General features: G+C 35.1%; 382 protein-coding genes, 5 tRNA genes and 3 riboswitches (2 of these 390 running past the window's edge). Of the genes, 175 read left to right on the forward strand and 212 right to left on the reverse strand.

Annotation, left to right across the window (positions count from 1 at the left end; translation table 11 throughout):
* Nucleotides 1–781 carry the 5' portion of an integrase core domain-containing protein gene (locus OZP11_RS10995; protein ID WP_281231038.1) on the reverse strand. Its footprint begins 194 nt before the window's first position, so 781 of the gene's 975 nt are visible here — the first part of the coding sequence; its start codon is at nucleotides 779–781; its stop codon lies beyond the left edge, outside the window.
* Between the two features lie 485 nt (nucleotides 782–1,266).
* Here OZP11_RS10995 and OZP11_RS11000 point away from each other — a divergent pair, with 485 nt between their 5' ends.
* Nucleotides 1,267–1,983, forward strand: coding sequence for a pirin family protein (locus tag OZP11_RS11000; protein WP_281235246.1), 717 nt, complete (start codon nucleotides 1,267–1,269; stop codon nucleotides 1,981–1,983).
* A 305-nt stretch (nucleotides 1,984–2,288) separates the two neighbouring features.
* Nucleotides 2,289–2,822, forward strand: coding sequence for a YceI family protein (locus OZP11_RS11005; protein WP_281235247.1), 534 nt, complete (start codon nucleotides 2,289–2,291; stop codon nucleotides 2,820–2,822).
* 256 nt (nucleotides 2,823–3,078) lie between these two features.
* On the opposite strand, the gene OZP11_RS11010 is transcribed toward OZP11_RS11005, so the two are convergent.
* Nucleotides 3,079–3,942: a helix-turn-helix domain-containing protein gene (locus OZP11_RS11010; protein WP_281235248.1), complete on the reverse strand. Its 864-nt coding sequence runs from the start codon at nucleotides 3,940–3,942 to the stop codon at nucleotides 3,079–3,081.
* A gap of 92 nt (nucleotides 3,943–4,034) precedes the next feature.
* On the opposite strand from OZP11_RS11010, the gene OZP11_RS11015 reads away from it, so the two are divergent.
* Together OZP11_RS11015 and fabD are read left to right on the forward strand one after the other, a co-directional pair.
* Nucleotides 4,035–4,397 (forward strand): DUF983 domain-containing protein, encoded by a 363-nt coding sequence (locus OZP11_RS11015; RefSeq protein WP_281235249.1) that lies wholly within the window; start codon nucleotides 4,035–4,037, stop codon nucleotides 4,395–4,397.
* A gap of 72 nt (nucleotides 4,398–4,469) precedes the next feature.
* Nucleotides 4,470–5,342 (forward strand): ACP S-malonyltransferase, encoded by an 873-nt coding sequence (gene fabD, locus OZP11_RS11020; RefSeq protein WP_223709566.1) that lies wholly within the window; start codon nucleotides 4,470–4,472, stop codon nucleotides 5,340–5,342.
* Between the two features lie 164 nt (nucleotides 5,343–5,506).
* On the opposite strand, the gene OZP11_RS11025 is transcribed toward fabD, so the two are convergent.
* The 4 genes from OZP11_RS11025 to OZP11_RS11040 form a co-directional block, all read right to left on the reverse strand.
* Nucleotides 5,507–5,791: a hypothetical protein gene (locus OZP11_RS11025; RefSeq protein WP_281235250.1), complete on the reverse strand. Its 285-nt coding sequence runs from the start codon at nucleotides 5,789–5,791 to the stop codon at nucleotides 5,507–5,509.
* 59 nt (nucleotides 5,792–5,850) lie between these two features.
* On the reverse strand, nucleotides 5,851–6,756 hold the full coding sequence (locus tag OZP11_RS11030) for a DMT family transporter (RefSeq protein ID WP_281235251.1): 906 nt from the start codon (nucleotides 6,754–6,756) through the stop codon (nucleotides 5,851–5,853).
* An 84-nt stretch (nucleotides 6,757–6,840) separates the two neighbouring features.
* Nucleotides 6,841–7,857 carry a UDP-glucose 4-epimerase GalE gene (gene galE / locus OZP11_RS11035; protein WP_281235252.1) on the reverse strand — a complete coding sequence of 339 codons (1,017 nt, stop codon included), beginning with the start codon at nucleotides 7,855–7,857 and terminating at the stop codon, nucleotides 6,841–6,843.
* Nucleotides 7,858–7,894: 37 nt separating this feature from the next.
* The gene (locus OZP11_RS11040; protein WP_281235253.1) at nucleotides 7,895–9,025 is read right to left on the reverse strand and encodes a DegT/DnrJ/EryC1/StrS family aminotransferase; all 1,131 of its coding nucleotides are present in this window, start codon (nucleotides 9,023–9,025) and stop codon (nucleotides 7,895–7,897) included.
* Nucleotides 9,026–9,162: 137 nt separating this feature from the next.
* On the opposite strand from OZP11_RS11040, the gene OZP11_RS11045 reads away from it, so the two are divergent.
* Nucleotides 9,163–10,392 carry a 3-deoxy-D-manno-octulosonic acid transferase gene (locus OZP11_RS11045; protein WP_281235254.1) on the forward strand — a complete coding sequence of 410 codons (1,230 nt, stop codon included), beginning with the start codon at nucleotides 9,163–9,165 and terminating at the stop codon, nucleotides 10,390–10,392.
* A 345-nt stretch (nucleotides 10,393–10,737) separates the two neighbouring features.
* Complete coding sequence (locus OZP11_RS11050) at nucleotides 10,738–10,962, forward strand: PG1828 family lipoprotein (protein ID WP_281235255.1); 225 nt, start codon at nucleotides 10,738–10,740, stop codon at nucleotides 10,960–10,962.
* Nucleotides 10,963–11,084: 122 nt separating this feature from the next.
* Here OZP11_RS11050 and OZP11_RS11055 read toward each other — a convergent pair whose 3' ends face one another.
* The 4 genes from OZP11_RS11055 to mutS form a co-directional block, all read right to left on the reverse strand.
* Complete coding sequence (locus OZP11_RS11055) at nucleotides 11,085–11,465, reverse strand: DUF1508 domain-containing protein (protein ID WP_281235256.1); 381 nt, start codon at nucleotides 11,463–11,465, stop codon at nucleotides 11,085–11,087.
* Between the two features lie 141 nt (nucleotides 11,466–11,606).
* Nucleotides 11,607–11,692 (reverse strand) — tRNA-Leu (locus tag OZP11_RS11060).
* Between the two features lie 14 nt (nucleotides 11,693–11,706).
* Nucleotides 11,707–11,779: transfer RNA gene (locus OZP11_RS11065), tRNA-Gly, on the reverse strand.
* A 159-nt stretch (nucleotides 11,780–11,938) separates the two neighbouring features.
* The gene (mutS, locus tag OZP11_RS11070; RefSeq protein WP_281235257.1) at nucleotides 11,939–14,545 is read right to left on the reverse strand and encodes a DNA mismatch repair protein MutS; all 2,607 of its coding nucleotides are present in this window, start codon (nucleotides 14,543–14,545) and stop codon (nucleotides 11,939–11,941) included.
* Nucleotides 14,546–14,703: 158 nt separating this feature from the next.
* On the opposite strand from mutS, the gene OZP11_RS11075 reads away from it, so the two are divergent.
* From OZP11_RS11075 to OZP11_RS11085, 3 genes are all read left to right on the forward strand, one after another.
* A complete protein-coding gene (locus OZP11_RS11075; RefSeq protein WP_281235258.1) occupies nucleotides 14,704–15,135 on the forward strand; it encodes a DUF1573 domain-containing protein in 432 nt (143 codons plus the stop codon).
* Nucleotides 15,136–15,208: 73 nt separating this feature from the next.
* Nucleotides 15,209–15,748 carry an RNA methyltransferase gene (locus OZP11_RS11080; RefSeq protein ID WP_281235259.1) on the forward strand — a complete coding sequence of 180 codons (540 nt, stop codon included), beginning with the start codon at nucleotides 15,209–15,211 and terminating at the stop codon, nucleotides 15,746–15,748.
* Between the two features lie 141 nt (nucleotides 15,749–15,889).
* Nucleotides 15,890–18,073: an Ig-like domain-containing protein gene (locus OZP11_RS11085; protein WP_281235260.1), complete on the forward strand. Its 2,184-nt coding sequence runs from the start codon at nucleotides 15,890–15,892 to the stop codon at nucleotides 18,071–18,073.
* A gap of 117 nt (nucleotides 18,074–18,190) precedes the next feature.
* Here OZP11_RS11085 and folK read toward each other — a convergent pair whose 3' ends face one another.
* Nucleotides 18,191–19,324 carry a 2-amino-4-hydroxy-6-hydroxymethyldihydropteridine diphosphokinase gene (gene folK / locus OZP11_RS11090; protein ID WP_281235261.1) on the reverse strand — a complete coding sequence of 378 codons (1,134 nt, stop codon included), beginning with the start codon at nucleotides 19,322–19,324 and terminating at the stop codon, nucleotides 18,191–18,193.
* Nucleotides 19,325–19,461: 137 nt separating this feature from the next.
* Here folK and sppA point away from each other — a divergent pair, with 137 nt between their 5' ends.
* The 3 genes from sppA (at nucleotide 19,462) to OZP11_RS11105 (ending at nucleotide 24,976) form a co-directional block, all read left to right on the forward strand.
* Nucleotides 19,462–21,219, forward strand: a complete 1,758-nt coding sequence (gene sppA, locus OZP11_RS11095) for a signal peptide peptidase SppA (protein WP_281235262.1) — start codon at nucleotides 19,462–19,464, stop codon at nucleotides 21,217–21,219.
* Between the two features lie 11 nt (nucleotides 21,220–21,230).
* Complete coding sequence (locus OZP11_RS11100; RefSeq protein WP_281235263.1) at nucleotides 21,231–22,178, forward strand: alpha/beta hydrolase; 948 nt, start codon at nucleotides 21,231–21,233, stop codon at nucleotides 22,176–22,178.
* A gap of 167 nt (nucleotides 22,179–22,345) precedes the next feature.
* Nucleotides 22,346–24,976, forward strand: a complete 2,631-nt coding sequence (locus OZP11_RS11105) for an AsmA-like C-terminal region-containing protein (RefSeq protein ID WP_281235264.1) — start codon at nucleotides 22,346–22,348, stop codon at nucleotides 24,974–24,976.
* Nucleotides 24,977–25,016: 40 nt separating this feature from the next.
* Here OZP11_RS11105 and OZP11_RS11110 read toward each other — a convergent pair whose 3' ends face one another.
* Both OZP11_RS11110 and OZP11_RS11115 read right to left on the reverse strand, forming a co-directional pair.
* Nucleotides 25,017–26,096, reverse strand: a complete 1,080-nt coding sequence (locus OZP11_RS11110) for a glycosyltransferase family 9 protein (RefSeq protein WP_281235265.1) — start codon at nucleotides 26,094–26,096, stop codon at nucleotides 25,017–25,019.
* A gap of 256 nt (nucleotides 26,097–26,352) precedes the next feature.
* Complete coding sequence (locus OZP11_RS11115; protein ID WP_281235266.1) at nucleotides 26,353–27,147, reverse strand: DUF2797 domain-containing protein; 795 nt, start codon at nucleotides 27,145–27,147, stop codon at nucleotides 26,353–26,355.
* A gap of 246 nt (nucleotides 27,148–27,393) precedes the next feature.
* On the opposite strand from OZP11_RS11115, the gene OZP11_RS11120 reads away from it, so the two are divergent.
* Nucleotides 27,394–28,908: a GH3 auxin-responsive promoter family protein gene (locus tag OZP11_RS11120; RefSeq protein WP_281235267.1), complete on the forward strand. Its 1,515-nt coding sequence runs from the start codon at nucleotides 27,394–27,396 to the stop codon at nucleotides 28,906–28,908.
* A gap of 43 nt (nucleotides 28,909–28,951) precedes the next feature.
* Nucleotides 28,952–29,500 (forward strand): STM3941 family protein, encoded by a 549-nt coding sequence (locus OZP11_RS11125; RefSeq protein ID WP_281235268.1) that lies wholly within the window; start codon nucleotides 28,952–28,954, stop codon nucleotides 29,498–29,500.
* A 278-nt stretch (nucleotides 29,501–29,778) separates the two neighbouring features.
* Here the strand turns inward: OZP11_RS11125 and serB are convergent, their stop codons facing one another.
* The 7 genes from serB to OZP11_RS11160 all read right to left on the reverse strand — a co-directional run bounded on the left by serB (nucleotide 29,779) and on the right by OZP11_RS11160 (nucleotide 33,907).
* On the reverse strand, nucleotides 29,779–31,008 hold the full coding sequence (gene serB / locus OZP11_RS11130; RefSeq protein WP_281235269.1) for a phosphoserine phosphatase SerB: 1,230 nt from the start codon (nucleotides 31,006–31,008) through the stop codon (nucleotides 29,779–29,781).
* 156 nt (nucleotides 31,009–31,164) lie between these two features.
* A complete protein-coding gene (locus tag OZP11_RS11135) occupies nucleotides 31,165–31,599 on the reverse strand; it encodes a VOC family protein (RefSeq protein ID WP_281235270.1) in 435 nt (144 codons plus the stop codon).
* A 58-nt stretch (nucleotides 31,600–31,657) separates the two neighbouring features.
* On the reverse strand, nucleotides 31,658–32,101 hold the full coding sequence (locus OZP11_RS11140; protein WP_281235271.1) for an SRPBCC domain-containing protein: 444 nt from the start codon (nucleotides 32,099–32,101) through the stop codon (nucleotides 31,658–31,660).
* Between the two features lie 2 nt (nucleotides 32,102–32,103).
* Nucleotides 32,104–32,511: a VOC family protein gene (locus OZP11_RS11145; protein WP_281235272.1), complete on the reverse strand. Its 408-nt coding sequence runs from the start codon at nucleotides 32,509–32,511 to the stop codon at nucleotides 32,104–32,106.
* A 142-nt stretch (nucleotides 32,512–32,653) separates the two neighbouring features.
* Complete coding sequence (locus OZP11_RS11150) at nucleotides 32,654–33,058, reverse strand: SRPBCC family protein (protein WP_281235273.1); 405 nt, start codon at nucleotides 33,056–33,058, stop codon at nucleotides 32,654–32,656.
* Between the two features lie 23 nt (nucleotides 33,059–33,081).
* Nucleotides 33,082–33,486, reverse strand: a complete 405-nt coding sequence (locus OZP11_RS11155; protein WP_281235274.1) for an SRPBCC domain-containing protein — start codon at nucleotides 33,484–33,486, stop codon at nucleotides 33,082–33,084.
* Nucleotides 33,487–33,496: 10 nt separating this feature from the next.
* Complete coding sequence (locus OZP11_RS11160; RefSeq protein ID WP_281235275.1) at nucleotides 33,497–33,907, reverse strand: VOC family protein; 411 nt, start codon at nucleotides 33,905–33,907, stop codon at nucleotides 33,497–33,499.
* Nucleotides 33,908–34,048: 141 nt separating this feature from the next.
* Between OZP11_RS11160 and OZP11_RS11165 the strand changes: the two genes are divergently transcribed.
* Nucleotides 34,049–35,014: a GlxA family transcriptional regulator gene (locus OZP11_RS11165; protein ID WP_281235276.1), complete on the forward strand. Its 966-nt coding sequence runs from the start codon at nucleotides 34,049–34,051 to the stop codon at nucleotides 35,012–35,014.
* A 152-nt stretch (nucleotides 35,015–35,166) separates the two neighbouring features.
* Here OZP11_RS11165 and OZP11_RS11170 read toward each other — a convergent pair whose 3' ends face one another.
* The 7 genes from OZP11_RS11170 to OZP11_RS11200 form a co-directional block, all read right to left on the reverse strand.
* The gene (locus OZP11_RS11170) at nucleotides 35,167–35,820 is read right to left on the reverse strand and encodes a murein L,D-transpeptidase catalytic domain-containing protein (protein WP_281235277.1); all 654 of its coding nucleotides are present in this window, start codon (nucleotides 35,818–35,820) and stop codon (nucleotides 35,167–35,169) included.
* 215 nt (nucleotides 35,821–36,035) lie between these two features.
* On the reverse strand, nucleotides 36,036–37,268 hold the full coding sequence (gene clpX, locus OZP11_RS11175) for an ATP-dependent Clp protease ATP-binding subunit ClpX (RefSeq protein WP_281235278.1): 1,233 nt from the start codon (nucleotides 37,266–37,268) through the stop codon (nucleotides 36,036–36,038).
* A 186-nt stretch (nucleotides 37,269–37,454) separates the two neighbouring features.
* Entirely contained in the window at nucleotides 37,455–38,129 is a 675-nt protein-coding gene (clpP, locus tag OZP11_RS11180) for an ATP-dependent Clp endopeptidase proteolytic subunit ClpP (RefSeq protein WP_281235279.1), read from the reverse strand.
* Nucleotides 38,130–38,362: 233 nt separating this feature from the next.
* The gene (locus tag OZP11_RS11185) at nucleotides 38,363–39,685 is read right to left on the reverse strand and encodes a trigger factor (protein WP_281235280.1); all 1,323 of its coding nucleotides are present in this window, start codon (nucleotides 39,683–39,685) and stop codon (nucleotides 38,363–38,365) included.
* A 111-nt stretch (nucleotides 39,686–39,796) separates the two neighbouring features.
* A complete protein-coding gene (locus OZP11_RS11190; protein ID WP_281235281.1) occupies nucleotides 39,797–40,144 on the reverse strand; it encodes a phage holin family protein in 348 nt (115 codons plus the stop codon).
* A 64-nt stretch (nucleotides 40,145–40,208) separates the two neighbouring features.
* Nucleotides 40,209–40,751, reverse strand: coding sequence for a hypothetical protein (locus OZP11_RS11195; protein ID WP_281235282.1), 543 nt, complete (start codon nucleotides 40,749–40,751; stop codon nucleotides 40,209–40,211).
* A 15-nt stretch (nucleotides 40,752–40,766) separates the two neighbouring features.
* On the reverse strand, nucleotides 40,767–41,531 hold the full coding sequence (locus tag OZP11_RS11200; RefSeq protein WP_281235283.1) for an alpha/beta fold hydrolase: 765 nt from the start codon (nucleotides 41,529–41,531) through the stop codon (nucleotides 40,767–40,769).
* 224 nt (nucleotides 41,532–41,755) lie between these two features.
* Between OZP11_RS11200 and OZP11_RS11205 the strand changes: the two genes are divergently transcribed.
* Nucleotides 41,756–43,156, forward strand: a complete 1,401-nt coding sequence (locus OZP11_RS11205; protein ID WP_281235284.1) for a hypothetical protein — start codon at nucleotides 41,756–41,758, stop codon at nucleotides 43,154–43,156.
* Nucleotides 43,157–43,194: 38 nt separating this feature from the next.
* On the opposite strand, the gene OZP11_RS11210 is transcribed toward OZP11_RS11205, so the two are convergent.
* From OZP11_RS11210 to OZP11_RS11220, 3 genes are all read right to left on the reverse strand, one after another.
* Entirely contained in the window at nucleotides 43,195–44,061 is an 867-nt protein-coding gene (locus OZP11_RS11210; protein ID WP_281235285.1) for a DUF4249 domain-containing protein, read from the reverse strand.
* Between the two features lie 4 nt (nucleotides 44,062–44,065).
* The gene (locus OZP11_RS11215) at nucleotides 44,066–46,336 is read right to left on the reverse strand and encodes a TonB-dependent receptor (RefSeq protein WP_281235286.1); all 2,271 of its coding nucleotides are present in this window, start codon (nucleotides 46,334–46,336) and stop codon (nucleotides 44,066–44,068) included.
* A 235-nt stretch (nucleotides 46,337–46,571) separates the two neighbouring features.
* On the reverse strand, nucleotides 46,572–47,285 hold the full coding sequence (locus OZP11_RS11220) for a pyridoxine 5'-phosphate synthase (protein WP_281235287.1): 714 nt from the start codon (nucleotides 47,283–47,285) through the stop codon (nucleotides 46,572–46,574).
* A 115-nt stretch (nucleotides 47,286–47,400) separates the two neighbouring features.
* Between OZP11_RS11220 and OZP11_RS11225 the strand changes: the two genes are divergently transcribed.
* From OZP11_RS11225 to murI, 8 genes are all read left to right on the forward strand, one after another.
* Nucleotides 47,401–48,060, forward strand: a complete 660-nt coding sequence (locus tag OZP11_RS11225) for a CBS domain-containing protein (RefSeq protein ID WP_281235288.1) — start codon at nucleotides 47,401–47,403, stop codon at nucleotides 48,058–48,060.
* A gap of 104 nt (nucleotides 48,061–48,164) precedes the next feature.
* Nucleotides 48,165–49,049: an NAD kinase gene (locus tag OZP11_RS11230; protein WP_281235289.1), complete on the forward strand. Its 885-nt coding sequence runs from the start codon at nucleotides 48,165–48,167 to the stop codon at nucleotides 49,047–49,049.
* 173 nt (nucleotides 49,050–49,222) lie between these two features.
* On the forward strand, nucleotides 49,223–49,912 hold the full coding sequence (gene porG / locus OZP11_RS11235) for a type IX secretion system protein PorG (RefSeq protein WP_281235290.1): 690 nt from the start codon (nucleotides 49,223–49,225) through the stop codon (nucleotides 49,910–49,912).
* A gap of 4 nt (nucleotides 49,913–49,916) precedes the next feature.
* Nucleotides 49,917–50,657, forward strand: a complete 741-nt coding sequence (gene uppS / locus OZP11_RS11240) for an undecaprenyl pyrophosphate synthase (protein WP_281235291.1) — start codon at nucleotides 49,917–49,919, stop codon at nucleotides 50,655–50,657.
* Nucleotides 50,590–53,334, forward strand: a complete 2,745-nt coding sequence (locus tag OZP11_RS11245; RefSeq protein WP_281235292.1) for a BamA/OMP85 family outer membrane protein — start codon at nucleotides 50,590–50,592, stop codon at nucleotides 53,332–53,334. Before uppS ends, OZP11_RS11245 begins: the two co-directional genes overlap by 68 nt.
* 42 nt (nucleotides 53,335–53,376) lie before the next feature.
* Nucleotides 53,377–54,417, forward strand: a complete 1,041-nt coding sequence (locus OZP11_RS11250) for an OmpH/Skp family outer membrane protein (RefSeq protein WP_281235293.1) — start codon at nucleotides 53,377–53,379, stop codon at nucleotides 54,415–54,417.
* 15 nt (nucleotides 54,418–54,432) lie between these two features.
* Nucleotides 54,433–54,936 carry an OmpH/Skp family outer membrane protein gene (locus OZP11_RS11255; RefSeq protein ID WP_281235294.1) on the forward strand — a complete coding sequence of 168 codons (504 nt, stop codon included), beginning with the start codon at nucleotides 54,433–54,435 and terminating at the stop codon, nucleotides 54,934–54,936.
* A gap of 148 nt (nucleotides 54,937–55,084) precedes the next feature.
* Entirely contained in the window at nucleotides 55,085–55,861 is a 777-nt protein-coding gene (gene murI / locus OZP11_RS11260; RefSeq protein WP_281235295.1) for a glutamate racemase, read from the forward strand.
* A 3-nt stretch (nucleotides 55,862–55,864) separates the two neighbouring features.
* On the opposite strand, the gene bamG (OZP11_RS11265) is transcribed toward murI, so the two are convergent.
* A complete protein-coding gene (gene bamG / locus OZP11_RS11265) occupies nucleotides 55,865–57,100 on the reverse strand; it encodes a BamG family beta-barrel-assembly machinery protein (protein ID WP_281235296.1) in 1,236 nt (411 codons plus the stop codon).
* A complete protein-coding gene (locus tag OZP11_RS11270; protein WP_281235297.1) occupies nucleotides 57,101–58,423 on the reverse strand; it encodes a DUF4270 family protein in 1,323 nt (440 codons plus the stop codon).
* Between the two features lie 231 nt (nucleotides 58,424–58,654).
* Here OZP11_RS11270 and OZP11_RS11275 point away from each other — a divergent pair, with 231 nt between their 5' ends.
* The 6 genes from OZP11_RS11275 (at nucleotide 58,655) to OZP11_RS11300 (ending at nucleotide 63,490) form a co-directional block, all read left to right on the forward strand.
* Nucleotides 58,655–59,494: a DUF6268 family outer membrane beta-barrel protein gene (locus tag OZP11_RS11275; protein WP_281235298.1), complete on the forward strand. Its 840-nt coding sequence runs from the start codon at nucleotides 58,655–58,657 to the stop codon at nucleotides 59,492–59,494.
* Between the two features lie 16 nt (nucleotides 59,495–59,510).
* Nucleotides 59,511–60,518 carry a Kelch repeat-containing protein gene (locus OZP11_RS11280; protein WP_281235299.1) on the forward strand — a complete coding sequence of 336 codons (1,008 nt, stop codon included), beginning with the start codon at nucleotides 59,511–59,513 and terminating at the stop codon, nucleotides 60,516–60,518.
* Between the two features lie 91 nt (nucleotides 60,519–60,609).
* Nucleotides 60,610–60,837: a DUF4907 domain-containing protein gene (locus tag OZP11_RS11285; RefSeq protein WP_281235300.1), complete on the forward strand. Its 228-nt coding sequence runs from the start codon at nucleotides 60,610–60,612 to the stop codon at nucleotides 60,835–60,837.
* Nucleotides 60,837–61,946 (forward strand): sensor histidine kinase, encoded by a 1,110-nt coding sequence (locus tag OZP11_RS11290; RefSeq protein ID WP_281235301.1) that lies wholly within the window; start codon nucleotides 60,837–60,839, stop codon nucleotides 61,944–61,946. Before OZP11_RS11285 ends, OZP11_RS11290 begins: the two co-directional genes overlap by 1 nt.
* Nucleotides 61,947–61,958: 12 nt before the next feature.
* Nucleotides 61,959–62,672 (forward strand): dioxygenase family protein, encoded by a 714-nt coding sequence (locus tag OZP11_RS11295; RefSeq protein WP_281235302.1) that lies wholly within the window; start codon nucleotides 61,959–61,961, stop codon nucleotides 62,670–62,672.
* Nucleotides 62,673–62,776: 104 nt separating this feature from the next.
* On the forward strand, nucleotides 62,777–63,490 hold the full coding sequence (locus OZP11_RS11300) for a LytR/AlgR family response regulator transcription factor (RefSeq protein WP_281235303.1): 714 nt from the start codon (nucleotides 62,777–62,779) through the stop codon (nucleotides 63,488–63,490).
* 111 nt (nucleotides 63,491–63,601) lie between these two features.
* Here the strand turns inward: OZP11_RS11300 and OZP11_RS11305 are convergent, their stop codons facing one another.
* Together OZP11_RS11305 and OZP11_RS11310 are read right to left on the reverse strand one after the other, a co-directional pair.
* Entirely contained in the window at nucleotides 63,602–64,120 is a 519-nt protein-coding gene (locus OZP11_RS11305; RefSeq protein WP_281235304.1) for a gamma carbonic anhydrase family protein, read from the reverse strand.
* A 12-nt stretch (nucleotides 64,121–64,132) separates the two neighbouring features.
* Nucleotides 64,133–65,122, reverse strand: a complete 990-nt coding sequence (locus OZP11_RS11310; protein WP_281235305.1) for a PorP/SprF family type IX secretion system membrane protein — start codon at nucleotides 65,120–65,122, stop codon at nucleotides 64,133–64,135.
* A gap of 142 nt (nucleotides 65,123–65,264) precedes the next feature.
* On the opposite strand from OZP11_RS11310, the gene OZP11_RS11315 reads away from it, so the two are divergent.
* From OZP11_RS11315 to OZP11_RS11325, 3 genes are all read left to right on the forward strand, one after another.
* Complete coding sequence (locus OZP11_RS11315; RefSeq protein ID WP_281235306.1) at nucleotides 65,265–66,164, forward strand: NifU family protein; 900 nt, start codon at nucleotides 65,265–65,267, stop codon at nucleotides 66,162–66,164.
* A gap of 140 nt (nucleotides 66,165–66,304) precedes the next feature.
* Nucleotides 66,305–66,631: a YtxH domain-containing protein gene (locus tag OZP11_RS11320; RefSeq protein WP_281235307.1), complete on the forward strand. Its 327-nt coding sequence runs from the start codon at nucleotides 66,305–66,307 to the stop codon at nucleotides 66,629–66,631.
* A 93-nt stretch (nucleotides 66,632–66,724) separates the two neighbouring features.
* Nucleotides 66,725–67,537, forward strand: a complete 813-nt coding sequence (locus tag OZP11_RS11325; RefSeq protein WP_281235308.1) for a mechanosensitive ion channel family protein — start codon at nucleotides 66,725–66,727, stop codon at nucleotides 67,535–67,537.
* A 7-nt stretch (nucleotides 67,538–67,544) separates the two neighbouring features.
* Here the strand turns inward: OZP11_RS11325 and tsaB are convergent, their stop codons facing one another.
* The 7 genes from tsaB to OZP11_RS11360 form a co-directional block, all read right to left on the reverse strand.
* Complete coding sequence (tsaB, locus tag OZP11_RS11330; protein ID WP_281235309.1) at nucleotides 67,545–68,219, reverse strand: tRNA (adenosine(37)-N6)-threonylcarbamoyltransferase complex dimerization subunit type 1 TsaB; 675 nt, start codon at nucleotides 68,217–68,219, stop codon at nucleotides 67,545–67,547.
* A 22-nt stretch (nucleotides 68,220–68,241) separates the two neighbouring features.
* Nucleotides 68,242–69,528 carry an efflux RND transporter periplasmic adaptor subunit gene (locus OZP11_RS11335; protein ID WP_281235310.1) on the reverse strand — a complete coding sequence of 429 codons (1,287 nt, stop codon included), beginning with the start codon at nucleotides 69,526–69,528 and terminating at the stop codon, nucleotides 68,242–68,244.
* 6 nt (nucleotides 69,529–69,534) lie between these two features.
* Nucleotides 69,535–70,920 (reverse strand): TolC family protein, encoded by a 1,386-nt coding sequence (locus OZP11_RS11340; protein ID WP_281235311.1) that lies wholly within the window; start codon nucleotides 70,918–70,920, stop codon nucleotides 69,535–69,537.
* Between the two features lie 78 nt (nucleotides 70,921–70,998).
* A complete protein-coding gene (locus tag OZP11_RS11345) occupies nucleotides 70,999–72,114 on the reverse strand; it encodes an efflux RND transporter periplasmic adaptor subunit (protein WP_281235312.1) in 1,116 nt (371 codons plus the stop codon).
* A 32-nt stretch (nucleotides 72,115–72,146) separates the two neighbouring features.
* Nucleotides 72,147–73,412 (reverse strand): ABC transporter permease, encoded by a 1,266-nt coding sequence (locus tag OZP11_RS11350; protein ID WP_281235313.1) that lies wholly within the window; start codon nucleotides 73,410–73,412, stop codon nucleotides 72,147–72,149.
* A gap of 2 nt (nucleotides 73,413–73,414) precedes the next feature.
* Entirely contained in the window at nucleotides 73,415–74,659 is a 1,245-nt protein-coding gene (locus OZP11_RS11355) for an ABC transporter permease (RefSeq protein WP_281235314.1), read from the reverse strand.
* Nucleotides 74,652–75,353 carry an ABC transporter ATP-binding protein gene (locus OZP11_RS11360; protein ID WP_281235315.1) on the reverse strand — a complete coding sequence of 234 codons (702 nt, stop codon included), beginning with the start codon at nucleotides 75,351–75,353 and terminating at the stop codon, nucleotides 74,652–74,654. Before OZP11_RS11360 ends, OZP11_RS11355 begins: the two co-directional genes overlap by 8 nt.
* Before the next feature lie 177 nt (nucleotides 75,354–75,530).
* Here OZP11_RS11360 and OZP11_RS11365 point away from each other — a divergent pair, with 177 nt between their 5' ends.
* A complete protein-coding gene (locus OZP11_RS11365) occupies nucleotides 75,531–76,937 on the forward strand; it encodes a DUF4403 family protein (protein WP_281235316.1) in 1,407 nt (468 codons plus the stop codon).
* Nucleotides 76,938–77,023: 86 nt separating this feature from the next.
* Here OZP11_RS11365 and OZP11_RS11370 read toward each other — a convergent pair whose 3' ends face one another.
* The 7 genes from OZP11_RS11370 to OZP11_RS11400 are packed head-to-tail and all read right to left on the reverse strand — an operon-like array spanning nucleotide 77,024 to nucleotide 83,477.
* Nucleotides 77,024–77,452: a hypothetical protein gene (locus tag OZP11_RS11370; protein WP_281235317.1), complete on the reverse strand. Its 429-nt coding sequence runs from the start codon at nucleotides 77,450–77,452 to the stop codon at nucleotides 77,024–77,026.
* Between the two features lie 58 nt (nucleotides 77,453–77,510).
* Nucleotides 77,511–77,921: a hypothetical protein gene (locus OZP11_RS11375; protein WP_281235318.1), complete on the reverse strand. Its 411-nt coding sequence runs from the start codon at nucleotides 77,919–77,921 to the stop codon at nucleotides 77,511–77,513.
* Between the two features lie 9 nt (nucleotides 77,922–77,930).
* Nucleotides 77,931–78,356, reverse strand: coding sequence for a hypothetical protein (locus OZP11_RS11380; RefSeq protein WP_281235319.1), 426 nt, complete (start codon nucleotides 78,354–78,356; stop codon nucleotides 77,931–77,933).
* 2 nt (nucleotides 78,357–78,358) lie between these two features.
* Nucleotides 78,359–79,759 (reverse strand): hypothetical protein, encoded by a 1,401-nt coding sequence (locus OZP11_RS11385; RefSeq protein ID WP_281235320.1) that lies wholly within the window; start codon nucleotides 79,757–79,759, stop codon nucleotides 78,359–78,361.
* Nucleotides 79,760–79,762: 3 nt separating this feature from the next.
* The gene (locus tag OZP11_RS11390) at nucleotides 79,763–81,223 is read right to left on the reverse strand and encodes a T9SS type A sorting domain-containing protein (RefSeq protein ID WP_281235321.1); all 1,461 of its coding nucleotides are present in this window, start codon (nucleotides 81,221–81,223) and stop codon (nucleotides 79,763–79,765) included.
* A gap of 27 nt (nucleotides 81,224–81,250) precedes the next feature.
* On the reverse strand, nucleotides 81,251–81,913 hold the full coding sequence (locus OZP11_RS11395) for a hypothetical protein (RefSeq protein WP_281235322.1): 663 nt from the start codon (nucleotides 81,911–81,913) through the stop codon (nucleotides 81,251–81,253).
* Nucleotides 81,914–81,947: 34 nt separating this feature from the next.
* Nucleotides 81,948–83,477: a transglutaminase-like domain-containing protein gene (locus tag OZP11_RS11400; protein WP_281235323.1), complete on the reverse strand. Its 1,530-nt coding sequence runs from the start codon at nucleotides 83,475–83,477 to the stop codon at nucleotides 81,948–81,950.
* Nucleotides 83,478–83,582: 105 nt separating this feature from the next.
* On the opposite strand from OZP11_RS11400, the gene OZP11_RS11405 reads away from it, so the two are divergent.
* Entirely contained in the window at nucleotides 83,583–85,325 is a 1,743-nt protein-coding gene (locus tag OZP11_RS11405) for an O-antigen ligase family protein (protein ID WP_281235324.1), read from the forward strand.
* Here the strand turns inward: OZP11_RS11405 and OZP11_RS11410 are convergent, their stop codons facing one another.
* From OZP11_RS11410 to OZP11_RS11555, 30 genes are all read right to left on the reverse strand, one after another.
* Nucleotides 85,326–85,589: a hypothetical protein gene (locus tag OZP11_RS11410; protein WP_281235325.1), complete on the reverse strand. Its 264-nt coding sequence runs from the start codon at nucleotides 85,587–85,589 to the stop codon at nucleotides 85,326–85,328.
* The gene (locus OZP11_RS11415) at nucleotides 85,579–86,121 is read right to left on the reverse strand and encodes a DUF420 domain-containing protein (protein WP_281235326.1); all 543 of its coding nucleotides are present in this window, start codon (nucleotides 86,119–86,121) and stop codon (nucleotides 85,579–85,581) included. Before OZP11_RS11415 ends, OZP11_RS11410 begins: the two co-directional genes overlap by 11 nt.
* A 1-nt stretch (nucleotide 86,122) precedes the next feature.
* Nucleotides 86,123–86,812, reverse strand: coding sequence for an SCO family protein (locus OZP11_RS11420; RefSeq protein WP_281235327.1), 690 nt, complete (start codon nucleotides 86,810–86,812; stop codon nucleotides 86,123–86,125).
* Nucleotides 86,813–86,823: 11 nt separating this feature from the next.
* The gene (locus OZP11_RS11425; protein WP_281235328.1) at nucleotides 86,824–87,465 is read right to left on the reverse strand and encodes a hypothetical protein; all 642 of its coding nucleotides are present in this window, start codon (nucleotides 87,463–87,465) and stop codon (nucleotides 86,824–86,826) included.
* Nucleotides 87,466–87,543: 78 nt separating this feature from the next.
* Nucleotides 87,544–87,894, reverse strand: coding sequence for a cytochrome C oxidase subunit IV family protein (locus OZP11_RS11430; protein ID WP_281235329.1), 351 nt, complete (start codon nucleotides 87,892–87,894; stop codon nucleotides 87,544–87,546).
* Between the two features lie 18 nt (nucleotides 87,895–87,912).
* The gene (locus tag OZP11_RS11435) at nucleotides 87,913–88,899 is read right to left on the reverse strand and encodes a cytochrome c oxidase subunit 3 (protein ID WP_281235330.1); all 987 of its coding nucleotides are present in this window, start codon (nucleotides 88,897–88,899) and stop codon (nucleotides 87,913–87,915) included.
* Nucleotides 88,900–88,941: 42 nt separating this feature from the next.
* Nucleotides 88,942–89,529, reverse strand: a complete 588-nt coding sequence (locus tag OZP11_RS11440) for a cytochrome c oxidase subunit 3 (protein ID WP_281235331.1) — start codon at nucleotides 89,527–89,529, stop codon at nucleotides 88,942–88,944.
* A gap of 2 nt (nucleotides 89,530–89,531) precedes the next feature.
* Nucleotides 89,532–90,434: a heme o synthase gene (gene cyoE / locus OZP11_RS11445; RefSeq protein WP_281235332.1), complete on the reverse strand. Its 903-nt coding sequence runs from the start codon at nucleotides 90,432–90,434 to the stop codon at nucleotides 89,532–89,534.
* Between the two features lie 158 nt (nucleotides 90,435–90,592).
* Complete coding sequence (locus tag OZP11_RS11450) at nucleotides 90,593–92,701, reverse strand: energy transducer TonB (protein WP_281235333.1); 2,109 nt, start codon at nucleotides 92,699–92,701, stop codon at nucleotides 90,593–90,595.
* An 18-nt stretch (nucleotides 92,702–92,719) separates the two neighbouring features.
* Nucleotides 92,720–93,463: a deoxyribose-phosphate aldolase gene (gene deoC / locus OZP11_RS11455; RefSeq protein ID WP_281235334.1), complete on the reverse strand. Its 744-nt coding sequence runs from the start codon at nucleotides 93,461–93,463 to the stop codon at nucleotides 92,720–92,722.
* A 112-nt stretch (nucleotides 93,464–93,575) separates the two neighbouring features.
* A complete protein-coding gene (locus OZP11_RS11460) occupies nucleotides 93,576–93,959 on the reverse strand; it encodes a VanZ family protein (RefSeq protein WP_281235335.1) in 384 nt (127 codons plus the stop codon).
* Nucleotides 93,952–94,332, reverse strand: coding sequence for a glycine cleavage system protein GcvH (gene gcvH, locus OZP11_RS11465; protein ID WP_281235336.1), 381 nt, complete (start codon nucleotides 94,330–94,332; stop codon nucleotides 93,952–93,954). Before gcvH ends, OZP11_RS11460 begins: the two co-directional genes overlap by 8 nt.
* Nucleotides 94,333–94,418: 86 nt before the next feature.
* Nucleotides 94,419–101,627, reverse strand: coding sequence for a T9SS outer membrane translocon Sov/SprA (gene sov, locus OZP11_RS11470; RefSeq protein ID WP_281235337.1), 7,209 nt, complete (start codon nucleotides 101,625–101,627; stop codon nucleotides 94,419–94,421).
* 24 nt (nucleotides 101,628–101,651) lie between these two features.
* Complete coding sequence (gene ruvA, locus OZP11_RS11475) at nucleotides 101,652–102,233, reverse strand: Holliday junction branch migration protein RuvA (RefSeq protein WP_281235338.1); 582 nt, start codon at nucleotides 102,231–102,233, stop codon at nucleotides 101,652–101,654.
* A gap of 79 nt (nucleotides 102,234–102,312) precedes the next feature.
* The gene (locus OZP11_RS11480; protein ID WP_281235339.1) at nucleotides 102,313–104,604 is read right to left on the reverse strand and encodes an NADP-dependent malic enzyme; all 2,292 of its coding nucleotides are present in this window, start codon (nucleotides 104,602–104,604) and stop codon (nucleotides 102,313–102,315) included.
* Between the two features lie 155 nt (nucleotides 104,605–104,759).
* The gene (locus tag OZP11_RS11485) at nucleotides 104,760–105,185 is read right to left on the reverse strand and encodes a CBS domain-containing protein (protein WP_281235340.1); all 426 of its coding nucleotides are present in this window, start codon (nucleotides 105,183–105,185) and stop codon (nucleotides 104,760–104,762) included.
* 523 nt (nucleotides 105,186–105,708) lie between these two features.
* The gene (locus tag OZP11_RS11490; RefSeq protein ID WP_281235341.1) at nucleotides 105,709–107,712 is read right to left on the reverse strand and encodes an OmpA family protein; all 2,004 of its coding nucleotides are present in this window, start codon (nucleotides 107,710–107,712) and stop codon (nucleotides 105,709–105,711) included.
* Between the two features lie 11 nt (nucleotides 107,713–107,723).
* Entirely contained in the window at nucleotides 107,724–108,635 is a 912-nt protein-coding gene (locus OZP11_RS11495) for a PorP/SprF family type IX secretion system membrane protein (protein ID WP_281235342.1), read from the reverse strand.
* A gap of 50 nt (nucleotides 108,636–108,685) precedes the next feature.
* Complete coding sequence (locus OZP11_RS11500) at nucleotides 108,686–124,540, reverse strand: T9SS type B sorting domain-containing protein (protein WP_281235343.1); 15,855 nt, start codon at nucleotides 124,538–124,540, stop codon at nucleotides 108,686–108,688.
* A gap of 550 nt (nucleotides 124,541–125,090) precedes the next feature.
* Nucleotides 125,091–126,017 (reverse strand): tRNA epoxyqueuosine(34) reductase QueG, encoded by a 927-nt coding sequence (gene queG / locus OZP11_RS11505; RefSeq protein WP_281235344.1) that lies wholly within the window; start codon nucleotides 126,015–126,017, stop codon nucleotides 125,091–125,093.
* Complete coding sequence (locus tag OZP11_RS11510) at nucleotides 126,014–127,360, reverse strand: cytochrome P450 (protein WP_281235345.1); 1,347 nt, start codon at nucleotides 127,358–127,360, stop codon at nucleotides 126,014–126,016. The genes queG and OZP11_RS11510 overlap by 4 nt, the downstream gene beginning before the upstream one ends.
* 12 nt (nucleotides 127,361–127,372) lie before the next feature.
* Nucleotides 127,373–128,398, reverse strand: a complete 1,026-nt coding sequence (gene ruvB / locus OZP11_RS11515) for a Holliday junction branch migration DNA helicase RuvB (RefSeq protein ID WP_281235346.1) — start codon at nucleotides 128,396–128,398, stop codon at nucleotides 127,373–127,375.
* Nucleotides 128,399–128,506: 108 nt separating this feature from the next.
* Nucleotides 128,507–130,309 (reverse strand): cytochrome c oxidase subunit I, encoded by a 1,803-nt coding sequence (locus tag OZP11_RS11520; protein WP_281235347.1) that lies wholly within the window; start codon nucleotides 130,307–130,309, stop codon nucleotides 128,507–128,509.
* Nucleotides 130,310–130,339: 30 nt separating this feature from the next.
* Nucleotides 130,340–131,533 carry a cytochrome c oxidase subunit II gene (locus OZP11_RS11525; protein WP_281235348.1) on the reverse strand — a complete coding sequence of 398 codons (1,194 nt, stop codon included), beginning with the start codon at nucleotides 131,531–131,533 and terminating at the stop codon, nucleotides 130,340–130,342.
* Between the two features lie 19 nt (nucleotides 131,534–131,552).
* Entirely contained in the window at nucleotides 131,553–132,947 is a 1,395-nt protein-coding gene (locus OZP11_RS11530; protein ID WP_281235349.1) for a quinol:cytochrome C oxidoreductase, read from the reverse strand.
* Nucleotides 132,948–132,974: 27 nt separating this feature from the next.
* Nucleotides 132,975–133,520, reverse strand: coding sequence for a cytochrome c (locus OZP11_RS11535; protein ID WP_281235350.1), 546 nt, complete (start codon nucleotides 133,518–133,520; stop codon nucleotides 132,975–132,977).
* Nucleotides 133,521–133,528: 8 nt separating this feature from the next.
* The gene (locus OZP11_RS11540; protein ID WP_281235351.1) at nucleotides 133,529–134,053 is read right to left on the reverse strand and encodes a DUF3341 domain-containing protein; all 525 of its coding nucleotides are present in this window, start codon (nucleotides 134,051–134,053) and stop codon (nucleotides 133,529–133,531) included.
* Entirely contained in the window at nucleotides 134,046–135,446 is a 1,401-nt protein-coding gene (nrfD, locus tag OZP11_RS11545; protein ID WP_012023712.1) for an NrfD/PsrC family molybdoenzyme membrane anchor subunit, read from the reverse strand. Before nrfD ends, OZP11_RS11540 begins: the two co-directional genes overlap by 8 nt.
* Before the next feature lie 34 nt (nucleotides 135,447–135,480).
* The gene (locus OZP11_RS11550; RefSeq protein ID WP_281235352.1) at nucleotides 135,481–138,540 is read right to left on the reverse strand and encodes a TAT-variant-translocated molybdopterin oxidoreductase; all 3,060 of its coding nucleotides are present in this window, start codon (nucleotides 138,538–138,540) and stop codon (nucleotides 135,481–135,483) included.
* 32 nt (nucleotides 138,541–138,572) lie between these two features.
* Nucleotides 138,573–139,907: a c-type cytochrome gene (locus OZP11_RS11555; RefSeq protein ID WP_281235353.1), complete on the reverse strand. Its 1,335-nt coding sequence runs from the start codon at nucleotides 139,905–139,907 to the stop codon at nucleotides 138,573–138,575.
* Between the two features lie 219 nt (nucleotides 139,908–140,126).
* Between OZP11_RS11555 and OZP11_RS11560 the strand changes: the two genes are divergently transcribed.
* Nucleotides 140,127–140,516, forward strand: coding sequence for an SPOR domain-containing protein (locus OZP11_RS11560; RefSeq protein WP_281235354.1), 390 nt, complete (start codon nucleotides 140,127–140,129; stop codon nucleotides 140,514–140,516).
* A gap of 177 nt (nucleotides 140,517–140,693) precedes the next feature.
* Here OZP11_RS11560 and OZP11_RS11565 read toward each other — a convergent pair whose 3' ends face one another.
* The 4 genes from OZP11_RS11565 to rimP form a co-directional block, all read right to left on the reverse strand.
* A complete protein-coding gene (locus OZP11_RS11565; RefSeq protein ID WP_281235355.1) occupies nucleotides 140,694–141,224 on the reverse strand; it encodes a DUF4920 domain-containing protein in 531 nt (176 codons plus the stop codon).
* A 137-nt stretch (nucleotides 141,225–141,361) separates the two neighbouring features.
* A complete protein-coding gene (gene infB / locus OZP11_RS11570) occupies nucleotides 141,362–144,238 on the reverse strand; it encodes a translation initiation factor IF-2 (RefSeq protein WP_281235356.1) in 2,877 nt (958 codons plus the stop codon).
* Nucleotides 144,239–144,296: 58 nt separating this feature from the next.
* Nucleotides 144,297–145,550 carry a transcription termination factor NusA gene (gene nusA, locus OZP11_RS11575; protein WP_281235357.1) on the reverse strand — a complete coding sequence of 418 codons (1,254 nt, stop codon included), beginning with the start codon at nucleotides 145,548–145,550 and terminating at the stop codon, nucleotides 144,297–144,299.
* Between the two features lie 14 nt (nucleotides 145,551–145,564).
* The gene (rimP, locus tag OZP11_RS11580; RefSeq protein WP_281235358.1) at nucleotides 145,565–146,029 is read right to left on the reverse strand and encodes a ribosome assembly cofactor RimP; all 465 of its coding nucleotides are present in this window, start codon (nucleotides 146,027–146,029) and stop codon (nucleotides 145,565–145,567) included.
* Nucleotides 146,030–146,200: 171 nt separating this feature from the next.
* On the opposite strand from rimP, the gene OZP11_RS11585 reads away from it, so the two are divergent.
* Complete coding sequence (locus OZP11_RS11585; RefSeq protein WP_281235359.1) at nucleotides 146,201–147,025, forward strand: universal stress protein; 825 nt, start codon at nucleotides 146,201–146,203, stop codon at nucleotides 147,023–147,025.
* Nucleotides 147,026–147,149: 124 nt separating this feature from the next.
* Here the strand turns inward: OZP11_RS11585 and OZP11_RS11590 are convergent.
* Both OZP11_RS11590 and OZP11_RS11595 read right to left on the reverse strand, forming a co-directional pair.
* Nucleotides 147,150–147,220, reverse strand: a tRNA-Gln gene (locus OZP11_RS11590).
* Between the two features lie 110 nt (nucleotides 147,221–147,330).
* A tRNA-Gln gene (locus OZP11_RS11595) sits at nucleotides 147,331–147,401 on the reverse strand.
* Between the two features lie 246 nt (nucleotides 147,402–147,647).
* On the opposite strand from OZP11_RS11595, the gene OZP11_RS11600 reads away from it, so the two are divergent.
* Nucleotides 147,648–150,929: a glycosyltransferase family 117 protein gene (locus OZP11_RS11600; protein WP_281235360.1), complete on the forward strand. Its 3,282-nt coding sequence runs from the start codon at nucleotides 147,648–147,650 to the stop codon at nucleotides 150,927–150,929.
* Nucleotides 150,930–151,022: 93 nt separating this feature from the next.
* Nucleotides 151,023–151,661: a polysaccharide deacetylase family protein gene (locus OZP11_RS11605; RefSeq protein ID WP_281235361.1), complete on the forward strand. Its 639-nt coding sequence runs from the start codon at nucleotides 151,023–151,025 to the stop codon at nucleotides 151,659–151,661.
* 26 nt (nucleotides 151,662–151,687) lie between these two features.
* Here the strand turns inward: OZP11_RS11605 and OZP11_RS11610 are convergent, their stop codons facing one another.
* From OZP11_RS11610 to OZP11_RS11635, 6 genes are all read right to left on the reverse strand, one after another.
* Nucleotides 151,688–151,990, reverse strand: coding sequence for a thioredoxin family protein (locus OZP11_RS11610; RefSeq protein ID WP_281235362.1), 303 nt, complete (start codon nucleotides 151,988–151,990; stop codon nucleotides 151,688–151,690).
* A 73-nt stretch (nucleotides 151,991–152,063) separates the two neighbouring features.
* Nucleotides 152,064–153,299 carry a metallophosphoesterase gene (locus tag OZP11_RS11615; RefSeq protein ID WP_281235363.1) on the reverse strand — a complete coding sequence of 412 codons (1,236 nt, stop codon included), beginning with the start codon at nucleotides 153,297–153,299 and terminating at the stop codon, nucleotides 152,064–152,066.
* Nucleotides 153,300–153,451: 152 nt separating this feature from the next.
* Nucleotides 153,452–153,637, reverse strand: coding sequence for a hypothetical protein (locus OZP11_RS11620; RefSeq protein WP_281235364.1), 186 nt, complete (start codon nucleotides 153,635–153,637; stop codon nucleotides 153,452–153,454).
* Nucleotides 153,638–153,741: 104 nt separating this feature from the next.
* Nucleotides 153,742–155,079, reverse strand: coding sequence for a sensor histidine kinase (locus tag OZP11_RS11625; protein ID WP_281235365.1), 1,338 nt, complete (start codon nucleotides 155,077–155,079; stop codon nucleotides 153,742–153,744).
* Nucleotides 155,080–155,090: 11 nt separating this feature from the next.
* The gene (locus OZP11_RS11630; RefSeq protein WP_281235366.1) at nucleotides 155,091–155,765 is read right to left on the reverse strand and encodes a response regulator transcription factor; all 675 of its coding nucleotides are present in this window, start codon (nucleotides 155,763–155,765) and stop codon (nucleotides 155,091–155,093) included.
* A gap of 188 nt (nucleotides 155,766–155,953) precedes the next feature.
* Nucleotides 155,954–156,166 (reverse strand): hypothetical protein, encoded by a 213-nt coding sequence (locus tag OZP11_RS11635; RefSeq protein WP_281235367.1) that lies wholly within the window; start codon nucleotides 156,164–156,166, stop codon nucleotides 155,954–155,956.
* A gap of 247 nt (nucleotides 156,167–156,413) precedes the next feature.
* Between OZP11_RS11635 and polA the strand changes: the two genes are divergently transcribed.
* Together polA and OZP11_RS11645 are read left to right on the forward strand one after the other, a co-directional pair.
* A complete protein-coding gene (polA, locus tag OZP11_RS11640) occupies nucleotides 156,414–159,239 on the forward strand; it encodes a DNA polymerase I (RefSeq protein ID WP_281235368.1) in 2,826 nt (941 codons plus the stop codon).
* Between the two features lie 69 nt (nucleotides 159,240–159,308).
* Nucleotides 159,309–160,430 carry a hypothetical protein gene (locus OZP11_RS11645; RefSeq protein WP_281235369.1) on the forward strand — a complete coding sequence of 374 codons (1,122 nt, stop codon included), beginning with the start codon at nucleotides 159,309–159,311 and terminating at the stop codon, nucleotides 160,428–160,430.
* 51 nt (nucleotides 160,431–160,481) lie between these two features.
* Here the strand turns inward: OZP11_RS11645 and OZP11_RS11650 are convergent, their stop codons facing one another.
* A complete protein-coding gene (locus OZP11_RS11650) occupies nucleotides 160,482–161,507 on the reverse strand; it encodes a LacI family DNA-binding transcriptional regulator (RefSeq protein WP_281235370.1) in 1,026 nt (341 codons plus the stop codon).
* A 190-nt stretch (nucleotides 161,508–161,697) separates the two neighbouring features.
* On the opposite strand from OZP11_RS11650, the gene OZP11_RS11655 reads away from it, so the two are divergent.
* The 6 genes from OZP11_RS11655 to tsf all read left to right on the forward strand — a co-directional run bounded on the left by OZP11_RS11655 (nucleotide 161,698) and on the right by tsf (nucleotide 166,428).
* Complete coding sequence (locus tag OZP11_RS11655) at nucleotides 161,698–162,453, forward strand: ferritin-like domain-containing protein (RefSeq protein ID WP_281235371.1); 756 nt, start codon at nucleotides 161,698–161,700, stop codon at nucleotides 162,451–162,453.
* Nucleotides 162,454–162,478: 25 nt separating this feature from the next.
* Nucleotides 162,479–163,291, forward strand: a complete 813-nt coding sequence (locus OZP11_RS11660; RefSeq protein WP_281235372.1) for a ferritin-like domain-containing protein — start codon at nucleotides 162,479–162,481, stop codon at nucleotides 163,289–163,291.
* Between the two features lie 195 nt (nucleotides 163,292–163,486).
* Nucleotides 163,487–163,942: a 50S ribosomal protein L13 gene (gene rplM / locus OZP11_RS11665; protein WP_281235373.1), complete on the forward strand. Its 456-nt coding sequence runs from the start codon at nucleotides 163,487–163,489 to the stop codon at nucleotides 163,940–163,942.
* Nucleotides 163,942–164,328, forward strand: a complete 387-nt coding sequence (gene rpsI / locus OZP11_RS11670; RefSeq protein ID WP_012023687.1) for a 30S ribosomal protein S9 — start codon at nucleotides 163,942–163,944, stop codon at nucleotides 164,326–164,328. The genes rplM and rpsI overlap by 1 nt, the downstream gene beginning before the upstream one ends.
* Before the next feature lie 230 nt (nucleotides 164,329–164,558).
* Nucleotides 164,559–165,326: a 30S ribosomal protein S2 gene (gene rpsB / locus OZP11_RS11675; protein ID WP_111367996.1), complete on the forward strand. Its 768-nt coding sequence runs from the start codon at nucleotides 164,559–164,561 to the stop codon at nucleotides 165,324–165,326.
* A 139-nt stretch (nucleotides 165,327–165,465) separates the two neighbouring features.
* On the forward strand, nucleotides 165,466–166,428 hold the full coding sequence (gene tsf, locus OZP11_RS11680) for a translation elongation factor Ts (RefSeq protein WP_281235374.1): 963 nt from the start codon (nucleotides 165,466–165,468) through the stop codon (nucleotides 166,426–166,428).
* Between the two features lie 62 nt (nucleotides 166,429–166,490).
* Here tsf and OZP11_RS11685 read toward each other — a convergent pair whose 3' ends face one another.
* Nucleotides 166,491–168,554, reverse strand: a complete 2,064-nt coding sequence (locus OZP11_RS11685; protein ID WP_281235375.1) for a M3 family metallopeptidase — start codon at nucleotides 168,552–168,554, stop codon at nucleotides 166,491–166,493.
* A gap of 164 nt (nucleotides 168,555–168,718) precedes the next feature.
* On the opposite strand from OZP11_RS11685, the gene OZP11_RS11690 reads away from it, so the two are divergent.
* The 11 genes from OZP11_RS11690 (at nucleotide 168,719) to OZP11_RS11740 (ending at nucleotide 177,777) form a co-directional block, all read left to right on the forward strand.
* Nucleotides 168,719–169,399 (forward strand): queuosine precursor transporter, encoded by a 681-nt coding sequence (locus OZP11_RS11690; protein WP_281235522.1) that lies wholly within the window; start codon nucleotides 168,719–168,721, stop codon nucleotides 169,397–169,399.
* Nucleotides 169,396–170,019, forward strand: coding sequence for a hypothetical protein (locus OZP11_RS11695; protein ID WP_281235376.1), 624 nt, complete (start codon nucleotides 169,396–169,398; stop codon nucleotides 170,017–170,019). Before OZP11_RS11690 ends, OZP11_RS11695 begins: the two co-directional genes overlap by 4 nt.
* Nucleotides 170,019–170,582 (forward strand): DNA-3-methyladenine glycosylase I, encoded by a 564-nt coding sequence (locus OZP11_RS11700; protein WP_281235523.1) that lies wholly within the window; start codon nucleotides 170,019–170,021, stop codon nucleotides 170,580–170,582. Before OZP11_RS11695 ends, OZP11_RS11700 begins: the two co-directional genes overlap by 1 nt.
* A gap of 133 nt (nucleotides 170,583–170,715) precedes the next feature.
* Nucleotides 170,716–170,812: riboswitch (TPP riboswitch) on the forward strand.
* 67 nt (nucleotides 170,813–170,879) lie between these two features.
* A complete protein-coding gene (gene thiS / locus OZP11_RS11705) occupies nucleotides 170,880–171,086 on the forward strand; it encodes a sulfur carrier protein ThiS (protein ID WP_281235377.1) in 207 nt (68 codons plus the stop codon).
* Nucleotides 171,087–171,187: 101 nt separating this feature from the next.
* Nucleotides 171,188–173,011, forward strand: coding sequence for a phosphomethylpyrimidine synthase ThiC (gene thiC / locus OZP11_RS11710; RefSeq protein ID WP_281235378.1), 1,824 nt, complete (start codon nucleotides 171,188–171,190; stop codon nucleotides 173,009–173,011).
* Nucleotides 173,012–173,084: 73 nt separating this feature from the next.
* On the forward strand, nucleotides 173,085–173,696 hold the full coding sequence (locus tag OZP11_RS11715; RefSeq protein ID WP_281235379.1) for a thiamine phosphate synthase: 612 nt from the start codon (nucleotides 173,085–173,087) through the stop codon (nucleotides 173,694–173,696).
* Complete coding sequence (locus OZP11_RS11720; protein ID WP_281235380.1) at nucleotides 173,654–174,394, forward strand: hydroxymethylpyrimidine/phosphomethylpyrimidine kinase; 741 nt, start codon at nucleotides 173,654–173,656, stop codon at nucleotides 174,392–174,394. Before OZP11_RS11715 ends, OZP11_RS11720 begins: the two co-directional genes overlap by 43 nt.
* On the forward strand, nucleotides 174,387–175,025 hold the full coding sequence (locus OZP11_RS11725; protein ID WP_281235381.1) for a thiamine phosphate synthase: 639 nt from the start codon (nucleotides 174,387–174,389) through the stop codon (nucleotides 175,023–175,025). Before OZP11_RS11720 ends, OZP11_RS11725 begins: the two co-directional genes overlap by 8 nt.
* Nucleotides 175,006–175,782 carry a thiazole synthase gene (locus OZP11_RS11730; RefSeq protein WP_281235382.1) on the forward strand — a complete coding sequence of 259 codons (777 nt, stop codon included), beginning with the start codon at nucleotides 175,006–175,008 and terminating at the stop codon, nucleotides 175,780–175,782. The genes OZP11_RS11725 and OZP11_RS11730 overlap by 20 nt, the downstream gene beginning before the upstream one ends.
* A gap of 96 nt (nucleotides 175,783–175,878) precedes the next feature.
* On the forward strand, nucleotides 175,879–177,006 hold the full coding sequence (gene thiH / locus OZP11_RS11735; RefSeq protein WP_281235383.1) for a 2-iminoacetate synthase ThiH: 1,128 nt from the start codon (nucleotides 175,879–175,881) through the stop codon (nucleotides 177,004–177,006).
* 60 nt (nucleotides 177,007–177,066) lie between these two features.
* A complete protein-coding gene (locus OZP11_RS11740; protein ID WP_281235384.1) occupies nucleotides 177,067–177,777 on the forward strand; it encodes a HesA/MoeB/ThiF family protein in 711 nt (236 codons plus the stop codon).
* On the opposite strand, the gene OZP11_RS11745 is transcribed toward OZP11_RS11740, so the two are convergent.
* Complete coding sequence (locus OZP11_RS11745) at nucleotides 177,774–178,568, reverse strand: MOSC domain-containing protein (protein ID WP_281235385.1); 795 nt, start codon at nucleotides 178,566–178,568, stop codon at nucleotides 177,774–177,776. The genes OZP11_RS11740 and OZP11_RS11745 overlap by 4 nt on opposite strands.
* A gap of 202 nt (nucleotides 178,569–178,770) precedes the next feature.
* Here OZP11_RS11745 and OZP11_RS11750 point away from each other — a divergent pair, with 202 nt between their 5' ends.
* Nucleotides 178,771–179,736, forward strand: a complete 966-nt coding sequence (locus OZP11_RS11750; RefSeq protein ID WP_281235386.1) for a phosphatase PAP2 family protein — start codon at nucleotides 178,771–178,773, stop codon at nucleotides 179,734–179,736.
* Between the two features lie 26 nt (nucleotides 179,737–179,762).
* On the opposite strand, the gene aat is transcribed toward OZP11_RS11750, so the two are convergent.
* From aat to OZP11_RS11765, 3 genes are all read right to left on the reverse strand, one after another.
* Complete coding sequence (gene aat, locus OZP11_RS11755; protein ID WP_281235387.1) at nucleotides 179,763–180,404, reverse strand: leucyl/phenylalanyl-tRNA--protein transferase; 642 nt, start codon at nucleotides 180,402–180,404, stop codon at nucleotides 179,763–179,765.
* 157 nt (nucleotides 180,405–180,561) lie between these two features.
* Nucleotides 180,562–180,933 carry a DUF3127 domain-containing protein gene (locus tag OZP11_RS11760; protein ID WP_281235388.1) on the reverse strand — a complete coding sequence of 124 codons (372 nt, stop codon included), beginning with the start codon at nucleotides 180,931–180,933 and terminating at the stop codon, nucleotides 180,562–180,564.
* A 32-nt stretch (nucleotides 180,934–180,965) separates the two neighbouring features.
* Nucleotides 180,966–181,841 (reverse strand): flavin reductase family protein, encoded by an 876-nt coding sequence (locus OZP11_RS11765; protein WP_281235389.1) that lies wholly within the window; start codon nucleotides 181,839–181,841, stop codon nucleotides 180,966–180,968.
* 158 nt (nucleotides 181,842–181,999) lie between these two features.
* Between OZP11_RS11765 and OZP11_RS11770 the strand changes: the two genes are divergently transcribed.
* Nucleotides 182,000–183,166 (forward strand): sensor histidine kinase, encoded by a 1,167-nt coding sequence (locus OZP11_RS11770; RefSeq protein WP_281235390.1) that lies wholly within the window; start codon nucleotides 182,000–182,002, stop codon nucleotides 183,164–183,166.
* Between the two features lie 55 nt (nucleotides 183,167–183,221).
* On the opposite strand, the gene OZP11_RS11775 is transcribed toward OZP11_RS11770, so the two are convergent.
* Entirely contained in the window at nucleotides 183,222–183,611 is a 390-nt protein-coding gene (locus OZP11_RS11775; RefSeq protein WP_281235391.1) for an HIT family protein, read from the reverse strand.
* A gap of 63 nt (nucleotides 183,612–183,674) precedes the next feature.
* Nucleotides 183,675–184,151 carry a transcription elongation factor GreA gene (gene greA, locus OZP11_RS11780; protein ID WP_281235392.1) on the reverse strand — a complete coding sequence of 159 codons (477 nt, stop codon included), beginning with the start codon at nucleotides 184,149–184,151 and terminating at the stop codon, nucleotides 183,675–183,677.
* Between the two features lie 155 nt (nucleotides 184,152–184,306).
* Between greA and OZP11_RS11785 the strand changes: the two genes are divergently transcribed.
* Entirely contained in the window at nucleotides 184,307–184,720 is a 414-nt protein-coding gene (locus OZP11_RS11785) for a Rieske (2Fe-2S) protein (RefSeq protein WP_281235393.1), read from the forward strand.
* Nucleotides 184,721–184,764: 44 nt separating this feature from the next.
* On the opposite strand, the gene OZP11_RS11790 is transcribed toward OZP11_RS11785, so the two are convergent.
* The 5 genes from OZP11_RS11790 to OZP11_RS11810 form a co-directional block, all read right to left on the reverse strand.
* The gene (locus tag OZP11_RS11790) at nucleotides 184,765–186,867 is read right to left on the reverse strand and encodes a TonB-dependent receptor (RefSeq protein ID WP_281235394.1); all 2,103 of its coding nucleotides are present in this window, start codon (nucleotides 186,865–186,867) and stop codon (nucleotides 184,765–184,767) included.
* Nucleotides 186,868–187,146: 279 nt separating this feature from the next.
* Complete coding sequence (gene arfB / locus OZP11_RS11795) at nucleotides 187,147–187,551, reverse strand: alternative ribosome rescue aminoacyl-tRNA hydrolase ArfB (RefSeq protein WP_281235395.1); 405 nt, start codon at nucleotides 187,549–187,551, stop codon at nucleotides 187,147–187,149.
* A complete protein-coding gene (locus tag OZP11_RS11800) occupies nucleotides 187,551–189,665 on the reverse strand; it encodes a DUF4301 family protein (RefSeq protein ID WP_281235396.1) in 2,115 nt (704 codons plus the stop codon). The genes arfB and OZP11_RS11800 overlap by 1 nt, the downstream gene beginning before the upstream one ends.
* On the reverse strand, nucleotides 189,626–190,249 hold the full coding sequence (pnuC, locus tag OZP11_RS11805) for a nicotinamide riboside transporter PnuC (protein ID WP_281235397.1): 624 nt from the start codon (nucleotides 190,247–190,249) through the stop codon (nucleotides 189,626–189,628). Before pnuC ends, OZP11_RS11800 begins: the two co-directional genes overlap by 40 nt.
* 21 nt (nucleotides 190,250–190,270) lie before the next feature.
* Nucleotides 190,271–190,999 (reverse strand): phosphoglycerol geranylgeranyltransferase, encoded by a 729-nt coding sequence (locus tag OZP11_RS11810; RefSeq protein ID WP_281235398.1) that lies wholly within the window; start codon nucleotides 190,997–190,999, stop codon nucleotides 190,271–190,273.
* A 94-nt stretch (nucleotides 191,000–191,093) separates the two neighbouring features.
* Between OZP11_RS11810 and OZP11_RS11815 the strand changes: the two genes are divergently transcribed.
* From OZP11_RS11815 to OZP11_RS11825, 3 genes are all read left to right on the forward strand, one after another.
* The gene (locus OZP11_RS11815; RefSeq protein WP_281235524.1) at nucleotides 191,094–191,690 is read left to right on the forward strand and encodes a Crp/Fnr family transcriptional regulator; all 597 of its coding nucleotides are present in this window, start codon (nucleotides 191,094–191,096) and stop codon (nucleotides 191,688–191,690) included.
* A gap of 82 nt (nucleotides 191,691–191,772) precedes the next feature.
* Nucleotides 191,773–192,060, forward strand: a complete 288-nt coding sequence (locus tag OZP11_RS11820; RefSeq protein WP_281235399.1) for a hypothetical protein — start codon at nucleotides 191,773–191,775, stop codon at nucleotides 192,058–192,060.
* On the forward strand, nucleotides 192,057–192,455 hold the full coding sequence (locus OZP11_RS11825) for a group III truncated hemoglobin (protein ID WP_281235400.1): 399 nt from the start codon (nucleotides 192,057–192,059) through the stop codon (nucleotides 192,453–192,455). Before OZP11_RS11820 ends, OZP11_RS11825 begins: the two co-directional genes overlap by 4 nt.
* A gap of 42 nt (nucleotides 192,456–192,497) precedes the next feature.
* Here OZP11_RS11825 and OZP11_RS11830 read toward each other — a convergent pair whose 3' ends face one another.
* Nucleotides 192,498–193,151, reverse strand: a complete 654-nt coding sequence (locus tag OZP11_RS11830; protein WP_281235401.1) for a 4'-phosphopantetheinyl transferase family protein — start codon at nucleotides 193,149–193,151, stop codon at nucleotides 192,498–192,500.
* Between the two features lie 316 nt (nucleotides 193,152–193,467).
* Between OZP11_RS11830 and ahcY the strand changes: the two genes are divergently transcribed.
* From ahcY to OZP11_RS11885, 11 genes are all read left to right on the forward strand, one after another.
* Nucleotides 193,468–194,784, forward strand: a complete 1,317-nt coding sequence (gene ahcY, locus OZP11_RS11835) for an adenosylhomocysteinase (protein ID WP_281235402.1) — start codon at nucleotides 193,468–193,470, stop codon at nucleotides 194,782–194,784.
* Nucleotides 194,785–194,955: 171 nt separating this feature from the next.
* A complete protein-coding gene (locus tag OZP11_RS11840; RefSeq protein WP_281235403.1) occupies nucleotides 194,956–195,507 on the forward strand; it encodes a hypothetical protein in 552 nt (183 codons plus the stop codon).
* Nucleotides 195,508–195,525: 18 nt separating this feature from the next.
* Nucleotides 195,526–195,864, forward strand: a complete 339-nt coding sequence (locus OZP11_RS11845; RefSeq protein WP_281235404.1) for a hypothetical protein — start codon at nucleotides 195,526–195,528, stop codon at nucleotides 195,862–195,864.
* A 58-nt stretch (nucleotides 195,865–195,922) separates the two neighbouring features.
* Entirely contained in the window at nucleotides 195,923–197,002 is a 1,080-nt protein-coding gene (locus OZP11_RS11850; protein ID WP_281235405.1) for a WG repeat-containing protein, read from the forward strand.
* Nucleotides 197,003–197,042: 40 nt separating this feature from the next.
* Nucleotides 197,043–197,375 carry a DMT family transporter gene (locus OZP11_RS11855; RefSeq protein WP_281235406.1) on the forward strand — a complete coding sequence of 111 codons (333 nt, stop codon included), beginning with the start codon at nucleotides 197,043–197,045 and terminating at the stop codon, nucleotides 197,373–197,375.
* A gap of 75 nt (nucleotides 197,376–197,450) precedes the next feature.
* Entirely contained in the window at nucleotides 197,451–197,915 is a 465-nt protein-coding gene (locus tag OZP11_RS11860; RefSeq protein WP_281235407.1) for a GNAT family N-acetyltransferase, read from the forward strand.
* Between the two features lie 128 nt (nucleotides 197,916–198,043).
* Nucleotides 198,044–198,892, forward strand: a complete 849-nt coding sequence (locus tag OZP11_RS11865) for a bifunctional helix-turn-helix domain-containing protein/methylated-DNA--[protein]-cysteine S-methyltransferase (protein WP_281235408.1) — start codon at nucleotides 198,044–198,046, stop codon at nucleotides 198,890–198,892.
* 67 nt (nucleotides 198,893–198,959) lie between these two features.
* Nucleotides 198,960–199,715, forward strand: coding sequence for an SDR family oxidoreductase (locus tag OZP11_RS11870; RefSeq protein ID WP_281235409.1), 756 nt, complete (start codon nucleotides 198,960–198,962; stop codon nucleotides 199,713–199,715).
* The gene (locus tag OZP11_RS11875; protein ID WP_281235410.1) at nucleotides 199,712–200,416 is read left to right on the forward strand and encodes a 2OG-Fe(II) oxygenase; all 705 of its coding nucleotides are present in this window, start codon (nucleotides 199,712–199,714) and stop codon (nucleotides 200,414–200,416) included. Before OZP11_RS11870 ends, OZP11_RS11875 begins: the two co-directional genes overlap by 4 nt.
* 137 nt (nucleotides 200,417–200,553) lie before the next feature.
* Nucleotides 200,554–200,799 (forward strand): Ada metal-binding domain-containing protein, encoded by a 246-nt coding sequence (locus OZP11_RS11880; RefSeq protein WP_281235411.1) that lies wholly within the window; start codon nucleotides 200,554–200,556, stop codon nucleotides 200,797–200,799.
* Nucleotides 200,786–201,394 carry an alpha-ketoglutarate-dependent dioxygenase AlkB family protein gene (locus OZP11_RS11885; protein ID WP_281235412.1) on the forward strand — a complete coding sequence of 203 codons (609 nt, stop codon included), beginning with the start codon at nucleotides 200,786–200,788 and terminating at the stop codon, nucleotides 201,392–201,394. The genes OZP11_RS11880 and OZP11_RS11885 overlap by 14 nt, the downstream gene beginning before the upstream one ends.
* Nucleotides 201,395–201,430: 36 nt before the next feature.
* Here OZP11_RS11885 and OZP11_RS11890 read toward each other — a convergent pair whose 3' ends face one another.
* Nucleotides 201,431–202,183, reverse strand: coding sequence for an NUDIX hydrolase (locus OZP11_RS11890; protein ID WP_281235413.1), 753 nt, complete (start codon nucleotides 202,181–202,183; stop codon nucleotides 201,431–201,433).
* 248 nt (nucleotides 202,184–202,431) lie between these two features.
* On the opposite strand from OZP11_RS11890, the gene OZP11_RS11895 reads away from it, so the two are divergent.
* Nucleotides 202,432–202,683, forward strand: coding sequence for a hypothetical protein (locus OZP11_RS11895; protein ID WP_281235414.1), 252 nt, complete (start codon nucleotides 202,432–202,434; stop codon nucleotides 202,681–202,683).
* Nucleotides 202,684–202,854: 171 nt separating this feature from the next.
* On the forward strand, nucleotides 202,855–204,876 hold the full coding sequence (locus tag OZP11_RS11900) for a hypothetical protein (protein ID WP_281235415.1): 2,022 nt from the start codon (nucleotides 202,855–202,857) through the stop codon (nucleotides 204,874–204,876).
* Nucleotides 204,877–204,921: 45 nt separating this feature from the next.
* Here the strand turns inward: OZP11_RS11900 and OZP11_RS11905 are convergent, their stop codons facing one another.
* The 9 genes from OZP11_RS11905 to OZP11_RS11945 all read right to left on the reverse strand — a co-directional run bounded on the left by OZP11_RS11905 (nucleotide 204,922) and on the right by OZP11_RS11945 (nucleotide 220,360).
* Nucleotides 204,922–207,153: a glycoside hydrolase family 3 N-terminal domain-containing protein gene (locus tag OZP11_RS11905; RefSeq protein ID WP_281235416.1), complete on the reverse strand. Its 2,232-nt coding sequence runs from the start codon at nucleotides 207,151–207,153 to the stop codon at nucleotides 204,922–204,924.
* A 6-nt stretch (nucleotides 207,154–207,159) separates the two neighbouring features.
* The gene (locus tag OZP11_RS11910; protein WP_281235417.1) at nucleotides 207,160–207,999 is read right to left on the reverse strand and encodes an endonuclease/exonuclease/phosphatase family protein; all 840 of its coding nucleotides are present in this window, start codon (nucleotides 207,997–207,999) and stop codon (nucleotides 207,160–207,162) included.
* Nucleotides 208,000–208,254: 255 nt separating this feature from the next.
* Nucleotides 208,255–208,416: a hypothetical protein gene (locus OZP11_RS11915; protein ID WP_281235418.1), complete on the reverse strand. Its 162-nt coding sequence runs from the start codon at nucleotides 208,414–208,416 to the stop codon at nucleotides 208,255–208,257.
* A gap of 16 nt (nucleotides 208,417–208,432) precedes the next feature.
* A complete protein-coding gene (locus tag OZP11_RS11920) occupies nucleotides 208,433–210,190 on the reverse strand; it encodes a cellulase family glycosylhydrolase (RefSeq protein ID WP_281235419.1) in 1,758 nt (585 codons plus the stop codon).
* Between the two features lie 58 nt (nucleotides 210,191–210,248).
* Nucleotides 210,249–212,516 carry a glycoside hydrolase family 3 N-terminal domain-containing protein gene (locus tag OZP11_RS11925; protein WP_281235420.1) on the reverse strand — a complete coding sequence of 756 codons (2,268 nt, stop codon included), beginning with the start codon at nucleotides 212,514–212,516 and terminating at the stop codon, nucleotides 210,249–210,251.
* A gap of 33 nt (nucleotides 212,517–212,549) precedes the next feature.
* On the reverse strand, nucleotides 212,550–214,010 hold the full coding sequence (locus OZP11_RS11930; protein ID WP_281235421.1) for a glycoside hydrolase family 30 protein: 1,461 nt from the start codon (nucleotides 214,008–214,010) through the stop codon (nucleotides 212,550–212,552).
* A 14-nt stretch (nucleotides 214,011–214,024) separates the two neighbouring features.
* Entirely contained in the window at nucleotides 214,025–215,488 is a 1,464-nt protein-coding gene (locus OZP11_RS11935) for a glycoside hydrolase family 30 protein (RefSeq protein WP_281235422.1), read from the reverse strand.
* A 208-nt stretch (nucleotides 215,489–215,696) separates the two neighbouring features.
* Nucleotides 215,697–217,223, reverse strand: coding sequence for a RagB/SusD family nutrient uptake outer membrane protein (locus OZP11_RS11940; protein ID WP_281235423.1), 1,527 nt, complete (start codon nucleotides 217,221–217,223; stop codon nucleotides 215,697–215,699).
* Between the two features lie 17 nt (nucleotides 217,224–217,240).
* Nucleotides 217,241–220,360 carry a SusC/RagA family TonB-linked outer membrane protein gene (locus OZP11_RS11945; protein WP_281235424.1) on the reverse strand — a complete coding sequence of 1,040 codons (3,120 nt, stop codon included), beginning with the start codon at nucleotides 220,358–220,360 and terminating at the stop codon, nucleotides 217,241–217,243.
* A 344-nt stretch (nucleotides 220,361–220,704) separates the two neighbouring features.
* On the opposite strand from OZP11_RS11945, the gene OZP11_RS11950 reads away from it, so the two are divergent.
* A complete protein-coding gene (locus OZP11_RS11950; protein ID WP_281235425.1) occupies nucleotides 220,705–223,581 on the forward strand; it encodes a helix-turn-helix and ligand-binding sensor domain-containing protein in 2,877 nt (958 codons plus the stop codon).
* Nucleotides 223,582–223,622: 41 nt separating this feature from the next.
* Here the strand turns inward: OZP11_RS11950 and OZP11_RS11955 are convergent, their stop codons facing one another.
* Together OZP11_RS11955 and gldJ are read right to left on the reverse strand one after the other, a co-directional pair.
* Nucleotides 223,623–224,909 (reverse strand): UDP-N-acetylmuramoyl-tripeptide--D-alanyl-D-alanine ligase, encoded by a 1,287-nt coding sequence (locus tag OZP11_RS11955; RefSeq protein WP_281235426.1) that lies wholly within the window; start codon nucleotides 224,907–224,909, stop codon nucleotides 223,623–223,625.
* 117 nt (nucleotides 224,910–225,026) lie between these two features.
* The gene (gldJ, locus tag OZP11_RS11960; RefSeq protein ID WP_281235525.1) at nucleotides 225,027–226,712 is read right to left on the reverse strand and encodes a gliding motility lipoprotein GldJ; all 1,686 of its coding nucleotides are present in this window, start codon (nucleotides 226,710–226,712) and stop codon (nucleotides 225,027–225,029) included.
* Nucleotides 226,713–226,925: 213 nt separating this feature from the next.
* On the opposite strand from gldJ, the gene porU reads away from it, so the two are divergent.
* The 6 genes from porU (at nucleotide 226,926) to OZP11_RS11990 (ending at nucleotide 237,308) form a co-directional block, all read left to right on the forward strand.
* The gene (gene porU, locus OZP11_RS11965) at nucleotides 226,926–230,762 is read left to right on the forward strand and encodes a type IX secretion system sortase PorU (protein ID WP_281235427.1); all 3,837 of its coding nucleotides are present in this window, start codon (nucleotides 226,926–226,928) and stop codon (nucleotides 230,760–230,762) included.
* A gap of 42 nt (nucleotides 230,763–230,804) precedes the next feature.
* Entirely contained in the window at nucleotides 230,805–232,010 is a 1,206-nt protein-coding gene (gene porV / locus OZP11_RS11970) for a type IX secretion system outer membrane channel protein PorV (protein ID WP_281235428.1), read from the forward strand.
* Nucleotides 232,011–232,086: 76 nt separating this feature from the next.
* Nucleotides 232,087–232,569, forward strand: coding sequence for a cytidine deaminase (gene cdd / locus OZP11_RS11975; protein ID WP_281235429.1), 483 nt, complete (start codon nucleotides 232,087–232,089; stop codon nucleotides 232,567–232,569).
* 157 nt (nucleotides 232,570–232,726) lie between these two features.
* A complete protein-coding gene (gene pdhA, locus OZP11_RS11980; protein ID WP_281235430.1) occupies nucleotides 232,727–233,725 on the forward strand; it encodes a pyruvate dehydrogenase (acetyl-transferring) E1 component subunit alpha in 999 nt (332 codons plus the stop codon).
* A gap of 6 nt (nucleotides 233,726–233,731) precedes the next feature.
* Complete coding sequence (locus OZP11_RS11985; RefSeq protein WP_281235431.1) at nucleotides 233,732–235,372, forward strand: dihydrolipoamide acetyltransferase family protein; 1,641 nt, start codon at nucleotides 233,732–233,734, stop codon at nucleotides 235,370–235,372.
* A gap of 91 nt (nucleotides 235,373–235,463) precedes the next feature.
* The gene (locus tag OZP11_RS11990) at nucleotides 235,464–237,308 is read left to right on the forward strand and encodes a hydrolase/aminopeptidase (protein ID WP_281235432.1); all 1,845 of its coding nucleotides are present in this window, start codon (nucleotides 235,464–235,466) and stop codon (nucleotides 237,306–237,308) included.
* 56 nt (nucleotides 237,309–237,364) lie between these two features.
* On the opposite strand, the gene OZP11_RS11995 is transcribed toward OZP11_RS11990, so the two are convergent.
* Nucleotides 237,365–238,609 carry a glycosyltransferase gene (locus OZP11_RS11995; protein ID WP_281235433.1) on the reverse strand — a complete coding sequence of 415 codons (1,245 nt, stop codon included), beginning with the start codon at nucleotides 238,607–238,609 and terminating at the stop codon, nucleotides 237,365–237,367.
* A gap of 113 nt (nucleotides 238,610–238,722) precedes the next feature.
* Here OZP11_RS11995 and OZP11_RS12000 point away from each other — a divergent pair, with 113 nt between their 5' ends.
* The 3 genes from OZP11_RS12000 to OZP11_RS12010 all read left to right on the forward strand — a co-directional run bounded on the left by OZP11_RS12000 (nucleotide 238,723) and on the right by OZP11_RS12010 (nucleotide 242,666).
* Complete coding sequence (locus tag OZP11_RS12000; RefSeq protein ID WP_281235434.1) at nucleotides 238,723–239,304, forward strand: MiaE family protein; 582 nt, start codon at nucleotides 238,723–238,725, stop codon at nucleotides 239,302–239,304.
* Between the two features lie 62 nt (nucleotides 239,305–239,366).
* Nucleotides 239,367–242,087, forward strand: coding sequence for an AsmA family protein (locus OZP11_RS12005; protein WP_281235435.1), 2,721 nt, complete (start codon nucleotides 239,367–239,369; stop codon nucleotides 242,085–242,087).
* A 66-nt stretch (nucleotides 242,088–242,153) separates the two neighbouring features.
* On the forward strand, nucleotides 242,154–242,666 hold the full coding sequence (locus OZP11_RS12010; RefSeq protein WP_281235436.1) for a ClbS/DfsB family four-helix bundle protein: 513 nt from the start codon (nucleotides 242,154–242,156) through the stop codon (nucleotides 242,664–242,666).
* 94 nt (nucleotides 242,667–242,760) lie between these two features.
* Here OZP11_RS12010 and OZP11_RS12015 read toward each other — a convergent pair whose 3' ends face one another.
* From OZP11_RS12015 to rplU, 3 genes are all read right to left on the reverse strand, one after another.
* Nucleotides 242,761–244,047 carry a hypothetical protein gene (locus tag OZP11_RS12015; protein ID WP_281235437.1) on the reverse strand — a complete coding sequence of 429 codons (1,287 nt, stop codon included), beginning with the start codon at nucleotides 244,045–244,047 and terminating at the stop codon, nucleotides 242,761–242,763.
* 138 nt (nucleotides 244,048–244,185) lie between these two features.
* On the reverse strand, nucleotides 244,186–244,446 hold the full coding sequence (rpmA, locus tag OZP11_RS12020; RefSeq protein WP_008466657.1) for a 50S ribosomal protein L27: 261 nt from the start codon (nucleotides 244,444–244,446) through the stop codon (nucleotides 244,186–244,188).
* A 24-nt stretch (nucleotides 244,447–244,470) separates the two neighbouring features.
* A complete protein-coding gene (rplU, locus tag OZP11_RS12025; protein ID WP_281235438.1) occupies nucleotides 244,471–244,914 on the reverse strand; it encodes a 50S ribosomal protein L21 in 444 nt (147 codons plus the stop codon).
* Nucleotides 244,915–245,189: 275 nt separating this feature from the next.
* On the opposite strand from rplU, the gene OZP11_RS12030 reads away from it, so the two are divergent.
* Together OZP11_RS12030 and OZP11_RS12035 are read left to right on the forward strand one after the other, a co-directional pair.
* The gene (locus OZP11_RS12030) at nucleotides 245,190–246,512 is read left to right on the forward strand and encodes a M16 family metallopeptidase (RefSeq protein ID WP_281235439.1); all 1,323 of its coding nucleotides are present in this window, start codon (nucleotides 245,190–245,192) and stop codon (nucleotides 246,510–246,512) included.
* Nucleotides 246,513–246,523: 11 nt separating this feature from the next.
* Nucleotides 246,524–248,575, forward strand: coding sequence for an insulinase family protein (locus OZP11_RS12035; protein ID WP_281235440.1), 2,052 nt, complete (start codon nucleotides 246,524–246,526; stop codon nucleotides 248,573–248,575).
* Nucleotides 248,576–248,716: 141 nt separating this feature from the next.
* On the opposite strand, the gene OZP11_RS12040 is transcribed toward OZP11_RS12035, so the two are convergent.
* Complete coding sequence (locus OZP11_RS12040; RefSeq protein ID WP_281235441.1) at nucleotides 248,717–248,950, reverse strand: hypothetical protein; 234 nt, start codon at nucleotides 248,948–248,950, stop codon at nucleotides 248,717–248,719.
* A gap of 601 nt (nucleotides 248,951–249,551) precedes the next feature.
* Nucleotides 249,552–250,418: a DMT family transporter gene (locus OZP11_RS12045; protein ID WP_281235442.1), complete on the reverse strand. Its 867-nt coding sequence runs from the start codon at nucleotides 250,416–250,418 to the stop codon at nucleotides 249,552–249,554.
* A 101-nt stretch (nucleotides 250,419–250,519) separates the two neighbouring features.
* On the opposite strand from OZP11_RS12045, the gene OZP11_RS12050 reads away from it, so the two are divergent.
* The 3 genes from OZP11_RS12050 (at nucleotide 250,520) to OZP11_RS12060 (ending at nucleotide 252,124) form a co-directional block, all read left to right on the forward strand.
* A complete protein-coding gene (locus OZP11_RS12050; RefSeq protein ID WP_281235443.1) occupies nucleotides 250,520–250,897 on the forward strand; it encodes a heavy-metal-associated domain-containing protein in 378 nt (125 codons plus the stop codon).
* 241 nt (nucleotides 250,898–251,138) lie between these two features.
* Complete coding sequence (locus OZP11_RS12055) at nucleotides 251,139–251,723, forward strand: Crp/Fnr family transcriptional regulator (RefSeq protein ID WP_281235444.1); 585 nt, start codon at nucleotides 251,139–251,141, stop codon at nucleotides 251,721–251,723.
* Between the two features lie 83 nt (nucleotides 251,724–251,806).
* Complete coding sequence (locus tag OZP11_RS12060) at nucleotides 251,807–252,124, forward strand: DMT family transporter (protein ID WP_281235445.1); 318 nt, start codon at nucleotides 251,807–251,809, stop codon at nucleotides 252,122–252,124.
* Nucleotides 252,125–252,366: 242 nt separating this feature from the next.
* Here the strand turns inward: OZP11_RS12060 and gldD are convergent, their stop codons facing one another.
* From gldD to mutY, 4 genes are read right to left on the reverse strand one after another with little or no spacing between them, the layout of a single operon-like run.
* Nucleotides 252,367–252,927 carry a gliding motility lipoprotein GldD gene (gene gldD, locus OZP11_RS12065; protein ID WP_281235446.1) on the reverse strand — a complete coding sequence of 187 codons (561 nt, stop codon included), beginning with the start codon at nucleotides 252,925–252,927 and terminating at the stop codon, nucleotides 252,367–252,369.
* On the reverse strand, nucleotides 252,927–254,222 hold the full coding sequence (locus OZP11_RS12070) for a gliding motility-associated protein GldE (protein WP_281235447.1): 1,296 nt from the start codon (nucleotides 254,220–254,222) through the stop codon (nucleotides 252,927–252,929). Before OZP11_RS12070 ends, gldD begins: the two co-directional genes overlap by 1 nt.
* Before the next feature lie 23 nt (nucleotides 254,223–254,245).
* The gene (locus OZP11_RS12075; protein WP_281235526.1) at nucleotides 254,246–254,686 is read right to left on the reverse strand and encodes a single-stranded DNA-binding protein; all 441 of its coding nucleotides are present in this window, start codon (nucleotides 254,684–254,686) and stop codon (nucleotides 254,246–254,248) included.
* Nucleotides 254,687–254,722: 36 nt separating this feature from the next.
* Nucleotides 254,723–255,769: an A/G-specific adenine glycosylase gene (mutY, locus tag OZP11_RS12080; RefSeq protein ID WP_281235448.1), complete on the reverse strand. Its 1,047-nt coding sequence runs from the start codon at nucleotides 255,767–255,769 to the stop codon at nucleotides 254,723–254,725.
* A 140-nt stretch (nucleotides 255,770–255,909) separates the two neighbouring features.
* Between mutY and OZP11_RS12085 the strand changes: the two genes are divergently transcribed.
* The 3 genes from OZP11_RS12085 (at nucleotide 255,910) to OZP11_RS12095 (ending at nucleotide 259,050) form a co-directional block, all read left to right on the forward strand.
* On the forward strand, nucleotides 255,910–256,200 hold the full coding sequence (locus tag OZP11_RS12085; RefSeq protein ID WP_007805026.1) for an HU family DNA-binding protein: 291 nt from the start codon (nucleotides 255,910–255,912) through the stop codon (nucleotides 256,198–256,200).
* A 394-nt stretch (nucleotides 256,201–256,594) separates the two neighbouring features.
* The gene (locus OZP11_RS12090) at nucleotides 256,595–258,139 is read left to right on the forward strand and encodes an Rne/Rng family ribonuclease (RefSeq protein WP_281235449.1); all 1,545 of its coding nucleotides are present in this window, start codon (nucleotides 256,595–256,597) and stop codon (nucleotides 258,137–258,139) included.
* Between the two features lie 113 nt (nucleotides 258,140–258,252).
* Entirely contained in the window at nucleotides 258,253–259,050 is a 798-nt protein-coding gene (locus OZP11_RS12095; RefSeq protein ID WP_281235450.1) for a hypothetical protein, read from the forward strand.
* A gap of 9 nt (nucleotides 259,051–259,059) precedes the next feature.
* Here the strand turns inward: OZP11_RS12095 and pbpC are convergent, their stop codons facing one another.
* The 3 genes from pbpC to OZP11_RS12110 all read right to left on the reverse strand — a co-directional run bounded on the left by pbpC (nucleotide 259,060) and on the right by OZP11_RS12110 (nucleotide 267,979).
* Complete coding sequence (pbpC, locus tag OZP11_RS12100; RefSeq protein ID WP_281235451.1) at nucleotides 259,060–261,432, reverse strand: penicillin-binding protein 1C; 2,373 nt, start codon at nucleotides 261,430–261,432, stop codon at nucleotides 259,060–259,062.
* Between the two features lie 136 nt (nucleotides 261,433–261,568).
* Nucleotides 261,569–262,159 (reverse strand): transposase, encoded by a 591-nt coding sequence (locus tag OZP11_RS12105; RefSeq protein WP_281235452.1) that lies wholly within the window; start codon nucleotides 262,157–262,159, stop codon nucleotides 261,569–261,571.
* 132 nt (nucleotides 262,160–262,291) lie between these two features.
* Nucleotides 262,292–267,979, reverse strand: coding sequence for an alpha-2-macroglobulin family protein (locus tag OZP11_RS12110; protein WP_281235453.1), 5,688 nt, complete (start codon nucleotides 267,977–267,979; stop codon nucleotides 262,292–262,294).
* 219 nt (nucleotides 267,980–268,198) lie between these two features.
* Here OZP11_RS12110 and OZP11_RS12115 point away from each other — a divergent pair, with 219 nt between their 5' ends.
* Nucleotides 268,199–268,741 (forward strand): hypothetical protein, encoded by a 543-nt coding sequence (locus OZP11_RS12115; RefSeq protein WP_281235454.1) that lies wholly within the window; start codon nucleotides 268,199–268,201, stop codon nucleotides 268,739–268,741.
* Here OZP11_RS12115 and OZP11_RS12120 read toward each other — a convergent pair.
* Nucleotides 268,738–269,370, reverse strand: coding sequence for a hypothetical protein (locus tag OZP11_RS12120; protein WP_281235455.1), 633 nt, complete (start codon nucleotides 269,368–269,370; stop codon nucleotides 268,738–268,740). The genes OZP11_RS12115 and OZP11_RS12120 overlap by 4 nt on opposite strands.
* A 15-nt stretch (nucleotides 269,371–269,385) precedes the next feature.
* Complete coding sequence (locus OZP11_RS12125; RefSeq protein WP_281235456.1) at nucleotides 269,386–269,829, reverse strand: nucleoside deaminase; 444 nt, start codon at nucleotides 269,827–269,829, stop codon at nucleotides 269,386–269,388.
* Between the two features lie 145 nt (nucleotides 269,830–269,974).
* Between OZP11_RS12125 and OZP11_RS12130 the strand changes: the two genes are divergently transcribed.
* Genes OZP11_RS12130 through OZP11_RS12145 form a run of 4 tightly spaced genes read left to right on the forward strand, consistent with a single transcriptional unit; the run spans nucleotide 269,975 to nucleotide 274,329 of the window.
* Nucleotides 269,975–270,802, forward strand: coding sequence for an energy transducer TonB (locus tag OZP11_RS12130; RefSeq protein ID WP_281235457.1), 828 nt, complete (start codon nucleotides 269,975–269,977; stop codon nucleotides 270,800–270,802).
* The gene (locus tag OZP11_RS12135; protein ID WP_281235458.1) at nucleotides 270,802–271,458 is read left to right on the forward strand and encodes a hypothetical protein; all 657 of its coding nucleotides are present in this window, start codon (nucleotides 270,802–270,804) and stop codon (nucleotides 271,456–271,458) included. Before OZP11_RS12130 ends, OZP11_RS12135 begins: the two co-directional genes overlap by 1 nt.
* Nucleotides 271,459–271,500: 42 nt before the next feature.
* Nucleotides 271,501–273,288, forward strand: a complete 1,788-nt coding sequence (locus OZP11_RS12140; protein WP_281235459.1) for a 1-deoxy-D-xylulose-5-phosphate synthase — start codon at nucleotides 271,501–271,503, stop codon at nucleotides 273,286–273,288.
* Between the two features lie 39 nt (nucleotides 273,289–273,327).
* Nucleotides 273,328–274,329 carry a DUF3078 domain-containing protein gene (locus OZP11_RS12145; RefSeq protein WP_281235460.1) on the forward strand — a complete coding sequence of 334 codons (1,002 nt, stop codon included), beginning with the start codon at nucleotides 273,328–273,330 and terminating at the stop codon, nucleotides 274,327–274,329.
* An 18-nt stretch (nucleotides 274,330–274,347) separates the two neighbouring features.
* Here OZP11_RS12145 and OZP11_RS12150 read toward each other — a convergent pair whose 3' ends face one another.
* The 5 genes from OZP11_RS12150 to OZP11_RS12170 form a co-directional block, all read right to left on the reverse strand.
* A complete protein-coding gene (locus OZP11_RS12150; protein ID WP_281235461.1) occupies nucleotides 274,348–275,694 on the reverse strand; it encodes a deoxyguanosinetriphosphate triphosphohydrolase in 1,347 nt (448 codons plus the stop codon).
* A gap of 141 nt (nucleotides 275,695–275,835) precedes the next feature.
* Nucleotides 275,836–276,618, reverse strand: a complete 783-nt coding sequence (gene pflA, locus OZP11_RS12155) for a pyruvate formate-lyase-activating protein (protein ID WP_281235462.1) — start codon at nucleotides 276,616–276,618, stop codon at nucleotides 275,836–275,838.
* Between the two features lie 71 nt (nucleotides 276,619–276,689).
* Entirely contained in the window at nucleotides 276,690–278,924 is a 2,235-nt protein-coding gene (gene pflB, locus OZP11_RS12160) for a formate C-acetyltransferase (RefSeq protein WP_281235463.1), read from the reverse strand.
* A 109-nt stretch (nucleotides 278,925–279,033) separates the two neighbouring features.
* Nucleotides 279,034–280,212: an L-lactate MFS transporter gene (locus OZP11_RS12165; protein WP_281235464.1), complete on the reverse strand. Its 1,179-nt coding sequence runs from the start codon at nucleotides 280,210–280,212 to the stop codon at nucleotides 279,034–279,036.
* A 125-nt stretch (nucleotides 280,213–280,337) separates the two neighbouring features.
* Nucleotides 280,338–280,799, reverse strand: coding sequence for an Lrp/AsnC family transcriptional regulator (locus tag OZP11_RS12170; protein WP_281235465.1), 462 nt, complete (start codon nucleotides 280,797–280,799; stop codon nucleotides 280,338–280,340).
* A 157-nt stretch (nucleotides 280,800–280,956) separates the two neighbouring features.
* Between OZP11_RS12170 and metE the strand changes: the two genes are divergently transcribed.
* Entirely contained in the window at nucleotides 280,957–283,278 is a 2,322-nt protein-coding gene (metE, locus tag OZP11_RS12175) for a 5-methyltetrahydropteroyltriglutamate--homocysteine S-methyltransferase (RefSeq protein WP_281235466.1), read from the forward strand.
* Nucleotides 283,279–283,452: 174 nt separating this feature from the next.
* On the opposite strand, the gene OZP11_RS12180 is transcribed toward metE, so the two are convergent.
* Together OZP11_RS12180 and OZP11_RS12185 are read right to left on the reverse strand one after the other, a co-directional pair.
* Nucleotides 283,453–284,034: an outer membrane beta-barrel protein gene (locus OZP11_RS12180; RefSeq protein WP_281235467.1), complete on the reverse strand. Its 582-nt coding sequence runs from the start codon at nucleotides 284,032–284,034 to the stop codon at nucleotides 283,453–283,455.
* A 195-nt stretch (nucleotides 284,035–284,229) separates the two neighbouring features.
* Complete coding sequence (locus OZP11_RS12185; protein ID WP_281235468.1) at nucleotides 284,230–284,808, reverse strand: outer membrane beta-barrel protein; 579 nt, start codon at nucleotides 284,806–284,808, stop codon at nucleotides 284,230–284,232.
* Between the two features lie 138 nt (nucleotides 284,809–284,946).
* Between OZP11_RS12185 and gldA the strand changes: the two genes are divergently transcribed.
* Together gldA and OZP11_RS12195 are read left to right on the forward strand one after the other, a co-directional pair.
* Nucleotides 284,947–285,843, forward strand: coding sequence for a gliding motility-associated ABC transporter ATP-binding subunit GldA (gldA, locus tag OZP11_RS12190; RefSeq protein WP_281235469.1), 897 nt, complete (start codon nucleotides 284,947–284,949; stop codon nucleotides 285,841–285,843).
* Nucleotides 285,844–286,357: 514 nt separating this feature from the next.
* Nucleotides 286,358–288,481, forward strand: coding sequence for a TonB-dependent receptor domain-containing protein (locus tag OZP11_RS12195; RefSeq protein ID WP_281235470.1), 2,124 nt, complete (start codon nucleotides 286,358–286,360; stop codon nucleotides 288,479–288,481).
* A 194-nt stretch (nucleotides 288,482–288,675) separates the two neighbouring features.
* Here the strand turns inward: OZP11_RS12195 and OZP11_RS12200 are convergent, their stop codons facing one another.
* The 18 genes from OZP11_RS12200 to OZP11_RS12285 all read right to left on the reverse strand — a co-directional run bounded on the left by OZP11_RS12200 (nucleotide 288,676) and on the right by OZP11_RS12285 (nucleotide 311,875).
* Nucleotides 288,676–289,842, reverse strand: a complete 1,167-nt coding sequence (locus OZP11_RS12200; RefSeq protein ID WP_281235471.1) for a PepSY-associated TM helix domain-containing protein — start codon at nucleotides 289,840–289,842, stop codon at nucleotides 288,676–288,678.
* Nucleotides 289,843–289,938: 96 nt separating this feature from the next.
* On the reverse strand, nucleotides 289,939–291,225 hold the full coding sequence (locus OZP11_RS12205) for a DUF4374 domain-containing protein (protein WP_281235472.1): 1,287 nt from the start codon (nucleotides 291,223–291,225) through the stop codon (nucleotides 289,939–289,941).
* A 76-nt stretch (nucleotides 291,226–291,301) separates the two neighbouring features.
* The gene (locus OZP11_RS12210) at nucleotides 291,302–293,668 is read right to left on the reverse strand and encodes a TonB-dependent receptor (protein WP_281235473.1); all 2,367 of its coding nucleotides are present in this window, start codon (nucleotides 293,666–293,668) and stop codon (nucleotides 291,302–291,304) included.
* 297 nt (nucleotides 293,669–293,965) lie between these two features.
* Nucleotides 293,966–295,357: a pyridoxal phosphate-dependent decarboxylase family protein gene (locus OZP11_RS12215; RefSeq protein ID WP_281235474.1), complete on the reverse strand. Its 1,392-nt coding sequence runs from the start codon at nucleotides 295,355–295,357 to the stop codon at nucleotides 293,966–293,968.
* An 80-nt stretch (nucleotides 295,358–295,437) separates the two neighbouring features.
* The gene (locus tag OZP11_RS12220; RefSeq protein WP_281235475.1) at nucleotides 295,438–296,661 is read right to left on the reverse strand and encodes a dicarboxylate/amino acid:cation symporter; all 1,224 of its coding nucleotides are present in this window, start codon (nucleotides 296,659–296,661) and stop codon (nucleotides 295,438–295,440) included.
* 196 nt (nucleotides 296,662–296,857) lie between these two features.
* Nucleotides 296,858–297,511: a class I SAM-dependent methyltransferase gene (locus OZP11_RS12225; protein WP_281235476.1), complete on the reverse strand. Its 654-nt coding sequence runs from the start codon at nucleotides 297,509–297,511 to the stop codon at nucleotides 296,858–296,860.
* Nucleotides 297,512–297,693: 182 nt separating this feature from the next.
* Nucleotides 297,694–298,650 (reverse strand): methylenetetrahydrofolate reductase [NAD(P)H], encoded by a 957-nt coding sequence (metF, locus tag OZP11_RS12230; RefSeq protein WP_281235477.1) that lies wholly within the window; start codon nucleotides 298,648–298,650, stop codon nucleotides 297,694–297,696.
* 79 nt (nucleotides 298,651–298,729) lie between these two features.
* Nucleotides 298,730–301,405, reverse strand: a complete 2,676-nt coding sequence (metH, locus tag OZP11_RS12235; protein ID WP_432419657.1) for a methionine synthase — start codon at nucleotides 301,403–301,405, stop codon at nucleotides 298,730–298,732.
* Between the two features lie 140 nt (nucleotides 301,406–301,545).
* Nucleotides 301,546–302,544 carry a homocysteine S-methyltransferase family protein gene (locus OZP11_RS12240; RefSeq protein WP_281235478.1) on the reverse strand — a complete coding sequence of 333 codons (999 nt, stop codon included), beginning with the start codon at nucleotides 302,542–302,544 and terminating at the stop codon, nucleotides 301,546–301,548.
* A 364-nt stretch (nucleotides 302,545–302,908) separates the two neighbouring features.
* Nucleotides 302,909–303,025, reverse strand: a riboswitch (SAM riboswitch).
* Nucleotides 303,026–303,304: 279 nt separating this feature from the next.
* Entirely contained in the window at nucleotides 303,305–303,430 is a 126-nt protein-coding gene (locus tag OZP11_RS12245) for a hypothetical protein (RefSeq protein ID WP_281235479.1), read from the reverse strand.
* Nucleotides 303,421–303,648: a hypothetical protein gene (locus OZP11_RS12250; RefSeq protein WP_281235480.1), complete on the reverse strand. Its 228-nt coding sequence runs from the start codon at nucleotides 303,646–303,648 to the stop codon at nucleotides 303,421–303,423. The genes OZP11_RS12245 and OZP11_RS12250 overlap by 10 nt, the downstream gene beginning before the upstream one ends.
* 162 nt (nucleotides 303,649–303,810) lie before the next feature.
* Nucleotides 303,811–304,863, reverse strand: a complete 1,053-nt coding sequence (locus OZP11_RS12255; protein WP_281235481.1) for an NAD(P)/FAD-dependent oxidoreductase — start codon at nucleotides 304,861–304,863, stop codon at nucleotides 303,811–303,813.
* Nucleotides 304,864–304,960: 97 nt separating this feature from the next.
* Nucleotides 304,961–305,542, reverse strand: a complete 582-nt coding sequence (locus OZP11_RS12260) for a precorrin-2 dehydrogenase/sirohydrochlorin ferrochelatase family protein (protein ID WP_281235482.1) — start codon at nucleotides 305,540–305,542, stop codon at nucleotides 304,961–304,963.
* Nucleotides 305,543–305,734: 192 nt separating this feature from the next.
* The gene (gene cobA, locus OZP11_RS12265; protein WP_281235483.1) at nucleotides 305,735–306,541 is read right to left on the reverse strand and encodes a uroporphyrinogen-III C-methyltransferase; all 807 of its coding nucleotides are present in this window, start codon (nucleotides 306,539–306,541) and stop codon (nucleotides 305,735–305,737) included.
* Nucleotides 306,534–308,624 (reverse strand): nitrite reductase, encoded by a 2,091-nt coding sequence (locus OZP11_RS12270; RefSeq protein WP_281235484.1) that lies wholly within the window; start codon nucleotides 308,622–308,624, stop codon nucleotides 306,534–306,536. Before OZP11_RS12270 ends, cobA begins: the two co-directional genes overlap by 8 nt.
* 86 nt (nucleotides 308,625–308,710) lie before the next feature.
* Nucleotides 308,711–309,955 carry a sulfate adenylyltransferase subunit 1 gene (locus tag OZP11_RS12275; protein ID WP_281235485.1) on the reverse strand — a complete coding sequence of 415 codons (1,245 nt, stop codon included), beginning with the start codon at nucleotides 309,953–309,955 and terminating at the stop codon, nucleotides 308,711–308,713.
* A 137-nt stretch (nucleotides 309,956–310,092) separates the two neighbouring features.
* A complete protein-coding gene (cysD, locus tag OZP11_RS12280; protein WP_057117574.1) occupies nucleotides 310,093–310,992 on the reverse strand; it encodes a sulfate adenylyltransferase subunit CysD in 900 nt (299 codons plus the stop codon).
* Between the two features lie 172 nt (nucleotides 310,993–311,164).
* Nucleotides 311,165–311,875: a phosphoadenylyl-sulfate reductase gene (locus OZP11_RS12285; protein ID WP_281235486.1), complete on the reverse strand. Its 711-nt coding sequence runs from the start codon at nucleotides 311,873–311,875 to the stop codon at nucleotides 311,165–311,167.
* A gap of 455 nt (nucleotides 311,876–312,330) precedes the next feature.
* Here OZP11_RS12285 and OZP11_RS12290 point away from each other — a divergent pair, with 455 nt between their 5' ends.
* A complete protein-coding gene (locus tag OZP11_RS12290; RefSeq protein WP_281235487.1) occupies nucleotides 312,331–313,113 on the forward strand; it encodes a sulfite exporter TauE/SafE family protein in 783 nt (260 codons plus the stop codon).
* 94 nt (nucleotides 313,114–313,207) lie between these two features.
* On the opposite strand, the gene OZP11_RS12295 is transcribed toward OZP11_RS12290, so the two are convergent.
* The 11 genes from OZP11_RS12295 to OZP11_RS12345 form a co-directional block, all read right to left on the reverse strand.
* Nucleotides 313,208–313,618 (reverse strand): RrF2 family transcriptional regulator, encoded by a 411-nt coding sequence (locus OZP11_RS12295; RefSeq protein ID WP_193846572.1) that lies wholly within the window; start codon nucleotides 313,616–313,618, stop codon nucleotides 313,208–313,210.
* A gap of 146 nt (nucleotides 313,619–313,764) precedes the next feature.
* On the reverse strand, nucleotides 313,765–314,265 hold the full coding sequence (locus OZP11_RS12300) for an RDD family protein (protein WP_281235488.1): 501 nt from the start codon (nucleotides 314,263–314,265) through the stop codon (nucleotides 313,765–313,767).
* 157 nt (nucleotides 314,266–314,422) lie between these two features.
* A complete protein-coding gene (locus tag OZP11_RS12305) occupies nucleotides 314,423–315,595 on the reverse strand; it encodes a trans-sulfuration enzyme family protein (RefSeq protein WP_281235489.1) in 1,173 nt (390 codons plus the stop codon).
* Nucleotides 315,596–315,709: 114 nt separating this feature from the next.
* Nucleotides 315,710–316,135: an OsmC family protein gene (locus OZP11_RS12310; protein ID WP_207297964.1), complete on the reverse strand. Its 426-nt coding sequence runs from the start codon at nucleotides 316,133–316,135 to the stop codon at nucleotides 315,710–315,712.
* A gap of 98 nt (nucleotides 316,136–316,233) precedes the next feature.
* Nucleotides 316,234–318,648, reverse strand: coding sequence for a bifunctional aspartate kinase/homoserine dehydrogenase I (thrA, locus tag OZP11_RS12315; RefSeq protein ID WP_281235490.1), 2,415 nt, complete (start codon nucleotides 318,646–318,648; stop codon nucleotides 316,234–316,236).
* Between the two features lies 1 nt (nucleotide 318,649).
* Nucleotides 318,650–319,633 (reverse strand): alpha/beta fold hydrolase, encoded by a 984-nt coding sequence (locus OZP11_RS12320; protein WP_281235491.1) that lies wholly within the window; start codon nucleotides 319,631–319,633, stop codon nucleotides 318,650–318,652.
* A gap of 78 nt (nucleotides 319,634–319,711) precedes the next feature.
* Nucleotides 319,712–319,820: riboswitch (SAM riboswitch) on the reverse strand.
* A gap of 190 nt (nucleotides 319,821–320,010) precedes the next feature.
* Nucleotides 320,011–320,211 (reverse strand): hypothetical protein, encoded by a 201-nt coding sequence (locus OZP11_RS12325; protein ID WP_281235492.1) that lies wholly within the window; start codon nucleotides 320,209–320,211, stop codon nucleotides 320,011–320,013.
* 510 nt (nucleotides 320,212–320,721) lie between these two features.
* Nucleotides 320,722–321,810, reverse strand: a complete 1,089-nt coding sequence (locus OZP11_RS12330) for a homoserine dehydrogenase family protein (protein ID WP_281235493.1) — start codon at nucleotides 321,808–321,810, stop codon at nucleotides 320,722–320,724.
* A 223-nt stretch (nucleotides 321,811–322,033) separates the two neighbouring features.
* Complete coding sequence (locus OZP11_RS12335) at nucleotides 322,034–323,338, reverse strand: O-acetylhomoserine aminocarboxypropyltransferase/cysteine synthase family protein (protein WP_281230863.1); 1,305 nt, start codon at nucleotides 323,336–323,338, stop codon at nucleotides 322,034–322,036.
* 83 nt (nucleotides 323,339–323,421) lie between these two features.
* Complete coding sequence (locus OZP11_RS12340; protein ID WP_281230864.1) at nucleotides 323,422–323,610, reverse strand: hypothetical protein; 189 nt, start codon at nucleotides 323,608–323,610, stop codon at nucleotides 323,422–323,424.
* A gap of 435 nt (nucleotides 323,611–324,045) precedes the next feature.
* Complete coding sequence (locus tag OZP11_RS12345) at nucleotides 324,046–326,892, reverse strand: TonB-dependent receptor plug domain-containing protein (protein WP_281230865.1); 2,847 nt, start codon at nucleotides 326,890–326,892, stop codon at nucleotides 324,046–324,048.
* Between the two features lie 535 nt (nucleotides 326,893–327,427).
* On the opposite strand from OZP11_RS12345, the gene metK reads away from it, so the two are divergent.
* Together metK and OZP11_RS12355 are read left to right on the forward strand one after the other, a co-directional pair.
* The gene (gene metK, locus OZP11_RS12350; RefSeq protein WP_281230866.1) at nucleotides 327,428–328,678 is read left to right on the forward strand and encodes a methionine adenosyltransferase; all 1,251 of its coding nucleotides are present in this window, start codon (nucleotides 327,428–327,430) and stop codon (nucleotides 328,676–328,678) included.
* 150 nt (nucleotides 328,679–328,828) lie between these two features.
* The gene (locus tag OZP11_RS12355) at nucleotides 328,829–330,604 is read left to right on the forward strand and encodes a DUF4153 domain-containing protein (protein ID WP_281230867.1); all 1,776 of its coding nucleotides are present in this window, start codon (nucleotides 328,829–328,831) and stop codon (nucleotides 330,602–330,604) included.
* 59 nt (nucleotides 330,605–330,663) lie between these two features.
* Here the strand turns inward: OZP11_RS12355 and OZP11_RS12360 are convergent, their stop codons facing one another.
* From OZP11_RS12360 to OZP11_RS12375, 4 genes are all read right to left on the reverse strand, one after another.
* Nucleotides 330,664–332,892 carry a hypothetical protein gene (locus tag OZP11_RS12360; RefSeq protein ID WP_281230868.1) on the reverse strand — a complete coding sequence of 743 codons (2,229 nt, stop codon included), beginning with the start codon at nucleotides 332,890–332,892 and terminating at the stop codon, nucleotides 330,664–330,666.
* 152 nt (nucleotides 332,893–333,044) lie between these two features.
* A complete protein-coding gene (locus tag OZP11_RS12365) occupies nucleotides 333,045–335,285 on the reverse strand; it encodes a hypothetical protein (RefSeq protein ID WP_281230869.1) in 2,241 nt (746 codons plus the stop codon).
* 90 nt (nucleotides 335,286–335,375) lie between these two features.
* Nucleotides 335,376–338,060: a carboxypeptidase regulatory-like domain-containing protein gene (locus OZP11_RS12370; RefSeq protein WP_281230870.1), complete on the reverse strand. Its 2,685-nt coding sequence runs from the start codon at nucleotides 338,058–338,060 to the stop codon at nucleotides 335,376–335,378.
* Between the two features lie 40 nt (nucleotides 338,061–338,100).
* On the reverse strand, nucleotides 338,101–338,988 hold the full coding sequence (locus OZP11_RS12375) for a GLPGLI family protein (protein WP_281230871.1): 888 nt from the start codon (nucleotides 338,986–338,988) through the stop codon (nucleotides 338,101–338,103).
* Nucleotides 338,989–339,212: 224 nt separating this feature from the next.
* Between OZP11_RS12375 and OZP11_RS12380 the strand changes: the two genes are divergently transcribed.
* Complete coding sequence (locus OZP11_RS12380) at nucleotides 339,213–340,028, forward strand: hypothetical protein (protein WP_281230872.1); 816 nt, start codon at nucleotides 339,213–339,215, stop codon at nucleotides 340,026–340,028.
* On the forward strand, nucleotides 340,028–340,642 hold the full coding sequence (locus tag OZP11_RS12385) for a deoxynucleoside kinase (protein WP_281230873.1): 615 nt from the start codon (nucleotides 340,028–340,030) through the stop codon (nucleotides 340,640–340,642). The genes OZP11_RS12380 and OZP11_RS12385 overlap by 1 nt, the downstream gene beginning before the upstream one ends.
* A 140-nt stretch (nucleotides 340,643–340,782) precedes the next feature.
* Here the strand turns inward: OZP11_RS12385 and OZP11_RS12390 are convergent, their stop codons facing one another.
* The 5 genes from OZP11_RS12390 to OZP11_RS12410 all read right to left on the reverse strand — a co-directional run bounded on the left by OZP11_RS12390 (nucleotide 340,783) and on the right by OZP11_RS12410 (nucleotide 348,302).
* Complete coding sequence (locus OZP11_RS12390; RefSeq protein WP_281230874.1) at nucleotides 340,783–343,140, reverse strand: sodium-translocating pyrophosphatase; 2,358 nt, start codon at nucleotides 343,138–343,140, stop codon at nucleotides 340,783–340,785.
* A 115-nt stretch (nucleotides 343,141–343,255) separates the two neighbouring features.
* On the reverse strand, nucleotides 343,256–343,786 hold the full coding sequence (locus OZP11_RS12395) for an inorganic diphosphatase (RefSeq protein ID WP_281230875.1): 531 nt from the start codon (nucleotides 343,784–343,786) through the stop codon (nucleotides 343,256–343,258).
* 133 nt (nucleotides 343,787–343,919) lie between these two features.
* On the reverse strand, nucleotides 343,920–344,519 hold the full coding sequence (locus tag OZP11_RS12400) for a DNA-3-methyladenine glycosylase family protein (protein ID WP_281230876.1): 600 nt from the start codon (nucleotides 344,517–344,519) through the stop codon (nucleotides 343,920–343,922).
* 234 nt (nucleotides 344,520–344,753) lie between these two features.
* Nucleotides 344,754–347,255 (reverse strand): DUF5686 and carboxypeptidase-like regulatory domain-containing protein, encoded by a 2,502-nt coding sequence (locus OZP11_RS12405; protein WP_281230877.1) that lies wholly within the window; start codon nucleotides 347,253–347,255, stop codon nucleotides 344,754–344,756.
* Between the two features lie 69 nt (nucleotides 347,256–347,324).
* Nucleotides 347,325–348,302 (reverse strand): pyruvate dehydrogenase complex E1 component subunit beta, encoded by a 978-nt coding sequence (locus OZP11_RS12410; RefSeq protein ID WP_281230878.1) that lies wholly within the window; start codon nucleotides 348,300–348,302, stop codon nucleotides 347,325–347,327.
* A 503-nt stretch (nucleotides 348,303–348,805) separates the two neighbouring features.
* On the opposite strand from OZP11_RS12410, the gene OZP11_RS12415 reads away from it, so the two are divergent.
* The 4 genes from OZP11_RS12415 (at nucleotide 348,806) to OZP11_RS12430 (ending at nucleotide 352,420) form a co-directional block, all read left to right on the forward strand.
* A complete protein-coding gene (locus OZP11_RS12415) occupies nucleotides 348,806–349,552 on the forward strand; it encodes an electron transfer flavoprotein subunit beta/FixA family protein (RefSeq protein ID WP_281230879.1) in 747 nt (248 codons plus the stop codon).
* 142 nt (nucleotides 349,553–349,694) lie between these two features.
* A complete protein-coding gene (locus OZP11_RS12420; RefSeq protein WP_281230880.1) occupies nucleotides 349,695–350,663 on the forward strand; it encodes an electron transfer flavoprotein subunit alpha/FixB family protein in 969 nt (322 codons plus the stop codon).
* 166 nt (nucleotides 350,664–350,829) lie between these two features.
* Nucleotides 350,830–351,453 (forward strand): bifunctional nuclease family protein, encoded by a 624-nt coding sequence (locus tag OZP11_RS12425; protein ID WP_281230881.1) that lies wholly within the window; start codon nucleotides 350,830–350,832, stop codon nucleotides 351,451–351,453.
* 115 nt (nucleotides 351,454–351,568) lie between these two features.
* Nucleotides 351,569–352,420 (forward strand): thymidylate synthase, encoded by an 852-nt coding sequence (locus OZP11_RS12430; RefSeq protein WP_281230882.1) that lies wholly within the window; start codon nucleotides 351,569–351,571, stop codon nucleotides 352,418–352,420.
* A gap of 41 nt (nucleotides 352,421–352,461) precedes the next feature.
* Here the strand turns inward: OZP11_RS12430 and OZP11_RS12435 are convergent, their stop codons facing one another.
* Nucleotides 352,462–352,758: an isoamylase early set domain-containing protein gene (locus tag OZP11_RS12435; protein ID WP_281230883.1), complete on the reverse strand. Its 297-nt coding sequence runs from the start codon at nucleotides 352,756–352,758 to the stop codon at nucleotides 352,462–352,464.
* A gap of 241 nt (nucleotides 352,759–352,999) precedes the next feature.
* Here OZP11_RS12435 and OZP11_RS12440 point away from each other — a divergent pair, with 241 nt between their 5' ends.
* From OZP11_RS12440 to porT, 4 genes are all read left to right on the forward strand, one after another.
* Nucleotides 353,000–353,344 (forward strand): 2TM domain-containing protein, encoded by a 345-nt coding sequence (locus OZP11_RS12440; protein ID WP_281230884.1) that lies wholly within the window; start codon nucleotides 353,000–353,002, stop codon nucleotides 353,342–353,344.
* A 12-nt stretch (nucleotides 353,345–353,356) separates the two neighbouring features.
* Complete coding sequence (locus tag OZP11_RS12445; RefSeq protein WP_281230885.1) at nucleotides 353,357–353,839, forward strand: dihydrofolate reductase; 483 nt, start codon at nucleotides 353,357–353,359, stop codon at nucleotides 353,837–353,839.
* A 575-nt stretch (nucleotides 353,840–354,414) separates the two neighbouring features.
* Nucleotides 354,415–355,146, forward strand: coding sequence for a bifunctional demethylmenaquinone methyltransferase/2-methoxy-6-polyprenyl-1,4-benzoquinol methylase UbiE (gene ubiE, locus OZP11_RS12450; RefSeq protein ID WP_281230886.1), 732 nt, complete (start codon nucleotides 354,415–354,417; stop codon nucleotides 355,144–355,146).
* Between the two features lies 1 nt (nucleotide 355,147).
* The gene (gene porT / locus OZP11_RS12455; protein WP_281230887.1) at nucleotides 355,148–355,864 is read left to right on the forward strand and encodes a type IX secretion/gliding motility protein PorT/SprT; all 717 of its coding nucleotides are present in this window, start codon (nucleotides 355,148–355,150) and stop codon (nucleotides 355,862–355,864) included.
* Between the two features lie 9 nt (nucleotides 355,865–355,873).
* Here porT and OZP11_RS12460 read toward each other — a convergent pair whose 3' ends face one another.
* Entirely contained in the window at nucleotides 355,874–356,602 is a 729-nt protein-coding gene (locus tag OZP11_RS12460) for an RNA methyltransferase (protein ID WP_281230888.1), read from the reverse strand.
* 37 nt (nucleotides 356,603–356,639) lie between these two features.
* On the opposite strand from OZP11_RS12460, the gene tamL reads away from it, so the two are divergent.
* The 4 genes from tamL (at nucleotide 356,640) to OZP11_RS12480 (ending at nucleotide 361,894) form a co-directional block, all read left to right on the forward strand.
* Nucleotides 356,640–359,195 (forward strand): translocation and assembly module lipoprotein TamL, encoded by a 2,556-nt coding sequence (gene tamL, locus OZP11_RS12465; protein WP_281230889.1) that lies wholly within the window; start codon nucleotides 356,640–356,642, stop codon nucleotides 359,193–359,195.
* A 60-nt stretch (nucleotides 359,196–359,255) separates the two neighbouring features.
* Entirely contained in the window at nucleotides 359,256–360,323 is a 1,068-nt protein-coding gene (gene fbaA, locus OZP11_RS12470) for a class II fructose-bisphosphate aldolase (RefSeq protein ID WP_281230890.1), read from the forward strand.
* An 86-nt stretch (nucleotides 360,324–360,409) separates the two neighbouring features.
* Entirely contained in the window at nucleotides 360,410–361,264 is an 855-nt protein-coding gene (gene accD, locus OZP11_RS12475; protein ID WP_281230891.1) for an acetyl-CoA carboxylase, carboxyltransferase subunit beta, read from the forward strand.
* Between the two features lie 237 nt (nucleotides 361,265–361,501).
* Complete coding sequence (locus tag OZP11_RS12480) at nucleotides 361,502–361,894, forward strand: helix-turn-helix domain-containing protein (RefSeq protein WP_281230892.1); 393 nt, start codon at nucleotides 361,502–361,504, stop codon at nucleotides 361,892–361,894.
* A gap of 64 nt (nucleotides 361,895–361,958) precedes the next feature.
* On the opposite strand, the gene OZP11_RS12485 is transcribed toward OZP11_RS12480, so the two are convergent.
* Together OZP11_RS12485 and OZP11_RS12490 are read right to left on the reverse strand one after the other, a co-directional pair.
* Nucleotides 361,959–362,654, reverse strand: coding sequence for a hypothetical protein (locus tag OZP11_RS12485; RefSeq protein ID WP_281230893.1), 696 nt, complete (start codon nucleotides 362,652–362,654; stop codon nucleotides 361,959–361,961).
* A gap of 18 nt (nucleotides 362,655–362,672) precedes the next feature.
* Nucleotides 362,673–363,920: an ABC transporter permease gene (locus OZP11_RS12490; protein WP_281230894.1), complete on the reverse strand. Its 1,248-nt coding sequence runs from the start codon at nucleotides 363,918–363,920 to the stop codon at nucleotides 362,673–362,675.
* A 164-nt stretch (nucleotides 363,921–364,084) separates the two neighbouring features.
* On the opposite strand from OZP11_RS12490, the gene purH reads away from it, so the two are divergent.
* From purH to rodA, 6 genes are all read left to right on the forward strand, one after another.
* Complete coding sequence (gene purH, locus OZP11_RS12495; protein WP_281230895.1) at nucleotides 364,085–365,611, forward strand: bifunctional phosphoribosylaminoimidazolecarboxamide formyltransferase/IMP cyclohydrolase; 1,527 nt, start codon at nucleotides 364,085–364,087, stop codon at nucleotides 365,609–365,611.
* Nucleotides 365,612–365,668: 57 nt separating this feature from the next.
* Nucleotides 365,669–366,697 (forward strand): rod shape-determining protein, encoded by a 1,029-nt coding sequence (locus OZP11_RS12500; protein ID WP_008466528.1) that lies wholly within the window; start codon nucleotides 365,669–365,671, stop codon nucleotides 366,695–366,697.
* Nucleotides 366,698–366,805: 108 nt separating this feature from the next.
* Entirely contained in the window at nucleotides 366,806–367,636 is an 831-nt protein-coding gene (gene mreC / locus OZP11_RS12505; protein WP_281230896.1) for a rod shape-determining protein MreC, read from the forward strand.
* Nucleotides 367,629–368,135, forward strand: coding sequence for a rod shape-determining protein MreD (locus OZP11_RS12510; protein ID WP_281230897.1), 507 nt, complete (start codon nucleotides 367,629–367,631; stop codon nucleotides 368,133–368,135). The genes mreC and OZP11_RS12510 overlap by 8 nt, the downstream gene beginning before the upstream one ends.
* A complete protein-coding gene (gene mrdA / locus OZP11_RS12515; protein WP_281230898.1) occupies nucleotides 368,132–370,108 on the forward strand; it encodes a penicillin-binding protein 2 in 1,977 nt (658 codons plus the stop codon). The genes OZP11_RS12510 and mrdA overlap by 4 nt, the downstream gene beginning before the upstream one ends.
* Nucleotides 370,109–370,123: 15 nt before the next feature.
* Complete coding sequence (gene rodA, locus OZP11_RS12520; RefSeq protein WP_281230899.1) at nucleotides 370,124–371,359, forward strand: rod shape-determining protein RodA; 1,236 nt, start codon at nucleotides 370,124–370,126, stop codon at nucleotides 371,357–371,359.
* A 234-nt stretch (nucleotides 371,360–371,593) separates the two neighbouring features.
* On the opposite strand, the gene OZP11_RS12525 is transcribed toward rodA, so the two are convergent.
* The 6 genes from OZP11_RS12525 to xrtF all read right to left on the reverse strand — a co-directional run bounded on the left by OZP11_RS12525 (nucleotide 371,594) and on the right by xrtF (nucleotide 376,343).
* The gene (locus OZP11_RS12525; protein ID WP_281230900.1) at nucleotides 371,594–372,280 is read right to left on the reverse strand and encodes a DedA family protein; all 687 of its coding nucleotides are present in this window, start codon (nucleotides 372,278–372,280) and stop codon (nucleotides 371,594–371,596) included.
* Nucleotides 372,281–372,407: 127 nt separating this feature from the next.
* Nucleotides 372,408–372,752 carry a heavy-metal-associated domain-containing protein gene (locus OZP11_RS12530; RefSeq protein WP_281230901.1) on the reverse strand — a complete coding sequence of 115 codons (345 nt, stop codon included), beginning with the start codon at nucleotides 372,750–372,752 and terminating at the stop codon, nucleotides 372,408–372,410.
* Between the two features lie 46 nt (nucleotides 372,753–372,798).
* The gene (locus OZP11_RS12535; RefSeq protein WP_281230902.1) at nucleotides 372,799–374,808 is read right to left on the reverse strand and encodes a TonB-dependent receptor plug domain-containing protein; all 2,010 of its coding nucleotides are present in this window, start codon (nucleotides 374,806–374,808) and stop codon (nucleotides 372,799–372,801) included.
* A gap of 116 nt (nucleotides 374,809–374,924) precedes the next feature.
* Complete coding sequence (locus OZP11_RS12540) at nucleotides 374,925–375,323, reverse strand: HYC_CC_PP family protein (protein ID WP_281230903.1); 399 nt, start codon at nucleotides 375,321–375,323, stop codon at nucleotides 374,925–374,927.
* A gap of 47 nt (nucleotides 375,324–375,370) precedes the next feature.
* On the reverse strand, nucleotides 375,371–375,817 hold the full coding sequence (locus OZP11_RS12545) for an exosortase F system-associated membrane protein (RefSeq protein WP_281230904.1): 447 nt from the start codon (nucleotides 375,815–375,817) through the stop codon (nucleotides 375,371–375,373).
* Nucleotides 375,807–376,343: an exosortase family protein XrtF gene (gene xrtF / locus OZP11_RS12550; protein WP_281230905.1), complete on the reverse strand. Its 537-nt coding sequence runs from the start codon at nucleotides 376,341–376,343 to the stop codon at nucleotides 375,807–375,809. Before xrtF ends, OZP11_RS12545 begins: the two co-directional genes overlap by 11 nt.
* A 71-nt stretch (nucleotides 376,344–376,414) precedes the next feature.
* On the opposite strand from xrtF, the gene OZP11_RS12555 reads away from it, so the two are divergent.
* The 4 genes from OZP11_RS12555 (at nucleotide 376,415) to OZP11_RS12570 (ending at nucleotide 380,477) form a co-directional block, all read left to right on the forward strand.
* Nucleotides 376,415–376,870, forward strand: coding sequence for a GAF domain-containing protein (locus OZP11_RS12555; RefSeq protein ID WP_281230906.1), 456 nt, complete (start codon nucleotides 376,415–376,417; stop codon nucleotides 376,868–376,870).
* Between the two features lie 31 nt (nucleotides 376,871–376,901).
* Entirely contained in the window at nucleotides 376,902–377,597 is a 696-nt protein-coding gene (locus tag OZP11_RS12560; RefSeq protein ID WP_281230907.1) for a toxin-antitoxin system YwqK family antitoxin, read from the forward strand.
* A 304-nt stretch (nucleotides 377,598–377,901) separates the two neighbouring features.
* Nucleotides 377,902–378,168, forward strand: coding sequence for a 30S ribosomal protein S15 (gene rpsO / locus OZP11_RS12565; protein ID WP_281230908.1), 267 nt, complete (start codon nucleotides 377,902–377,904; stop codon nucleotides 378,166–378,168).
* 164 nt (nucleotides 378,169–378,332) lie between these two features.
* Nucleotides 378,333–380,477, forward strand: a complete 2,145-nt coding sequence (locus OZP11_RS12570) for a polyribonucleotide nucleotidyltransferase (RefSeq protein ID WP_281230909.1) — start codon at nucleotides 378,333–378,335, stop codon at nucleotides 380,475–380,477.
* 72 nt (nucleotides 380,478–380,549) lie between these two features.
* On the opposite strand, the gene OZP11_RS12575 is transcribed toward OZP11_RS12570, so the two are convergent.
* Both OZP11_RS12575 and OZP11_RS12580 read right to left on the reverse strand, forming a co-directional pair.
* Nucleotides 380,550–381,149 carry a CDP-alcohol phosphatidyltransferase family protein gene (locus OZP11_RS12575; protein ID WP_281230910.1) on the reverse strand — a complete coding sequence of 200 codons (600 nt, stop codon included), beginning with the start codon at nucleotides 381,147–381,149 and terminating at the stop codon, nucleotides 380,550–380,552.
* A 12-nt stretch (nucleotides 381,150–381,161) separates the two neighbouring features.
* Nucleotides 381,162–381,980 (reverse strand): LA_2272 family surface repeat-containing protein, encoded by an 819-nt coding sequence (locus OZP11_RS12580; RefSeq protein ID WP_281230911.1) that lies wholly within the window; start codon nucleotides 381,978–381,980, stop codon nucleotides 381,162–381,164.
* Between the two features lie 102 nt (nucleotides 381,981–382,082).
* On the opposite strand from OZP11_RS12580, the gene OZP11_RS12585 reads away from it, so the two are divergent.
* The 13 genes from OZP11_RS12585 to rpe all read left to right on the forward strand — a co-directional run bounded on the left by OZP11_RS12585 (nucleotide 382,083) and on the right by rpe (nucleotide 397,999).
* Nucleotides 382,083–383,045: a hypothetical protein gene (locus OZP11_RS12585; protein WP_281230912.1), complete on the forward strand. Its 963-nt coding sequence runs from the start codon at nucleotides 382,083–382,085 to the stop codon at nucleotides 383,043–383,045.
* Nucleotides 383,046–383,206: 161 nt separating this feature from the next.
* Nucleotides 383,207–383,980: a hypothetical protein gene (locus tag OZP11_RS12590; RefSeq protein WP_281230913.1), complete on the forward strand. Its 774-nt coding sequence runs from the start codon at nucleotides 383,207–383,209 to the stop codon at nucleotides 383,978–383,980.
* Nucleotides 383,981–383,982: 2 nt separating this feature from the next.
* The gene (locus tag OZP11_RS12595; protein WP_281230914.1) at nucleotides 383,983–386,745 is read left to right on the forward strand and encodes a TonB-dependent receptor; all 2,763 of its coding nucleotides are present in this window, start codon (nucleotides 383,983–383,985) and stop codon (nucleotides 386,743–386,745) included.
* A 10-nt stretch (nucleotides 386,746–386,755) separates the two neighbouring features.
* Nucleotides 386,756–387,973, forward strand: coding sequence for a DUF4249 domain-containing protein (locus OZP11_RS12600; protein WP_281230915.1), 1,218 nt, complete (start codon nucleotides 386,756–386,758; stop codon nucleotides 387,971–387,973).
* A gap of 20 nt (nucleotides 387,974–387,993) precedes the next feature.
* Nucleotides 387,994–389,691, forward strand: a complete 1,698-nt coding sequence (locus tag OZP11_RS12605) for a hypothetical protein (RefSeq protein ID WP_281230916.1) — start codon at nucleotides 387,994–387,996, stop codon at nucleotides 389,689–389,691.
* 335 nt (nucleotides 389,692–390,026) lie between these two features.
* Complete coding sequence (locus OZP11_RS12610) at nucleotides 390,027–390,425, forward strand: hypothetical protein (RefSeq protein WP_281230917.1); 399 nt, start codon at nucleotides 390,027–390,029, stop codon at nucleotides 390,423–390,425.
* An 89-nt stretch (nucleotides 390,426–390,514) separates the two neighbouring features.
* A complete protein-coding gene (locus tag OZP11_RS12615; RefSeq protein WP_281230918.1) occupies nucleotides 390,515–392,242 on the forward strand; it encodes a tetratricopeptide repeat-containing sensor histidine kinase in 1,728 nt (575 codons plus the stop codon).
* Nucleotides 392,243–392,244: 2 nt separating this feature from the next.
* Nucleotides 392,245–392,991 carry a LytR/AlgR family response regulator transcription factor gene (locus OZP11_RS12620; RefSeq protein WP_281230919.1) on the forward strand — a complete coding sequence of 249 codons (747 nt, stop codon included), beginning with the start codon at nucleotides 392,245–392,247 and terminating at the stop codon, nucleotides 392,989–392,991.
* Nucleotides 392,992–393,655: 664 nt separating this feature from the next.
* On the forward strand, nucleotides 393,656–394,069 hold the full coding sequence (locus OZP11_RS12625) for a hypothetical protein (RefSeq protein ID WP_281230920.1): 414 nt from the start codon (nucleotides 393,656–393,658) through the stop codon (nucleotides 394,067–394,069).
* A 9-nt stretch (nucleotides 394,070–394,078) separates the two neighbouring features.
* Nucleotides 394,079–394,630: an RNA polymerase sigma factor gene (locus OZP11_RS12630; protein ID WP_281230921.1), complete on the forward strand. Its 552-nt coding sequence runs from the start codon at nucleotides 394,079–394,081 to the stop codon at nucleotides 394,628–394,630.
* Nucleotides 394,620–396,104: an outer membrane beta-barrel protein gene (locus OZP11_RS12635; RefSeq protein WP_281230922.1), complete on the forward strand. Its 1,485-nt coding sequence runs from the start codon at nucleotides 394,620–394,622 to the stop codon at nucleotides 396,102–396,104. Before OZP11_RS12630 ends, OZP11_RS12635 begins: the two co-directional genes overlap by 11 nt.
* 85 nt (nucleotides 396,105–396,189) lie before the next feature.
* The gene (locus tag OZP11_RS12640) at nucleotides 396,190–397,053 is read left to right on the forward strand and encodes a sigma-70 family RNA polymerase sigma factor (protein ID WP_007804760.1); all 864 of its coding nucleotides are present in this window, start codon (nucleotides 396,190–396,192) and stop codon (nucleotides 397,051–397,053) included.
* 283 nt (nucleotides 397,054–397,336) lie between these two features.
* A complete protein-coding gene (gene rpe, locus OZP11_RS12645; RefSeq protein ID WP_281230923.1) occupies nucleotides 397,337–397,999 on the forward strand; it encodes a ribulose-phosphate 3-epimerase in 663 nt (220 codons plus the stop codon).
* Here rpe and OZP11_RS12650 read toward each other — a convergent pair.
* Entirely contained in the window at nucleotides 397,976–398,761 is a 786-nt protein-coding gene (locus tag OZP11_RS12650; RefSeq protein ID WP_281230924.1) for a DNA/RNA non-specific endonuclease, read from the reverse strand. The genes rpe and OZP11_RS12650 overlap by 24 nt on opposite strands.
* An 84-nt stretch (nucleotides 398,762–398,845) precedes the next feature.
* Nucleotides 398,846–401,035, reverse strand: a complete 2,190-nt coding sequence (locus OZP11_RS12655; protein ID WP_281230925.1) for a carboxy terminal-processing peptidase — start codon at nucleotides 401,033–401,035, stop codon at nucleotides 398,846–398,848.
* Nucleotides 401,036–401,246: 211 nt separating this feature from the next.
* Here OZP11_RS12655 and surE point away from each other — a divergent pair, with 211 nt between their 5' ends.
* Genes surE through OZP11_RS12680 form a run of 5 tightly spaced genes read left to right on the forward strand, consistent with a single transcriptional unit; the run spans nucleotide 401,247 to nucleotide 406,042 of the window.
* The gene (gene surE / locus OZP11_RS12660) at nucleotides 401,247–402,026 is read left to right on the forward strand and encodes a 5'/3'-nucleotidase SurE (protein ID WP_281230926.1); all 780 of its coding nucleotides are present in this window, start codon (nucleotides 401,247–401,249) and stop codon (nucleotides 402,024–402,026) included.
* The gene (locus OZP11_RS12665) at nucleotides 402,019–402,291 is read left to right on the forward strand and encodes a hypothetical protein (RefSeq protein ID WP_281230927.1); all 273 of its coding nucleotides are present in this window, start codon (nucleotides 402,019–402,021) and stop codon (nucleotides 402,289–402,291) included. Before surE ends, OZP11_RS12665 begins: the two co-directional genes overlap by 8 nt.
* Nucleotides 402,292–402,326: 35 nt before the next feature.
* Nucleotides 402,327–403,442, forward strand: coding sequence for a lipid-A-disaccharide synthase (gene lpxB, locus OZP11_RS12670; RefSeq protein ID WP_281230928.1), 1,116 nt, complete (start codon nucleotides 402,327–402,329; stop codon nucleotides 403,440–403,442).
* Nucleotides 403,443–403,453: 11 nt separating this feature from the next.
* Entirely contained in the window at nucleotides 403,454–403,960 is a 507-nt protein-coding gene (locus tag OZP11_RS12675; RefSeq protein WP_281230929.1) for a C40 family peptidase, read from the forward strand.
* Nucleotides 403,961–404,005: 45 nt separating this feature from the next.
* Nucleotides 404,006–406,042 (forward strand): ComEC/Rec2 family competence protein, encoded by a 2,037-nt coding sequence (locus OZP11_RS12680; RefSeq protein ID WP_281230930.1) that lies wholly within the window; start codon nucleotides 404,006–404,008, stop codon nucleotides 406,040–406,042.
* A 4-nt stretch (nucleotides 406,043–406,046) separates the two neighbouring features.
* Here OZP11_RS12680 and OZP11_RS12685 read toward each other — a convergent pair whose 3' ends face one another.
* The 6 genes from OZP11_RS12685 to OZP11_RS12710 form a co-directional block, all read right to left on the reverse strand.
* Nucleotides 406,047–406,496 carry a thioredoxin family protein gene (locus OZP11_RS12685; RefSeq protein WP_281230931.1) on the reverse strand — a complete coding sequence of 150 codons (450 nt, stop codon included), beginning with the start codon at nucleotides 406,494–406,496 and terminating at the stop codon, nucleotides 406,047–406,049.
* Between the two features lie 276 nt (nucleotides 406,497–406,772).
* On the reverse strand, nucleotides 406,773–407,225 hold the full coding sequence (locus OZP11_RS12690; protein WP_281230932.1) for a thioredoxin domain-containing protein: 453 nt from the start codon (nucleotides 407,223–407,225) through the stop codon (nucleotides 406,773–406,775).
* Between the two features lie 210 nt (nucleotides 407,226–407,435).
* Nucleotides 407,436–407,903: a thioredoxin family protein gene (locus tag OZP11_RS12695; RefSeq protein WP_281230933.1), complete on the reverse strand. Its 468-nt coding sequence runs from the start codon at nucleotides 407,901–407,903 to the stop codon at nucleotides 407,436–407,438.
* Between the two features lie 53 nt (nucleotides 407,904–407,956).
* A complete protein-coding gene (locus OZP11_RS12700) occupies nucleotides 407,957–409,450 on the reverse strand; it encodes a peptide MFS transporter (RefSeq protein ID WP_281230934.1) in 1,494 nt (497 codons plus the stop codon).
* Nucleotides 409,450–411,126: a peptide MFS transporter gene (locus tag OZP11_RS12705; protein WP_349293779.1), complete on the reverse strand. Its 1,677-nt coding sequence runs from the start codon at nucleotides 411,124–411,126 to the stop codon at nucleotides 409,450–409,452. The genes OZP11_RS12700 and OZP11_RS12705 overlap by 1 nt, the downstream gene beginning before the upstream one ends.
* A gap of 36 nt (nucleotides 411,127–411,162) precedes the next feature.
* Nucleotides 411,163–413,334, reverse strand: a complete 2,172-nt coding sequence (locus OZP11_RS12710; RefSeq protein WP_281230936.1) for a S9 family peptidase — start codon at nucleotides 413,332–413,334, stop codon at nucleotides 411,163–411,165.
* Nucleotides 413,335–413,514: 180 nt separating this feature from the next.
* Between OZP11_RS12710 and OZP11_RS12715 the strand changes: the two genes are divergently transcribed.
* Nucleotides 413,515–414,828, forward strand: coding sequence for a hydroxymethylglutaryl-CoA reductase, degradative (locus OZP11_RS12715; protein ID WP_281230937.1), 1,314 nt, complete (start codon nucleotides 413,515–413,517; stop codon nucleotides 414,826–414,828).
* A gap of 96 nt (nucleotides 414,829–414,924) precedes the next feature.
* Nucleotides 414,925–415,839, forward strand: coding sequence for a GYDIA family GHMP kinase (locus OZP11_RS12720; protein WP_281230938.1), 915 nt, complete (start codon nucleotides 414,925–414,927; stop codon nucleotides 415,837–415,839).
* Here OZP11_RS12720 and OZP11_RS12725 read toward each other — a convergent pair whose 3' ends face one another.
* From OZP11_RS12725 to OZP11_RS12755, 7 genes are all read right to left on the reverse strand, one after another.
* Nucleotides 415,840–416,190: a hypothetical protein gene (locus tag OZP11_RS12725; protein ID WP_281230939.1), complete on the reverse strand. Its 351-nt coding sequence runs from the start codon at nucleotides 416,188–416,190 to the stop codon at nucleotides 415,840–415,842.
* 374 nt (nucleotides 416,191–416,564) lie between these two features.
* Nucleotides 416,565–418,664 (reverse strand): peptidylprolyl isomerase, encoded by a 2,100-nt coding sequence (locus OZP11_RS12730; RefSeq protein ID WP_281230940.1) that lies wholly within the window; start codon nucleotides 418,662–418,664, stop codon nucleotides 416,565–416,567.
* A gap of 108 nt (nucleotides 418,665–418,772) precedes the next feature.
* Nucleotides 418,773–420,032 (reverse strand): hemolysin family protein, encoded by a 1,260-nt coding sequence (locus tag OZP11_RS12735; protein ID WP_281230941.1) that lies wholly within the window; start codon nucleotides 420,030–420,032, stop codon nucleotides 418,773–418,775.
* A 2-nt stretch (nucleotides 420,033–420,034) separates the two neighbouring features.
* Nucleotides 420,035–420,229 carry a hypothetical protein gene (locus OZP11_RS12740; RefSeq protein WP_281230942.1) on the reverse strand — a complete coding sequence of 65 codons (195 nt, stop codon included), beginning with the start codon at nucleotides 420,227–420,229 and terminating at the stop codon, nucleotides 420,035–420,037.
* A 3-nt stretch (nucleotides 420,230–420,232) separates the two neighbouring features.
* Complete coding sequence (gene lptC, locus OZP11_RS12745; RefSeq protein ID WP_281230943.1) at nucleotides 420,233–420,793, reverse strand: LPS export ABC transporter periplasmic protein LptC; 561 nt, start codon at nucleotides 420,791–420,793, stop codon at nucleotides 420,233–420,235.
* A gap of 51 nt (nucleotides 420,794–420,844) precedes the next feature.
* The gene (gene bamG, locus OZP11_RS12750) at nucleotides 420,845–422,074 is read right to left on the reverse strand and encodes a BamG family beta-barrel-assembly machinery protein (RefSeq protein WP_281230944.1); all 1,230 of its coding nucleotides are present in this window, start codon (nucleotides 422,072–422,074) and stop codon (nucleotides 420,845–420,847) included.
* Nucleotides 422,067–422,801: a type III pantothenate kinase gene (locus OZP11_RS12755; protein WP_281230945.1), complete on the reverse strand. Its 735-nt coding sequence runs from the start codon at nucleotides 422,799–422,801 to the stop codon at nucleotides 422,067–422,069. Before OZP11_RS12755 ends, bamG (OZP11_RS12750) begins: the two co-directional genes overlap by 8 nt.
* Before the next feature lie 99 nt (nucleotides 422,802–422,900).
* On the opposite strand from OZP11_RS12755, the gene OZP11_RS12760 reads away from it, so the two are divergent.
* The 3 genes from OZP11_RS12760 to OZP11_RS12770 all read left to right on the forward strand — a co-directional run bounded on the left by OZP11_RS12760 (nucleotide 422,901) and on the right by OZP11_RS12770 (nucleotide 424,994).
* A tRNA-Phe gene (locus OZP11_RS12760) sits at nucleotides 422,901–422,973 on the forward strand.
* A 285-nt stretch (nucleotides 422,974–423,258) separates the two neighbouring features.
* Entirely contained in the window at nucleotides 423,259–424,755 is a 1,497-nt protein-coding gene (locus OZP11_RS12765; protein WP_281230946.1) for an MFS transporter, read from the forward strand.
* An 11-nt stretch (nucleotides 424,756–424,766) separates the two neighbouring features.
* Entirely contained in the window at nucleotides 424,767–424,994 is a 228-nt protein-coding gene (locus OZP11_RS12770) for a DUF6814 family protein (protein WP_281230947.1), read from the forward strand.
* 114 nt (nucleotides 424,995–425,108) lie between these two features.
* On the opposite strand, the gene OZP11_RS12775 is transcribed toward OZP11_RS12770, so the two are convergent.
* The 4 genes from OZP11_RS12775 to OZP11_RS12790 form a co-directional block, all read right to left on the reverse strand.
* Nucleotides 425,109–427,982, reverse strand: coding sequence for an alpha-amylase family glycosyl hydrolase (locus tag OZP11_RS12775; RefSeq protein ID WP_281230948.1), 2,874 nt, complete (start codon nucleotides 427,980–427,982; stop codon nucleotides 425,109–425,111).
* A gap of 85 nt (nucleotides 427,983–428,067) precedes the next feature.
* Nucleotides 428,068–429,150: a SusE domain-containing protein gene (locus OZP11_RS12780; RefSeq protein ID WP_281230949.1), complete on the reverse strand. Its 1,083-nt coding sequence runs from the start codon at nucleotides 429,148–429,150 to the stop codon at nucleotides 428,068–428,070.
* 10 nt (nucleotides 429,151–429,160) lie between these two features.
* Nucleotides 429,161–430,726: a RagB/SusD family nutrient uptake outer membrane protein gene (locus OZP11_RS12785; protein WP_281230950.1), complete on the reverse strand. Its 1,566-nt coding sequence runs from the start codon at nucleotides 430,724–430,726 to the stop codon at nucleotides 429,161–429,163.
* 14 nt (nucleotides 430,727–430,740) lie between these two features.
* Nucleotides 430,741–433,809, reverse strand: a complete 3,069-nt coding sequence (locus tag OZP11_RS12790; protein ID WP_281230951.1) for a SusC/RagA family TonB-linked outer membrane protein — start codon at nucleotides 433,807–433,809, stop codon at nucleotides 430,741–430,743.
* A gap of 235 nt (nucleotides 433,810–434,044) precedes the next feature.
* Here OZP11_RS12790 and OZP11_RS12795 point away from each other — a divergent pair, with 235 nt between their 5' ends.
* From OZP11_RS12795 to OZP11_RS12860, 14 genes are all read left to right on the forward strand, one after another.
* The gene (locus OZP11_RS12795; protein ID WP_281230952.1) at nucleotides 434,045–435,076 is read left to right on the forward strand and encodes a LacI family DNA-binding transcriptional regulator; all 1,032 of its coding nucleotides are present in this window, start codon (nucleotides 434,045–434,047) and stop codon (nucleotides 435,074–435,076) included.
* Between the two features lie 175 nt (nucleotides 435,077–435,251).
* Nucleotides 435,252–436,604 (forward strand): MFS transporter, encoded by a 1,353-nt coding sequence (locus OZP11_RS12800; RefSeq protein ID WP_281230953.1) that lies wholly within the window; start codon nucleotides 435,252–435,254, stop codon nucleotides 436,602–436,604.
* Between the two features lie 21 nt (nucleotides 436,605–436,625).
* Nucleotides 436,626–437,282, forward strand: a complete 657-nt coding sequence (gene pgmB, locus OZP11_RS12805; RefSeq protein WP_281230954.1) for a beta-phosphoglucomutase — start codon at nucleotides 436,626–436,628, stop codon at nucleotides 437,280–437,282.
* A 56-nt stretch (nucleotides 437,283–437,338) separates the two neighbouring features.
* Nucleotides 437,339–439,642, forward strand: coding sequence for a glycoside hydrolase family 65 protein (locus OZP11_RS12810; protein ID WP_281230955.1), 2,304 nt, complete (start codon nucleotides 437,339–437,341; stop codon nucleotides 439,640–439,642).
* A gap of 27 nt (nucleotides 439,643–439,669) precedes the next feature.
* Entirely contained in the window at nucleotides 439,670–441,784 is a 2,115-nt protein-coding gene (locus OZP11_RS12815) for a glycoside hydrolase family 97 protein (protein WP_281230956.1), read from the forward strand.
* 123 nt (nucleotides 441,785–441,907) lie between these two features.
* Complete coding sequence (locus OZP11_RS12820) at nucleotides 441,908–442,651, forward strand: carboxylesterase family protein (RefSeq protein WP_281230957.1); 744 nt, start codon at nucleotides 441,908–441,910, stop codon at nucleotides 442,649–442,651.
* Between the two features lies 1 nt (nucleotide 442,652).
* On the forward strand, nucleotides 442,653–443,195 hold the full coding sequence (locus OZP11_RS12825; RefSeq protein WP_281230958.1) for a hypothetical protein: 543 nt from the start codon (nucleotides 442,653–442,655) through the stop codon (nucleotides 443,193–443,195).
* A 28-nt stretch (nucleotides 443,196–443,223) separates the two neighbouring features.
* On the forward strand, nucleotides 443,224–445,086 hold the full coding sequence (locus OZP11_RS12830; RefSeq protein ID WP_281230959.1) for a glycoside hydrolase family 13 protein: 1,863 nt from the start codon (nucleotides 443,224–443,226) through the stop codon (nucleotides 445,084–445,086).
* A 286-nt stretch (nucleotides 445,087–445,372) separates the two neighbouring features.
* Complete coding sequence (locus OZP11_RS12835; RefSeq protein ID WP_281230960.1) at nucleotides 445,373–447,040, forward strand: alpha-amylase family glycosyl hydrolase; 1,668 nt, start codon at nucleotides 445,373–445,375, stop codon at nucleotides 447,038–447,040.
* A 194-nt stretch (nucleotides 447,041–447,234) separates the two neighbouring features.
* A complete protein-coding gene (locus tag OZP11_RS12840; RefSeq protein WP_281230961.1) occupies nucleotides 447,235–447,912 on the forward strand; it encodes a glycerophosphodiester phosphodiesterase in 678 nt (225 codons plus the stop codon).
* Nucleotides 447,909–449,117 (forward strand): BaiN/RdsA family NAD(P)/FAD-dependent oxidoreductase, encoded by a 1,209-nt coding sequence (locus OZP11_RS12845; protein WP_281230962.1) that lies wholly within the window; start codon nucleotides 447,909–447,911, stop codon nucleotides 449,115–449,117. The genes OZP11_RS12840 and OZP11_RS12845 overlap by 4 nt, the downstream gene beginning before the upstream one ends.
* A gap of 6 nt (nucleotides 449,118–449,123) precedes the next feature.
* Complete coding sequence (locus tag OZP11_RS12850) at nucleotides 449,124–449,771, forward strand: HAD family hydrolase (RefSeq protein WP_281230963.1); 648 nt, start codon at nucleotides 449,124–449,126, stop codon at nucleotides 449,769–449,771.
* 2 nt (nucleotides 449,772–449,773) lie between these two features.
* A complete protein-coding gene (locus tag OZP11_RS12855) occupies nucleotides 449,774–450,346 on the forward strand; it encodes a Crp/Fnr family transcriptional regulator (protein ID WP_281230964.1) in 573 nt (190 codons plus the stop codon).
* A 60-nt stretch (nucleotides 450,347–450,406) separates the two neighbouring features.
* The gene (locus OZP11_RS12860; RefSeq protein ID WP_281230965.1) at nucleotides 450,407–451,072 is read left to right on the forward strand and encodes an MBL fold metallo-hydrolase; all 666 of its coding nucleotides are present in this window, start codon (nucleotides 450,407–450,409) and stop codon (nucleotides 451,070–451,072) included.
* Nucleotides 451,073–451,116: 44 nt separating this feature from the next.
* On the opposite strand, the gene OZP11_RS12865 is transcribed toward OZP11_RS12860, so the two are convergent.
* Nucleotides 451,117–451,593: a TspO/MBR family protein gene (locus tag OZP11_RS12865; protein WP_281230966.1), complete on the reverse strand. Its 477-nt coding sequence runs from the start codon at nucleotides 451,591–451,593 to the stop codon at nucleotides 451,117–451,119.
* A gap of 419 nt (nucleotides 451,594–452,012) precedes the next feature.
* Here OZP11_RS12865 and OZP11_RS12870 point away from each other — a divergent pair, with 419 nt between their 5' ends.
* From OZP11_RS12870 to OZP11_RS12895, 6 genes are all read left to right on the forward strand, one after another.
* On the forward strand, nucleotides 452,013–453,101 hold the full coding sequence (locus OZP11_RS12870; RefSeq protein WP_281230967.1) for a diphosphomevalonate decarboxylase: 1,089 nt from the start codon (nucleotides 452,013–452,015) through the stop codon (nucleotides 453,099–453,101).
* 29 nt (nucleotides 453,102–453,130) lie between these two features.
* Nucleotides 453,131–453,481: a four helix bundle protein gene (locus OZP11_RS12875; protein ID WP_281230968.1), complete on the forward strand. Its 351-nt coding sequence runs from the start codon at nucleotides 453,131–453,133 to the stop codon at nucleotides 453,479–453,481.
* Nucleotides 453,482–453,511: 30 nt separating this feature from the next.
* A complete protein-coding gene (locus OZP11_RS12880) occupies nucleotides 453,512–454,450 on the forward strand; it encodes a mevalonate kinase family protein (protein WP_281230969.1) in 939 nt (312 codons plus the stop codon).
* Between the two features lie 66 nt (nucleotides 454,451–454,516).
* Nucleotides 454,517–455,107 carry a DUF502 domain-containing protein gene (locus tag OZP11_RS12885; RefSeq protein ID WP_281230970.1) on the forward strand — a complete coding sequence of 197 codons (591 nt, stop codon included), beginning with the start codon at nucleotides 454,517–454,519 and terminating at the stop codon, nucleotides 455,105–455,107.
* A gap of 60 nt (nucleotides 455,108–455,167) precedes the next feature.
* Nucleotides 455,168–456,124: a geranylgeranylglycerol-phosphate geranylgeranyltransferase gene (locus OZP11_RS12890; protein ID WP_281230971.1), complete on the forward strand. Its 957-nt coding sequence runs from the start codon at nucleotides 455,168–455,170 to the stop codon at nucleotides 456,122–456,124.
* A gap of 331 nt (nucleotides 456,125–456,455) precedes the next feature.
* Nucleotides 456,456–457,364 carry a pseudouridine synthase gene (locus tag OZP11_RS12895; protein ID WP_281230972.1) on the forward strand — a complete coding sequence of 303 codons (909 nt, stop codon included), beginning with the start codon at nucleotides 456,456–456,458 and terminating at the stop codon, nucleotides 457,362–457,364.
* Nucleotides 457,365–457,426: 62 nt separating this feature from the next.
* Here OZP11_RS12895 and OZP11_RS12900 read toward each other — a convergent pair whose 3' ends face one another.
* Together OZP11_RS12900 and OZP11_RS12905 are read right to left on the reverse strand one after the other, a co-directional pair.
* Entirely contained in the window at nucleotides 457,427–458,029 is a 603-nt protein-coding gene (locus OZP11_RS12900) for a DUF937 domain-containing protein (RefSeq protein WP_281230973.1), read from the reverse strand.
* A 283-nt stretch (nucleotides 458,030–458,312) separates the two neighbouring features.
* Nucleotides 458,313–458,813 carry a DUF456 domain-containing protein gene (locus OZP11_RS12905; RefSeq protein ID WP_281230974.1) on the reverse strand — a complete coding sequence of 167 codons (501 nt, stop codon included), beginning with the start codon at nucleotides 458,811–458,813 and terminating at the stop codon, nucleotides 458,313–458,315.
* Between the two features lie 42 nt (nucleotides 458,814–458,855).
* Here OZP11_RS12905 and OZP11_RS12910 point away from each other — a divergent pair, with 42 nt between their 5' ends.
* Together OZP11_RS12910 and OZP11_RS12915 are read left to right on the forward strand one after the other, a co-directional pair.
* Entirely contained in the window at nucleotides 458,856–459,239 is a 384-nt protein-coding gene (locus tag OZP11_RS12910; protein WP_281230975.1) for a hypothetical protein, read from the forward strand.
* Nucleotides 459,240–459,286: 47 nt separating this feature from the next.
* Nucleotides 459,287–459,769 carry a hypothetical protein gene (locus OZP11_RS12915; protein WP_281230976.1) on the forward strand — a complete coding sequence of 161 codons (483 nt, stop codon included), beginning with the start codon at nucleotides 459,287–459,289 and terminating at the stop codon, nucleotides 459,767–459,769.
* Between the two features lie 7 nt (nucleotides 459,770–459,776).
* Here the strand turns inward: OZP11_RS12915 and OZP11_RS12920 are convergent, their stop codons facing one another.
* Nucleotides 459,777–460,883 carry a glycosyltransferase family 2 protein gene (locus OZP11_RS12920; RefSeq protein ID WP_281230977.1) on the reverse strand — a complete coding sequence of 369 codons (1,107 nt, stop codon included), beginning with the start codon at nucleotides 460,881–460,883 and terminating at the stop codon, nucleotides 459,777–459,779.
* Nucleotides 460,880–461,373, reverse strand: partial view of a lysylphosphatidylglycerol synthase transmembrane domain-containing protein gene (locus OZP11_RS12925; RefSeq protein WP_281230978.1) — the 3' portion only. 451 nt of this gene lie beyond the right edge of the window; the window shows 494 of its 945 coding nt (coding positions 452–945); its start codon lies beyond the right edge, outside the window; its stop codon occupies nucleotides 460,880–460,882. The genes OZP11_RS12920 and OZP11_RS12925 overlap by 4 nt, the downstream gene beginning before the upstream one ends.

Genomic DNA, 461,373 nt, shown 5'->3' on the forward strand with positions numbered 1-461,373 from the left:
GACGGTAAGGTCTTGTGTACCTGTGAACTATTCCTAATTCCATGAGCATTCTTTCAAATGGATGCTGATTTTTTACCTTGCTTGTTTTGATTCCAAATTCAGCCCCATTATCAGACAATATCTCTTCAAATTTTATTTCATAATGACTGCTTAAGATATTCAAGCACTTTAATGAGGCAAACATTACTGTTAAACTCGTGATGTCCGGAACTAATTCTGCCCAGGCAATACGGCTGTAATCATCAATTACACAGACTAAATAGAGTTTTTTGTTTTCTCCGCGAATTACGCTTTTGCTTAAATAATGACAATCAATATGACCCAGCTGTCCCATTCTTTCTTTGATTATTTTCTGATGATTCTTTTTGATCTTCGGAGTTAATCTGTTTATTTTATGCCGCTTTAAAATATTGTAAACTCCAGAATATGAGGGTGTGTATTTTCCCAATTTGGGATTTAAGATACTAACAATTTCATATTTATTGTTTCCCTTTTCCCGTAATTCAACCACTTTTTGTTCTATGAACGGCAAAGGGCGTCTGGTTTTATATTTTGGGCCACGTTTTTGAGGCAGTAAATCTACTGACTTTCCACTTTGTTTATATCGATTATAATACTTTAAAAAACTCTTTCTGCAAGTATCATTGGCCGTATAAAAATCCATTGCCTTCTTGTACAAGGGATGGGTCTTGTTTTTAACTTGTTCATATTCTTTAATTAGAAAACGGTACTTCTCTAAATAGTTTCTTTCCAATGTTGAATCCTGACTATTGTTTCTCATCCCAACAAAATTTATTAAAGTTAAATTTTGTTACCGAATTATCTAACTTTTACAATTCCGACGAAGGAGGAATCTCCGTTAGAAACTCCTCATGTAATATAACCAATCTTTGTAGAGCTACTTGTGGAGATCTCTCCTTCGTCGAGATGACAAGATTGTGGTTACTTTCCGTCTCTAGTTATGAAAACAAAAACTTCTAAATTAGCCCCGATAGAAGTGGAAATCCTTTTGTGTATCGTTTTTTAACGAGACACAAAAGATTGAAACGGATAGCGGGACTGAACGTCTTTTAAAAACCAATGTTTCTGCTTCAAAAAATAAATTAGATAATTTGAGAATGTGTCAATTAGATAATTAAACTTTAAAAGAAAACCTTAGAATCTTAGCAACTTAGAGCCTCAGAATCTTTTCTTAATCTAGGTTAAGTGCTTTTCCTTTACCATGGTGGTATCTTTGTACTATAAAAATAACAAAAGGACAAAATCATGGAAAATATAGTATTACACAAAGCAGAATCAAGAGGAAATGCAAATCACGGATGGCTAAATGCTTATCATAGCTTTAGTTTTGCAAGCTGGTACAATCCGGACAGAATTCAGTTTGGGGCACTTCGTGTTTTGAACGATGATACGATTGCTGCCGGAATGGGATTTGGAACCCACCCTCACGATAATATGGAAATTATTACGATTCCGTTAGAAGGTGACTTGGCTCATAAAGACAGTATGGGAAATACTGAAGTGATCAAAAATGGCGATATTCAGGTAATGAGTGCCGGAACCGGAATTCAGCATAGCGAGTTTAATCCAAACAATGACCAGCAGACTAAATTGTTACAGATTTGGTTGTTCCCAAACAAAAGAAATGTTACGCCGCGTTATCAGCAGATTACTTTAGATGTTGCTGACAGACATAACAAATTATCTCAGGTTTTATCTCCAAATCAAGATGATGAAGGTGTTTGGATTCACCAGGATGCTTGGTTTAATATGGGAAATTTCGATTCTGGAGTTACTGCAGAATATAAAATTAAAAAAGAAGGAAACGGAGTTTACGCTTTCGTTTTAAAAGGAAATGTAACCATCAACGGTCAGGAATTAAATTCTCGTGACGCGGTTGGAATTTCAGGAACTGATACTTTAAACATTAAAGCAAATACAGATGCTGAATTTTTATTAATGGACATTCCGATGAATTATTAATTCAAACAAAAACAATTAAATACCTGTACCTTGAAACGATAATAAATCTGGAAATCAGATTATTATCGTTTCTTTTTTTTAACCTTTAATTGATAAAAAACAAAATAAGAAAGGCTAACTTTATTAATAAGCGGAGAACTGACAGGTTTTAATAACCTTTTAGGTCTGTTCAAAACGAATTAAAATTGGTTATTAAATTATCACATTTTTTATTTCTTAATCTAGGTTAAGTGCTTCAGGACAACTGTCACCGTAACTTTGTCCTATCAAAATGAAACAAATTAATTATTTAAAAAAATAAAATTATGGCAACTACAAAATGGTCAATTGACCCAACTCACTCAGAAATTGGTTTTAAAGTAAAACACATGATGTTTACTAATGTTTCAGGTAAATTTGGAACATACAGCGCTGAAATTACTACAGACGGAGAAAATTTTGAAAATGCAGACATTCAGTTTTCTGCTGATGTTGCGTCTGTTGATACTGCAAATGCAGACAGAGACGGACATTTAAGAAGCGGGGATTTCTTTGATGTTGAAAATCACCCTAAATTAACTTTCAAAGCTTCTTCTTTCAAAAAAATCAATGCAGGAAGCTATGAAATCACTGGAGATTTAAACATTAAAGGTGTTTCTAAAACCGTAACTTTTCCGGTAGAATACAGCGGAATCCTGACTGATCCTTGGGGAAATACTAAAGTTGGTTTGAGCATAGAAGGAAAAATTAATCGTAAAGATTGGGGTTTAAACTGGAACTCTGCTCTTGAAACTGGCGGTGTGTTAGTTGGCGAAGAAGTAAAATTAAACATCGAATTACAATTCGTAAAACAAGCTTAATCTATAAAAATTAGGTTTTAATTTGGTTGGTTAAAAGCCTTGCGTTTACTCGCAGGGCTTTTATTTTTTCCGCCACGAATTCACGAATTATTTTTTTATTTCACGCAGATTTAAATTGATTTGAGCAGATTTACGCAAATTTATTCTTAATCTGCTTAAATCTGTAAAATCTGCGTGAAACCAAAATACCCCCCAAAGATTAATAAAAAAATAATTCGTGAATTACTTCGTCTATTCGCTGTCGCTCGGGTCGTGGCTATCTAACAGTATTCCTAAATTCTGTGGGTGACATTCCGGTTTGTTTTTTGAAGAATCTCGAGAAGTACGAGTAATCTTCGTAGCCGACTTTCAATGCGACTTCGTTTATAGCTAATTGTTTATCCATCAACATTCTTTTGATTTCCAGGATAACTCGGTCTGTGATTACTTCTGTTGCTGTTTTTTGAAGAATTTCGTTGCAAATTCTGTTTAAATGTTTCAGTGTAATATTTAGTTTTTCTGCGTAGAACGAAGGTAGTTTTTCAGTTCTGAAATATTCTTCTAAAAGCGATTCGAACGTATTGATTTTGACGTTGTAGGAATGGGTTTGATGCGAATAGGTTTCATTATATTTTCTCGCTATTTCTATATGAATGCAGTCTAATAAATTCAGTAATTTATCTAATTGATATTTATTATTCTGGCTGTTTTCCTGAATCAGCAAATCAAAATAAGGAAGAATTTTTGGAATTTCATTTTCTTCAAAAACCATTTCCGGCCGGTTATGAATCGAATGATAAAAATTATAATCGTTGATCTTTTTTTGTCCGAAATACAAATTGTACAATTCCTGAGAAAAGATAATGACGAAACCTTCGATGTCTTCGGATAAATTCCAATGGTGCATCTGTCCGGGCTGCAGCACGAAAAGACTTCCTCTTTTGATACCGAATTGGTCAAAATCGACTTCATGCAATCCTGAACCTTTGGTAAAAAAGACCATTAAATAGGAATCGTGACGGTGTGGTTCTTCGACAAAACTGTGACTTTTTAAATGTTCTGCAAAAGTATTGACGTAAAAATCACGATGAATATCGTTACAGCTAAAATTCTGAACACTATAAATTGGATATTTTTTCATAAATGTCTTTTTTGTGCTATAATAAGCGAAGATATAAAAAAGACTTTTAAGTCATTACAAATTACCTTTGTATAAACAAAAATAACAAAGTCATGTCAAGCGCATTAACTCATATTTTAAAAAACGAATGTCCTGTTTGTCACAAAGGAAAAGTTTTTACCGACAAAAATATTTTTTTCAATTTCAGTTTTCCAAAAATGAATGAATATTGCAGTCACTGCCATTATAAATTTCAAAAAGAACCTGGTTATTTCTTTGGAGCGATGTATGTAAACTACGGATTAACAGTAGCTCAAGGAATTGCGACATATTGTATTGCACAATATTTTTTCGAAACCAACTTCGACTTAAGAATCCTTCCAATCATTGCTGTTGTGATTACTTTACTGACTCCTTTTAATCTTAGATTTTCGAGATTAGCGTGGATTTATATGTTCAAGGGTTATACGAGCTAAAAAAATAGTACTTTTGCTTTCCAATTGAAACTAATTTTCAATTTTAAAAAAAGTAAAAATTAAATTAGACAAATGAAAGCATACGTATTTCCGGGTCAGGGAGCGCAGTTCACAGGAATGGGTAAAGACCTTTATGAAAATTCGGCTTTAGCCAAAGAATTATTCGAAAAAGCTAATGAAATATTAGGTTTCAGAATTACAGATATCATGTTTGAAGGCACTGCCGAAGAACTAAAAGAAACTAAAGTTACACAGCCTGCTGTATTTTTACACTCTGTTATTTTAGCAAAAACTTTAGAAGATTTCAAACCGGAAATGGTTGCAGGACACTCTTTAGGAGAATTCTCTGCTTTAGTAGCAAACGGAACTTTATCTTTTGAAGACGGACTTAAATTGGTTTCTCAACGTGCTCTGGCAATGCAAAAAGCCTGCGAAATTACTCCATCTACAATGGCGGCTGTTTTAGGTTTAGCTGATAATGTTGTAGAAGAAGTTTGTGCTTCGATCGACGGTGTTGTGGTTGCTGCAAACTATAACTGTCCAGGTCAATTGGTAATTTCCGGAGAAACTACTGCTGTTGAAAAAGCTTGCGAAGCAATGAAAGCTGCCGGAGCAAAACGTGCTTTAATTTTGCCTGTTGGAGGTGCTTTTCACTCTCCAATGATGGAGCCGGCAAGAGAAGAATTAGCAGCTGCAATTGAAGCAACTACATTCTCTACTCCTATTTGTCCAGTGTATCAAAACGTTACTGCAAATGCAGTTTCTGATGCAAACGAAATTAAAAAGAACTTAATCATTCAATTAACTGCTCCTGTAAAATGGACTCAGTCTGTTCAGCAAATGATCGCTGACGGTGCAACTTTATTTACTGAAGTTGGCCCTGGAAAAGTACTAGCTGGCTTGATTAATAAAATTGATAAAGAAGCTGCTACAGCTAATGCTTAAATTTTGAGTATTCAGCTGTAACTCCTGCAAGATTTCCAAAATCTTGTAGGTATCTAAGCTTAAAAAGGCCTACAAGGTTTTGGAAACCTTGCAGGATAACAAAAAACAAAAAATCCTCATAGACTTTAATCAGTTTATGAGGATTTTGTTTTTTATATACTAAGTTATTTTTTCCAAGGATAACTTTTAATTCTTTTAGACATTTCAATTTTAAATTCCTCTGGAGTCAAGCCATTTTCAAACTCATAATCAAAATTATCTGGCCACCATTCTAGGATTCTTCTAATTGATTCCACTTTTGCTTCTTCCAGAGTTAAACCTTTTGTAAATTCAGCATCAAAATCAAAAGTTTCAGGATCTATACCTTGTCGTCTTGGTTTTTGAATTTCATATTCTGCTGCAGGCTCTTCAACCTTGTCGCTCTTTTTATTTTCTTTAGCCTTGCTCATAACTCCTATTCTTGATTCTTATAAAATTACAAAATAGACTGAATCAAACTTGATCGTTTTTACAAAGCTGTCTTTTCCTTCTTTTTGTAGTTAATAATAAAAACGCCTAAAATAATCAGGATTGTAGCTATTATAAAATCAACAGTAATTTTTTCATTCAAAATCAGCCAGCCAAAAAATACCGCAATTATGGTATTGATATACGCTAAAATAGAAACCTGAACCGGCGTAACGTGTTTTAAGGCATAATTATAGCTGAAAAAAGCAATTACAGATCCAAAAATTGACAAATACAATGCAGCTAAAATACTTGTAGTACTCCATAAATTGACATCGATAGCAGGTGAAAAAATAAATGCCAAAACGATCTGAATGCACGAAGCCATTGTAAACTGGTAAAATAAATTCAGAACTATATTTTTAGATTTATTCCCATGAATTTTGGTATAAATTGTTCCGGCTGCCCAGGCAGTAATCGCAAATCCCATAAACATCATTCCGATTCTGTAATCGGCATCTAAAAAAGATCCCAGCCCATCTTTAAATATAAAAACCACTCCCGAAAATCCTACTATGACTCCAACAAATCCTTTTAAACTTGGCTTTTGTAATTTAAATAAAATACTGCCCAGAAAAATTAATATAGGAGACATAGCACTGATTACCGAAGCCAGTCCGCTTGGCACAGTCTGTTCTGCAACGGTCGTAAAACCATTTGCCACCACAATCATCAAAATAGAAGGAACAAGCTGATGTTTTAAATTTTCCCAGCCGATCCATTTTAATTCTTTTTTGAACAATAAAATTATCATCATGATTATTCCCGCCAATCCCTGACGAATTGAGGTTACAAACCAGGGCGGAATAGTTTCAACCGCAACTCTAATTCCTAAAAATGTTGTGCCCCAAATAATTCCAACAGCCGCTAAGGCAAATATTAATTTATAATCTAAATCTTTTTTCATAAAAATTAAATACCATTAAAAGAAAAGTCCCAAACTATATTGCTATAATCTGGGACTTTAAAATTTATAATTTTATTTCAAAAACTATTTATTTCTCACTTTTTGTTCCCATTTCCAAGCACTTGCCATCGCTTCATCCAGACTTAATTCAGCCTTCCATCCTAAGACGTTATTTGCCTTATCTGTATTTGCGTAAGCCTCAGTAATATCACCTTCACGGCGAGGCATCATCTTATAAGGCAGTTTTTTATCGCTGACTTTTTCGAAACTGTTAATCACTTCAAGAACAGAACTTCCTTTTCCTGTTCCTAAATTGAAAGTCTCTACTTTTGCTAAGTTCTTCTTGTTTAATAAACGCTGCAAAGCAATTACGTGCGCTTTTGCAAGATCCACAACGTGAATATAATCGCGAACAGCAGTTCCGTCAGGTGTTGGATAATCATTTCCAAAAACAGATAATTCCTGACGCAGTCCTACTCCTGTCTGGGTAATAAACGGAACCAGATTTTGAGGAACTCCCAATGGTAATTCTCCAATTTCTGCAGAAGGATGCGCTCCAACCGGGTTAAAATAACGCAGTAAAATTGCGCTTATATTGGTAACTTTAGCCGTATCGTTTATAATTTCCTCGCCAATTTGTTTGGTGTTTCCATAAGGAGACATGGCTGCCTGAACCGGTGCATCTTCTGTAATCGGCATTTTTTCGGCCTGACCGTAAACAGTGCAGGAAGAACTAAAAATAAAGCTCGCTTCCGGTTTTTGCTGTAACCCTTGTAAAAGATACACTAAACTGCTGATGTTATTTTCGTAATATAATAATGGGTTTTCAACACTTTCTCCAACCGCTTTTGACGCCGCAAAATGAATAACACCTGTAACATCCGAGTATTTTTTAAAGAAATCTTCTACAGCTTTCTTTTCTCTTAAATTAATTTTTTCAAAAGCAGGCTGTTTTCCTGTAATTTTTTCAATTCCTTTTAAAACTTCTTCAGAAGAGTTAGAAAGATCATCAATTACTACAACATCAAAACCTACGTTTTGTAATTCAACTACTGTATGAGATCCTATAAATCCAAGTCCTCCAGTTACTAATATTTTCATTATTTGGTTATTTGTGGTTATTTTTTTGGCTGTTATATTATTTTAAAAATTCGATAACGCTGTCAGTTATAAATTTGATCTGTTCGTCATCAAGTTCTGTATGCATTGGTAAAGCAATTACTTCCTGAACTAATTGATTAGTAACAGGAAACTGCTCTTCTTTATAACGAGGATCTAAATATGCTTTTTGAGAGTGAAGCGGAATTGGGTAATAAATTGCACACGGAATTCCTTTATCTAATAAATGCTGCATCAAAGCATTACGATCTGCATCGATAATTCTTAATACATACTGATGAAAAACGTGATCGTTTTCATTTGCATCAAATTCCGGAGTAATAATTTTTGCGTTTCCGGCAAAAGCAGCATTGTATTTTGTTGCAGCCAGACGACGTGCCTGATTATATTCATCCAGTAAAGGCAATTTTGCATTTAAAACACCTGCCTGAATACTGTCTAAACGTGAATTAACACCCACAACATCGTGGTGGTAACGCTCATACATTCCGTGATTTACAATACCGCGGATGATGTGCGCCAATTTATCATCATTTGTAAAAATAGCTCCTCCGTCTCCGTAGCAACCTAAATTTTTAGAAGGGAAAAACGACGTTGCCGCAACATGCCCGATAACTCCAACTTTTGTTTTTGCTCCGGATTTCGAAATATAATCAGCACCAATTGCCTGAGCATTGTCTTCGATTACATATAAATTATGTTCTGCTGCAATTTCCATAATCGCGTCCATATTGGCAGCGCGTCCAAATAAATGAACCGGAACGATTGCTTTTGTTTTTGGCGTAATTGCTTTTTTAACAGCCTCAATATCGATATTCATGTTGTGAAGATCAACATCAACTAAAACCGGAGTCAGCTGCAGTAAAGCGATAACCTCAACTGTAGCTGCAAAAGTAAAATCGGCAGTAATAACCTCATCGCCAGGTTTCAGGTCCAGTCCCATCATAGCAATCTGCAAAGCATCTGTTCCGTTTGCACAAGGAATAACGTGTTTTGCACCTAAATAATTTTCAAGATTTTTTTGAAACTGATGAACTAAAGGTCCGTTAATGTAAGTATTGGTATCTAAAACTTCCTGAATTGAAGCATCTACAGTAGATTTTATTTTTTCATATTGACTTTTTAAGTCAACCATTTGAATTTTTTTCATTTTTGAATGTATTTAAAATTAAAGACACTGTTTTTAACAACAGAAATCTCTAAAGGGAGGAACAAAAATAGTTATTAATAGCTTCAAACCAATGAAAATAGTCGAAAGAAATGTAATTTAGCCACAAAAATTATTAGATGCTTTTTTTATACAATTTAACCATATACGTCGCAGGATTTTTCTTAAAAATCATAGCACTGTTTAGTCCGAAAATTAAGCTTTTTGTTGAAGGCCGGAAAAACGTCTTTCAAACTTTAGCAGAAAAAATAAAACCCAATGACAAAACCATCTGGTTTCATTCTGCTTCACTGGGCGAATACGAACAGGGACTTCCTGTTATTGAAAAAATCAAAGAAAAATATCCCGAGCATAAAATCATTGTATCCTTTTTTTCACCATCTGGATACGAAGTGCGTAAAAATAACACAGTCGCAGATGCTACAATCTATTTACCACTTGACACAAAACGAAATGCAAAGAAATTTATTAAACTGGTTCACCCTGAATTTGCTTTCTTTATTAAATACGAATTCTGGCTTAATTATCTCAAAGAATTAGAGAACAACCAAATTCCAACATATTTGGTTTCAGGAATTTTCAGAGACAAACAAATGTTTTTTAAATGGTACGGCGGTTTTTACAAAAAAGCGCTTAATGCCTTTACTTACTTTTTTGTACAGAACCAAAGCTCCAAACAAAAAATTGAAAGCATTGGTTTTAAAAATGTCATTGTTTCCGGCGACACGCGTTTTGATCGTGTGAACGCTATTTTGGAAAGAGATAACAGCCTGGATTTTATTGAAAATTTCAAAAACAATCAAACTACAATCGTTATAGGAAGTTCATGGCCAAAAGACGAAGTTCTAATTTCCGAATATATCAATCAGGCTCCGGACAATGTGAAGTTTATTATTGCCCCGCACAACATTAAAGCTGATCAGATTTCCAACCTTAAATCGCAGATTTCTAAATCGGTCGTTTTATATTCTGAAAAAGAAAACAAAGATTTATCAAACTGCAATGTGTTTATAATAGACACAATAGGTCTTCTGACCAAAATTTACAGTTATGGAACCATCGCTTATGTTGGAGGCGGATTTGGAAACCCGGGAATCCATAATATACTGGAACCAGCCGCATTTGGAATCCCGATTGTAATAGGCCCAAATTATTCTAATTTTGCAGAAGCTGTTTCGCTGACCGAACTTGGAGGCTGTATACCAATATCCAATACAAACGAATTGAAAGAAATTTTTGATCGGTTATTAACTGACGAAAACTTCTTAAAAGAGAAAAGCGAAATTTGCAAATCATTCATTCAGAACAACAAAGGAGCAACTGAGACCATTTTGAGAGTTGTTTCATAACAGATCTTGTATAAGATACAATTTTAAGATTTATTTGCGCTAAAAAAACCAAAGACTACTGTTTTATTCCTTTTTTAAAATGATGCAATACTCTTAAAAAACAAAATAAACTGCAAAGCTCTTAATTCAAACAGCCAATTGTTCTAACGAATATTCAACAAAAAATAATTTAAGCCAAACATTAAATAATTTAAGATAATTTTATAATTTTGGCATATTCTTTGATAAATAAGATAAACGTGAGTAAGGAAAATATTTTAAAAAAAAAGTGAAAAAATATTTTACATATTAAAAAATTTATATCTTTGCCACGAATTAATAATTAACCTTTTATAATAAAGTAAGATGAAAAAAGTATTTTTAAGTTTAGCTGTTGTTGCTGTTTTAACTGTTGTATCTTGTAAAAAAGCTGACGCTGCAGCTACTGAAAACGTAGATTCTACTGCTGTTGCTGTTGATTCTGCTGCTGCTGTAGTTGATTCTGCTGCTACAACTGTTGACTCTGCTGCTGCAAAAGTTGACTCTGCTGCTACTGAAGCTACTAAAGCTGCTGAAGAAGTAAAAAAATAATTAGAACCTAAATTCTAAAGATTTTAAAACCATCGAAATCGATGGTTTTTTTTTGACCAGACCTCAAAATCCGGTTAACCCATAAAAAAAAAAGCGTCCTGATTTCTCAGCACGCTTTTTTTTTATTCTTCCGCTTCTTCTTCAACCAAAACCTCCTGATCTTCAAAAATCAAATCGTTTGACGAGAAATCCAGAATCTCAGATTTCGAAGCATAGGTAACAATTTCCTTTATCCCTTTCTGAAGAAGCAATTCTGTTGTATATTTTCGACTTGTTGCAAAATGAACACCATCAAGCATCAGTTTAAAAAAATACTTCCCTCCCGAGCCTTTAAATTTCAAAAACTTAGCAAGCTCTATCGTCCTTTTAAACCTCTCTATATCTTCCTCACACTCAAATCGCAATTCATAACTCAGACTGGTAAAAATAACCTTCCCTTTTCTTGAAGTAAACACAAATTTATATTCATCATTAAACCGTCTGCTAATTACAAAAGCACCCATTTAGAAATTTTAATTTTTAGATTGTTGATTTTAGATTTAGAATCCCGTAGATTCTTAGACTTTCTAATAAATTTACTACGTAAATTTATCATTCACAAGTTTTGCAAATAAAAAAAGCCTCTTCAAAAGAAGAGGCTTTAGTACTCAGAGCGGGACTTGAACCCGCACGAACATTGCTGTTCACTGGATTTTAAGTCCAGCGTGTCTACCAATTTCACCATCCGAGCATTATATGGTTTTGAGCGAAAAACGGGGCTCGAACCCGCGACCTCGACCTTGGCAAGGTCGCGCTCTACCAACTGAGCTATTTTCGCATTCAAATTTTAAAGAACCGCAACACTTGATTTGTTTCGTATTGCGAGTGCAAATTTAGGACATTTATTCAATTACACAAGCGTTTTTCGAAAAAAAAGTTCACTTATTTTATAACATTCTGATAACCTAAACTTTAAACTTTGATTTTTTTTTTGGTTTTATTTCTTCACCAGCATTCTTTTAATCTCGTTCAGCTTCATTAAGGCTTCTACCGGTGTAATAGCATTTATATCGAGGCTCAGAATCTCTTCTTTTATCTCTTCCAGCAAAGGATCATCCAAATTAAAGAAACTCATCTGCATTTCATCATTAGCCGCTTTTATTCCGTTTAAAGCATCGCTTGAATGATTCTTTTCTAATTTCTTTAAAAGTTTTTGTGCTTTTGAAATTACCAGCTGAGGCATCCCCGCCATTTTTGCTACATGGATTCCAAAACTGTGAGCACTTCCTCCTTTTTCGAGTTTTCTGATAAAAAGAACGGTGTCTTTTAACTCTTTTACCGCCACATTAAAATTCTGGATTCTTGGCAGCGATTCTGTCATTTCATTTAACTCGTGATAATGCGTGGCAAACAAAGTCTTAGCTTTTGACGGATGCTCATGCAAAAACTCGGCAATTGCCCACGCAATTGAAATTCCGTCATATGTACTGGTTCCTCTTCCAATTTCATCCAGAAGAACCAGACTGCGATCTGAAATATTATTCAAAATCGAAGCCGTCTCATTCATCTCAACCATAAAAGTCGATTCTCCCATCGAGATGTTGTCAGATGCTCCTACCCTTGTGAATATCTTATCTACTATTCCCATTTTTACACTTTCTGCAGGAACAAAACTTCCCATCTGCGCCAAAAGTACAATCAAAGCCGTTTGCCTTAAAATAGCCGACTTACCCGACATGTTAGGCCCGGTAATCATGATAATCTGCTGCGTTTCCCTGTCCAAAAACACATCATTGGCAATGTACGGTGTCCCAACCGGCAACTGTTTTTCAATTACAGGGTGACGGCCGTTTTTAATCTGCAGTTCGAAGGTTTCATCAATTTCCGGACACACGTACTGATTTTCGTTTGCCAGCTGCGTAAACGAACACAAACAATCTAATTGCGCTACTAAAAAAGCATTCATCTGAACCGGCTTGATGTAAGTTGCAATCCAGGCTACTAACTGCTCAAAAAGCTCTGATTCTATTTTGTGGATTTTTTCCTCCGCACCTAAAATCTTAGTTTCGTATTCTTTTAATTCTTCAGTAATATAACGCTCGGCGTTTACCAGAGTCTGCTTACGAATCCACTCTTCCGGCACTTTATCCTTATGTGTATTTCTAACTTCTATATAATATCCAAAAACATTATTGAAAGATATTTTCAAAGATGAAATTCCTGTACGTTCTGATTCTCTTCTTTCAATTCCTTCCAAAAATTCTTTTCCCGAAGTTGAAATCGCACGAAGTTCATCCAGTTCTTCATTTACACCTGTCGCAATGGCGTTTCCTTTTGCAATAGCAACAGGAGCATCCTGATTTAAAGTAACCTGAATTTTTTCTCTTAGTAAATCACAGGAATGCAGGCTGTCTCCAATTACTTTTACAGCTTCCTGCGGACTTTGAAGCGCAAGTGTTTTTATAGGAATAATAGCATCCAGAGATTCTTTTAAATAGACAATTTCACGAGGTGAAACTTTTCCGGCTGCGATTTTTGAAATCAAACGCTCTAAATCAGAGATTTGTTTGATCTGATATTGAATATCGTGTAATATTTCAGGATTTGATTTCAGGTACGAAACTACATCGTGGCGTCCTTTTATCTTATTTTTATCTTTTAAAGGAAGAGCCAGCCAGCGTTTCAGCAGACGGCCGCCCATAGGCGAAAGCGTTCTGTCGATTACATCCAGAAGCGTTACGGCATTTGGATTATAACTGTGGTACAATTCCAGGTTTCGAATCGTAAAACGATCCATCCACACATAGGCATCTTCTGCAATTCTCTGTATGGAAGTAATATGCTGGATTCGGTTATGCTGCGTTTCAGACAAATAATACAAAATGGCTCCCGCCGCAATAATTCCTTCTTTTAATTCTTCAACCCCAAAACCTTTTAAGGAATTGGTCTGAAAATGCTTAGTCAGCGTTTCCAGCGCATAATCTTCTTTGTAAATCCAGTCTTCCAGATAGAAACTATGGAAATCTTCTCCAAAAGCGTCTTTAAATTCACTTTTGCAGTTTTTCGGAACTAAAACTTCACTCGGATTAAAATTCTGCAATAACTTATCAATATATTCGGCATTTCCCTGAGCAGTTAAAAACTCACCTGTAGAAACATCCAGAAAAGCTATTCCAATATTTTTATTGGCAAAACAGAGCGAAGCTAAAAAGTTGTTTGATTTGGATTGCAGAACCTCATCATTTAAAGAAACTCCCGGAGTTACAAGTTCCGTTACTCCTCTTTTTACGATAGTTTTCGTCATTTTTGGATCTTCGAGCTGATCGCAGATAGCCACACGAAGTCCGGCCTTAACCAATTTTGGAAGATAAGTGTTTACGGAATGATGCGGAAAACCGGCAAGAGCTGTCTCGGTATCAGAACCTGCACCTCTTTTTGTTAATGTAATCCCCAGAATCTTAGAAGCCCTGATAGCATCTTCTCCAAAGGTTTCATAAAAATCCCCTACTCTGAAAAGCAGACAGGCATCAGGATATTTTCTCTTGATCTCATTGTACTGTTTCATTAAAGGTGTTTCCTTCACCACTTTTTCTTTAGCTGCCAAAATTGATATGTTTTAAATGAAAAATTAAGACAGCGAATTTATAATTTTTTTGAGGGAATATCTAAGGCTTCAAAAATTAAAATATTTTAAGATATTTTTAGGTCCTGATTTAAGAATTTTACATAGCTTTGTTCATCATTAAAAAAGACTGTAAAAAGATGAAAAAAATAATTTTATTTGCTATGTTAGCTGTAGCTGGTATTACGGCTTCTAATGCACAAACAACTAAAAAAGCTAAAGCTGCTAAGGTTGCTAAAATCGAAGGTGCCGGAATGCTTTTCGAAACAGAAACTATCGACTACGGTACTATCGCTCACAATGCTGACGGTAAACGTGAATTTGTTTTTGTTAACAATGGTACAAAACCATTAATCATTACAAACACTCAGGGATCTTGCGGATGTACAGTTCCTACTACTCCAAAAGAACCAATCGCTCCGGGAGCTAAAGGTGTTATTGGTGTAAAATATGCTACTGACAGAGTTGGTGCTTTTACAAAAACGGTTACTGTAACTTCTAACGCTGAAGGACAACCAACAAAAGTACTTACAATTAAAGGTACTGTTTTACCAGATCCAGTAAAAAGCTAATCTGAAAAACAAGTAAATAATCGAAAAGCTTCCTTATCTTTGGAAGCTTTTTTTATGACCTGAAATTACACCAATGAGAAAACTTGAAAACAGCGAACTGGACAGAAAATCTATTGAAGACTTTAAAAAATCAGACAAGACTCCTTTGATATTGGTTTTGGATGATATTCGAAGCCTGCACAATATTGGTTCTGTGTTTAGAACAGCCGATGCTTTTTTAATTGAAAAAATAATCCTTTGCGGCATCACTGCCACACCTCCCAATAAAGAAATTCACAAAACTGCTCTTGGTGCGACTGAAACCGTGGCGTGGGAGCATCACGAAAATGTTTTGGAAGTTATTGAAAATCTAAAAAAAGAAAATGTTTTAACGCTTGCCATTGAACAGGTTGAAAGTGCCATTTTTCTTCAGGATTTTAAAACCGAAAAGAATCAGAAATACGCTTTGGTTTTTGGGAATGAAGTTTACGGCGTATCTCAGGAAGCAGTTGCGATCTGCGACGGCTGTATTGAGATTCCACAGCTAGGAACCAAACATTCTTTAAATATTTCTGTGAGTGCCGGAATTGTAGTGTGGGATTTATTTCAGAAATTAAACTGGCCAGGTAAATAGTTCAAGTTCCAAAAAATCAAATTCCAAGTTCTAAATTTGGCTGTCTTTTTTGAAATTGTGATTTTTATATACTCTTAAAACTTTAATTGTTATAAAATCAGATATATTTTTTTGTTATTATAAAATTGATACTTTTATGAAATGAAAAAATGTATCTTATTAAAAATCTTCTTTTTAGTATTTGTTTTAAGTTCTACAGAAACTTATGCAAATACTAAAAATACAGTTACAATTAAGAATACAGTTTCCGCTTTTAACGACACCATTAAATCCGGCAGAAAAAAGAATCTAAAATCAAATGCTGATATTGTACCTCCTGTAATAAAAGCATCAGGCGATCAGATTTACTGCCCGCAAAGCAGCATTAATATCGTAACCGACCTTACCATAACACATGATCCTGCCGAACCGGCAACACAAGCGGTTTACATTCAGATTTCATCCGGTTATTCTGAAGGTTTTGACAAGCTCGAGCTTTCAAATCCAACACTTCATCCAGCTGTTACAACAAGCTGGGATATAACGACAGGAAAACTTCAGTTATCAAGTCCAACAGGGACTGACGTTTTGTATTCTGATTTTGTAAATGCTGTAAAAGATGTTGTTTTTATAAATTCTTCTGCCGCTGCTTCTGGAACCCGAACATTTTCGATAACTATTGGACAGGCTAATTATCTGCCTTCGACGCAGCATTTTTATTTATTTGTACCCAATGTCGGGATTTCGTGGACAAATGCAAAAACCGCCGCCGAGACCAGTACGTATTATGGATTAAAAGGGTATTTGGCTACTATTTTATCTGCAGATGAAGCTAAACTTATTGGTGAGCAGGCCTCCGGCACAGGCTGGATTGGCGGAAGTGATGCAGAAACCGAAGGCATCTGGAAATGGGTAACCGGTCCTGAAGCCGGAACTGTTTTCTGGAACGGCAATGCATCCGGCTCAACACCCAATTTTGCTTTTTGGAATACAGGCGAACCTAACCAGCAGGGAGACGAAGATTATGCTCATATTACCCAGCCGGGTATTGGAATTAAAGGTTCCTGGAACGATTTATCCAATACCGGAGACAGCGAAGGAAATTACCAGCCAAAAGGATATGTTGTAGAATATGGCGGTATGCCGGGCGAAGCACCCCTTGAAATTGCAGCCAGCACCAAAATTACAATTCCCGCCGCTGTTCCGCTTACGCCAAATGCGATCTGCGATTCCGGAAGTTTTACACTTACAGCGTCTACAGAATCCAGTGCAGCTATACGCTGGTACGATGCTGCAACAGGAGGAAATTTAATAGCAACAGGAACTTCTTATACTACTCCGCTATTAAACAACACCACTACATTTTATGTCGATGCAGGATGCGAAATAAACCGTAAATCTGTAATTGCCAGAATTAATAAAACTCCTGATACTCCCACAGCTGCTGAGCCCGTTGTTTCAAGATGCGGAACAGGCTCTGTAACAATGAACGCCAGTACTGACATTGGCACCATTAACTGGTTTACAGCTGCCACAGGCGGCAGCAGTATTCATTCAGGAAATGCTTTTACACTATCATCTGTCAGCGCGAACACTACTTATTATGCCGAAGCCTCAAATTCAGGCTGTAGTAATCCAGTCCGTACACCTGTTGATGTTGTAATTTATACCCCGCCGGCGGTTATTGATGAAACTGTGATTCTCTGCCAGTTTCAAACAGTTACATTAAACGCAGGAGTTTCAGGAATGGAATATTTATGGTCAAACGGCGAAACCACACAAACTATAGAGGCCACAAAAGGCGGTGTTTATACCGTTGACGTGACGAGCCCTTCACCTGAAAGCTGTACGAGTCGAAAAACAATTACGGTTGACGAGCATAAACTGCCTCAAATAGATCGGATTGATGTAAACGGAACGCGTGCCGTAATTTATTTAAAACAGGAAGCAGCTTATTACGAATATTCGGTTGACGGAATTAATTTTCAGGATTCCAATATTTTTTATGATATTCCGGGCGGACTCCAAACGGCTTATGTTCGGGAAAAGAACAGCTGCGGAGGTACGACCCAAAATTTTGTTGTACTGGTTTTTCCGGCTTTCTTTACTCCAAACAACGATACTTACAATGATTTATGGGAAGTAACCGGAATAGAAAATTATCCGCAGGCACAAGTAACCATTTTTGACCGTTACGGAAAATTAATCACGCAGCTAAATGGATCTAAAATGAGCTGGGACGGCACTTTTGAAAAAATGCCTCTTCCTGCGTCCGATTATTGGTACTCACTTAAAATAGACGATACAAAACCGATTTTAAGAGGGCATTTTTCGCTGAAAAGATAAGTTTTGAATGAGTCAATGTGTCAATTAGATAATTTCTTAATGAGGGAATGTGTCAATTCAATAATTTAGTTATATCGTATATAAATTATCTAATTGCCAAATTATCTAATTATCTAATTACCCCAACTTCTTCCTGATTTCGTTTAGAACAAAAACATAATCATCCTGATTTTTTACAAAATCGCGATCAGAAACGTCAATAATTAAAACATTCAAGTCAAACTGGGATTTGATATATTCTAAATAACCGTAGTTAATTTTGTCCAGATATTCTGCCTCGATATTCTGTTCGTAATTCCGTCCTCGTTTTTTTATGTTTTGCAGAAGCCTGTCGGTATTTTGATACAGGTAGATGTACAAATCCGGTTTTGGCATTTTCTTGTAGATAATATTGAAGAGGTTTCGGTACAAACGATATTCGTCTTCCTGCAGCGTGATTTTAGCAAAAATCAGCGATTTAAAAATATGATAATCGGCTACAATGAAATCTTTGAACAAATCAAACTGCGCCAGATCATCGGATAACTGCTGATAGCGATCTGCCAGAAAAGACATTTCGAGTGTAAAAGCATATCGGTTTTGGTCTTTATAAAACTTTGGTAAAAACGGATTGTCGGCAAAACGTTCAAAAACAGTTTTGGCATTAAAATCTTCGGCAATTTTATGAACCAAAGTCGTTTTTCCGGCTCCAATATTTCCTTCAAAAGCGATATAATTAAACTTATCCAGCGAAATTTCGTTTAACGGACATTTTAAATCCTGTACAATGGTACAAACGCTGTCGTCCGGCGAAACGGCAATTAATTCGGGAATCGTTTTATGAAAAACCGGATGTTTCCAGTCTAATTTTAAATCCTGTACCGGCAGTAAAACAAAATTTCGGTTCTGCATTATGGGATGCGGAATCTGTAATTTTTCTGAATTGATAATTTCGTCATCAAAAGCAATCAGATCAATATCAATCGTACGGCTTTGATATCCTTCCTGAGCAGAACGGATTCTTCCAAGCTGCTTTTCAATTTTTAAAACCTGGCTTAGTATTTTTTGTGCCGATGAAGAAGTATGCAAAAGCAGGGCACAATTATAGAATGCATCGCTCTCAAATCCCCAGGCAGGCGTTTCATAAAGCTTCGAAACCCTGATTACAGTTCCTGCTTCCTGATGTATTAAACTGATACAAGTTTCTATATTTTCTAACCTGTTTCCCTGATTGCTGCCTATGGATAAAACGACTTGATGCTGTGACTTCATAATTAATGCAAATTAACTAAAACTATTTTAGAATTAACCAATATATTTGTGAAACGACATGCGATCTATAATAAAATAATGTACGAAATTTGTAACATAACAGCCGTTCGCGCTACCTATATAAAAAAAATATACATATGAAATTTTTAGGAAATGTAATTGCCACAGTTATCGGTATTTTTGTATTTATAATGATTTTCTTTTTTGGGGTAATTCTTATTGGAGCCATTTTTGGCGGAGACGACAAGGTTTCAGTTAAAAGTGATTCGGTTATCGAATTAGACCTTAAACGAGTTAATAACGATTATGCCGGAAAATATAAAGATCCGTGGGTAACTGTTTTTTCAGATAAAAAAGGAGTCGGCTTATCCGATGTTATCACCGCAATTGAAGCGGCAAAAACAGATGACAAAATCAAAGGAATTTCTATCCTCAATGATGAGTCTTCTTTAGGACTTGCTCAATACAAAGATCTAAGAAATGCTTTGGAGAGCTTTAAAAAATCAGGAAAATTTGTCTGGGCTTATGCTAATACATTTTCACAGAAAGAATATTATTTAAACTCTGTTGCCAATACCATTTATCTGAACCCGGCCGGAGATTTAGATTTTAAAGGACTTTCGTCTGAGGTGATGTTCTTTAAAGATTTTCAGGAGAAATCCGGTATTCACATGGAAGTAATCCGTCACGGAAAATACAAAAGCGCAGTTGAGCCTTTTTTAGAAAATAAAATGAGCGATGCCAACAGAGAACAGGTTACGGCTCTTTTAAATTCGATTTGGTCAACGGTTTGCAGTGATATTTCGAAAAGCAGAAATATTCCGGTTGAAAAATTAAACAAAATCGCAGACGGTTTACTGGCCAGAACACCAAAAATGGCCAAAGACCAGCGTTTGGTAGATATTGTAGCCTACGAAGATGCTTACCACAATGCCATCAAAAAAGCTTTAAAAGTAAAAGATGACGAAGAGTATAACAAAATCTCTATTTTAGATTATACTCAGAACAATATGACGACGGCTTTGACCAATTTTGCCGATGATCAGATTGCTATTATTTATGCTCAGGGAGAAATTGTAGGCGGCGAAGGCGATGTAAATGTAATTGGCGAGGGTTCAATGCGCCGTTCTTTGCAGGATGCCCGCAAAAATGACGATATTAAAGCAATCGTTCTAAGAATCGACAGCCCGGGAGGAAGTGCCTTAACTTCTGATTTAATCTGGAGAGAAATTGAAATTACAAAAAAAGTAAAGCCTGTTGTGGTTTCTATGGGGAATTATGCAGCTTCGGGCGGTTATTATATTGCCTGCAATGCCAATACCATTTTTGCAGAAAGTAATACCATTACAGGTTCGATAGGTGTTTTTGGCGTATTGCCAAACTTTACACCACTTGCCAATAAACTTGGAATTAATACAGAACAAGTAAAAACACATGAAAACGCAGCAAATTACAGTCCGTTTGTGCCTGTTGATGAAAAATTCAAAGCATTTACACTCGAAGGCGTTGAGCAGGTTTACAACACCTTTGTTTCGCATGTTGCCCAAGGCCGAAAAATGACTTTTGCTCAGGTAGATGAAATTGCTCAGGGAAGAGTATGGTCTGGATCTGAGGCTTTAAAAATTGGTTTAGTAGATAAAATCGGTGGTTTGAATGATGCTGTTGCCGAAGCAGCCCGAATTGCTAAAATAAAAGAGTACGGAACCGTAAATTATCCTGAATACGAAAAAACAGTAAGCGACTTATTTGCCAACATGCCTTTTGCACGCTCTAAAGAAGCTTTCATTAAAGAAGAAATTGGTGAAGAGAATTATATGCTGATTGAGCAGGTAAAAAGAATGCAGAAACAAAAAGGTGTTCAGGCTATGATGCCATTTCAAATAGATATTAAATAAATTTCTTAAATATGAAAAGGATATTTCTGTTCTGCAGTGTTTTGTTTTTGTCAGTTTTAAGTGCTCAAAATACCAAACAAGATAGTTTTAAAGAAACAAATGTAACTTTAAAAATCAATGTCGACCAGCTTTACGGCACACTTACCGTTCCGGATGAAGCAAAGAAATGTCCGGTCGCTTTGATTATTGCAGGTTCCGGTCCAACAGACCGCGATGGAAATAATCCGATGATGAAAAATAATTCGCTGAAAATGCTGGCCGAAGTTTTGGCAAAAAACGGAATTGCTTCTCTTCGCTTTGACAAAAGAGGCATCGGCGAAAGCAAAGCGTCAGCTGTAACAGAATCGAGTCTGGTTTTTGAAAATTATACCGAAGATGCCAAAAGCTGGATTAATTTCCTGAAGCAGGATAAACGTTTCACGCAATTAACGATTATTGGTCACAGTGAAGGATCGCTGATTGGCATGATTGCCAGTGGAAAAGCAAACAAATTTGTTTCGATTGCAGGAGCAGGAGAATCTGCAGATAAACTGATAAAATCCCAGATTGGTTCAAAATCAATGAAACAGCTTGAGGACATGACTTTTCCTATAATCGACAGTCTGAAAAACGGGCATACGGTTAAAAAAGTAGATCCAATGCTGAATTCACTTTTCAGGGCCAGTATTCAGCCGTATTTAATTTCGTGGTTTAAATACGATCCGCAGACCGAAATTAAAAAACTTACGATTCCGGTTTTGATACTTCAGGGCAATAATGATTTGCAGGTTTCTGTTAAAGATGCCGAAAATTTAAAACAGGCCAATCCAAAAGCTGAGCTTGAAATTGTAGATAAAATGAACCATATCATGAAAATAATCGAGGGGGATCAAAAGGCCAATATGGAGAGCTATAATAACGAGAGCCTTCCCATTTCAGAATCTCTGACAAGTAAGATTGTCTCTTTTATTAAAAAATAAACAACATTAAAAAGTAAAATCCGTTTGAATACAATCAGACGGATTTTTTTTGATTTTAAATTAAATATTTTTCCTACATTTTAAGAAAAAATTATCTTCAAACTCAATCAAAAAAAACTATTTTTGCAACGAGTCAATTATCAAAATTAAACCTCAAACCTATAAATATGTTAAAGAAAATTTTAAAAGTAACGGCCATAGTCCTAGTGGTTTTTGTAGCCGCATTATTTGCCATTCCGTATTTCTTTAAAGACCAGATCAAAGCAAAAATTGCCGATGCAATCAACGAAAGTGTTGATGCCAAAGTAAGTTTTGCCGATGCTGATTTGAGTTTATTTAAAAATTTCCCGAATGCCGCTGTTGGAATTGAAAAACTGGTGATCATAAACAAAGCCCCTTTTGAAGGCGATACTTTGGTTTCGCTGGGACAATTAAACCTTAAAATGAGCATTAAAGAGCTTTTTAAAGGAAAAGATGAACCTTTGAGCATTGAAGGAATCAGTTCTCAAAATGGTTTAATCAATATTATCTTTAATAAAGATGGTGTAGGAAATTTTGATATTGCTTTAAAAGACAAAAAAGATGAGGAGAAAAAAGACGAAAAAAGCAGTCCGCTTTCTTTAAAAATCCAGAACTATAAAATCGAAAACTTTACTTTCAGATATATCGATCAGGGTTCCAAAATCAAGATGGTTATCGACAGTTTAAATCACGAAGGCACAGGAGATTTTACCAATTCCAAATTAGATTTGACTACAAAATCTACTGCAAACGTATCTTTGGATATGGATAAGATGAATTACATGAAAAATGTAAAACTTACTCTTGATGCCGTTTTAGGAATTGATTTAGACCAGAGTAAATATACTTTTAAAGAAAATAAAGCTTTAATTAATCAGCTTCCTCTTGAATTTGACGGATTTATTCAAATGACAGACAAAGCTCAGGTTTATGATTTAAAATTTAAAACGCCTACTTCATCCTTTACAAATTTCTTAGGATTAATTCCTGCCGCTTACGCTTCGAGTCTTGAAGGAGTAAAAACGACAGGAGATTTTACGGTAGTTGGTTTTGCAAAAGGTGAGTTAACAGATACTACGGTTCCTAAATTCAATATTGCTATCGCATCCAACAATTCTTCGTTCCAATATCCAAACTTGCCAAAATCGGTTCAGAATATTGTAATTGATACTAAAATTATAAATGAGACTGGGATTCTAAACGATACCTATGTAAATTTAGATAAGTTATCATTTAGAATTGATCAGGATATTTTCAGTGCTAAAGCGAATGTTAAAAACATTACCGTTAACCCAATTGTAGATGCCGCTTTAAAAGGAACCATTAACCTTGCTAATCTTTCTAAAGCATATCCAATTAAACTGGACAAACCTTTAGCTGGTATTTTAAAAGCCGATGTGACTACGAATTTTGATATGGCTTCTGTTGAAAAAAGTCAATATCAAAACATCAAAAATGCCGGAACAATGAGTTTATCAGGATTTAAATATACTGATGAAAACAACAAATCAATGAATATCAGCACGGCTTTGGTTGAGTTTAATCCAAGCAGGATCAACTTAAAACAGTTTGATGCTACAACAGGAAAAAGCGACATCAGTATTAATGGTGTTTTAGAAAATTTCTACGGTTTTATGTTTAAGAAACAGGAATTGAAAGGAAACTTCAATATGAGTTCGAATCAATTGGCTGTGGATGATTTTATGACTGCGGGCGAACCTGCAAAAACAACTGCTCCTGCCGGAGAAGGAAAAACAGAAACCAAAACCGCTGCGAAACCGGCTGAGGCAATGAAAATTCCGGCTTTCTTAAATTGTACATTAAATGCAAAAGCAACGACTGTTTTATATGACAATCTTAAACTGAAAGATGTTTCAGGGAAATTGATTATAAAAGACGAAAAAGCGTTACTTGAAAACTTTAAAACGTCGATTTTTGGCGGTACAATTGGATTAACAGGTGCCGTTTCTACAAAAAATAAAGTTCCGACATTTGATATGAATTTAGGTTTTAATCAGGTAGATATTGCGCAGACGTTTACACAATTGGACATGATGAAAAAAATGGCACCGATTGCAGGAATCATCAACGGAAAATTAAATTCGACTATTAAACTGAATGGAAATTTAGATGAAAAAGAATTAACTCCGGATTTAAAATCGATTTCAGGAGATTTATTAGGACAGCTGCTTTCTACAACTGTAAATGCGCAAAATTCTACGGTATTAAATTCGCTGACTTCAAATATTAAATTCCTTGATCCAAGTAAACTGAATTTGAATGACCTGAAAATGGCTTTGACTTTTGATGACGGAAAAGTGAATGTAAAACCATTCGACATTAAATATCAGGATATTAAAATTACAGTTGGAGGAACACACGGTTTCGACCAGACCATGAATTACAATTTAAAACTGGATGTTCCAGCTAAATATTTGGGAACGGAAGCAAATAACCTGATTGCGAAATTATCTCCTGCCGATGCAGCGAAATTAGAAAACATTCCAATCAATGCTCTATTGACAGGTAATTTCTCTAATCCGAAGATCAGCACTGATATGAAATCGGCTGTAACAAGTTTAACTACCCAGTTAGTGAATCAGCAGAAAGAAAAACTGACTCAAAAAGGAACTTCTGCCCTTACTGATTTAATCAATAAGAATACAAAGGCTAAAGATACCACTCAGGCGGCCAAAACAGAAAAAGAACAAAAAACACAGGAAACTGCTAAAAAAGCGAGTGACCTGATTAACGGTCTTTTCAAAAAGAAAAACTAGCAGCAAAAGCAAAGGCCAATCTCACGATTGGCCTTTTTGTTTATACTGCTTTTGAATATATTTTTAATTTTCTGTTTTCTAAGATTGAATTGATAATTTTGAAGTATTCATCCTGCGGACATGCAGTAGTATCAATTCCAACACTGCTATTGTCGTAAGGCTCGTATTTCTTTATAACCGAAACAGAGAACAATCCAACTGTTGGTGTCTGAACTGAACTGGCAAGGTGCATAATACCGCTGTCTGCTCCGATAAAAACATCAACATGAGCCAGGAAAGATCCCATTTCTCGGATATCTTTACTATAAAAAGATGGGGCTTTAAATCCTATTTGAGAAACATTTTCGACAGGTAAGATTTCGATAATGTTATAATTGCTATATTCTGTTTGTAATCTGGAGTAGAAGCTTTCCCACCATTCTTCAGAAAAACATTTTGTGCCGGTGGCGTATGTAAAAATGCAAATAGTGCGTTTTGAAGAATCGATTAAATTGTCTAGAATTTTTCTTCCGTTTTCAAGTTCAGAAGAACTTAGTTTAAGATCCAAGGAAGGAACAATTTTATTTCTTTTTGGCAGTCCTAATTTCGTTACGTAGTTTCTGAAATTATAAACCGGATATTTGGCAATGTGGTCGTAATCGCTTTTTGGTTCTTTTAGCTCTCCGTCTAAATCTCCGTAGAATTTATATTTGGCATTTGAAAACTTTACGGCAAGACGGCCCGAAGAGGAATTTTGGTCAACATTTATCGCCATATCATAGGGTTCTTTCATAATCGACACCCAGACTTTCATGTATTCGACCAGACTTTTAAAAGGCTTTTTAGGCAGGTGTATGGATTTATTGTAAACCTGATAATTTTCGAAGATAATAGGCGCGAGAGTTCCTTTTACAAATAAATCAATTTTGCAGTTTGGAAATGTTTCTGAAACTTCCTGAACCAGCGGGGTAATCAATAATAGATTTCCAAGTCTGCCATTGGGTCTGCAGATTAAGACTCGTTTAATTTCGGTTTTATCAACCAAAACAATGCTGTAATCTGTTTTTTGTTTCCCAATATTTTTGGTCAGACCACGCATTACACCACGCCTAAACTGGTTTACTTTGCCTAAAACACTCATTATTCAATAAATTAAGGATTAAATTAATTTCAAATTAACTTTAAAAAAAAAGCCCTAGATGGAACAAACTTCAAATCTAGGCTCTTTTTATTTTTAAAATTAAATTCTTTGAATAAGTTATTATTACAAAATTGTAACCAAATTTATCAAAATTCACATCACCTATTCGCCTAAAGTCAAAAATACGACTATAATCAGGCTTCTTAATCAATTACTAGACAAGCTCTTAATAAAAATAGACGAAAAGGGTAATACGCTAGACGTTTATAGTAACAACGTAACCTTCGGAACCGCGGATATTAAAAACAGTACCGTTTTCAAAAATTAAATACTGCCCTTTTATGCCCGTTAATTTACCCTGAAAAGTTGGTGTTTTATCCAGATTTAAGCTCGCAACTTTTGCCGGATAATGTAAAACCGGATATTGCAGTTCGTAAACATCGTTTTTCTCACTGAAGAAATAATCCTTAACCTCAGCAGGAATTAAATTTTCGACTTTTGATTTTTCAAGGATCAAATCGCATGAGTCGGCTGTGCATTGCAGCATTTTTCTCCAGTTGGTTTTATCAGCATAATGATCTTTTAGGGCAACCTCGGTAATTCCCGCCAGGTAACGGTTGGGCACCTCAACAATAGCAATGGCCTGTGTTGCGCCCTGATCGATCCATCTTGTCGGCACTTGTGTTTTACGTGTTACTCCTACTTTTATTTCACTTGATAAAGCCAAATATACAATATGAGGCTGTAACTGTGCTTTTTGTTCGTATTCCAGATCGCGGTCTGCGATTCCTAAATGCGCGGTGCTTAATTCCGGTTTCATAATCCAGTCTCCTACTGCAGGACTCGAATAGAAACAATCGTAACAAAAGCCCTGTCTGAATATTTTTTTCTTTTTATTGCAGTTTAAACATTGAAACCCCGAAAAGGCGATTTCAATTTCTTTGTTTAATAATTGATTAACATTCAAAAAACTATCTTCAAAAACTAAATAATATTGAATTGGATTTCCTAATTCAGTCTGCATTTTGGTGAGTACGCCTTGATAAGTCATGGGATATAAAATTGAAAGTTTTTGATGCTAAAGTGTTTTGTTTACTGCTAAAAGCAGAGAATTTAGCTTTTATTTTTTTATTATTTGAGTTAAAATCTTTAGTTCCAAGAGCGTGTTTTTTATTACAAAAAACACTATTTTTGATATGACAGCAAAGTTAAGGTTTGTCTTTTGATATTCAAATTTTAAGTTTCTGGATTTTAACTAACACCGCAAACAACTAACTTCTAAAATCTGCCATTATTCATGCCTTTATCAATAATTAATTCTTTTGCTTCGTGGGTCCTGAAACAAAGGATTCATCAGATTGAACTTTTTTTAAAATACCCAAATGAAGTTCAGGAGGAACTATTACATAATTTATTGACAGCGTCTGAGAATACGATTTTTGGAAAACAGTATGATTTTGCATCGATCAACTCTTATAAAACTTTTGCTGAGAGGGTTCCTATTGCCTCTTACGAAGAATTACAGCCTCTTATTGAGCGTACGCGTCAGGGCGAGCAGAATGTTTTTTGGGAATCTCCTATAAAATGGTTTGCCAAATCAAGCGGCACAACCAATGCCAAGAGCAAGTTTATTCCGGTAAGCAACGAAGCGCTTGAAGACTGTCATTATAAAGGAAGCAAAGATTTATTATGTCTGTATTTGAATAATAATGAAGATTCTGAATTGTTTTTGGGAAAAAGTCTTCGTTTAGGTGGCAGTTCGCAGATTTATGAAAACAACAATACTTTCTTTGGTGATTTATCGGCAATTTTGATCGAAAATATGCCTATCTGGGCTGAGTTCAGCAGCACGCCAAGCAGTAAAACTTCGTTGATGACAGAATGGGAAAGTAAAATTGCTGCAATTATTAACGAAACCAAAAACGAAAATGTGACCAGTTTTGCCGGAGTTCCATCCTGGATGCTGGTTTTAATGAACAAGGTTCTGGAAAATACCGGCAAACAAAGTTTACTGGAATTGTGGCCGAATCTTGAAGTTTATTTTCACGGAGGTGTGAGTTTTTCTCCTTATAAAGACCAGTATAAAAAATTACTGCCAAGCAAAGATTTTAGATATTACGAAATTTACAATGCTTCTGAAGGCTTTTTTGCTATTCAGGATTTAAATAATTCCAGCGATTTATTACTGATGCTGGATTACGGAATTTTCTACGAATTTATTCCGATGGATACTTTTGGAAGTCAAAACCAAAAAGTAGTCCGTTTAGCCGATGTTGAGCTTAACAAAAACTACGCAATCGTGATTACGACTAATTCCGGTTTATGGCGTTATTTAATTGGCGATACGGTTCGTTTTACTTCTTTGAATCCATATCGAATTAGAGTTACGGGAAGAACCAAGCATCATATTAATGTTTTTGGTGAGGAATTAATGGTAGAAAATACAGATCAGGCGATTGCTAAAGCTTGTCAGGTAACCCAAACCGAAGTGATCGATTATACGGTTGCTCCTATTTTTATGCAGGATAAAGAAAAAGGAGCACACGAATGGATGATCGAATTTAAAAAACATCCGGCAGATGTTGGTCTGTTCCAAAAAGTTCTCGACGAAACCCTGCAAACCCTGAATTCTGATTACGAAGCTAAACGCTACAACAATATGACGCTAAATCCTTTGGTGATTAATATAGCGCGTGAAAACTTGTTCTACGACTGGCTAAAAGAACGCGACAAACTGGGCGGGCAAAATAAGATTCCGAGACTTTCAAATGAAAGGGATTATCTGGAGCAGTTGAAGGAGATGTGTTATTAGATTTTAATCAAACACACTCCTAATTAAACACCGAGAAGTAGAAATGAAAGAAATTAAAATTGAACTTAGCAAGAAAAAAAGTTTTTCAGCTGTTCTGGGTTCAGTCATCTTTATTCTATTAGGAATTCAATTCATTCTTAATCCTGAACAGTATGTTTCGCGTATTTATAGAAACATTGAATTAATAAAAATCGCAGGGTTTGCATCAGTTTCTTTTTTTGGACTATGTTTACTTTTTATTCTTTTTAAAATCTTGGACAAAAAGCCCGCTTTAATTATTAATGAAAATGGAATTACTGATAATTCAAATTACAGCAGTGTCGGATTAATTGCCTGGTCGAAAATAAAAGGAATAAGAACCCAGCAAGTTATGTCGACCAAGTTTTTGTTAATTGATGTCTCTGACCCAAAAGAATTTATTGATAAAGGCTCAAGATTAAAAGCATCGTTTATGAAAGCTAACCTAAAGATGCATGGAACTCCAGTTTTAATTACTTCTAATACTTTAAATTATAATTTCAGTGATCTTGAAAAATTATTGCATGAAGAATGGAATAAATATAATTACACTGATTCCACTAAACCCGCATGAGGGATAGGAATGAAAATCCTTTTGTGCCGGGGTTCGGCACAAAAGATTGAAATGGATAGCCCGACCCGCAGGGACATGCCCTAAATAAAAAAACCTCAGTATTATTGAAAGACCGAGGTTTTTATATTTATATAAACGTTCTGTATGTCATACAAGCAGAATTTCGTCTGTAATTATCGAGTTTCTAGTGTGATTTCTCCTTCATCGAAATGACAAAAATGAGAATAACTTTGTCTAAAACCTCTGCGAATCCCTGCGTTATACACTTTATGCACTTATTACATCATATCAATGTATCTGTCGTGGTATCCTAATAAATATAAAACACCGTCAAGACCTAAACTTGAAATTGAAGTCGAAGCACTTTCTTTTACTTTTGGTTTAGCATGAAAAGCGATTCCCAGACCTGCTAAATTAAGCATTGGCAGATCGTTTGCACCGTCGCCGACTGCTATAGTCTGGTTGATGTGGATTCCTTCTTTCTCGGCGATTGCTTTTAGGTATTCGGCTTTCTTTTGACCGTCTACGATATCGCCTAAATATTTACCGGTTAATTTACCGTCTTTAATTTCTAATTGGTTGGCGTGAACATAATCGATTCCGAGCTCTTTTTGAAGATATTCTCCAAAATAAGTAAAACCTCCTGAAAGAATTGCAGTTTTATATCCGTAGTATTTTAGAGCTTTCATTAAACGATGTGCCCCTTGTGTTATTGGTAAATTGATGGCAACGTTTTGCAAAACTTCCTCGCTTAAACCTTCAAGCAGCGCCATACGTTTTTTGAAACTTTCGTTAAAATCAATTTCGCCATTCATAGCCGACTCGGTAATAGCGCGAACCTGATCGCCTACTCCGTTTAATTCTGCCAGTTCGTCAATTACTTCGGTCTGGATTAAAGTAGAATCCATATCGAAACAAACTAAACGACGGTTTCTTCTGTATATATTATCTTCCTGAAACGAAATATCGACATTTAAGGTTCTCGAAATCTCCATAAAACTTGCTGTCATGACAATTTTATTTACAATTTCGCCGGTTACCGATAATTGGATGCAAGAACGCGGATATTCTTCTTTCTCAACAATTGAAGTTCTTCCTGTTAATCGTATAATAGAATCAATATTCAGGTTTTGGTCTGACATTATTTTGGTTACTGCCGCTAATTGAGATGCGGCCAGTTTTTCGCCAAGAATATTGATAATATAACGCTGTTTCGACTGTGATTTTACCCATTTTTCGTAATCATCGATAGAAATCGGAATAAATTTTACTTTGATTTCGAGTTCATACGCTTTGAACAATAAATCTTTTAAAACGGGAGCAGAAGAAGAACCTGCTGCAATTTCGAACAAAATTCCTAAAGAAAGGGTATCGTGAATATCGGCCTGGCCAATATCTAAAATATTAGCATCATACGCCGCCAATACAGCTGTTAAGCCTGCTGTAACCCCTATTTTATCGTGTCCTGAAACTTTTAATAAAATTATTTCCTTATCCTCTATTGCCATTTTACCTAATTGATTTTGAAGCGACAAAAATCGGTAATCTCCAGTTGATAAAAAAGAATAATCTTTGTTTTTTTGAAAAGAAAAAGCGCATCTATATGCGCTTTTTCGAGTAATTTAACAATTCTGTTTTATTATTAAAATAACGTAACTTTTTGGTTATTGATTTGCTTCATTTTCATCAAAATTTACCATCCAGTTGATTCCGAATTTATCCTTAAACATTCCGAAATAAGCTCCCCAGAACGTTTTTTGCAGAGGCATTTCTACTTTCCCTCCTGCCGAAAGTCCGTTGAAGATTCGATCTGCTTCTTCTGTACTTTCTGTATTGATTGAAATAGAGAAATTATCCCCAAAACCAACATCGCCGTATCTTGGATGTGAGTCACTTCCCATTAAAATGGTATTGCCAATTTTAAGTGACACGTGCATAACACGGTTTAAAGCTTCTTCAGAAAGTACTTCTCCTTCTTCTGCCGGGGCATCTTTATATTTTCCGATATACGGAAAGTCTCCGCCAAAAACTGATTTATAAAACAGGAACGCTTCTTCGCATGTTCCGTTGAACATTAAGTATGGATTTACTGCTGCCATGATATTTTTTTAAAATTGTTAATTGTAAATTATGAATTGTGAATGTCTTTTTTTTGCTCTATTTACTTTCTTCAGATAATTCTTTAACGATTTCCAGACCTTTAGGAAAAACATCTTTAAAATAATCTACAAATTTTTCTCCCGAATCGACCTGAGCAATTAAATCTGTGAATTCATCATCAGGAATTAACCGATACGTTTCCATTGCCCCGCTCCATTTTTTTGTTTCTTCATCCAGAGGAAGTTCCTTAAAATCTTTCATTTCGCCTATATGCTTAAAAGCCATATATTCGTTTGGCGTTTTGGTTTCAATTATGCTGTACATTCCTTCTCCGTTAGGTGCCATAAAATATATTTTATCTCCTTCGTTCCAGCCACTTTCGGTGTAAGAACCTTCGCAGAAAGCACTTGTCCATTTTTTATACGATTCTTCGTCCCATAAAGCCTTCCAGACCTTGTCCGGATGAGCTTTAATTCTTATTGTAAATTCTAATGTTTCCATAATTAAGAAAGTTTACTAAAATCCATGAATAAAACATTCCAACGATGACCGTCTAAATCGGCAAAACCAAATCCGTACATCCAGCCCTGGCTTTCTGCAGGTTCAGAAAAAACCGTACCGCCGGCTTCCTTGACTTTTCTGGCCAGTTCATCTACTTCTTCCCTGCTTTCGGCATCAATGGAAATCAATATTTCAGAACTTGATTTTGTATCTGTAACTGCATTTTGAGAGAAGCCTGAAAAAAGAATTTCCTCAAAGAGCATCACCACAAAATGATTTTCTCCCACAACCATACAGGTCGAACTTGGTGTGTCGTGCTGTTCGTTGAATGAGAAACCTATTTTCCAGAAAAAATCTTTTGCTTTTGCCACACTTTTCACGGGCAGATTTAACCAAATTTGTTTTGTCATTGTTTGATGTTTTTTTGTTACACAATTATTTTTTTTGATTTTAAACCATATAAGTTAATTTAAGTTTTGCTTTAAACTTTGAGGCTTTAAATCATACAAGTGATCTAATCCTCCTTAATTTTTTTTCTCTGTCAATTTGAACCTAATTCGACTCAACATAACTTTTAAAATTATCCAGAATTGCCTGCCAGCCTCCACGCTGCATTTCTTCAGGATTTTCTTTTTCCGGATCAAAGCTTTCTGTAATTTCTACTCCGCCTGCTGTTTCTTTAAAATGAATAATCGCCTTTCTTCCATCGCCCATTGTATACTCTATGGCTTCATTTTCTTTTACGAGAGTGTAATTTCCCCAGAAATCAAAACTCATGCTGCCGTCTTTGGCTGCCATAGTCGATGTGAATTTACCGCCTTCTCTTAAATCTACTTCTGCATTAGGAGTGTGCCAGTCAGGAGAAGCAAAACTCCATTTTGTAATATGTTCGGGTGTACTCCAGAAATTCCACACTTTTTCTATCGATGCCTTTACTGTAGTTTGTATTGTTATCATGCGTTTTTTAGGTTTTTATTGTTTTAAATACTTTCAGCATATTTCTTAAAGTTATCAATTACATTTTGACACCATTGTTTCTGCATGCTCTCAGAATCTTCTTTTGTGGGTTCAAATACTTCTGTGAGTTTGACTTTACTGCCAAGATCTTCAAAATATACAATTCCGGTTCTGTTATCCAGAAGCTTATATTCTATTAATTGGAATTTCTCTACTTTAGTATATATCCCTTCAAAATCAAACCCTTCGCTTTTATCTTTTGCAGCCATTTGATATTTAAATTTACCATTTACCTGCAGATCATTTTCGGCATGAGGGGTATGCCATTCTTCAAAAGCAAAATTCCAATTTTGAATATGTTTAGGAGAAGTCCACAAATGCCAGACTTTCTCTATCGATGCTTCAATCGTATTTTGTACTCTGATCATCTACCTTACATTACATTTGATCCGGGAACTGGCTTTCATCCATAAAGAAAATTTCCCAGTGATGTCCGTCCGGATCCAGGAAAGTTCTTTGATACATCCATTCGAAATCCTGTTTTCTTCTATAATCGGTTCCGCCGGCTTTAACCGCTTTTTCCATCATTTCATCTACCTGCGTGCGTGTGTCCAGAGAAATAGAAATCAGCACTTCGCTCGCTTTAGAAGAATCACAAATCTGTTTGTCGGTAAAAGTTTGATAGAACTCTTCTACCAAAAGCATGACATGGATATTTGATCCGATCACGATACAGGCGCCCTTTTCATTTGAAAATTTTGGATTGGTTGAAAAACCCAGTTTATTAAAAAAGGATATTGCGCGATTTAAATCTTTTACAGGAAGATTTAAGAAAATTTTTGTTTCCATATTTATAAAATTACAAATTATTTATAGCAAATTTAAAAAATTAAGAATAGTCTGACGCACCAATAAAAGTCAACTTTAGGGGCATTTAAGACAAAATGTCTATTTTTGTAATTGAAGTTAACTTCCACTAAACCAAAAAATATGAGCAAAAAGTTAGCATTAATCATCCCTCACGACTATAAATTACTAAGCGTTGCCGCTATTTTAGAAGTGTTTGAAACAGCCAATAAACTTACTTCTAAAACCGGAAAAGCATTTGACATTATGCTTTTCCAGTCTGCAGAACAAGTTACGCCTCAACTTTTGTCTGGTTATAAAACCAACGCAATTGAAGATTGCGATATTGCATTGGACCTTATTTTGATTCCTGCTTTTACCACAGACAATATGAGTGAGATGATCGCCAAGAATAAAAAATTTATTCCGTGGCTGCAGAAACAGCATAAGACGGGAGCTGAACTGGCAAGTTTTTGTACGGGCGCTTTTTTGTTTGCAGCTTCGGGATTGTTAAACGAAAAACTGGCCACAACACATGTCGATGCGTGCAGTGCTTTTACAAAGGCTTTTCCAATGGTGAAATTAAAACCGGAAGAAACCTTAACTGCTGATGGCAGTTTGTACACCAGCGGCGGTTCGACCTCAACTTTTCATTTATTGATTCTGCTGGTTCAGAAATATTGCGGTAACGAAATTGCCGTGCAGATTGCCAAGATTTTTTCTATCGATTTAAATCGTTACAAACAAAGTTATTTCAGCACTTTCAGACCGAATCATTTGCACAATGATGCTTTGGTCGCACAGTTGCAGCAAAAAATTGAAAGTCAGTATCATTCGATAGAAAAACTGGAAGAAATCACGAAAGATATTCCAACCAGCGCCCGAAACATGACACGCCGTTTCAAACAGGTTACAGGAATTCCTCCAATCGAATATCTGCAGAATATCAGGGTCGAAAGCTCGAAGAGATATTTGGAACAAACCCAGCTTTCGATTTCAGAAATTATCGAAAAAACGGGTTATAATGATCCAAAGGCTTTTAGAAAAGTATTTTATAAAATGGTGGGGATGAAACCAATTGAATACAGAGAAAAGTTTAGGGTTCAATAATTTTCAGGAGCAGATAATTTCCTTTCTATATAAACCTTCTGTCCTGCTCTCCTCTGTATCTTTTGCGGTCTCGTTAGAAAAAAACGAGACCGCAAAAGGATGCCGTTTCGATCAGGGCTAAACAAGACCTTCGGTTTTCAAAACACCAAAAATCAGGACTTGATAATCCACATTAAAACCTTTTTATTGGTTTTTAAAAGTGCATCTATTTCTTTCATGCTTTCGTTTGAAACTGCCGGACAACCCCAGCCTTCGGGTGTTCCGTATGGATAAACCTCATCATCCGGAACGGCTTCCCAGGAATGTAAAACAATGGCGCGGCTTCGGGCATTTGAATTTGTTTTTTCTTTTCCCTGCAAAACATAATTCACTTTGATTCCCCACTGACTTACACCACGATCCAGAATCACATATTTACCCAATGACGAACAATGCGAATCAAACTCGTTACTAATCTGCGGTTTGTCTTTTGATGCTGTTTTCCCCCACTGATTATCACCGCAGCCGTGACTTACCATATAGGATTTCGAAATTTCATTCTTTTTAAAATCGTAAACAAAAAATCTTTTTAAACCGGAATGAAGTCCCAGATCTATCAGAATGAATTTTTCCTGATTGAGATTGTTTTTTTTACAATAGAATTTTGCTTCTTTATAGTAGTCGGTGTAATTAATTTCAATTCGGGATTTTACTGAAGCTATTTCGCTTTTATGTTTATTTTCAGAAATAGTCGTTTTGTTTTCTTTATTGCAGGAAAATCCAAAAAGACAAAACAAAATTAAACAGTTCTTAATTACCATGTTCATCTCTATGAATTATTTGATTATTAATATAAGTATGCTAATTTTTTTAAAACTTCGGTTATCATGTTTTTAAATTAATCTTCAAATATATCCTTTAAAAAGAACGAAAGAAAAGTATTACCTAAAAATTTGATATAAAAAAACCTGCTCAAATAAATGAACAGGTTTCTAGAAATTTAAACTTCGACTAAGCTCCACTTTGTCAAAGTTATTTAGGTTTAAGAAGCAATTTCCATGCGTTTCAATAAGTTTTTACTCAAAGTATGTTGTGCATAATCTTTGTCGATTGACAGTACTTTATCATCTGAACTTGGCAGTTCATACATTGCATCTGTCAGGATAGCTTCGCAAAGCGAACGTAATCCACGAGCTCCTAATTTGTATTCTAAGGCTTTGTCTACAATAAAATCCAAAGCTTCATCGGTAATAGTAAATTCAACTTCATCCATTAAGAATAATTTCTGATATTGTTTTACCAATGCATTTTTTGGCTGTGTCAGAATCGCACGAAGCGTTTCTTTATCCAAAGGATCCATGTGGGTTAAAACCGGAAGACGACCAATAATTTCCGGAATCAAACCAAAGTCTTTAATATCTTTTGGAATAATATATTGCAACAAATTGTCTTTGTCGATATTGTCTGCATTTTTAGAAGTCGAATAACCAACTGCCTGACGGTTTAAACGTTTTGAAATAATTCGTTCTACGCCATCAAAAGCTCCTCCGGCAATAAACAGGATGTTTTGGGTATTTACCTCAACAAATTTCTGGTCCGGGTGTTTACGTCCTCCTTTTGGCGGTACGTTTACAACGGTTCCTTCTAGTAATTTAAGTAAGGCCTGCTGTACCCCTTCACCAGATACGTCACGTGTTATAGACGGATTGTCGCTCTTACGGGCAATTTTATCAATCTCATCTATAAATACGATTCCTCTTTCGGCTTTGGTTACATCATAATCTGCAGCTTGTAAAAGACGTGTTAAAATACTTTCAACATCCTCTCCTACATAACCTGCTTCTGTAAGTACGGTTGCATCTACGATAGCCAAAGGAACGTCTAACATTTTTGCAATAGTTTTAGCTACTAATGTTTTTCCTGTTCCGGTTTGTCCCACCATGATAATGTTGCTTTTTTCAATCTCTACTTCGTCGTCTAATTGCTGCTGCATTAAACGTTTGTAGTGATTGTAAACGGCAACCGACATTACTTTTTTGGTCTGATCCTGACCAATAACATATTGATCCAGAAAAGCTCTGATTTCTTTTGGTTTCTTTAAAATTAAGTCACCTACCAGTTTTGCGCTTCCGCTGGATTTTAATTCTTCTAATACAATTCCGTGTGCCTGCTCAATACACTTATCACAGATATGTGCATTAATACCGGCAATTAATAAATTAGTTTCTGGCTTTTTTCTTCCACAAAACGAACATTCTAATACTACTTTTGCCATTCTATATTTAGTTACTAAGCTGCAAAGATACTAAGTTTCTAAGCTTTTTTAAATTAAAACTTTAAAACTTAACTCCTTACAGCTTAATATTTTTTATTTTTTGTTTATAGTTTCATGTTCCATGTTTCAAGTTAACCGCAGCAACTTGAAACATGGAACATGAAACAAACTTTAACTTTAAGAAAATTATCCTCTTCTTAATACTTCGTCGATCATTCCGTATTCTTTCGCTTCATCGGCTTTCATCCAGTAATCGCGCTCACTGTCTTTATGAACTCTTTCGAAAGGCTGGCCGGAATGCTGCGAAATGATGTTGTATAATTCATCTTTTAGTTTCAACATTTCGCGTAAGTTGATTTCCATATCTGTAGCAACACCTTGTGCTCCTCCTGAAGGCTGGTGAATCATTACTCTTGAATGAGGCAGTGCTGAACGTTTTCCTGCTGCTCCTGCACATAATAAAACGGCTCCCATAGAAGCGGCCATTCCTGTACAAATTGTAGCTACATCCGGTTTAATGTACTGCATGGTATCGTAAATTCCAAGACCTGCATAAACGCTTCCTCCTGGAGAGTTTAAATAGATCTGAATGTCTTTTGATGCATCGGCACTTTCTAAGAACAATAGCTGTGCCTGAACAACATTGGCAATCTGATCATCGATTCCTGTTCCTAAAAAGATGATTCTGTCCATCATTAATCTTGAAAAAACGTCCAGAATAGAAACATTTAACTGACGTTCTTCGATGATGTTTGGAGTTAAATTCGTCGGTGTCATAGCACTGATGATTTTGTCATAGTACATGGCATTTACTCCGTGGTGCTTTGTAGCAAAATTTTTGAATTCTTTACCGTAGTTCATATGTATTTGTTTTACGTTTTATTGGTGTATATTTTTCTTTATCCCCGCAAAGGTCATACCTTTTTATAAAGGATGTCAATATGTCTTATTTTTTAGCTGCAAAGGTTCTAAGATTCTAAGCTGCTAAGTTTTCTATTTGATGCCGTTAATATAGATAACTAAATCCTACATTTTAAACAAAAAAAGCGCCGGCAGAAAACTGCCGACGCTCAAATATAATTATTTTTCAGAAATTATTCTCCGTAAGAAGCGGCAATAAATTCGTCGTAAGTAACCTCTTTTGTTGTTGGGTTTGCTTTTTCTTTAAAGATGTCTAACATCTTTGCTGCTACAACCTGCTCAGAAAGTCTTTTTACTTCATCCTGATTAGATAAAACTCTTGCTACGATTCCTTGTACTTCTTCGTCAGTTGGATTTGTTTGTCCAAATTGAGCCATTTGCTGTCTGATTGCGTTTGAAGTAAATTCTTTTAAGTCTTCAAAAGTAATCTGGATGTTGCTTTGAGCTAATGCTTTTCCTTCGATTAACTGGAAACGTAAACCTTTTTCAGATCTTGCATATTCAACTTCTGCTTCTTCAGGAGAAAGTTTTTTCTCTCCAACAGTTTGTAACCATCTTTTTAAGAATTCAGCCGGTAAATCGAATTTTGTGTTTTCGATTAAAAATTCCTGAACATCTAATAATAATTTTTGGTCAGCCTGCTGTGCAAATTGAGACTCAGCATCTTCTTTAATTTTTGCTTTTAACTCATCTAAAGAAGCTACTTTTCCTTCACCAAAAAGTTTATCAAATAATTCCTGGTTTAATTCAGCCGGCTCAGAACCGTTGATTGCTTCGATTGTAAAGTTTACTTCAACATCTAAACCGTGAACACCTTCGTGACCAACTTTTAAGTAATCCATTAATTGGTGGTCGTCATCAAATAAACCTTTTGTGCTTACTGTAACAACATCTCCAACTTTTTTACCAATGAATTGTTTTCCTGCTTTTTTGCTGAATGCTTCAACTGCAATTGTAGTAGTATTGTTGATTCCGTCTGCTTCACTTGAGAAAGTTCCGGTTAAGTCAGATTTTGCATCAGATACTTCCTGAGGAATTGCTTTTCCAAATTGTTTCTGAATACGTTCTACCTGTCCGTCGATTAATTTATCATCAGCAGTAACGATGTATTTTACGATATCATTTTTAGCTTCTAAATCAAGTTCGAAGTTTGGCACTAAACCAATTTCGTATTCAAAAGTAAGTTCTTCGGCATCCCAGTTAAAATCTTCGCTTATTTTTGGAAGTGGAGTTCCTAAAAGATTTAGTCTTTCAGACTGAATATAACGCTCTAAAGCCAAATCAACTACTTTTTTGATCTCTTCCTGCTTGATAGATTTTCCGTATTGTTTTTCAACAAGGTCTTTAGGCACTTGTCCTTTTCTGAATCCTTTTACCTGTGCCAAAGGCATTTTTTCGTTAATTCTTTTTGCAACCTGACCTTTATAATCCATATGAACAACGTTCATAACAATGGTCTCGTTTACAGCGTCTATTGCTACTCTTTTAATATCCATCTTCTTCTTTAATTTACATAATAAAATTGGGTTGCAAAATTATAAAATTTTTGCAACCCAGCCAAGTTTTTAATCTATTGTATTTGAAGCAGTTTTAATGTGCTTTCAATTTTAATTTTTATCGTCTCCTAATATCTTATATGTGATAGACTGCAGTATAGACAATATTACGCTGAATATTAATGCCGTCCAGAATGAATCGACCGCAAAACCGCCCACAATGTTCGTACATAATAAAATAATTACAGCATTTATTACCAATAAAAATAAACCGAGTGTTATAACCGTTACAGGCAGTGTAAGCACTACCAGAATAGGTTTTATAAACACATTGAGCAGACCTAAAACTACTGCAACAATTACAGCTGTTCCAAAACTGGCAACATGAACCCCGGTTAAAAGATTAGACAATAACAAAACCAAGGCCGCAGTTACAAGGAGTCTAAGTAATAATTTCATCGTTTTTCTGGTTTTAAATTTTATTTAAAAGTACTAAAATTTTAATCGTAAATCGAATAACATTTTAAATATGCTGCCTAACCACCACCACTTCACATTTTAGTCTATCCTGAAATTCTTCAATAAAACCGGTTTTAAACATAGGCCAGTTCCAAAATTTGAATCCTAAATCGCTAAAACCCCATTGCGGTTTCATTTTTAGTTCATGAATATCAAACATAACATTGCATAAAGGACAAACCGATTTATCTCCAGCCCCCATAAACCATTCGTCAATAAAAGTCCATTCTTCGTGAGCTATATTTTCATTGCAATTAGAACAAATACATTCCTCCATTCCTGATTCTCCAGCATGAAAAACTTCTTTGCCGGTAATAATTTCAAGTCCGTTTGATAACAAATCGAAAGGCAGATAATCAGGAAAATTTACAATTTGTTTTGCTCCGTCAGAAACTGCATACCCTTTTTCAAAAGACAAAATACAATCTGATAATTCTGGCTTTACAATGTCTTTCGAAATCAGCCATTCTAATATTTCTTCAGCCTTTGTTTCGTTGTTATCATAAACCGATTTTTTCGGAACTATTGCTATACTATGATCACTCATTTATTACAATTCAAATTATTCTTTTAAAAACACGGTTGTGAGTTCAAAAAACATTTTTGGGTTTTCGGCATGAAGCCAGTGTCCCACATCCGGAATGGTTTCTAATTTTAAATTTGGAAACTGACGACGGATTGCCTCAACATCAACATCCTGAATATAACCTGAATTTCCTCCACGGATAAACAATGTCGGTTTTTCAAAAACCAAATCATCTGCCAGCGGTTTTCCTATTGCATCGAGGTTGTTATTAAAAACTTCGAGGTTGAACCTGAAAGCCAATTGTCCCGGCTCTTTCCAATATAGATTTTTCAGCAAAAACTGGCGTGTTCCAAAATCAGGAACGTATTGAGACAAAATTGCTTCCACATCATTTCGCCCCGGTTTTATAGAAAAATCGACCGCATTTAAACCTGCCAAAATATCCTGATGGTGCTGTTTGTAAAATCTCGGACCAATATCGGCTACAATTAATTTATCTACAATTTCGGGGTGTAATGCAGCGAAAAGCATGGCTACTTTTCCCCCCATCGAATGCCCGAGAAGATCAATTCGGGTTAAGTTATTAGACTTACAGTATTCTAAAACATCCTGAGCCATTGCTTCGTAGCTCCACTCGTCTGAGTGAAAACTGCGTCCGTGATTTCGTAAATCCAAAAGGTGCACCTGAAACCCTGCTTCTACATATTGTCCGGCTAGTGTTTTCCAGTTATCAGACATTCCAAGAAATCCGTGCATGATGACAAAAGGTTTTCCTTCGCCCTCTATTTTTGAGTATAACATCCTATTTTTTAGTTTATCAATTCTATATTACAAATGTAAAAAACTTATCTATTAATCGCTAAAAGTTAGTATTATGCAAAAAAAACCTTTGATTTATTTTTATTAAAGAAAAGTGTACTTTTTACGTCTTTCCGTAATCAAAAAAATTTTAAAGATCGTACCTTGCGGCGTCAAAAAAATCAAAATCAAATTTGATTAATAAAACTAATTTAAATACCACATCTATGATTAAAAAATTCCTTTTATTATCATTAGTTGTTTCTCAGTTAACAATCTCTTGTTCAAGTGATGATGACAACAACACAGAAGATCCTACAACACCGGACAAAGAACTGACTTTAGAAGAAGAAATTGCCAACATCATTAAACAGCCTTATTCAAGCCTTCCTCCTGAACAGCAAAAAATAAAGCTTGAAGCTGAAGCTAATGATATGCTTGTGCAGCTAGATAAAACTAAAAGTTCAAGTGCTATTGAAGCAATCGAAAATTTATTAAGCTTATTAAGCGAAAATGCTATTGACATTTTTGACGGAAAAAATGATAATGAAATAGAAGACATCCTTAATATGGCTGATGTTTACGGGGTATACACCTGGAATAATACAAATAAAAGCTGGGCCAAAACTGCTTCAACTACAGAATTAAAATTTGTTTTCCCTGCAAAATCTTCTCAATCAGCAAACAATGCTATATTTACTGCAAAAAGTGTTGCTTCTAACATTAAAGTAAAAATTACGGATTCAAACGGAAACTGGCAGTATAACGAAGAAACAAATGAATGGGTATTAGGAGGCTATGTAAATGATTATATGTTCTTACCAACTTCATCTGATGCAACATTAACAATCGACAATACACAAGTTGCTACATTTGCTCAGACTGCAAGTTACAATGGTAACGAGGCTCCCGTTGACTTTACATACAAAATGACCTTAAATGATGGTTATAGCTGGGATATTAGCGGTAAAAAAGCAGCACAAAACAATACAGCAAAAGCGGTTTTTACGTACAACGGAAAAAATCTGGTTAGTTTTACTGCAGGAAGTACTACTGATATTGATGCTTTATTAACCGATGACGAATTAACTCAATACAGAGGAAAAGGAAACGGATTGGTTCAAATCCTTGATAATTTTGTTATTATTGCTGATATAGATCTTGCTGCTGAAGCAATTGATGATGCAGCATTAGAAAATATTCCATATCCAGCATATCCGGATTATTCAAGTCCTAACGCAGATTTCAAAGGATTTTTTACAGCCAGAAATGCATACGAGAAAAAATATTCTGAAGGAAGCGCAGCTAACTTCAATAAAAACATCAAATTAACTTTAATATCAAGAAAAGACGGAAGTAAAATTGCTGATATCGTGCAGGTTGCAGAAAAAGACGGCGGTTACTATGACAGCATACCTGTCTGGGTACCTAGTGAATGGTATGAGAATGGCGGTTACTGGTCAAACAACCAGGATAGTGAGCAGTTTTTCAGAGAGTATTACACAGAGAATTACTATTTAAATTTCAAAGACAATACACAAGTAGCTATGAGTGTTTATTTCTCTGAAGGATTTGATGATTTACTAGACAAATTTGATGATTTCATCAATCGTTTTGAAAAAAAATAATCGTTTTTTCTAAAACATAATAAAGCCGGTTTGAATTATCAAACCGGCTTTTCTTTTTTAGGCGGCGTTTTTACAATTAAAGTACTATGTCCGTAACCTGCCCAAATACCTATTCCTCCTTTTATATTCGATTTCAAACTCGTGTTCGAGGGGTATATTGGGTTTTTACTGTTTACAATTTCGTTCTGCCAGCTGTTCCAGAAATCAAGTGATTCTTTTGTCTGCGTTCGTAGTTTTACATGAATTAAATCTCCGTCAATAAAATAAGGCTGGAATTTTGTTTTAGGGAAAAGCAGCACTCCCCTGTTTATCTGAATCGCAACAGACGATGATGTGAAATTTTTATCATCCAGATTTCCATAAAACGAAGGCACAAAAATAGGTTCTTCGACATCAATTTTCGTGGCAAGCTGATAGTAGTTTTTTTCATCAGCAGGATCATCAAATTTTACAAAAACATAACCAGTTGTATCTGTTGGGTTCTTTTTAATATATTCTGCACTTTTAAGCTGTACTGATTTTGGAATTGTCGTTACAGCCTGCACTACTCTGCTTAAATATTCCACTTTAATCGAATATTCTTTTCCGGCTTCTCCTTTTAAGGTATTTCCAAAATAAATAAACGGCGGCACACGGTTCTTATCATTTTTGACTTTTAAAACTTCCGAATTCACACCATCCGAAACGGTAATTTTTGCCGATCGAATTACGTGGTTCAAAACATTCGTAGAATCCACTATACCAGCAACCGGAATACTGCTCGACAACAGAACATTGGCATAATCTCCTTCTTCGATCCAGCCCTCTACGACTATTCTGGATTCAATACTTTTTTCATCAGTATAATTATCCGAAGAACAGCTTGTTATAACTAAACCAAAAAGAAACAGCAGATACTTTTTCATATTCTTAAAATTTAAATCTCCAGCTTACAGAAGGAAGAATTCTATACAAGATCTTTTGATCCTGCCAAACGACTACTTTGTCTTTATTTTCGCCCACTCTCACATTCAAAACCACATAAATTGGGTTTGGAACATTAAATGTGTTGTATACCGAAAAATTCAATGCACTTTCTTTTTTTGCTGTTTTTACAAAAAAATAACTTGCCGAAATATCTGTACGAACATAATTGGGCATATGCGCATTATTGTATTGCGAATATTCTTTAACAGGATTGTTGTTTATAAAATACCAGGAAGTAGGCATTGTGAAACGGTTTCCGGAACTGAATATCTGCGTGAGGCTTAAATTCCATTTTGAGCTTAAATCATAAATTCCAACCAAAGAAAGATTATGACGTCTGTCGTATTTTGCAAAATACGTTTGTCCTTTATTGAGTTCGTCAAAATTTCGATCAGACCAGCTTAAGGTATAACTCAGCCAGCCGTTAAATCTTCCGTTGCTTTTTTTCAGCATCATTTCAAGTCCGTACGCTTTTCCTTTACCTACATATAAATCATTTTTAAAAGTCGTAATTTCATTAAACTGCGTTATACCGTACGGATATTCCAGCAGGTTTTTCATCGAACGGTAAAATCCTCCAAAAGAAGAACTCCAGTTTCGTGATAAATTCTGATTTGATCCAACAGAAAATTCGTCAGATGACTGTGGTTTTATTCCGTCGGAACTGGCAATCCAGAAATCAGTAGGAATTCCAACACTTGAAGTTGTTATCAAACTTAAATACTGATATTGTTTGTTGTAAGATGCGTAAAAAGAATATTTAGGATTTGCGGCATAATGCAGCATAACACGCGGCTGAAAATGCAGATAAGAATCAGCTCCCGAAGCATAATAATTAAGTCTAAGCCCCAAATCAGCTGTCAGGTTTTCGAATAATCTTGGTTTTGCCGTGGTAAAAACTGCTGTTTCATAGGCATTCATATCTCCCTGAGATTTGTTATCGATTGTAGTCAGATTTTCTACCTCTACCCTTTGCGGACGTAAATTATGATATACATACTGCAATCCTGATTCAAAAGGAACATTCTTAACCGAATACCGGACTGAATTGGCAAATCCAAAATCTTTTACATCTGACTTAACATCAAACTCGATGGTAGCCTGACTCATTCTTAATTCATTCGAATACCGGCTGAAGTAAACCGAATTTGTCATACTTACTTTTGGTGAAACAGTAGTAATCAGCGAAGGCGAGACTGTTAAGTTACTCCATTTAAAATGGGTTTTCAGTTCGAGGTTTCCATCAATAATTCTTAAATTATCACCGCTTGCAAAAGCATCCACAACTAGCAGATTATTTTTTGAGACCTGCGACAAAAAAGTAAAATTACCATCAGAAAAGCCATATTTCATATCCTTGACATCGTTGTCATCTGATCCTGAATTTAATATTAGCCCTAAAACTTCATCGATGTAGGTTTTTCTTCCCGAAATATAAAAACCGGTTTTATCGCTAACAGGAACTGCCAATGTCAACTGCGATGCCAGAAGTCCTACATTTCCCTGCACACTAAATTCTGAAGGAAGTTTTTTGTTTGAGTTTAACATTGTAGTCGAACTTAAACGTCCTCCATATTTTGAATTCGAACTTGACTTATCAAATTCGACATCTTTAATATGATCGGCATTGTAAAAAGGAAAAATCCCCAATAAATGCGACATTCCGTAAACCGGAGTTCCATTGTACAAAATGGCATTATGTCCGGGATCGCCGCCACGCACATACAAATATCCGTTTGCATCACCTGAATTCTGAACTCCCGGAGTCAACTGCAACAGCCTGATAATATCTGTAGTACCTGAGATAGTCGGCACAGCGCTTAATTCTTTCATATTAAAAGTAAGCTTACCTCCAGATGTGTTTGAAATGGCACTTTTTTTTGTATTGGCGATTACTATTTCATCCAAAATTTTAGGATCTCTTTCTAAAACAAGCGACAGGATTGTATCTTTTTTAAGATTCAAATCGATCTTTTTTTCAACATATCCAAGCTGATAAACATACATATGAAGAATTCCAGAATCGAATCGGGCTGAGAAATTCCCAACCGAATCTGTAACAGCATGTGATTTATGATTATTAGAAAGAAAGGTAATATTAGAACCGGCTAAAGCGCCGTTTTCATTCGATTTTATATTTCCGGAAAGTGTAATTTTAGATTGAGAAAATGCACTGGAAAAACAGAAAAACAGAAAAAAAATAATTGCCCTCAATACTTTAAAATTTTTATCAGAAAGAGCGCTAAAGTAATGAATTATAAATCATTTAAAAGAAGAAATAAGGATTTAATCTGCACTATTTTTCAGTTTAGAAACCATATTAAAAAACTAGTAATCTTTCGTCAAAAAAATAGCCTGACCCACATTTTCATTGGACCAGACTATAATATCAATCTTAATTCTTAATAATTCTTAATAATTCTTAATAATTCTTAATTCTTAATTCTTTTTACTTCAATTTATTCAGATACATGTTCACCACATTATCCAGACCCAGATAAAGCGCTTCTGAAATTAAAGCGTGACCAATAGAAACTTCTAATAATCCCGGAATATTTTGTTTAAAAAACTGAACATTATCCAAGCTCAAATCGTGTCCGGCATTAATGCCCAAACCTAATTCAATTGCCAGTTCCGCTGCTTTTGTATACGGTTCGATTCCTTTTTCGTTTCCTAAACCATATTGATGTGCAAAAGACTCGGTATACAATTCAATTCTGTCTGTTCCTGTTTTTTTGGCACCTTCTATAATTTCCAAAACCGGATCAACAAAAATCGAAGTTCTAATTCCGTTTCTTTGAAATTCCTGAATAACCTCAGTTAAATATGCCTGATTATTTATAGTATCCCAGCCGGCAGATGATGTAATAGCACCTATGGCATCCGGAACCAGTGTTACCTGATCCGGTTTGCATTCTAAAACCAGATCAATAAAATTATGCTGCGGATTTCCTTCAATATTATATTCTGTTGTTACTACGGCTTTTAAATCGCGTGCATCCTGATATCGAATATGACGCTCATCCGGACGCGGATGAATCGTAATTCCCTGCGAACCAAAACGCTGAATATCGGCTGCCACTTTTAATAAATCAGGTACATTTCCGCCTCTGGCATTACGCAGCGTTGCAATTTTATTGATATTAACACTTAACTTTGTCATATAAATAGATAATTAATTCAAGTAATACTATATTTGTTACCGCAAAAATACAAAGTAAAACGCAGCTGTTTTGGTATTTTTTGATTATTTTGCATGAAATATCTTCAATTGATTTATGACAGAAATTACAAACTATATCACTAATGATTTCAAAGCGATTGATAGTCAGGAAACGATAGCCTCGATTCAGGACTTTTTTATCGATGTGAATTATTCTCATTTTCCTGTTTTAGAGGATGGAATTTTCATTGGAAGCATTTCTTCTGATGACATTGAAACTTTTGATGCAGACAAAAAAGCGATTGATTACAAATATACTTTAGAACGTTTTTTTGCCAGAAAATCGATGATCTGGCTTGATGTTTTAGAAATTTTCGCAAAAAACCATACCAATGTTATTCCAATTCTAGACGAGAACAATATCTATATAGGGTATTACGAAATGGAAGATATTATGAATTTCTTTCAGGAAACACCGTTTTTAAAAGAACAGGGAGGCATTATTATCGTTCAGAAAGGTCTTTTAGATTATTCGATGAGTGAAATCACGCAAATTGTAGAAAGCAATAACGGTAAGGTTTTGGGCTGTTTTGTGTCTGAAGCTGATTTAGAAAATGTTCAGATTACCGTAAAAATAGGTTTGGGAGCCATTAATGAAATCATCCAGACTTTTAGAAGATATGGATATGAGATCATTTCAGAACATCAGGAAGACACGTATATCAATAGTTTAAAAGAAAGATCCGATTATTTAGACAAGTACCTTAATATTTAATTAGAAAAATTAGACAATCAATTAGACAATTTCTGCGCCGGCAGCATTATCTAAGTTTCAAATTGCCTCATTATCTAATTACCTTATTATCTAATTTAAAAAGAATGAAAGTAGCCATTTACGGACAATATTATCAAAATAGTACGGAGCCCATCATAAAAGATATTTTCTTGTTTTTCAATGCCAATAACGTTGAAATGGTTATTGAAGAAAATTTCCTGAAAATGCTTTACGAAAAACAGCTTGTAAAAAAAGAATACAAAACGTTTTCGCCCAGTACGACTTTAGATAACAGTTTCGAAATGCTTGTAAGTATTGGAGGAGACGGAACGATTTTAAGAGCTGCCGCTTTTGTTCGTAATTCAGGTGTGCCCCTTTTGGGCATCAATGCCGGAAGGTTAGGTTTTTTAGCGAAAGTACAGAAAGAGAATATCGACAACCTGCTTCAATATGTTATTGACCAAAATTACACTACGTCTGAAAGAACTTTACTGGGTTTAACCTGCAACCCAAAAAATGATGCCATCGAAGAACTTAATTTTGCGATGAACGAAGTTACGGTGAGCAGAAAAGACACAACTTCGATGATTACAGTCGAAACCTACTTAAACGATGAATATTTAAATTCATACTGGGCAGATGGTCTTATCATTTCTACACCAACAGGTTCAACAGGATATTCTCTAAGCTGCGGCGGCCCAATATTAACTCCAGACGTTAAAAGTTTAGTAATAACTCCTATTGCACCACACAATTTAACTGCCAGACCTCTTGTAATTCCGGATGATACCGAGATTACACTTCGCGTAACAGGAAGAGAAGACCAATATTTGGTTTCTCTGGATTCCAGAACTTCTTCTGTAAAGAATGAATCAATTTTAAAAATTAAAAAAACCGATTATAAAATCAAAATGGTTGAAATTCCGGGCGAAACATTCTTAAAAACATTAAGAAACAAACTGCTTTGGGGAGAAGACAAGAGAAATTAATCTCTTTTCTTATTTATAACTATACGATAACGCCGCATTTTCTCGTTCTGCATGTAGTGAATCATCATTAAATGTCTCTAAATCATAAGGTAAATTGAAAAAAAAGCACATTTAATCAAAGGAACGTTGATTCGTATTGATAATTATTATATTTGCACGCAATTTTGAATTAAATGAAGAAAATTTTTAATTTATTGTTATGTTTTTTCCCTTTTATCGCACTAAATGCTCAAATCAATGAGCTTGGTGTGTTTATTGGCGGAAGCAACTTTGTTGGAGATGTAGGAAACACAGCCTACATCAACCCTGAAAAACTGGCTTTTGGCGTTCTGTACAAGTGGAACAAAAGCCCGAGACATTCGTATCGTTTTTCGTATACCCAGTCACAAATTACAGCAAATGACATACACTCTGAGGAAACAGGAAGAAACAGAAGAGGATATCGTTTTGACAATGATGTAAAAGAGTTTTCTGCCGGTTTAGAATTTAATTTTTTTGATTTTAATCTTCATGATTATCATACAAAAGTTACACCTTATATATATTCGGGTCTGAGCTTTTTTCTTTATGATGGTTTATACCGTTATACAACCAGTCCAAATGTTACTTATAAAGTAAATTCTAATTCATTTGCAATACCAATGACACTGGGCGTTAAATCAAATATTTTCCCAAATTTTGTTGTGGGAGCCGAAATAGGTGCACGATATACTTTTACAGATAATATTGACGGGAGTAATCCTAAAACTAGTAATATAAACATTAAAAAATTTGGGAATTTAAACAATAATGACTGGTATGTCTTTTCTGGTATTACCTTAACGTATACCTTTGGGCAAAAACCGTGTTATTGCGCAGAATAATAAAATGAATTTAATAGACTCTATAGATCACTCAAACTTACCTAAACATCTGGCCATTATCATGGACGGTAATGGACGATGGGCTAAGCAACAAGGCTTTTTAAGAGCTTTTGGACATGAAAACGGAACAAAATCTGTAAAAAAAACGATTACAACCTGTGCTAAACTAGGCATTGAGTATTTAACGCTGTATGCTTTTTCGACAGAAAACTGGAACCGCCCAAAACTGGAAGTTGAGGCTTTAATGAAAATACTGATCAATTCTTTAAAAAAAGAGCTGGTTACTTTGCAGGAAAACAATATCAGGCTTAATGCAATAGGCAATCTTGAAAAGTTACCAAAAAATGCTCAAAAAGAGCTTTTAGAGGTTATTGAAAAAACCAAAAACAACACTCGTCTTACGTTAACACTAGCCTTAAGCTACGGATCCAGAGAGGAATTAGTAAGTGCTGTAAAGGCAATTAGTGATAAAGTTAAAAATAATATAATTTCAATAGACACTATTGACGATTTAATTATAAATGAGCATCTTTACACGCAAAATTTACCAGACGTAGATTTATTAATACGAACAAGTGGAGAACATAGAATAAGTAATTTCTTGCTGTGGCAGATTGCCTATGCAGAATTGTATTTTACTAATGTCTTGTGGCCAGACTTTAAAGACCAGGATTTATATGAGGCTATTATTAGTTATCAAAAAAGAGAACGCAGATTTGGAAAAACCAGTGAACAAATTAAATAATTTTTTAGTGCAAAAAAGAATACAAATAGTCTTTACCCTTTTACTTCTGGGTAGTTTTTCACAAATTAAAGCTCAAGAAAGAGTTCCTTTTGATCAGGGAAAAAAATATATTCTGGCTAAAGTTTCTGTTGTTGGTAAAATAAGCTTTAACGAACAAACCGTTGTTACCTTCTCAGGCCTTCAAAAGGGTCAGGAAATTACCGTACCCGGTGAAGAAATCAGCGGTGCCATTAAAAAATTAGGAAAGCTTGGTCTTTTCGACGAAATTGCCTTCTATATTAATAAGGTAGAAAACGATAGTATTTATCTGGATTTGGATATTGTCGAACTTCCTAAATTAAACGATGTTAAAATAGTCGGCGTTAAGAAAAGTAAGGTCGAGGGTTTAATTAAGGATAACAATTTAACCAAAAATAAAATTGTAAACGAAAACTTAATTACAACAACCAAGAATTACATAGAAAACAAATACAAAAAAGACGGTTTCTACAACACAAAAGTAGTAATCACAACTACTCCTGACAGTACTTCCGGAAATCAGGTAAATATGCTTGTACGGGTAGATAAAGGTGATAAAGTAAAAATCAGCAAAATCGACTTTACAGGAAACAAACAGCTTACAGATTCGAAGCTGAGAGCTGCTATGAAAGATACGAAGCAGAAAAATGTCCTGCGTATTTTTAAAGCCTCTAAATTCATACCTGAAAAATACAAAACCGACTTAGAAAAAGTTATTGCAGCATACAAAGAAAAAGGATATCGTGATGCACGTATTATCTATGATTCTGTGACTTACGACAAGAAGAAAAACATGCTTGCTATTAAAATTGATGTAGAAGAAGGAAACAAATACTACTTTGGAAACATTAAATTCTTAGGAAATACTGTTTACTCAGATCAGCAGCTAAACCGTTATTTAGGTATCAAAAAAGGAGAAACATACAACGGTGTTTTACTTGAAAAAAGAATCGCAGATAACACTAAACCTGACGGAGAAGACATCACAAACTTATATCAGAACAACGGTTATTTATTCTCTAAAATTAATGCTGTAGAGGTAAAAACAGTAAACGATACAATCGATTTTGAGATTAGAATTACCGAAGGTCCTATCGCCTACTTCAACAAAATTTATGTTACAGGAAACGACAAAACAAATGACCACGTAATCTATCGTGAGTTAAGAACGAAACCTGGAAACAAATACAGTAAAGAAGAATTGGTAAGAACCATTCGTGAAATTGGACAATTAGGTTTCTTCGATCCTGAGGCAATTAAACCTGAGTTTAGAAACGTTGACCCTGGTGCAGGAACAGTTGATATCGAATACCAGTTAGTAGAAAAAGGATCAAGCCAGGTAGAGCTTCAAGGTGGTTATGGAGGCGGTGGTTTCATTGGAACCCTAGGTCTGTCATTTAACAACTTCTCGGCCAGAAAACTGTTTGATAAAGATGCTTACAAACCGCTTCCTATGGGAGACGGTCAAAAAGTAGCATTGCGTTTACAAGGAAGTACATACTTTCAAACGTATAGTGTTTCATTCTCTGAACCATGGTTTGGAGGTAAAAAACCGGTACAGTTCAGTTCTTCTATTTCATACAGTAAACAGTTCAACAACAATTATATAACAAGAACTGTTGACAGAAGCCAAAGTTTTAATATTTTTACAGTACAAGTTGGTTTAGCAAAACGTTTAACAGTACCTGATGATTATTTCGTACTTTCGCAATCTGTTAGTTACCAACACTATGATTTGAATAATTATTACACAGGATTGTTTACTTTTGGTAACGGAGCGTCGAGAAACCTTGCTTACACAATTGGAATTTCAAGAAGTAATAAAGGGGTTAACCCAATATTCCCAACTTATGGTTCTGAATTTAGTATCTCTGCAAAAGTAACGCCTCCTTATTCTTTGTTTAATGGAGTTGATTATTCTGATTTAAAAAATCAGAAAGAATATAAATTGCAATATACAGGAGATGCAAAAGATGGTCCTGACGGAACACCAATCAGACCTGGCGATTATCTAAAAGCACAAAACGTTAACGGAACCAGTCAATATGTGAGTGTGGGATCTGATTACGAAAGTGCAGACACTGATGTTGCAAAAGTAGACCAGAAAAAATTCAACTGGTTAGAATATTATAAAGTTAAATTCAAAGCCGACTGGTATACCAAAGTATATGGTAAATTAGTTTTAAGAACCTTAACTGAATTTGGTTTCTTAGGAGCTTACGATCAGTCAAGAGGTGTTGTACCGTTTGAGCGTTTTTATTTAGGAGGAGATGGTATGGCTAACTACTCAATGGATGGTAGAGAAAATGTCCAGTTAAGAGGTTATCCAAACAACTCATTAACACCTATAAACTCTGTAGGACAGCAAATCGGGGCAACAATTTATAACAAGTTCTCTATGGAACTTCGTTATCCAATTACATTAAAATCATCTGCTTCAATATACGCCTTAACATTCTTAGAAGCCGGTTCTGCTTATGATGGATTTAAAAACTATAACCCATTCGACTTAAATCGTTCGGCGGGTGCTGGTTTACGTGTGTTCATGCCTGCATTTGGATTATTAGGTATCGACTTTGGTTATGGTTTCGACGCATTGCCGGGTACTAACAAACCAAATGGATGGGAAACACATTTCATCATTGGACAACAATTTTAAAGAAACAGCGTTTGGTTAAAAATCATCAAATAAAGTAATGTTATGAGAAAACAATTTTTATTTATATTTTTAGCCTTGATTGTAGCAAATACAAGTCAGGCACAAGGTAAAACGACTAGGATTGGTTACATTGATATGGAATACATCCTGGAAAATGTTTCTGATTATAAAGAAGCCACATCTCAATTAGAGTTAAAGGCCCAAAAATGGAAACAGGAAATCGAAGCCAAAAAATTAAATATAAATTCGTTAAAAGAGAATTTAAAAACTGAAAAAGCATTACTGACTAAAGAATTAATTGAAGAACGCGAAACTGAGATAAAATTTCTTGAAACCGAAATGCTGGATTACCAGCAAAAACAATTTGGAGCCGACGGAAATTTAATAAGACAAAAAAGCGCCTTGGCAAAGCCAATCCAGGATCAGGTTTTTACAGCTGTTCAGGATATTGCCGAAGCAAAAAATTATGATTTTATTTTTGATAAATCATCCGATCTGACGATGCTTTTCAGCAATAAAAGATTTGACATAAGCGATCAGGTAATACGTATTCTTAACAGAACGGAAAAACGCGAGCAGCTGACCAAAAAGCAGCTGAAAGAACAAGAAGCTAAGGAAAGACAGGAAAATGCGATCGATGAAAATCCGGATCTTGCTGACCGCCAAAAAGCATTAGATGCAAAGAGAGCCGCAAGGGAAAAGCTTATAGAAGACAGAAGACTGGAGCAGGAAGCGAAGAAGAAAGAGTATGACGACAGAAGAAAAGCACTTCAGGCTGAAAGAGAGGCCAAAAAAAATGGCACGGTTTCTGAAACTGTAAAACCAGCTGAAACTGCAAAAACGACTGAAACAGCAAAACCGGCAGAAACTGCAAAAACAAGCACAAGCGAAACTGCGAAACCTGCTGCGACAACAACAACACAGACAGAAACTGCAGCAAGTAAAGCCGAGGAAAGACAAAAGCTTTATGAACAGCGCAAAAAAGAATTAGAAGAAAGAAGAAAAAAAATACTCGAAGAACGAGAAGCGGCTAAAAAAGCAAAAGAAGCCGATACACAAAAAACAAATACGACCAATAATTAATTAATATTTTTAAAAATGATGAAACAAATCAAAAATTTACTAATTGCTGCAATTCTAGTTTTAGGAGCGAGTAACACAATGAACGCACAGGCGAAGGTTGCCCATGTTGATGTTAGCGAGATTATGTCGAAAATGCCTGCTATGCTTGATGCTCAAAATCAACTGCAAAAATTAAGTGGTACATATGATGCTGAATACAAAAAGATGGTTGACGAATATCAAACTAAAATCAAAAAGTACGAAGCTGAAGCTGCAACTGTAAGTGAAGCTGTAAACGGAGATCGTTCTAAAGAAGTTCAGGATATGCAAAAGAGAATTGTTGACTACAGAGACAATGCTCAAAAAGAATTACAACAAAAAGAAACTGACATCGTAAAACCATTAATGGAAAAAGTAAGAGCTTCTATCCAAAAAATTGGAAAAGCTAAAGGTTTCCAATACATCTTAGATGGTTCTACTCTTTTATTAGCTGATGGTCCAAACATTACTGCTGATGTTAAAAAAGACTTAGGATTCTAATAAACGAATTCCTTTTATCAAAACTGCTTAAATTTTAGAATTTAAGCAGTTTTTTTTTACTTTTATTTAAAATTAAAAAGACATTAAAACGGCAGATTTCTATTAAATTCAAATATCTTTTTGATTTAAAAAATACTAATTTTGCACTATGACAAACAATAATCCTATAGGCGTTTTTGACTCTGGAATTGGAGGGACTTCAATCTGGAGCGCTATCCACACATTACTTCCAAACGAAAAAACAATATATCTGGCCGACAGTAAAAATGCTCCGTATGGTCAGAAAAGCAAAGAGGAAATTGTTGCGTTGAGCAAAAAAAATGTCGAATTTTTATTGGAGAACAATTGCAAATTAATTGTTGTTGCCTGCAACACTGCAACAACAAATGCAATTTTTGAACTTCGCCGTGATTACAACATTCCTTTTATAGGAATTGAACCGGCCATAAAACCGGCCGCAAATAATTCGAAAACACAGGTTATTGGAATTCTTGCTACAAAAGGAACATTAAACAGTGAGTTGTTTAACAAAACAGCCGAAATGTTCCAGCATACTACAATTATAGAACAAGTCGGCTATGGATTGGTGCAGCTTATCGAGGACGGAAACTTGTATTCTCCCGAAATGACACAGCTTTTAGAATCGTATTTACAGCCAATGATTGACGCCAACATAGATTATCTTGTATTGGGCTGCAGTCATTATCCGTATTTAATTCCGCAAATAAAAAAGATACTTCCTGAGCATATTCAGATTATTGATTCAGGAGAAGCTGTTGCCAGGCAGACACAAAATGTACTGCGCGAAAAAGCAGGTTTTAATGAAAGCCCGGACAACGATCCTGTTTTTTATGTAAACTCTGATTCAACGGTTTTAAAATCAATTTTGGAGAATAAATATCCTGTTATCGAAAAAGACTTTTAAGCTCTACTCAATTTTTCGTTTCACAAACCAGATTCCGTCTAAAGATAAATTGACAGAAACTTTATGATAGTTTTCCTTAATCAGATTATTAGAAACAGTTCCTTTCTGTCCATATGAATAGGATATATTGAGTGCCGAAAATGTATTCTCAATAGGCAGACTGATACCAACAGAAATCGAAGCATTGTTAACTCTTTTACCGTCAATCTCCAGATAACCGGTATCAAAATTAGCTCCCGCTGAATATTGTATTCGATCCCAATATTTTCGCATATTTCTATTGGCATCAAAATAAGTAAAGCCAAGGGCAAACCGGTCCTGATTTACAAAAGTGCCGTATGAATCCGATTGATTTGTGTCTTTCCACAAACTTTTCTCATAGTCAAGCGTCATATTCAAAACATTTTTAAATCGTTTGCTAATCCCCACTCCTATTTCTAAAGGCATGTAGTAATCATCGACATCCGAACTTACGTTCGATTCAACTGTAGTCGAAACTTCATCGGCAATTGTACTTACAGATTGTACTTTTGATCCTTTTATTTGTGCCGGTAATTTAAATGTCGCGGCAATTGTAAAAGTAGAATCAATTTTATACTGAGATCCTATAGTTGCTCTAAGTCCGTTGTAATCTGTTTTTTTCTCTATGGTTGTAATCGAATTTGAAACCACTAAATACCGCTGATCCTCTATATTCCCAAACAACAAAGCGGCCGAAGCACCAACGGTCAGTTTATCACCGAATCTATATCCGTACGAAAAATCAAAATTATTTAATCCTCCGGAACCCGCAGCTGTCAGACTATACGATTCCATGCTGTCAGAAATGGGCAGCACAAGATTTGAAATCTTATACGACGCACTGGAGTAAGGCCGTAATGCAACGCTGAAACCCGAATTTTTAGTAACCGGAAAAGCAAAAGCAATATGAGAAAACTGAAAATTATTACGCTTTTCAGTCTTTTTAGATCCTTCGTAGGTTGTTCCTATCGCCTTTCCTCCTACATCGAGCATAAAATGGTTTAAAGGCATAAAACCTAATGATGCCGGGTTCAGGTTGTTAATAAAACTCGTTGACGGCAAAGCCATTCCCGATGAACCAATTGAGGAAATAGATCCAAAATCAGCATCATACAAACTCCCAACACCATATAACGAATAAGGAGAACTGGAAATGCTTTGCGAAAATGACGTCAACGAAACCAAAACAAAGGTTAAAAGAAATACTGTATTTTTCATTTAATAGGAGATGTAATAAATTTTAAGTTGAATTTTATTGTCGACATGCTTCTGATCTCCCAAAACAATCCTGTTTACTGTTTTATAAATACCCGGTAAAGTAAGGATCAATCCCAGTTTTGAATCAGATGTTTTGAGCATTTCCTTCTGAAGAAAAGCGCCTATTGGTATTGTATAACCAACATTTTCATTGAACTCATCACTTTTTTTATTCAAAATCCCATATACTGTTGTTCCTGCCGAGTTTAATAAAGAACTGCTGATTCTGTTTAAATTATCGCCTACATAAACCTGAAGGGAATCTGCCAAAGGATATTTTTCGGAATAGGAATTATTTACAGGTTTTAAGATTAACTGTGCATCGACAATAGCACCATTATCGGCAATATATTTAAGCTGCCGTATATTTGGAAAATCTACCCGGCAGGCCACTCCTGTACCTGATTGTACAAAACCCTGCTTATTGGTTAGTGTACTGGAAAGTTTACTGCTGGAAACGGGGAGATTCTCGAGCATGGTGCCGCTTTTATCTAGCGAAATAGAATTAAACTGTTTAGAACCATCATTAATTGTAAAATCAAGATAACTGGAATCATCATCTAATTGATATTTAGAATAATACAATCGAACTTTACTTGTTGAAACATCAAAACCAATTGCACTTGCTGAATTATCTGAAGAAGGTACCAGAACAAGTCCTTTTAAATATTCGGTAAAACTGTCAAAATCAGTAATGTCTCTGTTTTTAATTCTTTGAAAAAGAGCCGCACCAAATACCGCACTCATCTTTATATTAATAGAATCTTTTCCAACCGGACGGGGTTTATACGATATTGTTCCAAGGCTTTCCCCATCATAGCTCAAAGTCGAATTATTGTAAAAGCTGTCATCATCTGTATTTGGCTTTACTTTCTGCGTCAGGCGATGAATATCAAATTTCTGAACCTGTGTAGTATCACCATAATAGTAATTGTCATATTTTAGAATCATCGAAATAGAATCAAAAACATAGTTAACGGCTTCAGTATCTGATCCCGAACTGGGTAAGGCATAAGAAGTTCCCGAAACCTGAAAATAACTGCTGGATTTTACTTTGCCAAAAACAGGGTCATCATAATTTCCTATCAGAATACGGCTTTGGCTCGAAGTTACCAATGAATCAAAATTAATGGTAGACATTTCGACTGTAACTGTGTCGATCATCACAATATTATTATTTAGAGCTAAATAATCAGATCCAACAACAAACTCACCGGCATCTGTATCTGTACCGCATGAAAATAGTGTAAAAGCCAAAAATGACATTAATACATATTTATACATAATTTCTATTTTTCAGCAAATATAAATTGGACGCTTTGGCGGTGCATCATAACATATACAGTCACGCTTTTTTACACTACAAAAGCCTCAATATTATCTACAATACGTTTACCCTGGTTACGATCTGATTCAGCCTTAAAAAGGGCTGATTTATCTATCAAAAAGAGCCATATATATATATTCTTTTTTTTACAGCTTTTGCCAGACTACTTTTGAGCCAATAAATAAAGAATGAAAATAAGGTTAACTATTAGTTTGTTTTTTTTAGTGTTGTTTCAGATAAATGCTCAGGAAAATGCAGCGGTAAAAGTGAATTTAAAAAACGAGTCGGCAGACAAAATTGATTTCACTGAAACGAATATCGGACTGACATTTAAAAAAGAATTGAGTCCTAAAACCGGTCTGAAAAACACATTGGAATATTCGAACCTGAATGTGAATTATGATTCAAAAAATTACGGAGCATTTCAAATTCCGGATCGTTTGCAGCAGTTACAAAACAAACTTGAAATTTCGCAGAAAATCACGAATACAACGAAACTGAATTTTGAGGTTATACCAACAGTAAATTTTGAGCGTAATTTAAATTCTGATGATTTTACACTTTTAGGAAGTTTTGAAATACAACAGCAGTTGAATGAAAAAACAACTTTTAGTGCAGGTGCAGCACGATCAGCCGCTTTTGGAAACCCGAAATTCCTGCCTGTTGCGGCGTTTCAGTATAAAATAAATGATAAAACAAAATTGGTGCTTGGTTTTCCTGATTCGGAAATTTCATACTCGAACAATGACCGGAACAAGTTTAGCCTTGATAACCGTTTTAACGGAAATTTTTACAATTTGAATGTTTCAAATTATGCAGATGCAGCCGGAACAAAAGCTGTTACATCGCAAATGACAACTTCATTTAATTATGAAAGAAATGTAGACAAAAACTGGTTTTTGAATTTTAAAGCCGGATACGATTTTGACAAAAAGTACATACTGACAGATAACCAAAATCATACCCTGCATGACTTTAATATCGGGAACAGTTATGTTTTAGGAATTGGGATCAAATACAAACAATAAAATAAATTAATACACTATGAATAATCTAAAAAAAGGAATATTATTCGCAACATTACTTTCGGGACTCTTTTTTATAAGCTGCAGCAATGATGACGAGGATGAAGAATTGGTAGGAAACTGGGTTAGAAAATCGGCTTTTGACGGGCCTGCAAGATCAAGTTCTACAAGTTTTGTTATCGGAGACTATGCTTACGTGGCAACAGGTTATACTGGCGATGTTTATTTAAAAGATTTATGGGCTTACAACTCAGGAGGAGATTACTGGGAACAAAAAGCAGATTTTACCGGAGCCGGAAGAAGTTCTGCTTCCAGCTTTGCCTTAAACGATAAAGGCTATGTAGGTCTTGGTTATGATGGAACCAACAAATTAAAAGATTTCTATCAATACGATCCTGCAGCCAACAGCTGGACACAAAAAACTGATTTTGGAGGAACAGGACGTTATGGAGCCGTTGGTTTTCAGGCTGGCGGAAAAGCCTATTTTGGAACGGGTTATGACGGAAACTATCTTAAAGATTTTTACCAGTACAATGATACAGCCAATACCTGGACGCTTGTAAACGGTTTCAGTGGTAATAAAAGACGTAATGCTACTGTATTTGTAGTTTCAGACAAAGCTTATCTGGTTACCGGTATCAATAATGGTACGTATCAGGAAGATTTTTGGGAATTTGATCCGTCAACAGATGTCTGGACAAGAAAAAGAGATATCGACAAAGATACAGATGATGATTACTCATACAATGATGAATATTCTATCATCAGAGCGAATGCTTCAAGCTTTTCTATGAATGGACTTGGATATGTTGTTGGAGGTGAAAACCTGAAAACAATCTGGGAATACAATCCGTCAACAGATCTTTGGGTAGAAAGAACAGCAATGGAAGGAGCAGCAAGAACTGATGCTGTAGCATTTGCAATTAACAATCGTGGTTTTTACATGCTGGGCAGAACAGGTTCTACGTATTTTGATGATGCATGGGAATTTAAACCTTTGGAGGAACAGAATGACGATGATAACTAAAAATAAATCATTCTTCCGGGCCCAAATCCGGAAGAATGTATTGCTTTTGTTTCTTGTTTTATTAACCATATCCTGTACTAAAAAAGAGGTTTTGAAAACAGAAACTTTTAAAACAGACTCAGGATGGGGATATACGATTGCTTATAAAAATAAAATCATTATAAAACAATCTATTATTCCGGTTATAAATGACAATAAAAGTTTTTCGACAGAAGAAGATGCCTTAAAAACAGCTCATTTGGTAATAGAAAAACTCAAAAAAAACGTGTCGCCGACAGTAAGTAAAAATGAATTAATTTTATTGAAAATAAAATTATAATGAAAATAGACGCCATTAAAAATACCAATTCAAATAAAATTTTGTTCCATTGCATCATTTGGATTTTCTTTATTCTGACTTCCCTGATTCAGTTTTATGAAAGTCCATTTAGGATCAACAACGATTTTTACGTACAGTGGGCAACAGGAATTGTCCTGTTTTATCTGAACTATTTTTATTTGGTTCCGGCTTTGCTTCTGCAAAAAAAATACTGGAAATATTTTCTTTTTGTTTTCATAATTATTGCCGTTTTTATGATCATCAGGATTAATTATTTTATTCCTGAATTCAGACATTTAAGACCTCACAATATTGTTCCGGCCAGAATGATTCCGCCGGATCCAAATTTTATTCCGAGAGGAAAACATTTCAAAATAGAAATGAGACAACCGCTTTTTTTTAAAATCGGTCCTTCTTTCTTTTATATACTGATTATAACAATAAGTGCGATTATCCGAACTTTAACCGAGTTCTACAATAATCAGCAGAATAAATTAATTGCCGAGACACACCGAACAAATACTGAATTGATCTATCTGCGTAAGCAGACCAATCCGCATTTTTTATTCAATTCCCTAAACAGTATTTATTCTCTGGCTCATAAGAAATCTGATTTGGTTCCTGATGCCATCGTGACCTTATCTGAGCTCATGCGCTATATGCTGTATGAAACAGATAACAAAACGGTGGCTCTAGAAAAAGAAGTCAATTATATTCAGAATTATATTGAATTACAAAAACTAAGGCTCAACAACATCGAAGATATTATTATAAACGTTCACGGCGATACCCGAAACAAATTTATTGAACCTTTACTCCTGATTTCTTTTGTTGAAAATGCTTTTAAATACGGCACCGATTATAAGGGTGCAGCACATGTAAAGATTAAAATTTTTATTTCTGAAAATAATCTTGATTTCTGGATCGAAAACACGATTGAAAATTATGCAAAAGACCCTGATAATTCAGGCATCGGGCTTGTAAATATTCAAAACAGGCTTGATTTATTATATCCTAATGCCCACGAACTAACTATTAACCAGGATAATCAATATTACCGAGTTCATTTAAATCTAAAATTAGACGAAATTAAAACCACAGTAAACTAAAATTTTGCAATCATGGACAGAAAAAAATTCATTCGAAATGGGCTTTTAGGAATTACGGCTTTTACAGGAGCCGCTGCTTTTTTAGAATCATGTTCCAAAAGCGACAATGATGATAATTTGGACACCGGTTCTTCTGATGATGGAAGCTGTACCGTTTCGCCATCTGAAACAAAAGGTCCGTTTCCTATCAAAACGCCAAGTCAGCTTGTACTGGAAAACATCAAATCTGACCGTGTGGGGATTGCACTTCTTATTAATTTAAAAATCGAAAACAAAAACAACGACTGTCTGCCTTTATCAAATGTTTTGGTTGATGTCTGGCATTGCGACAAAGACGGAAATTATTCTGAATACGGCGGTACACAAATGCAGTCTGCAGATTATACTTCGGTTCATTTTTTAAGAGGGAGACAAACCACAAATTCAAACGGTGAAGTTTCGTTTATATCCATTTATCCGGGCTGGTACCAGGGGCGTGCTCCTCATGTTCATGTCGAAGTTTTAACCAGCAGCGGTACTTCTTTATTAGTTACTCAGATTGCTTTTCCGGAAAACATATCCAGCACCGTTTATTCGAGTGCCAATTATGCCGCACACGGACAGGCAGATACTGCAAATGCAAACGACAATGTGTTCTCTGACAGTCTTTCTCAGGAACTTGCAACAATGACAGGAAATCTAACCGATGGATATACGCTGACTAAAACCATTACTGTCAGGGCATAATTATAAATTAAACCAGTATTTTTATGATAATTTTAAAACTTAATTTACTGGTTTAAAACTACTTTTGAATGCTTAAATAATTAAAAAAATAAACTCCCCGACAAATGAAATGTGTAATTATAGATGATGAACCATTAGCAGTTGAACTGTTAGAAGATTTTGTCAAAAAAGTAGACTCACTTGAATTAATCAAGACTTTTAACAACGCTATTGATGCCATTTCATTTATCAACCAAAACAATATTGATTTGATATTTCTGGACATTCAGATGCCTCATTTTTCGGGAATAGATTTTTTAAATACCATCGAAAAAAAACCGCTTGTAATATTCACAACCGCTTATTCTGATTATGCAGTTGAAGGTTTTAATCTTGGCGCTGTAGATTATTTGGTAAAACCCATTCCGTTTCATCGTTTTTTAAAATCCGTTGTCAGAGCACAGCAGACCACTAATCCGGCAGCAATTCAGTCAGTTTCAGAAACGGTTCCTGTTCCCGAAGCCGAGCAGGATTTTATGTTTGTAAGAGCGGAATATGAAAACGTGAAAATGAATTTTGCCGATATTTTATTTATCGAAGGTTTAAAAGATTATGTAAAAATCTACACGACAGATAATAAATACACGCTGACCTTAATCAGCTTAATAAAGCTTGAAAACCTGCTTTCAAGCAAAGGTTTTTCAAGAATTCACAGATCGTATATCATCAATATCAAACACGTAAAATCTATTCAGAAAAATAAAGTTCTGATTAGTGATAAACGAATTCCGATAAGCGAAAGTTACAAGAATGCTTTCTTTGAAAAGATAAATCTTTAGATAACTCCAAAAAAAAAATCCAAATTCCAAATGAGTCACTCACTCTTGAAATTTGGAATTTTTATTTGAGATTCCGGTTAAAATTGGAATTTTCAATATTCTATTTAAACTTTATTCTTCGTTTTTAAACCAGCTGGAATAAAGTACGTAATTATTCGAAATACGCCCTATCTCTCCTGCAAAATCAGACTGGTCAATATCTTTTACTTTTTTGGCTGGAACACCAGCAAAAATAGTTCCGGAAGGAACAACCGTATTTTGGGTTAAAACCGCTCCGGCTGCAATAATCGAATTGCTTTCGACTACACAATTATCCATTACAATAGCCCCCATTCCTATTAATACATTGTCGTGAATCGTACAACCGTGTACAATGGCGTTATGACCTATAGAAACATTATTTCCTATAATCGTAGGGTGTTTTTGGTAGGTACAGTGAATCACGGCGCCGTCCTGAATATTGACTTTATTTCCTATTTTAATATAATGAACATCCCCGCGGATAACAGCATTAAACCACACACTGCAGTTTTCTCCAAAAGACACATCGCCAACAATTGTCGCATTTTCAGCAACATAACAATCTTCTGGAATAGAAGGTGATTTTCCGTTTACAGATTTAATAAGCATAATAAAAGGATTTTAGTTAACAGCCGGACAAAAACAATCGTAACGTTCTTTTTTACAAAATAAATTAATTCCCAGCGTGATTTGGTGAAAACCACCAGTATCAAATTTCACATCGCCCGTAACCTGCGAATAGGTATAAGCAAACATAAAGTTCTTGTAATTTATACCCACAATTGGGGTAAAGTATTGTAATTTTTGAGACGAAACACCGCCGCCAGAACTATACTGCGCACCGTCAAAACTTCTTCTATACGAAAGTGCTGCCCATAAACTTCCAAAGTCCATATTTTTGTAAGCTTTCATATTCAGGTCAATCGATTTTTCTTTTGTCTGGTCAAACATCTGAAACAAGATAGAAGGTTCCCAGGTAATTTTATCTCTTTTACCAAATACGTAACCTGCACTTAAAAGATATTTTCTAAGATTATCACTTTCGTAATCTGTATATAATTGTCTGCGGGATTCCAAAAGTCCCTGGATAGTCGCGTGAGCATAAAAATTCAGGAAATTATAGGAAGCTCCGATATCCATATTAAAATAAGAATCCTTTTGTATAGAACCAAAAACAATTGGATCAAAAGTATTTCCAAAATTAGTTTCATCTAACTGATTCTGAATTAATCCGCCGCTAATACCAAAAGAAAGCTGATTTAAATCGATCTCATCTCTGGAAAACATAATATGGTGCGCATAGGTAAGTTTAACACCTTTTTGAGAATGATAGCCGTTTTTATCATTAAAAACGATTACTCCGGCCCCGGAACGTTCTCCTACTCTGCCGTTAAAACTTAAAGTCTGCAAAGATGGTGCGTCTTCCTGACCGAACCATTGTTTCCTTGCCGTAAGCCTGATTTTAGCACAATTTGCCGCGCCGGCCATCGAAGGATGGATTAAATAATAATTATCCGACAAATAATCGGAGTACACCGGTATTCCTTCTTGTGAATATGAATAGAAAGAACAAATTAAAAAAATATATAAAACCTTGATATTAAATCTCATAAAGGCAATTTTATTTTAAAATAATTACGGCTCTAATAATTTAGTACGAATTACTTGTAAAGAGTCTTAATTATTTCATTAAAAAATCAAATATAGCCATTAGTAGAAAATAACTTTATTAAATTTGCAAAAAATTACTGCCATGACAAAAATCACTATAAAAGAGACTCAAAATCCAACTATACTAAAGTTCGAATTTGAAGATTTTATTACCCAGAATCAAAACTTTGAATTCAAAAATATTGATGAAGCACAGGCTTCTCCGCTTGCACAGCAATTGTTTTATCTGCCTTTTGTAAAGACGGTTTACATTTCAGGAAACTTTATTGCTGTTGAAAGATACAGCATTGTAGACTGGGACGACGTTAAAGATGCCGTAGCCGATCAAATTGCCGCATTTGTAGACAAAGGCGGTGTTATTATTAAAGCAGATGAAAACAAACCCAAAAAACAGCCTATTACAGTTTACGGAGAAACAACTCCAAATCCGGCTGCACTGAAATTTGTTGTAAGCAGAATGTTAACACGTAATGCCGTTGAATACAAAAATATTGACCAGACGGCTTCTTCACCGCTGGCACAGGAATTATTTAAATTCCCTTATGTAAAAGAAATATTTATTGATGAAAATTATATTTCGGTTACAAAATATGAAATCAACGACTGGCAGGAAATCACATTAGAATTAAGAACTTTCATTAAACAGTTTATCGAAAATGGCGGTACTGTTTTAGACGAAAGTTTAATCCAGAAAACAGCTAAAAATGACGCTGCAAAAGACGAAGCTTTCGACAAACTGGATGTAACTTCTCAGCAGATTATTAACATTCTGGAAGAATACGTAAAACCTGCTGTTGCCGCCGATGGAGGAAATATTGCTTTTGATTCTTATAATGAAGAAGACAAAACAGTAAAAGTGGTTTTACAAGGTGCCTGCAGCGGTTGTCCGTCATCGACTTTTACTTTAAAAAGCGGTATCGAAAATATGCTGAAAAGTATGTTAAACGACGAATCGATAAAAGTTGAGGCTTTAAACGGTTAAAACATTTAATAGAAACATACAAAGCGTCTCAAATCTGAGGCGCTTTTTTTATGGCTGCTGTTCATTAAAAATTTTGAAATTTAAATTGTTTTTCTCTAAAAACAATTAATATTGTAATCTCAACTAATCAACACAAAACCATGGGATTATCATCATTTTTCAAGAATTTATTCGGCCCGGCGAAAGAAACCGCAGAAGATTTTGCAGATAAAGCCGAAACGATCGCAGAAGGAGCGATTACAAAAATCCAGGAAGTCTCCGAACCTATTCTCCAAACTGCCGCCGACTTTGCAAATGAGGCAAAAAATGCCTTAACTGAATATGCAGATAAAGCATCGGACACTTTACATGATATTATTGATTCGATTACCGAAAGTACTGACGAAAACCATCGTGTAATTACAGAAACTGTTTTTGATGTAAGCGAAGATTCGGTAAGCGAAATAAGTGAAGAATCTGACAAGTAAAAAAACAGAGATACACAAAGGAATTAAAATATTTTTATATTTGCAGCGCTAATATACCTTCTCTTTTGAGAAGGTTTTTTTATTCAAAATAACATGGACATGGATACGGGGCAGTTAAGTAATTATGCTGCAAAATTTATCAACATTTTAATCGATTATTCTCCAAAATTAATCTCGGCATTTCTAATTTTATTTGTTGGATTATATGCTATTCGATTAATCAACAGAGTCATTCGAAAAATAATGGTTAAGAGAAATCTTGACCCAACCTTAACAAAATTTCTTGCTGATATTTTGCTATGGGCGCTTCGAATTTTATTATTTGTAACTTTTATTTCAAAACTCGGAATCGAGACTTCTTCGTTTGTTGCCATTTTAGGTGCAATGGGACTTGCTGTTGGTTTATCACTGCAAGGTTCTCTTTCTAACTTTGCAGGAGGAATGCTTATTATCGTTTTTAAACCCTTTAAAGTTGGCGATACGATCGAAGCTCAGGGTGTAATTGCAACGGTTCTGGAAATTCAGATTTTTGTAACTAAGATGCTTACGGGAAATAATCAAACCGTTTTTGTTCCAAATGGTGCTTTATCCAACGGAACGATTATTAATTATTCGATGCAGGGCGAAAGAAGAGCTGATCTGACTTTTTCAATTTCGTACGATTCTGATATTAAAAAAGCAAAGGATATTCTTTTAAGTGTTTTAACAAACAATCCGAAAGTGCTGCAACAGCCGGCACCGGAAGTTTTCGTTAAAAATTTATCAGCAAGTTCTGTTGATTTTGCAGTTCGTCCGTGGGCTAAAAATGCCAATTACGGAGCTGTTTTTTCTGAAACGCTGGAAAATTGCAAAGCCGCTTTGGACGAAGCAGGAATTTCTGTTCAGCCGTTTACACTTCAAAAATAAATTCTAATTATTGTTTTTTTGACGGCGGTGCTATCATAAAATCTTTTAAATAATACGGTTCAAAATAAGCGACATCAACAGTGTCGCTTTTTTGGTATTTATCATAACTGATTTTACTCATTTCGTTTGCCGAAGGGTATTTGATATCTTCCAGAAATACAAAATTTTCTTTTGTCAAAACAGGTTTGCATTTCTCTGCACAATCACCAACAAAGTAGATTTTTTCTGTGAATTCTGAAAACGAATCTTCGGTGATAATTTCAGCCTGAATTTCTCTTTCGGCTTTTAAATCATGATTAAAAATTTCACTGTATACTTCCATTCTGCGGGCATCCAGCATGGGAATAATTTTTCCTTCTGAAACCGAAGCTTTTGAAGCCAGAGTCTGTAAAGTATCAACTGCAATTAATGGAATATTCAAAGCAAAACACAAACCTTTTGCTGCCGAAACCCCAATTCGTAAACCGGTATAAGAACCCGGGCCCTGACTCACGGCAACTGCCGCTAAATCCTGAACAGAAATTCCCGACTCTGCTATCACTTCTTCTATAAAAACATGTAGTTTTTCGGCATGTGAATATCCTTCTTCAGCGATTTCCCTGCATAAAACGGATTCTCCGTTTTTAGCAACTGATACTGAACAATTTTTGGTAGCGGTTTCGATATTGAGAATAAAAGACAAAATATTTTTTTTTAATTATTGTTTATTTCTTCGGAGTTTCTGCTTTTTTAAGCTTTACTTTATCTCCTGAATTTAATTCTTTAGAAACGGTTGTGTAAGGTCCTGTAATCACCACATCACCCGGTTTTAATCCAGACATTACTTCGATATTGGTATCGTCCTGAATTCCGGTTTTAATAATTCTGATTTTAGCTTTGTCACCGGCTTTTACAAAAACGCATTCGAATTTTTTATCGCTTTTTGGTGCTGTTTTTTTCTCATTTGGATCTTCAACTGTAAAATCTTTCACAGCAGCTGTATCTGATTTTACTACTACAGCACTAATAGGCACTGCCAAAACATTGTTTTTTGTGGTGGTAATAATATCAACTGTAGCTGTCATTCCGGGTCTGAAAGGAGAATAAGCCGCTGGTTTTCCTTCTAATAAATCCTGATACGATTCTTTTATAATACGGACTTTAACTTTAAAATTCGTAACCTGATCCGAAGTCAGTGTAGTACTTGCCGAGTTAGAAATACTGGTCACGACACCTTTGAATTTTTTCTTCAAATAGGCATCTACTTCAACATTTGCTTCGTCCCCAATTTTAATTTTTACAATATCATTTTCGTTTACATCAACTTCAACTTCCATATTGTTCAGGTTGGCCACTCTTAAAAGTTCTGTTCCGGCCATTTGCTGCGTTCCTAAAACACGCTCTCCCAATTCAACATTCAGCACTGATATAGTACCGTCTGCCGGAGAATAAATAGTGGTACGTCCTAAATTGTCTCTTGCTTCTGTAACCGATGCTGCCGCGCTCTCTACATTATAATATGCACTTTGTTTGGTTGCTTTGGCTACTTCGTAAGTAGAAACGGCTTTATCCCAGTCTGATCTTGAGATTACGCCTTTGTCGTATAATGTTTTATTACGATCGTAATTGGCTTTTGCTTCTTTAAAACTGGCGTCAGATTGTGTTAAACCAGCTTTTGTACCTGCCAGATTCGCTACAGATCTTTCTAATCCGGAGGTATATAAATCCGGATTTATTTTTACAAGTAAATCTCCTTTTTTAACAACCTGTCCTTCTTTTACATTTAAGGCGATAATTTCGCCCGAAACCATTGAAGAAAGTTTAACCTCAATTTCCGGCTGAATTTTACCTGTTGCCGAAACGGTTTCAACAATAGTTGAAGCTGTTACTTTTGAGGTTTCGACCTCTTTTCCTTCGTCTTTATTTCCTATTACTCCGGATTTAGACAGAACGACTAAAACAACTATAAGAAGTACGGCTCCGGCCAAGAAGTAAATTACTTTTTTTGACATAATTTATTATTTTGTAATAATTGGCACAATTGGAATGCCAAAATAGAATTCAAGTATTTTAATTTTGAACATGTAATCGTATTTCGTTCTGATAACTTCAGACTGTGCGTTTGTCAGCAAAGTTTGCGCCTGGGTAAAATCAAATGAATTCATCAACCCCACATCATACTTTTCTTTAGCATAATTATAAGCCTGCTGCCTTGCTTCTAAAGTAACAGTAGACGCTTCATAGGTATTTAAAGACGCTTTTGCATCTGTAAATGCCGTGTATACGTTACGTTGCAAATCTAAACTTTTTTGCTCTAAATCTATTTTAGATTTCTCTAAACTTACTTTATTTCTTTCAACATTGTTTTTGGTAGAAAAGCCATTAAAAATAGGAACACTTAACTGAAATCCAAAATTATGTCCTTTATTATCACTAAACTGAGTCATAACCGGATCTGGAGATACATAAACAGGCAGTCCTGTAATAGGATCACTTGTTAGTCTGTCACTGTAACTTGCACTGGTACTGAATTGATAAAATCCTCTCAAAGTTGGCTGATAAGCACCTCTCGCAATTGAAACATTTTTCTCTGCAATTTCAAGATTTGTCTGAGCCAGTTTCAATTCGGTTCTTGTCTCTTTGGCTTTATTATAAATATCAACCGGTGTTTGAGCCATGATATTGTTTTCATCTTTCGCATTGATATCATCTACTACGTCAAAATCTGCGAATTCTTTTAATTGCAAAAGCTGCGCAAGGCTCAATTTTGAAATCAATAAATTATTCTCAGAAACAGCAATATTCTGCTTATCTGTAGCTACTGTTGCCTTCAAATCAAACAAATCACCGCGAGGAATCGTTCCCGCATTTACCATTTCTTCAGAACGGGTATATCGCTTTTCATCAATAATCAGCTGTTCTTTTTTAACTTTCAAATCTTCTTTATTTGATAAAATCTGAAGAAAAGCATTTGCCACATTCAGGGAAATATCTTCCTGCATTTTTAACAACTGATATTTTGAAGCTACAATACCAAGCTGTGTTCGTCTATATGTATTCTGATTTTGCAGACCTTTATAAATGTCAACATTTGCATTTACAGCTACAGAAGAGTATTGTGTGGTTTGTGTAGTTGCGATATTGGTAACTGGGTTAACGTTCAAACCAATATTCCATGAATGTGAAGCATTACCATTAACTGTTGGCAGATAACTTCCTAAAGCACCTTTTTTTTCAATAACTGCACTTTTCACATCCAGTTCTGTCAACTTTATTGTGATATTATTTTCTAGTGCATATCTCACACATTCTTCTAATGTCCATTGTTTTGTTTGTGCATGTCCGGCTAATCCAAAACCGAACAGCATAGCAAAAACAAGACCGTTATATTTATTTATTTTCATATATTTTGAATGAAGCGCAGTAAACAAACTACGCAAATTTAACATTTTTAAAACCGAAAACCCCTTTAGAATTTCAAATTACTTTTTCTCTTTTTCATCTATTAAACCCTGATTCCAGATTTTAATTTTGTCTGTGTTTTTAAGACCGCTTTTAACCTGTACATAGATTCCGTCGCTGACACCTAAAACCAGATCTCTTCTTTGAAATTTCTGTGGAGCGTTTTCAACTTCTACATAAGGTTTTTGGGTCTTTTTATCAAACTGAACCAGCGATTCTTTTATTGCCATCACTTTTTCGGCTTTTTCAAGTATAATAGAAGCATTGGCACTTAAACCGGCTCTGATAAATGTTTCATCTCTATTTTGAAGTGAAGCTTTAATTTCAAACTGAATCGCTCCGTTTTCTGTTACTCCTTTTGGTGCAATATCCGTTAAAACAGCCTCGAATTTTTTATTTTCGATAGCTCCAACTGTAATTTCAATTGGCATTTTTTCTTTGATTTTACCTACTTCAGATTCATCAATTTTTCCAATAAAGATCATTCTTCCCACATCTGCAACACTTGCAATTGTAGTTCCTTCGTTAAAATTATTACTTTCAATAACCTGATTTCCTACTTTTACAGGAACAGCCAGGACCATTCCGTTAACAGTCGAACGAATAAGGGTGTTGGCATAATTTCCTAACGAAGATGTTGTTCCGGTTTTTACAATGTCCAGACTTTGTCTGGCTGCCTGATAAGTTTGTTTGGCTTGTTTGTAAGCTACCTGCGCAGCATCAAAATCATTTGCAGAGATAACATCTTTTTCAAAAAGTGTTTTTTGTCTCTGATAAATTTTCTCCTGATTATCAAGAGCGATTTTAGCAGTCTGCACCTGATTTTCGGTACTGCTTACATTCGAAACGTTTGCTACAACTCGAATTTTGGCAATCATATCTCCGGCTTTGATTTTTTCTCCGGCTTTAATGTATACCTGCTCAATAATTCCTGAAATGTTTGGTTTGATTAAGACCTCTTCATCTGGCTGAATATTTCCTGTAGCAATTGTGTTTTTTACGATGGTTTTAATTTCTGTTTTTTCTGTTTTAAAAACAACCGGCGATTCCTGATTCTTTGCATACAAATAGTAAAGTGCGCCAAAAAAAACTACAGCAATTAAAATTAAAATGGTTACGGTAACTCCTTTTTTCATTTTGTTTTGGTTTATTTTTTTGATTGATAATTTTATTCTGTTCGCAAAGCATCTACAGGCTTCACGTTTATTGCAGTTTGTGCCGGAATAAATCCTGCCAGCAAACCGGATCCTACTAATATTATTAAGGCCACAAATACAACTCCTAAATCGACGCTTGGATTGGCAAACATCGTGTCATTTCCCGGCGGCATCGAATCGAGAGCCATATTCAAAAGCGCAATAATTCCGGTTGCGACGGCAATACCCAGCATTCCTGAAACGATAGTTAAAAATATTGATTCAGTTAAAATTTGTCCGCGAATAGCTGCCGGCGTTGCTCCAAGAGCTCTCCTGATTCCTATTTCCTTGGTACGTTCTTTAACTACAATGAGCATAATATTTGAAATACCTATTACTCCCGAAATCAAAACTAATGTTCCTACGAAGTAAGCAATAACTTTCAAAATATTAAACAAACTCTGCACTTTATTGAACTGTTCATACAAATCAAAATTCCCTACCGCTCTTTCGTCATTAGGATGAACCGAATGAAGTGCTCTTATTATTTCCAGAATTTTCGGTTTTAATTCGGTGATCGATTTATCATCTTTTGCCGTGATAGCCATCCAGCCTACTTTATCACCATAATTGAATGCCTGCTGAAAAGTCGTAAAAGGAATAAATATATTTTTTTGTTCCTGTTCTGCATTTCCGCCCTGCTGCTTGGATTTATAAATCCCAACAACCATAAAATTTATACCGTTGATTTTTATATAGGTTCCAATAGCTTCTTCTTCTTTTCCATAAAGTTCACTGATGACTCCTTTACCAATTACAGCAATTTTTCTTTTTTCCTTAATATCCTGCTGATTCATAAATCTTCCTTTTATGATATCCATTGGCTGTTGTTTTATCAGTTCCGGATAATCCCCATAAATAGTAAAAGAAGATGTTTTTGTACCACGTACTACATTGTTGGTGCCGTTAAAATCCCCTAACTGATTTCGGGGCGATACATACAATAAATCAGGCAGTGCCGCTTTTAAAGCAGCAACATCACTGTTTCTAAAATCGTAACGACGTGTTTTAGGCAGTCCTTTATAAGCTTTAGAGGTAGTCTGGCTCCACATAAACATTGTGTTTGTGGCAATTCCGTCAAACCCTTTTTTCACTCCGTTCTCCAGACCATTTCCGGCAGCAAGCAGTATTACTAAAATAAAAATACCCCAAAATACCCCAAATGCGGTTAGAATTGTCCTAAAGACGTTGGCTGTTAAAGCCTGTAAAATTTCATCCCAATTATCTCTGCTAAACATAATTACTCGTCTCTAAGTGCTACAATAGGTTTAATTTTGGCTGCTCTGTAAGCAGGAAAAAATCCTGCTGCCGCTCCGGCAAATACCAGTAAAAACAGTGTTGTTAAGGCTACACTAAAATCTACTTCGGGATTTCTAAAAAACTCACTCTGAACCATCGGCCCAACGAACTCCAATAATAACAGACTTCCCAAAAGACCGACAAATCCGGCAATTGTGGTAATAAAAATAGATTCGTGCAATATCATCGAAATAATAGAAAACGGAGAAGCACCTAATGCTTTACGAATTCCAATTTCTTTTGTTCTTTCTTTTACGATAATAAGCATGATGTTACTTACCCCTACTACACCGGCGATAATAGTACAAATACCCACCCACCAAAAAAACAATCGGATGTATAAATTCAGATCGTAAAACTGTTTGGCATCTTTTACCGAATTATAAGCGTTTACACCGCTTTCATCTTCGGGAGCCACAATATTTTTGCTTTTTAATAAGTCTTTTAAATCTTGTGTAAACTTTTCAGATTGTGCCAGTGCTTCATCGTAATTATCTGTTTTTTTCAGGGTAAAAAACAAATTACTTATTTTATCGCCGCCTCCAAAAGTCTTCTGTACAGTAGACAATGGCAGGTAAGCACGGGTTTCTTCTCTTTCTCCTCCCGGATCTGTAAAAACCCCGATTACTTTAAAACTGATATTGTTAATTAAGATTTCTTCGCCTATTGCCTCTTTATCTTTAAGTAAATCGGTTTTTAATTTCATACCAATAACCGCCACTTTTGCATTACTTTCGAGATCTTTTGCATTCACAAATCGCCCCTTAACAATGGTTAAGTTTTCTATTCCGCCATAATCCGGATCAACGCCACGGTACTGATAACTGCCTGATTCTTTTCCGTAAGCGAATGGCTGTCCCCAATAATTTTGTGTTGATGCCCTAAGGTCTAATTTATCTTCAAACTTCTGAACCGACTGACTGTAATCGCTGTTTCTAAACTGAATTTGTCTTCCTGGATTCAGTCCTTTGTATTCTTTAGTTGTCGTTCCGGACCAGACTTCGATAATTCCTGCCGCATCACGTTCGAATTGTTTTTCGATACCATTCTGAAGTCCTTTCCCGGCCCCCAGTAAAATCACCAAAATAAAAATTCCCGAAGCTACAGAAACCCCTGTCAAAAAGGTTCTGAGTTTGTTTTTTGAAATGGCTTCAAATATTTCCTGCCAGCGTTCGATATTAAACATAAGATGAAGCTCTAACTTGTTCTACCATTTTATCATCGATAATTAATCCGTCTTTCAGGACTACATTTCTTTTGCACATTGCAGCAATATCAGGTTCGTGCGTTACGATCAAAATCGTTTTGCCCTCGTCGTTAATTCCCTGAATCAGTTCCATCACTTCATAAGAAGTTTTGGTATCCAAAGCTCCGGTAGGTTCATCTGCCAGCAGAACCTTTGGGTTCGATGCCAGGGCTCTTGCTATGGCTACACGCTGTTTCTGTCCTCCTGAAAGCTCGCTTGGTAAATGATGAGAGTGTGAACCTAATCCCACTTTCTTCAGATATTTCATCGCGATTTCGTAACGTTCTTTTCTTTTTATTCCCTGATAATACAAAGGCATGGCAACGTTATCCAGCGCTGTTTTATAGTTTATTAAATTAAAAGACTGAAAAACGAAACCTAAAAATTTGTTGCGGTATCTTGAAGCTAAAGTTTCGTTTAATTTTTTAATTGGCGTTTTGTCTAAAATATAACTGCCTGAGTCGGCTTCATCCAGAATTCCTAAAATATTAAGAAGGGTTGATTTACCTGACCCAGATGATCCCATGATCGCTACTAATTCTCCTTCGGCTATATTAAAATTTATTCCTTTTAACACATGCAGCTCTGAACTTCCCATTTTATAGGATTTGTGTAAATCTTTGATTTCGATCATGGTATTGTTAAATTTTAAAACAATGATACTATATTTTATAAGTAATTTATGATAATAAAAAGTTAATAATTTTATTACACCTTTTAAATAAGACGGTGAACAATATCAAATGTTACACTTTTTCCGAATAATTTAATTGTTTTCTTAATTTTGTGTCGTTTTAAAAAATTATTAACTATGAAGTTTTCTTCAACTATTGCTTTATTTGGCCTAATCGCAGTTCTTGCGGGCTGTTCCTCTACTCAAAAATTAGAAACGCTGAAGCCGGAACCGGATGATGCCAGTCCGTTGGTTTATGACGCGAGCCCATCTTTTATTAACTTACCTATCACGGTGAAGCTCAATGACATTCAATCGCAGACGAATGCTCTTTTAAACGGATTAATTTATGAGGACACGAATATTGAAGATGATGATATCGAAATAAAAATCTGGAAACAGGCTCCTATAAAAATTCAAAATGACCCGGCAAATCCGGATAAAAGAATAAAAACAATACTGCCTTTAAAAGCGAACATAAAATACCGGATTGGAACTAAAAAACTGGGCGTTGAACTTTATGACACCAGAGAATTTAATCTAAACGGCGTGATTACTTTATCAAGCGAAACCGCACTGTCAAACTGGAAGTTAAGCACCAAAACCGATTTTAAATCCTTAAACTGGAATGAAAGTCCAACGATGACGGTTTTTGGAAAAAATATGCCGATTACGTATTTGATTAATCCTGCGATTTCTATTTTTAAATCGAAACTGGAAAGTACAATTGATGACGCCATCGAAAAATCAATGGATTTTAAACCGAATGTTTTGGCTGCTCTGGAAAAAATCTGTACGCCGTTTCAAATGAGCGATACCTACGAAAGCTGGCTGCGAATTGTTCCTGTTGAAATTTACTCTACCAATGCCAAGCTGAAAAATGATTCTTTTTTGATGGAAATGGGAATGAAATGCAACATGGAAACGATTGTTGGCAAAAAACCGGAATCGAAATTCAACGCTAATAAAATTGTTTTAAAACCGGTAACCAAAATCCCAAATCAGATTTCTGCCAATATTGCGGCGATTTCAAGTTATGTTGATGCTTCAAAAATAATGACCCAGAATTTTGCCGGTCAGGAATTTGGATCAGGAAGTAAAAAAGTAACGGTAAAAAACGTTTCGATCTGGCACAGAGACGGCAAAATGGTAATTGCCCTTGATGTTTTGGGATCGATAAACGGAACGTTGTATTTAAATGGTTTTCCGCAATACAATCCGCAGACAAAAGAAATTTATTTTGATAAACTGGATTATGTTTTAGATACCAAAAGCAAATTGATGCGAACAGCCAACTGGTTAGCGCAGGGATATATTTTAAGAAAAATGGAAGAAAACTGCCGTTATTCGATACAGCCAAATTTAGAAGAAGGCAAAAAAAGCATGGCAGCGTATCTTAAAAATTATTCGCCAATGCCGGGTGTTTTTGTAAACGGAAAAATGGAAGATATTCAGTTTGATAAAATACAATTGACCAATCAGGCAATTATCGCTTTTATCAAAATAAACGGAACAGTAAATGTCTCGGTAAACGGATTGAAATAATCAAGCTTTTCAATTTTTTATTTAATAATGCAGCAGAAAAAAGACCATCAAATGATGGTCTTTTTAATTTCTGAAAAAACAGCTTTTTAGACTTCTTCATTGACAGCAGTAATATCAATATGGGTAATTATCATATCACCATATTCATAACTGTCTTTGTGAGTCCAAATTATCTCTTTATTTTTAGGTCTCAACGCCCAATACCAGGGAATATGTTCACTAACCTGCACCAAAAGAGAGATACGTTCTGTACTATTTCCTTCGTTTTTCTTTTGCTGCTCTATAGTGGTGAACCTAAAACAAAACATAAAACTGTGTTTTTCATTAATAACACTGCCTGTTTTTATTTCGGGTTTAATTTCCTGAAGTAGATTTTTTAAAGGCCTATTGATAAATAACTGTTCGTTCTCTTTTAGTTTATAAAGATCATTTATGTTTTGTACCATTTGCTGTGCATAAGTATCACTATGAATTAGAAAACAGAATAGTATTGTAAATTTTAAAATATTTTTCATTGATTTGTTTTGATTTTAAATCCTGAATTTCATCGTAATGAAATTCAGGATTCTTGATTTATTTTTTTGTAACAACTTCAATCTTCACAACGGTTAGATTTCCGTACTTTACAGCATCTTCGTTTGTCCAAATAATTTCTTTCCCTTTTGGTCGTTCTTCCCAAGTCCAGTTAAACTGTTCTTTAATTGTAACATACAGTGATACCCGATCTTGAGCTGAACCTTGTCTGAATCTTTGCTGCTCTAACGTAGTGAATCGAAAATTAAAATAACCAGGATAATCATTAATCCCAATAACGGTTTGGATTTGAGGCTTTATTTCTTTTAATAAATCTTTTAAGGGTTTATTGACAAATACTGCTTGATTTTTTTCCAATTTATAAACATCAGCAGTAGTTTGTACTAATTGTTGAGAATACCCTATTTGTACTGCGAATAGTAATGCATAAATTTTCAAAATGATTTTCATATCATTCTTTTAATCTTTTGGCAATATGACTTCAATGTCGATTACAGTGAGATCGCCATATTTATAAGAATCTTGCTGGGTCCAGGCTATTTCGTTTCCAATAGGTCTTTCATTCCAGTTCCATTGAATAAACTGCTTGACATATACTAATAAGGTTACACGATCTGTAATTGAGCCTTCTCTTTTTCTTTGTTGAGTTAAAGTTGTCCATCTAAAACCAAAAACAAAACTTAATTCACTATTGAGTGGATTAGCTGTTTTAATTTCTGGTTTAATTTCGTTTAATAATTTTTTCAATGGTTGATTGATAAATTGTTCTTTGTTTTCTGCCAATTTGTGAACATCGCTTGTTTTGAGTACTAATTGCTGTGAATAACAATTATATTGTAAAAAGTATAAAAACACTAGTGTCAAAAGTTTATATATATTTTTCATTTTTAGATACAAGGAATTGGGTTATACATTTTAGATCCGTTCGGAAGAGTTGTTTGTTTTGTAAGTAGAGGGTAAAAAAGTCCATCACTTTTCTGTTTAAAAAAAGTAACTCCACCATTATATTTATTTACTACGAAAGCCTTTGCTTTTGCTTGTGATTCCATAGTGTATGAATGCATATCATTCCATACACTTAACATTTCACTAATCATAAATCCAGGATACTCTTTATTATCGTCTGGGCCTCTATTTGCCATATATTTTGCAGAAAACTCCTGTGCAGCTGCTAAATCTGTTATGGCTAATGCATACGTTCCGTCTCCTGTAATTGCAAAACAGCTGTCAAAATTACTATTGTTTTTTTTGAGTCGGGCAATTGCATATATGTCTCCACCTGATGGCGGTGTATCATTAGGATGGTTGTGCAGGACTGTAAAAGCTCCGGGCCAATTGGTAGTTACATAAACACTTCTGCCACCGTGTACAATAGGAGCTGCAGTTATCTGCGCATTTGTTATTCCTAAAGTAATGCTGTGTTCGAAGTTATCAATAGCCGCTTTTTTAATATCGTTTATGGCTTTTTTATAAGTTGGGCTTGCTGCTATAGTTGTCAATTCTTTTGCAACTACACAAGGATCTTTTTTATTTGTTGAAGAGTCAGTTGCTGCAACAGTACTTCCAATAATAACAACATCTTCTTCTTTGTTTATGTGAGTATTAAATTCCACAATCCCTAAATCTTTATACAAACTCAAATCTCCTGCAACTTTTTCAAGATTGCCATCTTTACTTTGTTTGGTATCATCGTATTTTGAGGTTTCGGGGTTGTCAAAGGTAATGCTCGTAATGGCTACGGGACAGGTCGGCAGAAGCTCGACAGTCATTCTGGAATAAATATCTACCCCGTTTGAATCCCTTATAGGTTTATCAAAAGTAACAGTACCTACCTTTTCCCCATTAATAATGAGATCTACTACTTTTTTCTCGGTACTGGTATTAGGGTCCCTTAACACCTTAACTTCTTGAGTGTGGGTTTCACCGGGTTTTACTTTTTTGGTTAATTCAACCTTCGATACAGTTTGTTTCTCTTTGTCTGTGCTTGGATCTTGGTTTGCGTTATTGTTTGTCTGCCCACTGGTAGATCCTCCCGAACCAAAGTCGGAATAATTGTCATCAACACCAATATAATTGGGAGGGTCATGATCCCAGTACAGCGAAGGATAATCCCAGGAATCATTATCTCCTGCTCCTGCATAAATATCTACATTGTCGAGGTCATTCATTCCGTCCCAGTTAAAACCACCACCGTCATTTTCATTACCTTGTGCCGTTACTTTACTTCCCAAAAACAGCAACATAAGTAACAGGAAGAAAGTATTTCTTTGTTTAAAAATTTCGCTCATATCTTATTGTTTTATTATCGTTCTCGAATGTAATTTGTCGTTTTCGTGTACCTGTACCACATAAAAGCCTTTTGGCAGATTAGCTGTGTCTACAGTAAACGACTGATTTCCTGCTTCCAGACTTGCAGCAGCTACTTTTTGTGTCTGCCCTGTTGTTACACTTATAAGTTGCAACTGTACTTTTGCCGGCTCTTTTAAATCGAATGCGACATAAAGCTGTTCATTAAATGGTACAGGGAATACTTTTATAAACTCTGTTTTTTGTGCGGCGAGTGCCAAAAACAAGGCTTCATCCTCTGCAGAAACAGCATCGTTTTTGGGTCTTAAAACCAGCGTTATTGGTGTTCCGGGTTCACGCCAATAATCAATATAACTATCAACATCTATAAGTAAATAAGGCGTATTATTGTAGATTTTGGAACTTATATTCATTCCTAAAACTTCGTACGTGAGCCGGTCATTTTTAAAGTCATGCGGATATAACTGATCGAGTTTAAATGTAAAGCCGGATACAATAAGAGTGTTGTTTTTTAGCAGTGCGGTGTTTTCAAAAGTTTTGTTTTCGAAATGTATTCGTGTGCTCAAATCTCCTCGTTTATTTTTACTAAAAACTATTTCTAAAGGCAGAATACGCAATGGCGTTTTTCCGGACCAGTCGTATTCTATAAAGCGGCCTGTCCATTCTCCTAAAATATTTCCAGCATTCAGTTTTTGATCTTCGGCTTCATCTCTTATCAGGCTTTCTCTGCTTTCAGCAATTAATTCAGCCTCAATTTTTTTATCTCCATTGCCTGCTTCGCTAATAGCTTTTTCTGCCAGATTTAAAACCTGATCCCGTTTTTCTGTTTTTACGTTCTGCAAAAAAGCTACGCTGTTTGGTGTATTGTTTCCGTATAGATATTCTAAAGCTTTTTCTGTATCCTGTGGTACACCGTAACCTAAATAATAGCAGACTCCCAGCCAGTGTTTTGCCATGCCGTAATTACTCTTTTTAAACCACTCAACAGCCTTATCATAATCCTGCGTTACACCAAGACCTTTAAGATACATATACCCGAGACCGTAACTGGCACGATCGTGATTTTTATCAGCTGCTTTTGTATACCATTCTACTGCTTTTTTCATGTCTATCGTACAGCCTGTCCCCTTACGATAAAAATTGCCTAAATTACTTTGTCCTGCCGGCTCACCGTTTAGTGCCGACTTTTCGACATAATTAAATCCTATAGATTCGTTCTTCTCTATTCCAAGACCATAACTATACATAAGTCCTATATAGTTTTGAGCACCGCTGTTCCCTGCTTCTGCACAGGGCAATATATCATGGAACAAGGTGCTGTAATCTTTGTAAAACTGTTTGCTGTCTAAAAGCTTTTTTACTTGCTGCATACTCTGTTCACAATTAGACTGAGCTCCTGCTCCCAGTACTGCGAGCAGGAAAACAAGGGTAAATATCCTCTTCATTATTTCATTTTTTGGTTATTAATTAGTTTATTTTTTGTTTTCATTCCACTCAAAACCGTTTGCATTTTTGCTTGCCGCTTCAGTGGTTTTCAGATTATATTCTGTACTTAGTTTTTTAAACTCTTTTTCGAACCTAAATCGCAAGATTCCTAATTTTGGTTTTTGAACTGTTTTATCAAAACTGTAGTATGCTGTTGTCAGTAAATGATTTAAGTGGTATTGGTAGAGCAAGGCATATAGTTTTTCTTTCTGACTTTCGGGCAGACTGCTGTTGTTATTAATAATCGGCTCATATTCTGTTTTTACATTTTGTATGGCTTCATTTTTATAATCGTCTACAGCAAATTCACTGTACTCTTTATAGGTCAGCGAACTATTAATTTTTTGGGCATAATAATTTCGGGCATTATTAATCTTAAAATTGTAAAGCGATCCGGGATCCTGAATGCTGTATGGTGCATCTGCCTGCTTCTTTCTTGTATCTAAATCTTTTAATACTTTGTTTCTCTCTTCTATTATTTTTAATAACTCATTCGTTTTTGCTTCTGTTAAACCGGCTTTCTCTGCGCTTTTATAAAATCGGTCTTTAGCCCCTGTTTCACTTCCATTATTTAGTTCTTTATTGTTTTGAGACTGTAGATTCAATGCAAAAAGCGAGATCATGATGACCGGAAATAGTTGTTTTTTCATGTTTTTATTTTTTGGATAATTATATTATGAACCGCTAATACCATTCGATTTGTCTGGTTTGTGAATTAATTCTAAATATGCGCTCATAACCATTACTTTTTGAACAAAGAGCCACAAACAGTCCGTTATCAGGAATTCTGGAAAATTTTATATGATCTCTTTCTGCTTTTGATTCTTCCAGTTTTTTCCAGCCTTTATCCCACACATAGAGAGTGAACATTTCATTCTCAAATACTTCGAAAGAATTAAAATCGAGTCCCGGTTCTTTTTTAGTTATGTCTCTGGATATGTTATAAGAAAAAGTTCTGCTGTAATCCGGCTTGAGTATCTGTTGTTTTTTACTGCTGTCCAGAAGTACTGGATAGGGAGCGTAATTCATTTTTTTTGAAACATTATTGTACAAACTGGGCAGATACACAATGTTGGTTCCTAAATTCTCATACTCCATGTTATTTTCAGACCTCTTTCCCCAATCGGTAGTATTCCATTTTCCGAGATTAAAAACATTGATAAAGCCAATAGTTTCTTTGTTTTCCGCGGCAAATGGATACATTATTTTTCCCGTGGGAACATACTCTGATGTCACATCTATAAGATTTTTTTCTCTTAAAAATCCAGCAGGTATAAATAAACTGTCTTTTAAAACTGCTAAAGTATTTTGCTGAATAGAATAGGTTTTCCTAAAAACTTTGGCCAGCCGTTTTTCGGTGGCATTGTATGCGTATGGGAGTCCTTGCGGATTACCAAAACAGTTTCCGTTAAACGGAATGTGTTTACCGTTTTCATCAATAATTGTATCCCAAAAATGTCTTTTTGAAGATGCTCCATAAAACGGCGTAAAGTCAAAAGTCACAGCCAGTCCAATTGATCTGCATGCCAGTAAAGTTAAATTTGCCAGGTCGCTGCAATCTCCTTCCCTTCTAAAAAGTAATTGTTGCGGGCTTAGGTAAGGAATGGGATCCGGACGACTCCCTAAAAAACGGAAATTTTTTAATTCTAAAATGGTCTTTGTCGCTGCATCAACCGGTTCGTTCTTATTGGCCGTAAACACTGCCTGAGATACTAATTGCACGTATTCATCACGCCAGTCTTCAAGAGGTTCAGTTAAACTTCTGTAAGGAAGTATATATTCGCAAAATGTTTTAAAATCATACGAACTTGACCACGTATTACTTTTCCAAGCCTTAAAAGCCAGATCAATATTTTTAATTAATAATTCCGGAGTTACAACATCCAGATCTTTTACATCATATAGTTTTGGAGTTAGCTTAATGCTGTCCTGCAATTTTAAAAAAGCATTTATCGCTTCTTCAGGATTTGGGTAATCCAATTCGTTAAAATAAATCTTGTTATTGTCCCTGTCTATCCAGTTATAATTTCTGCCATAATGAATATCCATATTAGAAATTAGAAATTTCGCGGCTTCTTTTTTTTCGGTGTCAAATTGATAATGCTTGTACACAACCCTCTCTAAACGCTCCTTTGACAAATTTGAATGCGAAATCGATTGCGAAAAAACAGCAGAAAAAGACAAGCAAATAGAAAAAACAAAGTACTTAATCATTATTTTATAAGTTTTACTTTACAATCTTATAACAAAAACGTAAGAAAAAAAATAAATAATTGTTAATTTTGCAAAATATTAAAAAATAGATTTTAGACTCTACTAATGAAAATTCACAGAATCATCATTTTTTTAACATTTACATTGGCATTTTTATTTGCTAAATGCGAATGCACTTCACTTCCCTTTTTAAATCAAAAATATATTTATTGGTTAATTGCTGTTATTGGAGGTACTGTACTGTTTCTTTATAAAGAATCAAACACTAAGTTATCTTTAAACATTTTTGATATTCTTATGCTGATTCTGACTTGCATAACATTTTGGAATCTGATTTTTCTATCAAAAGCTGCAGTTTTCAATTTAAAACTATGGTACTTCTTTGGTTATCTGCTTGTTTATGTAATCTTAAGAAGAAGTTTAAACACAGATGAAATAATTCGAAAAAGCCAAAGTTTTCTGCATCATTTTATAGCCGTCACAGCAATTGTAAATGGCAGTATTGCTGTTTTGCAGGAAAATCATCTGCTCTTATCTAAAAATGAACATTTTCTAAGTACCGCGCTTTTTTATTCACCTAATCAGCTGGGGCTTTTTATGGCACTTGGATGCTTAAGTTCAATAGAGCTAATTAAAAAGTACAAAGGCTATATTAAAACCCTATGTATTCTTTGTTTTCTGATTTCTCTCTATGGTTTATATTTATCAAAATGCAGGGGAGCTTGTTTAGGTTTAGGGGCTGCATTATTTTATGATTTTTACAAATCCAAAAATAGTGTTCGCTTTATTAGATGGAAAATTATGGTTCCTCTTTTATTGTTTTTATGTGGATTCTTTTTTCTATTTTTCAATACAGCTGCCCTAAAATCAGAATCAACTTCAGGGAGAGTTTTTATTACAGAGAGAGTTTTAGAAGAAGTTAAAGATAAATTACTAACCGGACATGGTTTTGATTCATTTGCCCTGAAGTACAATACAGCAAAGGCACAATATTTTGAAAGCGAAAGATCGTGGCAGGAGATAAAGAATGCCAGCTATATCTACAATGCTAATAATGATTTTCTAGAATTGACTTTTGAATTTGGATTAATTTGGATCTTCGTTTTTACTTTAATTATTTTCATGTTGTTTTATTTTTCAATTCAAACCTCAGAAATAAAGTCATGCACTACTATGCTTCTTTGTCTCATTATTTTTGCTTTTACAAATAGTGTTTTGTCTGTACCGCTATTTATTGTTTTAGGCTGCTGTTTCTCTGTAATAATCATCAATACAATCAAGAACAAACCTATCTATATATTTAATAATTACAAGTTTACACAAATTCTAAACATAACTTTTGCGATTTCTTTTTTTGCGGTACTGCTTTTTAGGATAAATGCAGAATATAAATTATTGAAACTGTATGAGCAAAAAGTGTCTTTTACCAGTTTTAAAACAATTGAAAACTATATTTCAAAAATAGATGCAAATGGAGAGCAGTTTTTTATGGCTGGAGTAATTCTATTAAAAAACAAACATACTAAGGAAGGAACTTTCTATTTAGAAAAAGGGTTTGAATGTTCAGGCAAGCCAAGTTTAGGCAAAATTCTGGCCGGCATTTACGAAAAACAAAATCAATTTTCGAACGCTGAAAAAATATACATCTATAATATAAATGCAGAACCTTTTAGATTTGAGCCCCGCGTCGATCTATTTCAATTATATGTCAGAACAAATCAAAAAAAGAAAGCAATAGAAACCGCTAAAAAAATAATTGATCTTCCCATTAAGATTCCGTCTGACAAAATTGGCACATTTAAAAAAGAGGCGAGATCCTACATTACTAAACAACAAAAGGCAGAATAATTATTCTGCCTTTTGTTGTTTGGATTTATACATCTTATAGATAAGAAATCCTATAATTGCTACGAGTAAATACGGGATTATCATCAGGAAAACAATTCCGTCGTTTACCGCTTCTGCTTTTTTAACATTAGAATCTCCGGAAAGTGCTGCACGGCACATGGCGCACTGGGCATTTGCCGAAATTCCAATTAGGAAAATACAAATTCCAAGAATTAATCTTTTAATCTTAGAATTTGACTTTTGTATTTTATTTTTAGTATACATAATACGGAGAAATCATTAAGTAAACTACAACTCCCGTTACCGCAACGTATAACCAAAGCGGAAAGGTAATTTTAGCTATTTTTTTATGTCTGTCAAATCTTTGGGCCAATGCTCTTACATAGGTAATTAACACTAGTGGAATAATGGCAATAGACAGCAAAATATGTGTTAATAATATAAAAAAGTAAACATAACGAATGGCTCCTTCACCTCCAAATTTAGTCGAATCTGATGTCATATGATACGCCACATACATAACTAAAAAGGCAACTGACAATGCAATTGCAAAAGTCATTAATCGTTCGTGCAACTTAAGTTTTCCATTTTTTACGGCAATAACTGCCCAGACTAAAACAATTGCCGTAATACCATTTGTAGTAGCGTAAATAGGCGGCAGAAATGAAAGAGGCTCAACGTTGATTCCGAAATCTTTTAATTTGATTCCGAATAAAATTGCCACAACTACCGGTATAACAATCGAAACGGCAATAATAAATTTATTGTATTTTTTTTCTAATGAATGATCTTCCATTTTATTCTTCTAATAGTATTTTTATGTCTTGCTGAATATCTCTAACTCCTTTTTTATCTAATCCGTCATAGTAAATGGCCGGATTGCCAAATTCATCTTTTCTGCAGCGGATATTTCCTTCTTTATCAATTAAAGCAAATAGTCCCGAATGCTCAAAACCGCCGCTTACTTTTTCATTTTCTCCGGCATAAAGATTAAATCCTTTGTTAGATAAATCCATGATAGTGGCTTTATCACCGGTTAAGAAATTCCATGTTGCTGATTTTACTCCCAGCAGTTTTGCATGATCTTTTAAAACCTGCGGTGTATCGTGTGCCGGATCGATCGTAATGGAAACGATTCCGAAATTAGGATTGCCAAAAAATGTTTTTTCAATTTCCAGCATGCTCATATTCATCTTCGGACAAATTGAAGGGCAGGTTGTAAAAAAGAACTCTAAAACATATACTTTTCCCTTGTACGTTTCGTTCGAAATCTTAGCATTATCCTGATTGGTCAGTTCAAATTTTGGAGCCGGACCTATCGTTAATAATTTAGCACCTGATTTTGCGCTTTTAGAATCTACGTTATCGAGACGATTGCCTTTTACTACATCACCATTTTTAACCCTTTCGACAATTTTAGGCACCGCGTAAATTCCGAAAATCAAAATAATAAACGAAATCCCTATATAAGATTTATTTTTAAACATGAAAAGTAATTTTAAAGTTGTTTAGTGGCGTTGTGATTTTTCTTTAAGGCTGCACGATATTCGTATAAAATGATCTTAAAATCGTCCAGCATTTCATTGCTTAGTTCAGACGGATGAAAAGTATCATAGCCTTCTTTATATTCTTTAGCGTCTTTTCTTCCTCTTAGACTGCGGTCTTTATCGATGATATAAACGTGAGAAGTTCCAAGGTTTTGATTCAGTTTTTCTTTTAAATGCAGTCCGTCATAAAATTTTTGGATTTCTTCTTTTGAAGCAAATACAAAATTCCAGTTTTTAACATCGGTGAAAGGAGAAAGGGCATCCACAATTTTTTGTGCTTCTTTTTCTGTTCCAAGCGGACATAAAACTACAAACTGAAGATCTTCAAAACCATTATAACGTTTATAGATTTTTTCATTCAGATTAAAATAATTACCCCTGTTTTCTAAAATATTAGAACCGGAAAAACCCAGGACTGAAATTTTTTTATCAAGAGAAATCTTTTTTCCGTTTAATGAATTCCAATTGCCAAAATCAGCAACTTTAGGTGTTATTACAGGAAGTGTTGTAAAACTATTTACACCAGAAGCAAAAAATAAATAAGCTACAATAGGCAAAACAAAAAGTACAAAGAGAACTATATTTTTTTTCATTGTATTAACGGAAATTATTGAGGTACAAAAATAAAAAAAGCTCCGTTAACCGGAGCTTTTTTTCGAATTAATATCATGTTAAAAATTCCATTTAATGATAGAATCTTTAAAAACCCCATAAATATAATGTCCTTCTGTTAACAAGATGAACAATAAATATAAAACTAGGAAAATAACCGGTGAAACAACAGACCATCTAAAGCTGCTTTTCTCACCTTCCATGTGCATAAATGCCCATACAATATAGTAAGCTTTGAATATTGTTAAGATATAAAATATCCAGTTTAATAAATTTAAACCGATAAAGTGTGTAAACTCTAATGATTTTGGTTTATAGATACCTAAGATAACTTCTACTGTAGTTACTAGTGATAGTAATCCAAAAACAAACCAGATTCTTTTTGTATTTGATACGTGCTCGTGTGACATAATAAATAAATCTAAAAATTAAACTAGGTAGAAAACTGTAAATACAAATACCCAAACTAAATCTACGAAGTGCCAGTATAAACCAACTTTCTCAACCATTTCGTAGCTTCTTCTTTTCTCGTAAGTTCCTAACAATACATTAAAGAAAATAATGATGTTGATGATAACTCCGGAAAATACGTGGAATCCGTGGAATCCTGTGATAAAGAAAAAGAAATCAGCAAATAATTTATTACCGTATTCATTTCTAATAAGGTTTGCACCTTCTACAACGTATTTTGCATCAGCTAAATGAGCTTCAGATTCTGCTCTTGTTAAAACTGTTTTTTTCTTTTCTGCAGTAAGCTTTTCTGTTCTGATTAATAAATCAGGATGTGCTTTAAAACCGGCCTGAATTTCAGCTACTGAATAAGTTGGCAGTGCCGCAGCATCTTCCATGAACCAAGATGTTTTGCTTCTTGTTAAAGCTTCTCTTTGTTCCGGTAATTTTTGTGCAAAATCAGCAAGTGCTACTCTTTTACCGTCTTTATCAACAAACTGCAGTAAGCTTCCTCCTACTGTCTCTACTGCACCGTACTCACCTTTAATGAAGTTTTTCCACTCCCATGCCTGAGAGCCAACGAAAATTAAACCTCCAATAATAGTTAAGAACATGTAAACAGCAACTTTTGACTTTTTTAATTGGTGTCCTGCATCAACAGCCAAAACCATTGTTACAGAAGAAAAGATCAAAATAAAAGTCATTAAGGCTACATAATACATAGGAGCCGAAACACCATGCATAAAAGGAAAGTGAGTAAACACTTCATCAGCCAATGGCCAGGTTTCGATAAATTTAAATCTAGAAAAACCATAAGCACCTAAGAATCCAGAGAATGTTAAGGCATCTGATACGATAAAAAACCACATCATCATTTTACCATAACTTGCTCCTAATGGCTGGATTTCATGACCGCCTCCCCAAGTTTTTTCGTCGTTATTTGCAGTAGTTACTGTCGCTTCCATAAAAGATATTCGTTAAAAAGTTCCCAAATTTACGTTTTTTTCTTATTTAAAGAAATATAAAAATAAAAATAATAATACCCACAATAGGTCTAAAAAGTGCCAATACATCGCACCTAGTTCTATTCCAAGAGTTTGAGTCGGATTGTATTTTTGTTTAAAATGATTATAAATTATAATTAAAAGTGAAATTATCCCGCCCGCAAGGTGCAGCAAGTGCATAACCGCAATTACATACAAAAATGTTGTAGTAATAGAGCTGCCTTGTCCTGTCATATAATAACCGCCTTCGATAATCTGACCAAATCCTGCAAATTGCAGTACTATAAATAAGATTCCTAAAGCTAATGTTGCCAGAAGAAAAGCGGTTGTTGCATTTCTGTTTCCGTTTGAAATTGCTTTTTTGGCTAAGTAAAAAGTAACGCTGCAGGCAATAATTACTGCTGTGCTGAAATAAAACGCACTTGGTATTTGAAAATTCTGCAGCCAGTCTGCTCTTGATTTACTTACCACAAATGCACTGGCAAGTCCTGCAAACATCATGGTCATACTAACCATTGCAAATAACAAAATCAATTTTGCTGATTTTGACTTTCTTACCTGCTCTTCGCTTGTTGTTAATGTCATTTCCATAACTATCTTAAAAATTTGTCTACTATAAATACTATCTGCAATAAAGAAATATACGACACACTAACCAACATTAATGTTCGTGCCGCTTTTGCAGTTCGCAGCTTATACAGCCGAACAGCATAAAACAACATCCATATTCCTAATAAAAATACCAAAACTGCCGCAATTGGCGAAATAAACAACTGTCCTGTATACCCTAAAACAGGCAGTAATGATGCTATGATTAGCCAAATGGTATACAAAATAATCTGCAAAGCCGTTTTTCTGTCTTTATCTCCGGTTGGCAGCATAAAAATACCTGCTTTCGCATAATCATCAAACAAAAACCAACCAATGGACCAAAAATGAGGAAACTGCCAGAAAAACTGAATTAGAAATAAGGTTCCGGCTTCAATGCCAAATTCACCAGTGGCTGCTACCCAGCCTAACATAAACGGAATAGCTCCGGGAAAGGCACCCACAAAAACTGATAATGGAGTTACCGTTTTTAATGGTGTATAAATACTGGTATATAAGAAAATTGAAATCGCTGCAAACATCGCCGACTTGGCGTTGATCGTGTACAACAATGCAATACCTGTAATAGTAAGAAGACTGGCAACCAGTAATGCCGTAATTTTTGACATTCTGCCAGAAGCGACCGGACGATTTTTAGTTCGGTCCATTAACGAATCGATATCTTTTTCGATTACCTGATTAAAAGCATTGGAAGCTCCAACCATACAATAACCGCCAATTGCCAAAACAATCAGAACACTCCATTTAAAAGGATGTTCATCATTCACTCCTAATAAATATCCGGCTATTGAGGAGAACAAAACACTAATAGCCAAACCAGCTTTTGTAATCTCCTTGAAATCCAGAAATATTGATTTTATTGAAAATGTATTTTTTGCTGCGTTCAATACCGTAGTCTTTGTGATTTTTTTTTGAGTGCTGCAAATGTACAAATTAGATTGTAGAATCTAAACCTCTAAAATTAGATTTTTTCCAATAAACCCTTTACAGAATAAGAACTTGCTAATCTTTAACACTATTATTTCGAAAAATCTTATTAAAAATCCTAGTAATCAAAATACCAGTTAAAGATATCAGAACGTAATCCGATGGTAAACCAGGTAGAGCTTTGTTTGAATGTTGCCGCAGTTTCCTGAGCCGGATCAAAGTTTCTGTAAATAAAATTTCCAAAGAGTTTTAAATTCGTCATCGGATTAATCAAATATCCTCCCTGAATGTCTGCAATAAAAACACTGGTTTTATTTCCCTGACCCACTTTTACTCCTTTATCATAAGGGCGGTTTTCATCGTAGCTTTTATAGATGTTGCCTCCGTAATTATAACTATCTTCTGCAGTGTCAAAGTCAAGTCCTCTTGTTCCCATTGTAAATTTAGCATCTGCAAAAAGACGTCCTTTATGGTAACGGCCAATTGCGACCAATTCGTTAAAATTCCCGCCCCACTGATGGCCGATGCTTTGATTATTATGTCCGTAATTCGTAATTACAGCACTGTGTGAATACACATACGGACGAACGTGATTGTATTCTAATTGCAGCAATAAGTCTTTAACCTTAAAAGCATTATAGTATTTTGCTCCTAACTGATACCCAAATTTATTTTTCCAGCTCTTCTCCCCTGCTCCCATATCGCTTACTGAAAACTCATCCAGCAAAAACTGACCGTAGAAATTCAGACTGTTGTTCCATTTGTATTTAGCTGTAGCTCCCAAAAGAGCATTTCCGCTTCTTGACGAAGATGAAAATTCAACTGAACGGTAAAAAATAATTGGATTTACAAAATTAATATCAAAACCTCTGTTGTTTGTATCTGTCCAGACTACAGATTCAAAAAATCCTAAATTTAATTTATTCGAAACGTTCCAGCTCAAATAATGATTAGCCATGAATTTAGTCGCATAGGTTCTTTCAATCGTAACGTCAGGACGAACATCTTTCAGCCACATATAAGTGTTGGTGTATTTTATCTTCCAGAAGTTAGTATTGATTTTGAAATACGGATATGGGCTTGCTCCGTCACTTTCTAACAACGAACGGTATCCGTCTCCAATAAAATTTCTACCGTAGCCCAATTGAAAATCAAATATTTTTCCCGGCGCAAACGTGATATTTGCTTCTGCCAAAGGAAAATCATAGGCATCTGTCTTGAATCGTTTTGCAATTCCCATTCCCGGAATAATCGCAGGATTTCCTCCCGAAGGTTTTAGGGTTTCGGCATAACTGTTATAATATCCTGCAAATCTCCCCTGACTTTCAAAAACGGTAGTCGTAAAGTTAATTTGCTTTCCTAAACCTCCTCTAAAATTCAGTGCACGCGTATTTACATACGAATATGACGCATCAAGGTCTGAGGCTTTTCCCATTTGAAGATCTACGATTGGATTTAAAGCCAGCCAGTAATCTTCTCCCTGGATCTGCACCATATTTTCATTCCACCATTTTCTTCCCAGCCAGCTTGAAACATTTTTTTGCAGCGACTGATTTACAGCTTTTAAATTGTAATACTTCGAAACCTCTGCATACGTATATGGCTTAGAAGCGGTGTGATTATTACTTCCAACCTGATTCATTGCTCCGTCAAACTGCGCGTAGTAGCTGTGAGAAAACGGGATATTTAAATGACTTTCAAATTCCGGCATGTTGTATTTTTTATATACAATGCTGTCCAGTTCTGTCATTGGTTTTTCGACTGGCTGTAAAATTTCAGCAGCCGCCAAAGCTTCTGCTTCAATCTGACCGGCATTTTTTAAAGGAATATCTATTACAATTGTATACTTAGAATAAGTTGGTCTTCCGTTATAGGTTGACGGTTTTATTTTAGGAAATTTAGAAAAAGTACGTTTTGCTTCTTCTGCCAGTTCATCATTTATTGCATTTACATAAATAACCTTAAACTCGCCATTTGCATCAACTTCAAAAAGCACCCTTACTTCACCTTTATAATTATTCTGTTTCAGATCTGCCGGAACTTCAAAAGTATTATAAACAAAATCCTGAACTTCTCTGTAAAAACATTTTTCAAGTTCTTTTGCCTGAAGGTTTTCACATTTAGGAAAAACCGGAAACTGTTCCGATGCAAAACCGGGCTTTATATTTGCCTGACTAAAAACAAATAGAGGTAAAATAATAGCAATTGATAAAAAAAACTTATTCACGTAAATTGAGACTTTTATTTAATATTGATTTGAGGTATTTTTCCCGTCAGCAATTGTTTTCGCTGCAGAAGTTCCGATACGTTTTACTCCTAAACTGATCATTTCAACAGCATCTTCATAAGACCTTACGCCGCCGGCCGCTTTTACAGACAGAGGTGATGCATTTTCTAACATTATAATTATAGAGTGAACCGTTGCACCGTTTGGCAGATTATTTTCTGTTTGATAAAATCCTGTAGATGATTTCACAAAAACCGAGGTATAGTCATCTTCTTTAAAATTTGAAATGACTACATTTTTTATTAAAGCAGAAAGCTGAATAATTTCTTTGTCGCTTAAAGCCGCTGCTTCGATAATCCATTTTACTGTTTTATTATTGGCAAGTCCTATCTGGGTGCCAATTAAAATTTCTTCTTTTACTAATGAAATATCGCCATTCTTAAAAGCTTCGTAGTTACAGACAAAATCCAAATCGTCTGCACCGTTTTCAACCGCTTCGTTTGCTTCTTTAATTTTGGTTTCTATAGATGACGTTCCTTCCGGAAAATCGATCACCGTACCCACAAGCAGAGCCGAATTGGCATTTACAATCATTTCTTTAGCTAATGATACATATTCAGGTCTTATCATGATGAGTTTAAACTCTTCGTCAATAGCTTCCTGAATGGCATTTTTAACTACAAGACTGTTTTCCTCTTCCGAAATTCCGGCCTGAGAAGCAGTTTTTAAATACGTAGAATCTAAATATTGCTTAATATTCATTGTTTTGCAGTTAAAAATAAGGGCAAAAATACATTTAAATTCACAAAAAATACTGTTTTAAAAGCTTGATTTTTCGGCAATAAAAAACCCACCGAAGTGGGTAATTATATTCCTATATTTTATCGATCTGCTTTTTAAAGGCTATGGCTGAGAAAACGGCCGCGACTGCCCCTAATGCATTTGCCAAAACATCTGATACATCTGAAGCTCTGGTTACCGTAAAAACACCCTGCAGGATTTCGATTGTTATTCCAAAAAAAACAGAAAATATAAACGAAACCAAATAGGCTTTATACTCATTTGCATCTCTGCCTTTCAGTTCTTTTTTGAAGAACAAAATCCAGGAAATCGTAAAACCGAAATGAAAACAGAAGTGTACAATTTTATCAATGCTCGGGAAATTAACTACCGGAATATTGCCTGAATCCATTAAACAAAAATAAGCAATGATTCCTGAGCAGACTATTGCCCAGATTAACAGTAATTGTTTAGGCACCGATAAGTTGTTTATAAGCTTCGTCAGACAATAATGAATCGATTTCTGATGCATCAGAAATTTTAACTTTGATCATCCATCCATCTCCATAAGGATCAGAGTTTACTGTCTCAGGAGCGCTTTCTAAATCTTCATTAAAAGCAATGATTTCGCCGCTTAAAGGCAAGAATAAATCCGAAACTGTTTTTACAGCTTCAACTGTTCCAAAAACCTCATCTTTAGCAAGTGTCTGATCTAAAGTTTCTACCTCAACATACACGATATCCCCTAACTCTTTTTGTGCAAAATGAGTAATTCCTACAGTTGCAACATCGCCTTCGATGCTAACCCATTCGTGATCTTTTGTGTACTTTAAATTTGCTGGTATGCTCATAATTGTATGTTTGAAAAATTGATAATTTAGTAATTATGTCACAAATGTAATGATCTTCTAATAAATTCCTGTTTAGAAAACTAAATTTAATTTCCGAAATTATAACGAAGTGTGAATCCCGATCTAATGTTTGTTAAAGGATATGAAGTCGAAATAACTGCCTTTGAAAACGAATGATCGTAATAGAATATCGCTGTCAGGTTTTTACTGAATGAATAATCTGCCGTTAATTTTACTGACCAGATATTCTGCCCCGCCGCCAGCTGATTATTATCGTAATCTAAATAACGCACCAGGGTTTCATTGTTTCTTAAAGAAAAATCTGCCTTGATATTGATATCACTTTTAATAATTCCAGTTGGATTATCTGCTAATCTGGAAGAGAAAATAACATCTTTAAAACGATAACCAAGACCAATTATATATTCCATTCCCTTTACTTCTGTCAATAAATTGTTGTCAAAACTCATTGATAAGGCTCTGTCTTTTTTGATTTCAGAAAGAACACGAAGTGAACTTTTCAACTCAAAATCCATTCTGATCAGCGGACTGAACTGCTCAACCAGATTGACATTAGACATGATGATTTTGTTATAGAAATTCGTATTCACATCCTGTACCTGCGGCGAATCATTGTAATCAAAATTAGATCTGAACTGGTTAACCGTGTACGAAGCTCTGTAATTGTGCTGTAATGAAAAACGCTTAAATTTATCTTTAAAGTATTTATAGCGCATTAATCCGTTGTACTTAATACTCCAGTTTGGTATTGGGAAATTTCTAAAAATACTTGTTGACGAACTTGAAGCATCAGCTCCTGTATACGCAGCTAAAAATGCAGGCAGTAAAACAGCCTGATTACTTTTGGTATACCCAATAGGATATCCCTGATTTGCCACATATATTGCATAATTAGGATCTGATGGTGCCGGAATCTTATTGTTATCATCACCATATCTTGGAATTGCCGCTTCGCTTCCGTAACGGCTTAACGCCAAACGATTGGCTATTACCAGACGGTTACTTCTAAAATCATCAAATGCCGATGACTGGAATTCATCACTCGTTGAAAATGCCGTTTTAATCAGTACGGTTGAAATCGAGAACATTCCGTATGTATATGGCGACAATGGCATATATTCATTTTGTTCATTTACACTATACTGCTCTGATGTATTTTCTGAGTACGAACGGTCCATAGTCAAATCAACTTTTAAATCCGGAAACAAATCGATATTAGCCGTTACTTTTAAAAGTTTGTTGGTAACCTGTGTAAAGTTCTGGTTGAAATCCTGATAGGTAGTTAACCAGCCGTTTTTTGCCGCTTCGTAACGAATATCATCCTGGCTTCCAAAAACGAAACCTAAACTAGGTTTGGTTGTACCAAAGAAACCCACACTTGGTATATATCCCGGTAATACTGTCCCGCTGTTTTTAGTATAGTTAATCTGAATGTTTTTAACACTTGTTAAAACACCTATCAAACCATCATAAAACGGACTGCTCGCAGCGACTGGTTTTGCTGTGTTTACAATTTTTTCTCCCGGTTTTGGTGCCGCAACAGGCTGTTTTGCCTTTGGTGTTTTTGCCCCCGGAGTCAAACCTAAATATTTATACAGCGTATTCATATTTAATGTTGTCGTAAGCGTATTTGAATTTGAGTTCTGAATTGTATTTCCTAAATTAAATATGTTACCAGTGTCATCCACATATTCCGAAAACGCTGTTGATGAACGCTGCCACATATAATCTGCTGTATAGGAATAACTTGCTTTTACAAAACCGAAAACCGGAATTTTATTAATTGGAATATCATAATTCAATACCAATTGCTGCGCATGCTGGTTAGGTGTTCCTATATCAAAATAATCGTCCCAGATATTAAAATCTTCTTTTGGCACATTATCATCGTTCATGAAATTACGCACAATATTATTTGATGTTGCAGAATAATTCAGTTTTAATGATTTGGTTAAGTTGAAACCAAAACCATACTGGTAATTAAAGGCAAAATTTCGTCTGTAAAGCGGATCAATCTCTATTCCTTCTACCTGAACATCGCGGTACATTTGACGATTACTCTGCCTTAAGATATTACTGTTGAAAGAAATATTCGTAGGGAGATAATTAAAATTAAAATCACTTAATATCTTCCAGTACTCACTTTTCTTCATGAACTTATTGTTCTTTAAAGGCGTAATTTCTTTTGGCTGAAAAGTATAGGCATAATTTACAGCTGTATTAGTCTGTTCGTCTTTATAATCTTCTACCTCATAATCGTGTCTGTCAACCTGATTGTAAGATTGTGAGAAAGTAAAGTTCTCTACATCATAAACGTGTGGTTTTTGTTCCTGGGCACGGTCTTTTCTAACGCCGATAAAGTTAATGCTTCTTCGTTTTGTATAATCGACCGCACGGGTTCTGATGTTATCTCTTTCAGCTTTATCTGTTGTTACCTCCAACAGCTGTTTTAATTTAATATCCTGATTAAAAGGATCGTATTCAGGCGTAATTACTTCTTCGCCTATTGCATAGTTAAACGGCAGGTTAATACCCCATTTTGGAGGCAGTAATTTTCCTAAATTCAAATTGGTTACAATATTGTATTGCTGCACATCTTCACGGTCACGCTCATTAGCACCTTGTTCTAAAGATCCAAAACCTATTGTGCTTTTTCTTCCTGTTGCAGAAAGCGTTGCAAAATCGGCCATATTGGTATCCACATTTAAGATCGCCGCCATACCGCCTTTATTTTCCAAATCGGCTAAACGAAGTTCGTTAAACCAAAATTCCCCTTTAAGAACTTTATGATCTGAGCGGTTTTTTACCCCCACCATTAAGTTTCGAACAAGACCAAAATTTGGATTTCCTTTAATACCTAAAATTAATCTGTCACTGTTATCTCCGCCTTCTACCTCGGGGTCATTATCCGGATAATAAATACCATTTTCATCTCTCTTGGTACTATTAATATCGATTTTCATTCCAAGAATTTTCATTCTGGTCAAGAGCTCCAATGCCAAATCTATGCTGTTTGAATCCATCCAGACCTGATCTGCAGCTACCTGAGCAGAACCAACAGGTCTGGTGACATTTAACGGTACCTCAACCTGATAGAAGTTTTGTGTAAAGTCATTACCAAAACGAATAAAACCAATCATTTCTCCATCTTCTAACGGCACTTCTCCTGTTAGTGATTCAGCGTGCAAAAACATTTTCAGTTTTTTGTACTGACGCATATCCACGCTTACGTTTTTGAAAACTGCTCTTGCATCCTGATATTCTAAGCCGGTACCGTCAACACGAAGTGATAATGCCTGTTCATTTTGGTTAATAATTGTATTGTTATTGTATAACTGCTCTCTTTGCACACCAGGAGGCATTACGTAATTTACCGGTTCTTTCGTTCCGTTTTCCTGAACGTTCACCGCTGCTACTTCAAATTCAACTGAAGAGTTTGGATTCGCCGGATGATTAATATCAAGAGTTCCTGTATATTTTCTCCACTCTCCTCGTACTAAATCTAAAGCACCAAAACGAAGTGTCATTTGATCGTTGAATCCGGTCATGAACATACGCATGAATCGGATAGATCTGAAATCTGTAATATTACCAATTGTATTTTGTGGCTGCGAAACCGGAACTTTAAACTGAATCCATCTTGCAGGTGTTGTCGCCCCGTTTGGAAGTTCGGCATTTGGAACATCTCTTACATCGGTAACATACTTGTCTCCTACTTCCATTCCCGGTTTAATATCAATACTATACTCATAATATGCATTGATCGTACTCATGGTATTATCACGGTTAATATCCTCAACATCCGGAAGTGTGGTCGATCCACGGTTAGGATCATTGATACTTACTGCCGAGTTTCCTTCGGTACCGTTGTAGTTTTTGTAACGTTCTAAAACGCCTCCGTCTGTATTAAGGTAATACAAATAATCATCAGCAGCAGGATCCGCTTCGCCTGCATAATTGGTATAAATTGCACCTTCCTGCGGACTTGACAAACCATCTAAACCAACGTCCTGATTTTTTCTATTATCAGCATTGTTATCAAACGCATAAATCAAAGACTGCGATGCCGGAACATCTCCCCAAAGCGGTCTTGGATTAACCAATACCTGATCAGGTCCTAGTCCGTTTTCATATTGTTTTCTTCCGTCTTTTAAGATATCTTCTGATATTTCCCCTAAATTGAAATATATTTTTCCAATATTACCATTTGATGCCTGTGAATTTCCTACATAGGGGTCAAGTACCCAAAACTGAATGTACTCAACATTTCCCTGTTCGAAGTTTGTTGAATTCAAGGCACGCATTATACCTCCAAAATTAGTTGAAGGGTCAGTTACTCCAAAATCAGGATTGTTGTTATAAGGTCCTCTTTCAGAAGGATAATACGTTAAATCGAGTGTATTGATCACCTGTATCTGTCCTTGTGCAATATCAGTATTTGGATATAATTCTTTACTGTAAATCCTTCTGGTAGTATTTAATGATAAGTCATCGTTTGAAATACCTGATGGTTTTGAAGAATAGAAAACCGGATCAATGGTATACCATGATAATTTTGCTCTTTTATAACCATATCTTAAATCCTCATAATGTGCATTAAAGGTAACATCTCCCGCAGAGTTTATAAATGGTGTAGAAGACAAACTCCATGAATAAGCAGAACGCATATCTATGGTTGACTGCGACCCCTCGAAATCATCTACATATATAGTAGCTTCTCCTTGAAAATCACTTGCTTTTGGCGCATCTGGTCTTAAAAAGGCAACTTCACCTCGAATCGATAAATTCGAAGGAACATCTGTATCGATATTTGGAAGTTTATTGGCTAATCTTGTCAGGAAAGGAACTTCTGTTGAATAGTTTCCGTTGAATCCAAAAATAGTATTGTTTACTGATTCCTGTCCGTAACTTGATTTTTGTGTAAACGGTCTTTCTGTCATTTTTAAGAAAGTTCCGCCAACAACAAATTTATCCGAGATTTTGTGTTCAACATTGAATCCCATAAATCTTCGGGTCTGCTGTCCAAAGATCGAATTGTTTTCTAATGAAACCTCAATTGGTGTATTTGAAGCCTGCAATGAAGGATCCAGAATCTGAACTCTTCCCAGCTGGTAATCGACACTATAATCGATACCTTCTACCAAAACCCTTCCGGCAGCGGTTACAACTACTGATCCCTGAGGAACGTTAAACGCTCCAATTGGAATACCGTTACTTCCTGAAGATTTGTATTTTCCTCGTAATAAGAATTTATTTTTATCACTGTCCTGCAAAGCCGCAGCCTGTGTATTGCGATACATATTTCTAAATACATACTTCTTCTGGTTATCGTTATATGTACTTGGATCGTCGTAAGATCTTGAACCATTTGTTTCTAATAATTTGTTGAAAAGAAGTTCTCCAAAAGGCTCTTTGGTTGTAAAGATAATACGTCCGTTCTGAACATCAACTGTTACTCCCGGAACATAATCGAAGAAACCATCTCCTCCGGCCTGCGGATCATTATTGTAATTGAGTCGATCCAGATTGAATACGTTTAATAAAGCGGTATTCTTTACATTTAAATTCGGATCATCATGCTCTGGAAAAGGTTGAGATTCAGATACCGGTGTAATATAATTTATTGGCGAAGGATCTGTATAAAGGATATTTAACCTGAAATCGTCCTGCTTAAGCTGATAAGCCTGCGGAATTTGATAGACGTTTTTCATCATCAGGTTCCAAACCGGATTTTGAACATTTGTCAAATTACTTTTCAGCATTTTTAAAATCAAACTTTGTGTAATAACGGCCTGATTTCCGTTACTGTTTCCTGTTACTACAGTTGCATCAACACCATCACTACCAAACTCCCCAACCTGATACACTTTTCCTCCAACGGTATACTCAAAGGCAACGGCAAGAATTTCATCATTTGCTAAACGCTGCTGCAAAGAAATATATCCTAATTGTGCATTATAAGTAAATTCGTTTGTGGTTAATTTTCGTGCATTTTCTAAAATCGAGTAATCGGTTGCTTCACTTACATTCGCTTCCGTGAATCCGGATTTTGCTGTTACAACTTCTCTAATTTCCGGTTTTAAGAACGAATTTCCCTTACCAATTGTAGCTGGATCGTATTTATTGTTGTTATTGTTTGTTGGCGAGTCAGGCGCACTATTAAAGAATCCTGTTGTTGACGAAATCACTACTACCTGATTATCCGGAATTCCGGTAATTTGAGATTCTCCTAAATCCTGAAGTGCAATAATGTTTCTTAAGTTATTGTTGTTTACGGCAACCCTGTTTTGTTTGTTGGTTACCCAGACCTCTATCCTTGTAATTTGAACACGGCTGTCGATAAAAGGATATTTCTTTAATGATTCGTCGTATCTGTTTCTAAAGTACTGCGAAAGGAAAAAGTGTCGGTCGCTGTCGTAATCCAAAGCAAACAAATCAAAATTCTGAACCGTTCCTCCATTTTCGGCCACTACACTTTTGGTCTGTGATTTTTGTTCTGAGAAAACTCCTGTAACGGTTGTTTTACCAAATTGCAGCTGTGCTTTTACCCCAAATAAACTCTGAGCACCACGAATTAAGGTGCTGTTAAGCGGCATACTTACGTTACCGACCTCAACTTTCTGAATAATATCATCTTCTGAAGGGGTATACGCCAGTTTAAATAAATTTTGGAAAGCAAATGTTGACTGGGTATCGTAGTTTGCGTTTACCTCTAAACGGGTTCCGATTTTTCCCATCAAACTCATACTGATACGCTGATCAAAGTCGAAAGTAAGGCTTGACCTGTTTCGGGGTGAAAATGCCGGATTGTCCTGTTTGGTATAACGAAGCCCCAAATCCATTTCGACAGATCCGGTAGGTTTTACATCAATGGTATTACTCCCGAAAATGCTTTCGAAAAGACTTGAATTGATGTAATATCTTGGCAGTAAATCTTTTTTGGCTGCTTCGCTGTTGTTTTTCTTACCATCAATGGCATCCATTTTTTTTCTGAAATAATCTCTTCTGGCTTCTTTTAAAACCAAATCTTCATATTCTCTTCGGGTAAGAACAAGCGGATAGTCTATTGAAAAACCATCAACAGAACTTGTGTAGATATATCGATCTGTAACGGGATCGTATTTATAACCCGAAAGTATGCTTGGGGGATTCTCCAGCTCCATTTTCCCAACAGAAAACTGAGTCTTGGTTGTATCTTGAACTGCCGGATTTACCTGTGACCGTATAACATTACCACATAATAAAACCAGTAAAAAAATACAAATTTTACGCATACAATTCGTTTATCAAAATTGAGGTTATAAGCTTTTTAAAGCCTTTTTTATGATCGTTTCCGCAGTTGCTTCAGGATCTTCTTTTACAATCCTTTCTACTACTTTTTCAGAAGCTTTTCTAACAAATCCTAAAACTTCCAAAGCAGATAACGCTTCATCTCTGTTTGTATTGTTTTGAACTAGCGAAACTTCGTCCAAATCGTACAACTTTAACACTTTTTCTTTTAGATCAAGTATTACTCTCTGTGCCGTTTTGTTTCCAATTCCTTTTATAGACTGGATTACAGCGACATCTCCTGCTGCAATTGCATTTATAATTTGTTTGGGTTCTATCGAAGAGAGCATTGTTCTGGCAATACCGGCTCCAATTCCCGAAACAGACAAAAGCATTCTAAATATCTCTCTTTCAGACTTTTCTACAAAACCATATAAAGTATGCGCATCTTCTTTTATTTGAAGATGCGTATACAATTTTATATTTTCAGCATTAGGAATTAATGAAAACGTGTGTAATGAAATATTTACGTGGTATCCTACTCCACCACAGTCTATTACAACTTCCGTGGGATTTTTTTCGACTAATTTCCCCTGCAAATGTGCTATCATACTATTCTTAATAAGAAATCAAATATAATAAAAATGCAATAAAATTAAGACATTTTTATTTGATCCTTAATTTATTACACTATTGTGCTAATTTGTTCTTTTTTATTTCTTTTTCCTGAGCATCAATAACAGCAATAGCTGCCATGTTTACCATTTCTTCTACACTTGCTCCCAACTGTACGATATGAACAGGTTTGCCCATCCCCATCATAATTGGTCCTATAGAAGCTGATTTATTTAACTCTTTCATCAGCTTATAAGTAATGTTAGCTGACTCTAAGTTAGGGAATACCAGCGTGTTTACTTTTTTACCGGCTAATTTAGAGAAAGGGAATTTTTCCTGAAGTAATTCAGAGTTTAAGGCAAAGTCCGCCTGAATTTCACCATCTACGACCATATCCGGGTGATTTTTGTGCAGATAAGCAACCGCATCTCTCACTTTTGCCGCGTTTTGATGTGTTGATGATCCAAAGTTTGAATACGAAACCATGGCAATAACCGGCTCAATTCCGAACATTTTAGCTGTTTTTGCCGTCATAAGGGCAATATTCACTAAATCTTCAGAAGATGGATCGATGTTTATTGCTGTATCTGATAAAAACATCGGCCCGCGGGTAGTCATCATCATATTGGCAGTCGCAATAAGTGAAGCTCCAGATGCTTTTTCTATTAACTGAAGCATTGGTTTTACCACACTTGGATAACTTCTTGAATGACCAGTAACCACAGCATCTGCCTCGCCTTCGTTTACCATCATGGCTGCGAAATAGTTTCTTTCGCGCATGAATTTTTCAGCATCAAGTTTAGAAACTCCTCTGCGTCCTCTTGTTTCCCACAATGAAGCTGCAAATCGGCTGCGTCTTTCGTTTTCCTGCTCATCTTTAGGGTCGATGATTTCAAGTTCGGCATCAAAACCTAATTCTGCTTTTAATTCTAAGATGATTTCTCTGTTTCCTAATAAGATAGGAAAACCAATTCCGTCTTCGTAAACAATTTGAGCTGCTTTTAATACGTTTAAATGGTCTGCCTCGGCAAAAACAATTCGTTTAGGATTTAATTTGGCACGGTTGGTAATTAAACGCACCATTTTATTATCGTTCCCCATACGTTCACGAAGTACGTCTTCGTAAGCGGCCCAGTCTGTAATAGGATTTTTTGCTACTCCGGATTCCATTGCTGCTTTTGCCACTGCAGGGGCTACAACAGTAATTAATCTTGGGTCGAATGGTTTTGGAATGATATATTCTTGTCCGAAACCTAATTTTGTTGCACCGTAAGCTACGTTTACCTGCTCCGGCACGGGTTCTTTTGCTAAAATAGCCAATGCTTTTACAGCGGCCATTTTCATTTCTTCGTTGATTTTTTTAGCTCGTACGTCTAATGCACCTCTAAAAATATATGGAAAACCAAGAACGTTATTTACCTGATTAGGAAAGTCTGAACGCCCTGTAGCCATAATAACATCTTTTCTGGTTTCTACAGCCAGATTGTAATCGATCTCCGGATTTGGATTTGCCATTGCAAAAACAATCGGGCTTTTGGCCATCGATAAAAGCATTTCAGGCGATAAGATATTTCCAGATGATAATCCGATGAAAACATCGGCATCTTTTACAGCATCGGCCAAAGCAATCTGACCGCCGTTAACAGCATATTTTAACTGTAATTCTGAAAGTGCAGGATTGTCTTTTGTTAAAAGTCCTTTACTGTTGTACATCAAAATGTTTTCGACTTTTACGCCCAATGAAACATATAAATCTGTACAGGCAATTGCTGCAGATCCTGCTCCCGAAACGACCATTTTAACCTCTTCTGCTTTTTTTCCTGCCAATTCAAGTGCATTAATTAAAGCTGCCGAAGAAATAATTGCTGTTCCGTGCTGGTCGTCGTGCATTACCGGAATATCCAGCTCTTCTACCAGTCTTCTTTCGATTTCAAAAGATTCCGGTGCTTTGATATCTTCAAGGTTAATACCTCCAAAAGTCGGAGCAATGTTCTTAACCGTTTGTATAAATTCTTCTACGTTTTTTGTATCTACTTCGATATCAAAAACATCAATATCAGAGAATATTTTGAATAATAAACCTTTTCCCTCCATTACAGGTTTTCCGGCCTCTGGACCAATGTCTCCAAGTCCTAAAACAGCTGTACCGTTTGAAATTACGGCAACCAAATTTCCTTTTGCGGTATATTTATAAACGTCTTCAACGTTTGCTGCGATTTCTAAGCATGGCTCTGCAACTCCCGGCGAATAGGCCAATGATAAATCTCTCTGGGTTGCATATTTTTTTGTTGGAACTACCTGAATTTTTCCTGGAGTCGGCTCTGCGTGGTACAGTAACGCCTCTCTTCTTTTACTCTCTTTGTTCATTATTTTTAGCTTTTATTCTAGCTTACAAAGATATAAGTCTTAGTTTAAAATGGGACGCTTTTGCTGGTTTCTTTTGTTAAAATATCAATTCGGGCATGGTACGAAAAAAGCCCGTACTAATCCGGGCTGTTGTATAGGTGTTTTTATTAAATTCTCTATTGAGAAATATAAGAGTTTAGATGCTGGATAGTGTCTTTTTGAATTTCTATAATGGCTTTAACCACATCGCTTATAGAAATAATTCCTACCACAATTCCATCTTCTAAAACCGGAAGGTGTCTGATTCTTTTTGAACTCATAAGTTCCATACAGTCATCAATGTTATTGGTTAATTGTACCGAATATACATTGCTTTCCATAATTTCATTTACAAAAGTTTCTTTTGAAGATTTGTCTTTTAAAACAATTTTTCGAGCATAATCTCTTTCAGACAAAATTCCTTTTAAATCGGTTCCGTCTATTATAAGAATGGCTCCAATGTTTTTTTCGCCCATTACTTTTAATGCTTCATAAACAGTTGTAGTGGTTCGAACCGAATAAACATTTTTCCCTTTTGCTTTTAGTATTTGATCTACAGTCATATCTGAAAAATTTTATTTTTATAAAGTTATAATAAAAACAAATATAATTTGCAGGGAACAGATTTTTTTAAACTCACAACGTATTGATTTTAAACAAAATAAAGCGTATTTCAATTTTTTAAAATTATATCGTAATGAAGAAAAAAAATTATAAAGGTTTTTTATGAAAAATTAGATTTTTTAACTTTTTTGAGGTACTGCTTATTACTATCCTTTTGCTCCCTAGATTCTTTATAATTTCTACAAATATTTACAATACCATTAAACATTTTGAAATAAAAAAACAACCCGACATATATGTCGCGCAATATTATTTTACATTTTTATAGATTTGATTTTAAAAGAATATTCTAATATTTTTTTTTCGAATAACATATTATAGAAATCAGCGAAATGATTATTAAAGATTCGAATGTTATTGGTGAATAATGAAATATGCCGCCCTGTCATGGTTTTCTTTTATAAAAACAAAAAGGACTGTCTAAAAATATTTAGACAGTCCTTTTATATAAATATAAATAAATTACAAACTAATGATTATAAACTCGCTTCGTCTGTTTTGCTGATGTTCTTTTTCGGTACATTTTACGCCATCGGCACATCGGTTTAATAATTGTGTTTCTCCGTATCCTTTTGCTGTTAATCTATTTGCGTTGATTCCTCTGCTTATCAGCCAGTCTTTTGTCGACTGGGCTCTTTTGTCTGATAAAATCTGATTGCTTTCTGCTGATGAACGGCTGTCGGTATGCGAACGAATATCCACTTTTATAGTTGAATATTGATTTAATAAATCGACTACTTTTTGCAGTTTTGGCTCTGATTCTTTTTTGATTGTGGCTTTTCCTAAATCAAAAAAGTTCATCGGGATGTTTAATAGTTTCGCTAAATCGGTTCCTACAGTAATATTTACTTTTACGGGTTTAATTGAATTTGCTTTTATTACAACGGCCGGAATTGTTGTTATGGGTTTTGGTTTCTTTTCTAAAGCGATTGGCATTGCAGCTGATCCGTTTGCTTTTTTAAGTGTCAGCGAAACTTCTTTTAAGAAATAATCTTCTTTTGATGTTTTTATGAAATATTTTTTTCCGCATTTTACATTCGAAAAAACATAATTCCCATTGGCGTCTGATACTGCTTCTACCGCTGACTGACGGGCTTCATCAAACAAAACCAAAGCAACATTTGCAAGTGTTTCTCCGGTTTCCTGATCTGTAATTGTTCCGGATATCTGCTGCTCACAGATTAATCTTCTGTTTTCTGTAAATCGGTATACATCGTCAAGTCCGTGGCCGTTTACCCGGTTTGAAGAGAAAAAACCGTTTCTGTTTTTGCTGTTTATCATAAACGCAAAATCGTCTTGTTTGCTGTTTATTGGTTCGCCTACGTTTTGCACTTCATCAAAAGAATCGTCTTTGTTTATTTTCGAAACATAAATGTCGAGTCCGCCTAATCCTGGTCGTCCGTCGCTGGCAAAATAAAGTTCGTTTTCATCTGATATAAACGGAAAGGTTTCTCTTCCTTCGGTATTAATTTCCGGACCTAAATTTTCCGGTTTCCCGAAAGTTCCGTCTGCGAGTATGCTTACTTTAAATAAATCTGAAAGTCCGAATGTTCCGGGCATATCTGATGCAAAATACAATGTTTTTTCGTCCAGGCTTAAAGCTGGGTGTGCCACGCTGTACTGGTCACTATTAAATGGAAGTTCCTGTACTTCTTTCCATTCGTTATCGATTAAAGCTGCTTTATACAATTTTAGGAAGGTAACTTTGTTTTCGTTTTGTCTGCGTTTACCGTTTACCGAATTGTTTCTGGTAAAGTACATCGTTTTTCCGTCTTTTGTAAAAACAGGAGTTGACTGATTTAGGTTTACTTTTAAATTCTTTTTATGAAACAACATTGGTTTTCCGATACTTCCGTCCGGTTTTAAATCAACGGCGTAAAGTGTTGAAATGGCTTTATTGGTCCATTTAAAGTTCTTTTTTATGATGTCGCCCGTATCTCTGGCAGATGTAAATACTAATTTATTGTTTAGGATGGTGCTTCCGTAATCTGAATCGGCGGTATTGATTCCGGCATCTGCAATATCAAAACGACCTGAGTTTGATTTGATATCTTCTAAATAGGTTCTGTTTTTTAAGAACAAAACGGCTCTTTTATCTGAAGGTACTGTCTGGCTGAATTTTTCCAAAATTTCATCGGCCTTAGTATAATTTCCTTCTGATTTTAAGCATTGGGCATATTTATAAAAGTACTCCGGTTCCTGATTTTCGTTCAGGATAAACAGTTCCTGATAGTATTTCAGGGCTTCTTTTAATTCGCCTATGAAGTAATAGGAGTTTCCGAGTCTTTGAAATATGTGTTCTTCTTTAACTCCTTTTTTAACTAAATTTTCATACGCTTTTATAGCATCCGCGTAAGCGTAACTATCATATTTTTTATCAGCATTTTTGATGGCGGCCGTTTGGGCATTTACTGCTGCAAAAAAGCAAAAGAATAAAAATGAATAAAGTAAAGTTTTAATCTTCATATGTAAATCAATTAAAAGAATCTTGGTGAAGTAAGTTTGCTGTAGTTATTGAAGAAGTCAAAACGAAGGAAAATTTCGTGTGATCCTGAATTGTATCTTCTTAAACGTGTCGTTTCGTGATCGTAACCGTACCCAATGTACATTCCTTTTGAAACCTGAAAACCGGCCATTGCACTTACCGAAGCACTCCAGCGATAAGCAAGACCCAGCACAAACTTATCATTGAACATAAAATTACCCGAAACATCGACTTGAAGCGGTGCTCCTTCGACCATTTTGGTTAATAATGCCGGTTTGAATTTTACGTACTCTAAACGATCGAGATTAAATACGTATCCTGCCATGAAATAGTAATTTATTTTTTCTTTGAAAATGGCCGTATCGTTATCATCGTAACGGTTTGTTTCGATAAAATTAGGAACTGATAATCCTAAATAAGCGCGGTCTGAATGCCAGTATACTCCGGCTCCAATATTAGGCGTAAATTTATTTTTTATGCTCTGAAACATAGGATCATCAGGATTTTCATAACTCAGTTTATTGACATCGAGGTTGAACAGGTTTGCTGTTGCTTTAATACCAAAGGAAAGTTTAAATGATTCTGATGTTGGAATACTGTATGATAGATCTGCAGAAAGGGTGTTTTCGTTCGTTGGCCCGATTTTATCGTTTACCAGCGAAACTCCTAATCCAAGATTACTGTTGTTTAAAGGTGTGTTTAAAGAAAAAGTACTGGTTTTTGGAGCACCATCAAGACCAACCCATTGTGTACGGTATAAACCAAAAACGCTCATCACACCGCGCGAACCTGCGTAGGCGGGGTTGATTTCGATCGTATTGTACATGTATTGTGTAAATTGAGCGTCTTGCTGCGCTGAACACACGATTGTAAAAAACATGAAAAGTAAACCTAATTTTTTCATTTCTGAGAGTTTTAAAAACGGCTCAGCCTGCACTAAGCCGTTTGTAATTTTTATTTACTAATGTATAAGTAACCTGATTTTTGGTGTGGGTTAGAACCGCTGTCTTTGTATTTCAGGATGTAGAAGTAGGTTCCTACCGGTAATCCTTCGGACTGTTTCATTGTTGTGCGTCCTTCAGAATATCCTTTAAAGACTCTGTCTTCGTTGTTATAACCTTCTTTTTCAAATACTAAAACACCCCAGCGATTGTAGATTTCTACTGTATTGTCAGGGTAGCATTCTAATCCCTGAATGTAGAATCTCTCGTTTTTATTATCGCCGTTTGGAGAGAAAGCATTTAGAACGTTAATTTCACATCCGTTTAATGTAATTACCGTAGGTTTGTCTCCGTCGATATCCAGACCGTCAGACATATCTTCTACCACTACTCCTCTTGCGCTGCTTCCTTTTACACTTGCCTGATTGGTTACTTTTCCTGCATTGATATCGGCTTGTGTTATTTTGTAAAGCGCACTGAAATTAGTATCGTTTGATTCACCGACTGCCAAATCTACAGCTTGTCCTGAAACTACCACTCCCGGAAGCGGATCGCTTATCATTACTCCTTTTAATGGTACGTTTCCTGTATTGGTTACCACGAATTTGTATGTAATGGTTTCGCCTGCATTTGCAATTTTGTTATTGTTTTCGTCGTTGAATACCGCTGTTTTAACAATTGCAATTCCCGGAACTTCTACAAATACATTCAATATAGCCGAACTGCAATTTGTTGGTTTTGCTTTTTCGCAGATTGAATAACTTATTTGATACGTTCCTCCCGGTGTATTTGGTTTAACGTTAACGGTTCCGTCTTCGTTAAATTCAAAATTCGTATTGTTTGATGTATTTGTAATTACAACATCTGCAGCGTTAACAGGTAAACTGTTTAGCAAATCGTTGTCCAGAACATTTACAAATTCAAGATCTCCGTTTAGACCATCAACAGATACCAGGGCATCTTCGACAGCTTCAATTACTGCCGGCGGGTTAACCGGTTCTACTGTATTTAGAACTATCACTTTTACAATTGCCTGACTGCAGCTTGATGAATTTAGAGCATCGCAGATTTGGTAAGTTAACTGATAAGTTCCTGATTGTGTTCCTGCTTTTATCGTAACAGTACCATCTGTATTTAAGGTTAAGGCCGCATTTGCATCTATAGTAGTCAAAGTTACATCTGCCGGATTTACTTTTGATCCGTTTAGTGTATCATTATCAAATATGTTGATTCCTGCGTCTGAACCTTTTGTTCTATCTATTGGTCCTGCATTGTCATCGTTTGCCTTAATTACAAATGTTGGTCTTGAATTACATTGTGCTGATGGCAGCGGATAATTTACTGAAATTGAAACTGTCGGGTTTACTGAAAACTCCATTGTAACCGCTGGTTTAGTATTTTCAAATCCGTCAGCACCTTCAGTCCACTGGTTGTTTGCAAATATCCATCCCGGCCAGTCTGTTCCGTTATTGTTTGCATCAACAACTGCTCCCGGCCATAAAACGGTACCGCTTAATTGTAAACCAGACTGCGTTGCAACTACTTTACCTGTGCTGTCAATCCATTTAATGGTTAATAAATCAGTTGGTGTAAAGTTATCCGGCACTACATTGTAATTTACATAAGGAACATTGTTCGAACAATAACTGTCTGCTGTTACTGTCATTGTAGGTTCCTCAACTGCTATTTCTACTGTAGCAGAGCTGCATACTCCCGGATTTGCTTTTTCGCAAATCTGATATACTATTTCGTATGTTCCTCTTGGTGCATTTGCTCCCAATGTAACCGTTCCATCAGGGTTTAAGGTTAAGAAACCTGTTGGATCTGGTGTTACTATGGTAAGGTTTACATCAGATGGAACAAGCGGTAATCCATTGTTCGTATCATTGTCAAAAACATTGATAATTGTTTTTGGCTGATTTGTTCCCACAACTGATGGTATCACATCAGCATTTGCCTGTAATGTTGATCCGGAAGGAATGGTAACAATCACTTTTGAAATGGCTGTATCACAGTTTGCCGGGTTTGTAATTTCACAGATACTGTATTCAATATCATAGATTCCTGATGGAGTATTTGGTGCTACTGTTACTGTTCCGTCTGCGTTTAAGGTTAAGCCTGCCGGAATGTTGATTCCGGTTAGTTTAACCTGTCCTGCACTAGTTCCGATAACCGCCTGAACTCCGTTTAAGGTATCGCCTGCAATTACTGAATTTGTTGTCGTTCCGCCTGTGCTTCCGTTGATTGATGGTGTAAGTGTTTCTGCAACTGCATCAATTACAGGCATATCAACTGTTACTTTTACTGTGTTTGAACTGCAGTTGCCCGGGTTCAGTTTTTCACAGATTGTGTAGGTCAGTTCATAAGTGCCTGCCGGCGGGTTTGCTCCAAGGGTGATGGTCCCGTCCGGGTTTAAGATTAATACTCCTTTTGGATCTGGTGTTGCTGTCGTCAGTGTTACATCTGACGGGTTCAACGGCTGTCCGTTTTTAGTATCGTTATCAAATACATTTCCGCCTAATGTCTGAGGTACGTTTGATGGTTTTACTGATGGGATAACATCAGCATTGGCCACTAACGTTCCGTTGTTTACAGCTACTTTCGAAATGGCTGTATCACAGTTTGCCGGGTTTGTAATTTCGCAGATGCTGTATTCAATATCGTAGATTCCTGATGGAGTATTTGGTGCTACTGTTACTGTTCCGTCTGCGTTTAAGGTTAAGCCTGCCGGAATGTTGATTCCGGTTAGTTTAACCTGTCCTGCACTAGTTCCGATAACCGCCTGAACTCCGTTTAAGGTATCGCCTGCAATTACTGAATTTGTTGTCGTTCCGCCTGTGCTTCCGTTGATTGATGGTGTAAGTGTTTCTGCAACTGCATCAATTACAGGCATATCAACTGTTACTCTTACGGTGTTTGAACTGCAGTTGCCCGGGTTCAGTTTTTCACAGATTGTGTAGGTCAGTTCATAAGTGCCTGCCGGCGGATTTGCTCCAAGGGTGATGGTTCCGTCCGGGTTTAAGATTAATACTCCTTTTGGATCTGGCGTTGTTTTCGTCAGTGTTACATCTGACGGGTTCAACGGCTGTCCGTTTTTAGTATCGTTATCAAATACGTTTCCGCCTAATGTCTGAGGTACGTTTGATGGTTTTACTGATGGAATAACATCAGCATTGGCCACTAACGTTCCGTTGTTTACAGCTACTTTCGAAATGGCTGTATCACAGTTTGCCGGATTCGTTACTTCACAGATACTGTATTCAATATCATAGATTCCTGATGGTGTGTTTGGTGCTACTGTTACTGTTCCGTCTGCATTTAAGGTTAAGCCTGCCGGAATGTTGATTCCTGTTAGTTTAACCTGTCCTGCACTAGTTCCGATAACAGCCTGAACTCCGTTTAAGGTATCGCCTGCAATTACTGAATTTGTTGTCGTTCCGCCTGTGCTTCCGTTGATTGATGGTGTAAGCGTTTCTGCAACAGCATCAATTACAGGCATATCAACTGTTACTTTTACTGTGTTTGAACTGCAGTTGCCCGGGTTCAGTTTTTCACAGATTGTGTAGGTCAGTTCATAAGTTCCTGCCGGCGGGTTTGCTCCAAGGGTGATGGTTCCGTCCGGGTTTAAGGTTAATACTCCTTTTGGATCTGGCGTTGTTGTCGTAAGTGTTACATCTGACGGGTTCAACGGCTGTCCGTTTTTAGTATCGTTATCAAATACATTTCCGCCTAATGTCTGAGGCACGTTTGATGGTTTTACTGATGGAATAACATCAGCATTGGCCACTAACGTTCCGTTGTTTACAGCTACTTTCGAAATGGCTGTATCACAGTTTGCCGGGTTTGTAATTTCACAGATGCTGTATTCAATATCATAGATTCCTGATGGTGTGTTTGGTGCAACTGTTACTGTTCCGTCTGCGTTTAAGGTTAAGCCTGCCGGAATATTGATTCCGGTTAATTTAACCTGTCCTGCACTAGTTCCGATAACCGCCTGAACTCCGTTTAGGGTATCGCCTGCAATTACTGAATTTGTTGTCGTTCCGCCTGTGCTTCCGTTGATTGATGGTGTAAGCGTTTCTGCAACAGCATCAATTACAGGCATGTCAACTGTTACTCTTACGGTGTTTGAACTGCAGTTGCCCGGGTTCAGTTTTTCACAGATTGTGTAGGTCAGTTCATAAGTGCCTGCCGGAGGATTTGCTCCAAGGGTGATGGTTCCGTCCGGGTTTAAGGTTAATACTCCTTTTGGATCTGGTGTTGTTGTCGTCAGTGTTACATCTGACGGGTTCAACGGCTGTCCGTTTTTAGTATCGTTATCAAATACGTTTCCGCCTAATGTCTGAGGTACGTTTGATGGTTTTACTGATGGGATAACATCAGCATTGGCCACTAACGTTCCGTTGTTTACAGCTACTTTCGAAATGGCTGTATCACAGTTTGCCGGGTTTGTAATTTCGCAGATACTGTATTCAATATCATAGATTCCTGATGGAGTATTTGGTGCTACTGTTACTGTTCCGTCTGCGTTTAAGGTTAAGCCTGCCGGAATGTTGATTCCTGTTAATTTAACCTGTCCTGCACTAGTTCCGATAACCGCCTGAACTCCGTTTAAGGTATCGCCTGCAATTACTGAATTTGTTGTCGTTCCGCCTGTGCTTCCGTTGATTGATGGTGTAAGCGTTTCTGCAACAGCATCAATTACAGGCATATCAACTGTTACTCTTACGGTGTTTGAACTGCAGTTGCCCGGGTTCAGTTTTTCACAGATTGTGTAGGTCAGTTCATAAGTGCCTGCCGGCGGGTTTGCTCCAAGGGTGATGGTTCCGTCCGGGTTTAAGATTAATACTCCTTTTGGATCTGGCGTTGTTGTTGTCAGTGTTACATCTGACGGGTTCAACGGCTGTCCGTTTTTAGTATCGTTATCAAATACGTTTCCGCCTAATGTCTGAGGCACGTTTGATGGTTTTACTGATGGAATAACATCGGCATTGGCCACTAACGTTCCGTTGTTTACAGCTACTTTCGAAATGGCTGTATCACAGTTTGCCGGGTTTGTAATTTCGCAGATACTGTATTCAATATCATAGATTCCTGATGGAGTATTTGGTGCTACTGTTACTGTTCCGTCTGCGTTTAAGGTTAAGCCTGCCGGAATGTTGATTCCTGTTAGTTTAACCTGTCCTGCACTAGTTCCGATAACCGCCTGAACTCCGTTTAAGGTATCGCCTGCAATTACTGAGTTTGTTGTCGTTCCGCCTGTGCTTCCGTTGATTGATGGTGTAAGCGTTTCTGCAACAGCATCAATTACAGGCATGTCAACTGTTACTTTTACGGTGTTTGAACTGCAGTTGCCCGGGTTCAGTTTTTCACAGATTGTGTAGGTCAGTTCATAAGTTCCTGCCGGCGGGTTTGCTCCAAGGGTGATGGTTCCGTCTGGGTTTAAGATTAATACTCCTTTTGGATCTGGCGTTGTTGTTGTCAGTGTTACATCTGACGGGTTCAACGGCTGTCCGTTTTTAGTATCGTTATCAAATACGTTTCCGCCTAATGTCTGAGGTACGTTTGATGGTTTTACTGATGGAATAACATCAGCATTGGCAACTAATGTTCCGTTGTTTACAGCTACTTTCGAAATGGCTGTATCACAGTTTGCCGGGTTTGTAATTTCGCAGATGCTGTATTCAATATCGTAGATTCCTGATGGAGTATTTGGTGCTACTGTTACTGTTCCGTCTGCGTTTAAGGTTAAGCCTGCCGGAATATTGATTCCGGTTAATTTAACCTGTCCTGCACTAGTTCCGATAACCGCCTGAACTCCGTTTAAGGTATCGCCTGCAATTACTGAATTTGTTGTCGTTCCGCCTGTGCTTCCGTTGATTGATGGTGTAAGCGTTTCTGCAACTGCATCAATTACAGGCATATCAACTGTTACTCTTACGGTGTTTGAACTGCAGTTGCCAGGGTTCAGTTTTTCACAGATTGTGTAGGTCAGTTCATAAGTTCCTGCCGGCGGGTTTGCTCCAAGGGTGATGGTTCCGTCTGGGTTTAAGATTAATACTCCTTTTGGATCTGGCGTTGTTGTTGTCAGTGTTACATCTGACGGGTTCAACGGCTGTCCGTTTTTAGTATCGTTATCAAATACGTTTCCGCCTAATGTCTGAGGTACGTTTGATGGTTTTACTGATGGAATAACATCGGCATTGGCAACTAACGTTCCGGTTGTAACCACTACTTTTGAGATAACAGTATCACAATTTAACGGGTTACTGATCTCACAGATACTGTACTCCACATCATAAGTGCCTGCCGGGGTGTTCGGAGAAACGGTTACCGTTCCGTCTGAATTTAAAGTCAGACCTGTCGGCACATTTACTGCTGTCAGTTTAACTTCACCTGGGTTGGTGCCGATTACTACAGGATTTCCGTTTAGGGTATCGTTTGCTGTTAATGCCGGAGTTGTACCTCCTGCATTTCCATTGATTGAGGCTGTCGTTTCTGTTACAGCATCGATTATTGCTAATCCAACCACTACTTTTGAGATAACAGCATCACAGTTTAAAGGGTTGCTGATCTCACAGATGCTGTACTCCACATCGTAAGTGCCTGCCGGGGTGTTCGGTGCCACTGTTATCGTTCCGTCTTCATTTAAAGTCAGACCTGTCGGCACGTTTACTGCTGTCAGTTTTACTTCACCAGGGTTGGTGCCGATCACTACCGGATTTCCGTTTAATTTATCGTTTGCTGTTAATGCCGGAGTTGTACCTCCTGCATTTCCGTTGATTGAGGCTGTCGTTTCTGTTACAGCGTCGATTACCGGCATATCAACAATCACTCTTACAATATTTGAACTGCAATTTGATAATGCTGGTTTTTCACAAATTTCATAAGTTAACTCATATGTTCCTGCCGGAGCATTCGCTGCTAAAATCACACTTCCATCTGTATCTAATGTTAAGTAGCCGTTCGGATCTACAACAGAAATGGTCATATTTACATCTGCAGAATTTAGAGATTGTCCATTTTTTGTATCATTCGTGAAAACATTAACTCCTAATGTTTGACTTGTATTTGATGCTAAAACTGATCCAATGATATCAATATTAGCCACTAAATTGTTTACAACATCAACTGTTGCTGCTGCTGTTTTACAGTTTGCAGGAGATGCTCCTTCTTCGCAGATTTCATATGTAAGGGTATAAGTTCCTGATGCTGTATTCGCTGCAAGGGTAAGTTCTCCGTCTGCGTCAACGCTTAATGGTCCTGTTGTTTTTGGTGTTACATTCGTATTGGCCGATGTTACCGCTGCTCCGTTTAAGGTGTCATTGGATGTGACATTGCCAACCGTTACGGCTGTTGATCCTGAAGTCTGTGCTCCGAATGAATTATCGGCATTCGCCATTAATCCGTTTACAACATCAACTGTTGCCGCTGCTGTTTTACAGTTTGCAGGAGATGCTCCTTCTTCGCAGATTTCATATGTAATGGTATAAGTGCCTGATGCTGTATTCGCTGCAAGGGTAAGTTCTCCGTCTGCGTCAACGCTTAATGGGCCTGTTGTTTTTGGCGTTACATTCGTATTGGCCGATGTTACCGCTGCTCCGTTTAAGGTGTCATTGGATGTGACATTGCCAACCGTTACGGCTGTTGATCCTGAAGTCTGTGCTCCGAATGAATTATCGGCATTCGCCATTAATCCGTTTACAACATCAACTGTTCCGCTTGCTGTTTTACAGTTTGCAGGAGATGCTCCTTCTTCACAGATTTCATATGTAATGGTATAAGTGCCTGATGCTGTATTGGCGGCAAGGGTAAGTTCTCCGTCTGCGTCAACGCTTAATGGGCCTGTTGTTTTTGGCGTTACATTCGTATTGGCTGTTGTTACCGCTGCTCCGTTTAAGGTGTCATTGGATGTGACATTGCCAACCGTTACGGCTGTCGATCCTGAAGTCTGTGCTCCGAATGAATTATCGGCATTCGCCATTAATCCGTTTACAACATCAACCGCAGCTGCTGCTGTTTTACAGTTTGCAGGAGATGCTCCTTCTTCGCAGATTTCATATGTAAGGGTATAAGTTCCTGATGCTGTATTCGCTGCAAGGGTAAGTTCTCCGTCTGCGTCAACGCTTAATGGTCCTGTTGTTTTTGGTGTTACATTCGTATTGGCCGATGTTACCGCTGCTCCGTTTAAGGTGTCATTGGATGTGACACTGCCAACCGTTACGGCTGTTGATCCTGAAGTCTGTGCTCCGAATGAATTATCGGCATTCGCCATTAATCCGTTTACAACATCAACTGTTGCTGCTGCTGTTTTACAGTTTGCAGGAGATGCTCCTTCTTCGCAGATTTCATATGTAATGGTATAAGTGCCTGATGCTGTATTCGCTGCAAGGGTAAGTTCTCCGTCTGCGTCAACGCTTAATGGGCCTGTTGTTTTTGGCGTTACATTCGTATTGGCCGATGTTACCGCTGCTCCGTTTAAGGTGTCATTGGATGTGACATTGCCAACCGTTACGGCTGTTGATCCTGAAGTCTGTGCTCCGAATGAATTATCGGCATTCGCCATTAATCCGTTTACAACATCAACTGTTGCTGCTGCTGTTTTACAGTTTGCAGGAGATGCTCCTTCTTCACAGATTTCATATGTAATGGTATAAGTGCCTGATGCTGTATTGGCGGCAAGGGTAAGTTCTCCGTCTGCGTCAACGCTTAATGGGCCTGTTGTTTTTGGGGTTACATTCGTATTGGCTGTTGTTACCGCTGCTCCGTTTAAGGTGTCATTGGATGTGACATTGCCAACTGTTACGGCTGTCGATCCTGAAGTCTGTGCTCCGAATGAATTATCGGCATTCGCCATTAATCCGTTTACAACATCAACTGTTGCCGCTGCTGTTTTACAGTTTGCAGGAGATGCTCCTTCTTCACAGATTTCATATGTAATGGTATAAGTGCCTGATGCTGTATTGGCGGCAAGGGTAAGTTCTCCGTCTGCGTCAACGCTTAATGGGCCTGTTGTTTTTGGCGTTACATTCGTATTGGCCGATGTTACCGCTGATCCGTTTAAGGTGTCATTGGATGTGACACTGCCAACCGTTACGGCTGTTGATCCTGAAGTCTGTGCTCCGAATGAATTATCGGCATTCGCCATTAATCCGTTTACAACATCAACTGTTGCCGCTGCTGTTTTACAGTTTGCAGGAGATGCTCCTTCTTCGCAGATTTCATATGTAATGGTATAAGTGCCTGATGCTGTATTCGCTGCAAGGGTAAGTTCTCCGTCTGCGTCAACGCTTAATGGGCCTGTTGTTTTTGGGGTTACATTCGTATTGGCTGTTGTTACCGCTGCTCCGTTTAAGGTGTCATTGGATGTGACATTGCCAACTGTTACGGCTGTCGATCCTGAAGTCTGTGCTCCGAATGAATTATCGGCATTCGCCATTAATCCGTTTACAACATCAACTGTTGTCATCGCTGTTTTACAGTTTGCAGGAGATGCTCCTTCTTCACAGATTTCATATGTAATGGTATAAGTGCCTGATGCTGTATTGGCGGCAAGGGTAAGTTCTCCGTCTGCGTCAACGCTTAATGGGCCTGTTGTTTTTGGCGTTACATTCGTATTGGCCGATGTTACCGCTGCTCCGTTTAAGGTGTCATTGGATGTGACACTGCCAACCGTTACGGCTGTTGATCCTGAAGTCTGTGATCCGAATGAATTATCGGCATTCGCCATTAATCCGTTTACAACATCAACTGTTGCCGCTGCTGTTTTACAGTTTGCAGGAGATGCTCCTTCTTCACAGATTTCATATGTAATGGTATAAGTGCCTGATGCTGTATTGGCGGCAAGGGTAAGTTCTCCGTCTGCGTCAACGCTTAATGGACCTGTTGTTTTTGGTGTTACATTCGTATTGGCCGATGTTACCGCTGCTCCGTTTAAGGTGTCATTGGATGTGACATTGCCAACCGTTACGGCTGTTGATCCTGAAGTCTGTGCTCCGAATGAATTATCGGCATTCGCCATTAATCCGTTTACAACATCAACTGTTGCCGCTGCTGTTTTACAGTTTGCAGGAGATGCTCCTTCTTCACAGATTTCATATGTAATGGTATAAGTGCCTGATGCTGTATTGGCGGCAAGGGTAAGTTCTCCGTCTGCATCAACGCTTAATGGTCCTGTTGTTTTTGGTGTTACATTCGTATTGGCCGATGTTACCGCTGCTCCGTTTAAGGTGTCATTGGATGTGACATTGCCAACCGTTACGGCTGTTGATCCTGAAGTTTGAACAGCAAAAGCTGTATCATTATTTGCGCAAAGTATTGAATTAATCTTAACCGAATCAGAAACATCAGAAGTACAAGTATTTAATGTTGCTGTTATAGTATAAGTTCCGTTAGTCCCTGTAACTACACCTGTTGAAGTATTTAAAGTTGCTCCGCTAGGAGTTATAACATAACTATAAGAAGGATTATAATTTGTGATTGTAAAACTTCCTGTTGATGTACTACAAGTAGGCTGCGTAACTGTACTAAATGTAGGTTTCGCTGGTACTGGAAGTGCTGAATTATTTCTAAAAGTTGATGAAGCAGCTGATGAACAGTTATTTGAACCTCTTGCCGAAACTGTATAATCTGTATCAGCAGTCATTCCTGAAATCAATCCGCTTGGTGCTACGTTAGGACCTGTCGGTGAGAAAACATAGGTAACACCTGATGTATAATTTGATATAGTTGATGTTCCCGCTGCAGAGCATGTCGCTGCTGTTACCGTAACAGTCGGAACTGCAGGAGTCGGAAGCATTGAAGCGTTTCTAAAAGTTGATGAAGCAGCCGATGAACAGTTATTTGAGCCTCTTGCCGAAACTGTATAATCTGTATCAGCAGTCATTCCTGAAATCAATCCGCTTGGTGCTACGTTAGGACCTGTCGGTGAGAAAACATAGGTAACACCTGATGTATAATTGGATATAGTTGATGTTCCCGCTGCAGAGCATGTCGCTGCTGTTACCGTAACAGTCGGAACTGCAGGAGTCGGAAGCATTGAAGCGTTTCTAAAGGTTGATGAAGCAGCCGATGAACAGTTATTTGAGCCTCTTGCCGAAACTGTATAATCTGTATCAGCCGTCATTCCTGAAATCAATCCGCTTGTTGCTACGTTAGGACCTGTTGGTGAGAAAACATAGCTAACACCTGATGTATAATTTGATATAGTGGATGTTCCCGCTGCAGAACAGGTTGCTGCTGTTACCGTAACAGTCGGAACTGCAGGAGTCGGAAGCATTGAAGCGTTTCTAAAGGTTGATGAAGCAGCCGATGAACAGTTATTTGAACCTCTTGCCGAAACTGTATAATCTGTATCAGCAGTCATTCCTGAAATCAATCCGCTTGGTGCTACGTTAGGACCTGTTGGTGAGAAAACATAACTAACACCTGCTGTATAATTTGATATAGTCGAAGTTCCCGCTGCAGAGCAGGTTGCTGCTGTTACCGTAACAGTCGGAACTGCAGGAGTCGGAAGCATTGAACCGTTTCTAAAGGTTGATGAAGCAGCCGATGAACAGTTATTTGAGCCTCTTGCCGAAACTGTATAATCTGTATCAGCAGTCATTCCTGAAATCAATCCGCTTGGTGCTACGTTAGGACCTGTTGGTGAGAAAACATAAGTAACACCTGATGTATAATTGGATATAGTTGATGTTCCCGCTGCAGAGCATGTTGCTGCTGTTACCGTAACAGTCGGAACTGCAGGAGTCGGAAGCATTGAAGCGTTTCTAAAGGTTGATGAAGCAGCCGATGAACAGTTATTTGAGCCTCTTGCCGAAACTGTATAATCTGTATCAGCCGTCATTCCTGAAATCAATCCGCTTGTTGCTACGTTAGGACCTGTTGGTGAGAAAACATAAGTAACACCTGATGTATAATTGGATATAGTTGATGTTCCCGCTGCAGAGCATGTTGCTGCTGTTACCGTAACAGTCGGAACTGCAGGAGTCGGAAGCATTGAACCGTTTCTAAAGGTTGATGAAGCAGCCGATGAACAGTTATTTGAGCCTCTTGCCGAAACTGTATAATCTGTATCAGCCGTCATTCCTGAAATCAATCCGCTTGGTGCTACGTTAGGACCTGTTGGTGAGAAAACATAGCTAACACCTGATGTATAATTTGATATAGTGGATGTTCCCGCTGCAGAACAGGTTGCCGCTGTTACCGTAACAGTCGGAACTGCAGGAGTCGGAAGCATTGAAGCGTTTCTAAAGGTTGATGAAGCAGCCGATGAACAGTTATTTGAACCTCTTGCCGAAACTGTATAATCTGTATCAGCAGTCATTCCTGAAATCAATCCGCTTGGTGCTACGTTAGGACCTGTCGGTGAGAAAACATAGGTAACACCTGATGTATAATTTGATATAGTGGATGTTCCCGCTGCAGAGCAGGTTGCCGCTGTTACCGTAACAGTCGGAACTGCAGGAGTCGGAAGCATTGAAGCGTTTCTAAAGGTTGATGAAGCAGCCGATGAACAGTTATTTGAGCCTCTTGCCGAAACTGTATAATCTGTATCAGCAGTCATTCCTGAAATCAATCCGCTTGGTGCTACATTAGGACCTGTTGGTGAGAAAACATAGCTAACACCTGATGTATAATTCGATATAGTGGATGTTCCCGCTGCAGAGCATGTCGCTGCTGTTACCGTAACAGTCGGAACTGTCGGTGTAGGAAGTATAGAATTATTTCTAAATATTGATGAACCGTTTGATGAGCAAGTAGAATTTGCTGCTGTAAGCGTATAATCAGTATTTAAACTCATACCTGTAATTGCACCACCTGTTCCTATAGCCGGACCAGAAGGTGAAAATGTATAGGTTAAAGCTGCATCATAATTGGATACTGCTGAAGATCCTGCCGCAGAACATGTTGCTGCTGTCGAAGTAATAGTCGGTGTTGCCGGCATCACACATAAATTTGCAGCTCTTGAATATACTACAGCACAAACTTTATTACTTTGATAAACCAAGTCTCTATATTTATAACCATTCATAGAAGCTGTTACCCCAGTAAGATTCAAAGTTGCCGTTGTGGCATTTGAGTACACACCTCCATTAGCAATATTTGTCCATGTAGTACCGCCATCAGTACTCAGCTGCCATTGGTGTAATGTTGTTCCTGATCCTCCGGTTGCTGTTACTGAAAATGTTGTACTCAAACCTGATCCAACGCTGCGGTCTACCGGATTAGCTGTACCTAATGTACTGGCTGTACCACCTGCATTTATTACATTGGTATAAGTACCTGAATAACTGGCACCCGTAACTTTTCCATCAGAACCAACTGCTGGAGAACCCGTACCATACATAGCATTATCATTTCCTGAAATATTACCATCTGCATTATAATTTCCATAATATTCATTAGCATCAGAACAACCATCATTGTCTGAATCTAAGTCTAAGAAATTAGGAATATTATCATTGTCAAAATCGGCACAAGAACCAACTGATGCCGAAACTAAAAAGATATCGTCATCATTAATACTTGAGCTGCTATTATCATTTCCTGGCAGCATTGTATTAAAGAAAAATGCCAAAGTTCCTGATGAAGGAGCTGTGCCCGGTATCGCTAACTGAAGGTTTTGTACAACAGGAGAACCCGATCTGCTAAAGTGCGGAATCGAACTAGGTAAGTTCCCTGTCGCACCATTCAAATACGTAATCGTAGCAGTAGGAGATGGTGTATTGTTAGTTTCTTTTACTGTCTGAATTTGAGCATAGTCCACTCCATTATATCGAATCGTAAATTGAATACTTTCTGAGTTTAAAACAGGGTTTCCTGTAGCAGAAAAGAATCCAACGTTGATAATCTTTTTACCGTTTACATCGGGATAAAATTTCGTTATATTTTGAGATAATGTCTGGGTGGTATTATTGTTTTCAAACTGAATTCCTAAAGCATCAGCATATAAATTGCCATTAGACAAAGTCCAGCCAGGAACAGTCGTTATGTTTACATCTCTACCCTCGTCTTTAAAATTAGTATTTGTTAATAATTCAGATGAGAAACATTCATCAGTATCTAAAATACCATCATTATCATCATCTAAATCTACTGAATCTATAATACCATCACGGTCATTATCCGAATTTACAATAAAAGTAACATCTGCTGAATTAGCAGTACAGCTTCCATTTGGATTTACTGTATATCTAAGCGTCACAGCTGTATCTGCTGTAACATCTGCCGGTGTATAAATATTCCCTGCAATTGTTCCTCCTCCTGAAACAACACTCCATGTACCTCCAGCCGGAGCTGCTGACAATGTTTTTGTTGCACATTCGCAGATTGAAGCTGTTGATGTTGTATTCGAAACGTTTTTACCAACCAAAATGGCAATTACATTACTTGTGTTCTGACACGTTTCAGATATTGCAATACGTCTGAAATACGTTGTTGCTGAAAGTGAAGGCGGATCATAACTTTGCGTAGTTACACCAATATTTGAAAAACTAGAATTGTTGGAACTACTCTGCCATTGATAGGTTATAGCTGATGTTCCTCCGCCTGCAGCTGATCCTACTATATTTGCAGGATCACCGCTTTCACAAAACGATGTTACAGCCGGTGCAGTCAGCGTATTATTTGTTATTGGTGTTATTACTGTGTATGTTATCGTAGAGGCATTCGATGTTTTACCATACGTATCATTAAAAGTATAATTTATTGAAGTTGAACCTGTAACTGTATTATCTACCGGTGTAAATGTTACTGCACCAGTTGTCGCATCATAAGTAAATGTTCCTTTTCCTGCAACTGTATTTGTAGTCTGAATTCCAGGAGCTGCAGTATCTAAGTCTACTGTTGTTTTGTTTACTTTTCCTAAAGTATTAACAGAACCGTTATCGTTTGCTGTTATATCACCAGAGGTAGCCGGTAAACCAATACAACCTGTAAGCGTATCCGGATTCGCTGCAGGTGTTAAAAGTGTGGACTGATCTACTGTTATATCCAGATTTCTAATTTCATGGAAATTATTTGATCCTCCGGTAGATGAAGTTATCGCAAATTTAAGATTAGGCGGACTTACCGTTGGATATTCAAAATTATTAATAATAGTTCTTGTAGTATTACCATTAGTTGTACTAACGGTTATAATGAAACCTCCTCCGGTACGAGGTGTAAGTTTAATAGAGACTTTTCTAAATCCTGTAGAAGCAGTAGTTGTTGCCGCACGATTTCCTCCCGCAATATTAAAAGGAGATGTCGCTAATGTAGAGGTTTGAACCGATGTTAAATGCGCATAACCAGTAGTTCCTGAACCCTGCCCTCTTAATGTAATATTATTTTGCAAAACGCCTACTCCACCACTTTTACCTTCATTATTGGCAGAAAAATTTCCAAATTCATCAATACCAATACCTAAGTATCCTCCCGGAAATCCCGTTTCAGAATTACGCTGTGCATACCCCAGAGAACCTCCAAATGCTCCCGGTACAATTGTAGTAACAGTTGCATCAAAAAGCACGAATGCAATACCATCTGCACCATTTCCGCCATGAGTATAGTATTCAAATGAAATTGTCATACCATAAGCAGATGGAAAAGAATACATATCCGAGTAGATTACCCCTTTTTGATTTCCCTGATTGTTGGTAAGTCGCAAATAACCAGATCCGTTTGGATCATCGTACCCATCTCTCAATCCTGCTCCGGCTGTCAAAAATGCAGTGGGGCTGCCGCCAAACAGAATACCTGGCGCAGTAGAATTTTTAAATGATTCAGAATATGGAAACTGGGCTCTGGTTTGAGTTGTGATAAAAAATAATGAAACAACAATAAACAGCTTAAATAAATTAAACTTTCTAAAAGTAGAGTTACGCATAGACACACTCGGTATTAATGTGAGTAAAATAAATGATGGAACCTGAATACGAGAACTCTGTTTTCAGGTTATTTAGCAGATACGATAAAATAAAAAGATTGGATTTTAGATATCTGAAAAAACTTTCAGAATCATAAAATGAACAATGAAGTGTTTGAACCATATTACGTAGGCGCATATTCAAAAGTTGATTTTGGATTAAATTAGTAGCTTTGGAAGTGCGAAAGTATATAATGGCATAATTTATAACCACATTATTCGATAAACAACTTAGAAAAACGTTAAACGACATGTTTTTGGAGCTGCAAATAGAAGTGATCTGTTATAAACCTTAGATAGTTAGCAATAAAACAGGAGAAATTTCTTAAAATATTGACATATAATCAATTTTATAAGAAAAAAGCAATTAAATCGTGATATTATCTTACAAAACAAAAAGACAGATTATCACGAAATATATCGCAAGTAATTAAAAAACAAACAGTTAAATCAAAATAAAAAATAATACATAAAAACTTACAAAGACCTAAGAACTATTTCTTTGTATAATCTATTTTAAGAATTTAATATTTCGTTTTAACCCTTCAAATTTTGTTCTTTTTATAGGAGAATTCTTGAATACAGTTTTAAAAGTTTCTTCAGTAATTTCTGTCCAGTCTTTTTTTGAAAAAGAAATTAAATCGGGATTTGGATTAAATAATGGTTCCGAATGTGGTTTCGAAAAACGGTTCCAGGGACAAACATCCTGACAGGTATCACAGCCAAACATCCACTCATCAAATTTTCCTTTCATCTCATTCGGAATATTTTCTTTGAGTTCAATCGTGTAGTAAGAAATGCATTTGCTGCCATCAACGATATATGGAGCAAGAATTGCCTGTGTAGGACAAGCATCAATACAAGCAGTGCAAGAACCGCAATGATCTGTTACAGCATGATCGTATTCCAGATCCAAATCTAAAATAAGTTCTGCTATAAAGTAAAATGAACCTACTTTTTGGGTAATAAGATTACTGTTTTTCCCAATCCATCCCAAACCGCTTTTGGCGGCCCAGGCTTTATCTAAAACAGGCGCAGAATCTACGAAAGCGCGTCCGGAAACTTCGCCTATATTTTCCTCAATAGAATAAAGTAATTCTTTTAGCTTTTCCTTAATAACAAAATGATAATCTTGTCCGTAAGCATATTTCGATATCTTAAAACTATCTGTATTCTGCGATTCCGAAGGAAAATAATTAAGCAGTAAAGAAACCACACTTTTTGCATCATCCACTAGTAAAGTTGGATCTAAACGTTTATCAAAATGATTTTCCATATAAGCCATCTGGCCATTATGATTGTTATTCAGCCATTTTTCTAAACGAGGTGCTTCTTGCTCCAAAAATCCGGCTTTCGAAATACCGCACGAAATAAAACCAAGCCTCTTAGCTTCTTCTTTTATAAATTTTGAATAGATCTCTTTCGAATTAATACTCATCTTTTAGAAAATGAAACTTCAACATTCACCGGTTTTAAAGTTACCAGCGGATTAAATGCTATGGAAGTACTTTTAGATTTAATTACATATCGTTTTACAATCTGTGAAATGGCCAGACACATTTCATAGACAGCAAATCCGCTGCCAATACACATTCGCGGTCCTGCTCCAAAAGGATAAAAATAAGGCATTGATTTTTTCTTCTGTTCTCCAAGAAATCTTTCAGGAATAAATTCATCCGGTCTCTCCCAGTATTTGGGATTTCGGTGCAGTTCATAAAACGAAATTCCAATCAGGGTATCTTTTTTTATATTAAAATGAACTAAAGAATCATCTTCAACATTTTGTCTGTCTGTAATCCAGGCAGGCGGATACAAACGCATAGATTCATTTATTACGGCATTGGTATAAACCATCTTTTGAAGCTGTTCGATAACATTATCTGTTTCTGCTTCGACTTCTGCAATTTCATCAAAAATCTTCTGCTGTACTTCAGTATTATTGCCTAAAAATTGCAATGTAAAAGTTAAAGCATTAGCTGTTGTTTCATGTCCGGCAATAAAAAGTACTTTAATTTCATCTATCAACTGTTTCATCGACATGCCTTCTCCCGTATCTTCATATCGGGTTTCCATAAGCATGTTCAGTAAATCGTTGAATTCTTCATTTGAATCGTTTCTTGCTTCAATAATTTCCTGAATAATAGTATTGTTTTCTTCAGCAAGCTTTAGATGTTTTCGAACTTGTCCGCTTAACGAAAACCAAAATGCTTTATGTGGAAGCCGGATTTCTTTAATCAAAAATTTCTGAACTTCTTCTATTATAAATTTTATTCTTTGAAGTTTATCTTCCGAGATAGAAAACTCAAATAATGACTTGGCCACAACATTAAAAGCTAATTCACTCATTGCAGGGAAAACATCAAAAAACTGCTCTTCTTTCAAATTATCAATTTCAGAAGTAATAGTTTTATTCATATTATCGACCAGCATATTCATTTTCTGTTTATGGAATGCAGGCTGAATAAGTCTTCTCTGCTTTAACCAAAAATCACCATCACTGGTTAAAAGTCCTTTTCCTAAATATTTGGAAAGGTATACAGATTGAAATTTTGATTTGTCGTAGTTCCTTTGGTTTTTAACCAAAATATATTGTGCTATATCATTATCCCTTGATAAAATGATATATTTTGATAAACCAATCCTGATTGAAAAAGAATCTCCTAATTTGTCAAAGTATCTTTTGTGAAAAGGAATAGGATTTTTACGCACCCCTTCTGCATCCAAAAAAAATCTTATTATGGATAATGTAGAAGGGTAATTGTATTTTTCACCTGCCGGCATAAATAAAAGTTTTTAAAATAAACCGCCCTGAATAGTATTCGTGTTTATCTTGCCAAGATGTTTGTAGGCCTTATCCGTTACTTCACGACCTCTTGGAGTCCGCATTATAAATCCTTCCTGAATAAGGAATGGTTCATAAACTTCTTCAATAGTCTCACTGCTTTCAGAAACTGCTGTTGCCAGAGTTGAAAGTCCAACAGGACCGCCTTTAAATTTATTGATAATCGTAAGCAGTATTTTGTTATCCATTTCATCAAGCCCGTGTGCATCGACATTTAATGCTTTAAGAGCATATCTTGAAATTTCCAAATCAATTCTGCCATTTCCTTTTATTTGCGCAAAATCACGAACCCTTCTCAATAACGCATTTGCAATACGAGGTGTGCCGCGGCTTCTACCTGCAATTTCTATTGCTGCCTCCAGGTCAATTGGCATTTTTAATATAGAGGCACTTCTTTCGACAATAGTGGTTAATAACTCAGTAGTATAATATTGCAAGCGTGAAGAAATCCCAAAACGGGCTCTCATAGGAGCAGTTAATAATCCGGACCGTGTTGTTGCCCCGATTAGAGTAAACGGATTCAAATTAATCTGAACCGTTCTGGCATTTGGTCCGGATTCAATCATGATATCAATCTTGAAATCTTCCATAGCCGAATATAAATATTCTTCTACAACAGGACTTAATCGATGAATTTCATCAATGAACAAAACATCTCTCTCATCTAAATTAGTCAGCAGACCGGCAAGATCACCCGGCTTGTCTAATACGGGACCTGATGTTATCTTAATGCCTACCTGGAGTTCATTTGCCAGAATATTAGCCAAAGTAGTTTTTCCCAAACCGGGAGGTCCGTGAAAAAGAGCATGATCAAGTGCTTCACCACGTTGATTGGCCGCCGCAACAAACACTTTTAAGTTTTCCAAAACCTGATCTTGCCCGGCAAAATCATCAAATGACAGCGGACGCAATCTTTTTTCAAGATCTAATTCTTCTGAGTTATATCCTTTAGTTGTAGGATCTAGATTTTCGTTCATCCTGCAAAGATATAGAAAGTAATCAGTTTCTAAAACAGTAAAACTGAACGATTAAAACTTTAACTAAACAAAAAAGACTGCCATTTCTGACAGTCTTTGTATTATTTTTTAGTGGTGTAGAACTTCTTCACCTTCTTTCATTGGTACATTTTGAGGAACAAAATCTACATCATGATTTGGGTTGCTGTAGTCATACGGCCAACGATATACGTGAGGAATTTCTCCCGGCCAGTTACCGTGGATATGTTCAACCGGAGTAGTCCACTCTAAAGTTGTAGATTTCCATGGATTCTGAGTTGCTTTCTTACCGTAGAAAATACTGCTGAAGAAGTTGTATAAGAATACTAACTGGAACGCACCTCCTACAAGAGCAAATGTTGTAATTAAAACATTCACATTTTGTAAATCATCAAATAATGGGAAGTTTGTATTAGTATAATAACGTCTTGGTAAACCAGCTAATCCTATAAAGTGCATTGGGAAGAATACTCCATAAGCACAAACAGCCGTAATCCAGAAGTGAATATAACCTAAGTTTTTGTTTAACATTCTTCCGTACATTTTAGGGAACCAGTGGTAAATACCAGCGAACATTCCGTAAAGTGCAGAGATACCCATTACTAAGTGAAAGTGAGCAATTACGAAGTAAGTATCGTGAACATTAATATCTAAAGTACTATCTCCTAAAATGATTCCAGTTAAACCTCCAGTAATGAAAGTAGAAACCATTCCGATAGAGAACAACATCGCAGGGTTAAACTGTAAGTTACCTTTCCATAAAGTTGTAATCCAGTTAAATGCCTTTACAGCAGATGGAATTGCAATCAGCAAAGTTGTAAAAGTAAATACAGATCCTAAGAAAGGATTCATACCTGAAATAAACATGTGGTGACCCCAAACAATAGTAGATAAGAATGCAATTGCAAGAACAGACATAATCATCGCTCTGTAACCAAAGATTGGTTTACGAGAGTTTGTAGCCATAATTTCAGATACAAGACCCATTGCAGGTAAAATTACAATGTAAACCTCAGGGTGTCCTAAGAACCAGAATAAGTGCTCGAACAATACAGGAGATCCACCTTGGTAATGTAGAACTTCACCAGCAATATAAATATCAGATAAGAAGAATGAAGTACCAAAACTTCTATCGAAAATTAATAATAATGCTGCAGATAACAATACCGGGAATGAAATAACACCAATAATAGCTGTTACGAAAAATGTCCAGATAGTAAGAGGAAGCCTAGTCATAGACATACCTTTTGTTCTTAAGTTGATTACAGTAACAATGTAATTTAAAGATCCCATTAATGAAGATGCAATAAAGATAGCCATCGATACTAACCATAAAGTCATACCTGTACCAGATCCAGGGATCGCTTGAGGTAAAGCACTTAATGGAGGATAAATTGTCCAACCTGCAGAAGCTGGTCCAGCTTCAACAAATAAAGAACATAACATTATTACAGCTGACAAGAAAAACAACCAGTACGAAATCATATTCATGAATCCGGAAGCCATATCTCGCGCACCAATTTGAAGAGGAATAAGTAAATTACTAAAAGTTCCACTCAAACCAGCTGTAAGTACAAAGAATACCATGATAGTACCATGAATTGTAACCAAAGCCAGATAAATATCATTAGCCATTACACCATCAGGTGCAAATTTATCTCCTAATAAAACATTAAATATCTTAAAAGACTCTTCTGGCCAAGCCAATTGCATTCTGAAAAGCAAGGACATTGCAATACCAATGATCCCCATAATAATACCAGTAATCAAGTATTGTTTAGCAATCATTTTATGATCAATACTAAAGATGTATTTAGTAATGAACGTTTCTTTATGATGATGTTCGTGCTCGTGATCGTGTCCGTGATCGTGACCGTGCGCTTCTGCTGACATATATGTGTACTTTAAATTTTCTAAATAATATTATTTCATCGCAACTTTAGCTACAGCTGCTTTTACAGTATCAACTACCGCTTTAACGGTATCTTTTACTTTTGCAGCAGTGTCCGCAGCTGGTGCAGCTCCTTCAGCTGGTTTTTCAGAAGCAGCGGCTGCTTTGATATCCTGAGCTAAAGTAGTTTTCTCACTTAACCATTTTTTATAATCTTCCGGAGTATCAACAACAACTTTCATTTGCATGTTGTAGTGTGAAGCACCACAGATTTTATTACATAATAGTAAATAATCAAATGTATAAGGATCTAATGCAACACCGCCTTTTGCAACTAACTCTACGCTTTTTTCAGCTCTAAGTTTGTTGATGTGAGCCACTTTTTCAACCATGAAAGGAAGTTCTCTGTACTCAGCAGTTGTATAAGTTGGAACGAATGCAAATTCTGTAACCATACCTGGAACACAGTTCATCTGAGCTCTGAAATGAGGCATATAAGCTGAATGTAAAACATCCTGAGAACGCATTTTGAAATGTACTTTTTTTCCTTTTGGGATATGCAGTTCAGAAACAACAATATCATCCTGAGAATTTTTATCAGACATATCAACACCTAATGTATTGATACCCTGAATCAAACGAACGTTAGCTTTTCCTAATACATTATCATTTCCTGCGTATCTTGCAGTCCATTTAAATTGCTGTGCATATAATTCAATTTCAATTACATCCTCATCTTTGTCAACAAACATAATGTTATTCCAAGCGTACAACCCGTAAAGAATTAAACAAGCTAAAACTACAGATGGAATAATACTCCAAATTGCCTCTAATTTATTACTATCAGCAAAGAATAATGCTTTTTTATCTTTATTCCCTTTGTATTTAAAAGAAAACCAATATAATAAACCTTGAGTAATAACCTGAACTGTAAAGATTAAAACCCAGGTAATATTCATTAAATTATCTACTAAACCACCGTGCTCAGAAGCAGGGGTATGAAGTGCCAAATTACCCCATTTTAGTAAACCATAAATAGTAAATATATAAATGAAAGCTAAAAAGCCAAACAAAATATATCCCTGAATGTTATTATCATTATCTGATGCAACCTGAGAATCATCAGAAGAAGATGCTCCTACCTGAGTAAGATCAAATATCTTCGTCAACTGCCATAATGCAACTGCTAATAAAACTAAAACTATAATTACCAACAAACTTGTCATCTGTTTACTTCTTTAAATATTAATAATGAAAATGTTTACTTTCTTCAATGAAAGGATTTCTTTTTGCAAGCAAAGGAGATTTAGTCAATGCAGTAAATACAATAAAAATAAATAAACCTAAGAAGAAAAGAATAGATGCAATTTCAGGAACTCCAATAAACCATTTGTCTCCTACTGTACCAGGCATAATCATATTAAAGAAATCAACATAATGACCTAATAATATTACAATACCAGCCATAACAACAACCCAGTTAAGACGTTTGAAATCTGTATTGATTAATATTAACAATGGGAAAACAAAGTTCATAACAACTGCTCCAAAGAAAGGCAGGTTATATAATTGAATTCTTGTTACAAAATAAGTAACCTCTTCAGGAATATTAGCGTACCAGATCAACATGAACTGAGAGAACCATAAGTAAGTCCAGAAAACACTAATACCAAACATGAATTTAGCTAAATCATGGATGTGGCTTGTATTTACATATTCTAAATATCCTTTAGATTTTAAATAAATTGTTACTAATGCAATTGCAGTAATACCACTTACAAAGAAAGAAGCAAATACATACCATGCAAATAATGTACTGAACCAATGCGGATCAAAAGACATAATCCAGTCCCAAGCCATGATAGACTCAGAAACAATAAAGAATACTAAAAATCCCGCAGAGATTTTAAAGTTCTTTTTGTAGTATAGATCATCATTTGCTTCATCCTGCGCTAAACAGTTTTTTCTAGAGAAATGACGATAGATGTTCCAGCCTAGTAAGAATATAAAAGCTCTTACAATCCAGAATGGGAAATTTAAATAACCAGATTTTCCAGCAATAATAGCGTCATAATGCGGGCTTTTAGGATCAGTAACCCCTTCGCCTAACCATACAAAGATATGATTAAAGTGAAGTCCGCATAAAACTAGAATTACGAAGAAAATAATAGAACCTGCAGGTAAATAAGCAGTTATACCTTGCATAACTCTAAATAATACAGGAGACCATCCTGCCTGAGCAACTTGCTGAATAGCATAAAAAGCTAAAACTCCCATTGAAAGCAATAAAAAGAAGATACAAGCAACATATACCGCAGACCATGGTTTATTTTGCAACTGGTGCAATACATGATTCAAATGTTCTGTATGCTCATCGGCAGCACCTACTTTTGCGTGCTCCCCTCCTTTGTGCTCTTCATGAGAAGCCTCTGCAGCTTCATGATGTCCAGCTTCTTTATGAGAAGCTTCTGCAGCCTCTCCGTGTGCAGCACCATGTGAACCATGAGCATCTGCAGCTAGTAATTTTTCAACTTCTTGAATATCTTTAGGTGCACTTAAAAAACCATACCCAATTCCTAACAGACCAAGAACCATTAGGATGATAGAAAAAGTTTTTAATTTACTTGAAAATGTATACATATCTATTACGATCAGTTTGTTCAACAATTATAATTGGCTTTTTAGTTTTAGAACATAGTCAGCAACTAACCAACGTTCGTGGGCACTCAATTGATTTGCGTGTGATCCCATCGCGTTTAAACCATAAGTTTCAACATGAAATATACTTCCTTCAGTAATATCTCTGTCTTTATAGCTAGGTACTCCAAGAAATTTTTCTCTTTCAACCAATTTACCTTTACCATTTCCAGTTGAACCATGACAGCTCATACAGTAAATTTCGAAAAGCTCTTTACCTTTTCCTGAATTTTTTTCAATTGAATCCAACGGAGATTTTAAATTAGCTTTTGCTAATTCGTAACCAGCAGTTGAATTTTCATATTCATAAGGTTCGAAACCTCTGTTAATAGTTCCTTCTACAGGAAGTTGTCCTTCTTTTCCTCCTTTAAATATTTTTGATTCTGCGTAAGGCTCATAGGCTACAGATTCATACATATTTGGAAAATACTGATAGTTTGGTGCCGAATTATTGTGGCAAGATGAAACTAAAATAGTTATACCAACTAAAAGTGTTATTTTATATATCCTTTTCATAGCTACAATTAATTCTTTTCAATTACTTTAACTTCAACAGCTCCTGTACCTTCGAAAAAAGAAACAAGTTCTGCTTCGTTATTATTTACAGCCACTTCCATTAGGAAATGGTCGTCTGTTGTTCTTACATCAGGATTTTCTGCTTGTTTAAATGGCCATAATCTACTTCTCATATAGAAAGTAATAACCATTAAGTGCGCTGCAAAAAATACAGTCATCTCAAACATAATAGGCACGAAAGACGGCATATTCTGAATGAAACTGAAACTTGGTTTTCCACCAATATCTTGAGGCCAGTCATGAATCATGATATAACTCATCATGAATGTTGCAACAGAAATACCTACACAGCCATATAAGAAAGCACATATTGCTAATCTTGTTGGTGCTAATCCCATAGCTTTATCCAATCCGTGAACTGGGAATGGAGTAAAAACCTCTTCAATATGATGATGAGCAGCTCTGGTTTTCTTTACTGCGTCCATCAAAACGTCATCGTCATTATAAATGGCGTATATTACTTTATTACTCATGATGTGAATCTTTATTTGCTCTTTCTCTAATGTAATTATCTCCTGTTCCTTTCAAAATTGTTTTAACCTCTGCCTGAGCAATTACAGGGAATGTTCTAGAGTATAATAAAAACAATACAAAGAAGAAACCAATTGTTCCAATGAAAATTCCAATATCAACAAATGTTGGTGAGAACATTGTCCAAGAAGATGGAAGGTAATCTCTATGTAAAGAAGTAACAATAATTACGAATCTTTCAAACCACATTCCGATGTTTACTACGATTGAAATAATAAATGAGAACATGATACTGGTTCTAAGTTTTTTGAACCACATAAACTGTGGAGAGAAAACGTTACAAGTCATCATCGACCAATATGCCCACCAGTAAGGTCCGGTAGCTCTGTTTAAGAATGCATACTGCTCATATTCTACACCTGAATACCAAGCTACGAATAACTCAGTGATATAAGCTACACCTACAATAGATCCAGTGATCATGATAATGATATTCATTAACTCGATATGTTGTAATGTAATATATGCTTCAAGGTTAGAAACTTTTCTCATAACGATCAACAATGTATTTACCATCGCGAATCCAGAGAAAACCGCTCCAGCAACGAAGTATGGAGGGAAAATTGTGGTATGCCATCCAGGAATTACAGAAGTAGCAAAGTCCATAGATACAATTGTGTGTACAGAAAGTACAAGAGGAGTTGCTAAACCGGCTAATACTAAAGATACCTCTTCAAAACGCTGCCAGTCTTTAGCTCTACCGCTCCATCCAAAACTTAGGATAGAATACACTCTTTTATTAAACGGAGTAATAGCTCTATCACGAAGCATAGCGAAATCAGGTAATAAACCAGTCCACCAGAAAACTAATGATACTGAAAGATAAGTTGAAATCGCAAATACGTCCCAAAGTAATGGTGAGTTAAAGTTTACCCACAAAGATCCAAACTGGTTTGGAATAGGTAATACCCAGTATGCTAACCATGGACGACCCATGTGAATAATTGGGAATAAACCTGCCTGAACTACTGAGAAAATAGTCATTGCTTCTGCAGAACGGTTAATAGCCATTCTCCAACGCTGACGGAAAAGTAAAAGTACTGCAGAAATCAAAGTTCCCGCGTGACCAATACCAACCCACCAAACAAAGTTAGTAATATCCCAGGCCCAACCAACTGTTTTATTTAATCCCCATGTTCCGATACCGGTAGATACGGTGTAAATTATACAACCTAACCCCCAAAGGAAGGCTACTAATGCGATTGTAAATACAATCCACCATTGTTTATTTGCAGGTCCTTCTACAGGCGCTGCCACATCTACAGTTACATCGTGATATGATTTATCACCTATAACTAAAGGTTTTCTAATGGGTGCTTCGTAATGAGACGACATAATCCTTTATATTGTTTCTTAATTAATAATTTTACTAAGTGTTTCTAACTTTAACGTGATAGAAAACATTTGGTTTAGTACCAACATGCTCTAATAAATGATACATTCTTTCGCTTTCTGCTAATTTAGCAACTTCGCTTTCTTTATCATTTACGTCTCCAAATACCATAGCACCAGAAGAACAAGCTGCAGAACAAGCACAAGCATTGTTGAACTCATCTTTACCTACAACTCTTCCTTGACGTTTAGCTTCAAGGATTACAGCCTGAGTACTTTGGATACAGAAAGAACATTTTTCCATAACTCCACGAGAACGAACGTTTACGTCTGGGTTTAATACCATACGACCTAAATCATCATTCATATGATAATCGAATTCGCTGTTTTTGTTGTACAAGAACCAGTTGAAACGACGAACTTTATATGGACAGTTATTAGCACAGTAACGAGTACCAACACATCTGTTATATGCCATATGGTTTTGACCTTGACGACCGTGAGAAGTTGCAGCAACAGGACATACTGTTTCACAAGGTGCGTGATTACAGTGCTGACACATTACTGGCTGGAATGCTACTTGTGGATTATCTCCAGGTTTTTCCATTTCATTAAATGTAGATAATGAACTAGATAAACCAGCAATTCCTTCTTTTCTTTCGTTATCACCTTCAAAAGTACTTTCAGAAGAGTAGTATCTGTCGATACGTAACCAGTGCATATCACGGCTTCTTCTAACCTCTGCTTTACCTACAACCGGAACGTTGTTTTCAGCGTGACAAGCGATAACGCAGGCTCCACAACCAGTACAAGCATTTAAATCGATAGATAAATTAAAGTGGTGACCAGTAGTACGATCAAAAGATTCCCATAAGTCTACAGTTGTAGCCTCAACTTCCTGGTGATCTAATGATACCATTGGCTGTTCGTTCCAATGTTTTGCATCCTGAGTATTGAAAATCTCTAAAGTAGTTTCTTTAATGATATCTCCTCTACCCATTAATGTTTTTTGTCCCTGAACACAAGCAAACTCATGTTCTCCATTTGCCTTAGCAATAGAAACAGACTGAACACTATTGAAATTTTTATATAAAGCGTAAGCATTTAAACCTACCTGCATTTCTTCTTTTAAAGCTGCTTTACGACCGTAACCAACAGCTAAACCTACTGTACCAACAGCTTGTCCTGGCTGAACAATTACCGGCACATTCTCTAATTTAAGACCATCAGCAGTTGTAATTGTAGCATAACTTCCGTTTAAACCACCATTTGCAACAATTTCATTTGATAAATTTAATTTCTTAGCATCCGCATTTGAAACTGTAACATAGTTATCCCAAGAAACTCTTGTGATTGGATCCGGGAACTCTTGTAACCATGGATTGTTTGCATGTTGTCCATCTCCCATACCTGTTTTAGTATATAATACTAACTCAAGTTCACCGTTAGATTTTGATTTAGAAAGTATACTTGCTGCACTAGCGAAATCATAAGACCCTCCAGCTAAAGGAGCAGAACCAATTACTAAAACACCATCGTGCAGAACTTTGTTCCAAGAAGAACCAGCAATAACAGAAGCTGCATTAGCTTTTAAGTAATCATAGAAACTTCCAGTTGAACCATTCAATGATAATAAAACATCCTGAAATTGTTTTGTATCAAAAATTGGGCGAATAGTCGGCTGTGTTAAACTATAAGTTCCTTTAGTAATTTCTACATCTCCCCAAGACTCTAAATAATGAGGAGCCGGAGCTGCAACTGTAGATATAGCAGCAGTTTCATCTTCTTTTAAAGAGAAAGCAACTGACGTTTTTACTTTTTTCAATCCGGAAACAAAAGAAGCTGAATCAGCTAAAGTGTAAACCGGGTTAACTCCACTCATAATTAAAGTATGAACACTTCCTGCATTCAAATCTTTAATTAATTGCGAAACAACTGCATTAGAACCTTTTCTAATTTGTCTTGTTCCTGCCGTTGTGAAAGCTTCGCTGGCTAATGCCTGATTGATAGCTAAAACTAACAATTGAGCATTTTTATCTTCAATACCAGATACCAGAATACCTTTTGTACCAGCTGCTTTTAATTGCTGAGCTGCTTTTATAACCTCTTCTTTAAATTTACCATCTAAAGTTACAGGAACAGAAGCACCAACAATTATATTATAAATCTGAACTAAAGCTTGTTTTTGATCAGCTGTAGTCATTGGAACACGCTTATCAGCTGCTGCTCCGGATAATGTCATATTTGATTCAAACTGAAAATGACGAGACATTTTTCCGTTTTGAGGAATACGTCCTTTTGCATATCCAGCATCATATCCGCCACCTTGCCAGTCTCCTAAGAAATCAGCACCAACAGATACAATTAAAGAAGCTTTTGAGAAATCATAATCAACCAAACCTCTTTCTCCGTATACAGTTTCGAATGCATCTAATGCATCAGAAGAAGAAACTGCATCGTATACTACATGTTTAGCATTTGGATTTTTAGCGATAAACTCAGCTATCAGCTTTTCAGTTGAAGGGCTCGCTAAAGTATTTGTTAACAATACCACCTGACCTCCTTTAGCTTTTGCATCAGCTAAACTTGATTTAATTTTTAAATCAACAGCAGACCAAGTAGACTCTTTTCCTTCTACTTTCGGTGCTTTCAAACGCATGCTATCATATAAACCTAAGATAGATGCATGAATTCTCGCGTTTGCTGAAAACTTAGCTCCGGGAATAGTATTGTTTTCAATTTTAATTGGACGACCCTCACGAGTTTTTACCAAAAGATTTGCAAAATCAAAACCATCAAAAACAGTAGTTGCATAATAATCTGCAACACCAGGAATGATTTGCTCTGGTTGTAATACATAAGGGATAGACTTGTGCACAGGACCTTCACAAGCAGCAAGTGTAACTGCCGCAGTACTAAATCCTACGTACTTTAAAAAGTCACGACGTGAAGTTCCAGATGAAGCTAACGCATCAGCATTTCCTAAGAATTCATCTGTAGGAATCTCTTCAACAAATTCGTTATTTCTAAGCGCCTCAACAATAGAACTATTTTCTAGTTCTTCAACACTTTTCCAGTATTTTTTGTTTGATGACATTGTATATAAATATTAAAATCTTAATAATTCGATTAATAGTGGCATTTACCGCATTCTAAACCTCCCATTTGCGCTGCAGTTAATTTTTCTACACCGTATTTTTTAGAAAGTTCAGCATGAATTTTTTCATAATATGCATTTCCTTCCATCTTAACATCAGTTTTTCTGTGGCAGTCCACACACCAACCCATAGTTAATTTAGAGTATTGCTTCATGATTTCAAATTCTTGTACCGGACCGTGACAAGTTTGACATTCAACTCCTGCAACAGAAACGTGCTGCGAGTGGTTGAAGTAAACAAAATCAGGAAGATTATGAATACGAACCCATTTAACAGGCTGTGTTTTTCCAGTATAAGCCTGTTTAGTCTTATCCCATCCAACAGCATCATATAATTTTTGAATCTGTGCATCGTAGAATGCTTTGCTGTATTCAGCAGTAGCTGTAGTTTCAGCAACCTCAGAAATATTTTTATGACAGTTCATACAAACATTTAATGAAGGAATACCAGCAGTCTTGCTCACACGAGCAGCAGAGTGACAATATTTACAATTGATTTCATTATCCCCAGCGTGAATTTTGTGAGAGTAATGGATTGGCTGGATTGGTTCGTAGTTTTGATCTACACCAACCTGCATTAAATATCCATACACAAAATAACCACTAGCTAAAAGTAAAAATATAGAAGTAACTAATACAAGGAATTGGTTTCTTGCAAAAGCTTTCCAGATTGGAGTTCTTCCTTCTTTAGGAGCAACTTCAATTCCGTTATTACTGGCAACTTTAGTCAACACTTTGTTCACCATGAACAACATAACAACTAAGATGGCCATTACAAGAGCAAGAGCTCCTAAAATAACATTATTAGAGATTCCGCCTGCTTCAGTATTAGTTCCCGGAGGTGTTGCTGCAGTTCCTGCACCAGGAGCCGGTTCAGCTTTCTTTTCAGAAGTATAAGCAATAATATTATCAATATCACCCTCAGACAGCTGAGGAAAAGAGGTCATAACAGCTTTGTTATTTTCCTCAAAAAGTTTAACAGCAACTGGATCGCCTGATTTTATCATTTCAGAGCTGTTGTGAATCCATTTGTAAAGCCATGCTTTATCATGCTTAGAAGCAACATCTCTTAAAGCTGGACCTGTTGATTTAGCATCTAGTTTGTGACATGCAGCGCAATTTGCATTAAAAAGTTCTTTCCCTTTTACCGGATCACCACCTGATGTTGCAGCAGGAGCCGCAGCTTCTGGTGCTGCAGCTGGAGCAGCAGGATCTTGAGCAAATGAAGTTAGGGAGAAAATTAACGTTAGCGATAAGCTAAGCAGCAATTTTCTTGAGATCGAATTATGGTTACCCACCTTTTTCATATAGTATAATAATTATCTACTAATTTTTGGTATGATTTTTTCTGTAATAAATCAGACAAAAATTAATACCTTCTTTTAAAACTTGCACAAAAATACGACTTATGAACTATTCTCAAAACCTTAAAATAGTCTTAAATATCAATTTATATCAATTCTAAATAATATTAAAATTTTACATACAAACTTTAAATAGTATTTTTGCATAAAAACCATCACATTATGAGAATTTTAAGCCCTTCAAAAAAGCTTTTTTTTACATTTACAATCGCTGCCGTAACATTTAGTTTTCAAGCACAAAGTCAAAACTTAACATTGAATCAGGACCCTAAATTTGAGCAGTTATTGAATGATAAACGTAAATTTAACACATCAATAAGTACAAACGATTCCTATAGAATTCAAATCTTTAGCGGTAAAAGTGAAGAGGCTAAAAAGACACTTTCGGACTTTAAAAGAGAGTACACAAACATAGACGGAACCATCATTTTTAACACACCCAACTACAAGGTTATAGTTGGAAACTTCAAATCACGAATTGAAGCCGAACGAAATATGATCGAAATCAGAAAAAAATATAAAAATATATTCCTGATAAAGCCGGGAAAATAGCACAAAATCACATAAAAAAAGCGAGACAAATTGTCTCGCTTTTTTTTATTTACAATAACCTGTTACTTTTCTCAAAAAAATCCTAACATTTATCATTTAAAGGTAAAATCTTTTTTCAGGTTCTTTTAGGATTCGCCTAATTCAACCATAAAACAAGACTTAATTTACCCTAAAAAATCAATTTACTACTTTGATACCGCTGGCCAAAAATTGTATTTCTTCTTTCGGTTTATTGATTTCATTTATTTCTGTTTTTGTCTTTTTAGCTTCTTTTGCATAATGCTTCAACTCTTTTACTGATGTAACTTTCTTCTCAGCATTTCCTGTCAAAACCACATTTTTTCCTTTTACAGCTGTAGGTACAAAAAAAGCATAATCTTTCATCTTAACAAAGAAAGACGAACCTTCTGTTGTTTTAATGGTTAACCAGCACCCTCTTTTTCCACACACATCTGTCACCTTTCCTTGTACAACAGCATTTTCAACTTTAGCAGAGCCATTTAATTCTTTTTCTAACTCTTCAGCTGAAATCGCCTTATTTACAACAGCCGCCGAAACATCTTCTCCGTAATAATCTCCTACTAACGCATTACCTGCCGGAGGAGCTGGTTTTTCGACATCTTCCTGAGAAAAACAAAACGCATTAAAACATATAAACAAAACAACTGAACACAGTATTGATTTCTTATTTATCAGATCTTTTTTCATTATAAAATAACTTTAAATTTTAAGAGATCTAATTTACGTATTTAATCACAAATACTGCCTGATACCGCGGTTTTAAAGCATTATTTCATAAAAAAAGTCCCAATATAATTGGGACTTTAAGATATATCAACTGACTATTATTTCAATTTCTTTTTAATCGCTACTTCGTGGTACGCTTCAATAACATCGCTTATTTCAATATCATTAAATCCTTTGATCTGAATACCACAGTCATAACCTTTTGTTACCTCTTTAACATCGTCTTTGAAACGTTTTAAAGCAACAAGCTCACCCGTATGAACTACAACTCCATCTCTAATAACTCTAATCTTAGAAGTTCTCAGGATTTTACCATCAGTTACCATACAACCTGCAATTGAACCCACTTTAGAAATTTTGAAAATCTCACGGATTTCAGCAGTTCCCAAAACTTCTTCTTTCATTTCAGGAGCCAGCATTCCTTCCATTGCATCTTTTAAGTCATCAATTGCAGCATAGATAATAGAATAATAACGGATATCGATTTCTTCTTTATCAGCAAGCTGTCTTGCATTTCCAGCCGGACGAACATTAAATCCAATAATAATAGCATCTGACGCAGAAGCCAAGTTAACATCGGTCTCGGTTATCGCACCAACACCTTTATGTATAATATTGATCTGAACTTCTTCTGTAGAAAGTTTCGAGAACGAATCAGATAATGCTTCAACAGAACCATCCACATCTCCTTTAAGGATTACATTCAATTCTTTAAACTGACCAAGAGCAATACGACGTCCAATTTCATCAAGTGTAATATGTCTTTGTGTACGAACTGACTGTTCACGCATTAACTGAGAACGTTTAGATGCAATTTGTTTTGCCTCTTTTTCATCCTCAAACACATTGAATTTATCACCAGCAGTTGCCGCACCATCTAATCCCAGAACAGATACCGGAGTTGAAGGTCCTGCCTGTATAACATTATGCCCTCTTTCGTCATGCATCGCCTTAACTTTTCCATGATGTTTTCCTGCCAGCATATAGTCTCCAATTTTTAAAGTACCGTGTTGTACTAAAATCGTAGACACATATCCTTTTCCTTTATCAAGATAAGCCTCAACAACAGTTCCCTGAGCTGCTTTATTTGGGTTTGATTTTAAATCTAAAATCTCAGCTTCTAATAAAACTTTTTCAAGAAGTTCTTTAACACCTAATCCTGTTTTTGCAGAAATATCGTGTGACTGGATTTTTCCTCCCCAATCTTCAACAAGTAAATTCATACCTGCCAATCTTTCTTTAATTTTATCAGGGTTAGCATTTGGCTTATCCACTTTGTTGATTGCAAATATAATTGGCACACCAGCCGCCTGAGCGTGACTGATAGCTTCTTTTGTCTGCGGCATGATATCATCATCCGCTGCAATTACAATAATAGCAATATCCGTAACCTGAGCACCACGCGCACGCATCGCGGTAAACGCCTCGTGACCCGGTGTATCTAAGAACGCTATTTTTTGTCCATTATCAAGAGTCACTCCGTAAGCTCCAATATGCTGTGTAATTCCACCTGACTCACCGGCAATAACATTTTCTTTACGAATATAATCCAGTAAAGATGTTTTACCGTGATCGACGTGACCCATTACAGTAACAATTGGCGCTCTTGTAACTAAATCTTCTTCTCTATCTTCAACAACTTCAATCGCTTCTTCGATATCCACTGTTATAAATTCAACTTCGTAACCAAATTCATCAGCAACAATCGTTAAGGTTTCAGCATCTAAACGCTGATTCATTGTTACCATGATACCAAGAGACATACAGGTTCCGATTACTTTCGTAATAGGCACATCCATCATAATCGCAATCTCTCCTACTGTAACGAATTCAGTAACCTTAATGGTTTTACTTCCTTCATCAAGAGCTCTTTGCTCATCATCAGATTTCTGACGGTGCGTTTCTCTTTTATCTCTTCTGTATTTAGCCGCTTTAGATTTACCTCCTTTACCCTGAAGTTTTTCAAGAGTTTCTCTAATTTGGTTTTTTACTTCTTCTTCGGTAGGCTCAACTTTAGCCACAATTGCAGGACGGTTTCCTTTTACAAAACCAGGTCTTGCACTTCTGTTGGCATTAAAACCTCCACCTCCTGTATTAGGAGTAATTTTATTAGGATTTGGTGTTCCCGGCGCATTTCCTGCTGCAGGTTTTTGAGCACCAGGTGCACCTGGTTTAGGAGCAATTCTTTTACGCTTGTTTTTATTAGCGTTGTTATTATTCCCGGCTCCCGGAACCCCAGGCTTATTCTGCGCTGCTTTCGGATCCTCTTTCTTTTTCTTAGGCTTATTAAACTGAGACAAGTCAATTGTCTGGCCTGTAAGAGTAGTTCCTGATAATTTTTGATATTGTGTAGTAATGGTTTCTTCAGAAGTCGTTGGATCCAATGAAATAATTGGCTCCTGAGCCATTTTAGAAACTTCTGGTTTTACTTCTTTTTTCTCAGTAATAACAGGTTTTTCAACCTTTTTTTCCTCAGAAACAACAGGAACTGATGCCTCAGTCTGTACATTTTCTTTTTGGACAGGTTTTTCTGGTTGAGATGGAGCAACAGATTTAGGCTCTTCGGTTTTAACCGGTTCTTCTGAAGGAGAAACTGCAGCTGGCTTCTTTGGGTTTAAATCAATTTTACCCACCTGAACAGGCCCTGTTACAACAGCTCTTGCTTTTATAATTTCCTGTTGCTTTTGACGCTCTTCATCTTGTCTGCGTTTATCCTCTAGTTCTTTCTCGCGCTCAACACGCAAAGCTTCTTTTTCTTTTCTTTTTTCTTCTCCAACTTCTTTTGAAGCTTCCTTGTTCCCCTTATCGCCAGCAAATTGATTCTGCAGGATATTAAATTCACTGTCAGAAATTTTCGCGTTTGGATTTGCATCAATAGCAATTCCTTTATCTTTTAGATAATCCACAGCTCTTTCTAACGAGATATTTAACTCCCTTAAAACCTTGTTTATTCTTATTACTCTCTCTTCAGACATATAACCTTTTTATTATTACCTTTTTCGTTGTGTTGTTAGAGCAGACATCAGCTATTGCTTAACTATCAAACTCTTCTTTTAGTATTTTGATAACATCAAGAATCGTTTCCTCTTCTAAGTCTGTTCTTCTTACTAAATCTTCTACTTCTTGTTTCAGGATACTTTTTGCAGTATCTAAACCTATTTTAGCAAACTCTTCTATTACCCATTCTTCAATTTCATCTGAGAACTCTGTTAATTCAACATCGTCTTCATCTGCAACTGTTCCGGCTACATCGCCTTCACGGATAACATCTAATTCATAACCTGTCAGCTGACCGGCTAATTTGATATTGTGGCCTCCTCTACCAATTGCCTTGGAAACCTCTTCTAATTTCAAGAACACCTCTGCTCTCTTGTTATCTTCATCAATTTTGATTGAAGAAACTTTTGCAGGGCTTAATGCTCTTGTAATAAACAACTGAATGTTGTTTGTATAATTAATTACGTCAATATTTTCGTTTCCTAATTCACGTACAATGCCATGAATACGAGAACCCTTCATACCCACGCAGGCTCCAACCGGATCAATTCTGTCATCATACGAATCTACAGCAACTTTTGCTTTTTCACCCGGAATACGAACTACGTTTTTAACCGTAATTAAACCGTCAAAAACTTCCGGAATTTCCTGCTCAAATAATTTTTCTAAAAACTTCTCTGAAGTTCTAGACATAATAATCTGCGGTTTGTTTCCTTTTAATTCAACACTTTCAATGATTCCACGAACATTATCTCCTTTACGGAAAAAGTCAGATGGGATTTGTTTCTCTTTTGGAAGCACAATTTCATTTCCTTCATCATCGACTAAAATAACCACTCTTGGACGAACATGGTGAACTTCGGCGGTGTAAATATCGCCAATAATATCTTTAAATTGCTTATAAAGATTAGTATTATCGTGTTCGTGAATTTTTGATATTAAATTTTGACGCAGTGCCAGGATAGCTCTTCTTCCTAAATCAATCAGCTTAACCTCTTCAGAAACCTCTTCACCTATTTCGAAATCCGCTTCGATTTTTCTTGCTTCAGTCAATGTAATTTCCTCATTTTCAAAATCAAGATCCTCATCAGCAACAATTACCCTTCTTCTCCAAATTTCCATATCTCCTTTATCAGGATTAATAATGATATCGAAATTTTCATCTGAACCGTATTTTTTCTTTAATGCATTTCTAAACACGTCCTCTAAAATTGCCATAAGCGTTACACGATCAATAAGTTTATTATCTTTAAACTCCGAGAATGAATCGATTAATGCTAAATTTTCCATGCGAATTCTTTAAATTAAAATGTTACTGTAACAACTGCCTCTTTAATTTCTGTATAAGGTATTTGTTGTTCTTTTTGAACTGTTTCTTTTCCTTTTCCTACTTTTTTCGGTTCCCTTGCCTTCCAAGACAAAATTATAAAAACATCATTAGCTTCTACCAATTCTGCTTCAATTTTTTCATTATTTGTAGTAACAATCAACGTTCTACCAATATTTTTCTTGTATTGTCTTATCAATTTCAAAGGAGATCCAACTCCAACAGATGCTACTTCAAGCGAAAAATCCTGTTCTTCACGATCCAGATTATTCTCGATTGCACGACTAATATCAATGCAGTCCTGCAACGCAACCCCATTATCTCCGTCTAAACCTACGCTGATCTTAAAAGAATCTGACACAGCCAGATCAATCAAAAAGATCGATGGTTTTTCCAGAAGAGCCTCTTCAATTAATCCGTTTACTTTCTCTTTAAATGTCATAATTTTATAAAAAGAGGGGACACTAGTCCCCTCATTATTTAGATTTTAATAAATAACGATGCAAATATAGTGATTTTTTTATAAATCAAATAACTAGATTGCTCTAAAAATATTCCATACCTTTCGCGCTCCAAATAATAACATATTATAAAATAATTTAACCCAAAAATCATGAAACGAATTTTAGTACCTACTGATTTCTCTGAACATGCAGAACACGCTTTAAAAGTAGCTGCACAAATTGCAAAAAAGAACGACTCTGAAATCATCATCTTACACATGCTTGAACTGCCGCATCAGGCAAACGATGCAATATTTGGAGGTGTAAGCATTCCGGAGACTATGCTTTTTATGCAAAAAGCCAACGAAACTCTGGATAAAATTTCAGACAGTCCGTTTTTAGACGGAATTCCTATTACCGAAATGGTAAAAATGGACAAACCAATTCACGGAATCACTCAGGTAAGCAAAGAAAATGACATTGACTTAATTGTCATGGGATCTCACGGATCTTCTGGGGTAGAAGAATTACTAATTGGATCTAACACTGAAAAAGTTGTTAGAAACTCAGACGTACCTGTACTTGTTATCAAAAAAGACGCACCTGAATTCAATGTAAACAATGTTGTATTTGCATCTGATTTTACTGAAGAAACCAAAAAGCCTTTTGAAAAACTTTTAAATTTTACAAAATTATTTGATTCAAAACTACATTTAGTTTCTATTTGTACACCAAACAGCTTTAAACCAACTCACGTAATCAACAAAACGCTTGAAGATTTTACAAGTGCTTTCAATCTTACGAATTATGAGACACATATATATAATGACACTAACATTGAAAACGGAATTATCAATTTCGCAAACAGTATCGATGCAGATGTAATTGGAATGTGCACTCACGGAAGAACAGGACTTGCTCACTTCTTTAACGGAAGCATCAGCGAAGGATTGGTTAACCACTCTATCAAACCGGTTATCACAGTTAAAATCTAATTAGATAATCTTTTCAACAATAAACTAACCAGTCAATTTTCTTTGGCTGGTTTTTTTTTATTTTAAACCTAAGACACACAAAAAAAAAAAAGAGCCTCTCAAATGAGAAGCTCTTTACTTTATGTTGGTCTACTAGGACTCGAACCTAGAAAGACGGCACCAAAAACCGTAGTGTTACCATTACACCATAGACCAGCAATGCGGTTAAGCGGGTGCAAAATTAGAACTTTATTTTGTTTATGCAAATTTTACAACCAACTTTTTTATATAAAAAAAAGTCTCTCATTTCTGAGAGACTTTTTATGTTGGTCTACTAGGACTCGAACCTAGAAAGACGGCACCAAAAACCGTAGTGTTACCATTACACCATAGACCAGCAGTGCGGTTAAGCGAGTGCAAATTTAAGGTTTTATTTAGTTTGCACAAACTTTTTGATCAAAAAAAATCATTTTTTTTGCTTTTTTTTAGATCCGACTCATTCCAATTATCAAAAGTCACTTATAACCAAGACATTAGTCTTTAAAGATACTTTTATAGAATTTTTTGTTAATGGTCGTTTCTTTACATAAAAAAACATTTTCTTTGTAGGATAGAAAAACACACAAAATTATAATACCTAAATATGGCACAATTCAATTTCAATAAATGGAATACAATTATTGGTTGGTTTGCATTTGCAATCGCTTTAATTACTTATACACTAACTGTTGAACCTACTATGAGCTTTTGGGATTGCGGCGAATATATTGCCACAGCGGCAAAACTTGAAGTCGGTCACCCTCCGGGAGCACCTTTATTCCAAATGATGGGCGCTTTCTTTGCCATGTTTGCAATCGATGCCCAGCATGTAGCCGTAATGGTTAATATGATGTCTGTTTTTTCTAGCGCATTTACAATTTTATTTATGTTTTGGTCTTCTTCTATGATCTTAAAAAAGATTGTAGCGCGTTTTGCCGAAATCGACCAAAATAACTCTATAGTTATATTAGGAAGCTCATTAGTTGGAGCTCTTGCTTATACGTTTTCTGACAGTTTCTGGTTTAACGCCGTTGAAGCCGAAGTATATGCTATGGCATCTTTACTAATTGCTCTGCTTTTCTGGCTGGGATTACGCTGGGAGCAGGATATGGACAAGCCAAAAGGAAACAAATGGCTTTTGATTATTTCTTTGGTTATCGGGCTTTCATTTGGAGTTCACTTCATGGCTTTATTAACCATTCCGTCAATTGGTTTTCTATACTATTTCAAACATTACGAAAAAGTTACTATCAAAAACTTCATTATTGCCAATATCGTTGTAATTGGAATTTTATTATTCATTTTCAAATTACTTCTGCCATTAACCATGGCTTCATTTGGTAAAACTGAAATTTTCATGGTTAACAATATGGGCTTGCCATTTAACTCAGGAACCATTTTTGTAGTTTTAGCATTAATTGCCTTTTTCTATTTTGGACTTAAATACACTAAACAAAAAGGATTAATTTTCTATAACACTATTATTCTTTGCATCCTATTTATATTAATAGGTTTCTCTACCTGGATTATGCTGCCTGTACGTGCCAATGCAAATCCGGTAATTAACGAAAACAAACCATCTGACGCTGCCGAGGTTTTAGCTTATTATAATCGTGAGCAATATGGTGTAAATCCACTATTTTACGGTCCTCAGTATACCGAAGTTTTTGCAGGTCTTGACGCCACTACTCCTTATTTAGATAAAAAACCTAACTACGAGAGAGATTACAAAACAGGTAAATACATTATTACCAATAATTACAAAAATGCTGAACAGAATACGGATGACAACCAGAAAGCTGTTCTGCCTAGAATGTGGAGTACCGAAACCGGACACATCCAAAACTATATCAATTTTACAAATCCTCCTAAATTCAGAATCAATCCTAACTATAATTATGAAGATGATTTAGGCAAATACGGAATTGACCCAAGCCAGTTAACCGAAGAGGAATACAACAAGGCAATTGCACAATTGCGTAATGAGGTTGAGAAAACAGTTTCTGAATTCAGAACAGCTTATGCTCAAAAACAAATCGATAACGAAGGTTATGTTAAATTCTTAAGAAGTTACGGGGATTATTTAATTATAGAAAAACCAACTACAGTTGACAATTTCAGTTTTATGTTCGAATACCAATTTGGATATATGTACTGGAGATATTTAATGTGGAATTTTGTTGGACGTCAAAGTGATGTTCAGGGTAAATATGACAACTTAGACGGAAACTGGATCAGCGGTATCAAACCTCTTGATTCTATTCATTTAGGTTCTCAGGACAATCTGCCTTCTGATGTTTTAAATAATAAAGGACGTAATGTTTACTATTTCCTTCCTTTTATTTTAGGCTTAATTGGAATAATGTATCATGCTAATAAAGATCTTAAGAGCTTTTATGTACTGCTTGCTTTGTTCTTATTTACAGGAATTGCCTTGAAAATTTATCTGAATGAAAGACCTTTTGAACCTCGTGAAAGAGATTATGCCCTTGTAGGATCATTTTATGTCTTTGCAATATGGATTGGTTTTGGAGTTTATTCTTTATACGAAAGCTTCCAGAAATATGTTGCACCTAAAATTGCAGGACCGGTTATTATTGCCGGAAGTTTACTGGCCGCACCAATCTTAATGGCTTCTCAAAACTGGGATGATCATGACAGATCAGGCCGATATACTGCTGTTGCAATGGCAAAAGCCTATTTAAGCTCGTGCGATAAAAATGCTATCCTATTTACCATTGGAGACAATGATACATTCCCGCTATGGTATGCACAAGAAATTGAACATTTTAGAACCGACGTGAAAATCGTTAACACAAGTCTTTTCATGACAGACTGGTATATCGATCAAATGAAAGCTAAATCATACGAGTCAGACCCTCTGCCAATATCTTTCAAACATGAGCAGTATGTTGGGGACAATCTGGATTATGTAGCTCATATTCCTAAAATCGAAACACGCTGGAATATTACTGATTTTATTGATTTTATTAAAAACCCTAAATCTACTGTAGGTCTTCAAAACGGACAGACAATCCATTTTTACCCAACGAATAAAATCAGGGTAAATGTTGACAAAAACACTATCATTAAGAATAAAGTTGTAAATCCTAAATACAATGATTCGATTGTTCCTTATATGGACATCAACATCAAAGGAAACGCATTGTACAAAAACCGTTTAATGATGCTTGACATTTTGGCCAACAATAATTGGAAACGTCCTATTTATTTTAGCGGTGGTGCTTTTGACGATGAAGATTATTTATGGCTGAAAGATTATCTGCAGTTAGACGGAATGGTTTACAAACTGGTTCCTGTTAGAAACGCTTATTCTAAAGACAACGGGCCAATGGACATGGGACAAATCGATGCTGATAAAATGTATGATATTGTTATGAAATGGGATTGGGGCAACAGCGAAAGCGACAAAATTTACCACGATCCTGAAACAAGAAGAAACAGTATTACATACCGTACTAATTTATCCCGTTTAATGAACGAGCTTATTGCAGAGGACAAAATTGACAAAGCTAAAAATGTTATCAATTTAGCTATCACAAAAATGCCTTTGGATAAATACGGTTATTATTCTTTGGTTGAACCTTTTGCTGATGGCTATTACAAAGTGGGAGAACCTGCCAAAGCACATGATTTATTAGAAAAACTGGTTAACAAATACAAAGAAAACCTGAACTACTACAAAACATTGAGCGGTTCAGACCAGACCGATTTAGCAATTGATATTATCACAGATATTGAGCGTTACAGAAGCCTGCTTCAGGTTATGAAGACCAATAAAGACACTGCTTTTTATGAGAACCACAAAAAAGTATTTAATACGTATGTAAATATATTTGAGCGTTTTGGACGCGAGAAAGAATAATATACGAAAAACATATTGATTAAAAAAATGCCGTACAGCTTGACAAACAGTACGGCATTTTTTATTTTTACGTATATCTAAATCAAGTTAAAAATGAGCTTTTATTGGGTAAAAACTAATTCATTTATTAAAACGGTGTTTTCTAAATATTGCTGGGATATCCCAAACAATGAAAAGAAAATATACCTTACTTTTGATGATGGCCCTACCCCTGAAATTACTGACTGGGTTTTATCTGAATTGAAAAAGTTTGATGCAAAAGCCACTTTTTTCTGTATTGGAAAAAACATTAAAGCTAATTTATCTTTGTTTGAAAAACTAATCCGTGAAGGACATTCTATAGGAAACCATACTATGAATCACGTAAACGGGTGGAAACTTCAAACACAGGATTATGTTGAAAATGTTAAAAGCTGTGCTGCAGTTTTAGAAGAAGAATTCCATTCGAACCGTCTTATATTTCGTCCGCCATACGGAAAAATCAAAAAAGCACAATCTAAGATTCTCCGAAAACTAGGCTATAAGATTATTATGTGGGATGTTTTGAGCGCAGACTTTGATCAGTCTATAACTCCCGAAAAGTGTCTTGAAAACGTTACTAAAAACGTAAAGTCAGGAAGTGTAATTGTTTTTCATGACAGTGTAAAAGCATCTCCAAATTTAAAATTTGCTCTTCCTAAAACACTGCATTTCTTAAAAGAAAACGGATATAAGTTTGATATTATTCACTAAAAAAGAAACAATATCTTTTAGAAGTTTTATACATTAAACTGATCCTGAACGATTCCAATTATTGTATTCGCATCAAGTTCGCCGGACTGTCTCCAGATCATCTGTCCTTCTTTGTAAATCATTAAAGTAGGAAGGCCTTTAATTCGTAATGCCTCTGCCAGCTCCTGATTTTTATCGACATCTATTTTAATTACCTTCGCTTTATCGCCTAGAGCAGCCGCTACATCCTTAATTACCGGATGCATCAATACTGATGATTCGTTCCAATCTGTGTAGAAGTCAATTAACACTGGAACCTGAGCATTTATAAGTTCTCCAAATTTTGACATAAAACCAAAAATTTAATTCTTTAAATCTGTTATAAAAAGAGATAATTAATACAAATGTAGCATTTTTAACGAATTAAGCCACATTGTCACCCTTTTTTAGTTCAATTACCGTGATTTCCGGCATAATGCCAACACGTCCCGGATAGGCATGAAAACCAAATCCGCGGTTCACATACACATACCTTCCAGCCTCTTCATAAAGCCCTGCCCACTGTTTGTAAATGTATTGCGCAAGACTCCATTTAAAATATCCGGGAATCTCAATTCCAAACTGCATACCATGTGTATGACCGGATAAAGTTAAGTGAAAGTTTTTGGGGTGTTCTTTAACTTCATATTCCCAATGGCTTGGGTCATGACTCATTAAAACTTTAAAATCGTCTTTATGAAGATTTTCAGAAGCCTTGTTAAGATCTCCGGCTTTCTTAAAATTCATTCCCCAGTTTTCAACACCAACCAAAGCAATTTTATCATCGCCTTTGTGAATGTATTTGTTCTCATTTAATAACAAATCAAAACCTATTTTATTATACAGGTTTTTAATTTCTGCGAAATTTTCGTCTTTTTCGCTCTCAGAAGGCCAGGTCACATATTCGCCGTAATCATGATTGCCTAAAACAGCAAATTTTCCGTACTTATATTCTTTGATTCGGTTAAATGTTTCGAGCCACGGATGCATTTCCTTCGCATGCGTATTTACAATATCGCCGGTAAACAAAATCATGTCTGATTCCTGCTGATTAATCAGATCGATCGCATAATTTATCTTTTCAGGATTATCAAAACTCCCACTGTGAACATCTGAAATCTGGGTTATTTTAAAACCATCAAATTCATCCGGAAGATCCGGAAAAAATATCGTCTGCTTAATGACTTTGAAGTTATATTTCCCTTCAAGTATTCCGTAAATTATAGACAAAAACGGAACTGCGGCCAAACCAAGCGCCAGCTGGCTGACAAACTTTCGTCGGTCCGGCATCATTTCTTTTTTGGGAGCATGGTAAACAAAATAATTCATAATGCCCGCCCCTATTCTAAAAATGTCCTCGCTGAATAACACCAGTGTCATCACGATTTTTGGCACATAAATAAGCAGCATCAAACCTGTAGTAAACATGAATTGTCTGGTCTGCCCGACTGATCTGTCTACTTGAGAAAAAGAATATATAATGAATACTAAAAGCAGTACGCTGATAACCTGATAGGCTGTCAAAACCCATCTTAATTTTATTAAAGTGCGAAAGGCCTGGTAGGAATAGAACTCAATAAATAAAAAAAGAGCACACAGAATTACAAAACGAAGGATCATCTAATTTATAGTTTTAAACAAAGTAACAAAGAATGAAAATTCTATCGCTTTTTATTATCAAAAATTTAACTCAAATAGCAACAAAAGCTGATGAATTTCTCCATCAGCTTTTTGAGCAAAAATTATCCAAAACGTTTTTAATCTCTACAATCTTATTTCTGTCCTTTAGAGGCTTCCGGTTTAGCTGCTTCTACTTTTTTAGCTTTTTTGTCTGTTTTTTTCTCTTTTTTAGCCGTTTTAGCTTCTTTTACCGGAGCAGTTTGTGCTGGAGTTGTTTGCGCACTTACCATTGCTGCAGTTCCTAAAACTGCTGCAGTTAACATAATTAATTTTTTCATGATTTGTAAGTTTTATGATTTAGTATTTCATTTATTGTACACCAAAGATAGAATCGCAAAATGAAGACAAAATGAAGATTGAACTTATCTGAAAAAATTAACTTTTAATTGTGTTTTAGCTCATCTGGAAACAATAACGTGAAGGTTGTTCCTTCTTTCAAACAAGAGATAACCTTTATTTCTATATGATGAAAAACCGCTATACTTTTTGCTATGGCAAGTCCCAGCCCCTGCCCTTCCTGATCTGAACTGATCCTGGCAAAGCGATTGAATATATTTTCGATCTGAGATTCATTTAAACCTATACCAGAATCTGTTATCGAAATAAAATATTGATTCTGAATATAACCATCTGCAACCGTAATATTTCCGTTTGGCTTATTGTATTTTATGGCATTTGTTACCAGATTATAAATCAAAATATGAATCAGGGTTTTATTGCCTTTAAAAACAAAATCATGTTCCATTTTATTGATAAACTGAATCCCTTTATCTTCAATCCTGTCCTGTAAATCTTCCTGCAGATCTGTAATAAGCTCATGAAAATTAATTGATTCATTGAGTTCATATTGATTGTTTTCGATTCTGGAAATCAGCAGGAGATTATTGATGATTTTTTTGAGCATATCCAAAGTCTTTAATGAACCCGCAATTTTATCAACCGCATGATCATCTAAAGATTCGTTCTGCAATAAATTCTCCAGTTTGTTTTTCAATAGCGCGATAGGCGTTAAAAGTTCGTGCGAGACATTCGAAATAAACTGTTTTTCTTTTTTAAAAAGTTCTGCAATACGATCCATCATTTGATTTAAAACCAAATCCAGTTCTCTAAAATCCCTTGACTTTGCTTTTATAGGCGTATGATCAAAAACCTCAGGCTCGTTGACGCGCCTTATTTTAGTATCGATAATTTTGTAGAACGGCTTCAACAGATATTCTATATAAAAAGTATCAGCCAGAAAAGTGACCAAAAGAATTACTACCAAAACAATTATGATAAATAGTTTAATGATAAAAGTAAGGTCTTTTACTTCACTTAAACTGCTTCCTATTTCGAGTTTATAATCCTGATTTTCATAATTAAAATGATGCTGCAAAATTCTGTACTCATTTTCCTCCCCTTCAATAATCCGATATTCATTACTAAATGTTGTCTGCTTCTGATTGGGTTTAAAAGAACTTTTTGACAGCACTAAAAATTCACTGTGAAGCGTTGAAAACTGCGAATAGGTTTCGGTTGAATCATCTTCATTTTCAATAAAATCATTAATCTCCTGCTGATTCAGATGATCTATGAATTTCTTTTTCTTTTCAATTAACCCATTATTTATATGTCTGTAAACTACATTTTCGACCAATATGGGAAGCATCAGCCATAAAATCAAAATCACCAGCAATCTTGTCAGTGCATTAAAAATGGCTAATTGGTGCTTTATTTTCACAAGTACACTATTTATTCGTTAATACGATAACCAACATTACGAACGGTTTCGAACCAATCGATAGAAGTATGTTTGTCCAGTTTTTTTCGAAGGTTACGAACATGGACATCAATAAAATTAGAATCAGAATTCACTTCCAGGATATCTCCCCAAATGTGCTCTGTAAGCTGTAATCTTGTTATTACCCTGTTTTTATTAAGAACCAGATACTGAAAAATATCAAATTCTTTTTTTGTTAAGCTTATCGGCGTTTCAGCAAAGCTGACTTTATAATCCTGAAGCTGGAGCAAAAAGCCGTGAATACTTAAATTGTTTAAAGTAAAACCATGAATACGGCGAATAACCGCAAATAATCTGGCTGCAAGTTCTGTCAGAGCAAAAGGTTTTGTTAAATAATCATCGGCCCCAAGATGAAGCCCGTTGATTCGGTCATCCAATTCTCCTCTTGCTGTAAGCACAATGACTGCCATTTTTGACTTGGTTTTTCGAACTGTTTTCAAAACCTCAAAACCATCACCATCCGGTAATCCCAAATCGAGCAGCATAACATCATAATCATTACTGCCAAATTCCTCGAGAGCATCGGAGCAATTGTGCGTAATTTTACAAATATATCCTGCATTACACAGAAAATCATATACTTCGACAGCAAGTTCCTTATTGTCTTCAACAATTAAAACATTCATAAAAACAGCGTTTTAAGCACTGCTAAAATTAATCAATTATAAAAAATCCTGCTGTGCGTTATCAAAAAATTAACGAAACAAAAAAGCTGACAAATTTCTTCATCAGCCTTCTTCAATCGCATTCTCATAATCATTATTCCTGTTTTGTCTTCATTACCATGATTCCGAAAACAAAACGAGAACAATCACTATTTTTTCACTTTTGCAGTTTCTGTTTTCGCAGTTTCTGTTTTTGAAGCTTCACTTTTTTCTGATTTTGCTTTCTTATCAGATTTGTGTTTAGGATGTTTTGTTGCTTTTACTTCTTTTGCAGGAACTTCTTTTCCGTCTTTTGCAGGAAATGCATGAACCATCGCACTTGTTCCTAAAACTGCTACTAATAACATTACTAAATTTCTCATGATTTCTAAAGTTTAGAATTAATACCTTTTATTTTACAGATCAAAATTACCTTCGTAAAATGAAGAAAAAATGAAGAAACATCGTAACGGATAATTTTTAACGAGACATTAACGTTATGTCGCAATATCAAGAAGATGTACTTCGGTGCATGTCTACACACATATATGGTCAAACAAAATTAATTTTCAGAAACCAAATCGTTTTTTAAAACCCAATTGTTTATTTTTACAGACTAATATTTTTAATATGTCAACTCAAAAACGCCTTTTTCTTCTAGATGCTTATGCACTAATTTTTCGTGGTTATTATGCTTTTATAAAAAACCCGAGAATCAATTCAAAAGGAATGGATACATCTGCAATTATGGGTTTTATGAACTCATTACTGGATGTTATTAAAAGAGAAAAACCCGATCATTTAGCCGTTGCTTTCGATAAAGAAGGAAGCCAGGTAAGAACAGAAATGTTCGCAGAATATAAAGCCAATCGTGATGCAACACCCGAAGCAATTAAAATTGCTATTCCATACATTCAGGAATTATTAAAAGCTATGCATATTCCAATTATTGAAATGGCGGGCTGTGAGGCCGATGACTTAATTGGAACTATCGCCAAACAGGCAGAAAAACAAAACTATCAGGTTTTTATGGTAACGCCTGATAAGGATTTTGCGCAGTTGGTTTCTGAAAATATTTTCATGTACAAACCGGCCCGTATGGGTAACGGAATCGAAATCTGGGGTGTTCCTGAGGTTTTGGCAAAATTTGAAATTGAAAGACCGGAACAGGTTATCGATTTTCTTGGAATGATGGGGGATGCCGTAGATAATATCCCGGGATTACCGGGTGTGGGTGAAGTAACAGCCAAAAAATTCCTGAAGGAATTTGGCACCATGGAAAATCTTTTAGAAAATACTCATTTGCTAAAAGGTAAAATGAAAGAAAACATCGAAGCGAATAAAGAAAAAGGTATTCTGTCTAAAAAACTGGCTGCAATTATTACAGACTGCGATGTTGTTTTTAATGAAGTTGACTACGAACTTTCGCGTCCGGATATTGAAAAAACAGATGCTATTTTTCAGGAACTGGAGTTTAGAAGAATGGCAGAACAATTTGACAATTTGTTTAAAACAGACGGCACTCAAACTGCAGCTTCTGAAACTAAACCGGCTAAAAAAGCTGCTAAAAACGAAGATCAGTTTGATCTTTTTGGAAGCACTTCCGATGAAGATTCAGAAACACCAAGAACTTCTTTCTACAATACTTTAGAAGACACTGAACATTCTTATCAAACTGTTCAGGGTGATTTGGGAATTAAACTGCTTTTACAAAATTTACAAAAACAGACATCTGTTTGTTTTGATACTGAAACTACAGGAATCGATGCCCTGCATGCAGAACTGGTAGGTATGTCATTTTCTTATGAAAAAGGAAAAGCATTCTATGTTCCGTTTCCGGAAAGCCAGGAAGAAGCAAAAACTCTAATTGAAAAATTTGTTCCGTTTTTTGAAAATGAAAACATCGAGAAAATCGGGCAAAACTTAAAATACGACTTAAAAATCCTTTCTAATTATGGGGTAACGGTAAAAGGAAAACTTTTCGATACCATGATTGCGCATTATCTTATTAATCCGGATATGCGTCATAATATGGATATCCTGGCCGAAACGTATTTAAAATACTCCCCAAAATCTATTGAAACCTTAATTGGTAAAAAAGGAAAAAATCAGCTTTCAATGCGTGATGTTCCTTTGGAAGATATTAAAGAATACGCAGCTGAGGATGCAGATATTACGTTACAATTAAAAGAAATATTCACAACCGAATTAGATAAAACGGAAACAAAGAAGTTATTTGATGATATCGAGATCCCATTAGTAAGCGTTTTAGCTGACATGGAAACAGAAGGTATCCGTCTGGATGTTGAGTTTTTAAAAGAAATGTCAACAGAAATGGATGTCGAAATCAAATCTCTTGAGCAAAAAATATATGAAACAGCCGGAGAAAAATTCAATCTGGCTTCTCCAAAGCAATTAGGAGATATCTTATTCGACAAATTAAAAATTGGCGGGGCAAAACAAAAGAAAACCAAAACCGGTCAATACGCAACCGGCGAGGAAGTTTTGACATATTTAGCAAACGACAATCCAATAGTAAAAGATATTCTGGACTGGCGCCAAATGGTAAAACTTCAAAGTACTTACATTTTGGCTTTACCGGAACAGGTTGATAAAAAAACATTGCGTGTTCATACCGATTATATGCAGACAGTTGCCGCAACGGGTCGTTTAAGTTCTAATAATCCGAACTTACAAAACATCCCGATTCGTACCGAAAGAGGTCGTCAGATTCGTAAAGCCTTCGTAGCACGCGATGAAAACCATACTTTAATCTCTGCCGATTACTCGCAGATTGAATTACGAATTATTGCAGCTCTAAGCGGTGAAGAAAACATGATTAAAGCTTTCCAAAACGGAGAAGATATTCACAGAGCAACCGCAGCAAAGGTTTTCGATGTTGCTTTAGAAGAAGTTTCACGCGAACAGAGAAGCAATGCCAAAACCGTAAACTTCGGAATTATCTATGGTGTTTCTGCTTTTGGATTGAGTAACCAGACTTCACTTTCAAGAAGCGAAAGCGCCGCTTTGATCGATGCGTATTACAAAACATATCCTCGCCTTAAATCTTATATTTCAGAACAAGTTGAATTTGCTCGCGAAAAAGGATATGTGCAAACCATTTTAGGCCGCCGCCGTTATTTAAAAGATATCAATTCTGCCAATGCCGTAGTAAGAGGCGCTGCAGAACGAAATGCTGTAAATGCACCTATTCAGGGAAGCGCTGCAGACGTAATTAAAATTGCGATGATTAACATTCATAAAAAACTTCGCGACGAAAACTGGAAATCAAGAATGCTGCTGCAGGTGCATGATGAGCTTGTGTTCGATGTTCACAACGATGAACTCGAAAAAATCCAGCCTATGATTAAACATGAAATGGAAAATGCTTTTAAAATGTCCGTTCCTTTAGAAGTTGAACTTGGTTTAGGAAAAGACTGGCTTGAAGCGCATTAATAATAATTTTACTCAAAAAACGTATTTCTTCGGGAATACGTTTTTTTTACTTCCTGCATAAAAACTAAAATGAGACAAAAATTAACAAAGTACAGCCTTGCAGCAATAACCATCTTATTCTTAGTTTACAAAGTGAATCTTGAGTTCGCTTTAGGCATTGATACTTTTTTTGTAAACAGTCTGCCTTCTAAAAAATTACCCGCCGAATTTCTCAATTATAAAAATTTATCCCAAGTTAAAAACTTTAGCAATCATGATGTAATACTGTTTAATAAAAACAGTTGGGATTACCCCAGCAGCAGCTGTCTGGTACTTGAAGTTTCTAAAGAACAAATTATAGTTAAAATTATCGACAAAAAAGAACCGTATGATCATGGAGGCGGAAACACGGGGCAAAATTTTTTCAACACAGTTTTTAAAATGGATACTTCCGGGAACATTCTGGACACTCTTAATTTTAAAACTTCTACGTCAAATGAATCCGATTTTGGCGACACCTTTTTACTAAACAAACAAATCGTAAACAAAGACCTGTTATTTTATCAAACCTGGCCAACTGACGGAAATAAAGCAAAAAAGAATTTTATACCTGTAAATAAAGATTTAACATGGAATCAGGAAAAATTATTAAAATATTACCGTGAGACTATATTGCCTAATTGTGTTTACTTGGATAACTTTTATGCATGGAGAGATTCTTCAATACCAGCTGATAAAAAATCATCTGTATTATATTTTGCTTACAATGACTGGTATGTAATGTATGGTATACCTAATGAAATTTTTAAAGATGTCCTAAATCAAAAGAAAAAAATCATTAATGAAAATCTACTTAATAAGATTCCCTCCGAAAGAATCGTATTTAAGCACTTTCAAAAATTAGATTATAATTCAAATGTTATGGGAAGAACTCAGAGCAATGATACTTACACCTACTATTATTGGAACGCTGTTGCTTATATCAATATTCTTTTTAAAAAAGACACGTTAAAATTTAAAAAAGAAGATGTTTTTATAAGTGATTATGACACTAACAAAAAATCAATATATAGCACCGTAAAAGACACACCAAAAGAATTAGAAAAAAGTTTAAGATTAGGATATGCATTTTATACTAATCCTTTCCTAAAATTTACATTGATACATGACAAAGAAAAGGGGCGTTTGTACCTTATTAAGAAAATAGAATAATGCCTTAAAAACAAAAAACCATCAGTTTCTGCTGATGGTTTTTTTATATTTCTATTTTTTTCGAGTCGATTCTCTTTCTTTCAATTTTGTTTTGATAACAATCGTCTCATAATCAGAAACTGTTCCTTCCGGCTCTTCCAATCTCTCGATTAATCTTTTTGCCGCAACTTCTCCAATTTCAACACCATGCTGGCTTACCGTTGTTAAACTTGGTGATAATCGTCTTGATGCCAGAATACCATCTGCAAAACCAATTATCGAAATATCTTCCGGTACTCTGAATCCTTTTTTAAGACTTACCCTTAATGCCGCAACTGAATCATTTTCGTCCAGGGCAAAAATTCCGTCAATTTTATGATCAAAAAGAGAATCAATTTTAGCTTTCATATCCTCTTCTGAATCTGTACGAAGAATGATTTTTTCGTTTATTGGAATATTATTGTCTTTTAAAGCTTTTAAATAACCTTCTGTCCTAAGTTTCCCAACACTTATATTGTCTACAGAAGAAATCAGGGCAATATTTTTACAGCCTAAATCGATCAAATGCTGTGTTGAGTTTAAAGCCGAATCAAAATCATCTACTACCACTTTATCACAGTCAACTCCATCAGCGATACGATCGAACATTACAATCGGCGTTCCGTCATTGATAATTTCAGAAAAATGACTGTACTCCTCCAGTTTTTGTGCTTCCTGAGAAACAGAAAGAATAAAACCATCAATTGTTCCGTTACTTAACATCTCAAGGGTATGAACTTCTTTTTCTAAAGATTCATTAGAAATACAGGTAATTACATTATAACCTTTTTTATCAGCTACCTTCTCGATACCGCTAAAAACCTTAGCAAAAAAGGAATTTAATATATTAGGTATAATTACACCGATCGTTTTAGTCTTACGATTCTTCAAATTCAGACCAATAACATTCGGCTTATAATTTTTGAGTTTGGCATACTCTTTAATCTTCACCTTTGTTTGCTCACTAATTTCCGGACTGTCATTCAATGCTTTAGATACAGTCGAAACCGAAACACCAAGTTCCTTCGCAATTTGTTTTAGAGTTGCTTTAGCTTTCATCCAATTGAATTTTATGTAATTAATACAAATATAGTAGAATTACCTAAAATAAAACAAAAAGACCTACTAGTATTTAAAAATATCACGTCTTTTCGAAAAAATGCAAAAATATACCCCTGTTTTTAAAACCGCTCTTACTAAAATTTCGTTAATAACTGAATACATGTTATTTAACCTAAAAAACTTGATTATGAAAAACGAAGTTAAGATTCATGAAGCTGACCCTTCACTGAATAGCAGAAGGAGCTTTCTAAAGCTCAGTGGGCTGACGCTGGTTACCGCAGGTTTGGTTATGGCTGGCTGCAGCGATAATGATAATGATAATGATGATAATAATATGGAGGACAACTCCTTACCCGGAATAAAGAATGGTGTTTTTGATTTAGGTTCCGGTGACTTTGGCGTACTAACCTATGCTTATGCCTTAGAGCAGCTGGAAGCCGACTTTTATACTAAAGTTGTGAATGCCTCAAACTTTAATACCGTATTTAATGATATCGAACGTCAAGTTCTGACGGATTTATACCATCACGAAGTAGTACACAGAGATTTTTTTAAAGCAGCGCTTAGTGCCTCGCTTCCGGATCCGGGCACACAACTGCTTCCGTCTTTAGCCTTTAATTACGGCTCATTAAACTTTAACAGCCGCACAGAAGTTCTCGCTACTGCAAAAGCACTCGAAGATACCGGAGTCGCCGCTTACAACGGAGCAGGAAGATTAATTAAAACTCCCGATTACTTATTACTGGCAGGAAAAATTGTTTCTGTCGAAGCCCGTCACGCTTCTGCGATACGCAGTTTGATAAATCCTAATTCTAAAGATTTTGCCGGAGACGATATTGTCAGCACTTCAACCGGATTAGATGCTGCGAAAGATCCTTCTAAAATCCTGCCTGTTGCTGCTGGATTTATTACCACAAAATTCACGGCAAAATACCTTCCTTAATAGTAACTGATAAAACCTGGAAATTATGAATATTTTAAAATTTATAGAAACTTTTACCGACGACAGCTTAATGTCGGCACACGGATCAAGAAGAGACAGTTTCACGCAGTTTGGAAACATAGGAAGAAATTTAGCACTGGCTTCAATTCCTTTTGGATTATCTGCCCTGACCGGTAAAGCATTTGCAAAAGACATTACAGCAACACCTGCAACTCCAATTGGCGCTTTGCAGTTTGCACTAACTCTAGAATATCTCGAAAATGAATTTTATGCCATGGCATTGGACTCAGGTGTTATTCCTGCATCTGAAAATGGCGGACGGGATTTAAAAGTTTTTCAGCAGATCGCAGCACACGAAGCAGATCATGTTTCATTTTTAATAGCTGGATTGGGCGGCACAATGAGTGCTAATTTTGTCCCGAAACCTACTTTTGACTTTACTGTAGGCGGTGCATTTGATCCTTTTAATGACTACCCAACCTTTTTAGCCCTGGCACAGGCTTTTGAAGACACAGGAGTAAGAGCTTATAAAGGTCAAGCGGCAAATTTAATTTCGGCACCGGATTTATTAACCGCTGCTTTGCAGATTCATTCCGTTGAAGCCCGCCACGCCTCTGAGGTACGAAGACTGCGCGGTCTGAAAGGCTGGATTTCTAACGCAGAAAGAGGCGCAGGAATGCCGGCAGCCACACAGGCTGTTTATGACGGCGAAGGCGTAACCATGCAGGCAGGATATAACACAGCCAGTTTATTTGGCGCTGCAGCCGGATCTGAGGCATACGACGAACCGCTTACAACACAGCAAGTAGTCGATATTGCCAATATATTTATTGTTTAATATAAAAATAATTTCAAATTACCGGACCATCTTTGCGTTATTGTAAAGATGGTTTTTTTATGATTTTAAAAATAAAAACTGAGAGCCTGATTTTCAGTATTTAAAATATTCTTTTCAGGTATTTGGTTTTAAAATAATTAATTGTACTTTTGCATCCCCTTTATTGGGGATGGAATGTTTAATTAAAATAATATTATGGACGCATTAAGCTACAAAACAGTTTCGGCAAACAAAGGCACTGTAACTAAAGAGTGGATTGTTGTTGACGCTGAAGGTCATAACTTAGGACGTCTTGCTTCAAAGGTTGCTATGATCTTAAGAGGTAAGTACAAACCAAGTTACACACCGCACGTTGACTGTGGAGATAACGTAATTGTTATCAACTCAGAAAAAATTAACCTTACAGGTACAAAATTGAATGACAAAATTTACATGCGTCATACAGGTTACCCAGGAGGACAAAGAACTTTAACTGCTAAAGTATTGCAATCTAAAAACCCTGCATTATTAGTAGAAAAAGCTGTAAAAGGTATGTTACCTAAAAACAAATTAGGAGCTGAACTTTTTAGAAATCTAAATGTTGTTGTAGGATCTGAGCACACTCACGGAGCTCAAAAACCTAGAACTGTTAACCTAAATGATCTTAAGTAATGGGAGTTATTCACAAAATCGGTAGAAGAAAAACCGCTGTTGCACGTGTTTACGTTTCTGAAGGAACTGGAAACATCACTGTAAACAAAAAAGAATTCGCAACTTACTTTCCAACTGCAACTTTACAGTACAAAGTTTTACAGCCATTGTCTATGACAGAAAACGTAAACAACTTTGACGTAAAAGTAAACGTTTACGGAGGTGGTACAACTGGTCAGGCAGAAGCTGTAAGAATGGCATTAGCACGCGTAATGTGTGAAGTTAACGCTGAAAACAGAGGAATCCTTAAACCAGAAGGTTTATTAACAAGAGACCCTAGAATGGTTGAACGTAAGAAATTCGGTCAGAAGAAAGCTCGTAAGAGATTCCAGTTCTCTAAACGTTAATATTACCTGCCTTGTTCAGATGGGACAAGACATTATCAATTATTTATTGAAATTAAAAAACACAGTTATTGTTGCTCTCCTATCGAGGTAGGATATAGTTTAGCATCTAAATGGGTTGAGACCGAAAGGAGAAAGTCTGAAAGTCATAAAGCTTAAAGCCAAAAGCATATTGCCTGAAGCTAAAAGTTCAAAACACATTGCTAATCAACAGAACGTAAACTAGTACAAAAATGGCAAACAAAATAGAAGTAAAAGAATTACTAGAAGCAGGTGTTCACTTCGGACACATGACTAGAAAATGGGATCCAAATATGGCTCCTTACATTTATATGGAACGTAATGGTATTCACATTATCAATCTATATAAAACTGCAGCTAAAATCGAAGAAGCTAACGAAGCTTTGAAAAAAATCGCTGCATCAGGTAGAAAAATTTTATTCGTAGCTACCAAAAAACAAGCAAAAGACATCGTTGCTGATAAAGCAAAAGCTGCAAACATGCCTTACATCACTGAAAGATGGCCAGGTGGAATGTTGACTAACTTCGTAACTATCAGAAAGGCAGTTAAAAAAATGTCTTCTATCGATAAAATGAAGAAAGATGGTACTTTCAACACTTTATCTAAAAAAGAGCGTTTACAAGTTGATCGTCTACGTGCTAAATTAGAGAAAAACTTAGGTTCAATTGCTGATATGTCTAGACTGCCTGCAGCATTGTTCGTAGTAGATATCAAAGCTGAACACATCGCAATAAAAGAAGCTCAAAAATTAAACATTCCAGTTTTCGCAATGGTTGATACGAATTCTGACCCAAGAGAGGTTGATTACGTGATTCCTGCAAATGATGACGCTTCTAAATCAATTGACAAAATTTTATCTTTAGTGACTACTGCAGTAATCGAAGGTCTTTCTGACAGAGGTGCTGAAAAAGAAGTTGAAGCTGCTGAAGAAGCTCCTGCTGTTGAAGCTGAAGCTCCTGCAACTGAAACTGAAGAATAAATCAAATTTTAAATTCCAAATTTTAAATTCCAAAGTCCAAAACAAAATTAAAAACGTTATGTTGATAATTTAATAAAATTGGATTTTGGGATTTAAAAGATGGAATTTTTTACTTTTAACATTAAAAAATCAAAATATTATGTCAACAATTACTGCTGCAGACGTAAATAAATTAAGACAATCTACAGGTGCCGGAATGATGGACTGTAAAAAAGCTTTAGTTGAAGCTGAAGGAGATTTCGATAAAGCAATCCAAATCCTTAGAGAAAAAGGACAAAAAGTTGCTGCTAACCGTTCTGACCGTGAGTCTTCTGAAGGAGCTGCTGTTTCTTTTATCAATGCTGACAACACTAAAGGAGCTATCCTTACTTTAAACTGCGAAACTGACTTCGTAGGTAAAAATGAGGCTTTCGTAACTTTAGCTAAAGATTTAGTTGAAAGAGCTATCAATTTCTCTTCTAAAGAAGATTTCTTAGCTTCTGACTTCAACGGAATTACAGTTGCTGAAAAATTAATCGAGCAAACTGGAGTTATCGGTGAGAAAATCGAAATCGGTGGTTTCGAAATTTTAGAAGGTGCTTTCGTTGGATCTTACGTTCACGTAAACAAAATTGCTGCTTTAACTGCAATTTCTGCTCCAATCGCTAACGCTGAGACTTTAACAAAAGACATCTCTATGCAAGTTGCTTCTATGGGAGCTGATACATTATCTTACAAAGATTTTGATCCTGCTTTCGTTGAATCTGAACTTGCTGCTCGTATTGCTGTAATTGAAAAAGATAATGAAGAAGCTGCACGTTTAGGAAAAACTTTAAAAAATGTTCCTAAATACATCTCTTTCTCTCAATTAACTCCTGAAGTTATCAAACAAGCAGAAGAAGATGCTAAAGCTGAATTAAAAGCTGAAGGAAAACCAGAGCAAATCTGGGATAAAATTCTTCCAGGAAAAGTTCAACGTTTCATTTCTGACAACACTACTTTAGATCAGGAAAAAGCTTTACTTGATCAAAACTTCATCAAAGATGACAGTAAAAAAGTTGGTGATTACGTAAAAGGATTCAACGTTGAAATTACAGGTTTCAAAAGAGTTACTTTAGGTTAATATATTATTTTCAATATTAAAAAGCCCGAATATTTAGTTATTCGGGCTTTTTTTATTTCATTTTAGCTTTCAACAGGAAAGTTTCTTGCTCGCATCAATGCATCAGATTTTGGAGCATGACCCCTAAAATTCTCATACATTTCTTCGTTATCAATCGTATTTCCTACACTTAAAACTGTTTTATAAAGACGCTCAGAAACATTCTTGTCAAATGGCCCGCCGGCTTCCAGAAAAGCCTCATAAGCATCGGCATTAATCACATCTGCCCACAAATAACTGTAATATCCTGCCGCATATCCATCACTCGAAAATATATGTGCAAACTGCGGTATTCTATGGCGCATTACAATTTCTGATGGCATATTGATTTCGCTTAAGACTTTCTTTTCAAATTTATCAGGATCAATTGTTTCGGTTGTCAGATGCAGTTTCATATCAACAAACGAACTTGAAATCGTTTCTACTGTTGCAAAACCTTCATTAAAATTGGCTGCTTTTCCAATTCTTTCTACCAACGATTGAGACAAAGGTTCGTTTGTTTTATAATGAAGCGCAAATTTATTCAAAACCTCAGGAGCTGCCAGCCAATGTTCTAATAACTGAGAAGGAAACTCCACATAATCTCTCGCAACCGAAGTTCCCGAAAGGCTAGGATACGTTACATTAGAACATAACCCGTGCAGGGCATGTCCAAACTCATGAAATAATGTTGCAGCATCATCCCACGAAATTAAAACTGCTTCGTCACCGCTTCCTTTTATAAAATTGCAGTTATTTGACACAATTGGAAGAACTTTTCCGTTTATTTTCTGCTGATCGCGATGTGAATTCATCCACGCTCCGGAACGCTTGCCAACGCGCGCGTATGGGTCAAAATACCACAAACCAATTGCTTCTCCTGTATTTTTATTGTTTACTTCCCAAACACGAACATCAGGATGATAAACCGGAATGTCAAATAATTGCTTAAAGCCTAAATCAAACAATTCCCCCGCTGTCCAGAACATTCCTTCGCGTAAATTTTCTAACTGCAGATACTGCTTGATTTCATTTTGATCTAAATCGTATTTTGCTTTACGCACTTTTTCGGCATAAAAACGGTAATCCCAAGGCTGAATCTTAAAATTTCCTCCTTCATTATCCACCATTTCCTGCATCGCCGAAACATCATTTTTAACTTTATCAACAGCAGGTTTCCATACAGAATGCATTAAATCTAAAGTTTTCTGCGGCTCTTTTGCCATTTTATCAGACAAGCTCCATTCTGCAAAATTAGCAAACCCTAATATCTTTGCTTTTTCTGCTCTTAATCGTAAAATTGAAACCAATGTTTCATTTGTATCATTTTCGTTCTTGTTATCGCCTCGTTTCACGAAAACATCAAAAGCTTTTTCTCTTAAACTTCTTTGATTTGAAAAAGTCAGAAACGGTTCAATTGAAGACCTTGTATTTCCAATACATCCCAGAACACTCAAATTTCTTTCTCTGGCCTCGGCAATAGCGGCATTTTTAAATTCTTCCGGAAGACCTTCAAAATCAGTTTCCGTTTTCAATTCCAGATACTGATCATTTTCTTCTGCTAACAGCTTCTGGCTGAAAAGCGTAAAAAATCCTGCCAGTTCCTGATTAATTCGGGCAACTTTTTCTTTATCTTCTACACTCAGCTCCGCTCCTTCTTTTACAAAATGAGAATAATAAACCCAAAGCAGACGCTGCTGTTCGTTAGTCAGTTTTTTACTTTCACCTGATTTGTACAACGCTTCGATTCGAGAAAACAGCTTCCCGTTTTGGTATAATTTATCACTAATTTCAGCCAGTTTTGGAGACATTTCTGTATCAACAACATTAAATTCCGGATTGCTTAAATTAGATCTGTATATTCCGTAAACGGCATTAATGCGGTTTAGTTTTTCACCCGATAGTTCCAGCGCAGTAATAGTATTTTCAAATGTGGGTTCTGCGGCGTTATTGGCAATTGCTTCTATTTCATTTAGTTTTTCCTGAATGGCAGATTCGATTGCAGGTTTAAAATCTGAAATTTTATATTTTGTAAAATCCGGCACGCCTCCATAAGGTCCTGACCATCGCTGAAGCAGCGGATTATCGAAATTCGTTTGTTTTTCCATATTACATATCAATTAAATTCTGCACGTCTTTTTCTTTTTAAAACAACGACAGATTACCCAAAATTAACCAATACTTCGCAAACTTCAAATCAGGTCATAAAGATTAATCTATTTCTAAGATTTGAATAAATAGCTTAAATTTGAAACATCATTTAGCACATCATATGTTTAAAACCCGAAAAGAAATCGTCTTTGTAATTTTATCCGGAATATTTATAACCAATGCCGTTGTGGCAGAACTTATTGGAGGAAAACTAATTCAGATTGGTCCTTTTGTAATGAGTATCGGAATCCTGCCCTGGCCAATTGTTTTTTTAACTACGGATTTAATCAATGAATATTTTGGCGAAAAAGGCGTAAAAAAACTTTCTTTTATAACAGCTTGTTTAATTGCTTATGCTTTTATTATACTTTTTATGGCCATTACGATTCCGGCAGCAAAAGGAATAAGCCCTGTTGACGACAATCAGTTTGAAGCCGTTTTTGGCCAAAGCATGTGGATTATAGTAGGAAGTTTAATTGCTTTTATGGCATCACAGCTTATTGATGTCTGGATATTCTGGTTCTTCAAAAACAGAACAGGTGAAAAGAAAATATGGCTCAGAGCAACCGGTTCAACCGTAATTTCGCAGTTGTTTGATTCGTTTATTGTGCTCGGAATTGCTTTTTGGCTTCCGGGAAAAATTGACTTTGACACTTTTATATCTTCGGGATTAGTTGGCTACACATTCAAACTGGCAATTGCAATTTTATTGACTCCTGCCATTTATTTAGGACATTATTTAATTAAAAAATATCTGGAAAAAGACAATCTTCAAAACAACAAAGAACATTTACAAAAATGAGAAACTATAAAATATACTTTTTAGTAATCATTGTATGTTTTGTAAGCTGTTCTAAAGATTCAAAAAAGCAAATATTAGAAGTCACAAATGAGATTTCAAACAAAATAGAAAGTATTTCCGAAAGCACTGTTGAGACTGTAAAAGAGTATAAAAATTCGATTGTAGATAAAATTGCAACAACCGAGGTTCCTGTCGAAAATACAGTTGTTTTAAAAGACAGTATTATTGAAAAGAAAATCGAAAACGAAAAATTTTTAGGGATCACCTATTTCAAAAATTTTATTGCAGAATGCAAAACCGGAGAGACTTTAACTCAAAAAGAACTGATTGAAAACCATAATATTCCTGCGGATGGAATAAAACTAATAAAGAGCATTACCAAAACAGCCGAAGATGAAATTGAAATAAAATGGAAATCAACGTGGTTTATTGAAAAAATTTCGGATGCGAAATTTACCGATGCAAAAATAAAATTCAAGTTTGAAGCCAATAAAATGTATACTTCCGGAAATGCAATAGGAATTAAGTACAAAAAGAAAATCTATACTGATCTAATCATAATTGGAACAAAAGCGTATATACCGAGCGTAAAAGGTTATCACTGGAAAATTGGAAAATGATGGAAGACAAAATTAGATGCAGCTGGTGTACAGCAAGTGATTTATACAAAAAATACCATGATGAAGAATGGGGCGTTCCGGTTTATGACGACCCAACTTTATTCGAATTTTTAATTCTTGAAACTTTTCAAGCTGGATTGAGCTGGATCACGATTTTAAACAAAAGAGAAAATTTCAGAGCCGCTTTTGATTATTTCGATTATAAAAAAATGGCTGATTATTCTGAAGATAAAATCGAAGAATTAATGCAGAACACTGGAATTATTCGGAACAAATTAAAAATTAAAGCTGCCGTTTCAAACGCTCAGGCATTTATGAAGGTTCAGGAAGAATTTGGAACTTTCTCTGATTATATCTGGAAATATACTGATGGAAAACCTATCATAAATAATCTGAAAAATTCAAAAGATGCTCCGGCCACTACTCCGCTATCAGATGAAATCAGCAAAGATTTAAAAAAACGCGGCTTCAAATTTGTCGGTTCAACCGTTATCTACGCTCACATGCAGGCAACCGGAATGGTCAATGATCATACGGAAGACTGCTGGACGAGAATAAAGTAATTTTTTGTTTCAGGTTTCAGGTTTCAGGTTATATTGCGACTGAAATACGAATGAAAAATTCGCCCTGCCAACAACTTGAAACCTGAAACATGAAACTTTTTTAAACTTCCAAACAAAAATTTTCTATATTTGCTTCACACTTTAGGGGTGTCTACAACTTGTAGGCTGAGATTTTACCCTCTGAACCTGATCTAGTTCATACTAGCGTAGGGAAAAGTAAGATGACTTCTTAAACGCATTTCTATGCGTTATTGTAGCCATTCCTATTGTGTATCTATACACTAAACTCAAAAAGGAATGGAACTAAAAATCAATCAACAAACCAAAAAATTCAATGCTGAATCGCTAAGCGTTCAATCATTGCTCGATCTCGAAATTCCGCAAAAACAAAACGGAATCGCCGTTGCTGTCAACAATACCGTTGTTCCAAAAACCAAATGGAACGAATTCTTCGTACACGAAACCGATGATATTTTGATTATTTCTGCTACGCAGGGCGGTTAAATTTCAATATAAAAATTCCAATTCCCATACTGTGCGTAGACGGACTGCAGTGCGTCTCTACATCTCACATTTTACATCTCACATTTTACAAAATACAAGCTATGACAAACGAAGAACAAATATCCAGAACCCCGTTTCCGAATTCTAAAAAAGTATATATCGACGGAGAAATTCATCCAATAAAAGTAGCCATGCGCGAAATTGCTTTGAGCGACACCAAACTTTCAAATGGCGGCATTGAGAAAAACCCGCCCGTAACTGTTTACGATACTTCGGGCGCTTACACAGATCCGAATATTGAAATTGATATTAGAAAAGGTTTGCCACGCTTACGCGAAAGCTGGATTCTAGACCGAAATGATGTTGAAATTCTAGACGAAATAACTTCAGATTATGGCTTAAGCCGATTGAAAGATGAAAGTCTAAACCATCTTCGATTTGAATATTTACATCAGCCAAAACGTGCCAAAAAAGATGCAAACGTAACACAATTGTATTACGCTAAACAAGGAATCATCACTCCGGAAATGGAATATATAGCGATTCGTGAAAACCAGCGCATCGAACTTTTAAACGAACAGACCAGCGCCATGCAATGTCAGCATGACGGAAACAGCTTTGGTGCAAATACGCCAAAAAATAGAATCACTCCAGAGTTTGTTCGTTCTGAAGTAGCCTGCGGAAGAGCTATTATTCCAAATAACATCAATCACCCAGAAAGCGAACCCATGATTGTAGGGCGTAATTTCTTGGTAAAAATTAACGCCAATATCGGAAACAGCGCCGTGACTTCAAGTATCGAAGAAGAAGTTGAAAAAGCCGTTTGGGCCTGTCGCTGGGGAGCTGACACGATTATGGATTTATCAACCGGGAAAAACATTCACGAAACCAGAGAATGGATTATTCGAAATTCTCCCGTTCCAATTGGCACCGTTCCCATTTATCAGGCATTAGAAAAAGTAAAAGGAATTGCCGAAGATTTAACTTGGGAAATTTTCCGTGACACTTTGATTGAGCAGGCAGAACAAGGTGTTTCGTATTTCACTATTCACGCCGGAGTTTTACTTCGTTACATCCATTTAACCGCCAATCGTGTTACCGGAATCGTTTCCCGAGGCGGATCTATCATGGCAAAATGGTGTTTATTTCATCATAAAGAAAACTTCCTGTACACGCATTTTGAAGAAATCTGCGAGATTATGAAACAATATGATGTCGCTTTTTCTTTAGGAGATGGTTTACGTCCAGGCTCGATTGCCGATGCTAATGACGCCGCACAATTTGCCGAATTAGAAACTTTAGGCGAATTGACAAAAATCGCTTGGAAACACGATGTTCAGGTTTTTATTGAAGGCCCGGGACACGTTCCGATGCACATGATTAAAGAAAACATGGACAAACAATTAGAACACTGCCACGAAGCTCCGTTTTACACTTTAGGGCCTTTAACTACTGATATTGCGCCAGGTTACGATCATATTACTTCGGCAATTGGTGCCGCTATGATTGGCTGGTATGGCTGTGCAATGCTGTGTTATGTTACGCCAAAAGAACATTTAGGTTTACCGAATAAAAAAGACGTGAAAGACGGTGTAATCACGTATAAAATTTCTGCTCATGCTGCCGACTTGGCAAAAGGTCATCCGGGAGCGCAGTATCGCGATAATGCTTTGAGTAAAGCCCGTTTCGAATTCCGTTGGGAAGACCAGTTTAATTTGGCTTTAGATCCAGATACAGCGAGAGAATTTCACGATGAAACACTTCCTGCCGATGGCGCAAAAGTGGCACATTTCTGTTCGATGTGCGGGCCAAAATTCTGCTCTATGAAAATATCGCAGGAAATCAGGGATGTCGCTGCTGCAGAAAAAGGGATGCAGGAGAAATCAGAGGAATTTATTGAGCAGGGGAAAGAGATTTATATATAGTGAGATGAGATTTGTAAAATGTGAAATGCAATAATTTTCACATTTTACATCTCACAAAAAGCATTTTACAATTATGATTTTGATTACGAATCCTTTTTTTGTTGAAGGCGAAATAGACATTCTTCACTCTTTGTTAGAGGAAGGATTGTCTTTGCTTCATGTTCGGAAACCTGATTTTTCTGAGTTGGAAATGGCACAGTTTATCCATCAAATAAAATTGGAATTTAGATCCTATTTGGTTTTGCATACTCATCATCAATTAGGGGAAGATTTTGGTATTGAAAGATTTCATTTCTCTGAAAAAGAAAGAAAAATGCCGAATGACTTTCCTGCAAGGTTTTCAAAACCTTGTAGGTCTAAATCAACGTCAACACATTCAATAAGCGATTTCAATTCTTTATCAACTGAATTTAATTATGCTTTTCTGAGTCCCGTATTTAAAAGTATTTCTAAAGAAAATTATTATCCCGAAAAAGATCTTTTCAAAGAAATAAAATCAAGAAAAAATCATAAAACAAAAATGGTCGCTTTGGGCGGAATTGATTCTGAAAATGTCCAAAAAGTTCTCGAAAAAGGTTTCGACGATGTCGCGCTTTTAGGTAGTATTTGGAAGAATGAAAATCCATTAAAACAATTTAAATTATGTCAACAGATCGTCCTTTCGTACTCTCAATCGCAGGTTTAGATCCGTCGGGTGGTGCCGGAATTTTAGCTGACATCAAAACATTTGAACAGCATAAAGTAACCGGTTTTGCTATTTCGACAGCCAATACCATTCAGACTGAAAATCAATTTTATGAAATTCAGTGGACAGATTTGAGTTTTGTGATTCGTTCCATCGAAACGTTGTTTTTGAATTATAAAATCAAAGTAGTAAAAATTGGAATTTTACCTTCTTTATATGATTTAAACCGAATAGTTTCGACTATAAAACTGCTTTCTCCAACAACAAAAATTGTTTGGGATCCCGTTTTGAAATCGTCCACCAAATTTGAATTTATGAATATTGAAGATTGTTTAGATTTAGATAAAATACTCTCAAAAATCGATTTAATAACGCCAAATTATCCTGAAGCCGAAATTCTATTTCCTGATTTCATTTCGAAAGAAAATAAATTTCCAACGAACATTTTGTTGAAAGGCGGACACAATGAAAAATCCTTAGGGACAGATCGTTTATTTCTAAAAGATGAAGTTTTAGAATTGCTTCCTTCAGGAAAAAACTGCTTTGAAAAACACGGATCAGGTTGTGTACTTTCTTCTGCAATTGCTTCCAATTTAGCTTTAAATCAAACGCTAAAAGAAGCCTGTAAAAATGCTAAAATCTATATCGAAAATTACCTGAGTTCAACACCAACTTTAATCGGATATCATTATGTATAGCAAACTTCAATATATCTCGCAGGGCGAAACCATCGAAAAACAATTGTACAATATTCATCAGGCGCTTGATGCGGGATGCAATTGGGTACAAATGCGTTTTAAAAACCAAACACAAAAAGACGCTTTCACTTTAGCAAAAGCGGTAAAACCATTATGCGAAAAATACACCGCCAATTTTATTGTAAACGACAATTTACATCTTACCAAAGAAATTGACGCAGACGGTATTCATCTAGGCTTAACTGATACCAAAATCGACGAAGCAAGAGCTTATTTAGGCGCTTCAAAAGTGATTGGAGGAACTGCCAATACTTTTGAAGATATTGAAAATCATGTCAAAAACGGTTGTGATTATATTGGATTAGGTCCTTTCCGCTTTACTGCGACAAAAGAAAAACTAAGTCCAATTTTAGGTTTAGCGGGCTATTTTGATATTCTTCAAAAATTAAAAAAAAATAAAATCAATATTCCGGTTTATGCTATTGGAGGCATCACATTGCAAGATGTGAGTCCGTTAATGGAGACTGGAATTCATGGAATTGCCGTTTCTGGAATCATTACCGAAAGTGATGAAAAAGAAAAATTAATTCAACAACTAAACGAAAAATTATATGCAGACATCATTGTTTAATATAGGAGTCAAAACCTTTAAATCCCGCTTATTTCTTGGAACGGGAAAATTTGGTTCGAATGAAGACATGGAGAACGCCATTTTAGCCTCAGAAAGTGAATTGGTAACCGTTGCCTTAAAACGCATTGATTTAGAAACCGATACTGATGCTATTTTATCGCATTTAAAACATCCGAATATCAATTTATTACCAAATACGTCTGGAGCGCGAAATGCCAAAGAAGCTGTTTTTGCTGCGCAATTGGCTCGTGAAGCATTAGAAACCAATTGGGTAAAATTAGAAATTCACCCCGATCCAAAATATTTAATGCCCGATCCGATTGAAACTTTAAAAGCAACCGAAGAATTGGCAAAATTGGGTTTCATCGTACTTCCCTACATTCACGCCGATCCTGTTTTATGCAAACATTTAGAAAGTGCCGGAACTGCTGCTGTAATGCCACTAGGCTCGCCAATTGGAAGTAACAAAGGTTTAAAAACGATTGATTTCTTAGAAATAATCATCGAACAAAGTACGGTTCCAGTTATTGTCGATGCCGGAATTGGAGCGCCTTCTGATGCTGCAAAAGCAATGGAAATTGGTGCCGATGCTGTTCTGGTAAATACTGCCATCGCCGTTGCCGGAAATCCAAGTTTAATGGCTGAGGCTTTTAAGGAAGCTGTTATTGCAGGAAGAAAGGCTTTTGAAGCTAAAGTTGCGAATCAGCAACATTATGCTTCGGCTTCTAGTCCTTTGACTTCTTTTCTTTATGAATAATTTTTTTTCAAACGCAAAGTCCGCAAAGACAAGCGCGAAGAACGCAAAGCTTTGTGAACCTTGCGTAAAACTTTGCGCTCTTTGCGGTTAAACATTATGAAAACATTCAAATCTATTTTTGAGCAATACAATTGGGATGAAATCCAATCCAGAATATACAAAACCACATCAAAAGATGTCGAACGAACTTTGGCTAAAACCAAATACAACATCGATGATTTTTTGACTTTAATCTCTCCTATTGCTCAAAATTATCTAGAACAAATGGCACAAAAATGCCATGAAATCACCAAGAAACGTTTTGGGAAAACCATTCAAATGTACGCACCTCTTTATCTAAGCAACGAATGCCAAAATATTTGCACTTATTGCGGATTTAGTTTAGACAATAAAATCAAAAGAAAAACACTTTCTAACGCTGAAATAAAACTCGAAGTCGAAGCCTTAAAAAATACTGGTTTTGATCATATTTTGCTGGTTACGGGTGAAGCAAATTATACCGTAAACATTAATTATTTTCTGAATGCAATTAATTTAATCAAAGAAGATTTTTCGATTATTTCTGTTGAAGTGCAGCCGCTTTCAACAGAAGATTATGAGCGTTTACATGATGCTGGAGTATATTCGGTTTTGGTTTATCAGGAAACGTATCATCAGGAAATTTACAAAAAGTATCATACGAAAGGCAAAAAATCAAACTTCGATTATCGATTGGAAACTCCCGACCGAATTGGAACTGCTGGAATTCATAAAATTGGTTTGGGCGTTTTATTAGGTTTGGAAGATTGGCGAACGGATAGTTTTTTCAATGCTTTGCATTTAGATTATTTGCAGAAGAAATATTGGCAGACAAAATATTCGGTTTCTTTTCCGCGTCTTCGTCCTGCTGAAGGTATTATCGAACCTAATTTCATTATGGATGACAAAGATTTAACACAGTTAATTTGCGCTTACCGTTTATGGAATGAAGATTTGGAAATCTCGATTTCAACGCGTGAAAACGAAAAATTCAGAAACAACATAATTCCAATTGGCGTTACGAGTATGAGTGCAGGTTCTAAAACCAATCCGGGCGGATATGTGGTCGATCCGCAGTCTTTGGAACAATTCGAAATCAGTGATGAACGATCTGCTGAAGAAATTTCAAAAATTATAAAAAAAGCAGGTTATGAACCAGTTTGGAAAGATTGGGACAGAAGTTTTAGTTTCAAACGTAAAATTTGAAGTTTCAGGTTTCAGGTTTCAAGTTTTACAAACAACATTTTACATTTTACAATTCACAAAATGAGCATCATAAAAGAATTCCTTCGTTACAACAGACAAACTATACTTCCCGAAATTGGCGATGAAGGTCAGGAAAAACTAAAAAAAGCACGTATTTTAGTTATTGGCGCGGGCGGTTTAGGCTGTCCGATTTTACAATATATTGCTACTGCTGGAGTTGGATTTATTGGAATTATGGATTTTGACACCATTGAAATTCACAACCTTCACAGACAAATTTTATATACTGAAAGTGAAATTGGAAAGCATAAAGCAATTGTTGCACAAAAAGTAGTTTCTAAATTAAACCCGTTGATTGAAGCTGTTTCGATTAATGAAAAATTAACCGCTGAAAATGCTTCAAAAATCATCGAACAATATGATATTGTTGTCGATGGTTCGGATAATTTTTCGACTCGTTATTTAGTAAATGATACTTGCGTTGAATTGAAAAAGCCTTTAGTTTATGGAAGTATTTTAAAGTTTGAAGGACAAATTGCGGTTTTTAATCATAACGGAAGCAAAAATTTGCGTGATTTATTTCCGGAAATGCCAGATCCAAAAGATGTTCCGAATTGTAATTTAAATGGTGTTTTAGGAACATTGCCAGGAATTATTGGAAATATGATGGCGCACGAAACGCTGAAATTAATTTTAGAATTGCCAACTTTAAACAATGAATTGGTAATCTTCAATACTTTAAACTGGAATTTTATAAAACTGAATTTCTAAAAAATAACCTCATCGCCAACGCTAATAATTCCCGAGTTCAGACTCACAAGATTAGTTCCAAATAAAACTGAATTATCTACATTTCTATATTTACTCAAGGTTTTTAGAGGTTCTTTTTTCACAATTCCTTTCTGCGGATCGTTGTTTACCATAATACATCTTCCGCAGGGTTTTATGTTTTTAAACTGAACTCCGCCAATTGTAAAAGACTTAAAATCATCCTCTTCATGCGCATTTTTTGTACTAATAACGATATTCGGACGAAATCTTTTAATGGTGATTTTTTCTTCTAATTTTTCATTTAAAAAATCAAGACTTTCTGATCCAATTAATAAATACGGATAACCATCGGCCAAACTCACATTGAAAGTTTCTTTTAATCTCGAACTTTCATGCTTTCTGTCTCCAATTTTTATAATTTTTACCAATCTGCAATTAAAGCCTAGTTTATCGCTAAACCATTTTGAAGCGTTTTTATTTACTTCAAAAACTTCACTTTTATCGTCCCAAACTTGAGATTCTATTGCATTTTCTAAATGCTCATTTGTAGAAAATTCGTGCGTTTCTCCTTCAAAAGTAATTTTAATTGTATCATCATAAATTTCAGGATAAAACTGACTCATTATCGGATATTCCCTTTGTGTAACATGAACATTTTCAGCATTAATCAGCATCCATCTTCGGTCGTTTTCAAATCCCATTTCTTCGGCATTGGCGCTTTTTAAGCTAATGCCCGCTAAACTTTTTATCGGATAGATATAGATTTCTTTTACACTGTAAATTACACTCATTTTATTTTTAGTTTTTTCTAAATAGCATTCGTAAATTCTATTATTGTAAAATTAAGTTTTAATTTTTAAAAACATAGAAACCATATTATCACTTAGTTAGAACAAGACAAACTTTTTATCAAGTCTTTTTCACTAAAAAAACATCATAAAACACCCTGTATTGTAGTCTTATTCTTATATTTGCAGTCTTTTGTTTATTTTTATGAAAAAATTATTTATTGCATTTATATTTTTACTTGGCTGCCAATACATAAATTCACAAGCCAAAGATACTCTAATTGATGGTTCCAAGCATCAGATATATGAACTTCCAAATGGTGAAATTTATACTTATGACAGACCACGATTCTTTGATTTTATAACCAAACTGCCTAAAGATTTTACCGGAACAATAAAAGGTATTGGAGAAAAAGAAAATCTTATTGCTCTTGGGGCTGCTACTGTAACAACAGTTGCCTTACTCCCGGCAGATCAATACTTAACAGATCGTTCCCGCGAAATAGGCGGAAAATTAGGAATGGCTCCGGTTGCCCGGTATAAAACTTTTGGTCCTTTAAGTAATATTCCTCCAGATATTCCATCGGCAATTTATTTAATAGGAAATGGTACGACCCCAATTTTATTAAGTATGGGTTTTACAGCTTATGGATTAATCAATAATGATTACAGGTCATTGCACACAGCTTCTGGTTTAATAGAAAGTATTGCAATATCGGGCATTTTCAGCCAGACAATAAAAAGAATTTCCGGAAGACAAAGTCCATCTGATACTGAAGGTGGAGTTCCGGGAGGAGAATGGAATCCTTTTCCAAGTTTTAAAGCCTATGCAAACAATACTCCGAATTACGATGCTTTTCCATCAGGACATGTAATGACTGCCACATCGGCATTATATGTTATATTAGGAAATTATCCCGAAGTAAAATGGATTAAACCAGTTGGTTTTGGTTTAATAGGAATTCTAGGGTTCCAAATGGCACAGAGTCATGTACACTGGGTATCTGATTATCCGGTAGCTCTTGTAATGGGGTATATTATTGGTAAAAATATTGCCAAAAGAAAAATGAAAAAAAGTGAACTGCTAACCGAAAACAAAAAATACAGTTATGATTTTAATGCTTCCAGAAATAATGGGTTTAACATGCTGAAATTAACGATAACTTTTTAAGCTTTCTCATACAAAAGCTGTTTGATTTAAGGATTGTTTTTCAAAATTTCCATAAATTCTTCACGATCAATTTCCCTGCAGCCTAAACTGTCTAAATGTGGATTGTAAACCTGACAATCTAATAGTTTATAATTTTCGGCTTGTAAATGTCTTACCAAAGATATAAAAGCCACTTTTGAAGCATTTGAAACTTTCGAAAACATACTTTCGCCACAAAAAACATGTCCCAAATCGATCCCATATAAACCGCCAACCAGATCGCCTTCCTGCCATACTTCAACCGATTTTGCGATTCCCTGACGATGAAGTTCACAATATGATTCGACTATATCATCTGAAATCCAGGTTCCGTCCTGACCGTCTCGTTGTATTTTCTGGCAGTTCGAAATTACTTCTTTGAAATTGGTATTAAAGGTAACCGTAAAATGCTTTCGGTTTAAAATATTCCGCATGCTTTTAGAAATCACTAATTCATCTAAAAACAAAACCATACGAGGATCCGGAGCCCACCAAAGAATAGGTTCTCCTTCATTAAACCAAGGAAAAATACCTTTTTTGTAGGCCAGCTTTAAGCGTTCGGGGCTTAAATCACCGCCAACTGCCAGAATGCCTTCTTCATCGGCTTCGGAAACGGGCGGGAAATATAAATTATCAAATAAGAAATACATTTTTTAAAATAATCAATAGTTTAAAAAAATTCCAGTAGTGAAATTCCAAATTTCAAAGGCCGGCAATTTCAAAACTTTATACAAAAAAATTCCAAATTCCATATCACACTCTGATGATTTGAAATTTGGAATTTATAGTTTTGGAATCTGCCTGATTTTAGAATGGCAAATCGTCTGGTTCGTCTTCGCTTACATTTGAAGCCGGAGCAAATGTTTCTGCTGCAGGCATTGCTGGTGCTTGTCCCGGAGCTTCAGTTGCTAATCTTTCGATTCTCCAGCCCTGAATACTATTGAAATATCTGGTTTCTCCTTGTGGATTAACCCATTCTCTTCCTCTTAAATTGATAGAAACTTTTACTGCCTCTCCTTGTTTATAGCTGCTTAATAAATCGCATTTATCTTGTGTAAATTCGATTAAAATGTGCTGCGGATACTGCTCATCTGTAGTAACTACTAACTCTCTTTTTTTGAATGAAGCACTAACTTGCTGCTCAGGATTAACGACTTTTACTTTTCCTATAACTTCCATCTTCGTCTATAAATTAATTATTGTTTCTTTTCTTATTTTTTAGCTAAAAGCACTTTCCAGGCTGAGGCAATATCTTCTTTATCGAGATATTTTTTGGCTTCTAAATGTACTTTTTCCTGATCATCTGAGCTTAGAACTCCTTTCACGGAAAAATTTTCTTTCACAAATATACTAACTTCTTCTTTTGTAGGCAAGGCTTCGATGTTTCCTAATTTTCCGAGGTCATTCCCGTTAAACACAGTACTTTCCCTAACAAAATTGGGTATTGCATCTACGCCGACACCTAAAGTTGTAAGCGGTTTTGCTACTTCAAAAAGTCCCTGATTCGATCTCGAATACCAATTTCCTCCTAATCTCGAAACCAGATCTATTTTATGCTGATCGATCGATCCGTTTTCATCTAAAACAGATTCACTAATGTGGATTTTTACTACTTCACACAAAATCAGGTTTCCGGCACCTCCTTCTGTTCCTAACGGAATAATCTGCGTAATCTTGCATTCAAATTGCACCGGAGATTCTTTTACACGATACGGTTTTACCAAATCTGAAGGAACCTGAGTTAATCCGGCTTTGATAAATTCGTTTACACCGTCTCCATATTCGGTACTTGCAAGCGATGTCTGCTGTACTATATCATAGTTTACTACATTAATTACCACCTCTTTTGTTGCTTCGGCATTAATAAGGGTGTGTTTAACAGTATTGTCGCGGACACGTCTTGAAGGCGAAAAAACCAAAATTGGCGGATTAGCACTAAAGACATTAAAGAAACTGAATGGTGATAAATTCGGAATTCCTTTTTCGCTGATTGTACTGGCAAAAGCAATAGGCCTTGGCCCTACAGAACTCTGCAGATAGCCTTGTAACTTTGCTGTTGGTGTTTCTTTTGGATCGATGCTAATCATAACTTTTATTTTTAACCAAACCTCATTCTGGCAGGTACAAAAATATAGAAATCGTTTAATTCGGGGAAATTCTTTTAGAAGATAAAAACAAAATCTTTAAAGCGGTACAAAATATAAAATGTGTTTAATTCGTTATATTTATACCTCAAAAATTAGTTATGCACTTTTCCGAAAGCACAAATACAACACGCTGGGTTATCATCTTTATTTCCTTTTTAATCATTTCCCTGATTCTTTGGAATACCTACACTTTTTTCCAGATATTTAAAAATGAAGAAAGAATGAAAATGAATCTGTGGGCCAGTGCACAAAAAACAATCATTAACGCTGATGAAAATACTGATCTTGATTTACCTCTCGAAATAACAAACAGCAACACTTCGGTTCCGGTTATGCTTGTAATGTATGATAAAGTTATTAGTTCTGTAAATGTTCCTGATCATATCATTAAAGACAAAAAGAAGTCGATGTCGTTTTTAAAAAATCTGAAAAACGAAAATGATCCTATTGTAATTGAATACGCTCCGGGAAAATTTCAGCAGATTTGTTATGGAAACTCAGCTTTACTTAATAAACTAAAATATTATCCGGTTGCTTTGCTGTTAATCATTTTTCTGTGCGGTGCTTTGGTTTACAATTTTTATAAAAGCACTAAGATGGCCACTCAGAATAAACTGTGGGCAGGAATGGCGAAAGAAACAGCACATCAAATCGGGACGCCTTTATCTTCGTTAATTGGGTGGATTGAAATCTTAAAAACAGAAAATATTGACCAGTCCATTACCGTAGAAATTCAAAAGGATATTGAACGTCTGCAAACCATCACTGACCGATTTTCTAAAATTGGCTCGGTACCGGTATTAGAACCTCACAATATTGTTTCAGAAACTTTAAATACCTGCGAATATCTGCAGTCCCGTTTTTCTAAACAGGTTGAATTCTCTTATTCTTCTCCTAATAAACCTGTTTTTGCTTTGATAAATCCTACTCTTCACAGCTGGACTATTGAAAATCTGATTAAAAATGCCATTGATGCCATGAAAGGAAAGGGAACGCTGGACATCAAAATTGAACAAGATTCGCAGCATGTTAAAGTAAACATTAAAGATTCCGGAAGCGGGATTGCCAAACACCAGTTCAAAACTATTTTTGAGCCCGGATTCACAACAAAAAAACGCGGCTGGGGATTGGGTCTTTCCTTGACAAAAAGAATTGTAGAGGAATATCACAAGGGCAAAATTAAGGTTTTACATTCTGAAATTGGAAAAGGAACTACGTTTCAGATAAGCTATAAAATTAGTGATTCAGATAAAAATCAGGCATAAAAAAACACCAATTCAGAATAATATTTGAATTGGTGTTTTTTTATTGATTTAATCCTTAAAGATTTGACTGAATATCTTTGGCTAAAGCTTCAAACTCTTCTTTAGAAAGTGATACTTTGTTAATAAAGCGCATTTCATCCATTTCGTTTAACGGAATTAAATGAACGTGTGCATGAGGAACTTCAAGTCCAACCACCGCAATTCCAACTCTTTTGCATGGAACCGTTTTTTCTAAAGCTGCGGCCACTCTTTTAGCGAATTTCATCAGACCTAAATACAGTTCTTCATCCATATCAAAAATCTTATCGATTTCTTGTTTTGGAATACAAAGCGTATGGCCCTTAGCATTTGGATTTACATCTAAAAAAGCCAAATAGTTTTCGTCTTCGGCAATTTTATAAGCAGGAATTTCTCCGTTTACTATTTTAGTGAATATTGAGCTCATTTTTTATTTGTTTAATCGTTAAATAGGTTAAAAGAATAAACGATTAACCAGTTAAACTAAAATTTAGTCTCTCGAAATATCAAGAATTTCAAATTTCAAAACGCCGTTTGGCACTGTAATCTCCGCTACTTCACCAACAGATTTCCCCAATAAACCTTTACCAATAGGAGATGTTACAGAAATTTTCCCCGTTTTTAAATCGGCTTCACTTTCGGCAACAAGTGTATATTTCATTTCCATTCCGTTGCTTTGGTTTTTAATTTTTACATTAGAAAGAACCAAAACTTTAGAAACATCTAATTGAGATTCGTCAATTAATCTTGCGTTTGCATATACTTCTTCAAGTTTAGCAATTCTCATTTCTAATAAACCCTGTGCTTCTTTTGCAGCATCGTATTCGGCATTTTCAGATAAATCACCTTTGTCTCTTGCGTCTGCTATATCTTGAGATGCTTTAGGACGCATTACACTCTTTAAATGCTCCAATTCATCTTTTAATTTTTTTAAACCATCTGCGGTATAATAAGATACTTTACTCATAACTTCATCGTTTACATAAATAGAAAAAATCCCATCGGGACGGGATTTTGTAATACAAATATACTATTATTTTTAATAGTACATAATTATATGTTAATCATATAAAAATCAAATCTAAATAAATTATTTTTGTTTCACTAATTCTTATTAAAATAATGAAAAAAATCTGGCTCTTTATCGTTTTTATTTGTGTTCTTTCTGCCTGCAGCGACCACGAACGCAGCAATAAGAACCCTTACATTCCCAGCTATGCTGTAAATTTATCTGTAGATATGAACCTGCCCTTATATTCTGACCTTAAATATGCAAGCAACGCAGTAATTGTTCCTAATCAGGGAGCAAAAGGAATTATTATTTTTAATGCCGGAAGCGGTTACAATGCATTTGATGCGGCCTGCCCTAATCAGGAAGTAAATTCATGCACCGCCATGACGATAGATGGCATAAACGCCGTATGCTCCTGCGACAAAACATCTTACAGCCTATTTACAGGCCTGGGAGGAAAAGAATACGCTTTAAAACAATACAAAGTACAAGTAACCGGAACTGTGATTCACGTTTACAATTAAAAAATAAAAAAAGCCTGAAAGTTTAAATTTTCAGGCTTTTTTACTTAGAATTTCAGAGATAATCCGGCTAGGAAATTAATCCCTGCCTGTGGATAATAATAGGGATAAATATCCCACATTGCTCCGTTTGAAACATATTTCTTGTCCAGAATATTGTTTACCATCCCGGTAATGGTAATAGATTTAAAAACAGATTTTGTTTTTATTTCGTACGAAATATTTAAATCGTTTACAAAGTAATCTGCCAGTTTTGCGGAAGGCAGTTCGATATTGTTCATATATTGTTCGCCAACATATTTCTGTAATAATGAAACATAAAGTCGTTCGATTGGTTTATAAACAATTATATTTCCTGCAATAACTTCCGGAGAATAAGCAATTTTTGTTGTTCCGTAATATTGGCCTTCAACAGCCAGATCAACGTTTTTATTACTGCTCAAAGTGAAGTTTGGTCTAAGGATAAATTTTTCTGAAAGTGAAATAGTTGCATCAAATTCAAAACCTAAACGGTAACTTTTCTCGGTATTTGCACGAATTGGATTTCCTACATCATCTAATCTTCCCGTTAGAATCAGCTGATCTTTGTATCCCATATAATAAAAATTTGAGTTCATCTGGAATTTTTCTGAATTAAATCGCCATCCCAATTCAAAATCATTTAATTTTTCCGGTTTTACATTACCCCCTTCGTAATCGGTTCTGTTCGGTTCACGGTTCGCACGTGCATACGAAAAGTAAAGTGTGTTCTGCTCATTGAATTCTAAATTCATACCCGCTTTGGGGTTAAAGAAATTAAAAGTATCGTTCACTAAACCGGTTTCGGCACTATTTGCCTCATAACGCACTCTCCTGTATTGTAAATCCCCATAAAAACTTACTACCTCATTTAATTGAAAATTAGCTTTTGCGAAGATGTTTCCATCCGTTTTTGTAGAAAAATCATCATAATAATGGTCTCCCAATTCAGATTGTGATGCGTACCTCGCCCAGATTACTTTTCCATAATGATCCCCTTCATATTTATTCCATCCGCCTCCTAAAATTACATCAAGCTTTTCTTCTTTGTATTTCACAGAGAATGTAGTTCCGTAAAAATCATTGTCTAACCATTTCTGGCGAATTAAATCTGTTTTTTCAATTGCTCCTACAGAAGTCAGATTATACTCTGACATAGCCGCATCCGGCTTATAGTTTTCAAAATAACCTTTTCCTTTTGTATAATGAAATGCCAGGTTGCTGCTCCATTTATCAGAAAGAGATTCACTCCAGTGCAGCTGATAATGATCCTGTTTGTAATTATCAGTTTCATTATCATAATAACGGGTCTTTCCAAATTCATCTGTATATTCTCCAGCCGAATTGTATGTACGATCTGAATTCAATTTATCAGCATCAATTCCGTTCCAGGACTGGTATGTGGTTTGAGTCCCGCCAAAAACCAAAGCTTTGATTAAAGTTGTTTTTCCGATATAAGTTCCCTGAAGAAAATACGATTTCAAATCAGAACTTGCGCGATCTACATAACCATCTGATTTAACAGTAGACAAACGTCCTGCCAATTCAAAATGATCATTTAATAAACCAGTACTGAATTTTACGGTATTTTTATTGGAATTGAAACTTCCGTATGAACTTGAAATTTCGCCATTGGCCTTAGATGCGTAACTGTCGGTCAGCATATTTAAACTTGCTCCAAAAGCTCCTGAACCATTTGTCGAAGTTCCAACACCACGCTGTAATTGAAGACTTTCTACAGAGGAAGCAAAATCCGGCATGTTTACCCAGAAAGTTCCCTGACTTTCAGCATCGTTGTACGGAATTCCGTTAATGGTTACGTTTACACGAGTGGCATCGCTTCCGCGGACTCTGATTCCGGTATATCCAATTCCTCCTCCGGCATCGGTTGTTGTAACAACAGAAGGAAGATAGTTCATTAGGACCGGAATATCTTGTCCAAGATTTCTGTATCTAATTTCTTTTTTATCCATATTACTAAACGTAACCGGCGTTTTTGAAGTAACACGAACCGCAGAAACCAGTACATCATCAAGCTGATTTACTTTTGTAGAATCCTGTACTTGTGCAAAAGAAAATAATGTGAAGAATCCGGAAGATAGAAGAAAGAAAATAGATTTGGTTCTGCTCATTTTTTGAACCTTAGAACCTTTGCAGCTTAGTACCTCAGTACCTAAAATAAAATTTTTCATTCGTAAAAAATTACGAATAAAAGGGGGAATTATTCTTTTGTTAAATTAATAAATGTGTTTCACGACAAAATAAAGTGTGCACTCTCGATAGTGTCGTTTTTTCCCTTAGCAACATTACTCGCTCAGGTTCTTTGGGTATGATCTCAGCTCGTTATTTAGAGCACCCCTTTGAGACAGTGCAAATGTACTGTTAAAAATTTCAAAAATCAAATTTGAGATTTATTCCAAGTTTGGTTTTCTTCTTGATTGTTTCAAGTCCGAAATATTCTTTTTGTCTTTAATTCTTTTTTTAATTACAGATTTTGGGACTTTTGTAGCTTTTCTGACTTTTGGGACGTATAATCCCTTTTTGACGATTTCCAGAAACCGTTTCGTAACAATCTCTTTGTTTTTAAGCTGGCTTCGGTCTTCATCACAATTTAAAATCAGGATGTTTTCAGAAGTTAAGCGAGGAGCTAAATTAGCTTTTAAAAGTATTTTTTCATCATCAGATAAAGCTTGTGAAGTTTCTAAATCAAAAGTCAGCACTACTTTTGATGAAACTTTATTCACGTTCTGTCCGCCCGAGCCACTGCTCCGAACGGCTTTAAAACCTAATTCTGATATGATTTTTTCGTTATCCATTATTGTGGCTGATGTGCCGGTTTTAACAAATCGTTTACCGTTTTTACAGGGTTAAAAGTTATTAAAGGAACGGCAACAAAAACCGTTAACCAGTCGGCCATTGAACCATTCCATAGTCCCGGAAGTTCATAGCTTCTTACTGGCTTCCCTTCAACACTTTTTTCTACAATAAACCCGGATTCGTGATCTACAAATTCTTTAAGATCAAATTTTTCGCCTTTATAATTTTTAATACCGCAGACTAAATCAACCGGATTAAAATGCGTTGCTGTTTCTAATATTTCAAGCTGTTTTTTGTTTGTTAAATCAACCTGAGAAGTCTCAACAATCTGCAGCGAAATCTCTCCTTTTCCGTTCATAATCCAAAATGGTCCGCCTCCCGGCTCACCTTCATTTCGAACCATACCGCAAACCCGTATTGGACGGTCTAACAATTCTTTGATTTTAATAATCTTATTTTCAAAAGTGAATTTATTAAAATCTTTACCTAATTCAATATGAAGTTTTTGCTTTAAGAATTCAATAATCTGCAATAAGCTTTCCTCATTTACCTCTTGTTCTTCAATTTCTCTTAAGTAAGCAAAAGTCTTCTGTTGAATTGCAATTAAAATTCCGCCTAAAGCTTTTTTATATAAGGTGATTTGATCAATATGATTTTGAATTACATTATCGATATTCTTAATAAAAATCACATCGGCATCCAGAATGTCCAGGTTTTCAATTAAAGCACCATGACCGCCGGGTCTAAAAACCAACGTTCCCTTTTTATCCCTCACAAGTTTATTTTTCGCATCAACGTTTATAGAGTCAGTGCTTTTATTTTGGTAAGAATATGTTATGTCAATGGCAACTCCCGAAGGTTTTTCTATTTTCCCTCTAATTTCATTTACGGCATTTTCAAACAAATCCTGATGAATCTCTGAAACAGTAAAATGAAGATTTGAAACATTTTTTGATGTGGCGTAATGCACACATTCATTTAAATGCTCTTCGATTGGGTTTGCGATATGATCTTTATACTGATGAAAAGGCAGAACTGCTTTGGGTTTATTTGCTGAATTAAAATAGTCCGAAGACAACAATGTTTTTATGAAATAATAATTTTTATAATCTCTTTCTAAACTTTCAAAATCAGAATAAATTTCCCTTAATTTTTTATCAACCGCATCAAAAAAGGGAAACTTTTCCATCCCTATAATAAATATAGCAAGTTCTTTATCTTTTTTTCTGTTTATATAAGCATTTATAGTCTCTTTTTGAATATCAAAATCATTCAAAAAAGCGGTTAAAAACTTATACATTCTCGTTGCCGCGCCAGATGCAGGAACAAACTTCTTGATTTTTAATTCTTCTTTTTGAACATCAAAAAACGCTGCTTTTTCTTCAAAATCTTTTTCTGATAAACTCAAAATTCCGTTGCCAATTGTGGCAGGACTGATTAAATTACTTTTAGCAATCCCGTTTTTAAATATTTCTAATTGCTTTAAAATGTTTTCAGAAGAAATTCCGTGATTATATATTTCGACAAAATCTTCAGATGACAATCCTTTTTCTTTTAAAGCACTTAACGCATTTACTATCGTTTTTGCTTTTGCCAAACGACTTTCTTTATCTCCGGAAAGGGTTATGAAAGGTTTATTATTATCTATTAAAGTCTGCTTAAAAACAGAAAAAACAGTTTCCCTTCCTTCTGCTTTATCTCTGATATCATCTTTTTCCCAAGGCACATCTATGTCTGTAAGGAAAAACAAATCATAATCATGTTTTAAAGCTGCTTCATTTAAAAGTGGATCGCAAAAACCATAATACACTTCGGAGAAGACTTTAGTAACCATGAGATTGGTGTCACAAAACAAATATTTTTTGGCAGATGAAACTTTTTCATTCTCCAGTAAAACCTGTCCGTAAGCAATGGGAAGCATATCTCCTGCGTCACAAATATGTTTGTTTTCTTCCCATCTTTTTTGCAGATAACCGCGTGCAAACTCAGGAACCCATTGGGTTTCGTAGTAAGCCGCAAGCTGTTTTGCCAAAGTTGTTTTGCCTGTACTTTCAGGACCAAACAAAGCAATTTTTATGATATTTGTTTTTTGCTGTTTAAGATTTTTCTCCATTCTAAATAAGCTGAAATAGCCAAAATTGTAAAAATTAAATACTGAAGCGACAACATCCCTAAACCGCGATATGCGTAAAGAGGCACAACAATAATATCACCAATAATCCAAAGCGTCCAGTTTTCGATTTTCTTTCTGGCCATGTACCACATACCGGCAAAAAATATTCCTGATGAAATCATATCGACATAATTATCATTATGGATTTCATAATCGAAATATTTATAAATGCCGAAAACTACAAAAATGGTTACAAAAAAGAGAATAAACCCTATAATTTTTTCGTTAAAATTTGTTCTTGTAATAGGCAGGTTATCCTCTACAGTTCCTCCTTTTGCCCACATATACCAGCCATATATACTCATAACAGAGAAATAAGCATTGATAATCATGTCTCCTATATAACCTGCAATATATAAAAGATATACTGAAATTACTGTTGCAATAAGTCCTGTGGGATAAACCCAAATGTTTTCTTTTTTAGCAAACCATACGCTTAAAATACCGCATACAAAAACCAAAAATTCCAGAATAATATGCCATAGCGGTGCATTTTTATAGCTTTCTAAAAAAAAATCAATCATTGACAACGTATTTAAATAGTATTATAACTCAAAAAAATGGCTGTTATTCTCAAAAGCGGTTCCAATTACAACTAAATCAGCCCCCGCATTATAAGCATTTTGAATTCCGTGCAAATCTACGATTCCGCCGCCAACAATAATAGGAATTTCAATGTTTTGAGCAATTAAAGAAATCATTTCCAGCGGTACTGCTTTTTTTGCCCCGCTTCCGGCTTCGAGATAAATCAGTTTATTGCCAAGCATTTCTCCTGCCTGAGCGGTTGCAAGAGCTAAATCTAAATTTTCTCTGTTAAGCGGTTCCGTTTTACTAACGCGTGCCACAGCTGTTTCATTGCCGCTCTCTACTAAAATATATCCCGTTGAGATTATTTCCAGATTGATTCTTTTAAGAATTGGCGCCGCCTGAACCTGATATTCTATTAAATAATCCGGATTTCGGCCAGATAATAAGGATAGGAATAAAATTGCATCGGCCTGAGGAGAAATCTGCGACGGATCTCCCGGAAAAATAACTACCGGTAAGTTTGTTTTTTGTTTTAACTGTGCAATTAAATCCTCCAGAATAGTGCTTTGTACAATACTTCCTCCAACAAAAATGTGTGTTGCAGGAGACTGGTTTATTTTAAGTAATAAATGATCTAAATTTTCCCAGACTATTTTGTCAGGATCCAAAAGTATGGCTAATAATTTTTGTCCGTTCTTCTTGGCTTCTAAAATCTGCTGGTGAATCATGCGTAATTTTTGCTCCATAACGGGTGTAAAAGTAAAAGTTTTTAACGTAGAAGAACTATTTTGAATGAATTATATTTGTACAATCGCCTTTGAAAACCAAAAGAAAACAATTATGATTGCCGTTTCATTATTAGAAAAATATGGTGCGTCAAAAAAATCCTTCAACAAAAACGAAATTATTTTTGAAGAGGGAAATCTGCCTGCGCATTATTACCAGATTCTTTCAGGAGAAATTAAAATGAGTAATTATAATGATGACGGGCGCGAATTTATTCAGGGAATATTTTACAAAAAACAGTCCTTTGGCGAACCTCCTTTGTTTTTAAACCAAAAATATCCGGCAAATGCTATTGCGGTTGAAGAAAGTGAAATCATTCTTTTATCTAAACCTAATTTCTTAAAATTACTCGCAGAAAATCCTTCTGTAAGTATTACAATTATTGAAAATCTTGCGCAGCGTTTGTATTACAAATCGATAATGGCTGCCGAAATTTCTACACACGAACCGGAACATAGGGTACTCAAATTAATCGACCACGGAATTGCGTATTTTAATTTTCAAAAAGACAAAAACGGCTATCTTATTAATTTTACCCGACAGCAGATTGGAGACTTAACAGGGCTGCGTGTGGAAACAGTTATCAGGACCATAAAAGCGCTTGAAAAAAAAGGAGAATTGAAGATTATTAATCGAAAAGTATACAGATAAAATAGTTCTGTTTTTATGATTTAAGTCATAAAATACAGCGGTAAAGTGACCGTACCTTTGTTGATATAAAAAACTGAATATCATGACACTTTATCAAACAACATTCGACATTTTCAATAGAAACTATATGGGTTCTGCTGCAATGGCAGTAATTGGTCAAAGCTGTTTAGGCGGCGCTGCTGCAATGTACGTTTTAGCAAACGGAACTTCAATTCCTCAAATGATCCAGCTGGCAGTTATTGTTTTAGCCTGTATCTTTGTAAACACTTCAATTTTGGCACAAATGAAACATAAAGTGGTTTTTAATCTTTTAATTCTTAGTTCATTTTTAAGTGTATTATTTATTCTGTTAAATACCTTTATTCTGTGAAAAAACAAATAGAAAATAGAGCTGATGTATCTTTTTTAGTAAATCAGTTTTATGCTAAAATAAGAGCCGATAAAGAGATCGGCTTTTATTTTAACGAAGTTATTACCGATTGGGATGCCCATCTTGAAAAGCTTACTGATTTCTGGGAAACCAATCTGTTTGGTGTTCGTAAATACAAAGGCGATCCACATTCTGTTCACAACGAAGTAGATGCCCATTTTGACGAAAAAATAACCGTAGATGAATTCGGAATCTGGCTTAACCACTGGTTTCAGACTCTGGACGAACATTTTGAAGGCGAAAATGTTGAGACATTAAAAAGGCGCGCCCGAAAAATGAGTACGTATTTGTTTATGAGCATGTTTGAACACCGAAAAAAAGAAAGCGAAGTTTAAATTAAAATAGCTCAATTTCTGGAATTTAATCTAATTGAAATTTCATTTTTCAAAAGCATAAACCAAAGTAAAACGACCTTCAAAATTATCCGATTTGATTTCCTGATAATGAACGCTGAAATCTTTAATCAAATCGTCAAAATTAAGACTTGCCTGCGTTTGGGTTTCATCTAAGGAAAAGTTACCCACATTGATATGATCTTTAAAGCTTATACCCTTTTCATTTCTGATTTTAAAGATTGCTTCTTTTGCTCCCCAAATAACGGTAAGTTTTTTTATGTATTCATCTGTAGATAACGGATCTAAATAACCACATTCATAATCTGTGAATTTATCTGCAATCCTCTGAATTTTTTCGCGCTGCAATTCCATATCAATCCCTACAGTTTCCTTGCTTATTATGATTGCGGCAAAATGATACGAATGCGTTATCGAAATGTAATTATCGCAATCAAAATACGGTTTCCCAAATTCGTCATAATGCAGGTCTTTATCTGTAAAACCCATCTCCTGAATCAGCATACGAACACTTAAAAAAGCACGCTGGTGCATTTGAGACTTCATTCCGTCCAGTCTCTTCTGCGTTTTTTCCTTTAAAAAAACTACTTTGGTCAATAACTCTTCCAGGGATTCTGTTATTTCCCAAATTAAAATCTTAGTCGATTCGTTAAACTGTATAGTCTTAAATAAAGGCATTTCTTTTAATTGTAAATTATGAATGGTGAATTATAAATTATTTTCTTTTGATTTTTAAACCATATCAGTGATATAAAAAAATATAACTGTTGGCTAAAAAAATGTATTAGTAAATATAAGCAATTAGCGACAAAGGTAATAGTTAAGGATCTTTTTAAATGAACTTATATCGCTTATATGGTTCAAAAACGATTCTTAAACTAACATTCTAAAGATTAAGAAATTAAAGATTTCACAAATCTTACAGAAAATAGTAAAAATAAAAAGCTATTACGTAAATTTGCGAAAATTTTACATTTACACAAATATAATATAAATGAGTACTACAACTACGCCTTATGTGGCTTTCAAAGTAAAAGACATTTCTCTTGCAGCTTGGGGAAGAAAAGAAATTGAACTAGCTGAGGCTGAAATGCCAGGTTTAATGGCACTTCGCGCTGAATACAAAGATGAACAACCTTTAAAAGGTGCTCGTATTGCTGGATGTTTACACATGACGATTCAAACTGCTGTTTTAATCGAAACTTTAATTGCTCTTGGTGCAGAGGTTACATGGTCTTCTTGTAACATTTTTTCTACTCAGGATCAGGCTGCTGCTGCAATTGCTGCTGCAGGAATTCAGGTTTATGCATGGAAAGGTCTTGACGAAGAGTCATTTGACTGGTGTATTGAGCAGACTTTATTCTTTGGTGAAGACAGAAAACCATTGAACATGATTCTTGACGACGGAGGAGATTTAACTAACATGGTTATCGATCGTTACCCAGAATTAGTTCCTGGAATTAAAGGTCTTTCTGAAGAAACTACAACTGGTGTTCACAGACTTTACGAAAGAGTAAAAGCCGGAACTCTTCCAATGCCTGCAATCAACATTAACGACTCTGTTACTAAATCTAAATTTGATAACAAATACGGATGTAAAGAATCTGCTGTAGATGCTGTACGTCGTGCAACTGACTTAATGTTAGCTGGAAAAAGAGTTGTGGTTTGTGGATACGGTGACGTTGGAAAAGGAACTGCAGCTTCTTTCAGAGGTGCTGGTTCTATTGTAACAGTTACTGAAATCGATCCAATTTGTGCTTTACAAGCTGCAATGGACGGTTATGAAGTTAAAAAATTAAATACTGTAATTGCTAATGCTGACATCATCATTACAACTACAGGAAACAAAGATATCGTTCTTGGAGAGCACTTCGAGCAAATGAAAGACAAAACTGTTGTTTGTAACATTGGTCACTTTGATAACGAAATCGACATGGCTTGGTTAAACAAAACTCACGGTGCTTCTAAAATCGAAATCAAACCTCAGGTTGACAAATACAACATCAACGGTAAAGATATCATTATCCTGGCTGAAGGTCGTTTAGTAAACCTTGGTTGTGCTACAGGTCACCCAAGCTTCGTAATGAGTAACTCATTTACAAACCAAACTTTAGCTCAAATCGAATTATGGAACAATAGTGCAGCTTACAAAAATGAAGTGTACATGTTACCTAAACATTTAGATGAAAAAGTTGCTGCTTTACACTTAGCTAAATTAGGTGTTGAACTTGAAGTTCTTCGCGAAGATCAGGCGGCTTATATTGGTGTTGATGTAAAAGGTCCATTCAAACCGGAATACTACAGATATTAATAGATTTAAGATTGCAAATCTTAGATTTTTACCATATGCAAACCCGACAGTTTTTAAACTTGTCGGGTTTTGTTTTTTTAGCAGAGACCAAAATTTCATCGAATATTTCACAAGGTTTTTAAAATATAATCCTACATTTGAAAATATAACCCCCAATTTACAAACCTTATCATGAGAATACGCCTTGTTTTAGTCCTGTTATTACTTTTACCATTTTTTACAATTGCTCAATCCGGAAGTCTTCAAAGACAAATGCAGGCTGCAAATGCTATGAACAGACAGCAGAATCAAATGTTTATGCTCCAGCAGCAGCAGCAGCGAACTATGCTTCGCACGCTTAGCAACATCGAAACCAATGAAGATAAAGTTGCAAAAGAAGAAAGAAAAATCAAAAAACTGGAACAAAAAATAACAGAACGAGAAGCTGATTTAAAAACCGATCAGCAGGAATTATCTTTTTTAGAAAATAATTCAGACAGCAATTCCGATGCTCAAAAAAATATAGAAAAAGCTAAAAAGAAAATAGCCAAATCTGAAGAAAAAATAAACAAATCAAAAAAAGATATAGAAACCAGTTCTAATAAAATCCAGGATTTGCAAAAACAAATAGAAGCAGATAAAATCAAAAAAGAAGAACTCGAGAAAAAACACGAGGAGGAAAAAAGACTCAAACAGGAAGAAAAAGACAAAAAAGAAAAGGAAAAACAGGAAAATAAAAAGTAAAAAGCTTAATCTATAAAAATGACTGAAAACAGTATTAAAGAAACGGCTTTCCAATTAAACTCTGAATTGATAGAAAACATCAATAAACTGGATTCTGAAGCTTTAAAAGCAAACTTTGGGATTAATCCCGCTGTTCTGGAAGAAATTAAAGAAGAGTTATTCGATTATTTTCAAACTTCTAACTTACCTCAACTAAAAATCGATCCCGCTAAATTCAGTATCTTTAAATATAATACTGCAAAAGGATTTGGTATCGAAGCAGGGTTATTCACCGCTGATGGTAAAGAAACCGAATTAACTTTACATACTGAATTTGACAATAATCAATTGAAATTTAAGTTAATTGAAGTAATGTAGTTACATCTTTTACAATTCAGAATTTAGAAAGAAGTTCATATCAGATAAATATATCCTCATGAAAAAGATTATTTTCCTTTACACATTTTTCTGTCTTAACGCTGCGGCATTTGCTCAAAGTAATGATATCTGGACTGCGTTTTACAATAAAGACACCACCCTTACAGGTTTTAAAGATAAAAGCGGCACTATAAAAATAGAGCCCAAATTTTCGGGATTTACAACAGCACGTAAATTCGAAAATATAATCGCGGTTTCTGAAGAGGAAAATAATAAATGGAAAAGTTACTATTTAACCAAACAAGGAAAAGTTGTTGGCAAGGACAGTTTGTATGTTTTCGATAATAGTCCGGATTGTGAAAATGAAGGTTTCATCAGGTTTAGAGATCCAAAAACTGATAAAATGGGAATTTTTAACAGCAATGGTAAAATTGTAATTCCGGCTGATTACAGCGTATTATCAAAAGTACATAACGGCATTATCATCGCTCTGAAAGATGCCGTAAAAAAGCAGGATGGCGAGCATTTTTTCTGGACTGGCGGCAAACAGTTCGTTATAGATATTCAGAACAAAATCCTGATTGAAGATTTCAAAGACAATAACGAACTCAATTTTTATTCATTAGAAAAAACAAAAGAACCCAATAAAGACGAAACCAGAGATAATTTCCGAGGCATTGATGGCCAGTTTTATTCCTTCATAAATTATGATAAAGAATTTAAACACTGGCTCAAAAACACTTTGCTTTCTGATTTATCCAAAGGGAATTTAGAAAAGCATTCTTTCGATAAAATTATCTATTGGAGAGAACCGGCCGGCTGGGTAAACATCTCAAAAACCAAATTCATCGAGCAGAATTTTACCTATCTAAAATTAAAACTTCAGGAACTAAAAAGCCTAAAAACCGATTATTTTGTAACAACCGACGGATTAAATCCCTTTATTTTTGAAACCAGCGAATACGATATCTATTTCAACAACTGTCATGAAGCAAAAGAATGGATGTATCCGGTTAAAAGCATTATCATCAACCCTAAAAACAAAGCCGATTTCAAACAAGATCATATTCAGTTTTTAAGAACCGAAAATGGTTATAAATTAATCAGCGTTTCTGCTGCAAAAGATAATCTGAAATAATTCTTCGGCATTAAAGTTTAACTTTGCAAAAAAGTAAACTATGAAGAATTTTCTATTTTTATTCCTTGCCATAATTTTCGAAATCATTGCTACTTCGGCATTAAAAAAGTCCGAAGAATTTACCAAATTACTGCCAAGCATTATTACCGTTATTGGTTATTGCGGTGCATTTTATTTTTTAAGTTTTGCTATCAGAACCATTCCGGTTGGTTTTGCTTATGCGATTTGGTCTGGAGTCGGTATTGTTTTAATCACAATTATTGGCGCTGTTTTCTTCAAAGAAATTCCAGATTTACCAGCAATTATTGGTCTTGCATTGATTGTAATTGGCGTGATTGTGATTAATGTTTTTTCTAAAACAGTAGCACATTGAATCATTTTTTAGAGCTTTTTGACACTATTATTTGATAGTACCACACCATAAAAACAACTAAAAATCAACCACTTAATGATTTTCAAAAAAGCAACACTTTCAGAGCTAGAAGAAATGCAAAAATTATTTGTAGAAACCATTCAATCGGTTTGCAAAAACGATTACAATTCAGAACAAATTGAAGCTTGGATTTCTGGCGTAAAAAACAAAGAACGCTGGATTGAAATAATTGAAAAACAATTTGTTTTATTAGCCATTATCAACAACCAAATTGTCGGATTCGGAACTTTAAAAGACAAAAATTATATTGATTTATTTTACATTCATAAAGATTTTCAAAGACAAGGAATTGCAGATAAAATTCTAAACGAATTAGAACTCGAAGCAAAAAAATATAATTCAAAAATCATCACTTCTGACATTAGCATTACAGCAAAATCTTATTTCGAAAAGAAAGGTTTTATCGTCAAAGCAGAACAAAAAAACATGCGTATGAATGTTGAATTGATTAACTATAGAATGGAAAAGGAACTTTTGTAGTTGTTTCAAGTTAACGAAAAACTTGAAACCTGAAACCTGAAACAAAAATAACAAAAGCTATTTCCGCAAGTTTCGGATTTTATAGCTTCTAAAACCAATCGATATTTGTATTATAAAATGGAAATGAAATGAATACACAGGAAACCATCAATTATAATCGTATCGCCGAAGCTATAGATTATATCAAAGCTAATTTTAAAGAGCAACCCAATCTCGATGAGGTTGCAGAAAAAGTACATTTGAGCCCGTTTCACTTTCAGAGACTTTTCAGCGAATGGGCAGGAACGAGCCCAAAGAAGTTTTTGCAATATACCAGTATCGAACACGCTAAAAAACTGCTCAAAGAAAATCAGTCAACTATTTCTGAAACAGCTTTCGAAACCGGACTTTCGGGCACAAGCCGTTTACATGATTTATTTGTAAATATAGAAGGAATGACACCGGCGGAATATAAAAACGGCGGAAAAAATCTCTCCATCAATTACAGTTTTGCCGAAAGTCCATTTGGGAATATTATTGTGGCTTCAACACAAAAAGGTGTTTGTTTTATGGCTTTCGCCGAAGATGAAACAACCGGATTTACAGCATTGCAGGATAAATTTCCAAATGCTCAGTTTTCTAAAAAACTGGATTTATCACAGCAAAATGCGTTGTTTATTTTTCAGAACGACTGGAGTAAATTATCAGAAATAAAACTGCATTTAAAAGGAACCGATTTTCAATTAAAGGTATGGGAAACTTTATTGAAAATCCCAATGGGACAGCTTTCTACTTATGGTTCTATTGCGCATCAAATTCAAAAACCAAATGCATCACGTGCCGTTGGAACAGCGATTGGAAGTAATCCTGTTGCATTTTTAATTCCGTGTCATCGTGTTATACAATCCTCTGGAACGTTTGGCGGATATATGTGGGGAAATACAAGAAAAACTGCCATTATTGGCTGGGAAGGTGCGCAGGTAAACGCTGAATTTTAATACCGCAAGTTTCGGATTTTTTAGCCTTCCTGATTTTAGAAACTTTGCATTCTAAAATCATATAAAAATGGAAAAACTAAAAAACAAAACGGCTTTCATTACTGGCGGTACTAACGGAATGGGATTTTCAACGGCACAGGAATTCATCAATAATGGCGCAAAAGTAATTATAACCGGACGCACTGAAAAAAGCGTAAATAAAGCGGTTGAAACATTAGGTAAAAATGCTGTTGGGATCGTCTCTAACGCAGGGCAATTGACTGATATTTTCGAATTACAAAATCAGATAAAAAAACATGCTGATAAAATAGATGTCTTGTTTGTGAATGCCGGATATGGTAAATTCAATTCTATTGAAAATGTAACTATCGAAGAATTTAACGAGGTTTTTGATATTCTGGTAAAGGGAACTTTTTTTGCTGTACAGCAAGTTTTACCTTTAATGCCACAAGGAAGTTCTATTATTTTAAATACGACCTTTTTAACTGATATTGGACATCCCAATATGTCAATCTATACAGCTGCAAAAGCATCGGTTCAATCTTTCATTAAAACTTTTGCTGCTGAATGTACTTCAAAAAAAATACGAGTAAACGGAATCAGTCCAGGTTATATTTCTACTAATATTTTCAATAATACTGGTATGGATCAGGAAAGTATCAAAAATACAATTGATGCTGTTACACCTACTCTTCCGTTTAAACGTTTTGGAGAAGCTTCTGAAATTGCTAAAACTGCACTTTTTCTGGCCTCAGATGATGCTTCATACATTCACGGAATTGAACTAAGAGTCGATGGCGGTTTATCAAATACAAAATCATGAAAACAAAAATAGAATCTCAAAACTGGGAAAGCATCACCGAATCTATGCACGAAAATGGTTTTGCCATCCTTCCAAATATCCTGACCAATGAAGAATGTGAAGCTTTAAAAGCTGATTACCTTAATCCTAATTTGTATCGAAAAACGGTTGTTATGGAACGCTATAGGTTTGGTTTGGGCGAATACAAATATTTCGATTATCCCCTGCCTGATTTAATTCAGAACATTCGGGCATCAATTTATCCAAAACTGGCTCCAATTGCCAATTCGTGGATGAAAGCGTTAAATATTAACACCATTTTTCCGCCGGCGCATGAAGAATTATTAAAACAATGCCACGATAATAATCAGCTTAAAGCAACGGTTTTAATTTTAAAATATGGTAAAAGCGGATTTAATACGCTGCATCAGGATTTATATGGTGATGTTTATTTCCCAATTCAAATTGTGCTTTTCCTAAATGAACCGGATAAAGATTTTACCGGAGGCGAATTTGTCTTAACACAGCAAACGCCAAGAGCGCAATCAAAAGCTGTTGTTTTAAAACCAAAAAAAGGAGACATCCTGGCTTTCACAACCAATTTCCGTCCGGTAAAAGGATCAAAAGGGTATTATCGGGTGAATATGAAACATGGTGTAAGCGAGGTTCATTCTGGAGAAAGATTTACTTTGGGGATTATTTTCCATGACGCTCTTTCATAATATTATCTCTCGCAAGGTCGCGAAGTCGCAAAAACAATAACGTAACTTTGCGTTTTAAGTTTTCCTCCTTTGCTCCTTCAATAAAGACAAAGACTTTGCATTTTTGCGACTTTGCAAGAAATTTATCTTCGAAAAATATGATTAAACATAATCAAACTCAAGATTCAGATCTTCGGAATAAAATTAAAAATGGCGAAATTTGCTTTGGCGGCAACCAAAAATTAAGAATCTACGGAACACTTAAATGTTCTTCGGGAAAAAGAATGAAACGCGAAAACCGGATTTTCTTTTCTTCTGAAAATGAAGCCAAAGAAAATGGATTCAGACCTTGCGGACATTGTATGAAACCGGAATATCAAAAATGGAAAAATGGACTTATTTAATCCTGAATCAAACGAAAACACAAATCTGCTTCCAAAAGACGGAACGGTGAATTATTACGGAAAAATATTCTCAAGAGATCAGGCTGATTTCTATCGTGATATTTTATTACATACAATTGAATGGAAAAATGATGAAGCGATTATCTTCGGACAATTAATTACTACCAAACGTAAAGTGGCCTGGTACGGCGATAAGGAGTTTGAATATACCTATTCGAATACCACCAAAAAGGCGCTTCCGTGGACAAAAGAGCTTTTAGAGTTAAAAAGAATTGTTGAAGAAAAAACAGGAGAAACGTTTAATTCCTGTCTGCTTAACTTATATCATTCTGGAGAAGAAGGAATGGCATGGCACAGCGATGCCGAAAAAGATTTAAAGAAAAACGGAGCAATTGGATCTGTAAGTTTTGGTGCCGAACGCAAGTTTGCTTTTAAACATAAAGAATCTAAAGAAACCGTTTCTCTGATTCTCGAACACGGCAGTGTATTGGTAATGAAAGATGAAACCCAGACATACTGGCTTCATCGGCTCCCGCCTACCAAAACAACTCAGAAACCCAGAGTTAATCTGACTTTTAGAACTATTGTCCGCTAATAATTTTGAAAACTGTCAGGTTTAATTGTAATAAATCTACCAGCCTTGGTTCAACCCGTTTTTTAGAACCTCATCGTATTTTTCTTTATCAAAAGAATATAAATAAGGCGCTTTGTGTGCGACATTATTTTTCTTTTCGTCAAGTTTAACCAGAATTCCTATATTGGTTATTTTTCTAAAAAAATTTCTTCTGTCGAGTTTCCTGTCCAAAATTGTTTCGTACAATTTTTGAAGTTCCGGAATTGTAAATTTCTCAGGAAGGAGATTGTATCCAACGGGCATCAAATTCAATTCGGTCCTCAGGGTATCAAGGGCTTTGTCCAGAATTTCCTTGTGATCCAGGATCAGTTCCGGAACTTCTTTATGGTCAATCCACTCTGCAGTTTCATACTGACCAGAGTTTGGAATCGTCTTTAAAAAATCTACCAATGCATAATATCCAAGAGTAACAAATCGCTGTGTAAGCCATTTTCCTTTTTCGGGATCTATTTTCAAACTTTTAAAAACCTTTTTATCAAAATGGTGTTCATTTCGTTTTACATTTCCAAACGCCCCAAACTGTCTTAAAAAAACACCTTCGACGCCGGTTCTTTGGTTTAAAACTGTTACTGCTGCAGTATCAATATCTTCATTTATAGGTATAAAACCGCCGGGTAACGACCATTTATTATTCTGGTTTACTTTGATCAGCAATACCTTCAGCTGGTTATCATGAAATCCAAAGATCACACAATCGATCGAAAGACCGGGCTGATAATTATGACTGTTATCAAGAATATCGTTTAGCATTTTAAATACTGCCTTAAAAATTTAGATTGAAAAAACGTGCAAGTTAGTCATTAAATATATTGTCTTTTGTTTTTATATGTAAAATCTTTCAAACCCTTGTTTTTACTAATAAGTGTACAAATCACAATTTTTACTTAAAATGAAAATTCAATAAAAAAATTACTTACATTGCGTCATTATAACACATTAAAGATTAATTTTGTTAAACTTATCAGAAAGGCTGTATTAATGTTAAATGCGAGAGATTTATGAAAAGTAATTCATTAAAAAAATTAAAGGAACAAATTAGGACTAAAATCTGGACTTCATTTGGGTTTGTATCAAAAACGTATCTTTTAGAGGCTTCGATAAAGTACAGCGAAGAACAGGAAAAGATTTTCAATGAAATGATTGCAGAATCTAAAGATAAGAATGCTAAAAACGAAGCGTTTGACAAAGCTCTTTATGCATCTTATAAAGGAATTGGCGCAATGGATTTTATAAATACTGTCTTAAAATAAAATCAGAGAAATTTTAGAATTTTAATGTCAGCTCGCTTTATCAGCGAGTTTTTTTGTTTTGAAGAACTATATTATTTGAATAATCGTCCTGAATATATACCGTAATTTATTTATTTTTGTTACTTACCAAAGTAAGAATATACGCAAGTAAACATTATAAACGCTAGAAACATGGAAAATACCTTAGAAGTAGAAAATTACAAATTTCAAAAACCTGAAAACTGGGCTCCAAGTATTGACGATTCTCAATTAACTGACTGCATTAAAGAATCTGATTTCTCGAATAAACAAGTTGAAGAAGGAAGAGACTTCTGCTATCTTTTAGATAAAATTTATTATACAAGCGACACTCAAAACAGCGAATATGCGTGTGTTGCTTATACGCTTAACGAACCTTCTAACCTGGAAAGCGCTTCTGTAAAAGATGTTGTGGTCGAGGAAAATGAAACCTATATTATTCACAGAATAAGTGTACTCAGAGAAGGTGTGCTGATTGATAAAATTCCCGATACAAAAATAAAAGTACTTGACAGCGAAAATCAAAGTGAAGGCGGTATTTTGAGCAGTAATAAAAAAGTAAATATTACGATTAAAGATCTGCGCCTTTATGATGTTTTAATCATTGAAGACTCGAGAGTTAAGGTTTTTACAGAACGTGATTTTATGCGTAAGGAATTCCTTAAACATGTGTATGTAACTCCTAGCAGTTACTGGGCTTACGGAAACTATAAATTTACTTTTATCAACGATCGAAAAGAAACTATTGCTTATAAAAAAGCTTTTTTCAGAGATGATTACGGAAATGTTTTAGAACCCGAAATTAATTACCTGAAAAAAGGAGAACGTTTTGTATTTGAAGAAGAAAATTACATCAATTCTTTTGATGCCAACAGAGAAATTGCTCCTTTTATCGATTTTGCTACAGACAGTAACTGGATTAATTTATCAAATTATATTGCGCCGCTGTATGAAGAAATCTACAACAAATCTTCTTTAAAGGAATTTGCTCCAAAACTGGTTGAAAAACTGGACGCTATTACAGATAAAGACGAACAATTGCAGTTTGCGATCGATTATGTGCAGAATCATGTGTATTATATTTTTAATGCCGATGAAATGAACGGACATAAGCCTCAGGAACCTGCTGTAACGTATGAAAACAAACAGGGTGACTGTAAGGCAAAATCGGTTTTACTAAAAGTGGTTTTAGATTATATCAAGGTAGATTCTTCTGTAGTTCTGGTTAATTTTAACTCAGATCATTACATTAAACATTATCTGCCTTCACTGCTGACTTTTAATCATGTTATTGTAAAAATCAATTATAAAGGTGAAACGTATTTTATTGATGCAACTTCCCGCGATGAATTTGGATTGATTGAAAACCGTGGTTATATTTATTTCCTGCATTATCTGGAGGTAAAACCAAATCAGGAATTACAGGTTAAACAACCATATAAGTTTCCTTACTATGGTATTAATGAGAAAGCAGATTTTAGCGCTCAGAATAATTCCGGTGCCTTAAAACTTACTACAACGTATAAAGGAAACCGTGCCAATTATATGCGTAAATATTTTAAGAATACCAATAAGAGAGAAATCATTGACAGCTGGAATAATTTCCTGTTTTATACCCTGAATTATTCTAATGACCGAAACGGAACTGATGTCAGAACGATTTTTAAAGATGCTGCAATTGAGATTGTAAGTGATGATAAAAAGCTGAACGAATTTACAATTCAGTATACTTCTTCTATAGAAAATCCTTATTTTACAGATCAGCAGAAAAATCGTTTCCTGATGTATTTTGACAGAAATGTGGTAAAAAATAATGCAAGAGATTTTATTCATAGTGATATTCCGTTTTGGCATAATTTCGATAACGAAAAGTATGAAATCAATTTAATGACAGATCAGAAAATCGACGTTCAGGAAAAATTTACTATTCAGGAAAGCACGATCAACAATCCGTATTTTGATTATACGAGCCGTAAAAAAGTTACGAAAAACGGGGCTTCAATTTATATTGATTACAAGCCCCTGGTAAACTTAGAAATTCCTCAGGAAGATTTTGAAGATTTTAGAAACGCGCACCACACGGTTGCCGACAGTAATTTCGGAATTGGAATTGATGTTATCGAGCAGGGATTATTAAATATGCTGAAATACAGTTTTAAGAAACGTCTTAAATAATTCGATAAAAAAACGGGGCTTTAGAAAAGCCCCGTTTTTAATTTACTAATTCGCAAGTAATTCAAAATCTGATCTTAATTTTATATCGGCAGACGAAGCGCCTATCATAACTTCAAAATCTCCGGGCTCTGCTGTCCATTCTAATTTGTCATTGTAGAAAGATAATTTTTCTTTGTCAATTGTAAATTCGATTGTTTTTGATTCTCCTGCATTCAGTTTCACTTTTTGGAAATCTCTTAATTCCAAAACCGGGCGCACCACAGATCCAAATTTATCTTTCAGATACAATTGTACAACTTCTTCTCCGGATGCTTTTCCAGTGTTTTTCAACTGAAAAGAAACTTTAATGGTTTCACCGCTTTTTATTTTTGATGCAGATAATTTCAAACCTGAATAATCAAATGTGGTGTAGCTCAACCCATATCCAAAAGGAAATTTAGGTGAGTTTTTTAAGTCAATATAGGCCGAAACATAATTGGTTTCTGTTTCTGTTTTAGCCGGTCTTCCTGTACTAAAATGGTTATAGTAAATAGGAATCTGCCCTACTTCTCTTGGGAATGTCATAGGCAGTTTTCCTGACGGATTATAATCTCCAAATAAAACATTCGCAATGGCATTTCCTGCTTCTGTACCCAGCCACCAAGTGTAAAGAATGGCTGGAACATTATCTGCTGTCCAGTTAAAAACAAGCGGTCTTCCGGCATTTATAAGCACTACAACCGGTTTTCCTGTTGCCTGGATTTCTTTTACTAAATCTTCCTGAACGCCCGGCAGGTGAATATCGCTTCGGCTTTTAGCTTCGCCGCTCTGGTCGCGTCTTTCACCAATACTCAAAATAACAACATCAGCTTGTTTGGCAGTAGCAACTGCTTCGGCAAAACCGTCTTTGTTATTTCCTTCTATTTCACAGCCTTTTGCGTAAAGCAGCTTGGTATTTTTTCCCACTTTATTCTGCAAACCGTCCCATTGCGAAACAATCCATTTATTGTAATCTACTTCCGGAAGTTCTACAGACCAGAATCCCATGTTTTCTTTGTATTCCTTTACCATTGGGCCAATAAAAGCAATTGTTTTTACGCTTTTCGAAATAGGCAGCGTCTGGTTTTCATTCTTTAACAGAACAATACTTTTCTGGGCTGCTTCAAGCGCTGCTTTTCTGTGTTCCGGGTTGTTCAATGCTTTTTCAGCACGTTTTTCATCAGAGTATTTATAAGGATCGTCAAATAAACCCAGTTCGAATTTCTTGCGAAGAATACGTTTTACAGCATCATCAATTAAATCAACAGATACTCTGCCTTCTTTTACCAGCTGGGTCAGATTATATCGGTATGCATTACTTTCCATGTCCATATCGCTTCCGGCAGTAATGGCAGAATATGCAGCTTCTTTTAAATCTTTTGAATAACCATGCGCAACCATTTCGCCAATTGACCCCCAGTCTGAAACTACAAATCCCTGAAAGTTCCATTTTCCTTTTAGAATATCTCGCTGCAGATGTGCATTTCCGGTTGCGGGAATTCCGTTTATGTCGTTAAATGAATTCATAAAAGTTGCAGCTCCGGCATCTAAAGCAGCTTTAAAAGGCGGCAGATAGGTTTCAAAAAGCATTCTTTCACTCATATCAACCGAGTTGTAATCTCTTCCTCCAACAGCAGCTCCGTAAGCGGCAAAGTGCTTTACGCAGGCCATAACCGAATTTAAATCGCCTAATTTATTTCCCTGAAAACCTTTTACTCTTGCATAAGCAATTTTAGATCCTAAATAGGTATCTTCTCCTGCACCTTCCATTACACGCCCCCAGCGCGGATCTCGGCTAATGTCTACCATTGGCGCAAATGTCCAGTGAATACCGCTTGCAGCAGCTTCGGTTGCGGCTACTCTTGCGGCCATTTCTATCACTTGTAAATCCCAGCTGGCAGCCTCTGCGAGCGGAAGCGGAAAAGTGGTTTTATAACCATGAATTACATCCTGGCCAAATAACAGCGGGATTTTAAGGCGTGACTGCATGGCCAGTTCCTGATATTGTCTGGTATATTTGGTTCCGATTACGTTAAGCATCGATCCAATTAAGCCGGCTTTTATCTCTGCCTGTTTGTTGGGATTAATGGTAATAGGTCCGGTCGCAGAATTATCTCCTGTGTACTGATTAAGTTGTCCTATTTTTTCTTCGATAGTCATTTTTTTCAACAGATCATTGACTTTTTGATCTATGGTTTGTTGTTGGGCGGTGACAAAAAATGACACCATAAGCAAGGTTAGAGTGGTTAGTTTTTTCATTTATGTTTATTTAATTTCTATATACACAGGCAAATGATCCGAAGGGTATTTCAAATCTTTAGAATCACTTAAAACCGCATGTTTTTCAACTTTCAGTCCGCTGTTTTTAGAGATGAAGATATAATCCAGTAATAGGGTCACGGGTTCATTATGTTTAAAATCATTAAATGTTCCGGATGGTCCAAATGGTTTTTCTTTTGAAATATCTTTAGTGTCATCCATTACTTTTTTAATTTCAGCTATTTGAGGAGTACTGGGTTCTGAATTGAAATCTCCCATTAAAAACGCCGGATATTTTTTAGTATTTAATGCTGCCATTTTTGAAAGTACCAGCTGTACTCCTTTTATTCTTGCTTCTTCACCCATGTGATCTAAATGTATATTAAATACATAGAATGATTTTTTAGTTTTTAAATCTTTAAAAAGTCCGTAAGTGCAGACTCTATTACAGGCGGCATCCCATCCTCTTGACACTTTATCTGGTGTTTCTGAAAGCCAGAATGTATTCGAATCTTCAAGCTTAAAACGGTCTTTTTTATAATAAATCGTACAGGCTTCTCCTAATCCTCCTTCTTCTCTTCCGATGCCAAATTTATTATAATCTGTTAAAGCCGATGCAATGTAATCAACCTGACCCGGTGTTGCTTCCTGAACCCCGAAAATATCGGGACTGTAAAATTGTATTTGAGAAGTAAAATATTCTTTTCGGTTTGGCCATGCATTTTCTCCATCAGAGGCTACATCCAAACGAATATTATAAGTCATAATTTTTAAATTCTGACCATAAAAAATTCCACTTACAAAAAGTAAAAATACTACTAATCCAATTTTGCTTATCTTTTTCATGTTTAAAAAATTTTAATCCGTAAATCTAGTGTTTCCACAGTCTTAAAGAAAAAAACTTATTTAAAAATTATGTTAATTATAACCCTTTGGCGTAATTATCCCAACGTATAGAAACATATTATATTGTCTTGTTAAAAAAGACATTTTCACCTGTTTCAATATGCATGGTTTATCAATATCAAAACTTGTTTTTTTACTCTTTTAGCAACATAATCCTTTTACAAACCGGCAGCATGTACAGCTAAAAATTCTTTTTTAATTTTGCCCATTAATTAAATATGATTTCAGCAATAATTTTTCAAATCCTGTCATGGATTTAAGACCAAAAAACTCCTTTTCGTTCGATTTATCTTTATGATTGCTGCAGGACTGAAAAATCAGCAGTAAAATAAAGGTCAGAATACCGGATTTATCCATTTTTTTCTAATTGATATTATTTTTTTGAACTCCCTTTTTTATTTTCTGAAAAATCAATGTAATTCAGATTAAAACCTCCTTTTTCAAAAACAGCTTTTATTTTATTCTCTCCTGCATTTAATTCTAAATTAGATAAAATAACCGTTTTCCATTTGTCATTTCCTCCCGTGGCGGGCAAGCGTATCGAATTTGATTTTTTGCCATTTCCGGTTTCCAGATAAAGTTTCCCTTCTGCATTTTCGGCTGAATAACGGATTGCTGCATTATATTTAGCTTGTTTTTTAACCTGGGTTGTAAACTGCAGCCATTCTCCATCTTCAATAAACGAAACCTGATAACCGTTTGATCCGGCATCTTTGCAAGGCAGTATATCAACGCCGTCATTTCGCATGGAATTTCCTTTGTTCCAGTCTTCAAATTTGTTTGTTTCTACTCTGTAATTCACAAAATCGGTATCTGAATACGCATAGCCGTTTGTTCCTAAATCGTAATACACTGCCGGAATTTTTCCCGGAATTGTATTCTTTTTATAAGCTTTTGTATCGTTTGTCTGCACTTGCCTGAACATGGCGTCAATAACATCCGGTTTAACCGTTACGTTTGCCATTTTGTAATTATCTGCCATTTTCATTAGTGTTTTTTTCGCAAATTCTGCCGATGGTTTTTGACCGCTGTCTTTCCAGTATTGCAGCAAAACATCATATTCCGGAATTTTAGTTACTGAGGTTACTCCGGCAATATTTTCGATTTTTTTCATGGGCCAGAAAGCCCAGCCAATATTATTGCTTTCTACTAAAGTCAGGGCATCTTTAAACCAGACATTTGAGTTTTCGCCGCTTTCTCCTAACCAGATCGGTACGTTGTACTGCGTTCTGTAATCCAGCATTTTCTGAATTGACTCTTTGGTATTGTAATTCCAATATTTATGAAAACTCAGAGCCATGTTATCATCCCAAAGCGGAAAAATTCCGTTATAATTATTTCCCCAGCAGTTTCCTTCAATAAAAATTAAATGATTGGTATCGACTTCACGAATTGCTTTTGTTACAGCAATCATTAAATCTCGCAAAGGTCCGTTTGAATTCTCGTCGCAGCCATTTTTGTTCGATCCTGTAAAATTCCAGTTTGGTTCGTTGATAATGTCATAAGCACCAAGCCATTGATTGTCTCTGTAACGGGAAGCGAGTTTTTTCCATAAAGCAATCATTTTTTTCTGATTGGCTTCGCTTTCCCATAATGAAGGCTTTGTTGTATCGTAATCTGAAATAGCAACATCATTCCCTTGTCCGCCCGGAGCAGCATGCAAATCTAAAATCAGGTATAATTTACTGGCTTCGCACCATTTTAATAGGTCATCGGTCATTTTAAAACCTTCTTCGATCCAGGTTATTTCACCGTTTTTTTCTTCTTCAATTGGCGGAGTGTACAAATTGTAATGCATTGGAAGTCTGATGGAATTAAACCCCCAGGCTGCCAATGAATCGACATCTCGTTTTGTTAAGCCGTTTGCTTTGTAAGCTGCATAAAATTCTTTTGTGTCTTTCTCGCCAATAAGGTCCTGAATTTTTTGTTTTATCTGATACTGCGGACTTGCAAAGGGCTGTGTTTGCAGCATATATCCTTCCTGAACCATCCAGCCTCCTATGCCAAGACCTCTTAATAGTACATTTTTCCCATTTTCGTCAACAATTTTCTGTCCGTCTCTGTGCAAAAAACCTTGTCCGAAAACGGTAACTGAAAGTAAAAACGGCAGTAGAATAATTATTTTTTTCATGCTATTTGATCATTATTTTAAACCTGCAAAACCGTATAATTTTGCAGGTTTTGATGTTTTATTTCAACAGAAAATCCTTTTTTTGATCTCCTATCTGAATGGTAAAAGTTCCTTTTTCAGAAATCCATTTCAGGTCTTCGTTTACAAATTGCAGATCTTTTTGGTTTATGATAAATTTTACCGTTTTGGTTTCATTTGGTTTTAAATCGATTTTTTCAAATCCTTTTAAAGATTTAAATTCAGGTGTAATACTGGCTACATGATCTGATAAATACAGTAAAACGGCTTCTTTTCCTGCTCTGTTTCCTGAATTGGTAATATCAACCGAAACATTAATTTGGTCAGTATTGGTAATTTCTGTTTTGTCTATTTTTAAATTTGAATAAGTGAAAGTGGTATACGATAATCCGGTTCCAAATTCGAACTGAGGAGCATAACTTTTCTCATATGTGGCATCATTATTCTGTTCTCCTTCAGAAATACTTTCGGTATATTTTCTATTGTATTTTTCTAATGAATTTGGGTATTTTGGATAATTATACGGCAGTCTTCCGCTTGGATTTACCTCTCCGTATAAAATATCTACTAATGCCCTTGCGCCTTCATTTCCCGGAAGGTAACACTGTACAACAGCACTCATTTTGTCTTCGAAGTTGCTGATTAGTCTTGGTCTTCCTTCGTTTAAAACTAAAATAATCGGCTTGTTTATTTTTGCTAAAGCCAAAGCCAGTTTTATCTGAGAAGTACTCATATACAAATCGCTGATGTCACCCGGAGTTTCTGTATAATTTTTTTCTCCCAGGCATAAAACAATTTTAGAAGCATTTTTTGCCAGTTCTACTGCTTTCTGAATTTCGGCATCATCTTCTTTTTCAAGATCAGCTCCGGCTGTATAAAGTACATTTTCTTTCCCTAATTTATTTTGAAAAGCTTCAAGAATGGTGAATTTATCAGCTGCGTATGTATCTGAATTTTCGCCCTGCCAGGTGTATGACCATCCTCCGTTAAGGTATTTCATGCTGTTAGCCGTTGCGCCTGTTACAAGGATTTTTTCGTTTTTGTTTAATGGCAGAGCCGATGCATTATTTTTTAGTAAAGTAATGGACTCGGCTGCCGTGTTATATGCTTCCTGAATATGTTCTGCTGATCCAAATTTTGGATAATCTTTTAAATCAGCTACAGTATTTTGAAACAAATTCAGTTCGTATTTCATTTTTAAAATTCGGGAAACAGCATCATCAATTCTTGAAATCGGTACTTCGCCTTTTTTTACTAAATCAACTAAATCCGTATAAAAAGAAAATTCTTCGGGCACCATACTCATATCTATCCCGGCCATAACGGCAATACGAACCGCATCACGTTTTGATTCGGCCACTTTATGTCTGGTGTACAGATAAATAATATCTTTCCAGTCGGTTACAACCACTCCAGAAAAACCCAGTTCTTTTTTAAGAATATCTGTAATTAAATGTTTACTCGCATGTACAGGAGTTCCGTTTATTTCACCTGAACTTACCATTACGCTTTTTGCGCCGGCATTAATTGCAGCCTGATAAATCGTTAAATCATATTGCCTTAAAATTCTTTCCGGAATAATGCTTGGAGTTCTGTCTTTTCCTGTTGTTGTGCTTCCGTAACCTATATAATGTTTCATGCAGGAAGCCACACTGTATTTTGAACCTACATTATTATTTCCTTCGAAACCATCGACTAAAGCAACGGCCATTTTTGATGACAAATAAGCATCTTCTCCAAAGGATTCCCACATTCTTGACCAGGCTGGATTTCTTGGAAAATCTAAATCTGGCGAAAACACCCACGGAATTGAGGAAGCTCTGGTTTCATAAGCCGAAATTGCTGCTCCGCGTTTTACCAAATCGGTATTAAAAGTCGCGGCTAAACCTATTTGCTGCGGAAATAATGTTGCTCCGGCTGAATAACTTGCACCATGAATCGCATCGATACCATAAAGCACAGGAATTTTAAGTCTGGTTTTATTAGCCTCGTTTGTAATGGCCTGCATGGTTTCCTGCCATCTTTTTAAAGTGGGAGCTCCCGGATTTGGCACGTTTAATATCGAACCAATATGATAATCCTGAATTCCCTGCTTTAATTTTGCAGCATCGAAATAACCCGATTTTTTGGTATCTTCAAAAATTGTTACCGTAATCTGGGTCATCTGCCCTACTTTTTCTTCGAGCGTCATTTTTGATACTAATTCAGAAACTTTAGCATCAATTTCTGCTTTGTTATTTTTAACCTGCTGGCTCCAGACTGCTCCGCAGAGAAGGAACATCAGCACAAAAAACTTTATATTTTTCATTTTATACTTTTAATATTAATACCAAATAAAATCTTAGTATACCAGTGTCTGCATGGCATGTGCCGGTATGGTAATCGTATATTTTTGAGAATTAATGGTTATGGCGTAAACGATACCTTTATCTTCCTGGTTCATGATTATTGTGGCAGTCTTGCCGTCAGGATTTTTAAATGAAGTACTCAGCAGTTTCTTGTTACTTACTGTTTCATTTATCCTTTTAGCATCGGGACGAATAAATTTTGAAAAATGTCCTATGTAATAATACATAGGTGTATAAATCAGCTGTCCGGAATTGGTATCGGCATGAATGGGTGCAAAACAAAAATTGCCAACATGATTTGGACCTCCTTTTTGATCCAGAAGAATATTCCAGTCTGTCCAGCCCACTGTTCCATTATTGAAATCGTTAATCATATTAAGGCCGTAACGTTCTGCATTGACCCAGAACTGATATTTTGATGCGTCAAATTTTTCGATGCAGCCTTCTGTAAAAATCAGATTTTTGTTCGGGAAAGTTTCATGAACTTTGGCAACCGATTCAAATTTTGGCGTACCTCCATTCCATGTTTCATACCAGTGAAAACCAATTCCCCATGCATATTTTGAAACTTCAGGATCAGAGAAAACCAGTTGTGCTCTTTTCTCTAACATATCGCCGCGGTTATGATCCCAGATTATAATCTTTTTCGAACCTAATCCGTCTTTTTCTAAGGTTGGTCCTAAGAAATTTTTCAGAAAATCTCTTTCGGCTTCGGGCGTATAAATGCAGGATTCCCAACGCTGTTTTGCCATAGGCTCATTCTGGATGGTTAATCCCCAAATTGGGATTCCTTCTTTTTCGTATTCTTTTATAAATTTAGCATAATAATCTGCCCACGACTGAGCAAATTCAGGCAATAAAATACCGCCGTTCAAAATATCATTATTGTCTTTCATGAAAGCTGGGGGACTCCATGGACTAACAAATAAAGTTAATTTCCCGCCGGCATTTTCAATTGCTTTTTTAAGTAATGGTATTCTGTATTTTCTGTCGTGATCGATACTAAACGTTTTTAGTTCTTTATCGCCTTCACGAACATAGGTGTAACTTTCACTGCTAAAATCACAGCTGTGAATAGTTGTTCTGGCAAGCGAATATCCTATTCCCTTATTTTTGTCATAATAAGCTGTTAGAAATTCCTGCTGTTTATCTGCAGGTAACTTTGCAAAAACTTCGGCACTTGCGTCTGTTATTGCACCGCCGATTCCAAGGAAAGTCTGAAAAGTTTTATCCGGATTTATTTCTATAAAAACTGTTGCATTGGCTGCAGATTTATTCGAAATCAAATCATTTGAAAGGGATAATCTTAAATTTGAATTTTCGGCCGTTGTATAAACTTCTAATTTTTTATTTGAAACAGCTGCAATGCTTTCTACAGTTGTATTCTTTGACGGAGGACCGCTGAGTTGTAAAATTAGTGCCGATGTCAGCAGTATGCTTTTTGTTGATATCATAACCCTTGAAAATATTAATACACCAGCGTTTGAATAGCGTGAGCCGGAATTTTAACCACTGTTTTTTCTGAAGCAATAATAAAATTGTATGTTATTTCATTATCTGTATGATTCATTACGATGGTTGCCATTTTGCCATTAGTATTTAAAAATGATGTGCTTAATAAATAACTTCTGCTTACTGACGAACTTACACGAACTGCATTTGGACGAATGAATTTTGAAAAATGTCCTATGTAATAATACGATGGTGTGTAAATTAATTCCCCCGTTGTAGTGTCGGCATGAAGAGGTGCAAAACAAAAATTGCCCACATGGTTAGGTCCTCCAAACTGGTCTAACAGAATATTCCAGTCTGTCCAGGCAACGGTTCCGTTATTAAAATCATTTATCATCGAAGTTCCGTAGCGTTCTGCGTTTGGCCAGAATTGGTATTTGGCAGCATCAAATCTTTCGACACATCCTTCTGTAAACATTAGTTTTTTATCAGGATAAGCTTCGTGTACCCGGGCCACATTTTCAAACATTGGCTGTGCGCCTGTCCAGGTTTCATACCAGTGAAAACCTAATCCCCATACATATTTTGAAGCTTCGGGATCTGAGAAAATAACATTTGCTCTCTGAACCATTAAATCTCTGTTATGATCCCATGCAATAATTTTTACATCGCCAAGTCCTTCTTTTTTAAGAGTTGGCCCTAAGTAGTTTTTTATATAATCTCTTTCTTCCTCTGCTGTATACAAACAAGATTCCCATGTTTGAGTTGCCATTGGTTCATTTTGTACCGATGTTCCCCAGATTGGAATGCCTTCTTTATTATACGCTTTTATAAATTTTGCATAAAAATTTGCCCACGGCTGGTAGAATTCAGGCAGTAATTTTCCGCCTTTAAGTACGCTTTTATTGCTTTTCATAAATGCGTTTGGCGACCATGGCGTGGCATAAGTCAGCAATTTTCCGCCAGCTGTTTTTATAGCCTCTTTAATTAGCGGGATTCTGTATTTTCGATCATGATCAATTGAAAAAGTTTTCAAATCTTTGTCGCCTTCTTCGATATAGGAATAGCTTCCACTGCTAAAATCAGAGCTTTGAATCGTTGTTCTTAGCAATGAATACCCAATTCCTTTTTGAGTATCGTAATAGGCGTTTAAAAATTCGGTTTGTTTTTCTTTGGATAATTTTGCGAAAATCTCAGCACTGGCATCGGTTACGGCACCTCCAATCCCTATAAAGGTCTGGAATTTTTTAGATGGTTCTACAAAAACTGAAATTTCAGTTTCAACCGGCTGTGTCGATGCTGTAAAACTTAAATTGTCTGTTGCAGTTAATTTTAAATTCGTATTGGCAGCAGTGGTGTAAACGGTTATTTTTTTATTGGCTGTTGTAAATTTCTGAACCTGTTTTTTGTGTGTGTTTTGTGAAAAAACAGATAAAGAGAAACATAAACAAGTTGTGATAATAAATTTCATTTTTTTCATTGTATATGTTTTTGGTCTATAGGCTTTTTTGAATTATTTTTCTTGTAAATTAAGACAGGACTGATTTAAAAATAGCCCATAATCAAAAAGAATATGGGCTATTCTGACAACCAAACTTAAACTTAACTCAAAATTATAATCATACTAAATGGTTTGAAAAACTAACATTTCGGTTCACTGCGTATGATTTTATGTGTTTTAGATTCAATTAATTATCGTATTGATCGTTCTGAACCATTTTAGTGTTATTAAATTCACTGTACGGAATTGGGAAAGCTTCATTTTTACCTACTGTAAATCCTTTAAATGCTAACTTCGCTCCTGCCTGACCTGTTCTTACCAAGTCAAACCAACGGTGTCCTTCGCCTGCAAGTTCCAATCTTCTTTCTGCATAAATAGCATCAAGAGAAACTGGCACAGAACCTAAACCAACTCTCGCTCTTACAGCATCTAAAAGTGCCTGAGCTCTTGCTCCTGTCCCTCCAAGTGCTTCGGCTTCTAACAAATAGGTATCAGCCAGACGGATCACATAGGTATTGATTCCAAAGTTCAGGAACGGGTTTGTTGCTTTAATATCAGCATTTACTGCCGCATATTTTATAAAATGGTACCCTGTTTCGTTATAACTATCCGTAAATGTTATCTGCTTTGCTGCTTTTGCTGCATTTGCATCAAAAATAGTAGACGCGAAACGAGGATCTGTTTTAAGGGCATTCGCTAAATCTGTAGTCACGACGATGAATCCCCAGCCGTTGATGTAGTCAGGAAGACCCGCTGCTTTTCCGGCATCTGTTCTGGAATAATCGCGCATCCCCATTAACTGAGCGGCAACATTTCCTTCATCATCACCTCTTTCAAAATTACCCCAGTCAGCATTTGATTTATCTGAATACGTAATTTCAAAAATAGATTCGGTATTGAATTTATTGCTGTGATTCCATAAATCTGCAAAGCTGCCTAACAGTTTGTAACCGTAGCTGCTTGTTCCGCCCGGAGTTGGACCGTTTACTTTAGCCAGCTCGGCAGCTGCTTCGCTCTTTTTGTTATCATATAAATAGATTTTACCTAAAAGGGCAATAGCCGCGCCTTGTGAAAAACGACCTGATTCATTTGATGGAATCGTAACAGGAAGATCGTTAATAGCTTCTCTTAAATCTTTTTCCATCTGTGCATAAACTGCTTCAGGGGCAACCTGTACTACTAACGGAATTTCATCTTTAGTAAGCGGTGTCAAGATCAGCGGAATTTTTTTGAATATTCTAACAAGATCAAAATAGTAATAAGCACGTAAGGCTTTTACCTCTGCCATGAATCTTGCTTTTTTTGTTGCATCCATTGGAATTTCTGGCAGTTTCTGGATCATCACATTACATCTCGCCACACCTTTGTAATAATCTGCCCAGATAGCAGGCGGAATATTAAACTGGCTCACCGTGTAATTTGATGCTACCTGAAGACCCGGCTGGTCACCGGAGTTACCTCCTCCTGCATAAAAATCATCCGATGCAGAATTCAGAAACAATAATGGTGCATTTTCCATTGCTCCGGCAAACTTTCCTAATTTATCATAAGCAGCAACTAAACCAGAGTATGCTTCTGTTTCGTTTCTGTAAAAATCTTGTTCGAGCACAACTCCGTCTCCTTTTACTTCCAATTTTTCATCGGTATCGCAGGCTCCAAGTGTTAATAACACGCCGCAGGCGATTAATGAATGTTTAAAACTTATAAGTTTCATAATATTTTCTTTTTTAATTAAAATTGCAAATTAACTCCTAACATGTATGATTTTGCCTGAGGATAATACCCTCTGTCAACACCTTGTACATTATCCATGTTAGCGGCAGTAGGTCCTCCAATTTCCGGATCGAAACCACTATATTTTGTAATAGTGAAAAGGTTTTCTCCTGTTACATACAATCTCACTTTTGTTAAAGAGATTTTGCTGATTAAATCTGTTGGAAGAGAATATCCAAGCTGAATCGTTTTGAATCTGAAGAAATCTCCTTTTTCTAAATTAAAATCAGATGGATTACTAAAGTTTTTATTTGCATCATCAGTTGTAACTCTTGGATAGCTGTTTGTTGATCCCGGTCCTGTCCAACGACCTAAAACATCTGTCTGATAGTTGGCATTGATAATATCTAATCTTCTTAATCCCTGATAGATCATGTTTCCTCCTGCTCCCTGACCGAAAACCAATAAGTCAATTCCTTTGTAATCTAAATTAAGTGTAAAACCATACGTAAATTTTGGTAAAGATGTTCCTAAGAAGGCTCTGTCTTCCCCGCCAATCTGACCGTCTCCGTTTAAATCCTGCCAACGGAAATCTCCCGGTTTAGCATTTGGCTGAATCAAACCTCCTGAAGCATTTTTGTATGCGTTAACTTCTTCAACACTCTGGAAAACTCCATTTGTTTTAAATCCGTAGAAAGAGTTGTAAGCCTGACCCACCTGAGTTCTGTTAATTTCATAAGAGCTTGACTGAACTGTTTCATCTCCAGCAAGAAAGTTAACTCCTTTGTCAAGATATGTTATTTCATTTTTGATATAAGAGAAGTTCCCATTTACAGAAAGGTTTAATCCTCCAATTCTTTTACGATAACCCAATTCGATATCGTACCCTCTGTTTTCCATACTGGCCAAGTTAGCATAAGTATCTCCTGTAGAACCTACGTAACCAGGGTTTGGAACCGGCATGATAATACCAACTGTTTCTTTTTTGAAAAGGTCAAGTGATAAGCTGAAATCGTTAAATAAAGTTGCTTCAAAACCAATATTTCCTTGTCGTGTTTCCTCCCATTTTAAGTCAGGGTTAGGAATCGCATTCGGGCTTTGTCCAGGAATTGGAGTACCGCCAATAGTATAGTTTCTGCGAATTCCAATTGTTGATATGTATAAGAAATCAGGAGAAGAATCGTTACCGGTTACCCCGTAACCTCCTCTGATTTTTAATGTATTTACTACATTGTTTTCTTTCCAGAATCCTTCTTTAGAAGGCACCCATCCTAACGATGCAGAAGGGAAAGTTCCGTATTTGTGGTTTGGTCCAAAACGTGTAGAACCATCACGACGAATAATACCGGTAAAGATGTATTTTTCTTTGTAATCGTAGTTTAATCTTCCGAAGATAGACTCAACTCTGTGCTCATAAGCCTGAGAATTGTAAGCATTTGCAATTTTATCTGAAATAGGAATTTCAACATTGAATGAAGCTTCTGCGTGAGTAGTTGCAGGAACTCCCTGATACGTAACATCATTTCCGGATGTAATGTTGTCTACATAAGTACCAAGCCCTACTAAAGCACTAAAATTATGATCTCCAATTTTTCTGGCATAATTTAAAGTGTTTTCAAAGTTCCAGCTGAATGATTTTTTGTATGATCTGAATAATTCATTTTTATCTCTTTTTGTCGCTCCGTTTAAGAAGAAAACCGGAGTAAAATTATCAGAACCATAGTATGCTAATTTACCTCCCGCTGCCGATTTAAATTTTAAACCCGGTAAAAGTTCTGCTTCAAAGAAAATGTTTCCTACGAAATTATCTGCAAAATCATTATTTCCTAATCTTGTCTGCGTATAGGCTAATGGATTTGTATTTTCCTGCGTTACAATAGTCGAGATTCCATAGTAATTTCCGTTTGCATCTTTAAGAGCATTTGGATTATTAGTATAAATAGGCTGATTTGGATTTGTCTCTATAATTGGAGTCAAAGGATCTAAGTTGATTGCAGAAGATAATGGGCCTCCAAATTCATCATTTGTGTTCCCGATACCCAGCGTTTTCTCATTGGAATATCCTAAAGTCTGGCCAATTTTAATATATTTTCCAATTTTATGAGAAGAGTTTAAACGGATGTTTTTTCTGGTGTAATTTGAAATATCTGTTGTAATAATCCCTTCCTGATCAATTAAACCGAAAGACATGTAAAATGTAGAAACATCGTTACCGCCGCTGAAACTCAATTCGTGAGAATAACGGTTGGCATGGTCGTTAAAAATAGCATCCTGCCAGTTAGTACCTTTACCGTAGTTCGCTGCTGTAGAATATGGAGCCGCTTTTCCACCATTGGTGTAAGCCTCATTCATAATCGTTACATACTGATCTGCATTTAACAGATTTAGTTTTTTAGCTGCCTGAGAAACTCCTGAAAAACCAGTATAGTTTACTGTAATTTTACCAGCTTTTCCTTTTTTAGTCGTTACAAGGATAACCCCTCCTGCTGCACGTGAACCGTAGATAGCTCCCGAAGCACCGTCTTTAAGAACCTCTATAGATTCTATATCCGACTGGTTTAAATATCCAATACCGCCATTGTCAATAATTACACCGTCAACAACCCATAATGGATCATTATTGTTTAATGTAGTAAAACCACGGATTCTGATTGTGGAGGCAGAACCCGGCTGACCAGCATTTGCTGCAATGGAAACTCCTGAAACCCTTCCTTGCAGTGACTGTTCAATTCTGGTAACCGGAAGATTTTCTAAATCTTTTCCTTTTACACTTGAGATAGCACCAGTTACAACGCTCTTTTTCTGAACACCGTACCCAACTACTACCACTTCATTTAAATTTTGAGATTCCGGAAGTAATGTAATATTGATTTTATTTCTTCCGTTTACGGCTTCCTGTATGGTAACATATCCAACAAAGCTGATAGTTAAAGTTCCGTTTGAAGGAACGCCGATTTGAAACTTTCCATCAAAGTCAGAGGCGGTTGCTTTGGTTGTGCCTTTAACTAAAATAGTCGCTCCCGGGACGGGCATTCCACTTTCATCATTAATAGTTCCGTTTACCGTAATATCCTGTGCCATTGCGATAACTGAGAACAAAGATGAAAAACAAAAAATAAGTAATTTTGTTAATTTCATTTTTCTAAAAATTTTGGTTAATTAATTAGTAATTTGATGCAATAATAAATTTATTTTTTTACTATCGTCACTAAATTTTTATTACAAAAACACATCAAACCAAATTTTTATCTATTACAAAAACACATCAAATTTCCAATAAACAATTGATATTCAAATAAATAATTACAAAATAAAAGATGTTATCAAAATGTTAATTGAAAAAATAAACACTACATTTATAAAAAAGTAATTATTTTCGCTTTTATTGAAAAATTGAAGTTAAAAAGCAGATACACAATATTCTTATTTAAAATAAATTCAAAAAAATAAAACATTTGCTGTAAAAATATACTCATAAAATTATGAAATTGACAAATACCTTAATTTTAATATTTGTAGTCTTTATCTTAAATAATAAAACTTCAGGCCAGGTAAAAAATATAGGACTGCCTCAAATAAAAAACTATAAGCGTACAGAATATAAAGGAGGTACTCAAAACTGGAATATAGATCAGGACAAAAAGGGCAATATTTACTTTGCAAACAACAGCGGCCTTATTCAATTTGACGGAACTACATGGCATAAGTATTCCCTGCCAAGCGGCACAGCAATACGTAGTTTAAAAATTGACGATACCGGAAGAATATTTGTAGGCGGAAATGATGAATTTGGCTATTTTAAAAGCGACGAAAAAGGGATTTTAAAATATTTTTCCTTATCTAAATTAATTGACAAAAGGATCAACAAAAACATCAACTTAATCTGGAGAATACATATATATAAAGGAGAAATTATTTTTCAGTCTTTCACAAAAGCTTTCTTTTACAAAAACAATAAAATACACATAATAAATGCCCCAAATAAGTTCCAGTTTTCTTTTTTAGTAAACAAAAAACTTTACTTTCAGGACAAAGTTTTGGGAATTCTGGAATATAAAAACGGCAGATTAAATCCATTAAAAGGATCGACTTTTTTTAATGATAAAGAAATCTGGTCTGTATTTCCATTGCCGAACAACAAGCTCTTAATGGCTACTTTGGAAAAAGGGCTTTATATTACAGACGGAAATTCGGTTAAACCCTGGGAAACTGAAGCAAACGAATTCATCAAAAAAAATACTTCGCTTGGAGGCTCTATCATAAAAAACAAGTTCATTGTCCTTAATTCGGTATTAGACGGGTTTATTGTCTGCGATTTAAACGGTAAAATCATTCAGCATCTTAACCGCCAGAAAGGACTTCAAAACAATACTATTTTAACCTCTTTTATAGACAATAAAAACAATTTATGGCTTGGATTAGATAACGGAATCACCTTTGTAAACGAGAACTCGCCTTTTACCTTTTTTGACTATAGTTATAATATAGGAACGGTGTATTCTTCTGTAGTTCATAACGGCTATTTGTATGTGGCAACCAATCAGGGATTATTTTATCACCACTGGAGCAAACCATTTAAAGACGAACCTTTTATGAAAGTCGAAGGTACAATTGCGCAGGCTTGGAACGTTCAGGTTATTAATAACACCCTGCTGTGTGCCAGCAACAGCGGAGCCCTGGTCATTAAAGAAAACAGGGTATTAAAAATCTTGGACAAAAAAGGATATTTTGGTTTTAAAGCTATCCCGAAACATGAAAATTATGTGATTGGCGAAAGTTACAACGGGTTTTCGATTTTTAAAATTGGATCTGACGGAATCGAATTTGTCAATCAGGTCGAAGGGTTTGATGAAACCACTAACACGTTCGAAATAGAACTTGATGAAAACTACCTCTGGCTGAAAAAAGATCCTTATCTGTATCAAATGTCGCTTTCGTATGACCTGAAAAAATTTGAGAGTATCAAAAAACACACTCAGATTTCGCCAAAATACAAAGGCATCGGAAGCTTACAATATGTAAATAAGAAAATTTATTTTCAGACAAACAATCATTTTTTCAGATACTCACAAGAGTTCGAATCGTTTTTTGAAGACAAAAAATTTGGTGATTTATTCAAAGGAATGCCGCCAATAAACACATTGATTGAAGACTCTTACGGCAATTTATGGTATTCGTTTAATGAGACACTGGGCGTTTTAACCAAAAACAAAAAAGGCGGATTTGTCAAAAATCAGGCACCTTTTTCTAATCTTTCCGGCAATCTGGTAAACCATTACATTTCGGTCAACACAATTGATCCGGAAAATATTTTTATTGGCTTAACTGATGGCTTAACACATTATGATTCTAAAATCCCTAATACGTTTATTACAAAACCAAAAGTTTTTGTTGAAAGCTTTTCGTTTCCGGAAGACACTATCTTAACCGGCAATTTGTCTGTAAGTAAAGATTTTTATCTTCCTTACAGCTCCAATCACGTTAAATTTACCTTTTCTTCACCTACCTACGAAAATCAGGAAAATATAATGTATTCTTATAAGCTTGAACCTTTTGACGATAATTGGCGTAATTGGTCTACACTTGCCATAAAAGAATACACCAATTTAAGAGAAGGCAATTACAAAATGAAGATTAGGGCTAAAAACAGTTACGGAATCATCTCTGATACCAGCGAAGTAAGCTTTGTTATTATGCCTCCGTGGTATAGACATTTTCTGGCTTACTTATTTTACATTATTCTGATAATCGCAGGGATTTATTTTATCTCAAACAGAATCAAACTGAAAATCAGAAAAAACAGGTATTACGAAACTATTGAACAGCGCCGTTTATACCTGGAAAAAGAATCGAAAATAAGACATGAACAGCATGAGCTTGAAAAAGAAATTGAAAAGCTGAAGAATGACAAACTTCAGATAAAAATACTTGCCAAAGACAAAGAATTGGTCAACAACTCTCTACAGGTTGTAAAAAAGAACAAAGTCTTAAATGGGATTATTCATAAGCTAAAAGATATCGACACGAATATATTAGACGATTCGACCAAATTTGAGTTTAACAAATTACACAAAAGCATTGTAAAAGAAGTAAACACAGACAAGAGCTGGAAGGATCTGGAAAAACACATTAAAAACGTCCATTTTGAATTCTTAAAAAGACTTAAAGCACAATATCCTACTATTTCACCGCGCGAACTTGATTTATCGACTTATTTATTGATGAATATGTCTACGAAAGAAATTGCCGAAATCATGAATATTTCAACAGGAGGGGTCGAGCTGGCGCGTTATCGTCTTCGAAAGAAACTCGGACTGAATAAAAAGGAAAATCTTATTGGTTTCCTTATGACGATTTAAATTTAAAAAGCCAATTGATTTAGTATCAAATGGCTTTTTAATTATAAGATATATTCTAATGTACGTTCCAGGGCCATACCTCTGGATCCTTTTATAAGAATGGTATTGTTTTCAAATTTTTGCGTTTTCAGATAATCCGCAAAAGAATCAAATGACTCAAAAAATTGAATGTATTTGCTTGAAATTTTATTCTCGTAGAAAGATTTACCTATCAAATAACAAATGGCTTCAGTCTGGATTGATAATGAATCAACAATCGCTTTGTGTTCCTGTCTGCTTTCCTTACCCAGTTCAAACATATCACCCAGAATCATAATCTTATTCTTGTTTTCCAATTGCAGGAAATTAGCAATTGCAACTGCCATACTGCTTGGATTTGCATTGTAGGCATCCAGAATAATTTCATTCGAGCCTTTTTTTAGCAGCTGAGAACGATTATTGGCCGGAATATAATTTTCTATTGCTTCTTTTACAGCTGTATTATCAACCCCAAAATATTTACCAATTGCCACGGCAGCATTAATATTATTTGCATTGTATAAACCTATCAAATGCGACTCAACGGTAAAATCTTCATAATTTATAACTACAAAGGGATTTGCCTGGACGGCTGTTATTTTCAGATCGGCAGTTTCGTTAGCAGCACCAAAAGTAAACAGCTTTATTCCGGCTGCTTTTTTAATCTGTATAGGATCTTCCAGATTTATAAATGCCTGTTTGTTGTTTTTAAGAAGATAGTGATACATTTCGCTTTTTCCATCAATAACACCTTCTACACCTCCAAAACCTTCTAAATGGGCTTTCCCAAAATTGGTGATATAACCATAATCAGGCTGGGCGATTTCGCATAAAAATTCAATTTCCTTTTTATGATTTGCTCCCATCTCAACAATACCCATTTCAGTATCTTCTGTAAATGAAAGCAGTGTAAGCGGCACGCCAATATGATTATTCAGGTTCCCGATAGTGGCCTTAGTTTTAAACTTTTTAGAAAGCACTACATTAATAAGCTCTTTAGTTGTCGTTTTCCCGTTGCTTCCTGTCAGGGCAACAATTGGCAGGTTCAGATAAGTTCTGTGAAATTTAGCCAGATTTTGAAGTGTTTCGAGACTATTTTTTACCAATATAGTCTTTTCATCAATATAATACGATTCGTTGTCTATAATAACATATAAAGCCCCCAATTCAAGTGCTTCTTTTGCAAAAGTATTGGCATCGAAGTTCTCGCCTTTAATGGCAAAAAACATAGAATCTTTTTCAATTTTTCGTGTATCAATTGAAAGCGATTTACATTGTAAAAATAAATGATGAATGTCCTGAATGTTCATTTATAAATATTTTAATAGATCATAAAAGTAGAAAAAAAACAATAAAAAAATTCCAAATTCCAGACTGATTTATGCAGCTTTGGAATTTGGAATTTTTTATATTAGAATTTCTAAATCTTAATTCCTTGGTGATTTTCTTCTTTCAGTTTTAGCACCTACTCTAGACATTGCACATCTGAAACCAATGTAATCAGTTGCCATATCCTGAGGAAAGTATCTTCTTTGAGCAGGGTCTAACCAGTAAGCTCTGTCTCTCCATGAACCTCCTTTGTAAACTCTTACTTTATCATCGATTAAAGTAGTACGTTTGCTAGAGTTATCATATTTTCTGATCATCTGACCTAAACTGTCTGTTGTTACATTGTGTTTAGGTGAGTTGTACATTGCCTGATCTGCTTTTCCTCCTGATTCAGAATCTCCAAAGTCAAAATATCTTGAAGATTGTTTATCACCATCTCTGTAGTTGATATTATCACTTGTGCTGAAGTTTTGTCTCAAATATGTTTCTTGTTCATCAACCGGTACCTGAGCAATTTCTCCCGGAAGGTTTCTTGCGATAACTTTTCCGTTGCTTAAAGTATCATATTTAATGTTTGAAGTCGAAACGATTTCAAGTTTACCGTCTTTACCAATTTTGTTTTTAGCGTATTGATTTCCTCTGAAATAGTTGAAATCATTTGCTTCGTTATCAATAACAGGTCTGTAAACATCGGCAACCCATTCTGCTACGTTACCAGCCATATCGTATAATCCAAAATCGTTTGGAGCATAACTTTTTACAGCATTTGTAATATCTGCACCATCATCTGACCATCCTGCAATTCCACCGTAATCACCGTTTCCTTGTTTAAAGTTAGCCAATTGATCACCTCTGTTTTTACGTTTGTTAGAACGTGTATAATCTCCTGACCAAGGGTATTTCTTTTGTCCTTTATAAATGTTGTATTCTCTTTGTCCAACATCAGCAGCTGCAGCGTACTCCCATTCTGCTTCAGTAGGAAGTCTGTACTCTGGTAAAATAATACCAGAAGAACGCTGTGCGTATACGTTTTTCTCTTCAGGAACCACACCGTCTTTACCGGCTCTTGGTCTTCTTCCTGTTGGGTTTTTCTTTAATACTAATTCTTCGTTTCCACCATAAGTCGTAGAAGGAGAAGCTAAGTAAGCTTCAGTATTAAATAAACTTTCTGCGCTTACGTCTTGTGTTTTAGCACCTTTTTTAAGGTATCCGTTTTTCTCTAAAACAGCCTCGTTAACACGGTCTGTTCTCCATTTACTAAATTCAACAGCCTGAATCCAGTTAACACCAACTACAGGATAGTTAGCATAAGAAGGGTGTCTTAAATAGTTATTAGTCATCGTTTCATTATAACCTAAACGATTTCTCCAAACTAAAGTATCCGGAGATGCTCCTTCATAAATGTTTTTGTAGTTTTCTTCTGTTGGAGGAAAAACCTTTTTTAACCACTCCAGGTATTCTAAGTACATACCATTCGTAACTTCAGTTTCATCCATGTAAAATGATTGAACGTGTTGTTGAGTTGGTGTGTTATTCCAATCGTGCATAACATCATCCTGTACTTTACCCATAGTAAACGTACCTCCTTCAACAAAAACCAAACCAGGTCCTGCCTGTTGTTTTTTTCCTGCATTTCTGGCCGCAGTTCCATTCTGACTATCTACATCCCACCCAGTTGCTCTGGATGCATGAGAGGAACTAGATTTTTTGCTACAACTAGCCGTGCCCAACATCAATACTATTGACATCATTAATTGCAAGACTACAATTTTGTTTACTTTCATACTCATTCTTAGGTGATAAATTTAGGTGCTGCAATATAATAATTAACATTTAATTGGCAACATCTGTTCTAATAATTTTATTTCGCTGTTTTTTACCAGAAAATAACCTTTAGTTACGAACGCAAAAATATACTTTTTATTATTTACTGTAACATGAAATAGTATATTTTTACTTACTAATTATTTTTTACTTAAATTTCGCTTTTTAAACTAATGAAACAGGCAATTTTAATCTTTCTTCTTCTAATCCCAACTCTCTCATTTTCCCAGTCAAACGGGAGCTTAACGATCGATTGGCAGACTAAAAAAGAAACAAATTACGGCGAAATTAAAATCACAATTCCATATTTTTCCGGAGGCAGTTTCAGTCTTGATCCTGCCAAAAAAAGCATAACTTTCATACAAAATCTGAACATATCTAACGTTCCTGACGGCAGTTTAGTCCAGCTTAGCAGTATAATTTACGAGTCGGTTTCAAGAACAGATCTTGGTGATCTCGCGGTTGAAAACATTCCTGAAAAGCCAAATGAAACCTTATTAATTACCAATTCAAGAGACATAAAACGGGTTTTTCTTTCTCTCAGTCCTATTATAAGAGAAGGAAACAGCTTTAAACGTATCAGATCTTTTTCTTACAATATCGCTGCCTCTGCAGCAAGAAGCGCCAGCATCGCATCGACACGAAAAACAGCTGCTATTTCAAACTCGGTTTTAGCATCAGGAGACTGGTATCGCTTTTACATTCAAAAATCAGGTGTATACAAATTAAACAGGTCCTTTTTACAAAGTTTAGGTTTCGACCCTGCAAAAGTAGACCCTAGAAGAATCAAAATTTACGGCAACGGCGGTCGAATGCTTCCTCTTGCGAACAACACGTATTATCCGGACGATTTAACAGAAAATGCCATCCAGGTAATTGGCGAAGAGGACGGTACTTTTAATAATGAAGACTATATTCTTTTTTATGGTGAAGGAATTGAAAACTGGAATACAGAAAGCCAGACCTATATTAATGTATACGATACCAAATCTTATTATTATGTTACAGTTTCAGGTGGAGAAGGCAAAAGGATTCCAAATCTAAACCAGCCGTCTGGGGGCACTACATTGCAATTAACAACTTATGACGACTATCAGTACCATGAAGTCGACAATATAAACATTGCCCACACAGGACGCCAGTGGTTTGGAGAAGCCTTTGAAATAAAAACAGAACAGGAATTTGATTTCAGCTTTCCTAATATTGAAACTTCGGTTCCGGTAAAAATCGAATTAAACGCCATTTCCGCAGCCTACACTCCTACTTCATTTATGGTTTCTGCTAATGCGCAAAATATTGCAACATTAAATTTTTCCGCTTTATCTGTTGATACAGACAGAAAATTTAATGATGCAAAACTACCGTCAAACAGTACTTTTACAGGAGCCGAAAATGTAAAAATCAAACTTACCTATAATAATAACGGTGTACCGGGCTCAAAAGGCTATCTGGATTACATTAGATTAATTGCTAAAAGAAAACTACTGGGAACAGGAAAACAATTCCCATTTCAATATGCTGCAGCGGGATCTACGGCCGGAATTGCAAATTATACAATAACCAATGCTTCCGGAATTTCTCAAATCTGGGATATTACAGACCTATATAATATATCTAAAATAGACAACCCTAATCAGGCAATTGTAAGTTTTAAAGCCGCTTTAGGAGAAGTCAGGAATTATATCGCCATTGATCCTGCAGATTATTACACTCCTTTAAAAGACAATCAGTCCAAAATTGCCAATCAAAACCTAAAAGGGACATTATTCCGAAACAACCAGAACGCATTTCAGGATATTGATTACGTAATTATTACACCTGCATTCTTAGCGTCTCAAGCAGAAAAACTGGCTAGTTTTCACAGAACGCATTCTAATTTAAATACGAAAGTTATTTCTTTAGAAAATATCTATCAAGAATTTTCTTCGGGTAAACAAGACATAGCCGCTATTCGAAATTGCATCAAATACATCTACGACAACGCCTCATCTCCTGAAAAAAGAATTAAATATGTAAACTTATTTGGCGACGCCTCTTACGATTACAAAAACCGCACTCAGAACAACACCAATATCGTACCTATTTATCAGGCCTTGTACAGTTACTCCACAGGAGAATATTCTTTTGCCAGTGACGATTTTTACGGATTGATGGATTCAAACGAAGGAAACATTACCACTTACGCATCAGGAATTGACATTGCCGTAGGAAGAATGCTGGTTTCTGATAATGCTCAGGCAGGCGAAATGGTCAATAAAGTTCTCGAATATTACGACACCAAATCCTACGGAAACTGGAGAAACAACTTTGTACTAATCAGCGATGATTCGGATAAAAGCAGCGATGCGACTTTACAGGCAAATCAAAATCAGCTGGCAGATCTAATCAGCACAGAAAAACCTTTCTTTAATGTCGAAAAGATATTTTTAGACGCTTATACACAAGAAGCCTCTGCCGGAGGAGCGCGATATCCTAAAGCCAGAACCGATTTTTTTAATGCTTTCGAAAAAGGTGCTTTGGTTTTTAATTATTTAGGACATGGCGGCGAAGACGGATTGGCAGGCGAACGAATCTGGGAAAAAGCTGACGGACAAAACATAAGCAATCAATACAAATACCCGTTATTCATTACAATTACCTGCGAATTTTCAAAGTTTGATGACCCGACAAGACCTACTGCCGGCGAGTATGTATATTGGAATCCCAAAGGAGGAGCCATTTCGATGTTAACAACAATTCGCGAAATTGGGCAGATAAATGCTGAGGAATTCAATTTTATTCTTAGTAAAAATCTTTTGTCTTATGGCTCAAATCAATACAACAGCATAGCCGAATCACTTCGAGTTTCTAAGAACGAAAGACCAACCTCTGCCAGTAATGTTGTTACTTATATAGGTGATCCGGCCTTAATGTTAGCAATTCCAAGACCCAGAATTAACTTAACGAAAGTAAACGATATTGTGATTTCGCAAGCCGTTCCGGATTTTAAATCATTGGCAAAAATTAAAATATCAGGCGAAATCACAGATGAAAACAATACGCTTTTAAGCAATTATAACGGAGAACTTGCCACGGCGATTTTTGATAAAATGATCACTTCTACAACCTTAAATAATGATGGTTATAGCCCTGCAATGTCATTTAAAACGCTTGGAGAAACAATTTTTAAAGGAAACGCTTCTGTAACCAACGGGCAGTTCGAATTCAGTTTTGTGGTTCCGAGAGATATCCGAATCCCTGTAGATAATGGAAGAATCAGTTTTTATGCAAAGAAAAATCAGGCATTAGAAAATCAAACCGGTTACAATACGGCCATTAAAATTGGAGGAATAAATGAAAATGCACCTCAGGACAATATAAGTCCAAAAGTTAAGTTATATATGAATGATGAAACTTTTGTGTCGGGCGGAATAACAAATTCCTCCCCTTTTCTATTGGCATTTCTTGAAGATGAAAATGGTATAAATACTGCCGGCGGAATTGGACATGACATTACAGCTGTTTTAGATGGAGATACCAGTAATCCATACATTTTGAATGATTATTATCAGACAAAATTAGACGATTACACCAACGGAAACCTGCGTTTTCCGTTACGAAATCTCGCAGCCGGACTGCACACAATAAGTTTCACTGCATGGGATGTGTACAACAATCCCGTAACAAGCGAAATACAATTTATAGTAGTAGGAGATGAAGAATTGACCTTATCACATGTTCTTAATTATCCAAATCCGTTCTCAACATATACTCAGTTTTGGTTTTCACATAACCGCCCTTACGAACCGTTAAGTGTTCAGGTTCAGGTTATGACCATTACCGGAAAAGTAGTCTGGACAAAAAATCAAATCGTTACAACCGAAGGATTTTTGTCAAGAGAAATAACATGGGACGGAAAAGATGATTTTGGTGATAGAATTGGTAAAGGAGTTTATATTTATAAACTTACCGTAAAATCCAATTTAACAAATAAAAAAGCAGAAAAGTACGAAAAACTTGTTATTCTATAAAAAAATATATATTTGTAACATAAATACCATTTATCCCTACTAATGAAAAAAACACTTTTAATTATCTGCTTTTTAATAATTTCATTCGCAAAAGCACAGGATATTGTACGTCCCATTACCACTGGAGTTCCTTTTCTATTAGTCGCAGCCGATGCGAGAGCAGCAGGTTTAGGAGACCAGGGTGTTGCCACATCATCAGATGTTTTCTCGCAGCAATGGAATCCGGCGAAATATGCATTTGCAGAAGATGCACAAGGACTTTCTATCAGTTACACACCTTACTTAACAGATCTTGCCAACGATATTTCGCTGGGTCAGGTTACGTATTATAACAAAATCAACGAAAAAAGTGCTTTTGGAGCAAGTTTCCGCTATTTTGGTTTTGGAGGAATTGAACTAAGACAAACCGGAGATCCTACAGAACCGGTAAGAGAAGTAAATCCAAATGAATTTGCCCTTGACGGATCGTATTCATTAAAACTCAGCGAAACATTCTCTATGGCGGTTGCTTTCCGTTTTATCAACTCTAACTTAAAAGTTGCCTCTGAAGATGTTGATGCTTCTGCCGCAAGATCTTTTGCTGTAGACGTGGCCGGTTTTTATCAGTCTGAAGAAATCGCCTACACTGATTTTAACGGAAGATGGAGAGCTGGTTTCAACATACAAAATTTAGGTCCGAAAATAAGCTATGACAACGACGATATAAGCAATAACTTTTTGCCAACTAATTTAAGAGTCGGCGGAGGTTTTGATTTTATTTTCGATCCTTACAATAAATTAGGAGTAAGTGTTGAACTTACTAAACTTCTAGTTCCAACTCCTCCGGGACCCGGAGTACCGGTTGATGTTAATAATGACGGAGATTTTGATGACCCGGAAGATATTACAGCGGCTGAATCCTACGATGCAAATTATAAAAAATACAAAGACACAGGCTGGGTGCAAGGTGTTTTTAAATCTTTTGGAGACGCCCCTGATGGCTTCAGCGAAGAGCTTAAAGAAATTACCTATAGCGCAGCAGCAGAATATATGTATCAGGATTCCTTTGCAATGCGTTTAGGATACTACCACGAAAGCCCTATGAAAGGAGCAAAACAATTTTTCTCTTTAGGAGCCGGATTCAAATACAACATTATGAAAGTAGATGTCTCTTATTTATTTTCAGCATCAAAAATGAGAAATCCATTAGAAAATACACTTCGTTTCTCTTTAACGTTTAACTTTGGCGACAAATACGAAGTTTATTAAATTATAAAACATAAAATACAATTACAATCCAAATTTCTGAATTTTCAGGAATTTGGATTTTTTTTCCTCTAAAAAAATGAAAGAAATAAGCATTACATCGTCATTTATAATATACGATAACCTAAATGAACTTTCAAAGGATGTTCAGGATTTAATGAATGAGGCAGTCGAAATTCGCAAAAAAGCTTATGCTCCCTACTCCCAATTTCGGGTTGGAGCAGCATTACTTCTTGATAATGGGAAAATAATTTTAGGCTCAAATCAGGAAAATGCCGCTTATCCGTCAGGATTATGTGCAGAAAGAGTGGCTGTTTTTCACGCGGGAAGTATTTATCCGGATGCAAAAATTTTAAAAATGGCGATAACAGCAGCGTCAGATACAAATCAAACCAAAGCTCCAATTCCGCCGTGCGGTTCTTGCCGTCAGTCAATTGCAGAATATGAAATCAAACAAGACACCCCTATTGAAATTTATTTTATGGGAGAAATTGGCGAAGTTTACAAATCAGCATCCCTAAAAAATTTACTCCCTTTTATGTTTGATAAAAAGTTCTTGTAAAAAAAAGCCAAAAAGTAGCGTTTAAATTTTAGTTCTTAAATGTAATGTCTTATTTTTGCATCCCGACCTTTCGGGCGCAAATTTGTGGGAGGAAACTAGTTTGCGTTACAGGCAACAATTGATAACACAAACAACTTTAGCAAAAGAAAGAATTCAGATGAAAGAAGTTACAAAAGAGGTATATTTAAAGTGGTATGAGGACATGCTGCTTTGGAGAAAGTTTGAAGACAAACTTGCAGCATTATACATTCAACAAAAAGTTAGAGGTTTTTTACACCTATATAATGGTCAGGAAGCTGTATTAGCGGGAGCTCTTCACGCTATGGACCTGACTAAAGACAAGATGATTACTGCATACAGAAATCACGTTCAGCCAATTGGTATGGGCGTTGATCCTAGAAACGTAATGGCAGAGCTTTTAGGAAAAGCAACTGGAACCTCTAAAGGTATGGGAGGTTCTATGCACATTTTCTCAAAAGAACATGGTTTTTATGGAGGTCACGGTATTGTAGGAGCTCAAATCCCTGTTGGAGCCGGTATTGCTTTCGCAGACAAATATTTCAACACCGGAGGCGTTACTATGACTTATTTTGGTGACGGAGCTGCAAGACAAGGTTCTTTACACGAAGCTTTCAATATGGCTATGTTATGGAAATTACCGGTTGTATTTATCGTTGAAAACAACGGTTATGCAATGGGAACTTCTGTAGAAAGAACTGCAAACCACACTGATATCTGGAAATTAGGTTTAGGTTATGAAATGCCTTGCGGACCAGTTGACGGAATGAACCCGGTAAAAGTTGCCGAAGCAATGCACGAAGCTATCGAAAGAGCTCGTCGCGGAGACGGACCAACTTTCCTTGAAATGAAAACATACCGTTACAGAGGACACTCTATGTCTGATGCACAATTGTACCGTTCTAAAGAAGAAATTGAAGAGTACAAAAAAATTGACCCGATTACTCAGGTTTTAGATGTTATATTGGATCAAAAATATGCTACAGAAGATGAAATTGAAGTAATTGACCAAAGAGTTAAAGACTTGGTTGAAGAATGTGCGAAATTCGCTGAAGAATCTCCATATCCGGACTTACAACAATTATACGACGTAGTATACGCACAAGAAGACTATCCATTTACACCTCATAAACTATAATATATTATGGCGATTAAAGTAACAATGCCTCGCTTAAGCGATACTATGACGGAAGGAACGGTAGCGGCTTGGCTAAAAAAAGTAGGCGACAAAGTTAGCGAAGGAGATATCCTTGCTGAAATTGAAACAGACAAAGCAACAATGGAGTTCGAATCTTTTAACGAAGGAACTCTTTTACATATCGGAATTCAGGCTGGAGAAACTGCTCCGGTTGATTCATTATTAGCCATCATTGGTAACGAAGGAGAAGATATCTCTGCTCTTTTAGCCGGTGGTGATGCACCAGCTGCCGAAGCTCCAAAAGCGGACGCTCCTGCTGCAGAAGCAAAAACTGAAACTGCAGCTCCTGCAAAAGCAGCAGCTGAATTACCAAAAGGTGTTGTAGTAGTAACTATGCCTCGTTTGAGCGATACTATGACAGAAGGTACAGTAGCAAGCTGGTTGAAAAAAGTTGGCGATACTGTAGCTGAAGGCGATATTTTAGCCGAAATTGAAACAGACAAAGCAACTATGGAGTTTGAGTCTTTCAATGCCGGAACTTTATTGCATATAGGAATTCAGGAAGGAAGTACCGCACCGGTTGACAGCTTATTAGCTATCATTGGACCTGCAGGAACTGATATTTCCGGAATTGCTGATAACTATACAGGCGGAGGTGCTGCAACTGCAAGTGCTCCAGCTGCTGAAGAAACAAAAGCCGCTCCAGCTGCTGAAAAAGCGCCGCAAGCTGCTGCTGAAACTTCAAACGGAAGAGTTTTAGCCTCACCTTTAGCTAAAAAAATCGCTTCTGACAAAGGAATCCAATTAAGCCAGGTTAAAGGAACAGGAGAAAACGGACGTATCGTAAAAAGCGATATCGAAAACTTTACTCCATCTGCACAAGCGCAAACTGCTGCTTCCGCTCCTGCTGCTAAACAAGAAGCATCTGCTCCTGCTGCACCAAAAGTATTTGTTCCTGCCGGAGAAGTTTACACAGAAGAGATCAAAAATTCTCAAATGCGTAAAATCATTGCTAAACGTTTATCTGAGTCATTATTTACTGCTCCTCACTACAACTTAGTGATCGAAGTAAGCATGGACGAAGCTATGCAGGCAAGAACTGCCATCAACAGCGTTCCGGATACAAAAGTATCTTTCAACGATATGGTAATCAAAGCTTGTGCTTTAGCATTGAAAAAACATCCAAAAATCAACTCTCAGTGGAAAGATGATGCTATTACAATCAACCACCACGTAAACATTGGTGTTGCTGTAGCTGTTGAAGACGGATTAGTAGTTCCAGTATTGAAATTTACAGATGCCATGAGTTTATCTCAAATTGGCGGAAGCGTAAGAGATCTTGCCGGAAGAGCCAAAAACAAAAAACTTGGACCACAAGAAATGGAAGGAAGCACATTTACAGTTTCTAACCTGGGAATGTTTGGTATCACTGAATTTAATTCAATTATCAACCAGCCAAACTCTGCAATCCTTTCTGTAGGTGCAATTGTTGAGAAACCAGTAGTTAAAAACGGTCAGATTGTAGTTGGAAACACAATGATGTTATCATTAGCTTGCGACCACAGAACAATCGACGGTGCAACTGGTGCTCAGTTCTTACAAACATTAAAACAATACATCGAAAGCCCAGTTACTATGCTGGCTTAATCGTTGTTAATTTTATAATTAAATCCCGTTTTGTTTGTTCAAAACGGGATTTTTTATTTAATTTTCATCCTCAAATTCAAAACCACACAAAATGAAAAAATTAATCCTTGTCGCTTTATTTCTGACAGCGATTGCATGCCAGAAAAAAGAACAAACCGAAAAAACAGCTGTTGTCGACGAGCACAGTTATTCTAAACCTGAACTTGCTGTTGTAAAACACCTTGATCTTGACATCAAAGTTGATTTTGACACTCAGACTATTTCAGGAAAAGCATCTTGGTTAATTGATAACATCAGCAAAGGAAACGAAATTATCTTCGACGAAAACACCCTGAATATTACGAAAGTTACTTTAGGCGATGACGAAAAAGAAACCAAATTCGAACTTGGAAAGGATACTGAATTTCACGGAAAACCACTTCACATTACAATTGACCCCAATACAACCAAAGTAAACATCTATTACAACACAACAAAAGATGCCGTTGCTTTACAATGGCTTACTCCGGCACAAACTGCCGACAAAAAGAAACCTTTTGTTTTTTCTCAAGGAGAAAGCGTTTGGTCGCGCACCTGGATTCCGTGTCAGGATTCGCCGGGAATCCGTTTTACGTATAATGCAAAAGTGACAGTTCCTAAAGATTTATTAGCTGTTATGAGCGCTGTAAACCCACAGAAGAAAAACGATACCGGAGTTTATACTTTCAAACAAGACAAAGCAATTCCATCTTATTTAATGGCAATTGCCGTTGGAGATATTGAATTTCAAGCTATCGATAACAGAACTGGAGTTTATGCAGAACCGTCTATGCTAAAAAAATCAGCTTACGAATTTGCCGAACTAGGAAAAATGGTGAATGCAGCTGAAAAATTATACGGACCATACCGTTGGGGACGTTACGACGTTTTGGTTTTACCTCCAAGCTTTCCTTACGGCGGAATGGAAAATCCAAACCTAACTTTCTTAACTCCGGGCGTTATTGCAGGAGATCGTTCACTAACAAGTTTATTAGCACACGAATTAGGACACAGCTGGAGCGGAAACTTAGTTACCAATGCAACCTGGGATGACATTTGGTTAAACGAAGGTTTCACCACTTACGTAGAACACCGAATTGGAGAAGCCATCTTTGGCAAAAAAGAGTTTGAAATGCAAAATGTTATCACCAACAAAGAATTAGTTGATAACGTAGCCGAATATGGCGATAAAAACCCTGACACAAGATTAAAAGTAAGTCTTACAGGAAGAAATCCTGATGATGGAATCAGTCAAATTCCTTACGTAAAAGGATATGCTTTTTTAAGAGTTATTGAAAATGCCGTGGGTCGTGAGAAATTTGATCCGTTTATCAAAAATTACTTTGATTCTCACGCATTCAAATCGATCACAACAGAAGATTTTGTAAAATATATCAATGAAAATCTTATCAAAGGCGACAAAGCGCTTGCCGACAAAATTAAAATGGAAGACTGGATTTACAAGCCTGGAATTCCATCTAACATACTTCCGGTAAGTTCAGTTGATTTTGATGCGATTGATAAAATCCAAAAAAGCTGGAGAGAAACGGGTGTAGCAGGCTTAAACAAAAAAGTTATAACGACAGCAGAAAAACAGCATTTTATAGATCATCTTCCGACTGATATTACAGCAAAAGAAATGGAAGCGATTGACAAAGAATTCAACTTTACAAAAGGCGGAAATTTCATCATCAAACGTCAATGGTTTGTTCAGGCAATTCGCCATGATTATAAAACTGCAAATCCTGAAATCGAACAATTTTTAATTGGAATCAGCAGAACCGGCTCTGTAATGATGCTTTATAAAGAAATGGCTAAAACTCCACAAGGAAAAGTTTGGGCAAAACAAGTTTTTGAAAAAGCAAAATCAGGCTATCATGCAACAACAATTCAGGCTGTTGAAAGCGTGTTAAAATAGTTGAAATAATACAATTTCTACAATTAAAAATCCTGATTACAATATAATCGGGATTTTTAATTTTTATTTTTCGCTTCAATCCATTTAGACATATACATCGTGCTTTTGTATGCGTGATGCTGCAATAAATTCCCCATAAAATTATGAAGGCGATGGCTTTTAGAATCTACCAATAATGTATTTACAAAACTTATTAATCCATCTGAATATTTATCTTTCTGATAACATTCATTAATAATTGAAATTCCATTTTTCTGCGAAGATTTCCAGAGATTTTCATCCTTATAAAGAGAAATCGCTTTTTTAGCAAATTTTTCAGGATGATCTTCTATAAATCCATTCCATAATAAATCTGCATGCATGGCTTCAGAACCTATTGAAGTAGTTACGCTTGGCGTTCCGCATTGCATGGCTTCTAATAATTTTCCTTTTAAACCTGCCCCAAAACGAATAGGCGCCAGAACAACTCTTGCTTTTTTTACAATTTCATTTGCATCTTCCGCCCTTCCCATTATATAAAAACCATTTTTTGGCTGATGCAATTGCAAAACTTTTTGTGACGGATAAGCCCCGTAAACTTCCAAAACAGCTTCAGGGAAATCCTTTTTTATCGAAGGCCAGATTGCTTCTTTTAAATATTGAACCGTATTCCAATTCGGTTCGTGAAGAAAATTTCCGATGAAAACAAAGTTTTTTCTTTCTTCAAAAGAAGGCAATTTTAAGAGATATTCTTCCTTCATTTCATCAACTAAAAACGGAAGATAAAACAGTAAATCTTCATTGATTCTGAAAACCTCTTTTAGAACATTCATTTCAAATTCAGAAATAATCAAAGACAAATCACATCTTAAAATACTGGCGATTTCTCGTTTTGCTGCTTCTTCAGAAAACAAATCCGTGATTTCAAACGCCCTGTTTTCTTTAAAAGCTTTTTGTCTGGCAGTTCTCAGGCAATGTAAATCTTCTGTATCGAGAACTCGGATTGCTTTTGGACAATTTTCTGTAACTCTCCAGCCAAATTGTTCTTCGATCATAAATCGATCAAACAAGACGACGTTTGGATTTAATTCCAAAACAAAATCATCGAAACTGACAGAATTTAGTTCGATACTTTTTTTTGTTACGCCAAATTCAGATAAATCAACCATAAAATCACTGTCCTGCGCCGCACTTGCAAAAGTAATTTCGAAGCCGTTTTCTTTAAAAATCGAAATCAGCTGCATCATCCTTCCGCCTGCTGCAGAAGAGTTTGGCTCAGGCCATACAAACCCAATAATTAAAAGTTTTTTTATCTGATTCATTGTAATTTTTTTCAACTTACAAAATAATGCTTTTTTACGTTTAATCCCGTTGCATTTCGTAATTTTTAGTAATAAAAAAGACTAATTTTGCACGAAATAAATGAAGGGAAATTATGTTGGGATTAAAATTAGCTACAGACCCAAGATGGGTAAATATCGTAGAGTCAAACATTCAAGAAATTTTGACAGATCATGCGTGGTGCGAACAAAAAGCGGCTTCAAATGCCATTAGTATCGTAACCTACAATTCTGAAATAGAAGAATTAGTAACTGAAATGCTCGTGATTGCAAGAGAAGAACTGGAACATTTCCAGATGGTTCATGACATTATAAAACAACGTGGCCTTACACTGGGACGCGAAAGAAAAGATCATTATGTAAATGAACTTTTTAAATTCATGAAAAAAGACGGAAGCCGCCGTGATGCGCTGTGCGACCGTTTATTATTTTCGGCCATGATCGAAGCCAGAAGCTGTGAGCGCTTTAAAGTTCTTTCGGAAAACATAAAAGACGAAGAATTAGCAAAATTCTATCGCGATTTAATGATTTCCGAAGCCGGACATTATACTACATTTTTAGGCTTTGCCAGAAAATACCAGGACAACATTGACATCGACAAACGATGGAAAGAATGGATCGAGTATGAAGGTTCTATTATTACTAACTATGGTAAAAGTGAAACCGTTCACGGATAACACTTATACTTTTTTATTTCATTTGCCCCCAAGAATCAATTAAATACCGTACCTAAGCCTATATGTCTAAAATTACATCAAAACCTTTTTTATTAAAAACCGCCAAATACACAGGAATTACGCTTGCTGTAATTTTAGCATTACTTTTTTTAACCCCTGTTCTTTTTGCAGATCAGATTAAAGAAAAAATAAAAAAAACAGCAAACGAAAGCTTAACTGCAGAACTTAATTATTCTGATGTTTCTGTTTCATTTTTTCGTCACTTTCCATCGCTGACTTTAACTCTGAAAGATTTACAACTAAACGGTTCTGCACCTTATAAAAATGAAAAATTTATTACAGCAAAAGAGGTTTCTTTTGGTATTGATGTCCTAAGTTTAATTTTTAGTAAATCAGCAAAAATTGATGAAATCTATTTATCAGATTCTTTTATCAATGTAAAAGTAAATCCAAATGGCGAAGCAAATTACAACATTTATAAATCTACACCGCAGGATTCTAAGCCTGAAGACAGCACCAACACAGCTTTAAAACTTGATCGAATCGAAATCTTAAACAGTAAAATTATTTATGACGATCAATCAACAAAAGTGCATTTTGACGCACTTGGCTTTGATTATTTAGGAAAAGGAGATATAAATAAAGCCGTATTCGACCTTCATTCAAAGGCAAAAATCGAGAAGCTGAATATTATTTACGATAATGAACCTTATTTAATGAATAAAAAAGTAGATGCTGATCTTATTACTCAGGTCAACATGAACTCTTTATCATTCTTTTTTCAGCAGAACAATCTAAAAATCAATCAGCTTTCTGTTGATTTTCAAGGGAAATTTGATTTCTTAAAAGATGGCTATAACATGGATTTTGTCATTAAATCTGACGATAGCGAGTTGTACGATGTCTTTACTGCTTTTCCTCCAAAATACGTCACCTGGCTTTCTAAAACAGAATTAAAAGGAAATACTAATTTACTTTTAACCTTAAAAGGAAAGTATATCGCATCACAAAACATTGCGCCGGATTTAAATTTCGATTTAAAAATAGAAGATGGTTTTATAAATTATGACGATAGCGATTTTCCGGTTTCAGATTTGAATGTTGAAATCAAAAGTAAACTTCCTTCTCTAAAGCCGGGTTTGCTAATTGTAAATGCTGCAAATTTATCTTTAAATGTAGGTGACGATTATTTCAAATCGAAATTTTATTTAGAAGGAATAGACGCACCTAATGTAGATGCTGAATTTAAAGCCAAACTGGATCTTGAAAAACTCAATAAAGGTTTAGGAGTTCCTGGTTTAACTTTAAGAGGAATTTTGACCGGAGATGTTAAAGCCAAAGGTAAATTCGACAGAAAGAATAAACTTTTCCCAATTGCAAACGGCACGATAGAACTAAAAAAAGGATTTGTAAAAACAGGTTATTACCCTAACCCTATTACAAATATTGAATTTAAAACTACAATCGAGGACAAAAAAGGAACTTTTGAAGATCTAAAATTAAACCTTAAACCTGCTCAATTTACTTTTGAAGAAAAGCCGGTTTTTGTTCAGGCGTTTCTAAATAATTTTGCTGATTTAAATTACGATGTTACAGCAAAAGGCGAACTTGATGTACAAAAAATATATAAAGTTTTCTCTCACAAAGGACTAAACTTAGATGGTTTTATAAAAGCAGATCTGGCCCTAAAAGGAAAGCAAAGCGATGCTATAAATGGAAATTATGACAGACTAAACAATAAAGGAACTCTGGAGATTAGAAACATTGGCATCACCTCAGAATTTCTGCCTCAAAAGTTTATTATAAGAGATGGTCTTTTTAAAATTAATCAGGATAAAGTCTTATTTAATAATTTCCTGGCATCTTACGGACAGTCTGATTTTAAAATGGATGGCTATCTGCAAAATGCAATTAATTATGTCACAAGAAAAAAAGGAATTTTACACGGTTCGTTTACTGTCTCTTCGAAATATATTAATGTAGACGAATTTATGTTTAATAATACACCAAATACTTCTTCGTCAAAAAGCAAAACCAAGTCCGGGGTTATTATAATTCCTGATAATTTTGATTTAGAACTTATCGCAAATGCGCAAAAAGTTTATTTTGATAAATTGATACTTGAGAATGCCGGAGGCAACCTAAAAATAAACAACAACAAACTTACAATGCAGCAGACCGGCTTTAATTTAATTGGCTGCCACGTTGCAATGAACGGAAGTTATGAAGCTGTTAATACTCAAAATGCTAATTTTGAGTACAAAATCAAAGCATCTGATTTTAATATTAAAAGGGCGTACAACGAAATCGACGTGTTCAGAAAAATGGCAAGTGCTGCCGAAAAAGCACAGGGAATTGTTTCTCTTGACTATAAATTAAAAGGCCGATTAGACGGAGATATGAAACCTGTTTATCCATCTCTTGTTGGCGGCGGTATTTTATCAGTAAAAGATGTAAAAGTAAGAGGCCTGAAACTGTTTAATGCCGTAAGCAAGAAAACAGATAATGAATCGATGAAAAATCCCGATGTTTCTAAAGTAGATATTAAAACTACGGTTAAGAATAACATCATGACGATAGAGCGTTTTAAATTTAAATTTGCGGGCTTTAGACCAAGAATCGAAGGCACAACAAGCCTTGACGGAAAACTAAACTTAAAAATGCGCTTAGGCCTTCCTCCTTTCGGTATCTTCGGGATTCCGTTAACGGTTACGGGAACAGGAGAAAATCCAAAAGTAAAAGTGGGGCGTACAACTGAGGATTTGGAAGAAACTAAAGACTAAGAACAAAGAAATTCTAAATTCCAAGATTGTCACACACCAATAAGTTCAACATTCAAATTCTAAATTATGGCTGTTCCTGCAAACAAAGAAGAATTGCAAAACGCAATTACAAGCAATTACAACAAGCTTAAAAAGGAATTGAAGAGTATTCCTATTGAACTGACCACTATTTCAAACCTTGAAGGACAGATTAAAGATACAACAATGAGTATCAACAATCTTGTTTCTTATTTAGTTGGATGGGGAGAGCTGGTTTTGAAATGGAACATCAAAAAAGACAATAACGAAGCGGTAGACTTTCCTGAAACAGATTACAAATGGAACCAACTCGGAAAACTGGCTCAAAAATTCTATAAAGATTACGAAGAACTTGATTTTCAAACTTTATGTACAAAATTAGACGAGGTGGTTTTAAAAATCCTTTCTCTAATCAAACAAAAATCAAATACCGAACTATACGAAACCGCATGGTATGAAAAATGGACTTTAGGCAGAATGATACAATTCAACACTTCATCGCCTTATACTAACGCCAGAGGAAGAATACGCAAATGGAAAAAGGAACAACAAATAAAATAAAAATTCCAAGTTTTTGAAATTCAAATTATTTAATACAAACCTTTGTCAAATTTTTAAATTTTGACAAAGGTTTTTTTATTTTATAAATGTAAACCTAAAAAATTACCTTAGAAACATACAAAATTCCCTTTGCCAGCAGCCATAACAATACCGAAACACCCAACAATTTCCACGCCCACGCCTTGCCTCTTTTCCAGTCAGAGAAAAAAGAAAAGATTTCGAAATATTTTATTATGATAAAAATACTCGCTCCTATTAATGAAAACCAGACAATCTCATTTAACTGTATATGCAAACCATACATAAAAACTGCAGCCAAAAAAAGAATCGTAACGAATTGCAAATAATAATAGTTCCCAAAATGATATCTATAATTTAGTTTTGAAGACAGAATTAAAAAAGATATTGTCAACAAACTCAACAATGCCGCAATTACATTATAAAAAAGAGGATTCCACTGTAAAATAAGCACAGAAGTAACTAAAATTGCTATAACAATACATCCTCCGAGAGAATTTATACTTCTGTCTCTCTTATCACTTTTGAATGGAAATAAAACCGGATATAAATATTTCTCCAAAAAGCGCCAAAAAGGCAACGCATAAATAGCCGTAATTCCCGATATGACTATTTCGTAATTATAAAAAATATCATCTGGGACTCTATACAAAACGTACGAAAGGGCAATTGTTAGAATAACCGCAGGAAGCGAAATGGTTTTTACTGCAGTCCATGGGTTTTGTCCCCAAAAATCATTTTCAATTTTAAAAACATACCTTTTCATCAGATATTCTTTTGCAAATATTGCTGTAGACTGACTCCATAACAAACACAATCCTACATGAATAATTACGGTTCGAAATACAAATTCTTCAACTGAACATCCGTAAAATATACACAATACACTTATTATCCATAATTCATAAGTCAGCAAAATCGGCGAAAACAAATATCTAAATATTGGTGCTAAATACTGAATTAAAAAGTCAATTAGCAATTTCCAGTAATTTTTAAATAATGCGATAACAGCACAAATTGCAATAAAAGCCGACAAATAAAACATCCAATTTGTTAGAAATTCTGTCTGCATCCAAAACTTAATAGCCGAATTTTTCGGAGGAGTATAAATTACATGAGAATTTTCAAAAACCTGTTTTGCCAATTCATCTCTGTCAGCATCATTTAATTCCGGAAACTGATTTTTATGCTGCAGCCAAAACTGCTTTACATCGGTGCCATTTTTTATAAGAACAGCCAATTCGTATAAAACATTTTTCTGTTCGGTATTTAAAGAGCTTAACTTAGTATTTATGCTGTCTGACAATACTTTTCCGTAGGTATTCAAACAACATAAGAGTATAAAAATTAGTATTTTTTTCAACTTTTAAAATTTAGAGATCACAGGAATTGAATTTCCTTTTTCACAAATGTAAGTTTAAAAGTCTGTCTTCAAAATATAATAAACAAAAAACCCGATCTTTTCAGAACGGGTTTTTGTAAAAAGTAATCTTTATGATTATTATGCCTCGAATGGAATAATAGATACATAAGATTTGTTATCTCTTTTCTTTTGGAACTTAACAACTCCATCAACTTTTGCATGTAAAGTGTGATCTTTACTAATGTAAACGTTTTCTCCTGGATTGTGTTTTGAACCTCTTTGTCTAACGATGATGTTACCAGCAATAGCAGCTTGACCACCATAAATCTTAACGCCTAGACGTTTTGATTCTGATTCTCTACCATTCTTCGAACTACCGACACCTTTCTTGTGAGCCATGACGTATGAGTTTAAATATTGTTATTATTCTTTAGTAGTCTCTTTTTTTGCTTTTGGAGCTGCTTTTTTTGCTTTTGGAGCTGCTTCTACTTCTTCAGTAGCCGGTGCTTCTTCTGCTACAACTGCTTTTTTAGCTGCTGCTTTTTTAGTTCCTCCTGCTGCAGTAATACCTTCAATTACAATTTGAGTAAGATATTGTCTGTGACCATTTCTTTTTTTGTATCCTTTTCTTCTTTTCTTTTTGAAAACGATAACTTTATCTCCTTTTAAGTGTTGTAACACTTTAGCTTCTACAGAAGCACCTTCTATAGCTGGGGCGCCTAAAGTTACATTTCCGTTATCATCTAATAAAAGAACTTTGTCAAAAGAAACTTTTGAACCTTCTTCGTTAGCCAAACGGTGAACATAAACCTTTAAGTCTTTGCTTACTTTAAATTGTTGCCCTGCTATCTCTACGATTGCATACATATCAAATTGATTTATTGATTTTTAAGGTTGCAAATATACAACTAATAATTTACTACGCAATCCCTTGCCGGAAAAATATTTCTTATTGTTTAAATACTGTTTTTCAAGGCTTTTCACGCGTATTCTTACAACAACAAACAGTAAAAGATTGTTAAAATAAGGCGAAAATATTGACAAAATAATAATTCATGGGTAAAAAAAGTTATTTTTGGAGTAACTATATTCATCTTTTAGATACCTATTTATTTTAGGTACTATAATTTATTAATCTTAATATGAAAAATTCAATAATGATGTTAAGTGCAGCACTAATGCTTGGCGGAACAGCTCATGCTCAAAAGGTAGCTTTTGAAGAATACAATTTAGACAATGGTCTGCATGTTATCCTGCATAACGATCCATCGGCTCCGGTAGTGATTACATCGGTAATGTATCACGTGGGTTCAAAAGACGAACGCCCTGACCGCACCGGTTTTGCACATTTCTTCGAACATTTATTATTTGAAGGCACACAAAATATAAAACGCGGCGAATGGATGAAAATCGTTACCGCAAACGGAGGTGTTAATAACGCCAACACTTCAGACGACAGAACGTATTATTATGAAGTTTTCCCGTCAAATAACTTAGAATTAGGTTTATGGATGGAATCTGAAAGATTAATGCACCCAATCATTAATAAAATTGGAGTTGAAACACAAAACGAAGTCGTAAAAGAAGAAAAAAGAATGCGTTACGACAATCAGCCTTACGGAAATATTCTGCCGGAGGTAAAAAAGAATATGTTCAAAAACCATCCGTACCGCTGGACGACTATCGGTTCTATGAAAGATCTGGATGCCGCAACACTTGAAGAGTTCCAGGCATTTAATAAAAAATTCTATACCCCAAACAACGCTGTTCTGGTTGTAGCCGGAGATTTTGACAAAGCAAAAGCCAAAGAATGGGTTCAGAAATATTTTGGACCAATCCCAAAAGGCGAAACAGTAAAAAAACAAACTTTTACCGAAGAGCCAATCACCCAGACCATAAAAGCAACGTATGAAGACCCAAACATTCAGATCCCAATGGTTGTGGCTTCGTACAGAACGCCGTCTATGAAAACAAGAGACGCCAGAATCCTCGATCTGATTTCTTCTTATTTAAGTGACGGGAAAAGCTCTAAACTGTACAAGAAAATTGTCGACGACAAAAAAATGGCGCTTCAAATAGGCGCAGTTGGTTTTAGTCAGGAAGATTACGGAACCTATATATTATACGGTCTGCCAATGGCACCTTATACAACAGCCGATATTTTAAAAGAAATGGATGAAGAAATTGTAAAACTTCAAACCGATTTGATTTCTGATAAAGATTACCAAAAATTACAAAACAAATTCGATAATAATTTTGTGAATGCAAATTCCAGCGTAGAAGGAATTGCAGAAAACCTGGCTTCTTATTATTTATTGTACGGAGATGTAAACCTGATCAACACCGAAATTGATATTTACCACTCGATTACAAGAGAAGAAATCAGAGAAGCAGCCAGGAAATATCTAAACCCTAATCAGCGATTGATTTTAGATTATGTTCCTTCTCAAAAATCTCAAAACTAAGCTATCGAATCATGAAATATATACACACTTTTTTAATCCTTTTTTTCCTTACCGGAATTATGCAAGCACAAAATCGTCCACAGCCAAAACCAGGAAACCCGCCAGTTGTCAATATTAAAAAGCCTCAGACTTTTATTTTGGACAACGGTATGAAAGTTTTGGTTGTCGAAAACCATAAACTGCCAAGAGTAAGTTTCAATTTAACACTGGACAACGCTCCTTTTACCGAAGGAAATAAAAAAGGCGTCGACGAATTAACGAGCAGTTTAATTGGAAACGGAACCAAAAAAACATCAAAAGAAGCGTTTAACGAAGAAATTGATTTTTACGGAGCCAATATCAATTTTACCTCACAAGGCGCATTTGCAAGTTCACTTTCTAAATATTCAGGCCGTGTTCTGGAACTTTTGGCCGAAGGTGCTTTACAGCCAAACTTCACCCAAGCCGAATTTGATAAAGAAAAAGCAAAATTAATTGAAGGGCTTAAAGCCGATGAAAAAAGCGTTCCGGCTATTGCAAACCGCGTGGTTGATGTTTTAACTTTCGGAAAAAACCATCCTAATGGAGAATATCTTTCTGAAGAAACAGTAAAAAATGTAACCCTTGCTGATGTTCAAAATAACTACAACACGTATTTTGTTCCCGAAAATGCCTATTTGGTTATCATTGGCGATGTTAAACTAAAAGAAGTAAAACCGGCGGTTGAAAAACTTTTTAAGGGATGGAAAAAACAAGCCGCTCCAAAAAATACGTATCCGGATCCGGAAAAAGCTTCACAACTTCAAATTGATTTTGTTGATGTGCCAAATGCCGTTCAGTCTGAAATTTCTTTGGTAAATACCGTTAATTTAAGAATGAGTAATCCTGATTTCTTTCCGGCTGTTATTGCCAATCAGATTTTAGGAGGCGATTTCAACAGTTATTTAAATATGAATCTGCGCGAACAACATGCCTGGACATATGGTGCAAATTCAAGCCTTGGAAGCGGAAAATATGTCAGCAAATTCAAAGCTTCGTCTGCTGTTAGAAACACTGTAACAGACAGTGCTGTGGTTCAGTTTATAAAAGAAATTAAACGTGTAAGAACCGAAAAAGTTTCTGAAGATGTCCTTAAAAATGTAAAAGCAGGATATATTGGCCGCTTTGTAATGCAGGTCGAAAAACCTCAGGCCGTTGCCCGATATGCTTTAAACATCGAAACAGAAAAACTTCCGGCAGATTTCTACGAAAAATACATTCAGACCATTAACAATGTTACGGTCGATGATATTTATCGTGTTGCCAACAAATATTTCATGCTTGATAATATGCGAATTGTGGTTGTTGGGAAAGGTTCTGATGTAATTGAAGGTCTTGAAAAACTTCAAATCCCGATTTATTATTATGACAAATACGGAAATCCGGTTGAAAAACCAGCTGTAAAAAAAGAAGCACCATCGAATATTACAGCCAAAACTGTTTTCGAAAACTACATTAAAGCCATTGGAGGAGAAAAAGCCGTTGCTGCCGTAAAAACACTTTACATGAACGGAACAACGACTATTCCGCAGGCTCCGGGACCGCTTACTTTTACTTCAAAATTAGATTCTAAAGGAAAAATGATGGTATCGCTTTCTATGGGAACCATGACTTTGATGAAACAGGTTGTAAACGAAAAAGGGGCATATATTGAACAACAGGGACAACGCAAAAACCTTGAAGGCGAAGATTTAAATGATATGAAGGCAAACGCTGCTCCTTTTGAAGAACTTCAAATATTGCTAAAAAGAACCGATTTAAAAGTTGACGGCATTGAACCAATTAACGGAAAAGATGCCTACGCTATAAAAGACGGCAAAACGACTTATTTCTATGATGTAAAATCTGGATTAAAAGTAGCAGAATCAAAAGTACGCGAACAAGGCGGAAAATCGGTTACACAAATCACAAACTTCAATGATTATAAAGAAGTAAAAGGCGTAAAAGTTCCTTTTAACCTCGTACAAAATATTGGCTTTGAACTGGACATCAAAATGTCTGAAATCAAAATCAACGAAGGAGTTTCTGATGCAGATTTTAAATAAACTGCTAAAACTCTAAGTTTTTAAGGGGATTTTGTCAAAGTTTAAAACTTGGATAAAGCTTTTTAAAATTCACTTAACAAACTTCGGCATAAACCAATAAAAACAAGAAAGGCTGTCAATTACGACAGCCTTTCTTATTGATTATTCAACATCCAGATACGGATTTAGAATTTCTGCTAATTCATTCAGCCAGTAAAAACCATCCTGAAGACCTAACTTCTCGATTTCCATGGTTTCGCAGTCTCTCATTATACTTAAGGCTAAAATGTAATTCACTTTGCGAATGTTTTTTGCCATAAGTTTAGGATCAATCGAATTGCTGAAAAAATCTTTCAACCTTAATTCTGTTTCTTTCGAAAGGGTGTTTGTAATCATAATGTTTGACGGTTTGGAAGTAAAAACCCGCATAGATTAGATGTCCTACGCCGTCAAAGCGTTGCGGTTGTTTCCAATACCGCCACCATTCTGCACGGGCAAACGTTTAGTTGAAATCATATAGTGAACAATTAGGAATTACAAAGATATAGAAATAAAAGAAAAATACTACATTATTAAGTAAAAAACCTGTGTAGTAAAGATGTCCTACGTCGCAAAAAAACGTTACGGTCGTTTCCAATACCGCCATCACAATACACAGGTTTAAACTTTGGAAGTATAAAAAATTAAAAACCCGAATAGCTAAGGTGTTCTTCGCCGTCAAAACGATGTGGTTGTTTCCAATACCACCACCATACCACACGGGTAAATTTCTTTGAGTTTACATTAACTGACTTTAAAAAAATGCAAATATACAAAAATAAGAAAAATACTACAATTAAAGTTGATTGAAAAAACCCGCATGGATTAGGTGTCCTACGCTGTTCAAGGCGTTGCGGTTGTTTCCAATACCGCCACCATACCACACGGGCAAGTTTTATATATTTTTAGAATCTTTGTCAAGGTTTCTCTTTGATCTTGTCAAAAGAAAATTAATACCTTACTTCTTCGCTGACAAATATACTCCAATCAAAATAATAAACGCTCCAAAAAACTGAATTGGCGTAAGCATTTCGTTATCTAATAATCCCCAAAAGAAAGCTACAATAGGGATTAAATACGTTACCGATGTTGCAAAAACCGGAGACGAAATCTGAATAAGTTTAAAGAATAAAATATTCGCAATTCCTGTTCCTACAACGCCTAAAATCATGACAAAGAAAATAGAATGCTGCGTTTCTTCGAGGCTTAGTTTCTGAGAAATATCTGTAGAACCTAAAATAATCAAGGCCGGAATCAGCAAAACGGCAAAATTTCCTGTTGTAATACTTACCGAATTTAAATCAGGAAGATATCTTTTAATCAAATTTACATTTACCGCATAACAAATTGTGGCAATAACTACCAAACCTACATAATAGTAGTTTTGTCCCGGATGTGCCACGGCCCCGCTTAAAACCAGCAGTAAACAGCCAATCAAACCAATGAAAACACCCCAAACCTGACGTTTCTGAAATTGGATTCCAAATAAAATCGCTCCCAAAACCAAAGTATTCAAAGGGGTAAGCGAATTCATGATGGCTACAATCGAACTATCGACTTCGGTCTCTGCAATTGCGAAGAGAAACGCCGGAACAAAAGTCCCGAAAAAAGACGTCATAGCCACAAATTTCCATTGACCGGCAGAGATTTTCAACAGACTTTTAAACCCAAAAATAAGCAAAAGCAAGGCTGCAAAAATGATTCGGAATGCCCCAACCTGAACCGCCGATAAACCGACTAATCCTCTTTTAATCAATATAAATGAACTTCCCCAAACCAAAGACAATACTAATAAGTACGCCCATTTTAATTGTTTTGCCTCCATAAAATGTATTTTAGTGCAAATTTGTACTATTTTTGCGAACTGACCTCTGTTTTTTCCTAATTTTGCAAAGAACACAATTACTCATTCAAAATCATTATATAATGAAAATTACAAAAATCATCGCTGTTGCCGCAATCGCCGGTTTAACATTCGTAAGCTGTAAAAAAGAAGAAGATAAAAATCTTGCTAATATAAAAACCGAAGAAACTGCTCCTAAAGCACACGTGGCAATTGCACCTGAAAATGTACAGACTGCAAGTTTCGAAATCGAAGGAATGACTTGTGCAATGGGCTGCGCTAAAACTATCGAGAAAGAATTATCGAACTTAGATGGTGTAGAAAAAGCAGCGGTTGACTTTGACAAAAAAACAGCAACGGTTACTTTTGACAAAACAGTTCAAAATCCGGAATCTTTAACCAAAATTGTTCAGGCAACTGGAGACGGAAAAACATATAAAGTTTCGAACTTTAAGTCGTAATTGATTATTAATTACATAAAAGGCGTTCGTTTTGAACGCCTTTTGTTGTTTAAATACAATCCGAAATTTTTTTTTAACACAGAGAAACATAGATTCTTATGCTGGAAAAGGGTATAAAAGAAACCCTGTTTCTACACATAGCATGTGAATTTTAAATGAGTAAAATGCCTTTTTAAAGTTACGATAACTATGTTCCTATCTGTAAAAAAATACACTTAATGGATAAAATACAGTAATAGAAATGACATTAGAGTCCGCTTATTCTACAAATCCAATCGTGCAGCAATTTCTTAGATATGGTAATCTGAGTGCCGAAGCTGTAAAAGATATTGACCAGAGAACCATGCATTTTCTTAAAAAGAAGAATGAGCATTTTTTAAAAGAAGGGCAAAATCTATCAAGCTATTTTGTAATTGCCAAAGGAATAATACGCGCTTATTTTCATAGAAACGAAAAGGAAGTTAATACATGGTTTGGTGAAGAAGATCAAATTTTTGGTTCTATTCTGCCTGTCTATGCTGATAAACCATCGTTTGAGAATATCCAGTTTCTTGAAGATTCAGAAATATATGCCATTTCATCGTATGATTTAAATGATCTCTACCGCATTTATCCCGAGTTAAACTTAATTGGAAGAAAAATAGCCGAAGAGGTTTGCATCATTCTCGAAGAAAGAGCGGTTTCATTGCATACAGAATCGGCTGCAGAGCGTTATGAAACGTTGATACGATTGCAGCCTAATCTTCTAAACCGAATCAATCTCGGACATATCGCCTCCTATTTGGGCATTACTCAGGAAACCTTAAGCCGAATTAGAAAACAATGAATTTGGAATTTTAATTTGATCTACATCAAAAAATCGCCTTTTTTTCTGAAGTTACTTTGCAGTTCAATATTAAATTATAAAAAATGAATTGGATTGCTTTAGTCATTGCAGGAATTTTCGAAATTGGCTGGCCTTTGGGCATGAAAATGGCCCAACAATCAGAAAACAATAAATTTATCTGGATACTTACTGCTGTTTTATCAATGGTCGTGAGCGGAAGTTTGTTGTTTTATTCTCAAAAAACAATTCCTATAGGCACTGCTTATGCGGTTTGGACAGGAATTGGCGCAGTTGGCACACTTGTAGTCGGGATATTATTTTTTGGAGATTCATCTAATATTCTCAGACTTTTATCTGCCGTTTTAATCGTTGCAGGAATCATCGGTTTGAAATTGTTTTAATCTGCGGAGCGGAGAGAAATAAAAAAATATCCTAACACATAGAAATATAGATTTTTATATCAGAAAAGGGTGTAAAAGAAACCCGTTTCTACACATAGCTATGTGAATTTTAAATGAGCGAAACGTCTTTTCCGGCTGCAATAAACTATGTTTCTATGTGTTTAAAAAATTGCGCTCTAATGGTTTATTCTAAAAATTTAAAATAAAGATTGCACAAAAAAAGGATCTTATTAGATCCTTTTTTATTTCCATTTTAATGTTTCCATAATTCGCTGCATGTCGTTTTTAACATAACTTGCTGCCGGCATAATCGAATCGAAATTAGGTTTTGCATAAAAATAAACAGACCCAATTAAGAAATGTTTTGTACTGTCCGTCACATAAAACTGCGAGTTTGTGGCAGCATTTCCGTTTACCTGATAAAACATTCCGTACACTTTCTTTTCAGGATTTAAATACGGCTGTTCCAAAATATCATCAGCTTTAATAACATGCTCATAAGTTAGTTTTTGAGCGTCTTTTAAAAGATTTTCTATATTGCCGTTTACAGGTTTATAAGTCAAATAAATCGTTGCTTTCATTTTTGGATACGTTATGGCAAAACCACAGTCTTTTTCTCCTTTAATGATGGCATCTTCATTCATTTCAAAACCAAACGGACAATTATTGGCAAAGTTTACATATTTTGCTTCAGGATAATCAAGTCTCAGGAAACTTCCGGGTTTTGGCAGTACATCGTCTTTACAGCTTACAAGAGTTAAAACTACCAAAATGACACTTACCGAAATTATTTTTTTTAACATTATTCTATTGTTACTTTTATTTGTTTTACGCGCTTTTTATCAACGGTTTCTATGGTAAAAACACAGTTTTCAAAAGTCACTTTTTGATCTTTTTTAGGGAAATTACCTAAAATTTCGAGGATGAATCCCGCCAGAGTTTCTGCTTCGCCTTTTCCGGCTTCAAAAACATCTTCGTCGACATCTGTAATTCTGTAAAAATCTTTAAGATTTATTTTTCCTTCAAAAAGAAATGTTTTATCGTCTATCTGCGAAAAATTTAAATTTTCATCGTCAAATTCATCGCTTATATCCCCTACTATTTCTTCGATTACATCTTCTAAAGAAACCAGTCCTGATGTACCTCCGTATTCATCAACCACAATTGCAAGATGACTTTTAAGGCCCTGAAAATCCTTTAAAAGGTTATCCAGTTTTTTATTCTCCGGAACAAAAAAAGCTTCTCGTATTAAAGAGGCCCAGTCAAAATCGTCTTTGTCAATATGAGGCAATAAATCCTTTACGAATAAAACGCCTTCGATCTGGTCGATATTGTCGCGGTAAACCGGAATTCTCGAAAATCCTTTTTCAATTATTTTCGGATAAATAGCCTTAAACGATTCGGATATTTCCAGCGCAAAGATATCAATTCGCGGACTCATAACCTGCTTTGTATCGGTATTTCCAAAAGAAACAATGCCTTCGAGTATTTTTTGCTCTTCGGTAGATGTTCCTTCAGAATCTGTTAATTCCAAAGCCTGAGAGAGTTGATTAATCGAAAAATTATTTTTTTGTTTCCCTAATTTAGTATGCAGATATAAAGTAACCCTGCGCATTGGCAGACTTACAGGAGAAAGCAGTTTATCTAAAACTGAAATAAAATAAGCAAATCGTTTTGCAAATTTCACATTATTCCGGCTTGCGTATACTTTTGGCAGTACTTCGGCAAATAATAAAATGAGGAAAGTTACCAGAATTACTTCGAGGATAAATTTAAAAACGAGAGAGTCTACATTCGCAAAAATATTTCTCCCAATGAATGAAAACAGAATAACTACACCTATGTTTAAAAAATTATTGGCAACGAGTAAAGTTGCCAAAAGCTTTTTGGGTCTGTCTAAAAGATCCGAAATAATTTTTCCTTTTGAGAGGTTTTCCTGGAGTGTGTCGTCAATATCTTTTTGAGATAATGAGAAAAGCGCCACTTCGGCACCTGAAACAATTGCTGACAAGAACAGCAAAATAAATATTGCGACAAAACCAATTATTAAATTGATGTCTAAAGTTGATGAAAGTAATAAACTGGGCTCCGGGTCCAAATTATATAAGATTAGTTAAACAATCAAAAGGGCAGGTCATTTATAGGAAGCCCTTCGTTTGAAGCATCAAAGTTAGTACTTTTTGCCGGTTCTGTATCCTGATTTGGTTTATGATTTGCAGTTTCTTTTTTAGTTGTCAGAAAAGTAAACTCAGTCACCTGAATTTCGGTAGTATATTTAGTAGTACCGTCTTCGGCCTGCCATTGTCTCGATTTTATCCTTCCTTCTATATATATCTTATCTCCTTTTGAAAGATATTTTTCACAAATTTCAGCAGCCTTATTACGCACAACCAGGTTATGCCATTCTGTTGAAGTTATTTTCTCATTGGTCGTTTTATTAATATAAACTTCATTTGTTGCCAGTTGAAAACGCCCAATGCAGTTCCCTCCGTCGAAATAGTGCATCTTTACATCATCGCCCAAATGACCAATAAGCATAACCTTGTTTAATGTTCCGTTCATAATTAATAGCAGTATTTCTCCCAAAGATACATTTTTTTAGCAAATTATTTCCTGCTTTTCTATAAAATTATAAATAACGATAGGAAAAGGAAAAGTTTTTAGGTTTTTCGCATCAATCCCGTTTTCGAGAGTCTCTTTTATTTTTACTTTCCAGAACTGAATATGCAGATGCTGATGTGAAAGTTTATGAATTATTGCTGCTTCAGCACATTCTTCTATACCTATAATAGTATAGTCTGAAAAGATTTCACTTTTAACAGCTGCAGAAACGTAGTCAAAACCTGCAATCTCTTTGGTTTCCAAAAGAGGAAATTCGTATAAATTATGCCAGATTCCCTTTGCGGTTCGTTTTTGTATAAGTGTATTTCCCAAATGATCTTCTAAAATGAGATAATTAAAGAAACGTTTTGTAATTTTTGTCTTTTTTAATTTTACAGGCAGCGAATTGACTTTCTTTTTCTGTAATGCCAGGCAGCTGTCGTTAAAAACACAAGTTTTACAAACAGGATTTTTTGGAACACACTGCAGGGCACCAAACTCCATTATCGCCTGATTAAAAATGGCAGGATTGTCTTTTGGCATTAATTCTGAGGCCAGTTTTGCAAATTCTTTTTTCGTTGCCGGCAGCGCAATATCCGATTCAATATTAAAATATCTGGACAAAACACGAAAAACATTTCCATCGACCACAGGAACAGCTTCATTATAAGAGAAAGATGCTATAGCCGCGGCCGTATATTCGCCCACACCTTTTAAATTAAGTAAATCTTTATAGGAAAGCGGAAAAATTCCGTCCAGATCATAGGCAACATATTTGGCTGTATTATGCAGGTTTCTGGCACGTGAGTAGTAGCCAAGTCCCTGCCAAAGTTTCAAAACCTTCTCTTCTGAGGCATTTGCGAGGTCAAAAACAGTAGGAAATTCCTTTGTAAAAGCAAAAAAGTAAGGCATTCCCTGCACAACTCTTGTCTGTTGCAGCATAATTTCTGAGAGCCAAATTTGATAAGGATCGACGGTTTTTCGCCATGGAAGATCACGTTTATTTTGTAAATACCATTTTATCAGTTTGTTATGAAAATCCATCGCTAAATCCTTAAAATGCAAAAGTAAATGTTTATGTAATTAAAATTTAACGAATTAGCTTGATTAATTATTTTTTTAATTCCTATATTTGCAAACTCAAAAAAATAGTACACCATTTATAAAATTAAATAGGAAAGAAAATGACGAAAGCAGATATCGTAGCGAAAATTTCGGAGAAATTAGGTCTTGAAAAAGGAGATGTTCAAGCAACAGTAGAAACGTTTATGGAAGAAGTTAAAACTTCTTTAGAAACTGGAGACAATGTTTACCTAAGAGGTTTTGGTAGTTTTATTGTAAAAACAAGAGCTGAAAAGACTGGTAGAAACATTTCTAAAAACACTACAATTAAAATTCCAGCACACAACATCCCTGCATTTAAACCTGCAAAAGTATTTGTAGAAGGAGTAAAAACGAATAACGAAGCAAAATAATACTTATTAATTAACATAAAATCTGACACGATATGCCAAGTGGTAAAAAAAGAAAGAGACATAAGGTAGCTACTCACAAAAGAAAAAAAAGAGCGAGAGCTAACCGCCACAAAAAGAAAAAGTAGTTTTAAACTACTTTTTTCTTTTTAAACGTTCATTGAAATTGAAAAAAGATAAAAGAGAAGAGAAAATAGAATATAGACCGCAAAAAGTCCATTCTCTTTATTCAGTTCTCTATTAATCTCCTTTTCACCGGGTTAATACCTGTTAAAAATATTGTTTAATCCATCTGTAGATAAGATTTTAGATTTTAGACTTAAGATTTTAGATTTTTATAATCTATACTCTTCTCTCTTTTTTCTATCTTCTGAAAAAACAGATAAAAATTTACAGTGTGAATAAAGAATTAATCATTAGATCTAGTTCTGAAGCCGTAGATTTTGCCTTATTAAAAGATGGAAAACTAATTGAATTACACAAAGAAGAAGAGAAAAGCAACTTTCAGGTTGGTGATATTTTTATTGCCAAAATACGAAAACCAGTTGCCGGGCTTAATGCTGCTTTTGTAAATGTAGGCTTCGAAAAAGACGCCTTTTTACATTATCATGATTTAGGTCCAAACTTAGCTTCCCAACTGAAATTCATAAAACTTGTAAGCGCAGGTAAAATAAAAGATTTCTCCCTAAAAACCTTTCAGTTTGAAAAAGAGATTGACAAAGATGGCATCATTACTGATATTTTAAGTGCCAATCAATCTGTTTTAGTTCAAGTAGTTAAAGAACCTATATCGACCAAAGGACCCAGAATAAGTGCTGAGCTTTCTCTTGCCGGAAGATTTATCGTTCTAGTTCCTTTTTCGGACCGTGTTTCTATTTCTCAAAAAATAGAGGACAAAAAAGAAAAGGATCGTCTAAAAAAACTTGTACTATCGATCAAACCTAAAGGATTTGGTGTTATTGTTCGCACAGTAGCCGAAGGCAAAAACGTAGCCGAATTAGAAAAAGATTTGCAGAACCTGCTTGGCAGATGGTCTGCAATGTGTAAAAAATTACCAACTGCTCATCATCCATCAAAAGTATTAGGAGAGCTTAACAGAGCTTCTTCGATATTAAGAGATGTATTCAACGATACCTTCAGCGGTATTCAAATAGATGATGAAGAGTTGTACCATCAAACGAAGGAATATCTGCAGGAAATTGCACCTTCAAAACAATCGATTGTTAAGTTTTATCAATCAAATGACACTCCGATTTTTGAGAAATACAATATAGAGAGACAAATCAAAACTTCTTTTGGCAGAACCGTTTCTATGAGTAAAGGGGCTTACCTTATCATCGAACACACAGAAGCTCTTCATGTTATAGACGTAAACAGCGGCAACCGTTCGAATAAAGCCACTAATCAGGAAGATACTGCTATGGAAGTTAATATGATTGCCGCCGCAGAAATCGCTAGACAGCTTCGTCTGCGTGATATGGGCGGGATAATCGTAGTCGATTTTATCGATATGTCGAATCCGGAAAACAGGAAAGTCTTGTTCGACTTCTTGCGAGAAGAAATGAGCGACGATAAAGCAAAACATAAAATATTACCGCCAAGTAAATTTGGTTTGGTCCAGATTACAAGACAGCGAGTAAGACCAGAAGTGAATATCAAAACCAGAGAGGAAGATCCTAATAAACACAATGGCGAAATTGAAGCTCCAATTTTAATCATTGACAGAATCACCTCTGATTTAGAAAGACTTTTAAAAACCCACAATAAAGTTGTGCTTAATACACACCCGTTTGTGGCTGCATACCTCAGCAAAGGTTTTCCATCATTACGTTCAAAATGGTTTTTTGAACATAAAAAATGGGTGAAAATCATACCTCGTGACGCTTACACGTACTTAGAATACCATTTCTATGACAATAAAGGAAATGTTATTTCAGAATAAAACAACAAAAACCGCCCTGATGCATCAGGGCGGTTTTTTTGTGCTTTTTCAATTTTAAAACAGATTATTTTTCTTACTTTTACAAAAGTACATTATCTTTTTTTTCATCCGAAATGGCATTTATTTATCACCGTTATTTTCCTTACAAAGCAACTGTTTTTTATATCTTAATTGCAGTTTTATGCTCATTTAAAATTACAGCTCAAAACGACACTTTGTATTTTAATCAGAAATGGAAAAATACAAGTAAAGATTCTGCTGTTTATTACAGAATCAAACCTTATAAAGTAAAAACAAAAGATGCTGTTGGTTACAAAATAAAAAACACTGATTCTCTTTTTGTAATTAACGATTACTACATGAGTACTAATAAATTACAATTTCAGGGCTATTCAACAGATTATAACGCAACATATCTGGTGGGTAAAGCCAAATGGTTGAGCGAAGACGGAAAAGACAAAAACATAAGAGATTTTAACTATAAAGAAAACAACAACGCCCCGAAATTTAAAATCCCAGAATTACCTATTTTTTATCTTGACTATAAAATTGCCACAAAAAGTCAGTTCATAGGAGGATTAGAGTTTTGTTTGGATTGTAAAAATGACAACAAACTCTTTTTAGGCTTAGGATTCGGAATTACCACTTATAACGGAACTACTTATGGATTACCCGATCTTCATTTGTCTTATAATACCAAAAACGCAATCTTCTTTAAAGGAGGGACTTCAGACAAACACGCTTATGCTTTGGCTGGTATTACTCTTTTAAATTTATTAGATTTAGGTTTTGGTTACTCACAGCAATTTAACAAAGATGAATTTCCAATAATCAAAGGATTTACATTTGGAGCCACTTTCAGGTTTGCCAGTCATTCTAAAAACGCCTATAGAGACATTAAATTAATGTAACAAGGCGTCTTACCTTACAATCTCAATTTTTCTTCTAATTTCATTTCCAGAGGCATCAACGACTGTAATATAATGCGTTCCTGTTGTTGGCGTAATTGGCAATTCATGAAACGTTTTGGTTGTTGCCTTGTACACATCATCAATGTACCAGAACAATTCTTTATCTCTTTCAGAATAAGCAACTTTTAAAATCACAGGCTGCACATTGCTGTTAAAATCTTTTGTTAAGTAAATTTTACTGTTTGCCTTTGGATAAATAAAATCCATCGTTGTGGTTTGTGTTCCTTCACAGCCTTCTTTAAACGGAGGCAGAGGCAGATATTCTATATGCTGGCTTTTGTAATACCAGGCCATAACCGGAGGCAGTACAAACCAACTCTTAGTCACAATATTATCTACATTTTCACAGCTGCTATTTACCTGAAATTGTTCTGTTTTATCTAAATGAATGGTTTTATGATACGGACAAACTTTAGTAGATTTTCCTTTTTTAGTAACCCATTGTTTGATTTTCGGGCAATTATCTTTTGCCAAATAACCGCTTAAGCGACAAACCTCAACTTCTGCCAAATCGTTATACGGCGTATCAAACCATCTTTGTCTTGGCAGTAAATTAAAAACATCAAATAAAATTGGCGCTGCGCTTGTAACTCCAGTTAAAGTTGGTCTTCCCTCGCCTGTTGCATTTCCAACCCAGATTCCAACCACATATCTGGAATTTGTTCCAATTGCCCATGCATCACGATTTCCGAAACTGGTTCCTGTTTTCCAGGCAATTTTAAGCGAACTGTCGTAAAATTTCCAGGCTTCGTCTCCTTCCGGTCTGTTGACTTCTTCCATGGCGTTGTACGTCAGCCAAATTGATCCTGCACCTAAAATATTCTTCTGATTGGTTTCTGATCCAAAATCGGGCTTAAAATCGTTTTTATAATTGAGTTCTGTAAATTCGTTGGTTCTGTATTGTCCTTTATTTTTAGTGTAATAATTGACCGTAGACGAAAGATTCGCGTACGTTCGGCATAAATCCCATAAATTACTTTCTGCGCCTCCTAAAATCAGTGATAATCCGTAATGGTCAGGTGTTTTATTGATATTTCTTAATTTGAATTTCTGCAGCTCTTCATAAAATTTATTTACGCTGAAATCTTGCAACATCAAAACTGCAGGAATATTTAGTGAACGCGATAATGCTCGATGTGCAGGAACTGCTCCGTCAAAAGTCAGATTGAAATTTTGCGGTGTATAACCCGAAATCTGTGTTGGAATATCAGCAATTAAAGTATTTGGCAGTAATTCGCCATCGTCTAACATCGCACCGTATAAAAGTGGTTTTAAGATACTTCCGGTACTTCTTGGTGCATCAATAATATCTACGTCTTTTTGATGATCTGCATCTGCCGGAGAATTTCCAACATAACTCATTACATTTCTGTTCTGAACATCGATTACCAAAATGGCCAGATTATGAACTTCATTCTGTTTGTATTGATTGTAATAATATCTCGCAATTTGATTGACTCTGTTTTGAAGTGCATAATCAATTGTTGTTTTGACTCTTGTTCCTTCTTCGTTTTTAGCGACTCTTTGAAGCAAATGCGGTGCGATTTGAGGTAGATCATACGGTTTTTGAGGTAATGGTTCTTCTATCGAAAGTTCGTACGTCTGCTTGTCGATTATGCCTTCCTCATTGAGTTTTAATAAAAGTCGGTTTCGTTTTTTTAATAGCTTTATTTGATTTTTCCCTGGATAAATTAAACTTGGCGCATTGGGTAAAACAGCCAAAACTGCACTTTCTGCCCAAGATAATTGATTCGACTGAACGCCAAAATAACGCCATGAAGCCATTTCCAACCCCACAACGTTTCCTCCAAACGGCGCGTGTGCTGCATACATTTCGAGAATTTCATTTTTAGAATAGCCTAATTCTAATCTTGTAGCGAGAATAATTTCTATTATCTTTTCGAAATAGGTTCTGTTTTTTCCTTTTCGGGATAATCTTATAACTTGCTGCGTCAGCGTACTTCCTCCTCGAACTACTTTCCCTGCTTTTCTATTTTGTTTAAAAGCGTTAATCATCGCACCAGGATTAAAGCCGGGATGTTTATAGAAATATTCGTCTTCAAAATAAACAATGCATTTCTTGAATTTGTCCGGAACGCTGTCTTGTGCCGGAAAACGCCATTGTCCGTCGCGTGCAATTTTAGCACCTAACAATTCTCCTTCTTTGCTTTCTATTACGGTTGAATAAGGTTCTTTGAATAATGTTCGGGGTATCGAAAAATAGTAAATCAGCAAGAGCAGAAATGCAATTGCTGATTTTATTTTATTCTTTTTTATCCAGTTTATAATGCGCTGGAGAAACGCTTTTAATTTATTTTTCAACTCGAATTAGTACTATTTTTTTGCTATCCTAACAGGTTTCTCAAACCTGTTAGGTATTATATTAGATTATTCTAATTATTTCTTATAGAATCGAAAGATACCTAACAGGTTTGAGAAACCTGTTAGGATATAAAAACTATTCATCTTGTAGATCTATTTCACTTATTACTCCGTCGTAAATAATTCTTCTTTCATTATGAGCGAACTTAAAATTATCTAAATCGTAAAACAACTCTAAAATAAACTCACGGTCTAAACTGGTTGATTTCGCAGATAAATAAGCCCGGTAAGAAGAATGTAAATAATTTGCAAAGAACTCTGTAAATCTGTGTTTAACTGGATTAAGATGAACATAGATGATTAATTGCTTTAGATATTTTTCATCTTCAACCCTATTTCTTTGCAAATGTTCCTGAAACAAACTTCCATTTCTTCCATACATTTTATTTATACTTTTTGAATATGAATTAAAAAGATTAGAAAATGGCAAATGAATCTTTTCTTTGAACTTTTCAGGTAGATCAATCTTGTCTTTTATTCTCAGAACTATATGAAAATGATTCTTTAACAAACAATAAGCATAAATATCTGCAATGGGCAAAATATATTTTTTAAGCTTTTCTAGAAAATAGCTATAATTCTTTTCTTCGATAAAAATATTCTCATTATTATTTCCTCTATTGTAAACATGATAATATTGTCCTGCCTCAAAAACTTCCTTTTCCAAATTTATTATCTTTATTATCCTAACAGGTTTTCTAAACCTGTTAGGTATGCTTTTTATCTTATTGAACTTGACTTAAATATAATACCTAACAGGTTTTGAAAACCTGTTAGGATACGTAACTTTTTCTTTATATTATTTCACAACCTCAACCCAGAATCCTTTTGTTCTTGCTAAGAATGTATTATCATACATCGCTTCACATTGTAATCCTGGCAGGTAATAATTTCCTAAATACGATGCGTTCAACAGAATACGGAAAACTTTTGTTTCTCTCGCTTTCATTCCGAAATAGAAATTCGTTCTGTCGTCTCTAATATCAATATAATCGGCAATGTTATTTACCGCATCTCCGTAATCAGTGAAACGCGTATTTACAATTTCGAATCCTGAAGGCAGAATTTGCGATAATGCCACATTTTGAATGCTTTCTCCTCTTTGGTTTTTAATGGTAACCTCGGCAACAAATTCAGTTCCCTGATTGATTCTTGAAACATCTATAACACTTCCTTTTCTGTTTTTGAAAACAATCGAAGCTGTAACATCGCTTTGAACTGCATTTTCTTGTCCGATTGGCAGAATTCCGGTGTTTAATACACGAACATAAACCGTATTGGCTTTGTTGTTTTTCAGTGTAATACTATTTGTTCCGGAAGCAACAGACAAACTGCGGTCTGCAACCGATTTTCCTGTATTTATGGTTTCTCCTTTTCCGTTTTTACTAAATTGGATATTGATTCCTTTTGGACCATTGCTCACTGCAAATTTCGACATTGCGTACAAGCAATAAGCTGTTGTCTGTGTACTCATCCATTGATTAGCCGACATTTCTTTGGCTAATTTCGCTGCTGTTACAAATGCTTTTTGTTTTTGATCTAAAAGAAGAAGCGTCTCTAAAGCCATTGCTCTGTTTCTTTCGCTTGAACCATAATAGTAATAACTATAACCATCTGAACTTCCGTCGATACTGGTTTTCAAGAACAAACTTTGTCCAGCTGATTTTTGACCTGCTAAAACATACGCCGCAGCCAAACGAAGCATACTTTCATTCGAAATGCCTTTTGTTTCTCTCAATCTGTTCATTGCTGATAAGTCGGCGTTTCCTGCCAAAGCCAAAGTATATAAACGATAGGCCTGTGCTAAATCATTTCCGTATTTCGGTTCAAAACGCCATTGTTTCGCTTCTTTTTGTTGATATGACAACCATTTTGATTTGAAATTAATTGGCAATACATATCCTTTTTTCTCTGCTTCAATTAAGAAATGGCCAGCGTAAGAAGTTCCCCAATCGTCTGCAATTGCATTTCCCTGCCAGTAAGGCAGACCGCCGTTTGATAATTGGAAATTACCCAATCTCGCAATTCCGGCAGCAATATTTTTCTGAATCAAGTCTTTACGTTTTGCATCAATATCAGCTACATCACCTAAATACAATTGTGGGAAAACTGATGAAGTGGTCTGCTCCACACATCCATGCGGGTACTGAATCAAGAATTGTAATCTTCCGTTCAAGTTCATAGACGGCATTGACGAAACTTCCAATCTTGCTTTGTTGCTTCCAGCGATTCCAAATGTTTTCCATGAAATTGTTTTAGTGCTATTTGGCGTTAAAACAACATCGGTAAAAGTACTCGTAACTGGATTCGGGTTCGTCATATCGATTTCAACATCATACACTGATTTCTCACTTCCAGATGTCGCGATTACCTGAACTTTTGCAATTCCCGTTGCAGATCCTACAACCAAATTAAAGTATGCCATTTTCTCATCTGGCTGCGCAAAATTCAATCTTTGAACCGCGCTTCCCACAACTTTTAATCCGTTGCTTGTTTTTACCTGAACCGAAACATTTTTGATTTTACTTTCAGTTGCAAAAACGGTTACAGGAAGCGTTACTTTTTCTGATGGTGAAATTTTTCTTGGTAACGAAGCCAAAACCATCAACGGACTCTTAACTTGTGTTGCTTTTTCAACACTTCCGTAAGCGCTTGTATTTGCATCTCCTGCCACCACCATTGTTCGAACAGAACCAATGTATTTTGGCAGTTTTAGCTGATGTGATTTCGTATCTCCTTTTCCTAATTTAAATGGCCCGTAATACAATACAACTGGTTTAAAACGGTTTGCTTTTTTAGCTTTTCCACCACCTAAATCCTGGTCACCACCAATACTGAAAATCTGGTTTATTTTTCCGCCGTAAGCGCCAATTACATCATCGTAAATGTCCCAGGTTTTTACACCTAAAGCTTCACGAACGTAGAAACTTTCCCATGCATTTGGTGTTTTAAAACGAGTTAAATCCAGAAGTCCTTCATCGACAACTGCGATGGTATAGGTCATTTCTTTACCTGATTTCTCGCCTACTTTTACCGTAAATGGCTGTTCTGGCCGCAGTACATCCGGCATTTCAATTGTTGGCGCTAAAATGGTATTTTTATCTACGACTTCAATTGGAACAATTCCGTACATACGAATTGGCGAATCGTTTTTGGTCGAAGCATGAGGCTGTAATAACGTAATGTTGAAATATACATTCGGTGCCATTTCTCCAGTAATTGGAACTTCAACTTTGGTTTCTCCTTTTTTAGTTTCTGCCCAAATAGTCTTCACAACTCTAGATCCGTTTTCTACAGAAATCAATGCACGTCCGCCTTCACTTGAAGGGAAAGAAATCTGTGCTTTTTCACCCACTGCATAGTTTTTCTTATCGGTAGAAAATACTAACATATTGGCTGTCGAGGCATCTCTGTTTCGTGTTTTTCCGGACCAAATTGGCCAGTCGATATTTACAGTTAACGAAGTCGCGTGACCATCTTCCTGATCAGCAACACGAATTAAGTAACGTCCCCATTCTTCATCTGTCAACGAGAATTGGAAACTTCCTTTTCCGCTTGAATCGGTATTGATTACAAACGTTTTGTATGAAGTCGTTGCATTGGAAGAGTTATAATTTGATAAATTATCGCTTGATGAATCCCACCACCATCTCCAGTCTACTTTATAAACTCGTACTTCAAGATTTCTAACCGATTTTGGTCTTCCGTTTTCGTCAACAGTCACAACCTCAAAACGATTGTTTGTTCTCGTTTCAAGCATACTGTATTTATTCAATTCAGGCGTTTTAAGTCCAACATAGGTTTTGTACGGAGAATATGTCGTTGACATTACATCTGTACTAAAATCTCCTCCTTCTTCATATACTTTTGTAATGAAGGAAGCGCGAAGCATTCCCGGAGCCTGGCCCTGCAATCTTGGCTGAATGTTTACCGAAGCTTTTCCACTTTCATTTAATTTTCCTGAGAAAACATTTATTTCTTCTGTACTGAATTGACGAGCTAAATCATCAAAAGTATATTTCTCATACCCTTTAAAAGTTGTGGTTTGCTGCGAGAATTTAGCCTGCATTTCTACATTCAAATTCTTAGCAATTGCTCCATGAAGCCAAGTTACTTCAAGATTATCTGTATTTGGATACGATGCCGAAAGTGTTTTTCTGCTAAACGTATTTTTGATTTTCAAACGATTTGGTTTGATTGTTTCAATCTTGATACTCTTATAGAATTTTGCGCCTCCAACGCTTATCATTGCTTCCCAGTTTCCTGTTGGTGCATCTTGGTTTGTCGGAACTGTAAAAGCGTAATGATTGAGATCATTCGTTTTTTGAACCGTTTGATAAACCGTTTTTCCGTTCGGATCGTTTAATCGGAATTTAATTGGATGTGATTTCGGTAATTTATTCGCAGCATCATTCAAGATAAATGACAAATACAAATTATCTCCCGGACGCCAAACGCCTCTTTCTCCGTAAATAAACCCTTTTAATCCTTTTTGTAAAGTCTCTCCTGCAACATCAAAATTACTTACTGATAACGAAAGTCCGTCATCCAGTTTCACATAAGTCGACTGATCGCCTAAAGTAACAATTGCGAAATAAGCGAATTTGTCTAATTGGAAAGATGCGATTCCTTCACTATTTGTCGCTTCTGAACCAATTTTCTGCTGTTGGAAATTATACAGATCCACTCTTGCATTCGAAACAGGTTCTGTTGTAACGATATTATTTACAGCAAACAAATACGATTTATTTTCTCCTCTTTTGGCAATAACACCTAAATCTGTAGCTAAAATATTGGTTGCTATTCTGGCATTGTAATAGTAAGAACCTGAACAAGGGTCCTGACTTTCTCTCCAGTTATAGTCGTCATAATAATAGTAATCATCATACGAATTGCCGCTGTAGTTTACGTCGTTTTCATCAACTTCTTCTTCCTCAGCTTCATCGTCATTTCCTTCTGATGTTTCACATTTGTATAATGAATATTTCTTTTTGTAAACAAACTCAACTCTGTAAATCGCTCCCGGTTCCGGTTTGATAATTTTAGATAAATCTAAAGCATACGTATTCCATTTTGCCAGATTTACGAGTGTGCTTTCCCTTAAATTCAGTGTTGTTTTGGCAATTGGCTGCGCTACTTTTTTGAGGTTTTGCCCGCCGTTTAATTCATTATATTGAAGAAATTGCAGAATATTGTTTTTGTAAATCTTATACACTTTTACATCTACTGCACTAAGATTTACGGCTTCAAAATTCAGTTTTAAATTATTTGAACTTGGCAGAATGGTTCCGTTTTTAACAAAACGAATATTTGGTTTTATTTGGTCAAAAGAGATTTTTTCACTGTAATTATTCTCCAGCTTTTTACCGTATTGACTTTCGATTCCTTCAAAAACTTCTAATAATAATTCGCCTGTAATAACTTGTTCCGGTTCTTCATCCGGTACATATTCAACTGCTTCTTCTACAAATGCGACGGCTGAATCTACGGCAACTGCGGCAGAATCTACTACAGCAGCAGCAGAATCTACTGCCACTGCAACAGGTTCTTCTATGACTGCAACAACAGGCTCTTCTTTTTTAGGTGCATTTTGATTTGTAAAATATACTTTTAATAAATTTCCTTGTGTAGAAAATTTTAAGTTATTGGTATTCTGAATAGAAACCAATCCGGCAAAATCCTGTCCTTTTTCTAAAGGTTCAGAGAAGTTAATTAAAACCTGCTGATTGTTTCCGTCCGGAATTTCAACCTTAATCACTTTAAACTCATTGATGCTTGTAATTGGAAAATCAATCTGTCCTTTCTGATCAATATCAAAATCATTACCGTCATAGATGATTTCTAAATTTGAAGTTTCTGACTGGCGCTGAATACTGTCAATTATAAAATGAAATTCTTTTCCTGAAGCTGGATTTTTATCAAATTTAATCTTAAGATCGTTTCCGTTATGTTTGGCTTTAACCAATTTAATCGCAGTTTCTAAATCAATATTATCTGCTGTTTTTAAAGTGCAGTTTAAATATTGATATTCTTTACTATACGACTGAATATCACCAGTATTGATCGTAAAGTCCTGCTTTACGGTTTTAACTGTAAAATTGAATTTAGAAAGTTCTTTTTCTTTCTCTTTGGGAATGGCTGTCAGCTTATCTAAGTTTAAAGTAACCTGATATTCTGTTCCCATTTTGAGTTTTTTCTCCGGAATAAAAGCTAAAGTATTTGTAGAAAGTGCTATGACTTTTCCGCTTACACTTGGCGAAATATCGAACAAATCGTCGTCTAATTCCTGATTGGGTTTCCAGTCGTTTTTATCGAATGCCAAAACCACGCGAATATCAGAATCTGCCGAAACGATACCGCCTGTAAAACTGGTTATGTAATCTTTAAACAACGAAAAATCCGAATTGAAATCGGCTGCTGATTTTCGTCCGCAGGATTGAAAAATAAAAAACACAAAAAATACGATGGATAGTCCTTTTGCTTTCACTTTTATTTAGAGTTAATTGGTTATCAAATTGAGAAATTAATATGTATGCCATTTAAGCCATAAACAGCAAAATACAAATTAAATTATGATAAAAGTAAAATATTTTTAGAATCCTTTAAGAAGAAAATTCTACAGCATTATTTATTTAACTTTTGTTGAAGTTTAGCTAAAATGTAATTATTAAAATATTACATTTGTTCTATTTTTAACAAGATAAAAATGTCAAAAAATTCAAACAGCTACTCTTTTGAAAATAAATTCATTACTACCAATAGAAATGTAATTGTATATTTATTTGCTGTTGTAATATTTACAATTCTTCTGGGTTTTTCGGATTATTACATTCTGCCTTCTTTAAAAACAACAGATATTATAACACGCTACGCTGTAAGAACTTCAAGCGGAAAAAATGGAGGCAAACCACAAACTGTTTCTCATCAATATTATACCCAAAAAGGTTTTAATTTTTCAACAGTAAATCATTCTATCGAAAAAGGAGATGTAGAACTTGAGTATTCTTTATTATTTAAATCTGTAACAAAAGTCAAATCAAAAAATACCGACTACACAAAGCTTCTGTCCAGCGGACTAAGTATTAACGGAATACAATTTTATACCTGTTGTACACTTTTACTTTCAGCATCTATAAGCATACGAATACTTCTTTCGAAAAAAGGTTTTTCTGAAAACACATTTTACAATATCATTTGTTTCAATTCCTTTATGATATTTGTGTGTCTGTACATGGCTTATTTATTTTAAAATTCTGTTCCCAGTTTTGACAATACTTTATCCATTTCAAGAAAGTGTTCTTCGGTATTGGATGAATAATACATTTGATTATCGCTCATTATGATAATTACATCATCATCGTGATTTCCATAAAATTTTACCCCTTCTACCCATTGTCTTAATGAAACCTCTTTGTTTCTAAAGTTTTGGGAAATAAAATCCAGTTCATGCGGTTCTAATTCGTAAAATGTATCGCAGGTAAATTCTAATGCAAAACCAGCCTGAAGAAATGCCATTGCAGTAAAAAAATCTGTTAAAGTTTCGGTTTCTGGATTCCATTCCTTTTCATCATAACTCATATAAACCGGCGGATTCGGATTCGACAAATCATCTTTATGAATTCCCCAAACGCATACCTTTTGGTTTTCAGAATAAAAAATCAGATAATCGTCATTTTTATAATATTGAAAACGTTCCGGTATAATTAATAAATCCTGTGTATGATTTAAATTTTGAATTCTGCCGAGTTCTTTATAATAATCGACAAAAACCTGAGGGAGTTCTCCAAAAATATTTTTTACGACCTGAAGTTCATCATCTGTAAAACCGTTTGGTTCTGTAATGTGGAATAGTTTTTTTAGTACTGAAAAATCTGTCATGCAGTTTTAGATAAATCATTTACGTCTTTCAAGAAAAAAACGTTTCATTAAATCGGCTGCTTCGTTTGCCATTACACCAGAAACAACGGTGGTTTTAGGATGCAGTTTTGTTCCCATATTCAAAAAGCCACGCTGCTCGTCGCGTGCTCCAAAAACAATTTTTGAAATCTGACTCCAATACAAAGCTCCTGCACACATCTGACAAGGTTCAAGCGTTACGTAAAGCGTACAATCTTTTAAATATTTCCCGCCAAGAAAGTTTGCTGCAGCGGTTATCGACTGCATTTCCGCATGAGCCGTCACATCATTTAATAATTCGGTTAAATTGTGACTTCTTGCAATTACCTTATCAGCAACTACAATAATGGCACCAACAGGAATTTCGCCTTTATCAAAAGCCATTTCAGCTTCCTGTAAAGCTTTTTTCATAAAGTATTCGTCGGTAAAAGGATTTATCATAACTGCAAAAATAGGGTTTTGAAATGATTTCTTTTTAAGCTCTCATAAATTAATCGTCTCATGATTTTTTTACAAAAATTCAGAAAAGTCATAAAACACGCTTTTGCTGTCTATTTTTTATTACATTTAAATTTTGAAATTCATTATGAGCAGTAATCATAAAATAATCATACCGGAACCCTGCCACGAAAACTGGGATAAAATGACTCCCAGCGAAAATGGCCGATTTTGTATGAGCTGTTCTAAAACGGTTATTGATTTTACTGCGATGCTTCCGGAAGAAATTCAGCATTATTTTATTCAAAATCAAAATGAAAAAATTTGCGGAAGATTTAAAAATTCGCAGCTGGCTTCTATTACCATTCAAATTCCGGATCGTATTTTATATTCACAGACAAACTATCATAAAATGTTTCTTCTGGCTTTGTTTATTGCTATGGGAACGACTTTGTTTAGCTGCGCAGATGCTGAGGGAAATAAAAACAGTATTGATAAAATCGAAATTGTAGGTAATACAGAGCAAAATCAAAACGAAAGTAAAGCTGTTCCAGCATGTTACGGACATCAATTTGAGCCTAAAAAACAAAAAGAAGAAAGACATCATGTAACAATGGGAGCAATTGTTCCTCCTGATGCTTTTCAGGAAGGAAATTTTAAATATCACATTATATACAATCAAACCGATTTGGATGTTTTGCCTGTTTCTAAAAACGGAATGGAAAAATTCTACGATTTTTTTAATAAAAATTATACCGCTCCAAATAAAACAGAAAAGTTTAAGGGGAAAATATCTATTTTATTTGTTGTAGAAGAAGACGGCCGTCTGAGCAATTTCAACATTGTAAATGATACCCCGAAAGAAATAGGAGAAGAAGCTATCAGGGTTTTAAAAACCGCTCCAAACTGGATTCCGGGAAAACTAAAAAACCGTGTTGTGCGATCGTCTTATACTTTACCTATTATAATTCAATAATGGACAAATATTCGCAAACTAATTATCGCAGAATGTTTTTGCCGGCTCTTTTTATTACTGCCGGAACAATTTTATTTGGCTGTCAAAATAAAGAAGAGAAAAAACAAAAAAATGAGGAGGTTGAAGTTATCATCGATACTGCAGCAACAAAACCTATTACTTTAGATAAAACGATAATAGAGAATAACTCAAAACAAATCCCTCTGCCTCAACCGAAAAAAGACAAAGTTAAATCTGAAAAACCAGAAGAAACCACTGATTTAAAACCTCAAAAAGAATCTGATATAAAATCTGAAAAAGCGGATAATCAGAAAACTAACGTATCAAAAGAAACGGCTGCTGTTCCCAAAACAGCTTCCTCTCAAATAAACGCTGAATTTCCCGGCGGTATTGATCAATTCAATGCTTTTTTTATGAAAGAATATAAAAAACCGGAAAACGTATATTATTGGAAACTAAATTTTACACTTGCATTTGCAGTAGAGAAAAACGGAAGTGTTTCATTTCTTGAATGTTCTCCTGCGGTTGAAGAACCTCTGGAAAAAGAAATCATCAGGGTTTTAAATTTATGTCCTAAATGGCGGCCCGGAGAATTGAACGGAAAAAAAACCAGGATGCAATATTCTACACCTATTTTCCTGCACAATAAGCAGTAAAGAAATTAAATTTAAAACCGTAAATTTGCTTTTTACGTTACAATGAAAAGCAATTTACTTTCGAACATATATAATCCCGCCGATTTACGTCTTTTAAAAGAAGAACAGCTTGCTCAAGCCGCTCAGGAACTGCGTCAGTTTATCATCGATGTGGTTTCGGTAAAAGAGGGACATCTGGGTGCGAGTCTTGGCGTAGTCGAACTGACGATTGCTTTGCATTATGTTTTTAACACGCCTGAAGATTTATTGGTCTGGGATGTAGGTCATCAGGCTTACGGTCACAAAATCCTGACTGAAAGAAGGGAAATTTTTCATACAAACCGACAAATAGACGGACTTTCCGGATTTCCAAAAAGAAGCGAAAGTGTTTACGATACTTTTGGCGTTGGACATTCTTCTACTTCTATATCAGCGGCACTCGGAATGGCGATTGCCTCTAAATTAAAAGGTGATTTTGACAAAGAACATATTGCGGTTATCGGTGATGCTTCAATTGCCAGCGGAATGGCTTTTGAAGGTTTAAATCACGCCGGAGTTACAGATGCCAATATTCTGGTTATTTTAAACGACAATGCCATAGGAATCGATCCAAGCGTAGGGGCTTTAAAAAAGTATCTTACTGCGGTTAAAAACGGAAAAAATCCACGCCAGAACAACATTATCAAATCGCTTAATTTTAATTATTCAGGTCCTGTTGACGGGCATGATATACCGCTTTTAATTAAAGAATTAAATCGTTTAAAAAAGATTAAGGGGCCAAAATTCCTGCACATCGTAACCACAAAAGGAAAAGGTTTGCAGCAGGCCGAAGAAAATCAGGTGAAATATCATGCACCGGGAAAATTTGATGCTTTGACAGGAGAAATTCATTTAAAATCTGAAGAAAATCTTCCTCCTAAATTTCAGGATGTTTTTGGATTGACCATTTTGGATTTAGCCAGAAAAAATGAGAAAATAATAGGTATTACACCGGCAATGCCATCTGGAAGTTCTTTAAAATTTATGATGGAGGAACTGCCGGAACGCGCTTTTGATGTAGGCATTGCAGAACAGCATGCCGTAACGCTTGCAGCCGGAATGGCAACACAGGGAATGATGGTGTACTGCAATATTTATTCGACTTTTTTACAGCGTGCTTACGATCAGGTTATTCATGATGTTGCACTGCAGAATTTACCTGTAATTTTCTGTCTCGACAGAGCCGGACTAGTCGGCGAAGATGGCGCAACACATCATGGTGTTTTTGACATTGCTTACCTGCGTTCGATCCCAAATATGATCATTTATGCGCCTATAAATGAAATTGCGCTTCAAAATATTTTATACACTGCCCAATTAGGTCTGAATAATCCTATCGCAATCCGCTATCCCAGAGGACGCGGAGTTTTGTCGAAATGGGAAGTAGAAAATTTCGGACAGTACAAAAAAATAAATATAGGCGAAGCTTTGTGCCTGAAAACGGGTACAAAAACTGCTGTTTTATCTACCGGAACTATTGGAAATAATGTGATTGAGGCTTTGACGGCATCTCCAAATTCAGAAACGATTGCCCATTATGACTTTCCATTTGTTAAACCGCTAGATTACAACACTTTAAACTCTGTTTTTTCTACATTCGAAAACATAATTACAATAGAGGACGGCGTGAAAAACGGCGGTTTTGGAAGTGCAGTTTTAGAGTTTGCCGCATCACAGAATTTCAAAAATAATATTCATATTTTAGGAGTACCGGATGTGTTCATTGAACACGGAACCGTACTGCAGCTGCAACAATTGTGCAATATTGACGTTAAAAGTTTAATAAATCTTTTTACAAACGGTGTAAAATAATTATTTTGCGGCACCAAAAAAAAAATTAAAACAAGCCTGATGAATTTACTACGTTCCACCCTTTTACTACTGCTGCTCTTGTTCTCGACCAAGAACTTTGCTCAGCTGATACAAACGACATTAGATCCCAATCAAATACCAAAACTTCCATCAAACTGGAATAAAAAAAATCAATTAGGATTTGACATTTCAGAGATCGCTTTTGTAAACTGGAGCGCGGGGGGAACCAGTTCTATTTCTGGTTTATTTAAAGGTGAATTTAACAGAACTTACATAAAAAAGAATCATAAATGGGCTAACGAGCTTATTGTAAAATATGGTTTAAATAAACAGGACGGTACAGAGCTTAGAAAAACAGATGACGCTCTTTTGCTAAACTCGACTTATGGTTTTAGAAAAGATACACTTTCAAACTGGTATTATTCTGCTAAATTTAACTTCAATACCCAATTTACAAACGGTTATAATTATCCAAACAAGGATATTGCCATATCGAAACCTTTTGCACCAGCTTATGTATTCCTTGGAGCCGGAGCAGAGAATTCGAACAAACAAAAAAACAGAACATTTTACTTCTCTCCTATTACGCTAAAAACTACTTTAGTATTAGACCAATATCTTGCCAATCAAGGTTCTTTTGGTGTTAAAAAAGCTATTTACGGACCAGATCCTTTAGATCCGGCTAATCAGATTTTAATTGAGGAAGGGCAAAGAATCAAAGCGGAGTTTGGTATTCTTTTTACGGGTTACATGAAAAACGAAATTTATAAAAACGTTTTTTATGAAAACAGATTAAGCTTATATACTGATTATTTGAACCGATTTGGAAATGTCGATATCGATTATGATACACGTCTTGATCTTGTCGTAAATGCTTATGTAAAAGCGAATATTGGCGTACATTTAGTGTATGACGACGATATTAAAACCAAAAAAGATATTGTTGACCCAGCGACTGGTGCAAAATCGCAGGTTAATGACGGACCAAGAATGCAGCTAAGACAAGTTCTTGGTGTTGGTCTGGTTTATGCTTTTCAATAAAATAAACAATATATATGATCAGCGCTTTTTTGTACCGCTGATCATTTCATATAATTCTAACGCATTTCCATCTGTCAAAAGAGATACATAATGGCAGATATGAAGCAGACGCTCGTATAAATTAGCTTTTTCCAGATGATGTTTTTCAGGGAGCATTTTTAGGATTAATTTATCATAATTTGATGCTGTCCCTTCATATTTGTTATTAAATGCCGTTATAAATTTATCCAGAAGTGTCTGGATAATTTGATAACCTACAATTTCTTTTTCGATTACTTCACGGCTCTGATAGATTTTTTCGACACTTAAGTTAATAATATCTTTCATCTGGGCTTTGTATTTGCTTTTTTCTGTCAAAGCATACGGAAAATTTCCTGCCAGAATTGCTTCTTCATTTTCAATAAATACATCAACTGCATCATTAATTAAAGCTCCAATTGCCAAAGCACGCAGGTAACTGATTCTATCTTCTTTTGTTTCAAGCAGTTTATATTTGGCAACACCAATATTATCTTTTACCAGCTTGATTAAATATTCTAAAGCATAATCTTCAGAAACCAAACCTAAATTGATTCCGTCTTCAAAATCAATTATGGTGTAGCAGATATCATCTGCAGCTTCAACTAAATAAGCCAGAGGATGTCTTTCGTAACCTAGATCGCCGTCTTCTTTATTGGCAATCAACCCCATATCTTCAGCAACTTCCTGAAAGAATACTTTGTCTAACTGAAAGAAACCGTATTTTTTATCGGCTATATTATTGGTTGGTTTTTTAGGAAGACTTTCTTTTGGGTATTTCATAAAAGCGCCCAAAGTAGCGTATGAAATCCTAAGTCCGCCTTCAATTCCGGGACGGCTTCCGGTAAGGACAGAAAATCCGTTTGCATTTCCCTCAAAATCAATCAAATCCTGCCATTGTTTAGCCGTAAGTTTGTCTTTGTATTTTAGTCCTTTTCCGCTGGAAAAATATTCGCCGATTGCTTTTTCTCCAGAATGTCCAAATGGTGGATTCCCAATATCATGTGCCAATGAAGCCGCAGCCACAATAGCACCAAAATCATTCATATGATAGCCGTGAACTTCTTTTAAATATGGGTATTTTTCAAGGATTTTTTTTCCAACCAAACGTCCTAAAGATCTTCCTACAACCGATACTTCTAAACTGTGTGTGAGTCGTGTATGAACAAAATCTGTTTTAGAAAGCGGAATAACCTGGGTTTTATCCTGTAATGAGCGAAACGCGGCCGAGAAGATAATGCGGTCGTAATCTACCTCAAAACCTAATCGTGTATCATCTTGTTCTATACGTAATCTTTTACTTGTGTCGCCTTGTTTCTTAAGAGATAAAAGTTGTTCCCAGTTCATTTTTGTATTTTAGATTTCAGATTGCAGGTTTTTTAGATTTTTCATCTAAAATTCAAAAATACGTTTTATTTAGGATTTCATTCAACAAAAAATACTATTTTAAAGATAATCTGCAAAGGATTCAGATTAAGCAAAAACTATCTACTTAAGTATGACATTTTTAAAGTATTTCTGAAAAATGGCCAATGCTTCTTCTTTGCTTTCTTTCGTAGGCGGCTTTGTTTCTTTTAGTGCATACGGCATTTTCAGCAATTCCCATTTTTGAGATCCCAGCTGATGAAACGGAATAATTTCGACTCTTTCAACGGTTTTATAATTTGTAAAATACTGCCCCCATTCTTCGAGATATTCGGGCTGATCTGTCCAGCCGGGAACTAGAACATAGCGCAGCCACATAGGTTTTCCCGTTGATTCTCTGTAAGCTGCAACTTCTAAAGTATTTTTGTTGGTCAGGCCTGTTAATTTGTGATGTATATCGTCGTTGATGTGTTTTACATCCAGAAGAAGTATATCTGAATTATCAAAAAGTTCGTGTGCCTGATGGTTGTTAAGCCTGCCATTGGTATCCAGACAGGTATTAATTCCTTCTTCATGAAGGCGTTTAAAAAAGTGAAGCAATTTTGTTCGCTGCAATAAGGGTTCTCCGCCGGAAACGGTTACACCGCCGGTTTTCCCGAAATAACTTTTTTGACGAACAGCTCTTTTTACCAATTCTTCTATTTCGACTAATGAACCGCCTTTTACATCGAGTGTATCGGGGTTTTGGCAGTACAAACATCTAAACTGGCATCCTTGTACAAAAACCACCATTCTGATGCCGGGTCCGTCGTGGGTTCCGAAAGTTTCAAGAGAATGTATTCTCAAATGATCCGGATCGTCAATGTTTAATTTAACAGCTTCAATATCTTGTAATGGAAAATACATAGTTCCTGAATAAAATTGGATAAAAAAAGGCCGGCTAACTTTAGCCAGCCTTTTTGACTTATAATTGTTTTTTACATCGCTTCGTGGAAGGTACGTGCAATAACTTCCAGCTGATGTGCTCTTGATAATCTGACAAAGTTAACAGCATAACCTGAAACTCTAATCGTTAACTGCGGATGGTTTTCTGGATGATTGTAAGCATCTTGCAGTGTTTCGCGATTTAGTACGTTTACATTTAAGTGATGTGCCATCTGCTCAAAATATCCGTTTATTACATTTACTAAATTCGTAACCTGTTCTTCTCTGTTATCTCCTAATGATTTCGGGATCATAGAGAAGGTATTCGAGATTCCGTCTTGCGCATCTTTATAATCCAGTTTTGCAACAGAATTTAACGAAGCAATTGCCCCGCTGCTGTCACGTCCGTGCATTGGGTTTGCACCCGGTGCAAAAGATTCACCATCTTTACGTCCGTCAGGAGTTGCTCCTGTATTTGTTCCGTACATTACATTTGACGTGATTGTTAACAATGAAAGTGTAGGCGTTGCATTTTTGTATGCTTCGTGTCTTCTAAGCTCATTGATAAAGAAAGCAGTCACTTCTTTTGCAATTGAATCTACCCTGTCATCATCATTTCCAAATTTAGGATAATCCCCTTCAATATTAAAATCTACTGTAAGTCCGTTTTCGTCTCTTACCGGTTTTACTTTAGCATATTTTATAGCTGATAATGAGTCGGCAATAATAGAGATTCCGGCAGCTCCGTATGCAATATCAACGTGCGGATCTGAATCGATTAATGCCATTTGTGCTCTTTCGTAGTAATACTTATCATGCATATAATGAATAATATACATTGATTTAGCATATACTCTGGCCAATTCTTTCATTGCATTTTTAAAAGAATTGTATACTACATCATAATCCAGTACTTCGTCGTTAATAAACGGAATATCTTTCATGATTACAGCACCGCCTTTTTCTTCTCTACCTCCGTTTAAAGCAATTAATAGAGCTTTAGGCAGGTTGGCACGTGCTCCAAAATGCTGGATTGATTTTCCAATTTCCTGATGAGAAACACAACATGCAATTCCGTAATCATCAGAACCTCTGTTTGGTCTCATTAAATCATCATTTTCGTATTGAATTGATGATGTATCAATTGAAACTTCGGCACAGAAATTTTTGAATCCTTCCGGAAGATTTTCTGACCATAAAACAGTTAAGTTTGGTTCAGGAGAAGCTCCTAAGTTGTATAAAGTCTGAAGAAATCTGAATGATGTTTTAGTAACTTTTGTTCTTCCGTCATTAAACATCCCTCCAATACATTCTGTAACCCATGTTGGGTCTCCACCAAAGATTTCATCGTAAGCACCTGGTCTTAAGTGGCGAACCATTCTTAATTTCATCACAAACTGATCTACCAGTTCCTGGGCTTCGCTTTCTGTAATTGTTCCTTGTTCCAGATCTCTTTCGATGAAAATATCAAGGAAAGAAGATACATTACCTAATGACATTGCAGCTCCGTCTTGTTCTTTTACTGCTGCTAAATAAGCAAAATACACCCATTGTACAGCTTCTTTTGCATTTTGAGCCGGACGAGAAAGGTCAAAACCGTAATCTTCTCCCATTACAAGCATATCCTGCAAGGCACTAATTTGAGCTGCGATTTCTTCACGAAGACGAACTTTGTGTTCTGTCATTTCGCCGCCCACTTTTACATGGTCTTCTCTTTTAAATTTAATAAGCTGCTCAATACCATACAAAGCCAGACGACGGAAATCTCCAATGATACGGCCGCGGGCATAATTATCAGGCAAACCTGTTAAGATATGTTTAGAACGGTAATCTCTGATTTCTTTATCGTAAGCATCAAAAACTTTTTCGTTGTGGTTTTTAGCATAATTAAAGATATCCAATACGCGGTCTGATACTTTTAATCCTCTTTCTTTAACAGCAGACTCAACTAATTTGATACCGCCAAAAGGTTTCATGGCACGTTTTAGCAGCTGGTCAGTCTGCAAACCTACAATTACTTCGTCTTCTTTATTAATATAGCCTGGTTTAAACGCATTTATACTTGAGATAGTTTCTACATCTATTGCTAAACATCCGTTGCTGGCTCTTTCTTTTAATAAAGATTCTTTACAGATATTCCACAAGTTTGTAGTTTTTGATGATGGTCCGCATAAAAAAGATGAATCTCCCTCATAAGGAGTAATATTTTTTAATACAAAATCCTGAACATTTACTGATGTTTCCCATTTTCCGGGTGCAAATTCAATTTTTTCGACACTTGCTTTCATAACTATTGGTATTTAATAGATTTATTGTAATCAAAATTCGACAAAATCACGTTTAAAAAACATGATAATAGTCAGTAAATCAGCTTATTTTTTAAAAAATCCGCAAACGTTATCGAGAAATAAGTCTCGATTTTGTCAATAAACAAAATATTGAAGTAAATCCTAAAATTGCTGCAAAAAAGCAGAAGATTACGTTATAATCTTTAGTAAATGACAGCAATCCGGGCCCTGCAAAAGCCGCAACTGACCATGCGATTAATATAAAACCAAAAGGAGCATTCATTTTATCTGCTCCGTAAACGTCTTTTACAAACGCCGGCATAGTGGCAAATGCTCCCCCGTAACAACTGATGATGATAAAAACAAGAAGCTGAAATAACACCGCATTTTGAGTCTGGGTTAAAATAAAGAAACAGGAAGTACCTATTGTAAAAAAGAGGAAAAAGGTTAACCATCGTCCTATCTTATCAGAAGCACTCGACCAGAACAGCCTGCCAAATCCGTTAAAAAAGCCAATTAAACCCACGAAATTGATGGCCTGCGCATCATCTAGATGAATAACTTCTTTAGACATGGGCGCCGCAATCGAAATTAAGGCAATACCGCAGGTAGTATTAAGGAATAAAAACAGCCAGAGACTGTAAAAACGAACATCTGTTAATAATTCTTTTAAATGTATCGAAGAATTCTGCACTGCCGCAGTTTCGGTTTCAGCACTTGAATCAGGAAGCGAAAGGCAGAATGACGCCAATATCATTAAAAGAAAATAAATACTTCCCAGCAAATAAAAAGTTCCCGAAACACCGCATAATTCTACTAAAGGCAAAATAAGCCTTGAGGCAACGACAGAGCCTACTGCAAATGACATAATAACGAGTCCGCTGGCAAAACCGGGTTTATCAGGAAACCATTTGACCACCACCGAAACGGGTGTTATATAACCAAAGCCAAGACCTATACCGCTTATAATCCCAAAAAATAAATAAAATAAGACCAGGGATTTTATGGCAATCGCAAAACCGCTTCCAAGTAAACCAATGCCAAAGAATAAAGCCGCAAGCAGTCCTGCATTTTTAGGGCCGATTTTGCGAACAAACTTTTGCATAAAAGCCGCCGTAAGTCCTAAAAAGCAAATGGCAAGACTAAAGGAAAGTTTTAACTGGCTGCTGTCCCAGCCGTTTAGAGAGTTTATAGGGTTTATCCAGACACTGTAAGCGTAAATAGAACCAATTGATAATTGCAGCATCATTCCTGCTAGTGCAACTACCCATTTATTTTTTGTTTTCATAAGATTATACATTTATTTTGGTGAAACAAATGTAGAAGCCGTGATTTACAAAAAAGGTGATTTTTATCGTGTTTTCGATTAAAAAACCAGAAAACTACGAAATCGATTTATAAAGAAAAATGAAGCTAAAACTCTAAGGCTGTGCTGTGTTTGATCTCTCCCATTACAAAAATACTGTTTGTATTTCCTATGTTTTCTATCGTCGATAATTTGTTCATTACAAAATCCTGATAGCTCGCCATATCCTGAACCAGGATTTTTAGCATAAAATCATAATCGCCTGCAATATTATAGCATTCTATAATTTCGGGCAGGGCTACAATATCTTTTACAAAATTGCTTCCCACGTTTTTGGCGTGTTCTTTTAAACGCACGTTGCAAAAAACCGTCATGCCGCGGTTCATTTTTTTCTTGTCTAAAAGCGCCACATATTTAGTAATATAACCGTCTCTTTCTAGTCTTTTGATACGCTCATAAACAGGCGTTACTGTCAGAAATAATTTACTCGCAAGGTCTTTTGTGTTGATATTTGAGTTTTCCTGAAGGTGTTTCAGGATCAGCAGATCGGTTTTATCTAAGCTTTCCATAGTTTTTTTTACGGCTGAAGGTTCGTTTAAAAGAAATATACAGTAATATAATCTTTAAAACATAATTTTAAAAACACATTTTACTGAAATAAACTCCAAATATAAGTTTAAAAAACCAATACAATAAATTTGTACAGTAAAAAATACTGAAATAAAAATGAAAACAAACAATTTAGGTTACCCAAGAATTGGCAGCAACAGAGAATTAAAAAAAGCCAGCGAACTGTACTGGGCAGGAAAAATTTCGGCTGACGAACTTATCGATGCCGGAAAAGAAATTCGTCTTCAAAACTGGAAACTACAAGCTCAGGCAGGAGTAGATTTGATTCCGTCTAATGATTTTTCTTTTTATGATCAGGTACTTGATCTTACTTTGGCAGTTGGCGCAATTCCAACTCGCTACCACAAACTGGCAAAAAGCAATTCATCTCTTGATTTATATTTTGCCATGGCACGAGGATCTCAGAAAAACGGACAAGATGTTGTTGCTATGGAAATGACAAAATGGTTTGATACCAATTACCATTACATCGTTCCTGAATTCACAAAAAACCAAAAATTTGAATTGTTTTCAGAAAAAATAATCAACGAATTCAAGGAAGCTATTTCTATTGGCATTAAAACAAAGCCGGTTTTAATCGGTCCAGTTTCTTACTTGTTATTAGGAAAAGAGAAAGAAGAAGGTTTTCACCGAATTGATCTCATTGATGCTTTGCTTCCTGTTTATTTTGAAATTCTGGAGAAATTACAAGCCGAAAATGCCGAATACATTCAGTTAGACGAGCCTTTCTTAGCTTTAAATTTAACAGATAAAGAAAGAAATGCTTTCACGAAAGTGTACAACGAAATCAACACTCGTTTCCCAAAACTTAAAATCGTTCTGGCGAATTATTTTGATTGTTTTGGCGAGAACTTACAAACAGCTCTGGCTCTTCCGGTTGACACTTTTCATTTGGATTTAGTACGCTGTCCGCTTCAGTTAGACGATATTTTAGAATCCGGAAAACTAGACTCAAACGTAAATCTTTCTCTTGGAGTGGTTGACGGAAGAAATATCTGGAAAAACGATTTTAAAAAATCATTGGAATTAATCAAAAAAGCTGCTGACGCTTTGGGCGAAAACCGAATTCTAATTGCGCCTTCCTGCTCTTTAATCCACAGCCCGTGCGATTTGGATTTGGAAACAAATGATCAGACACTGACTCCGGAAATCAAACAATGGCTGGCTTTTGCTAAGCAGAAAATTAACGAAATTGTACTTTTAAAACAATTTGCTTCAAACGAAGTTTCCATTGAAAATTCAGCCGATTTCAAAGAAAATGTTCAGGCCAATGAAAACCGTAAAACTTCAAAATTAATACATAATAATGATGTTAAAGCACGTGTGGCAGGAATTACAGCTTCTGATGACAAACGTAAAAGCGCATTTGCTGTAAGAAGAAAAAGCCAGATTGAGGCTTTAAAATTACCATTGTTCCCAACTACCACAATTGGGTCTTTCCCGCAGACTGCAGAAGTCAGAAGCTGGAGAGCAAAATTTAAAAAGGGAGAATTAACAGCTTCTGAATACAACGATTTGATCGAAAAAGAAACCGAGGCTGCGATTCGTTTTCAGGAAGAAACCGGAATCGATGTCCTCGTTCATGGTGAGTTTGAACGTAACGATATGGTGGAATACTTCGGAGAACAATTATCAGGATTTACTTTTACCAAAAACGGCTGGGTTCAGAGTTACGGCAGCCGATGCGTAAAACCTCCGGTTATTTACGGCGATGTTTCAAGACCAAATCCTATGACGGTAAAATGGTCTGAATATGCACAATCTCTAACTCCAAAATGGGTAAAAGGTATGCTTACCGGACCTGTAACTATTTTACAATGGTCTTTTGTCCGCAACGATCAGCCTCGTTCTGAAACCTGTACGCAGATTGCTTTGGCAATTCGTGATGAAGTGGTTGATTTAGAAAAAGCCGGAATTAAAATCATTCAGATCGACGAACCTGCTATTCGCGAAGGTCTTCCGTTGAGAAAAGAAGAATGGGCAAAATATTTAGACTGGGCGGTTCGTGCCTTTAGAATTTCCGCCAGCGGTGTAAACGATGATACGCAGATTCACACTCATATGTGTTACAGCGAATTTAACGACATCATTCAGAACATCGCCGACATGGATGCCGATGTGATTACAATTGAATGTTCTCGTTCGCAAATGGAGCTTCTGGATGCTTTTGCCAACTTTAAATATCCAAACGAAATTGGTCCGGGGGTTTACGATATTCACTCACCTAGAGTTCCATCAAGCGCCGAAATGGTCCGTTTGTTAGAAAAAGCTTCGGCTGTAATTCCTGTAGATCAATTATGGGTAAATCCGGATTGCGGTTTAAAAACCCGTCATTGGGACGAAACCAAAAAAGCTTTAATTGAAATGGTTGTCGCAGCTCAGGAAATGCGAACTGCTGTTGAAAATCCGGTTACGTAATAGTTTTACCAGAATATTTTTGTTTTTATGCCGACAGACGGAGTCGAAATTTAGTTATGATTTAGTTTCGGCTTCCTTTTGTCTGGTATTTTTATTTGTAGATTTTTTTTAAATTTTACCAACAAAAAAGCGCTCCAATTGGAACGCTTTCCTATTTTAATAAAAGATCTAAAACTAAAAGTTTTTAGAAATCCCGATGTTTACAGTTTTTCCAAAGTTGAATTCAAATTCCTTAACATCTGGTCCATCATTATTAAAACTCAAATTTTGATACCCAATACCACCAATGCTAAAATTTAATCCAAAACCTTTTTTCATATTAATAAAAAGAGCTGGAGTAATACCCGCATAAAAACCATCTCCTTTCGATTCGTTTTCTGCGTCCAACACATTAACAGTATTTTTTTGATTATGAAAACCAGTGCCTAAATCAGCAAATACTGAAAAAGTTTCTGTTAATGGAACGGTATAACGTAAAAATGCGCCTGCTTTCAAACCATTTGATTTTGCAGTCATTCTTCCATCAATCTCACTTTTTGAAGAAGCAAACGAGAATTCTCCTCCAACAGTCCAATTATCATGAAACTGATAACCTACTTTGGGAGAAAAACCAAATTCATGGAAATTATCACTAAATGTTTGAAAATCTCTATCAGAAGAAGAATAACTAATATTTCCTCCAACTAAAACTGTTCCCTTTTGAGCATTTACAAAGCCAAAAACTGACAATGCAAGAATGAGTAGCATTTTTTTCATATGTTTATTTATTAAGATTTGACATACAATAAACAATAAAAATACCACGATTTAAATGCAACATATTTAATAACAATTCATTAAACTTAATGTACTTTTTTCAAAGCAAAAATTAATAAATCTTAACCTAATTGTTATGTAATAAAAAAAGCACCCAATTGGGTGCTTTATGAAATTGATATATCTCTAAAAAGATTAGAAGTTTTTAGAAATACCGATGTTGAATGTTTGACCGAAGTTGAAGTTAAAAGTACTAACGTCTGGACCATTGTTGTCATAGCTGTATTTGTCATAGCTTAAACCACCAATACTGAAGTTAAGACCAAAACCATCTTTCATGTTGATGAAAAGAGCCGGAGTTACACCAACGTACATACCGTCTGCTTTAGCTTTTGAGTAACTAGATCCAGTATAGTTCTTTTCTGTTAAGCTTTGGAAACCTGCTCCCATATCAGCAAAAACAGCAAAAGTCTGGCTCAATGGCACAGAGTAACGTACGAACGCTCCAAATTTAGAACGGTTCATTTTGAATTCGTCTACACCTTCGTCTTCTTTTGAAGAAGCAATTGTAAATTCACCTCCAACAGTCCAATTGTCGTGGAATTGGTAACCTACTTTAGGAGAAAAACTAAATTCATTTGATTTTGTTTCGCCTACAGTGTAATCAACAGTTTGAGAAGAGTAACCGATGTTACCACCAACTAAGATTGTTCCTTTTTGTGCGTTTGCAAAGCCAAAAACTGACAATGCAAGTACTACTAGCATTTTTTTCATGGTTATTTATTTTTAAGAAATTTAATAACCCTTTAACAATAACGATGCCGCTGTTAACATTTAATTTTAATTCCTTTTGCGTGCCAAAATTTAGCAAACAATACTATTTCTCGTTACTTTTGTAACAAATAAAAAGTCATGTCGATAGAAGTAAACAGTATATCAAAAAGTTACGGAGAGCAAAAAGCGCTAAATGAAATTTCCTTTAAAATTGAGAAAGGAGAGATCGTAGGATTCTTAGGACCAAACGGGGCCGGAAAATCTACTTTAATGAAAATTTTGACGACCTATTTACTTGCCGATAACGGCGCAGCTCTTGTAAATGGTTACGATGTCATGACAAATACCAAGGAAGTGCAGCGCTCGATTGGGTACTTACCAGAACATAATCCGCTGTATTTGGATCTGTATGTTCGTGAGTATTTGGCTTTTAACGCCGATGTTTATAACGTGCCAAAATCAAGAATCGAAGAAGTTATCGAACTGACAGGACTGACACCTGAAAGTCACAAAAAAATAAGTCAGTTATCTAAAGGATACCGCCAGCGTGTAGGACTCGCGAACGCCTTATTACACAATCCGGATGTTTTAATTTTGGACGAACCCACGACCGGATTGGATCCAAACCAGTTAATGGAAATCCGGAACGTAATTAAAAATGTAGGTAAAAATAAAACCGTTTTTCTTTCGACTCACATCATGCAGGAAGTCGAAGCAATTTGCGATCGTGTCATAATTATTGACAAAGGACAAATTGTTGCGGACAATAAATTAGATCATTTAGTTGCCGCAAATAAAGAGCAAGTCATTGAGGTTGAGTTTGATTACAAAGTAGAGGAGCAGATTTTAGCAAAACTTGAAAATATTTCTTCATTTATTAACACGCATGACATGACATGGGAACTGACTTTTGTGACAGAAAAAGACATGCGCCCGGCAATTTTTGACTTCGCAAACGAAAACGGATTAAAAACCTTACAGCTTAATCAGAAGAACAAAAACCTCGAAGCTGTTTTTAGAGAAATTACGAAGTAAGTTTATTTTTTTTGAGTTTTCTACGGCAGTATTTAGTCACATTTATTAGTGGCAGTTTGCAGAAAGTTTCACTTTAAAACTAAGTTCGCCGCCCGCTCAGTTTTTTCAATAAAGAGAAAACTTATGAATTTAGAACCTCAGCAATCTGAACCGAATATAAAAAACCAATTTATTCAATTATGAATAAGTTGGTTTTGTTTTTTTAGTTCTACTTCTGATTTCTCTTAATAAATAACACTTTTCATTAAAACATTATCTCTTCGGTTTCAAGCAATTAACAATTTTTCATGTAAATTAAATTTATTTTTATTTAGACTTGTTATAAATAATGTTATATTTGCGACGCTAAAGTCAATAATTATAAGCCAATGTTGTTCGTAATACTATTTCTAAAAACCTTTGTCTTTCGTTTTTTACATCAGACTGAAGGTTTTATTAGAAAAGCAGGCGACAAAATTGAACAAATTGTTTTGCAGTAAAAACAAGCCATTACCAAATAAAAGCCAAGAATAAAATGAAAAATATTGTAACCTCTGTAATGCTGGCGTTTTCAGTTTACTCCTATTCACAAAGCGAAAAGGAGAAAGACAGTATTGTAGAGACATCCATAAATGTTTTAGATGAAATTGTTATCTCAAAAAAGAAAGTTTTATATACGCAAAAATCAGATCGTTTAGTATTTAATGTAGAAAACAGCATCGTTTCTGAAGGTGGAACTGCACTTGATGTTTTATCGCGTGCACCGGGTGTTGTAGTTTCTCAGGATGGCGATTTATCTATTCGCGGTCAGCAGGGTGTTGCTGTAATGATCAATGGAAAGCTGACACAGCTTTCGCAGAAGGAACTGGCGAATTACCTAAAATCGACTACTTCATCAAATATTAAACAAATTGAAGTTATCACGAATCCTTCAGCAAAATATGATGCTGCCGGAAAAGCCGGTATTATTAATATCATACTAAAAAAACCAAGTACTTCCGGATTAAAAGGAACTGCCTTTACCAGCTACGGAAGAGGACGCAAAAACAGAACCAACTCTGGAGTAAACCTTAGTTACAACAAAAACAAACTGGGTGTTTACGGTAATTACAGTTATACTTTTAGAGGAGAAGAAGAAAGAAAAGAATTCAATCAGACTCAATATACAGATCAAACCCGCCAGCAGATTTCGACCACAAATCACCAGACTTCGATTACTGACGAGCCTTTGACTTCGAATAATTTTAAAGTTGGAACTCAATACGAGATTTCTCCAAAAACAAATATTGAAGCGTATGTTGATGCTAAAATCGGGCGTTATGAAAATATGGCCGATGGAACAAACAAACTTTTAAACGCTATGAATCAATTACAGTTTGATGCCATTACGTATAATGACAGCAAAGAAAAATGGTTCGATTATACATATGCCGTTTCAGGGGTTCATAAATTTAATACTGAAGGAAAAAATATGGTTTTTGATTTTGAATATGAAACTTCAAAATTCAGATCGAACCAGTTTCAGAGTGCCGATAATACAGATGCTTCAAATCCGACTGTAATTAATGACAGAAGAGGATATATCCCTTCTCAATTAAGAGTATTTACCGGAAAGGTTGATTTTACAAATCCTATAAAAGAAAAACAATCTGTTGAATGGGGATTTAAAGCAAGTCTGAAAAACAATGATAATCCATCGGTTTATGAATTTTACGATAACAATCAGTGGAATATCGATGCCAATTCTACCAATCATTTTGAGTATAAAGAGCAGATTTATGCAGCTTACGCTAATTATAAGCACCAAATTGGGGATTTAAACATTCAGGGAGGTCTGCGTACCGAATTTACAGCTATCGAAATTCTGCAGAAAACACTGAACGAAGAGCATAAAGATGATTACTTAAAATGGTTTCCGAGTCTTTCATTAAAATATGAATTTACAAGCAGTCATTCTATGCATGCTTCGTACAGCAAAAGAATCAACAGACCTAGCCAGTTTGACCTGAATCCGTTTCGTTTTTACGATGATTCGTTTAATTATTCTCAGGGAAATCCAAACTTAGTTCCTGAAATCACTCATGCGGCTGAAATTGGATATGCCTGGAAAAGTGCTTTTATGGCGTCGTTATATTTTAATACAACAAAAGATGTTTTTACAGATGTATATATGTACAATCCTGATACAAATACTACCGTAACCACACAAATAAATGTATCTAAATCTTATAATTACGGAGCTAATATTACGAATACAACTGAGCTTTATAAGTTCTGGTCAGTAAATACACTTTTTAATGTTTTTGAGAACAGGTTTATGGGGAATGTTTTAAACTCAACTACCATTGAGCCTATTTTAACCTTAAACTTAAGCGTACAAAATTCATTTACCATAACCGAGACTTTAAAGGCAGAAGCAAATGCACAATATCAGTCAAAATCTAATTTAGGAGTTTACCAGAGAGATGGTTTCTTCGATTTAAGCATTGGGGTTTCAAAACAGGTATTTGCAGGTAAAGGAACGTTCAAATTAAACTTTACCGATGTTTTAAACACAAACAACTTTTACATTAACTCTGTAGTGGCACAAACAGCTATTAATAAACGATACGATCTGGATAACCGTATTGCAACATTAGCCTTTACATATAGAATTTAAATCATCCCTTGAAACTTGTTTTTTTGTTTTTTATTTTTTTTTGAAGAAAAGAGCCTGCTCATCTGAACAGGCTCTTTCTATTTTTAGACTAAAAATATTCGTTTCATCAGATGATATATTTTACAACACAAAAAAGCCTTTTAAAAAGAATTTGATCTTCTAAAAGGCTTTTTAAATATATTAAAACAGATAAATTATTTACTTGTTTTCGTTTTTTTCTTTCTTCCCCACCAAATATAAAATCCTGTAAGAGGTAAACTGGCACAAATTAAACTTCCTGCAAAATAAATTATCTTGGTTGTCATGCCGCCTATCGCACCTACGTGAAGACTATAATTGGATCGGCTCATCCAGTCGTGAAATTTTTCGTCACCTATATATTTTCTGGAATTCGGAAGCATTTCAAGCGTTTGGGGGGCAAAATATAAATCCCTCCAATTTCCGTTATGCATATCTGTACAGGCATAAAAATTATCTTTTGGTTCATCCGGAAGATGAATAATTACTGCTTCTTTATTATGTACTGCAATTTCTTTTCGTACTTTATTAAAGATGAAATCGGCTGCGGTTAACCTGTCTATTTCCGGTTTAGATAATGTATCTGTTTTGGTTTCTGTAACTTTTTCTTTCTTTTGCTTTTCAGAATCCCACCCGCCTGTTATCCAGTAGGTGCTTTCCCGCACCCAGTGAAAACTCATAATTAATCCCGTCAAAGCAATTAAAAATGCTAAAAGGAGCGTATAGAACCCCATGACATTGTGTAAATCATAATTAAGCCTTTTAAAACGCGCGCTCCATTTGATTTTAAAACTGCTGTTGATGGTTGTTTTATTCCATTTCTTCGGAAACCATAAAATAAGTCCGCTGACTAAAAGAAAGAAGAAAATCAAAGTTGACCATGAAGTTACAGCTGTCCCCACTTCTCTTCCCAGCCATACGTAACGATGACCTTCATCGATTTCATGAAAAAAATCTTCGTGATCGACCATCCCTGTTATGGCTCCATTATATGGATTTACATAAATCAATGAATCTGACTCAACATCTACTTTTATTGTCTTATCTAAACCATTGTACCACAAACCGTGAACTTCTTTGTTTGGTAAAGCCTTTTTTACTGCTGTATATATTTTTGACGGCGGCAGTACTTTATCTGGGCTTTGGGCTTCGACATGCAGCCAAGGCGAAGTCAATTCTTTAATTTCCTGCTGAAAAACCAAAATACAGCCTGTAATTCCCATTATAAAAACTACAATTCCGGAAGCAAGTCCAAGCCATAAATGCAGCCAGGCGTTTACTCTGCTAAAAAGAGATTTCCCTTTCGATTTTGGTTTTGATGATTGTTTTTTGATAACATTCATTATAAATTCTATTTTAAAAACATAACAAAACCATATAACCACCGCGGTTAAACAGTGATTATATGGTTATAAAATTAAAAACGTTTAGTTTCTAAATTATTTTGCTGTTGTTGTAGTTGCTGGTGTTGTGTGAGTTAATTTAGTGATAGCTGCAATATCAGTTCCACCACCTGTTACTTTTGCACCCGCAGTAGCTGCGCCGGTTGCAATGTTAATTTTGTAAACACGAACTTCATCATTGGTAACAAATGCTTTGTAAGCATTTCCATCTTCATAGTACAAACTTCCAATTCCAAAGTAACTATCACCTGCATGAGAAGGTAAGCCTGTAACTGGTGTAATTGCTTTAGTAGGTAAGTCTATAATTGCTGATTTAAATTTGAATGAACTATGGTTAAGGAATCCCCAATTTGCAGTATCGTCTGCAGTAGGAATATAAACAATATATGCTTTTTCTCCTCCAAGCGGATAAGCAGCAACTACTTTACCATTTAGAGAACTTGACTGAATATCAAAGAAGTAGTCAGCATCAAATTCAGTTTGTCCTTTATTAATACGAAGAATTCCTGAATGTCCGTCTTCTTTTACTACATAACCCGCTGCCATAGCATTTGAAGAAAAAGTGTAAATATTACCTGAATCAGTACGGATAATACCTGTATTTGTATAATACATACCCGCAGCAGTAGTACGTGGATCAGCAATTCTCTTAACAAAGTTTAGTGATGGATAATCATAAATTCTGATATATGCTTGTTTTTGATCGATATCCCAGTTATCGCTGGCATCTCTATTGAAAACAGATACAAATACTTTATCACCTACTACTGTTACACCTGTAGGAAAGTCAAAACGATTTGCTGAAGTACCAAAATCATTAAATTTTCGGCTTGTGATGTATTGTTTTTCAGGATCATAAACAATTAATTCATTATTAGAGCTTGCACCTTCCCATGAAGCACCAACAATTAATAATTTATCATCTTCAGTAACACCATAAGCAAAAGGTGATTCTATAAAAACTCGCTTTCCTGTAACTAAAGCAGCAGCTGCGTTTAAATAATAAGGAGCCGCACCTTCATCATCAGTACTTAAAGCAAACATAGTGTTGGCAATAGGAATATATGATCCTCCCTGTTCAATTCCTTTTCCTGTCATGTCAATTGTTCCAGTCATTATATCATTTAATGAACTAAAACTCCACATATAATTCTCATTCCATGTATCAGTTTGATAACCCAGAACATATTTACTTACAACGATAGGCTCTGGCGTAACCACTACTGGTTCTTCTACTGGTTTATCATCATCACTGCTGCATGAAAATAGAGTAAATGAAAGCAGCGCAAGTGCTAAAAGATTTTTGATTTTAATTGTCTTCATATTGTTTAATTTTAGTTAATTATCCCTTGTATATCAATACAATCAATGGGAATAAGATTTTTATATATTTTTTGAATTACATAAAGAAATAACGAAGTTTTAATGTAAATGACCTTCCCGGTTTCTGCACATTATAATAATCGTATAGTTTAACATCAGTAATATCATAACATTCTACTGCAATATTGTAACGTCCATTTTTTAATGAATACACAACAGAAGCAGAGTAGAAAAGCTGCTCAGGAATTTCTTTTTTATTTATCTCTCCAAGATTTGGACTTCTTAAATAATAACTATCTGAATAATTTGCTAATAAGTTCAGCGTTAGAAAATCATCTTCAAACTTAATTTTTCTAAAATTCAGTCCCAGATTAGCATTTCCATATAAAATTGGAATATTTGGCTGCTGCGTATTATATAAATAATTCGTTTGATTTGTATCAGGAGAAATAGTCACGTCTTTATTTAGTGTTTTTTGATAAGTAGCATTCAAATCAACGTTAAGCCATCTTTTATAACCATAGTGCAGTACTCCATCAACACCGCTTACCTGAATATTTTTAAAATTCACACTTTTTACCTTACTCGGATCCAGGCGGTCAGGTCTGGCCTGTATAAAGTCACTAGCCTCTCTGAAGATGTAATTTGCTTCAAATCTAAAAGAGTGAATCGGGAAGATTTTTTTCCAAGAAAAGCCAATATTAAAATTATCGCTTGATTCAGGCTGAAGAGTTGGATTTGGTGTTATTCTTAAACCATCCCCCAGTAATTCGAGAGATGAAGGATATCTGTATGCATGTTCAAAAGATGCTTTAAGCTGTAATTCTTCCGGAATTACGAAGTAGGCAGCAGCTGTACCATATCCTGTATTATTAAATGAAGGTGTCTCTTTTTGTTCCGAAGATGTACCGGAACCTGTTACAATCTCGCCATTTAAACTAAGTATTTTAGCAAAAGCGGTGTATGATAATCTTTTTTCTAGTGCAGATAAACTATAAGACAATCCTACTATATTTTTATTTACAAATGGCTTTGTAACCTTATATGTCGGAATGTATTCATTGTTTTCTGTACGGGAGTATCCGACATAAGTATGATTAAATGCAAAAACATTATTCTCATTAAGTTCATATTTAAGATTGGTATTACTTTGAAGTGACTTTATATCATAAACCATTAGGGTTTTAGTTGAATTAATCTCTCCCGAAGTATTATATTTAGGCACATCTGTTCGAACTCCTCTCCAAGTAAACCTTCTGGATGAAGTATCAACTTTACGTTCTTCTGCTATATTATAAGAAGCTGCCAAAGTTGCTGTTAAGCCTTTTGTAAACAAATTAGCTTTTTTATATTTTAAAGAAGACACAAAATTATGACCATCTTCAAAAGCATCACCAACTACCCTAAACATACTGGCACCTTGTTGTACTTCTTTCTTATTTGCGCTTCCGGTAACACCTACCAATAAATAGTCTGCGTATTTTTTATCTTTTACTCCAACTTCTGCAATAATAGTGGCTTGTTTATATCCATCATGGAAATGTTTAAGTTCTTCTTTTGGACCAAAAAGACCTGTAACAGGATCCGGAACCTGAGCCTCTACTTTATAACTATTATCCGAATAGTTTGCAAAAGCATTAAGATTAGCTACAAAACCATTTTTACTTGTGTATCGGGTATTAATAGAAGCTTTATGTGTATTAAAAGAACCAAAACTATAAGATGCATCAAGGTATCGACTAACATTTTTATTGGTAATAATATTAACTGCTCCTCCTAAAGCATCACCTCCTAATTCAATTGGCACAACTCCTTTGTAAACATCAATTCTCTCAGCCATGTTGGTAGGAATGTTGTTTAATGTAAAAGAAGGTCCATAATTATCTAAGGGGATTCCATCCATAAAAAACTTAACCTGATCACCGGAAAATCCATTTAATGAAAAATTAAATTGTGATCCCATTCCTCCGGTTTCCCTCACACGAACACCCGTTGTTCTATTTAAAACCTGATTTAAATCTGATGAAGTATTATAAAGCTGTTTTAAATCGACAGCTGTGATATTAAATGCCTCTTCACGAACACGCTGAACCTTAGATTTTCCGGTAACCTGAACTTCTTCCAGAGCCGCCATATCTTCTTCGATCGTGATACTGGGAATTGTTTTGGATTCGTCCAGATTTATTTTGGTTTGTTTGGATTTAAAACCAACATAACTGATCGATAATGTATAGTTCCCCGGCGCAGCACTTATTTCATATCTTCCTTCTTCATTTGTCAGGGCTGAGTAAGATGTTCCTTTTAGTGCTGCAGAAACTCCTTCCAGAGGCTGTCCGTTATTTCCAAGTACAACACCACTTAAAATTACTTTGCCGCCTTGCGAGAATCCGAGTTGTACTGTAAAGAAAATTAAAAGCAATCCTAATATTCTATTAATTTGCATTATTTAAAATTGGTTTAAATTAAATTTAGCACAAAATTAACATCATCATACGCTTCGTGCAAATTATTTTTAACTATTCTAAATAAAATGATTAAATAGATGTAAAAATGTTTTTTATGCAAAAAAGAAAAGCAATTCTTAAGATTTAATTAATTTAATATTAAAATCACATTAAAAAAAATTAAAACTATTAAGCAATTCAAATTTTTATTTTCTAAAAAAACTTACAAAAAGAAATAAAAAAATCCTGTATACCGTCAGGTAAACAGGATTATAAGATTTAAAGCGATTTGCTTTTTATAAAAGTCTTTTCATTTCTTCAACTACTAATTTTATATCATGCTCATTGGTTCTCCAATTTACAAAAGAAGCCCTGATTCCTTTTTTGTTTTGATAAATAGTGGGTGTCATGAATACTTTTCCGGTATCATTTAATTTTGTCAAAAATTGCGATACTTTTTCCTGATTTTCATTTCCTTTTAAAGTAAAGCAGACATTATTTAGACGAATCGGTGCTAATAATTCGAAATCATTTTCTATCAGGGCATTTCCAAATTGTAATGCCAGCGTTATACTGTTTTCAATAATATCCCTGAAACCTTCTTTCCCGTATGCCTTAAGCGAAAACCAGGCAGGAAGCGCACGTAAACGACGAGAATTTTCAGGAACTATATTCAGATAATTAAAATTTTCAAGCGGATTTCCTAAATAAGGCGCATTTGAATTCTGAAACGTTTCAATCTGAAGATTTATATGTTCTTTTTTGACCAGATAGAAAGCACTTTCGTAAGGTACATTGAGCCATTTATGACAGTCAATTGTAATGCTGTCTGCTCCTTCCCAGCCTTTTACATAATGTTTATATTTATCCGAAACTGCAGCAAATCCGCCAAAAGCTCCATCAATATGCCACCAGAAATTGTATTTTTCTTTTAGTGCTGCAATGGCTTCAAAATCATCAAAATCGGCTGTATTTACTGTTCCAGCGCTAGAAATTAAAATGAATGGTTTTCCGTTTAACTTCTTTATATTTTCTTCTAAATCAGCAATGTCAAGCGCTTCACGATTTCCTTCAATCGTTTTTACAGTGGTATAATTCTGGCTTCCAATTCCTAAAAGCGATAAACACTTTACAGAAGAAGAATGTGGAGTTGCGGTTAGAATGTTAACTGTTTCTGAAATTCCGTTTCTGGCATAATCTTTTCCAAATTGTTTTCCAAACCATTGTCTGGCAACACCAAGAGAAGTAAAGTTTGACATGGTCGCTCCTGTAACAAATCCGCCCAAAAACGAATCTGGAAGATCCAATAGCTGCAACAATAGATTAATAGTTTCAAATTCTATTAAAGCAGATGCTCCGCCTTGTGCTTTTACAGCCTGCGTGTTTTGATCGTAAACCGCCGCCAGCCAATCACCAACTATAGAAGCTGGAGTGGAACCGCCTGTTACGAATCCCCAATATCTTGGCCCTGAAGAAGAAACCATTAAAGGAGCTAATCTTTCGTTAAACTCTTTTAAAGCATCAATAGATCCTAATCCTAATTCGTTTAAAGTCGTTTTTGGATCAATTGTGTATGTGTTTGAAGTCGGAACGTTTTCGATATCATTCAGAAAATCAACTCCTTGTTGTTTTGTTTTTTCTAAAATATTCTCAAAATCGTCGAGATCTTTCTGCAGTATTGAATTCATAAGTTTGTTGTATTAGTTATGTTGCGCAGATTGCGCAGATATAATTAGGTTTATAAAAAATGTGTGTTAAAAAAAGTACCCTACCACTTGGTTTTTTCCGAAAATCGAGAAACCAGCATTGATGAAATCACATCACCATTAGCGTTTAATAAGGTCGCAATTGGGTCGACCAATGTTCCTAAAATCATCGCAACGGGTAAAGCTTGTTCCATCGGAAAGCCATAAACGGTAATGGCTAAAACTTCTCCAATATAACCGCCATTCGGAATTCCGCCTTCGACTATGGAAACGATTACTGTAATTCCTAATGCTAAAAGTATGGTTGAAGGTTCCGTAAAATCTTTCCCAAACATAGCAAACAGAAAAGTTATTTTTAGGATAGATGACATACTGGAACCATCTTTATGTAAAGGTGCTCCAAGCGGAATTACCAGATTTCGCACATGTGCCGGAATTCCCATTTTTTGTGCAGCATCCAGATTGGCTGGAATGGTTGCGATGCTGCTGCAGGTTCCAACCGCGGTTAAAGATGGTGTTATATTATTGCTCCAAAAAACTTTAAAAGCTCGTTTTCCGCCAGCAATAAGCGTGTACAAACTGAAAAAGGTAAAGAAATAGAAAACACAGGCAGCGTAATAAACCGCCATAGGTTTTGCATAAACACCAAACAATTGCGGCCCGAAAATACCAACCTGATACGCAAAATAAGCTCCTAAACCTATTGGCGCAAATTTCATAATGATATTCAGCAATTGCTTCATCACTTCATTTCCCGAATCCAGAAAACTCTTGAATGCATTTCCTTTTTCTCCCGATTGCAAAGTGGCAAAACCAATTAAAAATGAAAATATAATCAGCGCCAACATACTTTTTCTGGACAACAATTCGAAGAAATCATTTGTAGTAACCAATTTTGCAATCTGATCGCCGACAGATCCTGATTCTATATTTTCAAACGGAACTTTCGCAATGGCAATATCCTCATGAATTGGAAAAAGATAAACCGCAAAAATCATTACAATTGCAGAAATAAGAATCGTTGACAGAAAAACCAAAATCATAATAAAGAACAGTTTTCCTAACTTTTCTTTCTGTTCCAAATTTGCAATTGAAGAACCAATTGTAAAGAAGATCAGTGGAATAATTGCGGTGAAAAGCAAATTCAGGAAAATATCTCCAACTGGTTTTATAACCAGAACTTTTTCGCCAAAAACTAATCCAAAAATACTTCCAATGATTATACCTCCAAGAAGCAAAAGTATACTGCTGTAACTTTGCAGAAAATTGATTTTTTTAGTTTCCATAATGATACAATTGGATTAGAATTCTGTGGCAAATAATTTAAACACATAGAAACATAGTCATCTTTGGCTGCAAAGGCGTTTCACTTGTTTAGATGCACATAGCTATGTTGAAAAAATGTGTTTTTTCTTTTAGTCCTTTTCGATTAAAACTAAAAAAACTATGTTTCTATGTGTTTAAATAAATTTATAGCTGTTTTTATTTCTCCAGAACAATCGTAGTAAAAGCTCTATCGACCAATTCGCCTGTTTTGCTTTTTACTTTTTCGGTCTGAGTTTCGGTGTAAACAATTTGAAAAGCTGTTTTCTCAATTAATTGCTGTGCTTTTGCTGTGCTGTAAAGCTCAAATTCAAATTGAGTAAATGGCAGTTTTTTCATGAAATCTTCTTCGGCAAATGTCAGACAGAAATTCCCATTTGGCTTTAAAACTCTGTAGATTTCCAAAAGCAATTCTTCCGGCTTCTGCCAAAAATAAATGGTGTTTACTGTAAATATTTTATCGAAAGATTCGTCTTCAAACGGAACTGCGTTTCCATCGTAAAGAGAAAAGAAAGCTTGTTTTTGAGAAACAAAATTTCTGTTGATCTGGCGTGCTTCCTGAAACATTAATTCAGACATTTCAAGTCCGTAATATTTTAGGTTGTCAGCTTGTTCGAAAAGAAATTCAACATGGCCTGCGTTTCCGTGACCTAGTTCAAGAATTTTATTTGCTGCCGAAATATTTAGATTTTGAATGGAATGTTTGGTCATATTGATGTTCGTTTCGTTCATCATATTTCCTATTTCGATTCCTTTTTCTCCTGACGGATGTTTTAACTGAGAAGCGATGGCTTGTAATTCTTCATTTTTCATGATGTGAAAATTTTAAGCTTCTAAATTAAGCAATATCTCAATTCAAATTCCAAATTCTATTTTTTTGTCATTTCGACGGAGGAGAAATCACACTCGTATGTCTACAAAGATTGGAAATTACTTTGCGGAGTTTCCAGTGTGACTCCTCGTTCCTCGGAATGACAAACCAGTCTTAAAATTTCTTAAAAAACCTGACTAGCAATCTGACGAATATTCTCAGATTTACCCATTGAATAATAGTGTAAAAACGGAACTCCGGCTGCTTTTAATTCTAATGACTGCTGAATTGCCCACTCGATTCCGACTTGTTTGATTTCAGCGTTATTTTTGCATTTGTCTACCGCATCGATTAAATCTTCTGGTAAATCGATTCTGAAGATTTGCGGCAATACTTGTAAATGTCTTTGAACGGCAATTGGTTTAATTCCAGGAATAATTGGAATTGTGATCCCCATTTCTCTTGCTTTTTCTACGAAAGCGAAATATTTAGCATTATCAAAAAACATCTGCGTTACTACATAATCAGCACCGGCATCTACTTTTTCTTTTAATCTTTTTAAATCCGATTGTAAAGAAGGAGACTCTAAATGTTTCTCTGGATAACCTGCAACACCAATACAAAAATCGGCTTTGTTATCAGCATCGATTACTTCATGCAGATATTGTCCGCAGTTTAAATCTTTGATTTGTTTTACCAAATCAATTGCATAATGATTTCCTCCTGCTTTTGGTACAAAAGATTGCTCATCTTTCATCGCGTCACCGCGAAGTGCCATTACGTTGTTGATTCCTAAATAATGACAGTCAACCAACATGTATTCGGTTTCTTCTTTGGTAAAACCGCCGCAAAGCAAATGCGGCACCGTATCAACATTGTATTTGTGTTTTATAGAAGCGCAGATTCCAAGCGTTCCCGGACGCATACGAGTCAGTTTTTTATCCAAAAGTCCGTTCCCTTTATCAATATAAATGTACTCCTCACGAGAAGTGGTTACATCAATAAACGGCGGATTAAACTCCATCAACGGATCAATATTATCGTATAATTCCTGAATGCTTTTCCCCTTTTGAGGCGGAATAATTTCAAATGAGAATAATGTTTTTCCTTTGGCGTTTTCTATATGTTCTGTTACTTTCATTTTAAGTCTTAAAGTTGTAAAGTCCAAAGTCGAAAGTCTTTCCTTTCGGACTTTAGACTTTGGACTTTATGACTAATTTTTAATCTGCTATATTAGGATTTAACCATTTCATTGCGTAATCAAGCGGTACATTTCTTCGTTTTGCGTAATCTGTAACCTGATCTTCTTTTATTTTTCCTAGACCGAAATACCTACTTTTCGGGTTTCCGAAATAATATCCTGAAACCGATGAAGCCGGCCACATCGCCATACTTTCTGTCAGCTTCACTCCTGTTTGTTTTTCAACATCTAAAAGTTTCCAGATTGTTGGTTTCTCTAAGTGATCCGGACAAGCAGGATAACCTGGAGCAGGACGAATTCCTTTATAACTCTCCTTAATCAATTCTTCGTTGGTTAAAGCTTCTTCAGAATCGTAACCCCAGAAATCTTTACGTACTCTTTCGTGAAGATATTCGGCGAAAGCCTCAGCAAAACGATCGGCAAGCGCTTTAACCATTATCGAATTATAATCGTCTAAGTTCTTTTCGTATTCAGCAGCCCATTCGTCTACACCAAAACCAGTTGTTACACAGAAAGCTCCCATGTAATCCTCAATTCCACTTTCTTTTGGCAGAATAAAATCGGCTAAAGCGATATTTGGGGCGCCTTTCGTTTTTTGTGACTGCTGACGAAGCGTTAAGAATTTCTCTAATACTTTTCCGTTTTCATCACGCAATTCGATATCATCATCATTTACCTGATTCGCAGGGAAAATTCCGTAAATACCTTTTGCCTGAAGTTTTTTCTCTTCTAAAATGACTTTCAGCATTGCCTGAGCATCATTAAAAACAGAAGTCGCTTGTTCGCCCACAACCTCATCTGTTAAAATTGCCGGATACTTTCCGTACAATTCCCAAGTTTGAAAGAATGGCGTCCAGTCGATATACGGAACCAAAACATCCAATTCTACTTCTATAGTTTGTGCACCAATTACTTTTGGTTTAACCGGAGTATATTCGCTCCAATCCAATGGTAATTTGTTTTTACGCGCATCTTCAATCGTTAAGAAGTTTTTATCTCTCGAACGATTTAAGAACGTTTCTCTAAACGAATCGTATTCTGCGCGAATATCTGCTGCATATATTTTTCGGTTATGATCTAACAAGTTTCCTGCAACAGTAACGGCTCTGGAAGCATCGTTTACGTGAATTACAGTTTCTCTGTATTGAGGTGCAATTTTCACGGCAGTATGTGCGCGCGAAGTCGTTGCCCCACCAATCATAATCGGGATTTTAATATTTTGTTTGTCTAATTCTTTGGCCAAATACACCATTTCGTCAAGCGAAGGCGTGATCAATCCGCTTAATCCGATAATGTCTACTTCGTGCTCGATTGCCGCTGCAATGATTTTCTCCGGAGGAACCATTACACCTAAATCTACAATCTCGTAATTGTTACAAGCCAAAACAACCGAAACGATGTTTTTTCCAATATCGTGAACGTCACCTTTTACAGTAGCCATCAGGATTTTTCCGTTTCCTTGTTTATCGCCAGCTTGTTTACTAGCTTCGATAAAAGGCAATAAATAAGCCACGGCTTTTTTCATTACACGAGCCGATTTAACTACCTGAGGAAGGAACATTTTTCCACTTCCGAATAAATCTCCAACGACATTCATTCCGGCCATTAAATTGATTTCGATAACTTCAATTGGTTTTGTTGCTGCTAAACGTGCTTCTTCTACATCTTCTTCAATAAAAGCATCGATTCCTTTTACCAACGAATGCGTAATACGATCCTGAACCGATCCTAAACGCCATTCCTGAACGGCTTTTTCATCGCTTTTTACTTCGCCTTTTACATTTTCTGCAAAATCTAAAAGTCGTTCTGTAGCATCGTCACGTCTGTCTAAAATTACGTCTTCAACGTGTTCTAATAAGTCTTTCGGAATATCATCGTAAATCGTCAACATCTCCGGATTCACGATTCCCATCGTCATTCCTTCTTTAATGGCGTGGTATAAAAATACCGAGTGCATCGCTTCACGTACAACGTCATTTCCTCTAAACGAAAACGAAACGTTACTTACCCCACCACTGATATGTGCGTGCGGCAAGTTCTCGCGAACCCATTTTGTTCCTCTAAAAAAGTCCAATGCATTCAGGCGGTGTTCTTCCATTCCTGTTGCAACCGGGAAAATATTCAAATCGAAGATAATATCTTGTGGAGGGAAACCTACTTTGTTCACCAAAATATCATACGAACGTGCACAAATTTCTACACGACGATCATAATTATCTGCCTGACCAACTTCGTCAAAAGCCATAACAATAGCTGCCGCTCCGTAACGCTTGATTAATTTAGCGTGGTGAATAAAGGCTTCTTCTCCTTCTTTCAACGAAATCGAGTTTACAACACTTTTTCCTTGTACTACTTTCAGACCCGCTTCGATAATTTCCCATTTCGAACTGTCGATCATAATCGGCACTCTCGAAATATCTGGTTCTGCAGCGATCAAGTTTAGGAATTTAGTCATGGCAGTTACACCATCCAACATCCCTTCATCCATATTAATATCGATGATTTGCGCTCCTCCTTCTACCTGCTGTCTTGCAATATCAAGTGCCTCGTCATACTTCTCTTCCTTGATTAATCGAAGGAATTTTCGCGAACCCGTTACATTCGTACGCTCACCAACGTTTACAAAAACGCTTTCAGGCGTAATAATCAAAGGTTCTAATCCTGATAATACAAGGTCTCTTCTTTTTTCAGTCATTTTCTTTAAGGGCCTAAGATTCTTAGGTTCTAAGTTTTTTAATTCTTATTTCTTTCCTGCAAGGTTTTCAAAACCTTGTAGGTTTGTTTATCGTACGTCAAAATTATACCTACAAGGTTTTGAAAACCTTGCAGGAAACGTTATTCAAAAGTTGGCGCCACTCTAGGCTTATAATCTTTCGCAACTTCTGCCATTAATCGAATATGATCTGGAGTAGTTCCGCAGCAACCGCCAATGATATTGATTAAATTATCCTCTAAATATTCTTTGATGAATGCCTGAGTCTGCTCTGGTGTTTCATCGTATTGCCCGAAAGCGTTTGGCAATCCTGCATTTGGATGCGCCGAAACATTAAAGCTTGTATTATGCGCTAATGTTTTTAAATACGGTTTCAACAAATCGGCTCCTAAAGCACAATTAAATCCTACGCTTAATAATGGAATATGCGAAACTGAAATCAAAAACGCTTCAACCGTTTGTCCGGAAAGTGTTCTTCCTGAAGCATCCGTAATAGTTCCTGAAACCATGATTGGAATATCGATGTTACGCTCTTCTTTTACTTCTTCAATGGCAAAAAGTGCTGCTTTTGCGTTTAATGTGTCAAAAATCGTTTCTACTAAAAGTAAATCGCAGCCTCCGTCCATTAAAGCTTCTACCTGTTCTTTGTATGCAATTCGTAAATCGTCGAAAGTTACGGCTCTGTAACCTGGATCGTTTACGTCTGGTGACATACTTGCCGTACGGTTTGTTGGTCCGATTGAACCGGCTACAAATCGTGGTTTTTCTGGATTTTTTGCTGTAAATTCATCCGCTACTTCTCTCGCCAGTTTAGCCGATTCGTAGTTTAGTTCGTAAACCAAATCTTCCATGAAATAATCGGCCATACCAATTGTAGTTCCAGAGAATGTATTGGTTTCTACGATATCTGCACCTGCATCAAAATAGGCTGCATGCACGGCACGAATTGCTTGTGGCTGTGTTAGGGATAATAAATCGTTGTTTCCTTTTAACGGATGCGGGAAATCTTTGAAACGCTCGCCGCGAAAATCTTCTTCTGAGAAGTTGTAGCGTTGTAACATGGTTCCCATTGCTCCGTCAAGGATTAGGATATTTTTCTTTATTGCTTCTTGTATAGACATTTCTCTTTTGCCGCTAAGGCTCTAAGGCACAAAGCTTTTTTTAATTTATTATCTTGAAAGTTATACCTAACAGGTTTTGAAAACCTGTTAGGATAGGCATCGTTTCTTTTAATTCCAAAAAGGCACTATTGCTGGCTCATTAGCCCCGATTACTTCACCTTATTCCTATTTTCATAAGAGTTCAGTGAACTGCGTTTGAGCCGGTATCCTCGTATCCCGATAACTATCAGGAGGAGAGATATAGGCGAAAGTGGGAACTATTGACTGCAAAAATGCGCCAATGATTCGCTCCTTACCGAAATTGCTTTCAGTAAATTATTTGTATGTTGTCTGGAAAAGTTTTGAGAAATACGAGAATGTATTTGTGTTATCTATCTTAAATACCTGTGTTTATGGTAAAAAGTAGAATTTAGCACCTTCTTTATAGTAAAGGGTTGCTAAGGTTTCATCGGGTCTATCCCTCCGCCTTTCGTGATAACGAACAATAAATTTTAAGAACAGTGCAAAGTAAAGACATAAGCTGAACAATTGCAAGTGTTTTTTTAAGTTTCTGAGACTCTGAGGCACTAAGATTCTAAGTTATGAGTTTGTTAGTGTTTTGGCTTTTGTTTTGTCCCTCTAAAATTGATAATTTCAACAGTTTCAGATTCTTTTTTTAGTCTATAAACCAAATAATTATTTTTGTCTATAATTGCTTTGTGCAAAGATTCGTTTTTATGTGATTTTGGAAATTGTTCTGGATTCAGACTGATTTGATTTATTACCTGTTGAATTTTTTATTTTCCAAGTTTAAGATTTCTTTCTTAGTCCATTTTTCTTCAAGATAATCTACAACTTTATTAAAACCTTTTACAGCTTGCGACGTCCAAATAAATTTTAATGCCATTTTGAAAATCTTTTCATGACATCTTTGTGGTTTGTAAATTCACCTTTTTCAGCTTGGTGTAATCCAATTTGGATTTCTTCTTTTTCAGATTCTGATAAATCATCATACCAATCACTTTGATTTGCCTTTAAAACCAATTCGAGTTTTTCTAAAACACGCTCATCTTCTACCTTAACCAACTCTTGAATAAATTGATATTTTCTAGCTTCTAAATTCATGATAATCAAAATTTATAAATACAAAGATACGTTTTTAGGTTCTGAGATGCTGAGGTTCTAAGGGACTAAGCTAAAAAAAAAGCCCAAACTTTTAAAAGTTTGAGCTTTTAGTATATTTAAAAATCTTAGAACCTCAGTCTCTCAGAACCTCAGCACCTTCGATTAAACAATCGCTTTAACAACTGCTTTCGGCGCCTCTTTACGAGTTCCGTCGAAACCGTCTACTCCAGATACTGTTGTATATTTCAATACGTATTTTTTACCTGGATTGATAATTCCGTATGCAGCCTGACACATTAAAGTTGCTTCGTGGAAACCACAAAGGATTAATTTTAATTTTCCAGGGTATGTATTTACGTCTCCAATAGCGAAGATTCCAGGAATATTTGTTTGATAATCTAATGCATTGTTTACTTTAATGGCATTTTTCTCGATTTCTAATCCCCAGTCTCCAATTGGACCTAATTTTGGTGTTAATCCGAAAAGAGGGATAAAATAATCGCATTCGATTTTACGGTGTGCTCCGTTTTCTTCGATATCTAATGATTCTACGTGTTCAGCACCGTTGATTCCAACAACTTCTGCCGGAGTGATTAATTTGATTTTTCCAGCTGATTTTAATTCTTGTACTTTTTCTACAGAATCTAAAGCTCCTCTAAATTCATTTCTACGGTGAATTAAAGTTACTTCTGAAGCTACATTGGCCAAGAAAATTGACCAGTCTAATGCTGAATCTCCTCCTCCTGCAATAACAACTCTTTTGTCTCTGAATTTCTCAGGATTTTTGATGAAGTATTTTACTCCTTTATCTTCATAAAACTCGATATCTTCGATAAGTGGTTTACGAGGCTCGAAGCTTCCTAATCCTCCAGCGATTGCGATAACCGGCGCGTGGAATTTAGTTCCTTTATTTGACGTTACGATGAAACTTCCGTCTTCTTGTTTTTCGATCGTTTCTGCACGCTCTCCTAAAGTAAATCCTGGCTCAAATTGTTTAATTTGCTCCATTAGTCCGTCGATTAAGTCTCCAGCTAAAACTTCCGGGAATCCTGGGATATCATAAATTGGCTTTTTAGGATATAATTCTGAAAGTTGTCCTCCTGCCTGTGGCAGTGCATCCAGAATGTGACATTTTAATTTTAATAATCCTGCCTCGAAAACGGCAAATAAACCTGTTGGTCCTGCTCCAATTATAAGTATATCTGTTTTAATCATTATGGTATTGTTTATAATCATTCTTAATAATACAAAGAAACGAATAATTTATTCTATTGACAATGATTTTTATCATTTCGTTTCGATGCGCATTTTTTTACTCATTATTTTTAAGTGAAGCCGTGATTTCATTCATCTTTTTCACTTTTTCTTCAAAATTTCCTTTTAAGCTTTTTCGGTATTCGTTTAGATTTTCAACCATTTGATTGATGTCTTCCGGAATTACTTCTTCAAAAAACTCTCGAAGCCTTTTGGCCGTTGTTGGCGATTTTCCGTTGGTCGAGATGGCAATTTTCACATTTCCTTTCGTTACGATTCCACCCAAATAATAATCGCATAAATCTGGCGTATCGGCAATATTGCAAATCAAATAACGCTTTCTGGCTAAATCGTACACTCTTTTATTGACTTCAAGATTATCTGTACAAGCGATTACCATGTGGCGCTTTTTGAGCATTTTCTTTTTAAACTTCGATTTTGTCAATTTTATCGAAGGATGTTTTTCTGCCAGAACTTTTATTTCTAAATGAAATTCTTTTGCTACTACCTCAACATTTGCATTCGGACTTGACTTAAGCAAGAATGAAAGCTTTTCCAGACCTACATTTCCTCCGCCTACAATTAATACATTTAAATTGTGAAGCTTTAGAAATATTGGATATAATTCGTTTTGTTCCATTTTAATTTATTTTCATCCAATCAAAATTAGATGATTTTATTGAATCGGATAACCAATCAGATGTTCCTCCGGAACATTTTTTATCAAAACATTCTTTTTTTCTACCGACGAAATGTTCCTGCCGGAACATATTTGAAACCGTTCATTTTCTACCGACCAGTTGTTCTTAACGGAACATTTTATCGGGAACTTTTATTTTTTACCAACGAATTGGTTTTGACGGAACATTTTATTCAATTCCTTTTTTTGACAAAATTCTTCGTAAAATCCTTTTAATTTATGGCTTTCGCGAACCACTTCGCCTAAAACGATAATGGCAGGAGAACCTAATTCTTTCTCTTTTACAATTTCTAAAATCGAATCGACTGTTCCTACGCCCACTTTTTCTTCTGCTGTTGTTCCGTTTTGGATAATGCCCACTGGCAGATTTCCTTTGTTTTCTTTTTGAAACAAATCGATAATCTGAGGCAATTTGTGCATTCCCATTAAGATTACAACCGTTGCAGAAGATTGTGCTGCCAAAGCTACATCTGAAGATAATTTTCTATCTGATGTTGTGCCAGTAATGGCCCAAAAGCTTTCTGAAACTCCTCTTTTTGTAATCGAAATTCCCTGACTTGCGGGAACGGCAACTACAGATGAAATTCCGGGAACGACAATCGTTTCAATTCCGAAACTTTCTGCGTATTCAATTTCTTCGCTTCCTCTTCCAAAAATAAACGGATCTCCGCCTTTTAATCGAACTACATTTCCATACGTCAGTGCATTATCCACAATCAATTGATTGATTTGGTCTTGCGTGTATGCATGGTTTCCGATTCTTTTGCCAACAAAAATCTTGATGGCGTTTTTTGGTGCGTAATCCAGAATTTCTTCGTTGGCTAAGGCGTCGTATAAAACCACATTAGCTTCAGCCAGTGCTTTTACAGCTTTTAGCGTCAATAATTCGGGATCGCCCGGACCTGCACCGACTAAAGTTATTTTGGGTTTATTATGCATTTGCTAATTCTTGTGCTCTGAATGTTTCGATTTTATCAAAGAAAACTGTTGCTTGCGCGATGTAATCTTTAGCGAAAGCTTCAGATGGTTCATTTTTATTGATTTGGTAAACCAAGTCTTTAAAAGTTGAATTCAATTCGATTTTATTGGTATCAATAAAAACAGTGTCAAACAAATCAACGATTCCTGCGTGGTGGTTTGTTTTTTGGTTTTCTGCCAATAATAAAGCTTTAGCTCCATTTACAAATCCAGCGTAAGCGTGATAGATTGCATCTGACCATTTTTGGTTGTCGAAAGCTTCCTGTGCGAAAGAGATTTTTTCTTTAGCTTCTAATAATAAAGTAGCCACTAAATCAATCACAACACCAGCACATTCTCCAACTCCAACTGCTTTTACGTAGTTATCTGCGTTACCCCAATCCACAAAATCTGCTTCTGTTAAATTGGTTACATCAGATAATGGTTTTAAGATTTCGTAGAAGTATTTCTCTCCTTTTGCATCATAATAGTTTAGGAATTTTTCTCCATTCGCATTAGCGTCAAAATCATTTAAGATCGTACGCAAAGCTTCTGGTCCTCTACGGCTTGGAATTTTGATTACTTTATCAGCAAAACGTCCTTCTCCGTTTCCTAATCTTCCTCCACCCAATAAAACTTGTAAAGCCGGAGCTACCAGTTTTCCTGAGTTGATAGACATTCCTTGGAATCCAATTGCAGACATATTATGTTGCCCGCAAGCGTTCATACAGCCCGAAATTTTAATTTCAATTTCGCGGTTGTTTAAATATTGAGGATATTCTGCACTTAAAACTCTTTCTAATTCTTCGGCAATACCAGTACTGCTTGCAATCCCCAAGTTGCAAGTATCGGTTCCTGGACATGCCGTAATATCTCCAACTGAATTATATCCTAAATGAACAAAGTCCAATTTGGCTAATTCTTGATAAAAGAAAGGAAGATTTTCCTCTTTTACGTGACGTATTACAATATTTTGACGCAATGAAAAACGTAATTCGTTTGCTGCGTAATTTTTAATTAAATCTGCTAATAATCTCGCTTTATCAGTATAAAAATCCCCTAATAAAACTTTGATTCCAATAGCATAATATCCTGCTTGTTTTTGTGCAATTACGTTCGATTTTTTCCAAGCTTCATAAGCTTTTGTATCTTCGATTGTAACTTGTGGCACTTCTAAAACTGGTTCTGGAATTGCGCCATCAAAAGCAGTGGTGTCAATTTCATAGGTTTCAAAAGCGATTGCTTTTTTCTCTTTTTCAACTAAATCAAGGAAAGCATCTTTCCCCATTTCTTTGATTAAGAATTTCATACGCGCTTTCATTCTCTTGGCACGCTCACCATATCTATCAAAAATACGGATGATTCCTTCTGCAGTTGGAATGATTTCGTTAACCGGAATAAACTCAGAAAGTAATTCTGCATGCGCTGGTTGAGATCCTAAACCTCCTCCAAAAACAACTTTAAATCCTTTTTGTCCGTCTTTGATTTTTGGAATAAATCCTAAATCGTGTAAATAACTCAAAGCTGTATCTTCGTCTGAAGAAGAGAACGAAATTTTGAATTTACGTCCCATTTCCTGACAAATCGGGTTTCTTAATAAGTATTGGAACAAACCGTGTGCATATGGCGAAACGTCGAATGGTTCGTTTACGTCAACTCCAGCTAATTCGCTTCCTGTGATATTTCTTACCGTGTTTCCACAAGCTTCACGCAAAGTAATATCGTCTTTTGCCAATTCTGACCAAAGTTCAGGCGTTCTGTCCAAGCTCACATAGTGAATTTGGATATCCTGACGTGTTGTAATGTGCAAACGCCCTGTAGAATATTTATCTGAAACTTCCGTAATTCTTCTCAATTGCTCGCTGGTCACTTTACCATAAGGCAATTTGATACGAATCATCTGAACGCCTTCCTGACGCTGACCGTAGATTCCACGCGCTAAACGAAGGCTACGAAAACGCTCATCATCAATTTTTCCTCCACGGAATAAGTGAATCTTTTTTTCTAATTCGATAATTTCCTTCTGAACTACCGGATTTTCTATTTCTGTTCTAAAACTTTCCATTTCCCTTTTAGTTTGTAGTTTATTGTTGGTTGTTTATAGTTGGTTGTTGACAGCAGAACCATCAACCAAAAACCATAAACTATCAACTATCTAATGAATCCTACTCCTGCTGTTGTGTTAGTCGCTGTATCGATTAAGATAAAAGCTCCGTTTGATTTGTTTTCGTTGTAAGCGTCAAAGTATAAAGGCTTGCTTAATTTGATGCTTACTTCTCCGATTTCGTTTATCGCTAATTGAGAAGCTTCTGTTGTTCCTGAATAATCAGTTGCAATCGTGTTTTTGATGCTTTCTACTTTTGCTAAAACTCTGTTCGTATTGTGCTGTACTAAATATTTAGTTCCCGGAACCAGTTTTTTACTGTCCATCCAGCAAATTGTTGTTGTAATATCTTTTTCAATTCTTGGAAGTTCGTCTGATTTTACAATCATATCACCTCTCGTTACATTGATATCATTTTCTAATTCGATTGTAATTGAAGAACCTGCAGAAGCTTCGTCAAATGATTTATCGAAGAAGTGAATTTTGGTAACTTTTGATTCTGTTAAAGAAGGAAGAACTGTAACGGCATCTCCAACTTTAATTGAATTTCCGTATAATTTTCCTGCGTAACCTCTGAAATCGTGATATTCTTCTGTTTTTGGACGAATAACGGTTTGAACAGGAAAACGTGCTTTTCCTGGCTCGTAAACATCATGAGAATGTAATCCTTCTAAATGCTCTAAAACTGTTTGTCCTTCGTACCAAGGCATGTTTTCCGATTTGTCTACAACATTTCCTCCGTTGATTGCACTTAACGGAATATAACTTACGTTTTGTTCTTTGAAAGTACTTTTTGCGTTTAAAGCCTCAAAATCAGCTTTGATTTTATTGAAAACTTCTTCAGAATAATCTACTAAGTCCATTTTGTTGATGGCAACGATTACTTCTTTTACTCTCAATAAATTATTGATAAAAAAGTGACGGTAAGTCTGCTCGATAACTCCTTTTCTAGCATCGATTAAAATGATCGAAACCTGAGAAGTTGAAGCTCCTGTAACCATGTTTCTTGTATATTCTACGTGCCCCGGAGTATCGGCAATAATGTAACTTTTCTTTGCAGTCGAAAAATAAATATGCGCAACGTCAATCGTGATTCCTTGCTCTCTTTCTGCTACTAATCCGTCAGTTGCCAAAGAAAAATCCAAATAATCGTATCCTTTTTGTTTACTGCTTTTTTCGATTGCTTCAATTTTATCTGTAGTCAATGATTTTGTATCGTACAATAATCTCCCGATCAAAGTACTTTTTCCGTCATCTACACTTCCTGCTGTTGCTATTTTTAAAACGTCCATTCTAATATTTTTGTTTCAGGTTTAATTTTTTGTTTCGAGTTTCAGGTTTCTGAAATGCTTTCTCTAAAATTTAAATCTGTATGTTTTTGTTTTCTTGATTCTAACTTTTAATTTTTAATTCTCAATTTTTAATTAAATTAAAAGTATCCTTGTTGTTTTCTTTTCTCCATTGCAGCTTCAGAACGTTTGTCATCGATTCTGGCACCTCTTTCAGAAATTGTTGATGATCTGATTTCTCCAACCACTTCTTCGATTGTTGCTGCATAAGATTCAACAGCCGCTGTACAACTCATATCTCCAACGGTTCTGAAGCGAACAATTCTTTCTTCGATTTGTTCGTCTTCTTCTTGGTACACAAAAGGAGAATGCGACCAGATTAAACCGTCTCTCAAAAAAACTTTTCTTTTATGTGAGAAATAGATTGATGGAATCTCGATTTGTTCTTTTTCGATATAACTCCAAACATCTAATTCTGTCCAGTTTGAAATTGGGAAAACACGAACGTTTTGACCATTTTCAATTTTTCCGTTTAAGATATCAAACAACTCAGGTCTCTGATTTTTTTCGTCCCATTGTCCGAAATCATCACGAACAGAGAAAATACGTTCTTTAGCTCTTGCTTTTTCTTCATCACGACGCGCACCGCCAATACAAGCATCAAATTTGAATTCTTCAATTGCATCCAAAAGTGTTGTAGTCTGTAAGCTGTTACGGCTTGAATATTTTCCAGTTTCCTCAACTACTTTTCCTTCATCAATAGCGTCCTGAACATTACGAACGATCAATTCTAAACCTAATTCTTCTACCAATTTATCTCTGAAAGCAATTGTTTCAGGGAAATTGTGTCCTGTATCAACGTGTAATAGAGGAAACGGAATTTTAGCAGGGAAAAATGCTTTTTGTGCCAAACGCACCAATGTAATAGAATCTTTTCCTCCTGAGAAAAGTAAAACCGGTTTGTCAAACTGTGAAATTACTTCTCTGAAAATGTATATCGCTTCACTCTCTAAAGCGTTTGTTTTTAATACTGAACTCATTGTTTTTTTGTTTGATATTTTATTTGTGAAAATTTTGTTTGCTTCGCCTGTTCGAGCATAGCTCTCGAGTCAGGTTTAAAGTTTCAGGTTTTTAGCCCAATCTAAAATCTCCACTTCTTTATTCTATAATCTATTAAGAAGTCTTGCCTCTTGCTTCTTTCTTCTAAAAACTCTACTCTTTTTTAGCGCTGTGCAAACCACATTCTTTATGACTTGATTCCCACCACCATCTTCCGGCTCTGATATCTTCACCCGGGAAAATTGCTCTTGTACAAGGCGCGCATCCAATACTTATGAAACCTTGTTTGTGTAAAGCATTTTGCGGAACATTATTTTCTGAAAGATACGTTTCAACTTCTTCTAAAGTCCATTTTAATAACGGATTGAATTTGATGATTTCGAAACCTCCGTCGTATTCAAACAAACTTAAATCTTGTCTGTTTTCTGATTGTTCTGCTCTTAAACCTGTAATCCAAACTGAATTTCCTGCTAAAGCTTTTCTTAACGGAACTACTTTTCTAATGAAACAACATTCTTTTCTATTTTCAACTGAATCGTAAAAGCTGTTTGGGCCTTTTGTTTTCAGAAGATTTTCAACCGACGCCGCTTCTGGAAAAAACACTTCGATTGGTCTTTTGTATTTTTTTAATGTTTTATGAAAAACATCGTAAGTTTCCTGAAATAATCTTCCGGTGTCTAAAGTAAATACTTTAATATCTGTATTACTCTTTGCAATAAAATCAGTAATTACCTGATCTTCCTGACCAAAAGAAGTCGAAAAAATTACTTTTCCCGGAAATTCTTCTGCTAAAAAAACTAAAGTCTCGTCAAGCGAAAGATCTTTTGTTTTTTCTAATAATTCTTGTACAATACTCGCACTCATAATCTCTTCCTTTCTAAAATTATTTTTTACAATAATTTAGATACTGTTTTAAATTCAATTTTATAATCTGATAATCTGACTGCTGTTGGTTGTTCTTTTAATTCACAAACAAATAACCCGCTAATAATCAAAGCAGTTACTTATTCAAAATCAAATTTCCAAAGAATCATTTTTTACAAAAATCCATTACCCTATCGGACTAGTAGATTACTTTGCAAAAGTACTACTTATTTCTAAATATCAAAACAATATTTTTATTTTTTTAAGGTTCTAATTAACCTTTATAGAAGGATTTAGAACGTTTGTTTAATAATATAACAAATAAAACAGCAAAGCCTGATATTTAAACAATATAAAACCAAAAAGCATTTGGTTTTTAAATAGTTTACTTAATCTCTACCATATCTATAGGATAATTATAAAATTGTTACTATTTTAGCGCCAAATATTTATTTATGGATTTTCAGATTGGTCTTGTAATTGCAGGTTTAGTTGTTGGTTTTATTGTAGGGTTAACAGGTGTTGGGGGCGGTTCTTTAATGACGCCTATTTTATTATATTTTGGAATTCCACCAACAAAAGCAGTTGGAACTGATTTGCTTTATGCCGCTTTTACAAAAGCCGGAGGAATATTTGTACATAATAAAAAAGGAAACATCAACTGGAAAATTACAGGCTGGCTGACTTTAGGAAGTGTTCCTGCTGCTTTAATTACGTTATGGATATTAAACAGCATTAAAACTGATATCGAAACCATTAACAGCGTTATTAAACACAGTTTAGGCTGGGCTTTACTTTTTACTTCGGTAGCGATTATATTTAAGAAGAAACTTTTAAATTTTTCTCAAAAACATGCGGGAGATAAATTCCATAACGAAAGTACAACTCAAAACATGCTTACTATTGGAATTGGTGTTTTACTGGGAGCAACCGTTACACTAACTTCTATTGGAGCCGGAGCGTTGGGAACAGTAACTTTATTTTTCCTTTATCCGCTTTTACCAACTCCACGTTTAGTTGGAACCGAAATTGCACATGCAGTACCTTTAACGCTTGTTGCAGGTGTCGGGCATGCTTCTATGGGAAATTTGGATTTAATTTTACTGGCTCAATTATTACTTGGCTCACTTCCAGGTATTTTTATAGGAAGTTTATTAAGCGGTAAAGTTCCGGATCAGTTTCTTAGAAACGCAATTGCCGTGATGCTTTTTATGGTAGGATATAAATTGATATTTTAAGGTAAATTTTAAACCAAATAAGTCATATAAGTTCATTTTAGACTTACGCAAAGCTTATTAAATGAAATTATATGACTTATTTGGTTTATTTTTTTTAGAATGCTATGTCTGCCAGAGAATTACTTTCTAATATTTTAAGTGTATTATCACGAACTTCTGTCATTAAACGTCGTGCAGCGCAGGTAGTTTCATCGTCACAATCATCGCATCTTTCATAAAAGTTATGACTTGCACAAGGCAATAATGCGATTGGACCTTCCAGGATTCTATAGACTTTCGCCATACTAATATCTTTCGGATCTTTTATCAAATAATAACCGCCGCCTTTTCCTTTTTTTGCTCCAAGAAAACCTGAGTTTCTTAAAAGCAATAAAATACTCTCAAGGAATTTAATCGAAATATGTTCACTTTTTGCAATTTCAGCTATTTGTACAGGATCATTATTTTCTCTTCTAGCCAGATAGGTTAAAGCTTTTATTCCGTATTTTGTTTTCTTTGAAAGCATTTTTAAGTTTTAATTGTAGACCGCCGGCTTTAGCTCTTAATCATCAGAAAATGAACCAAAAAACAATCCGCATATTTTTCTGCAACAAAAATAGGTTTTTTAAATGAGAAAAGTAACAGCAGAATAGTTAAATTCTACTAATTCGATCAAACTACTTCGTTATTACCAATTAAATTGAACTCGTGGAATAATTTCATTTCCTTAGCCAGTTCTTTTTTTCTAACCACATAAGTATCTGAAATAGAATCGTGCCAGCCTCTGCTTCCAAGAAACGAAATAGCATCAAAAGGAATAAATCGGCATAAGGTTCTTTTCAATATGATATCTAAAGATGGTCTTTCGCCATTTTCGTTTACTACAACTGTTCCGGTAATAAATTTCCCTAAAGATCTTCCAAAAAAACCTTCTGTAAGGGTATAATAAATAATTGAAAATACTATGAAAATTATCTGCCCTTCTAAATCACTTAAATTTCCAATCCACTGGATAAATTCATTTGAATCTGTAAGAGCCATAATGAATGTTGCTATAACGGTAACAATAAAAATCAGGCAGAGTATACCAACAATATCAAAAATATAATTTATAAAACGGCTTCCGTTTGAAGCGATCAGTTTATCATCAAGAATATAAGTGGTTTTGGTCATGTTTTGGTTGTTTATGTTAGGTTTATCAGAATTAATTCTGAAACAAAAATATACTTTTTACCCAAACAAACGCCAAAAGAAACGACGATTTTTAACAGTAATAAATTTACAGTTAAAAATCGTCGTTGTTTATTAAAATTTCAAAAAAATCTAAAAATTAAGCAAGCGCTTGTTTTAAATCTGCAATTACATCTTCAACAGTTTCTAATCCAACAGAAACACGAACTAATCCCTGCGTGATTCCAACTGCCAATTGATCTTCTTCGGATAATTTGCTGTGTGTTGTAGAAGCCGGATGCGTAACAATTGTTCTCGTATCTCCAATGTTTGCTGATAATGAACAAAGTTGAATAGCGTTCAGGAATTTTCTTCCCGCTTCGATGCCTCCTTTAATTTCAAATGCGATGATGTTTCCACCAGCTTTCATTTGTTTTTTGGCAATTTCGTATTGCGGATGTGATTTTAAGAACGGATATTTTACGCTGTTTACATTTGGATGGCTTTCTAAAAATTCAGCTACTTTTAAAGCATTTTCGCAATGTCTGTCCACGCGAACTGCCAATGTTTCTAAACTTTTTGAAAGAACCCAGGCATTAAACGGAGCTAAAGCCGGCCCTGTATTTCTGGAAAACAAATAAATCTGTCTGATTAAATCTGCGTTTCCAACAGTAACACCGCCAAGAACACGACCTTGTCCGTCGATTAATTTTGTAGCGGAGTGAATCACTAAATGTGCGCCAAATTTAATTGGCTGCTGTAAATACGGCGTTGCAAAACAGTTGTCGATAATTAAAATCAGGTTGTGTTTTTTAGCAATATTCCCTAACAATTCTAAATCGATTACATCAACTCCTGGATTTGTTGGAGATTCAGCGTACAATATTTTGGTGTTTGGCTTAATGAAACTCTCAATTGTTTCCGGTTTGTTAATTTCAAAATACGATGTTTCGATGTTCCATTTTGGAAAATAAGTCATAAACAAAGCATGAGTAGAACCAAAAACGCTGCTGGCAGACACAATATGATCTCCTGAATTTAATAATGCCGCAAAAGTAGAATACACCGCAGCCATTCCTGTTGCAAAAGCATAACCGGATTCAGCACCTTCCATTTTGCAGATTTTATCTACAAACTCAGTTGTGTTTGGATTGCTGAAACGGCTGTAAATATTTCTTTCTTTTTCTTCTGTAAAGGAAGCCCTCATGTCTTCGGCATCTTCAAAAACAAAGCTTGACGACAGGTACAAAGGCACCGAGTGTTCTAAATATTGAGATCTTTCTAATTGTGTTCTGATGGCTTGTGTTTCAAAACCAAATTCTTCTGTATTCATTGTGTTGTTTTTGTTTTTTTGTTTCAAGTTTAACGTTTCAAGTTATCACTGAACTTAAAATTCAAACTCTTTAGAGAAATTATCTCATTCCCTAATTGACTAATTTTCTAATTATTACAAAGCTTCTTTATTTAAAACGACTTTGTATTTAATTGTTGCTGTTGGTTCAACGGTTTTAGCAACTGAGCAGTATTTCTCAAAAGAAAGCTGTGCCGCTTTTTTTGCTTTTTCCGGATTGATTTCTCCTTCTAAATAGAAAACCACATCGATTTCTTTAAAAGGTTTTGCTTCCCCAACCTGAACACGAAGACCTTCAACCTCAGCATCAAATGAAGTGATTTCCTGACGCTGTTTCTTTAAAATTGAAATCATATCGATAGCACTGCACCCTGCAACCCCCATTAAAACCAATTCCATTGGACTGGCACCTAAATCGCTTCCGCCAAATTCGGCTCTGCTGTCAACGTCAACTACGTGTCCGCGTTCATTTTTTACTTTGAAATGAAATGCGTCATTTACTCTGTTTAAAGTTACTTTCATTGTGTTGTTATTTTTTTTGTTTTTTTATTCAATTTGCGCAATCTTGTCATTTCGACGTAAGGAGAAATCTTCACAAAAATCTGCAATCTAAAATCAGGCTATCCTCGATCAGACAATCTCAATATATCACCAAAAACTCCTCTTGCTGTTACCGCAGAACCTGCACCGGCTCCCTGAATAACGATTGGACGATCTCCATAAGATTCTGTGTAAATTTCGAAGAATGAATCAGAACCTTTTAATCCGCCAAGCGCTGTATCTGATGGAACTGAAACTAATTTTACTTCTAAATTTCCTTTATCATTCTGCAAATCTCCGGACAATTCACCAATGTATCTCAGCACGTGATTTGGCTGTTGTTCTGCTTTTATTTTAGCATAAATTGGATCAAATTCTTTTAATTTCGTCAGGAAATCAGCTGCACTTCCTTCGCGTAAATGTTCTGGAATTAGGTTCTGAATTGAGATTTCTTCGAATTCATTCTGCAAGTCTAATTCTCTAGCTAAAATTAACAATTTTCTTCCAACATCATTTCCACATAAATCCTCACGCGGATCCGGTTCTGTATATCCATTATCAATCGCTTCCTGCAGGATTTCGCTGAACGGAGCATCTTTTGCAGAGAAATTATTAAATAAATAACTCAAAGTTCCTGAGAAAACCCCTTTTATTTTTGTGATGTTTTCTCCTGAAAGATGCAGTAATTTGATCGTGTCAATTAACGGTAATCCCGCACCAACATTGGTTTCGTATAGATAATTCTTTTGGTTTTCTTCTAAAGCACTTCTCAGCTCTTTGTAAAAACCATAGCTTAATGTATTTGCTACTTTATTTGAAGAAATCAAATCGAAACTGTTTTCTACAAGCTGAATATAATTCTCTACAAAAGAAGCACTTGCTGTATTATCTACTGCAATAAGGTTTTCTAAATGATGCTCATTTGCGTATGCGATAATATCCTGAATGGTATATGGTTCGCCTTTGGTTTCTATATCGTTTTTCCAGGTTTTAGTAACGCCGTATTTGTTTAAAAGCAGTTTTTTAGAATTCGCTATAGCGAATACGTTCAGTTTAATGTCTTTACGTTTTTCAATTGCCGAAGCCGATTCTAAAATCTGATTGATCAAAGTACCGCCAACTAATCCGTGGCCGAAAATAGCGATGTTTATTTTTTTAGAAACACCGAAGATTTCACCGTGAATTACGTTTAAGGCTTTGTTTAATTCTTCTTTTTTAACTACCAAACTCACGTTTTTACCCGTAACAGTGTTGTTAAACAAGATAGGAACAATTTTATTTTTTATTAAAGCCGTGTATGGTTTATGAAAAGTACTCAAATCTTGTCCGATAATCGAAATTACAGAAACATTATCGGTTACTGTAATCTGGTTAACATCCTTAGAATAAAAGTCATTTTCGAATTCTTTTTCTAATTCTACTACAGCCGTCGTTGCTTTATCAGTGGCAACAACCAATCCGATTCCTCTTTCTGAAGAACCCTGAGAAATGATACTTACACTGATATTGTGATCGCCCATTACTTTAAAAATTCGGGCATCGACTCCGGCTTTTCCAAGTAATCCGCGTCCTTCAAGATTAACAAGGGAAACATTTTCTAAAACAGAAAGTGTTTTGATTCCTTCTTTTGTTGAATCTGAAGTGATTAAAGTACCTCGGTTTTCATGATTGAAAGTGTTTAAGATACGAAGCGGAATATTTTTCTCTAATAACGGAATGATGGTTTTGGCATGCAGAATTGTTGCTCCAAAATTAGCCAGCTCGTTTGCCTCATTAAAAGACAAATATTCGATTTTTTTGGCATCGGCAACTAAATCCGGATTTGCGGTGTAAATACCGTCGACATGCGTGAAATTTTGAAGTTCCTCTGCATTTAAATAATTTGCAATTAACGAAGCTGTATAGTTGCTTCCGTTTCTTCCAAGGGTTGTGGTGTCGTTGTTGCTGTTTGAACCAATGAAACCTGTTACTATATTTACGGTTGATCCGTTATGCTCTTTAAAATAGTTTACTACGTTTTTCTTCGAAAGCTGTTCTAATGGCTGCGCATCTCCAAATTTAGAATCGGTTTTCAGTAATTCTCTTGTGTCGACAAAATTGGCCGGAATTCCTTTTTCCAATAAAATTGCCGTTAATAATTTAGCCGAAAGCAATTCTCCTTTTGACAAAATCTGGTCTTTGATTTTTTTGCTGTAGTCGCCAATTAAGCTTACACCTTCAAAAAGTTTATCTAAGACATTAAATTCTTCAGATAAATCTACATGCGGATAATCTGATATCTGGTATTTTTTGAAATTCTCTAATAATTCTTTGTAACTGCCGTTTTTAGCAGCAATGCTTAGAATAAATTCTAATTCATCAGTAGCATTGCCGCGGGCCGAAACTACTACGGTAATTTGTTCGCCCTGATTTACTTTATCAGAAATAATTGAAACAACTTTGTTAAGTCCTTCTCCGTTTGCTAATGATTTACCTCCAAATTTTAATACTTTCATTTTATTTTGCTATTGTTTCTGCCTTAAAAATACCGGCAAGTAAATGATCTAGTTGTTTGTACTCTATTAAAAAAGCGTCATGTCCGTGAACCGAATCTATTTCGCTGTATAAAACATTGTCTTTAAACTTTTTTAATTCATTATAGGTTTCCAGATTTTCTTTTGGTGTAAAAAATAAATCCGAATTGATGGCAATAATGTGTATTGCTGCATTTGATCTTGACAGCAAAGTTTCGAAATCTTCGCTGTTTCTGGTAATATCGATCGTTTTAAGCAGCTGGTTCATGAGTTTGTATGATGACAGCTGATAACGCTGCTGTAATTTTCTGCCATGATGTGCCAGCCAGCTTTCAATATTAAAAATTAAAAGATCCTGATTGATCGTACGCTGAAATTTTTCTTTGAATGATTCCGGAGATCGGTAACACAACATGGCATGAATTCTGGCATCTTCGATTGGTTTTGAGGAATTGTTCAGAATCTGCTCCTGCAGATAGCAATTGGCTATCATCCAGTCAGTCGATTTCCAGTCGGTTGCAATTGGGATTAAATGTTCTGTAATGTTTGGTGCCAAAGCCAGGATTTCCCAGGCAATACCACCTCCAACAGAACCGCCGATTACGGCAAATACCTTATCGATTTCTAAAGCATCGAGACCGTTTAAAAAAATTCGGGCAATATCGCGGGTTTTAAAATCCTGATAATTTTCGATGATGAAAGAATCGTTTCCGTTTCCGGGAACATTAAATGCGAGAATAGTAAACTTATTTGTATCGATAGTTTTACCATCGCCTATTAAGTCACTCCACCAGCCGTTTTCTCCGGTTACCTGTGCATTCCCTGTCAGCGCATGATTTACAAGCACGATTGGAGCAGTATGCAGCGGCAGACCTGAAAGTGTAAAACTTAAGGGCAGTGACGGGTAAATTGCACCACTTTCGGTGATGAAATTCTGAATTATAATGGGACTTGGTATATTTTCCAATTTCAAATCTTTTTATTTTTGATTTGTATGTGGAAATATTAGAAAGAAAGTCTAGAGTGAAACTAGAAAAAATTCTTGTTGTTATCTTTCCACGTTTGGGCGTGGTAGAATGCAGCACCTTCTTCGATTTAACGAAGGGTTGCTAAGGATTCACAGGGTCTAATCCCTCCTCCTTTCTTTATAACATTTTCAATACGTTTTTGAACTTAACGGTGCAAATTAACTACTAATTTCTTAAACAAACAAATTTTATCGAAACTGATTCCTCAATTTGATAAATATAATTCAATTAGAAACTATTGTACGCACAAAATTACCGAACGTTATGCCCAGTAATATTATGCAGGTTTTAACCTAACTTTTGATCCTTCACCAGCTTAAATGAAAAGCGTTTCATTTTCTTTTGAATACATCAAAAATGTTAATGAATTCGGAAGGTTTTTCAACAATTTTTTATCCGTCTCAGTTATTCCAAAACTTGGGTGGATTAACTCGTTTGCAGGCGGCGGGTTATTTCTTTCGGTTCTTAAGTTTCTGAATATTGAAAGTTTTTTTCTTAAGTAGTTAATTGCGCTCATGATATTTAAGTTTATGTCAGTTATTTTTTATATTTTATAATCTTTATTATTTCTTTAATTCTTTGTTATCGTAACCAAATTGAATAAAAAAACCCTTTTGGATTTTTAATACCAAAAGGGTTTAAGTTTTTATAGAACTTATATATACTTTTAGTATCAACAGACGCATACACAAATACGTGCGACGTTAAACATCTTGTTCATCTGTAGGGACTTATTCATTTGCGATTTGACTTTTATTTTAAAAATTTCCTGCATTTGGTTGTTTTTGTTAAAACAATAAAGGCTTTTGTTTTTTAACCTTTACTGTCTTACAAATTTGAGATTTTTTTTTGACTTAAACAAGCTTTTTTAATCAAATAATCTATAAAAAACGTTAAAAAATGTCTTTTTTCCGTTAAAAAACGTCTTACAAAATGACATTTTGAACTAAAGAAGGTTTTGTCTTACAAAAAATAACTGTTTTTCTGTTTCAATCTATCAAGGAACTGCTAATATTTAGGACCACTTTTAAAGCCAGACAGCTTCTTTATTTTTGATTTTTTCGGCTATTTTTAAAATATCTGATATTACTCCTCTCGCAATCGCCTGTCTGCTCGCAGCGGCACTTTGAATTACGATTGGTTTTTTGGCGTAAGATTGTGTATAAATTTCAAAAATAGAATCGGAACCTTTTAACTGTCCAATGGCGGATGTTACGGGTTCTGAAACTAATTTTACTTCTAAAGTGTTTTTCTCAACATCAAATTCGCCTATATATCGCAGGACGTGATTGTCTGCCTGGGTTATTTTGGCAATTTTATAGGCTTTATCGACTGCGTCTTTGTTTAGAATGCCATTTTTCTCTAAATATTCTTCTTTTATAAGCGATTCTATTTTAATGTCGGATAATTCGAATTCTCTGCCTATTTCGCGTGTTAAAATCAATAGTTTTCTTGCCGTATCATTTCCGGATAAATCTTCTTTAAAAGTAGACTTCATCAGCCCAAGCAGACTGGCATCTTTTAAAATCGATGAAAAGGGATTTTCCTCGACAGAAAAACGATTAAAAACATAACTGAGGTTGTCTGAAAACACGCCTCTGATTCTGGTGACTTTTTCTCCGGAGAAATACAGATCTCTTAAAGTCTGCAAAACAGGAAATCCCGTATCGACCGAGGTTTCATACAGAAATTCTTTATCATATTTCTTAAGATTTTCTCTCAATTGTTTATAAAGGTCAATGGGGAGCGTATTGGCCTTTTTATTGACAGCGACGATATTAAACCCGTTTTCGATAAGAGTATTGTAATGATCAATTAACTCGTCACTTGCCGTTGCATCGACTGCAATTAGATTTTCGAATTCATTTTCTTTGGCAAATTGGATAATATCTTCTACTCTAAACGGAACGGCCAATTCTCTAAAATTGGTTTCCCAGGAATATCCAACGCCTTCTTTCTCGAAGAAAGCTACGGTTGAATTGGTAATTATTGGAAAGTGAAAATCGACATTTCGGCTTTGAAGAAAAAATTCCTGACTTTCGATAATCTGATTGATTAAGGTACTTCCTATGTTTCCAATTCCAAAAAGGATAATATTTATTTTAAGCTTTGACATAATTTTAATTTTTAAAATACATCTGTGTTTATTGCAGCCATATAAGTAATATAAGTTCATTTAAATCAATATTTTAATGAACTTACGTTTTAAGTGAGCAGACGCACTGCATTGCGTCTCTACTTACAGGGTTAATTTTATATATGATTCTTTTTCATAAAAAATCACCCTTAGCAGAACTCACGCTGCTAAAGGCAATTTTTCAAACAAAAAACAAAAAAACCTAATTTTTATTGATGCTGTACTGCGATTGGGTTACGCTTTCGAAAACCGCTTTTAAATCGGCTATCAGATCTTCAACATCTTCAATTCCAACAGAAAGTCGGACTAAATCTTTTGATACCCCGGTTGACAACTGATCTTCTTCAGACAATTGCTGGTGGGTTGTGCTGGCAGGATGAATAATGAGCGATTTGGTATCGCCTATATTGGCTAAAAGAGAAAATAAACGGGTTTCATCAACCACTTTTTTAGCTGCGTCAAACCCGCCTTTTAGTCCAAAAGTAATAATACCGCTTTGTCCTTCAGGAAGGTATTCTTTGGCGAGATCATAATATTTATTCGTTTTTAAACCCGGGTAATTTACCCAGACTACCTCATCTTGTTTTTCCAGCCATTCAGCCAAAACCAAAGCATTTTCACTGTGTTTTTTAATTCGGATCGGTAAGGTTTCTAATCCCTGAATAATCTGGAAAGCATTAAACGGGCTTAATGCCGCTCCAAAATCACGCAATCCTTCGATTCTTGCTTTTGCAATAAAGGCTGCGTTTCCTAAAGCTTCGTGATACACTAATCCATGATATCCGGCTGAAGGTTCTGTAAATTCAGGGAATTTTCCGTTGGCCCAGTCAAAACTTCCGGCGTCAATTATGGCACCTCCTAATGAAGTTCCGTTTCCGGATATATATTTCGTTAAAGAGTGAATTACAATATCGGCACCGTATTTAATTGGGTTTAATAAATAAGGTGTCGCAACTGTATTATCTACTATAAACGGCACTTTGAATGCTTTGGCTTCTGCCGAAATTGCTTTTAAGTCTAATACATCTAATTTTGGATTTCCTAAAGATTCTACAAAGAATGCTCTTGTATTTTCTTTTGCCGCTTTGGTAAAGTTTTGAGGATCTGAAGGGTCTACAAAAGTGGTGGTAATTCCTAAGCGAGGCAGGGTAACGCTTAATAAATTATAAGTTCCGCCGTATAAGCTGTTGGATGCCACGATATGATCGCCTGCTCTTAATAAGGTCAGTAAAGTGGTAGAAATGGCCGATGCTCCTGATGCTGTAACGACAGCTCCAATACCTCCTTCCAGCGCTGCTAATCGTTGTTCAAGAACATCATTTGTAGGGTTATTTAATCTGGTGTAGATAAATCCTGCTTCGGCAAGACCAAATAAGTTAGCTGCATGATCTGCGTTATTAAATACGTAAGATGATGTTTGGTAAATTGGTACTGCTCTGGTTCCTGAATTTTTAGTTACGTCGTGTCCTGCGTGTAAGGCGTTTGTTGCGAATTTTTGTGTACTCATGATTTCTTAGTTTTTTGGGTATTGTTAATACTATTATATATTGTCAGTTGATTTTTGCAATTGTAATTGTCGTTGAATTTGATTTAAGCAAAAAGTTCTTCTGCTTCTTCTTCCAGTTCATACATTTGAAACAGCAGTGATTTTTGATGTTTTGCACTCTGCTCTTCGTTTAATCGTGTTACTTCTTTTGCTATTTGTTCTGATATATCGCTGTTTCTTTGAGAATCGTTTCTTAATAAATACTCTATTGCGATTGAATTTAATGTTTTCATGATGTGTAATTTTAAAGTGTTGAAATGAAAAAAAAATGCCGAAATGAAAAAGCCCTTTCGGATGGCGACCAAAAGGGCTTATAGTATAACTATAACAAAGATTGTCTCTTTCACTTTTGGCAACAGCAGGAGTGGATGCACATTTGCATCATCTTACAACACATTATATTTCTTCTTGCTATTGTTTTCATTTTAATATAAAATTGAATTAAACTGATTTTTTAAATTCTACTAATTCGATAGAGTAAATGTAACAAGTATTTTTTTAACCGCCAAATAAAACTTGATATTTTCTTTTAATTTTTTTTATCTCAATAAAACCAGACGGTTATCTTGTTCTATTAACTTAAAAATTAGCCGCAGATTAAACGATTACAGTGATTTTAAAATCAATGCTAATTCTCAATCTCCAATCTGCGGCTGGTTTTTTATAACTTAAAATTTAAAGCTTAAACGGGCAAAACCAAATCTTCCGTTTAGTCCAAACTGCGATACGGCTCTTGAATAAGCAAACTGATTGGCGTTTGATAAATCTGTACTTGGCGCCGGTGATAATGTTGGCGTGGTATTGGTAAATGCCGGAGTCGACGGATTGTTTCTGTCCGGATAAACATCTCCTATATTATTAAACCCAACAGTTGCTCTAAAATGTTCGTTGATCTGGTAGCCAAAAGATAAATCGGTTACTAATTTTGCGCTGTATTCCGGATGTTCGTAAACCGAAGCGAAACCGTCCAGATTCACATCTGTTGCTCCCGGATCTGTTACTTTTCCGAAATAACTGTTTCTTAAATAAATATCCAGTTTTTTAATACTGAAAGTGGTTGTTAAGTTTGCTTTTAATTTCGGGATTGCTTCTTCTAAATACACTCGGCTTGATTCCGGGAAAAATGAATAGATATAAGGATCTCCTCCTGCATTAACGATAGACTGCGGTACGTTTAAATCGCCGACTCTTTTGGTTTCATTATAACTTAAAGCAAAATCATTTCTGATCACAAAATCCTGAATTACATCATATTTTTGAGAAATAACTACATCTATTCCTTTTGTTTCAGAATCGATTCCGTTTGTCCAGAACGAAGCTCTTTCTACACCTTTTAAATCAAATGCCTGCTGAAATAAAGTCAGCGCGTCTTTTTGCGTCTGCGAAGTTGCCGCATCTATCTGCGCATCTGTCGGTCTGGCATATTGCCCGGAAAGAACGATTCTGTCGTTGATTCTTGTAAAATAAGCATCGGTTGCGATGGTTATGTTAGCATCCGGAATTTTAAATGTAAATCCTGTGCTGATACTTTTTGATTTTTCGGGTTTTAAGTTTTCTACTCCAATACTTTTTGCTGCCTGCGAATCATTTGTAAAATAGCCTACCTGATAAGGTGATCCGTTGATAAACTGGGTTGAACTTGATTCAAAATATTTTTGCTGTAATGAAGGCGCTCTAAATCCTGTCTGTCCTGAAATTCTCCAGTTAATATTATCGGTTAATTTTAAAAGAGAAGCTAGTTTGAAGGTTACGGTACTTCCAAAGTCTGAATAGTTTTCATAACGTGCTGCTCCGTTTACCAGCCATTTTTCGGTTGCATTTAATTCCAGATCCAGATATGCCGCACCGCTTTTTCTGTCTTTTTCTTTAGCATCAGATGGCTGAAAACCTGAAAAACCCTGTGCTCCTGCGCCGCGTTTGTTCCCGAAAAAGTCGGTTACAATTAATGGCGAATTTCCTGGCAGAATTCCGGTAACCAAAGCGCCGTTTACATCATACAATCCGTATGAGGCTTCTTCTCCTTGTTTGATTTGGTAGTTTTCATATCTGAATTCACCTCCAAAAGCAACATTCAATCCTGAAAGAACATCCAGCTTTTTACTAAAATCCAGATTGGTTGTGCTTTGCAGAAACGAAACTTTTCCGGCATCAAAACTAGAAGGTGAATTTACTCCAAGTGTTGCATTGATCGTATTATTTACATCGTATTGAAAAGAGTTTGTTCCGAGGTTGGTGCTCAAATCTGTATCAAATCCAAATAATTCTGTAGTTACACCTAATGCAGCAGAAGCATCTAATATGGTAGATTCTATTTCCGGTAAAAATCCGTTTTGATATACTTGTGTAAAAGTTCCTGAACCGTTTGGAAGTCTGTTAAAAGCATACGACTGGCCGTTTCTGTATGATAATCCTCCAAATGAATATAAAGAAGTATTTTCGGTTAAAGGATATTTGGCATTATAATACGCCTGACCCGATGCCAGTTCTGACTGCCCTACACTCATATTATAGTCACTTCTTTCCTGACCTCTGTAAGCCAGCTCATTATTAGTAACATCAAAATTCAAAGCAGTCTGCATTTGAGCAATTGTAGTCGCCGATGCAATTGCGTTTTGCTGTGCCGGGGTAAAGTAACTTACCTGTGGTGCATATTGTTGCAACGAACTAATAATTTGTCCCGAATTTCCAGTCGAATTAATATTACTGAATAAGGAATTAATTTGTACGCCGTTTTGTGCTGCTCTGTTTTCGACCGCATTATAGGCATTAAAAATACCATTGCTTCTAATCCCCGCACGGCTTGTTGCTTGTCTGGTTACAGCTGTACCGGTAATATTTAAGAAACTTCCCGGTTTTCCTAAAGAAGTTCCGTAGTTTAAATCTACCTGAACGGTTTGTCCGTCGGCACCGCCTTTAAAATTGTTTGATCCTGATGATAAATTGGTTCCGTACTGAATACCTCCGCTAAGGTATTTGGCATCTTTTTTCAGTACAATATTAATAACTCCGGCAATGGCATCAGAACCGTATTGTGCAGCGGCACCGTCACGCAAAACTTCGATTCTTTCGATTGCAAAAGACGGAATGGCATTTAAGTCTGTTCCTACAGATCCTCTTCCCGGTGATCCGTTTATATTAACCAAAGCACTGGTGTGCCTTCTTTTTCCGTTCACCAAAATTAAAACCTGATCCGGTCCTAATCCTCTTAATTGCGCCGGATCGACGTGGTCTGTTGCATCTGCTGTAGATGTTGCGTTACTGGTAAACGATGGTGCAACATAATTCAAAATCTGGGTAACACTGGTCTGCGGTGCTCCTTTTGTAATATCGGCCACGTTAAAAACATCTACCGGAACCGGTACATCTGTTTTTACTCTGTTCTTACTTCTTGACCCAATAATAGTAACTTCTGATAATTCATTATTTTTTAAAGTATCCTGCTCTGTTTTATTATCCTGGGCATAAATACCTGAAAAAGTCAAAAGACCCAATACGATTAGTACATTTTTCTTCATTTCTTTTTTAAGGATTAATTAGTGTTTTTTGTTTAAAAAAAATCTTACAGCTTTTGTCTTTGAACAAAAAAAAACCTCTGCGGTCTGCAGAGGTTCTATATATCTTTTTGAAAAAAAACTACAATAGAGTCTCTGCGGAGAGTTCCGGCATCTTACAAGACATCATATTGCAAATTGTAAATTTCATTTTGTTTTTGTTTGTTTTAACGATGCAAATTTGCGAACTATTTTTTTATCAGCCAAACAAAAACCTAAATATTTTCTATTACCCTATCAAATTAGTATATTACTGTTAAATTTATGCTGTAAAAAAGAAAAAAAGTTGAACTTTAATTTGCAAATCAAAATCGTTTTATACCTTTGCACGCGAATACAGAGGAAAAATTTGAACTGATTGCAACCTCTTCATAATGAAATGTTTCGTTATGGATGCTGAAAGATTCATTTCAGCAGTAAAAAATGCTAAAGCAGGAACTCTCCTTTAGCTCTTTTTAGCAATTATTTTCCTCGCTTAATTTTAAATTTAATCATTATTATGGCTTATTTATTTACGTCAGAATCTGTTAGTGAAGGGCATCCAGACAAAGTTGCAGATCAAATTTCGGATGCATTAATTGATAACTTTCTGGCATTTGACGCTGACTCAAAAGTAGCGTGTGAAACATTGGTTACAACAGGTCAGGTTATTTTAGCAGGTGAGGTAAAATCGAATACTTATCTTGATGTGCAGCAAATTGCCCGCGAAGTAATCCGTAAAATTGGATATACTAAAAGTGAATATATGTTTGAAGCCAATTCTTGTGGTATTCTTTCAGCAATTCACGAGCAGTCTGCTGATATTAATCAGGGAGTTGACAGAGCTAAGCCGGAAGAACAAGGTGCAGGAGATCAGGGAATGATGTTTGGTTACGCTACAAACGAAACCGCAAACTACATGCCGCTTGCACTTGATTTATCTCATAAATTATTACAGGAGTTAGCTATTTTAAGACGCGAAAACAAGGAAATCACGTATTTACGTCCGGATGCAAAATCTCAGGTAACTTTAGAATACAGCGACGATAACAAACCAACCCGTATTGACGCAATTGTTATCTCGACACAACATGATGATTTTGATGAAGAAGCTTCTATGCTTGCTAAAATCAAAAAAGATATTGTTGAAATCCTGATTCCTAGAATTATCGCTAAAAACCCAGAACACGCTCATTTATTTAACGATAAAATCAACTACCATATTAACCCAACAGGAAAATTCGTTATTGGAGGACCTCACGGAGATACCGGTTTAACAGGAAGAAAAATCATCGTTGATACTTACGGTGGAAAAGGTGCTCACGGTGGTGGTGCATTCTCTGGAAAAGATCCAAGTAAAGTTGACAGAAGTGCCGCTTATGCAACTCGTCATATCGCTAAAAACTTAGTTGCAGCCGGTGTTGCTGACGAAATCTTAGTTCAGGTTTCTTACGCAATTGGAGTTGCTGAGCCAATGGGAATTTTCATTGAAACTTACGGAACTTCTAAAGTAAACTTAACTAACGGTGAAATCGCTAAAAAAGTAGAAGCTATCTTTGATATGCGTCCTTACTTTATCGAGCAGCGTTTGAAATTAAGAAATCCTATTTATAGCGAAACTGCTGCTTACGGACACATGGGACGTAAACCAGAAACGGTTACTAAAACTTTCTCTGCTCCGGGCGGAAACGAAAAAACAGTTACTGTTGAGTTGTTTACATGGGAAAAACTTGATTTTATTGATCAGGTAAAAGCTGCATTTGGATTATAATTTTGATTCACAGATTATTATTTTTTAGATTTTACAGCTAAACTCTTTTAATCTTACTATATAATCCCGAATTCTATTTCTTTAGAATTCGGGATTTTTTTTGTTTATATACCGATATTCTCTTTTATTTGTAAAAAATAACCTATAAAAATGAGCAGACTTCCTTCTTTACAAAAAGTACTACGTATAACCCAAAAAACAGTTGTGCGATTTCCATTAGAAACACTTACAGCAATCTGCGGGACTATCTTTGCTATTTTAATGATCAATGGAGACAATTCACAAACAGAACATTTTTATTCAAAAGTAATAATGAGCTGTTCATTATGTCTGGTTTGGTTTGTATCTGCAACGCTTTTCTTTACTGCAAAACAAAGCAGTAACATCGTTCGGTATCTTGTCAGTCTGGCTGTTGCAGGTTTATGTACAACCTTTGTATTTAGTTTTCAGGAAAGAATTTCTCAAATTGAGGTACAAGAGTTTTTTGTACTCAATCTATCACTGCATTTGCTGGTTTCGTTTGCCGGTTTTTTACCAAGAAATTATAATCAGGAAGAGTTTTGGGAATTTAACAAACATCTTTTCTTACGAATACTAACAGCAGGATTATACAGCATTGTTCTTTATGGCGGATTAACGCTGGCTGTATTAGCTGTAGATCAACTATTTAAAACAAATATTGATCATAAAATCTACGGCTATCTTTTTGTAGCAATTGTCGGACTCTTTAATACAATTTTCTTTTTAAGCGGCGTTCCCGAAACTAATAGTAAAGAGTTCCCGCTTCAATTGAACTATCCTAAAGGATTGAAAAATTTCACGCAGTTTGTATTACTACCTCTTATCAGTATTTATCTGGTGATATTAATTTGTTATGAAACCAAAATTATCTTTACACTTTCTCTGCCTGTAGGATGGGTTTCTTATCTGGTTTTGGCTTTTGCCATTACCGGAATTCTTTCTTTTTTGTTGGTTCATCCTATTGCAAATGAAAGCGGAAATCTTTGGATGAGAACTTTTAACCGCTGGTTTTATTTCTTATTAATTCCGCTGTTATGTTTATTATTCTGGGCTATTTTATACCGAATTAATCTTTACGGATTTACGCATCTTCGTTATTATGTTTTATTATTATCAGTGTGGCTGGCAGTTGTTGTTTTTTATTTTCTGCTGCAGAAAAATCCTAAAATAAAATTCATTCCTATTAGTATGTGCATTGCCGGATTGTTTTCAATTGTTGGACCTCAAAGTGCCGATTCTGTTTCAAAATACAGCCAGTTATCGCGATTTGAAAATTACATTAAGAGTATTGAAACTAAAAAACTGACTTTTGAAGAAGAGCAAGAGTTAAGCAGTATCGTGTATTTATTAAACCAAAATTATGGATTTGAAATTATGCTCCCTTATGCCGATAAAAAATTAGATTCATTGTATAAAAAAGATAAAGATCCGGGGTCGACAAAAATTATGCAAGTTTTAGGACTTCAATACCGCTCAAAATACGACCGGAAAAGCGATCTAAACGACTCATTTTCTTATTACTATTATGAGAACAGCAGCAATACGATCGTTAACATTCATGGTTACGATTTTATAATTGTTTTATACAAGAACTACGGATTTGAAAGTAAGAATGTACTAACCATAGATAATAAAAAGTATTTCATTAAATCAGAAGTACAGGATTACGGTCAGGATTTAATAATTAACAAGGATACTATTCCTTTGAAAATAAATGATTTTATAAAAACAAATTCAAATTTTAATTATAATACTGCCAACTCAGATGTTAAAATCGAGCAAAAAATAGTAACTTCAAAATATACCGTTTTATTGGACTATATAAATGCAAATGGTATAATTAAAAACAATCAAAGGATTCCAGAAAATTACCAGATAAAAGTTATGGTTGGAATCAAGAAATAGAAAAAATAAACCCGATAAGATTTAAAACTTATCGGGTTTATTTTTTATAATCATAATTCTTAATACGTTCCGTTTTTCATTTTTGATAAAACGTCTTTTATTTCACTTGCCGTTTCTTCTTCTACCGCATCACTTAAATATTTTACTGCCAGTGTCTGTGTTGCAATCGCTTTATCTTTCTGACCATCTTTGTAATACAACTGTGCCAGAGTATCTAGATAATAGGGGTTGTTTTTACTTAATATCAAACTGCATTCTGACCAGTTTATGGCTTTTTTAATATAAACAGGATCTTTTAAATTTACGGCTGCAGACCACGCCGCTTCATTAAATAAATTAGAATGATATTCTTTAAACTCTTTCCAGTCGTGATAATAAAGTGAATTGGCATCAAAAGCCACATCAAACATTTGATCTAAGTTTTGAATAAGTTGTTCTTTAATTCCAAAATTATTACTGAAGTAGGCGGCAAACTCTTCTATATATTTCTTTTTATCACTTCCTGTCTCTGCATTATCAGCCAAATATTGGAAGTAATTTCTATAAAATTCAAAATTCCCGTTATTGATCAACAATGTTTTTTCGTATGTTTCTTTTACTTTTTTCTGATTTGATACTTCTTGTTTCTCTTTATCATTATATAACCGTGTGGAGTTTTGCAAAGCATTCGAAATTTCTGAGATCACATTCTGAATCTGAGTCTGAGCTTTAAGCCCGGAATTATTATATTCTTCTCTTTTCGCATTTATAGCATCGCAATGTTTTATCAGATAATCGATAGATTCAAAATCAGTATCACTTAGAACTTTATCTTCCAGGAATATTTGTTTTGTATAGCCAACTCCTCTTATTTCCTGAATGATCGAAACTGCCAGATGCATATTCGGTTCTGTATCTTTTTTGTGGTTTTCGATTATTTTCTTCCAAACCTGCTGCGCTTTTTTTGAATGTAAGTCGAACTTAATAAATTTGAAGTCTTCGTTATTTGCATATTCTTCGCTGTATTCATAATCATAATCGCCTATTGAACCTAATGCCGAGATATCATAATAGGCCTTTACCAATTCTGAATCAGTCGAATTGCTGTTGTTTACTATACGTGCAAAATTGTTTTTTAAATATGTTGTTTTCAATTTACCATTAAAAGAATCATAAAATGTAAACTTATCTATTTTTTCCTGAGTCAATTTTGATTCTGCCGATGCCAAAATGGTTCCGTTTCTGTCTAATAGTAAAATAGCCGGGGATTTTATCTTATTCTTTTTCAGCCAGACAACATCTTCTTCTGTCGCAAAATAATAATTATAAAGATCATACCGAGCATCGTAGGAATCCGTAAAATAATAGCTTAATGTTTGTTCCAGTCTTTCTATAAAATGGTTAAAATCTTCCTGAGCATCTTTATTATCGTCGTAATAGACAGCTAAAAACTTATTTTCTTCATTTTTGGTTCGTTGTAAAGCTTCCGGAAATGTTTTTTCAATTTTAAGTTTGTACTGTATCCTATTAGAAACCTCTGTGCTGTCTAACGGTGCTGAAACTGACCTCTCTCCATCATAATCACCTGCGGCTTTTCCCGGATAGGTCCATGTTGCCACTCTCTTGATTTCTAATGGAGGAATTAGGGATTCTTTTGATGCTATTTGAGGTTCCTCATTGTGAAAAACGGCGCTATTATCTTTTGTTTCTCCAATCATCAGCAAATCAGTGTTCTTATCATAAAAACCTTTTAATTGTAATTTGCTGAAAAAATCATATCTGGCATGCACCTTTACCTCTGTTATTGCCTTGGGGATTTCGTATTTAACTATTTCTCTTGGTTCAAAATCAAATCCTTCATTTACAAAATATAAATATTGCACACGATTGATTTCAAAACTTTGGTTACAAGCATCATTTCCTTCTTTATAATGTACAAGATCAGATACTTTTTGATAATGAACAGGATCTGTACCATTTTGTGTACCTATATATATACCATATAATGAATCATCTCCAAAATTGATCTTAATTTTATCTAAAGCTGTTTTTTTATTTTTAAGATACTCAACTTCAAAAACAGATTTATCTATATCACGGTTTTTTAAAATTAAGGAATCGTTCTTAATTTCATAATCACCATAAAACCAAATCATTTCGAATTTATTATCGTCCAATAAATTCAATTTCATTCTTTTTCCAGAATCTTCCAGTGAATAAAAAGATCCTTTCCTAAAAGTCTGCTGTTGCGAAAAAGACGGAATCGCAGCAAACGAAAACAGTAACAAAAGTGCTAAATAATTCTGCATAACGACCATATTAAAAAATTAAAATAATTCTTACAAAAATAATCTATTTATCCATACAAGCTATTTATTTGCAGATAATATACTACAAAATAAAAACAGCCTAATAATAAAAATTTATCAGGCTGTTTGTTTTTTTTATAAAAAATTGATATCTAATACGTTCCGTTTTTCATTTTTGATAAAACGTCTTTTATTTCACTTGCTGTTTCTTCTTCTACCGCAGCATTTAAATATTTTACTGCCAGTGTCTGCGTTGCAATCGCTTTATCTTTTTGACCATCTTTGTAATACAACTGTGCCAGAGTATCTAGATAATAGGGGTTGTTTTTAGTTACAACCAAACTATATTCTGACCATTTCACGGCATCTTTAATAAAGCCTGAATTCATAGGTTTCTCTACTACTGCCCAGGCTGCAGAATTACAAATACTTGAATGATATTCTTTAAACGAATTCCATCCATCATATGAATAACTTGAGCTTGAATCTAATCCGGAAAACAGTGCATCTAATTTTTCAATTGGACTTGGGCCTTCCAGAGCAGAATCAAAATAAAGATTAAATTCTTTTAAATAAGTTGTATTAGAACCGTCATTATCTGTAATCTGGCTTAGGTAATAAAAATAATTTCTGTAGGCATCAAAATTACCTTTTCCTGATGCAATAATCTTCTTGTATATAGAATTGACTTTGTCTTTGTTGATTTCTCCGGAAACTCCATCCTGAGAAAGATAAAGGTTTTGCTGTAATGCATCGGCAATTTCAGAAACTGCATTGCTCATTGGGTTTACAGGATATACACCTTTAGCATTATTAAATTGGGTACGCCCTTCTTCAATTTTATCTGAATGTTTTAGAAGATAATCTATGGCAAGAAAATCAGTATCGTTAAGGATTCTGTCTTGATTAAAAAGCTGTTTTGTAAATCCCTGGTTTTTGATTTCTTTTATAATTGTTTCTGCCAGATACATATTGGGTGCTGTATCTTTTTGATGCGCTTCAATTAGTTTTTTCCATGCCTGAACTGCTTCTGTTTTATCAAGTGAGCTTTTTGTTACCACAAATTCAGTAGAATTGGCATCTGTCAGCGAATATTCTGAATCGTAATCGTATGAAGTTTCCAATAAAGCGGCTTTATTAAAAGATTTAATTAAATCTGCATCTGATGCTTTTTTGTTTTTGAATATTTTTTCGATTGAAACAAAAGCATCTGCACGCTGCAGTTTACGATACAAATCACCATAATAACTAAACTGATATTGCTGTGCGGTTAAATCTGATTTTGCAATGGCAAGCAGATCTCCTTGTCCGTTTAAAATAAAAATAGCCGGATCAGCAGTAATTTTATTGTTTTTAAGCCATTTTTTATCATCGGCACCAGCCAGATAATAATTAAAAACATCATATTGTGCATTGTACGAATCGTACATATTGTATCCGGTTTGTGTTTCCTGATCTTTTACAAAAGCATCAAAAGTTTCTTTTGTTGTTTTTTTACTGTCATAATACACCACTAAAAACTTGGAATTTGATTCCTTAGTTGCGACAAGCGCCTTACTTAACGTATTTTCAATCTTAAGCTTAAAATCATACTTTGTGTAATTTGGATAAACTGCAGAGTCAGCAGCTACAATTGTACTGTCTGCTCCATATCCAAAATCATCGCTTAATAAGGTTTTTTCTTTTCCCGGATACGTCCAGTTTGTCACTGTTTTACTTTCCAGAGGAACTATTTTATCTTTTTTTACCGGCTGCGGGTCTTTTTCATTAACAAAAACCAATGGATTTAATCCGGCTTTTTCAGTGATTTTTAATTCGTTAGTATTCTTATCAAAAAATCCCTGAATATTTAAATCGCTTATTACTGCTAATTCGTACGAAACCGTGATTTCTGAAACCTCTTTTGGCAGCGCAAACTTACTGACAGTGCCAGCATATGAATAATCTTCGTAAACCAGATACAGAAAATCTGCTTTTTCAATTTCAAATTCTATATTATTTTGTGTCCAGTCCGGGTCCTGTTTACTTCTAATCTCAGAAAGTTTCTGGTATTTAACTTCTTCATTTCCTTTTTGAGTCCCTATATAAAAAGAATAGTAGGACGGATCAAGAAATTTAATTTTTATGTTTTTAGCTTTTTTATCAGTCTTAAAAGCAAGATCAAAACTGGTTCCTGATGGTGTATTTTTAGCAAATACTAACGAATCGCCTTTTATTTCATATTCTCCGGAATAAAATACCAATTCATATTTATTATCATTTAATAAATTCAGTTTGATCTTTTGACCTTTATTAGTAGAAAGATAAGTTCCTTTTTCAAGTTTTTTAGTTTGAGAATGTGATACCGTGATTCCAAAAGAAACCAGCAGTAAACTCCAAATAAAATTACGCATGATGTGAATTTTGTCGTTAATAGCATAACAAAGATATTCTATTCTTATTGAAAACGAACCAATAAACCGCAGTTGTTTGTAATCTAAATATTATAAATTGTATTTCATCGAAAATATGATGTACCGAGGCTGTACCGTATATTGTGAGACACGTGTAGAGAACTGAGAAAAGTTGTCGTCGTTTAAATATCTTGTGTTTAATATATTGGTTGCTGCCACTTTATATTCCCATTTGCTGTCTTTCTTTTGGTAAATTAAACTGGCACTTAAGAAATCATATTCGTTATCGACCGATTTATCTCCGTTGTAATAATGATAAAATTCATACTCCGAAACAAAAGAGAAACTATCTAAAAAATAGTAATCTAATTTTGCAAAGGGTTTATCTGTGTAGAAAGTAGAACCGCTGTATTTATTAACCATCAGATTATATCCAAACTCAATATTAGGCAGTTTTTTATAATTAGTTGAAGCCCTTACAGTATAACTCTGAACAAAACTTTCTGTTGTTGTAAAATCACCATTTTGTTTATTATTAAACTTGGACCAGTTTAAACTTGCATTAACTGAGGCTTTATAATTTTTTAAAAATGAACGTCCGTAAGCCCCCATTCCAGAGAAAGTTTCATCGGCTAAATTGGAGTTAAAAGGCACTGAAGATTGGTTAATTCCGTCAAACTTCGCTTCAGTTTTAATTGCATCAACTTTTCTTGTATAAGAAGCATTAGCAAAAATATTTTCGAAATTGAACATATTGTATTTAAAATAACGAAGTGAATGTACTTGTGAAGTCGCGTTTTCTAAAGTACGATTTCCACGAAACAAACTGCTGTAATTAGACAAAACATAACCTTCTGCTAATTGATTAATATCTGTAAAATCATTCGTTAGAGAAAAATTATAAGTAAGTGTTTCCGATTTTTTAATTTGATATAAAGCAAAGAAATCTGGCAGGACTTTCACAAAGTTCTGAGAATAATCAGCCCCCAGTTGTCCGTTTGTCATTTGATACGAATGCAGGCTTACACCAGGCGTCAGGGTGAATTTTCCAGTCAGAATTTTATAATGGAATCCTAGAAAAGCATCATTAAATCTGTAATCTACATCATTATTGTTTTCACTGTTATTCAAATCATTTCTTTCTCCGTTATCCAATATTTGAAAAATATGCGAGTTGAAATTTTGATAGGAATACGTATTCCCTAACGTAATATTAATATTGCTTTTTGGCGTTACCATATAATAGTAATCCAATTTAGCGTCTAATTTATTGGTTTTTACAAATCGATCTTGATTGTAATCATTTCGATTTTGTTTAATAAATCCTGACAAAGGGAAAGGAAGTGTTTGCAGATTGGCATTATAAAACGGGTTTTCGTCTTGATACAAATGCTGCATTTCAAAGGCAAAAATATTCTTGGCGCTTTGCGTATAATACAAACTTAAATTCTGGTTAAATGACGTTGGATCTTGTTTTTTGGTTGTAAAAATACTTTCCTGACTTGATACATTTTGTACAATTTGCTCTCTAAACAAATCCGAATATTCTTCTTGCTTTGTCAATTTGGTTAAAATATCATAATCAAACTGAAATTTATCGCTTGGTTTGTAAGTTGAACTTAATTTAAAGAGTCCTAAATTATTTTTCTGATTTGTATTTTCGTCACGTTTTTCCTGATCTCCAGAATTTAAAATCGTTGACTGTGATTTGGTTTCTAATTCTGTTTTTGAAGTCGAAAGAATTCCAAAACCGCTTAGATTCCAAGCTTTATTGACTGAATAAGCAAAATTGGCAGCGCCGAATTTCGTTTCTATTTCTTTAGCACGATTGTTTCTAAGTAATGAAATTCCCAGATCATTTGAAGAAACATTAAAGCTGCTGCCGCCTTTTTTCATCATATTTTTAAATCCGCCTGTGAATTTAAAATAATCCTGTGCCGTAAGAGGCAGTTCACCAATATTATTAAAATTGGTAATGAGATTAACGCTGTATTTTGGGCTGTAGTAAAATAATTTTGGGTTAACGATATAACGGCTGTCCAGTTCTGCAACGCCTGTTCCGGCAGTAACATCTCCAAACCAGAAGTTCTTTTTGCCTTCTTTCAGCTTAATATTCATCGCCACATTTTCCTGATCGTTTTCTAAACCTTTTAAAGCGCTGACTTCATTAAAATTTCGTAAAACCTGCACTTTATCAATCGCATCGGCAGGAATATTTTTAACCCCCAATTTGGTATCACCATCAAAAAAGTCTTTGCCTTCAACCATTAATTTACTGACTTTCTTTCCTTCAACTTCGATTTCTCCATCTGCATTTACCTCAACGCCCGGCAGTTTTTTCAGAACATCTTCGAGCTTTTTCTCTGTTCCTGATTTAAACGAATCTGCATTATACACAATGGTATCGCCTTTTATCGAAACCGGCATTTCACGCACGATCTCGACACCTTCCAATTCTATTCCCACACCGTCCATTACAATATTCTGCACAATATTTTCTGATTTGGCGGTAACGGCAATTTCTTTAGACTTCATTCCCAGATAACTTACCTTAATGGTGTAAGCCGTATTGGGTTTTAGTGTCAATTGAAATTTTCCTTTATCATTCGTAATTCCATATGAATCCATAGCTTTTGTACCATTGTTTACAGCCATGATATTGGCCATTTCCAACGGATTTTTCTGTTCGTCCTGAATAAATCCTTCAAAACGAATACTTTGAGAAAAAGAAAGAGATGCTAGTAAAAGGGCAAAGAATAGAAATAATTTGTTCATTTAAAAAAATGCTTAGAATAAATAATAAACCAGAGGGATTTTATCTTCCCATTGGAGGCGGTCCGCCAGCACGTCCGCGGTTCATTTCCCTGAATTCTTCCATTTTTTTGATTACCGTTTCATCGTAATCTTTCTGAGAAATTACTTTTCCTTTTTTAGATGGTTTTATTTCTACTTTGTCTTTGGCATTCAATACAATTTTAGAACATAAAATTGTTGTTCGTCCATCGTTTACTTCCAAAATTAATCCCGGAAGTCCCCAATAGTTTTCAGGTCCCTGATTAACCGGAATTTCAGGCGTATACCAGGCTGTAATGATGATTTCTTTTGGTATTTCGAAATTGTCTTCAAAATTGGTTTTGGTTTCTCCCGAAGTTTTCTTTGCCTCATCTTTTTTGGCTTCGTTATTTTTTGGACGGAAGTTTCTAAAATCGGTTTTACTGGCTTCTTTTACCGCTGTTGCCTTATAGCAGTTATAACCGCCGATTTGTTTGGTTTCCTGTTCCAGTTTCCAGTTTAACTTTGGCAGGGAATCCACCACGAGAAATTCTTTTCCCATAAATTCTTTGTCTACAGTATAGGATTTGCTTTTTACATCTTTGTAAAATGTACCGCCGCCTCCCATCATGGAGTTCATCATCATTCGCATTCCGCCTCCGCCCTGTCCGGGAGTTTCCAGTTTTTCTTCTTCTTTATAAATAGAAGCCGATTTGTCGAAATTTAAGATAAAGGTTTTTTCAAGCATTTTTTTCATGCGCTCCTCCATATTCTTTTGCATTTCCGGCGTTATATCTCGGTTTCCCGCCCGCATTCCTTCAAATTTAGGTGCTTGTGTTTTCGATTCGTACACCGCCATTCCCTGAAAATCTTTTTGTGCCTGCACCTGACTAAAAACAAGTACGAAAAGCAAATATGATAGTTTTTTCATCTTTTTTATTTTTAAAAACATTGTAAGTCTTTTAAACTTACACTCAAATTTATTACTAATTTTAAAATACTGAAAGTTAAATATATCAATCCTAAAATCGAATCGACAAAATCGTATGTTTGTAAGACTATTATAATTTGATGGTTTAAATCCCGGAATAGTTTAAAACCGTAATTTTCTTTGAAGTAGATTTTGTACTTTGGCTCTTTAAAATTGTAATCAATATGAGCAAAACAATGCGGCGTATTTTATTATGTGTCTTTATTGTGTGTTGGTCCTCTTCTTTTTGGGGGCAAAACCAAAAAATTTCAGGGCCTGTTATTTCAAAATTTGCACATAATGCAGACCAGTTTATTGGTTATGATTCTTTTGGTTATTTATATCAAATCAAAAACAATATTTTCAGTAAAACAAAAGGAAATGAGTTTTTCGAGTATAAGAACATTTCTTTAGGAAATATCACAAGAGCAGATATTCAGAACCCGCTTAAGATTGTTCTTTTTTACGAAGATTTTAACAGCGCGGTTTTACTGGACAATCAGCTGAACAAGATGACTGAAATTAATTTTTCTCAAAATCCGGTTCCAATAGCTGCCGGAGCAGTTGGAATGTCAACACAGAATCAGCTTTGGGTTTACAACACTTTGAATCAGCAGATCGGGCTTTTTGATTATTTAAAAAATGAATATAAGACAGTTTCTATTCCGTTAACAGAAAGCATAAAGTATTACCAAACCGACTTTAATAGTTTTTACTGGATTGACAAAAAAAACAACTTGTTTTTGTGCAATATTTTTGGCAAAATTTCAAGTTTAGGAAATGTTCCCGAGTTCGAAAAAATTGAAATAATTGACCCTCAAAAATATATTTTCAAAAAAGATAACTCACTATATTTCAGAAGTATTAACAAGACGAATACCTCTACTGATTTAGAAATTGAAATTTTAGAAAAATCGTTTGACAAATTCTGTTACAAAGACCAAATTTTATCTATTTTTACAACCAAAGAAATTGTAAATTATAAAATCGTAATACCGTAATGCACATAGCGATAGCAGGAAATATAGGGGCAGGCAAAACAACTTTGACTAAATTGTTGGCCAAACATTTTAAATGGGAACCCCATTATGAAGATGTAGTTGATAATCCGTACTTGGACGATTTTTACCACCAGATGGAACGCTGGTCTTTTAATTTACAGATTTATTTCTTAAACAGCCGTTTTCGTCAGGTACAGCAGATTCGCGAAAGCGGTAAAAAAATCATTCAGGACAGAACGATTTATGAAGATGCTCATATTTTTGCTCCCAATTTATACGCAATGGGATTAATGACAAGCCGTGATTTTGAAAATTACACTTCGCTGTTTGAATTAATGGAACTGCTGGTTAAAGCTCCTGATTTATTGATTTATTTAAGAAGTTCTATTCCTAATTTAGTGGGACAAATTCATAAACGCGGACGTGAATACGAGAATTCTATTTCTATCGATTATTTAAGCCGTCTGAATGAAAGATACGAAGCCTGGATTCAGACTTATACAAAAGGAAAATTATTAATTATTGATGTTGATAATATTAACTTCGTTGATAATCCGGAAGATTTAGGAAATATTATTAATAAAATTGATGCTGAACTGAACGGGTTGTTTTAGAACACAAATTGCGCAGATTTTCACAAAATATAAAAAATGCCTCTAAATAATTTTAGAGGCATTTTTTTGTTGTTTATTCTATTTATCTACAAGATACCTAACAGGTTTTGAAAACCTGTTAGGATATGAAATTTAATTCTTTATTTTTCGTCAAAATGAGCCAGGCATTTTGCTGTTTCTTCTTCAGAACAGCCTTTTTCTTTACACATTTTAATACATTCTTCTTTTGTCATTCCAGACATATCGCCACATTTAGACATTCCTGCGTGCATTTCTGTTTTGGCACAGCAGGAAGCTCTTCCCGCAAGATCTGATGCTGCATGTCCTTCACCCAAAATTGGAGCAATTACCAATCCAATTAAGCAGGTTAATTTAATTAAGATGTTCATTGATGGCCCTGAAGTATCTTTAAAAGGATCTCCAACAGTATCTCCGGTTACAGCCGCTTTATGGGCATCTGAACCTTTGTATGTCATTTCGCCATTGATCATTACCCCTGCTTCAAAAGATTTTTTAGCATTATCCCAGGCTCCTCCGGCATTGTTTTGAAAAACAGCCCAAAGTACACCAGATACGGTAACTCCCGCCATGTAACCTCCTAACATTTCAGCTATAAGCTGATTGTTATCTGCATAAACTAATTTTCCAAGAAGAACAATTGCAATTGGAAAACCAATAGTTAAGATTCCCGGAAGCATCATTTCGCGTAAAGCTGCTTTTGTGGAGATTTCAACACATTTTCCATATTCCGGTTTTCCGGTTCCTTCCATAATTCCGGCAATTTCTTTAAACTGGCGACGAACTTCGTACACCATATCCATTGCCGCTTTTCCAACTGAATTCATAGCCAAAGCAGAGAAAACAACCGGAATCATGCCGCCAACAAATAACATGGCTAAAACCGGCGCTTTAAATATATTAATTCCGTCAATACCTGTAAAGGTTACATAAGCTGCAAATAAAGCTAGTGAAGTTAAAGCTGCAGAAGCAATTGCAAATCCTTTTCCTGTTGCGGCAGTTGTATTTCCAACTGAATCTAAAATATCGGTTCTGGTACGGACTTCTTTTGGTAATTCGCTCATTTCAGCAATACCTCCGGCATTATCAGAGATTGGTCCGAAAGCATCGATTGCCAGCTGCATTGCAGTTGTTGCCATCATAGCCGAAGCCGCTAATGCTACTCCGTAAAATCCTGCAAGAGCATACGAAATCCAGATTGCCACAGCAAACAAAATTACCGTTGGAAAAGTAGAAATCATTCCTGTTGCCAAACCTGCTATTACGTTTGTACCTGCCCCGGTTGATGATTTCTGAACGATTGCTAATACCGGTTTTGTTCCTAATCCTGTGTAATATTCTGTTACAGATGAAATAGCTCCGCCCACAACTAATCCGACAAGTGTGGCGTAGAAAACACGCATTGATGAAATATCTCTTGATCCTTCACCAAAGAATGTCATCTGCATGGTTTCCGGCAACATATATTGTACTAAAAAGAAACAAGCTGCAGCAGTTAAAACAATAGAAACCCAGTTTCCTATATTTAATGCTTTTTGTACTTGTGCTTCTTTAGCATTGTCATCTGAAATTTTTACTAATAAAGTTCCGATAATTGAGAATAAAATTCCGAAACCGGCAATGGCCATTGGCAGTAAAATAGGTCCGATTCCGCCGAAAGCATCATTGATACTGCCGCCCATATCTTTTATAACATAGTTCCCAAGAACCATTGCTGCTAAAACGGTTGCTACATACGAACCAAACAAATCGGCTCCCATACCGGCAACGTCACCCACATTATCTCCTACGTTATCTGCAATTGTTGCCGGATTACGCGGATCATCTTCTGGAATTCCGGCTTCTACTTTACCAACTAAATCGGCACCCACATCGGCTGCTTTTGTGTAAATTCCGCCTCCAACTCTGGCAAACAAAGCAATTGATTCTGCACCAAGTGAAAATCCTGCAAGAGTTTCCAAAACAACAGTCATTGTATCTGTATCTTTCCAGACACCGCCTGAAAATAAATTAAAGAAGATGATAAAAAAGGCTGTTAATCCTAAAACAGCAAGACCTGCAACACCTAACCCCATTACAGTTCCGCCTCCAAATGAGACTTTTAACGCCTGTGGCAAACTTGTACGGGCGGCCTGAGTAGTCCTAACGTTTGTTTTGGTTGCTATTTTCATACCAATATTTCCGGCATAAGCCGAAAATAATGCTCCAAAAATGAATGCTATTACGATTAATAAATGTGTTTTTACTCCAGGGATAAAAGTAATTCCGGCAAGCGCTAAACTGCCTATAATTACGAAGATGGTTAATAGTTTATATTCGGCTTTTAAGAAGGCCAGAGCACCTTCGTAAATGTAATCTGAGATTTCTTTCATTTTTCCATCACCGGCGTCTTGTTTTAAAACCCAGCTTCGTTTAATTCCCATGAAAAGTAATCCTAAAACTGCCATGATAATGGGCAGGTAAATCATAAATGCATTCATAATATTTTTTGGTTATGGTTAATAGTAAAAATAAACTAACTATAACGAATTTAAGCAAAAAAGCAATACTCCTGACCCGGAATATTGCTTTTTTTATAAAATATGTATGACTAAATTATTTAATACTAAATAATCCTGCCGGTTTATTTTCAATGTCATCAAAACGCTTTGTACACTCAGCGATAATGTCGTAAGCTTCTTTTACATCTCCCCATCCTTCAACATCTACTTTTTTATGCTCAAGGTCTTTATAAACCTGAAAGAAATGCTCGATTTCTTTCACTAAGTGAGGGTTAATATCAGAAAGGTCGCTTAATGAATTCCAGATTGGATCTGAAACTGGTACACAAATAATTTTCTCGTCCGGTCCTTTATCATCTGCCATGTGGAAAACACCGATTGGTTTTACTTCCATAACACATCCCGGGAAAGTTGGTTCGTTTACTAAAACCAATACATCCAGAGGATCACCATCAAGAGCTAAAGTTTCAGGAATAAACCCGTAATCTGCAGGGTACATCATTGAAGAGAACAACATTCTGTCGAAACGCATTCTTTTGATTTCAAAATCGTACTCATATTTATTTCTGCTTCCTCTTGGGATTTCGATCAACACATCGAAAGTCGTTAGTTTGTCTGCGGTCATTTTCGTTTTTTAATGTTTCTAAAATTTCGATTGCAAAAGTAACTAAAGAATCCTTTTTTACAATGAAAAAAGTATATTAATCTATGCATTTATACAATTAATTAATATACTTTTCTTTTTATATAACAGATAGTTAATATGTAATTTTCCGTTTTCTCTTTGTTAAATAATGATGCCAGAGCAAATAGGCCGCATAGGACCTGTACGGACTCCACTGCGCCGCATGGGTTTCCATTTCCTGCTTGTCATGAATATCAAAGAGTTCTTTTATTGTATTGACCACTGCAATATCGCCAAGCGGAATCAAATCTGGCTCCTGAAGACAAAACATCAAATAAATATCAATTGTCCAGTTTCCTATGCCTTTTAACTTAATCAGTTCTTCCCGTACTTCTTTTGCAGTTTTAAAAGCCAGTCCTTCGATATCCAATTCTTTATTGAGAACTGCTTCGGCTAAAATTTTAATGTATTTTGTTTTCTGACGGCTTACTCCAAGATTTCTGAATTCTTCATCAGATAAAAGCATCATATTTTCAGGATTACAGGTTTTATAAGCTTTGATTTTTAAAAATGTGGCTTTCGCCGAATCAATAGAAACCTGCTGCTCCAATATTAACAAAACCAAAGTTTCAAAACCCGGCGGACGTTTTGGGATTGGCGGAAGCCCATATTTTTCGATTATTTCCAGAAATACCGGACTTTTGGATGAAAGAAAATCAATGGCTTCCTGCATGATGATTGTTTTTAAAGTAAATCAAAATTAAGGAAAATGATGGTAGTTCTCGAAGGAACCAGAGGATATCAGTTTTGTTTCACGCCGATATTGAAGATAGAGCAGATTTATTTTAATCTTTAATATAATAACAAATCTGCAAAATCTGCGTGAAGCAATTTAAGTCCAATAAAAAAACGCCAAGTCATAAGAATAAAACTTAGTGACTTGGCGTCTTTGCAGCAATAAAACCCTTTAAAAATAAAATCCAAAAGATCCCTTTATTGCAAATTTATTAGCATCCGGCATATCTAAATAATTTCCTCTCCATGAAAAATCAAGACGGAAAACTTTAAAGATATTTCCAATTCCGGCATTGTATTCCCAATATACTTTTTCCGGTGCATTATATGGTAATCCAGAAGCGTTAATGGCACGATTGGCATCAGAAATAGTTCCGTGCACCGCTCTTATCCCTACAAACTCTCTCCAGTTTAGTTTTCTCATAAATGGAATTCGGGCAAATAATCTTCCGCCAAAATCATGATTCCACTGCAGGGTTGTATATTGATCTGTAACGAATTCATAGAAATTCAAATTACTAAATGTATTTTCGATCGTAAAATAAGTCTGGTTACCCGGAATTACACTCATTAATCCTAACGGAATAGTACCAAATGTTTTTCCTGTTTCCAGAATAATATTGGTTCTGCCAAGCGGTCCGATGATGATAGGCTGTTTATAAAAAACCTGAATTTTTTCGTACGCAAAATCACTTTGCAAAACTCCTTTAAGTCCATAACTAAAATTCACAAAGAAATGACTGAAAGGGCTGTCTACTAAATCTCTTTCTACGCCATATCCAATTGTTTTACGGTTTGGCATATATTCAAACTGAATATTAGCTTCTGATTGTTTTACATCGCTTTTTACAACTCCCATAGGATTTGCTGCAGTTGGCATTGTCGTATAATAATCGAGACTAAAAGTATTCGATGCCGACTCTAATGTTCGATAAGAGAATCCTGCCGAAACAATAAAATTCTTTTTAGGCTCCATTTCGAGGGAAATATTACTTAAATTAATATTGGTCAATTTCCCGTTACTGCCAGTTGTAAATAAGGCAGAAGATGCAAAACTTCGTCCTAAAATATCATTTGTTGTGGTAAGACTCGCTCCAATCTGCTCGATGTCCCGCCTGTTTCCTCCAGAAATAATGATTCGGTTTTTCTTGTCGATCATCCATTTTCCCGAAGCGCCGTATTTGAATTTATTATCGTCAAATCCATAAGCCGTATAAACTTGTAAACGCCACGGATCGTTTGGCCCAAAATAGGTTCTTCCTCCTACTCTTAACCTTAAGCCTTCAACCTCATTATAACCAAAAGTTGAATAAATTGGCCCGTAATCAAAATTCTTAAATTCGATGTAACCGCTTCCTAAAATCGAGACGAGATTGTAGAGCTGCTTAAATCGCTTGACGGTCTGCAAAGTATCAAGCATTTTATAAATACCTGCTTCGTCCTTATTTAGTTTTTCAAAACGATTCTCTTCCCAAAATTCCGGCGGCCGTTCATAGACCGCATTGTCTATGAAATTGACCTCTTCCTTATAAAATTTCTCTGGTTTCTGGATATTGAATTTATGGTTGCGGTACAAAGTGGTTCGTTTTCCGTAAACTCCTTTTGATTTTTCTTTTTTGTTCAAAGCAAAATCAGACATCATATAATCACGCGTCAAAAGGAAAACCGAATCGTTTTCTACTTCAAATTCCTGTTCGATATAAATATCTTTTACCCAGTTAATATTGGCACTTTTTGTAACGCCCATATTAATTTTCTTGATAGCAAAAGTGGTATCGTTTACCCAGAAATCTCCTTTAAAAGTCAACTCGTTTTTACGTCTCGGATAAAAAACAATATTAAAACACCATTTTTTATCAATGTAAGCACTGTCTTTTAGCACATAATTGTAAACATCTATTCCGGTTCTTGATAATGGGCTTGTAAAACTTTTGTCAAAAAACTTAAGGTGGTTGTCGTAAATATTGTAATCTGAATAAAGATCTTTTACAAAAGATAAAATCTGCTGGTTTCCATTGAAACCTGACATTTTATTTCCGGTAAGGTTCTCTTTTACCTTTTTTAATCTGTTATCGCCGTAAACATCATAAACCGATTCGTTAATAAAAATCGGAAGATAGGTTTTCCCGGTAACATCCGAAGTATCTACATGATTAAAAACAAATTCCATTCCTTTAAAAAGCTTATTTTTCATAAAAGCACTGTCAATAGTGTTCATGTCAAATTCTACTTTTTCGTACTTCTGCATTTGATATTGATTAAACTGGTAAAGTCCGTTTTTACGTTTTCTTTCCCATATTTTCCTCAAAATATCAATCGCCGGATTGTTCTTTTTTGAAGTTTTCCCTGTAAAAATAACCACTTCGCTAAGCGCCTCGGGTTCGCTTAAAACAATTTTAAAATTATAATTTACTGCTTTTTCCAAAGGAACCTCCTTATCTGAAAATCCCGCAGAAGAAACTAATAAAGCGGTGTAAGTATTTGGAGATTCCAAATAAAACCGCCCATCCTCATTAGAAACAATTCCGGTATTGGATCCTTTAAAAACAACATTTGCAAAAGGTATCGGCTGATTTGACTTATCCAAAACAACTCCACTCACTTTAGTTTGTGCAGCGGCAAAATTCGCAAAAGCAAATACAATATATAAGAGAAGCTGAGTTAATTTGTTCATTATCATGTAAAAAAAAACTTCACCAATCCATGTTGTCTGATGAAGTTTTATGAGTATTTTGTATTTGTACTATTTATATAATACTTTTTTAACTGCTTTTACTACATCACCTGCATTTGGCAGCCAGTCTTTAAGCAATACCGGAGAGTACGGTGCAGGAGTATCTGCAGTTGTAATACGTTGAATTGGCGCATCAAGGAAATCGAAAGCCTGTTCCTGAACGATATATGTAATTTCAGAAGAAAGACTCGCAACCGGCCAGGCTTCTTCAAGAATTACTAAACGATTTGTTTTTTTAACAGATTTAAGGATTGCCTCTTTGTCCATTGGACGAACTGTTCTTAAATCGATGATTTCACAAGAGATTCCTTCTTTAGCTAATTCATCAGCAGCGATAAAAGCTTCTTTGATGATTTTTCCGAAAGAAACGATAGTAACATCTGTTCCTTCACGTTTAATATCAGCAACTCCTAATGGAATTGTGTATTCTCCGTCCGGCACTTCACCTTTATCACCGTACATTTGCTCAGACTCCATGAAAATTACTGGGTCATTATCGCGAATTGCAGATTTCAAAAGTCCTTTTGCATCGTAAGGAGTTGAAGGAACAACAACTTTAAGCCCCGGAGTATTAGCAAACCAGTTTTCTAAAGCTTGTGAGTGAGTCGCTCCTAATTGACCAGCAGAAGCTGTTGGTCCGCGGAAAACGATAGGCACATTAAATTGCCCTCCTGTCATTTGACGCATTTTAGCAGCATTATTTATGATTTGATCAATACCAACCAAACAGAAGTTGAATGTCATATATTCTACAATAGGTCGGTTTCCATTCATTGCCGAACCTACAGCAATTCCTGAAAAACCAAGTTCTGCGATTGGAGTATCAATTACCCTCTTTTCACCAAACTCAGCAAGCATTCCTTTTGAAGCTTTGTAAGCTCCGTTGTATTCTGCAACCTCTTCTCCCATTAAATATATGGATTCATCGCGACGCATTTCTTCGCTCATCGCTTCACAAATGGCCTCTCTAAATTGTATTGTTCTCATATTTTTTATTGTATGTTGAATTTTCTGAAGAGCAAAAATAAATATTTTAAATAACTTAAATGCATAAATTGAATTTAAAATCACACTAACTTCTTTACCACTGCAGGTTTTAACTTTTTAATGCTTACTGCAATAACAACGAAATCGATATAATAGACGTATTTTTTACACTTAATCGCTTTTATCGCCTGATTTTAATACAAACTTCAATACATTTGTTTAATTCTTGTTTCTTCGAATTCTTCCTTCAAAACGGAATTATTCGAAAACTAGTATAAATGAGCTAAAAATTAACAACCTCTTATCTTCTAAATATTGCAAAAAATGCTAATAATCAGGTAAACTGCTCTTATTCTCATTTTTTATTTTAACAAAATCCATCTAAACCCGTACAATTTCCGAAATCGTAATAGTTTTAAAAAATATTATGCATGCATAATATAATTATTCCAAATTAAATTCTAAATTTGTAGAAGCATATTATAAATTCAAAATATATACTTATGAAAATACTAGTTTGCATCAGCCATGTGCCTGATACTACTTCAAAAATTAACTTTACCAACGGTGACTCAGAATTTGACACTAACGGTGTACAATATGTAATTAATCCTAACGATGAATTTGGTCTTACACGTGCAATCTGGTTCCAGGAACAGCAAGGCGCAAATGTGACTGTAGTAAACGTTGGAGGTCCAGATACAGAACCAACATTGCGTAAAGCTCTGGCAATAGGTGCAAACGAAGCTATTCGTGTAAACGCAAATCCTTCTGACGGATTTTTTGTTGCAAAACAATTAGCAGAAGTAATTAAAAACGGCGGGTATGATTTAGTAATAGCCGGAAAAGAATCTTTAGATTACAATGGCGGAATGGTTCCGGGAATGATCGCAGCAATTTTAGGTTCTAACTTCTTAAACTCTTGTACAAGTTTAACGATTGACGGAAACAACGTAAAAGCTGTTCGTGAAATCGACGGTGGAAAAGAAACTGTAAGCACTACTCTTCCGTTAATCATTGGTGCGCAAAAAGGCCTTGTTGAAGAAAAAGACCTGCGTATCCCGAACATGAGAGGAATTATGACTGCAAGAACTAAAGCACTTACTATTCTTGAGCCGGTTGATGCAGCTGTAAACACAAAAGCGGTTAAATTTGAAAAACCAGCTCCAAAATCAGCAGTAAAATTAGTTTCTGCAGATAATTTAGATGAGTTAATCAATTTATTACACAACGAGGCAAAGGTGATTTAAGATTGTAGAGTTTAGATTTTAGATTGCAAACCGCAGCTAAATCTAAATCAACATTTGATTCACTTCAAAATCTAAAATCAATAATCATTTTAGATTTCAGTTTTAAAAATCTGAAATCTAGAATCTAAAATCTAAAATTATTATGTCAATATTAATATACGCAGAATCTGCAGAAGGAAAATTTAAAAAAGTGGCTTTCGAATTAGCGTCTTACGCTAAGAAAGTTGCTGAATCATTAGGAACTACTGTTACAGCTCTAACTGTAAACATCAGCGATGTAAGCGAATTAGCAAAATACGGAGTTGACAAAGTTCTAAAAGTAAGCAATGACAAATTAGCGGGTTTTAATGCAAAAGCTTATGCTGATGTCATTAAACAAGCGGCTCAAAAAGAAGAAGCAAAATTAGTTTTACTATCTTCAACTACAGACAGTATTTATCTTTCACCACTGGTTGCTGTTGCTTTAGAAGCCGGTTTCGCTTCAAATGTAGTTGGATTACCGGTAAGCACTTCACCTTTTCAGGTAAAAAGAACTGCTTTTTCAAACAAAGCTTTCAACATTACAGAAATCAGCACAGAGGTAAAAGTGCTTGGTTTAGCTAAAAACTCTTACGGACTTTTTGAAAGCGCAGGAGCAGCCGCTGCAGAAGATTTCAGCCCAGCAATTGGAGACGAAGATTTTGGTGTAAAAGTAGAATCTGTAGAGAAAGTATCAGGAAAAGTTTCTATCGCAGATGCTGATATCGTAGTTTCTGGCGGACGTGGTTTAAAAGGTCCGGAAAATTGGGGATTAATCGAAGATCTTGCCTCTGTTTTAGGCGCTGCAACTGCATGTTCTAAGCCTGTTTCAGATTTGGGATGGAGACCTCACAGCGAGCACGTTGGACAAACAGGAAAACCGGTTGCAACCAACTTATATATTGCTGTAGGTATTTCAGGAGCGATTCAGCACATTGCAGGTATCAACTCTTCTAAAGTAAAAGTAGTAATCAATAACGACCCTGAAGCTCCTTTCTTTAAAGTGGCAGATTACGGAGTTGTTGGCGATGCATTCGAAATTGTACCTCAATTAACAGAGAAATTAAAAGCTTTTAAAGCACAACATTCTTAATTCTAAGAATTCTCTTCAAAAATATAGCTGCCTAAAAACAAGATAATCGTATCTTTGTTTTAAGGCAGCTTTTTTGTTCCATATTTTTTGATTAAAATTGCACCTTTATTTTCCAATCAAAAAAAGTATTAAAATGCGGTGCTAAGTGCCCGTTTTACAAACATATATGAGTCTAGTAAAATTATCCATAAAAGGAATTTCATACAGTCAAACTCAAAATGGCGCTTATGCCTTAATTTTGAATGAAGTCGACGGCGAAAGAAAATTACCTATTGTTATTGGTGCTTTTGAAGCCCAGTCAATCGCTATTGCTTTAGAAAAAGAAATAAAACCGCCTCGTCCGTTAACACACGATTTATTTAAAAACTTTGCTGAAAGATTTGATATTGTCGTAAAACAAGTAATCATACACAAATTGGTTGACGGTGTTTTTTATTCGAGTTTAATCTGTGAAAGAGATAAAATTGAAGAAATAATTGATGCCAGAACATCTGATGCCATTGCACTTGCATTACGTTTCAACGCACCAATTTTTACCTACAAAAACATTCTGGACAAAGCCGGAATTTATTTAAAATCAAATACTGCAGAAACAGATCAGGGCGCACAGGAAATTGACGATGTATTGTCGAATCCTGAAACTTTCGGACGAGAAGAAGAAAGCAACCAGTCAGGAGATGTTTACGCAAAACATTCTTTACAGGAATTAAACGAACTTCTTGATCAGGCTGTTTCTCAGGAAGATTACGAAAAAGCAGCAAAAATAAGAGACGAAATCTCGAGAAGATAATTAAGGCTGTAAGCCGCAAGCTTTAGGCTTATAGTCTTAAAGCACAAACATAAAAACACAAACTTTAAGCATTTAGGAAAAGCCTAGAACTTAAAGCTTAAAGCCTAGAGCAACAATGAAACAATACTTAGATTTAGTAAAACACGTTTTAGAAAACGGAAATCAAAAAGGTGATAGAACCGGAACCGGAACAAAAAGTGTTTTTGGCTACCAGATGCGTTTTGATTTAAGTGAAGGTTTCCCAATGGTTACAACTAAAAAACTTCATTTAAAATCAATCATTTACGAATTACTTTGGTTTTTAAAAGGAGACACCAATATCAAATATCTCAAAGAAAACGGTGTAAAAATCTGGGATGAATGGGCTGATTCTCATGGTGATTTAGGTCCTGTTTACGGTCATCAGTGGCGTAACTGGAACAGCGAAGAAATCGACCAGATATCTGAATTAATTACTGAGTTAAAAACAAACCCTAACAGCCGCAGAATGCTGGTTTCTGCCTGGAATCCTTCGGTTTTGCCGGATACTAAAAAGTCGTTTGAAGAAAATGTAGCCAATAACAAAGCCGCGCTTCCTCCATGCCACGCTTTTTTCCAGTTTTATGTTGCTGCTCCGGACATGGAAAAAGGAGAAACAAAAGGAAAATTATCCTGCCAGTTATACCAGCGCAGCGCTGACATATTTTTAGGAGTTCCATTTAACATTGCATCTTATGCTTTATTCACCATGATGATTGCTCAGGTCTGCGATTTAGAACCCGGCGAGTTCATTCATACTTTTGGCGATGCGCACATCTACAATAATCATTTTGAACAGCTGGAATTGCAGTTAACACGTGAGCCAAAACCATTACCAAAAATGATTTTAAATCCGGAGATCAAAAACATTTTTGATTTTGATTATGACGATTTTACACTTGTCGATTACGATCCGCATCCTGCCATAAAAGGCAGTGTTGCCGTATAAATAATAAAAAATCCGCTTAAAGAAAATTAAAGCGGATTTTTTTATACAACTACTACACCATTTTCACTTCCGGCAAAATCATTCCATTTATAGAAATCGGCTTCCGGATCGTTTACATAAGCCCCGTCAATTACGTACTTAAACTCGTAAATCGCATCTTTAACAAGATCATAGGTTGCTTTAAATGTTCCGTTTTTCAGCTTGCTTAAAACACCTTCTTCAGCATTCCAGTTGTTAAAATCGCCCACAACCGCTGCCGAATCAGCATCTTTGGCATCAATAGAAAAAGTTACTTTGCAAACCGGTTTTGTTTTGACAAATTGTTTCTTAAGAGACATAACTATTTAGTTTTTAGATTTATACGTCATTAAAATTACAGAAATTCAGCTAAACAATACCTACATCCACCTCCGATTTATGATTATAATAAAAAGACTACATAATTTTAATTATATTTATAATTTAAACCAGTTAATTTTTCGGATTTCAAATTAACCGGATTTTTTGAGACAATTTTTATTCACCCAAAATACGGTGTTTACAAAATAAATTTTAACTTTATAATCTCATTTATATCTTATGGAAAAAGAAGTTCACGAACAATATGAGTATGCCAGAAGACGCATCAGACAAAAAAAAGTCCTGTATTTCCATTTCGTACTCTTTCTGCTTGGCAGCTTATTTATATTTGTCGCTAATAAATTTTTCGGTTTTGGAGCTTCTTCAGAACAAAATTGGTGTCTTTGGATTATAACTTTATGGTTCTTTCTTTTTATACTGCACTTTATAAAGGTTTACATTACAGACCGTTTCATGAATAAAAAATGGGAAAGAGAGCAAATTGACAGACTTGTTGCTTTACAGCAAAAAAGGATCGCTCAATTAGAGTCAAAAATAAATGATGATACTGAGAATAAAATTTAGTTACAGGATATTATGATTATAATGATTGCGGCTGTTGCCGAAAACAATGCCCTGGGAAAAAACAATGATTTGATATGGCATCTCCCAAATGATTTTAAAAGATTCAAATCTCTTACTACCAATCATCACATTATTATGGGAAGAAAAACTTTTGAAAGCTTCCCGAAACCTTTGCCAAACAGAATACATATTGTTATAACACGACAAATAGATTATAAACCCGAAGGCTGCATTGTTGTCGACAGTATTGAAAAAGCCATTGCATTATGTCCCGAGAATGAAGATTCATACATAATTGGCGGAGGCGAAATTTACAATTTAGGAATGCCTCATACTGATATAATAGAAATAACCAAAGTACATCATTCTTTTGATGCTGATACTTTTTTTCCAAAAATCAGCAAAAGCGAATGGCAGCTGGTTGAAGCTGAAGAAAATTATAAAGATGAAAAACATCTTTATGATTACACCTACGAAACTTACATTAGGAAATAAAATAAAAAAACACCCTCTTTTGGAGGATGTTTTTTAAAACGATTGATTTTTGTAATCTTGACTCTTTCAGGAAGTCGTTTTTGTAAAAAAATCACAAATGCTAAAAACATTTGAAATAACTGAATAACATTACTGCTAAATGAGACAAGAGTCCCATAAGCCTTTAATAACAAATACCACTAAGATATTAAAGGCAAGAAAATTAAAATTTCCAAAAACAAATTTAATCCTAAGAACGTATTTCGCACTTTAAAAAATAGTATTCCCCCAAGAACAACAATTTTAAAAACCACTACCTGAACAGATAAATCACCAGTGCAAAAGAAGCAACCATCTGCTTAAGCCAATATTTCAATCATTAAATATTTAATCATTTTTACCTTTACAAAGGTGTGCATTAAATCAGCTCAGCACAATACCCACTTTTGGTGATTTTTGTAAAATACCTGTTTTTAGTGATGCCGAAGAAAGAACCAAAACTCCTTTATTTTCTGCCGGCGCAAAACATTTAATTGACATTTTAAAAAACTCAATACAGTTAAACTAGAATGTTTATATTTGCGTAAATTATAATAATGTCTGAAAAAATCACTCCATATAAAGACTCTTCTTTAGGTAAGAAAGAGCAGGTTGCCCAAATGTTTGACAACATTTCTGGGAATTACGATAATTTAAATCGTGTAATTTCATTTGGTATCGATACTAAATGGAGAAAAAAAGTACTCAAAATAGTTTCTGATTCTAAACCAAAAACGATTCTTGATATTGCTACAGGAACCGGTGATCTTGCTATTTTAATGGCTAAAACCAATGCTGAAAAAATTATAGGTTTGGATATTTCTGCCGGAATGCTTGAAATTGGGAAAAAGAAGATCGAAGAAAAAAAACTAAGCAGCAGAATAGATTTAGTTTTGGGAGATTCTGAAAACATTCCGTTTGAAGACAATTATTTTGATGCTATTACTGTAGGTTTCGGGGTGCGTAATTTTGAAAACCTGGAAAAAGGGTTTTCTGAAATTTTACGTGTTTTAAAACCAAATGGTGTTTTTGTAATTCTGGAAACCTCTGTTCCGGATAAAACACCGTACAGACAAGGATATAAATTTTACACCAAAAATATACTTCCGGTTATCGGAAAATTGTTCTCCAAAGACAATTCTGCTTATGGTTATTTATCAGAATCTGCCGCTGCTTTCCCTTATGGCGAAGCCCTGAACAATATTTTAAGAAAAACTGGGTTTATAGATGTTACAGCAATGCCTCAGACTTTTGGTGTAGCAACCATTTATTCAGCATCTAAAAAGTAATATGAAAAAAATTGTAATCGTAATTTTATTAGTCTTAACGACAAAAGGACACTCTCAATTTGCCAAAAGCATGTTTGCTAAAGATCCTATTATTAATCTCGAAAACTGGCAGAAACAACGTGTCTATTTTGGGTACTATTTAGGCTTTAACAGCTTTGACTTTAAATTTGATTACAAAAATGTAACGCAGCAGGATATTCAGGTAAAAAAAACTACCGGATTCAACGTTGGAGTTGTAGCCGACTTGAGATTACAGGAATACATCAACCTGCGTTTTGAACCGGGATTGTACTACACCAAGCGTGATTTGTATTTTCCGGGAGTAGGAACAATGGAAAAAGATTATTTAAGAGAAGTAAACAGCACTTACATACATTTTCCGCTGCTTTTAAAATTTTCAGCACTTCGTACCGGAAACATCCGCCCTTACCTGGTTGGAGGAATGTCTACTACCCTAAATTTATCAAGTAACTCTAAATCGACAGATGATAACTTCGAAGGCAAATTCAGGGTAAAACAATGGACAGCCGCTTATGAAGTTGGTTTTGGGATTGATTTCTTTACAGAATATTTTATTTTCTCTCCTTCTGTAAGAGGAATGTTTGGTATTACAGATGAATTAATCCGCGACAAACCTATTAATGGGCCAAGTCCCTGGACAGATAATATCGATTCGATGAAATCAAGAGCAATTTTGATAAATTTTACTTTTCATTAAAACAAAATCTTAACTATTTCGTTTAAATTCACTAAGAATAATTGCTGTTGCTGTAGCTACATTTAAACTTTCGGTTTTTTGAAGCTCTCCAAATCTTGGAATCGTAAGACGATTGGTAACTATTTTTTCAATTTCTGCCGAAATTCCGTTGGCTTCATTACCCATAATAATGATTCCGTCCTTTGGCAGGGCAGTTTGATAAATGTTATCGCCATCCATAAAGGTTCCAAAAACAGGTAATTTTGTCTGACTGATAAATGTTTTCAGATCAACATAATTAACGTTAACTCTGGCAATAGATCCCATAGTAGCCTGCACTACTTTTGGATTGTAAATATCAACTGATTCTTTTGAACAGACAAGCTGTTTAATCCCGAACCAGTCGCAGAGACGCATAATCGTTCCTAAATTCCCTGGATCGCGAATGTCGTCGAGCGCTACGATTAAGCCGGAATTGATTATTTCTGTTTCCTTTGGCATTTTAAAAACTGCCAAACAGGTATTTGGAGTCGTTAAAGCACTTATTTTTTTCAGTTCCTGCTCATTAATAAGAGTTCGCTTTGAGCTTTGAACGTTTTCAAAATCATTTAAAGTGGTGTATAAATGCTCTAATTCAAAATTGGATTGCAACAATTCTTGAATTACTTTTACTCCTTCGGCAAAAAATAATTGATTTGCAAAACGTTGTTTTTTTTGATGCAGTCCTGATATAAGTTTTATTTGGTTTTTACTAACCATAAAATAATGTACTTTTGAATTAAATATTAAAAAACACTTGAAAAATAATTCCACAAAAATAATAGCATTTCCCTTAATAGCAATACTTATTTGTGCTTGTAATGCTGTAAAAAGAGTTCCTGATGGAAAAAACCTTCTTGTAAAAAATAATATTGTTGTAAACGGAAAAAACACCAATGATGAAAATGCATCTAACCAGATGTATCAAAAACCAAATGGTACTTTACTTGGTTACAGGCTCCGTTTAAACTTATACAATCTTGCTAATTTAAATCCGGATTCGACTTATGCTGCAAAATTTAAAAACAATCCGGGACTTTATGAGCGTCAGTCAAAATTACTTTCGGCTAAGCAGGTAGACCGTCTTGGACAGTCTTTTTTATACAAAGGAATCCATGAATTTTTAAAAAATACCGGAGAACCTCCAGTAATCATCGATACATCTAAAACAAAAAAAACGCTGACCCGCTTAAAGTTCTATTACTTTAACAATGGTTATTTTAATGTATCAACAGCCTACACAATAGATAGTATTGCACACAAAAAAGCTCAGATAAACTACAACATTACAACTGGGCCGGCTTATAAACTTGACACAATTAAGAGCAAAATTTCGACTCCTGCCCTTGATTCTTTATATAAAACAAATCCGGAGCCATCTTTTTTAAAATCAGGAAATCAATACAAAACTTCTGATTTTGAAGAAGAGAAAAACCGTCTTACGACTTATTTCAGAAACCATGGCGCTTACTTTTTTCAACCCACTTATGTGACATTTGATATTGATACAATTGGCAAGAAAGATAAAGCCGATGTAACACTTATAATCAATAACAACAATATCCAAGAAAGAGATTCAAGCAGAACAGAGCCTTTTAAATTGTACAAAATCAGCGATGTAAACATCTATACTGATTATTCTCCGGCAAATGCAAAAATGCCAATACAAGACAGTACATCGTATAACAATTTTAATTTATACAGTTATAAGACCTTAAAATACAAACCACGTGCCATTACCGATGCTATATTTATCAGTAAAGGAAGTACTTTTTCAGATACCAGAACTACACTTACATCACGTTATTTAAACAATCTTAAGATTTTCAATTATCCATCGATCCAATACGAAGTCGACAAACGTGATTCTACAGCGCAGTCACTTATTGCAAAAGTATACCTGACGCCAAGAAAAAAATACAGTTTTGGAGCTACTCTGGACTTTACACATTCTAATATTCAGGATTTTGGTATTGGAGCCAGTATTTCTGAAACGATCCGAAATGTTTTTAACAGAGCCGAAACGCTTGAAATTTCGGCACGTGCCAATATTGGATCATCAAAAGATATGGCAAACCCGAATAATACATTTTTTAATGTTTCGGAGTATGGAGTCGATTTAAAACTGAATTTCCCAAGAATCCTGCTTCCCTTTGGAACAGAAAAAATTATCCCGAAAAGGATGATTCCTTCTACTGCTATTTCGGCAGGTTTTTCGAAACAAACCAATATTGGTCTTGATAAAGAAAACTTCACGGGCGGAATCTCTTATAACTGGTCGCCTAAACGACACAATACAGTTAAATTTGACCTGCTTAATGCCCAATTCGTAAGAAACTTAAATCCAAATAATTATTACAGGGTTTATACATCGTCTTACAGGGAATTAAACAATATTGCACAAAGTTACAACACTGATGCAGGGAATATAGACGATCAGGGAAATCTAACAATTCCTGACGGGGCGGCAGATTTTACCAACGATGTGTTAAATAACACTACTGCTTTACAACCTGGAGACCCAGCTTATAGAGATGTAGAAAGTATCGAAGAAAGAAGAGTCCGTCTTACCGAAAACGACTTTATTCTGGCTTCCAGCTACACTTTTACCAAAACAACTAAAAAAGATCTTGCAGATAATAATTTCTATCAGTTTAAAACCAAAATTGAATCGGCAGGAACTTTATTATCGGCGGTTTCAAGCATAGGAGGCCTTCCAAAGAATGCAAAAGGCAACTACGAAATTTTTAATCTTGAATATGCTGAGTATATCAAAACTGAATTTGATTACATCAAACACTGGGATTTTGGAAAAGAAAAAGTTCTGGCGGTAAGAAGCTTTTTTGGAATCGCGATTCCGTTTGGAAATTCAGATTATATTCCGTTTTCACGAAGTTATTATTCTGGAGGTTCAAACGATAACCGAGGCTGGCAGCCTTATGCTCTTGGACCGGGAAGTACGAATGCTGTAGACGACTTTAACGAGGCCAATATGAAGATCGCTCTTAGTGCCGAATATCGATTTAAAATCTTTGGCGATGTTAAGGGAGCTATCTTTGCAGACGCCGGAAATATCTGGAATGTGCTCGATAATGTGACAGATGAGAAGGCAAGATTTTCCAGCTTAAACGATTTAGAAGAAATTGCTTTGGGTTCCGGATTTGGTTTGCGATACGATTTAAGCTTTTTTGTTATCCGCTTAGATTTAGGCTTCAAGACCTATAATCCGGCGCATGACAAGGGAAGCAGATGGTTTAAAGAATATAATTTTGGGCATTCGGTCTTAAATTTTGGTATAAATTATCCATTCTAATGCTAATTAATTCGTATTTTTGCAACCTAAAAACTAAAAACAACTATAAAAAAAATTACAATGGCACACAACATTAAACCAGGAGTAGCTACAGGAGATCAAGTTCAGGAGATTTTTAATTATGCTAAAGAAAAAGGTTTTGCATTACCTGCTGTAAACGTTACGGGGTCTAGCACAATTAACGGAGTACTTGAAACTGCAGCGAAACTAAATGCGCCAGTTATTATTCAATTTTCAAACGGAGGAGCACAATTCAACGCCGGAAAAGGTTTATCTAATGCAGGTGAGAAATCAGCAATCGCTGGTGGTATCGCCGGAGCAAAACATATCCACACTTTAGCAGAGGCGTACGGTGCAACTGTAATTTTACACACTGACCACTGTGCAAAAAAATTATTACCTTGGATTGATGGTTTATTAGACGCTTCTGAAAAACATTTCGCAGAAACAGGAAAACCATTATTTAGTTCTCACATGATCGATTTATCTGAAGAGCCAATCGAAGAGAACATTGAAATCTGTAAAGAATACCTGGCTAGAATGAGCAAAATGGGAATGACATTAGAAATCGAACTTGGTATTACAGGTGGTGAAGAAGATGGTGTTGACAACTCAGACGTAGACAGCTCAAAATTATACACACAGCCAGAAGAAGTAGCTTATGCTTACGAAGAATTATCTAAAGTAAGTCCTAAATTTACAATCGCAGCGGCTTTTGGTAACGTTCACGGGGTTTACAAACCAGGAAACGTAAAATTAACTCCAAAAATCTTAAAAAATTCTCAGGATTTCGTACAAAACAAATTCAACACTGGCCACAATCCGGTAGATTTCGTTTTCCACGGAGGTTCAGGTTCTACGCTTGAAGAAATCAGAGAAGCTATTGGATACGGAGTTATCAAAATGAACATCGATACAGATTTACAGTTTGCTTATACTGAAGGAATCCGTGACTACATGGTAAACAACATTGAGTATTTAAAATCTCAAATTGGTAACCCAGAAGGTGCTGACGTTCCTAACAAAAAATACTATGACCCAAGAAAATGGGTACGTGAAAGCGAAGTAACATTCAACGCAAGACTTGAACAAGCTTTTGCAGATTTAAACAACGTGAATACACTATAATAAAAAAGTTTCAAGTTTAAAGTGTTTCAGGTTTCAGGTTTCCGCAACTTGAAACTTGAAACCTAAAACAAATAAAACATTTCAATATGGCTTGGTTTAAAAGACAAGAAAAAGGGATTACAACCGCAACAGAAGACAAGATGGACGTTCCGAAAGGATTGTGGTACAAATCTCCTACTGGAAAAATTATTGATGCTGACGAATTAGCGAGAAATTTATTCGTAAGCCCTGAAGATGATTTTCACGTTCGAATTGGAAGCGCAACCTATTTTGAAATTTTATTCGACAACAACGAATTTGTTGAGTTAGATAAAAACATGACATCTAAAGATCCTTTGCATTTTGTGGATACAAAAAAATATGCAGAGCGATTGAAAGATGTAATGGAAAAAACTCATCTTAAAGATGCTGTTCGTACAGGAGTAGGAAAATCTAAAGGAAGAGAAATCGTAATCTGCTGTATGGATTTTGCATTCATCGGGGGATCTATGGGGGCTGTAGTAGGTGAAAAAATCGCAAGAGGTATCGATCACGCTATCAAAAACAGACTTCCATTTGTAATGATTTCTAAATCCGGAGGAGCACGTATGATGGAAGCTGCTTATTCTTTAATGCAATTAGCAAAAACTTCTGTAAAATTGGCTCAGTTAGCCGAAGCTAAATTACCATACATCTCTCTTTGTACAGATCCTACAACTGGAGGAACAACAGCTTCTTACGCTATGTTAGGAGATATTAACATCTCTGAGCCTGGTGCTTTGATTGGTTTTGCAGGTCCACGTGTTGTTAGAGATACTACAGGTAAAGATTTACCAGAAGGTTTCCAAACCGCCGAGTTTCTTTTAGAGCACGGTTTCTTAGACTTTATCACGCCTAGAAAAGAATTGAAAGATAAGATCAACTTATATATCGATTTAATTCAGAATAATGATATTCGATAGTTTTAAAACTATTCAAAATATGAAATCCCAAGGAAATTGCTTCTTGGGATTTTTTTTATTTTAAACCATATAAGTTTTATAAGTAAAATTAATACTTGTCTGAAAAATTGTATTTTTGTTCTACATAAATGATGCTCATTCTGCCACAAAAGAATTTGCAAAAATGTATCATACTAAAATTAACCTGTTTTTTACAGAAATCTATTTTTTCTAAAGTAATCTAAATATCTTTGAACTATGAGCACAGCAACAAAATCAAATCACATAGGAAGAAAAATAAGCCGTATTCGCGAACTTAGAGATATGAAGCAAGAAGCTTTGGCTCAGGCTTTAGGAACAAACCAACAGGCAATTTCTATTTTGGAAAATAGTGAAACCATAGATGACGAAAAACTTTCCCAAGTAGCTAAAGCACTTGGAGTAAGTGCCGAGGCAATAAAAAACTTTACTGAGGAAAATATGATTAATTATTTCAATACATTTTATGACAATAGTGTTGCTAATGGAATAAATAATCCTGTCAATTGCACCTTCAATCCATTGGACAAAGTGGTTGAACTTTACGAGCGTATGCTTCAGACAGAAAAAGAAAAGGTCGAATATTTAGAAAAGCTATTAAAGGAAAAATAATATTTTTCAATGATATTTAAATTATAGAGAAATCTCAAGAAAATACTTCTTGGGATTTCTTGCATTAAAACAAATCTCGTCTGTAAACAACACCATTGTAATCTATAATATTTTCTTTAAAAAATTTCATTTTAGATAATAATCCCTCACAACACTCAAACATATATTGTTTTTCATTAATGTATAGGTTTTCAAAATCATTCTCGCTTGAAATATTATCCAAAAACTCATTAGTTTTTAAATTTAAATCTTCTTTTTTGGACAAAAATGATACTATCGCTTCTACTTCATCTTTATAATCTGTATCTATTTCTTTTTCTTTTAATATAATTTTTGAAAGTGTAAGAATAAGAAAATCCAAAACAATCTTAAAGTCACTTGAACTTGAACCATTAAAATCATTTAACCCATATGCTCCAAAAGCATAAAATATAGCTGATTCTTCCCTGCTATGCAAATAACCAATTTCCACTAAACCCAGATTACCCAAAAAATCAAGACTTGATTCAAATTCTTCACTAAAACAACTAGTAATCCAATCTAAAATCAATTGAAATTCAGTGTGGTTTATTTTAAAAAAATCGGACTTTATCTTTATTAAAATGTCTTCATAAAGAACCTTATCATATTCCGTATGCAAGTTATGTGCAAAAACAATTTCCCTTAGAGTCTCTAAGATTTTCTCGCTTGACATTAATGGTAAAAAATTCTTTTCAATTTTTGATTTATCTATTTTATAAAATTCAATTATACCACTCATATTCTAAATGCCTTTAAATCACATCCCCGTTCTAATCGCCTCAACCGGATCTAAATTCGCAGCTGAAACCGCAGGAAGAATTCCCGAAATTAATCCAATAAGCGCCGCTAAACTCGTTCCTAAAATTATATTCCCAAGACTAAGGACAAATTCAAAATCCAGGGCTTTTGTTAATATTAAGGCAATTCCCCAAACCATCAACAAACCAATAATACCTCCAATTACTGAAAGAATTACAGCTTCAAACAAAAACTGAAATAAGATAAACTTATTTTTTGCTCCCAATGATTTCTGAATTCCAATCAAATTCGTTCTCTCTTTTACCGATACAAACATAATATTGGCAATTCCGAAGCCACCAACCAAAAGAGAAAAACCACTTATAATCCAGCCCACAACATTCATCTGACTAATAATTCCGTCTATAAAATCTGTAAAACCAGAAAGGACATTAATAAAAAAGTTATCCATCTCCCCTGCTTTCATACCGCGAACAGCTCTTAACTTTTGTGCTACCTCGGCTTTATAAGCATCCATATCTACACCTTTCGTTGGTTTTAAAACAATAACCGGCGTCATCGCATCACTATCACCATACATTCGGCGTAAAAAGTTAGCCGGAAGATACACCGAAGTATCATTGCTGTCTCCAAAAAATCCTGCACCTTGTTTGGCCATTACACCAATTACAGTAAAACGCTGCCCGTATAAACGAATGTTTTTTCCAATTGGATCACTTCCGCCAAAAAGACCATCAGCAATATCATATCCTAAAACAATAACTGCCGTTCCGGAATTCGATTCAGATTCGTTATAAAATCGGCCTTTGTCAAAACTCAATCCGTCAATATCGACCATTTCAAAAGATGAAGGCACAATATTTACATCAGCTACTGTTTTCGAATCATATTTTAAGGTTTCCTTGTTCACAAAAAGCTGATACCCTACCTGATCCGTATTAGTCAGGGAATTTTTCAATCCTACGTATTCATCATATTTTACATTTGGAAACTGCTCTCTCTTCCATTGCGGAATTTCTGAAGGTCCAAAGTTAAACTTCATTAAATAAATCGTATTTTTATCTAAGCTGCTCAAATCTTTAGAGATTTTTTTATCTAAAGAATCAACGGCTGCCAGAACTGCTATAATCGAAAAAATACCAATTGTAACACCCAAAAGCGACAATAAAGTTCTCAATTTATTATTGCGCAGCGCGTTTATGGCAAAGCCCAGACTTTCTTTTAATAATCGTAGATAAAGAAGCATATAGTAATATTTTTCAAACAAGTAAAATTCAATATTTTAAAAACAAAAACCTAATAAAAGTTAACTTACTCATCAGTAGATTTTTTTAACAGATTGTTACACTAAATCTTTTAAAATAATATATAAAAAAACTACTTTTGCAGTCTGAAAATCATAACTACACAATGAACACAACTAAAAAAATACAATCAGCGTTAATATCTGTTTTTTCGAAAGATGGATTAGAGCCAATCGTTAGAAAATTACACGAGCAAAACGTAACACTTTACTCAACCGGAGGAACTGAAGATTTCATTAAAAACCTTGGAATTCCGGTAGTTCCAGTTGAAGACATTACTTCATTCCCTGAAATTTTTGGAGGAAGAGTAAAAACTTTACACCCAAAAATTTTTGGAGGAATTTTGAACCGTCAGGATAATGAGAGTGATGTGCAGCAAATGAAAGAATTTGACATTCCTCAGATTGATTTAGTAATTGTGGATTTGTATCCTTTTGAAAAAACGGTTGCTTCTGGTGCAAGTGAGCAGGATATTATCGAAAAAATTGACATTGGCGGTATTTCATTAATCCGTGCCGGTGCCAAAAACTTCAAAGACACTGTAATTGTGGCTTCGGTAAACGAATACAGTCTGCTTTTGGATTTAATTACAGAACAAGACGGAGCTACAACTCTTGAAAACAGAAGATTGTTTGCTTCAAAAGCTTTCCACGTTTCATCTCATTATGACGGAGCTATCTTTAACTACTTCAATACAGATGAAACAATTTACAAAGAAAGTATTGCCGACGGGCAGGTTTTAAGATACGGAGAAAACCCGCACCAAAAAGGATTTTTCTTTGGAGATTTTGACGCTATGTTCAAAAAACTTCACGGAAAAGAGTTATCTTACAACAATTTACTAGATGTTGATGCAGCTGTAAATTTAATTGCTGAATTTAAAACAGACGGACCAACATTTGCTATTTTGAAACATAACAATGCCTGCGGTTTAGCTTCAAGAAAAACAATCAGTGAGGCTTATTTAGCAGCTTTGGCCTGCGATCCTACATCAGCTTTTGGAGGTGTTTTAATTTCAAACACAAAAATTGATTTAGAAACAGCACAAGAAATAAATAAATTATTCTGCGAAGTTGTAATTGCTCCAGCATATGATGATGAGGCAGTTACCGTTTTACAAGAAAAGAAAAACCGTATTATTTTAGTCCAAAATGAAGTTGAATTACCATCTCGTCAAGTAAGAACTTGTCTTAATGGTTTGTTAATTCAGGACAGAAATAATATTACGGATAATAAAGAGCATTTAAAAACCGTTACAATTACAGAACCTACTGCTCAGGAGATCGAAGATTTGATCTTTGCTTCTAAAATCTGCAAGAATACAAAATCAAACACTATTGTATTTGCAAAGAACGGAACATTGATTTCATCCGGTACGGGTCAGACTTCAAGAGTTGACGCCTTGATTCAGGCTGTTGACAAAGCAAAAGCTTTTGGATTTGATTTAAACGGAGCTTCGATGGCAAGTGATGCATTTTTCCCATTTCCAGATTGTGTAGAACTGGCTAAAAAAGCAGGAATAACAGCTGTAATTCAGCCTGGAGGTTCAATTAAAGACGAATTAAGCATAAACTATTGCAACGAAAATAATCTTGCAATGGTATTTACAGGAACACGTCATTTTAAACATTAATTTGTTTAACTTTGTTCGATAAATAATTTTATAACATTTTAAACCCCTAAAAAACTTATGGGATTTTTTGATTTCATGACCGAGGATATTGCGATAGACCTTGGAACCGCAAACACTTTAATCATTCATAATGATAAGGTTGTCATTGATAGCCCGTCTATCGTTGCACGTGATAGAGTATCAGGCAAAATCATTGCTGTTGGTAAAGAAGCCAACATGATGCAAGGTAAAACACATGAAAACATCAAGACCATAAGGCCTTTGAAAGATGGTGTAATTGCTGATTTTGATGCTTCGGAAAAAATGATCAATATGTTCATTAAAAGCATTCCTGCATTGAAAAAAAGAATGTTTACACCGGCTTTACGCATGGTTGTATGTATTCCTTCGGGAATTACTGAGGTGGAGATGAGAGCGGTAAAAGAATCTTGTGAGCGAGTAAACGGAAAAGAAGTTTATTTGATTCATGAGCCAATGGCTGCCGCAATTGGTATTGGTATCGACATTATGCAGCCAAAAGGTAACATGATTGTAGATATTGGTGGTGGTACAACCGAGATTGCCGTTATCGCGCTGGGCGGAATTGTCTGCGACAAATCTGTTAAGATTGCGGGTGACGTTTTTACAAATGACATCGTGTATTACATGCGTACACAACACAACCTTTTTGTTGGGGAAAGTACTGCAGAAAAAATAAAAATTCAAATTGGAGCCGCTATCGAAGATTTAGACGGACCTCCGGAAGATATGTCGGTTCAGGGTAGAGACTTACTTACCGGTAAACCAAAACAAGTTGATGTTTCTTACCGTGAGATTGCAAAAGCATTAGATAAGTCTATTCAACGTATTGAGGATGCTGTAATGGAAACATTATCTCAGACTCCTCCTGAATTAGCTGCCGATATTTATAACACTGGTATTTACTTAGCCGGTGGAGGATCTATGTTAAGAGGTCTTGACAAGCGTATTTCCCAAAAAACAGATTTACCGGTTTATATCGCCGAAGATCCGTTAAGAGCAGTAGTTCGCGGTACAGGAATGGCACTTAAAAATATTGCAAAATTTAAAAGCATCTTAATCAAATAAGATTCAAAATAACAATTATTTACCTTTATAAGGGTCCGTTTTTAATAGCTGCCCCTTGTAAACCTGAAACCTTAAAGCATATCCTGAAACAAAATAACCAAACAAGAAATGCAGCAAATTTTTAATTTCATTATAAGAAACAGTATTCGATTGCTGTTTTTGCTGCTTTTAGGTATTTCGTTGGCGCTCACAATTCAGTCGCATTCCTATCATAGAAGCAGAATAATCAGTTCGGCCAATTTTTTGAGCGGAGGTGTTTATGAAAGAATTAATCGTGTAAACGAATATTTGAATTTAAGAGCCGAAAACGATGAACTTGTATTAGAAAATGCAAGGCTGAAAAGTCTTTTATTCAATAAAGAAGACACTACCAAAGCACCGTTTCCAGACAGCATCAAAGGAGTTAAGCCTGCAGATATTATCGTTTCTAAGGTAATACATAACGCATATAATACACACGAAAACTATATCACTTTAAATTCCGGAAGAAACGAAGGAGTAAAGCAGGATATGGGGGTTATCAATAGTTTAGGTATTGTTGGAGTTGTTGATAACACTTCGCCAAATTACTCAACCGTTGTGAGTATCCTGAATATGAAGTCGCAGATTAACGCCAAAATCAAGAAATCAAATCACTTTGGTTCTTTGACCTGGAACGGAAAAAACACAGGATTTGTACAGCTTGAAGATGTACCAAGGCTGGCTTCTATCAGAAAAGGCGATACTATTGTTACCGGAGGACAATCTGTAATTTTCCCGGAAGGAATAAACATTGGTACAGTTGACAAAATATACATTAAAACGGGTACAAGTTATTATGTCATAAATGTTAAACTTTTTAATGATATGACCAACTTAGGACACGTATATATCATCAAGAGTAAAGACAGAGACGAACTTATTAATTTAGAAAACAAAAGCAAGCAAAAAGATGAGTAGTGCTGTTTTGGTAAATATTTTTCGATTTATTATGCTGCTGGGAATTCAGGTTGTTATTTTTAACAATATGAATTTTTTAGGGTACATAAGTCCCTTTCCGTACATCTTGTATATTATTTTATATCCGGTAAACAGTAACAGATCCGGTTTAATTATCTCAAGTTTTCTCTTAGGATTAGTAATGGATATGTTTTGTAATTCGGGCGGGATTCATGCTACGGCCTGCGTTATACTCTCTTATTACAGGCCTTATATATTCAAATTTTCATTTGGTCTGAGTTACGAATACCAGACTATTAAACTAAACGAATCTTTAACACCGGAACGATTTTCGTTTATATTAGTTTCGGTTCTATTACATCATATTGTACTGTTCACATTAGAAGCTTTTCAGTTTAAGTTCATAATAGACGTTTTGTTACGAACACTGTTCAGCACCATTTTTACAATAATCACTTCAATTATAATAATTTATCTTATTAAGCCCAATAAACGATGAGAAAAGTCTTGCTGCCCTCTTTAATAATTATTGCAGCATCTTTGCTAGTGATTCGGATATTTTATCTGCAGATAATTGACGATTCATTTAAATTGAAATCAGAAAATAATGCGATAAAAAAAGTCTACGATTATCCCGAACGTGGTTATATCTACGACAGAAATGGCAAATTATTAGTTGCAAATCAGGCTTCTTATGATATCATGGTTATTCCAAAAGATATTAAAAAAGATCTGAATATTACTGAATTTTGTGCACTCCTAAACATTACACCCGAAGATTATTATAAAAGAATTGAAAAAGCACGAGTTTACAGCCCGAGACTTCCGTCTGTTTTCTTATCTCAGTTAAATAAAAATGAGTTTGCTGCTTTTCAGGAAAAAATAAGAAAATACGAAGGCTTCTATTTTCAAAAACGTTCTCTTCGTGATTATGAAGTAGATTACGGTGCCAATATTTTTGGATTTATCACTCAGGTAAACGAAAACCAAATTGCTAAAAACCCATATTACAACAGTGGTGACTTAATTGGAAAACAAGGTGTAGAACAAAGTTACGAAGAAATTTTACGCGGTATAAAAGGTGTAAAATACATTCAGAAAGACAAATACAATCGTGAGATTGGTGCTTACAAAGAAGGAAAATACGATACTATTGCCGTTGCAGGAGAAGACATTAACTTAACCATTGATGCCGAACTTCAAAAATACGGCGAGGAATTAATGATTAATAAACGAGGCGGAATTGTAGCTATTGAACCTAAATCGGGAGAAATTTTAGCCTTAGTAACCGCTCCGTCTTATGATCCGGGGATTTTAGTTGGAAGACAGAGATCTAAAAACTATACCCTTTTGTATCATGATTCTATCGCAAAACCATTATACGACCGAGGACTTTTAGCCGAGTATCCTCCGGGATCTCCATTTAAAATATTAACCGGATTAATAGCTTTACAGGAAGGTGTTGTTAATGAACAAACCACCTTTATGTGTCACCATGGATTCAGTTATGGACGCGGCCGTTTTATGAAATGTCACGGTTTTGGACCTCATCAGCTTCATAATGGAATTTACAATTCGTGTAACACCTATTTTGCACAGGCTTATATGTTAACTATTAACAAATACGCAAATCCAGGCAAAGCAGTAGATGTATGGAGCGATCACTTAAAAAGCTTTGGACTTGGACAGTTTATGGGATCCGATTTACCAACAGGAAAAAGAGGTAATATCCCAACATCCAAAACCTACAAAAGAATTTATCCTAACGGCGGATGGAGAAGCACAACTATTGTGTCTAACGCAATTGGACAGGGAGAGGTTTTAATGACGCCAATACAGCTTGCTAATATGATGGCAACTGTGGCAAACCAAGGGTATTATTATACGCCTCATATCATTAAAAAAATTGAAGGTAAAAAGATTGATGCTAAGTTTACGACTAAACACACCACATCAATTGATCAGAAATATTTTCCGCCGGTAATCAGCGGTTTATTTGATGTTTACAACAAAGGAACTGCTTATGCTCTTAAAGTAAACGGAATTGATATTTGCGGAAAAACAGGTACAGCCGAAAACTTTGCTAAAATTAACGGAAAAAGAACACAGCTTAAAGACCACTCTATATTTGTGGCTTTTGCACCAAAAGACGATCCTAAGATTGCCATTGCGATCATGATTGAAAATGGAGGCTTTGGAGCAACAGTTGCCGGACCTATTGCAAGTTTGATGATAGAAAAATATTTAAGAAAAAAAATCACAAGAACCGATCTTGAAACAAGAGTTTTAAATAAAAGTCTGGCTGGCGAATATGCCAAATTAGGCGGTATGAATGAGGCGAGTAAAATTGAATCTGTACCAAAAGATTCGATATTACAAGCTAAAATCGTAAAACCAAAAGCTCCGGCTGCCACAGCGACACCAAAAACCGAAGTTCAAAAAACAGCAGTAGACACTACTAAAAAAAATTAAGAAAGATTATTTCAAATGAAAAATCAAAGTGTAAAAAATAATATTGACTGGATAAGTGTCTTTATCTACATTGCGCTGGTAACATTAGGATGGTTGAATATTTATTCTTCTTCCTTATTATCAACTGATGGAACTTATCAAAAACAGCTGATTTTCATTGGATGTACCATTCCTCTAATTTTTGTTGTACTGTTTGTTGATGGAAAATTTTACGAAAAATATGCCAGTATAATTTTTGGCGTTGCATTACTATCTCTGGCCGGTTTGTTCTTATTTGGAAAAACTATTGCAGGTCAGCGATGCTGGTATGCTATTGGAAGTTTTACATTGCAACCTTCAGAGTTTGCTAAAGCCGCAACCTCTCTGGCACTGGCTAAGTACCTAAGCGATACACAAATAAACCTAAAGGAAACAAACAGGCAGCTGCAGGCTTTGGCCATTGTATTTTTGCCCGTAATGCTTATTTTACCACAACCGGATCCAGGAAGTGCTTTAATTTACAGTGTATTCATTCTGGTTTTGTTTAGAGAAGGATTACCATCATGGTACGTTTGGACTGGTTTTATTACCATTTTATTGTTTGTCCTGACACTCGTTTTAGAACCGTATGCTGTTATTTTAATCGCATTTGGAGTATTAATGATTATTCATTTCAAAGGAAGGGCCGTTGATCGAAACATTATTTTAAGTGCTATTTTATTGGCTATTATTTCCGGTTTTGTTCTTTCTGTAGATTATGTATTCGATAATATTTTCAAACAGCACCACAGAGACCGTTTCAACATTCTTCTAGGAAAAACTGTTGATATGAAAGGTATTGGTTATAACACGAACCAATCTGAAATTGCAATTGGATCCGGAGGATGGCTTGGAAAAGGCTTTCTTGAAGGAACACAAACCAAGGGAGGTTTCGTACCGGAACAACATACTGATTACATTTTTACAACCGTAGGTGAAGAATGGGGATTTACTGGTTCTTTGGTCGTTATTCTGCTTTTTACCGGTTTATTTTTAAGGGTAATCTATTTGGCTGAAAGACAAAAAACAAAATTCAGCAGGGTTTATGGCTATTGCGTTGCTGGAATTCTGTTTATACATTTCTTTGTAAATATTGCCATGGTTATTGGTATATTCCCTACAATTGGAGTTCCTCTGCCCTTCTTTTCTTATGGAGGTTCCGGACTCTGGGGATTCACGATATTGTTGTTTATTTTTCTAAAAATGGATGCCAATAAGGTTAATGAATGGTAAACCCTTTGAGACTATTCAATTCAATAAGTTAAAATTCCAAATTCCAAGGAAGACTTAGGAACTTTATTTCAAGTTTAAAATGACTCGTTTCAGGTTTCAGTATTTATAAACTAAATGAAAGTTTAGAACATACTAACACTAATAATTTAACTACTCTATTATTTTATAAATCGAATTACTCGCATAAAAAAAGTCCGAAGTGAAAACTTCGGACTTTTTATTTAAATGCTTTTTTTATTCGTTTAAATTCTCGGTTGGTTTCTTTTTTAAAAGTTTTAGCAGAACCGGGAATGTCGATATAATCACGATTATAATGATGATGTATTCTATATGATGCTTCAAATCGATCCCTTGTTTCAAAAAGATTCCGTACAGGTAATGTCCGGCAAAGATCAAAATGAATGACCATAAAAATGAACTCAGAATATTATAGAACATGAATTTCTTTTTATCCATAGAAACGATTCCTGCTATAATTGGCGCGAACGTTCTGAAAATTGGAAGAAAACGAGCGTAAATAATTGCTTTTCCGCCATACTTCTCGAAGAAATCTTTAGATTGTAAAAGGTATTTTTTCTTAAACCAGAACGAATCTTCTTTTTTAAATAAATAATAACCGCTTTTTGCTCCGAACCAGTAACCGGTCATATTACCTAAAACCCCCATTATTGCAACAGCAGTCGAAAGCAAAAACACATTTAAAAAGTCTCCGGGAATATAAACAACATTTTGAATTAAATCGCGGCTGTAAATACCTGCTAAGAAAAGTAAACTGTCTCCCGGCAGAAAAAAACCTGCAAAAAGTCCTGTTTCGGCAAAAACGATAAACAGAACAATAAACAACCCAATCTCAACTCCTGCGATCTTTAACGTTATATAAAATTCAGGGTTTATTAACTGGGTCCAATCAAAATTATTCATACAAAGATTTGGTTATATTATAAGTTGGTGAAATTAACAATAATTTGCCTTAACAACAATTAAAAGCCATATTTTAAAGATAAATTAACTATTAAAAAAGCCCAAGTATCAACTTGAGCTTCTAAGATTATTGTTCTCTTTCGTATTTGCAGCAATAATGTAAATTATTATAGTCTGCATCTGCCGCCTTGACATCTTTTGTATCATGTCCTGCCTTTGCAATAGCATTATTCAGATCTTTTGGAGACGCTTTTTCTTCATTTAAAATAACATTCAGCTGATGAGAGCTAACGTCCCACGAAGCCGTTTTTACTCCCGGAACACTAAAAGCCGCTTTTTCGATTCGTTTTTTGCACTGCTCACAGTTTCCGTTTACCTCTGTTGTATATTTTAAATTCTTATTTTTTTTAGTTTGAGCCTGAGCTGAAAATCCTAAGATACTTAGTACTGCAATTAAAATTAAATTTCTCATTTGTATAATATTTAGTGTAATAAATTAATATTGTTATTGTTATTGTTTATTTGATTTTGAATCGTAATCCGGCATAGTACATATGCCCAAAAATTGGAGCATAAGCAACAGAAGCATCAAAATTTGGACCGAATGGATCATTAGCTCCTAAAATTGCTTTTTCCTGCTTGTAATTTCCAATATTTTCTCCTCCTATATATACTTCAAAAACAGGAGAAAAAACCCTTGTAACCTGTGCATTCATTACCACATAAGAAGGTGAAAAATCAGGAAACTGATCTTCTGCAGGATTTGAAGCTGTATACGGAAGCTGTTGTTTACCTGACCAGTTAAATGTATAATCAAATTTCCATTGTCTGTTTTTGTCGGTTACGTTCGTTTCGTATTCCAAATTTCCAAGAAAACGATGTTTTGCCTGAAGCGGACGCTGGAATGTTCCTCTCAGATAATCGGTTTGGATATCGTAATATTTGTACGCGGTTCTTAAATTCAGATTATGGATAAGTTCATAATTAAACTCAACCTGAAGACTATTGGCAAAAGAATTTCCTTTTAAATTGTAAAACATAACATCCTGCGGACTCTGCATAATATCGACAATGGCCTGATTTTGAAAATCGGTTCTGTACAAGTCAAAACCGGCTTCGGCATTTTTGTTGAATATTTTGAATTTTTGAGAAAAACTGATTCCGTAATTCCATGCAATTTCCGGATTCAGACCATACACTTTTCCGCTGTTATCCAAAATTGAAAAAGTTCTGGAACTCGCAAATAACTGTTGGTTTTCTGCAAAAATATTAGCTGAACGTTTTCCTCTTCCGGCAGAAAAACGAATTACACCATCTTTCCACGGATTATATCGCATGTGCAGACGAGGCGTCACGAAAAATCCTAATCGGTTGCTGTTGTCTACTCTTCCGCCTAAAATCAAACTGAAATTATCTGTATTGTCGTAAGTATATTCAAAGAATGCCCCTACTGAATTATCGATTCGGCTGTAATCGACAACATTCACAAATTCCTGATACTGATCGTATGAAAAATTTAAACCTGTTATGAATTTGTGCATAGTATTGTTGATAATCGAATTGAAAATTAAATTCGAATAAAAACTATTCTGCTTGATATCGTAAAGGTTTAAACCAAAATAAGAATCTTGTTTGTGGCTGTTAAATGAGTTTTGAAAACCAATACTCTGATAAGGCATATCCGGAAAAACATATCCTATTTTTGTAGAAACATCAAAACGTTCTGTATTTATTTCAGATCCCCAGTAATTGGTTGTACCGCGATCGCGGTCTTTATCAAAATCAAGTTCTCCGGTCTGTTTTTTATCATTCATATATCTAAAATTGATAAAACTAACCAAACCTGTTTCGGCATCATAATATTGATATCGGTTTAGAACATTTATTTGTTTCCCTAAGGGATTATCCAAAAATCCGTCGTTGTTCATATCGTTTTTTGCAACACGGGCATTTCCATGAACAAACAAACTTGTCGCCCATTTATCAGACAGTTTTTTATTGAAATGGGTATTCAATTCAAATCTTGAATCGGTAGAACCGTAGGCATTCAGAAAAAACGGAATGTCGTTAAGCGGTTTTAAAAGCTCGGTATTAATCTGGCCTGAAATACTTTCGTAACCGTTAATAACACTCCCCGCTCCTTTGGTGATTTGAACGCTTTCGATCCAGGTACCGGGTGTAAAAGATAAACCATACGCTTGTGAAGCACCGCGAACAGAAGGAATATTTTCCTCGGTAATCATTAAATACGGACTTGTCAGTCCCAGCATTTTTATCTGCTTGGTTCCGGTTAAAGCGTCCGAAAAATTGACATCAATAGACGGATTGGTTTCAAAACTTTCTGCCAGATTACAACAGGCGGCTTTTAAAAGCTCTTTACTTGTTATTAATGATGTATTTGAAGTAAGCGTATACGATTTTTTAATTCCTTTTTGCTTTTTTGTGATTTTTACTTCCTCCAGATTTTCTTGTGAAAACATAGGAACAGAAAGTAAAAACACCACAAAAAGCATGATATTTTTTTGCATAAAAAAGACTTTAATATTTTTAGATTATTTTGTTTGTTGTTTCCCGGCATAATGAGAAACAATCGAACATGATATATCAAGCCATAAGAGAATAGCTTGATTCTAAAATATTAAAATCAGGAATAAAAAATATACTGGCTGTATAATTTGAATAAGGGGGGCGCATTCGCATCAGAATAATACGAAATGATCTGACTGCTTTTAAAATTCGGAACAGATAAAAATGTAATGGGTTTGTATTCCTGAATTACAGCCGGAAATGCTAATTGAAAAAAGAAGATTTTAATGGTTGCATCATCTGATTTTTTTTCAATGTGAACCAGTTTGTCTTTGCAGCAAGATGATTTTTCTTCTTTTTCTGCGCAGCATTTCTTCTTAGGTGTTACAGAAACATCTGTATTTAAAGAAATAGAAGCGATTTTTCCGCCGCAATAATGCACATCAAAAGCAAAGCCTACGTTGGAAACCAACAGCAGGAAAGCTAAAAACAAAACAGTGCATTTCTTTATATTCATTTTGCAAAAGTAGGCAAAAAGACCGGGATAAAATTATAAATGAAATGTTATTTTTCTAAATTTTGAAGCTGATAATAAAATGCAGGAATAAATAAAATTACAAATATGGGCTGAATTATAAATCTTCGGACATAAAACAAAAGCCAGCTGTTATCCGGAAAATATTTTACAATTGTAAAAAACATTCCGAAAAGCACTATCAAAAAAAAGCCATATAAAAAGGCACTGAAATTGAAAATCCCCATATCTCTAAAAAGGCCGTAGAGCAAAATAAGAGAAAGTATTGTGTTTAAAGCATATCGAAACAACAAGTTTAAAAACAATTTAAAAGAATTAATTTCCGGCAATGGCTTTTTGGCAAAATCGCCTTCAAAATAATATAAAAAAGGATCGTAAAACAATGCATTTTCAAAGGCTCTTATCAATGCAAAACAAAAAACAACTCCAATGGTAATTAGAATTTTGTTTTTTTGCTGTTTGAAACTATTTAGCATATTTAGAAAATTTATTTACCCATATAACCCATAAAAAAAACACCGATCCGTAGATAATCAGCGGAAACAGAACACCATGCAGTAAATGATTGTTTTGTGGAAAATAATATAACAGAACGGTCAAAACAGCTATTCTGAATACATTTAAAATGTAAATAAAAACTATTCCGAATAAAATAAAAAGCAGGGTAGTTTTTAATTTTCCTGAAAATGCAAGCACAAAAGAAATAAACAAAATTATAACGCTTACGGCATTGCATCCTTCCACGATACGAACAATATAATTACCATTAAACAGAACATCATACCACGGACTGCCAAAATTTTTTTCGACTTTAATATCATAGTTAAAAACATTGGACAACTGCTCTACATTATGAGAAACTATACTTGTAATACCATCGGCTTCAACTCCCGTAAAGCTATCTAAATAGAACTTATACAGCACTGTAAGCAAAATATAAGCACCAAAAAAAGTTCCTATAAAAACCAGAAAAGGTCTGAATTGAATGAAATATTTTTTCAACAGATTTTTTTTTCAAATTTATGTATTTTTTGAGTTTAGCTTTAAATACTTTTGTATAAAATTTTCAAATCATGACATTTCAAGAATTACAACCAAAAATAAGCGCTATAGTTTCTGACACTAAACTTGTTAAAGATGAAAAACTATTAGCTGTCTGCCAATTATTAAACGAAAATGTAGAATATTACAACTGGGTAGGTTTTTACTTTGCTAATCACGAAAACAAAACACTTCATTTAGGCCCTTATGTTGGTGCTGAAACAGACCATACTGTTATTCCTTTTGGAAAAGGAATCTGCGGTCAGGTAGCAGAGAGCAATGCTAATTTTGTAGTGCCGGATGTGAAAGCTCAGGATAATTATATTGCATGCAGTCTGACTGTTAAATCTGAAATTGTGGTGCCCTTATTTGTAAATGGTGTAAACATCGGGCAAATCGATATTGACAGCCATGTTATTGATCCTTTTACTGAAGCTGATGAAAGATTCCTTGAATTTGTAAACCAGGAAGTTGCTAAATTATTCTAGAAACGCTATTTTTAATAAAAAATAGATCTGAATGAAAAAAAGCATATTTATAATATCCCTGTTTCTAATTTCAGCACATCTATCCGCACAAATTAACATGGTCTCGAAAAAGATTTTTCTTGACTCGTTAAATAATGAAACAACGCCTGAAAAGTACACTTATACAAGAGTAATAACCAATTACTCGCAAAAAAGCGTGCGTTATGTAGTAACCGATTTTTATAAAAACGGAAGAAAAAAAATGACCGGTGCTACTTTAGACAGAGATGTTATGAAGAAAGACGGAGAGTTTATTTTTTATTACAAAAACGGATCAAAAGAAAGTGTTGTAAATTACTCCGAAGATCATAAATCAGGAAAAGAAATTAACTGGTACGAAAACCAGAGTAAAAAATCGGAGAAACAGAATATCTGGGATCCTAAAACCAAAAAATCCAAGACTCTGATTCTGAATTACTGGAATGAAGACAAAACACAGGCCATTACAGATGGAAATGGCGATTATGAAGAAACAGATAATTTTATAACACAAAAAGGAACCATAAAAGACGGACTGAAACAAGGTGTCTGGCGGGGAAATGACAGTGCAAAGAAAACCTCGTTTACTGATAATTATGACAAGGGAGTATTAATTTCAGGAATAAGCGTAGACGAAAACAATTCGAAATTTTCATATTCGTCTTTAAGTGAAAAACAAACCGGAAAAAAAGCTCAAAAATTCAGGTAAAAAATCTTTTAGCACAAATTAAACAGCTAAAAAGTTAAACCCTGAAAATTAGTTTCCGGAAAGACAACAAACAGAGTAGACAAGTTTATTTAAAAAAAAGCCTCTGAATACCCGGATTTACGTTAGAATCAATACAGCAGATTCAGAGTAGAAACCATCACTTAAACAACTAAAAAAGAATTTATTAGGTGTTATTTTTAGATTATCTTATTTTTTTTTGATTTTTCTGTTTTTTTAATCTAATTTTGCACCCGTCTTACAAAAGATGTATGACATACATAAAAATCATTAAACAAATATTGGAATGTATTTAAGTAAAGAAAAAAAAGAAGAAATCTTCGCACAACACGGTGATGCAAAAAATACTGGTAAAGCAGAAGGTCAAATTGCGTTGTTCACTTACAGAATTGCTCACTTAACTGAACACTTAAAAAGAAATCGTCACGATTACAACACTGAGCGTTCTCTTGTACTATTAGTAGGTAAAAGAAGAGCTTTGTTGGATTACTTGAAAAAGAAAGATATCAACAGATATCGTGAGATTATCAAAGTATTGAATATCAGAAAATAATCAATATAGAAAAGAGGTGCGAGAGTGCCTCTTTTTGTTTTTACATTACAAGCATTTTACAAGAAAAAAAGTTTGGTTTTTCATTGGGTTTTAGATAACAACAACTACACACACAACAACTACAACACAACTAAAACCCATTGTATAATCAAAAAGGAAAAATTATGATTCCACAAGTTTCACAAGAAATTATCGATTTAGGAGATGGAAGAAGCATCTCAATCGAAACTGGTAAATTAGCAAAACAAGCCGATGGTTCAGTTGTTGTGCGTTTAGGAAACTGTATGCTTTTAGCAACTGCAGTTTCTGCAAGAACCTCTAACCCGGGTGTTGACTTTTTACCATTAACGGTAGATTACCGTGAAAAATTTGCTGCAGCAGGACGTTTCCCTGGCGGGTTTTTCAAAAGAGAAGCAAGACCAAGCGACAGCGAAGTATTAACAATGCGATTAGTAGACCGTGTATTACGTCCGCTTTTCCCAGACGATTACCATGCAGAAACTCAGGTTATGATTCAATTAATGTCTCATGACGAAAATGTTATGCCGGATGCATTAGCCGGTTTAGCAGCATCTGCAGCATTAGCTGTTTCTGATATTCCGTTTTATAACTTAATTTCTGAAGTACGTGTTGCACGTATCGACGGAAAATTAGTAATCAACCCAAGCAGAGAAGAATTAGAAAAATCTGATATCGACATGATGATCGGAGCTTCTATGGATTCTGTTGCGATGGTTGAAGGTGAGATGAAAGAAATCTCAGAAGCTGAAATGGTTGAAGCTATTAAATTTGCTCACGAAGCCATTAAAGTTCAAATTACTGCTCAACAAAAACTAAGAGCAAAATTAAGCTCACAGGAATACAGAACTTACGAAGGTGAAGTTGAAGACGAAGCTGTTTACGCTAAAGTAAAAGCTGCTGCTTACGATAAATGCTACGCAATTGCACAAGAAGCTTCTGGAAAAGCTGAAAGAGGTGAAAAATTTGCTGCTGTAAAAGAAGAAGCAAAAGCTTTGTTTACAGAAGAAGAATATGCTGAAAATGCAGAACTTGCAGGTTTAGTTGGAAAATACTTCTACAAAACAAACAAAGAAGCTGTTCGTAACGTAATCCTTGAAAAAGGAATTCGTCTGGACGGTAGAAAAACTACAGAAATCAGACCAATCTGGTGTGAAACTGATTATTTACCATCTGTTCACGGATCTTCTTTATTTACACGTGGAGAAACTCAAGCTTTGGCTACTGTAACTTTAGGAACTTCTAGAGAAGCAAACCAAATCGATTCTCCATCTGAGCAAGGTGAAGAGAAATTCTACTTACACTATAACTTCCCTCCTTTCTCTACAGGTGAAGCAAAACCATTAAGAGGAACTTCAAGAAGAGAAGTTGGTCACGGTAACTTAGCACAAAGAGCTTTAAAAAACATGATTCCAGCAGATTGTCCTTACACAATCCGTGTTGTTTCTGAGGTTTTAGAATCTAACGGTTCTTCTTCTATGGCAACGGTTTGTGCCGGAACAATGGCACTTATGGATGCTGGAGTTCAAATGACAAAACCAGTTTCTGGTATTGCTATGGGATTAATTACTGATGGTGAAAAATTTGCTGTATTGTCTGATATCTTAGGAGATGAAGATCACTTAGGAGATATGGACTTTAAAGTAACCGGAACTGCTGACGGTATTACAGCTTGTCAAATGGATATCAAAATCGAAGGATTACGTTATGACATTATGGAACAAGCTTTAGCTCAGGCTCGTGACGGACGTCTGCATATTTTAGGAAAACTAACTGAAACTATTGCAGCTCCAAGAGAAGATGTTAAAGCACACGCTCCAAAAATCATTACCAGAACTATTCCTGGAAACTTTATTGGAGCATTAATCGGACCTGGAGGAAAAGTAATTCAGGAATTACAAAAAGCTACAGGAACTACTATTGTAATCAACGAAGTAGACGAGCAGGGAATTGTTGAAATCTTAGGAACTGATCCGGAAGGTATTAAAACAGTACTGGCTAAAATTGACGCTTTAACTTTCAAACCTCAGGTTGGAGAAGCTTATGAAGTAAAAGTGATCAAAATGCTTGATTTTGGAGCTGTAGTTGAATATACTGCCGCGCCAGGAAACGAAGTGTTGCTTCACGTATCTGAATTGGCTTGGGAACGTACTGAAAACGTTGCCGATGTTGTAAAAATGGGAGACGTATTCCAGGTTAAATACTTAGGAATCGACCCTAAAACCAAAAAAGAAAAAGTGTCTAAAAAAGCACTTGTTCCAAGACCTCCTCGTGAGGACAAAAAAGAGTAATCAGATCTTAGTTTACTAAAGGTTTATTCATAGAAAACCCCAATTCATGTATTTGAATTGGGGTTTTTAAGTTTAATTAAAAAGCTTATTCTTTTTGAACGGAATGTTTTTCCGAATCAAATAGGCATGATAACAACTGGGAACATCAAATGTCCATTTGGGCAGGATCAAAATAATAAGCAAAACATCTATATGCCCAACAATGCCAAAAACAACCGCCAAAGAAAAAGTAATACCGGAGTACCCAAAACCAATCATCCCAACAAAAGCAAGCAATAAAGTTATTCCCCATAATTTAGAAAGAAAGGCATGTGTACAGGTTTCTTTGCCAAATTTCATAAAGCTGAAAACATATGTTAATCCTTCCATTATAAAAATAACAACTATTGCAGCCGCATTGTCCTTTATTATTTCCGGGTTTAAAAGCCACGAACACCAGGCCACACAAAGCCAAAATACCAAATCTGTCTGACTGTCCATTCTTCGGAGTTTTTCAGAAGAAACACCTTCACGACGAGCAATAATGCCATCAAAAATATCAGTCAGCAAGCCTAGAAAGATTAAAACCACAAGCTCTTTTCGAATTTCGCTTCCAAAATTATAGGTTAGAATTATTAAAACAGGACCAAGTAAAAGCCTAAAAGCTATTAGCAAAACAGGTATATTTTTCATTTTTTTTTAGTTTTATTTCTTAAACTGCCAGTTAATAAGAGGCAGTTTTCTTTTTCCATTCGTATTCCAAATCCCAAACTGCACGCCGCGAAGGTTTTTAGAATGATTAAACAATCCTATCTGAATTCCGTTATGCCGTCTCGAAACATTCGACGGAGCTATCTGAATGCCATTTCCTGATTCAGAAATATTGGCAAAACCGGAAATACTCAATCCTGCAAAGTTTTCGGTATGCAATATTCCTCCAACAGAAAAACCATTCATTGTATTCATCCCGGAAATTATTGAAACATTCATTCCTCTCATTTCTGCACCGCCCGTAAAACCTCCTGAACTAATATTCAGTCCATTTATCTTAATATACGTTTTCGTAACATCATCAAAAAAAGCAACGTTACTTATTACATTGTCATTAATTCCGACCAAAAAAGACTCAAACGGCACATTAATCGAAATTGTAAACAAGGCTATTGATAAAGGACTGGCTTCTACATTTAAACCGTTAATGGTTTGAAGTTTAATTTTTTTATTCTCATAATGACCAACTCCAAGAGCGAAACCATTTACTGTATTAACTCTTCTGGATATGGGCGATAAACTAAAAATCTTAATACTGTCATTTCTGTGATTATTTTCTGATTTCCACCGAAAATAATGAAGATCTAAATCCTCAATAGCTATAGGAGAATTAGACGGAACCAAAGTATCTGTTACTTTAGACTCGTTTTCCTGCGCAAAAGAGAATCCGCAGAAAAACAATATCACGACAAACTGCATCTTTCTGATAAAAGCAAAAGCCATTTTTTTCATAACTACGTTTATAATTTTCATGTTATTCTTTTTAAAATTACGAGACAAACTTATTGCAATAATCACATTTTATTTTGTGGAAATAAATAAAACAAAATCATAAATTTGTGATTATCGCAAATTATGAAATCACAAGAATTATTTTTAAAGGCAATCAGGCAAAAAACATCTAAGTCAGCTTCTTTAATTGAAGAAATCGCAGGAGTTTTAGAAATCAGTTATGACGCTTCGCACCGGAGAATTTCGGGAAAGAGTAAATTTTCTATAGGCGAAACAATAAAACTGGCGGGTCATTTCAATATTTCATTAGACAATTTATTTTCGAACAGAGAGAAAGTGATTATCGAAAAAACAATTGAAATTGAGAATTTAAAAGACATGCTTCAGTATTTTAAATCATCATCTGAAAACATCGAAGCATTAACAAAAAACAAGAAAACAACCTTGTTTTACTCTGCGAAAGATATTCCGTTGTTTTACTTTATGGACGGAACTATTTTGTCCAAATTCAAAGCCTTTGTTTGGCTGAATCTCTTAAATTCGAATCAGAAGAAAGTGGCTTTTGAAAATTTTGTAATTGACGAATCTTTTTCTGAATACATGCAAAAGCTAAAAAAGATTTACGAAAATACATTTGTAAACGAAGTTTGGAATGATACTACTATAAACAGCAGCCTGCAGCAGATTCTTTATTTTTATGAAGCAGGTCTTTTGAATTTAAAAAGTGCCAATGCGCTCTGCATTGATTTAAAAAGGATTATTAATCTTATAAAAACAAAATGTAACGAACCCGATGACAAGTTCTCAATTTATTACAACGAACTGATCTTACTCAACAACAACATGCTGATTGAAACGGATGAAAAATTAACCATGTTTGTTCCTTATACCTTATTAGGATATTTTATAACGGATAATGAAGAAAGCTGTAAAAACGTACATCATTTTTTTAAACAGCAGATTATCAATTCCATTCCGTTAAGACAATCTGGAATTAAGGAACAGAATCTTTTCTTTAACCGTGCAATTCGCAAGATAGATTATTATGTTGAAAAAATAAATTCGCAGGTAGATCTTCATTTCTGATTTTTTAATCCCACCCTTTAACCAATGACGAATAATGGGAAAAACTTTCAATTTAAAGAAATGTAACAATTTCGCTGCATTTTAACATTTTAATACAACATTAAAGACTTTTTTTTATACTTTTGAAATCACCAAAACCAACCATTTAACCATACAATCCTTTGAAAAATTATAAAAAAAAGAATATAATCCTTCTTCTGCTTGGATTATTCTTAAGTATTACCCCAATTTACAGCCAAACAAGTAATAATACTATTTCTATTTACAATTGGTTTGACCAGACTTTAGGAAAAGAAAATCTTGCTATATATAATGGTCCGCGTCATGTTAATTACTACAGAACGTTAGACAACAGCCATAGTTATTATGTATCAGGTAATTATAGTTCCGGAGATGTTACTTACGAAAACCAGACTTACTCTAATCTTGATCTTAAATACGATGTAAACAATGACATTCTGGTTTTTAAACCTACAGGCGAATTCGATTATATGGGAATCTGTCTAATAAAGGAAAGAACTGCGGGCTTTAGTATTTACAACAAAAAATTCATTAATATAAATTACAACAATCCTAAATGTCCGCCCTTTATGAATGGATATTATCAGGAAATTGTTTTTTCTAAAATCAATGTACTGTATATCAAACACCATAAAACCAGAACAAAAGTTATTGACACCAAAACAATTTCTGATGGTGTAAATCAGCCCACTACGGATTCGTTTAGAGACAAAAATGAGTTTGTCTTAAAATACAAAGACGTTTATTATAAGTTAAATTCAAAAAGTGATCTCATTAAAATTTTCCCTGAGCACAAAAGCATCATAAAAAATTACTACAGTAATAATGTTCAATTAGAGAAATCAGATAATAAAGTTTTTATTGAAAATCTAATTAAAGAAATCAACAATTATCTCCCTAATGAACTAAACTGAACATGAAAAAAATTATACTCACATTATTTTTATCTGCCTTTTTTACAGTATCATTTAGTCAGGAAAAAAGCAAAAAAATATCCATAGATTTTAACAATACTGATTTAAAAACAGCCATAGAAAGTATTGAAAAAGTCAGCGGTTACAAATTTTATTTTGATGAGAACTGGTTTAAAAAAGAAACCGTTTTAATAACTAAAACCTACAGCAATATTTCTATAAATGAAATACTTGACAGTCTTTTTGAAAAAACGGCTTTAAATTATTTCATTACCGAAAACAAAATAATCCTGACACAAAACAGCACGATTCACAGTTCGCTGCCTGATGATTATTTCGGTGCAAAAAATCCGGAGCCAAATAAGGTCACGGTAACTCCCCTGTTTCATCAGCAATACGATACTGTTGCACAGAAGAATAATGCAGCTGGAATACTTTATATTGGTAAGGAAAAAAAGGGAGGAGAATTAAAATCGTATACAATTTCGGGCTATATAAAAAATCGAAAAACAAAAAATTCACTTTCTAATGCAACGATTAAAGTTCGGGGTAAAAACAGCAGTACCGTTACCAACAACGAAGGATATTACAAAGTAATTGTGCCTTTTGGCCTTAATTATATTGACGTAGAACTAGTTAATCATAAGAAAACCACAGAAACAATTATGGTTTATGATGACGGAAAATTAGACATATCTCTTGACGAAACCTTTAACGAATTAGACGAAGTCGTTATTAAAAAGAGTGCCAACAAGAATGTAAAAGATGTTATTGCAGGCGTATCGACTATTGATGTTGAAAAGATAAAAAACATTCCGCTGGTACTTGGTGAAAGAGATATATTTAGAGTAGCCACAACTTTACCCGGAATAAAAACGACAGGAGAAGGTTCTGCAGGATTTAATGTACGAGGCGGAAAAGACGACCAGAACTTAATTCTTCTGGATAACGCGGTATTGTATAATACTTCGCATTTTTTAGGTTTTTTCTCTGCTGTGAATCCATACACAACCAGTAAAGTAGATATTTACAAAGGAAGTATTCCGGCAAGATTTGGAGGCAGATTATCTTCAGTTTTTGATATTTCTTCAAAAAACGGTAATCCGGAAAAATTTTCGGGCGAAGGCGGTATCGGGTCTGTAACAAGTAATCTGACCATTGGAACTCCTATAATAAAAAACAAGGCCAGCATACTGGCAGGATTTAGAACAACGTATTCAGAATGGATATTAAAAAGGCTTAAAGATGAATCTTTAAAAAACAGCGAGGCTGCTTTTTTTGACGGAATTGTAAAATACAACCATAAGATTACCAAAAACAATAATGTTGAAGCAACACTATATTACAGCAAGGATCGTTTCAGCATCTCGTCTGATTCTGTTTATAAATACAGTAATGCTTTAGTTTCTTTAAAATGGAATCATGCATTTAATGAGAAAAGCAAAGCCGATTTCATCTTTACAAACAGTGAATATAAATTCAACATAGATTACGATAACGGAACTCCAAACTCTTTTGATTACGGATATAAACTGAATGAAACGCAGTTTATCGCCAATGGTAATTATGCTCCTAATTCAAAACATGCTTTTAATTATGGTCTCTCAAGTAAACTTTACAATATTGCGCCGGGATATCTTAATCCCAAAGATCCGGCATCAAAAATAATTCCTGTAAAAATTGAAGACGAGAAAGCTTTAGAGTCGGCTGTTTATCTTGCTGATAATTATAATATAACCGAAAAAATACTCGTAAACCTCGGGCTGCGATATTCTACTTATTCTGCTTTGGGCGAATCTACACAGCGAATTTACGAACCTAATTCACCGGTTAATGACAATACAGTTGCTGATATAAAATATTATAAGAAAAATGAAGTCGTTAAAACCTACGGAGGTTTTGAACCCCGAATCGCTTTACGCTATTTGTTTACAGATGATTTTTCTGTAAAAGCAAGTTTCGACAAAACATATCAGTACATTCATTTACTCACAAACAACACCACACAATCTCCTACAGATGCATGGAAATTATCTGATTTAAATATTGCTCCACAAAAAGCACAGCAATATTCTTTAGGATTTTATAAAAATCTTTACGACGATGAATTGGAGTTAAGCCTTGAAGGATATTATAAAAAATCAGCCAATCTTCTGGATTACAAAGTGGGTTCTGATTTAATGCTGAATGAGAATCCCGAAACCCAGCTTTTACAGGGAGAAGGAAAAGCATACGGAATTGAATTTTTGATTAAAAAGAATATTGGAAAACTGAATGGATGGTTAGGCTATACGTATTCGAGAACTTTTATACGATTACCAAGTCAGTTTAATGAAGAAAAAGTAAACAATGGCAATTATTTCCCAACAAATTTTGACAAACCGCACGAAGTAAGTGCTGTACTCAATTATAAATTTACAAAGAGATACAGCTTGTCGAGCAATTTTGTTTATCAATCCGGAAGACCTATCACCTTCCCTATCGGAAGCTATATGTATAATGGCATGGAATACACTTTATACAGTGACCGAAACAAATTCAGAATACCGGATTATTACCGATTAGATATTGGATTTAATATTGAAGGAAATCATAAAATAAAGAAACTCTCCCACAGTTTTTGGAATATTTCTATTTACAATGTGTTAGGAAGAAACAATCCGTATTCGATTTTCTTTATAACGACAAACGGACAGGTTAAAGCATACAAAACTTCGATATTTTCTGTGCCAATTCCAACAATAACGTATAACATTAAATTTTAATTATTAAAAAATGAAATTTAAAACCAAACATATCAAACATTTATACAAAAAGGTTTTTCTTGTACTTTTTTGTATATCTGTCAGCAGCTGTACAGAACAATATGTTTTCCAATCGAATACATTCGAAAGCATACTTGTTGTGCAAGCCAATATTACTAACGAACTAAAAACGCAGGAAATCAAAATCACAAGATCATACCGCCTGGAAGAATATGGACCTCCAACTGAAGAAGGGGTAAATGTTTATGTTACCGAGGACGGCAGTAAATCGTATGAATTTGAATTTGAAAAAGCAACGGGACTGTATGTGTCAAAGGCGCCATTTCAGGCTGTTCCTGAAAAATCATATCAATTGCATTTTACTACTAAAGAAGGAAAATCATATTCGTCTTCTATTGAAACTTTAACACCTGTTAACGAAATTAATGTAGAACCAAAAATCGAAACTATCGATGGCGAAAAGGGTGTTCAGATTAGGGTAACCAGTTTTGATCCAAGTGCAAAATCACTATTCTACAGATATGAATATGACGAGACTTATAAAATAGTAGCTCCTGACTGGAAACCTAATAAATTAATAGTTGCGCCATTTACAACAAACGGATTTCCTGATTTTATAGTGGTTCCCAGGGAAGAAGAAACCAGAGTTTGTTTTACCACAAAAAAATCAGATAATTTGATTTTAGTGAATACTACTGATTTAAGTGAAGACCGAATTGATCTTCCAATACGTTTTATTGGCATAGCAGAACCTATCCTAAATGAACGTTACAGTATAATCGTTCGTCAATACGTACAAAATTTAGAGTCGTATACGTATTACAGTACATTAAAAAAACTATCCACATCTGAAAGTATTTTTTCGCAGGTACAGCCTGGATTTAATTATGGAAATCTCAAATCAGATGATAATGCCGATGAAAAAATAGTAGGGTATTTTGAAGTATCGTCAGTTTCATCAAAAAGAATATTTTTCAATTTTAGGGATATCTTTGTAGCTGATCCTTATCCTCCATATTATATACCATGTGTACCTGAAGAACTGCAAAACTGCTGGGATGCGGGCCCGGGGTGCAGAGGTCCAAAAATTCTTTCTATCGTTAAAGCGCCAAAAACTGCAGGCGCTTATTACGGAAGATTTGATGACATTTTCGTATTTGTACCTTCACCTTGCGGAGACTGTACTTCATTTTCATCTAACATTAGACCTTTATTTTGGATAGATTAAAAAAAATAGCAAACCTGATTATGCTGCTCATTGTTAATGCAGCTATTGCGCAGAATGGTTCATTGCAAAAAAATGAAACCAGTAAACTGACCATTGAAAATATATTCGTTCATGTAAGCAACACAACATTAATTGCCGGTGAAACTTTACACTGTAAATTGTATTGTTTAAATTCTCCAAACAACAATTTTAGTTCTATAAGCAAAATTGCGCATGTTGAATTGGTAAACAAAGAAAACCAAAGTATTCTCACGGCTAAAATAAACCTTGAAAACGGAACAGGAGAAGGCGATTTCTTTATTCCGGCAACAATTGCTACAGGCAGTTACAAACTAATTGCTTATACCAAATGGATGCTGAACAATAGTGATTCTAAAGTATCTTCAACTGACCTGATACTTATAAATCCTTATACCACGAACAGCGACAAAATAAATAACTCAAAAGATGTTACAAACAATTTCGAAGCGAAATCAAATTCAGGGTCTTATGCTTTAGAAGTAAATAAAAAGTTTTTTGCAAAAAGAGAACAGGTTTCAATAAGCCTGAAATCAGTAAATTCGATGAATACGAAGGGAAACTTTTCTCTTTCAGTAAAAAAGAAAGACAATCTCCCTTCTCAAAAACAAATGAACTCTAATGAATTTGCGGCATACAACTCGGGTTTACAAACTACCTTGAAGGAACAACTCTCTTTTCTACCGGAACTTAGAGGAGAAATTATCTCGGGAACAATTACCAACAATAAAGATCCGAAACAAGTTGCAGGAAAAAATGTCGCACTATCATTACCCGGAGACAATTTTGCATTTAAGATTGCTAAAACCAATTCAGAGGGTAAATTCAATTTTATTTTAGATAAAAGTCCAAATTACTCAAATGCCGTAATTCAGGTTACGGGTGAAGACAAAAACGACTACACAGTTGAAATTGATAAAGCGAATGTTTACAATTTAAAAAACACAACATCATCAGAAGAATTAAGTCTTAGTTTTGATTATAAAGCCGGTATAGAAGAAAGATCTGTCGCCAGTCAAATTGAAAACGCTTATTATACTTCTAAAAAAGACAGTCTACAGCCAGACGTAAAAACAGTTCCTTTTTATAATCCATTATTAGAAAGAGAATATATTCTTGAAGATTACACCAAATTTCCTTCTTTAAAAGAAACGATTACAGAAGTAGTTAAAGAAGCCTATTATCGCGAGGAAAATAAAAATTTCACCCTTCATGTCAGAGATATTAACTATGATCTTAAATTTTTCGCTGAACCGGCATTAATTCTTGTTGACGGTCTGATGATCCAGAACAGCAATGAATTAGTCGATTATAAAATGGAGAATGTTTATAAAATAAGTCTTGTACCTGGCGTTTATGTCTATGGTCCAAAAGCGTTTGACGGCATTATCAGCTTTACGACAAAAAACGGTGACTATATCACTAAAGAAAAAGGCAGTCATATTTTAAAAACCGAAATTCAGAGACCTTTAAATAAAACAATCTGCTTTAAACCGGATTACACCAATACCAATAAATATGATCGTATTCCTGACTACAGACATCAGCTTTTATGGGAACCAGAATTATCTCTGGAAGGTTTAGAAAAAACAATCTCATTTTTTACTTCTGATGTTCCGGGTATATACGAAATAAACCTTGAAGGATTTACAAACAATGGAACTCCGGTATCTTTAAAAGAAAGTTTTGAAGTAAAATAAACACCTAAAAATCTTTAAAAAATAAAACCTCTATTTCTGAAAATCAGGATAAAGGTTTTGTTTTTTTTAGTTATTTCACTTTTAAAATGATATTTCCACACCAAAACACTCAAAAAAGCCTTTAAAAACCAATTAAATACACTTAAAACTTTGCTTCATTCACATTCATGAAGGTATTGATTTTTCATTTTCTTACTGTAATCTTAATATTACAGCTTGTTTTATAAAGAAAATGTAAAAAAACAAAAAAAACACGAGTAAACTTACAATTTATTGAATAAAAAAAATACCTTTAACGCTCCAAAAATAAAATTATTAACCCTAAAAACCTTATTATGAGCTTTAACTTTACAGTAGTCCAGCAAAACAAAATCAATACCGAACCTTTTGGCTTTTTAGACGGTGTTAATCTTGATAACCCGGTACCGCCTCTAGTTTCGACAAAAACCTACGATCGTTTTGGAGTAAAAACGTTAAAAATCAGCGCTATTTTATACGTTAATTACAAAGATGCTCAAAATCCTTACATTGGAAAATTAAACGAAGTAGATGGCAGGCTGGAAATTAATTATTGCTATGATTTCAGCGAAATAAAACCACTTGCTTACGATGTTTGGTATATTGAAATAGACTATACATCTGCAGGCGTTGAAAACATCAAAGAAGTTGTATCCTTCTTACAAGATATTGATCCTATTACTTCAAGAGGAACAGAAACAGCGGTTAGTCACTAATCTATCTAAACTATTTCTTTTAAGACAAATTACATCGTTTACTTTTATAAAAATTAAACGATGTTTTTTTAGTAACAAAAAACTTTGAAATGAACAAATTCAAAATATTTCTAGTTTCATTATGTTTTCAATTTCCTTTTTTAATACTTGCCCAAGACATAGCCTACAACACATTTCACAACACACTCAAAAAAAAGGCAATAGAATTTAGCCATGAACCCAATTTCAATAAAGTTCAGAACTTTTTTATTGAAAAAAATTACGATTCGACTCTGGTATTTTCTATGAGACTTCTTAATTCTACAAAAGATAAGATAGTAACAGATTATTGTCACTATTTTAGAGGAAGCTCCTTTAGAGCAAAAAAACTATTTAAAGAAGCAAAGTCTGAATTAAATCTAGTCAGCAGGGAATTCGAATTTTATATCTTAATACACAAAGAGCTTGGGGAAATTGCTTTGGAGCTAAATGATTTTGAAAAAGCAATACAGTATTTTAAAGAAGCTGAAAAACTGTCTATTAAAAATAAACAGGTGATCAAAACAAGTACAATTTATGTAAATCTGGGCAGCTCTTATCTTCATTTAAATCAATTTAAAAATGCTGAAGAATTCTTTTTTAAAAGTCTTAAGCTTCAAGAAAAAGAAAAAGACACAACATCATTGATTGAACTTTACATAAACATCGCAAATCTGTATTATATTCAATACAAAGACAATGAAGCAATCCCTTTTTTCGAAAAAGCGTATCATTTGTCTGTAAAGACAGCTCATTTTGACTTGAAAAGAAAATCTTCCCTAAACATGGCAGTTGTTGAGGAAAACAGGGGAAATTTTAAAAAAGCACTGCTATACAGAAAAGAATCTGATCACTGGAAAGACTCTTTAAATAATCAAAACAAAATCTGGGCAGTTGCTGATTTTGAGAAAAAGTTCGCTGTAGCGCAGAAACAAAAGGAAATTAAGGTTCTTACAGTAGAAAATAAACTAAAAAATACCCAGCGTAACATTTTCTTTTTTTCTGCCACAGGGTTATTATTATTATTGACAGGTGGCGTTTATTTATACGCACAAAAAGTTAGAAACAGCAAGACCATTTTACGTCAAAAAAACAAACTTGATGAATTAAATGCTACTAAAGATCAGCTTTTTTCTATTGTAAGCCATGATTTACGTTCTTCTGTAAATGCGCTAAAAACAAGTAATGCAAAATTATCTGCCACGCTTGAAACCAAAAATTATGATGAGCTAAACCAGCTTATCATTCAGAACAGCGGAATTGCAAACGGAGCTTACAGTTTATTAGACAATTTACTGCATTGGGCATTATTACAAACCAAGCAATTGTATTTCAATAGAGAATCTGTTCATTTGTATTCTATTGTACAGCAAATTGAATATAATTACAAACCTTTATTATTAGACAAATCAATTCAGTTTGAGAATTCGGTTTCAAAAAGCATTTTTTTATTTGTCGATCTGGATTCGCTTAAAATTGTATTGAGAAACTTACTGGACAATGCCATAAAGTTTTCTCCTAAAAACGGACAAATAACATTCCTTTCTAATGAAATCGATTCTGATTTCTGCCAGTTGATTATTCAGGACACAGGTATCGGAATGAGCGAAAGCACCATTGCAGAATTACTTCAGGAAGGCGAATTGTTAGCAAAAAAAGGCAATTCTGAAATTATTGGAACCGGATTAGGCATACAACTTTGTAAACAGATGATTGCAAAAAATAACGGTACGTTTACAATTGAAAGTGAACTTAATAAAGGAACTCGAATGATAGTAACATTACCAAAAACAAAATAAAAATGGATAATATTAATGTTCTTATAATCGAAGATACTACGGAGCAGAGCGAAGCTCTTGTAAAAATATTGCTCCAAAACAATTATAATATTGCCGGAGTAGCCAAAAATTTCACCGAAGCTTTAAAGCTTTTTTACGAAAAAGCTATTGATATTATAATCATCGATGTTTTTCTGGATGGCAAACCAGACGGAATCACTTTTGCAGAATCTATCAATATTATTCCAAATGTTTCAAAACCTTTTGTGTTTTTAACCAGTTCGCAGGATCGTCAGATTTTTGAAAGGGCTAAACTTACAAAGCCTTTCAGTTTTTTAATGAAACCTTTTAACGAACTGGAAATTTTATATGCTATCGAAATGGCAATCGAAAAGTTTTACGAGCAGACAAATGTTTTTCTTACCGAAGAACAGGACACGGTAGTAAGTAATGATTCTTTGTTTATCAAAAAGAAAAATTCATTAAAAAAAGTGGTTTTAACGGACATTTTGTACATCGAAGTTGAAGAACGTTACTGCAACATCATTACCGAAAAAGAAAAATTTGTAATCCTGATTTCCCTAACCAAAATCAGTGACTTATTAGACAAGAACAAGTTTATTAAAACCCATAGAAATACAATTGTAAATACAGATAAAATAGAAGAAATCATTCTAGCTGATAATCTAATTATATTAAAAGGCAATCATAAAATAAACCTGAGTGATACTTATAAAGATTTTATAAAGAAAATGAATATCCTCTCTTAAACATTAACTTTACACTCAATACAAAAACTCTTCTTAAGGCCGTTAAGAAGAGTTTTTCTTTTTATACAACAAATTAACATAAAAAACAATTTTGTTTATTTCATGACACTAAAACGAGGTTTCGTGACATTTAAAACAATATCAAGCCCTCTTCGATCTTATTTTTATAACCTCAAATCAATATAGACACATATGGACAGAATAATACTTATGCAACCTGAGATGAAACTTATTACCATACTAAAAAAAATAAAAAACAATCCCTGGGTTGGTTTAACGGCTTCTTTAGTCATCATTATTATAAGCCTGTACAAAATATTAGACAATGTATCTGAATTCAATGTAGAATACATATTACTTGTCATTGCATTACCAATTTACGTTTATTCACTAAAAAAAATATTTGATGAAATATTGAATAGAAATGATGATTCTCACGAGTAAATATTGTTTCAGTTCTTTTTTCCGAAAATCTTTCATCTCCTCCCGATTTCACACTACTGAAAGTGGTTTAAAGTCAAAATCAAGATTCCGAAACTAACTTCATTCGATACTTCTGATCTTTTAAAAGCTCATGTTTAAACAATAGAGACATGGGCTTTTTTTCATAGTAACGCAACCTTTTAATTATTTTTTATACTATAGATTATAAAAGATAAATACTATGAAAAAAACAACAATTTTTATTTCGACAATTCTGCTGATTTTTTTATTTTCATGTTATAATGACTCTGTAGAAACAATAAGTCCAAATCCAACAGATGAGAGTAAATATTATGATCAGGATCCAGATTGCAAAGAAATTAAAAGTGGGACTTGCTGCGATGTTGATGGCAGGATATTCGTAGAGACAGGAACATCTTATAAATACACTTACGACTATAAAGCTTTTAATGCACCTACTGTCGATAATGAAATTGAATGGACTGTTTTAAGCGGCTCAATAATTTTACTGGAGGGGCAAGGCACGAAAGAAGCAACTTTTTATTTCAACAAGAATTTTACTAAAGGAGAGATTTCAGGATACAACAAAAAATCACTGCAATGCCAAAGTACTATATTAATTTCTAAATTATAGTTTTACACTTTGAAATTAGATCAGCTCATAAAAGATTGTGTCAGGCAAAACAGAAAAGCGCAAGAAGAATTATACCAATTGTATAAAAACACTCTTTTTGTGCTTAGTCTGAAATATTGCCCTAATGAAGCGGAAGCCGAAGACAATCTGCATGATTCTTTTATTGAAATCTTTACCAATATCAAAAACTATAAGGGAAACGGAAGTTTTGAGGGCTGGATCAAAAGAATTACAATTAATAAAGCAATAACGAGATATAAACAATCGTACCTGCTTGTTGCTATTAAAGATGATTTCTCTGAAGACGACACTGTAAATGATAGCGAAATAGATTTTTCTCTTGAAACCATTTTATCTTTTGTTCAGAAACTACCGCACCAATACCGATTGGTTTTTAGTTTATATGAACTAGATGACTATTCGCATAAAGAAATTGCCTCCATGTTATCAATATCTGAAAGCACATCAAAATCAAATTTACATAGAGCAAAACAGATTTTGAAATTAAGAATCAAATCAAAAAACACATTTTATTATTCAAAACAAAAAAATGGAGAATAAAACGGAAATAGGAAAAGCAATCAAAAGTAAATTGGATAATTTAGACAAAAGTCCAAGTGATTTTGTATGGTCAAAAATTGAAAAGGATTTAAATAATAAAAGACGTAAAAGATTTTTATTATGGCTGATTCCTAGCATTCTAACTCTTACAATTTTATCTTCAGTGCTGTATTTTAATTCAGATTTCCATGAAAAAAATACAGCCCAAAAAACTCCATCTCAAAAAGACGTTCCTGATATAGTTTTTTCTAAAAAACAAACTTTGCCGGCAAACCTGCAAAAAAAAGGATTAGATGATATTACTACTGTTAAAAAAACCAAGACGGTAAAACTCGTAAAACAATCGACCAAATTTGTTACATCAACTAACGAATACGAAGAATACGAAGTTGTAAAAAAATACAAAGTCACTATTAAAAAAGAACAAATTACGGCAAGACCACTAAAAACCAACGCAAAAAATCCAAATACAATTAATAGTAAAAAACCAATTACAGCTTACAAAAAAGACAATCCTCGAAACTACATTGCAAAAAAAACAGAAACAGCTGATTACAAAAATCCGAAGAAATCTCAAAAAAAGAATATTAATGAAATTACAAGAAACACAAATCCTAAAAACTCAATCGCAGAAAACAAAATTCCAGAAAAAGACACTATAGCTTATAATAATCCTGAGAAAAATATAACTGTCACTACAGTAATAGATGAACCAAAAATTGATAGTATTACAAAAAAAGACAGTATAAACTTGAAGAAAAAAATAACAACAAAACGAGAGTATAAAGAGCGAATTGTTCAGCCTCAGAAAACCGAAACTGAACCTGAATTTACAATTTCTACTTTTTATGGTCCAGCGGTTTTTGGTTCTTTAAGTAATAAATCCATGATCAGCCCCAGAATGAATGATTTATCCAGAAGCCATCCTATTACCTCACATTATGGCGTTTATGTAAAAACAATGTATAACCAAATTGGTTTCAGAGCTGGATTTTCTAAAATAAATTTAAAAACATCAACGCGATTAAATCAGGATCTAATTTCAGATTACAACAATATAAATTTAAGAACAGAAGTAAACGTAAAAGCAATCTTCGGAGATTCGAACCAGGTAGATTTAGTTCAAAATCTCTCTTATTATGAACTGCCTATAGAGTTTAATTATGCAGTAAAAAAAGATGAGAGCAAAATTGGTATCGAAGCTTTTACAGGTTTTAGTTTTTTAATATTAGATAAAAATGCACTATACTTAAAATCAGAAAAAGTATCTGCACAAAATATTGGAGAAACAAAAAACATTTCCGGCACTGGCTTTTCTTATAATTTAGGTATCGGGTTAAGTTATAAACTGACAGAACATATAGCATTGGATATAAATCCATTATTTAAATATTATCTAAGCACTTCCAATAAAAATGAAGATGCTAAACCATACAGTCTTTCTCTTCAATCCGGCCTTAGTTATAAATTTTAAAAATATTTTTGATACAATTGTAACTTTTTAAATACTTCTTACGTATAACTATTTGTACACTTTAAAAAATAGAGAGACAAATAAGATGAGACAACTTAAAATCACCAAGCAGGTAACCAATCGTGAAACTGCATCGTTAGATAAATATCTACAAGAAATCGGAAAAGTTGACCTAATTACCGCTGATGAAGAGGTAGAATTAGCACAAAGAATAAAGGCTGGTGATCAAAGAGCTTTAGAAAAATTAACAAAAGCCAACCTACGTTTCGTTGTATCGGTTGCTAAACAATATCAAAATCAAGGTTTAACTCTTCCTGATTTAATTAATGAAGGAAACTTAGGGCTTATCAAAGCCGCACAGCGTTTTGATGAAACTCGTGGTTTCAAATTCATTTCTTACGCAGTATGGTGGATTCGTCAATCGATCCTTCAGGCTTTGGCAGAACAATCACGTATTGTTCGTTTACCATTAAACAAAATTGGTTCTATCAATAAAATCAACAAAATGTACGCATTATTAGAGCAGTCTAATGAGCGTCCGCCTTCTGCTGAAGAAATTGCAAAAGAACTGGACATGACTGTAAATGACGTAAAAGAGTCTATGAAAAACTCCGGTCGTCACTTATCGATGGATGCACCTCTTGTTGAAGGTGAAGATTCTAACCTTTACGACGTATTACGTTCCGGTGAATCTCCAAATCCTGACAGAGAGTTAATTCACGAATCATTACGTACTGAAATCGAGCGTTCTTTAGAAACATTAACTCCTAGAGAGGCAGATGTTGTTCGTTTGTATTTTGGACTTGGCGATCAGCACCCAATGACTTTAGAAGAAATTGGTGAAACTTTCGACTTAACCCGTGAACGTGTTCGTCAGATTAAAGAAAAAGCAATCCGTAGATTAAAACATACTTCAAGAAGTAAAATCCTTAAAACGTATCTTGGGTAATCACCCCAAATTTCCAATGAGAAAAATTCTAAACTTCAATTTACTTGGAGTTTAGTTTATAATTTCTTAAATTGGACAATAAAGCAAACAACAGTTTGATTGACTGTTCGTTTTTTGATTGATGATTGAAACTCCGGCTGATTACCGGAGTTTTTCATTTCTATTTTTTACCATTAAAATATTAAGCTCCATAAATAAAGACTTAATTTGATTAATCTCTTAATGGTTCAAAAAAACTTGCAGTTAAAAAAATTATCTTTGCAAAGAAAAACAACACACTACAATGAAAAATACACTTATTGCTCCTTCAGTTCTTGCGGCAGATTTTGCCAATTTACAGCGCGATGTCGAAATGATCAACAACAGTCAGGCAGACTGGTTTCATATTGATATTATGGACGGGGTTTTTGTACCAAATATTTCTTTTGGAATGCCGGTTTTAGAAGCTATTTCTAAACATGCAAAAAAAACAATAGATGTACATTTGATGATTATTGATCCGGATCGTTACATTAAAACTTTTGCCGATTTAGGAGCAGATAATCTAACCGTACACTACGAAGCCTGCACTCATTTACACAGAACGCTGCAGGCCATTAAAGCCGAAGGAATGAAAGCAGGAGTTGCAATCAATCCGCACACAAATATTGATCTTTTAGAAGATGTAATAAACGATATTGACCTGGTTTGCATAATGAGCGTAAATCCGGGGTTTGGCGGACAGTCTTTTATTGAAAATACGTATGCAAAAGTTAAGAAACTAAAAGATTTAATTGTACGCAAAAATGCACCAACACTTATCGAAATTGATGGTGGTGTAACCAGCAAAAATGCAAAACAATTAGTAGAAGCCGGAGCGGATGTTTTAGTTGCCGGAAGCTTTGTTTTTAAAGCAGAAAACCCAACTGAAACTATTGCCGATTTAAAAGTCCTTACTGCTTTTTAAATTTTTCAAATTAGGAAAAAAGTCAATTCCGGTCATTTTTTCCAAAGTTTCAATAGGAACTACAAAATCATAAATAGGCTTGTCACTGTCTTCATTTGGAACCAGAAAAGCTATTGCTCTATGTTCTTTTCCTGATTTAGTCAGTACAATTTTGTAAAAATATTTAGGAACAGAAACTTTTTCTGTTCCTATTTTTTTATCAGTATCCTTTAAAATTCCTCCTGTTACTACATAAATACCATTGTATTTTCCTGCCCAATAACGTGTTTTCTGTTCTATTCGATTCCAGATACCGCTATTGAAATCATGTTTTTGAGGCGAAATATTCGAAGTGTAGAAAGTATCATTGTAGGCTTCTTCACTAAATTCCATATCGCCCGCGGGGCATAAATGCCCTTTATCATAACCTGATTTTTTATAATTTCTCCAGTCTGCAGAACGAGTTGTTACTTTAGGATCTTCTATAAAATAAGGGCGCTTAAAATTATTGTTCTTCAAATATTCCTTCTTCAGTTCATACGCTACCCATTCTGCCTGTTCGTGTTTTTCACTGTATGAAAGCGTATAATATTTATGTTTCACTATCTGATTGGTCGTCGAAGTAGGCTCATAAGATACTGAATACAGAGATCCTGTATTACTTTGATTTGAAACAAACGAACTCTGCTCCTGATTTACCACTTCGCTCATTTGTGTGTCGTTTTCTTTTTTACAAGAGAATACCAGCAGACTGATCAACCCAATTATGTAGATATTTTTCATGAATACATTTATTTTTACATTAAAAAAAACGCTTCATAAATTACTTTAAGAAGCGTTTTAATAACAAATTAAATTTTTAAAATATTACGATTTTACTAATTTATCTTTTTTAACTTTTCCTGAAATGCTGTTTTTTACAGGAGGTCTTGATGATTGCAGATCGTCAAGTATATTTAGAGCCTCTTCTACATACACATCTTTAGACAATGCCTGATGCCACGCTTCTCTTTTCTCTTTTAAGGTAGCATCGTTGTTCATTTCGGTAACTTCATAAGGAAGTGAATTGAAAATCAGATTGTTTTTGTAATCTGAAATTGGTTTGTATTTTTTACCTTCATTTTCAACCTGCTCCTGAGTAGCTTTAAAACTTGTAATATTCAGACTGTATGTGTTTTCTTTGTTCTTAACATCAATCCATTTCGCATTTTCTTCTATGAGTTTGAATTGTGCATTTTGAGCAATTCTGGCGCGGCTGTTCTCAATTGCCTTAAGGAATCCCTGATTGTAAGTCCAGGTACTGTAATCAGCAGGATCAATTTTATCCCACGGCATAGCGTTATCAATATCGCGTTCTCCCATTTTTAGGTAAGCATAACGATCCGGCATTACCACATCACTGTGAACACCTTCAAGCTGCGTAGAACCACCGTTAATTCTATAGAATTTTTGGCCGGTAATTTTCAGAGCCCCTAAATCTCCGTAATTTGCGTTACGAACAAACTGATTCAAATCAAGTACATTTTGCACAGTACCTTTTCCGTACGTTTGTTTACTTCCAATGATAATACCACGTTTATAATCCTGAATCGCAGCAGCTAAAATTTCAGATGCCGAAGCAGAGAAACTGTTTACCATGATTACCAAAGGTCCGTCCCACTCGATTTTTTTATCTTTATCATAAAGAACCTCTTTCTTTTTTCCGGCAGATTTTACCTGAACAATTGGTCCTTCTTCAATAAATAAACCGGCGATATTCACAACTGTCGTAAGAGATCCTCCTCCGTCATCACGAACATCAAGAACAATACCGTTTACATTTTCTTTTTTAAGTCTTTCAACCTCAAGAGCAATATCTTTTCCGGCATCACGGCCGCCTTCCTGATTTTCAAAATCAATATAAAATTTAGGAAGATAGATAACACCGTACTTCAATCCGTTCTTTTCAACAATACTTGATTTAGCATACGTTTCTTCAATTTCAACAACATCTCTCACAATTGAAATTACTTTAATACTTCCGTCTACTTTTTTTACTGTAAGTTTTACTACAGTTCCTTTGTGTCCCTTGATTTTTTTCACCACATCATCAAGGCGCATTCCTACTACATCAACCGGTTCTTCATTGCCCTGAGCTACTTTTAAGATTAAATCTCCAGCTTCAAGTTCTTTTCCTTTCCATGCAGGACCACCTGAAATTAATTCATCGATTTGAGTAAAATCATTTTTCTTAGTCAGTCTTGCACCAATTCCTTCTAATTTTCCGCTGATATTAACATCAAAACGGTCTTTTTCTTCTGGAGCAAAATAGCTTGTATGCGGATCAAAACGAGCCATTATAGAATTCAAATACACTGAAAACCAGTAATCTTTATTCAAATCTTTAATAACACTAAAATTATCATCTAACGATTTTAAAGAGCTTTCGCGTGTTTCTTTTTCTAATGCTTCAAAAGATTTTTCTTTATAAGCGGCATCTTTTTTCTTCTTTTCCTCTTCAATTTTTTGTTTGGCCACCAAAGAAGAAAGCGTAGAAAGTTTGATTTGTTTTCTCCATCTTTCGTTAATTTCGGCTAAGTTTTTTGCATACGGAATTTTCTCGTAATCCGAGTTAAAAGTCTCATCTGCAGTATAATTGAAAGGCTGTGCTAAAATCGTTTTATAACGTTTTTTGCTTTCTTCCATTCTTTTCATCAATCTTGTATAGGTAAGATTAAAGAATGTAAGGTCTTTATTTAAAAACTGATCATCAAGCATTAATTCATACTGTTTAAACTCTTCAATATCAGATTGTAAAAAGAATCTTTTTGAAGGATCTAATGCATCAATATAATCTTTAAAAATTCCTTTCGAAAATTCATCATTTATTTCAGCAGGGCTGTAATGTCCTTTTTCAATAACAAATGCCAGTAATTCTAAAAGTGTCTTGTCCTTATTTGGATCCGGATCTTCATTGCGGTCTGCATTTATTTTAAAAGCAAACAGGGTCACAGACAAGCATAATACGGCTATAAGTATTTTATAATTTCTTTTCATAAACTCAATAATAGCATTCATCAAATTTTTTAATCTAAGTTACGGTAAAAACTACGCCGACATGCCAAGATCAGTATAATTTTTTGTTAAAGATATAAAAATGTTTGTTGTTCAAAAGTCTTCGCGAATTTAGTTTACAATTTTTATTTATTTGTTAGTATTCTACCAAAATCAGTTGTTACATTTGTTCTAACAAGCCTTAATTTTGATAAATTGAAAATCAATTCACAGCATGAAAAATGAAAAACCACTGATATTAGTAACCAATGATGACGGAATTCTGGCCCCCGGAATCAGGGCTTTAATAAGCGTTATGGAAACGATTGGCGATGTAGTTGTGGTTGCACCGGACAAACCTCAAAGCGCTATGGGTCACGCCATTACTATTAACAACACTTTGTTTTTGGATAAAATCTCCAAAGACGATGACGAGATTACAGAATACAGCTGTTCCGGAACACCGGTTGACTGTGTGAAACTGGCTGTCAATGAAATATTAAAAAGAAAACCGGATTTGTGCGTTTCAGGAATTAACCATGGAACCAATTCTTCGATCAATGTTATTTACAGCGGTACGATGAGTGCGGCTGTTGAAGCGGGAATTGAAGGGATTCAGGCAATTGGTTTTTCTCTATTGGATTTTAACTGGAATGCCGATTTTGAACCTGTAAAGTCATTCGTTAAAAAAATAACTTTAGAAACATTAAAAAACAAACTTCCTCCCGGTGTGGTTTTAAACGTTAACTTCCCGAAATTAAGCGAGAAAGAGATTAAAGGAATAAAAATCTGCCGTCAGGCAAAAGCCTATTATGCCCAGAAATTTGATAAAAGACAAACCCCTTTCGGGAAAGATTACTACTGGCTGACGGGTAAATTTACCAACGAAGACAAAGGAGAAGACACTGATGAATGGGCGCTTGAAAACGGATATGTATCTGTAGTTCCGGTTCAGTTTGACTTAACAGCTCACCATTCTATGCAGCAACTTAATACATGGAAATTAAATGAATAAAAAAGATTTTATTATCGGATTCCTTGTTGGAATTTTTACAGCACTGCTTGGCAGTTATTTGTTTATCAAATTTTTTACCAATTTTGATATTTCAACTGGTGTTCAAACCATTAGAGAACATGGTTATTTAGGAAAAGTAATTACCATCGGAACGACCTTAGACCTGGCTGTATTTCTTCTTCTGTTAAACAGAAATAAAGAAATGATGGCAAGAGGTGTAATTCTGGCAGTGATTCTTCTGGCCATTTCAACAATTATTATTTAAACCCTATCTTTGTGCTGCAATAAAAACTTGTCGATATGAAATACTATATTATAGCGGGTGAAGCTTCCGGAGATTTACATGGCTCAAATTTAATGAAGGCTTTATATGAAGAAGATCCTCAGGCTGAAATTAGATTTTGGGGCGGTGACCTAATGCAGAAAGCCGGCGGTACTTTAGTAAAACATTATCGTGATCTGGCTTTTATGGGTTTTATTGAAGTGCTTTTTAACCTAAAAACCATTTTAAACAACATCAAGATCTGCAAAAAAGATATTGCCGAATTCAAGCCCGATGTTTTGATTTTTATTGATTATCCTGGTTTTAATATGCGCATTGCAAAATGGGCTAAAGAATTGAATTACAAAACACATTATTATATTTCACCGCAAATCTGGGCGTGGAAAGAAAACCGTATCAATGCCATTAAACAGGACATTGATAAAATGTTTGTCATCCTTCCTTTCGAAAAAGGTTTTTATGAAGACAAACATCATTTTCCGGTAGATTTTGTGGGCCACCCTTTAATTGATGCTATTCAGAATCAGCCGGCATTTGACGAAGCTGCTTTTAGACTGGAACACAAATTAGGTGACAAACCTATTATTGCCGTTTTGCCCGGAAGCCGTAAACAGGAAATTACCAAAATGCTGAGTGTAATGTTAAGCGTTGTTGATGATTTTCAGGATTATGAATTTGTAATTGCAGGCGCTCCAAGTCAGGATTACGAATTTTACCAGCAGTTTATCAAAAATAAAAACATCGCATTTGTTTCAAATAAAACATATGACTTATTACGCTCTTCGACAGCTGCTCTGGTTACCTCGGGAACTGCAACTCTGGAAACCGCATTATTTAAAGTACCAGAAGTAGTTTGTTATAAAGGAAGTGAGATTTCATATCAGATTGCCAAACGAATTATTACCTTAAAATACATCTCGCTTGTTAACCTAATTATGGATCAGGAGGTTGTAACCGAATTGATCCAGAATGACTGCAATACAAAACGCATCAAAGAAGAACTTTCGAAATTACTTGAGCCTTCTTACAGAGAAAAAATTCTTAAAAATTATGATATTTTAGAAGAAAAACTGGGCGGAGTTGGTGCAAGTAAAAAAACCGCAAAACTTATCGTTGCCGATTTAAAAGCTTAAAAATATTTGTTTTGAAAAAAGTATTTATATTTCTCTTTCTATCTGTTCTGTTTGCTTCTTGTAAATCAGCTTCGACCGCAACCACAGTAAGCAAAAGTGAAACGAAAAAAGAATCGAAAAAAGAAAACAGAACTCTTGTAAAAAATTTAATCGAAACTGCTGTAGATAATATCGGTATAAAGTATAAAGCCGGAGGAACAAACAGAAGAAGCGGTTTTGACTGCTCCGGACTAGTTTATACTACTTTTGAATCTGAAAATATAAAACTGCCGAGAAGTTCTTATGAACAGGCAAAAATTGGAAAAGTAATTCCGCTAAACGACGCCAAAAAAGGCGATTTAATCTTCTTTAAAACAAACAAAAGCAGGCAGATTAATCATGTCGGCCTGATTACCGAAGTAAATTCAGATGAAATAAAATTTGTGCATTCTTCTACATCAAAAGGCGTTATTATTTCTTCAACAAAAGAACCGTACTACAAAAATTCGTTTGAACAGGTAAACCGAATTATCGAATAAATAAAATATATTTATTTTCTTACAAATATTTAATACTTTTGCTTGATGAAAGTATTAGATTTTCCGTTATTCAAAATAACGATCAGTTTTATAATCGGTGTTTTAATTTCATATTACTGTCATCCTGAAATGAAAACAGCATTTGCTTTTGCAGGTGTTTCAGGCCTTTTATTACTGCTTTCCTATTTCCTATCCAAACGGAATAAAAACTACAGTACATTTTTCGGAATCTGCTCAAATTTAATTTCACTTTCAGTTGGGCTATGTGTTATCATTATTCATACGGACAGCTTTGATAAACGAAATTACACACATTCTCAAAGCGCTTTTGAAAAACAACAGTACATAACTTTTACACTCCGTGAAAAGTTAAAAAGTAACGATTATAACGATCGGTACATTGGACTTATAAATACAATTGATAATAAAATATTTACAGGCAGAATTATTGTAAATGTCCAGAAAGACAGCTTACAAAATCCGCTGATAATAGGAAATATTCTAAGAGTTAAAACTACTTTACAAAAAACAACTTCCAACAAAAATCCCAATCAGTTTGATTATAGCAGATATTTGGCTGACAAACAAATATATGCTCAGTTATATTGCAGAAAATCTGAAATTAAAATCAGTACAAAAATCCAAAAAGACATTTGGTATTATTCAGGCCGTCTGCATTCGAAAATCTTAAGAAATCTTCAAAAATCAAATTTCAATACCGAAGAAATGAATGTGGCACTTGCTCTAATTTTAGGCCAGCAGCAGGAAATTTCATCCGAGATTATCAAAGATTACCAATATTCCGGCGCCACCCACATTTTGTCTGTTTCAGGATTGCACGTTGGTTTTATTATGCTCTTCATTACATTCGTTTTAAAACCAGTTCCTAATACGCGCAAAGGTTCTGCACTAAAACTGGCTTCTATATTGATTTCTCTAGCCGGCTTTGCAGTAATTTCAGGTTTATCACCTTCGGTATTACGTTCCGTTGTAATGTTTTCTTTTGTTGCAGTTGGGAATCATTTACGCAGAAGCGGCAATATTTATCATACACTGCTGGTTTCTATGCTTTTAATATTATTATTTGAACCCTATTTTTTATTTGATGTAGGTTTTCAGCTGAGTTACTTAGCCCTGTTTTTTATTATTTGGCTGCAGCCGGTTTTGGCAAAAATCTGGAATCCAAAAAACAAAATAGCAGTCTACCTCTGGAATGCTCTAACGGTGTCATTTGCGGCTCAAATAGGAACACTTCCGCTATGTCTTTACTACTTTCATCAGTTTCCGGGTTTATTTTTTGTAACCAACATTATCATTCTCCCTGTTTTATCCTTTATTATGATTGCAGGGATCATTGTCATGCTGACTGCTGTTTTTACGAACCCTCCCTCGTTTCTAATGTTTATTTTTGAAAAAAGCATTTACATTTTAAACCAAATGATTCATTATGTTGCTTCATTTGAATCTTTTGTAATTCGGGATATCAGCTTTAATTTCTATTATTTAATTACTTTATCACTTGTCATAATTACCATTACAATATGGTTTAAAAAGGCGGCTTACTTTAAACTCGTTCTCGTTTTTATTTCTGTAATCCTGCTGCAATTATCTTTCATTTATACAAAAAAAGAGGTGGCTGTACAACAGGAACTAATTGTATATAATACAAAAAAGAAAAGCCTGATATCGATCAGAAAAGGGCAGAATATCATTCTTTTTACAAATGATACGCTTGGCATCCAAAAAGAAAAAGAGTACCTTTTAAACTCTTATGTTGTTGGTAGTTTCAGCAAAATTGATAAAACAAAAAGACTTAACAATATGTTATTTTTTAATGGCAGAAAAATAGCTGTAATTGACAGCAGCGGTGTTTATGAAAACAAAGTCAATCCGGATATTATAATCCTGACCCAAACACCTAAAATTAATCTGGACAGACTTTTGGATAATCTACGTCCTAAAATAATTATTGCAGATGCATCAAATGCTTATACGATTCAGAAAAAATGGAAAGAAAGCTGTGCCCAAAAAAATATCCCTTTTCACGCCACGGCAGAAAAGGGATATTATAAAATGAACTGAGTTTTTATTCCGGATTCAAGATTAAATCAGAAGCTGCAATCCAGGCCTTTACTCCGGCCGGATTATACGACGTTTTTCCCAGTGTATTGAAATTTGTTTTTCCTTTACGCGTTACTGCATTCGCAAAGCAGACTTCAGGCAGATTTACAATTCCGAAAGCATTTTTCAGCATAATATTCTGCTCTCTTACTTCACTTGCAATAGCATTATCAGATAAATCAAGTCGAACTAAAATAACATTTCTGCGTGACCATTTTTCAAATTCCGACGTTTTAAAGATTTCATTTTGCAAATTATCGGGAGCATTTGATGATGTAAATAAAATCAGCATTGGTTTTCTCTCTTCGTTGCTTTGCGTAATAGCATCTGTCATATTTGTTTTCCATTCCAGGTTCTGGGATTTCATCACAAAGGATACCAATAAAAATAGTAGGATAAGTAGATTTCGGCTCATAAATTAATTTGGTTTATTAGTTGAGTTAATAAAACTAAATTAACATAAAACTAACACGTAACAACTTTCTTTAAGACAAATAGTTATAAAAACACGCATTAAAATGAAATTATTTATTTAAGCTTTAAAATTTAAAAAAAACGAAAAATTTCTGCCGTTTAAGTAATAAATGTATAATTTACATTTAACTTTTTTATAAAAAAATATCCCTTTCCATGCTAGTTTGAAAAGGGATTCTACAAATTAAACTAAGAAATCTTAATTTTAATCTATTTTTTATTCGCTTGGATGCAAAATATTATTCGATTCTGCAATCCAGGCTTTTGCTCCACCCGGTTTATAGGCTATTTTTCCAAGAGCACTAAATGTCGTTTTGTTTTTTCTCACAGAAGCAACTGCATAACAAACTTCAGGAAGATCCTGAACTCCAAATGCATTTTTTAATCTAACGTTTTGTTCTTTGTCTCCATCTGAAGCATTTATATCAGACAAATCCAGTTTTACAAGAACTACATTATCTCTTGACCAAACAGCAAAGTCCGGCGTTTTGAAGATTTCATTTTGAAGATTTTCCGGTACACCTGAGGCAGTGAATAAAATCAACATTGGTTTATTTTGTTCATTACTGATGGCAATTGCATCAGTCATATTCGTTCTCCAGGCTAAGGTTTGTGCCTGCATGAAAAATGAACCTAAAAAAAACAGTAGGATAAGTAATTTTTTAGTCATATGTATTGGTTTTGGTTAGTATAGCATAACGAAATTAACATAATATTTTAATTATCCAAATTATATACAGATAAAAAATACATTATATGTTTTTTTATTTGATAATAAATATTGAAATAATAAAAACCTACTAAAACACAAAACCTTTTCTTACAAAAAAAACTCCTTACAAAATATTGTAAGGAGTTTTTTAAAATCTTTATTTTCTATTTATGATTTTTTTGGATGCACAATGCTTTCTGCAACTGTTAACCAGGCAGACGGTCCTCCGGCAACATATCCTGTTTTACCAAGTCCTTTAAAGTTGATTTTTCCATCCTTAGATTCTGCACTTGTAAAAAACACTGTTGGAAATCCCTGAATAGCAAAAGCCATTTGCAATTCATTATTCTGGGTTTTTATCTCAGGTGTCTGAGGAACACTTCGAGGATAATCCAACTCTACTAAAACAACATTATCAAGAGCCCATTTTTTAAATTCGGCAGTTTTTAAAACCTCGTTTTGCAAACGAATACACCAGCCGCACCAATCGCTTCCCGTAAAGAACATTAACATAGGCTTTTGCTGTTTATTACTTACCGTAATTGCCTCTCTAACATCAGTATACCACTTTAATTCCTGAGCCTGACTAACAAAAGAAACGGCTATAAAAAAGGCTGTCAATATTATTCTTTTCATAATCTGTTATTTTTCAGCAAATTTAAACAAAAAACCAATTCCAAAAACGGTAATTATTTTACTTCCTGCATTAATCTTTTAATCAACGGAGTAGTAACAATAAGTACAATACCCGCAATAAGAGCATACACTGCTAATTGATAATAACCATCTGTATACGCTATTAGTTTAGACATTAAAGTTGTTCCTGTATTAGCATCAGACATTTCAGCTCCTAATTTTCCGGCAGCAAACTGTCCAAATGCACTCGACAGAAACCATAATCCCATCATCATTCCAAATAATCGCTTAGGAGATAATTTTGTAATTACCGACATTCCGATTGGTCCAATACACAATTCTCCAAGTGTATATAAAAGATATCCTAAAGCAAATACATCCAGAGAACTTAATCCGTTTTCATCGACAAAGAATCTGGCACTGTAAAAAATAAAGAATCCGGCAGCTAATAAAATGAATGACAAACCAAACTTAATAACCGTATTAGGTTCTATTTTTTTCTTGAAAAGGAAAATCCAAAGCAATCCGACTAAAGGGCTGAAAATAATAACATAAAGTGAATTTATACTATTATTTACCACATTTGGATCAATACTAAAAAACAACATTTTGTTTGATAAATTATCTTTGGCAAACAGTGACAATGAACCTCCTGACTGTTCAGAAATTGCCATAAACATAAAGTACCCAAAAATAAATACAAAAGCAGCTAAAAGTTTTCGCTGTTGTTTAGAGTCTTTTATCTGAATTAATTCATATAAAAAATACCCTACCGCAGCAATCCCGATTGTGTACATGAAATATTCTGTAAAATCAGAATTGATAACCATTATATACACTAATGGAATAACAACAAAAGAACCAACATAAACAGCTGTTTCATACAAACTGCGTTTTTTAGGTGTCTGATTTTCCAGCGGCGAGTTTCCTATTGGTGCTAAATGCTTTTTCGTTAAAAGAAAAGTTACGACTCCAATAATCATCACAATTGCTGCAGAAAGAAAACAAAGACTCCATGAGTAGTTTTTTCCTAAGTAAATAGGAATCGCACCTCCCAGCATGCCGCCAATATTAATTCCGGCATAGAATAAACCGTAACCTGCATCACGACGACCATCGTTTTCATGATACAACTCTCCTACCATTGAAGACACATTAGGTTTAAAAAAACCTGTACCAATAATAGAAAGAGTAATTCCATAGTAAAAGAAATCATGCGGAGATGCTGCTATTAGCAGATTCCCCAGAATCATGACAATTCCTCCAAAAAGGAGCGATTTCTTGAACCCTAATATTTTATCGGCAAAAATACCGCCTATAAAAGTAAATGCATAAACAAAAGCCTGAATAGCTCCGTATTGTAAATTTGCTTTTCCCTCCAGAAGACCTAACTGATCCACCATAAAAAAAGCCAAAACCCCTCTCATTCCGTAGAAACAAAAACGTTCCCACATTTCAACCAAAAACAAATACCATAATTGCTTTGGATATTTGCCTTTAAAATTTTGAATTTCTTCTAATGTAATTGTATTATTCTTACTCTCCATTATCTAACACCGTGCATTAATTTTTTTAACAATGGAGTTAAAGCAAATAATAAAATTGCCGCAATACCAGTCAGAACAACAAAAACCATGAAAAACTCATATAAGTTATGAATCTCAAATCCTGCAAAAACCGGATTTTGAGCACTAATTTGATGGTGATCTAATAAAGCAATCTGTTCTGCTGTAGGCGTTATTGTTTTATCTAAAACAGCCTGAAGATCGATTCCTAATTCTTTTGCTTTTGCAAATTTATCACCCGTTGCAGGTAAGATAGAACCTAAAGTTCCACCTAAAGCATAACCAGATGCGTTAGACAAAAAGAATACTCCATATAATAATGATGCAAAACGTTTTGGAGATAATTTACCAACCAATGACAAACCAATTGGAGATAAACACAACTCAGCACATGTATTTAAGAAATATAATAAAATAAGCCATTTAACTAACAAAAGTCCTGAAGTTCCAATATAAGAAACCTGAGTTGCAATCATTAAAAAGCTGATAGAAATTATTACTAAACCAGCAGCCAATTTTACCGGCGAAATTGGTTCTTTGCCTTTAGCTCTTAAAGTATCCCAAAGAACACTAAAAGGAACTGCTAAAATAACAACGAACATTCCGTTAAAAATCTGAACCATCGACGGCGGCATTGACCAGCCGAAGAAATGTCTGTCTGTTTGATTATCTGCAATAAAAGTCAAAGATGAACCTGCCTGCTCAAACGCAGCCCAGAAGAAAATAATAAAGAACGAAACAATGTAAATTACATAAATTCTGTCTCTTTCAATCTTTGTTAACGAAGTATCCGAAATAATTAATCCTGCCAATGCCAGACCACTTGAGTAAATCAAAGTATAAATCAGGTTCTGACCTACAACATAATGAAAAAAGAACCCTAAAGCCACAAAAGCAATTCCTGCAATTGCAAGAGACTGAGTAGAAAAGTTTGCCTGCTGTGCTTCTCCTTCTTCAAAATCTGAAGCATCATTTTTAGAAGGAAGTCCTCCTAACGCTTTCCCTTCCGGAGAAACTACATATTTATTTTTTAAGATGTAAAAAAGAATAGTTCCCAACAACATCGCAACAGAAGCTGCCATGAATCCCCATCTAAAAGCATGAATATCTCTAATTCCGCCTGCATCTTTAACATCTCCTAATAAAGGACAAATTGACTGCCCAAGAAAAGCTCCAATGTTGATTCCCATATAGAAAATAGTGAAAGCACTATCTAATTTTGTCTTTTCCTGCTTTGGATACAAACTTCCCACCATACTGGAAATGTTTGGTTTGAAGAATCCGTTACCAAAAACAATTACACCCAATGCAGAATACATAATGATTTTTGCCAAATCTAAATTAGATTCAAAAACACTTCCGCTGGTAAACAAAAGCATTTGACCAATTGCCATTAATAATCCCCCTAATAAAATACAGTTTCTGTTTCCTAAATAACGATCGGCAACAAAGCCTCCAAGCATTGGAGTTAAGTAACAAAGTCCAAGAAAACCTCCGTAAATTAAAGAAGCTTCTTCTTCCTTCATCAATAATGAATTCACAAGGAATAATGTTAATAAAGCACGCATTCCATAAAAATTGAATCGCTCCCACATCTCCGTTCCAAACAATACCCAAAGTCCTTTCGGATGCGCGGTTTTTACCTGAGTTTCCTTCATATTATCCATTATTATATTTTAAATTATAGAGTTATTTTATAAATTTTCTTTGATGAAATTAGTCATTTTATTGTAAAGCTGAATTCTGGTTTTTCCGCCGTAAATACCGTGGTCTTTGTCCGGATAAATCTGAGAATCAAACTGTTTGTTAGCCTGAATTAAAGCTTCCATCATCTGCATAGTATTTTGAACATGCACATTGTCATCTCCAGAACCGTGAATCAATAAAAACTTGCCTTTTAATTTATCAACGTGATTTATAGGAGAGTTTTGATCATATCCGCTTGCATTTTCCTGTGGAGTCTGCATGTATCTTTCTGTGTAAACACTATCATAAAAACGCCAGTTTGTAACCGGAGCAACGGCAATTGCCATTTTAAACACATCATTCCCCTGAAAAATACAGTTAGACGCCATAAATCCTCCGTAACTCCATCCGAAAACTCCAATTCTTGAAGCATCAACATATGGATAAGCACTAATTACTTTTGCTGCATCGATCTGATCTTCAACTTCGTATTTCCCTAATTCTTTCTGAGTCACTTTTTTAAAATCAGCTCCTTTATAACCTGTTCCTCTTCCGTCAACACAAGCTACAATGTAACCTTGCTGCGTTAAAGAAAGAAACCAGTAATCATTAGAATTGTTCCATTGGTTGTTTACCTGTTGTGATCCGGGACCAGAATACTGATACATGAAAACAGGGTATTTTTTTGAAGGATCAAAATCTTTTGGTTTTAAAATCCACGCATTTAACTCGTTTCCTTTTGCTGTTTTTAAAACAAAATATTCTTTTGAAGGAAGGTTATATGCTTTTAATTTATCGGCAAGAGCCTGATTGTTTTCGATAACCTGAATTTCTTTTCCTGTTTTAGCCTCATTTAAAGTATACGTTGTAGGCTGTGCATTACTTGAGAAAGTAGTAATAAAGTATTGGAAATTTGGACTGAAGGTAGCCGCACTTGTCCCTACTTTTGAAGATAATCGAGTTTTGTTTTTTCCGTCTAAACCAACACGATAAAGATCTCTGTTTATAGAACCATTTTCTGTAGACTGATAGAAAATAGTTTTTGTTTTTTCGTCGAAACCGTAGTATGAAGTAACTTCCCAGTTTCCTTTTGTAACCTGATTTTTTAGTTTTCCGGTTTTGTCATACACATAAATATGATTAAAACCATCTTTTTCGCTTGTCCAGATAAAGCTGTTATCTTTTAGGAAGGTCAAATTATCCGTAACATCAACATATGCTTTGTCTTTTTCGTTTAAAACTACTTTTGCAGCAGCAGTAGTTCCGTCAATAAATAACAAGTCAAGATTATCCTGGTGGCGGTTTAAAACCTGAGCTGATAATACGTTATTATCATTTGTCCACTGCATCCTTGCGATATAGAAATCATTGTAATTTCCTAAATCTACTTTTTTAGAAGAATTTCCTGACGCATCATAAATGTGTAATGATACTACAGAGTTTTTTTCTCCTGCTTTAGGATATTTAAAAGTGTCAATTGTAGGATACAAATCTTTGTGAAACATCGACATTGAAAATTCCGGAACCTGACTTTCATCAAAACGGATATAAGCCAGTTTTTTACTGTCCTTACTCCAGTCAAAAGCCCGGACAAAAGCAAATTCTTCTTCGTAAACCCAGTCTGTAATACCGTTTATAATTGCGTTTTTCTTTCCATCTGTTGTAACCGGAGTCGATTGTTTTGATGCAATATCATAAATATAAAGGTTATTCTCTTTTGCGTAAGCTATTTTAGTGCCGTCTGGAGAAAAAGTAGGCTCCTGGATCTGGAAATCAACCAGCTTTGTCAGTGTTTTTGCAGCTATATCATATAAAAAATAATCGGCAGTAAACGAGTGACGGAAAATTTTAGTTGAATTACAAGCAATTAAAATCTTTTTTTCAGAAGCATCAAAAACATAGCTGTCAATTCCGTCTGCGAGTTCCTTAAAGTTTTTAGTATCAATTAAATTGGATACTTTTTTTAAAGTGGCAAAATCGTACAAATCAACCTGCATTGTTCTGCTGGTATAATCAACGTTTAGAACCGTGTATTGATTTGTATTCTTTAAGGATTGTAATTCGTCCATTCCTTTAGCACGAAATGTGCCTCCAAAAACATTTTCGACAGTAATTTTCTGCTGCCCAAAAACGACCGCAGTTAAAAATAAAAATACTGCAGTAAATTTACTTGTATTCATTAGAATTATTTTAAATATAAAAAGAGCCCAATTTTAGTAAAAAAAATAAACATAATACACATTTTAAGTGTTAAATGTTAAAAAAAAGAACGATTGCGTATGGGCAAGTTTCAAATACATTGCAATCAAAACTCTTAAAATAGTATCTTTGCAGCAACATTATTATTTAATATATTGAGAATGAACAACGCTGTTGCCGGATTTTCTAAATTATCCAAAAAGGAAAAAATTAACTGGATTGCCAAAGAATATTTTTCTACGCCTGAAGAAGCCCTTACTATTATAAGAAATTACTGGAATTCAGACGAAAAGCTTCAACAGCTGCATGATGAATTTATTGAGAATACGATTACCAATTTATATATTCCGCTTGGAGTTGCTCCCAATTTTCTTATAAACGGAAACTATAAAACCATTCCAATGGCGATTGAGGAAAGTTCAGTTGTAGCCGCTGCATCAAAAGCAGCAAAGTTCTGGTCGACACGCGGCGGTTTTAAAACCACCATAATCAATACCGAAAAAATAGGTCAGGTGCATTTTAATTTTAATGGAGATGCCGAAAAACTTCAGTCTTTTTTTCAGGAAATAAAACCTAAATTTTTCACCGAAACCCAAAGCATTACCAAAAATATGCAGGAACGCGGCGGTGGAATTTTAGATATTCAGTTAAAAGATAAAAGAAACCTGCTGGAAAATTACTTTCAGCTTCATGCTGCTTTTGAAACTAAAGACAGCATGGGAGCAAATTTTATCAATTCCTGTCTTGAACAATTTGCATCGACTTTAAAAGAACAATTTGAGGATTCTCATTTATTTTCTCCAGACGACAAACTGGAGGTCATTATGAGTATTTTATCTAATTATGTACCACATTGTCTTGTACGCGCAGAAGTTTCGTGTCCGATTGAAGATCTTCAAGAAAAACATATCCCGAATCCACAAAAATTTGCAGAACGCTTTGTTCAGGCGGTTCAGATTGCCGAAATTGAGCCTTTTAGAGCCGTAACCCATAATAAAGGGATTATGAATGGCGTTGACGCAGTTGTTCTGGCAACTGGAAATGACTTTAGAGCTATTGAAGCCGGAGTTCACGCTTACGCGTCAAAAAACGGTCAGTATGCTAGTTTATCTCATGCCAAAATCGAAAACGGAATCTTTACTTTCTGGCTTGAAATCCCTTTGGCTTTAGGAACTGTAGGAGGTTTAACTTCACTGCATCCACTGGTAAAATTATGCCTGGAAATACTTCAAAAACCATCGGCGACTGAATTAATGGAAATAACTGCTGTTGCAGGATTGGCTCAAAATTTTGCCGCTTTACGTTCTTTAACTACCACTGGTATTCAGGAAGGTCATATGAAAATGCACCTGAACAATATCATTAATCAATTTGAGGCCACAGAAGAGGAACGCCATTTAATCAAAACTCATTTTAAAAAGACAACTGTCACACACAGCGCTGTAGTTGAGTTTATTGAAAATTTAAGAAAATAATTAAAAGTCTGCCCGCTTTCCCTTTTTTATCTTTTCGGAATATCTTTGAGAATACAAGAAAAGAACAGGGATTATCATCGGGTTAAAAATATACGTATGCCAGCAACTTTTTACAGTAACGGAAAATTATTTATCTCTGGAGAATATCTTGTTTTAGACGGTGCCGATGCTTTTGCATTACCCACAAAATTTGGTCAGAATTTAGTTGTCGAAGACGGAAAAGACCGAATCATAAACTGGAAAAGTTATGATTATAACAATACACTTTGGTTTGAAAACACAATTTCATTTGATGAAATAATAAACAACTCTAAGTCAGAGGTTGAGACTGTGAAATCTACACTGATTAATATTCTGCATGAAGCTTATGTTTTAAATCCGGAATTTATTGATCAGTCTAAAGGATACACAATTACAACGAATCTTACTTTTCCAAGAAACTGGGGATTAGGAACATCTTCGACTTTAATCAATAATATTGCGCAGTGGACAAAAATTAATGCTTTTACCCTGCTCAAAAACAGTTTTGGCGGAAGCGGTTATGACATTGCCTGCGCTCAAAATAACACGCCGATTATTTACAAGATAAAAAACAACGAAGTTGAAACAGTGCCTTTCAGCCCTGATTTTACAAAAAACATATACTTTGTTTACCTTAATAAAAAACAGAGCAGTAAAGCAGCGATTCATGCTTATAACAAACATAAAGATCAAAACTTAGCCAAAAGCGTTGCCGAAAATAATAAAATAACAAAAGCAATCTTAAATGCAAAAACTTTAAAAGAATTTGCATACGCGGTAGAAAAGCATGAAAATCACTTAAGCGACATTCTGGAAATAAAGACCATAAAAGAAATTGCTTTTCCTGATTTTAACGGTACTATTAAAAGTCTTGGCGCCTGGGGCGGTGATTTTGTAATGGTGGTTTCAAAAGAAGATCCAAAGGAATATTTCAAATCGAAAGGATACGATACGATTCTTTCTTACAACGAAATGATTTTACAGGAATAACTAAACGTTTACTTTTTGGTCTTCAGCAGGTTCTGACTCGAGACGTCGCACTTTTTCATTTTCCTGTTCGTTAGATTCAATAAGGGTGTTATGAAGGCGTTCTGCCATTTTTTCGATGCTGTTTGTAATAGAATCGTAAACTAATTCCATACGGCGGTGCTTTTCTTCTTTTACAGCTTTCAACACATCTTCAACAAAAACCTTATCATATTTTTCCGCAACCGAATCACGGGTATTGGTAAGTCGTATTACGTAATCGTTACTCAAAATAGTAACTTTAAAATGCTGCTCCTCATTACTTAGGTAATATTTTCCTCCAAGCTCATCTACATTAATATCTGTACTGCTCACTTTTAAAAGTTCCGTAATTATTCCATAGATATGATTCTCAATCTTGGAATATACTTTGGGCTTTCTTCTAAACAGTTTAAACATAGATAATAAATGCCTGATTTTAAAATATTTACTTTTAATTCGTTTCAGATTTTTCTTTAAAATGATGGTAATAGGAATTTTACTAGTTACAACAAAAATTCGGACAAATTAACTGTAATATTTTGAAAATCACAAATTTTTTAAATTATATTTCTATTATTCCCATATAGTTAAGTTAAATACATAAATATTTTACTACATTCCATTTTAAGCTGCTATTTAAGAAAGAAAAACCCGAAACATTCAAAAAGAACGTTTCGGGTTTTTTATTTTGACTTATTTACTAAGAACTAGTAATTGAATTGTAATCTGTTATCTTCTATTTTAGCGTTAGCTTTTAGTGCTGGTAAAATTCTTCCTGCGTCTTGTGCGCTTTGAGCTTTTACTTTTGCAGCATATTCAGCATGGTTTTGAAGAGCAGCAGCTTTAACAGTACTGATGTTTTTTACAACATATACTCCTGTATTTCCTTCGATTGGAGCAGATACTTTGTTAGCAGCCAAAGCAAATGCATTACCCACAACTTTAGGCTCTTGTCCTACACCTCCAGGTAAAACCGGATTATCAAGTGTAACATCTTTTGCTTCCTGTACAGCTACACCAGCACTTTTAGCGATTGCTTCAATGCTTGATCCTGTCATTTTAGCTTTTAAGATTTCAGCTTTTTTCTTGTTTTTAAGGATTGGTTCAACATAAGGTCTTGCCATAGTTACAGAAACTAAACCTGATTTGTTTTCATTTTTGTATTGAGCAATTACGTGACCAATGTTAGCTAATTCAAAACGTTTTACATCTCCTGTACCTGTTTCTTTATCAAAAGCCCATCTTACGATGTTTCTTTGGTTTCCTAACGAACCAAACTGCTCATCCATAGCTTTTACAGAAACCGGACCTTCAACTTTTAATCCTAATTGTTTTGCTGTAGCAGCAAAATCTTTGTCTGCAGCTTCCATTTCGAATTTAGTAGCTAAAGTAAATACTTTATCAGAAGTAGCTTCAGAAGGCTCGATTTTTTGAGCGATTGTAGCTAAACGAATTCCGTCTTGTTTGTCTGTAATTTTGATAATGTGGAAACCAAACTGAGTTTCAACTAAACCAACTTTACCAATACCGTTGTTGAATACAAAATCATTGAAAGGTTTTACCATTTGATTTGGACCAAAAAATCCTAAATCACCACCTTGCTGTGCAGATGAATCATCAGAGCTTGTAAAAGCAAGCATCATGAAACTATCCGGATTAGCCTGAACCTGAGCTAAAATTTGTTCTGCTTTAGCTTTTGCTTCTTCTTTAGATCTTGTTTCTCTTGGGTTTGGAGTCTGAGACCCTTCATAACCAATTAAGATATGACTTGCTTTTGCGTTAACTCCAGCTTTAAATCCTAATGATTTAGAAATACAGTAGTATTTTCCGTAAACGTATGGTCCGTAAACTGAACCTGCAGGAAGGCTGAATAATTTATCAGCATCTACAGCAGGAAGACTGCTTTTTGGCACATAAGTAGAATCGTAAGGAATATCAGAATTTGCGTTTACAAATTCAGCAATATTCGTTGCATTTTTAAAACCTGGCAATGTATCGTTTTTAGCTGTTTTTGCATTGTAAACAACACTTCCGTTTAATAATGAAGCCACTTTAGCTTTAATTTCAGCTTCGTCTTCTTTAGAAGCTTTATCTTCAACTAGTACGTACTGAATTTCACGAGTTTCATCTGCTTTGAATTTTTTCTCGTTTTTCTTCATATAATCTACGATCTCTGAATCAGAAATTTTCACTTCACTGTCTTTAATAGAAGAGTACAAAGCTCCTGCGTAAGCAAAATTTACTTTGTTTGCTTCCATTTCATACTTTAACTTTCCTTCACTAGCAGTTGTGTAAAGTCCGGCTTTTACTAAAGTATTGTAAATTTGAAATTTCGCGTTTAATTCAGCATCTTTTTCTTTGTCAGCAATATATTGAGCCGCTTCAGGATTTGCTTTAAAGTAGTCTTTAAATTTCACTACATCAAAAGCACCTGCTGCATTTAAAAACATTGGGTTTTTTCCAATATTCGGATCTGCTTTTAAAACTTCAATTAAATGTTTTTCACCAACTCTCAATCCTAATTTGTCAAATTGAGTTGACAACAATGCGATTGAAACCTCCTGATCCCAAACTCTGTTTGCAGCTTCAGTGGAAGTAATTCCCTGACCACTTTTTTCAAGATTACTAACTTTAACTCTAAAGTCTTCAAATGAAATATCTTTTCCATCGATGCTTCCTACATCTTTCGAACTTTGACTAAACGTACCTTTTCCGATAAGATCCTGGATGATAAATGCAAATAACGCAAGTGCAATAACTCCTATCAATAAAGCGGAACGCTGTCTAATTTTTGCTAAAACTGCCATTTTTATTGTTGTTAATTTTATATTCAGTTTGCGAAAATACAATTATCTAGTTAATAACAATACAACTAGGGTTTTATTTTACACAATTTTTTTTATTTATTTAAAAATTCACTCTTTTATTGTCAATTTGACGACTTCAATTTTCTTATTTGACGCCTCTTTTATTACAAATTGAAACTTATCAATACTTATTTTCTCACCTTTTTGCGGAATTTCCTTTGTAGAATTCACAATAAAACCGCCCAAAGTACCATAAGAATCCTCTTCAGGAATCATCAGTTTGTAAGTTTCATTAAGATATTCAACATCTAAACGGGCTGAAAACAGATACTTACCTTCTCCTAAATCCTGTTCTATTAACTCTTCGTCTAAATCGTGTTCGTCTTCGATTTCACCAAAAAGTTCTTCTACAATATCTTCAATCGTAATTATCCCCGATGTGCCTCCGTATTCATCCAGTACAACGGCAACGTTTTTTCTTTTTTTTATTAAAAGGTTCAAAGCATCTTTTATCAAAATTGTTTCGGGAACAAATTCAACTGTCATTAAAACCGATTTTATCGTCTGAGGCTTTTTGAACAAATCAAAAGAATGCACATACCCCACAATATCATCAAGCGAATTTTGACTTATTAAAATTTTAGAATAACCAGTCTCAACAAAAAGCTCCTTTAAATCCGTAACCGAATCAAACAAATCTATCGCAACAAGCTCTGTTCTTGGCGTCATAATGTCGCGGGCTTTTACTCCCGAAAATTCTAATGCATTTTGAAAAATCTGAATTTCAGAATCAACTTCTTCATCATCTTCAACAGAACTCATCTGCTCAGTTATATAATTTCCGAGTTCGACTTTACTGAAATACAGCTGTACCTGATCGCCTTCTGATTTAAAAAACTTTTTAAGAATAAAATCAGAAATCCAGATGAAAAATGTCGAAACGTAATAAAAAAACCTGTAAAACAGATACGCCGGAACTGCGAAAACCTTGATTATAGAATTGGCATAAATCTGAAAAAAGACTTTGGGAAAAAATTCGGCTGTTATTAAAACAATAAAAGTCGAAAGCAGGGTCTGAATTAAAAGTGTAGTGGGGTATGAGAATTGAAATCCCAGATCAGTAATGCATTTTAAAACGAGATCCCCCATGTAAAATCCATATACGACCAATGCCAGATTGTTTCCAATAAGCATTGACGCGATAAATTTTGAAGGATTTTCAGTAAGTTTTGTCAGGATTTGAGAAAGAAAATTATCCTGTTTTTTTTCAATCCCAAGATAAATTTTGTTTGAAGAAACAAACGCTATTTCCATTCCCGAAAAAAAGGCAGCTAGTATTAAACACAGTATTATAATACTAATTTCCATTTTTACTTGTTTTTATTACGATCATCCATCTTTTTAAGAAATCTTCTCCTGAAGAAAAACATAAAAATCGCCATTCCGGCAATAACAAAGCTCAAAGGATAACCTTCGTTTCCTTCATTAAACTTTACTACTCCGTCGTAAATAAAATAAATCCCAAAAAGGATGTAAACGTATTGTGTGTATTTTAAATAACCCATAATTTATATTTTATCATCTGATGATTCAATTTCACCGCTTATACGCTGTGAATTAATCACTTTAAAATCTTTGCTAAAGTCAATTCCCTGCCCGTAAGATACTCCTTTTGCATCTGTAAGCCTGAATTTTCTTTCGGTATAAAACCATTCATTTTTCTGATCGAAATACAGTTGTTCTGTTTCCAGAACCTGTCCTTCTTCAGATGTAATTTTTACTTTACCTATTAAATCAATTATACCTGTGTTTTTATAAGAAACGGCATAATTGGCAAGTATATAGGTACGTTTCTCTTTTTTATCATACAAAGTAACATCAATACCCTTTGGAAATTCAGTAAAAGGAAATTCGAGATTGGAATAATCAAGCATTTTTGGACTGATCAAAACAACTGTAATTCGTCCTGAATCTGTATACTTTATATTAACGGTATCTGCATCACTGCCGGGAACGAATTCTGAGAAGTTAATTTTCTGAACTTCTTTAAAATTACTTTCGCATCCAAAAAACAGTGTCACAGCAATAACTGTGACAAGGCTTATTATATATCTCTTTGGTAAATTCATTTGCCAAAAGTAGTAAATTGTAGTGAGCTTATAAAGATATAAACTTAGGTTTTAGTTGAATTTGCTCTTCACAAACCATTTATCGTTAAATGAGAATCCAACACTGAAATTCAGGTAGTTTTCCTGAACCAGATCTGAAGATGTCGTTCCTCTTTTTCCAAATTCAATACCAATGTTTATATTTGAAAAAGATCCGGTGATAGGAATTCCGGCTCCTATTGTCATTCCCACATCTTTAATTGACTCGTTATTAACCATAAGACCAATTTTCTCATATTTTAAACCGGCACGATATGTCACTCTGCTTAAATAACTGGTGAAAGAGTTATAATTTGGAATATAATAACCTCCCACGGCATATTTTGCATAATTTTCATACTTCACGTTCTGCGAAATATTGTAGTAATTTGCCAGCTGTCCTTCTCCCTGAAAAGCCAATGTTGTTCCCACAAGCCATTTTCTTGCTTCACCAATACCGGCACCAATAGTAAATTTACTTGGTAATTTTAGTTTTTGAGACGGCGGTGCACCATCATAAGGATCCGGATCACCGCTTACTGTAATTTGACTTGTAATATCTGAATTCAAATCACTTCCAAAACTATAACTCATAGTTGTGAAAAGGGATAATTTTTTATCGATTTTAGTCTGATACATCGTTCCGATATTGAAATTAACACCAGATAATGTAGATGTATTTACCTCTGTTGTACTGCTTTCAATGCCTGTTACAGCCTCTATGCTTGTAGTGGTAATTTTTCCAAAATTATACTGAATATCAGCACCAATATTCCAGTTTTTTTTGATTTGATAAGCCAAACCAAAATATACTTTGTTCAAACCTCCTTTTCCTTCGAGCTGTGCACTTGTAGCTCCCGGTGTAGCAGTATTGTCGTTTAAGATTTTATACCCAACCGCAGTTAAAGGTACTAAACCAAAAGAGGCACCGAATTTTCCCATCGGGATTCCAACTGCCAAATAATCAAAAGTTGTTCTTTGTGCTTTCTCAGATTGTGAAGTAGTTTTTAGGTTAGAAGTAGCAAAAGTACCTCCTACCGCAAAAGTTGTTTGTCCCAAACCGGCATAACTTGCAGGATTTTCAATATTCAGGTGAATACTGTCCTGCTCCACTGCAACTCCTGCCATAGATCGAAATTCAAGTGTTCCTTTGAATCTTGCATCACCAATTCCGTAAAAAGAATAAGGCGAGGCTGTACCTTGCTGTGCAAATGAAACGAACGATATAAGCAGACAAGCGCTTATTATAATTTTTTTAATCATTGTCGATTTTATATTGATATGTTTGGTTCAAACTCTCCAAAAGGAAATTTGAATTGGCAAATATGGTATTTTTTAATCGTTTAGCCAAAAAATCTGTATCACCACCCGTTAAAATTATTATAAAATTTGAAAACTGTAAGCGATATTCATCGATAAAACCATCAATTTCATAGACGAAACCATTCACAACCCCAGAGTGAATCGCCTGTCCCGTTGAGTTTCCTATATAACTTTCGGGAATCTCTAACGTTAATAACGGCAGTCTGGCGGTAAAATTATGCAGGGATTCGTATCGCAGACGAAGGCCGGGAGAGATCGCGCCTCCTAAATAATTATCGTTTTCGTCGATAAAATCGTAGGTTATGCAGGTTCCGGCATCTATAACTAATCGGTTTTGCTTTGGGAACTGCAGCGTTGCGCCGGCTGCCAGAATCATTCTATCTATTCCTAATGTAGTTGGTGTAGCATACTTATTATGGAAAGGAAAAATATCTTCATGTGTAAAAAAATGCACTTTCAGCTGTTTTTCGAAAGCCAAAAAAGATTCTTTTTCGATTTTTCCGACTGATGCCGCAACCAAATCAGAACATTTTGGATGTTTTTCTAAAATTTTCTGAATTTTTTCTTCAAGTTCTTCTTTTCCAAAAACAAAATTTTCCAAAACCGTATTTCCTTCAAATACAGCAGCTTTAATTCTGGTGTTTCCTATATCAACCGCTAAAATCATCTTTATATTTTTACTTATGCGAAGATACGAATAGATTTTTTTTAAAAAATGTTTTGCACAAATCAAAAATGGTTATATATTTGCACCCGCAATAAGCACGGTACCTTAGCTCAGATGGTAGAGCAATGGACTGAAAATCCATGTGTCCCTGGTTCGATCCCTGGAGGTACCACGAAACCCGAATAGAAATATTCGGGTTTTTTGTTTTTAGTGCTTTTTTATCTAACCGCAGAGGCAACAGATGCTTCGCAAAGGTTGGCAGCGTTTATCTGGCTTTGCGAACCTCTCCGTTTTTTCTTTGTATGATTTACAGTAAAACCTTTCTACTTCAAAAAAGCAAAAGTCAACAAATAAATACTTTTTGTTAAAAAAGTATCAACTGAATAAAAAATTATCTTATATATTCGTAAAACAGTATTTTTAGTTTCTAATAATTATTAAGAACACAAATTTGTTTATGAGTAAAACTTCTACTAAAGGAATCTGGAAAGTCATTTCAGCTTCTTCGATGGGAACTATGATTGAATGGTATGATTTCTATATTTTTGGAAGTTTAGCTGTTGTCATTTCTACCAAATTCTTCCCAAGCGATAATCCAACTGCTGCGTTTTTATCTACTTTAGCCACTTTTGCCGCGGGTTTTGTTGTAAGACCTTTTGGTGCGTTATTTTTTGGCAGACTGGGCGATATCATTGGTCGAAAATATACTTTTATGGCTACGCTGTTATTAATGGGAGGTTCTACTTTTTTAATTGGCTGTATTCCCAGTTATGAGTCTATAGGCTTTTTGGCCCCTTTACTGGTTTTAATTTTACGTTTATTACAAGGATTAGCTCTTGGAGGCGAATATGGAGGCGCGGCGACTTATGTGGCAGAACATGCTCCATCCGGACAAAAAGGATATTGGACATCATGGATTCAGACTACGGCCACTGTAGGGTTGTTTATATCCTTAATGGTGATTCTCGCAACTAAAAATGTACTTACTGCCGAGGCTTTTGATTTGTGGGGATGGCGTGTACCGTTCTGGGTTTCTATTGCAATGGTTGGCGTATCGTATCTTATCAGAAAAAACATGGATGAATCGCCTGTTTTTGCCAAAGCAAAAAAGGAAGGCACAACCAGCACCAATCCGTTAAAAGAAAGTTTTGGAAACCGCTATAATTTAAAATTTGTTTTGCTGGCTTTATTCGGAGCCACCATGGGGCAGGGAGTCGTTTGGTATACCGGACAATTCTACGCTATGAGCTTTATGAAAACGGTAATGAACGTAGATTCTTCTCAGGTCGACAGTTTACTTGGAATTGCATTGTTATTAGGAACTCCTTTTTTTATAATATTCGGATGGCTGAGCGACAAAGTAGGCCGAAAATATATTATGATGCTGGGAATGCTACTGGCAATTTTGTTTTACCGGCCTATCTACAGAATGATGTACAATACGACTGATGTAAAACACAAAACTGAAATTGTACAAAAAACCACTCAAAAAACAGAAAACAACGTAAATAATGATAAAATAACCATCATTTCTAAATCCTATACCGATGGAACTACGTATGTAGAAAAGAAAACAGATTTTAATGATAAAAAAGAATCGCAGACCAGTACTATAATTACCATTTGTCCTGCCGATAAATGGACATTAATTTTTCTGGTTTTCATTCAGGTTATATTTGTTACAATGGTGTATGGTCCAATAGCTGCTTTTTTAGTTGAAATGTTTCCAACTAAAATCAGATATACTTCGATGTCGCTTCCGTATCATGTTGGAAACGGGATTTTTGGAGGGCTTCTGCCCGCGATTTCGACTTACTTTGTAACACACGCCAAAGCATCAGGAAAAAGCGATTTTTATCTGGATGGACTTTGGTATCCTATTATCATTGCTTCGATCTGCTTTGTAATTGGAATGATTTATATAGACAATAAAAATAAAATTAATCATCTTTAATATTTAAAAACATGGATAAAATCAAACAGGCATTAGGCGTTTTATGGGTTATTTTAGCAGTTGCGGCCGCTTATTTCTGCGTGTTTGAATTTGGATTGCCTAAATTATTATCGGATCAGCAGGATGATTTAGTTTTTGGAATTATTATTCTTTTTATCCTGACGCCTCTTATTGTTTTGGGCTTAGGAACTTTTGGGTATTTTGCGGTAATTGGAGAATATAATGACAACAAGAAATAACAAAAACAATAAACAACTAAACCAGAAAAGGGCTGTCTATTTTTCAATAGAACAGCCCTTTCACATTACTAACCAAACCAAATTTTTAATCTGTCAGATATATTTTTTTCAGGTTTACTTTTTTACCAGTTTTACAACCTGAGTTTTATTGTTTGCATCAAAAGCTTTAACGATATACAATCCTGTCTGTAAATCGCTTACTCCAAACTGAAAATCTTTATTATTATTTGGAGCAAAAGTTTTTACCAATTGTCCTGAAACTGAGTACACTTGAACTTTAACAGCTTCAAAACTCAAAGTAAAATAGTCTGAAACCGGATTTGGGAAAAGACTTACTGTATTTCCTTTTTCAAAATCTTCGATTGCCAAAGTTGCTGTTTTGTTGCCATAAATTCTGTATTCGCCCGGTGTCAGATTTATTGGCGCACTTGCATTTGTAACAGTAATAGTAGTATTATCCATCAAATTATACCAGGTTCCGGTATACGGAAATCCGGTTGCAACATTTTGAGCCGTAACATCAAAATTCGCCAGAATCAAAACATCTTTTAATTGTGCTGATGTCAAATTAGCATTGGTAATTTTTATATTTACTGTTAATGAATTCGCATTCGGAATTACAGCCGTTCCAGAAAATACCGGTTCCACCGTTTTAAGCGTGATCATTTTTGCCCAGTCGTTGTAAATTTTATTACGGTTTGAATCTCCCAGCCAGTTTTCTGTCCATTGCGGCTGCGGTTTTGTATCTAATTTACAATCTCCTGCAGTTGTTCCCGATTCATCATTTACAGTACCGTTGTTACAGGTAAAAATAGAATCATCCATACCTAATTCCCCAAAATGCCAGATCATTTTTGGTCCCGGAACCAATAAAGAAACTGCTCCAATGGCAGACATTCTTGACAATGCCGTATTTAGTGTTTTTACGCTGTAAGTTCCACCCACAGCACCATACTGCACATTTTTATACATTAAACGTTCTTCGTCATGACTTTCAGCATAACCCATTAAACGATTTGCCGTAAAACCACGGCTTGAACTTGTCATTCTCGAAATATTACTGTCTGAAGAATATCCCATAGACAACTGATTGTAGGGATTTGTCATTTTTCCCCACATCATAATTCCTTTACTTGGGCTTTCGTCAATTTTATAATCGGCCCATTGTTTTTCTTCGGCATCACTTCCTAAATGTTCAAAAATTGTGTAATGCGTTGGATCTAAACTCCATGAATAATCGGCGTATTGTTTCAGGATATCTACCCTGTCCTGCTGATAGGCATTGGTACAAGTTTCATCTGATGCTGTGCAAGCCTGTGTAAATCCTTTGGTTAAATCCCAGCGGAAACCATCAATTTTATACTCTTCGATCCATTGTTTAATAACACGATTCACATAATACTGCGTTTTTAATGACTGGTGATTAAAATCTTCTCCAACACTATAAGTATGTTTTGCAACGGTATTAAAATATGGGTTTTCAACTGTTGGCGCTCCAAAACCATCTCCGTCAGGATCATTCATCCACATTCTAACCATTGGATTTCTCCCGAAAGCATGATTCAGTGCAACGTCAAGAATAACCGCAATTCCGTTTTGGTGACATACATCGATAAGTTCTTTTAATTTATCCGAAGTTCCGTAAAATTTATCCAGTGCCATATGAAATGAGGTATTATACCCCCAGCTTTCATTTCCTTCAAATTCCATTACAGGCATTAACTCGATAGCGTTTATTTTCAGGTTTTTGAAATAATCAATCTTATCGATTAAGCTTTGATAATTTCTTGCCGCGTCAAAATCACGAACCAAAACTTCGTATACAACCAGCTTTTCTTTTTCAGGTTTTACAAAATTGGTCACTTTCCAGTTGTAAGGAGTCTGCCCTGTTTTTAAAACTGTAACTTCAAATTGCTGGCCTGCCGGATATGAGGGTAAATTTGGATATGAAGATGAAGGAATCCAAGGATCATCATAAGGAGACAGAACCAATGTAGAATAAGGATCAGCGGTTTTTACCATCGCCGGCGAATTTGCAAGCGGTGTTGTATCGACTACCCAATACTGATAGGTATTGTTAACACCCGAAACCAATCCGGTTAATTCTAACCAGAATTTCTGTGATACAGGGTCTTTTTTCATGGCATATGCCGACGTTGGCTGCCAGTTATTAAAACTTCCGGCCACGTAAACAAAATCTTTTAAAGGAGCATCCAAAACTAATGTTGCTTTTGTAACATCAGCAGGATTATAGTTGATTCCGTCTACTAAACCTGACGGCATATCCTGAGAAACGGTATTTGGATTTACAATAACCGAAAATTTCTTTGAAATTGTAGTCGAACCCTGAACCGCAATCAATTCATAGGTTTGGTTACCTGTAATATTTGTATGTGTATACGAGTAACTTGCTGTACTTGTATTGGTATTAATAGTCGTTCCGTTTGCTTTTAAAGTATAGCTTGCCGGTCCGTTTGTATTGGATGCTGTAATGACAAAGTTTGCACCGGAAGAAATAATTGAAGTGCTGTTTTCGATTGGTGAATTCAGAGAAACCTGAAAAGTTCCTACTTCAACTAAAATATCTTGTGACTTTTTATCGCCGTTTCCATTTTTAGCTTTGATCAAAAAACCAATTCTTCCAATTCCTGTAGTATTATAGTAAGTAGTTGGAACAATTGTTTTGGTATATGTATCGGTTGCAGCGTTATAAGTAAACTTACTTGCCTCGCTTGACGCATCCCATGATCCGTTATTTGGAGTTCCTTTTTGGGTCATATCGTTGGTATCAAAAGCCCACGCCCACATGTACAAAGCGTTTCCTGTAACTCCCCAGGTACCTTCGTTTATACTGTTTCCATTGATAGTAATGGTAATTGAAGCCGTCTCATCAAAAGTAGACGGACTTACTGAATAGGTTACGTTTTGCTGCTGTGCAAATGAAAATGCAGTGAGCAGTAAAAATAGTAATAGTAAAGTTTTTTTCATAAGGATAGTGGTTATTGGTTAGGAGTCAGCCTGATTAAAAAAGGGCTATCTGCTGATAGCCCTTTTTCAGTTATTAACTGAAGTTTTATTGATTTGGAATCATCAAATAACTTCCGTCTAAATCATTGAAATAAATTACATATTTAGATTCTGCTACCGGTATATTATCACCAGCACCACCACCTGAGAAAGGAGTTTTTCCACCCCATGAAACATCCCATGCATTGTTTGCTCTAAATTTAGCTTCTCCTTCTTTTAATGAAGTAACGCCTAATGACCAAGCATGTGCATTGAATCCTGATTTAACCAATGCTGTTGATGCATCCCAGCCTCCTGCAGTACTACTTCCAATGATACCAACAGTTGAATATGTTGGTGCTGCTGCACCGTCAAAAGCTTCTAAAGTATATTTTAAAGATTGCGTGTTAAACTTCAAAGTATAATATCCATCTGCCGCAATTGTAAATTCACCTGCGTTGTCTTTAATCTCAATTGTTCCCTCTCCAGATCTTCCTAATTGAGAAGCCCAGCTTCCTTTTTCAGAAATCAATTTAAAGTTACCTGCCTTAAAGAATCCTGTAAATTTGTATTGAGTTGCATCTGTACCATCTCTGAACATTGGCTGGTGGTTAGTATCAACATTGTTATCCCATCCTCCGTCTACAGCTGCACCAATTAAGTACCAATCTGTAAATTCATAAGTAACCAATCCTGCATAAGGAGTAATAGTTAATTTTATAACATTTGAATACTGAACATTCCCACCTTCTCCAAGGTATGATTTAATACGAACATCAGCATCCTGAGGATCAAATGGTGTCAATCCGGAGTTCATTGCAGCTGTATTAAGCTCACTAACAGTTATAGCTTGCATATTATCAGGTGATACAGATAGAATAATTGGATTTTTAAAATCTGTTCCTGATTTTGCAATTTCAAGTTCGTAATTCACAACAATTGGAGCACCTTGATATTGTGCGTCGCTCCATTTAAAAGTTACTGCTACTTCGTCGGCTTCCGTTTCATCCAAAACAAAAACTGTCCCTTCCGCAGGAGTTTCCAGTACAGATGCACTTGAAGGCGTCACCACTGTAATATCATCTGAATTACATGCCCCTGTCGACATTAACAGCATCGCAAAGATGCCTAATTTGAATATATTTTTCATGTTTCTGATATTAGTTTGGATACCCAGGATTTTGAGTTAATTTTGAATTAGCCTGTAATGCACTTGTAGGTATTGGGTACAATTTGTAAGTATCAGGAATTGAAACTCCGTCTTTCACCCCGCCTTTCCAAGGCCATAAATAAGATCCGCCTGTAAATTTTCCAAAACGAATTAAGTCTTGTCTTCTGTGACCTTCAAGGTTCAGTTCTCTGGCTCTTTCATTTAATACAAAATCCAGATTTAATTGTCCTGCAGTTATTAATCCTGCGTGAGATCTGTCTCTAACAGCATTAACATAATCCAAAGCTAAACTTGTTGATCCGCCTGCAGCTCCTCTTAATGCACACTCAGCATACATTAAGTAAGCATCTGCCAATCTGAATAAAGGAAAATCTGTATTTGAGAAACTTGTTGCATTCGATGATCCGTTGAAATTTGTATTTCTAAATTTTATACTTGGATAACCATCTACCCATTTCTTATAATCATTCATTTCATAAGCATGTCCTGTTGTCCAGAATAATTTTGCTCTGTCATCCGGAGAAGCTGCCAAATTACCATTATTAAACAAACCGTACCAAGCTTTAGTAGCTCTGTGTCCTCCCCATCCGTCAGTAGCACCAAAATCGTTAGGATTCATTGTCTCTGTACTTAGGTTTCCGTTTACAATATAAGTTGTATTACCATACGCCTGACTTACAACTGCATCAGCAATTAAAGTATAGATAATTTCAGGTGAAGAATCATTATCTCCAGAAAAAACACTTACAAAACTTGGCGCAAGTGTATATCCACCTTCATCAATTACTTTTTTAGTATACAATAATGCATCGTCATATCTTTGTGTTCCTGTATATACTTCTGCATTCAAATACAATTTTGCAAGCAGCATTCTTACCACATTTCTATCTGCTTTACCATAAGATTTTGTTGGAGTAATTACACCTTCAATATCTTTTAACTCAGATTCTATAAAATTGAAAAGCTCAACTCTTGTAGATTCATCCTTTGGTGTTGACGTATTAATATCATCTTCTGTTGTAATAGCTCCTTTACCAAAACAATCTGTTAGATAATAATAAGATAATGCTCTTAAAAAACGTAATTCCGCAATGTGATTTTCTCTGTTTGGAATATTAGCCGAAGACGTTTTTAAAATCTTAATCAAATTACTTGACTGAGAAATTGTGTAATAAGCTCTGTCATATAAGTATCTGAAAAACTTATTATTTGGTGTCCATCCGCTTGTTGTTGTTAATTGATCAAGACCATCATCTCCCCAACGGTTTTTCATACCATCTGCAGAAAAATCCTGCAAGTTTATGATACCTCTAAGAAAAGCTGCTTCTCCCGGGTCCTGAGTTACTACATCTGAAGAACCCGGTCCGTCAGGTCCTGAAAGAGCAAAAGTTCCATAAATCTTAGAAACCAAACCATCTACGGCATTTGGATCTTGCTCTAAAAGCTTCTCCAGGGTCAATTCTACTTTTGGTTCTGTATTTAAATCATCTACGCAGGAAGCGAAAGAGAAAAGAACTAAAAAAGCGCCTATAATCTTAAATTTAAACTGATTCATCTTTATATTTTTTATTAAAAGTCTAAGTTAAGACCAAAACTGAATGTTCTTGATCTTGGATAGAAATTATTATCAATTGCATTGAAATTCTCTGGATCTACTCCTGTATAATCTGTTACAATAAATACATTGTTTGCAGATGCGTATAATCTTAAAACAGCTCCTTTTATAGCTTTGTCAAAATTATATCCAAGAGTTATGTTTTGACAGCGTAAGAAACTTGCATCTTCCAAATAAAAATCAGAGAATGGTACATTTCCGTTGATTGTTTTAAAATCAAATTCAGTATCCAAAACATTTGTCAAACTTATTGAGTTAGCCGGTAATGCTTTATCAATAAAACCTGATTGCAATTTTCTTGCGTTATATACTTTTCCTCCAATTTGACCATTGAAAGTAGTTGTTAAATCAAACTTTTTGTAGTTTGCCGTAAGTCCAAAACCATAAGTCCAGTTTGGTCTTAAAGCAACATACGATCTGTCATTATCATCAATCTTCCCGTCTCCGTTTTTATCAACAAAAGCATTTTCGATTGGTCTGTTATTTGAATCATAAACCTGCTCAAAAACCCAAGCAGAATATGGCTGCTGTCCTACGGTATTGTAAGCAATTTTCTGACCTGTTCCTACTGGTATTCCAGATGCATTGTCAACATTTGTGGTTCTGTTGTTCAAATCAGTAATTTCACCAATGTTATATGCAATGTTTCCATTAACAGCTAAATTAAAGTTCTCTTCTCTTATTACTTTAACATTTAAGCTAGTTTCAATACCTTTATTTTTCATGCTTCCAACATTTGAAACGAATTCATTTGTCAAAGCTTGTCCAGGAGAAGCTGAAACTACAGAAAGTAAGTCTTTTGTATATTTTTGATAAGCATCGATACTACCTGTAACGATATCATTTTCAAAGAATCCAAAATCAATCCCTACGTTATATGTAGTTGTTTTTTCCCAAGTAAGATCCTCGTTATAAGGTTTTGCATAATATCCGTTTATTCCCGGAATATAAGTACTTGATGCACTTGTTGGTGCAAAAAGAGCACTGTAAGGATAAGATCCTGCAACTCCTGTAATATCCTGCTGGCCTGTAATACCGTATCCTAATCTTAGTTTTAAATCATTGAATGTTTTTGATTCTTTTAAGAATGACTCATCTTTAAGTCTCCACGCAAATCCCGCTGCAGGGAAATAACCCCATCTTTTATTTTCTTTAAATAAAGAAGATCCGTCTGCTCTTAAAGTCAATGTAAACAAATACTTGTTTAACAAGTCAAAATTACCTCTTCCAAAGAATGACTGTAAGTTTCTCTCATTATAGTATCTGTTATTTGCATTAGCCGGGTTTGGCGTAACTTCTCTTGAACCATTTGATGTATTATATCTAAAGATTTGTTTATTCCCATCGGTAACAAAGTTCTGATAAGAATATCCCGCCTGAGCATCTAATCTTGTAACGAATCCATTCAAGCTTTTGTTATAAGCGAAATAAGCGTCTAACGTTTTGTTATTAACCGTTTGATTTTCTGCATAATTCAATCCTGGATTAAATACATAAGTCGGTGGGTTAGTTGCTGCAGAGTTATTAATTTGATAAGTCTGAATAGCGTTATCACTATAAACCTCTGTAATTTTTGTTTTAGAAGCCTCAATACCTCCATTTACAACTGCTCTTAAGCCATCTACAAATGGTATTCTATAATCTAATTCAATATTTCCTAATAATTTCTGAACTTCCTCAGGACGTGTTCTTTGGTTTAAAATCGCTAAAGGATTCTGCGCACCACTGATAGAATTATTTGTATTTAGTAATTGATAATATCCTCCAAAAATACCACTTGATGCACCCGGGCTGTCATAAGCAGGCTTGGTAGGATCCATTCCTAAAGCACTTCCAATAACTGCATCAGCATCTATAGCATTCTTTTTAACAGAGATACCTTTAGCATTAATATCAATTTTTAAATTATCATTTAATAAAACAGGTGAAAGTTTAATCGATCCTGTATATCTCTCTAAATCATTTGTTCGAACAACTCCTTCGTTTTTAGCATAACCAACAGAAGCTCTAAATGGAACTTTACCAAATAAATTTGCTCTTGCGCTGAAATTATTATCTGTAGAAATTGATTGTCTGTAAATTAAATCCTGCCAGTCTGTATTATATAATGTTCTTCCTTCTATTTGAGGAGTCGCAGGATTGTCTATTGCGCCACTTCCATCAGGCACACCTAACAAATTAGTATATCCTGGGTGGTACTTTTGCATAAAAGCTGTAAATTCTGGTCCTGACATCATATCAACAGGATTATTAACTTTCCCTACTGTTATGTTTGATGAGAAGTTGAATTTAGGAGCTCCGTTAACACCTTTTTTAGTCGTAATGATAATTACACCATTTGACGCTCTTGAACCATAAATAGCTGTAGCAGAAGCATCTTTTAAAATAGCGAACGTATCGATGTCATTAGGATTAATTAATGTTAAAGGGTTAGAAATACCTGCCGGATTTGTGTTATCGATAGGCACACCATCAATGATAATCAATGGATTATTATTTCCTGACAATGAACTTCCTCCTCTAATTCTAATATTAGGATTAGCATCTGGCTGACCACCGTCTGTAGTAATTCTAACACCTGCCGCTCTACCAACAAGAAGCTGATCTGCTGAACCTACCGGTCCTTTATTAAGTTGATTGGCAGATAAAACCGTTACAGCACCTGTTGCGTCTTTTTTCTTAACAGTACCATAACCTACCTGAACCACTACTTCCTGAAGCTGATTCGTATCTTCTTCTAAAGTTACATTAATAGTTTTTTGTCCGGTATAATCAATTGTTTCTGTTTTGTAACCAATGAAAGAAACAACAATCTTACTACCGCTTTTTACATTCGACAGCTGGTAATTTCCATCAAATCCAGTCGATGCACCGTTTGGAGCACCCTGCACATTTACATTTACTCCCGGTATTGGCTGACCTGTTGCTTTATCGACAACAGTCCCGTTTAAAGTGTTTTGAGCTAACACACTAAAAGGCAACAATAGGAATAAAAATAACAACTTTTTGTAAATTGTTTTCATACTTTTTGTTTAAATTAGTTTGAGTTTGTGATTGTTAGTTAAGTTTTTAATTTTACTTCGAATTCCAAAATTATGAATTTATTAACGTGCTCAACCAGAGGCAATTTTTATTACTTTACGAAAACGTGGTAGTGTTGAAAACTTTCTATTTTTTGTAATCTTTTAGCGTTAAAATTGTCAATTATAAAAATATCAGATACCTTTATTATTAATTAGATTTTTTTCAACCAACCTCATGAAACGTAAAATAACCTTAAAACAAATCGCAAAGGAACTTGACGTATCTATTTCAACTGTCTCAAAATCATTGAGAAACAGTCTGGAAATCGGAGAAGAAACACGCCTGAAAGTTCAGGCTTTTGCCAAGTTTTACAACTATAAGCCAAACAATATTGCCCTTAGTTTAAAAAATCGAAAAACCAAAAGTATTGGTATTATTATTCCGGAAATTGTACATTATTTTTTCTCTACTGTAATCAACGGAATCGAACAGGTTGCCAATGAATACGGATACAGTGTAGTAATCTGTGTTTCAGACGATTCCTTTGATAAAGAAGTCTTAAATATGGAGATGCTGGCCAACGGAAGTATCGACGGTTTTATCATGTCGCTCTCTAAAGAAACACAGTTCAAAGGCGACTTTCACCATATTACCGAAGTCATAAATCAGGGCATGCCCGTTGTAATGTTTGACCGCGTTACAAACGATATTTTATGCGATAAAGTAATCATTGATGACAAAGCCGCAGCATACGAAGCCGTTCAGAGTTTAATCGATAACGGACGCAAAAAAATAGCACTCGTAACTACTGTCGATTACGTAAGCGTTGGAAAACTCAGAACCGATGGGTACGAAAAAGCGCTTTTGGACAACGGAATTCCGTTTAACGAAGATTTAATAATCAAAATTGAAGACGTAGAAACCTGCGAAATCACCATCAGCCAGCTTTTAAACGACAGAGCTTTTGATGCCGTTTTTGCCGTAAACGAACTTTTTGCCGTAACCATTATCAAAACCGCAGCAAAAATGGGACTTAAAGTTCCGGAAGATTTAGCCGTAATCGCTTTTACTGACGGAATCATCTCAAAATACTCAACGCCAACTATTACTACCGTAAGCCAAAGCGGTGAAAAAATGGGCAATAAAGCTGCTAAAATGCTCATTGAAAGGATCGAAGCAGAAGAAGACGAAGATGAAGAACATACTGAAAATTATACCACAGAAGTCATCGAAACTCACCTCATAAAAAGAGAATCTACTGACTAAAAAACTTAAAATCAACACTTTCTAAAGCCATAAAAAATATTTATGGCTTTTTTATTGGTATTTATAAAAAAATAATTAATACTTTTACCGCGTCAAGGCTTTTAGTTTTACTTCGAAAAAAACAGCAAGTTTTGATAAGCAAAGCGCTTATCGTATAATTTTTCACAATTACGATATGGAAAAGCGTAAATTAAGTTTCTGGGAAATTTGGAACATGAGTTTCGGTTTCTTAGGAATACAAATGGGGTTTGCACTTCAAAATGCAAATGCCAGCAGAATTCTTCAAATTTTTGGTGCCGACGTACATGAACTTTCATGGTTCTGGATTATTGCTCCCCTGATGGGATTAATAGTACAGCCTATTATTGGCCACTACAGCGATAAAACGTGGGGGAAATTCGGAAGAAGAAAACCTTTCTTTTTAGTAGGTGCTATCTTGGCTTCGGTAGGATTAATTTTAATGCCTCAGGCCAATATTTTCATTTCTATTTTACCCGCTTTATGGGTAGGAGCCGGAATGTTGATGATCATGGATGCTTCTTTCAACATTGCCATGGAGCCGTTTCGTGCCCTTGTTGGCGACAACTTAAGAACAGATCAGCGTACGGCAGGATTTAGTATCCAAACTTCATTAATTGGTTTTGGAGCCGTAATTGGTTCAGCATTACCTTATATTCTAACAAAATATTTTGATGTGCCTAACAGCACAGTCCCGGGAAGTGTTCCTTTAAACCTCACGCTGTCATTTATAATAGGCGCTGCGGTTTTAATTGGTTCGATCTTAGTAACGCTATTCACAACAAAAGAATACTCTCCGGAAGAACTGGCAAAATTTGAAGATCCGCAAAATGAGGTGGTTTCTGATTCTGAGGAAAAATCAAAAATCACAGACATCTTTACCGATTTTGCAAAAATGCCAACAACAATGCGCCAGCTTAGCTGGGTGCAGTTTTTCTCCTGGTTTGGATTATTCGGAATGTGGGTATTTACTACTCCGGCCATTGCTCACCATATTTACGGACTACCGTTAGAAGACACTTCAAGCCAGCAGTATCAGGATGCAGGTGACTGGGTTGGAATTCTATTTGGGGTTTACAACTTAGTTTCTGCCATTGTAGCTTTGTTTTTCCTGCCTTACATCGCAAAAAAAATCGGTCGAAAATCAACACATTCACTTTCATTGGTTATTGGAGGAATTGGTTTAATATCTATTTATTTCATGCCAAATGAAAACTGGGTTGTACTGCCAATGATTTTAATAGGAATTTCATGGGCGAGCATCCTTGCTATGCCTTATGCTATTCTTGCAGGATCTATAACACCTAAAAAAATGGGTGTTTATATGGGAATCTTCAACTTTTTTGTTGTAATCCCACAAATCGTAAATGCGCTAATTGGAGGGCCAATTGTAAAATACGTTTACAATGGTGATGCAATTTACGCCCTTATTACAAGCGGTGTAAGTTTCCTAATTGCCGCTGCATTAGTCTACAAAGTAAAAGATGTAGACGACTTTCAAAAATCGTAATCAAAAAGAACTTTTCCTATAATGAACAAAAAGGCATTTATATTCGACCTTGACGGAGTTATTGTAGACACCGCTAAATACCACTTTTTGGCCTGGCAGAAAATCGCTCAGTCATTAAATATAAATTTTACCCACGAACATAACGAACTTTTAAAAGGCGTAAGCCGCGTTCGTTCGTTAGATATTATACTTGAATTAGGAAATGTTCAGGCTTCTCAGGAAGACAAAGACAAATGGCTTATTCAAAAAAACGAAGATTATTTATCTTACTTAGTTGACATGGATGAAAGCGAAATCCTTCCGGGGGTTTTTAAAATCCTGCAGCTGTTAAAAGATCAAAATCAAGGAATTGCATTAGGTTCTGCCAGTAAAAACGCAAGACCGATTCTGGAAAAAACCGGAATCATTTCGTACTTCGATGTTATTGTCGACGGAAACGATGTAACCAATGCAAAACCAGATCCTGAAGTTTTCCTAAAAGCAGCCCAATTATTACAGATTGACCCAAAAAATTCAATCGTATTTGAAGATTCTGTTGCCGGAATTCAGGCAGCTAACATTGCAGAAATGGCAAGTGTTGGAATTGGCGAGGAAACAATTCTGCATGAAGCTGATTATATTTTTAAAGATTTTACTCATATCGACGAAAACTTTATAAAATCACTAATCAACAAATAAAAAATTTAATCAATCAATCATAAATCAATCAATCACAAAAAACACTGTAAAAACAAATGAATCAAGATTATATAAAACCAGACAATTGGTCGATTATCGAAGAAGGATTTGACGTAGAAAGAGTAAAATCGTCTGAAAGTCTTTTCAGTATCGGGAACGGTGCTATGGGACAGCGTGCAAATTTTGAAGAGACCTATTCCGGCGAAACCTTTCAGGGAAGTTACATCGCAGGAATTTATTATCCGGACAAAACAAAAGTGGGCTGGTGGAAAAACGGTTATCCGAAATATTTCGCCAAAGTTCTAAATGCCCCAAACTGGATTGGAATTGACATAGAAATCAACGAAGAAAACCTTGATTTACATAATTGTACCGAAGTTAGAAATTTTAGCAGAGAATTGAATATGAAAGAAGGATGGTACAATCGTTCTTTTGAAGCTGTTCTTAAAAACGGGACCGAAATTGCGGTAAATATTCGTCGTTTCCTTTCACTGGATTTAGATGAAGCCGGAGTAATAAAATATGATATTACGCCATTAAACAAAGATGCAAAAATTGTTTACAAACCGTATATCGATGCAGGTGTAACCAATGAAGATGCAAACTGGGAAGAAAAATTCTGGGAACCTCTTGAAGTTAAAAAAGGCACAAACGAAGCTTTTGTAACAGCTCAGACTTTCAAAACGCATTTCAAAGTAACTACTTTCATGCACAATACGATTTTTGCTAATGGTGAAGATGCTCATATTTCGCCTTCAACAATCGATTCAACGCACGATAAAGTTCAGTATACTTACGGAACTATCATTGCAAAAGGACAAACCTCAACAATCCAAAAAATTGGAGGTTACACCGTTTCTTTAAATCACGAAAATACTTTGGCTGGAGCCGAAAAAGTAATTAAATCTGCTGTGGCGTTAGGTTACGAAACGCTGCTTCAAAACCAAATCGATGCCTGGGCAAAAGTTTGGGAAATGTCAGACATTACTATTGAAGGTGATGTTAAGGCGCAGCAAGGAATTCGTTTCAACATCTTCCAGTTAAACCAAACGTATTCAGGAAAAGACAGCCGATTAAATATTGGTCCAAAAGGATTTACCGGAGAAAAATACGGAGGATCTACTTATTGGGACACTGAAGCTTATTGTATTCCGTTTTACATGGCTACAAAAGATCAGCAGGTTGCAAGAAATTTATTGACGTACCGTTACAATCAATTGGATAAAGCAATTGAAAATGCAAAAGACAATTTAGGTTTCAAAAACGGAGCGGCTTTATATCCAATGGTGACCATGAATGGTGAAGAATGTCACAACGAATGGGAAATCACACACGAAGAAATTCACAGAAACGGAGCGATTGCTTTTGCGATTTACAACTACAACCGTTACACGGGAGATTACTCTTATATTCCGGAAAAAGGTTTAGAAGTATTAATTGGAATTGCGCGTTTTTGGCATCAAAGAGCTTCTTTCTCTAAAGACAAAAATCAATATGTAATTCTTGGAGTTACAGGCCCGAACGAATACGAAAACAACATCAACAATAACTTCTACACGAATTATATTGCAAAATGGTGTATTGATTTTGCTGCGGAACAAATCACTAAAGTAGCTTCTGAATATCCTGCAGATCACAAAAGGATAATGGATAAAGTGAATCTTTCTGCCGAAGAAATTCAGGAATGGAAAAAAGTGGCAGACGATATGTATTTCCCGGTTTCTGAAGAACTTGGAATCTACTTACAGCAAGACGGTTTCTTAGACAAAGATTTAGTTCCTGTAAAAGATTTAGATCGTTCTCAACGCCCTATTAACCAAAAATGGTCGTGGGACCGTGTGTTGCGTTCGCCATACATCAAACAAGCCGACGTTTTACAAGGTTTCTATTTCTTCGAAGATCATTTTTCTAAAGAAGAATTAAAACGCAATTTCGAATTTTACGAATCCTTTACAGTTCACGAAAGTTCGCTTTCGCCTTGCGTACACTCGATTCAGGCTGCGGCTTTAGATAAAATGGACATGGCATATACATTTTATTTAAGAACTTCTCGTTTGGATTTAGATGATTACAACAAAGAAGTCGAAGAAGGTTGTCATATCACGTCAATGGCCGGTACATGGATGAGTATCGTGGAAGGCTTTGGAGGAATGCGTGTTAAAAATGACCAGCTTCATTTCTCACCAAAAATTCCAAAAGAATGGAAAGGGTATTCGTTTAAAATTAATTTCAGAAACCAAATTCTTAAAGTATCTGTAAATCATAACGAAACAACTTTTATTGTAGATGGTGAACAAGATTTAACAATTGTAGTGAATGGAAATCCTGTAATTGCAAGTAAATTTGTACAAATAAATTAAATTACAATACTCTAAAATCTAAAAAACATGAAAAACTTATTTTTCGCCAGTTTAGTTTTGTTTGCGATGAGCACGATTGCTAAAGCGCAGCAATTAAAATCTCCCGAAGGAAAGTTCGTAATGGAATTTTCGCTTCAAAGCGATGGAACTCCAACTTACAATTTAAAATATAAAAATAAAGAAGTTGTAAAAACCAGTAAATTAGGTCTTGAACTTAAAGATGATAAAAAATCTTTATTAAACGACTTTACAATTGCTGATACCAAAACCGCATCTTTTGACGAAACCTGGAAACCAGTTTGGGGAGAAGTAGATCACATTAGAAATCACTATAATGAATTGGCAGTTACTTTAAACCAAAAAAGCACAAACAGACAAATCGTAATTCGTTTTCGTTTGTTTGATGATGGTTTAGGTTTCCGTTACGAATTCCCAGCGCAAAAGAACCTTACTTACTTTGTAATCAAAGAAGAAAGATCTCAATTTGCCATGACTGGAGATCATACAGCTTTCTGGATTCCTGGAGATTACGATACTCAGGAATACGATTACACAAAATCTAAATTATCAGAAATTAGAGGTTTATCTCAAAAAGCATACACAGCAAACGTTTCTCAAAAATCTTTTTCGCCAACAGGAGTGCAGACTTCTTTGATGTTGAAAACGGCTGACGGAATCTACATCAACCTGCACGAAGCGGCTTTGATTGACTATTCTTGTATGCACTTGAATTTAGATGACAAAAACTTAGTTTTCGAATCTTGGTTAACTCCTGATGCAAAAGGAGATAAAGGTCATATGCAGGCACCAAATCATTCGCCGTGGCGAACAATTATCGTGAGCGATGATGCAAGAGAAATTCTTTCATCAAAAATGACTTACAACTTAAATGATCCTTCAAAAATTGACAATACTTCCTGGATTAAACCAGTAAAATACATTGGTGTATGGTGGGAAATGATTACAGGAAAAAGCTCTTGGTCATACACAAACGATTACCCAACAGTTCAATTGGGTGTTACAGATTTCGCAAAAGCAAAACCAAACGGAACGCACGGAGCAAACAATGCTAACGTAAAAAAATACATTGACTTCGCCGCACAGCACGGTTTTGACGCTGTTTTAGTAGAAGGATGGAACGAAGGCTGGGAAGACTGGTTTGGGCATTCTAAAGATTATGTTTTTGACTTCTTAACTCCTTACCCGGATTTTGACGTAAAAGGTCTTCACGAATATGCAAAATCTAAAGGTGTAAAAATTATCATGCACCACGAAACATCAGGATCTGTTCGTAACTACGAAAGACACATGGATGCTGCCTACAAATTCATGAACGATAATGGGTACAATGCTGTAAAAAGCGGTTACGTAGGTGATATTTTACCAAGAGGTGAAAACCACTACAGCCAATGGATCATAAACCACTATCAGTATGCTATTGAAAAAGCAGCTGATTACAAAATTATGGTAAACGCTCACGAAGCTGTTCGTCCAACTGGAATCGCAAGAACGTATCCAAACTTAATTGGAAACGAATCGGCAAGAGGAACAGAATACCAAGCGTTTGGAGGTTCTAAACCTAATCACGTTACTGTATTGCCTTTTACACGTTTAATCGGTGGACCAATGGATTATACGCCTGGAATCTTCGAAATGGATATCAGCAAAATGAATCCTGATAACAAATCGCATGTAAACAGTACAATCTGTAACCAATTAGCTTTATACGTTACCATGTACAGCCCATTACAAATGGCTGCTGATACTCCTGAGAACTACAACCGTTTCCCGGATGCATTCCAATTTATTAAAGATGTCGCTGTAGACTGGTCAGAAAGTAAATATATCGAGGCTGAGCCCGGAGATTTTATCACTGTTGCCCGTAAAGCAAAAGGAACAAACAACTGGTTCGTTGGAAACGTAAACGGAGAAACTTCTCGTACATCAAACATCGATTTCAGTTTCCTTGAAAAAGGTAAAAAATATACAGCAACAATTTATGCTGATGCAAAAGATGCGCATTACAAAACAAATCCGCAAGCTTATACCATCAAGAAAATCGCTGTAACTAATAAATCAAAATTATCGCAGTTATCTGCTCCCGGAGGAGGTTACGCGATTAGTATTATTGAAACCAAATAACACTTCAAAAAGGCAAGTAATCCTCCCCAAGATTTACTTGTCTTTTTTTTAAATTGTTAAAACATATCCTAACAGGTTTAAAAGCCTGTTAGGTATTATAGCAGCCTATTTATCCTAAAAGGATTGGAAAACCTTGCAGGAACGAACGAAAAAACGACCTGTACAATGAATTATAAGTTAAAATTTCTAATTCTTTTGATAACCTTCTCAGGAATCAATCTATATTCCCAAAACAAAGTTGCGGCAAAATATGATTACCTGTTATATCTGCCAAAAAACTATTCAAAAGACACTAAGAAATATCCGCTTGTAATTTATCTGCATGGAGGTTCGCAAAAAGGAAACGATCTGAATAAACTGAAAATCTACGGTCTACCCTATTTAGTAGAAAAAGGTCAGAATTTCGATTTTATAATAGCTTCTCCGCAATGTCCGGATAACAAATACTGGTCAACTGAGAATTGGTTTGAATCGCTTTATGCCGAATTAAATTCGAAATACAGAATCGATACAGACCGAGTTTATCTAACAGGAGTTAGCATGGGAGGTTATGGAACATTCATTACAGCATTGGATTTTCCAGACAAATTTGCAGCCATTGTACCGTTCTGCGGCGGAGTAAACGACAGCGATTTAGTCCGAATCTGTAATTTAAGTAAAATTCCTGTTTGGGCTTTTCACGGAACTGCCGATGATAAAATTCCATTTAGTGAAACCGAAAGAATTGCAAAAGATCTGGAATCCTGCGAAAGCAATAAAAATTTCAAGTTTACCCGTTTAGAAAATGAAGGTCATGAAATTCAGTATTTATACGAAACAAAACCTGAAATATACAAATGGATGCTCAAGCAAAAGAAATCTAAATAATATGAAACAGTCAATAATCATTTTCATAAGCTTATTACTTTTTAGTTGTAGCCAAAAAGAGAAAGCATTTGACTCATTTGAATATTCTTTTGGGGGAACATTTAGTGAACTTTATTCTCTTAAATTCACCGAAAATGATACTGTATATGTATATCAAGAATGGATTAGAAGAAATTTTGATGATAGTATTTCTCAACCAAAAAGTAAAACGCAATACTATGGAATTATAAATTTGAAAGAAAAATCAAAGTTATATGACTACATAGGGAGAGTCAATTTATTTAAATACAAATCAGAGTATTATGAAGACTACCTTGATGGAAGTTTATATGCTCTAGAAATTAAGAAAAATAATAAGACTAAAACAATATTAGTTCATAGTCATGAAGTTCCAAAAGAGCTTGACTCAATTTCAGATTGGATTGGTAATATAAAGAAACAACTCGTATTAAAAGAAACTGAGAAGCATATAAATTATGTAACTTCAAATTTAGTTTTTCCGCCACCGCCTCCATCACCTCCGATTAAAAATAGTAACAATTAATTCTTCAAGAATTTTTAAAATACAAACTATGAAAAACCAAAAAACATCACTTATCTATAATTTACTCCTATTGGTTTTATTGTTTTCCGCTTCTGCGAAAGCACAAATCCAAAAAGTAGAACCACCTTTCTGGTACGCAGGAATGAAAAATTCGGAACTGCAGATTATGTTCTACGGAAAAAACATTTCGCAATACGAAGCTTCGGTTTCCAACAATGTTGCGATTAAAAATGTCGAAAAAACAGAAAACCCAAACTACCTTTTCATAACCATTGATACGAAAGATGTAAAAGCTTCTGAATTAGTTTTTTCATTTAAAAACAATAACAAAGTTGCTTTTAAACAAAAATATACGCTTAAAGAAAGAAGAGCGAATTCTGCCGACAGAAAAAGCTATGATGCATCAGATTTAATCTACTTAATCATGCCGGATCGTTTTGCAAACGGAAATCCGAAAAACGACAGCGATGCTTCTTTAACTGAAAAAGGAAACCGTCAAGATCCAAGCGGACGTCATGGCGGCGATATCGAAGGAATCATCAAAAACCTAGATTATATTTCGGCTCTTGGTGCCACTACAATCTGGAGCACACCTTTATGCGAAGACAACGACAAACAACATTCGTACCACACTTACGGACAATCTGATGTTTACAGAATTGACCCTCGTTACGGAACAAATGAAGATTATGTTCGTCTTTCTTCTGAAATGCACAAAAAAGACATGAAACTGGTTATGGATTATGTTACCAATCACTGGGGAATTACACACTGGATGGTTAAAGATTTACCAACAAAATCATGGCTTAATCAATTTGAAAACTACACACAAACACACCACAGACGTGAAGTAATTACAGATATTCATGCTTCAAAAATCGATCAGGAAGTTTGTGTTGACGGCTGGTTCGTGCCATCTATGCCAGACTTGAATTTAAGAAATCCTCTTGTTGCAAAATACTTAACTCAAAACGCGATTTGGTGGATTGAGTATGCAAATCTTGATGGTTTCCGTGTAGATACTTATAATTATTCAGATAAAACCGCAATGGCAAATTGGGCAAAAGCAATTACAACTGAATATCCTAATTTTAATATTGTGGGCGAAATCTGGATGCACAATCAGGCGAATTTAGCTTTTTGGCAGAAAGACAGTAAAATTGGAGCAATTGAAAACTACAATTCAAACCTTCCATCTGTAATGGATTTTACGCTTCAAAGTCAGATCACTTCTGCTTTCAACGAAGACGAACCAAACTGGGACAGCGGATTGATCAAATTCTACAACAATTTTGCGATGGATTTCTTATATCCAAACACCAATAATATTTTGGTTTTTGCCGAAAATCACGATACAGATCGTATGAATGATAAATTCAAATACGATTTACCAAAATACAAGCTGGCAATGACTTTGTTGGCTACAGTTCGTGGAATCCCACAAATTTATTACGGTTCAGAAATTGGAATGGGCGGTGATAAAAGCAAAGGCGGAGATGCCGATATTCGTCAGGATTTCCCAGGCGGATGGGCTGGCGACAAAAACAACGCTTTTACAAAAGAAGGAAGAACTCCGGAACAAGCTGCGTACTTTGATTTCAGTTCAAAATTATTCAGCTGGAGAAAAACAAACGAAGCGGTTCATTTCGGAAAAATGACACATTATATTCCTGAAAATAATACATATGTATATTTCAGATATACAGATGCTAAAACGGTAATGGTAGTTTTCAACAACAATGCAAAAGAACAGGTTGTAAAAACAAACCGTTTCAAAGAAAGCATCAAAAACTTTAAATCAGGAAAAGATGTTATCACAGGGAACGTTTTCGATTTAGCTTCTGAAATTAAATTGGAACCAAAATCAGCTTTGGTTTTAGAATTGGAATAAATTTTATTTAAACACATAGAAACATAGATTTTCTAGCTCAATAAAGGCGTTTCACTTATTTAAACAAACATAGTTTTAGCCCGCTAAACTATGTGTAAATGATCAATCATTTATTTAAATCTTTTCAAGATAAGTAAAGCCTATGAATCTATGTGTTTAAAAATTTTCCACCACAAATTCACGAATTTTTACTCTCTAAGATTGTCAAAAAATAATTCGTGAATTGCTTCGCCTATTCGCTATCGCTCGAGTCGCGGCTATTTTTTAAAACAAAAAATCCTGAATAATGAAAAAATACACTTTCCTTTTTTTATCTTTAGTATTCATAATTACGGGTTGTTCTGGCTCAAAATCAGTTACAATGAATAACAAGAATACTTCGAAAACACCTTTCGTCTGGGAAGGAGCAAATGTTTATTTTTTACTTACAGACCGTTTTTACAACGGCGATAAATCAAACGATTTAAATTTCAACCGAACCAAAACGCCTGGAAAACTTCGCGGATTTGAAGGCGGTGACATCATCGGAATCACTAAAAAAATCGAATCAGGATATTTCGAAAAATTAGGAATCAATGCTATTTGGCTTACGCCGATTGTAGAGCAAATCCACGATGGTGTTGATGAAGGAACTGGATTGAGTTATGGTTTTCATGGTTATTGGGCAAAAGATTGGACAGCTCTCGATCCAAACTTTGGAACCAAAGAAGATTTAGCCAAACTTGTAAAAAAAGCACACGAACGAGGTATCAGGATAGTTCTGGATGGCGTAATCAATCACACAGGACCAGTAACTCCAGAAGATCCCGTTTGGCCTTCTGACTGGGTAAGAACCGGCGTTGTCTGCGATTACAAATCGTTTGAAACAACAACAATGTGTACTTTAGTCGAAAATCTTCCGGATATAAAAACCGAAAGCACTCAAAATGTAGAATTACCTCCGTTTTTAATCGAAAAATGGAAAAAAGAAGGACGTTACGAAAAAGAAATTGCTTCGTTAGATGAATTTTTCAAAAGAACAGGTTATCCAAGAAGTCCGAAATATTACATTATAAAATGGCTTACTGATTATATTTTAGAATTTGGAATTGATGGTTATCGCGCAGACACGGTAAAACACACCGAAGAAGGCGTTTGGGCCGATTTCAAAAAAGAATGTGATTACGCTTTTGAAACCTGGAAAAAACACCATCCAATGCAGGTTTTAGATCAGAATCCGTTTTACACCATTGCCGAAGTTTACGGTTATGGAATAAGCGGCGGGCAAGATTATGATTTTGGAGATCGAAAAGTCAATTATTTCCAAAATGGCTTCAACAGCATGATCAATTTTGAATTTAAATGGAATGCTGGACAAAGCGATTATGAAACTTTATTTTCAAAATATTCCAATCATTTAAATAATGAATTAAAAGGATTTTCGGTTCTTAATTATGTTTCTTCTCATGATGACGGACAGCCTTTTGATGCTAATCGTGTGAAAGGTTTTGAGGCAGGAACAAAACTTTTGCTTTCTCCTGGAATGTCGCAGGTTTATTACGGAGACGAATCCAATCGTTCTTTGGTTGTTGAAGGAACTCAAGGTGATGCAACTTTACGCTCGAACATGAATTGGAACGATATTCAAAATAATCCAGATACGCAGAAAATGCTTTCTCACTGGCAGAAATTAGGTCAGTTTAGAAGAAATCATCCTGCAGTTGGAGCTGGAGTTCATAAACAATTAAGCAGTCAACCTTATTTGTTTTCACGAATCTATTCTAAAGGATCATTTACAGACAAAGTACTAATTGGTTTGGATTTACCTGAAGGACGTAAGGAGCTTTCTGTGTATTCTCTTTTCGAAAACGGAACTAAATTACGCGATGGTTTCTCTAATCAAGTAACAGAAGTTGTTGATGGAAAAGTAATTATTGACAGCGAATTCGGAATTGTTTTATTAGAAAAGATTTAAAAAACTTAACCGCAAAGGTCGCAAGGAAAAAGCGCAAAGCACGCTATATTTTTTTAGCCACAGATTATTGGATTAAAAAGGATTTAAAAATCTGTGTTAATCCGTATAATCTGTGGCTATATAATTTTTAATAAATTCCTTGTGACCTTTGCGTAAAACTTTGCGACCTTTGCGGTTAGAAAAAAACTCAGAAAATGCTAAAAATAGCTCATAGAGGTGCAAAAGCATACGAACCTGAAAATACACTTCAAGCTTTTCAAAAAGCCTTAGATCTACATTCAGACGGCATCGAATTAGATGTTCACCTAAGTGCTGACGAACATATAATCGTAATGCACGACGAAACCATCGACAAAATGACCAACGCAAAAGGTGAAATCAACAAATACACTTTAGCCGAATTAAAATCATTTCTAATAGCTGGCAAACTTCAGATTCCTACCCTAAACGAAGTTTTTGATTTAGTCGATAAAAAATGCTTCATCAATGTGGAGTTAAAAAACGCCGATACTTCAAAAAATGTAGTTTCGTTAATTGAAGAATACATCAATGAAAAAGGCTGGAATTATGACCATTTTATCATTTCGAGTTTTGATTGGAATGCTTTAACAGCGGTTCAAAAACTAAATCCAAATATTCCGATTGGTGTTTTAACAGAAGAAAATGTTGATGATGCTTTGGCTTTCTCCGAATCGATAAAAGCAAAAGCAATTCATCCCGATTTTCAGTTATTGAATAAAGAAAACGTTCAGCAAATAAAGGAAAAAGGATTCTTGGTTTTCCCTTGGACAGTAAACTCCGAAGAAGACATTCAAAAAGTAAAAAGTTATAAAGTAAACGGAATTATCTCTGATAATCCAGACAAAATATGATTAAAAATTTCGATATCATCATCGTTGGCGGAGGCGCTGCAGGATTTTTTACCGCAATTAATATTGCTGAGAAAAACCCGAAACTTAAAATCGCCATTTTAGAAAGAGGAAAAGAAGTCCTTTCTAAAGTCCGTGTTTCTGGAGGCGGACGATGCAACGTTACACACGCTTGTTTTGAGCCCAACGAATTAGTGAAGTTTTACCCAAGAGGCGAAAAAGAACTTCGCGGACCGTTTCATCAATTCTGTTCCGGAGATACGATTGAATGGTTTGAAAAACACGGTGTCGAATTAAAAATCGAAGAAGACGGGAGAATGTTTCCGGTTTCTAATTCGTCACAAACTATTATAGACTGCTTTTTAAAAGCAACTGATAAACTCGGAATTAAAGTATTGACAGGACAAAGCGTTCAGTCGATTTTCAAGAAAGAAAATCACTGGAAAATTGATACTCAAAACGAAAATTTTGCGACTGAAAAACTGATTATGGCTACAGGAAGCAACCCAAAAATCTGGGAAATGCTTCAGGAACATGGTCACGCTATTGTCAGCCCTGTTCCTTCCCTATTCACTTTCAACATCAAAGATCCGCGAATTAAAGAATTGCCTGGTGTTGCAGCACAAGTTACCGTAAAGGTAAAAGACACCAAATTAAAATCGACAGGACCTTTGTTAATCACACATTGGGGAATGAGCGGCCCCGCAATCTTGAAACTTTCGGCTTGGGGAGCGCGCATTCTGCACGATAAAAATTATCAGTTTACCATTTTTGTAAATTGGTTAAATGACGTTGATTTTGAAGATGCAGAGAAAATCCTAAAAGACTTAAAACAGGAACACGCTAAAAAAGCAGTTTCTAAAAAATCTCCTTTCGATTTCCCGAATCGTTTATGGGAAAGTTTGGTTTTAGCTTCTGGAATTGATGCGGAAACCAAATGGGCAGATTTATCTAAAAACCAATTGCAGAACCTAACTTCACAATTAACAAAAGCCGAATTTAAAGTCAACGGAAAAAGTACTTTTAAGGAGGAATTTGTAACGGCTGGCGGAATCGATTTAAAGGAAATCAACTTCAAAACAATGGAAAGCAAAATTCACGAAAACCTTTATTTTGCTGGTGAAATTGTCAATATCGATGCCATAACAGGAGGATTTAATTTTCAGAATGCCTGGACAAGCGGGTTTATTCTAGCTCAAAATATTTAATACAACATGAAATTTAAAGGAATTATTTTCGATTTAGACGGCACATTAGTCAATTCATTAGAAGACATTTCAGATGCGATGAACAAAGTACTTCAAGGTCTAAATTACCCAACTCATACTTACGAAACCTATCAATATTTTATTGGAAGCGGATTGCGAAATTTGGTTAGCAAAGCACTTCCTTCAACTAACAATTCAGACGAACAGATCGAAATTTGTTTTGAATGTATGATTAACGAATATCGCGAAATCTGCACGCTGAAAACAAAACCTTACGACGGAATTGTCGAGTTGTTAGAAAATCTGACATCACAAAACATTAAAATGGCCGTGTTCTCGAACAAAGCCGATGAATTGACAAAGAAAATAGCATCGGAAATATTTCCAAATCATTTTGATACAGCGGTTGGTTTGAGCACAGAAGCACTTAAAAAACCAAATCCGTTTGAAGCTTTAGCAATTGGCAAGAAATGGAATTTAAAACCCGAAGAAATTCTTTTTGTAGGAGATTCTGATATTGATATGCAAACCGCAGTAAATGCCAATATGTTTCCTGTTGGGGTTACTTGGGGTTATAGAACAGAAGAAGAATTGAAAAACAGCGGTGCAAAACTGGTTGTCAATAGGGCTTCAGAATTGATTGAGATTTTATAAAAATGCATCTCTCATTACAAAAACAAATCACAGCAATTGCCTCATTTTCTGAAAATGAAATCGAGACAATTGCTTCTTGTTTTGAATATGAAACCTTTAATGCCAAAGAATATATTTCGGAAATGGGAAAAATCAGCAACAAGATTTTTTTCATTTTAAACGGATTGGCGAGAGTGTATTACTTAAAAGATGGAAAAGAAATCACAACCTATTTAAGCTGTGATGAAGGTTTTATTGCTTCGTATTCCAGCTTTATCAATCAGACACAATCATTTGAAAATATTCAGTGCATCGAAGATTGCGAAGTGCTTTCGATTACTTTCGAAAAAATGCAGTTTCTGTATCACCAAATCCCGAACTGGGAACGCGTTGGAAGAATTTTAGCCGAACAGAATTACCTTTGCATGGCAGATCGTGTTTTAAAACTTCAAATGATTCCTGCCAAAGAAAAATACCAGACTTTTTTAGCATCGGCTCCAGCCAAAATAATTCAGCGAACGCCTTTAATTTATATCGCATCTTTTCTCGGAATTACTCCCGAATCGTTGAGCAGAATCCGTCAGGACATTTCTTAACATTTATCAAGTGGATTGAAAAACTGAATTCGAATCTTTGTCAAAACAAAATTTGAAAAGATGAAGAATATTGCCAAAGACGTTTACCAAATACCATTATTCCCCCGAAACGCCATCAATTGTTACTTGATTGAAGATGTTTTAATTGATGCCGGAATTAGAACTTCTGCCAGTAAAATATTAAAAGCAATAAAAGGTAAATCTGTTACCCAACATGCACTAACGCACACCCACGCCGATCATCAAGGAAGCAGTAAAATAATCTGTGAAACACTTAATATACCGCTTTTATGCAGCGAACCTGAAAAAGAATTCGCTGAGAATGGAAATGTAATTACAGAATATCCAAATCCGAATCATATTATATCCCAATTTCAGAAGAATTTCTGGGCTGGAAAAGGACATTTGGTTTCTCAAACTTTAAAAGAAGGCGACCAAATTGGCGGATTTACGGTTATCGAAACTCCGGGACATTCTCGAGGTCATTTATCTTTTTTCAGAGAAAAAGATGGTGTTTTAATTGTTGGAGATGTTATGACCAATATGAATCTTTTAACAACAAAAGTCGGCTTGCATGAACCTCCCAATTTATTCACTTCAGATCAAGAAACGAATCGAAAGTCGATTCTAAAATTGGCTTCATTACAACCCAAAATATTGTGCTTTGGTCACGGTCCCGTTCTGTTTGATAAAGGTGAATTTACTGAATTCATTAAGGGATTTTGATAGTCTTTTTTCAAACTTGAAACAAGGAAAACCTAAAACAAAATTTATTTATTCAACCACCAAATACTGGCATTCAGAACCGATGCGAATCCAACCCAGGCCAAATACGGAATCAATAAATAACCTGCTGTTTTATTGATTTTGATGAATTTTAAATACGTTTCGTAAATCAGCAGCCATAAGAGTATAATCTCGATTAAAGCCAGCATCGGATTTTTTAATCCGAAGAATAAATAAGACCAAATCGCATTTAGTGTCAATTGGATCAAAAAGAAAAGCAATGCTTTTTTAACCTCTTCGGTCTGTTCTTTTATTCTGTCCCAGACTAAAGCTGCTGCAATAGCCATTAAAATGTAAAGCATGGTCCAAACCGGCATAAAAATCCAGTTTGGCGGATTAAAAACCGGTTTTTCTAAAGTTACATACCAAGTTGCAATACTTGGTTTTGTAACCACTCCGGCAGAATATCCTACTGTTAAACAAATTACTAAAGCTATGGCGATTTTTACGAACTTATTCATGGTATTAAATTTTGCAGTTCAAAAATAGTCAAAAGAAAAGTTAAACCATATAAGTTATTTAAGTTCATTTTAGCAAAACCAACTTATAATTTCTTATATGGCTCACTCGTTGAAAAAAATTAAACCATATAAGTGATGTAAGTTCATTTTAGTAAAGCTGCTTATAGTTTCTTATATCACTTATATGGTGAAAAATTTAAGTTCATTTTAGCAAAACCAACTTATAATTTCTTATATGACTCACTCGTTGAAAAAATTAGACCATATAAGCGATGTAAGCTCATTTTAGTAAAGCTGCTTATAGTTTCTTATATCACTTATATGGTAAAAAATTTAAGTTCATTTTAGCAAAACCAACTTATATTTCTTATTATGACTTATATGGCGAAAAAACTATCTTTGACAAAATTTTATAATTCATGTATTCAGCAGCTGATTTTATACCAAATCCATATACTTCAACAATCGAAAACGGAAACTTTGAATGGAGCGCTCCAAGCAATATTGCATTAGTTAAATATTGGGGAAAAAAAGACAATCAGATTCCGGCAAATCCGTCAGTAAGTTTTACCCTTAACAATTGTAAAACGATTACGAAATTGGCTTTTTCGAAAAAAGAAAATCAAGGAACTTTTTCTTTTGATTTACTTTTTGAAGGAAAACCAAAAGAAGATTTCAAACCAAAAATCCAGAAGTTCTTAGAAAGAGTTGAAGTGTATCTGCCATTTTTAAAAGACTATCATTTTACAATTGATACTCAAAATACATTTCCTCATAGTTCAGGAATTGCATCTTCGGCTTCCGGAATGGCGGCTTTGGCAATGAATTTTATGAGTCTGGAAAGAAAACTAAACCCGGAAATGACAGAGGAATATTTCTATCAAAAAGCTTCATTTCTGGCTCGTTTAGGTTCAGGAAGCGCCTGCCGAAGCGTAAAAGGAAATGTAGTAGTTTGGGGTAATCAGGCCAACATTAAAGGAAGTACTGATTTATTTGGAGTTGAATTTCCGTATGCTATTCATGAAAATTTTAAGAATTACCAAGACACGATTTTATTGGTTGATAAAGGCGAAAAACAAGTTTCAAGCACCGTTGGACACGATTTAATGCACAATCATCCGTATGCAGAAAGACGTTTTGCACAGGCACACGAAAATCTGGATAAATTAATCGCCATTTTCGAAAGCGGAAATATCGAAGAATTCATCAAAGTCGTAGAAAGTGAAGCCTTGACTTTACACGCCATGATGATGACTTCGATGCCGTATTATATCCTGATGAAACCAAACACACTGCAGATCATAAATGCGATTTGGAAATTCAGAAACGAAACCGAGATTCCGGTATGTTTTACGCTTGATGCCGGTGCAAATGTGCATGTATTATATCCCGAAAACGTTACCGAAAAAGTATTACAATTTATTCAGGACGAATTAATTGTATTTTGCCAGAATGGTCAGTACATTTGCGACAAAATTGGAAGCGGTGCATTATTAATTGATAATTGACAATTGTTAATTAATAATTGATTAAATTTATGGAGAGAAAAAACGTTATTAAAGAAAAATCCTTTGCTTTTGCAATTGAAGTGGTTAATCTTTATAAAGTTTTAGCTGAGAAAAAAGAATTTGTTCTATCTAGACAAATGCTCCGTTCAGGAACATCAATTGGAGCAAATGTTAGAGAAGCTGAACATGCTCAAAGCAAAGCTGATTTTATTCATAAATTATCCATTTCATTAAAAGAAGCAAACGAAACTGAATATTGGTTAGATTTGCTGCATGAAACGAAATATCTGTCTGAGATAGATTTTCAAAATATTAAACCAAAAATAACAGAGTTATTACGATTATTAACAAGCATCGTAAAAACCTCAAAAAATATATAATTATCAATTGTTAATTATCCATTTTCAATTATGAAAGGACCACTATTTTACTCAAAAATATTACTCTTTGGAGAATACGGAATCATCCGCGACTCTAAAGGACTTTCTATCCCTTATAACTTTTATAACGGCGCTTTGAAAAAAAGCGAAGATCCTTCGGCAGAAGCAGTTTCATCAAACAGAAGTTTAAGAAGTTTTGCTTCTTATCTTGAAGTTTTACAGACTCAGCAGCCGGAATTGGTCACTTTCGATTTAGAAACCCTGCAAAAAGATGTCGAAACCGGAATGTATTTCGATTCCAGTATTCCGCAGGGATACGGTGTAGGAAGCAGCGGTGCACTTGTAGCGGCTATTTATGATAAATATGCTACGAACAAAATCACGGTTTTGGAAAATCTTACGCGTGAAAAACTATTACAGTTAAAAAATATATTTTCGCAGATGGAAAGCTTTTTCCACGGAAAAAGTTCTGGTTTAGACCCATTAAACAGCTATTTGAGCATTCCAATCCTGATTAATTCTAAAGACAATATTGAAGCAACCGGAATCCCGACTCAAAGTTTTGACGGAAAAGGGGCTGTGTTTTTATTAGATTCAGGAATTGTGGGCGAAACCGCTCCTATGGTTAACATTTTTATGGAAAACCTAAAAGACAAAGGTTTCCGTGCGATGCTTAAAAACCAGTTTGTAAAATATACCGATGCGTGCGTAGAAAACTTCCTGCACGGCGATATGAAATCTTTGTTTACCAATACTAAAAAACTCTCTAAAGTAGTTTTAAACAACTTTAAACCAATGATTCCGGAACAATTTCACGGAATCTGGCAGCACGGAATCGATACCAACGATTATTACCTAAAACTCTGCGGTTCTGGCGGAGGCGGTTATATACTAGGTTTTACTGAAGATTTAGAACGTGCTAAAGTTTCTTTAAAAGACTATAAACTAGAAGTTGTATATCAGTTTTAACTCCTTTAAAGCAGACGTTATTTGAGTAGATTTTCATAAGTATTCATCCTAAAAAAGTTATGTATTATGAAAAGCATTTTTAAAATAATCAAAGCAACTTTTTTAGGCGGAATTCTCTTTTTGGTTCCATTGGTTGTACTTCTGGTTATTCTTGAAAAAGGATATCACATTATTCAAAAAGTAACGCTGCCTCTTGTTGACAATCTGCCAAGAATACACGTTTTAGGTTTAGCACTTCGGGAACTGGTTGGAATACTACTCATCATTCTTTTTTGTTTTATTGCAGGTATTTTAGCCCGAACTGCATTTGCTAAAAAACTGATTCTAAAAATAGAAAACGGCATTTTGAGTTTCGTTCCCGGCTATTCGTTTATGAAAGGCATAAATGAAAATATTCTGGGAATTGAATCCAACAAAGATTTAAAAGTCATCTTAGTTCCTACTGATGCCGGCTGGCAGTTTGCTTTTTTAATAGAGCAGATAAACGAAAACAACTTTACTGTTTTTGTTCCGGATGCGCCAAATCCGTGGAGCGGATCAGTGGTTTTCGTAGAGAAAAAAGATATTAAAGAAATCGATATTACTCAAAAACAAGCTTTGGCCTGCATTCGGAAATTAGGCTACGGTTCTAAAGAATTGTTAAAAAACAAACTCTGAATTTTAGAATCAAAAAATAACTTTTAACTTACTTCATCTAACCCATCACAATTGTAATTTATGTTAAGCAGACAGCAAAAACTTTTGGTAATGAAAATTGTCAGCCTGTTTTCTGTGGTACGCGGTTATAACATTCCAATTATTATTCTGGCGCAGTATTTATCGGCGATATTTATTCTGGCTCCCGAGAAAAGAGCGCTTGATATTTTATTGGATTTCTATCTGTTTCTGATTGTTTTCGCCTCAGCGGTTACGATTGCATCGGGTTATATTATCAATAATTTTTACGACAGCCGTAAAGACTTAATAAACAGACCCAACAAATCTATGCTGGATCGTCTGGTGAGCCAGAAAACAAAATTAACGGTTTATTTCAGCCTTAATTTTCTGGCCGTTTTAATGGCCGGAATTGTTTCCTGGCGTGCTTTTTTATTCTTTTCGGCTTATATTTTCCTGATTTGGTTTTACTCTCATAAAATTAAGAAATATCCAATTGTAGGGAATTTAACTGCAGCATTCATGGCTGTAATTCCATTTTTTGCCATTTTATTATATTTCTACAATTCGATTTCGTTTGAAGAAATTGAAAATCACCGCAGTCATTTTGTGGTAATTTCGGCACATGCCATGTTTTTGTTTTTACTGCTTTTGATCCGGGAAATGATCAAGGATCTGGAGAACTTAAAAGGTGATTTGGCAAATGATTATCACACTATCCCGATTACGTATAACGAAACGGTTTCGAAACAGATTATTACGGTTTTGACGTTTTTAACGATTATTCCGGTTTACATTTTGGTGAATATTTACGATGTGGGGTACATGGATATTTACTTTTATGTTTGTTTTATTGTACTGCTTTTTTTTCTGCTTTATTTATGGAAGTCAAATTCGAAAGAGCAGTTTTTATTACTTCATAATGTTTTAAAATTTCTGATTGTTTCGGGAGTTTTCTGTATTGTTTTGATAAACCCGAGTGTTTTATGGCACGGACGTGATTTGATTTCCAATTATTAAACTAGATTTACCACAGTGATACACAAAAGGGTTTTACTTAGAATTCGCAAAGTTTTTTATGTGACTTTGGGCCGGGTTTGAGAAATAAGCAAATCTTTAAAAAAAGCCGATTGTTTGAATCCAGCCCCGATTGACGTGAAAATCCTTTTGCGGTCTCGTTTTTTTTCTAACGAGACCGCAAAAGATTGAAACAAAAGCGGGAAACCATGCCTGTAAAAAAGCCTGATGCGATGCTTCTAATCTATATAAAAATTATGGCTAGTAATCTAAGAACATTGAACTTAAGATTTATTAGCAGGAAAAAACTATCTTTGCACAAATTAATGATTTTATGAACAACAAGGAAGGCAATAATAAAAGAGGCGGATCGAGACCAAACAGCTCAAGATCAAACTCAAGCAAGCCAAAACCTCCTATGCCTAAGCGCGCGCAAGGCCCTAAAAAAGTAAAACCTGAAGTTAAAGCGGCTCAGGAAGCAGCAGCTGAAAAACTGAGAAAGCAAAATCAGCCTGCTAAGAGACAAAAGGCTTCGGATGAAATTCGTCTGAACAAATACATCTCAAACTCAGGGGTTTGCTCACGTCGTGATGCTGATATCTATATCCAGTCTGGAAACGTAAAAGTAAACGGTGCTGTGGTAACAGAAATGGGTTATTTAGTAAAGATTAACGATGTTGTTAACTTTGACGGTGTAACGCTGACTCCGGAAAAGAAAGAATACATTTTGCTTAATAAGCCTAAAAATTTCACTACGGCTTTAGACGAAGGACAGGAATTTCGTAATGTCCTGGAGCTTGTTCGTGGTGCCACAAATGCAAAAATTGCTCCTGTTGGGCGTATGGATAAAAACACGACTGGATTGTTGTTGTTTACAAACGATACCGATATGATTCGTAAATTTAGTTTACCGAATCAAAAATCTTCTAAAATCTATCAGGTTTCTTTAGACAAAAACTTAAAGTTTGAAGATTTAGAAAAAGCAAGTAAAGGTTTGATTATAGACGGACACCGCGTTACGGTTGAAGAAATCAGTTATATCGAAAAAGAAGCAAAAAGCGAGGTAGGATTAAAATTACGTACTTCAAATGTAAAAGTAGTCCGTGCGATTTTTGAACATCTGGATTATGATGTACTGCGTATTGACCGTGTTTCTTTTGCCGGATTGACCAAAAAGAATCTGCCAAGAGGAAACTGGCGCTTTTTGACAAGTCAGGAAATTATCAATTTGAAAAACGCTTAAGAAACGTTTCAAATCGATTTCAATATAATCCTGTTTTACTTTTGTAAGACGGGATTTTTTATTTAGAAACTAAAAAAGTTATGTCCGAAAAGTGTAAAAATTGATCTACCGATAGATTGATTCTTGTCTTCGACAGTTTCATAACATGAAAATCCAAGGATAATTTTAATGCCGGGCTGAATGCTGTTTAAGATATCTCTTTTTTGCTCTTCAAGAAGCAATTTTAAGCTGTCTAATAACTGAATGTTATTTTTAAGATAAGAGATAACAAGTAATGCAGAAAAGTTAAGTATTTCGCGGGCTGTTTCGCTTTTAATGCCGACTTCGTTTGAAATCATTTCTGAAATTCTTCCTTTTTTGTTGGTAAAAATTTCTTTTAAGATTGGGTTTCCTTCCAGTCTGTAGCAGTCGTCGACTGATAAGATTCTTCCAGATGTAAAATCGATTTCCTGATAAAAGCTTGAGTTATCTTCAACAAATGAAACAATTGTTTTATAAAATCCCGTTTCTTCTGCCTTATTATAAAGTCCCATTAAAACTGTACCAATTGAAACATCGATTCCTTTTATCAAAAGGGCATCATTTTCGAAATAAAATTTGTTTAATTTGGAAACGACGTTTGAAGATATGAAACGTCTAAGTTCAATTTGTAGGTTTGGGGTCATACTCATAACTTAAAAAATAACTATTTATATTCGGTCAAAATAATCGATAAAGTGAGGCTTTTTATCGTTTATCGAGATAAAAATATAAAATATTTTAACATATCCAAAAAATAAGTTAAAATAATCCTGTTATAAAATCGTTATATTCCGCCACAAATTCTGTAACTACCAGTAAACATAACCCTTTAGTTATCAAAATGAAATGAAAATTTTTTCTAAAAAATTTCAATATTTTCCTAAAAAATAAAAAATATAAGAAAAAACCTTAGATGATTTTACATAATTAAAATAAAATGTTTCGAAATTTCCATGCCACGCTCAAAAATAGGCCCAAGTAAATAACCGCTGCCAAAAAGTTAATAAAACTTGATGCAAGAAATCCAAGAAACGAGCCGGTTGCAGCTTTCAAAGCTCTTTTATGATCTTTAGAATCGTACATCATTTCTCCAATCAAAGCGCCTGCAAACGGTCCGATAATTACTCCAAAAGGAATTGGAGCCAGAATACCTATAATCAATCCTATGTTGGTTCCCCAGACTCCATACGAACTCCCTCCAAATTTCTTAGTTCCTTTGGCCGGAATAACATAATCAAGAATGGTAATGACTACCATTATAACGAATGTGATTCCTAAAACCCAGTAATTCATTTCGACTGCTTTTGTGAGATACAAAAGCAATAACCCGGCCCATGAAGCTGTAAGGCCCGGTAAAACAGGTATAAAACTGCCAAAAATCCCGACAATCATACATATAAACCCTAATATTAACAGTAGTGAATCCATAAATTTGTAAATTTGCACTTACATTTTTAAAAATCAATAAAAATGCGCTGGCTTTTATATCTAATCTTATTTTCATTTTTGCACTTTTATACAGGTGCAGATCTGCATGCCCAATCCCGAAAAATTTCTGTAGACGATCAATTACTTCAGGACAGCATTTATAAAAGTAATAAGAAAAAAGTTCTAAATTTCTCTATGAAAGAATTTGACAGTCTTTTTTTTGATTTTTTCAGCCGAAAAAATGATCCGGCAGTTCTTTTGACCAAAACAGAGTTTTACGCCTATACGGTTCAAATTGCCGCATTCTCAGACAGACTTGTTTTATTATATCCTGACCAAAAAGAAGTTGCAGAAAAAAACAAGGAAAAATGGCTTTCAGAAAATTATGAAGATTATTTAGAATATAAAGCTTCCCAAAAAAAATAATCGTATTTTTATACTTTAATCACCCTATATAATTCACCGCCAAAATCTTGAAAAAGTATTTTATTTTTTTAGCTTTTTTACTTCTTAATTCTTGTCAATATATTGACAAGCAGGTTCCGTCTGAAAGAGAGTTACTGCAAAAGGAATTAAAATCAATAAACTGGAAAGAAGTTGATGAATTTCCAACAGTTGCTGACTGCGAAACAATTGCAGATAAAAAAGAACGTCAAAAATGCTTTTTCGACACAATGTCACAGTTAATTGATCAGAGAATAAACGTAGACAGCTTATCTGCAGAATATCCTAAAGTAGACACAATTGAAGTAAAAGTGACTGTTCTTCCTAATTCTAAAATCAAATTTGAACCTCATTTTTCTAATACAACTGCATACGACACTATCAAAACCGACAGTGTACTGCAAGCACGTTTAATTGATTTTCCAAAAGTGAATCCGGCCATAAAACGAGGTGTTCCGGTTAAAACACAATTTATTCTGCCTGTTGTAATAAAAGCAAAACCAAAGAAATAATTTAAAGTTATTTTTTAAACTTGCGGTCTTTCCATTCATAAGAACCGCACAAACTGTACAAAGCCACAACAGAACTAAAAAAAGGATACAAGAGACTGCTTGGTAAAAGGTTTTGAATTTTCGTTTTGGTCAAAAACTGATTGGTTTTATAAAGCAGTATAAAATCAATCAAAAACTTCGAAGAAACAAATACAACAAAAATAGGATACGGCAGTTTTCCGAAAATCAACAAGAAAAATCCAATCACAAAATTTAAATTCCCAAAGAAAACAATCAGCCCTAAAACCTTACCAAAGCTGCTTTTGTATGAACTTGTTTTTGCCGCCCAGCGCACTCTTTGATAAAATAGCGCTTTCCATGTTTCGGTTGGTTTTGTGCTTACAATTGTTTCATCTGCTTTTAGATAATGAACTTCATTTGAAAATTTCTCAATTGCATTCTGCAATAAAAAAACATCATCGCCGCTGGCAATTTTATCATTCCCTTCAAAACCATTCAACTTTTCAAACAGTGATTTTGTGTAGGCAAAATTAGCTCCATTACACATAAAACCCTTATTCAGACCAAAACTTCCAATCGTTGCTCCCTGCAAACTTGTTAAATCCAGCTGCTGAAAATGATCCAGAAAAGCATTCTCACATTTATAGGTTACAGCCCCTGCAAGCATAGAAACCTGATGATTTTCCTGAATATAACTATCATACGTTAAAAGCCAGTTTTCAGGCACAATACAATCAGCATCTGTAGTAATAACCCAATCGGTTTTTACGTGTTTCATGGCAGTTGTTATGGCGTCTTTTTTCGGAGAATTTGAAACTCGAATATTGTCGATTTGTGAAACGTCAAATGTGAAACGTGAAATTTGAAACTTTTCTTCTGAACTATCATCAACTAAAATAACTTCAAATAAATCTCGTGGATAATTTAAAGCTGAAAAACTCTCTAAAAGTACGGGCAGATTTTCTTTTTCATTCCGAAACGGAACAATAATAGTAAAGCTCGTTTTAGGCTCTAAATTCTTTTTTTTATATGTTTTTATTCTGGAAAAACCATAAATAAGCAGTCCAATGCAAATTGTATAAACACCTAATATGGAGAATAATCCAAAAATCATTCTACGGTTTTGGTTTTAAAGTTCAGTACAAAATAACTTCCTAAAACTACTGGAAGCACTACATTTAAAAACCACATTAAAGTCGAAATAAAAACTACAATCCATTCATTCACGCCTAAAATTCCAAAGAAATAAATCGCGACACTTCCTTTTACTGCAAAATCCAAAAACTGAAAAGTAGGCAGTGATGAAGCCAAAAAGTAAACAGAAGTTATCGCAGCCATTAAGGTTAAGTAAGGCAGATCGACATCAAAACCCAAAAACAAAAAGTAATACTGATGTGAAAAAACCAAATAACGGCAGATTCCTAAAAAAATATTTTTCTGATGAACCGATTTTGGAATTTCATTAATTTTATGAATCAGTTTTTCAATCGAATATCCTTTGACTTTTATTTTTTTTACTGAGAATAAAATAATCAGAAGCAATACAAATCCGCCGAAGAGAATCAAAACTGTTTTAGTAGTAATTACATTAAACTGTGCATTGA

Source organism: Flavobacterium gelatinilyticum (assembly GCF_027111295.1).
In the GTDB taxonomy this organism is placed as follows: Bacteria; Bacteroidota; Bacteroidia; order Flavobacteriales; family Flavobacteriaceae; genus Flavobacterium; species Flavobacterium gelatinilyticum.

What these genes read in the sequence shown, in the direction of transcription:
- lptC (WP_281230943.1), bottom strand. Translation starts at nt 420,793, where the DNA reads ATGAATTTACCAAAGAGATATATAATAAGCCTTGTCACAGTTATTGCT.
- OZP11_RS12865 (WP_281230966.1), bottom strand. Translation starts at nt 451,593, where the DNA reads ATGAATAAGTTCGTAAAAATCGCCATAGCTTTAGTAATTTGTTTAACA.
- OZP11_RS11645 (WP_281235369.1), top strand. Translation starts at nt 159,309, where the DNA reads ATGAGACAAAAATTAACAAAGTACAGCCTTGCAGCAATAACCATCTTA.
- OZP11_RS12200 (WP_281235471.1), bottom strand. Translation starts at nt 289,842, where the DNA reads ATGAATGTTATCAAAAAACAATCATCAAAACCAAAATCGAAAGGGAAA.
- OZP11_RS12625 (WP_281230920.1), top strand. Translation starts at nt 393,656, where the DNA reads ATGAAAAAAACAACAATTTTTATTTCGACAATTCTGCTGATTTTTTTA.
- OZP11_RS11615 (WP_281235363.1), bottom strand. Translation starts at nt 153,299, where the DNA reads ATGATCCTTCGTTTTGTAATTCTGTGTGCTCTTTTTTTATTTATTGAG.
- OZP11_RS11800 (WP_281235396.1), bottom strand. Translation starts at nt 189,665, where the DNA reads ATGGAGAAAAATCTTAAACAGCAAAAAACAAATATCATAAAAATTGCT.
- OZP11_RS12305 (WP_281235489.1), bottom strand. Translation starts at nt 315,595, where the DNA reads ATGAATACAGAAGAATTTGGTTTTGAAACACAAGCCATCAGAACACAA.
- OZP11_RS11560 (WP_281235354.1), top strand. Translation starts at nt 140,127, where the DNA reads ATGAGAATTTTAAGCCCTTCAAAAAAGCTTTTTTTTACATTTACAATC.
- thiC (WP_281235378.1), top strand. Translation starts at nt 171,188, where the DNA reads ATGACAAACGAAGAACAAATATCCAGAACCCCGTTTCCGAATTCTAAA.
- OZP11_RS12610 (WP_281230917.1), top strand. Translation starts at nt 390,027, where the DNA reads ATGAGCTTTAACTTTACAGTAGTCCAGCAAAACAAAATCAATACCGAA.
- OZP11_RS11100 (WP_281235263.1), top strand. Translation starts at nt 21,231, where the DNA reads ATGAAAAGGATATTTCTGTTCTGCAGTGTTTTGTTTTTGTCAGTTTTA.
- OZP11_RS12215 (WP_281235474.1), bottom strand. Translation starts at nt 295,357, where the DNA reads ATGAATTCAATACTGCAGAAAGATCTCGACGATTTTGAGAATATTTTA.
- OZP11_RS12735 (WP_281230941.1), bottom strand. Translation starts at nt 420,032, where the DNA reads ATGGAAATTAGTATTATAATACTGTGTTTAATACTAGCTGCCTTTTTT.
- OZP11_RS11660 (WP_281235372.1), top strand. Translation starts at nt 162,479, where the DNA reads ATGAATATTTTAAAATTTATAGAAACTTTTACCGACGACAGCTTAATG.
- mutY (WP_281235448.1), bottom strand. Translation starts at nt 255,769, where the DNA reads ATGGATTTTCATAACAAACTGATAAAATGGTATTTACAAAATAAACGT.
- OZP11_RS11360 (WP_281235315.1), bottom strand. Translation starts at nt 75,353, where the DNA reads ATGATCGAAATCAAAGATTTACACAAATCCTATAAAATGGGAAGTTCA.
- pflA (WP_281235462.1), bottom strand. Translation starts at nt 276,618, where the DNA reads ATGTATTTTCCATTACAAGATATTGAAGCTGTTAAATTAAACATTGAC.
- OZP11_RS12445 (WP_281230885.1), top strand. Translation starts at nt 353,357, where the DNA reads ATGATTATAATGATTGCGGCTGTTGCCGAAAACAATGCCCTGGGAAAA.
- OZP11_RS11985 (WP_281235431.1), top strand. Translation starts at nt 233,732, where the DNA reads ATGGCGATTAAAGTAACAATGCCTCGCTTAAGCGATACTATGACGGAA.
- OZP11_RS12250 (WP_281235480.1), bottom strand. Translation starts at nt 303,648, where the DNA reads ATGAATTTAGAAGCTAGAAAATATCAATTTATTCAAGAGTTGGTTAAG.
- OZP11_RS11380 (WP_281235319.1), bottom strand. Translation starts at nt 78,356, where the DNA reads ATGAAAAATATATATAAACTTTTGACACTAGTGTTTTTATACTTTTTA.
- OZP11_RS11945 (WP_281235424.1), bottom strand. Translation starts at nt 220,360, where the DNA reads ATGAAATTAACAAAATTACTTATTTTTTGTTTTTCATCTTTGTTCTCA.
- OZP11_RS12885 (WP_281230970.1), top strand. Translation starts at nt 454,517, where the DNA reads ATGAAAAGCATTTTTAAAATAATCAAAGCAACTTTTTTAGGCGGAATT.
- OZP11_RS11075 (WP_281235258.1), top strand. Translation starts at nt 14,704, where the DNA reads ATGAAAAAAATAATTTTATTTGCTATGTTAGCTGTAGCTGGTATTACG.
- OZP11_RS11480 (WP_281235339.1), bottom strand. Translation starts at nt 104,604, where the DNA reads ATGAACAAAGAGAGTAAAAGAAGAGAGGCGTTACTGTACCACGCAGAG.
- OZP11_RS11850 (WP_281235405.1), top strand. Translation starts at nt 195,923, where the DNA reads ATGAAAAAGATTATTTTCCTTTACACATTTTTCTGTCTTAACGCTGCG.
- arfB (WP_281235395.1), bottom strand. Translation starts at nt 187,551, where the DNA reads ATGGATAACGAAAAAATCATATCAGAATTAGGTTTTAAAGCCGTTCGG.
- OZP11_RS12580 (WP_281230911.1), bottom strand. Translation starts at nt 381,980, where the DNA reads ATGAAAATTATAAACGTAGTTATGAAAAAAATGGCTTTTGCTTTTATC.
- OZP11_RS11080 (WP_281235259.1), top strand. Translation starts at nt 15,209, where the DNA reads ATGAGAAAACTTGAAAACAGCGAACTGGACAGAAAATCTATTGAAGAC.
- OZP11_RS11335 (WP_281235310.1), bottom strand. Translation starts at nt 69,528, where the DNA reads ATGTCAAAAAAAGTAATTTACTTCTTGGCCGGAGCCGTACTTCTTATA.
- OZP11_RS11690 (WP_281235522.1), top strand. Translation starts at nt 168,719, where the DNA reads ATGTTTAAAACCCGAAAAGAAATCGTCTTTGTAATTTTATCCGGAATA.
- OZP11_RS12525 (WP_281230900.1), bottom strand. Translation starts at nt 372,280, where the DNA reads ATGAATAATTTTGATTGGACCCAGTTAATAAACCCTGAATTTTATATA.
- gcvH (WP_281235336.1), bottom strand. Translation starts at nt 94,332, where the DNA reads ATGAGCATACCAGCAAATTTAAAGTACACAAAAGATCACGAATGGGTT.
- OZP11_RS11790 (WP_281235394.1), bottom strand. Translation starts at nt 186,867, where the DNA reads ATGAGCAGAACCAAATCTATTTTCTTTCTTCTATCTTCCGGATTCTTC.
- tsf (WP_281235374.1), top strand. Translation starts at nt 165,466, where the DNA reads ATGTCAACAATTACTGCTGCAGACGTAAATAAATTAAGACAATCTACA.
- OZP11_RS11775 (WP_281235391.1), bottom strand. Translation starts at nt 183,611, where the DNA reads ATGAGCTCAATATTCACTAAAATAGTAAACGGAGAAATTCCTGCTTAT.
- OZP11_RS12410 (WP_281230878.1), bottom strand. Translation starts at nt 348,302, where the DNA reads ATGAGAACAATACAATTTAGAGAGGCCATTTGTGAAGCGATGAGCGAA.
- OZP11_RS12095 (WP_281235450.1), top strand. Translation starts at nt 258,253, where the DNA reads ATGGCATTTATTTATCACCGTTATTTTCCTTACAAAGCAACTGTTTTT.
- OZP11_RS12185 (WP_281235468.1), bottom strand. Translation starts at nt 284,808, where the DNA reads ATGAAAAAAATGCTAGTAGTACTTGCATTGTCAGTTTTTGGCTTTGCA.
- OZP11_RS11050 (WP_281235255.1), top strand. Translation starts at nt 10,738, where the DNA reads ATGAAAAAAGTATTTTTAAGTTTAGCTGTTGTTGCTGTTTTAACTGTT.
- OZP11_RS12170 (WP_281235465.1), bottom strand. Translation starts at nt 280,799, where the DNA reads ATGGAAAGCTTAGATAAAACCGATCTGCTGATCCTGAAACACCTTCAG.
- OZP11_RS12055 (WP_281235444.1), top strand. Translation starts at nt 251,139, where the DNA reads ATGACATTAGAGTCCGCTTATTCTACAAATCCAATCGTGCAGCAATTT.
- polA (WP_281235368.1), top strand. Translation starts at nt 156,414, where the DNA reads ATGTCAACTCAAAAACGCCTTTTTCTTCTAGATGCTTATGCACTAATT.
- OZP11_RS12690 (WP_281230932.1), bottom strand. Translation starts at nt 407,225, where the DNA reads ATGACTAAAAAATTACTTATCCTACTGTTTTTTTTAGGTTCATTTTTC.
- queG (WP_281235344.1), bottom strand. Translation starts at nt 126,017, where the DNA reads ATGAGTATTAATTCGAAAGAGATCTATTCAAAATTTATAAAAGAAGAA.
- OZP11_RS11110 (WP_281235265.1), bottom strand. Translation starts at nt 26,096, where the DNA reads ATGAGTGTTTTAGGCAAAGTAAACCAGTTTAGGCGTGGTGTAATGCGT.
- OZP11_RS12165 (WP_281235464.1), bottom strand. Translation starts at nt 280,212, where the DNA reads ATGAAAACAAAAAATAAATGGGTAGTTGCACTAGCAGGAATGATGCTG.
- OZP11_RS11325 (WP_281235308.1), top strand. Translation starts at nt 66,725, where the DNA reads ATGGACATGGATACGGGGCAGTTAAGTAATTATGCTGCAAAATTTATC.
- OZP11_RS11880 (WP_281235411.1), top strand. Translation starts at nt 200,554, where the DNA reads ATGATTAAACATAATCAAACTCAAGATTCAGATCTTCGGAATAAAATT.
- OZP11_RS11990 (WP_281235432.1), top strand. Translation starts at nt 235,464, where the DNA reads ATGAAAAAATTAATCCTTGTCGCTTTATTTCTGACAGCGATTGCATGC.
- OZP11_RS12575 (WP_281230910.1), bottom strand. Translation starts at nt 381,149, where the DNA reads ATGAAAAATATACCTGTTTTGCTAATAGCTTTTAGGCTTTTACTTGGT.
- infB (WP_281235356.1), bottom strand. Translation starts at nt 144,238, where the DNA reads ATGTCTGAAGAGAGAGTAATAAGAATAAACAAGGTTTTAAGGGAGTTA.
- OZP11_RS11940 (WP_281235423.1), bottom strand. Translation starts at nt 217,223, where the DNA reads ATGAAACTTATAAGTTTTAAACATTCATTAATCGCCTGCGGCGTGTTA.
- OZP11_RS12570 (WP_281230909.1), top strand. Translation starts at nt 378,333, where the DNA reads ATGATTCCACAAGTTTCACAAGAAATTATCGATTTAGGAGATGGAAGA.
- OZP11_RS11490 (WP_281235341.1), bottom strand. Translation starts at nt 107,712, where the DNA reads ATGAAGATTAAAACTTTACTTTATTCATTTTTATTCTTTTGCTTTTTT.
- OZP11_RS12530 (WP_281230901.1), bottom strand. Translation starts at nt 372,752, where the DNA reads ATGAGAAATTTAATTTTAATTGCAGTACTAAGTATCTTAGGATTTTCA.
- OZP11_RS11845 (WP_281235404.1), top strand. Translation starts at nt 195,526, where the DNA reads ATGACTGAAAACAGTATTAAAGAAACGGCTTTCCAATTAAACTCTGAA.
- OZP11_RS11535 (WP_281235350.1), bottom strand. Translation starts at nt 133,520, where the DNA reads ATGAAAAGGATATATAAAATAACACTTTTAGTTGGTATAACTATTTTA.
- OZP11_RS11855 (WP_281235406.1), top strand. Translation starts at nt 197,043, where the DNA reads ATGAAGAATTTTCTATTTTTATTCCTTGCCATAATTTTCGAAATCATT.
- fabD (WP_223709566.1), top strand. Translation starts at nt 4,470, where the DNA reads ATGAAAGCATACGTATTTCCGGGTCAGGGAGCGCAGTTCACAGGAATG.
- OZP11_RS12640 (WP_007804760.1), top strand. Translation starts at nt 396,190, where the DNA reads ATGAGACAACTTAAAATCACCAAGCAGGTAACCAATCGTGAAACTGCA.
- OZP11_RS11165 (WP_281235276.1), top strand. Translation starts at nt 34,049, where the DNA reads ATGAGCAAAAAGTTAGCATTAATCATCCCTCACGACTATAAATTACTA.
- OZP11_RS12685 (WP_281230931.1), bottom strand. Translation starts at nt 406,496, where the DNA reads ATGAGCCGAAATCTACTTATCCTACTATTTTTATTGGTATCCTTTGTG.
- OZP11_RS11290 (WP_281235301.1), top strand. Translation starts at nt 60,837, where the DNA reads ATGAAAATAGACGCCATTAAAAATACCAATTCAAATAAAATTTTGTTC.
- OZP11_RS11905 (WP_281235416.1), bottom strand. Translation starts at nt 207,153, where the DNA reads ATGAAAAAACTAACCACTCTAACCTTGCTTATGGTGTCATTTTTTGTC.
- pflB (WP_281235463.1), bottom strand. Translation starts at nt 278,924, where the DNA reads ATGAAAGCAAGTGTCGAAAAAATTGAATTTGCACCCGGAAAATGGGAA.
- OZP11_RS11695 (WP_281235376.1), top strand. Translation starts at nt 169,396, where the DNA reads ATGAGAAACTATAAAATATACTTTTTAGTAATCATTGTATGTTTTGTA.
- OZP11_RS11160 (WP_281235275.1), bottom strand. Translation starts at nt 33,907, where the DNA reads ATGGAAACAAAAATTTTCTTAAATCTTCCTGTAAAAGATTTAAATCGC.
- OZP11_RS11415 (WP_281235326.1), bottom strand. Translation starts at nt 86,121, where the DNA reads ATGGAAGATCATTCATTAGAAAAAAAATACAATAAATTTATTATTGCC.
- rpe (WP_281230923.1), top strand. Translation starts at nt 397,337, where the DNA reads ATGAAAAATACACTTATTGCTCCTTCAGTTCTTGCGGCAGATTTTGCC.
- OZP11_RS12270 (WP_281235484.1), bottom strand. Translation starts at nt 308,624, where the DNA reads ATGGAAAGTTTTAGAACAGAAATAGAAAATCCGGTAGTTCAGAAGGAA.
- metE (WP_281235466.1), top strand. Translation starts at nt 280,957, where the DNA reads ATGAAAACAAACAATTTAGGTTACCCAAGAATTGGCAGCAACAGAGAA.
- OZP11_RS11085 (WP_281235260.1), top strand. Translation starts at nt 15,890, where the DNA reads ATGAAAAAATGTATCTTATTAAAAATCTTCTTTTTAGTATTTGTTTTA.
- OZP11_RS12435 (WP_281230883.1), bottom strand. Translation starts at nt 352,758, where the DNA reads ATGTCTCTTAAGAAACAATTTGTCAAAACAAAACCGGTTTGCAAAGTA.
- OZP11_RS12900 (WP_281230973.1), bottom strand. Translation starts at nt 458,029, where the DNA reads ATGACCCCAAACCTACAAATTGAACTTAGACGTTTCATATCTTCAAAC.
- OZP11_RS11430 (WP_281235329.1), bottom strand. Translation starts at nt 87,894, where the DNA reads ATGTCACACGAGCACGTATCAAATACAAAAAGAATCTGGTTTGTTTTT.
- OZP11_RS12310 (WP_207297964.1), bottom strand. Translation starts at nt 316,135, where the DNA reads ATGAAAGTAACTTTAAACAGAGTAAATGACGCATTTCATTTCAAAGTA.
- OZP11_RS11915 (WP_281235418.1), bottom strand. Translation starts at nt 208,416, where the DNA reads ATGGATAAATCCGGTATTCTGACCTTTATTTTACTGCTGATTTTTCAG.
- OZP11_RS11185 (WP_281235280.1), bottom strand. Translation starts at nt 39,685, where the DNA reads ATGGATATTAAAAGAGTAGCAATAGACGCTGTAAACGAGACCATTGTT.
- thrA (WP_281235490.1), bottom strand. Translation starts at nt 318,648, where the DNA reads ATGAAAGTATTAAAATTTGGAGGTAAATCATTAGCAAACGGAGAAGGA.
- ruvA (WP_281235338.1), bottom strand. Translation starts at nt 102,233, where the DNA reads ATGATAGCACATTTGCAGGGGAAATTAGTCGAAAAAAATCCCACGGAA.
- OZP11_RS11720 (WP_281235380.1), top strand. Translation starts at nt 173,654, where the DNA reads ATGTCAACAGATCGTCCTTTCGTACTCTCAATCGCAGGTTTAGATCCG.
- OZP11_RS11170 (WP_281235277.1), bottom strand. Translation starts at nt 35,820, where the DNA reads ATGAACATGGTAATTAAGAACTGTTTAATTTTGTTTTGTCTTTTTGGA.
- OZP11_RS11530 (WP_281235349.1), bottom strand. Translation starts at nt 132,947, where the DNA reads ATGTATACATTTTCAAGTAAATTAAAAACTTTTTCTATCATCCTAATG.
- OZP11_RS11520 (WP_281235347.1), bottom strand. Translation starts at nt 130,309, where the DNA reads ATGTCAGCAGAAGCGCACGGTCACGATCACGGACACGATCACGAGCAC.
- OZP11_RS11155 (WP_281235274.1), bottom strand. Translation starts at nt 33,486, where the DNA reads ATGATCAGAGTACAAAATACGATTGAAGCATCGATAGAGAAAGTCTGG.
- fbaA (WP_281230890.1), top strand. Translation starts at nt 359,256, where the DNA reads ATGGCACACAACATTAAACCAGGAGTAGCTACAGGAGATCAAGTTCAG.
- porG (WP_281235290.1), top strand. Translation starts at nt 49,223, where the DNA reads ATGAAGAAAATTTTTAATTTATTGTTATGTTTTTTCCCTTTTATCGCA.
- OZP11_RS11540 (WP_281235351.1), bottom strand. Translation starts at nt 134,053, where the DNA reads ATGAGTAATAAAGTAATATACGCCATTTATAATGACGATGACGTTTTG.
- OZP11_RS12000 (WP_281235434.1), top strand. Translation starts at nt 238,723, where the DNA reads ATGTTGGGATTAAAATTAGCTACAGACCCAAGATGGGTAAATATCGTA.
- OZP11_RS12140 (WP_281235459.1), top strand. Translation starts at nt 271,501, where the DNA reads ATGAAAAGCAATTTACTTTCGAACATATATAATCCCGCCGATTTACGT.
- OZP11_RS12345 (WP_281230865.1), bottom strand. Translation starts at nt 326,892, where the DNA reads ATGAAGAAAAATGTACTAATCGTATTGGGTCTTTTGACTTTTTCAGGT.
- OZP11_RS12480 (WP_281230892.1), top strand. Translation starts at nt 361,502, where the DNA reads ATGAGCACAGCAACAAAATCAAATCACATAGGAAGAAAAATAAGCCGT.
- OZP11_RS12085 (WP_007805026.1), top strand. Translation starts at nt 255,910, where the DNA reads ATGACGAAAGCAGATATCGTAGCGAAAATTTCGGAGAAATTAGGTCTT.
- OZP11_RS11810 (WP_281235398.1), bottom strand. Translation starts at nt 190,999, where the DNA reads ATGGAGCAAAAATTACGCATGATTCACCAGCAGATTTTAGAAGCCAAG.
- OZP11_RS12405 (WP_281230877.1), bottom strand. Translation starts at nt 347,255, where the DNA reads ATGAACAAATTAACTCAGCTTCTCTTATATATTGTATTTGCTTTTGCG.
- OZP11_RS11910 (WP_281235417.1), bottom strand. Translation starts at nt 207,999, where the DNA reads ATGAAAAAGATAAGCAAAATTGGATTAGTAGTATTTTTACTTTTTGTA.
- OZP11_RS11295 (WP_281235302.1), top strand. Translation starts at nt 61,959, where the DNA reads ATGGACAGAAAAAAATTCATTCGAAATGGGCTTTTAGGAATTACGGCT.
- OZP11_RS12785 (WP_281230950.1), bottom strand. Translation starts at nt 430,726, where the DNA reads ATGAATCAGTTTAAATTTAAGATTATAGGCGCTTTTTTAGTTCTTTTC.
- OZP11_RS12390 (WP_281230874.1), bottom strand. Translation starts at nt 343,140, where the DNA reads ATGAATGCATTTATGATTTACCTGCCCATTATCATGGCAGTTTTAGGA.
- OZP11_RS11115 (WP_281235266.1), bottom strand. Translation starts at nt 27,147, where the DNA reads ATGACTTATCAAGGCGTACTCACCAAAATGCAGACTGAATTAGGAAAT.
- OZP11_RS11370 (WP_281235317.1), bottom strand. Translation starts at nt 77,452, where the DNA reads ATGAAAAATATTTTAAAATTTACAATACTATTCTGTTTTCTAATTCAT.
- OZP11_RS12125 (WP_281235456.1), bottom strand. Translation starts at nt 269,829, where the DNA reads ATGATAAATCCTTTTACCGACGAATACTTTATGAAAAAAGCTTTACAG.
- OZP11_RS12910 (WP_281230975.1), top strand. Translation starts at nt 458,856, where the DNA reads ATGCGCTGGCTTTTATATCTAATCTTATTTTCATTTTTGCACTTTTAT.
- lpxB (WP_281230928.1), top strand. Translation starts at nt 402,327, where the DNA reads ATGAAATACTATATTATAGCGGGTGAAGCTTCCGGAGATTTACATGGC.
- OZP11_RS12415 (WP_281230879.1), top strand. Translation starts at nt 348,806, where the DNA reads ATGAAAATACTAGTTTGCATCAGCCATGTGCCTGATACTACTTCAAAA.
- OZP11_RS11555 (WP_281235353.1), bottom strand. Translation starts at nt 139,907, where the DNA reads ATGAAAAAGGTGGGTAACCATAATTCGATCTCAAGAAAATTGCTGCTT.
- OZP11_RS12440 (WP_281230884.1), top strand. Translation starts at nt 353,000, where the DNA reads ATGGAAAAAGAAGTTCACGAACAATATGAGTATGCCAGAAGACGCATC.
- rpsO (WP_281230908.1), top strand. Translation starts at nt 377,902, where the DNA reads ATGTATTTAAGTAAAGAAAAAAAAGAAGAAATCTTCGCACAACACGGT.
- OZP11_RS12010 (WP_281235436.1), top strand. Translation starts at nt 242,154, where the DNA reads ATGGCTGTTCCTGCAAACAAAGAAGAATTGCAAAACGCAATTACAAGC.
- metH (WP_432419657.1), bottom strand. Translation starts at nt 301,405, where the DNA reads ATGACTGAAAAAAGAAGAGACCTTGTATTATCAGGATTAGAACCTTTG.
- metF (WP_281235477.1), bottom strand. Translation starts at nt 298,650, where the DNA reads ATGAAAGTAACAGAACATATAGAAAACGCCAAAGGAAAAACATTATTC.
- OZP11_RS12030 (WP_281235439.1), top strand. Translation starts at nt 245,190, where the DNA reads ATGAAAAATTCAATAATGATGTTAAGTGCAGCACTAATGCTTGGCGGA.
- deoC (WP_281235334.1), bottom strand. Translation starts at nt 93,463, where the DNA reads ATGAATATTAAGCAATATTTAGATTCTACGTATTTAAAAACTGCTTCT.
- OZP11_RS12555 (WP_281230906.1), top strand. Translation starts at nt 376,415, where the DNA reads ATGACATTTCAAGAATTACAACCAAAAATAAGCGCTATAGTTTCTGAC.
- ahcY (WP_281235402.1), top strand. Translation starts at nt 193,468, where the DNA reads ATGAGTACTACAACTACGCCTTATGTGGCTTTCAAAGTAAAAGACATT.
- OZP11_RS12400 (WP_281230876.1), bottom strand. Translation starts at nt 344,519, where the DNA reads ATGCAGGAAGCCATTGATTTTCTTTCATCCAAAAGTCCGGTATTTCTG.
- OZP11_RS12240 (WP_281235478.1), bottom strand. Translation starts at nt 302,544, where the DNA reads ATGTCTATACAAGAAGCAATAAAGAAAAATATCCTAATCCTTGACGGA.
- mrdA (WP_281230898.1), top strand. Translation starts at nt 368,132, where the DNA reads ATGAGAAAAGTCTTGCTGCCCTCTTTAATAATTATTGCAGCATCTTTG.
- porT (WP_281230887.1), top strand. Translation starts at nt 355,148, where the DNA reads ATGAAAAAAATTGTAATCGTAATTTTATTAGTCTTAACGACAAAAGGA.
- OZP11_RS11200 (WP_281235283.1), bottom strand. Translation starts at nt 41,531, where the DNA reads ATGTTATACTCAAAAATAGAGGGCGAAGGAAAACCTTTTGTCATCATG.
- OZP11_RS12740 (WP_281230942.1), bottom strand. Translation starts at nt 420,229, where the DNA reads ATGGGTTATTTAAAATACACACAATACGTTTACATCCTTTTTGGGATT.
- OZP11_RS11270 (WP_281235297.1), bottom strand. Translation starts at nt 58,423, where the DNA reads ATGTATAAATATGTATTAATGTCATTTTTGGCTTTTACACTATTTTCA.
- OZP11_RS12825 (WP_281230958.1), top strand. Translation starts at nt 442,653, where the DNA reads ATGAAACAGTCAATAATCATTTTCATAAGCTTATTACTTTTTAGTTGT.
- nrfD (WP_012023712.1), bottom strand. Translation starts at nt 135,446, where the DNA reads ATGTCGTCTCATTACGAAGCACCCATTAGAAAACCTTTAGTTATAGGT.
- OZP11_RS11045 (WP_281235254.1), top strand. Translation starts at nt 9,163, where the DNA reads ATGCTTTTTTTATACAATTTAACCATATACGTCGCAGGATTTTTCTTA.
- porU (WP_281235427.1), top strand. Translation starts at nt 226,926, where the DNA reads ATGAAACAGGCAATTTTAATCTTTCTTCTTCTAATCCCAACTCTCTCA.
- OZP11_RS11340 (WP_281235311.1), bottom strand. Translation starts at nt 70,920, where the DNA reads ATGAAAATAAATAAATATAACGGTCTTGTTTTTGCTATGCTGTTCGGT.
- gldA (WP_281235469.1), top strand. Translation starts at nt 284,947, where the DNA reads ATGTCGATAGAAGTAAACAGTATATCAAAAAGTTACGGAGAGCAAAAA.
- OZP11_RS12810 (WP_281230955.1), top strand. Translation starts at nt 437,339, where the DNA reads ATGAATCAAGATTATATAAAACCAGACAATTGGTCGATTATCGAAGAA.
- OZP11_RS11740 (WP_281235384.1), top strand. Translation starts at nt 177,067, where the DNA reads ATGAGCATCATAAAAGAATTCCTTCGTTACAACAGACAAACTATACTT.
- OZP11_RS11135 (WP_281235270.1), bottom strand. Translation starts at nt 31,599, where the DNA reads ATGGCAGCAGTAAATCCATACTTAATGTTCAACGGAACATGCGAAGAA.
- OZP11_RS12115 (WP_281235454.1), top strand. Translation starts at nt 268,199, where the DNA reads ATGTCAAAAAATTCAAACAGCTACTCTTTTGAAAATAAATTCATTACT.
- pdhA (WP_281235430.1), top strand. Translation starts at nt 232,727, where the DNA reads ATGAAAGAAGTTACAAAAGAGGTATATTTAAAGTGGTATGAGGACATG.
- OZP11_RS11765 (WP_281235389.1), bottom strand. Translation starts at nt 181,841, where the DNA reads ATGATTAGCATCGATCCAAAAGAAACACCAACAGCAAAGTTACAAGGC.
- cysD (WP_057117574.1), bottom strand. Translation starts at nt 310,992, where the DNA reads ATGAGTTCAGTATTAAAAACAAACGCTTTAGAGAGTGAAGCGATATAC.
- OZP11_RS12830 (WP_281230959.1), top strand. Translation starts at nt 443,224, where the DNA reads ATGAAAAACCAAAAAACATCACTTATCTATAATTTACTCCTATTGGTT.
- OZP11_RS12425 (WP_281230881.1), top strand. Translation starts at nt 350,830, where the DNA reads ATGAGTCTAGTAAAATTATCCATAAAAGGAATTTCATACAGTCAAACT.
- OZP11_RS11355 (WP_281235314.1), bottom strand. Translation starts at nt 74,659, where the DNA reads ATGTTTAATATCGAACGCTGGCAGGAAATATTTGAAGCCATTTCAAAA.
- OZP11_RS11600 (WP_281235360.1), top strand. Translation starts at nt 147,648, where the DNA reads ATGGCACAATTCAATTTCAATAAATGGAATACAATTATTGGTTGGTTT.
- OZP11_RS11725 (WP_281235381.1), top strand. Translation starts at nt 174,387, where the DNA reads ATGTATAGCAAACTTCAATATATCTCGCAGGGCGAAACCATCGAAAAA.
- OZP11_RS11525 (WP_281235348.1), bottom strand. Translation starts at nt 131,533, where the DNA reads ATGACAAGTTTGTTGGTAATTATAGTTTTAGTTTTATTAGCAGTTGCA.
- OZP11_RS11255 (WP_281235294.1), top strand. Translation starts at nt 54,433, where the DNA reads ATGATGAAACAAATCAAAAATTTACTAATTGCTGCAATTCTAGTTTTA.
- OZP11_RS11345 (WP_281235312.1), bottom strand. Translation starts at nt 72,114, where the DNA reads ATGAAAAAAGGAGTTACCGTAACCATTTTAATTTTAATTGCTGTAGTT.
- OZP11_RS12285 (WP_281235486.1), bottom strand. Translation starts at nt 311,875, where the DNA reads ATGAGTGCGAGTATTGTACAAGAATTATTAGAAAAAACAAAAGATCTT.
- folK (WP_281235261.1), bottom strand. Translation starts at nt 19,324, where the DNA reads ATGAAGTCACAGCATCAAGTCGTTTTATCCATAGGCAGCAATCAGGGA.
- OZP11_RS12775 (WP_281230948.1), bottom strand. Translation starts at nt 427,982, where the DNA reads ATGAAAAAAACTTTACTATTACTATTTTTACTGCTCACTGCATTTTCA.
- OZP11_RS11785 (WP_281235393.1), top strand. Translation starts at nt 184,307, where the DNA reads ATGAAAAAAATCTGGCTCTTTATCGTTTTTATTTGTGTTCTTTCTGCC.
- OZP11_RS12360 (WP_281230868.1), bottom strand. Translation starts at nt 332,892, where the DNA reads ATGCAGAATTATTTAGCACTTTTGTTACTGTTTTCGTTTGCTGCGATT.
- bamG (WP_281230944.1), bottom strand. Translation starts at nt 422,074, where the DNA reads ATGATTAAAAAAATTATAATAAGCGCTTGTCTGCTTATATCGTTCGTT.
- OZP11_RS12205 (WP_281235472.1), bottom strand. Translation starts at nt 291,225, where the DNA reads ATGAAGACAATTAAAATCAAAAATCTTTTAGCACTTGCGCTGCTTTCA.
- OZP11_RS12635 (WP_281230922.1), top strand. Translation starts at nt 394,620, where the DNA reads ATGGAGAATAAAACGGAAATAGGAAAAGCAATCAAAAGTAAATTGGAT.
- OZP11_RS12045 (WP_281235442.1), bottom strand. Translation starts at nt 250,418, where the DNA reads ATGGAGGCAAAACAATTAAAATGGGCGTACTTATTAGTATTGTCTTTG.
- OZP11_RS11885 (WP_281235412.1), top strand. Translation starts at nt 200,786, where the DNA reads ATGGACTTATTTAATCCTGAATCAAACGAAAACACAAATCTGCTTCCA.
- OZP11_RS12650 (WP_281230924.1), bottom strand. Translation starts at nt 398,761, where the DNA reads ATGAAAAATATCTACATAATTGGGTTGATCAGTCTGCTGGTATTCTCT.
- OZP11_RS11305 (WP_281235304.1), bottom strand. Translation starts at nt 64,120, where the DNA reads ATGCTTATTAAATCTGTAAACGGAAAATCACCTTCTATTCCAGAAGAT.
- OZP11_RS12340 (WP_281230864.1), bottom strand. Translation starts at nt 323,610, where the DNA reads ATGAAAACATTAAATTCAATCGCAATAGAGTATTTATTAAGAAACGAT.
- OZP11_RS12260 (WP_281235482.1), bottom strand. Translation starts at nt 305,542, where the DNA reads ATGGAACAAAACGAATTATATCCAATATTTCTAAAGCTTCACAATTTA.
- nusA (WP_281235357.1), bottom strand. Translation starts at nt 145,550, where the DNA reads ATGGAAAATTTAGCATTAATCGATTCATTCTCGGAGTTTAAAGATAAT.
- OZP11_RS11425 (WP_281235328.1), bottom strand. Translation starts at nt 87,465, where the DNA reads ATGAAAAAAAATATAGTTCTCTTTGTACTTTTTGTTTTGCCTATTGTA.
- OZP11_RS12135 (WP_281235458.1), top strand. Translation starts at nt 270,802, where the DNA reads ATGGACAAATATTCGCAAACTAATTATCGCAGAATGTTTTTGCCGGCT.
- OZP11_RS11925 (WP_281235420.1), bottom strand. Translation starts at nt 212,516, where the DNA reads ATGAAAAATATAAAGTTTTTTGTGCTGATGTTCCTTCTCTGCGGAGCA.
- OZP11_RS11840 (WP_281235403.1), top strand. Translation starts at nt 194,956, where the DNA reads ATGAGAATACGCCTTGTTTTAGTCCTGTTATTACTTTTACCATTTTTT.
- OZP11_RS12220 (WP_281235475.1), bottom strand. Translation starts at nt 296,661, where the DNA reads ATGGAAACTAAAAAAATCAATTTTCTGCAAAGTTACAGCAGTATACTT.
- OZP11_RS11930 (WP_281235421.1), bottom strand. Translation starts at nt 214,010, where the DNA reads ATGATATCAACAAAAAGCATACTGCTGACATCGGCACTAATTTTACAA.
- OZP11_RS11700 (WP_281235523.1), top strand. Translation starts at nt 170,019, where the DNA reads ATGGAAGACAAAATTAGATGCAGCTGGTGTACAGCAAGTGATTTATAC.
- greA (WP_281235392.1), bottom strand. Translation starts at nt 184,151, where the DNA reads ATGAGTAAAGTATCTTATTATACCGCAGATGGTTTAAAAAAATTAAAA.
- OZP11_RS12850 (WP_281230963.1), top strand. Translation starts at nt 449,124, where the DNA reads ATGAAATTTAAAGGAATTATTTTCGATTTAGACGGCACATTAGTCAAT.
- OZP11_RS12585 (WP_281230912.1), top strand. Translation starts at nt 382,083, where the DNA reads ATGAAATCACAAGAATTATTTTTAAAGGCAATCAGGCAAAAAACATCT.
- OZP11_RS11015 (WP_281235249.1), top strand. Translation starts at nt 4,035, where the DNA reads ATGTCAAGCGCATTAACTCATATTTTAAAAAACGAATGTCCTGTTTGT.
- pgmB (WP_281230954.1), top strand. Translation starts at nt 436,626, where the DNA reads ATGAACAAAAAGGCATTTATATTCGACCTTGACGGAGTTATTGTAGAC.
- purH (WP_281230895.1), top strand. Translation starts at nt 364,085, where the DNA reads ATGAACACAACTAAAAAAATACAATCAGCGTTAATATCTGTTTTTTCG.
- OZP11_RS12905 (WP_281230974.1), bottom strand. Translation starts at nt 458,813, where the DNA reads ATGGATTCACTACTGTTAATATTAGGGTTTATATGTATGATTGTCGGG.
- cdd (WP_281235429.1), top strand. Translation starts at nt 232,087, where the DNA reads ATGAAAGAAATAAGCATTACATCGTCATTTATAATATACGATAACCTA.
- OZP11_RS12385 (WP_281230873.1), top strand. Translation starts at nt 340,028, where the DNA reads ATGCACATAGCGATAGCAGGAAATATAGGGGCAGGCAAAACAACTTTG.
- OZP11_RS12500 (WP_008466528.1), top strand. Translation starts at nt 365,669, where the DNA reads ATGGGATTTTTTGATTTCATGACCGAGGATATTGCGATAGACCTTGGA.
- OZP11_RS11350 (WP_281235313.1), bottom strand. Translation starts at nt 73,412, where the DNA reads ATGTTTAGCAGAGATAATTGGGATGAAATTTTACAGGCTTTAACAGCC.
- OZP11_RS12060 (WP_281235445.1), top strand. Translation starts at nt 251,807, where the DNA reads ATGAATTGGATTGCTTTAGTCATTGCAGGAATTTTCGAAATTGGCTGG.
- OZP11_RS12890 (WP_281230971.1), top strand. Translation starts at nt 455,168, where the DNA reads ATGTTAAGCAGACAGCAAAAACTTTTGGTAATGAAAATTGTCAGCCTG.
- pnuC (WP_281235397.1), bottom strand. Translation starts at nt 190,249, where the DNA reads ATGATTGATTTTTTTTTAGAAAGCTATAAAAATGCACCGCTATGGCAT.
- OZP11_RS11730 (WP_281235382.1), top strand. Translation starts at nt 175,006, where the DNA reads ATGCAGACATCATTGTTTAATATAGGAGTCAAAACCTTTAAATCCCGC.
- OZP11_RS12255 (WP_281235481.1), bottom strand. Translation starts at nt 304,863, where the DNA reads ATGATTAAAACAGATATACTTATAATTGGAGCAGGACCAACAGGTTTA.
- clpX (WP_281235278.1), bottom strand. Translation starts at nt 37,268, where the DNA reads ATGGCAAAAGTAGTATTAGAATGTTCGTTTTGTGGAAGAAAAAAGCCA.
- OZP11_RS11630 (WP_281235366.1), bottom strand. Translation starts at nt 155,765, where the DNA reads ATGAATGTTTTAATTGTTGAAGACAATAAGGAACTTGCTGTCGAAGTA.
- OZP11_RS11420 (WP_281235327.1), bottom strand. Translation starts at nt 86,812, where the DNA reads ATGTTTAAAAATAAATCTTATATAGGGATTTCGTTTATTATTTTGATT.
- OZP11_RS12605 (WP_281230916.1), top strand. Translation starts at nt 387,994, where the DNA reads ATGCTGCTCATTGTTAATGCAGCTATTGCGCAGAATGGTTCATTGCAA.
- OZP11_RS12355 (WP_281230867.1), top strand. Translation starts at nt 328,829, where the DNA reads ATGAGCAGACTTCCTTCTTTACAAAAAGTACTACGTATAACCCAAAAA.
- galE (WP_281235252.1), bottom strand. Translation starts at nt 7,857, where the DNA reads ATGAAAATATTAGTAACTGGAGGACTTGGATTTATAGGATCTCATACA.
- OZP11_RS11375 (WP_281235318.1), bottom strand. Translation starts at nt 77,921, where the DNA reads ATGAAAATCATTTTGAAAATTTATGCATTACTATTCGCAGTACAAATA.
- rimP (WP_281235358.1), bottom strand. Translation starts at nt 146,029, where the DNA reads ATGACATTTAAAGAGAAAGTAAACGGATTAATTGAAGAGGCTCTTCTG.
- OZP11_RS12370 (WP_281230870.1), bottom strand. Translation starts at nt 338,060, where the DNA reads ATGAACAAATTATTTCTATTCTTTGCCCTTTTACTAGCATCTCTTTCT.
- OZP11_RS11500 (WP_281235343.1), bottom strand. Translation starts at nt 124,540, where the DNA reads ATGCGTAACTCTACTTTTAGAAAGTTTAATTTATTTAAGCTGTTTATT.
- OZP11_RS12595 (WP_281230914.1), top strand. Translation starts at nt 383,983, where the DNA reads ATGAAAAAAATTATACTCACATTATTTTTATCTGCCTTTTTTACAGTA.
- OZP11_RS11920 (WP_281235419.1), bottom strand. Translation starts at nt 210,190, where the DNA reads ATGAAAAAAATAATTATTCTACTGCCGTTTTTACTTTCAGTTACCGTT.
- OZP11_RS12535 (WP_281230902.1), bottom strand. Translation starts at nt 374,808, where the DNA reads ATGCAAAAAAATATCATGCTTTTTGTGGTGTTTTTACTTTCTGTTCCT.
- OZP11_RS11125 (WP_281235268.1), top strand. Translation starts at nt 28,952, where the DNA reads ATGAAAGAAATTAAAATTGAACTTAGCAAGAAAAAAAGTTTTTCAGCT.
- OZP11_RS11440 (WP_281235331.1), bottom strand. Translation starts at nt 89,529, where the DNA reads ATGGAAATGACATTAACAACAAGCGAAGAGCAGGTAAGAAAGTCAAAA.
- rplM (WP_281235373.1), top strand. Translation starts at nt 163,487, where the DNA reads ATGGACGCATTAAGCTACAAAACAGTTTCGGCAAACAAAGGCACTGTA.
- OZP11_RS12700 (WP_281230934.1), bottom strand. Translation starts at nt 409,450, where the DNA reads ATGGAGAGTAAGAATAATACAATTACATTAGAAGAAATTCAAAATTTT.
- OZP11_RS11390 (WP_281235321.1), bottom strand. Translation starts at nt 81,223, where the DNA reads ATGAAGAGGATATTTACCCTTGTTTTCCTGCTCGCAGTACTGGGAGCA.
- OZP11_RS11030 (WP_281235251.1), bottom strand. Translation starts at nt 6,756, where the DNA reads ATGAAAAAAGATTTAGATTATAAATTAATATTTGCCTTAGCGGCTGTT.
- OZP11_RS11585 (WP_281235359.1), top strand. Translation starts at nt 146,201, where the DNA reads ATGAAACGAATTTTAGTACCTACTGATTTCTCTGAACATGCAGAACAC.
- OZP11_RS12720 (WP_281230938.1), top strand. Translation starts at nt 414,925, where the DNA reads ATGCCAGCAACTTTTTACAGTAACGGAAAATTATTTATCTCTGGAGAA.
- OZP11_RS11000 (WP_281235246.1), top strand. Translation starts at nt 1,267, where the DNA reads ATGGAAAATATAGTATTACACAAAGCAGAATCAAGAGGAAATGCAAAT.
- murI (WP_281235295.1), top strand. Translation starts at nt 55,085, where the DNA reads ATGACAAACAATAATCCTATAGGCGTTTTTGACTCTGGAATTGGAGGG.
- OZP11_RS11635 (WP_281235367.1), bottom strand. Translation starts at nt 156,166, where the DNA reads ATGAGAAATTTAGTAATGTTATTAGTAGCAGTTTTAGGAACAAGTGCG.
- OZP11_RS12335 (WP_281230863.1), bottom strand. Translation starts at nt 323,338, where the DNA reads ATGAGTACACAAAAATTCGCAACAAACGCCTTACACGCAGGACACGAC.
- OZP11_RS12195 (WP_281235470.1), top strand. Translation starts at nt 286,358, where the DNA reads ATGAAAAATATTGTAACCTCTGTAATGCTGGCGTTTTCAGTTTACTCC.
- OZP11_RS12620 (WP_281230919.1), top strand. Translation starts at nt 392,245, where the DNA reads ATGGATAATATTAATGTTCTTATAATCGAAGATACTACGGAGCAGAGC.
- OZP11_RS11210 (WP_281235285.1), bottom strand. Translation starts at nt 44,061, where the DNA reads ATGAAAAAGTATCTGCTGTTTCTTTTTGGTTTAGTTATAACAAGCTGT.
- OZP11_RS11040 (WP_281235253.1), bottom strand. Translation starts at nt 9,025, where the DNA reads ATGAAAAAAATTCAAATGGTTGACTTAAAAAGTCAATATGAAAAAATA.
- OZP11_RS12715 (WP_281230937.1), top strand. Translation starts at nt 413,515, where the DNA reads ATGAACAACGCTGTTGCCGGATTTTCTAAATTATCCAAAAAGGAAAAA.
- OZP11_RS11955 (WP_281235426.1), bottom strand. Translation starts at nt 224,909, where the DNA reads ATGAACATTCAGGACATTCATCATTTATTTTTACAATGTAAATCGCTT.
- aat (WP_281235387.1), bottom strand. Translation starts at nt 180,404, where the DNA reads ATGTATTTCTTATTTGATAATTTATATTTCCCGCCCGTTTCCGAAGCC.
- OZP11_RS12860 (WP_281230965.1), top strand. Translation starts at nt 450,407, where the DNA reads ATGAAGAATATTGCCAAAGACGTTTACCAAATACCATTATTCCCCCGA.
- OZP11_RS11220 (WP_281235287.1), bottom strand. Translation starts at nt 47,285, where the DNA reads ATGACAAAGTTAAGTGTTAATATCAATAAAATTGCAACGCTGCGTAAT.
- OZP11_RS12075 (WP_281235526.1), bottom strand. Translation starts at nt 254,686, where the DNA reads ATGAACGGAACATTAAACAAGGTTATGCTTATTGGTCATTTGGGCGAT.
- OZP11_RS11140 (WP_281235271.1), bottom strand. Translation starts at nt 32,101, where the DNA reads ATGGAAACATTAGAATTTACAATAAGAATTAAAGCTCATCCGGACAAG.
- OZP11_RS12765 (WP_281230946.1), top strand. Translation starts at nt 423,259, where the DNA reads ATGAGTAAAACTTCTACTAAAGGAATCTGGAAAGTCATTTCAGCTTCT.
- mreC (WP_281230896.1), top strand. Translation starts at nt 366,806, where the DNA reads ATGCAGCAAATTTTTAATTTCATTATAAGAAACAGTATTCGATTGCTG.
- OZP11_RS12150 (WP_281235461.1), bottom strand. Translation starts at nt 275,694, where the DNA reads ATGAACTGGGAACAACTTTTATCTCTTAAGAAACAAGGCGACACAAGT.
- OZP11_RS12430 (WP_281230882.1), top strand. Translation starts at nt 351,569, where the DNA reads ATGAAACAATACTTAGATTTAGTAAAACACGTTTTAGAAAACGGAAAT.
- OZP11_RS11770 (WP_281235390.1), top strand. Translation starts at nt 182,000, where the DNA reads ATGCACTTTTCCGAAAGCACAAATACAACACGCTGGGTTATCATCTTT.
- rplU (WP_281235438.1), bottom strand. Translation starts at nt 244,914, where the DNA reads ATGTATGCAATCGTAGAGATAGCAGGGCAACAATTTAAAGTAAGCAAA.
- OZP11_RS11150 (WP_281235273.1), bottom strand. Translation starts at nt 33,058, where the DNA reads ATGATAACAATACAAACTACAGTAAAGGCATCGATAGAAAAAGTGTGG.
- OZP11_RS11760 (WP_281235388.1), bottom strand. Translation starts at nt 180,933, where the DNA reads ATGGAAGTTATAGGAAAAGTAAAAGTCGTTAATCCTGAGCAGCAAGTT.
- OZP11_RS11605 (WP_281235361.1), top strand. Translation starts at nt 151,023, where the DNA reads ATGAGCTTTTATTGGGTAAAAACTAATTCATTTATTAAAACGGTGTTT.
- OZP11_RS11745 (WP_281235385.1), bottom strand. Translation starts at nt 178,568, where the DNA reads ATGAGTGTAATTTACAGTGTAAAAGAAATCTATATCTATCCGATAAAA.
- OZP11_RS12845 (WP_281230962.1), top strand. Translation starts at nt 447,909, where the DNA reads ATGATTAAAAATTTCGATATCATCATCGTTGGCGGAGGCGCTGCAGGA.
- OZP11_RS12375 (WP_281230871.1), bottom strand. Translation starts at nt 338,988, where the DNA reads ATGAAAAAACTATCATATTTGCTTTTCGTACTTGTTTTTAGTCAGGTG.
- OZP11_RS11405 (WP_281235324.1), top strand. Translation starts at nt 83,583, where the DNA reads ATGAAAATTCACAGAATCATCATTTTTTTAACATTTACATTGGCATTT.
- OZP11_RS11655 (WP_281235371.1), top strand. Translation starts at nt 161,698, where the DNA reads ATGAAAAACGAAGTTAAGATTCATGAAGCTGACCCTTCACTGAATAGC.
- OZP11_RS12380 (WP_281230872.1), top strand. Translation starts at nt 339,213, where the DNA reads ATGAGCAAAACAATGCGGCGTATTTTATTATGTGTCTTTATTGTGTGT.
- ubiE (WP_281230886.1), top strand. Translation starts at nt 354,415, where the DNA reads ATGTCTGAAAAAATCACTCCATATAAAGACTCTTCTTTAGGTAAGAAA.
- OZP11_RS12875 (WP_281230968.1), top strand. Translation starts at nt 453,131, where the DNA reads ATGGAGAGAAAAAACGTTATTAAAGAAAAATCCTTTGCTTTTGCAATT.
- OZP11_RS12815 (WP_281230956.1), top strand. Translation starts at nt 439,670, where the DNA reads ATGAAAAACTTATTTTTCGCCAGTTTAGTTTTGTTTGCGATGAGCACG.
- OZP11_RS11900 (WP_281235415.1), top strand. Translation starts at nt 202,855, where the DNA reads ATGGAAAATACCTTAGAAGTAGAAAATTACAAATTTCAAAAACCTGAA.
- OZP11_RS11245 (WP_281235292.1), top strand. Translation starts at nt 50,590, where the DNA reads ATGAGGCTATTATTAGTTATCAAAAAAGAGAACGCAGATTTGGAAAAA.
- OZP11_RS12665 (WP_281230927.1), top strand. Translation starts at nt 402,019, where the DNA reads ATGAATAAAAAAGATTTTATTATCGGATTCCTTGTTGGAATTTTTACA.
- uppS (WP_281235291.1), top strand. Translation starts at nt 49,917, where the DNA reads ATGAATTTAATAGACTCTATAGATCACTCAAACTTACCTAAACATCTG.
- OZP11_RS11860 (WP_281235407.1), top strand. Translation starts at nt 197,451, where the DNA reads ATGATTTTCAAAAAAGCAACACTTTCAGAGCTAGAAGAAATGCAAAAA.
- thiS (WP_281235377.1), top strand. Translation starts at nt 170,880, where the DNA reads ATGGAACTAAAAATCAATCAACAAACCAAAAAATTCAATGCTGAATCG.
- OZP11_RS12395 (WP_281230875.1), bottom strand. Translation starts at nt 343,786, where the DNA reads ATGACCGCAGACAAACTAACGACTTTCGATGTGTTGATCGAAATCCCA.
- OZP11_RS11320 (WP_281235307.1), top strand. Translation starts at nt 66,305, where the DNA reads ATGGGATTATCATCATTTTTCAAGAATTTATTCGGCCCGGCGAAAGAA.
- OZP11_RS11010 (WP_281235248.1), bottom strand. Translation starts at nt 3,942, where the DNA reads ATGAAAAAATATCCAATTTATAGTGTTCAGAATTTTAGCTGTAACGAT.
- OZP11_RS12130 (WP_281235457.1), top strand. Translation starts at nt 269,975, where the DNA reads ATGAGCAGTAATCATAAAATAATCATACCGGAACCCTGCCACGAAAAC.
- rpmA (WP_008466657.1), bottom strand. Translation starts at nt 244,446, where the DNA reads ATGGCTCACAAGAAAGGTGTCGGTAGTTCGAAGAATGGTAGAGAATCA.
- OZP11_RS12600 (WP_281230915.1), top strand. Translation starts at nt 386,756, where the DNA reads ATGAAATTTAAAACCAAACATATCAAACATTTATACAAAAAGGTTTTT.
- OZP11_RS11105 (WP_281235264.1), top strand. Translation starts at nt 22,346, where the DNA reads ATGTTAAAGAAAATTTTAAAAGTAACGGCCATAGTCCTAGTGGTTTTT.
- OZP11_RS11275 (WP_281235298.1), top strand. Translation starts at nt 58,655, where the DNA reads ATGAAAATAAGGTTAACTATTAGTTTGTTTTTTTTAGTGTTGTTTCAG.
- OZP11_RS12545 (WP_281230904.1), bottom strand. Translation starts at nt 375,817, where the DNA reads ATGCTAAATAGTTTCAAACAGCAAAAAAACAAAATTCTAATTACCATT.
- OZP11_RS12290 (WP_281235487.1), top strand. Translation starts at nt 312,331, where the DNA reads ATGGATTTTCAGATTGGTCTTGTAATTGCAGGTTTAGTTGTTGGTTTT.
- OZP11_RS11870 (WP_281235409.1), top strand. Translation starts at nt 198,960, where the DNA reads ATGGAAAAACTAAAAAACAAAACGGCTTTCATTACTGGCGGTACTAAC.
- OZP11_RS12560 (WP_281230907.1), top strand. Translation starts at nt 376,902, where the DNA reads ATGAAAAAAAGCATATTTATAATATCCCTGTTTCTAATTTCAGCACAT.
- OZP11_RS11895 (WP_281235414.1), top strand. Translation starts at nt 202,432, where the DNA reads ATGAAAAGTAATTCATTAAAAAAATTAAAGGAACAAATTAGGACTAAA.
- OZP11_RS11310 (WP_281235305.1), bottom strand. Translation starts at nt 65,122, where the DNA reads ATGAGATTTAATATCAAGGTTTTATATATTTTTTTAATTTGTTCTTTC.
- OZP11_RS12210 (WP_281235473.1), bottom strand. Translation starts at nt 293,668, where the DNA reads ATGCAAATTAATAGAATATTAGGATTGCTTTTAATTTTCTTTACAGTA.
- OZP11_RS11935 (WP_281235422.1), bottom strand. Translation starts at nt 215,488, where the DNA reads ATGAAAAAAATGAAATTTATTATCACAACTTGTTTATGTTTCTCTTTA.
- OZP11_RS12895 (WP_281230972.1), top strand. Translation starts at nt 456,456, where the DNA reads ATGAACAACAAGGAAGGCAATAATAAAAGAGGCGGATCGAGACCAAAC.
- OZP11_RS11865 (WP_281235408.1), top strand. Translation starts at nt 198,044, where the DNA reads ATGAATACACAGGAAACCATCAATTATAATCGTATCGCCGAAGCTATA.
- OZP11_RS12490 (WP_281230894.1), bottom strand. Translation starts at nt 363,920, where the DNA reads ATGCTTCTTTATCTACGATTATTAAAAGAAAGTCTGGGCTTTGCCATA.
- OZP11_RS12050 (WP_281235443.1), top strand. Translation starts at nt 250,520, where the DNA reads ATGAAAATTACAAAAATCATCGCTGTTGCCGCAATCGCCGGTTTAACA.
- OZP11_RS12790 (WP_281230951.1), bottom strand. Translation starts at nt 433,809, where the DNA reads ATGAAAACAATTTACAAAAAGTTGTTATTTTTATTCCTATTGTTGCCT.
- OZP11_RS12035 (WP_281235440.1), top strand. Translation starts at nt 246,524, where the DNA reads ATGAAATATATACACACTTTTTTAATCCTTTTTTTCCTTACCGGAATT.
- serB (WP_281235269.1), bottom strand. Translation starts at nt 31,008, where the DNA reads ATGGCAATAGAGGATAAGGAAATAATTTTATTAAAAGTTTCAGGACAC.
- accD (WP_281230891.1), top strand. Translation starts at nt 360,410, where the DNA reads ATGGCTTGGTTTAAAAGACAAGAAAAAGGGATTACAACCGCAACAGAA.
- OZP11_RS11315 (WP_281235306.1), top strand. Translation starts at nt 65,265, where the DNA reads ATGACAAAAATCACTATAAAAGAGACTCAAAATCCAACTATACTAAAG.
- OZP11_RS12040 (WP_281235441.1), bottom strand. Translation starts at nt 248,950, where the DNA reads ATGATTACAAACACCCTTTCGAAAGAAACAGAATTAAGGTTGAAAGAT.
- OZP11_RS12755 (WP_281230945.1), bottom strand. Translation starts at nt 422,801, where the DNA reads ATGATTTTAGCGGTTGATATAGGAAACACCAGAATTAAAGCTGCTGTA.
- OZP11_RS11565 (WP_281235355.1), bottom strand. Translation starts at nt 141,224, where the DNA reads ATGAAAAAAGATCTGATAAATAAGAAATCAATACTGTGTTCAGTTGTT.
- OZP11_RS12770 (WP_281230947.1), top strand. Translation starts at nt 424,767, where the DNA reads ATGGATAAAATCAAACAGGCATTAGGCGTTTTATGGGTTATTTTAGCA.
- OZP11_RS11485 (WP_281235340.1), bottom strand. Translation starts at nt 105,185, where the DNA reads ATGACTGTAGATCAAATACTAAAAGCAAAAGGGAAAAATGTTTATTCG.
- OZP11_RS12300 (WP_281235488.1), bottom strand. Translation starts at nt 314,265, where the DNA reads ATGACCAAAACCACTTATATTCTTGATGATAAACTGATCGCTTCAAAC.
- OZP11_RS11610 (WP_281235362.1), bottom strand. Translation starts at nt 151,990, where the DNA reads ATGTCAAAATTTGGAGAACTTATAAATGCTCAGGTTCCAGTGTTAATT.
- OZP11_RS12680 (WP_281230930.1), top strand. Translation starts at nt 404,006, where the DNA reads ATGAAAGTATTAGATTTTCCGTTATTCAAAATAACGATCAGTTTTATA.
- OZP11_RS12275 (WP_281235485.1), bottom strand. Translation starts at nt 309,955, where the DNA reads ATGGACGTTTTAAAAATAGCAACAGCAGGAAGTGTAGATGACGGAAAA.
- OZP11_RS11300 (WP_281235303.1), top strand. Translation starts at nt 62,777, where the DNA reads ATGAAATGTGTAATTATAGATGATGAACCATTAGCAGTTGAACTGTTA.
- OZP11_RS12420 (WP_281230880.1), top strand. Translation starts at nt 349,695, where the DNA reads ATGTCAATATTAATATACGCAGAATCTGCAGAAGGAAAATTTAAAAAA.
- OZP11_RS12180 (WP_281235467.1), bottom strand. Translation starts at nt 284,034, where the DNA reads ATGAAAAAAATGCTACTCATTCTTGCATTGTCAGTTTTTGGCTTTGTA.
- OZP11_RS12365 (WP_281230869.1), bottom strand. Translation starts at nt 335,285, where the DNA reads ATGCGTAATTTTATTTGGAGTTTACTGCTGGTTTCTTTTGGAATCACG.
- OZP11_RS11620 (WP_281235364.1), bottom strand. Translation starts at nt 153,637, where the DNA reads ATGAAAAAATTAATTATGTTAACTGCAGCAGTTTTAGGAACTGCAGCA.
- OZP11_RS12145 (WP_281235460.1), top strand. Translation starts at nt 273,328, where the DNA reads ATGAATTTACTACGTTCCACCCTTTTACTACTGCTGCTCTTGTTCTCG.
- OZP11_RS12330 (WP_281235493.1), bottom strand. Translation starts at nt 321,810, where the DNA reads ATGTCAAAGCTTAAAATAAATATTATCCTTTTTGGAATTGGAAACATA.
- OZP11_RS12120 (WP_281235455.1), bottom strand. Translation starts at nt 269,370, where the DNA reads ATGACAGATTTTTCAGTACTAAAAAAACTATTCCACATTACAGAACCA.
- OZP11_RS12655 (WP_281230925.1), bottom strand. Translation starts at nt 401,035, where the DNA reads ATGAATGCTATTATTGAGTTTATGAAAAGAAATTATAAAATACTTATA.
- OZP11_RS11750 (WP_281235386.1), top strand. Translation starts at nt 178,771, where the DNA reads ATGAAAAAATTATTTATTGCATTTATATTTTTACTTGGCTGCCAATAC.
- OZP11_RS12485 (WP_281230893.1), bottom strand. Translation starts at nt 362,654, where the DNA reads ATGAGTGGTATAATTGAATTTTATAAAATAGATAAATCAAAAATTGAA.
- OZP11_RS11250 (WP_281235293.1), top strand. Translation starts at nt 53,377, where the DNA reads ATGAGAAAACAATTTTTATTTATATTTTTAGCCTTGATTGTAGCAAAT.
- OZP11_RS12325 (WP_281235492.1), bottom strand. Translation starts at nt 320,211, where the DNA reads ATGAGCGCAATTAACTACTTAAGAAAAAAACTTTCAATATTCAGAAAC.
- OZP11_RS12225 (WP_281235476.1), bottom strand. Translation starts at nt 297,511, where the DNA reads ATGAAAAATGAAGAATTACAAGCCATCGCTTCTCAGTTAAAACATCCG.
- OZP11_RS12855 (WP_281230964.1), top strand. Translation starts at nt 449,774, where the DNA reads ATGCATCTCTCATTACAAAAACAAATCACAGCAATTGCCTCATTTTCT.
- OZP11_RS12840 (WP_281230961.1), top strand. Translation starts at nt 447,235, where the DNA reads ATGCTAAAAATAGCTCATAGAGGTGCAAAAGCATACGAACCTGAAAAT.
- OZP11_RS12880 (WP_281230969.1), top strand. Translation starts at nt 453,512, where the DNA reads ATGAAAGGACCACTATTTTACTCAAAAATATTACTCTTTGGAGAATAC.
- sov (WP_281235337.1), bottom strand. Translation starts at nt 101,627, where the DNA reads ATGCGTAAAATTTGTATTTTTTTACTGGTTTTATTATGTGGTAATGTT.
- OZP11_RS11145 (WP_281235272.1), bottom strand. Translation starts at nt 32,511, where the DNA reads ATGACAAAACAAATTTGGTTAAATCTGCCCGTGAAAAGTGTGGCAAAA.
- OZP11_RS12780 (WP_281230949.1), bottom strand. Translation starts at nt 429,150, where the DNA reads ATGAAAAATATATTCAAATTAGGCATCTTTGCGATGCTGTTAATGTCG.
- OZP11_RS12795 (WP_281230952.1), top strand. Translation starts at nt 434,045, where the DNA reads ATGAAACGTAAAATAACCTTAAAACAAATCGCAAAGGAACTTGACGTA.
- OZP11_RS12730 (WP_281230940.1), bottom strand. Translation starts at nt 418,664, where the DNA reads ATGGCAGTTTTAGCAAAAATTAGACAGCGTTCCGCTTTATTGATAGGA.
- OZP11_RS11830 (WP_281235401.1), bottom strand. Translation starts at nt 193,151, where the DNA reads ATGCCTTTATTTAAGACTATACAGTTTAACGAATCGACTAAGATTTTA.
- thiH (WP_281235383.1), top strand. Translation starts at nt 175,879, where the DNA reads ATGAAAACATTCAAATCTATTTTTGAGCAATACAATTGGGATGAAATC.
- OZP11_RS12615 (WP_281230918.1), top strand. Translation starts at nt 390,515, where the DNA reads ATGAACAAATTCAAAATATTTCTAGTTTCATTATGTTTTCAATTTCCT.
- cobA (WP_281235483.1), bottom strand. Translation starts at nt 306,541, where the DNA reads ATGCATAATAAACCCAAAATAACTTTAGTCGGTGCAGGTCCGGGCGAT.
- OZP11_RS11890 (WP_281235413.1), bottom strand. Translation starts at nt 202,183, where the DNA reads ATGCTAAACGATATTCTTGATAACAGTCATAATTATCAGCCCGGTCTT.
- ruvB (WP_281235346.1), bottom strand. Translation starts at nt 128,398, where the DNA reads ATGAACGAAAATCTAGATCCTACAACTAAAGGATATAACTCAGAAGAA.
- OZP11_RS11550 (WP_281235352.1), bottom strand. Translation starts at nt 138,540, where the DNA reads ATGTCATCAAACAAAAAATACTGGAAAAGTGTTGAAGAACTAGAAAAT.
- OZP11_RS11650 (WP_281235370.1), bottom strand. Translation starts at nt 161,507, where the DNA reads ATGAAAGCTAAAGCAACTCTAAAACAAATTGCGAAGGAACTTGGTGTT.
- OZP11_RS11225 (WP_281235288.1), top strand. Translation starts at nt 47,401, where the DNA reads ATGACAGAAATTACAAACTATATCACTAATGATTTCAAAGCGATTGAT.
- OZP11_RS12835 (WP_281230960.1), top strand. Translation starts at nt 445,373, where the DNA reads ATGAAAAAATACACTTTCCTTTTTTTATCTTTAGTATTCATAATTACG.
- metK (WP_281230866.1), top strand. Translation starts at nt 327,428, where the DNA reads ATGGCTTATTTATTTACGTCAGAATCTGTTAGTGAAGGGCATCCAGAC.
- OZP11_RS12510 (WP_281230897.1), top strand. Translation starts at nt 367,629, where the DNA reads ATGAGTAGTGCTGTTTTGGTAAATATTTTTCGATTTATTATGCTGCTG.
- OZP11_RS11395 (WP_281235322.1), bottom strand. Translation starts at nt 81,913, where the DNA reads ATGAAAAAACAACTATTTCCGGTCATCATGATCTCGCTTTTTGCATTG.
- OZP11_RS11365 (WP_281235316.1), top strand. Translation starts at nt 75,531, where the DNA reads ATGAAGTTTTCTTCAACTATTGCTTTATTTGGCCTAATCGCAGTTCTT.
- OZP11_RS11205 (WP_281235284.1), top strand. Translation starts at nt 41,756, where the DNA reads ATGATTAAAAAATTCCTTTTATTATCATTAGTTGTTTCTCAGTTAACA.
- OZP11_RS11025 (WP_281235250.1), bottom strand. Translation starts at nt 5,791, where the DNA reads ATGAGCAAGGCTAAAGAAAATAAAAAGAGCGACAAGGTTGAAGAGCCT.
- OZP11_RS11510 (WP_281235345.1), bottom strand. Translation starts at nt 127,360, where the DNA reads ATGCCGGCAGGTGAAAAATACAATTACCCTTCTACATTATCCATAATA.
- OZP11_RS12540 (WP_281230903.1), bottom strand. Translation starts at nt 375,323, where the DNA reads ATGAATATAAAGAAATGCACTGTTTTGTTTTTAGCTTTCCTGCTGTTG.
- OZP11_RS11190 (WP_281235281.1), bottom strand. Translation starts at nt 40,144, where the DNA reads ATGAAATTATTACTTAGACTCCTTGTAACTGCGGCCTTGGTTTTGTTA.
- OZP11_RS11820 (WP_281235399.1), top strand. Translation starts at nt 191,773, where the DNA reads ATGACACTTTATCAAACAACATTCGACATTTTCAATAGAAACTATATG.
- OZP11_RS11195 (WP_281235282.1), bottom strand. Translation starts at nt 40,751, where the DNA reads ATGAGTGATCATAGTATAGCAATAGTTCCGAAAAAATCGGTTTATGAT.
- OZP11_RS11685 (WP_281235375.1), bottom strand. Translation starts at nt 168,554, where the DNA reads ATGGAAAAACAAACGAATTTCGATAATCCGCTGCTTCAGCGATGGTCA.
- OZP11_RS12870 (WP_281230967.1), top strand. Translation starts at nt 452,013, where the DNA reads ATGTATTCAGCAGCTGATTTTATACCAAATCCATATACTTCAACAATC.
- gldD (WP_281235446.1), bottom strand. Translation starts at nt 252,927, where the DNA reads ATGTTAAAAAAAATAATTTCGGTAAGTGTCATTTTGGTAGTTTTAACT.
- bamG (WP_281235296.1), bottom strand. Translation starts at nt 57,100, where the DNA reads ATGAAAAATACAGTATTTCTTTTAACCTTTGTTTTGGTTTCGTTGACG.
- OZP11_RS12920 (WP_281230977.1), bottom strand. Translation starts at nt 460,883, where the DNA reads ATGATTTTTGGATTATTCTCCATATTAGGTGTTTATACAATTTGCATT.
- OZP11_RS11715 (WP_281235379.1), top strand. Translation starts at nt 173,085, where the DNA reads ATGATTTTGATTACGAATCCTTTTTTTGTTGAAGGCGAAATAGACATT.
- OZP11_RS11280 (WP_281235299.1), top strand. Translation starts at nt 59,511, where the DNA reads ATGAATAATCTAAAAAAAGGAATATTATTCGCAACATTACTTTCGGGA.
- rodA (WP_281230899.1), top strand. Translation starts at nt 370,124, where the DNA reads ATGAAAAATCAAAGTGTAAAAAATAATATTGACTGGATAAGTGTCTTT.
- OZP11_RS11815 (WP_281235524.1), top strand. Translation starts at nt 191,094, where the DNA reads ATGATTGCCGTTTCATTATTAGAAAAATATGGTGCGTCAAAAAAATCC.
- OZP11_RS12695 (WP_281230933.1), bottom strand. Translation starts at nt 407,903, where the DNA reads ATGAAAAGAATAATATTGACAGCCTTTTTTATAGCCGTTTCTTTTGTT.
- porV (WP_281235428.1), top strand. Translation starts at nt 230,805, where the DNA reads ATGAAAAAAACACTTTTAATTATCTGCTTTTTAATAATTTCATTCGCA.
- surE (WP_281230926.1), top strand. Translation starts at nt 401,247, where the DNA reads ATGAAAAATGAAAAACCACTGATATTAGTAACCAATGATGACGGAATT.
- OZP11_RS11385 (WP_281235320.1), bottom strand. Translation starts at nt 79,759, where the DNA reads ATGAGCGAAATTTTTAAACAAAGAAATACTTTCTTCCTGTTACTTATG.
- OZP11_RS12005 (WP_281235435.1), top strand. Translation starts at nt 239,367, where the DNA reads ATGTCTAAAATTACATCAAAACCTTTTTTATTAAAAACCGCCAAATAC.
- OZP11_RS12705 (WP_349293779.1), bottom strand. Translation starts at nt 411,126, where the DNA reads ATGAAGGAAACTCAGGTAAAAACCGCGCATCCGAAAGGACTTTGGGTA.
- OZP11_RS12710 (WP_281230936.1), bottom strand. Translation starts at nt 413,334, where the DNA reads ATGAATACAAGTAAATTTACTGCAGTATTTTTATTTTTAACTGCGGTC.
- OZP11_RS11435 (WP_281235330.1), bottom strand. Translation starts at nt 88,899, where the DNA reads ATGGAAGCGACAGTAACTACTGCAAATAACGACGAAAAAACTTGGGGA.
- rpsB (WP_111367996.1), top strand. Translation starts at nt 164,559, where the DNA reads ATGGCAAACAAAATAGAAGTAAAAGAATTACTAGAAGCAGGTGTTCAC.
- OZP11_RS11055 (WP_281235256.1), bottom strand. Translation starts at nt 11,465, where the DNA reads ATGGGTGCTTTTGTAATTAGCAGACGGTTTAATGATGAATATAAATTT.
- rpsI (WP_012023687.1), top strand. Translation starts at nt 163,942, where the DNA reads ATGGGAGTTATTCACAAAATCGGTAGAAGAAAAACCGCTGTTGCACGT.
- sppA (WP_281235262.1), top strand. Translation starts at nt 19,462, where the DNA reads ATGAAATTTTTAGGAAATGTAATTGCCACAGTTATCGGTATTTTTGTA.
- OZP11_RS12295 (WP_193846572.1), bottom strand. Translation starts at nt 313,618, where the DNA reads ATGCTTTCAAAGAAAACAAAATACGGAATAAAAGCTTTAACCTATCTG.
- OZP11_RS11120 (WP_281235267.1), top strand. Translation starts at nt 27,394, where the DNA reads ATGCCTTTATCAATAATTAATTCTTTTGCTTCGTGGGTCCTGAAACAA.
- gldJ (WP_281235525.1), bottom strand. Translation starts at nt 226,712, where the DNA reads ATGAAAGTAAACAAAATTGTAGTCTTGCAATTAATGATGTCAATAGTA.
- OZP11_RS11005 (WP_281235247.1), top strand. Translation starts at nt 2,289, where the DNA reads ATGGCAACTACAAAATGGTCAATTGACCCAACTCACTCAGAAATTGGT.
- OZP11_RS12800 (WP_281230953.1), top strand. Translation starts at nt 435,252, where the DNA reads ATGGAAAAGCGTAAATTAAGTTTCTGGGAAATTTGGAACATGAGTTTC.
- OZP11_RS12460 (WP_281230888.1), bottom strand. Translation starts at nt 356,602, where the DNA reads ATGGTTAGTAAAAACCAAATAAAACTTATATCAGGACTGCATCAAAAA.
- OZP11_RS12245 (WP_281235479.1), bottom strand. Translation starts at nt 303,430, where the DNA reads ATGGCATTAAAATTTATTTGGACGTCGCAAGCTGTAAAAGGTTTTAAT.
- OZP11_RS11230 (WP_281235289.1), top strand. Translation starts at nt 48,165, where the DNA reads ATGAAAGTAGCCATTTACGGACAATATTATCAAAATAGTACGGAGCCC.
- OZP11_RS11410 (WP_281235325.1), bottom strand. Translation starts at nt 85,589, where the DNA reads ATGTATACTAAAAATAAAATACAAAAGTCAAATTCTAAGATTAAAAGA.
- OZP11_RS11875 (WP_281235410.1), top strand. Translation starts at nt 199,712, where the DNA reads ATGAAAACAAAAATAGAATCTCAAAACTGGGAAAGCATCACCGAATCT.
- OZP11_RS11995 (WP_281235433.1), bottom strand. Translation starts at nt 238,609, where the DNA reads ATGAATCAGATAAAAAAACTTTTAATTATTGGGTTTGTATGGCCTGAG.
- OZP11_RS11950 (WP_281235425.1), top strand. Translation starts at nt 220,705, where the DNA reads ATGAAATTGACAAATACCTTAATTTTAATATTTGTAGTCTTTATCTTA.
- OZP11_RS11495 (WP_281235342.1), bottom strand. Translation starts at nt 108,635, where the DNA reads ATGAAAAAATTAGGTTTACTTTTCATGTTTTTTACAATCGTGTGTTCA.
- clpP (WP_281235279.1), bottom strand. Translation starts at nt 38,129, where the DNA reads ATGAACTACGGTAAAGAATTCAAAAATTTTGCTACAAAGCACCACGGA.
- OZP11_RS11400 (WP_281235323.1), bottom strand. Translation starts at nt 83,477, where the DNA reads ATGATTAAGTACTTTGTTTTTTCTATTTGCTTGTCTTTTTCTGCTGTT.